Here is a 461373-nt window from a genome sequence, read left to right as displayed (position 1 = left end):
CTGCTGCCACTGGAAGCTGAACGCGCCCAGCCCATCCAGGTCGGCGATACTGCCGGTGAGCGCGGTCAGCGTCTGGCCCTGGTCTGGCGTGGTGTCGCTGATCAGCACGGCACCGGTGGGCGCATCGTTGACGTTGGCCACCGGGTCGAGGATGTCGGAGGCAATGCTTTCCTGCACACCGAAGTCATCCACGTAGCTGACCACCACCCGCATGTTCTGCCCCACCTGGTTCTGGGTAAGGAGGAAGGTGCTGTTGATGGCGCCAGCAATGTCGACCCAGCCGGTACCCCGGTTGGACTGCCACTGGAAGGTGAACCGCGGGTTGCTCAGGCCGTCGGCATCGACAATGGTTGCCGGGTTGGCGGTGAGCGTCTGGTTCTGCACCAGCAGCCCGGTCACGGTAGGCCCGGCAGTCGGCGCGTTGTTCGGCGCCGAATCGACGATTTCCAGCGTGCCCTTGGTGTCCTGGTACACCGCGCGTACGCGGATGTTCAGCCCCGCCACATCGTCGGTGACCCGGTAGGTGGTACCGACAGCTCGCGAAACCTCACCGGCAGCAACGAAGGTGATGTCTTCATAGACCCCCGAACCTGGCAGAGTCTCTACTTGCCAGTAATACGCCACCGGGCCGGTGATCGCACCGGTCAGGTTGGTTGCGCTGACATTGTCCGCGTCATGTACCGCCAGCGGGGTAACCCGCAGCAGCTGGCCGCTTACCGGTGTGTCGTCACGCACGCCGGTGGCAGCGTCAAGGATCACCAGGCTGCCGGTGGGGCCGGCGTTGACGGCGGTACCCACACCGGAGGCTTGCGAGCCATCCGAGAACTGCAGGCGCTCGATGCCGGTCAGGCGGTCGACACCATCACGCCCGGCCACCGAGTCGGTGACGATCACCGAGTTGCCATCGACCACCACGCTGTAGTCGCTGGCCACCCCCGAGTACACCGCCGTGTCGTAGCTGTCGGTGCCGTTGAGGATTTCGCGAACGATCACCAGCTGGCCCGGGTTGTAGGTGCCTTTGAGCATCAGCGGCACCATCGGCTCCATGCTGTCGAAGCTGGCGATTTCCGGGCCGGTGCCGTCGCTGTTGGCGCGCACGCTGATGCGCACGTTCAGCCACTTGTCACCGTCGAGGATGTCGTCGCCGCCACGGCCTTCGATCAGGTCGCTACCACTGCCACCGAGGATGATGTTGCCACCATCGTAGAACGTTGCACCGGCGGCCAGCAGGCTGGACAGGCCGTTGATCAGGCTGATGTTGGTCAGTACGCTGCCGTTGGCGCCATTGGTCGGCAAGGTGGCAGAGGTTTCGCTGTCACCACGCAGGAAGTCGCCATGAGCCGACCCCGACAGGCCTTCCATGATGTCGAAGCGCACCAGCGCAGACGCGCCCGAACCCGGCACCGGCGGCACATTGAAGAAGCGGTCGCTGAAGTCGACAGTCACGCCCTGGGCCAGGCCCTTGAAGGTTGCCCAGTCGTAGCCGGAACCACCGATGTAGCGGTCACCGAAGCCCAGGCTGCCGACCATGATGTCGTCACCGCCTTCACCGTTGAACTTGTCGTTCTCGTTGCCACCGATGAACACGTCGTTGCCGATGACCGGGTCGTTGCCGAGCGGGTCGAAGTTGTCGCCAGGCGCACCGTCCGAGGTGCCCTTCTCGATCCAGTCGTCACCTTCGTTGCCCATGTCCTGTTCGTTGGCCTTGCTGCCCAGGATGAAGTCGTTGCCCTGGCCGCCAATGGCTTCGGAGGCGTCCTCACCGGTAACGATGAAGTCGTTGCCGAAACCGCCGATGATCAGGTTGATGCCATTACCACCGTGCAGCACATCGTTGCCGTCGCCGCCCTGGATGTTGTCGTCACCACCCATGTCGCTGATGATGTCGTCGCCGGCACCACCACGCAGCTGGTCGTTACCGTCGCCACCCTCGATGCGGTCGTTGCCGCCATCGCCCCAGACCGTGTCGTCACCCTCGCTGGAAACCAGGATGTCGTCACCGTTGGTGCCACCCAGCACGATATGCTGGTCACCGGCATAGCGGATGTAGTTGGTGTCCGGGCCTACTGTCAGCGGGCTGTCGCGGAACACCACCTGCTTGCCGTTTTCGCCCAGTGGGTCGGCATTGCCCAGGCCTTCGTTGAACTGCTTGCTCTGGTCCACTTCCAGGTAGAAGCCAACGTCGGAGAACACCAGGCCCGGCAAGTGGGTGGCCGAAGTGTTGGCCATGATCAGCTTGGCGAACGAGTTGCTTTCCAGCTCGGCGTTCATCGACAGGCCGGCGGTGCGCTCCAGGTAGTAGAAGCGGTCGCCGTCCTGCAGTTTCTCCATCTGGTTTTCGAACACGAAGTTGAACGTGCTGCCCAGCATGCCGCCGAATGGGGTTTTCGCCTCCGCCAGGCCACCGATCCACAGGTCGATGGCATCGACACCGGTCACGGTCACTGCCCGCAGGTCATCGACGGTGCCGAGCACGCCATCCTTGCCAGGCAGGGTGACGTTGGCGTAGGCGCCGGTGCTGTTGAGGAAGTCCAGGCGATCGGCTGGCGCGCCGTCGCCGCCGAACACCAGGGCCATGGCCGCCGCGCGTTTCTCCAGCAACGTGGTGGCCCCGGTGATGGTGCTGTGGGTGCCGTAGGCGGCGATGAAGTTGATCAACGACTCCGGATGCTTCAGGTGCTGCACCAGGTCGACCCAGCTGGTGTAGGGCTTGAGCTGGGTATCGCCGGTTTGCGCGTAGATGTCGCGGCGCACGGCGTTCAGCGAAGGGATACCGACGTCGCGGCCCCGAGCGATGTTGATCGCCGGCAGGTCCAGCGGCAGGCCGAGCAGGTTGTTGCGCAGCGCCTCGGTGACGAACTCATCGATTTCGTTACCGGCCTGGCGGGTTACCCCGCGCACGATGGCGCTGGTGGCATCCTCGGGGGTGACGCCACTGGCGGCATACGCCAGCGGGTTGAGGAACGCCGCGATCAGGCCCAGTTGCTGGTCGGGGTTGGCGCTGGCCGGGTCGCTGATGACGGTGAAGTCGACGTCGAAGCGGTCGACGGTTTCGGTCAGCATCGAGTGGCCAAAGCGGTACACGGTGTGGGCGAATTCGGCCACGATCGACGCATCGAGGTCGACGTCATACACCTGGGTCGGGGCGAAGAACAAGTCTACCCGTGGCTGCACGGTACGGGCGAACTCCTCGAACACCAGGTGCTGGTACTGCATCTCGGTACCGAACTTGGCGGCCTGGAACAGCCGCTCGCCATTCCACACCAGTGCGTCGATCTCGGCCTGGTTGGCCGGCAGCGCGCTCAACGGGTTGAGCAGCCACTCGTTGATGAAGGCCAGGTCACCCGAGTCGAGCACGGTGTCCATGGTCTGCGCCACCAGCCGGTTGTGCTCGGAGTGGAAGATCGCATGCACGGCGGTCAGGCCGATGTTCTCGTTGACCCTGCCGTCGCCGGCGATGTAGTGCGCATCGAGCAGCTCATTGTCGTAGGCCAGCTTGGCACCGGTCTGCGGGTTCACCGGCACGGCGTTGCCGACATCGGTATCTGCATCAGGCACCAGCGCGCCATTGCTGAACACCGGCACGGCATTGTGGGCGATGTCGGCAAGGAACTGGTGACCGGTACGCACGGCATTGGTCAGGTCGATCGGCGCCAGCGGGTTGCCTTCGACCTGCTGGTCGTCGGCCGTGCCGGCAATGCCGTCGGCGCCTTTCATGATCACCATCGGGAAGCCGTTGGGCCCCTTGATGAAGTTGCCGTAGGCATCGGTCGCCAGCAGCGGCACGTTGTCTACGTCTGCATCGGTCAGGTTTATGCCCAGTACGTCACGAGCTTGGGCCTTGACCACCTTCCAGGTCGCCATGCCACCAATTTCGGTGTCGTCGGCGGTACCGTAGCGGCCGTCGGCGCCCAGGTCCCGGTTGGTGATCAACCGGCCGGTGGCAATAGGCCCGTCGTCAGTCAGCACATAGCCGCGCAGGAACACCTGGTGCGAGGGGTGCGAGCTGTAGGTCTGGTTCTGGTCCACGAACGGCGAGGTGGTGTTGGTGTGCTCGTGAATGTCGTCGGCCGTGCCAAGCACGCCGTCCGGCCCAGGCTGGTTGGTGGCACGGGTCACCACCATGAAGTTGGTGAAACCGCCCTCCACGTACAGCGGGTCATCCGGTTGCAGCGGGATGTAGATGGTGCCCGAGCCCCCCTTGGTGACCAGGTCCAGGCCATGGTCGAAGAACTGCCCGAAGAAGGTCATCCAGGCGTTGAACGGCGCGGACAGGCCGGCATCGGCGGCGGTGTTCTCGAACAGGTAAACGTCGTGATCGTCGTCGGTGCCGAACTGGCCGTCCAGGCCCGGGCTGGCGACAATGCGCACGCCGTCCTTGAGCACGTCGTCATTGCCCTCGACGCCGAAGTTGAGCACGCCGTCCGCACCCGGATCATACGCGGTGGCATAGGCCGCCGGGTTGTTGGAGGTCTGGTCGACGATCAGGTTACTGATGGTGCGCGGCTGCGAGTCGAATACCGGGCCACTGGTCTGCTGGTACGACGAGCCCGGAATGGCCGGCGAGCCAGGGCCGAAGAAGCCGGCCGGTGCACCTTCGGCCGGGTTGAACACCGGGTCGGTCACGCGCGGGAAGACGTTATCGGCCGCACCGAACTCGGTGTTGTTGATGCCGTTGAGGTTCATCAGGTTGTTGTTCGAACCATCCACCGCCCGCAGGCCGAGTGGCGCACGGATGTTGGGCAGCAGCGAGAGGATGTCTGCCCCGTTGGCGTCGGCCTCGGCAATCTTGATTTGCTCGAGGATGAAGTTGAGGTCGGAGCGCACCATGTGCAGCCCGGCACCGCCTGCCGTGGCATCCACCACCGGCGTGGCTGGCGTCGGTACCACAGGCGCGCCCGGTTGCACCACGGTGGTGGGCTGGGAGAACAGCACTTCGGTGGTGCCATGGGCGTCCTGGTAGATCGCCTTGACCCGCAACGACAACCCGGCCAGGTCCGGCGACACCTTGAACGTGGTGCCGTCGGCGCTCTGGAACGCCAGGTCGCCTGCCGGCAGCAGGATGATGTCTTCGAACACACCGCTGCCCGGGGTGGCCTCGAACTGCCAGTAGTACGACACCGAACGGTCGGCGAGCGTGCCAAGCGGGTTACCGACGCTGATGTTGTCGGCATCCCGCACGCCGGCCACGTTTACCGTAAGGAGGTCGCCCACGGTAATCGCGCCGCCGTTGTTATCAGTAACGGTCGGGCTGCCGACAGGCTGCGCATTCAGCCCTTCCACCAGCACCCGCTGGCTGTCGGCGAACTGCAGGCGCTCGATGTGCAGCAGGGTATCGACGCCATCGCGGCCGGCCACGTTGTCGGTCACCGTCCAGACGTCATCGGAAGTGTCCAGCGTACCTTTGGTGTTCTGCGTCACCGTGTACTCGCTCTGCACCCCCGAAAACACCGCCGTGTCGAACGCCGCCCCACCCGTCGAGGTGCCGGGCAGGATTTCCCGCACGGCCTTGAGCTGGCCAGGGTTGTAGGTACGGTCGAGCATGAACGGAATCATGTCGACCATGCTGTCGAAGCTGGCGATTTCAGGGCCGGTGTGGTTGACGTCTCCCGGCGCGTACACAGCGATGCGCACGTTGAGCCACTTGTCGCCGTCGATCAGGTCATCACCGCCACGGCCTTCGATCAGGTCGCTGCCGTTGCCGCCGAGCATGATGTTACCGGTGGCAAAGCCGGTGGTCGGCAACCCGGCATCGGCCAGGAACTGCTGCAGGCCACGGATCAGCGCCACGTTGGTCAGCGCACTACCGGTAGCACCACCATGGTTGAGGATGGTCACGGCATCGACATTATCGCCCTTGAGCACATCGGCGAAGTTCGAACCGGACACGCCCTCGACCTCGGCGAAGCGGTCGAGGATGGAGGCCGGCGAGGCGCCGACCGGGTTGAAAATACCGGTGTTCTGGTTCGGTGCGTTGCCATGAGGCTGAGCCAGGGCGGCCAGGGTCAGGTCGACGGTGACGCCGACCTGGTCATTCTTGTTGGTAACCCAGTCGAAACCGGACATGCCATCCATCTTGTCCTGGGCATCGCTGCCGACAAAGATGTCATCGCCGCCCTCGCCGATCATTTCGTCGAAGCCGCCACCACCGACGAAGATGTCGTTGCCGACCACTTCGTCACCCAGCAGCGGCGCAAAGTTGTCGCCGGGCGCACCGTCCTGGGTGCCCTTCTCGATCCAGTCGTCACCCTCGTTGCCGGTCGGTGGCAGGTTGGTCTTGGCGCCGAGAATGAAGTCGTCGCCCTGGCCGCCGAAGGTGGTGCTGATGTCTTCGGTGGTGATGATGAAGTCCTGGCCGTTGCCGCCCAGGATCAGGTTGCCGGCCGCCAGCATGCTGCCGGCGACGATCACATCGTTGCCGTCGTTGCCTTCCAGGCGGTTGTCGCCGAACGAGTCGGTGATGATGTCGTCACCGGCACCGCCCAACACCGCATCGTTGCCCGCACCGCCTTCCAGGGTATCATTGCCGGCGTCGCCGTAGAGCGTATCGTCGCCCTCACTGGAGATGATGATGTCGTTGCCGGAGGTGCCGCCCAGCACCACGTGGTCTTCGCCGGTGTAATGCAGGAAGTTGGTGTCGGTACCCACGGTATCGGGGTTGTCGCGAATCACCAGCGACACCACTTCGACACCGTTGATCATGATGCCGCCCGTCGGGTCGGCCCGGCCGTCTGCGCCCAGGCCGGTGAACTGCTTGGTCTGGTCCACTTCCAGGGTGAAGGTGGGCGTGAGGAACACGGTGTTGGACAGGTGGGTGACATCGGAGTTGAGCATGATCAGCTTGGCGAAGGAGTTGTTCTCCAGTTCGGTGCCGAAGTTCATGCCCGCCGTACGCGACAGGTAGTAGAACCGATCGCCGTTCTGCAGGGCTTCCAGCTGGGTTTCGAAGACGAAGTTGAAGCTGGAGCCGAGCATGCCGCCGAATGGCATTTTCTTCTCGGCCAGGCCGCCGACCCAGAAGTCGATGGCATCGACACCGGTCACGGTCACCCCGGTGATGTCATCGGCGGTGCCGGCGATGCCGTCGGCACCGGCCAGTGTCACGTTGGCATAGGCGCCGGTGCCGTTGAGGAAGTCCAGGCGGTCCGCTGGCGCGCCATCACCGCCAAGCACCAGCGCTACGGCAGCGGCGCGCTTGGCCGCTTCAGTGTCCGCCCCGGTGATGGTGGCGTGGGTACCGTAGGCGGCGATGAAGTTGATCAGCGACGCCGGGTGCTTGAGGTGGTCGGCAAAGTCGGCCCAGCTGATGTAGGGCTTGAGCTGGCTGTCGCCAGTCATGGCGTAGAACTCGCGGCGCGCCTCGTTCAGGGTGGGGATGCCGGTGTCACGGCCACGCGCGATGTTCAGCGCAGGCAGGTCCAGCGGCAGGCCGAGCAGGTTGTTGCGCAGCGCTTCGGTGACGAACTCGTCGATTTCGTTGCCCAACTGGCGGGTGACACCGCGGATGATCGCACCGGCCGCTTCATCGGCAGTGGCGCCACTGCCGGCGAATGCCAGCGGGTTGAGGAAGGCAGCGATCAGGCCCAGCTGCGGGTCGTCATTCACCGTGGCGAACGTCGGGTCGTAGCGGTCGACGGTTTCGGTCAGCATCGAGTGGCCGAAGCGGTAAACCACGTGGGCGAACTCGGCGAGGATGGCCGGATCGATCGAGGTGTCATAGCCGTTGGGGGCGAGAAACTCGTCGATCTGCGGCTGAATGGTGCGGGCGAACTCCTCGAACACCAGGTGCTGGTACTGCATTTCGGTGCCGAACTTGGCAGCCTGGAACAGCCGCTCGCCGTCCCATACCAGCGCGGCGATTTCGGCGGGCGTGGTGGGGATGGCAGCGACATCATCGATCAGCCACTGGTTGAGAAACGCCAGGTCACCGGCGGCCAGCAGGGTGTCCTTGGTCTGCTGCACCAGGCGGTTGTGCTCGGAGTGGAACACGTGGTGCACGGCGGTCAGGCCGATGTTCTCGTTCACCCGGCCGTCGCCGGCGATGTAGTGGGCGTCGAGCAGTTCGTTGTCATAGGTCAGGTTGTTGCCGCCAGGCCCGGTTGGTTGCGCGTTGCCAACGGCAATATCGGCGTCGGCCTGCAGCACACCGTTCACGATCACCGGCGCGGCGTTATGGGCGATGTCGTCAAGGAAACCATGCCCGGTGCTCACGGCATTGGCCAGGCTGATAGGCGCGTCGCGGTTGCCTTCGACCAGCGTGGTGACGTCGTCGGCGGTACCGGCAATGCCGTCGGCACCATTGTTCACGCGCATCACCACCTGCGGCATGCCGTTGGGCCCACGCAGGAAGTTGCCGTAGGGGTCGGTGGCCAGCAGTGGCACGCTGTGCACATCGGCGTCGGTCAGGTTGATACCCAGCAGGTCGCGGGCCTGGGCCTTGACCACTGCCCAGGTGGCCATGCCACCGCTTTCACCATTGCCATCGTCGGCGGTGCCGAAGCGGCCATCGGCGCCCAGGTCACGGTTGGTGATCAACCGCCCGGTGGCTACCGGGTCGCCTGCGGCATTGAGCGTGTATTCACGCAGGAACACCTGGTGCGAGGGGTGCGAGCTGTAGGTCTGGCTCTGGTCGACGAACGGCGAGGTAGTGTTGGTCTGGCCATCGTCGGCAGTACCCACCACACCATCGGCGCCTGCAGTACGCACGGCGCGCGGCAGCACCATGAAGTTGGTCGGGCTGCCTTCGACGTACAGCGGGTCGTCCGGCTGCAGCGGGATGAACACGACGTCGGTGCTGCTCTTGGTGACCAGGTCCAGGCCGTGGTCGAAGAACTGGCCGAAGAAGGTCATCCAGGCGTTGAAGCCGGCGGTCAGGCCGACGTCGGGCGACACGTTGGGGATGAAGAACACCTCCGTGTCGTCAGCGGTGCCGAATACCCCGTCGATGCCGGGGCTGATCACCGGGGCGGCGCCGCCATTGGCTTCGACCGCTGCCGGGTTGTTCGCCGTCTGGTCGACGATCAGGTTGCTGATGGTGCGGGGTTGCGAGTCGATGACCGTGCCGGTGCCGGCATAGTCGCCGGTGAAGGATGGGCTGAGCAGGCGCAGGAACGAATTGTCGGCGGCGCCGAACTCGCTCTGCCCGGTCACCAGGTTGTTGTAGCTGCCGTCCACGGTACGCAGGCCGAACGGCACCTGGCTGTTGGGCAGCAGGTCGATCAGGCTGGCGCCATCGGCATGCGCTTCGGCGATGAAGATCTGCTGAAGGATGAACTCCAGGTCCGACTTGCTGAAATCTGCCATTTCAATTGCCCTCGATCTGTCGGGAGATGACTCAGGGCAACAGGGTCCTTCCCGCGCCCAGTCAGTGTGACGTGCGCAGTTTCTGATTCTGGGTTCTGGGGCAGTTGGGCACTACGGTGCTGCGTTATCGCCACTGGCCTCATCGCCGGCAAGCCGGCTCCCACAGGAACGGCGGGAACCTTGTAAATGGTGCGATACAGGTTGGCACCGCACACACATCGACCCCAGCTCGCACAGGGTCCGAATACATCAGACTAAAGTCGTAGAACAAAAGCTTGTCAATATCCCGTCAAAAATTCACGCAACGCTGACAGCGCTATACAACTTACTGTTTTCACGGCACTTATGAAAAGTTCAAAGATTTTATAGAGCAAAAAGATATTACCGAGTGTTTCACTGCAACCTACGCTCCAGCATGTGGGAGCAGCGCAGCGTTTTGGACCATTCGCCCTCAGAGCGACCCGCCTGCGAGCCGACCAGAAGCCACAACTACCGCTGTACGGGCCGCCGCAAGGGCTTCCCGTTTGTGATAAAGGGAGGCCCCCGATGCACAAGCCACCACGCACCCGTTCCGAGTTGGCCGACGTGCTGTTCCGCCTGCGCCGCAGCTTTTTTGCCCTGGCCGCCTTCAGCGGCGTCATAAACGTCATGATGTTGACGCCAGCTATTTATATGTTGCAGGTGTACGACCGCGCCCTGGTCAGCCGCAACGTCACCACCCTGACCATGCTCACCTTGCTGGTGATCGGCCTGTTCATGCTGATGTCGGCCCTGGAGATGATCCGCACCCGCGTACTGATCCGGGTCGGCAACTTCCTCGACATGGATCTGAACCGACGCATCTTCAGCGCTGCCTTCGAACGCAACCTGAGCCGCGCCGGCGGCAACCCGGCCCAGGCCCTGCAGGACCTGGCCCAGGTACGGCAATTTCTCACCGGCAACGGCCTGTTCGCCTTCTTCGATGCCCCGTGGACACCGATCTACCTGCTGGTCTGCTACCTGATCCACCCACTGCTGGGGCTGGTGACGCTGATCGGTTCGCTGATCCTGGTGGGCCTGGCCTACCTCACCGAGAAGGCCACGCAAAAACCCTTGGCCGAGGCCAACCAGGCGGCCATGTCGTCGGCCAGCTACGCCAACAACAACCTGCGCAACGCCGAAGTGATCGAAGCCATGGGCATGCTGCCAGCGATCGGCAAGCGCTGGTTTCAGGGCCATTTGCGCATCCTGCAGATGCAGACCCTGGCCTCCGACCGCGCGGCGATCATCAGTAGCACCGGGCGCTTCGTGCGCATTACCTTGCAATCGGTGATCCTCGGCGCTGGCGCACTGCTGGCTATCGAAGGCAAGATCACCCCCGGCATGATGATCGCCTGCTCGATCCTTACCGGCCGCGCCCTGGCCCCGGTAGAACAGGTGATCGCCGCGTGGAAGCAACTGCTGGGCTGCCGTTCCGCCTGGGGCCGGCTCAACGACCTGCTGCACGACTACCCGCAGCGGCCACCAAGCATGTCGCTGCAACGGCCAATGGGCATGCTGGCCGTGGAAAACGTGGTCGCCGGTGCTCCCGGCACCAGCAACAGCATCGTGCGCGGGGTCAGCTTCAGCCTGGTCCCGGGTGAAAGCCTGGGCATCATCGGCCCGTCGGCTTCGGGCAAATCCACCCTCGCCCGCCTGCTGGTAGGCGTGTGGCCGACCCAGGCCGGCAAGGTGCGCCTGGACGGCGCCGACATCTTCACCTGGAACAAGGCCGAACTCGGCCCGTGGCTTGGCTACCTGCCGCAGGACGTGGAGTTGTTCGAGGGCACCATCGCCGAAAACATCGCACGCTTTGCCGAAGTGGACAGCGAAGCGGTGATCCGCGCTGCCCGCAGCAGCGGTGTGCACGACATGATCCTGCGCTTCCCGCAGGGCTACGACACCCGCCTGGCAGCCGACGGCAGCCCGCTGTCCGGTGGCCAGAAGCAACGCATCGCCCTGGCCCGCGCGTTGTATGGCGAGCCGAACCTGGTGGTGCTGGACGAGCCCAACGCCAACCTCGATGACGTTGGCGAAAAGGCCCTGGTCGATGCGCTGGCCGAACTCAAGGCACGCGGGGCCACGGTAATCCTGATTTCCCACCGGCCCAATGTGCTGTGCGCGGTCGACAAGGTGCTGATGCTGCGTGACGGTGCCGTGCACATGCTCGGCAGCCGCGACGAAGTGTTCGCGGCGCTGCGCAAGGCCAGCGTGATCCCGACGGCGACCGCTGCGCCGCTGGCGTCGGTAAAAGTACGGGAGTGACCGATCATGCAGATGACCCAACACACCGAGTTGATTCCCGCCGAGGCTCGCCACGAGATCGACCTGGACATTCATCGGCCGGCACGCTGGGGCGTGTGGCTGGTCGTCGCCGGCTTTGGCGGTTTCCTGCTGTGGTCGGGCCTGGCGCCGCTGGATGCCGGTGTGGTCGCCACCGGTACCGTCAAGGTCAGCAGCAACCGCAAGGCGGTGCAGCACCTGACCGGTGGCACGGTCGAGGCGATCCTGGTGCGTGAAGGCGATGTTGTGAAGAAAGGCCAGGAGGTGGTACGCCTGGACGCCCTGCGCGCGGTGGCCGAACAGGGTGCGGTCAGTGCCCAGTACATCGTCAGCAAGACCGTGGAGAACCGCCTGGAAGCCGAGCGCGATGGCCGCGACCAGGTCACCTTCGACCCTGCCCTGCTCGAGCACTATGGCGGCGACCCGCGCCTGCTGGCAGCCATGGACCTGCAACAGCGCCTGCTGGACACCCGCCGCGCAGGCCTTGCCGGCGAACTGAACATCCTCGAGGAAAACCTGGCTGCCACGGCGGTGCAGCTCAAAGGCCTGCAGCAGGTGTACGGCGCCCGCGCCTCGCAGATCGGCTTCCTCAACCAGGAACTGCAAGGCACACGCGTGCTCGCCGCCGAAGGCTATGTACCACGCAACCGCCTGCTGGAGCTGGAGCGCAACAATGCCGACCTGTCCGCCGGTCAGGCCGAAAACCTCAACAACATTGCCCGGGCGCGCAGCCAGGCCACCGAAATCAAGCTGCGCATCCTGCAACGCCAACACGACTACCTCAAGGAAGTGGAATCACAGCTGACCGATACCGCCAAGGAGAACACCACCCTGGCCGATCGCCTGCGCGCGCTGGACTACGAAGTGACCCATACGGTGATCCGCTCGCCGATCGACGGCATGGTCCAGGCCCTGAGCATCGCCACGGTCGGCGGCATCATCCAGCCAGGGGCCAAGATCATGGAGGTGGTACCGCTCGACCAGCCGTTGCAGGTGGACGCGATGATCCCGGTGCAGGCCATCGACAAGATGGTGCCGGGCCTGAACGTGGACCTGGCCTTCCCGGCCTTCAACCATGCGAAGACGCCGAATATCCCGGGGCGGGTCAAGACCATCTCCGCCGACCGCCTGATGGACGAAGAAAGCAAGCAGCCGTACTACCTGGCCCAGGTGGAAGTGACGCAGGACGGCATGGCCCTGCTGGGCAGCAACCATATCCGCCCCGGGATGCCGGCCACCGTCACCATCAAGACCGGCGAGCGCAACCTGCTCAGCTACCTGCTCAAGCCGATGCTCGAACGCGTGGACGCCTCGTTCAAGGAGCAATGACATGAATCGCCCGTGCCTGATGTTGTGCCTGTTGGGGTTGTCCGTACAGGCCAGTGCCATGGACCTGAAGCAAGCCTGGGACCTGCTGCAGTACCAGGGCCCGATCTACCGCGCCGCGGTGCACGAGAAAGAAGCCGGCAGCGAGAACCGCGCCATCGGCCAGGCCGGCCTGCTGCCGCAGATCAACGCTGTGGGTTACTTCAACAAGGTCAATGGCAGCCAGCGTCAGAGTGGACGGGACAACGACCTGGACTATGACTCCAAGGGTGCCAACGTGCGGTTGCGCCAACCGCTGTTCAACAAGCAGAAGATGGCCGAATACCATCAGGGCCAGCAACGTGCCGACTACAGCGTGGCGGTGTTCGATGCCAAGACCCAGGACGCTGCGGTGCGCCTGGCCGATGCCTACTTCGACGTGCTGCTGGCCAGCGAAACCATCACCCTGGCCAAGGCCAAGCTGAATGCCTTCGAAGAGCAGCTGGCGTCGGCAAAGCGGCGCATGGAGCTGGGCGCCGGCACCATCACCGACATCGACGAGTCGATAGCCCGTCGCGACCTGGCCGAGGCCGACCTGATCGAGGCCCAGGACAACCTGGTCAACGCCCGCCGCAAGCTGGAAGAATACATTGGTGAAACGCCGGAGTCGCTGACCACCTTGCAGCCGGGCTTCAACACACCGCCGCTGATGCCGGGCAACCTGCAGGACTGGCTGGTCAAGGCCCAGGCCGACAGCCCGTTGATCCATGCGCGCCGGCACAACTACGAGCTGGCCGAAGAAGAAGTGAAACGCGCCCGCGCCGGGCACTGGCCGACCCTGGATTTCGTGGCGGGCTATACCGCCGGCAGCAGCCAGTCGATCTCCGAACTGAACCAGCGCAACCACTACAGTTCGATCGGGCTGGAGCTGAACATTCCGCTATACAGCGGCGGCAGCACCAGCGCCCTCACCCGCCAGGCCAGTGCCAACAGTTCCAAGGCACTGGATGAACTGGATGCCACGCGCCAGGAAGTGATCTCCGACACCACCCGCGAGTACCGCGGCGTACAGAGTGGCGCCTTGCGCATCCAGGCGCTGGAAAAGGCCGTGGCATCCAACGAACGCTCGCTGCTTTCGGCCCGCAAGGGCTTCAGGGAGGGCGGCACCAGCACCAACTCGGATGTGCTCAATGCCGAGGAATTGCTTTTTGACGCCCGGCATGACCTGTTCGAGGCGAAGCTGAACTACCTGATGTCGCGGCTGCGCCTGGCATCGTCGGTGGGCAGCCTGGGAGATGACGATATCCAGCAGATCAACGATTACCTCGGGCCGGAACTGATAGTAAGCAACTGACTATCGGCGGCCCGCTCCCACAGCGGCGCCTACCGCATTTTGTTCCATTTCAGGCTATGATCGGTGACCCCGCCGCGGACGCCATGCCCCATGCCCGTAGACCTGCAATCGTTATACCCCAGGCTGATCCACCTGATGCTGGACACGGTGTTCGTGGTCGACAGGGACAACCAGATCGTTTTCGTCAGCGATGCCTGCGAGGCGCTGCTGGGCTACCAGGCCTGCGAGCTGATCGGCACCCCGATCACCGACTACATGCACCCTGACGATCTGGCGATTACCCGCGCGTCCATCGTACGGGTGATGAACGGCCAACCCCATTACGACTTCCGTAACCGCTACATCCGCAAGGATGGCAGTATCGTGCATATCCTGTGGTCGGCCTCCTGGTCCGATGAGGCCAATGCCCGCATTGGTGTAGCGCGGGATATCACCGCCCAACACCAGGCCGAGGAAGAATTGCGTTTCCTGGCCCACCATGACCCGCTGACTCGCCTGGCCAACCGGGCCATGTTCAATGAGCGGCTGGGCACCGCACTTGTCGCGGCCCGGCACCACAACCACCCGCTGGCGTTGCTGTTCATCGATATCAATGACTTCAAGGATATCAACGACAACCACGGCCACAGCGTGGGTGACCGGGTGCTGTGCATTCTGGCGCGGCGCCTGGAAGGCTGCGTTGGGGCGACCGATACAGTGGCGCGGATGGGCGGTGACGAGTTCACCGTGCTGTTGACCGACTACGCCTCGCCAGAGGCCATTGCCGAGCAGGTGGCACGCATCCTGGCAGCCATGGCCGAGCCACTCGGCGCCGAATTTGCAGGCATCGGAGCGCCGTCCTGCAGCATTGGCGTGGCCCGTTTCCCCGAAGACGGCAATGATGCCGACATGCTGCTGCGCCATGCTGATGGCGATATGTACCGGATCAAGCGACAGCGCGCTGCGGCCAGCTGAATACCAAAGGGAAGAAAATGACGGAACACCTGCAAGGCGCCGCCGAGCAAACGCGTGGTCAAATCAGCCGGATCGAGGCCTTGCTGTTCTGGCTGAAGCTGGGTTTCATCAGCTTCGGCGGCCCGGCGGGGCAGATAGCGATCATGCATCAGGAACTGGTGGAGCGGCGCCGCTGGATCAGCGAGCGGCGCTTTCTGCATGCCCTCAACTACTGCATGCTGCTGCCTGGCCCCGAGGCCCAGCAACTGGCCACCTACATTGGCTGGCTGATGCACCGCACCTGGGGCGGGGTGATTGCCGGCACCCTGTTCGTGCTGCCGTCGCTGTTCATCCTGATCGGCCTGTCGTGGGTCTATCTGGCCTGGGGCGAAGTGCCGGTGGTGGCTGGTATTTTCTACGGGATCAAGCCGGCCGTGACCGCGATCGTCGTGCATGCCGCACATCGCATTGGCACGCGCGCCCTGAAAAACGGCTGGTTGTGGGCCATTGCCGCGGCCTCGTTCGTGGCCATTTTCGCGCTCGACGTTCCCTTCCCGCTGATCGTGCTGGCAGCCGCGCTGCTAGGCCATGTCGGCGGTCGGCTGCTACCGGGGCAGTTCGCGCCTGGTGGTGGCCACGGCGCAGCCAGGGCCAGCCATGGCCCGGCCGTGATCGACGACGACACACCAGCGCCAGAGCACGCCCGCTTCAGCTGGGGGCGGCTGCTGGGCCTGCTGCTGGTGGGTGCCGCGCTGTGGCTGCTGCCCATGGGTGTACTGATGGCTACCTTTGGCTGGCAAGGCACCTTGACGCAAATGGGCTGGTTCTTCACCAAGGCGGCATTGCTGACCTTCGGCGGCGCCTACGCGGTGCTGCCCTACGTCTACCAGGGGGCCGTCGGCCATTACGGCTGGCTGTCGCCGACGCAGATGATCGATGGCCTGGCGTTGGGGGAAACCACCCCCGGGCCGCTGATCATGGTGGTGGCCTTCGTCGGCTTCGTCGGTGGCTACCTGCACCCCATGTTCGGCACCGACCAGGCGTTCATGGCCGGCGCGGTAGCAGCGAGCCTGGTGACCTGGTTCACCTTCCTGCCCTCGTTCCTGTTCATCCTGGCCGGTGGCCCGCTGGTGGAATCGACCCACAACGAACTCAAATTCACCGCCCCGCTGACCGGGATAACCGCGGCGGTAGTGGGCGTGATCCTCAACCTCGCGCTGTTCTTCGGCTACCACGTATTGTGGCCGGCCGGTTTCGACGGGCGGTTCGACTGGCCTTCGGCGCTGATTGCGCTGGCGGCGGCGGTGGCGCTGTTCCGTTACAAGCGTGGGGTGATCCAGGTGTTGATAGCCTGTGCCCTGGCGGGGCTTGCCACCCATCTGTCGAGCCCACTGTAGGAGCAGCCTTGTGCTGCGAAGATGCCCGCATGGCTGGCGGAAATCTGTCTGCCATACTGACCTCTTCGCAGCACAAGGCTGCTCCTACAGAGGGTAGTGATAGGTCGCAGGGCCTATCTCCAATCCAACGGAGATGAACATGCGCAACCCTGAAGACGCCTTGCTCGACAGCTGGCAGCACAACGCCCAGGCCTGGATCGATGCGGTGCGCAGCGGCAGTATCGAGAGCCGTCGCCAGGTTACCGACCAGGCCATCCTGCTGGCCATTCTTGGCCGCCAGCCCGAACGGGTGCTCGACCTGGGCTGTGGTGAAGGTTGGCTGCTGCGCGCGCTGGGCGACCGGGGTGTCGAGGCGGTAGGTGTGGACGGTGACCGGGCGCTGGTGGATGCCGCGCGTGCTGCGGGTTCCGCCGAGGTGCACCTGGCCAGCTATGCACAGCTGGCCGCCGGGCAGGCCTATGTTGGCAAGGACTATGACCTGATCTGTGCCAACTTCGCCCTGTTGCAGCAGGACATCATCCCGCTGCTGGCGGCGATGAATGCGTTGCTGGCGCCCGGCGGTGCGCTGGTGATCCAGACCCTGCACCCGTGGAGCGTGGCGGATGGCGATTACCAGGATGGCTGGCGGGAAGAGTCGTTTGCCGGGTTCGCCGGGGATTGGCAGGTGATGCCGTGGTACTTCCGCACCCTGGCCAGCTGGTTGAACGCGCTGGACATGGCGGGGTTGCGGCTGGTCAGCCTGCAGGAGCCACAGCACCCCCAGAGTGCGCTGCCACAGTCGCTGCTGTTGGTGGCCGAACGCCCTTGAAGCATACGCGGCCGCTCCTACAGGGACCGCGCCGGGCTCAGAGGACCGGCTTGCGCGCCGCCCCGCTGCGAGCCTTGGCCATGGCTGCCAGGCGCACCGCGACGTTGGCCGCACCGTAACCAGCATAACCCCCCTTGCGCTGGATGATCTCGAAGAAGAAACGCTCTTCGAACGGCTCGGTATACACGTGGAACAGCTCGCCGCCTTGGGCATCGCGGTCGTACAGCACGTTGTAGTAGGCCAGTTCGCTGAGGAACTCGTCGTCGAAATCGAAACGCGCCGCCAGGTCGTCGTAGTAGTTCAGCGGGATCTCCAGCAACGGCACCCCGGCCAGTTTGGCCCGCGCCACTTCGCGGAAGATGTCGTCGCAATCGAAAGCGATGTGGTGCACGCCCGAACCACGATAGCTGGACAGCGCATGGGCGATCGCGGTGTTGCGGTTTTCCGAGATGTTCAGCGGCAGGCGCAGGGTGCCGCATTGGCTACGCAGCGCGCGGCTCTTGACCAGGCCGTACGGGTCCGGCAGCACCACTTCGTCATCGGCTTCGAAATCGAACAGGCTCTTGTAGAACAGCACCCAGCTGTCCAGCGACTCGGCCGGCAGGGCCAGGGCCATGTGGTCGATACGGCGCAGGCCGCCGGTGGCGGTGGCGTTCTTGTCCAGGCTGAAGTCGGTGTCGTACAGGGTCTGGCCGGCAGTGCCCTGCTCCACCAGGTACAGCAGGCTGCCATCTGGCGCACGTACCGCCGGCACTTCGCACTCGTTGGGCCCGACCAGGCCACGGAATGGCTGGCCACGGAAGGCGGTGGCGCGCTTCAGGGCGGCTTGCTGGTCCTTGACCCGCAGCGCGGTGGCGCACAGCGACGGCCCGTGGGCCTCGAAGAAGTTGTGGCCGAAGGAATAGGGTTCGGCGTTCAGCACAATGTTGATATCGCCCTGGCGCAGCAACTGCACCTCTTTGCTGCGGTGCTTGCCGGCATCGGCAAAGCCCAGGCGCTTCAGCCAGCTGCCCAGGCGCGCGCCGACGGCTTCGTCGACTGCAAATTCGAGGAACTCCACGCCGTCATAGGCACTGGCCGCCGGTGGGGTGAACAGCACACCGGGCTCGATCGAGGTACCTTCCTGCTCCAGGCGCAGGCGGGTGTGCTCTTCGAGGTACAGCAGCGAACGCAGGCCGTCGGCGGCATTCTGCCGGGGCGGTGCGGCGCGGAAGCCGTCGTTGAAGATTTCCAGCGACAGCGGCCCGCGGTAGCCGGTGGCAAGGATCGGCGCCAGGAAACCGGCCATGTCCATCTCGCCCTGCCCCGGGAAACAGCGGAAGTGGCGGCTCCACTCCAGCACATCCATGGCCAGGATCGGCGCGTCGGCCATTTGCACGAAGAAGATCTTGTCGCCGGGGATATCGCGGATCGCGCTCGGGTCGCCCTTGAGCGACAAGGTGTGGAAGCTGTCGAGGATCACCCCGAGGGCCGGGTGGTCGGCCTGGCGCACCAGGTTCCAGACCTGCTGGTAGGTATTGACGTGGCGGCCCCAGGCCAGGGCTTCGTAGCCAATGCGCAGGCCGCGTTTGCCAGCGTGCTCGGCCAGCAGGCGCAGGTCGTCGACCAGCAATTGCTCTTCACCCAAGGCATCGGCCTGGACGTTGCTGCACACCAGCACCAGGTCGGTGCCCAGTTCCTGCATCAGGTCGAACTTGCGCTCGGCGCGGTCGAGGTTCTTCTGCAGGCGGTCGCGGCGGCAACCCTCGAAATCGCGGAACGGCTGGAACAGGGTGATGGCAATACCCAGGTCGGCGCACATCTGCCGTACCTGGCGCGGGCTGCCGGCGTAATAGAGCAGGTCGTTTTCGAAGATCTCGACGCCGTCAAAACCGGCGGCGGCGATGGCTTCGAGCTTTTCCGGCAGGGTGCCGCTCAAGGACACGGTAGCGATCGAACGCTGCATGGCGGGAGTTCCTTGTTGTTAGAGGGTTGAGGCCAGGGCTGCCTGTACCGGCCCAATCGCCGGCAAGCCAGCTCCCACAGAATTGGCGCATACCTTGTGGGAGCTGGCTTGCCGGCGACAGGGTCAGACCTGGAAAATCAGGACCACAGTTCCTGGCACGATCGATTATTCGCAGGTAAAGTCGTCGCTTCAATCTCTTTGTACGGAATGGTTAGTTTTGCGTTCGATTATCGAACAAAACCGGTTTTAGCGAATTGCCAGCCCACTGGCCCGTGGTCAACATGAACCACAGACGCAGGCACACCGACCCTCGCCTCCTGCCTTGGCGAATCTCCGGCGGAACCTGTGCAAACAACAATAACAACGGAGACAACGATGGCTCACTCCAGCTCTCAAGCCAAGAAAGCGACTGCCAGTGGATGGATAGGCTCGGCACTCGAGTACTACGACTTCTTCATCTACGCCCAGGCTGCTGCGCTGATTTTCCCGCAGATCTTCTTCCCCAACACCGACCCGAAAATGGCCATCATTGCCTCGCTGGCCACCTACGGCGTGGGTTACCTGGCGCGCCCGGTCGGCGCCTTCGTGCTGGGCCACTGGGGTGACACCCGCGGCCGCAAGAACGTACTGCTGCTGTGCATGTTCCTGATGGGCCTGTCGACCATGGCCGTTGGCCTGCTGCCCACCTACCACGACATCGGCCTGCTCGCCCCGGCGTTGCTGGTGGTGCTGCGCCTGGTCCAGGGCTTTGCCGTGGCCGGGGAAATCTCCGGAGCCAGTTCCATGATCATGGAGCACGCACCGTTCGGTCGACGGGGCTACTACGCCAGTTTCACCTTGCAAGGCGTGCAGGCTGGCCAGGTGCTGGCGGCGGCAGTGTTCCTGCCACTGGCCTACTTCATGCCTAGCGAAGCCTTCAACGACTGGGGCTGGCGCATTCCGTTCCTGCTGAGCGCCTTCGTGCTGATCGCCGGCTTCATCATCCGTAAGGAAGTGCACGAAACCCCGGCGTTCGTGAAGGAAGAGAAGCAGGACAAGGTCGCCAAGTCGCCGATCAGCGAGGCCTTCCGCCACAGCTGGAAGCACATGGTGCTGGTGATGTTCATGGCCTTGATGAACGTGATCCCGGTGGTCGCCACCATCTTCGGTGCGGCCTACGCGGTGCAGCCGGCCTATGGCATCGGCTTCGACAAAAGCGTGTACCTGTGGATTCCGGTAGTCGGCAACATCGTCGCGGTGCTGGTGATTCCGTTTGTCGGCAACCTGTCCGACAAGATCGGCCGTCGCCCGACCATGATCGCCGGTTGCCTGGGCTCTGGCCTGCTGGCCTTCGTCTACCTGTATGCGATCAGCATCCAGAACGTACCGCTGGCGTTCGCCTCTTCCATCGTGATGTGGGGCATGGTGTACCAGGGTTACAACGCGGTGTTCCCAAGCTTCTACCCAGAGCTGTTCCACACCCGCTACCGTGTTTCGGCCATGGCCATCGCGCAGAACATCGGCACCATGCTGACCGCCATGCTGCCGGCGCTGTTCGCCCTGGTTGCCCCGCCTGGTTCGGACAACATCCCATTGGTGGTTGGTAGCCTGGCGTTCTTCATCACCTGCGTGTGTGCTTTGGCAGCCTACATTGCACCGGAAACCCATCGCCTGGCGATGGAAGACCTGGGTAACCCCGATGCCAAGCCGATGGACAAGACCGCGTATGAAGCTAGCCGTAAAGGGAGCTTTCAGGCAGTGAGCCACTGACAGATTGCAGGGGGCTGCTCCGCAGCCCTTTCGCCGGCAAGCCAGCTCCCACCTTGACCGCATAGGCTTCAAGCCTTGTGCGATCCTTGTGGGAGCCCTTTCGCGGGCAAGCCCGCTCCTACAGGTACCGTGTCAGCTTGAGCCTTGATGCGATCCTGTGGGAGCGGGCTTGCCCGCGAATGGGCCGCAACGCGGCCCCGGCAGTTTCAGCCCTTGACCACTTCCTGCAAGCGCGCCCAGAGCTGTTCGACATGCTCCCGCTCGGTCGGCAATGCGCCAATGGACACCCGCACCATCCACCGCCCATCCAGCGTCGCCGGCGTCACATAGGCATCCCCGGACGCATTCAGCCGTTCGGCCCAGCCCTTGGTATGCGCATCCAGCGCCTCCCCTTCCAGCCCCGCAGGCCGATGGCGAATGCACAACGTCTGCAACTGCACCGGCGCCAGCACCTCCCACTCCGCCGCCGCGCCGATTTGCCCGGCCAGCCACTGGGCATTGTCCAGGTCACGCCGCAGCCGCGCCTGCAACGCCTCGACCCCCTCGCTGCGCAGCATGAACCACAGCTTCAATGCGCGGAACCGGCGGCCCAGCGGGATACCCCAGTCACGCAGGTTCTTCACCTCGCCGTCCACCGCCGACTGCAGGTAGCTGGGGTTGGTGCTCATCACTCGGATCAGGTGCTGTGGGTCGCGCACGTAGTAGATCGAGCAATCGAAGGCCACGCCCAGCCACTTGTGCGCGTTGACCACCAGCGAATCGGCCAGCTCGATGCCGTCCCACATCCAGCGGCATTCCGGCAGGATCATCGCCGAGCCGGCCATGGCCGAGTCCACATGCAGCCACAGGCCATGGGCCTGGGCGATCTCGCCGATCGGCCGCAGTGGGTCGAGGGCCGTGGTGGCGGTGGTGCCGGTGGTCGCGACCACCGCGCAAGGCTGGTTGCCAGCGGCCAGATCCTGCTCGATCGCAACCTGCAGGGCCTCCGGGCGCAGAGCGTAGCGTTCGTCGGTCGGGATCAGGCGTATGTTGTCGCGGCCAAAACCGGCCAGCAATGCGGCTTTGTCCACCGAGCTGTGGGCATGGGCGCTGACATAGACGATCAGCGGCTTGGCCTGGGCTTGCAGGCCGCCGCGTACCAGTGCGTAGTCGCTGGCGCGTTCCCGTGCGCAGATCAGCGCCACCAGGGTGCTGGTGGATGCGGTGTCCTGGATCACCCCGCTCCATTGGCCAGACAGGCCGAGTAGCTGACGCAGCCAGTCGAGGGTGGTTTCCTCCAGCTCGCTCAGGGCCGGGCTGGACTGCCAGGAAAGGCCCAGCACGCCCAGGCCAGTGCTGAGGAAGTCACCGAGGACCGACGACAGGGTGCCATTGGAGGGGAAGTAGCCGTAGAAGTCCGGGTGCTGCCAATGGGACAGGCCGGGCATGACCAACTGGTTGACGTCGTCGAGGATCGCTGCGAAAGGTTCGCCTTGCCGGGGGGCCTGAGCAGGCAACGCAGCCTTGAGATAGCCGGGCTCGACCTGGGCCATGACCGGGCGCTCGCCGACGGATTGGCGGTAGTCGGCTATCAGGTCGATCAGTTGGTGGCCGTATTGGCGGAATTGTTCGGGGGTCACCTGGGTTCTCCTGTGGGTGGTTCGCCGCCTGTACCGGCCTCTTCGCGGGTAAACCCGCTCCCACAAGCGATGCAGCACCTGTGGGAGCGGGTTTACCCGCGAAGAGGCCGGTACAGGCAACACAATGCCCCAGTCTAGGCACCTATCCCGAAGTGAATAACCCCGCCTCGCGCATACCTGCTATGGCAAACCCGCATGCCCACCCTGCACACCGAACTGCGACTGGCGCCACAACTCGAACACCCGGTTGCGCAACCAGCGGTGTTCGGCCGAGGCCTGCAGGCGCTGGTGCCACACCACCCAGTAGCGCTGGCTGTGGTCGATGAAACCCAGCGGCCGCCAGGCCAGGTCATGCAGGCGGCACAGCTGCCGGGCGATGTGCTCGGGCACGGTGGCCAGCGCCTGGCTGTTGGCAATCACCTGCACGGTGGCCGAGAAGAACGGCACTTCCAGGCTGACCCGCCGTTGCAGGCCCTGGGCGCGCAAGTGGCGGTCGATGAAGCTGTCCTTGTCGCCTCCACCGGAAATACGCACATGCTTGTGGCCCAGGTAGTCGGCCTGGCTGAGCGCGCCGCGGGCGGCCAGCGGGTGGTCGTGGCGCATCAGACACACTGCCCGGTCCTCGCCCAACAGCCGACCGTGCAGGTTGGGTGGCGACTCGTCGAACAACGTGGTGGCCAGGTCGATCTCGCCGCTGGCCAGCAAGGCGTACTGGCCGGCCTGCCAGGTGCGGTACTCCAGCGCTACACCCGGCGCTTCGCGCTCCAGCGCCGCCACCAGCAGCGGCAGCATGTGCTCGGCCACATAGTCCGACGCGGCCAGACAGAAGCGCCGCTCGCAACGCGCCGGGTCGAACACCGCGGGCTGGCGCAGGGCGTGCAGCTCCTCGAGGACCTGGCGCAGGGGTTCGACCAGGGCTTCGGCGTGTTCGCTGAGCACGTAACCGCGGCCCTGGCGTACCAGCAAGGGGTCGTCGAAGGCTTCGCGCAAATGGGCCAGCTGGCGGCTGAGGGCGGACTGGCTGACGCCCATGCGCTCGGCGGCGTGGCTGAGGTTCTTCAGCTGCAGCAGGTGGTCGAGGGTGCGCAGGTGGGCGAGGCTGAGGGAGGCGAAAGCGGGGTTCATCGGGGTTCGGCTCCAGACCGCTGGCGAGGGCTTTGCCCTCGTTTCGCGACACAAGGCCGCTCCTACATGGGTTCATGCGTTCCCCTGTAGGAGCGGCCTTGTGTCGCGATGGGCCGCAAAGCGGCCCCAGAGAAGCAGATCAGTCAGTCAGACCAACATAAACGTTCTGCACGTCATCGTTCTCGTCGATGGCTTCGAGGAACGCTTCCACCTCGGCCAGCGCCTCGGCACTCAGGGTTGCCGCGCTCACCGGGTTCTTCGGGGTGTAGCCGATCTTCGCCGAGGTCACGGTGAAGCCGTGCTCCGGCAGGGCCTTCTGCACGGCGTCCAGGTCGGTGGTGTCGGTGATGAACAGGGTCGAACCCTCTTCGTCGCCGTCTTCAAAGTCCTGGGCACCGGCTTCGATGGCCGCCATTTCCGGGTCGGCGTCGCCGATCGGGGTGGCTTCGATCAGGCCGACATGGTTGAAGTCCCAGGCCACCGAACCGCTGGCACCCAGCTGGCCCTTGCGGAACAGCACGCGGATCTGCGCGACGGTGCGGTTGACGTTGTCAGTCAGGCACTCGACGATCAGCGGCACCTGATGCGGGGCGAAACCTTCGTAGCTTACCGCCGAGTACTGCACGGCATCGCCGTCCAGGCCCGCGCCCTTGCGGATTGCGCGCTCCAGGGTCTCGCGGGTCATCGAGGCCTTCTTGGCCTGCTCGATGGCCAGGCGCAGGCGTGGGTTCATGTCCGGGTCGGCGCCGGACTTGGCGGCGATCTGGATCTCTTTGGACAGCTTGCCCATGATCTTGCCTTTGGCGTTGGCCGCGGCTTCTTTATGTTTGGCTTTCCACTGTGCGCCCATGTCGACTCTCTTGTTTCAGCGGCCGGTTCAGGAAGCGACCGGCCAAAAGTGGGTGCAGTTTATACGCCCTCTGGCCTGTATTCGACAAGAAATCTCATCAGCCTTTATCGGCTTTGCCCGCCGCCGCCGCGAACCGCGCCAACCGCACATCCAGCCTCCGCGGCCGCTGCCCACGGTCCTCTGCCCGCTCCTTGCGGCGGATGGCATTGCGCACCATCAGCGAGCCCAGGTAGCGAATCGGCTCGGGCGGGAACAGCCCCAGCGGCCCCTTGACCAGCGGCGAACGGGTCCATGGGTTGTCCAGCCCCAGCGCCAGCGACGACAGAATCTGCCCGCCCATGTGGCACGGCCCGACGCCGCTGCCGGAGTAACCAAAGCCGTAGAACACGTTGCCCTGCCCGTTCAGCCGGCCAAAAAACGGCAAACCGGTCACCGAGCGGTCGGACGGCCCGTTCCAGCTGGCCGCCAGCGGCACTTGCGCCAGCGCCGGGAAGAACCCGCCCAGGCTTTCACGCAGCAGCGGCCGGTACGGCGACGGCTGGTCGAACACCGGCAGCATGCGCCCGCCATAGGCGAAGGTATTGCCGCCCTTGCCGAGCATCAGCCGACCATCGGAGGTGTTGTGGTAGTAATGCACGAAAATCCGCGAATCGAGCACGCTGATGCCACTGTCCAGGCCGATCTGGTGCAGCAGCTCAGGGCAAGGTTCGGTGATCACCATGTCGCTGGAAACAATCGCCACGCTGCGCTCGAACTGCGGGAAAGCCCGCGCCATCCAGGCATTCAGGCCCAATACCACGCGGTCGGCGCGCACCGTGCCATGGGCCGTGCGCACCTGCACCGGGGCGCCGTGCTCCAGGCCGGTCATGGCGGTGCCCTCATGGATGCGCACGCCACGCTGCAAGGCCACCCGGCGCAGGCCGCGCACCAGTTTGCCCGGCTGCACCGTGGCCGCGGCCGGCGAGAACCAGCCTTCCAGGTGCCGCGCCGAACCCGCCAGGCGCTGCACCTGCGGCAGCGGCAGGCGGCGAAACGAATTGATCCCCTTTTGCTCCAGCGCGGCGATCACCGCGTCGGTGGCGCCGACCTGCGCAGCGTTGGTGGCGGTGTACAGCGTGCCATCCAGGCGGTAGTCGCAGTCGATGCCATTGGCCGCGCAGAACGCGCCGATCTCACCGATGCTGCGCTCCGACTCACGCACCAGGCGCACCGCCTCGGCCACCCCGAACAACCGCTCGAGGGTGAAGTACTTGGCCGACCACGACAACGCACAGCCACCATTGCGACCACTGGCACCGGCACCGCAGATATCGGCCTCGATCAGCACGATATCCAGGGCCGGCACCGCTTCCTTGAGCATCAGCGCGGTCCACAGGCCGGTATAGCCGCCACCGACGATGCACACATCGCAACGGGCATCGCCTTGCAGCGGCGGGCACGCCGCCTCTTGCGCCGAATCCAGGGCCTGTTGCAGCCAGAAGGGTCTCATTCGCTCGCTTTCCTTTCAGGTACGCAGTGGCTTGATTGCCATGCTGGTATTCGGTGCCACGTCGGTGCTTTGCGCAGCGCTGGCCGGGCGGCTGTTCCAGTGCGGCAGCAGCACCAGCGCCGAGAACAGCGCGCAGCCGGCAAACACGATGAACACCGTGACGCCATCGAAGTACCCCGGCAGCAGCCCGCCCAGCACCGCCCCCACCGAGCCGCAGCCGTTGACGAAGCCTGCTGCGGTGGCACCGGCCTTGGCGGTGCCGAAGTCGATGGCCGCGGCACCGCTGATCATCGAATCCGGCCCGTACAGGGTCAGGCCCATGACGAACAGCAGGGCCACCACCAGGATCACGCTGCCGGTGTGCATGGCCGCCATGAATGCCGCCAGTGCCACGGTCAGCAGCACCAGGCTGATGACACAGGCCGGCATGCGCCGGGCGCCGAACAGCTTGTCGGAGGCCAGGCCGATGATGATCGGGCCGAGCAGCCCGGCCAGCTCGAAGGCTGTCGGGATGATCGCTGCCCCCACCTTGCCCACCGAGGGCATCTGCTCGAAGACGATCACCGGCCCCCACAGCAGGATGGCGTAGCGCGCCGGTTTCAACAGGAAGTACGCCAGCCCCAGGGTCAGCACCGTGCGGTTGCGCATGATCTCCTTCAGTGGCGCCCACACGCTGCACAGGTTGCCGGCCGGGGCCATGCTCTGCGGCTCGGGCTCCACCGCCGGCAGGCCGACGTCTTCAGGCTTGTTGCGCTGCAGGAAGAAGAACAGCACGGCCACCAGTGCCACCACCGCAGCACTGGAGAAGAACGCCGCGTGCCAGGTACCGACCAGGGTGTAGGCCCACCAGCCGGCGAACGGCGAGGCCACCAGGCCGCCGAAGGCATAGCAGGAACTCCACAGGCCCAGCACCCGCCCACGCTGCGACGCCGGGAAGAAGCTGCCGATGTTCTTGCACAACCCGGCCCAGCCGGTGGATTGCGCCAGGCCCTGCACCAGCATGCAGGTGGCGAAGATCGGGAATGTGGCGTAACTGCCCATCACCACCGCCGCAGCAGCAGAAATCAGCAGGCCGCCGAGCACCACCACGCGTGGGCCAAAGCGGTCGGCAAGCATGCCCCAGGTGAACTGGCCCACGGCGTAGGCGGCCAGGTAGATGGCGTCGAGGTTGGCCATGGCGGCCTTGTCGAGCATGAAGTCGGGGTCTTCACCGATGCCCAGCTTGGCCACCGAGAAGGCCTTGCGGGTGAAGTAGAAGGCGGCGTAGGCCAGCCAGGTAATGGCGAAAATCTGGATACGCCAGCGTTTGAACGCGGCTAGGGATTGGTTCATGTAAGTCTGACCTCTTGCTTGAGTGTGCCGGCAGAATGTGAAGAAACGCCTGTCTTGTTCTTGTGTTACGCACAGCGATGACGAGGCTGTCATCGGGTCAGATGGCGCCGTTTGGGTGCCATGGCCCTAGCGGCACTTGTGGTGCCAGCGTCGGGCTGACATGCATGGAAACAGTTGCGCTAAGATAAATAAAATCGATTTATCGTATTTCACACATAAGCCCAGCTTGTTACTGAGGTCGTCATGTCGGTTTCCCACGCACAACTCAAGGCCTTCCACGCCGTGGCGGTGCACGGCAGCTTTACCCGCGCCGCCGAAAAGCTGTTTCTTACCCAGCCTGCGGTGTCGGACCAGGTGCGCAAACTGGAGGAGCGCTTCGGCGTCTTGCTGTTCCACCGCAACAAGCGTTCGGTGCAGCTCACCGACCTCGGCGAACGCCTGCTGGGCATCAGCCAGCGCCTGTTCGCCTGCGAGGCCGAGGCCCATGAACTGCTGCAGGATTCGCGTGCGCTGCACACCGGCAGCCTGGTGCTGGCGGTGGACGCGCCGGTGCACGTGCTGCCGCAGATCGCCCGCTTCTGCCAGCGCTACCCGGGCATCCAGGTAAAGATCGAGACCGGCAACACCGACGAGTCGCTGGCCCGGCTGTTCAGCTACCAGGCCGACCTGGCCCTGCTGGGGCGGGACGTCGACGATGAGCGGCTGCACTGCCTGCCGCTGCGCCGCGACCCGATGGTGGCGTTTGTCTCGCACCAGCACCCCTGGGCCAGCCGCGGCGCGATCAGCCTGGCGGATCTGGACGATACGCCGCTGGTACTGCGCGAGCCCGGGTCGGTGACGCGGCAGACGCTGGAAGAAGAAATGCAACGGGCCGGGCTGCGGATTCGCCCCGCGATCCAGGTGGAAGGCCGGGAAGCGGCGCGGGAAGCGGTGGTGGTGGGGATTGGTGTGGGGGTGGTGTCGGCGGCGGAGTTTGGTGCGGATGCGCGGGTGTGCGCGTTGCCGATCGTCGATTGCCAGCGGCACCTGACCGAGACACTGGTGTGCCTGAGCGAGCAGCGCACGCGGCGGGTGGTGGCGACCTTCCTGCAGATGGTGGAGGAAGGGTTGTAAGCCTGTGCCGGCCCTTTCGCAGCACAAGGCTGCTCCTACAGGATTATCGCACTCCCCCTGTAGGAGCAGCCTTGTGCTGCGAAGAGGCCGGTACAGGCAACCCAACTATGCTGGGATAACCTCAACCCTCGGCACACAACCCATGCTCTACCGCCTTGCCGCCGACACCCTGGTCCTGTTGCACCTGCTCTTCATCCTGCTGGTGCTGTTCGGCGGCCTGCTGGTGCTGCGCTGGCGCCCTGCCCTGCTGCTGCACCTGCCGGCGCTGGCCTGGGGCCTGGCGGTGGAATGCCTGCACCTGGGCTGCCCGCTGACCACCTGGGAAAACCGCATGCGCAGCGCGGCTGGTGATGCGGGCTACCAGGGCGGCTTCGTCGAACACTATATCTGGCCGTTGATCTACCCCGCCGGGCTGACACCGCACATCCAGCTGCTGCTGGGCACTTTCGTGCTGCTGCTCAACCTCGGCGTCTACGGTTACGTGGCCTGGCGCTGGCGCCGCCCTAGCGGGTAGCGATCACGAACAGCCGCGGGAACGGCAACAGCACCTTGCCATCGGTGGCCGGCGGGTAGTCGCGCTGCATCGCTTGCAGGTACATCTGCAGGAAATCCGCCTGCTCCTGCTCCTCCAACCGCCCCAGGTACGGTCGCAAGGCCGAACCCTTGAACCATTCCACCACGGCTTCGGCACCGCCGGCCAAAGGGTGATGATAGGTGGTACGCCACACATCCACCCGCGCGCACAACGGGCTGAGCAGATCGTAATAGAACGCCGCGTTGTGCCGTGGCGGCAGCTGGAAATCAGCGAACTTCGCCGCCCAGGGGCCCTGGCTGGCGATTTCGCGCAGTTGCCGGTGGGCCGGCTCATCGAGGTTGTCCGGGGTCTGCACGGCCAGGCTGGCACCTTCGCTCAGCTGGCGCACCAGGTGCGGGTACAGCGAGGCGTGGTCGGGAACCCACTGTAACGAAGCATTGGCCAGGATCAGGTCCTGCGGCTCGGGGGCGGACCAGCCGGCAATGTCAGCGATGACTGTGCGCACGCGGGGGATGCACAGCCGTTTGCGCTCGCGGGCCTTGTCGATCATGTCCGGGTCGCTGTCCAGGGCCGTCACCTGGGCATCCGGGTAACGTTGCAGCAGCACCTCGGTGGAATTGCCAGGGCCACAGCCCAGGTCGGTGGCGTGGCGTACCGGGCGTGCCGGTACAGCGGCCAGCAGGTCACGCACCGCGCGGGTACGCTCGTCTTCGAATTGCGAATACTGGGTGGCGGACCAGGCCATGTGAAGCTCCTTTGGGCGGGCAATGTGTTCAGCATATGCCATGTAACAGGCGGCCATATACCCCTGGCCCAATAACGCAAAACGGCCGGGTCCCCGAGGGAGCCGGCCGTTTCGAGAAGCGAGTGACGCTTAGTGCTGCTTGCCAGTACGGATCTGGTGCACTACACCCATCGCCACCACGATTGCCGCGGCGATACCGGTGGAGATCACCAGGATCTGGTAGTCAGGCATGAAGGCCATGGTTACCAGGGCGGCCACGATGAACGCGATTACCAGGTAGGTCAGCCATGGGAACAGCCACATCTTCAGGCGTACTTCCTTGCCTTCGGCAACCAGCTTGCGGCGCATGCGCAGCTGCGAGAAAGCAATCACCAGGTACACCAGCAGGGCGATCATGCCGGTGGTGTTCATCAGGGTTTCCAGCACGTCTTTCGGGCGCAGGGTCTCGCTGAAGTTGATCAGCGCACACACCACGGCCACGGCGCACGAACCCATGATCGCGTACACCGGTACACCGGTGCCGGCGCGGGTGATCTTGAAGAACGACGGCGCGTCGCCACGCTGGGCCAGGGAGAACAGCATGCGCGAAGCGGTGTAGTGGCCCGAGATCAGGCAGCTGCTCACCGAGGTCAGCACCACGAAGTTCATCAGCAGCTCGGCATATGGCACGCCCAACAGCTCCAGGGTGCGGCGGTAGGCGCCATAGCCGGAAACGCCCAGGTGCGGATCGTTCCACGGTACCAGGCAGACGATCAGGAAGATCGAACCCACGTAGAACAGGCACACACGCCAGACCACCGAGTTGGTCGCCTTGACGATCTGCGCAGCCGGGTCCTTGGCTTCGGAAGCGGCGATGGTGACGATTTCCGCACCGAGGAAGGCGAACATCACCCCGAGCAAGGCACCGATCACTGTAGTGATGCCATTGGGCATGAAGCCTTCGGCGGTGAGGTGGCTGATGCCACGCACTTCACCGAACTGCCAGATGTTCAGCACGGCAGCGGTGCACACGATCAGGAAGCAGACAATCGCGATCACCTTGATCAAGGCGAACCAGAACTCGAACTCACCGTAGTGCTTGACGTTGAAGAAGTTGACGGTGATCAGCAACAGGGTCGTGGCCAGCACGAACACGTTGACGCTGACGTCGGGGAAGAAACCATGCAGGATCTTGCCCGCCACATAAGCTTCCCAGGCCATGAGGATGACCCAGTACCACCAGTACAGCCAGCCGATGGTGAAACCGGCCCAACGGCCGATGGCGCGATCGGCGTAGGTGGAGAACGAACCGGTGTCTGGCGAGGAAGTCGCCATTTCACCCAGCATGCGCATGATCAGTACCACCAGGATGCCGCCTGCCAGGTAGGCCAGCACAGCAGCTGGGCCGGCGCTGTGAATCACGCTGCCGGAACCGACGAACAAGGCGCCGCCGATAACCCCGGCGATCGACATCATCGTCAGGTGGCGCGACTTGAGCGAGGCACTGAGCTTGCTCTCATGCCCGCTTTTCGCGGTGGTGGTTGTGGATGTTGCGTCCATCAGTTGTGTACCCCGTGCTTCTTTTTATCCAAGGAAAACTGTGAAACCCCGATGGCTGGCGGTTTCACGTACATCAGTGCTAATGCGCGCAGGATGGTGTGAGCGAACACACGCAGGCCTTCCATGGCGGCCTGCTGACGCGCCCCAGGGCAGGCGCCTGGAGCGAACTGAACATGCTTTAGGTGGCGATATCTGACACCTAATGTAAAAATGTCCGACGCAGAGAGCCATGCACAGTGGCATGAAACTCGCACTGCACTGTACAGGTCGCCCTTGCAATACACCTTGCAAACGCCGGGCGATACGCAACCTGAAGGCCCAAATGTTCGAATTACATCCAGACTCCTCGACCCCGCTGGTGAACCAGATCATCGACGGGCTGCGCGAGCTGATCGACAACCAGACCCTCAAGCCAGGCGCCAAGGTCCCCTCGATCCGCGCCTTTGCCGCGAGCTATTCGGTGAGTACCTTCACCGTGGTCGAGGCCTACGACCGTCTGGTCGCCCAGGGCCTGCTGGTGAGCCGGGGCAATGCGGGGTTCTTCGTCAACCGCGCGGCGGGCGAATTGCTCGACCCGCACAACGCCGAGGCCGACACCAGTCGACCAACGTTCAACTCCGAGTGGTACCTGCAGCAGATCTTCGAAATCCGCCAATTGCCGTTCAAGCCCGGGTGCGGCTGGCTGCCTAACGACTGGATGTATGAAGACGGCCTGCGCCGCGGCCTGCGCCAGGTGGCCGGCAGCCCGCTGGAGCTGTCGGGCTACGGCGACCCCATGGGCCTGATGGAGCTGCGTGCACTGACCGCACAGAACCTGCAGCAGGAACTGTCGATCGTTGCCAACCCGGCGCAGCTGATGCTTACCCATGGCGCCAGCCAGGCCCTGGACCTGGCCGCGCGCACCCTGGTGCGCCCGGGCGACGTGGTGCTGGTGGACGACCCCGGTTACCCCAACCTGATGAGCATCCTGCGTACCCAGGGCGCGACCCTGGTCGGCGTGCCGCGCACACCGGCCGGCTACGACCTGAACCAGCTGGAACAGTTGCTCACCCATCACCGCCCCACTGCGTTCTTCACCCAGCCGCACCTGCACAGCCCGACCTGCTCGCGCACGCCGCTGCCGCAGCTGCACCGCCTGCTGCAACTGGCCAGTCAGCACGGTTTCCGCCTGGTGGAGAATAACCTGTATGCCGACATGGTCGCCGAACCGCAGCCGTGCCTGGCCAGCCTCGACCACCTGCAGCAGGTGGTGTACGTGGGCAGCTACTCCAAGAGCATTTCGCCCAATGTGCGGGTCGGCTACATGCTGGCCAACCCCGAGCTGATGCAGAAGCTGCTGCACCTGAAGATGCGCTCTGGCCTGACCACCTCGCAGGTGATGGAGCGCGTGGTGTATGCCGCGATCATCGACGGGCGTTGGCGCAAGCACCTCAAGCGCCTGCGCCAGCGTTTGGCCGAGGCGCACCAGGAAGTTGGCCGGCATCTGCATCGGTTGGGCTTCGAGCTGTTCATCGAGTCGGATGAAGGGATGTATATCTGGACCCGCCACCCGGCGATTCCAGACAGTGCGGCGTTGCTGGATGATGCGCTGGAGAAAGGCATCATGCTCGGGCCTGGGCAGTTGTTCATGGTCGATGCCAAAGCGACCGGGTGGATGCGGTTCAACGTGGCGTTCAGTACCGAGCCGGCGATGTGGGAGTTGCTGGAGAAGGTGTTGGTGAAGCATGTGCGGCGGGGTGGGATGTAACGGATTGCGGGGTGTTCGCCACAACACTTTCAGCGCCTGAGAGATCGAGCGCCGCCCGCGCGGCGCTTCGCAGCACAAGGCTGCTCCTACATCTGTTTCGGGCCAGTCACTCCTGTGAGGTCACCTCTGCCCGCCTTGTTTGTTCCATTCGATATCGAAGGTTGCTTTGCTGCTTTTCATCCATCTCCAGTCATGCACCAAGGCTGCAACCCACCAGGCACAGGAATAATTGGCCTGAAACAGATGTAGGAGCAGCCTTGTGCTGCGAAGCGCCGCGCGGGCGGCGCTCGATCTCATAGGCGCTGAAACTGTCATGGCAAGCACCTGTCAGCCCCGCCCCTCCTTATCGCCAGTCCGCCTTGTCGGCAAAAAACGCCTGCGCATTCGCCTCCAGGCTCTCCAGGTGATACCCCCCTTCCTGCACGATCAGGCACGGCAAGCGCATCGCCCGAATCCGCTCGCCCAATACCGCAAACCCTTCAGTCGTCACCGCCACCTTGCTCTGCGGGTCGAGTTCGTAGATATCGAACCCCAGCGACAACACCAGCACCTCGGCGCCAAAGTCCTTCACCGCCGCCAGCGCGATCTCCAGCTGGCCCATGAAGTCCGCTTCGCTAGCCCCATGCGCCATCGGCAAGTTGAGGTTGTACCCCTCCCCCGCACCGCTGCCACGCTCGTCCGCGAACCCGGCCACACCCGGGTAGAAATTGGTGGGGTCGCCATGCACCGACACATACAGCACATCCCGGCGGTCGTAGAAGATTTCCTGAATCCCCTGCCCGTGGTGCATGTCGGTATCGAGGATGGCCACGCGGCTGTAGCGGCTGCGCAAGGCCTGGGCAGCGACAGCGGCGTTGTTTATGTAGCAGAAACCACCGGCCGCATCGAAGCGCGCATGGTGGCCTGGCGGCCGACACAGGGCATAGGCCGCCGGCTCGCCGTCGAGAATGGCCTTAGCACCAGCCACTGCGCTTTGCGCAGACCAATAGGCCGAGCGCCAGGTGTGTTCGCCTACAGGGCAGCTGCCGTCAGCCAGGTAGCGCCCAGCCTGGGCGAGGATGCCGCGCAAGGCGTTGGGTTCACGCACGAAGATGTTGGACATGACCTCGTCGCCCCAGTCCTCGGGCACTTCCTTCCAGCGCGCATGGGCCTCTTCGAGGAAGGCCAGGTAGGCCTCGCCATGCACTGCCTTGAGCGGTTCGAGGCCGGCGTCCTCAGGCTGACGGATGTCGAAGCCCAGATCCTTGGCCGCCTGCAGCAGGCGCTGGGCACGCTCGGGGACTTCCTGCGGGGTGCGCATGGCGCCGCGCGAGTAATAGCTGCGTGGGTGGTGCAGCAGTTGTTCGGGGTGGAAGTAACAACGCATCAGGCATCTCCCTGTTCGATACGGCCCGCGCGGGCCAGCACGGCATTGAGCAGTACATCGGCGCCCTGGCGGGCGTCGTCGGGCAACACGTCTTCGGCTTCGTTGTGGCTCAGGCCGCCGACACAGGGAATGAACACCATGGCGGTCGGGCAGTAGCGGGCCAGCAGGATGGCGTCGTGGCCGGCGCCGCTGACGATCGACTGCTGGGCATAGCCGAGGCCATCCACCGCCTGCTGCACGGCGGCTACGCAATCGGCATCGAATGGCGTGGCCGGGCTTATCCAGTGGCGCTCGATACGCACCTGCAACCCGCGCTGATTGGCGATGGCTTGCAGCTTCAACGTCAGCTCGCGTTCCATCGCCTCGATGGCTTCATCCCGGTGATGACGCAGGTCGACGGTGAACTGCAGCAGCCCCGGAATGGTGTTGCGCGAGGACTTGGCAATGGACAGTTCACCCACCGTGGTCAGGCCTTCAGGGGCAAAATCGGCAGCCAGTTGCTCGACCGCCTGGATCATCCGTGCGGTGCCGAACAGGGCATCCTTGCGCAGTGGCATCGGCGTGGTACCGGCGTGCGCGGCCATGCCTTCGACCGTGACGTCGAGCCATCGGATAGCCTGCCCGCCGCTGACCACGCCGATGGCCTTGGCGTTGTCTTCAAGGATCGGGCCTTGCTCGATGTGGGCCTCGAAATAGGCATCGACCCGGCCACCCAGCGGGCGCCGGCCGGCGTAACCGGTGCGCTGCAGTTCGTCGGCGACGCTGATGCCATCGGCATCGCGAATGGCCAGCGCTTCGTCCAGCGCCAGGGTACCGGTGAACACCGCCGAACCAAACATGGCCGGGGTGAAGCGGGCGCCCTCCTCGTTGGTCCATACGGCGATTTCCAGCGGCTTGCGCGTCTGGATGTTCAGGTCATTGAGCCGGCGCACCACTTCAAGGCCTGCCAGCACACCGTAGACGCCATCGAAACGGCCGCCCTCAGGTTGGGTGTCGAGGTGGCTGCCCATCATCACTGGCGCTGCATCGGGGTCGCTGCCAGCGCGGCGGGCGAACAGGTTGCCGATGGCATCCACAGTCAGCGTCAGGCCGGCTTCGCGGCACCAGTGGCTGAACAGTTCACGGCCAGCCTTGTCCTCGTCGCTCAGGGCCAGGCGGCAGCTGCCGCCACGGGCGGTAGCGCCGATTTCGGCCATGGCCATCAGGCTCGCCCACAGGCGTTCGCCATTGCTTTTCAACATGTGCGGGTACTCCAGAAAAAAGCGGTTCGATCAGGCCAGTTCCAGGCGCTGGCTGCGGGCGTACTGGCGCGCCAGGGCGAGCACGCAGACCAGCGAGATGGTGGCGATCAGGGTGTAGAACACCGCCATCGGCCACCATTGGCCGGTGAAGGTGTGGGCCAGCCACGTACCGATCAGCGGGGTCAGGCCGCCCGCGATGGCGCCGCAGATCTGGTAGGCCAGGGAAATGGCGGTGTAGCGCACGCGGGTGTCGAACATGCCGCTGACATAGCCGGCGATCACCGCGTAGAACGACGCCATGCACGCGGCTGCCAGGGCGATGCCGAGTACGATCAACGGGCCCTGGCCCGAGCTGACCAGCATGAACATCGGGTAAGGCGAGGCCATCGCCAGCAACGCGACCAGGGCCAGGAAGCGGGTGGCGCCGATTTTTTCCGATAGCCAGGCGGCCAACGGCTGCACGCAGAACTGGATGATCGCCACGAAGAACAGGCATTCCAGGATCAAGGAGCGCTCCAGGTGCAATTGCGTGGTGGTGTAGCTGATCATGAAGGTGTTGGTGAAGTAGACCCCGGCAATACCCAGGGTATTGGCACCGATGCACAGCAACAGCGGGCGCCAGGCCGTGCGCAGCACTTCGAATACCGGGGCCTGCTCCTTGCGCCGGGCCTTTTCCGCCTGCTCGCGGCTGGCGATGAACTCGGGCGACTCATTCACCCCCAGGCGAATCGCCAGGCCCACCAGCAGCAACAGCGCGCTGGCCAGGAACGGCACGCGCCAGCCCCAGTTCATCAGGTCTTCTTCCGGCAGGCGGGTGACCGCGCCGAAGGCCAGCAGCGACAGGATCAGGCCCGCCGGGCTGCCCAGTTGGGCGAACGAGGCAAAGAAGTTGCGCCGGCCCTTGGGTGCATGTTCACCGGCCATCAGCACCGCCCCGCCCCACTCGCCGCCCACGGCAATGCCCTGGACGATGCGCAGCAGGATCAGCAGTACCGGCGCGGTGGCGCCGATTTGTGCGTAGGTCGGCAGCAGGCCGATGCCCACGGTGACGATGCCCATCATCAGCAAGGTGATGACCAGCGACTTCTTGCGGCCGATACGGTCGCCCACGTGGCCAAAGACTATGCCACCCAGCGGCCGGGCGAAGAAGCCGACGGCGAAGGTGCCGAACGCGGCCATGGTGCTGAACAGGCTGTTGTCGGAGGGGAAAAACAGCGCGCCGAACACCAGGGCGGCGGCGGTGGCGTAGATGTAGAAGTCGTACCACTCGATCATGGTACCGATGAACGCGGCGGCGGCGGCACGGCGTGGCTGGGGGGAAGCGGTGGGCTTCATGGGGGCTCCTTTGCTTGTTTTTCTGGCAGGAGTTGTCAGGGGCACGGGGGCGCTCTTGCGGCGCTTGGCCTGTTGGTCTGGTGTCAGCTTCTTCGCGGGTAAACCCGCTCCCACAGGGCTTGCACAAGGTCTGCAAGCGCTGCAGTACCTGTGGGAGCGGGTTTACCCGCGAAGAAGCCAACATCGATTCGGCAGGCCTCGATATCTGCGATTTATCGGCCCGGGGCTATGATTAGTCAATTTTCTATTTATTATTCGAAATATTAGCCCTGCTTATTATCGAGCCCTGCCATGCCCGACCGTCTGCTCAACGACCGCCTCGACTGGAACCTGCTGCGCACCTTCCGGGTCATCGGCCAGGAGCTGTCCATCAGCCGCGCGGCCGCCCGCCTGCACCTCACCCAACCGGCAGTGAGCCAGGCGCTCAAGCGCCTTGAAGAACAGCTTGGCCGCCAACTGATCGCCCGCCGCGGGCCGCGCTTCGTGCTGACGGAAATGGGCGAGCAGCTGTTCCAGCTGGCTGGCGAGGTCTATGGGCAGATGTCGCAGATCGGCGGCTTGCTGGAGCAGCCGGCGGACGAACTGGTGGGCAAGGTACGCCTGCTGATGATCAGCCGTATCGTCAACGAACACTTCGACGACTTCCTCGCCGACTTCCACCGCCAGCACCCGCGGGTGGAGCTGGAGATCGACGTGATGCGCAGCTCCGACATCGTTGCCGCCCTGCAGGAGAAAACCGCCACGGCGGGCCTCAGCCTTAACCGGCGTGCGCAGCCACGGCTGGAGCAACGGTTGTTCCTGCGCCAGCGCTATGCGTTCTTCTGTGGCAAGCACCACGCATTATTTGGCCAGGACGAGGGCAATCTGCAGCGCGAGAACTTCGTCAGTTTCACCAGTGACCAGATTGGCGGCATGCTGTCGCCACTGACCATTTTCCGCGACCAGCAGGGGTTTGCCGGGCGGATCGTGGCCTCGTCACCAAGCCTTGAGGAGGTACGCCGGCTGGTGATTGCCGGGTTTGGCATAGGTTGCCTGCCCGAGCATGTGGTAGCGCCAGATGTAGACGCCGGGTTGCTGTGGAAGCTGCCGCCGCAGGAAGGGATTGCCGATGTGGATATCCACCTGTTGTGGAACAGGGAGCAGCGCTTCAGCCGCGCGGAAGAGGTGTTTATCGAGGCGTTGCAGCACAGCCTTGACTGAACGCAGAGCTGGGGTCGACGAGCACTGGACACGATAGTGGCCAATTAGTAGCATCCAGACCAACTGAACATTACGGACAATCTCAGTCATGGATCGAGCTACCGGGGTCATTCGACGCCCTATTCATCACCCCATCCGCCCCTTGATCACTTGGGAAGAAGCATGGAAGGGGCCCGACGAGGGCTTGATCCGCTGCTGGGAGATTGGCCGTGAGCGGGCTCTGGCCCAGCCAGAACTTGCCCGGCACTGCGCCGATGGCGCACTCCCGGTGCTAGGTTGGAAAGGTGGCCATGATCGCGCATTGAAGAAACCGATGAAGTACGGTTCGTTCAAGTACCTGGCGCAATGGCAGGGCCTTCGCGGCGAGGATCTGTTCATCGATACGCGAACAGAGCTCACCCTGACCTGTAATCACACCGGCATGCTGACAACGTTCACACCGGACCAGGAAAAATACGCCAACGCTGTGATGCTGATGGAATAGCAACGAGGAACAGAGGGATGGCTACACCGTTGATGATGTTTACCGCTTCTGAGCGGATCGATACACCTCGCTACGCTCGCGTTTGCCAACCGATACCACCACTACAACGATCCGCTCGTCCTCGACTCGATAGACGAGGCGATATCCAGAGGCCTTGAGCTTGATTTTGTAGTGGTTCGGCAGGTCACGCAGCGCGTCGGCCTGTACCTTGGGTGACTGCAGGCGCTCGGCGAGTTTTTTCTTGATCTGTTCGCGCACGGTGTGGCCTAGCTTGCCCCACTCTTTCAGTGCCGAAGGCAGGAATTCGAGTTTATAGGTCATCCAGGGATACCGGTACGCCTTTTTCACCCAACCTCGACTTGGCCAGTTCGCTCAATTCGAGATCTTCCAAGCGTTCCATCATGGCCTCGTACAGTTCGGCCGGCACCATGTAACCCATCACGCGGTTGTGATTGAGCACGGCGACGGGCATACCCGCAGCACCGGTCATCACCGCGGATGGGTTCTTTTTCAGTTCCGACACGCTTACGGCCACGTCAGCGAATATGTTTTGCATGTTTTCACCCTCAATAGAGAGCCATATTTTGGTCCATATATAGGACACAAACAAGTCGTCAATGCTCAAGCACAGAGGTGAGACACGACAGGCGAAATGCCGTGTTTGGGGGAGATCGCCCAGCCCTTTGAATCCACCACGGCGCATGGCACCGGCTGCGCCGGTGTTCGCGGCTAAAGCCGCTCCCACAGGGTCCCTGCTAACTCAATGAGTCATTTGCAGTTCCATGAGGAGCGATCGGGGTCAGGCTGTTGCCAGTGCCGGGTAGTCGGTCAGGCCATGGGCATCACCACCGAACAGCGTGGCCCGTTCGTGCTCGGCCAGGGGCGCATTCAGCTTCAGCCGCGCCGGCAGGTCCGGGTTGGCCACGAAGGGCCGGCCGAAGCCGACCAGGTCAGCCCAGCCCTCCTCCAGCGCGCGCCGTGCGCGTTCGCCGGTGTATTTGCCGGCATACACCATCACCCCGGGGAACACCGCCCGCAGCTGTTGCTTGAAGTCCACCGGCATGTCCGGCGCGTCATCCCAGTCTGCTTCGGCAATGTGCAGGTAGCCGATACCGATGTCGCCCAGGCGCTTGGCCGCTGCGGTATAGGTGGTGACCGGGTCGGCGTCGACACAGCCATTGAGCGTGGTCAGCGGCGCCAGGCGTACGCCTACGCGCTGGGCGTCGCCGGTGCCTTCGACCAGCGCACGGGTGACCAGGTCGAGGAAACGCAGGCGGTTTTCCAGCGAACCGCCGAAGCGGTCGGTGCGGTCGTTGGCGCCGGAATCGAGGAACTGGTTGACCAGGTAACCGTTGGCCGCGTGCAACTCGACACCATCAAAACCGGCGGCCATGGCGTTGCGCGCAGCCTGGCGGTATTGCTCGATGATCTCGGCAATTTCCGCTTCGCTCAACGCGCGCGGCTTGGAAGCCTGGACAAAGCCTGGCGTGCCGTCGGCATTGTCGATGAACACATTCACGCCTTCGGCCTGCATCGCCGAGGACGACACCGGTGCCTGGCCACCAAGCAGGCTGCTGTGGCTGAGGCGGCCGACGTGCCAGAGCTGGGCGAACATGCGCCCGCCCGCGGCATGCACAGCCTCGGTGACCAGGCGCCAGCCGTCGATCTGCGCCTGGGTGTGGATACCCGGGGTGCGGGCGTAACCCTTGCCCAGTGGCGAGATCCAGGTGCCTTCACTGACGATCAGCCCGGCACTGGCGCGTTGTGCGTAGTACTCGGCCATCAGCGCGGTCGGTACATCGCCAGGCTGGGCAGCGCGGGAGCGGGTCATCGGCGGCATCAGCACGCGGTTGGGCAGGTTAAGGGCGCCGAATTGCAGGGGTTGGAACAGTGGATCTTGAGCCATTGCGAGCATCTCCGTAAGGCGAATCGGGGGTCAGGCGCGGCTGACGACAGGTTGTGGCTGGGCAGGTACGCGGCGGTCGAGGCGGCCGCTGTACAGGGTCAGGGCCAAGGCACCGAGGGTGACCAACGCGGCAATCCATGGGGTGTGGCCGAGGCCGAGCTGTTGCACCACCTGGGCACCGCCCCAGGAGCCCCCGGCCACACCCAGATTGAAGGCGGCGATGTTGAAACCGGCCGCCACGTCGACTGCGTCGGGGGCGACCTTTTCCGCCTGCTGCACCACGTACACCTGCAGGCCCGGCACATTGCCGAAGGCCACCGCGCCCCAGGCCAGTACGGTGATTACCACCAGTACCGGATGCGGTGCGGTGAAGGTCAGCGCCAGCAGCACCACGGCCAGCAGCAGGAAGATGATCGACAATGCCTTGACCGGGCCTTTGCGGTCGGCCAGGCGGCCGCCCCAGATGTTGCCCAGGGCAACTGAAACGCCGTAGGCGAGCAGCACCAGGGCGACGCTGTTGGCGCCGAAGCCGGCGATGTCCTGCAGGATCGGGGCAAGGAAGGTAAAGGCGATCAGCGAGCCGCCGTAACCCACGGCAGTCATGGCATACACCAGCAGCAGGCGTGGTTGCAGCATCACCCGCAGTTGGCGCAGCAGCGGTGCCGGCTGGCTGTGCTCGATGCGCTTGGGCACGAACAGCAGTGCGCCGAGCAGCGCTACCAGGCCGAAGGCAGCCACCACCAGGAAGGTCACGCGCCAGCCAAAGTGCTGGCCGATGAAGGTACCCAGCGGGATACCGGTGACGAAGGCCACGGTCATGCCACTGAACATGGTGGCGATGGCGCTGGCGGCTTTTTCTTTCGGCACCAGGCTGGTGGCGATGATCGAGCCCACCGAGAAGAACACCCCGTGGGCCAGGCCGGTGAGGATGCGCGCCATGATCAGCGATTCGTAGCTGGGCGCCTGCCAGGCCACCAGGTTACCGGCGGTGAACAGCGCCATCAGGCCGACCAGCAGCAGCTTGCGCGGGACGCGGCCGGTCATGGCGGTGAGCAAGGGCGCGCCGATGGCGACGCTGAGGGCGTAAAGGCTTACCAGCAGGCCGGCCGAAGGCAGTGTCACTGCCAGGTCATTGGCGATGGTCGGGATGAGGCCGACGATCACGAACTCCGTGGTGCCGATGGCGAAAGCCGCCAGGGTCAGGGCTAACAAGGCGAGAGGCATTTGAGAATCACCTGTGGAAGGTTGGGATGGGTGGATTCTCGGGGGGACGTGGGGATGGGAAAAAGATGGGCGCGGGACAATGAGTTTTGATCTGGAAGCAAAGGTTGCGATTGGGCTGTTGCGAAAGGGTCAATCTTTTGTGTTGCCTGACAGACGCATTCGCGGGCACGCCCGCTCCCACAGGTACGGCGCTGCACTTGAAAGTACGCTGTACCTGTGGGGCGCGCGTGCCCGCGAATGGAGGGCGAAGCCCTGCCCGAATGGCACGCTGGAAGTGTCAGATTTTTTGTGTGCGGGCCGGTAACGGCCTGCCGTCAGGCAGGCCCTGATTTTCACCAGGTCGGCCTGATGAACCGATCTCCGTACAAGATCGCGAATTGATTCATCGCACTTTTCCAATCATGAGCCGCTGAGCCCCAGTTTGCCGTGATTTTTCGCAGCCCCAGCCAGATCAGCTTGGTAGCTGCGTCATCGGTCAGGAAATGGCCTCGGGTCTTGATGATCTTGCGCAGCTGGGCATTGATACTCTCGATGGCGTTGGTGGTGTAGATCACTTTCCGGATGGCTGGCGGGAAGACAAAGAAGGGAATCACTCGATCCCAGGCGCGCCTCCAGGCCGCAACGACCGTTGGATACTGCTTGCCCCAGGGCCCGTTTTCAAACTCATCGAGTGCCTGCTCAGCCGCTTCGGCGTTGATGGCCTGGTAGATCGGCTTGAGCGCCGTGGCCAGTGCCCGCCGCTTGTCCCAGGCTGCAAAGTCCAGGCTGTTGCGGATCAGGTGCACGATGCACGCCTGCAGGGTCGTCTCTGGAAACACTGCGCTGAGGGCCTCTGGCATGCCTTTAAGCCCATCGGTCACGGCAATCAGCACATCCTCGACACCACGCGTCTTGAGATCGTTGAACACCTTCATCCAGAACTTCGCACCTTCGGTGTTCTCGATCCAGATGCCCAAGATATCGCGCGTCCCGTCGGGTAGAACGCCCAGCGCAAGGTAAATGGCCTTGTTGCGCACCAGGCCTTCTTCGCGGATCTTCACCCGCAGTGCATCAAAGAAAATGACCGGGTACATGGGCTCCAGCGGCCGCTGCTGCCATGCGCCAATTTCTTTCATGACCTCGTCTGTCAGCAGTTCGGTGAGGGTTTGATGACCGCAGAAGCTATCGAGGATGCCTCTGCGGCGTTCAAAAAGGCCCTGTGGGAGCTGGCTTGCCTGCGATGGGCTGCACAGCGGCCCCGCTTTTTGTCCTCCAGTCAAAACACCTTGCCCTCACCGCACCTTTTTCCCCCGCCCGATCCCCGCTAGCCTGCCGCCCACACCCGTCTCGAAAGGACCCGCACCATGCCAACCGATCATCAAGCCTGGGCCTGGACCCCGAACGCCGGCCTCGACGGCCTGCAACTGCTGCGTAAACCCGTGCCACAACCCGGCCCCGGTGAGGTGCTGGTGGCCAACCGCGCCATTGCCCTCAACCCGGTGGACTGGAAAATCTGCGAGTGGGGCCACCCGGCCTGGCAACAGGGCACGGTCCCGGGCGTGGATGGCGCCGGTGTGGTAGTCGCGGTTGGCGCAGGCGTCGACATGCCGTTGGGCAGCCGCGTCGCCTACCACCAATCGCTGGCGCGTGACGGCAGTTTTGCCGAGCACTGCCTGCTCGATGCAAGCCTGGTCATGCATATCCCCAGCGCGCTCAGCGACACAGCCGCGGCCACCGTGCCCTGCCCCGCCCTGACCGCCTGGCAGGCCTTGGCCAAGGTACCCGAAGGTGCCAGCCGCGACGTGCTGGTGATCGGCGCCGGTGGCGCGGTGGGCTTCTACCTCGCGCAGCTGGCCACGCAGCGTGGCCTGCGCGTGTGGGCCAGTGCCGGCCAACACCACCACGCCTCGCTCAAGGCCCTCGGTGTGAGCGGGGTGTTCGACTACCACGACGCCTACTGGCAGAGCCAACTGCAGGCCGCTTTGGGCGAGCGCCCGCTGCATGCCCTGTTCGACACCGTCAGCGGCGCCCATGCCGGCAGCCTGGCCCACCTGCTCGGCTACAACGGCCACCTCGTGTGCATCCAGGACCGCCAGGAAACCGCACCAACGCCCGCTTTCAGCACGGCGATCTCGCTGCATGAAGTGGCGCTCAACAGCATTCATGCCTACGGCCAATTGGCAGACCGCCAAGCCCTGCGCGTGGCCGGTGAAAAATTGCTGCAGGCCATTGCCGATGGTCGCCTGATCGCGCCACAGCGCCGCGAGTTCACCTTCTCTGCTTTGCCACAGGCTCTGCGGCAGCTGAAAGAGGGCCAAGGCACAGGCAAATGGGTGACGCGCCTGGACTGAACGCCAAATGCGAGAACTTGGATCCCATTCTGCTACAAGGTATGCTGAGCAATAGCTAAACGCCACTACTTAGGCAGGCTTCGTGCCTGCCTTCAAGGACGAGCCCTTTGCCCAGCCACCCTACCCGCCACACCATCGCCCGCCAGTGGCAGCTGCTCAAGCTGCTGCCAGGCCGTCACCCGGGGATGAGTTCCACCCAGTTGCAGGCCGCCCTGACCACCATTGGCTATATCACCAGCAAACGCACGGTCGAACGCGACCTGGTCGAACTCGCGGCACTGTTCCCGCTGCAGTGCAACAGCAAAGGCATGCCCTACGGCTGGTACTGGCAAGCGGGCCTGAGCCCTGGCGAAGCGCAACAGCTGCAGCCCGATGCGCTCTCACCTGCGGAACAGATCGAGTTGCACGCCTGGGTCGATGATGCCCTTGCCCGGCGCCTTGAGGCGTCGCCACTGTCGGCACATATGCAACTGACGCTGCAGGCGGAAGGTGGTGCCACCCTGGTAGCTACCGTCGACGACAACCGCTCGCTGATGGGCTGGCTGCTGTCCCAGGCCGGCTCGATCCGCGTGCAGGCGCCGCAGGCATTGCGACAGGCCATGCTCGTGCAGTTGCGCCAGAGCCTGGCGCTGCACGAGGGTGGTTGTTGACCGGCAAGAACACCACCCCCGGGGCGACTCACTGACCTGTAGGAGCAGCCTTGTGCTGCTAAGAGGCCGGTACTGACCAAAAATGTGTATCGCTCGTACCGGCCTCTTCGCAGCACAAGGCTGCTCCTACAAATGTGTATGACTGAAAAAACGGGTAACGATCTGCCAACGTCGGTAGCGTCTGGGATCTTTATTGTAGGTATCCCACACGGAACGGATGCGAGGAAGATTACATGGATCGTGCTGAGGCCAACCGGCTACGTCGGGGGCGTTTTTCAGAGCCTGGCAGGCTGTACCTGCTGACCACTGTCACCCATGCACGCAAGCCACTGTTTCAGGATCTTCGCACAGCTCGCCTGGTCATCAGGGAGCTGAGGCAGTCGGAACGGCTTGGCGCTTGCCGCTCACTCGCCTGGGTGCTGATGCCTGACCACTTGCATTGGCTGGTGGAGCTGCGTGTCGTCACATTAAGTAGCCTGATGCGACAGTTCAAATCGCGATCTGGTACGGCATTGTGCAAGGCGGGCGTGAGCCCGGGCCCAGTCTGGCAACGCGGGTTTCATGACCGAGCGCTGCGCCAGGAAGATGATGTGCGCAAGGTAGCCCGATACATCGTTGCCAATCCTCTGCGGGCTGGCCTGGTAGCAGAGATTGGCGATTATCCACACTGGGACGCAGTATGGCTCACTGACAGCCTGCACAACTCCTTGTAGGAGCAGCCTTGTGCTGCGAAGAGGCCGGTACAGGTGAGGCGTTCAGTGCGGGTTACGGCGCGACAGGCAGGCATACCCCAGGCCCAGCACGCTGGCCGCCAATACGCCCAGCAGCACCATCAGCTCGCGGCTGTAACGGGCTACCCAGGCCGGGAAACCGATGACCTCGCGGTAAACCTGTATGTCAGCCTTGCCATCGGCGTGACTGATGCTGACCCCGCCCTGGCGGATCTGCGAATAGTCTGCATCGAAATACACCCATACCTTGCATACACCACCCGGCTCGATGGTGGGGATATCCGCTTGCATGGTGGAGGTTTCCACGATGGTGTCATTGCCAGCTGCATCGCGCACCTGCACCAGGCCTTTGGCCGGCAGGCGGATTTTCACCTGGCGCACCTGCGCATCACCACGGTTGCGCAGCTCGATGAGCAGACCGGTACGGTGGTCGACCAGCCCGGCCTCGAAGGGCTTGGCGAACAGCTGGGCATACGGCGCCTGGGCCATTTCGATCAGCCGCTCGACCTGATCGTGGCTCAGCCCGCCCTCGCTGATGGCATTGATACGCCCCTGCAACTGCTCGTACTTGAGCTGTTCGCTGGCTTTGGTGATGCGTTCGCTGAACTGGCTGGGATAGGTGAGGTAGGCATAGGTCAGCGATGCCTCCAGGCGCGGGTTGCCCCTGAGCAACCCATAGGCGGCCAGCAGGACCATCAGGCCAAGCAGCACGGCTACGAGGAGTTTCCCCACCTTGTCCCAGCTCAATGCGAACTTCCTTCTGTCGTGATACAGAGATTCAAACTGACCAAGGGTGCCAAGTTCATGGTCCCCAGGCAAGCCTGACTAAGGCTCCTGCTCGCCTCCCCGAGCCTGGCGCAACTGCTGCAACTGGCCGTCGATCAGCGCCTTGGCCATGCCTGCCAGGTAGTACGTGGCCTGCATCATCGCCTTGCGGTCACCGGGCCGGTCGATGGCCTTGCGGGTGAGTTCGGTAATGCAGCCCATGATGCTCGAGGCCTCCATCAATGCCGTGCGCATCGGCAACTGCGCGTTCATCTGCACCAGTTCGGCACCGCCGTTGCCAAAACGGCCCGCTGCACGCACGACATTGAGATTGCCGCTTTCTTTCGGAGTGTCTTTGTCCATGTCCATTTCCTCGGGTTACGAGCGTGCCGAGACTAGGGCGCTGCCTGCCCCGCCACAATAACCTTGGGGGTGGAAAGGCTTACTTTCGGAAATGGACTACAAGAACCCTACAAAGAGGACGCTCCGCCACCACGCTGGCTCTTGACCGGCAAGCGGCAGTGACGGACGATCAATCTCCCCTCACAAGGATGAACACCATGCTACGGATATTGGGCAGAGCCTCCTCCATCAATGTACGAAAAGTCCTGTGGGCATGCGCCGAGTTCGAGGTCGCGTTCGAGCGCGAAGACTGGGGGGCGGGCTTCAAGCCCACGGACAGCGCCGAATTCCTTGCGTTGAACCCGAACGCCATGATCCCGGTGATCCAGGATGGCGATTTCACCCTGTGGGAATCCAACAGCATCATCCGCTACCTGGCCACGCGCTATGGTGCCACCGCGTTCTACCCGAGCGAGGCGCAGGCGCGGGCCAGGATCGACCAGTGGATCGACTGGCAGGCCTCGGACCTCAACCGTTCCTGGAGCTACGCGTTCATGTCGCTGGTCAGGCACTCGCCCGCCCACCAGGACCCACAGGCCTTGGCCGCCGGCTGCGCGGACTGGGCGCGCTACATGCATATTCTCGACCGCCAGCTGGCAAGTACCGGTGCCTATGTGGCCGGCAGCCAGTTCACCTTGGCCGACATCCCCATTGGCCTGTCGGTCAACCGCTGGTTCGAAACGCCCTTCGAGCACCCGCACCTGCCGGCCGTGCGCGATTATTACGAGCGGCTGAGCGAGCGCCCGGCCTATCACCTGCATGGCCGTAACGGTACGCCGTGATGGGCAAGACTGTGGGGCTGCCTTGCAGCCCATCGCGACACAAGGCCGCTCCTACAAGGAATCGCGGTTTCCTGTAGGAGCGGCCTTGTGTCGCGATGGGGCGCAAAGCGCCCCCGAAGATCTCCACCTGTTACACAGCAACTTGACTTGCCGCAGCCCCCGCCCGCCCCCGCCAAGCGAACAGCAGCACCATCACCAGGCCCAAAACCGCCATCGCCGCCCCCGCCAGGGAAACCGCCGAATACCCAAGCCCGGCATTGATCACCGCCCCACCCAGCGCCGCGCCAATCGCGTTACCCAGGTTGAACGCCCCGATATTCACCGCCGACGCCAGGTTGGGCGCATCCTTGGCCGCCTCCATCACCCGCATCTGCAGCGGCGGCACCAGGGCAAAGCTGGCAGCGCCCCACACCAGGATCGCCAGCGCAGTCGGCAGCGGCCAGTCCATCACCAGCGGGAACACCAGCAACACCGCAATCAGCACGGCCAGCGACAGCATCAGGGTACGGTCGATCGAGCGGTCCGCCGCCTTGCCACCCCACACGTTGCCCAAGGTCAGGCCGACACCGAACAACACCAGCATGGCCGTGACGAAGGTGGTGGACGCTGCCGCCTCGCTCTGCAGGATCGGCGCGATGTAGGTAAATACCGTGAACATCGCACTGGAGCCCACCACGGTCAGCAGCAATGCCGCCAGCACCGGCCCGCGGCCCAGCACGCGGATTTCGGCCATGGCCCCGCCACCCTTGGGCGACGGCACATTAGGCAGTGCGTACCAAAGGGTGGTCATTGCCACCAGGCCGAGCCCGGCGATGCCCCAAAAGGCCGTGCGCCAGCCCAGCATTTCACCGAACCAGGTCGCCAGCGGCACACCGCCGATGGTGGCCAGGGTCAACCCCATGAACATGGCGGCCACGGCCCCGGCGCGCTTCTCTGGCGGCACCACGCTGGCCGCGACGATCGAGCCGATGCCGAAGAACGCACCGTGGTTCAGCGAGGTGACCACACGGGCGACCAGCAGGCTGGCATAGTCGCTGGCCAGGGCCGACATCAGGTTGCCGAGGGTGAAGATGGCCATCAACCCGATCAGCAGGTAACGCCGCGGGATCTTCACCGTGGCCAGGGTCATCAGCGGTGCACCGATAAGCACACCGATCGCATAGGCACTGACCAACAGCCCGGCTGCGGGGATGGAGACGCCCAGGTCGGTGGCGATGCTGGGTAACATGCCCATGGGGGCGAACTCGGTGACACCGATGCCGAAGGCACCGATGGCGAGCGCGACAAGAGGTGGATTGATACGCATGGCAAGCTCCTTATCTGTGCTGCAAATGCTACGATCCGAAGCTGATCCGCACTAGACTGCATTTTTGCGAACCACCTTTGCTCATGAGGCACAAATGGACTTCAGTGGAAGATCCGGAGAGATGGAAATCTTTGCCAAGGTGGCCCAGGAGGGCAGCCTGTCCGCCGCCGCCCGCGCGCTGGGCCTGACGCCGTCGGCGGTGAGCCGCATCCTCGCGCGGACCGAACAGCGCCTGGGCACCCGCCTGCTGCTGCGTACCACCCGGGCGATCACCCTCACGCCTGAGGGCGAAGCGTATCTGCGCGGTGCACGGCGGGTGCTGGCCGACATGCTCGAAGTGGAAGAGGCCATCACCGACCAGGGTGTGCCCCGCGGGCGCTTGCGGGTCAGCGCAGCGCTGGGCCATGGCCGGCTGACCGTGGTACCGCTGCTGGCGGCGTTCAGCGCGCGCTACCCGCAGGTGCTGGTCGACCTTACCCTCAGCGACGAAGTGGCCGACATTCTCGGCGGCCAGGCCGATGTGGCGCTGCGCTTCGGCCACCTGCCGGACAGCTCGTTGAGCGCCCGTGCCATTGGCGAAACCGGCCAGGTGATCGTCGCCTCGCCCGAGTACCTGGCGCGCTGCGGTACGCCGCTTGTGCCAGAGGACCTGGCCCGGCACAACTGCCTGCGTTTCAACTTCCGCCGCGCCGCACCCGACTGGCCGTTCCGTCGCGACGGGCAGGCATTCTCGTTGAAGGTGACGGGCAATATCGAATGCAGCAGCGGCGAGGCCCTGGCGCAGTTGGCCAGGCTCGGCGCCGGCGTGGCGCGCATCGGTACCTTTACCGTGGCCGATGACCTGGCCAACGGGCAGCTGGTGCCGTTGCTGGAGGCGTACAACCCCGGTGATCGCGAGCCGATCCATGCGGTGTTCGTCGGCGGTCCGGCGATGCCGGCGCGGGTGCGGGTGTTCGTGGATTTTCTGGTGGAGCAACTGTCAGGCCGGAGCTGTCGCGCAGAGAACTGAATGCGCAAACGGTACGCGTACCCTGTGGGAGCGGCTTTAGCCGCGAAGAATCCAACACAGTGCCTGGCACCGGCTGCGCCGGTGTTCGCGGCTAAAGCCGCTCCCACAGGGGCCCTGCTAATTCAGTGAGTCCTGTGCAGTTCCATGAAAGCGGCATCCGCGTATCAGGCAGTACAATGCCGCATTCTTACGTTAGCCCCGCAAAGGACCGCCCATGCTTTACGTCGTCATGCTCGGAGGCCGCCACCCCGGCGCCAAGATCGAAGTTCACGATGTGGTGTTCGCCCTGGCCGACACCTTCGAACAGGCCTACCCGCAGTTGCGCCAGGCCTGGTTCGGCAGTCCGAAAGGTTTGCACATCGATTCGTGGCTGGAAGTGCATGGTGTCGACGGCCAGCGCATCGAACTGCGCCCGCACGCCCCCGCCCCCGGTGCGCTGCGCCTGTACTTCATCAACCTCGGTGGTTATGAACGCGAAGTATTCGGCGAGGCCCACCGCTACCTGCTGGTCACCGCCCACAGCAAGACCGAGGCCAAGGCCCTGGGCAAGCAACGCATGCAGGCGGACTGGCTGAAACCGCATACCGATGCCTTGCTGGATGTCGACGACTGCCTGGCGATCGACCAGGTGGCAGGGCAGTTCGTGCACCTGGTCGAAGGGGCGCATGAGCCGCTGATGGTGCATAGCGACTACATCCTCATCTGATGCCGATAGCGCCTGTGGGTACTGAGGGCTTTCGTCACAGCGCACGGGTACACTTGCCTTCAGCTCACGCTCAGGAGTTGTTTCATGCCCTACCCCATCGAACAGAAACTGGTCATCGGCGTTGCTTCGAGTGCGCTGTTCGACCTCACCGTCTCGGACGACATCTACCAGACCGAGGGCGTCGAGGCTTACCGTCAGCACCAGCAGCAGAACCTGGACGAGCCCTTCCCCAAGGGCGTGGCGTTCCCGTTCATTCGCCGCTTCCTGAGCATCAACCAGGCCTTCCCCGAGCAGTTGCCGGTGGAGGTGGTGCTGCTGTCGCGCAATTCGCCGGAGACCGGCCTGCGGGTGTTTCGCTCGATCAACCACTACCAGCTGGACATCACCCGCGCGGCATTCATGTCGGGCCGCTCGCCCTACGAGTACATCCCGGCGTTCAATGCCTCGCTGTTCCTCAGTGCCAACGAGGAAGATGTACAGAAAGCCATCGACGCCAACTACCCGGCCGGGCGGGTGCTGCCGACACGCATCTACGATGACGAGATCGACACCGAATTGCGGGTGGCCTTCGACTTTGACGGGGTGATTGCCGATGACGAGGCCGAGCGCGTGTACAAGCGCGACGACAACCTGGACGAGTTTCAGGAGCATGAACGTGTGCGCAAGGGGATCCCGCATTCGCCGGGGCCCTTGGCGGACCTGTACCGCAAGCTTTCGCTGATTCGCATGCTCGAGGACCGCAAGTTGGCCGAAGACCCGGCGTACAAGCGCATCTTGCGGATTGCCATCGTGACGGCGCGCAATGCCCCTTCGCATGAGCGGGTGGTGACGACGCTGAAGGACTGGGGCGTATCGCCGGACGAGTGCTTCTTTCTGGGCGGGATGGAAAAACCCAGGGTGCTGTCGATACTGAAGCCACATGTGTTCTTTGATGACCAGCGCAGCCACCTGCAGTCACCGGCGGGGGACTTGCCGATGGTGCATGTGCCGTTCGGGGTGGCGAATCGCGAGCGCTCGGCGGCGGACTCTGCGCTCGACGAGCCAGCTCCCACTTCGAGAGCACCGGTTTAACCTGTGGGAGCGGGCACGCCCGCGAAGGGCCGCAAAGCGGCCCCCATCTGTTTAGCTGACAGGCACCAGGGCCTGCCAACACCGGCAGCACCAGCCCGCTTTACTCAGCTCGCCCAGCAGGACTGCCGAATGACGCTGCAGAAATTCCCAGGCCGGAATGCAGGGTCCTTGTCCGCGATCACATCCGCCTTCACGTTGCCAAACGTGGTCTGCGGCTTGTGCCGGATGCCGTCGTAAAACGCCTGGATGATCGCCTCCTTGAACCGCTCCCCACGCGGGTGCGCCTGGACCACGGCATCCCGCGCGGCAATCCCCAGCCCATCGTGGTGCAGCCCCAGCACATCAGTCTCTACCCCCGCCGTGACCAGGGCGATCAGCGGGTGCATGTGCTCTGGAATGCCCGGCGTGGTATGCAGCGCGATCGCCGTCCACACACGCTCGACATCGCGCTCGTCCACGCCGTGGCGCTGGAGGAAATCGCGTGCCGCATTGGCACCGTCCACCTCGAAGCGGCAGCAATCGCTGCTGTGCTGATGGGTCAGGCCCATGTCATGGAACATGCAGCCTGCGTACAACAGTTCACTGTCGTAACGCAGCCCCAGCCGCTGCCCGGCAAGGGCCGCGAAGTAGAAGACCCGGCTGGAGTGGTGGAACAGTAAAGGGGAAGCCGTGTCACGGACGAGCTCGGTGATTTCCCGAGCCATGGCGCTGTCGGGCACCTGGATACCGGCGATGGATGAGGACATGGTCGCTCCTGGGTGGGTTGATGACGAGCCCAGTCTGCGGTCGTGGGCCAATGTCCTCAATTGACTTGTGGCGCCAGATACTGCCATTGTCGGCGGATTACGGACTTGCGGCGCAACGCCCGGAGCCACCATGCCCTTTTCCCCAATCACGGTCGCCATCCTGGCCATGCCTGGCGTACAACTGCTGGATGCCTGCGGCCCGCTCGATGTATTCGCCGAAGCCAACCGCCAGGCCGGCCGTGACGCCTATCGCCTGCTTTTGCTGGCTTGCGAACCGGGGCCACTGGTGAGCTCTTCCGGTACGCGCCTGGTCGCCGACGGCTGGATCGGCGAAGACCTGGAAGCCATCGACACCTTGCTGGTCGCCGGCACGCCGCAGGCTGCCGAGCAATACCTGCGCCCCGGCATTCTCGACTGGCTGCGGCAACGCGCGGGCGCTTGCCGGCGTTACGGCTCGGTGTGCACGGGGGCGTTTGCCCTGGCGGCTGCCGGGTTGCTGGATGACCGGCGTGTGACCACCCATTGGGTCGTGGCGCAGCCGTTGGCCGAGCGTTATCCGCGGGTACAGGTGGATGCCGATGCCATTCAGGTACATGACGGCAACCTGCGTACCGCTGCGGGGGTAACGGCCGGGTTGGACCTGGCACTGACGTTGGTCGAAGAGGATCTGGGGCGCGACATTGCCAGGCAGGTGGCCGGGCACCTGGTGATGTACTTCAAGCGGCCTGGCGGGCAGCTGCAGTTCAGCCGGCAAGGTGGCACCTCACCGGTCGGGCGTTCGGCATTGCAGGGGTTGCAGCGTTACGTGGCCGCCAACCCTGCACTGGACCACGGGGTTGCCAGCCTGGCCGCGCGGGTTGGGTTGAGCCCGAGGCATTTTGCACGGGTGTTTCAGAGTGATGTGGGGATGACCCCAGCCGCGTGGGTGGAGCTGGCGCGGGTGAATGCTGCTCGTGCGCGGCTGGAGGCTGGGCGAGAGCCACCGAAGCAGGTGGCGGCACTGTGCGGGTTTGCCAATGCGGATACGTTGCGGCGGGCGTTCGTGAAGCATGTGGGGGTTACGCCGGCGGAGTATCGCAAGCGGTTTGGGCGGTCGGGGTGAAATGAACCGTGGTGTGCGTGCGCTCGCGCCGTGTACGCTTTTGCGTCCCGGCCGAGGAGCGTTGCCTGTGGTTGCGGCTTGCAGCGCCGTAAAGCAGGCTAGCCCATCCGCCAATCATCGCCCGGCATGATACGCCGCATGAACTCATCGAAAAGCGGCACAGTGAACGCCGTATCACCGTGGTTCGGGCTGTAGATCATCCCTTTCTCGATCAATGCACTGCGCAGTGGTGCGAGCGTGGAAACCTTCCGCGCCAGGCTGGCCGCGATATCACCAGAACGATGAGGGCCGGCCCCCAGATCCGCCATGCCACGCAGGTACTTCTTTTCCGCAAGCGTAAGGCGGTCAAAGCGCACCCGGAAGAAGCTCTCATCCAGTGTGGCAATCGCCTGCTCTGAAGCGGTTTCGACATCAGCGCTGGTGATGGGGCTCTGCGAGGCTACATCCCATGAGTGCTTGCCCCACTCCTGCAGGAAGTACGGATAGCCCTGTGAATGTGCCAGCACACTTTCCAGCGCCGCCTCTTCGAATTCCACGCCTTCATCTTCTGCAGGCCGCACTACCGCAAACCTTGCGGCCTCAGGAGCAAGCGGGCCGATCTCAGGGAAATCGAACAGTCGCTCCGCATAGGATTTCGCGTTGCCACAACGGCCGCGCAATTGAGGCAGGCCAGCCCCAACCAGCGTGACAGGTAACTGGCCCTGGGCACAGCGATGCAAGGCTGTAATCAACGCGGCCAACTGATCTTCGGCAACGTACTGCAACTCGTCGATGAACATCACCAGCGCCGTGTCGGCGCGCTGTGCGGCCTTGCCGGCCTCCTCCAGCAAGGTCGCCAGGTCACCTTCCAGGTCACCGTTATCAGCCAAGCCAGGTTCCGGCTCCAGGTCCAGGCCTACTTCTATGTCCGCGTAGGCAACCTTCAACGACTTTGCAAAACCGGCAAGGGCTCGCAACCCCCGTTGAGCCAGGTCCCGAGCCGCTTCCACCCGGCTCAGGCGAAGCAGCGCCAAGCGCAGTTGAGGCGCCAACAACGCGGGTAGCGAACGGTTTTCCGGCGCCTCCATGCGTATGGCATGAACGCCCTCGGCTTCGGCTTCAATGCGCATTTTTTCGAGCAGTACAGTCTTGCCCACGCCGCGCAAGCCGACCATCAGCACGCTCTTCGCCGCTCGGCCCCGGCGAATGCGGGCGATTGCGATGCTTACCTGCTTGAGCAATGCGTCGCGACCAGCCAATGCCGGCGGCGGCGCGCCTGCTCCCGGGGAATAGGGATTAGCGATCGGGTCCATGACTTATACCGAGTTTAAGAAAGTTATCGAATTTAGATAACTTAACTAATCTCTCTTGATTCGGCAATGTCAGCAAAAGCAAGCCCCTGTGCACAGCACTTTTCTTGAGACCCGACGGTGTTGCCGCTAGCACTTCCGGGCTGTTGCTGGGCACCTTTCACAACCAGAAGCGACAGTGAACCTTTGTGGCATCAGTGGCTCAGTTGTGCAAAGCGCGCTTACCACTCCGACAAGGGATTGCCATGAGACCTGCCCCGTCTACCGCCCCTCCCCAGGCTCGCATCGAAGGTGAACTGAGCCCGCGGGCGGTGCTCACCGGCGTAGTGCTGGGCATTCTGCTGACACCCTCGAATGTATACGCGGGCCTTCGGATCGGCTGGTCGTTCAACATGTCGATCATCGCCTTGCTGGTCGGTTTCACCCTGTGGCAGGGCCTGGCGGGGCGCAGCAAGGGCCGGCCCGCATGGACGTTGCACGAAAGCAACATCAACCAGACAGTGGCCTCGGCCGCCGCTTCCATCGTTTCTGGCGGGCTGGTCGCGCCGATCCCCGCCTATACCCTGCTCACCGGTCACCAGCTGGACCCACTGCCGATGATGGCCTGGGTGTTCTCCGTGAGCTTCCTGGGCATCTGGATCGCCTGGTATCTGCGCCCCGCCCTGCTCGATGACAATGGTCTGAAGTTCCCTGAGGGCATGGCGACCCTGGAGACATTGCAGCAGATCTACCGCCACGGTCACGAAGCCATGATGCGGATAAAGGTGCTGTGCAGCGCCGCGTTGCTGTCGGGGCTGGTGAAGTGGATCGACGGGTTTGTCTGGGCGATACCGCGCTGGGCACCCTCGCCTGTGCTCGAGCGCCTGACCTTCACGCTCGACCCTTCGCTGATGCTGGTCGGCTTCGGCGGCATCATCGGCATCCGCGTGGGCCTTACACTGCTGTTCGGCGCCGCGCTGGCCTGGGGCGGGCTGGCACCGTGGCTGATCGACCATGCCCTGGTGGTGCTGGCCCCGAACGCCAGCGGCCCACAGTTCGCTGCCCTGGTGGAGTGGCTGTTGTGGCCGGGCGTCAGCCTGATGGTATGCGCGACCCTGACTTCATTGTTGCTTCGCCTGTTGCAAATGCCCCGGTACAGGCACACCGAACCGCAGGCAAGTCGGGCAGCGCACGCCCTTGGGCGGTTTCCCCTGGCACCTGCGTGCGGGCTGTTATTGTCCATTGCGCTGGTGGTGGCGTTACAGGCGTTGCTGTTCGGCATCGACTGGTGGATGGCGCTGTTGAGCATTCCCTTGGCGATATGCCTTGCGGTGGTCGCCGCACGCGTGGTCGGTGCCACCGGTATTGCGCCGATCGGCGCCATCGGCAAGCTGTCGCAGCTGAGCTTTGGCCTGATTGCCCCGGGCCAGGTGGCCATCAACCTGATGAGCGCCAACACTGCCGGTGGCGCGGCCGGGCAAGCCACCGACCTGATGAACGACTTCAAGGTTGGCCAGGCGATCGGCGCCACGCCACACAAGCAACTGATTGCACAGTGCCTGGGCATCCTCATCGGCAGCGTGGTGGGCGTGCTGGTGTACCTGGTGCTGATTCCCGATCCGCAGACCCTGCTGCTCACCGAGCAATGGCCCGCACCGGCCGTGGCGACCTGAAAGGCCGTGGCCCAGACCCTGATGCAGGGGCTGGGGGTGCTGTCGCCGGAGCTGCGCTGGGCGATCGTGGCCGGCAGCGCGGCAGGCGTACTGCTGGGCACGCTGGACAGCCTGCTGCCGCAATGGGTGGCGCGTTGGCTGCCGAGTACCGGCGCACTGGGGCTGGCGTTCATACTGCCGGCATCGATCAGCATGATGATGGGGCTCGGCGCGGTGGTCACCTGGCTGGTCGGTTGCCGTTGGCCGAGCGTTACAGAGCGGTTTGCGATCACGGCCGCAGCGGGGCTGATTGCCGGGGAAAGCATTACCGGGGTGGCGGCATCGTTCTGGGAGATGGTGCGAATGCTGTAGCGGTTGGCATGGCGGGGCCATGCTGCACCCGCGCGCATTTTCGACGTTCTGACCGGTGGCCGCCCGGACACCAGCAGCGGCCGCGTCGTTCTGCTATACCTCATTGCCTGGCTCACCCCAACGAGGATGGATTCTCATGGAGCCACTGTGCACCACGCACCCGGGCGACGAGGATGGCGTGCCTGGCCGTTCGCCCGCCATGCAGGCGCTGCAGGCCTTGCTGCGGCGGGTGGCGCAGAGCGACCGGCCGGTACTGATCTTCGGCCCGACGGGAGCCGGCAAGGAAGTCATCGCCCAGCAACTGCACCGCCTGAGCACGCCGGGCAAACCATTCATCGACCTCAACTGCGGGGCAATACCCGAGCCACTGCTCGAGTCCGAGCTATTTGGCCATGCCCGCGGCGCGTTCACCGGCGCGGTTGGCGAGCGCATGGGCCACCTGCAGATGGCTGGGGCGGGGACACTGTTCCTCGATGAGATCGGCGAACTGCCCCTGGCCCTACAGCCGAAGCTGCTGCGGGTGCTGGAAACCGGGCAGTACCGGCCGCTTGGTAGCAGCGAAAACCGGCGCTTCCGCGGCAGGGTGGTGGCGGCCACCCACCGTGACCTCAAGCGCCTGGTGGCCGAGGAGCGCTTTCGCGAAGACCTGTACTACCGCTTGTCTGTGTTCGAGCTCGAACTGCCGGGACTGAACGAGCGCCGTGAGGACATCCCGGACCTGATCGAGCATTTTTGCCGCCAGCAACGGCGACCGCTGCGCTTCGATACAGCAGCGCTGGAGCTGCTGTGCCAGCGAGACTGGCCTGGCAATGTGCGCGAACTGCGCAATACGATCGATCGCATCGGCACCCTGGCCCCGTCACCACTGGTTGATCGGGAAACCCTCGAGCAATTGCTGGCACCGCCCTCGCCCGCCTCGGCGCCTGCCGTAGAGCTGGCCGAAGCGCTGCTCGGGCTTGAGGGGCCGGACAAACTGGCAGCGGTGGAGACACTGCTGATAGAGCATGCGCTGAACCGCTGCAACGGCAACAAGAGTGCTGCGGCGCAGCTGTTGGGGGTCAACCGCAAGGTGATCGAGCGGCGGGTCCGGTTGCGCCAGGACTTGCGCCTGACCGTGGAGCGCTACCTGGCCGAAGGCCGCAAGCTGATCGACGGGGCCGACTTCCGCGGCGCCCTGGGCCCTTTGCAGAAAGGCCTGGAAGTGGCCGAGCGGGTCTACGAGGGCAAAGACCTGTGGCGTTTGCAATTTGAGTTGCACCGGTTACTGGGAGTTAGCTTTCGCAGTATCGAGGGCTGGTTGAGCATCACCAGCCTGGCCAGCTACCGGGACGCCCAGGCCTTGGCCGCGCGTCAAGGCCAGCCGCAAGAGATGGCGTCGGTGTCGTTCGGGCTGTGGACCACCCTGTTGATGGGCCTGGAACTGGCAGAGGCCCGCGCTACGGCACAACAGATGCTGCAGCAGGCGCAGATAGCCGGTGGTGAAGCACTGCGCATCGAGGCCCACCTGGCCATGGCCAATACCCTGTTCTGGCTCGGCGATTTCGAGGAAAGCCTGGCCTGCCTGACGCGCGGCAGGCTGCTGGAGGACGACCAGGCCAGTTGGCCATCGAACCAAGGGCTGGACCTGGTGGGCCTTGCCCGCACTTTCGAGGGCCTGGCCGCCTTCGAACTGGGCCTGTTCAGCCAGGCGCGCCAGGCGCTGGCCCGCTTGCAGTCCCGCGCCGAGCAGGCGGTCGACAACCCCTTCAACCGCGCGGTCGCCCTGCAGGGCGCGGCCTGGCTCGCTGCAGTGCTGGGCGAGCGCGATGCACTCGGGCGCCTGGCCCGCGAGCTGGAACTGCTCAGTGCGCGCCACGAGTTCTCCTTCTACCGGGGCGTGGGCATGATCCTGCGCGGCTATCACCAGGGCCTATCGGGTGAGTACGAAGCCGGTGAACAGGCCATTGCCGAAGGCTACCAGCAGCATGTGCTGCGTAACGGGGGCCTGTTGTTCCACGGCTTCCAGGCCTGGAAGCGCGGCGAAGTGCTGTTGCTGGGCGGGCGCGCAGAGGCCTGCCTGGAACTGGTGGATGTCGCCCTGGACCTGGCCCAGGATCATCAGGAGCGTGCCTACCTGTGCGAACTGATGCTGTTACGCGGCCGGGCGCTGCTGGCGCTTGGCGACGACCGCGAAGCCGAAGCGACCCTGCGCGTCGCCTTGTCCACCGCGCTGACCCTCGGCGTGGTGCCGGCGCGGCTGCATGCCGCCTTGGAATTGGCCCGGTTGCTCGAACGCAGCGAACGTGGCGCCCAGGTGCAGTCGATCCTGATGCGTGCGCTTCGCGGCCTCGACCCACAACTGGACTACCCGCCCGCCAGCAACGTGCGTAGCTGGCTGGCACGTTTGTCGAGCTGACCCCCTCAACCGAAAAGCAGGAGCACGATCATGGCGTTCGAGCTGGAGCACAAGGATCTGCAAGCGTTGATCAACGGTGGTTGTTTCTTTGGCAGTGGTGGTGGCGGCACCTTGGCGTCGGCCCGGCACTTGCTGGCCGCGTTCAATGTCGGGGAATTCTACCCGCGCGACCGCGTCAGGGTGGTCACGGTGGATGAGGCCCGTGCCGGCGACGCCGCGGTAGTGGCGTACATGGGTGCACCGGAAACGATCGGGCGTTGCCAGTACCCCCTCGGGCCGATCCAGGCACTGGAATGCTTGCGCCAGCGCTTGAATGAACAGGGCCGCGAGCTTACCTATGTCGTGCCGCCGGAAAGCGGCGCGCTGGGCTTTCTGGTTGCGTGCCTGGCCGCCGCCAAGCTGGGCCTGGCGGTGGTCGATGCGGACGGCGCCGGGCGCGCGGTGCCCTCATTGCCGATGCTCACCTTCGCTGCTGCCGGTATACCGCCGCGGCCGGCGTTCGTGGTCAGCCAGGGCGGACTGGCGGTGGAACTGAATGTAACGCCACCGGCCGAGGCCCAGGGGTACGCAGAAAACGCCAATGTGATCGCCGAACAAATGTTGCGCCCTGTGGTCGGCTCGCCGACGTTCGGTGAGTTCGGAGGCCTGGCGCTATGGTGCATGAGCCCCGACCAGCTGCCTTCCGCGCTGCCGCTGCGTGGGACCCTCAGTCGCGCCCTCGCGCTGGGCAGAGCCCTGGCTGCCGGGCAGTTGCACACTTGCCAGGCCGTGCTCGACTGGCTTGGCCAGTTCGGCCTGATGGCTCGGTGCCTGTCCCGCAATGCGCGCCTGACCCACGCCGGCGTGACTACCCAGGGTGGCTTTGACATCGGCCGCATCGACCTCGACAGCCCGGAAGGCAGCTTACGCCTGTGTTACGAGAACGAGTCGCTGTTGCTGTGGGACAAGCACCAGCCGCAACCGCTGGCCATGGCCCCGGACAGCATTGCCTGGTTCTTCGAAGGCCCGGGGCCGGCACTGGCCTCCAACGGCGACCTGGTGCGCGCCGACGGCTCGCTGGACCCAAGCTATGCCGGGCGCGCTGCCTGCCTGATCGGCTGGCAGGCGGCGGCGCCGCTACGCCAACCCGGTGGGTTGATCGCGTGGAGCTTCGAGCAGTTGCTGGCAGACCTGGGTTACATGGGCGCCTACCGAAGCATCGAGCAACTGCAGGAGTTACGACCATGAGCCTGCGTATTGCGGTTCTCGCGCCGGTCAACAGCAGCGACTACAACGAGGGCCTGCTGGCCTCAATAGCCCCAGTGGTGCCCCCGGATGTCGAGGTCCAGGTGTACAACATCGACCAGGGCAGCCCGTGTATCCAGAACCGGCTAAACCTCACCGAGAACGCCCTGGCGGTGGTACGCCTGGCCCAACAGCTTGAGCAGCAGGGGTTCGACGGCATCTGGCTGAGCGATTTCGACATGTGCGGCGTGGAGCCTGCCCGCGAAGTGATCGATATCCCGATCATTGGCGGCTTCCCCACCTCCGCGTTCAGTGCCTTGGGATTGTGTCAGCGGTTTTCCATCATCACCATCCTGCAGAGCACCCTGGCCCTGCAACGCGGCCATGTGGCCAATTATGGCCAGAGCATCAATTTTGCCTCCATCCGTTCCATCGACTGCCCAGTAGCCCAGTTGGGTGATGTGGAGGTGGTACTGGTCAAGGCATTGCAAGCCGGGCTGGCTGCCATCAAAGAGGACGGCGCGCAGGCACTGTTGCTTGGCTGTACCGGCTTCATGGGTATCGCCGAGCGCTTGTCGAAGCTCATCGAGCAGGACCTTGGCTGCTACGTACCGGTGCTGGACCCCAACCAGTGTGGCTTCGGCTTCCTGCTGTCGCTGGTACGCATGAAGGTGCGTCCGAGCCGTTTGTGCTACGCCAGGGCGCCCCTTGGCTGAGGTGGCCGGATACGTCCGCCATGGGCTCCCCCGGGTGGACGAAAACGTCCACCTGTACCCCTTCTTTTCGGCCTAACTCGTTGAAAGGAAAGCGATCACCAGCCTGGCATGATCGATGCTCCTGTCACTGGACCGAGCGCGTGACCCCACACGCTCGGCCCACATGACAAGGAGAGCATCATGAGCACTGACTACTATGTAGACTTCGACAACCAGACCTTCGATACCTGGACCCTTGCGGTCTACCAGACTTTGCCGAACTCGGTAGGGCTCGACAGCGTGTCCTGGAAGCAGACAACCGTGCCTACCCAGGGCTTCAGCGGGGTGCAGTGGACCATCGACTACAACGTGGTGATCGCCAATTATCGGCAAGTCGGGGGGGTTGGGGTTTACAAGGCCAGCCAGACGCTGTCGACGCAGCTCGGAACGGTCTGGGACTGTGTGTTCAAGGACAACGTCCAGCAACTGGTGCTGGGTAGCGGCTCGGTGCCAAGCGATAGCATCCTGATCAACAACAATTCGAACTTGCCCGCCAACCTGGGTATCGGCATGAGCGGCCAGGGTTCGGTGTTCAAGCAGGACGTGGTCGGTAGCGGCAAGGCCCAGTTCAAGGTGACGCCCACTTATTACCTGGGGCTGTTCCAGCAGGTGCAGCTGGGTGAAGTGATCAGCAGCAACGTCGTCGTTGGCCCGGAATTGATCCAGTTCCCGAGTGGTATGAACTGCGCAACGGCCACTGCACGCATGGACGGCGCCAATATCAAACTGACGATTACCTACTCCCAAGTGACCAAGGTCTCCTACGAGGCTACCCAACGGTTGATCGCTGCCCGCCAGGAGCGCCTTGGCAAGGTCCTCGAACACGCCTGAAGCCATGGCCGGCGCGCAGCAGCGCGCCGGATTCGGCAAGGAGCTGGAAATGAACCAACCCATTGACATCGCCACCCTCGACGCCGGCCCGCTGGCGTTTACCGCCGGTCCACAGGTGAGTGGCGCGCAGCTACTGGACTTCGTCCATACCGTGGATCGACAGATCGAAAGCGTCACCAGAGGACTGGTCGAGCAGTTGAAGAAAGAGAAAATCAATGCCCGCGTGACGCAGCAAGGCCGTGACTACCTGATCATCCAGGAGGGCCTCAGCCCGGCGTCACTGCCGCAGCACCGCTGCGAGGAGGCCGATCCCGCCCCGCAACCCTCGCGGATCCGCATCTTCGTCCGCAGCAGCGACGCGCCACCTACCATCAACGCGATGCGACTGTTCTTCCGTGACTGGCGCGCGGTAGCGGGCCTGATCGCGGTAGGCGGCGCCTGGCACGCAGGGCAATGGTTGATGCAGGTTCGCCGCCAGGACCAGTAGAAGCACCCTTGAACGCGATGGGCTGCTGCCGGGCAGCCCATCGCGCGTTCACCCTTGACCCACACCCTCCCCCCGCCACATGCTCGATCGCTCCACCCACGCTCAAGGAACGATTGCATGAAGCTGGAAACCCTCGCCATCCACGCAGGCTTCAGCCCCGACCCGACCACCCGGGCAGTGGCCGTACCGATCTACCAGACCACTTCCTTCGCCTTCGACGACACCCAGCACGGCGCCGACCTGTTCGACCTGAAGGTGGCCGGTAACATCTACTCGCGCATCATGAACCCCACCAACGACGTGCTAGAGCAGCGCATGGCCGCCTTGGAGGGCGGAGTTGGCGCGCTGGCGGTGGCCTCCGGCATGGCGGCCATCACCTATGCCATCCAGACCGTCGCCGAGGCCGGCGACAACATTGTCTCGGTGGCCAAGCTGTACGGCGGCACCTACAACCTGCTGGCTCACACCCTGCCGCGCATGGGCATCCATACCCGCTTCGCCGCCCATGACGACATCGACGCCCTCGAGGCATTGATCGATTCGCGCACCAAGGCGGTGTTCTGCGAGTCCATCGGCAACCCTGCCGGCAATATCGTCGACATCGCCGCGCTGGCCGAGGCTGCCCACCGCCATGGTGTGCCGCTGATCGTCGACAACACCGTGGCCACCCCGGTGCTGTGCCGGCCGTTCGAGCACGGTGCCGATATCGTCGTGCACTCGCTGACCAAGTACATCGGCGGGCATGGCACCAGCATCGGCGGCATCGTCATCGACTCCGGCAAGTTCCCCTGGGCGGACAACAAGGAGCGCTTCGCCCTGCTCAACACCCCCGACCCGTCCTACCATGGCGTTACCTACACCGAAGCCTTCGGCCCCGCCGCCTTCATCGGCCGCTGCCGCGTGGTGCCATTGCGCAATACCGGCGCGGCGCTGTCGCCGTTCAACGCCTTTCTGATCCTGCAAGGCCTGGAAACCTTGGCCCTGCGCATGGAGCGCCACACCGAGAACGCGCTGAAGGTCGCCCGTTACCTGCAAGCCCACGAGCAGGTAGCGTGGGTGAAATATGCAGGGCTGCCTGACCACCCCGAGCATGAACTGGCCCAGCGCTACACCAGCGGCAAACCAGCGTCGATCCTGTCGTTCGGCATCAAGGGCGGCCAGGCGGCCGGTGCGCGCTTCATCGATGCGTTGCAGCTGGTGGTGCGCCTGGTGAACATCGGCGACGCCAAGTCGCTGGCCTGCCACCCCGCCTCTACCACCCACCGCCAGCTCAATGACGAGGAGCTGGAAAAGGCCGGCGTGCCACGGGACATGGTGCGCCTGTCGATCGGCATCGAGCACAGCGACGACATCATCGCCGACCTGGCCCAGGCGCTGGAGGCCAGCCGCGGTTGATTCATCTGCGCCCTACCCAATGCCTACGGCGGGCGCACCTTTCGCACATATGGATAGCCCTGCGATGACCCTGTTCTACCTCAAGCTGATCGTCACCCCGCTCCTTATGTGGGCCATCTCCCTCGCCTCGCGTCGCTGGGGCGGCCTGCTCGGCGGGTTGCTGTCCGGCCTGCCGATCACCTCGGCACTGGTAATGACCTTCCTGTGCCTGGAACAGGGCACGGCCTTTGCCCTGGGTGCGGTGCCCGGCGCGCTGGGCGGCCTGGCGGCGGTGCAGGCCACGTACACCGTCTACCTTTTCGCCACACGCAGGCTCGGCATCGGCTGGGCCGTATTGCTGGCGATGCTGTTCTATGGCGTCGCGGCCTACGCGTTTACCCACGGGGGCAACCTGTACCTGTCGATTGCCGTGGCGCTGGTGCTGATCGGCGTGCTGATACGCGCCAGCGGCCGCGAGCCCAGGCCGGACACCCTGGTCCGGCCCCGGCATCGATTTTGGGAAATCCCTCTGCGCATGGTGTCTGCCACTTCGTTGCTGATGGTCACCACAAGCCTGGCCAACTGGCTGGGCCCGGCGACCAGCGGAATGCTGGCGCCGATCCCGGTGATTGCCTGGCCGCTGGTGGTGTTCGCCCATGTGCAGACTGGCCGTGCAGGAATGGCGGCGATGGTGCGGGGCAATGCGATCGGGGCGGTGGGGGTGATTGCGTTTTATCTGGTATTGGCGGGGCTGCTCGATGCCTGGGGTGTCGCAATTACCATCAGCCTGGCCATGCTTTGTGCCGTGGTCCTGACAGTGGGGCTGGCGGCTGCGTTGCGACGGGGGTGATACGCCGGCGAGCATGCCAGGGGGCTGCTGCGCAGCCCATCGCAGGCAAGCCAGCTCCTACAGGATCACTACAACCTTCAAGGCAGATGCAGTATCTGTGGGAGCTGGCGTGCCCGCGAACACCGGCGTAGCCGGTGCCATGCACCGCGTTGGATTCTTCGCGGGCATGCCCGCTCCCACAGGATCACCACAGCCTTCAAGGCAGCCACAGGGGCCTGCCCTATCAATGGTCATTCCCTGCGCTGATCCAGGTCTACCGCAGGCTGTTCCACGCTCTGCCGGCCGTCATCAGCCAAGTTGTCTTCCTCCTGCCAATCACCACCCTCCTCTTCGTTCATGAGCGGGTCGTCATCAGGGTCGGGTATGGTCGGGCGGTCGGGGTCAACGGCCGGGTCGGGTGAAGTGGGCATGTCCGGGTTCGTGCCGCCTTGTGCATTCGGGTTGGGGCTCATCGCTGCATACCTCGCAAGAAAGGTGTGAACCACATTCGTTCCGGGCCAATTCCGTCACCGAGGCTGCGGGTGCTCGGCAGAAACCGAATTGTTTGCCTGCACGTCCTCCATCTCCTCTTCTATCGGGCCTTCGTCATCCGAAGGTAGCGGGACCTCTCCGTCACCGCTGCCGGGCTGGGATTCGGTTTGCTCGAGGCCGGGGTCATTCTGATCGTTTGCCATGGACGTTCTCCTGGGTTTGCGCGTTGATCGCGCATACAGATCGGACGGAAAACGGCCACCAGCAGTGCCTTGGGTTCGACAGGTGGCGCAAAAGGCCGGGGTACCGATCATGCCCCCCATATAGAGCTAACCCATTATTCAGAGACGTTTCCTACAAGGTTTTGGGAAGCCCAAAGCCTCTCTGGAAAGCGATTCCCCGTTAGTGTTCAGGGGTCGACAAGGACCTGTCCAACACGAGGATCGCTCATGACCATCAGCCAACGTATTGCCCTCGCGATCGCCGAAGCCGGGCTGCCGCACGACCAGTGCATGTTCTGCGAGCGCCAGGGCCTGCCGATCCTGCCGCTGCGCCGCGCCCTGGTGCCCGATACCCGCCCCGAGTGTGTCTCCACCGTGGCGGATGACCGGCATATCTCGACAAAGATCGGCTTGCGCACCTTGCGCAGGGGCTTCCTGTATGTGCTGCTCGACCAGCAGGTCTGGCATGCCTATGCCGTCAGCGAGCAAGGTCATCTGCGCCGCTTCAACCCCTACGAGCCGCCAGATGGCCCGCCTTCGCCGCTGCCCGAAAAATGCGTGAACGCAGATCACGATATTCCTTCGGCCTTTCTCAACCTCGATACCGACAGGTACACCAGCGCCTGGCTGGCCTTCTCCAGTGACGCCTGGCCGGTGAGCGTGCTGAACGCCTACAAGAGCGGCGCGTCGCCTGCGCATCGCTTCGAGGGCCTGGACCTGATTCAGGCCCGCAACAATCCCGAACTGCTGGGCATCGCCATGACGCCCGATAAGCTTGGGGTCGACCAGCAGGTGTTCGAGTATGCCCAGCATGGCTGTGCCCCCTTCGACAGTGCGCATGGCTTCCACAGCCGCTGGTTGCGCCGGTTCGCCCTGCGAGGGTATCTGGTCAATGCGATCAACCGGCACAAGCTGGAAAACGGCGTGCTGGCAGTGGTGCTCGACGACACTGTCGGGCTGATTCAGGAGTACAACCATCAGCGCCTGAACTGGGTAGTGAAGCGTCAGGCCTGGCGTGAAGACCCGATGCGCGCCTATCAGCTGCAGACCTCGCAGATCCTGCAGATCATTCGCGCCACGCACAGGGAATGGGCGGCGCAGAAGGTGCCGTCGCTGGAACCGATGACGGGTGATGGGCCGCCGGTGTTCACCGACCCGGCAGTCGAGCGGCAGCTGTTGGTCGAGCGTGCGCAGCAGGAGAGTGACGAGCGGCTTGAAGAGCGCTACCACGAACCGCAGCGGGCCGCGTTCCAGGCTGAATATGAGCAGCAGGAACGTGAGTTTCAGCGTTACATCGACAAGGACGCGCAGGCGTACGTTGCCTTGTTCGATACGCCCATGTTCAAGGTGGCCGAGGCATACGACTACGACGGTAATGATCGTGAGTCCGGGGTGGCCTACTCCAAGACCATGGCCCTGTGCCTGGGCGGCGGCGTTACGGAAGCTGTCGTCCCCCGCCTTGAACCGCATGTTCCCGCTTCCGGCACCAGCGAACTGCTCTGGCTGAAATGGCTGCAGGACCCTGACAGCCCGCCCTACCGCGCCTTGCTGATGCGCGACCAGGCACTGCTGGCCGGGCTGCTGCCCAGTTTCTCCGCCACAGAAGCGATCAACTGGAACGACAGCGACAAGCTTTACGGCATGCTGAGCAAGATCATCGCCAGCGATGACGCCGGCTTACGCACGCGCAATACCCTCAAACAGGCCATTGCGGAAACGCAGGGTGCGCTCAATGCGGCCAGTCAGCGGCTGGCGCCATGTCTGTCGCCAGGTATTCAGAAGGCTGTGCGGCATTTGAACAGTGCCACGCAGTTTCTCTACAACGGCGTCCACCTGATCGAACTGGAAGTGAAGATGAAGCTGGGTGAGTACTACGCCTTGCAGAGTGCCCACCTCCGGGAGTTGCAGCACAAGGCCAACGCGTCGATCGCCGAGGCGCGGGACCGGATGCGCCGCAATATCGATGACTTCGAGTTTGGCTCGATGAAGGCCATGCGCAAGGTGCGGCCGATCATCCAGCACGGCTTGATGAGCCTGGCCGTGCTCGACCCGCGGTTCACCAATACGATGATCAGCGTGACGGTGTGGGTCGAGGGCAAGGCTGAAGAGGTGCATGGGCGATTGTTCCAGGAAGCCAACATTGGCGTAACCCAGGCGAGCAGCGCGGCACAGCTTGCCTTGGTGGATATCTCGGTGGCAGCGGGGACGTTGGAAACCGATGCGCGCAAGTTGTTTCAAGGGATGCAGATCACATCGCAGCAGGCTGCCAGGTTAGTACGGACCGGGTTCTCCGGTTTACGTGGTGTGGCAGGTAGTTGGGAGTTATTGCTGGCGATAGGCGGGTTGTATTTACAGCAGGACAGCCTGGGCAGGAATCAGGAAAAGGCGGAAACGGAGATTGGGCCCAAGGCGTTTGAGGCCAGGTTGGCGTTGCAAGGATCCCAGTTGGGCCTATTGGGAGGGCAAGTCGAACTGGTTGGGCTCATTTTGAGATCAAGTGCTAGTCCACTGAATTTGCCACGAGCAAAGGGTGTAGCAGCCACAGGGGAGGCCTTGATAAGGCTTGGTGCTTTGGTGAGTGCGGTTGCAGGGGTCTTTGATGCGGCCCAGGCAATTAATGCGACCAGACGAACCGCCTCTGCGGGTGATGAAACAGCGAGGAACCAACATCTTTTGTCATCCCTCTTGTATGGCTCTGGCGCTGTAGCGTTTAGTCTTGCGGTACTCCAACCCTTGGTTGTCGGTCCGCTGGGGCTGGCGATTGCCTTCACGCTTGCTGCTTATCAACTAAGCAAACTGGCTCAGGAAAATGAATCAACTGATTTGGAACGCTGGGTAAGGCGGTGCTGCTTTGGAAAAGCAGACGAAATACCGATCATCCATTGGAATGTACCAGAACATGCGGATATCGCGTTTGCCGAACTCAATGCCGCCACACTAGGCACTAAGGCAAAGTTGAATTTTGAATCGCTCTTGGCAACTGATCCAGGTCTTCCGAAAATCGGCGGCTTGATTAGCGCCGAAATAATTAGAAAGCTAAGATTCTTGATCACACTGCCTATGTACGATGAGCGATCCTCGGGATATCGCTGGAAATTGATTGTACATCGTCACGGTGACGGCAATCACCCTGATTACGTTGGCGGGGAAACTATTGCTTCGGGCAATTTTTTTGCGAACACTGAAGAGCCTCTATCACCGTCCTCTTCATTTTCGAGCTTTACATCACCGCGAATACCCGACCACGACCGCAATTATTCAATCAGCGAGAAGCGAAAACCTTACCCTACCGGACTCTGTCAGTTAGAGATTTCTGGCTCGATATCGCTCATGGCGACTATAGGAAAGCACACGATCCTGGCAGCTACGCTGTTGGTGATGTACTGGCCGGATCGGAGCTTGCCAAGTGGGTACATTGAGATTTGTGTCAGGGAGGTTAACGAGTGAAGCGTGATGGTAAAGTTTTGTGGGAGCGTGCTTTGGGCTGGAGTTATGACCTGCCGAAGGTGGGCGAAGTGCCAAAATGGCGAATTGGGTGGGCGAGCGTAAAACCGGCCCCTAACTATTTCGATGATGTGTTTCTAGAGTTGCCACGGAGCAGTAGCATCCTTCGAGGCTTGACATTCCTAATCGGTGCTGCAGGTTTGCTCCTTCTTCTTGGAATAACTCTTTACATGTACTGGAGTTTTTTGCGTGACGATTGGCTGATGAGCTTGTCAGTGGCAATTATCACCCCAGCACTATCATGGTCTTTGATTCCTTACATTAAACTTGATCTGGTTGCTCCTAGAGACGAACCTATCCGCTTCAATCGACTTCGCCAAAAGATATATATTTATGAGTTTCGATATGACCGCATATTCATCTTCAGTCGCAAACGCTGGGGCGTCAAACCGGTCGCCTACAACTGGGACGACGTAACCGCCGAAGTCTACCGAGTCTACGCCCCCGGCCACGGCGGCCTGATCGAGAACGTCATGCTGTCGGTACGCAACCCAGAAACCAACGAAGTCATCGACCGCGTGTTCTTCACTCACGACCTCTACCACGGCGAAGCCTACTGGGCCATCGCCCGGCTATTCATGCAGCAAGGCCCCGAAGCCCTGCCGAAGTTCGTGCACCCACCCCGTGACTGGAACGACGACGATGGCCTGAGCCACATGCATTGCCTGGCACCCAAGGTTCATTGGCCGGAGGACATTGACCGTGAGTCCCGTACTGCCCCATCTGAATGAGAGGGCCGATGCCCCCGGGCCTAGAAGTTATAGGCTGCCGTAGGTTGCGGCAGCCTCACTGTTCCCGCAAGGCCCCTGCACAGCCAGGCCCTACGGCAAGCTGCTACACGCTCTGCCTAGATGCCAAGTGGGTACTTTGAGATTTGTGTCAGGGAGATTAACGAGTGAAGCGTGATGGTAAAATTTTGTGGGAGCGTGCTTTAGGCTGGAGCCATGACCTTCCCAAGGTGGATGAAGTGCCAAAATGGCGGAGCGTATGGACGAGTGTCAAGCCGGCACCCAATTATTTCGATCATGTATATCTCGAGTTACCACGGAGCAGCACCATCCTTCGAGGTGTTATATTTTTGATTGGGGTTCCGGGTTTGCTATTTGTTTTAGGAATGACGCTTTACTTATACTGGATCCTTTTGCATGGCAGTTGGCCGCGCGACTGGATTACAAACATATCAATAGCTCTTCTTCCGGTAGCATTATGGGCTTTGACTGCCTACGTCAGGCTTGATCTGGTTGCCCCTAGAGACGAGCCAATTCGCTTCAATCGACTACGCCAAAAAATATATATTTATGAGTTTCGATATGACCGCATCTTCATCTTCAGCCGCAAACGCTGGGGCGCCAAACCGGTCGCCTACAACTGGGAGGACGTAACCGCCGAAGTCTACCGAGTCTACGCCCCCGGCCACGGTGGCCTGATCGAAAACGTCATGCTGTCGATCCGCAACCCGGAAACCAACGAAGTCATCGACCGTGTGTTCTTCACCTATGACCTCTACAAAGGCGAAGCCTACTGGGCCATCGCCCGGCTATTCATGCAGCAAGGCCCCAAAGCCCTGCCGAAGTTCGTGCACCCACCCCGTGACTGGAACGATGACGATGGCCTGAGCCACATGCATTGCCTGGCACCAAAGGTTCATTGGCCGGAGGACATTGACCGTGAATCTCGCACTGCCCCATCTGACTGAGAAGGCCGATGCTTTGAAGCAGTGGTTTTATACGGCCCGTGTCAGATGCCGAATCTATCTAAATATGGCGGCATGATCCGGAACTAAACTAACAAGTGGCACTTGTTTGCGAGGATAGGATCATGGCCTATGTCGATTGGCGATTGCGCGGCGCAGGGGTCGACCTTTGCAACTGCGATTATGGCTGCCCCTGCCAGTTCAATGCCTTGCCCACCCATGGCACTTGCGAAGCGGCAGTGGGCTATCACATCAAGGAGGGGTACTTCGACGAGGTGTCGCTGGCCGGCTTGAATGTGGCCTGCACCTTCGCCTGGCCTGGGCCCATCCACGAAGGCGGTGGGCAATGCCAGGCCTTTATCGATGAACGCGCCAGTGATGCCCAGCGCCAGGCATTGCTGACCATTCTCAGCGGCCAGGAGCAGGAACCCACGGCCTTCTTCGCCATTTTTGCCAGCACGGTGCAGACCATGCACGCACCGCAGTTCGTGCCGGTTGAGGTGCACACCGACCGCGCCGCACTGACCGCCAGCATCCACGTGCCCGGGGTGCTGGATGGCCGGGCCGAGCCGATCCGCAACCCCGTGGACGGATCGGTGCACCGGGCCAGGCTGGTGCTGCCAGAGGGCTTCGAGTTCGGCGAGACGGACTGCGCCAGCGCCACCTTCAACTGCTCCGGGTCGGTGAAGCTGGACTATGCCGGGCGCAACGCCATGCTCTACGACCTGGATATGGGGCCAAATGGCATCATCCGCGGCTAGTCGCTGGCCAGCCCCGGGCGCGCTGCTGACCGGCGCGCTGGTGCTGATGATCAGCGCGCTGGGTTGGTGGTGGCACGTCGAGCAGGCAACGACCATGGCGGCGATGGGCGAGATGCAGATGCCACCCACCGCCTGGTGGTCGCGCCAGGGCGCGCTGACCCTGCTGATGTGGTTGGCGATGATGCAGGCGATGATGCTGCCGGCCGCCCTGCCGGTGTTCCTGCTTTACCGGCGCTGCCTGCTGCGCGACAGCGCCGGCCCATTCAAGCTGCTGCTGTTCTGCGCGGCCTATGCGCTGCTCTGGTGTGGCTTCGCCTTGCTGATGACCCTGCTGCAGGCCCTTGGCGAATGGCTTGGCTGGCTCGATCCCATGACCCTGCGCCTGCCACCGCTCATGGGTGCGCTACTGCTTCTGCTGGCCGGTGGCTACCAGATGAGCCAGGGCAAGGCCGCTTGCCTGGAGCATTGCCAGAGCCCGCTGTTCTTTCTTCAGCATCATGTACGCCCGGGCCTTGGCGGCGCCTGGAGGCTGGGGTTGCAGCATGGCCTGTACTGCATCGGTTGCTGCTGGGCGCTGATGCTGGTGCTGCTGGTGGTTGGCGCCATGAGCCTGTGGGGCATGGCCGCGCTGGCGATGCTGGTTCTGGCGGAGAAAGTGTTGCGGTTGGGCGCGGCCTGGCGCCGCTACAGTGGCGCCCTGCTTATCGCTGGTGGACTGCTGCTGGCGCTCTGGCCGCATATCTGACAACCCGCCCGGGCCTGCCCGGGCGGGGTGCAGCGGTACCCAGCCGAAACCCTTGGCGTCAGGCCAGCGCCTCGCGGCTGTGCTGGCCGTCGACCAGGCGTTGCAGGCCCAGCGGGTTGGCATTTTTCAGGGCGTCGGGCAGCAGCGCATCCGGGTAGTCCTGGTAGCACACCGGGCGCAGGAAGCGGTCGATGGCCAAGGTGCCGACCGAGGTCCCACGGGCATCGGACGTGGCCGGATATGGCCCGCCATGCACCATGGCATCGCACACTTCGACACCGGTCGGGTAACCATTGACCAGCAGGCGCCCGGCCTTGCGCTGCAGCAGCGGCACCAGCGCGGCGAAGCGCTGCAGGTCTTGTGGCTCGGCAATCAGCGTTGCAGTCAGCTGCCCGTGCAAAGCTTGCAGCGCGCGGCGCAGTTCGGCTTCGTCGGCCACCGCCACGGCCACCGTGGCCGGCCCGAACACCTCCTCCTGAAGCAACGCATCACCGTCAAGCAGCAGGCTTACATCCGCCTGGAACAGCTGCGCCTGCGCCTGGTCGCCAGCCTGGTCGGCGCCGGCCAGATGACGCACGCCCGGGTGCTGGTGCAGGCGTTGCACGCCCTGGGCATAGCTGCGCAATGTACCGGCATTGAGCATGGTCTGCCCGGGCTGGTCGGCCAGCTGCGCACCAAGGGCCGCCAGGAAGTTGCTGAACGCTTCGCCGGCAATACCGATGACCAGCCCGGGGTTGGTGCAGAACTGCCCGCAGCCCAGCACCACCGAACCGGCCAGCTCCCTGGCCACCTGCTCGCCCCTGGCCTGCAAGGCCTCAGGCAAGACCAGCACCGGGTTGATGCTGCTCATTTCGGCGAACACCGGAATCGGCTGCGGGCGCGCTGCAGCCAGCTCGCACAGCGCACGGCCGCCCTTGAGCGAACCGGTGAAGCCCACGGCCTGGATCGCCGGGTGGCGCACCAGCGCTTCGCCGACACCGGCACCGTAGATCATGTTGAACACGCCCGCGGGCATGCCGGTGGCCACCACTGCCCGCTCGATGGCCTCGGCCACCCGTTCGGCAGTAGCCATGTGGCCGCTGTGCGCCTTCACCACCACCGGGCAACCGGCGGCCAGCGCTGCGGCGGTATCCCCCCCTGCGGTGGAGAAGGCCAGCGGGAAGTTGCTGGCGCCGAACACGGCTACCGGGCCGACGCCGGTACGGTACTGGCGCAGGTCGGGGCGCGGCAGCGGCTGACGCTGGGGTTGGGCACGGTCGATGCGAGCCCCCAGGTAGTCGCCACGACGAAGCACCGAGGCGAACAGGCGCATCTGGTTGCTGGTGCGCGCGCGTTCGCCCTGGATGCGCCCGGCCGGCAGTGCGGTTTCGCGGCACACGGTGGCGACAAAGGTGTCGTCCAGCGCATCCAGCTGGTCGGCAATGGCATCGAGGAACTGCGCACGGCGCTGCGGCGCCAGGGCGTTGTATTCGGCGAAGGCCGCTTCGGCAGCCTGCGCGGCGGCGTCCACTTCCTCCGGGGTGGCTTGGGCAAAGGCCTGCGGGAGGGCTTCGCCGGTGCGCGCGTCGAGGCTTTGCAGGCGCACGCTGCCGGCAGCGCTGCGCTGGCCGCCAATGAAGTTGCTTCCGGTCATGGTTGGCTCCTGTAATGAGGAAAGAAGATTCAAAGGTTCATGTCAGCCATGGAGTGCACATGCCCCGCCATGTCAGCAGGGCCCCTGTGGGAGCGGCTTCAGCCGCGAACACCGGCGTAGCCGGTGCCATGCACCGCGCCGGGCCCTTCGCGGCTAAAGCCGCTCCCACAGGTACGCGGGCGAACCCGACACACTGCTCGCCTGACGGCTCAAAGGCTTTTCACCACCCCGGGGCGAACCTGCCCGGGCGCGGCGGAAATGCCATTGCGCAGCGGCTGGCCGAACGCGTCGAGGCTGACTTCGAAGGTGTCGCCCGGGCGCGCCTGGATGCCGTCGGCGAACGACAGCGTGGCGGTGCCGAAGTAATGCACGTGGATATCGCCGGGGCGCAGGAACTGGGTGTACTTGAAGTGGTGGAATTCAAGGTTCTCGAAGCTGTGGCACATGTTCTGCTCGCCCGACAGGAACGGCTTGCGCCACAGCTCCTGGCCGCCGCGCAGGATGCGGCTGGTGCCTTCCAGGTGGGCCGGCAGCGCACCCAGGCGCAGCTCTGGGCCGAAGCTGCAGGCGCGCAGCTTGGAATGGGCCAGGTACAGGTAGTTGCGCCGCTCCATCACATGGTCGGAAAACTCGTTGCCCAACGCATAGCCAAGGCGGTAAGGCGTGCCGTCGGCACCGATCAGGTACAGCCCGACCAGCTCTGGCTCCTCGCCGGCATCCTCGGCGAACGCCGGCAGCGGCAGGTCGGCGCCAGGGCGCACGACGATGCCACCGTCGCCCTTGTAGAACCACTCCGGCTGCGCGCCCTCCTCGCCTGCCGGCGGCCGACCGCCATCAAGGCCCCACTGGAACATGCGCATGCTGTCGGTCACCGCGCCTTCGGCCTGCTGCTGATGCATCTTGTCGCGGGTTGCGGCGCTGCCCAGGTGGGTCAGCCCGGTGCCGGTGACCAGGCAGTGCGCCGGGTCCGGGTGGTCCAGTGGTGGCAACACGCGGCCTTCGGCCAGCAGTGCCAGGTAGTCGTGGCGCTCGCCCAGGCCGGCAGCCTGCACTTCAGCGGCCAGGTCACGGCCGGCGGCAATGGCTTGCAGGGCCAGCTCGCGGGTGCTGCCTACGCCCTGCACCAGCAGGGCGTAATCGCCTTCCACCACGCCCACGCAGCGCTCGCCGGTGGCGGTTTCAAATTGGATCAATCGCATGTTTGTGCTCGCTTCTCGGTTGCGAAAATTAGCGGGAGGCTTCGGCTGCCCGCGAGGAAGCCAGGCGCTGGCGGCGCTCCAGGCGGTTGTAGACAACCCCGGTGAGCAACAGCCCGAACAGCATCACCACGGCCAGGAAATACAGCCCCGACGAAAGTTGCCCGGTGTGTTCCTTGAGCGCGCCGATACCGAACGGGCCCAGGTAGCCGCCGAGGTTGCCGATCGAGTTGATCAAGGCGATGCCGGCTGCGGCGCTGGCCCCGGAGAAGAACCGGCCCGGCAAGGTCCAGAAAATGGCGGTGCAGGAGAACAACGCGAATGCCACCAGGCACAGCGCCGCCAGCTGCATGACCGGCACGCTAAGCCAGGCACTGAAGAACAGGCCGATCGCACCCAGGGCATACAGCAGGCCCAGGTGGCCATAGCGGTCATTCAGGCGGTCGGAGCTGCGCGGCACGATCAGCAGGCCGATGATGCCGAACAGGTAAGGCACGGCCGAAACGAAACCGGTGACCAGGTCACTGCCGCCAAACTGGTGGATCAGCGTGGGCAGCCAAAGGCCCAGGCCGTAAATGCTCAGGGTCACCGGCAGGTAGAACAGCGCCAGCAACAGCACCCGGCTGTCCTTCAGGGCATGCAACGGATTGCCATGGCGGGTCTGGCCGAACTCGCGCAGGTCATTGGCCAGCTGTTCTTGCAGCCAGCTGCGCTGTTCGTCGCTGAGCCAGCGCACCTTGGCCGGGCTGTCTGGCAGCAGGCGCAGGGTCGGCCAGGCCAGCAGCACCGCGGGGGTACCGATGCAGATGAACAGCCATTGCCAGCCATGCAGGCCGTAGATGCCATCGAGCCCCAGCAGCGCGCCCGAGAGCGGCCCGGTGATCAGCATCGCCAGCGGCTGGGAGAGAATGAAGAAGCCGAGGATCTTGCCGCGATGGCGCACCGGGTACCACTGGGTGATGTAGTACAGCACGCCCGGAAAGAAGCCCGCCTCGGCCGCCCCCAGCAGAAAGCGCATCACGTAGAAACCGTTGGGCCCGGTAACGAACGCCATGCCGACGGTGATCGCGCCCCAGGTGACCAAGATGCGGGCGAACCAGCGGCGCGCGCCAAAGCGGTCGAGCAACAGGTTGCTCGGCACCTCGAACAGGAAGTAACCAATGAAGAAGAGCCCGGCACCAAGGCCGTAGGCCGCGTCACCCAGGCCGATGTCGGCGCCCATGTGCAGCTTGGCGAAGCCCACCGCGGAACGGTCGACATAGGCCACCAGGTAAAGCAGTACCAGAAAAGGGATGAGTTTCAGTGTGATCAGGCGGACGAGCCGCTGCTCCTGAATCATGGCGATGTCTCCAATTGTTCTTGTAATGGGTACAGCACCTGGCCGGGGACTTTTTGGCAGACCTCTGACCTGGGTGAATGATCTTATAGTATTACTAATTGAGCCAACAAGCCTTCACAGAGACCATTTTTATCAGTATAGTCGATCACACAACGACAAATAGTAATACTAATTAGGTGTTCCCATGTCTGATAGCAAACGCCCACTGCGCTCCGCCCAATGGTTCGGCACCGCCGACAAGAACGGTTTCATGTACCGCAGCTGGATGAAGAACCAGGGTATTCCGGACCACGAATTCCAGGGCAAGCCGATCATCGGCATCTGCAACACCTGGTCGGAGCTGACCCCGTGCAACGCGCACTTCCGCAAGATTGCCGAACACGTCAAAAAGGGCGTGCTGGAGGCTGGCGGCTTCCCGGTAGAGTTCCCGGTGTTCTCCAGCGGCGAGTCCAACTTGCGCCCCACCGCCATGCTCACCCGCAACCTGGCGAGCATGGATGTGGAGGAAGCGATCCGCGGCAACCCGGTGGACGCCGTGGTGCTGCTGACCGGCTGCGACAAGACCACCCCGGCGCTGCTGATGGGCGCGGCGAGCTGTGACGTGCCGGCGATCGTGGTTACCGGCGGGCCGATGCTGAACGGCAAGCACAAAGGCAAGGACATTGGCGCCGGCACCATCGTCTGGCAGATGCACGAGGCCTACAAGGCCGGCCAGATCGACCTCAACGAGTTCCTCTCGGCCGAGGCCGGCATGTCGCGCTCGGCGGGTACCTGCAACACCATGGGCACCGCCTCGACCATGGCCTGCATGGCCGAAGCGCTGGGCACCTCGCTGCCGCACAACGCCGCCATCCCGGCGGTGGATGCACGCCGTTACGTGCTGGCCCACCTGTCGGGCATGCGCATTGTCGACATGGTGCGCGAAGACCTGCGCCTGTCGAAAATCCTCACCCGCGAAGCCTTCGAGAACGCCATCCGCGTCAACGCCGCCATCGGTGGCTCGACCAACGCGGTGATTCACCTGAAGGCCATTGCCGGGCGCATCGGCGTGGACCTGCAGCTGGAAGACTGGACCCGCATCGGCCGCGGTACGCCAACCCTGGTCGACCTGCAGCCTTCGGGCCGTTTCCTGATGGAAGAGTTCTACTACGCCGGCGGCCTGCCTGCGGTCATCCGCCGCCTGGGCGAACACGGCCTGCTGCCCAACCCTGCCGCGCTGACGGCCAACGGCAAGAGCCTGTGGGACAACTGCCAGGCCGCACCGCTGTACGACGAAGAGGTGATCCGCCCGATCGACAAGCCGCTGGTGACCGACGGCGGCATCTGCATCCTGCGCGGCAACCTGGCGCCCAAGGGCGCCGTGCTCAAGCCCTCGGCCGCCACCCCGGCGCTGATGCAGCATCGTGGCCGCGCCGTGGTGTTCGAGAACTTCGACGACTACAAGGCACGCATCAACGACCCCGAGCTGGATGTGGATGCCAGTTCCGTGCTGGTGATGAAGCACTGCGGGCCCAAGGGCTACCCGGGCATGGCCGAGGTTGGCAACATGGGCCTGCCGGCCAAGTTGCTGGCCCAGGGCGTGACCGACATGGTGCGTATTTCCGATGCCCGCATGAGCGGCACCGCCTACGGCACCGTGGTGCTGCACGTGGCGCCGGAAGCGGCAGCTGGCGGGCCGTTGGCTGCAGTGCGCGAAGGCGACTGGATCGAGCTGGATTGCAAGGAAGGCCGGCTGCACCTGGACATTACCGACGAGGAACTGGCCGGCCGCCTGGCCGACCTGCAAGCCCCGCCGCAGTTGATCAGCGGTGGTTACGCCAGGCTGTACCTGGACCACGTCATGCAGGCCGATGAAGGTTGCGACTTCGACTTCCTGGTCGGATGCCGAGGGGCGGCGGTGCCCAAGCACTCGCACTAAGGCCTGAAGCCTGTCGGTTAGCATCATCGGGGCTGCTGCGCAGCCCATCGCCGGCGCAGCCGGTGCCATTCCTCCGCGTCGCCTGCTTCGCGGGCGCGCCCGCTCCCGAAGGTCCGGCGCAGGCTTTGGGCTCGCGCTGTACCTGTAGGAGCGGCTTCAGCCGCGAACACCGGCGTAGCCGGTGCCATCCACCGCGTCGCCTGCTTCGCGGGTGAACCCGCTCCCACAGGGACGGCGCAGGCTTCAGGCTCACGCGGTACCTGTGGGAGCGGCCGTGGCCGTGAACACCGGCGCAGCCGGTGCCATCCACCGCGTCGCCTGCTTCGCGGGTGAACCCGCTCCCACAGGGACGGCGCAGGCTTCAGGCTCACGCGGTACCTGTGGGAGCGGCCGTGGCCGCGAACACCGGCGTAGCCGGTGCCATCCACCGCGTCGCCTGCTTCGCGGGTGAACCCGTTCCCACAGGGACGGCGCAGGCTTCAGGCTCACGCTGTACCTGTAGGAGCGGCTTCAGCCGCGAACACCGGCGCAGCCGGTGCCATCCACCGCGTCGCCTGCTTCGCAGGTGAACCCGCTCCCACAGGGACGGCGCAGGCTTCAGGCTCACGCTGTACCTGTAGGAGCGGCTTCAGCCGCGAACACCGGCGCAGCCGGTGCCATCCACCGCGTCACCTGCTTCGCGGGTGAACCCGCTCCCACAGGGACGGCGCAGGCTTCAGGCTCACGCGGTACCTGTGGGAGCGGCTTTAGCCACGAACACCGGCGCAGCCGGTGCCATGCACCGCGTCGACGCGCTAATGCTATGATGCTGCCCCCGCCAGAAGGATCCGCCCCGCCCCACATGAACTACCGCCAACCCACCACGCGCAAGAGCATGCACGCCACCCTGGTCCAGGACCTTGGCGTACAGATCGTATCCGGCCAACTCGCACCCGGGCAGAAGCTGCCTTCCGAGGCCAGCCTGTGCGAAGCCTACGCGATCAGCCGGCCGGTGTTCCGCGAGGCGATGCGCGCCCTTACCGCCAAGGGCCTGATCGAGGCCCGCCCGCGGGTGGGCACCCTGGTTCGGCCGCGCCATGACTGGCACATGCTCGACCCGGACGTGCTGCACTGGCTGATGCAGGCCACACCGCAACAGGAATTCTTCAACATGCTAAGCAGCGTACGCTGGGTCATCGAACCCGCCGCCGCCGCACTGGCCGCCACCAACGCCAGCGCCGACGACGTCGATTCGATCGCCGAGGCCTACCAGCGCATGGAAGCCGCCCGCAACCATGAAGAGCGCCTGCAACCGGACCTGGACTTCCACGCCCGCATCGCCGACGCCACCCACAACGACCTGCTGGCCTACCTGTGCAACATGCTGTCGATGGCGCTGCGCGAGTCGGTGCGCTACTCCAACCAGCGGGCGAATTTCGACGAACTCGCCCTGCCCCGGCACAAGGCGATTCTGACCGCTATCCAGAACGGTGACGCGCTGGGCGCGCGGCATGCTTCACTGGTACAGCTTGAAGATGCCCGCGTGGCCCTTGCCAAGGTACTGGGGCAAGACCCAACGAGCTGAGGTATCGACCGGGCCTACCTCAGCCACCGGGCCCGCCGATCAGAACACCGACCAGCCGATACGCGAACTGAGCAGTTCGAGCGCCGCCATGCCGGCCAGGGAGTTACCCGCCGCATTCAATTCCGGCGACCACACGCACACAGTGAATTGCCCCGGCACGATCGCCACAATGCCACCCCCTACACCACTCTTGCCCGGCAACCCCACCCGATAGGCGAAATTCCCTGCTTCGTCATACAACCCGCTGGTGGCCATGATCGAGTTCACCTGCTGGGTCTGGCGCCGGGTCAGAATCTGCTCACCACTGTGCTTGCAGAACCCATCGTTGGCCAGGAAACAGAACGCCCGAGCCAGATCAAGGCAGTTCATTTGCAGCGCGCAGTAACTGAAATAGCTGCGCAGCACCGTTTCCACCTCGTTATGGAAGTTGCCGAACGACTGCATCAGGTAAGCCATGGCTGCGTTACGCGCACGGAACTGATACTCCGAATCGGCAACGCGGGCGTCGATCGCGATATGGGGATTGCCCGATAGCCGCCGCACAAAATCGCGCATCGACAACGTGGGTGCAGCGAAGCGCGACTGGTTGATGTCGCAGATCACCAACGCACCCGCATTGATAAAGGGGTTGCGCGGCCGACCGCGTTCGAACTCCAGCTGCACCAGCGAGTTGAACGGCTGGCCGGAAGGCTCATGGCCAAGCCGCTCCCAAATGGCTTCCCCGGAGTGCCCAATCGCCTGCACCAGGCTGAACACCTTGGAAATACTCTGCACCGAGAACGGCACCAGCGCGTCGCCTGCGCAGTAATAGCTGCCATCGTTGCCATAGACCGCGATGCCCAGCTGGTTCGCCGGCACATCGGCCAGCGCGGGAATGTAGTCAGCCACTTTGCCCTTGCCGATCAAGGGACGTACTTCTTCGAGAATCTCGTTCAACAGCGTTTGCATGGAAGGCCCTGTATCAGTCCCCAGACGACGGCTAAGGGGTAGCATCCTTGACGAAGATCGAGCGAAAGAAATCACACTCCCGGCAAGAAATTGTCGGCCGACCGTGCATCACGCCATGGCCTATGCTGTGCTTGTTTCGACGGGATACAGACCGCGCACCCGCCAGGTACCCAAGCCAACCAAGGAACGGAGGACCCACAATGCCAGCTTGCCCCTTGCCCGCTGACGAAGCGCTGCGCCAGCGCACGCTCGACGACATGAACCTGGTCGACACGCCAGCCGAGCATTACCTGGATACCCTGGTGCGGCTCACCCAGGACCTGGCCCATGTGGACACCGTGCTTATCAGCCTGATCGACCAGGACCGGCAGTGGTTCAAGGCCCGCATAGGCCTTGAGGCAAGCGAGACGACGCGCAGTGTTTCGTTCTGCGGCTACGCCATTCTCGGCGAGGACACCCTGACGGTGCCCGACGCCCTGTGCGACGAACGATTCGTCGACAACCCGCTCGTGCTGAACGAGCCCTACATCCGCTTTTACGCCGGCCACCCCTTGCGTGCTGGCAACGGTAAAGCCATCGGTACACTGTGCATGTTCGACCCGCGCCCGCGCGTGCTCAGCGAGGCTCAACAAGCGAACTTCAGGGACCTGGCCACGCTCGCCGAGGGGTATCTGCAGCTGCGTACCTTGGCCCAGGTGAACCGCGATCTGCGGCTTGAAATGGATCGCGAGCAGCGCAAAGCCCTGCTCGACCCTTTGACACAACTGTGGAACCGCGGCGCGTTATCGGCGTTTGAAGCGCATGAACGGCGATTGGCCGAGGTAAACGGCTTACGGCTGGGTGCGGTGTATGCCGACCTGGACCACTTCAAGTCCATCAACGACAAGTACGGCCATGGCGGCGGTGACAAGGTGCTTTGCGAAACGGCCCGTCGCCTGCGCGCGGCACTGCGCCCCGATGACCTGGTGGTGCGCCATGGGGGTGAGGAGTTTGTTGCAATTTTGCAGGTGAAGGACAGCGAAGAGCTGACCCGGATTGCTGAGCGGATTCGCGAACAGGTGGGTGCCAGCCCGATGCAGTTGCCCTGTGGTCAGTTGAACGTAACCCTGAGCATCGGGTGCACCCTGTTTGCCAAGGGTGAAACGCTGGATGACGCACTGGAACGCGCTGACAAAGGGCTTTATGACGCCAAACAGAATGGACGAAACCGGGTTGTCTACATAGCGCCACCTCTCTGAGACGAGCACGATCCGGGTTGTGCGGCATCTCTTCTCGCCTCTCAGCCCGCCTATTCATTGCCCCAGACCCCGCCCCGCTCGACACTCCCGCTCCGCCAAAGCTGGATTATCTGAATGCCCCAACACAGCGCTCAAACCCCGCGCGCCCCCTGTGGGAGCGGGCAGCGCGCCCGCGAACACGGGCGCAGCCCGTGCCATCCACGATAAACCCGCTAAAAAAGCCGCAAGCCACTCATCAATAAGCAGAACCGCATACAAAAAGTCTCCACGAGCAAATCCGCCCTCAAAACTGCCCACATCTCCATGACCTAGCAGGTCCCCCTGTAGGAGCGGCTTCAGCCGCGAACACCGGCGCAGCCGGTGCCATGCCCACGCCAGATTCTTCCCCGCCCAAACGCAATACTCAGGGCCATGAGCCCACAGCTACCCGCCTCCAAAACCCAAGGCTTGGCACCTTGCCCAAAGGCACCTGCCAAATCGATCAGCCATATGCAGTTCCAGGACAACTGGCCAACGCCCAAAACAACCTGCCAATCGCCCCAAGCCCCGTCACTGCATCCCTACCCCGCCGGCCCCGATCTCATCCATGAAATCCGCAAGAAACACTTCAAGCCGAGCATGGCGCTCAGCAGCCAGCCGAGCCCCTTCAGCAGTTCTAAAACCTGACGCAAGCTTCAGTAGCTTGGTATGAAAGTGCTCGACCGCATACGCCTTGTCCTGATACTCCCTCCCCCACGCCGCGGGGTTCTCGAAATCGTACAGCGCCGACCCCATTCGCCCGGAAACGTAAAAACACCGGGCGATACCCACTGCACCTATGGCGTCCAGGCGATCACTATCCTGAAGAATCCGGGCCTCAAGGGTGAGTGGTTCAAAGCCAGCCGAATAGCTGTGGGTTTTGACTGCATGCGCCACCTGTTCGATGCGCTGCAAGGGCCAGCCCATATCAGCGAGGATTGACGCCGCCTTTTGTGCGGACAGCGTTGACGCCTGCCCACGCAAGGGCGAGTTCTTTTCTACTGCGACACAATCATGCAGCACCGTCGCTGCAAGCAGCACTTCCAGGTCGCCGCCTTCTACGCGCTGTATCCGTTGTGCGTTGACCCATACGCGATGGATGTGGGACAGGTCGTGGGAGCCATCTGGCTGGTCAGCCGGTAGATACTTCAACAGGTCAGCGGCAAAGCGCTGGAAAGGGGCAAAAGCTTCGATAGTCATCTTCGGTGCATTCCATGGGCTGTGACTTGGCGTCCGTTGTCAGGGGCTGGCCCGTGACCTGCCTTGGTCCAGATGCGAGCGGGTCAGTTTCGAGGCTTGAGTGGCGAAAGTCCATGCTGGACCGTTTGTTGGCATGGCGACATAACTGGATACAGGGATTCGTGAGTGGAAAGCTTTTTGAGAGCCACAAAGCGTTAACAGAGCAGCCGGCGTTGCATGCTGTGAGGGTGAATGGGCAAAAAATGTCAGAATTAACCCCTTCCTTGTAGGCCATTTCCCAAAGATACTCCCTGCGCCTGTTTTTCGTTGCACATGGCCAACGTGGATTTTAGTCTCGGCTCGTCGCTGCCAATTCAGCGACCGGTTTTGACGGACCGATGACGCTGTCCTCATGTGCACACTTTTATGGTGGCTGTACGTGCGGGCACCCTGTGGTGCGCCGAGTGCCAACGTCTCGGTCCGTCAACCCGCGTACAGCTACCACCCCATTGCTTGACGGCATGGCCGTGGTAGTCCCTCCTTCTACGTTGGAGCTTCACCATGCTCAAGATCGTTCCAGATCCTCCACACAAGACTCTCTGCCTTGAAGACACCCTGATCCAAGCCACGGACTACGCACTATGCGCGGCGACCGTCGTGCATCAGGCAATGCTGCTGCAGCCCAAATCGCCTGCGTCGATTTTGATGATGGCCTCGATGCATGAGCTGGAGACGCTGCGAGCTTTGCTTGAGTCCGCACTGATCCAGGTGCAAATGCCCACTGAGCCTAGGACTTTGCACTAAGGCTTCATTGATGTGTCGCCTGGGCTGCCCCTATCGCCAGCAAGCAAGGCTCCCATATGGATCTAAGCTGCGCCACAGATCTCGAGGCCTATGCAGTATTTGTGGGAGCTGGCTTGCCGGCGATGAGGCCAGACCAGGCACGAGAGATTTCGGGGAGATTGAACAATGACCACAGAAGAAACCAAATTCACCGTCGGCAAAACCACCTTCTACCAAGGTGAAAACCAGACCCATCCGCTGTTCCGCATCGAAGCAGGCATACCCTGCCAGAGCGCCCGCGAACAAGCCTCGGAGCTTATGGGCTATGCACGGGATATGACCCTGGACGGCTTGATGGAAGACAAACCCCAGCTGATATGGGCTTCACATTACCTCTGCGCATTGGCCAAGGCGCTGATGGATGATGCCGAGCTAGGCATGATGCGCTGAAGCGCCTACTCGTTACTCAGAGCCGCCTTCAGAAATCTCTGAAGGCTTTTCTCCTGCCGAAACCATGCGACTATATATTCTCGCTTCACCGCTCGCCACCACAACACAGCCACAGCAGCTATCGAGCCGGGCTATCAGTACCAGAGCGTAAACCTAGGTTCAGCTCCATCGACTGAGAGCTCAAAGAAGAACCTTGGCGCAAAGGTTCCGGCAAGCCGATGTCACAAAACCCGTTTGACCTATAAAGGCGCATCGCCGGGGTATCTGCGATCGTCACGCCCAAGCGTATACGTTGCACCCCTCGACCTTCAGCCCAAGAATAGCTCTTGCCAGCAGAGACCGACCGGCAACAGCACCGCGTGAGACGGGGTCTACCCACACCTGAAAAACCTCGACGACAGCTGGCTCAGCTTCTGATGATTTGCACCAAACCAAGCCACAAGGCTCGGCGTGCTGAAAAGCCAAAAAAGCCTGTGCGCTGGTGGAGGTTGCTACAGCTGAGACACGGGCTTCCCAATCATCGTCGCTTCTAATTGCCTCATGCTCGTAGGTACCTGCGAATGCGTCCGGTGACTCTTGCAGTGCCCGTAAACGGAGCCCCCGATATAGCTGCCATTCATATGCAGCTATGGGGCGAACAAACACGCTGGTACCTCCAATTGTTTTCCTCCCATCATCCAGAGAACTGACTTGCAAGGGTTGCTCGCCCTTCGCTTCGTAGCAAGCCCATCCCCCCATAGCTCCGTCCATTTTCGCCTAGGCCTACAGGCAGAACGGAATTTTCCTACACTCTTCCACATTTCGTCTGAAGGAAGTAAGGTGTTGGGCATCCCTAAGAGACGCGAAAGCAGGCATCAGCCCCTCGTCTATGCCACACGCAAGGAAGCCGCCCGTGCCCCTCCCAATCTCTCCAACGTCAAACATAAAACCGTATGGGCTTTTTGCATCAGAGCGATTGGAACCGGGCACCGTTTATACACGAGACGACCTTAGGGCCCTTTTTGATATAAAAGATGCCACACTCAACACCGGCATATTCCGACCGAAAGGCTTCAATTCCGTCTGGCTGTTCATTACCGAGCATAAAACATCCGATAGAACTCAATACGATGACACGCTGGTGGGCGACACTCTCCGGATGCAAGGCCAGCGCATGGGAAGAACTGACATGCTCATTTCAGAACACCATCAGCGGGGCTTGGAGTTACTGCTTTTCTATCGGAAAGAAAAATACGAACATCCACATGCCGGCTTTCGATACGAAGGTATATTCATATATAAAAATCAATCTGCCAGCACGCCCACCTCTTTTACCTTGATTCGCAATCCAGCTGCGGTTCATGAGTCGTTTTCATGCAAGATTGAGCAGCAACTGAACCACAATAATATATTCGATCCATATGACCTCAGTGATGCACGCACACGCACAATGGTTTCCATCGTTCGTCGGCGCGGTCAGCCTCTATTTAGAAAACAATTGTTGAAAGCTTATCAAGCACGCTGCGCCGTTACAGGCTGCTCAGTACAGCAGGTGCTGGAGGCCGCCCATATCCACCCCTATTTTGGTGACGAAACGAACGTCGTATCCAATGGACTCCTGCTCAGAGCCGACTTACACACCCTATTTGACCTAGGGTTATGGTGGGTTAACCCAGCCAGTTTGAAAATCGAAATATCCGAAATATTACAGGACAGCGAATACGTTTCGATCCAAGGACAGTCGCTGTTTCTGCCGGAAAACGAGTCAGAGCACCCAAGCCGATCGGCCCTTGAGTTCAGATTTATTTCCGGTCGACAAGCAAGTAAGCGTCTGACCAACACAACCTTAAACCTGTAGAGATGAAGGTTGCAACTTCTGCTTTTCTTCCCTTTATCTTCGCCGAAACGTTGAGCTACGGGCCGCAGGCGTGTGGAGTGTTTTATAAGCGACCCTATAAATCCCTCCCCTCAGGACGGAACCGTGGCATATTGTGACGTAATCTGTTTGCAGTTCGACATAAACGGTACTTCGTAATCTTATTCGATCAAGCAGCTCTAGTGCCTGACGCAGCCACATATATAACCATTGGCTTGACCATCTGAACTAGACTGTAAATCTGCGCACTGGGAGCAGGATTTTTTGGGGTGTCGTGATCGATCACCAAGAGACGTTCTAAAGTGTATTATTTCGACATACCAGGCCTGTCAGAGTCTATCGCGACAGAACCAAACTCATAATAGAACCCCACATCTACACAAGAAATCACATCAAATTACTTTAACCGAATTTAAAAATAGTAACAAATAAGTTCGAAGCCGTATAGCCAATCCCCCCAGACAGGAGCCCACTATAAGTCTTTCGATAGTTGCAATTTTCAATCCTTATCTTAGCCCTATCTCTCGCTCACTGATCATGATGACAAGCTAACCGCGCCATCACAGCGATGACACTTGTAAAAACTATCTTGCCATGCGTAAAAACGGTTAACCGGAAACGGTCAGCACGATTACCCGGCCCTACCGAACGGAAACTGATCAAAATTTGTTCGATACGGGCTTCACTGCGCCGCTACACAATCGAGCTTGGCGCCGCCGCAATGAATAATTGGACTAGGCCTCTTGATCTCAATTTGCTATCCTGTCGTGGTTTTTTTGCATCATCTTCTGTTTGCCATCGCCCGTCTATGAAAGGCCTGTGCGCGCAGCGGTGAACCACTCTGGAGACGCCCGTTAATTTATGAAATTTATAGATGTTTTTGCGGGCTGCGGCGGGCTCTCACTTGGCTTGCTGAAAGCCGGCTTCACCGGTGTCGCAGCCATTGAAAAGAATCCAATGGCTTTTGAAACACTCCGGCACAATTTAATAAATGGACATCGATATTCTTTTGATTGGCCAGATTGGCTTCCACGTCAAGCCATGACATGTGAGGAATTTCTTGATAACCACCTAGATGAGATTCACTCTCTGAGGGGAGTAATTGATCTAATGGTCGGCGGGCCACCTTGCCAAGGTTTCTCTTTAGCTGGGCGTCGGGACCCAAAAGACCCAAGAAATAGGATGGCAGAACAATATTTAGAATTAGTTAAAATAATTAGACCGAAATTCATTGTTATTGAAAACGTAAGCGGCTTCGACGCCAAGTTTAACGATATCGAATCAAGACAGTCTGACGAGAAATTCTCAAAGACCTCATATGCCGAGTACATTTGCTCCCAGCTCGAAGGACAAGGTTACTCCGTATCAAGAGGAAAAATAAACAGCGCAGACTTTGGTGTCCCTCAAAATCGCCAAAGATATTTCATCATTTGCTCTGCCATAGATAGTCAAACCAACTTCATTAAAGACCTGGCTAATTTTGGTCAAGAATTTAAGTCTCTAAAAAGGCTCGGAATTGGAAAACCCGTATCTGCATCAGATGCAATAGCAGATCTAGAGCTCAGCGGTAAATCTCTTATCGACAGCTTAGATTCAGATATCCCCGGCTTCAAGCAAATCGACTACCAAGCGCCAGATATCCTCTCTCCATATCTCCGACTGATGAGAGAGGATTATTCAGGCCTACCTAATAGCCTCAGAATTCCGAGACACAGAACTAACACTATCCTTCAATTTATAAAGATTCAACAAGCCTCTACCCCAGGCAAATCACTACCATTAGAAGCGCGAAAAAAGCTTGGCTTAAAAAAACACGCCATCACTGTTCTTGCGAAAGATCTACCATCCCCAACAATTACAACTTTGCCTGACGATATTATCCATTACAGCGAGGCACGCATACTAACTGCTAGAGAAACCGCAAGAATTCAATCTTTCCCAGACTGGTTTGAATTTAAGGGAAAGTATACAACGGGAGGTGCAGCCCGCAAGCTTGAATGCCCCCGATACACGCAGATAGGTAATGCAGTACCGCCCTTGTTAGCAGAGGCCATTGGGATGATGCTTCATAAGTGGTTAGCTATGGATATTTCCGATTCAGAAGCCCTTAATTACATCTAAAAGGTCCGATTGAGAGGCCTACACGATATTAGCCTCTCAATCGGTTAGATTTTGCCTGTATTCGGCTTCGCGAACAACGGATGGCCTGCCAACAAAAAGCCCAAGCTTTTCCGACAGGTCTTTCTCGTTTCTTTTTGAGCAAAGCTTGAATCTGCAGTTAGGTCATGATCTGGGCTAGGATCTTGTTCCGTTCGTATAGCTAAGTGGCCATAGCGATGGGCCGCATCCGTGACCGACCCATTCATTTTTTCTACAGTCGTTCATCTCAGTCCCACACTCCCCTGTACCTAAATACCGACGCAGATCATTTCCTTACGCTTCAAGCCCGGGAAAGTAACGGAGGAGCAGATTTCGGCGAACGCTTTGCGGATTGAGGATGTAGAGACCTCAATCTCGCGCTCGCTCAACGCTCTGCTTAACCCGTGTTTGATGGAGTATTTGCCTTTCGCTTTGCCACCCGCTCAGCCCCCTTCCGCCCCCCAGACTCATCAAAAGCAACAAGCTCGAGCTTATGAGCCGCATCCGCCAGCATCTTGCGTCCAAGATTAACATCATGGTCAAGTCCAAGCTCAAGAGTAAGGCTAACCACGCCAGGAGACTCTTCTGTGCTGGCTATAACGGGGTGCGTCACACCGCTCAGAATCCTCTCAAGCATCTGCCGTTGAAGCGCTCCTTTTCTCACTTGCCGAGTACGATACGTTAACCTGACAACATCATCTGAAGGCACTCGAAATGCCGACGGCCCAACATAGACGATTAACTTCGATGCATCCTCCTTCACATCGAAAGAAACATTGATGCAACCGTCGCTAGGGTTGACCTCAGCTTGATAGCCTCTCTGTTTAAACTGACCTAATATCTCTATTAGAGATCTCGATGCTGGTTTAATTTTATCCGCGAGAGTTAAGCCAGACACCATCAGCTGCTCATACTCCTCTGCTAACGGCCCCCACTCACGATGCACGTGAACGGGAACGACTCCGCCACTAGCAATAGCCTTCCCCACTATTGCAGCCCCAAGAAATGACTGCCTACTTATCGCCTTGGTGCTCGCAGGAATCCCGCCTAGGCCGTAATAAAGCCCAGACAACATAAAGGCCAATATCGAAACAGACTGTCCGATATCAGGCCTTGCACTAATCCATCGAGTCATCTGCTCAGGAGCTGATGCCAAGAGAAAGATCATTAGTGCTCGCTGTGCAATCCGTCCGCTATCATCTATCTTCGAGCTGATTAGCTCGATACGATTATCCAAGACTTTTTGTACAGTTTCAGCAAATATAATTATCTCTGGCGAATCATTAACCTGCGGTACCAGGCGCCTTGATACCTCACTAATAAAATGGTCAACATCAAATCCTTTTCGCGGATCCAGCTCACCTAGCATCGATGCAGCGGCAACAAATATTCGAAAATCCTCGGAATTAATCTCTTGAGGTCTCAATACCGAATAGATCTGGGTAGCAAACCTCACCACCCCGCTTTCTTGCCCCACAGGAACATCTAAGAGACACCTCAGCAGCTCGAATGGAAGTCCGACTCGAGCTATTTGCCAGGAGATTAGCGAGACAGCACCAGACAACTTATTCAAAGACGACGCCTCTATGCACCTCCTCCCGCCTTCGGGTCCGATTGTATACTCTTCTCCAGAAATTTCATCTACAGCACTTACTTCCCCAGAAAATAAAGGAAGTTCTATTTCAGAATTAATATCTCCTGCGTTATCATTTTCGATAAATAGAGCAGGATCCACCCTCAAGTCCAGAGCAGTTGCGACTGTATCATCAAAAGTCTCAAGCCTAGCCTCAAGCTCCACAACTGCATCTCGTGAACGCAACCAACACGCCAAACAGTCACTAAGAATTATTGGCTCACGAAAATAGGCACGCCCTCCTTCATGAGTATTGTCTTGAATTTCCACTTCAACCAGAACTACCTCTCCCCAGCTCAAACCTTCCCTTGCATTACTCAGTGCCTCATGACTAACTTTGCACTCGGCAACCAAAGCTTCATGATAGTTATCAGTAGCCAAGAAGCCTTTTGCGAAAGCCTCCATAAGGCGGTCCTGATGGACCGCAACGAACCACCGACTGGTTGTTCTACTCTGTGATTTGCTCATAAAGTTCTTTATCCGGAAGTCGTTCAGCCAGGTTGTGAGGTTGATTCATAACCAGCAACTCCAAGTAATCTCTTGCCCGAGACGCCATGACATAGAGCTGCATACTTGCATACTGGTCGCCTGCACCTCCCTGATCAGAGAATGGATCCACAAGGAAAACCGTATCAAACTCCAACCCTTTGGCACTCTGAAAATTTAGAACTGTAACACAACCACCGCAATCAAATTTTAAACTCTCCGCAGGATGATTATTCTTGTCACCACTTGAATACGTTTGAACAACAACCCCCTTTCCATTAAGTCGGGATGACAGGCTATTGAAAATCTTCTTCCTGACTACATCACCTGAACATAAAACACCGACCTGCAACCCAGGATTATTCGCCATATAAATAGCTATCCTACGACGTACAACCTCCAAGCCAGATGCAACAACAACGCGCGGCTTCGATCTTCCAATCCGCTCTGGGAGATCTGGAATGCCAGATGGGAGCCCTACAAAATAATGCCTTGCAAACTCTGCGATCTGTCTGGAGTTACGATAGTTCTTACGCAAACAATATAGACGCTCATCATTAAGTGACAATGCACTCTTAATATCATCAACGGTTGAATTTTTATCAGCCGAAAGACGTTGATTCTCATCTGCAAACACAGTAACCGCTGGAGGAACGACAGCTCCTCCTCCTTTTAACAGGCTGGACATCATGTTGAGTGCCGAATACATATCCCTAGGAAAATCCTGCCCTTCGTCAATTATCAAGTGCCCCCAATGCCCCCCCTTGCCCTTCCAATTTTTCTCTTTCGCGACCTGAACCAACATCTCTGTCCAATCGTACCTCCAGCGATCCCGAGATAAGAATGGTGGGTTCCGTCGAAAAGCTCCTCGCCACCATTCGTAAACCCATGCATGCATAGTAGATGTTTCAACACCACCAGCCACATTCTCCCTTGCACTCGTGTAACTTGAAAGCACTTTGCTATACATAATTACACGAGGACCAAAATTTTTATCATTTTTTTTCTTGCAAGAACCTGAAGAAATGCCGCACGATGGAAAGCCATTACTGTTTTCCCAGTCCCAGGTGGGCCAACAACCAAAATTGAGTCTGTCGGTGGAGCACCATGGTAGATCTCCTTTTGCTCTTTATCGAGATCAGTCAATTTCGGAAACCTCATGAGACCACTCCTAAGCCCCTTCCATTAAATCATCGAGCATAAAGAATGGTTCAACCCCTCCCAGATCGACCAATGTTCTCCTGTCTAGCAAGCAGTTATTAAATGCACAACTTGTTTCAGAAACTAGCATACACGCATGGCAAGATGCAGCGCTCATCCCACCCAATCCTTGATGTTCACTTTCTTTGCAAACAGGATCAGCCGAGCACCATGAAATATCCAGAAGCGCAGCCTGTAATAGCGTCCCCAGCCTCTCAGGTTCGCCCATCCGGACTAATCCACCGAGCGATCCTTCAGAGTCACCATCGGCGGTGTACAGTAGAATCCCACAAGTCGTTGAATCAGGCGCCCCCGCATAGATTCGCTCTCTTATTGAAGACGCTGAGTATCCTGCATCAAAGGAAAGCCTTCGCAATACTGCATGGGCAAACGAATGCAATAGTAAGAAACGAGGAGTAGCCATTACAGCTTGCCACCCAAAGCCGGCGATCTTATTGCCCAGCATCTTAAAACGCTGCGAATGAGTTTTGGCAACTCGCTGCTCCCAGGACTTTACTGCATCTGCATCCAGCTGAATAAAAACGCCCTCCCCCCATGCCTCTACTCCTGGGTACCAACCGACGGCGCGTTGGCCAAGATCTACGGGTACCATAGCGCTTTCTTCGTCCGGAGATATTCTTCTAAAACCCAATATCGCACGCACTTCGCGTAGACGTCTGACCAACGATACAGACCGTATCGTTCTCAATAGCTCACCAGGCCATTCAGATGGTATTTTTGTACGTTTAATTATCAAGGAGTCCGTCTCCACATCATGGACCCCCGATAAAGTTTGCCATTCTTCATCGAGAATTTCGGCCTGTACTTCAGCCAAATTTTCATCCTTTACTACCGCTTCAACTTCATCAACCGCCAGAGCAGCCAACAAAGCTTCTCGAACAACCACCAGATCACAACCATACCTTTCAGCAATAAAGGCAACGGTCGACTCAGCACTCTGAAGTATCAAATGAACAGGAACCCCGGCAGAGAACAATGTCTTGAGCCCAGCCCAACTTAAGTTTGTCCTCCAAACCTCTTTCAGTCCGAGCTCTCTTTCAGCGCTATTAGCATGTAGTAAGTCCAATGCCGATATTGTGCGCGGGAAGTGAAGATTACTAGCAGCACGCCTATTAACCCACAACGGCTGGTTACATTGCGGAGGATTGAATTGCCAGGGCTGCCCTCCTCCGCATCGCATACCATGTGGAGCCTCCACCTGAACCAAACCGGTAAAATCTCTTTTCGCCCCACATCCGCATCGTACAGAAACAGCAGACCAGTCTCCTCCGGCCTGTCCAGTTGTTTCAAACCACATCCGTGCACCTTGTCGACTGCACCTCCCATCCTCTGCAGATCTAGATGAATGGGCCCACCAGTGCCAGTCAACTTCCGACATATGCCCATGCTTGCATGCTGCCACGAAGCCCATCGGCGTTAGCTCACCACCACACTTCCGATCTGCGCAAGTCGGAGTCCTATAATCATTTCCGACATCATCAGCCCCCGTAACAAAGCGCATCAGTCGGCATCGAGGACAAAAATACCAACGAGGGAACCGATGAATGGCAACCGATCTCATACCCTCTTTTGCGATAGGCGCTTTTATTGGCCTCTTAAGTTTTACTTCTAAATTGCTATCTGTGATCTGACGCATTCCATCCGGAGACCAACGGCTGATATCAGCCATCACAAAAGACTCCGAACCAATGTCGATAATAGCACCTACTCCAAATGGGCTAATAAGCTGCCCCTGACGAACGACTCGCGTACTTGACATTATTACTGCCTCCCGACAGGGGTAAGTTCAACATCTGGATCCACGTTACGAACAGACCTCATAGCTTCGTACATTCCGAACGCAGGCGGGTCACCAAAATCCCGTATTAGGGAAGCAGAGATTGACACGAACTGCGGACCGGGGCACGTATAATACACTGACCTTCCAGACTCACTTTGCTCCTTCCACCTTTCAATAATGTCATCAATTTCTGATTCCACCCTGCTTGCCTCACTAGGGTCAGCCATTCTTACATGCGCTCGAAAACTCTCTAGAAGCCCTACCACTTCTGCCTCATCAAACTTAACACTTCCCGCCTGATCATTTGCAGCATAGTTTGTCGCATGTCTAATCATTGCGATAACTGCAGCATGCAAGGTTCGCTTTCTGGCCGGAGGTGCATAAGGTGTAACACTGGTGGGCTCGACAAACCTATAAAAAGACTCATGATATGAAAGAAAGTCTTCGTAATGTGATCGGTCGCGTGGTTTAGCAGGAGAATAAAGAGCAATTACGACCCCCGGCGCGGATCTAGAGCGACCAACCCTGCTCGAAGCCTGAATATACTCTGAGTTAAGTTTTGGTTGACCGTTTATCAGCATCAACCCAAGTCGATCCACATCAACACCGACGGAGATAATGCTTGTGCATGGAACAAAGTCTACAGCTGGTTGCGACTTATCCCCTCTGCGCTCTAGATTACGAATCGCCTCCCCCATATCGGTAGTCATTTGTGAGCTAAGTTCCATGACATTATCTACCGCACGCACACGGTCCTCTACGCTAGCAATAGCCTTCATTCGATCTGGTATTTCCTGCGAAGCAGCAGTCATCGTCCTACCGAGCTCACGCCGACTATTGACATATGCCAGTACCGTCCAGTACGCATCGCGGAGTACATCTGGAAGCCGGAGCTCCGCACTCGCCTGCAATAACGCAGCAGTTACCCATACCATTGAGACAACTGGAGTAGTTGCCCCCTGCCCCATGGCCCCTACATAGAGGCGGCCTGGCACCTGAGATGGATCCTCTAAACGGAAAAAGAACGCATCATCCCAACTCCTGATTGGAGAAGGGAATACAGTGGATTTCCTGCCATAAATGCCCCTAATTTGTTCCTGAGAGTTTCGTATTGTTGCTGTCGACGCAATAATTTTTGCACCTCTACCTTTACCTCGCGCCCTTATAATTGAATCAATTGCCAGTTCATAGGGGGCAGATATAGAACCTAACGGACCTGATATCAGATGCAATTCATCCTGAATTATGAGCGAAGGGGGAGGCGCATTATCATGTATACCACCAAAGAAAACTCTTGGCCGTTCATCCCAACTCAATCCCGCAAACTTATCTAGAGTACCCAGCAGAATGGAAGGAGGCTCTCTATACAACGCCTCATCTACGATCTGCATTGGAATATTTTCGTGAAAGTCGCATTTCGAGCTCAAACACTTGAACAGGAAGTGTGCCGGCCCACAATCCACTCCAACTTCCTTCGTGGCCGCATTAACAATAGGAGTTGCACATGCAGGACAACGATCTAGAAGAAATGGATTTTTCACTCCTTCTGGAGCGGGGCTCCATTCGTCAAAAAGCTCCATTGCCTTCTGGAATCTATTTGGAGTGAGACTTCTCCCGACCCAAAGCCCTACAGAGAAGGGGCGATTAGATAGAAGCTCCGGTATATCGCGACGTAATAGCTCCAAAGCACAGACAAGCATTCCGGTTCGTTGAAACTGCTGGGTAGTCAGCATCCTTAGCGTATAGCGACTTAACACAGCCGAGGCCGTGTCCGAATCTTTATAAATTATGCGCCGGCGGATAAGCTCAAATGCCGCAACAAGCAAGTACGCTTCTGTTTTCCCCCCCCCTGTAGGGAACCAGATAACGTCGACAACCTCACGGTCTTCTTGGTCGCCATCCAGAAGGGATGGAATCACTCCAAGGAAGTAAGCAATCTGGAACGGGCGCCATTTGTAGCCCTTCCCTCGTTCTAATCTGGGAACAGAACCCGTCATTGATGTACCAACACCAGCCCGCGCCTGTTCCGCCATCAGCATCTGCCAATACATTGCCCGATTTGCCAATGTAAATGCCGCGAAGGTTTCTGGCGCCGATAGCGATTCGATTCCTGCTTTAATTCGCCTTTGCCAGAGTCGACACTTTTCAGCCAAGCCTGAACCGGCATCCTCATCGAACTGCCGGCAAAGAATATCCTCGGACTCCAGCCACTCTCCAAACGCTTCGCCAAGTCCAGTTAGGACATGCTGCACTTCTAGTACATCATCGCTGAATGCAAGGAACTCAATATCTCGAAACCTCTCATCGAGTGAGTCGCTCGCCCTAACTTCAAACGTTGCCGCACGTACCTCTGCCGTTGGCAAGAACTCCACCCAAACGTGAGAGCATTTGACTTCCGACCGCACATCCCACATTGCCGAAGCGCCATGTCCACGCGCATAGACAGGGGAGTTTCTGTACAAATAACGTACTTCTGCTTCCTCTTGGTCACTTACCGCAGCTGAGCGTGGCCTCGGATAAGGCAAGAACTCGCCGTCCACCACGTCAACGGACAAGGCGATCTGGAAGAGAACTTTCTCTGGATCAAACCCATGCCCGCCCTTCTCCATTGAGTTAACTAGCGTCACAGTTAATAAATTGGCACCATCAAGCCAAGGCCTCGACTGAATGTGTATCTCGGCCCGCCCACCCAATACCGAAAGCGGCCTGGCGTTTTGCCCCAGATCGACGTCCACAATCTCCGTGCCCACAGAAGGAACAGAGATCCGTCGCCATTTCATCTCACCACGCCTTCGGGAACGCGCTCCTCGCTCGCTCTCTAGCCGCTCATATATAGAAGCTGATACATTGCACTTAAGGGTTCCACCTTTCGCGACAAGAAAGCTCAACCCAACAGATGAAGGCATTGCACGATGACTTGCACCAACGGTCTGGTCAGACTCGTCGTCTGTAGACAATCCAACATCTTCAGTGCCATCATCTGCCAAATCTAACTCCCCCTCACGGGGGAATAACATTCCCATCATGTATCTCAAGAGAGGGGAGCCTTCGAACTCTTCGAACTCTCCTTCTGCGGGACCAATGAGCCTCGACCGCATGTAGTTAACAAGCCCTGCACGAGAATCCCTTATAGCTTCAATGTCCACAAACCGCCTCCTTAAAATTCCGACCTGCATTATCAGCCATGCGTACGTGGACTCTGGCTAAAGTCATCGAGTCAGCAACTATCGACAAAGCATAATTCCCTCTTGTCATACTTAAGTACAGCATTCGATCAAGATCATCATCACTTAACTCAGCCCCAAAGATACAAATGATAACAAATCCAGATTCGAGACCTCTGAATGACTCTATAGAGGAAACAGCTAGCACCCCATCAACATAGTTGCCAGAAGACCACTCAGCAGCAAAAACGCCAGCATTAGCTGAAAGCGACTTGATTAACTCACTTGGATTAGACTCATCCGCAAGCAAAGTTATAGTGTGAATTGGTATATCCTCTTCCAACCAAGCACGCACTTGTCTTGCAGCAGCGGCTATAATTCCTTCTCGACTAGACATTCCCAGCATCGTGGGACTTAGGCCTCGGCCTTTTACTACCGCATGGCCCAACGGAACTCCAGCTGCAAGTTCCGTAGCAAGAATTATCTCCGGTGTATTTCTGCAATTTTTCGTGAGTCGTGGACGAACGGATGCTGTTTCTTGAAAAACCTGAAGTGCAGAGGAAAAATGATTACTACCAGTAGCCTGCTGAAAGCTAGGATCACCGAACCATGCCCACTTGCCATGTGCAATCCCGCCGATAACCAGACTGTCCATCAGCGCAAGCTGTTCGGAGGAAAGCATTAGCTGTCCTTCATCTATCAGCAACACTTCTACCAACGGCCTTGTCGAAACTTCGGTCCTCTCAAGCTCTCCGATAGAAAAAATATAGCAATCAAGTCCCGTCTTTAAACGCAAAGCAGAAGCCAGAGCGTGGCTTCCTACGAGTAGCAAGGCTTTTTTTTCAGCTGATACCGCTCGACGTAGAATTTCCACGGCAAGAAGCGTCTTCCCACAACCAGCCGGTGAAGAGCAAAAAACTCTCTCAGCTCCGTCCCAAAGATCCAGAAGACTGTATTGCTCCTCTGTGAGCGAAAGCAGTTGCTCTTCAATTTCTTGCCGAGCAAGCCGCAATGGACGCACCAACTCAAACTCTGGCCGGAATAGCCCAACCAGACTTGATATCTCGTCCGCACTAAGTCCACGCCTAGACTTGTTCTTGAGTCGCCAGTAATCCGCAACTCCTTCGAGAAACCTCTGCAAGCTCGCAGGATTGGCGAGATCATCCCTTGTCCCAACCAGAGCCATAGGAAACTCAGGCCCGCCAAGAATCGCTCCAAGATCCTTTCGGGCCATTCCCGCAAGGATCACGCAGAATCCAGCAGGCACCTCTAACGCAAAGCCTCTCCCCAACCGTGTATCCACATAATTCTTCACTAGAGAGAAATAGGCGTCCTTAGCTTGAACCAAGGGAGACTTTCCCCGGGTTACCACTCGACCAAGGCGATCCTCGTACTTCCACTTGCCTCTGACACACGTGACATTTCCACCCTTTACCTCGATGGCAATTAGCCCACGCGTACCAACAAGCAGGAAATCGATCTCGCCCCAGCGCTGATAGACATGCTCTGAAAGATTTAACGAGCTCAATGCTCTTGCCGAACTGTCGCCCCATTCGACACGACCTAACAATGAGAGGACCTTGCGCTCTGATCCCGTAGATTCTGGCAAAGGCGTACTTGGAAGGACCAACATTTTCAGAACCGCTCCTCGGAATCTCAGCTTCACAGCTAGGAGTTGCGGCTCCGATCGTGACGCCGCCCTCCTAACGACTGCTGCAGATATGCCATCAATTTGCCACAAGCACAACCCAAAGTTGGAACCGACGCGGTCAGTCTCGGTTCGGTAAGCATTTGCTAAGGGCTTATCAAGGCCGCTGCGCCGTAACAGCCTGCTCGTTACATCAGGTACTAGGCCCTGTACGGAGATTCGACAAACCCAATAGTCTCCGCCACAGACATTGAGATTCTGCAGAGTCACCTGCGATTACCAGTGAGGGGTTCTGTGACGGCTAAGCGTTACAAACTCTCGGAGGAGACCTGAGATGTCATCTCCTGTCTTATCATCGAAACCAGTGACGGAGGGGCGGCCCCGCCTGAATGGTCAACGGTGTATCAACGGTTCCGGAACCAGCGACTTCAATTAAGTGCTCAAACGCTTGACCTGAGGCTGAATGAGCAAAGTTTGATTGATTTGCAGCCTGAATGATCGACTCAACAGCTGTACGCGCAACCCGAGCCTCGTCAGGTGCCAGAAAAGTGGGGCTTTACGAGCTTACCGGTCACGCGCTGGGCTGCGGGTGCGGAGGCGTCACACAAAATCCACCTGCACTGGGACGCCAATGGTATACCATTGCGCTTCCTTCTCTCTGGCGGTCAAGCCAGTGCCCCCTACGCCCAATCACTACTGAATGATCTCAGCATTCCATCGAATCAGCGTGGCCGCCCGCGCCAACGCTGCCAGTAGCCGCTCGCCGGTAAGGATCACGACGCTAAAACACTGCGCCGTTTCTGCAACCAATATCGAATGCAGCCTGTCATTCCGATGCGCTCGATGAAGCGAAAACCCAAGACTGACTTGGCGAGACTGTTTGATCGCCCCAAATATCGACAGTGCAACATCATCGATGTGCTTGCCTGGATGGCTGAAAGAAAACCGCCGAATGATGACGCGCTTCGGCAAACTCGCGAATTACTTCGCCGCCATGGTTTAACAAATGTGTTCCCTGTGGTGCAACTCTGTTCAAGTCAGACGTACTAGGCTCTGTACGAAAAGAGATGTCGCAAACACCGCATGGAACAAGCCAGCGAGACCATGGCGGCATAGCTTTTCGCGAGCTTGTCGAAGCGTGTCACAATCCGGCGGTTCTCTTTCAGCCAGCCAAACATGCGTTCGATGATGTTGCGCTGTCGATACTTGGGTCGATCAAACAGTCAGGGTAAGCCAGGCTTGGGCTTGCGCTTCATTGAGCGCATCGGAATGACAGGCTTCATTCGATATTGGTTGCAGAAACGGCGCAGTGTTTTGGCGTCGTGATCCTTACCGGCGAGCGGCTACTGGCAGCGTTGGCGCGGGCGGCCACGTTGGCTTGATGGAATGCTGACTTCGTCCAGCAGTGGTTGTGCGTAGCTAATGTCACTGGCTTGACCGCCAGAGAGAAGGAAGCGCAATGGTATCCCATTGGCGTCGCAGTGCAGGTGGATTTTGTGTAACGCCTCCGCACCCGCAGCCCAGCGCGTGACCCGTAAGCTCGTCAAGCCCCACTTTTCTGGCACCTGACGAGGCTCGGGTTGCGCGTACAGCTGTTGAGTCGATCATCCAGGTTTGCAAATCGATCAAGCCTTGCTCATTCAATCTCAGGTGCAAGCGTTTGAGCATCTGATCGAATGTCCCCTGGTTTCGCCAACCCCGAAAGCGTTGATACACCGTTGACCACGGCCAAAAGCGCTCAGGCAAATCTCGCCACGCAGCACCCGAGCAGAGCACCCAGAGCACGCCGTCGAGCATCACGCGGTCGCTCAGGCGGGGCCGCCCCCGGCCATGTGTTTCGGTGAAGAGATCAGCAACCACAATCCTGGCCTCATCCGAGAGTTCGTAACGCTTCGCCATCACAGAATTCCTTTCCGTAGATGGCGGGGAACCCTACAGAATTTCAGCTTCCGAGGGGCGCCTATTCAGTTTCTCGGGATTTCGTACAGAGCCTAAGACCTAGCTGCACTAACAACAAAGAAACCACTACATGTCTAAGCTTGTAGAGCTCAAAACTCTCGATGCTTAGCTTGCTGAACAGCTCAAGCAGCTGAATGCACTTAGCCTGAAACACGGGATTGAACTCAAGCAAAAACTGCGTGCTTTAGTCAGATGCAGCCTCTCACTGCGCGAAGTAAAACTTTTCCTCGCCCCCTGCACCCACTGCCGAGCAGCACAGTCGTGAGCGCAAAGTTAAGCCATACGAAACCCGCAGAATGTCGAGCCCATTGAAATCAAAGCGGTACCACAAGTTTTCTGACAGAGTAGAACTCACAATATTATGCTAAAATTGTAGGGTCTTGGCTCCAATAATCTTGGGATCATCGAATGGATACTTTAAGCCCGAGCGCACGTAGTGAACGAATGAGCAGAATTCACTCCGCTGATACTAAGTTAGAGATAGCAGTAAGAAAATTAATTTTCGGAATGGGGTATCGATACCGACTTCATCGAAAAGACTTACCAGGCAAGCCAGATATAGTTTTTCCATCAAGAAAAAAAATTATTTTTGTACACGGGTGCTTTTGGCATCAACATCCAGACACGACATGCCGAATTGCTAGGATTCCTAAAACGAGAAAAAATTTCTGGATCCCTAAGTTTATCGCCAACCAAAACCGTGACAAACTCGTCATTACTGAGCTGGAGAACTCTGGCTGGAAAGTTTTCGTTATTTGGGAGTGCCAACTCCGAGATATCGATGCTCTACGAAAAAATATTTCAGACTTCTTATCCGACAAGACCCCGATTACGGGATCGGCGATACGCGCGAACTGCTGAGAAGATAAGGATGTGAATCCAGAGCGCTAGGTGAGGGCCGGTTCTCAGCAGCGATATAACAGTGGCAGTAAACATGGTTACTGAGGACGAGCGCCGAGAGATCGAGCAGCTTATAGGCACGGAGCGTGCTCATGAATTAATAGGACCAGATCCTAGCCCCCCTCAAAATCAAGGCCAAAAAAAATCCGGCCACTGTTAAGTGACCGGATTTTCTTGGAGTATTTTGGTCGGGACGGAGTGATTCGAACACTCGACCCCTTGCACCCCATGCATGCCAAGCCAACCTAAAGGCATGATAACACAGGATTTCCGGCCCTGCTTTCGCTGCAACGAAGCCTCACGCGTCCGGACGCATCCTAGCGAAGTCACTTCAAAAGTCACTGGCCTTAAGACGACTTCTCAGCCGAAGGGATCCGCAGGTCTTTGGTCTTCTCCTCAAGGCATTCCTGCTTCTTCTCGAGATCGGAAATACTGTTGCACTCACCGACTGCGTCGATAGGGGCGCGCGTGGTTGTGAGGGTCTTGTACGCGCTGATACCACCAACGACAGCGAGAATGATCAGCAGAGCTCTAAAGGGGGACATCAACATCTCCTCATTTTTTTGGGGCCCAGAAGCTCCCACACCCTCACGCTTAGCGCAAGATAATTTCCGGCGCCCTCTCCGGCGTTCTGCCGACCGATTCCCTTCCTTTATATAGCTGCTCACAGATCGGCGCCGTCCAGCGCCCACAACCTGGCCGACTCTACGATCTCCAGCATGTCGACCAGGTCGCCGTCATCGACCTCCTGCCGCCGGCGCGCGGCATAGGCCATCTCATCGAGCACCGCTGCGCGCCCATCAGGATCAGCCACCAGGGCGACCTGGTCGTTCAACTCGGCCAGCCAGGCCGCCGGCAGGTCAGTTGCCATAATCGCCCACCGCCCGGCACCACCACGACTGGGCATACAGCACGCCATCGATTTCCTCGACACCGTTGATGTTGATCCCGAGTTGGGCCATGCCATTGAGCTTGGCGTCGTGCAGCCGGGGGATGATGTCGGGCCCGGGGGACGGATTGAAAACCCAGGCCTGGGTCGAAACCCGGCCCAGCGGCTCACTGTGGTGGTCACCGATGTGGATGTCGGCCCGCAGGGGCTGGATCTTCCTGAGCTGATCGGAAGGGATGGCCACGCCATTCACGCGGCGGCGAACGAGGAGAAAGTACATGCTGCACCAATACTGTATATCGATACAGTATCGTATCCATCAAAGGGCTGACCGGGCAACTGCCGGTCAGCGGGTCGACTTCATCCTGTCGACCACCGCCTCACAGGCCAGGCCGGCTATTCGGCTTCGCTCAAGCGCTGTCGCGAGGTCTCCCGCCATTCGGTCAGACTCTTCAAGCAATCCCCCGAGCACCACGACGGCAGAGGTTCCTGCCTGGCGCTGCTGGGCAGCGATGGTATCGCAGGTAGCTCGGTGGCCGCCCCGCAGTCGGGCGATTTCCCCGCGCAGCCCGCCAGCAGCAGACTCAGCAGCAGCGGCGCGGCCTTGGGCCAGTTCCAGTTGTTGTCTTGCACTCTCGCCCTCCTTGTCCGCCAAGGACTGGCGGCGCTGTTCTTCGGTTCTGGCCTGGGCCGCGGCGCGGCGATCGCGCTCGGCGACCTGCAGGCGGTAGTCAGCCAGTTCGCCGCGCGCGGCACCGGTTTCACCCTGGGCGACCACGACGCGATACTGCTGGCCAGCGGCGACAAGCAGCAGCGCTGCCAGCCACCAGCACCAGGTCGGCACAAGCCTCACCAGCTGCTCCATGACGCCTCCCAATCCGGCAGATCTATCGTCTGGCCGGCCAGTTCGTGGGTGCAGTCCGCGAGGTATTGGATGCGGCCGTCCGTGACGAACGAATGGCAGACCTTGGGGACCTTGGTCTGCACGATTTCGCCGCGCATGATCTTTTCGCGATCCTCCAGCGTGGTAGCCGGAGGCTCCCACTGATCCCATCGAACCAGGACCGATGGCGTGAAGGTCGGGGCCTCGGGATTCTCGTTGTAGCCCCAGCGCGGACCTGGTCCCGAGCCAATCTTCACGCTGTGCGGTTGATCACAGCCCTTGCAGAAGAACCACAGCGAGCCGTCATGGGCCTGGCCCAGGCAGCGGCCTATCGTTTTGATGGTCATGCCAGCACCCCGCCCAGTTCGACCCAGCGCCCGAGCAGCTTGTCCAGGCGGTGCGGATTCTGCCCATAGCTGTTGCCCGGGAAGCTGGCCCAGATGTTCGAGCACTTGGCGATCGCATCGGCGATGCGGCCTGCCTTAATGTCCTCCAGCGCCCGACGCTCGCGGATCTGCTGCAGGGCGATACGGTCCTGGTTCTCCGGCGTGAAGCCGCCAGCCAAGCGCAGGCTGACCCGGTACGCATCCCAATAACGCTCCAGCAGCTGGTACCGGCCGGCTGCCGTGCTGGTCACAGGCTTGCCGTTGATGGGGAATGTCACCTTACGTCGCGGGTGGTCCGCATAGCCCTGAAACAGGCCGCCGCCGTACAGCACGTTGTATCCATCGTCGCTCGCCCTGACGGTCGAGGTGCCTTCAGAGAAAGCGATCAGGTCCAGAAACCGGAGCACGTTCGCGCCTCCGGCCTGGGTTTCGGTGAGTCTGGCCATGTTTTCTCCAGGCACAAAAAAGCCCGCACTTGGCGGGCTCTATTTCAGAGTTGGGTGGGTGGCTCGTCGCCAGCCCAGTACTGTCGATGGGCGTTTACTTTGACTACATCTCCTGGCTGGAGGGTAAGCCCGTCTACTGCCATTGGGTATTGCTTGCGCGCGGCAGAAATATCAATCCGATTTGAGCGTTCTACTGGCTTGCCGTTTATCGTGACTCGATCTACGCGGATGGTCTGGCCGTACTTATAGGTACCCCAGCCCACCTTCTGAGAGGAAACAAGGTCCTGGCTTTTCTCGCGGAATGCCTCTGAAATCTTGCTGATATCAGTCCATTGACTGAGGCCATCCGAGCCATCAACCCGCTGAAGCAGCTGAGCGTTTTGATAGTTGAGCGGGCCGGCCTGGGTTCCGACCATTGAGAAGCCGTTGAGCTGGTCAAGAGCTTTTACAGTGGTCTGAACTTTAGTTTCGTTACCCTGCAAGACGTACTGTACCGAAATACGAGCTACGGCCTTGTTACCAGGTAACGGGCTCAACACCTCATAGGTCTCTCCAATTTTGACACTCGAGACCTTCCTGAACTTGTCATTCAGAGGGCTGAAGAATCCAGAGCTCACCGACATCGATACCCTGCGTACGGACGGGTAGATCTGAGCTCTGGCTTGACCAGCAGATGAAAGCGTACGACCTCCACCAACCTCATGAAGGTCGCCGTCAGCCGACAGCTTGAATTTCCACTCTCCGTTTGTGCCTACGCTGTCGGAAATCATAGTCACTGATTCCTTCTCCGCGGAAACGACATGGAAATTCGCGCCTGAGCCATCTTTCCAGGCGGTGCCTACAGAAATTGCCTCAGTAGTCGGAATTTTTACCCCGAAGAACGCGCCATGGTTTGCACCAATGAACGTTCCATTGAACTTGACAGGAGAGATGTCGTCCTTTTCACGAGAGACGACGTACCCTCTATTAAAGGGAACGTCACCCTCATTAGAAACGATTCTTGCTCCTGCAAAATTAACGACGTTGTTTCCGCCGTCGCTGCCAGAGAGATCGATCTTCCGTATCAGGAAGCGATTGGTACCGAAATCAGAGCGAATGTACAGTGCACCGTCAATCTTCGCAGCTTCAGTTTTCTCCGCCCCCCAGGCACTGGCAGCCAAAAAAGACGCCCCTATCGCAATAACTATACGCTTCATGCTTCCCTACAATCACTGATTATGAGTAAGTGTCGTGATAGGGAATTGTCGCATATAGCGAGCAGATTGTGGGGGTTCCGACAATGGTCGGATCCGGCTTGTAGGAGATCTGGCCGGAGGGCGATACCGTTATGATGCCAGCCTTTCCAGTCGGATCGGGATTGGTTTTAACGTCAACGCCAGGGAAGTCGGCGGGGAAATCCGTAGCTGGAATGGTTCCCAAGACCGTAGAAACGGCTGGAACCGTCGTCAGGTTCACCACAATCTCAACCGCACGGTCAGAGATTCGATAGCCAGTGAACCTCCCTGGGATTGTAGAGGTATTGACCAAGGACGTAGCGCTCATGTCCAGAGCCTTCCACATAGGGTCCCGGCGAATCGCCTGCTTCTTAGAGGTGACGGTGAGCCCGAGCCGCTGAGCCAGCGTCTCAGCCATCAGCTGATGCCCAAGTTCCTCTGGATGAACGCCAAGCGAAAGCCCGCGGCCATTGCGCTCAGCCTCGGTGTAAGGCAGGCCAGAGACCGTCCATATCTGATCGGCTTCGATTAGGATTGCACCCGGGATACTTGCCGCGCCACGGCGGATGGAGGCGCGCAGACCGTGCGTATAAGGCTGCTGATAGAGCCAGTCGATAAATACTACACGGGTTCGGTTGGCAAGGGCCGCAGCGATTATCCAGTCTATACGCTGATCATATGCAGCCTGCGCGGCTGGATCGTAGCCGGTGATGTCGTTTGTGGCCAGCGCCCAGATGAAGGCATGACAACCTGTGCAAGCCCGGTTGATCACATCTTGACCGACGAATTTTCCGGCCCGACCGTCTCGACTGAAGTTTTGAACTCTGAAACTGGTGCCCGTCGTCTCGTTGGTAAACTCTAGGCCGGTGATCCGTATGGTCCCAGACTTGTTACGGACAATAAACAGTGCAACGCCCCGATTGGCTGCCTGCAAAGCTCCGATTTCCAGAGCGCCACTACGATCAAATCCGCTACCAGAGCCATTGGTGACCAGTGTCTGGACGACAACACCATTCACTACGATTTCAATTTCTCCGGTGACAGTTCCATCGAACCAAAGCCTTACATACCGCTGGCTGATCGGAGCGCGGTAGAACTGGGAGCTCCCTGGTATCGATGACTCAAGAGCATACCCAAACGGAATGTGAGCAGCAGCGGCGCCCGCAACAGATACCCATGTCCCTGTCTGCGAAGTGTAGGTGGAGAAGTACTGGTCATACGTTCCACCTTCGTTCGAAGTCCGAGGCAAAATGCTCAGAACCCCAATATTGGTCGATCCAAGCTCAATATTGAGCATCTTCTTGAGGATGCCGATGTAGCTGTCACGCTCAATGATGTTTGCGTTCGCACCGAAGCTGATGGAGTCACCGAATATGTTGAGGCACCTAACACCCCATGGGTTTTGGGTGTAAAGGTTGGAGTTCACTGAGTTGTACGACTTGCTGGACTGAGAGACCAAATTTCTAGCCGACCCAGCTGCGGATTCCTGCAGTTGTGCAACCCCTGACTCAAGCGCCGCCAGGTCAGCGTCAACAGTGCTGGTGCCTCGGTGAACCATGGTTGCGCCAGTCGAAGACGCCAGAGCCTGCCGCAGAGCGGCGTCCCCTACAGCTTGAAGTTTCGGAGCGTCGGTTGCCCAGGTGCCGGTAAGCGTCAGCGGGATATCCAATGCATCGGTTACCCTGTAGAGCTCGCCATCGCGCTGAACCAACTGGGTTTGACGCTCGACCACCACTCCGGCGCCATATACCAGATAAACCGACTCATACCCCATGGCGATCAGGTAGTCGGTGACCTGCTGCATGATCCCGCGCCAGGACCTCAGCGGCACACCAAGTCGGCTCAGGTATTCCCCAAGCGGACCGTTCATCAGCAGATCAATTACGCCAGAGTTATCGTGCAGATCGAACGGACTGCTCGACCCATCTGGACCAACAGGGTTACCGGTGTTGTAGCGCATAGATTCTCCGGGCATAAAAAAACCCGCTCAGTGGCGGGCATGCTCGATTAGGGTCCGGTCAGGCCGGCGGGAATTGATCGTCATAGGTGTAAACGCGGGCGTCGTAGGGCATGCCCTTCATGGCGACGTTTCCGTTTGCAGGGTCTGAGCTGGTGATCAGGGTCGGGTACGCCCAGCGGGCGGCCGGACCGAACAGGATGTGCGGCGGCTCAAGCGGCCCGTCGACCACGGGCGTAAAGTCGAGCGCATCCACCCGGACCGTGTACTGATCCACCTGCGTGGCGGTCCACGGCCCAGAAAGCGTGCCGTCCAGCTTGCGCACGCCAATACGGTGCTCGCCGCCGGCGCTGAAGTCCAGCGGCTCGGACGAAGTCAGCAGCGTGCCCGCCCCAGTCACATCGAAGGCCAGCAGGATCGCGCTCTGGCATCCCTTCGGCCTGTCGTCGGCAACCGCGGCGAAGCTGAGGTAGCCGCTGTTGCTGCCATCCATCTCGGTTTCCCACGTGTAAACGTCGGTCCTGAACTTCTGGTGGCCACGGCGGCGCATGCCGATACGCCAGGCTCTGGTCCTGTCGCTGATGCCGGGCATCTTGATCTTCTCGACCTTAATGCCTTGGTCACCAGGCCAGCGGCACTCGACCGTTTCCCACGCCCAAGTGGTGCGCGAGAAGAACTCCACATCAACGCCATCGAAGTCGTTGATCGACGGCATGGCGCCGCTGATCTTGAGCATCTTGGTCATGTTCTGTGGTGAGTAGGTCTGCGTCTTCGGGCCGTAGGTGACATCGAACGCTGCCCGGGCGCTGTCCCGCACCGGACGTAGCAGGCCCCGGAACGTCACCAGTTCGCCGAACCCGCACGCCAGGGCGTTGTTCACCATGTCCTTCACGGTGATTGTCGAGTCCAGCGTCTCGTCGTAGGTATCGCCCCGTGCCACGCAGGTCTCGTGGAAGGCCTGCCACTCAGGCAGGTCCAGGTCGTCGTCCGTGTATCCGCGCTGCTTCAGCTGGTAGATGCACCAGGGCACGATGTCGCGGGTTGGCCCGGTACCGCCCTCCATCAGCGGCAGGACCCGGGTAGCCTCGACACTGATCTGGCTTTCCGACTGCGCCGACAGTCGGTCGCCTCCACGGATATTGCAGGTCATCACCGTCAGGCCTGGATAGCTCGTTGGCGAGTTCTGCATGCGGCCGCGCAACGCTGTCCATGTCGCGTCATCCCGAGCTTCCTCGTTGACGCGACCAGGTCGATCAACATACAGCTCACGAATCCTGCACTCTGGTCGCATGGGATACGGCGGGGTCGTTCGGTTGGTGAAGCCCTGCGCATCAAGAGAGCCGCCTGTGTGGGCCTTCTCAATGACAGTCCAATCACCAGCTACATCCATGTCGCGGTATTCGAACACATGGTATGCGGTGACCTCGTAGATCTGACCCTCTCGACCAATGCCGCACAATCCATTGGCAAACGTGACTGTCCACTCGATCTCGGTGACCTTCTCACCCTCTGGGCAACAGGCAACCGGGCCACGATAGCCACCCTGCAGGTTCGAGGGGTCCAGTGTGATCAGGCCATTTACCGTCTGCATGGCGTTGAAGCCTGGCCATCCGGTGTCGGAAGCCCCTGACGAGGTCAGGCGTTCGACCTCGAGGAGGCTCGTGCTGAAGGCCGTAATCCGGTACCGAAGCCCGCGCGGGCCAATGGTTGCCAGGCCCTGGCCCAGCGCCAAGCCGACCACTGGCGAGCCGCCGTCGTAGTCCAGAGTCATCTCGGCTGGCTGCTCTGGGATGGCACTGGTGGTGGCAGTCCCAGTGACGCCAACTGGCGAGGCGCCCAAGATAGTGGTCGCTCCAGTTGCGGTGATGGCCTGGCCGGAGAAAGGTGTCAGCTCGACAATGCGTAGCACGCTGCCGCTAACCTGGGCCTGGAATGGCATTCCGCTGAAAAGCGTGTTCAGTGCAGAAACCAGGCCGGCCAGGTTGGTGGTGGCAGTGTTCAGCGTGATCGGGTAGCTGGTCGCACCGCGGAGCAGGGTGAAGCTCAGCGGGGTGACGTTGAAGTCATACCGAGTCGGCGCAGCAGACCCGGTCAGCATGGAAGCGGTCCCAGGGTTTGCCGGAACGGCTGGGCTGTATGGCGTGTAGCTGTGCACGACGTACAGGCCAGCATTCGCCCCTGCAACCTCGATGAGCATGCCAGGGGTCGGGCTCAGCATCTCCAGCGGTCCGCGCACGATGTCGCGCCCGGCGCCGCCGTCAATGACGGTATAGGTGTACGGAGCGAGCACGCGGATGATGATGCCGTTCGACCAGTCGCCCGGAAACTGGCCTGAGCCGGCCGGCACGCTGATAGTTTCACCAGCGAATTGATACGCCGAGGCCGTGGCGGACCGGGTAATGTCGGTGGCAACGGTCAGTTCAAGACCCGCAGAGCCGCTGGAACTGGCCCCAACCTCTGGCGCATTGAACCAGTTGATATGGGCAGGATCGGCGCTCAGGTCGGCCCCTGGTGGGTAGATGGTGAAGGTAGCGTCAGCACCCAAGGAGATCAGCGGGGTTTCGCCAACCCTTACCTTGGCCGGCGGGATGTCGTACTCGCCTTCACCGATGTACAGCAGCATCTCCACGCGCAGGTCTCGTGGGGCGACATGCGCGCTACGCGGCTGTGCGAGGTAGGAGCCATAGGTGCGTTGGTGCCCGGCAATCTGCCGCACGGGGTCGCCCAGCTTGACCTTGTTGCCCTTGGCGCTGGCGTCCATCAGGGGGTCGCCCTGCTGGGTTCCAGCGCTGGATGGCATGCCAGGCATCTTCGGCATCAACGCCTTCAGCACCGCCTTGGCGCCCTTGAACAGGGCGAAGGTGATGGAGAAAGGATCGGTGCCTTTCGGCTCGCGGTAGATCTGGAGCAGGTCAGACGGCTTGAACTTCACCTTGTGCCACAGGTGCTGCTCAATCACCTCATCATTGAGGACAACGCTGATCGGCGGGCTTTCCCGGCGCTCGTAGGAAGGGGCCTGCGACTTCAGCCACTCCTCGATGGTCATGCGTCGGTCGGTCTTCCAGGTGCCGAGCGGCGCGGTGTCACTGAGTTTGTTCGGGAAGAATTCGACGGTCACGGTAGTAAACCACCCTTGGATGCGCGGCTTCGAACTCGCCGGTTGTCCGGAGGCAGGCGCCGCCGGGGTTTGTGTCCAGCACCTTCAGGCGCCCTTCGCTTTCCACCACCACGCCGACATGCAGGCACAGCGCGCCGCGGAACACGGCGGCTATGGCCCCTGGCTCCGGATCGCACTCCTCCATGCCTTGGCGCAGGTCGTGATAGGCGGAGGTATTGGCCCTGAGCTTGTCCTTGCCCACGGCGCCCAGGCTGGGCAGCAGCGGCAAACCAAACACCTGGTGGCGAACGGCGATGCACAGCCCCCAGCAATCGAAGGCAATAGGCCCCCGTGCACCCTCGCGATACGGGGCGCGCATGAATTTTTCGATCATGGTCAGATGTACTTCAGGCCTGGTGCCAAGGATGTGGTCAGGATGGTGCGGAGACCGTTGGTGTTGAGCAGGTCGAAGAAGCCGGCGGTCAGCTTGGCAACATCGTCCTCATATTCCCGGCTGAGCAGCGTCATGCGGTACCGCTCTTGCGGGAACGACAGGTCTTCGGCCAGGTAGCGGCGGAAGGTGATGATGAACCGGTCGTCGGCGGCCTTGGCCTCCTCCACGACCTCCTGCACTTCGCCAGTCACGTTGTCCAGGCCCAGCACCAGGTTCTGGAACGCGCTGTTGTCGTTCTTGGGCAGGGCCAGGTCCATGGCCATTGCGATGAAGGTCAGCGTGCGGCCGTCCTCGGTGGTGCACACCCGGTCTTCCCAGCCTGAGCAGTACAGGTGGGAGACGGTGCCGCCCTCCTTCCTGGCTTCGATGGTGTCCACCAGCTCGCCCCTGCCCGAGGCGTAGCACTCCTCGATAAGGCTCATGCTTCAGGCCACTCCCTGTTCGCCGCCACATCGATGACGTTCTTGTTGAACCAGTACTCAGGGAACTGCTCCCAGCCTTCAGGGATCATCGGGCGCTGTTTGAGCTCGGCGCTGATGGAATAGCGCCAGCGCTTGACCTGAGTGAGTTCAACCTTCCCGTAGATACCGATGAAGTGAATTTGGTAGGTGGTGAAGCCGGCCGGTAGCTGGAGCGGCATTTCGAACCACTCCAGCCCATCATTCAGCGTTCGCGAATACCACGCCTCGAAGAATGCCGCCTCATCCTCTTCAAACACGAAGTTGAACGTCAGTTCAGACGGGACATAGCTGTGCACCTTCCGGTACCGGCGGCGACCGGTGACCATCGGCGTCGAGCGCATCGGGTCAACCGTGGTGTAGCCATAGCCATCCTGCAGCGGAAGTGGCAATTCTGCCGGGTATTGAATCATTGCCGTTCCTCAGCTGAGGTTTGCGTTTTAGGTGAGCGGGCTGAGTCCCAGAGCTTCCTCGATGCGGGCGAGCCGCCTTTGCAGAAGGAGCTCTTTCTCATCGGGCGGCACAACGGGCTCGGGCACAGTTGCGCCCGCCCCGCTGTCGGCCTCGTCGGTTTCGGTGGTCATGGGATCTACCTACGTTGGGTTGCGCGAAAGCCCGTAGGCCGCCTCGATCGCCTGAGCCCGCTCGCCCCCACCCCAGATGTCAGCAACGAAGGCGTCGATCTGCAGCTGGCCGTCGTCACCGGTGCGCTGATCAACAGTGCCGGCGCGGGACCGGTCTTCGATCAGGTTCACGGTGACGTTTGGCTGGGCGACCACGGGCGCCTGGGTGCTACCGGACGATTGAATCGAAACAACCGAACCGCCACCACCAGCCGCCGATACCCGCTCATTCGAGTTGATCGCCTCGAGCAGCGCACGGTTGCGCTTGGTGGCCGCGGCATTCACCACGAACTCGCCATCGCTCAGGCGGGCCATGATGCTGTCGGAGGTGCCGGTACCGGCGCCGGACACGTAGCCACCGGTGGCGAAGCCAGGGATCACGGCCAGGCTGGACGCCAGGGCAGTGGTCGAGGTCAGCGCTGCATCGGCCGGCACGGCGTTGGCGCCCAGCGTTGCTAGGGAGGCAAACGCCGCAGCCGGCGCCCAGGCCGCGGCCGTGGTTCCGGCCAGGATCATGCTCTGGCTGGCTGCTGCAGTGCCGAGAGTGGCGTTCAGCGCCGCATTCAGCGCCATCTGCACGCCCATCTTCACGAAGCCCGCGATGATCTCGCGCACCACGTTCGAAGCGATATCGCCAAGCGTGCTCATGGACAGCTGCCCGCTCATAATCGCGTCGGTGATATCGGTCGAGATGGTGTTGAATGCGCTGGAGAAGATCGACTGCGTTTGCCCGGCGATGTCGCGCGCCTGGTTGCCGAAGTTCTGCACTGCAGCCGTCCACCCGTTGATCGGGTTGAGCATGGCCTGGTCCATCTGCGCCCAGCCGGCCTGGAGCGCTGCCAGTTGCTGCGGGAGAAACTCGTTCGTCAGGTCGATCTGCGCCTGCAGGTCCTGGCGCTGCTTTTCCGTCGTGGCGTTCGCCATTTCGGTGCGTAGTTGCAGGATACGATCGTTGGTCTGCTGCTCGAGTTGAACACGCTGCTGCATGCGCTGCGTTTGCAGGTCTCCCATGCCAACACTGGCTGCATCCAGGCTGTACTGGGCGCGGTCATTGTCCAGCTGTTTTTGCAGCTGCGCCCGGTATTCCTCGGCCTGGGTCAGGCCTTTGGCTCCCTTGATGGCGGCGGCGTAGTTGATCGACGCCTGGGCCAGAGCCTTGCTGTACTCCTCCTGAGTGATCTTGCCCTTGCTCAATGCCAGGTCGAGTTGACCCTGCTCCTTGGTCAGCGCCCGGGCGGCCTGGGCTGCTGGATCATACTGGCCGTACAGGCGGGCGAATGTGGTTTCTGCCTCCGACACGCCTTTGTTGGCGCCTTTCGGCGTGTTCTTCTTCGCCTCACGCTCCTTGATGTCGGCGATTTCCTTCTCAATGTTCTTGCGCGACTGAGCGTATTTCGCTTCCTCTGCAGCGGTGAACACCCCTGCAGCTACGGCTTTAGCGCGCGCTTTGTCGAGGTCTGTCAGCTCCTTGTTCAGGCGCTGGGTCTGCGTGAGCGAGCTTTTGTAGGTTGCATCCAGGTCCTGCAGACCCTTGCGCCCATCCTCCTGAATTCGGCGCCGCTTCTCTTCCTCTTCCAGGGTTGCCGCATTGGTCTTCTGGATGTCCTGACGCTGCTTGAGCTCAGCCTGAAGGCTGGCGATGCGATCGCGGGCATCGTTGTCCTCGTAGGCCGTGTCCAGGGTGCTCTGCAGGTAGGCAATCTTCTGCTGAAGCTGGGTGATGGCCTTGCCTTCGCTCTCGACGCTCTTCCTGCCGATGCTTGCAAAGGCGTCAAGAACCTCGTTGGTGGCGTCCTTGATGTTGAGCCAGCCGCGTTCGATCAGGCCCAGGTTATCGCGGATCTTGGACGTCCGCTGCCCCATTGCCTCGGCGTAGGTGCGCTCTGCCAGGTCTGCGGCCGCCACAGCGTTACCCTGATCCGACAGGGCCTTGATCTGGGCATACACCGACGCGGTCAGGAATCGGTATTTCTCATCCAGTTCGACGATTCCAGCCACCGGGTCTTTGCCCAGCTTGATGAACTCGGCGACCGTGTCCTCTACTGCCTTTCCGGTGATGCGCTGCATCTCGACAGCAGTCGTTGTGATGAGCTTCAGGTTGCCGGTAGTGTTCACGCTCGCGGCGGTGAGTTGCGCCAGTGCGCCGGCCGCCTGCCCAAACGTTCCTGTCACCTTGTCCGCAGACTCGGCCAGGCCGATCAACTGGGCCTCGGAGGCTTTCGAGAAGTTTCCGGTCAGGATCAGGCTGTCGCGCAGGGCGTCGGATTGCTCGGACCCTTTGTAGTAGGCCAGGGCCAGCGCACCAGCGGCGGCTGCCGCAACAGTGAATGGGTTCACCAGGCCCAGGATGTACCCGCCGAGCGCCTGTGCTGCAGGGCCGATGCCGCCGAACATGTCTTTGAGCTGGCCACCCTGTTGCAACAGCACAGTCAGCGGAGCCTGCCCACTCTGGAGGCTCACTGCGATATCGGTGAACTGTGCCGGGACGCCGCGCAGCGCAGCTTGGTAGGCCTTGGCCGACATGCCCGCCCTGTTCATGCCTTCGGCAGTTTCCCCCAGGGCATCTCGCATCGTGTTGATGCGCTGCGTGTACTCGACAAAGGTATCACTCTCGACAATCCCAGCCTTCTTGAACTTGGCCAGCTTCTCCTGCATGTCGTCGAGGCGACCGAGTGCAGCGACAGTGGGGTTGATCTGCCCCAGCAACTGGGAAAGCTCTTTGCGCTGATCATCGAGGCTGCTGCTCACGCCATCCGCCGAAGTCGCTGCAGCATCGCCAGCGCGCTCCATGCGCTCAAGCGAACTGGTCAGGTCATCGGCATTGCGCTTGGCGCCCCGCGAGTCGATGGTTACCGCCAGGCGGGATTCCTGCGCCATGTCATTCTCCGGGCATAAAAAAACCCGCTCAATGCGGGTTCTTTATCGATTCGTTGTTCAGTTGTGAGCGTCGTAGCACTCTCGGTAGGCTGCATTCTGGAATTCGGAAATGGCGGTGGCCCGCTCATTGGCGTCATCAAACACCCGAACCTGGTAAGCCTTCATAACCATGGCTTCCGAGAACTTGCTGCCGTCTCCCACCGTGTTGATGGCATCCTTCAGCAGATCGCCATCCTGCCGAGATTTCATGGCCTCAGCTGCAAGATCCGATATTTTCGCACACTGATCAGGCGCCTTTGCAAAGGTGGCGCCGGTCGGCATCAGGGCAATGGCGGCAACTAGCAGCAATCGATTCATGGCTTCCTCCAAGAGATGGCCAGAATCTACCACAGCTCTGCGCCTATCAACGCGTCTTACGCCTGCCCTTACCTTCGGATTCGGCCCGAGCCTCTTCCTGTTGCTGATCCCACCGCCGGCGGAATTCGTCGTCCAGGGCGAAGATGGCGGCATCGAACTCTTCGCGGCATATCACCGAGGGGTAGCGGTCGAGGTATTCGGTGATCGCTGACGGCGCAATTGGCGCAGGCGCGCCGATCATGCCGACGTACTGCCGGGACCGACCGATGTGACCGTAGGCTTCAAGGATCTCGGCTACCACATCGTCGATCTCTGGCGGCTCTTGGGCCTTCAGCCCGAGGCGCTCATGCTTCCAGCGCTTCTTTTCGTTCTCAGGCCCGGCCCAGTCCCTACCCCAGCGATATGCCGCTACTGCTTTTCCGCAGTGGCCTGGGCCTGCTCCTCGATGCGCTTGGCGATGTCCAAGGCGGTGCGCAGGGCCAGGAAGTAGACGCTGGGCAGCTGCTCGATCAGTGCCTTGCACAGCTGCGGGGTGTACTTGGCTGGCTCGCCCGGGCGCTCCTCAACGTCGATACCCTGCCAATCCTTGATCAGATGCTTGGCGGCCAGGTCGATGAACAGGTCGTCGTCGGTTTCGAGCTCAACATCGGGGATGGAGTCGACGGTGAAGCCAGCGGTGCCCACCCCGGCCTGCTGGTTCAGCGCGGCGAGGTGCCGGCGGATCACGGCCTGGTGTGACTTGTAGATCGGGTTGGCGATGGACGCGACCAGGATCGCGGCAGTGTCCGGACCCTTCTCGCATTTCATGGCCAGGCCGTCCGGGCCGACCTTGAAGTGCACCCAACGCTCGCCATTGATGTCCAGCTCAGGCTTCTTTGCAATGGTGATGCCCATGGTAATCCTCTGCGGTAAAAGGCCCGACGCACACCGCAGGGCGCGCCGGGCAAAGGTTTAAGCGGTGACAGTGACAGCGCAGGTGTCGGTCTTGGTGCCGTCTGCGGCGCTGGTCGCGGTGATGGTGGCGGTACCGGCAGCCAGGCCGGTTACCAGGCCGGTGGCGCTCACGCTGGCGATCGCCGGGGCCGAAGAGGTCCAGGTGACCAGCTGGCTTGCGCCTACCGGGGTGACCACGGCTTCGAGGTCTGCGGTTTCGTCTACCGCCAGGCTCAGGGTGGCCGGGGTTACTTCCACCGCAGCAACGACGATGGGCGCCGGCAGGCGAGTAATGGTCGGCGGCACGCGGCGGGCGGTGTAGTTCAGTTCCACCTGGACGATGTCGGTGGCGCCGCCGTCCGGCCAGTCGCCGCTGACTTCCATCTCGGGGATGAGGAAGGTGTAGCCACCGTCTGCGTTGCTCAGGGTGAACTCAAAGCTGAGCGAGTCGCCGGTCTGCTGCGCCTTCCAGTACTGGTAGGCGGTCTTGGACCAGCTCAGGGTGATCGATCCGCCCGGCACGAAGGTGGTCTGGATGATGTTGCCGGCGAACGGATTGCCGTTGCCGATGCATCGCTGGGTCTGCGAGTTGTTGGCGAACTGCAGGTTGAAGGTGTCAACGCACGCGTTGTCGTCACCCAGTTGCACGCCGTTGATCTTCAGCCCGGTCACATCCTTGAAGCCGTAGCGCCGCTGTTTGGCCTCAGGGGCAGGGCTGACGATGAAGGAAGTGTTGTCGGCCTTGTCCTGCCACGAAGTGGCCATGAACGTGGTGGTGACGCTGATCTCGTTGTCGTTCGGGACCTCGATGTTGATCGTATCAACCTGGGCGCCGCGGGCGATGCCAGCGATACCGACGTCAGCGTCATAGGCGGCGATGGAGAACGAGATGCGCTCGTTACCCATGGTCAGGGTATTACCGGACCAGTTCGCACCGAAGCAGGAGGCCAGGAACTCGTCCAGTGCTCCGTAGCGGAACTTGGTCTCGATATCGCCACCGACATCCACGGTCGTCTGGGCAGTGCCCTGCGACATGCGAGTCTCGCCGATCTCGTTGTTCTCTTCGGTGTTGTAGGTAGGCACCAGGCCGAAGCTGACGCGGGTCAGCACGTTCCACGGGCCTGGCGGGGTGACCCCCGGGGTGACTTCGCGAATCCACGCGGTAGAGCGCTTTGCACCACTGGACATGGGGTGTATCTCCTATCGATAGGCGTAAAAAAACCGCCATGTGGCGGTGCAAGTAGGGGCTCAGTAGGCCCGGTATGGGATCGACACGTTTACCTGGTACCAGCCGTGGCCGTCATCGCCGATCGCGCTGGCCGACGCGGCGTGGCATTCGAACGGCCCGGTCGGGTCGCTGTAGAACTCGAAGTGCTGCACCAGCGTATCGGCGGCCTTGGTGATGGCCAGGGTGCCCTTGTTACTGGGCGCGAACAGCTGAACCATGATGATGCCGGTGCGGCGCACGCATGGGCCGATGCCGACCTCGGGTGTGCTGGAAAGGCCTGGAACGTCCGCCAGCCTGGCCCAGATGGGTTTGCCGGCCGGATCGAACGGCCCCTGCGGGTTGTTCGGGTAATCGACAGCGGATGCGGGTATGCCCGCCCACTGCGCCATGCGGCCAGTGACAATGGCTCTGATCTGTTCGAAGGTCATGAGTAGGCCTGCGATACGCTGTTGAACGACACCCCGTAGATACCGGCGGGCGCCTGCTGGGAGTGCCCATCCTCAAGCGGTCCTGCATACGGCAAATTGTTCTGGATGAAGACCTGCGTGTATGGTTCCAGGCCGGTGACTGCTCGAACACCGGCCTGGATGGTTTCTGCACCCGTTGGGTCGACGTTCACGGTGCTGGTGTACACCGGCGCCCCGACGCTGACGATGTTGTTGCCACGGAAGCGCCCGGTATCAACCGGAGACCGCAGAACGATCTCGTTGAGCATGGCCATGGCGATAACCCTAACGCGCTGGCTCAGCTGCTCCTCCACTACCCCGGTGAACATGCTGGGCGGCGTGCTCCAGCCTCTGTTCTTGGCCATGGTCACTTCCTCAGCTGGATTTCGTAGTGCGCCTTGGCTGGATCGATACCTGGGCTGACGATGCGGTATGTCACCGGCAGGCCGGTGATCAGGTCGGCGGCCGTGATCTGGTGCCCAACTGCGGGCTTGTCGGTGACCTCGCTGGCCAAGCAGATCAGCAGCACATCGCCCACCAGGATGTTCAAGCCGTCGATGCGCCGGCTGTCGTAGCTGTCGAGCACGCCGCGCCCGGTGTAGGTCACTGGCTGGGCCGTGGTGGTCTCGTTTACCGGGTCCCAGACGCCGTGCCCCATGTAGGTGCCGGTGAACGTCGATACCGCATCGGCCAGGTCCTCGTCGAAGGCCTCGGCCAGGTCTGCCTGGATTTCGTCGCGCAAGCCCATGGCTATCCCCTTTTCACAGCAAAGGCGAACGGATTGCTGCGCCAGGGCGTCAGCAGCGCCAACGCCAGCTGCACACAGGCCGGCTGGGCGACGGTGCTGGTCTTGTCGATCGAGCCGAAGGTCTTGCTGGTCGATACCGATCCGGCCTTGACCGTCTTCGCCTCGAGCGAGCCCTCGGTCTGCTGCTGGTAAAGCTTTCCTTGGGAAGCGCACTTGGCCAGCCGCGCGCCTGCCTGTTTCACATCGTCAGGGATGTTGTCCATGTCGATGCCGACCAGGTTGAGCGCAGTCAGATAGGCATTCGCCTCGAAGACCGCCTCGTCCTTCAGCTCTGGAGCTGCCCAGTCAGGCCCAAGGATGGCGTCTACGTCGGCCACAGTGATGTAGGTAGCCATCCGGCCTCCGCTTGAATGATTGGGGCCGCAGCCCCGGGATTACTGCTTGTCGAGGTCAGCGACCTGCTTCTGCAGGGCTTCTTTCGAGGCATTGGAGCGGTAGGAGACGTTCGCGGCGTCGAGCTTGGCCTTGAGCGCTTCGACATCTGGGTCAGCGTTCGCTGCCTTGAGGGCCTCGACCTGCTTGATCAGTTCGGCATTCTGCTTCAGCAGCTCAGCCTTCTCCTGCTCCAGGCCTACGACCTTCTGCACTTCGCCGTCGCGCTCACGCTGCAGGCTGGAAATGCCGGCATTCACTGCTTCCAGTACTTCGAACAGGCGTGATGCGGTTTCGCCCAGGTCACCCGCCGGGCGCTCCAGGCTCTGAATGGCGAACGATTCGACGATCACCCCGATGGAAGCCAGCTCAGCAGTTAAGCGATCGACAACGTCCTGGGCCAAATTTCCGGCCTCGACGACCACCGCCAGGGCCTGCAGCTCGGGGCGAATGGTTACCTCGGGAACGTCCTTGGCAGCGCCTTTGCGACCCTCCGCCACGTTGGCGTCGACAATGACCAGCCCATGTTCCCGGGCCAGCTCCTTGACGTTCTCCTGGTACTGGTGGAACGGCCCAGGCAGGTACCAGATGTTGTTTCTACTCATGCGCTTGTCCTCAGCAGGCCAGGCCATCGGCCCAGCCCGCCATCAGGGTTACTTGGAAGCGTCACCGATCAGAGCAACACCGGCGGTGTGCTTGATGCTGGTGGCGGTCTTGTCCCAGTTGGTACCGGTGGCGATCTCGGCATCGGTCGGGGATTTGCCGCCGTTGGTTTGATCCCAGGTGTAGCCCTTGAGGCCCAGGCCGAAGTCGTAGTCCACCTGCAGGGTGGTCTCGATGCGCTCCTTGCCGTTGGTGGTCGACACGTTGCTGACCATGTTGCGGCCGTCGTGCACCAGTGCGGCGCCCTGCACCAGGGACAGGATGATTTCCTTGTTCGGGGTGCCGGCCTGCATCAGCGCCGGGGCATCGGTGACTACCGAGACCTTGCCCAGGATGTCGACAACGCGGACGTTGCCAGCCTGGAACAGCTGCTCGGAGTTGGTCAGGGCCTGGCCGATCAGCTTGTGGTAGGTGGTGCCCTGCATCACCTGGGTTACCAGGTTCTGGCTGGCGTCACCGAACTTGGCGTGGGCGTTGTTCAGACCGACCTGAGTGATGCCGGCGGTTGCCGAGACATCGTTGACGGCTGCGGCCTGGGCAGTGATCGCTGCAACCAAAGCGGCGATTGCGGTGTTCAGCTGGTCCTTCAGCAGGATCTCAGCGAACGCCCGGGATGCCACCTCGACGCCCTGTGCAGTCGGGCGTTCCAGCCAGGTCATCTGCGATGGCTCGTAGCGAACAGGGCCGAAGCCGCCGGCCACCTTCACCGAGGTGTTTTTCAGCTCGGTCAGGTCAGTGATCGGAGCGGCGCCGTTGGCGGCGTAACGATCGACGCGGCGCTGGGCAGCAGCCAGAGTCTGGAAGAACGACTCTTGGAGGAAGTCGCCGGTGAAGCCGTCCGGGGACAGCACGATGGCGCCGCGGCTGGCGGCGTTGAAGGCGACGAGCATCTGATCCAGCGTCTCGATGGTCGCCGGCATGATGTACTCGTTGAAAACCTGCATTTGCGACAGGGACATAGGTGTTTTTCCTTACGATTGAGGGAGGTCTGGGAACCGGTTGGCGATTGCCGCCGTGCGTTCCGCTTTGTTACCGCCGAAATTACCCTTTGCGGCCCCGCCGCCCTTTCCAGCACCCCCGGCCCCGCCGCCAGATGCCTTGCTGCCAGCGATCAGCGGGCCGAAGGCCGGATCGTTGGTGAATTCTGCTTTCAGCTCGTCCAGCGTTGCCGCCGAGAGCTTGCCGGCGGCGTCCAGCACGACAACGGTGGGTTTACCGTCGCGCTGCTCAACGCTCAGCCGGCGTTCGATATGGGGAAGCAATGCCTTGGCGCTGCCTGGTACGGCCAGAGCAGTCGCGATCTCGGTGGCGGTGCGGCCCACGGTCAGATCCCGGATCTGGCCTTGCAGGGTGCTCCGCTCGCTTTCCAATGCCGAGCTCAACTCAGCCTCGCGGCGGTTGTACTTCTCGGACCAGGACTTTTCGAGCTCCTCGACGTTGCCAGACTTGCGGGCGGCCTCTTCGGCCTCGGCGCGCGCCTTTTCTTCGGCCTCGCGGCGGGCTTTCTCGGCGGCCTTCTTCTCGCCAAGGAGCTCCTCCACCTTGGCCTTCAGGCCGGTGACATCCTCCTGCTGCGGCAGACCATCGATGCCCAGGACAAACTTGCCGTCCTTCTCGACGTACAGGGCTGCTACCGATTCTTCGACGCCTTCGAGGCTGTCCAGTTGGAATTTCAAGGTCATTGCTGTCTCCCAGAGACGTTGAGCAGGCCCTGCCTGCAGGTACAAAAAAGCCCCGGCTCAGCCAGGGCTTGGAAATTGCGCGCCACGAAATGGCGGTGATGCGTTCTGTGGCGCCGGCTACTTCAGCTTTTCAAGCTGGAGCGCGCACAGCTCTTTCAGGTGCGCCTCAAGGATCAGGCGACCAAGACCGTCAGTACCATTGAGCGATGAAGCAGCATTGGCAATCGCTGACTCCAACGGATCAAAGGTGAATGCCGGCAGCGGGGGAAGGCGTGGCGCTTCTGGTTTCTCGTCCATGCTGGTCCTCTCAGGCCAAAGCAGTGATAGAGGGATGAAGAACATTGGTGGCGTCACATTCCGGCCCTCTCGAAAGCCATCGGTTCACGCTCGCGCAGCTGCTGAAGGGTCAGGGCCTTGCCGTCGTCATCCACGAACCGATCAATGGGAAGCTTGCCCTTGCTGAACAGTTCGTAGCGGGATGGTCCAAGCACATCCTTCTGGAAGGATGCGGGCTGCCGGGCCAGCCATTCGCCGTAGGTGGTCTTGCTGCTGACCTGCTCGGCACCGTCCGGGCCTACCGCTGGGCGAGTTGAGCCAGGGATATCTCGGGCAAACTCATCCTTGAGGACTGGGATCTCGGTGGTCCGGCAGTTCCAGTGGAACGGCGGCGACGGCGCTGTCATGGGCACCACCGTGCCATCCAGCGCACGGCAGAGCGGCGTGGTCCTGCCGTCCAGCGTGGCGACCCGGCGCTTACCCTTCAGGATGTCGTCGTTGTCGGCCATGACCTGCGACCTCGCCGAACTGGCGATGTGGTTGGTCATGGTCCGCACCAGTGCACCAGCCTGGTCGCGCTGCTGCACGCCGAGCGATGTGAGCCGGCGGGTGATCTGACTTGTCGTCTCACCCAGCGCCGAGCCCATGCGAATCTCGCTGATGATCTCGGCGCTCTTCTTGGTGCCGTACTGGTCGAGCGCGCCGGCGATGCTGATGCGCTGACGGCCCTTGCCGACCTCCAGGTCGAGCGGATCGGCCAGCGCTGCGGCAGCTACCTGCTCAATGCTCGGCTTGTTCAACTGCACGACCGTCTTAACGACCTTGCCCAGCAGGGTCATGTTGAACTCGGCCTCGTATCCGCCGAATTCCGTCAGGTCGAGCACGGCCTGCTGCTTCATCTCGCCGTATACGCCAGCCAGCTCGCCCTGTAGCTCCTGAATCTGCTTCTCGTACCGTTGGGTGCCGTAACGGCTCAATCCTTCTGACACGCGCGATTTGGCGGTGCTGATGGCCTTTGTGATGAACTTGGCCAGTCGCTTAAGGCTGCCACCGGCGTAGCGCTGAACGTGCACCTGGTGGCGAGTCGCTGCGTCCGACAGGTAGCCGTCACTGCTCATCCTCGCCGCCTCCGGTATCGTTGCCGGTCACCGGCGGCTGCTCGGCCAGTTCATCGTCTATGAGCTCGTCGGTACGGTCTGCCTCGAGCACACCACCCTGGCGAAGGTTGGTGCGTAGGTCGGACTTCGCGATGATGCCCTGCTGCCAGAGCTGGACCTGGGCCAGGATGTCCTGGGCGGTCATCGTCTCGTCGAAGAACGACTGATTGAGCCAGAAGACCGTCCCTTCCTCGTCCGGCTCGCCCATCATGAAGCGCTCGGCGTCTAGGATGGCCCGTTTCAGGGCCTCAGACACGTTGCCTGCGATTGTGCCCAGCACACTGTTGTCCGAGCTGTAGCGGATGCGCACGGCCTCGGCCGTCTCGGCTCCGCCCGCCTTCTGGACGATGCGGGCGCCGATCATCAGCATCTGCTCTTCCTTGTCCTTAAGCAGCGTGCGGGCCAGTTGGCTCTCGGTCGCCTGGACAAGCTTTGCGTCACCGGACTTGCCGAGGTTGAACCCGCGGGTAGAGCCGATGTGGATGCCGTTGGGGTTCAGCTTGGCGAAATCGTCCGCGCTGATGTCGGTGGTGATGAACAGCGTGGGCTGGCTGCTGATAAACCCGCTCTCCTCCACCGTGGCGCTGTTGCCATAGTGCAGGATGTTCACATCGGCCAGGTCTTCAAGCGGAGACTTGTCGATGCTGGCGTCGTTGTCCTCGGCCCCGTAGAAGCTGAACAGGATGTGATCGAACGGCTGGCCATTCTTGTCGAGCGGCTGGGTCTCGGTGTAGGTCTTGCCGTCCTTGCTGTAGAGGCGCTGGACGTACTTTCCATCTACCAGCAGCAGCACCCGGTACTGCTCTTCCTTGATGCGATCGAGGTTCTCCTGGCTGAACTCGGACATGCACTCCAGCAGACAGACGTAGACCAGGCGCAGCACGCCATCAATGACCTGCTCTTCCCAGTCGATGATCGAGGTCGCGCCGTAGTGGTGGATCAGTGCACGCCGGCCCTGCATGTCGGCCATGGAGGACACGCCTTCAACTGGCGGGAAGTCCACCAGGAAGCCACCACGCCCAGTATCCAGGCACTCACCCACAGAGCGCTTGGAAAGCTGCTCCAGGCTCGTGCCGTCGCCGCTGGCGTTCTCCTTCAGGTACTCCACGCCCGCAGGCAGCTGCAGTTCGGCTGTCTTGCGGAACACCGCACCCAGCAGGCCGGTACGCGTGCGCCCGGTGATGTTCAGGAACATCGCCCGCTTCTTGTACTGCTTGTACCGCGCCAGGTTCTCCGGTGATTTGTTCTCCGGGTCTGGCATCGGCAGGTATTCGTCGTGCTTGCGCACTTCACGGGCGCCGGCCACGCAGCGCTTGACCAGCTGCCAGCCGGGCAAGGCCTCCGAGTACTCTGCCCGGGGAATGAAGTTCGGCATGGGTGGCCTCAGAAAGTGAACGTGATGGGTACGTGGGTAACCGGCCTGCTGATCGGGTAGTCGTGGTGAATGAAGTAGCCGCCCGCGTCGTTCGCGTGGTCCACGCCAGATTTCTTGTCGGGCTCACCGTTGGCAGCCCATACCTGCTGCTCCAGGCCGTCTGCGTAGGTCGGGCAGCGCAGCGGGTTGATCAGGTAGCGCCGCTCGCCATTCGCGTTGCAGAACATCGCGTTCATGGCGTTGATCCGGTCTTTTACCGGGGGGTTGGCGTCGGGCGCGATCACGGCAAAGCCTGCCTGACGCAGGATGGCGATGTCCGTCTCGCTGGCGTTCACCGACTTGCGCGACCCGCCCGAGGCGTCGGGATAGATCCGGATCTCGCAGGTCTTCTCGTAGTCCCGGCCGTTGTGCCGCCAGTAGCGCTCCTTGATGCGCCGGATCATGTCCGGGGTATCAAAGCCGTCGATCAGCTCATCCACGGCCCTGGGCTTTCCGTCAGGCCGTTTGACATGGACGATCGCCGCCATCTTGCCGACGTTGAAGTCCATGCCGATGAACAGGGGCTCTCCAGGCTCTACGGTGTCGAAGCAGGAATTCAGCTTCCGGTCGTAGGCGTGGTAGATCGACCCCGAGTTCAGGTTGACGAACTGGCCGTTCAGGTAGGCCAGGATCAGCTGGGCCGGGTAGGACTCCATCAGCGACGGGATGTAGTCGGGCGGCAGGTTCAGCTCGTTGTCGAACGTGCTGGCTTGCACCAGACCGTATATGCCCTGCAGGGCCGGCTTCTCGCGCAGCTGTTTCACGAACTGCTGGTAGACGAACTTGAACCCCTCGGGGGTCGTCGTCACGTCCACGCCGTTCTTCAGCCCATGCACGTTGTAGCGCATCCGGGCAATGATCTTGCGCCAGGCGTGTTCAGCCTTCAGCGCGGGCAGAACATCGAGTTCGTCGACCAGAGCGTGCCCGATCTTGAAGCCCACGATAGTCTGCGGCTTCTCCATTGAGCGGCAGATGGTCGTGCTGCGGTACTGGCCGCCGCTGTAGAACTCGACCTCCTTGTCGCTCTCCTTCGTCTTGACCTTCAGGCCCCAGTCGAAGGCGACCTCCTCGATGGTCGGGAAGAAGATGTCGCGGATCTGCGGGTACGTCGGAGCAAAGTAGCCGGAGTCGATCCGGGGCCACTCCCATACGTGCTTGCACAGCGCCGCGCAGCCTACCCAGGTCTTGCCCGAGCCGAACCCGGCCACGAAGCCGCGGAACTTGTTCTCCATGCGGAGGAAGCTAGCCTGCGGAACGTTCAACGACGGCATCAGGCTTCCTCGCATCCACCACATCGACCTGCACCCGAGTGGGCGGCACGTTGTCGTGGGGATTCTCGTTCTTGGTCTGGCGGTTCACGTACACGTCGCCGACTTCCTTGGCCGCCTGCTCAAGGATTTGAAGGGTCAGCCCGTAGTTGCGCATCCCTTCGACCTTTTCGGCCAGCCTGCCCAACGTGCGGAGCCGGTAGGCCCGATTCGCTATGGGGATCTCGGCTGTCTCTTCGCGGAATCGCGCACGAGTGTCTTCGAATAGGGTCCGCCAGCGCTTGGCTAGGTCACGCCCAGCACGCTTGGTCGGGTCATGCGCCTCGCACTTCTGCCGGGTCACCTCGATGCCGAATTCTTCTCGGACGGCTGCCGCGACTTGCGAGGGGGTATCGAAACAGGCCAGGGCCTGAACGATGAAGGCTTTCACCTCGTTGCTCAGGGCCGCCATAGGTTTTCATCCGTCGTGGGTCTGTCAGGGGTCAGGCAGACTTGAGCAGACAGGTTCCGCAGGCCCTCGAAATGTTGATCTTGGCCACCTCAGGCGGCCGGCTTGCAGCGTCGATCAGCTGCTGTACGTCATGCCCGGCACCGTAGCGCCTCACCACACCGACGAACTCCTCCACATCGTGTCCACGCAGCGTCAGGCTGGGCATCCCGTCCTGGGTGAACTTGGGCGCGCCGTACTGATCGAGCTTCTGGGCAATGTGGTACAGCTCATGTTCGATGAGGGCGCAGAACTCGGTGTCGGAGCACTGAGAGCAGTAATCGGCAGCCAGGGTGATGACAAAGCCCGGCACCTCGCCGAACCAGTCGATCATCTGCTGCTCTTGCCGAGCCTTCTGCCATCCGCCAGCTCGGAACATCACCGCCTCTGCCTGCCCTACCACGGTTCGCCCTTGCTTCTCAAAGCAGACTGAGGCCCACAGGAAGCGCAGCGGCGCGTCGATCAGGTGTGCATGGTCAGGGTTGTGCAGCTCGCCACCCTCGCTGAGGATCGCAGCCTGTACCCATTCGCCCACCTCGGGCGCTGGCTGAAGCCTGGTACCGAGCATCGACAGCTCGGTCAGCTCAAGGAGGTCAGATGGAGGAACTGGCCGCGCCATGCTGATCCACCCTCAATGTCCTGACCCTGCCGCCCGTGCTGGTATCGCGCCTTGCCGCCATCTCGACGGCCTTCTCGGCTGATGCGCCCATGTCCATTGCAGCGAATGCGTATGGCGTGCCGCTGCCAATGGCGTACGGTCGGTCTGCCTTGAGTGGCGACTTCCACAGGCCGGTATCGTCATCCACGGCAACCATCATCAGCTTGCCGTCGTGAAGGACGATCGCAGATGCGTCGACCTTCCCCGATGGAGCGGTACCGAAGTAGGCCCCCACCAGCGCGTCATAGTCGCAGACGGCGCCAGTCAGGAAGAACTTCACACCGTCGCGCTCAATGCACTTGTCGCAATCATCGTCGGTGATGAGGTCGCCTCGGGTGACGCGAGAGTCGTAGGCGATCACGCCGTCCTTGTATGCGATGGTCGTCATTCACCAGGCTCCAGGCGCTGGCCAGAAATGACCTCGCCCAGGCTAAGCCCGTGGCGGGTGCGACTGGACTCGATTCCATCAGCGCGATCCTTTGCAACCATCGCATCGGCGATCAGGTCGGCCTGCTGGCCGCTGGCGAACTCGCCGACCAAGGAGGATGAGGCGCTATCCGCATCGGTGGCGTAGCGGGTCACGATGTAGCGGGTAACCGGGCGAACCTGGTATTCGGTCTTCATTGGAATTCTCCGGCCTGCGCACAGGCTGAGTTATGACGCGCCACAGATCGGCGCATTGGGAGTTTGTAGCGCCCTACCCGGGCTGGAACACATGGCCACGCCGGGCGACCGCATACAGGACGATCCCCAGCTTGAGGATCACGCCGTACAGGGTGGGAACGTGGCCGTTCATGGCCAGGACGAAGGCGCCGAATGCGCCGATAGCCACCAGGTAGAACGCGACGGCAAGCAGTGGCGCATCCATTGGCCTGATCCGGCGCAGGTAGTCGCACGCGGCGATCACCACCAGCACGCTCAGGAAGGCATTGGCGCCGATCAGGACTGAAATCAGGGTCGAGCTCATCAGGTAGCTCCCTTGGCTCCGAACTGACCCACGAGCGACTTCAGCACCGGGATGATGTTCATTGCCAGAAGGCCTATCAGAAAGGCCACGCCGTATTGGGTTTCTCCGCCGGCTTCAAGCTTGAAGAAACTGATTGCCAGCGGGGTGCAGAAAACTGCCGAGGTGAAACCGGTGAAGAAGGCTGCGACCGCCTGGCCCCGGGTGAGGCCACGCAGGAAAGTCAGCGAGAGGATCGCCCCCGCGAAGCCGCCAATGATCACGCCGTACTTCACCAGCAGGACGCCGGCAGTCGTGCTTGCTGGTTCGGCCATGAGTGGTTCCTAGAAGAAAAGGCCCGGAGGGGAGGCCCTATTGAGGGACCGGGCAGAGGTGCGGAGCAGCACATAACGAAATTGGAGCGGATACAGGGACTCGAACCCTGAGCCTCCGACTTGGAAGGACGGCGCTCTAACCGATTGAGCTACATCCGCTGATTTGCGTGTCTTCCCACGCCGCCCGCCGAAGACCATTGCAGCGCTGGCACCCCAATGCACCAGTCTCGCCGGTCCGGTCACGCGCCACCCTGAAAGCATGTGAGGTCAGGGTGCGCGGGCTGCCGGTGTTTTTCCGTACACCACACTACCGGCTAGCAGTGTCCAGGCTGTCCCGTTAGGGCCTGCCCTGGCTGCAGTTGCGTTTCTTGCTGGAACAAAAATCCCGGCGCTTGGCCGGGACTCTTGAGGCCCTCTTAGGGCAATAAAAAACCCGGCTCAATGGCCGGGCTATGTGGTGGGTGATGCAATTTTACTTACGATGCCCAGATCTTATGCGCGTGCGTACACGTTGAGCCGCTGGTTCGCTTTCAATTGCACCACGTGTGCCGCCTATCTGCCGAGCCTGGCCTACCAGGGAGGGTGAATCCGATAAGGCGGCACACGTCGTGAAACTGAAGGAAGCCCAGCGCAATGGCCGGGCTTTTGTTCTCACTCCTCAACTAGCGCAGGAATGACAGGATGGGTGAATATTCGGCGAAGCGGCATGTCATGTCAAGCGATCTATGCGGCGTCCTGGTCATCGAACAAAACCCCCTCGTTGCTCAGGATCTCGCCAGCCTCCACCAGCGCTTGATCCACCAACTTGTCCAGCCCCTTGAAGATTTTGCGGCGCCAGTCTCGGCGGGTGCGCTCTGGGTTCCCATCGAGATCCCAGGTGTTCATGTCGTAGTTGTGCGCGGGCAGGATGATGACGCCTTCGCAAGGCGCTTCCTGGCGCTGCTTCAGCTTTGCGTTGATGGCCTGCTGGGCTTTAGCAACAGCGGCCTTTCGCCAGGCGGGGGCATCGTCGTCAACATCGAGTTTCACCCTTTCAGTAGCCGGGCGCTCAGCGCCACCGAGCTGCGGATAGGCCCACGCGGTCACTGCTTTGGTCAGAAACAGCCTGGGCGCCGGCGAGGTCACGTGAGCAACAATTCGACCTATGGCCCCCACCTTGGAAGCCATGTGCGTCGAGTAGCGCGCATTCAGGGCCAGCCAATGCTTTTGATCCAAGCAGGAATGCAGCCGCCCGAACACCCAGCAGTCAGTCAGGAATGCCGCATCCTTGCCAACGATCTCGCCCTTCAGCTTGCTGGCCTGCACCTTTGGGGTGTAGTCACAGCCGCCTGCGCTGTTGATCGTCTCCGACGCCAGCGCGCGAATCACTGCGGAAATTACGTCTCGATAGATCATTGCTCACCCCCTGCCCGCTTGGCCTTTCTCAAAATGAATTCTTCGTAGCTGCGCTTGCGGCGCACTGCGCCCGCCCAGGACAACGCCACACCACCCACCACCATGAGGGTGGCCAAAATCAGGAATCCCCATGCAGGTGTCATGCTGCAGCCCTCCTTAGGTCTTTGAGTTTCTGCCTGTACAGGGCCTTGATGGCCTGCAGGTCTTCGATGGTCAGGCGCTGGGGCTTATGAGGCCCTTCGAGCCAATCCACCTGGTCGGCGCCGATGCGCTTCACCAACCGGATGCGGTACTCGACTGCGTTGCCCGACAGGTTCCGGTTGCACTTCACGCACTGCCGGTGGACGTTCAGCGGCTCGAACCGCAGCTCCGGGCAGGCGCCAACCGACCGGTAATGGCCGGCATCCCAGCGACTGCCGGTGATGAGGTCGTGGTCGCTCGGCAGTGAGTCGCAGCTGATGCACGGCAGGCCGGCGTCGCGCTCGCGGATGTAGGCGTTGAACGCGGTCTGGGCCTCGGCCATATGCTCGCGGCGGGTCTTCAGCTTCTCCCGGCGCTCCTGCAGGTCCTGGCGGGCCTGCTTCGTGATGGCCTTGGCCGCGACCTTCTGGAGCTTCGGGTCTTTGGCCATAGCCAGGGCGCAGGCCGGGCTGCAAACCTTCTGCGTCGATAGCATGGGCTTGAAGCGCTGACCGCAACCTGGTGCCTTGCACTTCTTCGGTTTGATCTCAGCTACACGCATGGCTCGGCCTCCTTGGCTTTCTGTTGCTCGCGCTCGAAGTCGCCGCGTAGGGGAATCAGGAAGCGCTCTTGAATCAAGAAAATGCCGCCGACATCGACGCGCCCACTATCCCCTACCGCTGTAGCTCCTTCAGCATGTACGGCCCACGCCATGTACCCGCTGGCATTCGTGGCCTTACTGCCATTTGGCGTATCGAACACCTGGCCAGGGGCAAGCTTGATCATCAGTTCTACGGCCCTGCCGATATTCGGTGACGTCCCAGTGCGAGATCCGGCAACCAGCGCCAGGTCGCCCGGTTTGAATTGATGACTCATGCCGCCTCCCACTGCTCAGGCATCTGCCCTTTGGGCTCGCTCCAGCGCACACCACGCTCGGCGCCGAACACGTACATGCACTCGATGACGTCGCCCAGCTCAGCCACGGACATACGCCGGGTGCTGACGCCAAGCATCACAACGCCGCCGTTGATGCCGGAGGCCATGCGCACCTCCTGGCGGGCAGCAGCAGTCATCAGCGCCTTCCAGTCCTCGCTGTCGAGCTTCTGCATGACGCCGTTCACCGGCCATTCAACTTGGCGCGCGATGTCCGCCAACATGGCCCAGAGCTTCGCGTTCTGCTCCAGAGTGCGACGGGACTTCACCGGGCGGACGATGATCTCGATGGCCCCGGCCACTGAAAGCTCAGTGGCGAACAGGTACGCCAGCCGGCATACGTCACGGACCCGGCTCGGGCCAGAGGACCAGAAGTGGCGAGGTTTTGCGATTGCTTCAGCCACGCTTCACCCCCTTGCGCGCGGCCTTGATCGCTCGGGCCGCCCTGATGAAGCCGCTCGCAGCGCCGCAGAGCATCGCCCAGGCCAGGTACATCGCGTACATAGCGAGCATCGCGCCGCCGGCGCCCATGACTGCGTAGCCAACAAGTTGAGCGAAATTATTCATGGTCATGGCTTACCCCTTACGCAGCTGGTGCGCACGATGCTGAAAGTGCCCTCAAGGTCGGCCTTGGCCTGCGCTGCGGCCTGCTGACAAGCCTCGGCAGACTCCATCGGGACGGAGGTCATTGCCGAATCCTTGCCGGCAGTGAACAGAACGATCAGGAAATAGGCGGCGATCATGGCGCCACCTTCAGGCCCTGGGCCTCGATCGCAGAACGCAGCGATTCGCGCATGTCACGCTCCATGCTGGCCGGGTAGTCGTCGAACATTGGGAGCTCCACCACTACGGCCGCGCGGGAGGCTTCCCAGGTTGGATAGTGCGCATTGCTGATGTGCCACCTGCTACCCGGCTTGTGGCCTTCCGCCTCAAGCTCGGCGTTGCGCTTGTCGCGGTACGCCTCGAACTGCTCGCGGCAGATATCGCGCATCTTGTTGGTGTCCATCAGTGCTTCTCCTGAATGGCTTTGCCTATCTCGGCGGCAGCGCAAGTGATGGCGCGTCGAGTCATCTCGTAATGGCAGCTATTGGCCTCGGTATAGGCGCACCAAATCTCGTCACCGAACTCGTCACAGACGTCGACACCAGTCTCGCTGGGCTTAACTTGGAGGCTGAGGTCTACAGCCAAGCGCAAGGCATCTGCATCTCGCCGGAGCGGGTTCCATGCCGTCGAAACCAACTCGCCGCCCCGATGCGCCACAAGGCTCACCACAGGCGGATTCATGTCCATCCGCTGGGCGTTCCATTTGTGGTTCGTGTCAATGCCCACGGCCTTCGCCGCCAGCTCCAACAATTCGCGATCAGTCAGGCTCATACGCCCTCTCCGGCCGGCTGCCCGGCGCGCTTGATGTTCAACTGAGCGACTGCGGCGCGTGTCTGCCGCTTGCGCAGGTAGGTTTCGATGCGGCGGCGCTGATCTTCCTTGGCGCGCTCGCGGTCTTTCTTTGCCTTGGCCGCCTTGAGGATGCAGCGCACCTCGGCAAGCTTTTCGCGGGTCTTGGCGCTGGCCTGCGGGCGCACCTCGCCGGTGAGCAGGCCGGCAATGGCCTGGCCGTCATCGGTGATCGGAGCGATGCGCAGGTCGGCCAGGTACTTGGCCCCGGTGTCGTGGGTGATGAGCTGGGCGCGGACGGCGGATTCGATGGCCGTCACCCGGCGCCCAGCGTCGTAACCCAGCGACACCTCCCACTTGGCCGGCTGATCCTCGGCGCGGGCGAAGCTGACCAGGCGCTCGTACGCGCTCATGAACGCCATCCGGGCGCCGACCTTGTCGCCAGCTTCAAGGATTGGCTCGGAGGCGATCATGGCCTGGCGGATTTCGGTGGTGAGCACCACGGTTTCGTGCTCATCACTCGCCGCCAGGGCGATCGACCACGCCTCATCCTTGCCGGGTCGGGTGTCGGCCGCGTGGATGTGCTTGAGGACCATGCCGAGCGAAAGGCGCCCAGCAGGCTCTCTACGGCACGCGCGCAGTGCGCCAATGATCACGCCAGGCTCATAGGCCGAAAGGTCCTCTGCGATGAGCTGAGCGCCTCCAGCGCTGATTGCCTGCCCCATTGCCTCAGCAGTGGCGCAGATGGCGACGGCCAATTCGGCTTGTTGGTCAGAGGAAAGCATTGCGCTTACCTCCCTGGCCGTTGCGGATCGCATCAGCCGCTTCCTGCGCCGCATTCATGTTCGCCTGGGTCTGCTCCTGCTGGCGGGCGGTCGTGGCGTTCATCTGGCGGTTGGTCACCCACTGGGTGTGGTAGGCCTCGGCCTTGGCCAGCAGGTCGCCCAGGTTGTGGCAGCCGTTGATCAGCTTGGCGTCATTGATCCTCAGGTAGAACGCGGCGACATGGTGGGCAACTTCAATCCCAAGGCGGTCAATCAGCTGGCCCATCTGCCCGCCTGCCCTCGCATTCCATACCGGCCAGGTGTGGTAGCGCTTGCGGTAGGCCATGGCGTAGTTGGCCCAGGCCTTGAAGGTTTTGCAGGACTGGTCCTTCGGGCCTGGCATGTCTGCCGGTATTTCGCAGCGCGGCTCTTCGCCCCCAACAGGGATCAGTGCAACCACTTTTCCGGCAGGCTGGTTCGGCTCGTCCGAACCTTCCTGCGAACACTGACTGGTACCCTGATTGGTATCCTGATTATTGGTATCCTGATTTGTCGGATTTTTTTCCGACCTTGGATCGGATTTTTTTCCGACCTTGCTCGGATTTTTTTCCGAGGTAGATCGGATTTTTTTCCGACCTTTAGGGCCAGTAGGTGGGGTCGGATATTTTTCCGAGCCATCCAGTTTCTGGTTCCACTCGGTGGCCTTCTCGGTCAGGCGGAACAAGGTGATGCTGGAGGTGCTGGAAAGCTCGATCAGGCCGACCTCTTCCAGAGCTTTCAGCATGCGGTAGGCGGTGTCAGGCTTACCGGTAAGCAGCGGCAGTTCGTCGGTGATCTTGGCCTTGCTCAGGGCAAAGTAGATCCCATCCGGCGTCTGCATAGGCTTGGCCCAGCTCGGGCAGCCGTAGACGAACGAGAACAGCAGCGCCTGCTGGGAGTTGAGCCCCCATTCCAGAGCTTTCACCTGGTTGATGGTGAGGGTGAACTGCATATCAAATACCCCTCTTCAGGACGGCCGTCAGCATCCGGTAGTAGCGCTTGAAGCGCTCCGGCTGGTCGTCTTCAAGGCTCCAGCCTGGGTCATGGCACCAGCCGCAGGATTCGTCGCAGCTATGGTTGCGGCCTTCGTCTGGGAAGTGCTTCTTGATGATCGCGCGGGCTTCTTTGTTGATCGCGGCTGCCTTGGTTAGGAAGCGGCGGCCAGCAGTCGGGGCCAGGTAGACAGTTGCCTGTTGCGGGATGATGCTCATGCTGCACCCCGCACGGCCTTGTCGTGGGTGTGCAGCAGCTCTGCACAGGATTTGGCAGAGGCATCGCTCAACTCAGACAGAAGCTGGTCGGGCTCATTGAACGCCTTCCAGTAGATGACCGCGACGTTCTGCGCGGGGACCTTGTACAGCGCCAAGGCCGTCATCAGGTAGAACGATGAGTAGCCTTTGTGTTCTTTTGCGAACAGCTGTCCTCCGTAGCAGTCGTCGAGATAGATCTGCTCAAGCACAGAGGCGTGCTCCAGCGCCGAAGACCATGCGCCCATGTCCGCATCAGTGAATTTGGGAGCGCTGCTGACCTGGTTCGCTATCGCTGCAAATACCTGGTCGGTCTTCCGATCAAAGGCGTGCAGGTATTCACTGATTTTCTCCTGCGAGTCGCCTGAGTACTGGTCATCAATGAGTGCAGCCAGGGAATCGAAGTCGACACCTTGGAACCATTCACGGCCATGGACTGCCGAGGCGTATCCGCCACACATGGCTATCAACGCGGCTTCCGCGCCCCTGGAGTCGAGGATAAGCCCCGAAATCCGGCTATCTACCAGCTTGGCGCCGCGCATCAGCGACGCAGAAATGTGGCAGTCGATTCGCTTCTGAGCGTTCCGCCCGCGGCCAACCTTTACCCATCCATCCGAGAAAAGAACGGCGTAAACCTGGCCAAGCCGATTTCGCGCCACAGAATCGTGGTTCGCATTTTGTGGCGCGACCCTTTGCAGGGCCTGTACACTGGTGGTCTGCATATGCATAATTCACCTCAGATGTTTTGTGTTTTGCAGAGAGCCGGGCCGCGAACCCGGCTTTTTTGTCTCTGCGATTTGGCGTCCCTTATGAGGGACTGGCGCCCGGGTCCCTAATTAGGGATCGGACGGTTACCTCGGCGCCGCGAACGGCACCACGTTGTTGCTCTTGGGCTTCCCCCGCTGCGAGAGGAAGTGCGTGGCCTTCTTCAGGATCTGCGCGGCAAGCTCGTCGGTGCTGACACCAACCTCCTCCGCCCAGGCCTCCAGGTCCGCGAAGTCATTCCGGCGAAACCGGGCGACCTCTACGTCGTGCTGCTGTACTGCCTCGTTTGCAGGCGACATTCGTCCTCCCTTTACCTATTCAGGCCCTGGCCTTCTTCTCGTTGATCAGCGGCAAGTGGCCGTGCTCTTTCTTGAACGCCAGCGCGGCCAGGATGATTTCCCGGGCCAGCACGCTGTGCTGAGCCTTGAGCTCCAGGGCGTACCCCTTCAGCTCGTTGAAGTCCTCGTCATCCAAGCGGACCTTGACCTGGTGGTCGTGGCGGTGTGCTTTGTCGTCGTAGGCCATCGGGTGATCCCCTGGATGCTTCGGTCGTTTTGGGTTGAGTGTTATGAGGGCCTCCGCCCTACCCTGAAGAGTCCCTCGCAGAGGCCCTCATTGGGGTCACCAACTGCAAGACTTTGGCCTTCCTGCGGCCAACCACTGAAAGAGCGCCACTGGCTACAGCCGCTTCGAACACCTGGTTCATAGCTGTGCTGAAATCCCAGTTATTGGCCCTCATCAGCCCCTCTACTCGCTGCCGCACATCTGGCGACAGCTGATCAAGCTGTACGGTCATTTAGGCCTCCAAAGGGCCTTCAGCCCGCGATATCTTCTTGCTGCTTGTCCTGCATCAGCTCCTCGATAACGCCGTTGGCTACGGCCCACTCGATGATTTCGTACAGATAGGTGGCGTGCTGCATGCGGGTCTTGCTCGCAGCCTTGCGGAGGATCCGGTCGAGCACGGGCTCGAAACGGACCTTCACCGGGATGGCGCGCTTCTGATTCGGGTCTTGGTACATGCTTGGTTGGCTCCTTGCGGCTATGAAATTGGTTAAGCGGCGGATTTCTTGAGCGAGTTGGCCGGGTCGTCCTCGCGTTTCGCGATCAGCGCCCCGCTCGACTCCTTCTCCAAAACGCATTGCATTGGGTAGGAGAACCCGCCTGTCGTACGGCACTGAGAAACGCGGCTGCCGGTAACGCCAAGGGCGTCTCCGATTGCGCGGCCGGTGCCGAAAAATTTCAGGGCTTCGTCGTAGGTCATGGGTGTTTCTCCGATGTCTGCCACCGAGTTTAGAGTTCTAAACAGCACAAGGCAAGTTATCTAAACAATGAAGTGTTTAGAATCCTTAATATGGAATTCAAAGACCGCGTCGTAGCACGCATGAAGGAGCTAAATCTCAGCTCCGCCGACCTCTGCAAACTGACTGGCGTGTCCAAGGGAACCGTGAGCTTCTGGATCAACGGAACGAACGGCGCCAAAGGCAAGAACCTGCTCGCCCTGGCGAAAGCACTGGAGTGCTCGGCAGAATGGCTGTCGGACGGCACCGGCCAGGCTACTGATCAGCCCTCACCTGTCGGTGCTGTGTCGACTACTGCAGAGCTGGTTGCGCAGATGCTGGCCTCCAAGGCCGGGAAGAACCTCTCCGAAAAGGCGCGCGAGGTGATGATGGCTGCCGCGGCTGAGGCCGACAGTCCGGACCATGGCCAGGAGTACCTGCCTGCCGCCTACTCGAGCCTGAAACCCACCCAGGAAGAGATCCTCATCCCCCAGTACGACGTTCGGGCAGCCATGGGCCACGGCCAGGTGCCGGCCGACTACAACGAGGCCGTTCGTAACCTGGTGGTGCGCGAGGAGATTCTGCGCGAGAAAGGCGTCACCTACACCGCCCCCTCGGCGCTGGCGATGATTACCGGCTGGGGCCAGAGCATGGAAGGCACGATCAACGACAAGGACCTGGTCATTGTCGATCGTGGGATCAACGAGTTCATCGGCGAAGGCATCTACGTGATCACCTGGCACCAGGAGCTGTACATCAAGCGCCTGATGCGCCTCGATGAGGACCACTTCCGGCTGATCTCGGACAACAAGCACTACGAGAACCAGACCGCGCGGATTGATGACGTTACGGTGCACGCGAAGGTTCTGCTGATATGGAACGCCAAGAAGGCGTGACCCATTCCAAGAAGCCCGCCTAGCGCGGGCTTTTTGTTGCACGCTAGAACGGCGCCGGCTCCTCGATCGCAACGAACTCATCCTGGGTCTGCGCCTGAGGGTCGTCATCCGAGAATGCCTCCCAGCGCAGCGTGACCGAGGCATCCTCATCGTTGAATTCCATTTCTATCCCGTCAGTTTCCTTGAGAATCCCCATCACATCTTCCCACTCCCGTTCACCGTCGGTGTCCAGGCGGTGAATCACGACCCATCGCTGCTGCTGCGCGATCGGGTGGTTGATCATCGATGACACCCGAAGACCCAGGCGCTCCACGCCCGACATAACCGCTCTCTCCTGCTGCTTCTGGGGCTTTGCCATCTGACACTCCAATAACTGTATATCCATACAGGGACGACACAAGATTAGCCGATCTCCTACAGGGCCGGAAGTCTTGACATTGCACGGCCTGTAGGACTTTCCGTTCGTCTCGCCTGTTTAGGTTTCTAAAATAATTCTTGACGCGATTCGTTTAGTTTTCTAAATTCACCTCAAGCAGTCACTCACGAGGGACTGCAGAGGCCCTCACAGGCCGCCGCTCTTTAACAGCCAGCGCAACAAACGAAATACGAACAGACCGCATTGCCTCTACCGGCGACCGGCGATCAGACGGGTCAGATAGCCCGCCCACGACAGGAACAACCTGTACGGCTGATCGAGAGCGAAACGCTCGAACCGCGCGAACGACCCGGCAAGCAATGCGCCCCGCCATCCCGGCGGTAATGGGGGGAATAGATTTCACTGGCTGGCCTTGGCGACAGGGCCAGACGGGAAATCAACCGGAGGGACAACAATGGAAATCACTTTCCCAGCAGACAGCGTGAGCGTGAGCAGCACCTACCACAGCAGCGGTGTGAGCGTAACGGTGGAAGCCAACGGCCGCGAGGTCGCCGCCCAACTCGATCTGGATGATCGCCTTCACGACCTCGACCCAGTAGACATCGTGAGCGAAGTAGGCGCGACGATGCTTTTGGAGCAGATCGGCGAGGAAGAAGTGCGCGCCTGGCTGCTGGCCAATAGCGATCCAGACGACACGCTGGAGCACATCGGCCTCGACAAGATTCATGAGTTTCTCTCGCACGAAGGCGACGACAGAAACTTACCGGCCTGAGCTGATCAACCGCCCTGGAGGGCAAGACGATGGCTAAGCGGCCAACCAACCGCATCAAGTACAAGCTCTGGGATCCGAATTCCACGATGGAGTACGACGGCACTATCGACGAGGGCATCTACTACGCAGCCTGGAGCCTTTCGCTTGAAGACCGGAAAGTGCTCATCGGCAAACTGGTAGAGCAGCAAGCAAGCGCCACGGCGAAGGCTGAAAGCGCCACGTCAGCCTGACGTTAACTGCCCGATGCCCTGCTCCCCATCGCAGGGTTCATCGGAAAGCTCATGGAATCGTCCGGATCAAATGTCGTTACCGGCCATGCGCTTCCTGATGCATCCCGCATCCCCCAACCGGAGTACCACATGCTCCTTCTCATCCTGATCGGCGCAGCGCTCAGCCACATGAGGCCAGAACCTCATCCTGAAAGCGGCCTGCCAACCGGTCCACTGCGTTCACACCGCGAGCGCTGGCGTTCTAGATAGGGGCTGCCCATGTTCTGGCATAGGCAGTCCCGCCCCAAACACTCGACATGAAGAAAGCCCGGGGATCCTCGGGCTTTCACTTTCCACACCCCTTCCCTTCACATACGACCGCATTGGCAGGCGCCAGGCCACCTTTCACGGTGGGTTTGGTCACCCGCGCATGGCTACTGGCCAATGCGGTTGGCTACCGAGGTTCACACGATGAGCAACAAGGACACTTTTGCATTCCCGACGCCAGCCAGCGAGTACGCCGGTCATGGCACGGCTTTCGGCATGACCCTCCGCGACTACTTTGCGGCCAGGTTCGCAGCTGCTCAGGCAACTGCGACCAGCGCAGACAGCAATTTCATAAACCCTGGCTACGTTGATCCGCGCGATGGTAGGCCGGTCGCACAGAAGATTGCGGAAACCTCCTACGAACTGGCCGACGCCATGCTCGCCGCCCGGGTGAAGCCATGAGCGGCTGGATCAAGTGCAGCGACAGGCTGCCTGAGATCGGAACCAGGGTTCTTGCTTGGAGCGAACAATACGGCGCCCGCGAGTCTCTTTACCGCGAACACGGCAAGGGCTCGATTGCTCACGCCCACGGATATCCGCCGTACTTCTCGTGGGAAGAGCCGCAAAGCAGCTGGGCTTCAAGCTGGAAGCCGACCCACTGGCAGCCCCTCCCTTCCCCACCCACCGAGTAACCCACCACCTGGAGGCGATCATGGGCGCACTTCGAGCAGCACAATGGCAGTACGACAACCAGTTGCCTCCTGAGGTGAGTGAAACGCCCCAGGAGCGCGCAGAGCGCCACTGGATCGAGGAAGGCATCGACCAGTTGATGCGCGGCGCGGATTACTTATTCCAGCGCCGTATGCGCCCACAGCAAGGCGTGACCTACGAGCGCTTCGCTTTGGCCGTAGACGAGTTCGCAATGGATCAGCTTGCGCAGTGCCGCAGCAACTCTGCACTTGGGCACCTGGTGCTGGACGGTCACCGCCGGAATGGTTCAGACGCTCAGGCGAGCACGCACAAGCTGCTTTCTGTGGTCGATCCTGACGCAGCATTGCGCCAAATCGCTGCTGAGCTACTTGCGCCTTTTGCTGAGGAAGGAGTTCTGGCCCAGGCCGAGGAGGCGCAATGAGAAGCCCTCATGTGCTTATCGACGAGGAGCTCGACGCCATGGCGCACCCCGGCACGGATCTGAGCTGGAGCGTCATGGTGCAGAAGCTCCTCACCGAAATGCTGGCCGACCAGCGCATCACCATCGAAGAGTTCAACCACTACTGCGGGCGCCTCAACAAGATCGTTGATGGGCGCAAGGAGGTCGCGTGAGCAAAATTGATTGGGCTGCCAAGCCAGATGGATATCCACTCTGGATCATCCCGATGCAAGGATTTGAAGCGTGGCCTGCAGGCTGGCACAAGGATTCTGGTGATTTGTACATCGATCAGGTGGGGCGCCCCTGGGCCAAGTCTGACGAGGGCAAACGCTTCAAAGTGTTCACGGATCCAAACGGCTGGCCTAATGCTGGTCGCCCTCCCGTTGATACCAAGTGTCAGGCTCTTATCAAAGGAAGAGATGAATTGTGGGTTGAGTGCCATGTGATCTGGCACCACCCCGAATTCATTAGTTCGGCGGCAGTTGTGCACGGCGAAGGGCGCCTTCTTTGTTGGTCGAGCAACTTCCGCCCCATGCCTACGCCAGAGCAAGAGCGCCATGCAGGGCTGAACGAAATGATTCGCCATATCAAAGATCACCCTCTTGGAACCCACGGCGCCAGTCACCTGCAAGAACTGATGATCCATGAGGACGTTGTCCGGGACCTTTGGGACGCTGGATACCGCAAACAGGAGGCACTATGACCACTCCAGTCTTCCCGTCGATCATCGACGACCAGGTGGCCGAAGTTCAGGAATCCATGGCCCTGCCAGAGGGGCGAATCCTGATGCTGTTCAAAGGGCCAACCCTGTGGGATGCCAAGCAGGCTGCCAAAGATTCGTTCATCGAAAACCCTGAGGCGTGGCATTGCCGCTCGTACCTCTGCGGTGAATGGACTGTCGGCTATCAGGTGCGCACATGAGAGACATTGAACGCACCGTAGAAATCGGCTGGCAGGCTGAAAGCGCTGAGCGTCGAGCCAAGAACCGCCAAGGCAGCGCCGAGATCCTCGCCGAGCGTGGCGTCCATTTCGAAACCAAGAACATGGGCGCACACCTGATCGTTTCGCACGAAGGCAAGGTCGCTGACTTCTGGCCAGGCACCGGCAAGTACATCCCGCGCGGCGGCGGCAGGCCGGGTCGCGGCGTTTTCAATCTGTTGAAGCTGCTGGGCATCAAGCCATGACTACCCGCCAGCAAGCCCGCCGCTGGGCATTCTGGCGCGGCAGCTTCACCACCCTATTCATCTGCACCGCCTGGATGCTTGCGAGCGCCTGGGCTGGCTCCATCACTTCCTGAGTAACACGCACCCGAGCACGGCGGGCTCTTCGGAGATAACCGTACCCCTTCGGGAGCGTAAGCGGCGAGAGCGCGCAACCATCCACCGCAGCCAGGGCCTGGAGCGTACCTCCGTGCCTGGGTGACCTGGCGATTCCCCTATTCCAACTGACGGCGCCGGCCAGGCGCGAGGTGTATCCCAATGTCCGAATTAACTATCAACGTCGACGACTACCTGAGCGAGTCGGATAAGCGTCGGATCGTGACCGATGCCTTCAGCGCTGCCGCAGCCGCCCATGCTCAGAAGGACTTCGAGCGCATCATCAGCAACTCGGCCTACTACCTGGTTGGCGAGATCGTCGACCAGCACTTCGACGGCAACATGGTGGCCACGCTGAAAGACAAAGCCATCAGCGTCATCAACAACCTGTCTTCGTCGACGGTGTTCAGCCCGCCGAACGCCTGGGATCGCGCAGCGAGCAAGGGCTTCGAGCATATGCAGTCGGCTCTAGACGAACTCAAGCCGATGATCCACCAGCGCGTTCACGACCTCATCGCTCGGTACAACAGCGAGGAACTGCGCAGCCTGATCGAAGAGCAGATCGGCGATGCAATCATCAAGAAGCTGACCTCCTGAGGATCAAGACATGCAACCAGGCTACTACCGCGACCTCAGCAACGAGGTGTACCACGGCGGCGAAGGTGTCTCCAAGTCGCAGCTCGACCTGATCGCCAAGGCGCCGGCCTTGTTCCAGTGGAGCAAGGCGGCGCCGGAAGATCCGGAGAAGAAGAAGGCGCTGGACCTGGGCGATGCAGTGCACGCCCTGCTGCTTGAGCCGGATCGGTACGCTGCTGAGTACGCAGTCGGCCCAGCCGATGCACCACGCAACACCAAGGCCGGCAAAGAGAAGTGGGAAGAGTTCGAATCCACGCTCACCGGCCAGACCGTCCTGTCGGCAGAGGACGGCAGGAAGATTGGCCTGATCCGCGAAAGCGTCATGGCTCACCCGCATGCCCGGTTCCTGCTCGAAACTCAGGGGGATGCCGAGGCCAGCATCTACTGGAACGATGAGCGCGAAGGCGTGCTGTGCCGCTGCCGGCCAGACAAGACCATCGAGCGCCTTGGCTGGATTCTGGACCTCAAGACCACGGCCGACATGAGCAAGTTTGCCCGTTCGTTCTACGACTACCGCTACCACGTTCAGGACAGCTACTACAGCGACGGCTACGCAGCGCACTTTGGCGAGGCGCCGGCCGCGTTCGTGTTCCTGGTCGTGAGCACCAGCATTGAATGCGGAAAGTACCCGGTTCGCCTGTTCACCATGGACTTCGAGGCCAAGGCCGCTGGCCGAACCGAATACCACCGCAACATCGAAGTCTACGCCGACTGCCTTCGACACAACGAGTGGCCGGCCATCGAAACACTGACGCTGCCCTACTGGGCGAAGGACAAGCTATGACCGAGAACAACCCTTTCGTCCCGCGCGGCATGGCGGAGCACGTGAACCACGGCACTGTGAACATCGAACAGAGCCGGGCCGTGACCGAAGCCCAGGGCAAGCTTCTGCTGGCCAAGCGATTCCCGCGTGATGAGGCCCTGGCCTACAGCAAGATCATGAACTCGTGCAGCCGGCCAAGCCTGGCAGCTTCCGGCGAGTACGCCTACCCGCGTGGCGGACAAACCGTATCCGGCCCTTCTATCCGCCTTGCCGAAGAGCTGGCCCGTTGCTGGGGCAACATCGAGTACGGCATCCGCGAGCTGAGCCGCCAGCAGGGCAACAGTGAGATGGAGGCCTATGCCTGGGACCTGGAGACGAACACTTACTCGTCGCAGAAATTCACCGTGCGCCACATCCGTGACAAGCGCGGCGGCGGCCAGGCCCTGACTGAAGAGCGCGACATCTACGAGATAACCGCGAACATGGGCGGTCGCCGCCTGCGGGCTCGCCTTCTGGCCATCCTTCCGCCAGATCTGGTCGAAGCTGCCGTTTTCCAGTGCCGCAAGACACTGGCCGGCGACACCAGCCTGCCACTAGCTGACCGTGTCCGCGCCCTTGTCGACGCATTCGCCCAGCAAGGCGTGACCGAAAAGCATCTGCGCGCCTACCTCAACAAGAGTCTGGACGAGATCCTGCCGGAGGAAATCGCCTCTCTGCGCGGCGTGTTCAACAGCATCAAGAATGGACAGGCGGCTGTCGGTGACTTCTTCTCGATCAAGCCGGCCGAAAGCCAAACCGCAGACCTCAATGCCGCCCTGACCGAGGCGCAAAGGAGTGAAGGGTGAACCAATCAATCGACCTGGAGGCCGCCAAAGCGGCCTTCTTCGCGTCTGGCGGCCAGCTCGTCGTGCTGGAGGGCTTCACCTACCGGCCGCTGCCGCAGCGCAAGCACCCTGAGCCCAAGCCGAAGCGGGCCAAGCCTGCTGCGCATAAGTCGGAACACCCGCAGCAAAGCCGCGCCAGGACTCGCGCGGCACAGATCGCCGAACTCGCCAAGACCATGACCTGTGGCGAGGTAGCGAAGCTCCTGGGCGAGACCAAGGGAGCGCTTTGGGGCGTAGCCGCTCGCGAAGGGTTCAAGTTCTGCAAGCCGCCACGCCAGGTGCAGTCAGTGAAAGACGCCGCCGCTCAAGAGGCTGCCGATCGGGAATTGGCAGACCGGATCATTACCTTGCGCGACGATGGCATGTCCCGCTGCCGGGTAACTGCAGTACTTGGGATCGGCAATCGCAAGCTGGAGCGAATCCTGGCTGCATTCAAGATCAGCTTCCCACTTCAGCGGCATAGGGGATAGGCCATGAGCGACCACGGCGAGCACCCCAGCGTCTACTACCTTGGCCGGGAATGCCGCCGCAATGGTGGCGGCAAGCTGGCCAACCCATTCGCCTCTCACACGTTCCACGGCTCCTGGTTCTTGGCCGGCTGGAACGACATGGACCTTGAGATTGAACAGAAAAATCCGAAGCGCGCTGCAAAGAACAAGGCGGCGTGAGCAGTTCAACCTACCGCCCAGCGGATTGAAGGAGGTGCCGTATGGCGATGGACCAAGCAGAGCGCGACAAGCGCCGGCGCGAGAAGGCCGAGCGCCTGCAGGAAGAAGACCTGCGCTTGAAGGTTCGACCAGGGACTAAACAGGCCCTGCTTGAGCTGATGGAGTGGGCCGGGATCGAGGAACAGGGCGAGGCGATGACGCTGATGATTCATCGCCTGCATGAGCTGACCCGAGACGAAGCAGTCAAGCTGCTCAAACCTCCGCGCCACAAGATTGAATTAAGCCCTTCCGTGGCGCGAAAGCTAGACCGGTTCCGCATCAGCCGCGAACTGCGCACGCCAGATCTCATGCTTGGCAACGACCCGGACGATACCGGCCTGATCCTGCTCGCAGAACGGGCCTGACGAGTATCAAATCAAAGCCCAAGTTCGGAGTAATGCGTGTCAATGACAATCTGTGCACGGCTCATAGCTGATGTAGCGTAGCGGTAGAAGATCTGCAGCTCATCGTAGCCAATGTCATTCAATTCATGATCTTGAATCTGCCGGCATCGATATAGTGCCGTTTCAATGAGCCCGTAATCCATAATTTCGTTTGCCACTTGCTCTCCGTGGGCGGCGTGGATCGCTCGACCGATACTTACCACCTCTTGCAGCTTCGCTTGAGCTGCGGCAGCACCGCCCATCTCAAGGTGACGAATCTGCTCCCAAACAGAATCAATAACTGGATTTCTCACGACAACTCCTTTTGCCCGACCCCATGCCGGTCACCCGTAATACCCCATCCCAAACCAAATTGCCACCATGCCGCCGCCAGCGCGGAGGGCGGCGCATGCATGGAAAACTCCATGAACATCGAGATTTCGACCGTCACCAAGCTGCTGATTACTGAGGCGCCGAACCTCGACCCGATCAGCGTCTACCTGGAAGACCTCGCGCCCTGCAAGGGCAAGATCACCGTCAGCTGCTACGACAAGACCTGGCACGCCTACTGGGGCGGCATGTGGGATGGCCTGACCATCGGCCAGTTCTTCTGCAGGCTGCACGACGCCTACATCATCGGCTATTTCGACCGGTCCCTGAGTTCTCGCCGGTTCAGCGCTGAGGCCCTGGCCGACAAAGCGCGGAAGGTGATCGTGCAAATGCGGCGTGACCGGGATCTGGACGCAGAAGACGCCCGGAGCCTGCTCGACGAGGCCGAAGATGTTCGCTACACCAGCTCGCTCGATGAGTGCGGCGGCGCCCACCGCGAGTTCATGCACCGCGTGTTTGGTGACGACTGGTGGAATCTGCCCGCCGATGCAATGGAGCCGAACCCGGATTGGGCCTACCTCTGCCGCATCATCGCGACAGTGCAGCAGGCCCTGGCTAAGCAGTACCCGATCGCCGCTTGACCCTCCGGCGCTGCCCGCCGGCGCCTTCCCCTCTCAAACGATGAACGCCTCCCCGGCGAGGGCGGCGCCTGCAATGGAGATTGCCATGCCCCTCAACAACACCTATCGGCACACCTTCACTGCGAAGTGTCCTTCAGACGGGAAGACGATCGCCTACCGGTTGACCATTCACACTGATCGCATGCTCCCGGTAGAGCACATCAGAGCAGCGACAGACAAGTTCAAGACCGGCTACCACGAAGAAATTGCCGACGCGCTGGCAGAAATGCTGCCGGGTGATCAGGAAATCGTCGCCGTGCACCAAGGAATCGAGGTAGAGACCGTTAGGTCCGGAATTACTCCCGCGGCAACATCTCTAGCTGAAGAGAGCAGCAACCTGAGGCGAAGCTGATGATCCATTACCACGGCACGCCGATCGGCGGCACTCGTCAGGATGCAGCCCGGCTGCTGGCCGGCCGGCACGCCTTGGTACCGTTCCCGCGCCAGGACGACATGGGCATAGTCGCCGAGACCTGCCAGTCCTTCGTGTTCGACAACGGCGCGTTCACCGTCTGGAAGAAAGGCGGACAGGTCGATGTCGAGGGCTACACCCGCTGGGTGGATGACTGGCACCGGCACCCGGGCTTCGACTGGGCCTTGATCCCTGACGTTATCGACGGTGACGAAGACGCCAACGACCGCTTGCTCGAGCAATGGCCCGGCCATCTGCCGGGCGTACCAGTCTGGCACATGCATGAGTCGATCGAGCGGCTGCAGCGCCTGGCGCAAGCCTGGCGAACGGTCGCCCTTGGCAGTTCCGGCCAGTGGCGATCTCCCGGCACCGCGGCGTGGTGGAAGCGCATGGGAACGGCGATGGATGCCATCTGCGACGACCAAGGCCGCCCCCAGTGCCGACTGCACGGCCTGCGGATGCTTGACCCGGCGATTTTCCAGAGCCTACCGCTGGCGTCAGCGGACAGCACCAACGCTGCGGTCAATGGCGGCAGCATCAGCCGGTTCGGCATGTACACCCCGCCATCGGCCGGCCAGCGCGCCAGCGTGATCGCTGATCGCATTGAAGCGCACACCAGCTCGCCGACGTGGCAGCGCGAGAGCCAGACCGAGCTGGCCCTGTAACCGAACGAGATTCTCAAATGACCACAGCAATTGACTTGTTCGCCGGCCTCGGCGGATGGAGCACCGGCGCGCGCGCCGCAGGCGTCCAGGTTCTCTGGGCGGCAAACCACTGGCCGGTAGCCGTTGAATGGCACAGCGCCAATCACCCAGACACGCAGCACGTTTGCCAGGACCTGCACCAGGCGCGCTGGGAGCAGGTGCCGGCGCACGACATCCTGCTGGCTTCGCCCTGCTGCCAGGGCCACGCCAAGGCCCGCGGCAAGAAGTCGGGCAACCCCGAGCATGACGCCTCGCGCTCGACGGCCTGGGCGCCGGTATCGGCTCTGGAGTTCCACCGGCCGCATGCAGCAGTGATCGAGAACGTGCCGGAGTTCACCGACTGGCTGCTCTACCCAGCTTGGTTGCAGGCCATCCAAGCAATGGGCTACCAGTGTGCGCCGCACATCGTGGACTGCGCCGACCTCGGCGTGCCGCAGCACCGGGTGCGCCTGTTCATGGTCCTGACGCGCAGCAAGGCCCCGCTGATGCTGCAGTTACCGCAGGAGCGGCATGTGCCGGCAAGCAGCTTCCTCGACTTCGACGCCGGGCGCTGGTCGCCCATCGAGAAGCCGGGCCGGGCCCAGGCCACGCTTGACCGGGTGCGCAACGGCCGCCAGCGCTTCGGCGACCGGTTCATCATGCCCTACTACAGCAAGGGTTCCGGCACCACCGGCCGCGACATCAACCGTCCGATCGGCACCATCACCACGCTGGACCGCTGGGCTCTGGTCGACGGCGACCGCATGCGGATGCTCAGCGCAAGCGAGGCCTTGGCCGCTATGTCGTTCCCGGCTGACACCCTGTGCCCCGACAACCACCGGCTGACCATGCACATGGCCGGCAACGCGGTACCGCCGCTGGCGGGCCAGCGAGTAATTGAAGCACTACTGCGCGCCGCGTAGAAGGCAACAAGTGCTCAAAGTTTGACGAAGTACTCCAGCTTTTCGCCCAGATACTTCGCGATCTGCTCAGCATCCGCTTGGGAAGTACCAGGAGCCAGCTGGAAGCCATAGGTTCCGTTAGTTATTGGGCTCGACTTCGGCCCCGGCTCTATGCAGATCCAAGGCTGCCCATCGTCGCCGACGTGAACCACAAAGGTCGGTCTAGCAAGAGTCTTCATCGCGACTACCTCTGCAAATATGCGGATTTTCAGTCTAGCCAGAAATCAATCAGCTCAAGGTATCCCCATGCCCACAGAAAACCGATCCAGCAACACCGACCCACGCGATGTGTTCATCAGGCTCAACCCGCTCGGCCTGGGCGAGGAAGAACTGCGCAAGGACACCACCGGCTTCGAAGACCAGCGCACCCACAGCGACTACCTGCTGTTCTTGGCCGGCTACCGGGAATCGCACCAAGATACCCAGCGTCACGGCGAGCTGCCGGCTGTATCGATCCCTGATGGGTACTGCCTCATGCCCAGGCAGCTCACAGCTGAGAACGGCGCCAAGGCCCTGTTGTTGGGTGAGTTCAAGCTGGAGGTTGCATGCGAATGCCCGGAGTGCCGCGAACTAGAGGAGCCAACTGGATGCTGCGAGATATGCGATGGCGAGGGAGAGTACGCGCAGCGCCACACGATCCCGTGGGATCAGATCAAATTGATTTATAGCGAGGCCGTGAAGGGTCTCGCTCTTCAGCCGAACACCGCCCGGTAAGCAAAATGCAGAGCAGAGCACATTTGTACTCCGCCCAGCTGCCACCCCTTTCCCCTATCCCGAGCAGGCGATCTTGTCGAATTTCGGCTGGGTATCCGTGGCGATACGGCGAGCCCGACCCACGCCCCAGGCCAAAGCCCTGGTCATGGATTCACCGGGACGGGAATCGAACGCCTCTTCGTGAAGGGCCATGCCACTCGCGGCATATACCCCAATGAACATCTGCGTGTTACCCGTCCGCGACAATCGCACCTGAACATCAATGACCGTTCCATCCTCGAGTTCTTCGTCATGAGTTCGGTGGTGAAGCGTTGGATCAGCCCACTCCCAGAAAACTTCACCGCGAATCCTCATGTCGTCCTCCTACGATTTTAGTTGTATGCCACGGGTGAACTCTCACCATAGCCAAAGCGAGGCGAGACGCAATCTCGGTATCGCAGCCTGAGAACTGAATCGGACCACCGGCCGATTTTCTTGTACCGAACACAACCACTTGTACAACTCACTGCCGCGATATGGCGGCCAAGGAATCCCCGTGCGCGAAGAAAAAGTCGTGATGTACGAATCCCCCGAAGCCGCCAGCATCCAGACCGTCACCGGCTGGGTCGACCGATCCGGCCGGTTCTGGGGCAACGATGAGCACATGGCCCGCTACTGCGGGTCGACTCATCGCCATTGCGCGAAGAACCCAGACCACCCAGTTCACGAAACGCGGGGGTGGTGCCGGGCTTGCCAGGCCGAAGGCGATGCAGCCAGGTTTGACGCCATGCCGCGTCGCTTGTGGGGCGGCGAGCCAATCACCCACTACGACGGCGACAAGTACTTCTTCGATGAAGAAAGCCTGCTCGATTGGATTGTCGAGCACGAGATCGACCTGGCCGACCTGAAGTTGGTCTTCTGCACGCCGAACTACCCACGCCAGATCGACCCGGACGACTATTTCTGCGATGACCTGCCGGAAGACGGTGAGGTGAATGACGATCAGCTGCTGGCTGCGCTCGAGCTGCTCAACGAAATGATCCGTAAGAGCCCGCCATTGTCCTGGTCGCCAGGTAACGAGGCCGTTGAGTTGCCCCCGGCATTCATCGACATGGTTGCGCGCGAGCGCCAGGAGGGCCAGGCATGAACCGCCTCACCCTCTGCCTCCTGCTGCTGGCCACCGGCGCCAGCGCAAACGAGCGCTACATCGACGTGCAGCACGACGCCCGCCGCGGCGTCACCTGCTACATCCTCAACGAATCGTCGATCAGCTGCATCCCCGACAGCCAGCTGCAGGCCGGCAACGAGCGCCAGCTCTCCCCGCACGAAACCCAACCCGAACCTACACCCGCTCTGGCGCCTGGGCGCTGGATTGATGAGAGGTATCAACTGTGAAAATTGGAAGGCTCTTTATCGGACTGAAGTGGTGCTACGGCGCGAAAGACCAAGCTGTGATCTTGAGCTGGGAGCTGAAGTGCGGCTACTGGCGGTGGGCGATCTGGTGGCGTAAGCCAAAGAAAGCGCTGTGCCTTCCGGCCTTCGGGCCATCCATGGCGGCAGGTACCAAGTACTTCGTTGGCCATGGCCACTTTGGCGCCTGGGCGCGGCTTCCGCTGGTCGGCTCGTTGTCCATCTCAACCCAACCGCCCTACCCGGCGCAGGTGCAGCCATGACCGACCTGATCGAAGTGAGGGTATCCAACCTGGTCGGCGAGGCCTTGGGCTGGGCAGTAGGAAAGGCCGAAGGGCTGGACGTGTACTTGGAGCCGCCCGGATACAACGGCGTGCCCTGGCGGGTGTTCGCACGGTTCCAGGGCGAGGCCATCGCGCACACCAAGCGCTACAACCCGTGGGAAGACTGGACGCTGGGCGGGCCGATGATTGAGAAGCACATGGTCAGCCTGCATTGCCCCCAGAGCACCGACGATGTCTGGGCTGGCTGGGTCATCACCGACAAGGGCGAGTTTTGCCAAGCCGGTGACAGCGCCCCGATCGCCGCGTGCCGCGCCATCGTCTCCGCCAAGCTCGGCGATACCGTCCAGGTGCCGAAGGAACTGTGCCAATGACCAACTACCAGTTCTGCCTGATCCTGTCGCTACTGTTCTTCATCGCGGCCAATGGCGTCGGCTCGAATGGCCCGGAGGCTCTTGGCTACCTACTGGGTATTGCCTGCGCCTTTGCAGCGCTCGTCTGGTGCATCTTGGAGCGAAAATCATGATCCTGCCCCTGATGTACATGGCCTACCTGATCTACAAAGGACCGAGACCATGAAAGCACGCATGACCTACTGGAACGGCTCCTGGTGGTGCCGCCGTATGGGCTGCACCGGCCAGGGCGCCACCATGAAGGAAGCCTGGTACGACATGTGGAACCTCTACTTCGAGGCTGTCCGCCCAGCTCGTCCGCAGACGCTCCACTCGCCGCGCGTCCGCTGCGGCTGATTCCAGCCTAACCCCTCCCCATACAACTCAAGCCCGCCGACATGCGCGGGTGAGGATTCCCTATGTCCGCAACTCAGCAATTTCATCAAACCGCCAATGACTGCCTGGAGCGCATCGCGGCCGACCTCTGGCCCGAAGCCAAGCTCGCCCTGGTCATCTACACCCCGAACAAGCCAGAGCTCGACATTGTGCTCAAGGATAGCGGCCTGAACGTCGACGAGGTCGTGAGCACTCTACGTCGGCGCGGAGGCCTGGGCCTTGATGGCGAGAACATCTACAAGCGGCTGCTCTGTGACGCAATCATCGGCGCCATGGCCTTCGGCAAGCAGAACAGCAACCCGCCGCCGGAAGGCCATTGGGGCAAAGAGTTCTGGGATATCGGCCGGGCCGAAGGCAAACAGCGCGATGTGCTTGTGGCCGCTCTTGAGAACCTTGTTGCCGTGACCACGCCTGATGCCAATGGGCAAATCGGTGCCCAGGAAGAACACCTGGCATCCCTCAAGCATGCCCGCAAAATGATCAGGCTGCACCGCGGCTGACCACCAACCTGCCGCCACAGGCGGCGTGGAGACCATCCATGAACATGATCGACTGCTACGTCACGAAGATCCTCGGCGAGCCGTACCGCAAGTTCGGCGCTTGGTGGGTCGACGTCGAATACAACAGCTGGGGCAGAACCAGCACTACCCGACTCATGTTCCGCACCGAGGAAGCCGCCCGCGCGGCGAAGGTCGGGCATCACTTCTTGGCCTGATCGGCCGCAGGAGAACCACATGGCAAACGCCACTGCAGCTGCACCGACAGCCTTGCAGCCAAGGTTCCTGCGCGCGAAAGACGCGCCTGGCTACCTCGGCATGTGCAAGGACGAATTCAAGAATACCGTCAGGCCGCATGTTCGTGAGTTCCCGATCGGGAAACAGGGTATCGGCTTCGACCGCCTCGAGCTGGATGCCTGGGCTGACGCCTACATCGAGGCCATGGCCGTTGAAAAGGCCAGCAATCAGGACAACAATCGACCCCGCAGCGGAAGTACGGCCGGGGAATCCAAGGAGACTCCATGGCCAAAAAGGCAATCACAGGGCTCCAGAAAATGCCGAACGGCATCTGGAAAATCGACAAAGTCTACAGGGGGGAGCGAATTCAAGAGAGCACTGGCACTACTGACCGGGTAGAGGCCGAGCAGTACCTGATCCACATCCTGGAGAAGATGCGGTTGCGCAAGGTATATGGCGTGCGCGAGATCAAGACGTTCAGCGCCGCGGCAGCTCGATACCTGATTGAGCACAAGGACCAGCCGTCATTCAAGGTCACCGCAACCTACCTTGGCCAGCTGGATGACTACATCGGCCACCTGCCTCTGACGCATATCGATGATGAGGCACTGGCACCATTCATCCGGGACCGAAAGGCGGACAGCGTTCTGCCGGACGGGACAATAAAGAAGGGAGTGAGCAACCGGACTATCAACATCGCGATCGAGCGTGCGATTCGCGTGTTGTCGCTGGCTTGCAGGAAGTGGCGGGACGAAGAACGCAGGCCTTGGCTCGACAGCATACCGCTGCTGACCAAGCTGGAAGAGAAGAAGGCGAGCCGAAAGCCCTACCCCATGACCTGGGAGGAGCAGTCGATTCTTTTCGGGGAGTTGCCGGACCACCTGCAGCGCATGGCCCTGTTCAAGGTGAACACGGGCTGCCGCGAGCAGGAGGTCTGCAAGCTGAGGTGGGACTGGGAAATCTTCGTACCGGAGCTTGGCACTAGCGTGTTTCTGATACCGGCCGAATTTGGCGGCCGACACGAAAACTCCGGGGTCAAGAACCGGGACGAGCGCCTGGTAGTGCTGAACAGCGTGGCGAAGTCGGTAGTCGATAGTCAGCGCGGCATCAGTCGGGAATGGGTGTTCCCCTACAACGGTACGGCGATGCATCGCATGAACGACTCAGCCTGGAAGAAAGCTCGGGTGCGCGCGGCGAAGCTCTGGCAGGAGCAACACTTGCGGCCGGCACATCCCGGGTTCGCATCCATACGCATTCATGACCTCAAGCACACTTTCGGCAGGAGGCTGAAAGCAGCAGGCGTTACTGAAGAGGACCGCAAGTCTTTATTGGGCCATAAGAACGGCAGCGTGACCAGTCACTACTCCGGCGCGGAGCTTGGTCAGCTGATAGAAGCAGCAAACAAGGTGTCGGCCACCGACTCGCGCGGACCGGTGCTGACAATTTTGAAGAGGAGGATCGGATGAGGAAAAAGGCGAAGTCACTCGAAAAGTCACTAGCCACAGAAACAACGAAGCCACCCGAAGGTGGCTAAGTTGTTGAATATATTGGTCGGGACGGAGTGATTCGAACACTCGACCCCTTGCACCCCATGCAAGTGCGCTACCGGGCTGCGCTACGCCCCGACTACATTCTCATAACCTCTGAGAACGATGAAGAATCTACCCTAACCTCCTGATAAATGAAAGCTTTTTCTCAAAAAAATTCACTCATCAAAAACCCAGGTCACTTCTTCAACACCACCAACACATCCTCCAACTCGACAATCATCTGCCGAATCAGCTGCTTGTACTGGCTCGACTCATCCTTGGCCTCATCACTGGAAAGCCTCAACCGAGCCCCGCCAATAGTGAACCCCTGGTCATAAAGCAGCGCGCGAATCTGGCGAATCATCAGCACATCCTGCCGCTGATAATACCGCCGGTTCCCCCGCCGCTTCACGGGATTGAGCTGATCGAACTCCTGCTCCCAATACCGCAGCACGTGCGGTTTTACCGCACAAAGCTCACTCACCTCACCAATGGTGAAGTACCTTTTGCCCGGTATGGGGGGCAGTTCGTCGTTATGGCTTGGTTCCAGCATAGGCCTCAACCCGGGCCTTCAACTTCTGCCCTGGACGAAAGGTGACGACGCGCCGTGCAGTGATCGGGATTTCTTCCCCTGTCTTGGGGTTGCGGCCCGGCCGCTGGCGTTTGTCGCGAAGGTCGAAGTTGCCGAAACCGGACAGCTTGACCTGCTCGTTCTCTTCAAGTGCGTGCCGAATTTCTTCAAAAAACAGCTCGACCAGCTCCTTGGCCTCACGCTTGTTAAGCCCCAGCTCCTCGTACAGCCTTTCGGCCATCTCAGCTTTCGTCAGAGCACCCATGCCGTTATTTCCTTAACGTGGTGTTCAACCTTTGTTCGAGCGAGGTGAGGATGTTTTGCAGTGCGGCGTTCACCTCATCGTCGTTAAGAGTGCGCGATGGATGCTGCCAGGTCAAGCCGACGGCAAGGCTTTTTCTATCAGGATCAATGCCTTTACCTTGGTAGACATCAAACAGCCTGAGGTCTGTGAGCCATTCGCCTGCATTGTCACGAATTACTTCAAGCACCGAGCTAGAAGCTACATCACGTCCTGCGATCAAAGCCAGGTCGCGGCGGGTTTCCGGGAACTTGGACAGCTCGCTGAATTTCGGCAGGCGGCCTTCGACCACGTCACCCAGCACCAGCTCGAACAGGAACACCGGGCGGTCCAGGTCCAGGGCTTTTGCCAGCTCTGGGTGGATGGCGCCGAGGTAGCCGACCAGCTTGCCGTCACGCTCGATGGCGGCGGTCTGGCCTGGGTGCAGGGCTGGGTGCTTGCCAGCGCTGAAGGTGAAGTCGCTCAGGGCGCCGGAGTAGCCCAGCAGGGCTTCCACGTCGGCCTTCACGTCGAAGAAGTCGACGCCGTCGCGGCCGTTGGCCCAGCCTTCTGGCAGGCGGCTGCCGGTGACAACGCCAGCGATCATCGGCTGCTGCTTCAGGTCGCCGAGCTGGCCGACGAAGCGCAGGCCGCTTTCGAACAGGCGCACGCGGTCTTGCTGGCGGTTCAGGTTGTGCTGCAGTGCCTTGACCAGGCCCGGCCACAGGGACGCGCGCATGGCGGCCATGTCGCTGGAGATGGGGTTGGCCAGCAGCAGCGGCTCTACGCCCGGGCTGAACAGTTCGAACAGTTTCGGGTCGATGAAGCTGTAGGTGATGGCTTCCTGGTAGCCGCGGGCAACCAGCAGGCGGCGCAGGGTCGGCAGATCACCGCGGGTTTCCGGCTTGCCCTGGGGGGCCAGGCGGGCTTGCGGGTAGCGAACCGGCAGGTTGTTGTAGCCGTACAGGCGGGCCAGCTCTTCGATCAGGTCCACTTCCAGGCTGATGTCGAAGCGGTGGCTTGGGACATTGACAGTCCACTGCCCTTCTTCAATCTTGGTGGTGGTCAGTTCCAGGGCGTTGAGCAACTGCTCGACCTGGGCTGGGTCCATTTCCATGCCGAGCATCTGGGTGATGCGTTCGGCGCGCAGGGTGACCGGGGCCACTTGCGGCAGGTGCTGTTCGCTGACGGCTTCGACAACCGGGCCGGCTTCGCCGCCAACGATGTCCAGCAGCAGCTGGGTGGCGCGCTCCATGGCTTCGCGGGCCAGCTGCGAGTCTACGCCGCGCTCGTAGCGGTGCGAGGCGTCGGTGTGCAGGCCGTAGGAACGGGCTTTACCGGCGACGGAGATCGGCTCGAAGAAGGCGCTTTCCAGGAACAGGTCGCGGGTTTTTTCGGTGTTCACACCGCTGTGCTCGCCACCCATGACGCCGGCAATGGCCAGGGCGCGGGTGTGGTCGGCGATTACCAGGGTGTCGGCGCGCAGGGCGACTTCCTGGCCGTCGAGCAGGACGAGCTTCTCGCCCTCTTCGGCCATGCGTACGCGGATGCCGCCGTTGATTTCTGCCAGGTCGAAGGCGTGCATCGGCTGGCCGAGTTCGAGCATCACGTAGTTGGTGATGTCGACGGCGGCGTCGATGCTGCGCACGTCGCTGCGGCGCAGGCGTTCGACCATCCACAGCGGGGTCGGCTTGCTCAGGTCGACGTTGCGGATGACGCGGCCCAGGTAGCGCGGGCAGGCAGCCGGGGCGCTGACTTCGACCGGGCGCACTTCGTCGTGGGCAGCCGGTACGGCTGGCACTACCGGGCGGGTGACCGGGGTGTCGTACAGGGCGCTGACGTCGCGGGCCAGGCCTGCGATGGACAGGCAGTCGCCGCGGTTGGGGGTGAGGCCGATTTCGATGCTGGCGTCGTCCAGGCTCAGGTACTGGCGAATGTCTTCGCCAACCGGGGCGTCGGCAGCCAGTTCCAGCAGGCCGTCGTTCTCTTCGCTGATCTGCAGCTCGGCAGCCGAGCACAGCATGCCGAAGGACTCGACGCCGCGCAGCTTGGCCTTCTTGATCTTGAAGTCGCCTGGCAGTTCGGCGCCGATCATGGCGAACGGGATCTTGATGCCTGGGCGGGCGTTAGGGGCGCCGCACACAACCTGGAAGGTTTCCTGGCCGTTGCTGACCTGGCACACGCGCAGCTTGTCGGCGTCCGGGTGTTGTTCGGTGGCGAGGATTTCGCCCACGACGATGCCGCTGAACTGGCCGGCAGCGGGGGTAACGCTGTCGACTTCGAGGCCGGCCATGGACAGGCGGGCGACCAGTTCGTCACGGGAGACTTGCGGGTTTACCCAACCGCGCAGCCACTGTTCACTGAATTTCATGCTGTTCTCCTAGAATGTGCGTCGATTGGGCCTAGCGGAATTGGGCAAGGAACCGCAGGTCGTTATCGAAGAACAGACGCAAATCGTTGACGCCGTAGCGCAGCATGGCCAGGCGCTCGGCGCCCATGCCGAAGGCGAAGCCCTGGAACTCTTCAGGGTCGATGCCGGACATGCGCAGCACGTTCGGGTGCACCATGCCGCAGCCCATCACTTCCAGCCAGCCGGTCTGCTTGCACACGCGGCAGCCTTTGCCGGAACACATCACGCACTGGATGTCGACTTCTGCGGACGGCTCGGTGAAGGGGAAGAACGATGGGCGGAAACGTACCGCCAGTTCTTTTTCGAAGAACACGCGCAGGAACTCTTCGATGGTGCCCTTGAGGTCGGCGAAGTTGATATCGCGATCGATCAGCAGGCCTTCGACCTGGTGGAACATCGGCGAGTGGGTGATATCCGAGTCGCAGCGGTATACGCGGCCCGGGCAGACAATGCGGATTGGCGGCTGGGTGGACTCCATGGTCCGCACCTGCACCGGCGAGGTGTGGGTGCGCAGCAGCATGTTGGCATTGAAGTAGAAGGTGTCGTGCATCGCCCGGGCCGGGTGGTGGCCGGGGATGTTGAGCGCTTCGAAGTTGTGGTAGTCGTCTTCCACCTCTGGGCCTTCGGCAATGCCGTAGCCGATGTGGGTGAAGAACTGCTCGATGCGCTCGAGTGTACGGGTGATCGGGTGCAGGCCACCGGTGGCCTGGCCGCGGCCTGGCAGGGTGACGTCAATGCATTCGGCAGCCAGGCGAGCGCTGAGCTCGGCTTCTTCGAAGGCGGCCTTGCGGGCATTGAGCACAACAGTGACGCGCTCTTTGGCGTCGTTGATCAGCGCGCCGACTTTCGGCCGCTCTTCGGCTGGCAGGTTGCCCAGGGTCTTCATCACCTGGGTCAGCTCGCCTTTCTTGCCGAGATAATTCACCCGGATCTGTTCCAGGGTATTGATGTCTTCAGCGCGCTCCACGGCCTCTAGGGCTTGGGAGACCAACGCATCCAGGTTTTCCATGTACAGACTCCAGATACGAAAATAGGGGAAGAGCTTTGAAGGCTCTTCCCCTATCGATGACGTTCAATGCCCGACGGCGCTAGCGCCGCCGGGTGATTGTCGCGGGTACTTAAGCCAGAACGGCTTTAGCTTTCTCGACAATCGCAGCAAACGCCGCTTTTTCGTTCACTGCCAGATCGGCCAGAACCTTACGGTCGATTTCGATCGAAGCCTTTTTCAGGCCAGCAATCAGACGGCTGTAGGACAGACCGTTGGTGCGGGCACCGGCGTTGATACGAGCGATCCACAGTGCGCGGAACTGACGCTTCTTCTGACGACGGTCACGGTAGGCATATTGACCTGCCTTGATGACAGCCTGCTTGGCAACGCGGAATACGCGCGAGCGTGCACCGTAGTAGCCTTTAGCCAGTTTCAGAATTTTCTTGTGACGCTTACGAGCGATGACGCCACGCTTAACACGAGCCATGAGTAACTTCCTCTATCTAAACCAGAATTAACGTACGCGCAGCATGCGCTCGACTTTTGCCACGTCAGACGGGTGCAGCAGGCTGGCACCGCGCAGTTGACGCTTACGCTTGGTCGACATTTTGGTCAGGATGTGGCTCTTGAAAGCGTGCTTGTGCTTGAAGCCGGAAGCGGTCTTCAGGAAGCGCTTCGCAGCACCGCTCTTGGTTTTCATTTTTGGCATGTTGGAACTCCGCATTCGATAAAATTACACAATAATCATCAGGCCTGCCGTGCCCGGGAGATTACTTCTTCTTTTTGGGGGCGATGACCATCATAAGCTGGCGTCCTTCCATCTTCGGATGCTGCTCAACGGAGCCGTATTCGGCGAGGTCGGCTTCGACCCGCTTCAACAGCTCCATGCCCAGCTCCTGGTGGGCCATCTCACGGCCGCGGAATCTCAGAGAGATCTTGGCCTTGTCCCCATCGGTAAGGAAACGTACCAGGTTGCGTAGTTTTACCTGGTAATCCCCTTCTTCCGTCCCTGGACGAAACTTGATTTCTTTGATCTGGATCTGCTTCTGGTTTTTCTTGGCTTCGTTGGCCTGCTTCTTCTTCTCGAAGAGGTGCTTGCCGTAGTCCATCACCTTGCAGACGGGCGGTTGCGCGTCGGCGGAGATTTCCACCAGATCCAGCTTCGCTTCATCAGCGATACGAAGCGCTTCATCAATCGAGACGATGCCAATCTGCTCGCCGTCAGCGCCAATTAACCGAACCTCGCGTGCCGAGATATTCTCGTTGATCGGGGCTTTCGGTGCAGTTCGTTTATCGTTTCTCATTTCACGCTTAATAGTCATTACTCCGATTCTAGGCGACCGCGCTGGGCAACAGCGCTGTTGAGCAGCTGCGTGAATTCAGCCACCGGCATGGAGCCGAGGTCTTTGCCTTCACGGGTGCGTACGGCGACGGTCTGCGTTTCGACTTCGCGATCCCCTATAACCAAAAGGTACGGGACCTTGAGCAAAGTATGCTCGCGGATTTTAAAGCCGATCTTCTCATTTCTCAAGTCCGACTTGGCACGGAAACCGCTACCGTTCAGGGTATTTTCCACCTCGAGGGCGAAATCGGCCTGCTTGTCGGTGATGTTCATGATCACGGCCTGGGTTGGGGCCAGCCAGGCCGGGAACACGCCGGCGTAGTGCTCGATCAGCATGCCGATGAAGCGCTCGAACGAACCGAGGATGGCGCGGTGCAGCATGACCGGGCGAACTCGGCTGTTATCTTCGGCGATATAGCTGGCATCCAGGCGTTCCGGCAGGTTCGGGTCGTACTGCAGGGTACCGCACTGCCAGTTACGGCCGAGGCAGTCGCGCAGGGTGAACTCGATCTTCGGGCCGTAGAAGGCGCCCTCGCCCGGCTGGTATTCCCACTCCAGGCCCGATTCGTTCAAGGCGTCGGCCAGTGCGCCTTCGGCACGGTCCCACAGCTCTTCGGAACCCACGCGCTTGGCCGGGCGGGTCGACAGCTTCATGGCGATGTCGGTGAAGCCGAAGTCCTTGTACACGTCCAGGGTCAGCTTGATGAAGTCGGCGGCTTCTTTCTTCACCTGTTCTTCGGTGCAGAAGATGTGCGCGTCGTCCTGCACGAAGCCACGCACGCGCATGATGCCGTGCAGGGCGCCGGACGGCTCGTTACGGTGGCAGGCACCGAACTCGGCCAGGCGCAGCGGCAGGTCGCGGTAGCTCTTCAGGCCCTGGTTGAACACCTGCACGTGGCACGGGCAGTTCATCGGCTTGACCGCGTAGTCACGGCTTTCCGACGAAGTGGTGAACATGTTTTCGGCGTAGTTGGACCAGTGGCCGGAACGCTCCCAGAGAATGCGGTCGACAACCTGCGGGGTCTTGATTTCCTGGTAGCCGTTGACGCGCTGGACCTGGCGCATGTACTGCTCGAGTACCTGGTACACGGTCCAGCCGTTGGCGTGCCAGAACACCATGCCCGGGGCTTCTTCCTGCAGGTGGAACAGGTCGAGCTGCTTGCCGATCTTGCGGTGGTCGCGTTTTTTCGGCTTCTTCGATGCGCTGGATGTATGCCGCCAGCTGCTTCTTGTCGGCCCAAGCGGTGCCGTACACGCGTTGCAGCTGCTCGTTCTTGGCATCACCGCGCCAGTAGGCGCCGGACAGCTTGGTCAGCTTGAATGCCTTGAGGAAGCGGGTGTTCGGCACGTGCGGGCCGCGGCACATGTCGACGTATTCTTCGTGGTAGTACAAGCCCATGGCCTGCTCGTCCGGCATGTCTTCGACCAGGCGCAGCTTGTAGTCTTCGCCACGGGCCTTGAACACGTCGATGACTTCGGCGCGCGGGGTCACCTTCTTGATGACGTCGTAGTCCTTGTCGATCAGCTCCATCATGCGCTTTTCGATGGCGGCCATGTCTTCTGGAGTGAAGGGGCGCTCGTAGGCGATGTCGTAGTAGAAGCCTTCGTCGATGACCGGGCCGATCACCATCTTGGCGGTCGGGTACAGCTGTTTCACTGCGTGGCCGACCAGGTGGGCGCACGAGTGACGGATGATCTCCAGTCCCTCTTCATCTTTAGGGGTGATGATCTGCAGGGTGGCGTCGTTGCTGATCAGGTCGCAGGCATCGACCAGTTTGCCGTCGACCTTGCCGGCCACGGTGGCCTTGGCCAGGCCGGCGCCGATGGAAGCGGCGACTTCGGCTACGGATACGGCATGATCGAACGAACGTTGACTGCCATCGGGAAGAGTAATAACGGGCATGGCGCCTCCTCTCCTAGTGGTGACCCCTACCAAAGGTCACGTGGGTTGGGATGAGCCAGTACAAGATCCGACCTGCCTTCCCGCAATGGGAAGCCTGCCTCACAGTGGCAGAAGCCTTTCGGCTTGCCAGGGACGAACCAGAGTGACTGGAAAGAAAAAAGATAGCTGCAAGCTGCAAGTTGTCAGCTGCAAGCCGGGCATGCTAGCACGCGGGTTGCACGCCAGGCAGAAATATTTGGAAATTACGCCGCAGCGGTGAACTAACGCGGAAAAATTCCTATCAGACTTTGGGAAGCAACCTACTCTTGATGAGACCTTAACCCAAGGAGTAACTGGTTATGCGAGTTCCGTCTCTTCTGGCCCTGGCGGCCGCTGGGGCCCTGCTGCTGCCCATGGCTGCGAACGCCGGCAACTTCCCGGCCGGGAAGGAAGCCGCCTACATGACCCAGTGCACGCAAGTGGCTCAAGGCCAAGGCGTTGACGCTGCGACCGCGAAAAAACACTGCGACTGTGGCGCGCAAACCATCAAAAAGAATTTCACCGACGCGGAAATTGCCGACCTCGACAGCAACGATGGCGTGGACGCCAAGCTGATGCAGAAGGCCCAGATGGTCGTGAAACAGGCCTGTGCACCGAAGAGCTGAAACCTTAAAGCCAGAGCAGACCAGCCATTCTTTGAGCTGGATCAACATCCTGCGAAGGTAAAAGGCGCTAGATGCGCAGAATTAGACTATGATGTGTTCCGTGCTCCGTAGCCTCGGCCGCATTGCACCACTGAAAAAACTAAATGTTCTGGAGATTCACCCATGTCCAATCGCCAACAAGGCACCGTCAAATGGTTCAATGATGAGAAAGGCTACGGCTTCATCACCCCAGCAGGCGGCGGCGACGACCTGTTCGTTCACTTCAAGGCCATCGAATCTGACGGCTTCAAGAGCCTGAAAGAAGGCCAGACTGTTTCCTTCGTCGCCGAGCGCGGCCAGAAGGGCATGCAGGCTGCACAGGTTCGTCCGGAGTAATTCGGATAGCTGTAAAAAAACCCGCCCTTGTGGCGGGTTTTTTTATGGGCGTTTACCAGGCTGCACGCGCTCGTTTTTTGTAGGAGCGGCCTTGTGTCGCGAAAGGGCCGCGTAGCGGCCCAAGGGTTTCAGCTTCGCAGCATCAATGGCCGGGGCCGCTTTGCGGCCCTTTCGCGACACAAGGCCGCTCCTACAGGGACCGCGTCGATCCTCCGGGCTGTATCAACCGCAGTTGACGCGAACCACCTTGCCCTGCTCGTCCACATTCAGGTTCAAGCGCTCGGAGCGGTACTCGAGGGTAACCACGTCGTGCGGCTTGAGAATGCGGGCCATCTGCGAGCCACTGGCCTTGCGCGCCTGCTCCAGCAGCTCGGCGCTGGCAAGCTTGCCAATGGCGAAATCGGCGCCGCTGGCTTCGCAGCGGCCATCGTTGCCTGCCGGCGTGGCTGGCGCAGCGCCGCCAGCAGAATTGCCACCAGTGCTGCAACCAGCCAGGACAGCTGCCACAGCCAGGGTTGCCAGGTAAGCACGGGTACGGAACATGAAGCCTCCTAAATCGGTCCGGGAACTGTCTGATCCGACAGTTCCGCTGATCTTTTGTTGCAAAACCGGTCAAGTCTGCCTGAACTCGCCAGCCGAGGCGAAAACGCAATCGTGACCGGATTTTGCACAACCCGCTGCGTTTGCCATATGCTTAAGCCGCAAGGTCACTGACGCAAAGTCATGATTTAGTGCAAGAAGTGGAGCGCACCCCGCCTCCATCGAACACCAGGGTCAGGTGTTCGCCCCTTCGTCCCGGGCCCCAAGCGAGAGCCTTTCATGAGCAGCCACAGCATCGAAGCCGATATCAAGGTCAAATGGGCCGAAGGCCAGAGCGCGTACAGCCCTGGCACGCCGGAGGAGTTGCTGCTGATTGCCATCGACCTGCTGGTGCGCGATCGCGGCGCCGAGGCGGCACGCAGCTTCTTCGACCAGGTGTTCGAGCGCTACGCGCCGCACACGGCTATTCCAATCGCGCCAAACGGGCGCTGAGCAGGTCGAACAGGCCCTGGGCATCGCCCTCGTCCACCCACATCACGTTGGCTGGCTGCTTGAGCACGCCGTACCAGTCGGCAAGGGTCTGGCCGAAGCTGGGGCCTTCGCGGCTGTCGATGCTCATGTGGATGCGTCGGCCGCTGAACAGCTCGGGCTTGAGCAGGTAGGCGATGACGCTGGCGTCGTGCACCGGGCCGCCGGGCATGCCGTACAGGTCCATGTCGTGGGTGATGTAGGCGTTGAGGATATCCACCACCCGCTTGCTGGCCTGGTTGTTCACCGCCGCCAGTTGCTTGAGGCGGGCGTCGCTGGTCAGCAGCTTGTGGGTGACGTCCAGCGGCAGGTAGGTCAGCTGCACGCCGCTGGCCAGCACCACTTCGGCGGCATGCGGGTCGGCATAGAGGTTGAACTCCGCCGCCGGGGTGATGTTGCCACCGTTGAAATGGGCACCGCCCATGACCACCACTTGCTTGATGCCTTTGGCGATGTCCGGGCGCTGGATCAGCGCCAGGGCCAGGTTGGTTTGCGGGCCGAGCATGGCGATGGTGATGCTGTGGGGCTTGGCGGCGCCCAGGGTGTCGACCAGGTATTGCACGGCATTGCCTTGGGCCAGCGGCGCTTTCGGTTCGTGCACCTGGATGCCGGTGAGGCCTTCTTCGCCGTGCACCTCGGCGGCGTAGATCGGCTTGCGCACCAGCGGGCGAGCGGCGCCGGCGTACACGGGGATGTCTTCGCGGCCGGCCCATTCGCGGGCCAGGCGGGCGTTGCGCGAGGTTTTTTCCAGGCGCACGTTGCCGGCTACGGTGGTGATGGCGCGTATGTTGAGCTCGTCGGGCGAGGCCATGGCCAGGAACAGCGCGACCACGTCGTCGGCGCCGGGGTCGGTGTCGATGATCAGGTCGATGGGGGCAGCCTGGAGGGTGGTGGCTGCGGCCATGAGGGCGATTCCTTGTAGCAGGGGTTTGAGCATGGGTGGCACTCCTGTTGCCTGGATTGGTATTCCTGATACACCGCAAATCCCTGTGGGAGCGGGTTTACCCGCGAAGAAGGCAACGCGGTGGCTGGCACCGGCTTCGCCGGTGTTCGCGGGTGAACCCGCTCCCACAGGGGACGACGAGCTAGAAAGTCACGCCGGAAATCAGCGCGATGTTGCTGTAGGGCTGGCACTCGCCAGTACGCACTACCGCACGGGCACTGCGTGACAATGCCTTGAAATCTTCATGGCTCAGCCATTCGCGCTTGCCCAGCTTGCCCTTCAGCCGCTCGATCTCGACCAGCGCCGGCGGCACCACTTTCTGCATCTCTTCGGCCAGCACGTGGCGCTCTACCTGCAACTCGCTCAGCACAACCCGCAACACACTGGCGAAGTCCGGCAGGCCAGGCGTGACGGCCAGGTCGATCAGTTCGACACCCGGCGGCACCGGCAGCCCGGCATCGCCGATCACCAGGATGTCGCCATGCCCCATGCCGGCGATGGTCCGCGAAAGGGCGACGTTCAGCAGCGGGGTCTTCTTCATGGCGCAAGCTCCGCCAGGTAGGGAATCGACGGCTGGGCGCCGGCGCGGGTAACCGACAGGGCTGCGGCGCGCTGGCCGAAAGCGATGGCTTCGCCCTCCTCCAGGCCGCGCACCAGGCCAGCGGCAAAGCCGCCGATGAAGGTGTCGCCGGCTGCCGTGGTGTCCAGCGGCTGTACCACCGGCGCGGGGAAGTGCTGATGGCCCTGCGGGGTGACCAGCAAGGCCCCTTGCGCGCCCAGGGTAATGATCACTTTGCCCGCGCCCAGTTGCAGCAAGCGCTCGCCGGCACGTCGGGCGCTGTCCAGGTCAGTCACCGCCACGCCGGTCAGGGCTTCGGCCTCGCTTTCGTTGGGCGTCAGGTAGTAGATGCGGGCGAACCAGTCCGCCGGCAAGGGGCCGGTCGCCGGCGCCGGGTTCAGGATTACCCGCTTGCCCAGTTCGCGCCCCCTGGCCAGGGTCCAGGCCACGGTGTCGGCCGGTACTTCCAGCTGGCAGATGATCACTTCGGCCGCCTGCAGCAGCGCATCGAAACGCTGCACCGACTGCGGCGTCAGCAGGCCGTTGCCACCGGGGATGATGACGATGCAGTTCTGGCTGGCGGCATCCACGGTGATCAGCGCCACCCCGCTGGACACGCCCTGGCAGGTGGTGACGCCCTGGCAGTCGATGCCTTCCACATACAGGGCCCGGTGCAGTTGTCGACCATAGTCATCGTCGCCGACGTTGCCGATCATCGCCACGCTGCCGCCCAGGCGCGCCACGGCCACTGCCTGGTTGGCCCCCTTGCCGCCCGGCACGGTGAAAAAGCTTTCGCCGGGGAGTGTTTCGCCGGCCCGGGGCAGGCGCTGCGCGCGGGCCACCAGGTCCATGTTGAGGCTACCGACTACCACAACCTTGGCATTCATGACATTTCCTTAGCATCAGCGGTAATCGTTGAACAGGTCCGGGCGCGGCCCGGTGGACTCGCGCAGCACAATGCGCGGGGCGACGATGCGTTGCTCTGCCGCGCCCTGCCGGGGGGTGCCGATACGCGCCAGCAACAGCGACGCGGCGCTCTCGCCCAGCTCGCGAATCGACTGGCCCACCGTGGTCAACGGTGGGTACACGTAACGGCTGAGCTCGATGTCGTCGAAGCCGATCACCGACAGCTCGCCGGGCACGTTGATATTGCGTTCGGCCGCGGCACGCAGCACACCGAAGCCGATCATGTCGTTGCCGGCAAAAATCGCCGTAGGTCGCTTGCCCTCCAGCAGCCGGCCTGCGGCTGCATGGCCGCCGGGGCTGGTGAAGTCGCAGTGCAGCACGCGGTCGTTGCGCACCGGCACACCGGCTTCGGCCATGGCGCGGCGGAAGCCGCTCAGGCGCAGCTGGGTCACACCGGTCTCGGCGGGGCCGCCGATGTAGGCGATGTCATGGTGACCAAGTTCCAGCAGGTGCTGGGTGGCCAGGAAGGCGCCCTGCTCGTGGTCGATGCGCACCAGGTCGGCATCGACACCGTCCAGTTCGCGGTCGACGATCACCATGGGCGTGCGCACACCAGCCAGGCTTTGCAGCAGGTCGCTGTCCTGCCCTACCGAAGCCACTACCAGGCCGTCGATGCGCTTTTCCAGCAGCACGCGCAGGTAGCTGCGCTGCTTTTGCGGGTTGTCGTCGGAGTTGCACAGGATCACGCAGTAGCCGTTGCGTTCGCAGGCGTCTTCGATGCCCCGCGCCAGCTCGGCGAAGTACGGGTTGACGCTGTTGGGTACCAGCAGGCCGATGGTGGCCGTGCTGCGCGCCTTCAGCGAGCGGGCCACGGCGCTGGGTACGTAGTCGAGTTCGGCGATGGCGGCTTCGACTTTCAACCGCACCTGCTCGCTGACCGGCCGGGTCTTGTTCAGCACATGGGACACGGTGGTGTAGGAAATGCCCGCCAGTGCCGCGACGTCTTTGATGGTTGCCATGTTTTCAGTTCCGCCGGCCTGCACGCCGGCTACGGTAAGTGTCGAGCACCACGGCGATGACGATCACCGCCCCGGTGATGATGCGTTTGGTCGGTTCGCTGGCACCGATCTGCGCCAGCCCTGCGGCCAGCACCGAAATGATCAGCACGCCAAAGAAGGTGCTGATGACCGAGCCGCGCCCGCCCATCAGGCTGGTGCCGCCAATCACCACGGCGGCGATCACCTGCAGCTCCAGGCCGGAGCCGGCATTGGGGTCGGCGGCTTCCAGGCGCGAGATCTGGAACAGCGCGGCCAGGCCGGCAAGCAAGCCCATCAGCGCGAACACCAGCACCTTGTACGGGCGCGGGTCGATGCCGGCCAGGCGCACGGCCTCTTCGTTGGTGCCGATACCGATCAGGTAGCGGCCGAACACCGTGCGGGTCAGCACCAACTGGGCCAGCACGATCACCAGCAAGGCGATGATGAACGCCGGCGAGATGCCGAATGCGATGGGGTTGGAGAACCAGGCATAGGCATCGCCGATATAGGCGGTGCGCGAGTCGGTGAACTGGTAGGCCAGGCCGCGGGCCATTTCCAGCACCCCGAGCGAAACGATGAACGACGGAATGCGCCAGGCCACGGTGACGCCGCCGGTGATGCTGCCGGCCAGCGCGGCCACGGCCATGCCCAGCAGGGCCGAAGGCAGCACGCCCCAGCCCCAGCCGAGGATCGCCACGCTGACCGTGGAGGCCGCCAGCGCCAGTACCGAGCCCACCGACAGGTCGATGCCGCCGATGATCAGCACGAAGGTCATGCCCACCGCCAGTACCATCAGGTCGGGGATCTGGTTGGCCAGGGTACTGAAGGTGTTGTACGACCAGAAGTGGCTGCTGAGGAACGAGAACAGCACGATCATCGCCAGCAAGGCGCCGGCCAGACCCAGGTAGGTACCCAGGCCAAGATAGGTGCCACTGCGGCGCACCGGTGCGGCGCCTTGGCTGTCGAGCGGGGTGGTTTTCATGCATCCATCCTGGGAGCTGCTTCATGCAGCAGTGCGTCACGTTTCTGATAACCGGCAAAGGCCGCGGCCAGCAACTGGTCCTGGCTCCAATGGTCCCGCTCGAAGGTGTCGATCAGGCGACCGGCCGACAGCACGGCGATGCGGTCGCATATCAGCATCAGCTCGCGCAGGTCACTGGACACCACCACCAGGGCCTTGCCCTGGCGCGCCAGCTCGGCCAGCAGGCCATAGATGTCGAACTTGGCGCCGACGTCGATGCCACGGGTGGGCTCGTCGAACAGCAGCACCTGGCAGTCGCGCTCCAGCCAGCGGCCGATCACCACCTTCTGCTGGTTGCCGCCAGACAGCTCGCCCACCACCTGCTGCGCGCCGGCACTGCGAATGCGCATGGCCTGGATCTGGCGTTCGGCCAATGCCGCTTCGGCTTCGCCATCGAGCACCCCGGCCCGTGAAACCGCGCCGAGGTTGCCCAGGGCGATATTCGCGCTGATCGACTGTGTCAGCAGCAGGCCCTCGCCTTTGCGGTCTTCGGTGATCAGCGCGATACCGGCCTGCACGGCAGCCTTTGGCGAGTCGATGGTGACAGCCTTGGGCGGCTGGCCGAGGGCGATGCTGCCGCTGTCGGCACGGTCGGCGCCGTAGATCAGGCGCAACAGCTCAGTACGGCCGGCACCGATCAGGCCGGAGATGCCGAAGATCTCCCCTGCCCTGACCTCGAACGACACTCCACGCACCTTGTCGGCACGGCTGAGCTTGTCGACCTTGAGCAGCGGCGCGCCGATCTGCCGGCGGCCCAGGTCGATATGCTCGCCCAGCTCGCGGCCGACCATCAGGTTGACTAGTTCGGCGCTGCTGTAGCGCTGGATCGGCTCGTCGCACACCATTTTGCCGTCGCGCAGCACGACGATGCGCTGGGCCACGCGCTGCAGTTCTTCCAGGCGATGGGAGATGTAGACGATGGCCACGCCACGTTGGCGCAGGCGCTCGATCTGGGTGAACAGCAGCTCCACTTCGCGCGCGGTGAGCATGGCGGTGGGCTCGTCGAAAATCAGCACATGGCAGTCGCCGATCAGGTTGCGGGCGATCTCGACCATCTGCTGGTGGCCGATGCCCAGCTCGCCGACCGGGGTGTCCGGGTCGATGGCGTCGAGGCCGACCTGGGCCATGGCGGCCGTGGCCAGTTGGCGCAGGCGCTTCTGGCTGATCCAGCCGAAGCGGCCGGGCAGGTTGTCGAGGAACAGGTTTTCCGCCACGGTCAGCGTGGGCAGCAGGTTGAGTTCCTGCATGACCATGCGCACGCCAAGGCGCTCAGCCTCGCTGCGGCTGCCAGGCGCGTAGGCCTGGCCGCGGTAGCGCATGTGCCCGGTGGTGGGGGTTTCCAGGCCACTGATGAGTTTGGACAGGGTGCTTTTGCCCGCGCCGTTCTCGCCGGTCAGGGCCAGCACTTCGCCGGCACGCAGGTTCAGGCTGACCTCGCCGAGCACGGGCTGGGCGTAGGTCTTGCCCAGGCCGCTGGCGGCGAGCACTACTTCGTTGGCCGATGCAGGCATGGCCGTTTCTCCTGCCAGCGATCAGGGTTTGGTGATGAGTTGGACCGGGGTCTGGATGACGTTGTCGGCATCCACGTCGGGTTTCTCGCCCTTGACCATTTTCAGCGCCGCCTGGATGCCGTACACCGCCTGCTGGCTGGCCGCCTGGTCGAGGGTGGCCAGTACACGGCCATCGGCGAGCATCGGCTTGATGGCGTTGATGTTGTCGTAGCCCACCACTTGCACCTGGCCGGTCTTGCCGGCGGCACGCACGGCCGAGACCGCGCCCAGGGCCATGCTGTCGTTGCCGGCCAGCAGGGCTTTCAGGTCGGGGTATTCGTTGAGCATGGAGGCGGCGACGGCGTTGCCTTTGTCGATTTCCCAGTTGCCGCTCTGCACCGAAACGATCTTGATCTGCGCGGCGTCCATGGCGTCCTTGAAGCCGGCGGTACGCTGCTGGGCGTTGGTGGTGGTCGGCACGCCTTCGATGATGCCGACCTGGTCGCCGGCCTTGAGCTTCTCGTTGGCCAGGTAGTCACCGACCAGGCGCGCGCCCTTGCGGTTGTCGGGGCCCACGAAGGGTACGCTGATGCCTTTGCTCTTGAGCAGTTCAGGGTCCAGGCGGTTGTCGATGTTGATCACCACAACGCCCTGGTCCATGGCCTTCTTCACCGCCGATACCAGCGCCTTGGAGTCGGCCGGGGCAATGACCAGGGCCTTGGCGCCCGCGTTGACCATTTGCTCGACGATGCGGATCTGCTCGCCGGTGTCGGTCTCGTTCTTGATGCCGTTGGCGATCAGTTCGAATTCATCGGCGTGGGCTTTCTGGTAGTCCTTGGCGCCGTCTTCCATGGTGCGGAAGAACTCGTTGGCCAGCGACTTCATGACCAGGGCGACCTTGGGCTTGTCTTCGGCATGGGCAGGGGAAAATGGCAGGGCCAGGGACAGCGAGGAAATGACCGCGAGGGCCAGCAGACGACCGGGGAACGGCAGTTTCATGGACGATGACTCCGAATCTTGTGTTTTTTGTCGGATCGCAAACGTTTGCGTTGCCTAACTATGGAAACAGGACCGGGGTTTGTCAAATCCGTTTGGCTGTCGGAGGTCAAGTCGAGCTTGGCGCAGTTTATCCGGATTTTTTCCGAAAAGCCGAACGTCTTTTCCTACGTTTGTTCGGAATCTCGAATGGAACGCACCTTCATGTGGGGGCGGCCTTGCGTCGCGAAAGGGCCGCAAGGCGGCCCCGGCAATGTGTGTTGTTGCGCCGGAATCCGGGGCCGCTACGCGCCCCTTTCGCGACACAAGGCCGCCCCCACAAGGGCCGTGCGCGCAACTGGTACGAAACCTGCCTTGCACCCTGTGCGACAAAACAACCATCTCATTAGGAAGAGAGAGAACAATAACGATGAATGCCGCACTGAAAATCTTCGCCCCCAGCGCACTCGCCGTGCTGCTGGCCATTCCAGCCACCGTTTCGGCCAAAGAGGCTGAAACCCAGCAGAAGCTGGCCAACGTGGTCATCCTCGCCACCGGCGGCACCATTGCCGGCGCTGGTGCCAGCGCCGCCAACAGCGCCACCTACCAGGCCGCCAAGGTGGGCGTCGACAAGCTGATCGCCGGCGTACCGGAGCTGGCCGACCTGGCCAACGTACGCGGCGAGCAGGTCATGCAGATCGCCTCTGAGAGCATTTCCAACGACGACCTGCTCAAGTTGGGCAAACGCGTTGCCGAACTCGCCGAAAGCAAGGACGTCGACGGTATCGTCATCACCCACGGCACCGACACCCTGGAAGAGACCGCCTACTTCCTCAACCTGGTGGAAAAAACCGACAAGCCGATCGTGGTCGTCGGTTCGATGCGCCCGGGTACCGCCATGTCCGCCGACGGCATGCTCAACCTTTACAACGCCGTGGCCGTGGCCAGCGACAAGCAGTCGCGCGGCAAGGGCGTGCTGGTGACCATGAATGACGAGATCCAGTCCGGGCGCGATGTCAGCAAGGCAGTGAACATCAAGACCGAAGCCTTCAAGAGCGCCTGGGGCCCGATGGGCATGGTGGTGGAAGGCAAGTCGTACTGGTTCCGCCTGCCGGCCAAGCGCCACACGGTCAACTCCGAGTTCGACATCAAGCAGATCAGCAGCCTGCCGCAGGTGGATATCGCCTATGGCTATGGCAACGTCACCGACACCGCCTACAAGGCACTGGCGCAGAACGGCGCCAAGGCACTGATCCATGCCGGTACCGGCAACGGTTCGGTGTCGTCGCGCGTGGTGCCGGCGCTGCAGGAGCTGCGCAAGAACGGCGTGCAGATCATTCGCTCGTCGCACGTCAACCAGGGTGGCTTCGTGCTGCGCAACGCCGAGCAGCCGGATGACAAGAACGACTGGGTCGTGGCCCATGACCTGAACCCACAGAAAGCGCGGATTCTGGCGATGGTAGCGATGACCAGGACCCAGGACAGCAAGGAGCTGCAGCGGATCTTCTGGGAGTACTGATCGCCAGCCGCCCCCTGAAATGCAAACAGCCCCGCTGCCCAGGCGGGGCGTTTGCTGTCTGACTGTTGCGAAATTACTTACAGTGAAATACTGTATGCGCATACAGCAAAAACAAGGAAACACTTGTGTCCACCACCGCCTCCGCCACCCCAAGCAGCTATGAACAACTGGGTATGCGCATTCAGAAAATCATCAACAGCCCCACTGCCCAGCGCAGCCGTGCGGCGTTGATCTTCCGTCTGGAGCAGGAAACCCCGGAAGATTGGGAAACCCTGCTAGAGGAAATCGCCGAAAACGATAACGTCACCCTCGCCCACCGCGACGATGGCGGCGTGCAGATTTTCTGGACGGTACCTAAGGAAGACTGACTGCATTCAGCCTCAAGCCAAGGCCTGCAGGTAGGCGCTGGCTTCGCGGTAACGCGCCAGCCGCGCCAGGTCGGTGGGGCCTGGGCACGGGATGCGCGAAAGGTCGCTGTTGTCGGCCAGATCGGCCAGCTTGACGGTGCGCGCCAGCGGGTCACCGCCCAGGCGCACCACGAAGTCCTGGTAGGCCTCGCCCTCACGGCGGCTGAGCGCCAGCAAGGCGGCAAGGATTTTCAGCGCGAAACCCTCGCGCGCCAGGTCGGACAGGGTCAGCGGGGTGTCTTCGATCACATCGTGCAGCACCGCGACAATCCGTTGTTCGGTTGTGGAAACCCGCATCATCACGCGTAGCGGGTGGAGGATATAAGCGGCCCCACCCTTGTCGTATTGCCCTTCATGCGCCCTGGCGGCCACGGCAATGGCCCGCTCCAGTGTAGACATGAGGCCCTCCCCGTTCGGCTTCTTCCTGACAAGCATAGCCAAAACTGTGCGGACAATGTCTAGCGCGCGTTAGCCCGCTCGAAATCCGGAAGCTGGCGCACGCCCTGTAGGAGCGGCCTTGCGTCGCGACGGGCTGCGAAGCAGCCCCGGGATTTCGGCATCACAGCAGATTCTGTGGGGCTGCTTCGCAGCCCGTCGCGACACAAGGCCGCTCCTACAGCCCCACTCACACAGAGTTTTCAGCGCGCTGCGCCGTGCTGAATCACCACCGAATCGGTACCCAGCTTGGCCATTACCTCGGCCTTGCGCGCTTCGGCTTCCTCACGGGTGGGGAATGGCCCCATCAGCACCACCGGCTTGCCGTCGCGGTACTCCACCGAGGACGGGATGCCCTTTTCGATCAGGCGTGCGGTCATGTCGCTGAGCGCGCCCATGTTTGCACCCTGAATCACTTCCACATCCCAGCCTTGCGGGGCCGGCTGGCCAGCCAGGGCCTCGGCGCGGCGCTGCAGCTCGGCGCCGCCGCACATCTCGCGGATGCGCAGGTTGTTGCCGCTGTCGTCGACGATGATTTCGTACTGGCCATCGCGCTTGATGGCCACGTAGCTGCGGTAGGCCTCGTACTGCCCGGCATCATCCTTGCCACGGACCTGGCCACAGATGGTGCCCTGGGTGTCGATCCGCACGTTGCCGAACTTGGCGGTCTTGGGGTTGTGCAGGTGTTCGGCCACCTGTTTGTGCACGCCTTCGACCTCGTTCTCACAGCCCGCCAGGGCGAGCACTGCCATTACCACAGCCAGTTTGCGCACGCGTGTACCTCCAGATTCGAAGGGGCGGATTCTAGCACGCCGGGCAATGCCCCGAACCGCGACCAAACGTTACACGCTGCTTCATGCACACAGCAAAAAGGGCGATCATTACTGATCGCCCTTTTTCGATTTGGTAGGCACAATTGGACTCGAACCAACGACCCCCACCATGTCAAGGTGGTGCTCTAACCAACTGAGCTATGTGCCTGTCGTGTGGTGCGCATATTAGTGATCGAATGCGTACCTGTAAAGCGTTTTTTTCAGAAAAATCAAAAACTTTGCGAATTCGTGCATAAGGGCCTGCTGCGCAGCACCAGGCCGCGAGAACCCAATGAAAAAAGGGGTGACCCTTGCGGATCACCCCTTCTTCGATTTGGTAGGCACAATTGGACTCGAACCAACGACCCCCACCATGTCAAGGTGGTGCTCTAACCAACTGAGCTATGTGCCTGTCGTGTGGTGCGCATTCTACCCATTCCAAAAACCCTGTCAACACTTTTTTTCGCGCTAACCTACTGAATCTTAAACTCTTTATAGAAAAGTGCTGGCGGGGACCGAGTAAAGGATTTTCAACGGACGACTAGCGGGTGTTTATTATTATTGATAGCATCGGTACATTCGTTAAAAATATAAAACACGAGGTTCCTGCAGCATGGCTAACACCCCCTACCCCCAGTCCTACTACGCCGCCTCGGCCAACCCGGTGCCGCCACGTCCGGCGCTGCAGGGTGAGGTGGAAACCGATGTGTGCATCATCGGCGCCGGCTACACCGGTCTGTCCAGCGCCCTGTTCCTGCTGGAGAACGGCTTCAAGGTGAGCATCGTCGAAGCAGCCAAGGTCGGCTTCGGCGCATCGGGCCGCAACGGCGGCCAGATCGTCAACAGCTACAGCCGCGACATCGACGTCATCGAGCGCACCGTCGGCCCCAAGCAGGCCCAACTGCTGGGCCACATGGCCTTCGAAGGCGGGCGCATCATTCGTGAGCGCGTGGCCAAGTACAACATCCAGTGCGACCTGAAGGACGGTGGCGTGTTCGCTGCCCTCACCAGCAAGCAGATGGGCCACCTGGAGTCGCAAAAGCGCCTGTGGGAACGCTTCGGCCACAACCAGCTGGAGCTGATGGACCAGAAGCGCATCCGCGAAGTGGTCGCCTGCGACAACTATGTGGGCGGCATGCTGGACATGAGCGGCGGCCATATCCACCCGCTGAACCTGGCCCTGGGCGAAGCCGCTGCGGTCGAGTCGCTGGGCGGCATCATCTATGAGCAAACCCCGGCCGTACGCATCGAGCGCGGCGCCAACCCGGTGGTGCACACCCCGCAGGGCAAGGTCCGCGCCAAGTTCATCATCGTCGCCGGCAACGCCTACCTGGGCAACCTGGTGCCGGAGCTGGCCAGCAAGTCCATGCCATGCGGCACCCAGGTGATCACCACCGAACCGCTGGGCGACGAACTGGCGCGCACCCTGCTGCCGCAGGACTACTGCGTCGAGGACTGCAACTACCTGCTCGACTACTACCGCCTGACCAGCGACAAGCGCCTGATTTTCGGTGGTGGCGTGGTGTACGGCGCGCGTGACCCGGCCAACATCGAGGCGATCATCCGTCCGAAGATGCTCAAGGCCTTCCCGCAACTGAAAAACGTGAAGATCGACTACGCCTGGACCGGCAACTTCCTGCTGACCCTGTCGCGTCTGCCACAGGTTGGCCGTATCGGCGACAATATCTACTACTCCCAGGGCTGCTCGGGTCACGGCGTGACCTACACCCACCTGGCGGGCAAGGTGCTGGCCGAGGCCATGCGTGGCCAGGCCGAGCGTTTCGACGCCTTCGCCGGCCTGCCGCACTACCCGTTCCCGGGTGGCCAGATGCTGCGCGTGCCGTTCAGCGCCATTGGGGCCTGGTACTACAGCCTGCGCGATCGCCTGGGCTTCTGATGTAGGCAGGGCTGGCCTCTTCGCGGGTAAACCCGCTCCCACAGGGACATCACTGGACCTGAGGGCAGCGGGTTTCCTGTGGGAGCGGGTTTACCCGCGAAAGGGCCGGTACAGACAAAGCTATTTGTTCAGGCTACTCACAGCCTGCTTCGCCGCAATCTCCTGCCCCGCCCGGGCCAGTTCATCGGCAGCCTGCAACCAGCGCTGGCGGTCCACCTGGGCTGGCAGCTGCCGAGGTGGCTGCACCAGCACCGCCCAGCTCCCAAGCTTCGCCCACGCCGAGGCAAAGTCATCGAACGCCATCAACTGCCGGCGGTGCATGCCCGAGCGCAACAGCACCCGCTGCTTGTAGCGGTCGTAGCCGATCAGCACGGCGTAGCGTGGCTCGCTCCACCAGGCCGAACCATCCTCGTAACGCAGCAGCACCGGGTTGCCCGCCGCCACCTGGGTCAACAGCGCGTCCAGCTGCTTGTCCAGCGGATACACCACCATGCCGTAGTCGCGCGCCACCCGGGGGATGCTGGTGTCCAGCGCCTCGGCGCCCTGCGGCAGGTTCAGCGGCTTGTCCAGCAGCCCCGGCGTGATCGGAGCCCCCTGTTGCGACAGCACTGCCGCCAATGCCATGGCCCCGCTGTGGTTGGCGTTGCCACGGTAGAACGGCACGCTGCTGATCTCGACCCGCTGCGGCAGGCCCTTGAGGTTGCCGGAGGGTGCGCTGGCGCAACCGGCCAGGCTGGCTGCAACCAGGCAGGCAGCCAGCAGCCGACGAGGGATGGTCTTGAAGGAAGGTTGCTGCATGGACACTCGCTTGCTCCAACGCCGGGCAGGCAGCGCCCGGCTCTGGCCACCGATCATAGGTCGGACAGCGGCGCGGGTATAGTCCGACACCGCTTAGGAGCAAATCGGACCAAGCAATAGACCTTTGGTCAATGGAACGTCACAGGCGAAAGACTAGACTAAAGCAGTGTCTGGAAGGCCAGCGTCGGCGACCGAGCGCGGCCCGTAGAGATGGAGGCACAGATGAGCCTGACCATGGCAATCCTCATGCTGGTTGGCATGTGGCTGAGCGTTGCAGCCGCCATGCTATGGGGTGTACTGCGTATCGTGCGGCGTCATTCCCACCACCACCTGCCACCGCAGGCCCCCGCCAAGCCACAGCCTGTGCGCCGGTCGCGGCGGCATGCCGGGGTGCACTGATTCAGAGATTTCCGAGGCCCATTCGCGGGTGAACCCGCTCCCACAAGGTCCTCCACTGCCTTCAGAAACGGCGGGGACCTGTGGGAGCGGGTTCACCCGCGAACGGGGCGCAAGCGCCCCGCTTTTTCACATCAACCTTCAGCCGCCTCACGCTTCAACCGTGCCCGACGGGCCAGGATGTTGAGGATCTCGATCGCCGTCGAGAAGGCCATGGCCGCGTACACATAACCCTTCGGTACATGGGCGCCGAAACCTTCGGCGATCAGCGTCATGCCGATCATGATCAGGAAGCCCAGGGCCAGCATCACCACGGTCGGGTTGTCGTTGATGAAGTTGGCCAACGGGTCGGCGGCCACCATCATGACGATCACGGCAGTGATAACGGCAATGATCATGATAGGCAGGTGCTCGGTCATGCCCACGGCGGTGATGATGCTGTCTACCGAGAAGACGATGTCCAGCAACAGGATCTGGAAGATCGCCGCGGCAAAGCCCAGGGTAACCGTCGACGACACCTTGGCTTCTTCCTTGGCCCCGTGCGGGTCGACGTTCTCGTGGATTTCCTTGGTCGCCTTCCACAGCAGGAACAGGCCACCGGCAATCAGGATCACGTCCTTCCAGGAGAAGGCATTGCCGAATACTTCAAACACCGGGTCGGTCAGCTGGACGATCCAGGCCACCGTGCTGAGCAAGGCCAGGCGCATGACCAGGGCCATGCTGATACCGATACGGCGCGCCTTGGAGCGGTATTCCACCGGCAGCTTGTTGGTCAGGATGGAGATGAAGATCAGGTTGTCGATGCCCAGCACGACTTCCATGGCCACCAGCGTAGCCAGGGCAACCCAGGCGGTAGGGCTAGCGACGAGTTCCAGCAAGTATTCCATTGTTCAAATCCTGCAGCAGCGGTTGGGGGTCAGATTTCCTGGGTGTCTTCTTTGTTGTCGGCGTCCTTGGGCTTTTGCCCTTCGCTGCCGATGGCCTCGCTCAACGCCTGCTGTGCGGCCTTGTTGGTGTCGTCGATTGCCTGCTTGGCCGACTGCGCGGCCTGGTCGAGCATCTGCTGGGCGGATTTCTCGGCCTGCTCGCAACCGGCCAGGGTGAACAGGGCCAAGGCCAGCACCAGCGGCGTGCCGATGGATTTTAGTTGCAGCATGGGTTCCTCGCTTTCATGTTCCGGCGGCGCACACGGCGCCTGATGGAGTCGCATTCTAAAGAGCGCAACACATCCGGAAAATTCGTATTTTCAGCGGTTATACTTCGGTTTTTACGAATCCGGAACGATACCGATGCTCAACTATCGGCAGTTGCACTACTTCTGGGCCGTGGCCAAGACCGGCAGCATCGCCCGCGCCAGCGAACAGTTGAACCTGACCCCGCAAACCATCAGCGGTCAGATCAGCCTGTTCGAGCAGACCTATGGTCTGGAGCTGTTTCAGCGCGTGGGGCGCCAGCTGGAATTGACCGAAACCGGGCGCCAGACGCTGATCTATGCCGAGCAGATGTTCCAGCTGGGAAGCGAACTGGAGGCCATGCTGCGGGCCGGCCCGCAGGAGCAGATCCTGTTCCGCGTGGGTGTGGCGGACGTGGTGCCCAAGTCCATCGTCTACCGCCTGCTGGCACCGACCATGGAGCTGGACGACGTGCTGCGCATCAACTGCCGCGAAGACAAGCTCGAACGGCTGCTGGCCGACCTGGCGATCCAGCGCCTGGACCTGGTGATTTCCGACAGCCCCATGCCCAGCCACCTGGACATCAAGGGTTATAGCCAGAAACTGGGCGAGTGTGGGTTGAGCTTCTTCGCCACCCCGGCGCTGGCACAACGCCTGGAAGGCCCCTTCCCCGCCTGCCTGCAGGATGCGCCATTGCTTATCCCCGGGCAGGAAACCGTGGTACGCAGCCGCCTGCTGCGCTGGCTGGGTGAGCAGCAGGTGCAGCCACGGATCGTGGGCGAGTTCGATGACAGTGCATTGATGCAGGCATTCGGGCAGTCGGGCAGCGGCATCTTCGTTGCGCCCAGCGTGATCGCCGAGGAAGTGTGCCGCCAGTACGGCGTGGAGCTGATCGGGCAGACCGAGGCGGTGCACGAGTCGTTCTATGCCATTTCGGTGGAGCGCAAGGTCAAGCACCCGGGGATCGTGGCGATTACCGAGGGGGCGCGACGAGAGTTGTTTCATTGGTAGCAGGCAGATTTGACGCCTCCCGCGTTTCAATGGTCATATGCCCGCCAGTTTCAGGTGCCCTGCGCCGCCGCGCGCAGGGTGAAACGGGAAGCCGGTGCGTCGTGTTGCCCACGACAAGTCCGGCGCTGCCCCCGCAACGGTAAGCGAGCGAACCCTTCGAGATACCACTGTGCACTTGCATGGGAAGGTGAAGGTTTCATGCCCCTCGCAAGCCCGGAGACCGGCCTGGAGCTTCACTTGGCAACCCGCGGTGGGCGGGCGCAGGCCGGTATCCGTGCGTGCGCCTGCGTGCACGGTGCGCCTTTGCGTGTTTTCCACCGGGATCCATTCATTCCTGCAGTAGTGGAACGACATGTCCCGTATCTTCAAGCTTCACCCCTTGGCGGCCTGCCTGGCCGTTTCCCTGCCGGCCCTGGCCGATGACCTCGAGCGACAACCACTGGCCCTGCCCTCCACGGCCATCACCGACACGCTCGACAGCCACGCCATCGACCTGGCCACACCGACCCAGGCTGGTTCGCGCCTGGGCCTCAGCGCCCTGGAGACACCGGCCAGCACCAGCAGCATCAGCGCCGAGCAGATCCAGCAGCGCAACAACCTCACCGTGCAGGACGCGGTGACCCGCTCAGCAGGCATCAGCTACATCGGCTCCCCTGGCGACGGCGGCACGGGGCTGTCCGCCCGCGGTTTTACCGGGCACGGCTCGGTGATGACCTTGTTCGACGGCGCACGCCTGTACACCGGTGCCGGCACCCAGACGTTCCCGGTCGACCCGTGGATGGTCGAGCGCATCGATGTCATTCGCGGCCCGGCTTCGGTGCTGTATGGCGAAGGCGCCACCGGGGCGGTGGTCAACGTGATCCCGAAAAAGCCGTTTGCCGGCGAGGTACGCAACCACCTGCGCCTGGGCTACGGTTCGTGGGACCGCCAGCAGCTCGGCCTGGACAGCGGCGGCAGCCTCGGTGAGCGCCTGAGCTACCGCCTGGCCCTGAACCAGCAAACCGGTAACGGTTGGGTCGACCGCACCCCGTCACGCAGCCTGGCGCTGAGCGCCGCGCTGCGCTTCGATGCCAGCGACGACCTCAGCTTCACCCTCGCTCACGACCGCGGCGATGCGCAGCCTGCCAACTACTACGGCACCCCGCTGATCGACGGCCACTACCGCAGCAGCCTGCGCAAGAAGAACTACAACGTGCAGGACGACGTGCAGCATTACGTCGATGAATGGACCCGCCTGAATACCGACTGGACGTTGAACGATCACCTCAGCGCCAGCAACCAACTGTACTACATCAAGAGCCGCCGTCACTGGCGCAATGCCGAGGAGTACAGCTGGGATGCCGGGCGCCAGCAGTTGCTGCGCGGCAGCTATCTGCAGATCAAGCACAACCAGGAACAGTTCGGCGACCGACAGGCCTTCACCCTCGACCACAGGCTGTTTGGCCTGGCCAGCAAGACCGTGGTCGGCGCCGAGTACAACAAGATCCGCTTCAACGTCGACAGCAACGCGCCCTACAACGATATGGGCGGGGACTACGTCGACCCGTGGCAGCCGCAACCAGGCTGGTTCCACAGCGCCTCGCCGTTACGCCCGCAAACGCTGTCCACCACCCACACCTTTGTCCTGTTTGCCGAAAACCGCCTGCAGTTGAGCGATCGCCTGTCGCTGGTCACCGGCGTGCGCCGCGACCAGAACCACATCGACCAGGAAAAACTGACCACCGACAGTCGCAGCGACCGCAGCCTGCAAGGCGGCAACTGGCGTGCCGGGCTGGTGTTTGCGGTCAGCGACGACCTGTCGCTGTATGGCCAGTACTCCACCAGCGAGGATGGGGTCGACAACCTCATCAGCCTCAGCGCCAACCAGATGCACTACGACCTGACCGAAGCCAGGCAGACCGAAGTGGGCCTGAAGCAGCGCTTCTGGGACGGGCGTGGCGAATGGACATTGGCGGCCTACCACATCGTCAAGAAGAAGCTGCTGGTGGATGACCCGATCACCCACGAGAAGCAACAGGCTGGCCAGCAGACGTCCGATGGCCTGGAGGCAACCCTGGAACTGGCGCTGGCGCACCAGTGGCAGGTGTCGGCCAATGCGGCGATCGTGCGCGCAAGGTACGACGACTTCGACGAAATGGTCGGCGGCATGGCACAGGATCGTGCGGGCAATCGCCCGGCCAATGTCCCGCGGCGTACCGCCAACCTGTGGCTGAGCAAAGGCTTCGGCCAGCGGCTGGAGGCCGGCATTGGCGCGCGTTATGTGGACGAGCGCTATGCCAATACCGCCAACACCCAGAGCGCCCCCGGCTACACCGTGGTGGATGCCGACATCGGCTGGCAGGTGTTGCCGGATGTGCGGCTGGGGTTGCAGTTGAACAACCTGTTCGACCGTGAGTATGTGCAGTCGGCGTTCAGTGGCCAGCAGTGGCTGATGGGGATGCCACGGTCGTACTTTGCGACGGTGGATTACAGCTTCTGATCTGAACTGCCTGCACCGGCCTCTTCGCGGGTAAACCCGCTCCCACAGGGATATCACAGAATTCAAATACGGTGAGGTACCTGTGGGAGCGGGTTTACCCGCGAAGAGGCCGGCACAGGTAGCACAAAAACATCTACCGCCACGTCACGCTTTAGTTATAAGATAACGTTTCAGTTGACATCCATTCCTATCAGCGACCTCCCATGACAAGCGCCAGTGCCACCCCCACCCTGCTCACCCAGCGCCTGCAGAGCATCGACGCCCTGCGCGGCCTGGTAATCCTGTTCATGCTCCTGGACCACGTTCGTGAAACCTTCTTCCTGCACCGCCAGGTCAGTGACCCGATGGCCATCGATACCACCGAGCCCACGCTGTTCTTCAGCCGCACCCTGGCCCACCTGTGCGCGCCGGTGTTCGTCTTGCTGACCGGCCTTTCAGCCTGGCTGTATGGCGAGAAACACCAGGGCCGCGGCGATGTCTCGGCGTTCCTGTTCAAGCGCGGGCTGTTCCTGGTGGTGCTGGAGTTCACCCTGGTCAATTTCGCCTGGACCTTCCAGCTGCCGCCCAGCGTCATCTACCTGCAAGTGATCTGGGCCATCGGCGTGAGCATGATCGCCCTGTCGCTGCTGGTGTGGTTGCCACGTGCCGCCCTGATCGCCGTGGGCGCAATCATCATCGCCGGCCACAACCTGCTCGATGGCCTGCACTTCGGGGTCGAATCCGCCCTGCACGTGCCATGGGCGATCCTGCATGACCGGGGCTGGCTGGAGTTCTCCGAAAGCCTGCGCCTGCGCACCTCCTACCCGGTGCTGCCGTGGATCGGTGTCATCGCCCTGGGCTACGGCTTGGGTCCTTGGTTCGCCCGCGCGAGCGAGGCCGGCCAACGCCAGCATCGCCTGCTGCTGGCCGGGCTGATCGCGCTGCTGGGCTTTGTCGTGCTGCGCCTGGTCAACGGCTACGGCGAGGCACCATGGAGCGTTTACCCGACCGTCACGCAAACCCTGATGAGCTTCTTCAACATCACCAAGTACCCGCCGTCGCTGCTGTTCCTGGCCCTGACCCTGGGCTGTGGCCTGCTGTTGCTGCGCGCCTTCGAACGCGCCGGCCAGGCCCGCTGGATCAGTGCCCTGGCGGTGTTCGGCGCGGCACCGATGTTCTTCTACCTGCTGCACCTGTATGTACTGAAGCTGCTGTACCTGGCCAGCGTGGCGCTGTTCGGCCGCAACCATGGCGACTACTTCGGCTTCGATGGCATCGCCGCGGTGTGGCTGGGGGCAGTGCTGCTGGCAGTTTCGCTGTACCGGCCGGTGCGCTGGTTCGCCCGCCTGAAGGCGCGGCGGCGCGACATCACCTGGCTGAAGTACTTCTGAAAAGCGTTTTCACCCGGCGGCACGATGGTCTACCATGCCGGCCGCCGGTTTCCACCACGGAATCAATAGGGAATCCCAGGCCCGCCAATTCGGGCCAAACGGAACTGCCCCCGCAACTGTAGGTGCCGAGCCTGCTCCATCAATGCCACTGGGCCACGAACCCGGGAAGGCCGGAGCCAGGCCATGACGCACCAGTCAGGAGACCTGCCGGCCTACATTCACCAACCGGCGGGGTGTCCGGGATTGGCCATCAGTGTTGCCCCTGCCGCCAGCTGGGGCTCGGCGATGCCTGTCCGTGCGTTCCTCACCCGAACTGTCCGATAGGAGATCGCCCAGCATGCTGCCCCGTTTTGCCACCCTGCTCGCCGGCCTCGGCCTCACCGGCCTGGCCCAGGCTGCTGCCACCCACTACCCGCTGACGGTCGACAACTGCGGCAAGCCGCAAACCTTCGCCCAGGCGCCGCAACGCGCGGTCACCATTGGCCAGGCCAGTACCGAGATGCTCTACGCGCTGGGGCTGGGCGACAAACTGGCGGCCACCTCGCTGTGGTTCAACAATGTGCTGCCCGAGTACCAGGTGCAGAACGCCAAGGTGCCTCGCCTGGCCGACAACGAGCCCAGCTTCGAGGCGGTAGTGGGCAAGCGCCCGCAACTGGTGACGGTGCAGTTCGAATGGATGGTCGGTGCCCAGGGGGCGGTCGCCACCCGCGAACAGTTCGATGAACTGGGCATCCCCACCTACCTGCTGCCATCGGACTGCGAAGGCAAGGACAACCTGGTGGGTGCCGATGGCACCCGCCTGCAGGCGTTCCAGGTCGACACTATCTACAAGAGCGTCAGCCAGCTGGCGGCAATCTTCGACGTGCAGGACCGTGGCACAGCCCTGAATGCCGAGCTCAGAGGCCGCCTGGACAGTGCCAAGGCGCAACTGGTCGACAAGGACCTGTCCGCCACCTCGGCGCTGTTCTGGTTCTCCAGCGCCGACCTGCACATCGACCCCTATGTGGCGGGCCGCCAGGGGGTCGCCGATTTCATGCTGCGCACCCTTGGCGTGCGCAACGTGGTCGAGTCCAGCGAAGAATGGCCGACCGTAGGCTGGGAAACCCTGGCCAAGGCCAACCCCACCTGGCTGATCATTGCCCGCATGGACCGCCGCCGCTACCCCGCCGACGACTACCAGAAGAAGCTGGCATTCCTGCGTAGCGACCCGGTGACGCGCAACATGGACGCGGTGAAGCACGACCGCATCATCATCCTCGACGCCGACGCCATGCAGGCCGGCATTCGCTTGTTCAGCGGCCTGCAGACACTGGCCGCCGCCTTCGCCAGCGGCAAAGCAGCCCAGTGATGATGCGCCTGCTACCCTGCATCGCCGTTGCCCTGGCCGCCCTGTTGGCGGCCCTGCTGGCCGGCACCGCCATCGGCGAAACCAACCTGTCGCCCGGCGTGGTCGGCCAGGTACTGGCCAACCACCTGTGGCAGGCCGGCTACCCGGTCGACCCGATCGACGCCGGCATCGTCTGGAACTACCGCCTGCCCCGCACCCTGGTTGCCGCGGCCTGCGGCGCCGGCCTGGCCACCTGCGGCGTGATCCTCCAGGCACTGTTGCGCAACCCGTTGGCCGAGCCTTACCTGCTGGGGCTGTCTGCCGGCGCCTCGACCGGTGCGGTGCTGGTGGGCCTGCTGGGCTTCGGCAGCCTGGCGCTGAGCATGTCCGGCGGCGCGTTCATCGGTGCCCTGGCAGCGTTCGCTTTGGTACTGTTGCTGGCCCGGGCAGCCGGCCCCAGCAGCAACAATGCCCAGGTGATCCTTGCCGGGATCGCCGGCTCGCAACTGTTCAACGCCCTTACCGCCTTCCTCATCACCATGTCGGCCACCGCCGAGCAGGCGCGCGGCATCCTGTTCTGGCTGCTGGGCAACCTCAGTGGCGTACGTTGGCCTTCGGTGTGGCTGGCCGTGCCAGTTGTACTGTTCGGGCTGTTGGTGTGCCTGTGGCATCGCCGTGCCTTGGATGCCTTCACCTTCGGTGCCGACTCGGCGGCGTCGCTGGGCATCCCGGTGCGGCGTACCCAATTGCTGCTGATCAGCTGCGCGGCGCTGGTGACCGCGGTGATGGTGTCCATCGTCGGCGCCATCGGTTTTGTCGGGCTGGTGATCCCCCATGCCCTGCGCCTGCTGCTCGGCCCCGGGCACAGCCGCCTGCTGCCCGCCAGCGCACTGGGCGGGGCACTGTTCCTGATTGCCGCCGACATCCTGTCGCGCATCTTGATCCCTGGCCAGGTGATCCCCGTGGGCGTAGTCACGGCTCTGCTCGGCGCACCGGTCTTCGCGCTGATCCTGGTCAGCCGCCGGGGGCGCCCATGACGGTCATGACGGCGCTACAGCTGGCCCCCTTGAGTTGCCAGAACCTGGGGCTGCAACTGGCCGGCAATACCGTGCTCAGCGATATCGAACTGAGCGTTGTCGCCGGTGAAACCCTGGGCGTCGTCGGCCCCAACGGTTCCGGCAAGTCCTCGCTGCTGAAGGTGCTGGCCGGGCTGCGCAAGCCAGGCAACGGCAGTGTGCAGTTGCTGGGCGAACCGCTGGCACAGTTGCCCCGCCGCCGTGTCGCCCAGGCCTTGGCGCTGGTCGAACAGCAGGCCGACACCCTCGATGCGATCAGCGTGTTCGATGCCGTTGCCCTGGGCCGCACCCCCTGGCTGTCGGTGCTGGCGCCGTTCTCCCGGGAAGACCGTGTGATCGTCGAGCAAGCCCTGGCCGACCTCGACGCTTTGCACCTGCGCGCACGCCTTTGGGGGTCGCTGTCCGGGGGCGAGCGCCAGCGCGTGCACATCGCCCGAGCCCTGGCACAGCGGCCGCAGGTGCTGCTGCTGGACGAGCCGACCAACCACCTGGATATCCAGCACCAGCTGAGCCTGTTGCAACAGGTGCAGGCCCTGCCGGTGACCACCCTGGTGGCCCTGCACGACCTCAACCAGGCGCTCACCTGCGACCGCGTCGCGGTGCTCGACAAGGGCCGCCTGGTCGCCCTCGGCAAACCGCTCGAGGTGCTTACACCCGAGCGCCTGCTGAACACCTTCGGCGTGCACGCCCATTACCTCATCGACCCCTTCGACGGCGCGCACATCCTGCGTTTTCGCGCCCCCTGAACAGGAAGTTCTGCCCATGCCGCGCCCTGTCGTTTTGCTGCTCGCCAGCGCCCTGCTCGCGCCCCCTGCGCTGGCCGACTCCGCCCAATCGCAAAGCAACGGTTTTGTCGAGGATGGCCGCTGGAGCCTGCTCAACCGCAGCGTATTCGACCAGCGCGACTACAAGCATGGCGGGCGCAACAGTGCCGGGCGCAACGCCTACAAGCCGCGCGATGAACGTAGCGGCAAGGCCGAGGAATGGGCCTATGGCCTGATGGGCACCTTCCGGTCCGGTTTCACCCAGGGGCTGATTGGTGTCGGGGTCGACGCCCACGCCTACCTGGGCGTGCAACTCGACAGCGGTGGCGGGCGCGTGGGCAAGGCACGCTTGCTCGGGGTGGATAACGAGGGGCACCCGAAGAACGAATACAGCCGTGCCGGCGCAGCATTGAAACTGCGCATGGCCAATACTGTGCTGTCCTACGGTGAGCAACGGGTCAAGACCCCGGTGTTCAGTTCATCCGACAGCCGCCTGCTACCCGAGACAGCGACCGGGTTCTTCCTTGACAACGCCGAGTTCGACGACCTCAGGCTGGTGGCCGGGCACTTCAATGAAAACACCGACCGCAATGCATCCAGCCACGACCAAGGCTTCGTGGTGAACTACTCCAATGGCCGCCAAGGCAACAGCTTCGACCTGGCCGGCGTGGTGTGGAACCCCGGCGCCGCCTTCAGCGGCAGCCTGTACACCTCACGTTACCAGGACAGCTGGAACCAGCATTACCTGGGCAGCACCCTAAGCCATGCCCTGGATGAGCGCCGCAGCCTCACCCTCGACCTCAACCTTTACCGCACCACCGACACCGGCAAGGCGCTGTCCGGGCGCATCGACAACACCACCTGGAGCCTCGTCTCGCGTTACGACCATGGGCCGCACGGTTTCAGCCTGGGCTGGCAGCAGGTGGACGGCAACACGCCATTCGACTACGTGACGCGAGGGGCGATCTTCATTGCCAACGCGGTGCAGATGTCGGACTTCAACGCGCCGAACGAAAAGTCGTGGCAGGCGCGCTATGACCTGAACATGGGCGCCTACGGCGTGCCGGGGTTGAACCTGACGGCGTTGTACGTGCGCGGGTTCGATATCGACGGTACCCATGTCGACCCTGCGGGAGGGTATGCCTACCTGGGGTATGGCAAGGGGGGCAAGCATTGGGAGCGCGACCTGGAGGCACGCTATGTGGTGCAGAGCGGCAAGGCCAAAGGCACCGCGTTTTCGCTGCGGCATAACGTGCATCGGGGCAATACGGCGCAGGCGGAGCTGGATGGGGACCAGATACGCTTGGCGGTGGAATGGCCGTTGGGGGGTGGGTTCTGATGTATCGCGTTGCCTGAAAAATCCTGGTGCCGCGCAGCGGCCCGCAAAATCCATCAGGCGACCACAACTGCCGTATAATCGGCAGTACTCACTGCCCAACCAGGCCACACCATGCCTCGCCTCCAGAAGTTGCTGTTGCCCCTGCTGCTGACTGCAGCCCTCACCGCCTGCGACCAGAAACCCTCCCGCGAAGAACAGATCCTGGCCCAGCTGCCGCTGCAGGATGCCTACACGCACAACATCGAGCGCATGGCCGCGCTGCTCGGCCGCACGCACCCGCAGCTGTCGCAGGCGACCATCCAGGGCGTGCTGCGCAAGCACCTGACGGTCGAGGACCAGCGCCAGGACCTGTTCCGCCTGTACAGCGAAAAGAACTTCAGCGATGCCGAGTTCGCCACCATCGTCGAGGCCACCCGGGACCCGGCCAAGGCCCGCGCCCTGGAAGACACCGAGGCCGGCAAGCGCCTGAGCGAGAAGCTCACTGCCCTGATGCGCGAATCGGCCCGCGACGCAAAGGTGCAGGCCTTGGCGCAGCAGCGCATGCAACAGGTTGAAGACGAGCTGGACTCGCTGGAAAACGCAGGCTCCTGAACGCAGTTCCCCACTGCGCCCATAACGCGTAATGTTGCCAACATTTCGTAGCCGGTTTTTGATCACTCGAGGTCAGGATTGCCACACACCAAGCACGGACTGCGCCTGGATCTACGCACACTCATTCTGGTGCTTTGCGCCCTTACCGCCGTGGTGATGCTGTGCGCCAGCTATTTCGCCAGCTACCGGGTGCAACGCCAATTGCTGATCGACCACGCCCTGGAAGCCAACCGGGTGTATGCGATGAAGCTGGCCAGCATTACCGAGACTTTTATCGGCAACGCCTTGCAACAGCTGTCCTTCAGCGCGGGCGTGCAAGGCCGCCAGCTGGGTGACGCCGTCGCCCTGCAGGCGGAGGCCGAGCGTGTCCTGAGCCAGAGCATGGCCTTCAATTCCACGTTCGTGATCGATGCCAACGGGGTGCTGCTGGCGGTTTCTCCCGCCCCCTTGCGGCACCTGGTCGGCAGGCACATGCATTCTCCCGGTGTCCAGGAGGCGCTACAGGCGCGCCGCCCACTGGTGTCGACGCCCTACATTTCGGCGGCCAACAACCTGGTGGTGGCGCTGTCGCAACCCATTTACGACAGCAACGGCCGCTACCTGGGGTATGTCGGCGGCAGCCTGTACCTGCGTGAACACAACATTCTCAACAGCCTGCTGGGCGAGCATTTCTACAAGGACGGTTCCTACCTGTACGTGGTCGACCGCAACCGCCGCCTGCTGTACCACCCCGACAGTCAGCGGGTGGGTACGGTGGTTGAGGGCAATGCACTGATCGACCAGCTGGCGGGCCTGGGCAATGGTACCCGGCAATTGACCAACAGCCTCGGCGTGGAAATGCTCGCCGGATACGCCACCGTGCCCAGCGCCGGTTGGGGCGTGGTGGCGCAGCAGCCGCTGACCCAGACGGTGATGCCACTGAGCCATCTGATCCTCAACGTGGTCGGCACCTCCGCGCCGTTGGCACTCGTGGGCAGCATGCTGCTGTGGTGGCTGGCCATGACCATCGCTCGGCCGCTGTGGCAGCTGGCCGCCGGCGCCCGCTCGATGGATCGGGCCGGCACTGCCGAACGCCTGCATCGGGTACCGGCCTGGTATTTCGAGGCGGCCGAGTTGAAGCGTGCGCTGCTGTTCGGGCTGAACCTGCTGCATGAACGCATCGGTCGGCTCAACCGCGACGCCCAGACCGACCCGCTGACCGGCCTGGGCAACCGCCGCAGCCTGGAGTTCAGCCTGTCGTTGCTGGAAGCCGAAGGCCGGCCGTTTGCGGCCATCGTGCTGGATGTCGACCATTTCAAGCGGGTAAACGACTGCCACGGGCACGAGGTGGGTGACCAGGTGTTGCGCCGGTTGGCGGAGCTGATGCGCCGCTGCTGCCGCGAGGGTGACCTGCTGTGCCGCACCGGCGGCGAGGAGTTCCTGATGCTGCTGCCGGGGGCTAGCCTGGACGTTGCGGCAGGGGTGGCCGAGCGGCTGCGGCTAACGGTGCAGGATACGCCGGTGGAGCCGGTGGGCGCGGTGACGGTGTCGCTGGGGGTGGCGCATTGGGATGGCGAGGCCGAGAGCGAACCGGGGGATGCGTTCAGCGAGGCTGACCGGGCGCTTTACCGGGCCAAGCAGGAGGGGCGCAATCGGGTGGTTGTTGCCTGAGCGCCCTTGCTTGCCTGTTCCGACCTCTTCGCGGGTAAACCCGCTCCCACAGGTACCCCGTAGCCCTCAAGGGCGGTGCATAACCTGTGGGAGCGGGTTCACCCGCGAAAGGGCCGGAACACACAATAATGAATGGGCAGGCTGTAACATTCATTGTCATGAAACTGTCTTGTTCCGGTCATAGGATTGACCCCAACCTGACATTTTCACTTCATGGATGAACGTCTGATGCGTCGTGTGGTTTTCAATCAGAAAGGTGGCGTCGGCAAGTCCAGCATCGCCTGCAACCTGGCCGCAGCCAGTGCCGCCGAAGGCTACCGGACCTTGCTGGTCGACCTCGACCCGCAGGCCAATGCCACCTACTACCTGACCGGGCTGGTCAATGACGCCATTCCTTCCGGCATCGCCGATTTCTTCCGCCAGACCTTGTCGCCGGTCACGGCTGCCGGCAAGAAGCACCGGGTGGCGATCACCGAGACCCGCTACCGCAACCTGCACCTGGTCACCGCCAGCCCCGACCTCAGCGACCTGCAAGGCAAGCTGGATCGCAAGTTCAAGATCAACAAGCTGCGCAAGCTGCTGGTGGAACTGGGCGAGGACTACGAGCGGATCTACATCGACACCCCACCGGCGCTCAACTTCTATACCTTCAGCGCGCTGGTAGCGGCCGAGCGGCTGTTGATTCCGTTCGACTGCGACAGTTTCTCGCGCCAGGCCCTGCACAACGTCATGGCCGAGGTCGAAGAACTGCGCCAGGACCACAACTCGGCGCTGCTGGTGGAAGGTGTTGTGGTCAACCAGTTCGCCGGGCGCACCGCACTGCACCAGACCCTGGTCGAGCAATTGCGCAGCGAGGGCATGCCGGTGCTGCCGGTATACCTTAGCCATTCGATCAAGATGCGTGAGTCGCACCATACCTCGGTGCCGCTGGTGCACCTGGCGCCGCGGCACAAATTGGCGCTGGAGTTCGTCGATTTGCTGGATGTACTGGAGCGTGCGGCCTGACAGAACCCCGGGGCGCAAAGCGCCGCAAAATATCAAGGCCGAAGCACTACCCGACCGTTCGTCCGGGTGGTAGATTCGCCGCCATGAAAACCACCCGGCACACCCGCACGCTGACCGCCTGGACGCTCTACGCCAGCGTCCTGTTCAGCCTGGTTCTGTGTGGCCTGCACCATGGCCAGATGGGTGGCCTGCGCCTGGCCGGCCTGGAAGGCGGTTTCTGCTCGATCAACAGCGAACACGGCGTAGCCATCGACCTGGAAGGCGCTGGCGGCGACCAGCACATGGCCCAGCTCGATTGCCCGGTGTGCTCCTCGTTCGGCCTGGCCGTGCCGCTCAGCAGCAGCGGCTGGTCGTTCACCCCGGCGCAAGCCGTGGCAACCTCGCCCATCGTGGTGCGCAGCTGGGCGCAACCGCCGCCGCGTTATCAACGCCCCGCCCTCAACCCCCGCGCCTCCCCTGCCACCTTCCCCGCAGCCGTACCTCATTTCGCCTGACCTCAGCCGGGCGCGCCTGACTGCGCGCGCTCGCGGTCAGCCATGACCTTTGCGTGGAAGACACACCAACATGCTTCGCAAAACCTCCCTGGTGCTCCTCATGGGCACCTGCAACGTTGCCTGGGCGGATGCTGCCCCGGTAGAACTGAGCGCCACCACCATCGACGGTGAACGCGACGCCGCCAGCGGCGTGCAACTGGACGAGCCGATCCGCACTGGCTCGCGCCTGGGCCTCACCGCGCGGGAAACGCCAGCCTCGGTCAGCGTCTCGGACCGCCGCCTGATCGAAGAGCGCGGCGCCAAGGACAGCCAGGACGTGATAAACGCCATGACCGGCGTCAACGCCTCGGCCAACCCGGGCTTTGGCGGCTTCGTCGCCTACCGCGGCTTCACCCAGAACCAGGTCACCCAGTTGTACAACGGCATCAACCTGGGCTACAGCAGCGCCACCCGGCCAGTGGATGCCTGGGTACTCGACCGCGTCGAACTGATCGGCGGGCCGTCGTCGTTCCTGCATGGTGCCGGTGCTGTCGGCGGCTCGATCAACTACATCACCAAGTTGGCCAGCCGCGATCAGCAGACCATCGACGGCCGTATCCGCCATGGCAGCTTCGACGACAGCGAAGTGGCGTTCGGCATCAACCAGGCACTGGCCAGCAACCCCGCCGATGCCCGCCACTTCATGCGCCTGGACTTCAGCCGCGGGCAGGGCAACGGCTACATCGACCGCAACGAACGGCACACAGACAGCCTGGCTTTTTCGTTGCTGAGCGACCTCACGCCCAAACTCACCCACACCCTGGCCCTGGAATACCAGGAAGACCGCGAAGACAGCCCTTACTGGGGCTCGCCGATCCTGCCCGGGCGCAGCACGATGAAGATCGACAACAGCCGCCGCTTCGAAAACTACAACGTCGGCGACGGCCGCTATGAGCAGCGGGTACGCTGGCTACGCTCGATCCTCGACTACCAGCTCAGCGACAGCACCAGCGTGCAGAACACGCTGTACCACTACAACGCCCAGCGCGACTACCGCAACCTCGAACGCTACAGCTACACCAGCGATGGCAAGGTACGACGCAGCAGCCCTTACCTGCAGCGCCACGACCAGAACCTGCTGGGCGACCGCATCGAGCTGCGCCACGACAACCAGTTGTTCGGCCTGGCCAGCCAGTGGTCGCTGGGGCTGGAGTACTCGCGCATGCGCCAGACCCTCTACCCCACCTCGAGCAGCTGGAGCGACGTGGTCGATGCCGAGCACTTCGCCCCCGGCAGCTTCGACGACATCCCCGGGGTGAATGCCGGCCTGACCACGCAACGCCGCCACGAGGTGACCAACCGCGCGGTGTTTGCCGAAAACCGCGTGCAACTCACCGAACGCCTGGCCCTGCTGACCGCCCTGCGCTACGACTACCTGGACATGCAGGTGACCAACTACGGCGCGGTGACGCCAACCTCGCCGGCGTTCTTCGAACGCCGCTGGGAACCGCTTTCCGGGCGTATCGGCCTGACTTATGCGCTGACCCCGTCCGCCAGCGTCTATGCGCAGTACAGTACCTCTGCCGACCTGCCGGCAGGCTCGCTGGCGGCGGCGACCTATTCCAACGTCGGGATGTTCGACCTGTCCAAGGGCGAGCAGTGGGAAGTGGGCAGCAAGTTCGACTTTCTCGACGGGCGCGGTGCGGCAACGCTGGCGCTGTACCAGATCGTGCGCAAGGACTTTGCCGTGCGCGACTCCAACGACGCCAACCTCACGGTCCAGGCAGGGCAGCAGACCTCCCGCGGTATCGAGCTGTCCGGGCGCCTGCAGGTGACGCCGAAGCTGCTGGCCGAGGCCAACTATGCCTATGTCGATGCGCAGTACGACGAGTTCAACGAGGCGGTCAACGGCGTGTCGGTGTCGCGCAAGGGCAACGCACCGGTGAACGTACCGGCCAACGTCGCCAACCTGTGGCTGACCTACAGCCTGACCCCGGCGTGGTCGGTGGGGGCAGACGGGCGCTACGTGGGCTCGGTGTATGCCGACAACGCCAACAGCCTCAAGGCCCCGGCGTACACCCTGTTCGGTGCATTCGCCCGCTACCGGCTGGATGAACACACCACGCTCACCGGTCGGGTACGCAACCTGACCGACGAGGTGTATGCCAAGCAGGCCTACAACAGCCAGTACTACATGGGGCCGCCGCGCACCTTCGAACTGGCGCTGGACATGCGCTTCTGAGCGCATGGCCTGTCTTGCATGAACATCCCGGCCTGCATTGGCTCTTGTGGGAGCGGCCTTGCGTCGCGAAAGGGCCGCAAAGCGGCCCCGGCGATGTCAGTGGCGAAGCTGCAATCGAGGGGCTGCTGCGCAGCCCTTTCGCGACACAAGGCCGCTCCTACAGTGGACCGTGCCAAGCGAACAGCTCGCGGTTGAATCAGGCATCCCGAGGTCGCCCTCGACAAAGCGTCCTCCAGCACCCGGCGATCTACTGGCAAGCACAACAATGATGGCGCTGCACGACAGCGCCACTTTCATCATGCCTGCCAATGGAACCGGAGAGCACTCGCATGCCCACACCTAACGAGGTATCCCCCGCCACCCTGCGCCGGGTGATCGCCGCCTCGGCCATCGGCAATTTCGTCGAATGGTTCGACTTCGCCGTCTACGGCTTTCTCGCAACCCTGATCGCCAGCCAGTTCTTCGCCAGCGAAGACGCCAGCGTGGCCTTGCTCAAGACCTTTGCGGTGTTCGCCGTGGCCTTCGCCCTGCGCCCGCTGGGCGGCATCGTGTTCGGCGCGCTGGGTGACCGCCTGGGGCGCAAGCGCATCCTGTCGCTGACCATCCTGCTGATGGCCGGCTCCACTACCCTCATCGGCCTGCTGCCGACCTACGCCAGCATCGGCCTGGCAGCCCCCGCGCTGCTGACCCTGGCGCGCTGCCTGCAGGGCTTTTCTGCCGGTGGCGAGTATGCCGGGGCCTGCGCCTACCTGATGGAGCACGCGCCCAACGACAAGCGCGCCTTCTATGGCAGCTTCGTGCCGGTGTCGACCTTTTCCGCCTTTGCCTGCGCGGCGGTGATCGCTTATGGCCTGGAAGCCAGCCTGTCGGCCGAGGCGATGAATGCATGGGGTTGGCGCATCCCGTTCCTGATCGCCGCGCCGTTGGGGCTGGTCGGCCTGTACCTGCGCTGGCGCATGGAAGAAACACCGGCGTTCCGCGAAGCCATCGCCCAAGGCAAGGAGCATGAACATTCGCCGCTCAAGGAAACCCTGCGCAACCATGGCCGGGCGATCCGCAACCTGGGGGCTTTCATCTCGCTGACCGCGCTGTCGTTCTACATGTTCACCACCTACTTCGCCACTTACCTGCAACTGGTCGGCAACCTGACCCGCGCGCAATCGCTGCTGGTAACCACCGTGGCCCTGCTGTTCGCCGCAGTCGGCTGCCCGCTGGCCGGAGCGTTCTCGGACCGCGTGGGGCGACGCAAGACCATCGGCTTTACCTGCCTGTGGGTGATGCTGTGCGTGTTCCCCGCGTACTGGCTGGCCAGTTCCGGCTCGATGCCCGGTGCACTGCTGGGAGTGATCCTGCTGGCAGTGGGAGCGCTGTGCAGTGGCGTGGTCACGGCGGCATTGCTGTCGGAAAGCTTCCCCACCCGCACCCGCTATACCGCTTCGGCAATTACCTACAACGTGGCCTATACACTGTTTGGCGGCACCGCGCCGCTGGTGGCGACCTGGCTGATCGGGCAGACCGGCAGCAGCCTGGCACCGGCGTTCTACCTGGTGGTGATTGCGCTGGTGGCGTTGGTGGGTGGGTTGGCGTTGCCGGAGACTTCGCGGATTTCGTTGCATGATGAGGCGGGATCGGAGAGCGCGCGGCCCGGAGCCCGTAGTACCGTTTGATATTTTGGGGGCTGCTTTGCAGCCCTTCGCGGCGGTTCGGCGTCCCGACTTGCCCGCTCCCACAGGGATTGCGCAAACCATGGGTTCAGCGACACACCTGTGGGAGCGGGCAAGTCGGGACGCCGAACCGCCGCGAAGGGCCGCAAAGCGGCCCCCGGATCTCAACCCTCCTGCACCTCTTCGCGCCGATACGCCCACTGATACAACGCAGGCAACACCAGCAAGGTCAGTGCGGTGGACGACAGAATCCCGCCAATCACAACGGTCGCCAGCGGCCTTTGCACCTCGGCCCCGGTCCCGGTAGCCAAGGCCATCGGGATGAACCCCAACGACGCCACCAGGGCCGTCATCAGCACTGGCCGCAAGCGCGTCAGCGCGCCCTCCTCGACCGCTGCCCGCAGCGTGCGCCCCTCCTCCCGCAAGCTACGGATAAAGGCGATCATCACCAGCCCGTTGAGCACCGCCACCCCTGACAAGGCAATGAACCCCACGCCAGCGGATATGGACAACGGAATGTCCCGCAACCACAGCGCCAGCACCCCGCCGGTAAGGGCGAACGGGATGCCGGTGAACACCAGCAGGCCATCCCTGAGGTTGTTGAACATCATCAGCAACAGCGCCATGACCAACAGCAAGGCCACCGGCACCACCACCTGCAGGCGCTCGGCCGCCGACTGCAGCTGCTCGAACTGGCCGCCCCAGCGGGTCCAGTAACCCGGCGGTATCTGCACCTGCTGGATCAGCGTCTGTTCTGCCTCCTCGACGAACGAGCCCAGATCACGCCCGCGCACGTTGGCACTGACCACCACCACCCGCTTGCCGTCCTCGCGGCTGACCTGGTTCGGCCCCAGCTGCAGGTTCAGCGTGGCCACCTGCGACAGCGGGATGAAGCCGATTTGCCCGGCACCCGCAGCAGCACTGGCCGGCACCGGAATCAGCAGGCTGGCCAGCCCGTCGACATCGGTGCGCAGGGTTTCCGAAAGGCGCACCACCATGTCGAAACGGCGGTCACCTTCGTACAGCGTGCCGGCCGTGCGGCCACCCACGGCAATGGCAATGGCGTCCTGCACATCGCCCACGTTCAGGCCATGGCGGGCCGCCTTGTCGCGGTCGATATCGATGGTCAGCACCGGCAGGCCGGTAGTCTGCTCGACCTTTACCTCGGACGCGCCCGGCACGCCTTGCAGGCTGCTGGCGATCTGCGCGGCTGTGCGGTTGAGCACGTCCATGTCATCACCGAACAGCTTCACCGCCACATCGCTGCGCACCCCGGAAATCAGCTCGTTGAAGCGCAGCTGGATCGGCTGCGACAGCTCGTGGTTGCTGCCCGGCACGCTGGCGGCGGCGCGTTGTACCTCGGCGATCAGCTCATCACGCGGCTTGCCCGGGTCGCCCCATTGCTCACGCGGACGCAGCATCACATAGGCGTCGGAAATGTTCGGCGGCATCGGGTCGGAGGCGATCTCGGCGGTGCCGGTGCGGGCGAACACCCGTTCCACTTCCGGCACCTGGGCGATGATCGCCTGTTCCAGGCGCTGCTGCATGTCGACCGACTGCGACAGGCTGGTGCCCGGCACGCGCAGGGCCTGCAGGGCAAAGTCGCCTTCGCTGAGGCTGGGGATGAACTCGCTGCCCATGCGGCTGGCCATCACCCCGGACAACAACACCAAGGTAGCGGCGGCAGCGAATGCCAGCTTGCGCCGGCCCAGCACCCAGGCCAGCACCGGGGCATAGCGCTGACGCGCCGTGCGCATTACCAGGCCTTCCTCTTCCTTGACCTTGCCGGTGACGAACAGGGCAATGGCCGCCGGCACGAAGGTAACCGAGAGGATCATGGCACCAAGCAGGGCGATGACCACGGTAAAGGCCATAGGGTGGAACATCTTACCCTCCACCCCGGTCAGGGCAAAGATCGGCAGGTACACCACCATGATGATCAACTGGCCGTAGATCAGCGGCCGGCGCGCCTCACGGGCGGCAGCGAACACTTCATGGAAGCGCTCGGTGCGGGTCAGCATGCGGCCATGGCGTTGCTGGGCGTGGGCCAGGCGGCGGATGGCGTTCTCCACGATCACCACCGCGCCGTCGACGATGATGCCGAAGTCCAGTGCGCCCAGGCTCATCAGGTTGGCGCTGACCTTGTTGCTGAACATGCCGGTGAAGGTAAACAGCATCGACAACGGAATGACCATGGCGGTGATCAGTGCAGCGCGGATGTTGCCCAGGAACAGGAACAACACGGCGATGACCAGGATGGCGCCCTCGACCAGGTTCTTCTTCACCGTGGCGATGGCCTTTTCCACCAGGTTGGTGCGGTCGTACACCGTCACCGCGACCACGCCCTTGGGCAGGTTGCGGTTGATCTCGACCAGCTTGGCGGCGACCGCCTGGGCCACCGTGCGGCTGTTCTCGCCAATCAGCATGAACACCGTGCCGAGCACCACTTCCCGGCCGTTTTCGGTGGCCGCGCCCGAGCGCAGCTCTTCGCCCAGGCCGACCTGGGCAACATGGCTGACGCGGATTGGCGTGCCATCGACACTGGAGATGACGATATTGGCGATGTCCTCGGCCGACGCCACCTGGCCTGGCGCGCGAATCAGCAACTGCTCGCCATTGCGCTCGATGTAGCCGGCGCCGACGTTGGCGTTGTTGCGCTCCAGCGCCGCGATCAGGTCGTTGAGGGTGAGTTTGTAGGCCGCCAGGCGCTTGGGCTCCGGCGCAATCAGGTACTGCTTGGCATGGCCGCCGATGCTGTTGACTTCGGCCACCCCGGGCACGTTGCGCAACTGCGGCTTGATGATCCAGTCCTGAATCACCCGCAAGTCGGTCGGGGTGTAGGGTGTGCCGTCCTCCTTCAGCGCGCCTTGCTCGGCTTCCACCGTCCACAGGAAGATTTCACCCAGCCCGGTGGAAATCGGCCCCATGCCCGCTTCGATGCCAGCGGGCAACTGCTCACGCGCCACTTGCAGGCGCTCGTTGACCAGTTGGCGGGCGAAGAACAGGTCGGTGCCGTCGTCGAAAATGACCGTGACCTGCGACAGGCCCGAGCGCGACAGCGAGCGGGTCTGCTTGAGCCCGGGCAGGCCGGCCATGGCGGTCTCGATGGCGAAGGTGATGCGCTGCTCGGTCTCCAGCGGCGAATAGCCGGGCGCGGCGGTATTGATCTGCACCTGGACGTTGGTGATGTCCGGTACAGCGTCGATCGGCAGTTTCTGGTAGCTGTGGATACCCACCGCGGCCATCAGGACCACGGCCAGCATCACCACCAGGCGCTGCTCGATGGCGAATTGGATCAGGCGTTCGAACATGCAGGCGTCCCCGTGATCAATGGCTATGCTCGGCCGAGCCCTTGCCCAGCTCGGACTTGAGGACAAAGCTGCCGGCAGCGGCCACCTGGGTTCCGGCGGCAAGGCCGGTGGTGATTTCCACCAGGCCGGCGTCGCGGTGGCCGGCCTTCACCGGACGGGCTTCGAAGCCTTCCTCGGTACGGGCAAACACCACGGTCTGCTCTTCCCAGGATTGCAATGCGCTTTCCGGTACCACTACGGCGGCGTTGAAGCGTTCGACGCTGACCGCGACGTTGACGAACAACCCAGGGCGCCAGGCGCCGTTGGGGTTGGCCAGCGTGGCGCGGACAGTGGCGGCACGGTTCTGCTCGCCGAGCAGGCTGCCGACGTAGTTGACCTTGCCCTCGACCCGGGCACCCAGGTCCGGCGCGCTGACCGTGACATTGCGGCCGGTGGTCACCTTGTCCAGGTCGCGCGGGGCGACGGCGAAGGTGGCCCAGACCCGGCTCAGGTCAGACAGGGTGAAGGCATTGCTGGTCTCATCGACCACCTCACCCACGGTCAGGTGCTTTTCCACCACCACTGCATCGAACGGCGCGCGCAGTTCATAGCGGTTGCCGGCGCCGGCCGGGCCCACGGCGGCGACCTTCTGCCGGGCGTTGGCCAAGGCAATCTCGGCTTCCTGCAACGCCTGGCGGGCCTGCAGGTAATCCTGCTCGGCGCTTATGCGTTCCTGCCACAGCTGCTGTTCGCGCTGGAAGGTCAGGCGCGCCAGTTCCAGGCGGCGCTGGGCAGCCTGCTGTTCGCTGCGCAGGTCGGAAATCTGCTGGCTGGCAATTACCGCCAGCACCTGACCACGCTTGACCGCCTGGCCTAGCTCGGCTTGCACCGACTCGACCACACCGGGCACGCGTGGCACGACGTGGGCGGTGCGGTCCTCGTCGAAGCGGATTTCACCCGGGAAGCTGATTGCGGTGCCCAGTTCACGAGGGCCGGCATCGGCCAGTTGCACACCGGCAGCTTCGATCTGGGCGATGGACAGGTGCAGCTTGCCCGCCTCTTCTTCGTGACCTTCGCCGGCCTGTTCCTCGCCGTGGCCATGGGTGTCTTCGCCGTGGTCGTCGTGCCGGGCTTCAGTGCTCGATGCGTTGCCGAGGTTGCCGGTCCAGGCCAGGCCACCCAGGCCAAGCGCGGCAATGGCGGCAGCCAGAAGGGCTACCTTGCGTGGATTAGTCATTGTTGCTCCTGCTGTTCAATTTGTTGCTCAGCCCATCGAGGTCGCCATAGATCCGCTCGACCTGCGCCCGCGCGTCGGTCGCCGAGGCCAGCGCCTCGAGGTACAGCCCGCGTGCCTCGATCAGCGTGCGCTGGGCGTCGAGTACATCGAGAAAGGCGAACTTGCCCATTTCGAAACCGCGTGTGGCGGTGTCCACGGCCTGCTGGGCAGAAGGCAGGATGGTGCGGTCATAGGCCTGCACTTCCTGCATGGCCGTGGTCCACTGGCTGACGGCGCTGCGGGTTTCACTGCGCAGGCGCAGCTCCACGGCGTTGCGCAGGTCACGCGCCTGGTCGGCACGGCGGGCCGCGGCCAGCACGTTGCCCTGGTTGCGGTCGAACAGCGGCAAGGGCATCGACAGGCCCACCACATTGACCCGCTCGCGGTCTTCGCGGCTGTACTGGCTGCCAAGGCTGACGGTGAGGTTGGGAATACGCAGGGCCTTTTCCGATCCCAGGGACGCTTCGCCGCGCTCGACCTGGGCGGCGGCCAGGCGCCATTCGGCCGTTTGCTCGACCTGGTCTAGCAGGGCATCGGCGCTGGGTGCATCACCGGGGGACAGGTTGGTTGCCTGCAACTGGTCGAAGCTTGCCAGCGGGCTGCCGGTCAACAGTGCCAGGGCCTGGTAGGCCACACTGCGCTGGGTTTGCGCACGGCGCACTTCAGCCTGGGCCTGGGCCAACTGCACCTGGGCCCGGGTGGCCTCAACGGGCGATGACTGGCCAGCGGTCACCCGCCCCTGCACCACTCGCAGCCCGCGCTCGGTCAACGCCTGCGATTGCTGCGCCAAATCCAGCGCGGTCTGTGCGCGCAGGGCCGCGTGGAAGGCCTGTATCACATCGGCGCGCAGGCCGTTGCGCTGGCGTTCCAGGTCCAGCTGGGCAATGGCCTGGCCAGCACCGGCCACGGCGACACGTGCGCCGCGCTTGCCGCCCAGCTCCAGCGGTTGGCTGAGGGTGACCGTGGTGGTGCTGGTGTCACGGCGGGTGTCCTCGACCTCCCAGGACAGCTCCGGGTTGGGGATCAGCCCGGCCTGGCGCCGCTCGCCATCGGCAATGCCGATTTCCCGTCCGGCTGCGGCCAGCTCCGGGTTCTGGGCAAAGGCGGCGTCTAGCGCCTGGGACAGGCTCAGGCTCTGGCTGGCCTGGGCAGTGCCGGCGCCAGTCAGCAACAGGCAGAGCAAGGCGGTCTTGCGGGGGATGGGCACGAAACAGGTCCTCGTCGGCGAGATTTGCCGAGGGACTGTAGAAAGCCGCGCTTATCGGGGCGGTGGCGGGAAAATTACAATTTTGTAATCCAGTCTGAGTTGCTGAGGGTTCGATAATCGCCCACTTTCCGGGTACAGCGGTTTAGTCCAATTGACTAAACTAACCAGGCGGTACAAAACTAGGAAGCATCCAACAACAACAAAGCGATGCCCGTCATGAAGCCCCTTATTCTCGTACTCAACGGCCCCAACCTGAACATGCTGGGCACCCGCGAGCCTGCCCAGTACGGCCACGAAACCCTCGCCGACCTGGCCCAGGGTTGTGCCGACACCGCCCATTCCCTCGGCCTGGAAATCGAATTCCGCCAAACCAACCACGAAGGCGAACTGATCGACTGGATCCACGCTGCCCGTGGCCGCTGCGCCGGCATCGTGATCAACCCCGGCGCCTGGACCCACACCTCGGTGGCCATCCGCGATGCCCTGGTGGCCGGCGAAGTGCCGGTTATCGAAGTGCACCTGTCCAACGTGCACAAGCGCGAACCGTTCCGTCACCTGTCGTTCATATCGTCCATCGCCGTCGGGGTCATCTGCGGCCTGGGCAGCCATGGCTATCGCATGGCCATCAGCCACTTTGCCGAAATGTTGCAGGAGCGCAGCGCATGAGCCAGCAAGCCATCCTCGCCGGCCTGATCGGCCGCGGCATCCAGCTGTCGCGCACCCCTGCCCTGCACGAACACGAAGGTGATGCCCAGGCGCTGCGCTACCTGTACCGGCTGATCGATGCCGACCAGCTGCAACTGGATGACAGCGCCCTGCCCAGCCTGCTCGATGCCGCCCAGCACACCGGTTTCACGGGGCTAAACATCACCTACCCGTTCAAGCAGGCGATCCTGCCGTTGCTCGACGAACTGTCGGACGAAGCCCGCGGCATCGGTGCGGTGAACACCGTGGTGCTCAAGGACGGCAAGCGGGTCGGCCACAACACCGACTGCCTGGGCTTTGCCGAAGGCTTGCGCCGTGGCCTGCCGGATGTGGCACGGCGCCAGGTAGTGCAGATGGGTGCCGGTGGCGCAGGTTCGGCCGTGGCCCATGCCCTGCTGGGTGAAGGGGTCGAGCGGCTGGTACTGTTCGAAGTGGACGTGGCCCGTGCACAGGCCCTGGTGGACAACCTGAATGCCCATTTCGGTGCCGGGCGCGCCGTGGTCGGCAACGACCTGGCCACGGCCTTGGCCGAGGCGGACGGGCTGGTCAACACCACGCCGGTGGGCATGGCCAAGCTGCCGGGCACGCCGCTGCCGGTGGAGCTGCTACATGCTCGCCTGTGGGTGGCGGAGATCATCTACTTCCCGCTGGAGACCGAACTGCTGCGCGCCGCCCGGGCATTGGGCTGCCGCACCCTGGATGGCAGCAACATGGCCGTGTTCCAGGCGGTGAAGGCGTTCGAGCTGTTCAGCGGGCGCCAGGCGGATGCGGCGCGGATGCAGGCGCACTTTGCCAGTTTCACCTGACAGACAGGTGTCGGCTTCTTCGCGGGCTTGCCCGCTCCCACAGGTGCTGCGCAAATTTCACTGATTACGCACATCCCTGTGGGAGCGGGCAAGCCCGCGAAGAGGCCGGCACAGACAACTCACCCTTTTTCATCCAGCAACGCCTGTATCACCTGCTCCTGCCCACCATAATCCCCCTCGCCAAAGTGCACATGGCGTACCTGCCCCTTGCGGTCGACAAAGTAATGTGCCGGCCAGAACTGGTTGCCCCAGGCATTCCACACCATGTAGTCGTTATCCACCGCCACCGGGTAAGCGATTCCCAGGCTGGCTACCTTGTCACGCAAGGTGCCTACATCGTGCTCGTAGTCGTACTCCGGGGTGTGCACACCGACCACCACCAAACCCTGGTCGGCATAGCGCCGCGCCCATTCGTTCACATGCGGCAGGCTGCGCCGGCAGTTGATGCAGTCCCAGGTCCAGAAGTCCACCAGCACCACCTTGCCCTTGAGCCCGGGGCCGTCCAGCGGTGCCGAGTTCAGCCACTGGCTGGCGCCGGACAGCGACGGCATGGCACCGTAGCTGTCGCGGGCCATCAGGTGCCCGCCCAGACCCAGGCCCGCCAGCGCCAGGGCAATGCCGCCAACCTTCAACAACAAGCGGCGATCAATTCTCATGGCAACCGCCGGTGGCATAGGTGCGGTACTGCACGCTCTGCTGCTGGCCCTTGGAGTCGAGGTAGTCCATGCGGGTGTTCACCAGGCCGCAGGCGTCGCTCTGGTCATCCTGTATCGACAGCACTTTCTTCACATCCAGGTGGTCACCGTAGCGGTACTGCATGACCCCGCTGTCGTCCATCGGCATGGTGGAGGCCTGGGCGGCAATGGCGCCGAAGCTGAGCACGGCAAGCAGGCTGGCACGGGCGAAGGTATTGAAGTTCATGGCATCTCTCCTGTGTAACGCTTGAGGGTGGGGAGTTGTGCTCCCCGGTCGAGAGCCATTTCACGCCGGCCAGGTATCCCGTATGTGTCGCCCGAAGCTGTGATGTGCTTCCTCCTGTGTCTGTACACCTGCCAGATACACTGCAATACAAACCCCCGCAGGCAAGCGCGAACGCGCTCGGTACACTGCGCCTATCCCCTCTTGCACAGGAACGCAGCGCATGGAACACGTCGATCACATCCTGATCGTCGACGACGACCGCGAAATCCGCGAACTGGTCGGCAACTACTTGAAGAAGAACGGCTTGCGCACCAGCATCGTCGCCGACGGCCGGCAGATGCGCGCCTTTCTCGAAGCCAACAGCGTCGACCTGATCGTCCTGGACATCATGATGCCCGGCGACGACGGCCTGCTGTTGTGCCGCGAGCTGCGCGCCGGCAAGCACCGCAACACCCCGGTGCTTATGCTGACCGCCCGCAACGACGAAACCGACCGCATCATTGGCCTGGAAATGGGCGCCGACGATTACCTGACCAAGCCGTTCTCGGCCCGCGAACTGCTGGCCCGCATCAACGCCGTGCTGCGCCGCACGCGCATGCTGCCGCCCAACCTGACCATCAGCGAAAGCAGCCGCCTGCTCGGCTTCGGCCAGTGGCGGCTGGACACCACCGCGCGCCACCTGCTCGACAGCGAAGGCACCCTGGTAGCCCTGAGCGGTGCCGAATACCGCCTGCTGCGGGTGTTTCTCGACCACCCGCAGCGGGTGCTCAGCCGTGAGCAGTTGCTCAACCTGACCCAGGGCCGCGAAGCCGACATCTTCGACCGCTCCATCGACCTGCTGGTCAGCCGCCTGCGCCAGCGCCTGGGTGACGACGCCCGCGAACCCAGCTGCATCAAGACCGTGCGCAGCGAGGGCTACGTGTTCTCGCTGCCGGTGCAACTGCTCGAGTCACCATCATGAAGTGGCCACGTACCCTGGCCTCGCGCCTGGCACTTATCTTCTTCACCGGCCTGGTGCTGGCCTACGGCCTGTCGTTCGGCCTGCAAGCGTACGAGCGCTACATCAGCAGCCGCTCGATGATGCTCAGCACCTTGGAGCAGGACGTGGCCACCTCGGTGGCCATCCTCGACCGCCTGCCCGCGGCCGAGCGCGCCGCCTGGCTGCCGCGTCTGGAGCGGCGTACCTACCGCTACCGGCTGGACCAAGGCCTGGCGGGCGAAGCCATGCCGACCAGCGACCCGCCCATGGCCGCCGACTCGATCGTCAAGGCCATTGGCGCCGACTATCGCCTTTCCTTCCAGGAAATCCCCGGCCCGAATGCGCACTTCCAGGCCCACCTGACCCTCGCCGATGGTGCTCCGCTGACCATCGACGTAACCCCGTCGCCGCTCCCGGTGGCACGTTGGCTGCCCGTGGTGCTGCTGATCCAGTTGGCCGTGCTGTTGCTGTGCACCTGGCTGGCAGTACGCCTGGCGATCGGCCCGCTGACCCGCCTGGCCCATGCGGTGGACAACCTCGACCCGGATAAGCCTGGCGTGCAGCTGGATGAAAGCGGCCCGCGCGAGGTGCGCTACGCCGCCGTGGCCTTCAACGCGCTGCAGGCGCGCATCGCTGCCTACCTCAAGGAACGCATGCAGTTGCTGGCGGCCATCTCCCACGACCTGCAAACACCGATCACGCGCATGAAACTGCGTGTAGAAGTGATGGACGAAGGAGTAGAGAAGGACAAGCTGTGGAACGACCTTGGCGAGATGGAGCATCTGGTGCGCGAAGGCGTTGCCTATGCCCGCAGCATGGATACCAGCACCGAGGCACCGTGCCGGGTCAACCTCGATGCATTTCTCGACAGCCTGGTGTTCGACTACCAGGACAGTGGCGCCCAGGTCGAGCGCCATGGCAGCAGCGGCAGCCTGCTGGAAACCCGCCCGCATGCCCTGCGCCGGGTGCTGGTGAACCTGGTGGACAATGCCCTCAAGTTTGCCGGTGCTGCCGAACTGGAGGTGTGCCGCGAGGGCGACAGCACCGTGATCCGCGTGCTCGACAACGGGCCAGGCATACCCGGCGGCGAACTGGATGAAGTGCTCAAGCCGTTCTATCGCGTGGAAGGTTCACGCAACCGCAGCACCGGCGGCACCGGGCTGGGGTTGGCGATTGCCCACCAGCTGATCCAGGCCATGGGCGGCCGACTGACCCTGAGCAACCGCGCAAGCGGTGGGCTGTGCGCGCAGATCGAGCTGAAGTAAGGCAATCTCAGGTAGGAGCGGCCTTGTGTCGCGATCGGGCCGCAAAGCGGCCCCGGCAATTCATGCGGCGAAGCTGAAAACCTGGGGCTGCTTCGCAGCCCATCGCGACACAAGGCCGCTCCTACAGGGACTGCGGCGCTTGAGCGACTTCTACAATCCGATACACAACCCCACCACCGCCGACACACTTCAGATACCCCACCCCGACACACTCCCGGTCACACAACCACACCCGGGAGCCTCCCTGATGAAACCCCTCACCCTTCCCTCCGGCTGGAAGCTGTTTGCCACGCTCGCCGGCCTGACCCTGGCGATGACCGCCGTGGTCCTGGCCAGCCAACCTGATCCGGACGGCCTGCGCAGCGCGATCCGTGCCACTGCGCGCAGCTCCTTCGCGCTATTCCTGCTGGCCTTTCTGGCCTCGTCGCTGGTGACCTTGCTGCCTGGCACCAGCAGCCGCCGCATCCTCCAGGAACGGCGCTATCTGGGGTTGGCATTCGCCTTTTCCCACACCGTGCACGGCGTACTGATCTACCGCTATGCCCAGCAATTCCCCGAGCTGTTCTGGGCCGGCCGCACGCTCACTTCCAGCCTGCCCGGCACCCTCGGCTACCTGTTCCTGCTGCTGCTCACCATCACCTCGTTCAAGGCCCCGATGCGCCTGTTGGGTGGCCGTGCCTGGCAGGCCCTGCACAGTACCGGCATGTGGGTACTGGCCGCGGTGTTCTGCCTGTCGTTCTACAAACGCATCCCCATGGGCGGCTGGTACCCGCTGGCGTTCGCCCTGATGTTCAGCGCCATCGCCGTCAAGCTCACCGCCAAGCTGGCCCGTCAGCAACGCCGTAACGCCCGTGCCCTTTCCTGAAGAGAGAAACCAGCATGACCACCTTGACCCGCACCCTGACCATCTTCGACCGTTTCGGTACCTGGAGCGCCGACCTGCCGTTGCGGCTGTTTCTGGCCTGGGAGTTTTTCGAATCCGGCTGGGAGAAATTCAATGGCAGCAACTGGTTCGCCGACCTGCAGGCGAACTTCCCGTTCCCCTTCAACCTGCTGCCTGCAGAGCTGAACTGGCAGCTGTCGATGTGGGCGGAGCTGATCCTGCCGTTACTGCTGTTGTTGGGGCTGGGTACCCGGCTGGCCTCGTTTGGGCTGATGGTGGTGACCGTGGTGGCGATTGCCGCGGTGCATTGGCCGGCGCACTGGTCGAGCCTGGCCGAGCTGGCCCAAGGGTATGCGATTACCGACCAAGGCTTTGGCAACTTCAAGTTGCCGCTGATCTACCTGGTGGCGTTGCTGCCACTGCTGCTGAAAGGGGCTGGGCGGTTGAGCCTGGATCATTGGCTCAGAGGGCGGTTCTGCAGGTGATATTGCCGGGGCTGCGTTGCAGCCCATCGCGACACAAGGCCGCTCCTACAGGGGATCACGTACCTCTGTAAGAGCGGCCTTGTGTCGCGATAGGGGCGCAAGGCGCCCCCGTACCCGCACTCAACATGTACCGATGATGACCCCCTGCTCGCGCAGCCCCTCCAGCAACGCCAACCCCTCTTCCACAGCACCGCCCAACGCCTGCAACCGAGCCCGCCCACTGCCCTGTTCCAGCGCCAGCAACCGGTACGCCAGCGGCGCCAGGCGCGCGAAGCGCACCTTCAGCCCTGCATCGCGATAAACCAGCAACAAGGTCGGCGCCTCTGGCGCGACCGCTGGCTGGTAATCCGCCCCGATCCGCTCCACCGGCCAGCGATAGGCCAACACCCGTGCCACACACGACAACAATGGCTCCCCTTCCAGCAGGTCGCCTGCCGGGTCATGGGCCGGGTCCTCGGCATCGCTCAGATACAACTGCGCCTCGACCCACTCATAGTGCGCCAGCTCCAGCTGCCAGGGCGCATCCAGTTCGATGCCTTGCAGGTAATCGACGAACGCCTCGGCAATCTCGGTAAACAACGGTGTCTGGCTGCGATAGTTGGCATAGAAATCTCGCACTCGGGCATGCCAGCGCGGTTCACCCAACGCCTGGCGCATCACCGGAAAACTGCCGGCCAGCAAACCTTCGATAGCGCCATAGAACAGCTCGCGGTAAACCTTCAGGCGCCGGGCCTCCACGCCCGGCGGCGGCGCATGGCGCTGCGGATCACGCAGGTGTCGGGCCAAGGTGTACTGCTGCTCACGCAAGGTCTCATTCATTTGCATGCCCTCCCGCAGCATGCTGCACAGTGCGGATGCGCGCCGCTTCGGCGAGCAGTTCGACCAGCGGCGGGTAGTTGAAATCACGCTCGAGCACGGTCGGTTGCACACCGAAGCGCGCACAGGCGACCGCGTACAGCGCCCACACATCTTCCTTCACCGCAGCCCCATGGGTGTCTACCTTGAGGTCCGGCGCTTCATCGTAATGGCCAGCCACGTGCATGCCGGTCACCCGCGCCTGGGGCAAGCCCGCAAGGAACTTGCGGGCGTCGTAACCGTGGTTGCAGGCGTTGACGAATACATTGTTGACGTCCAGCAGCAGGTCGCAGTCGGCCTCCTCGAGGACCGCACAGATGAAATCGAGTTCGCTCATCGCCTGGTACGGCGCCGCGTAGTAGCTGATGTTTTCCACGGCAATACGCCGCTCCAGGTGTTCCTGGGCCTGGCGAATCCGCGCGGCCACATGGTGCACCGCTTCGTCGGTGAACGGAATGGGCATCAGGTCGTACAGGTGCCCGTCATCGCTGCAGTAGCTCAGGTGCTCGCTGTACAGGCGCACCTGGTACCGATCGAGAAACTGCCGGGTCTGGCCAAGGAAATGGCGGTCCAGCGGCTCGCTGCCGCCCAGCGACAACGACAGCCCGTGGCAGGTAACGGCAAAACGCTCGGCCAACTGCGCCAGGCCCTTGCCATAGGCACCACCCACGGCAATCCAGTTTTCCGGCGCGCATTCGAGAAAGTCCACGGCGCCAGCCTCCATGGCCAGCAGTTCCGGCAACAGGCCGCGGCGCAGGCCAAGCCCGGTCTGTAAAGGTACAGGGGACAAAGATGTGGGGTGCATGAACAGGTCTCCGCAACAGGCACAACGCCCCGCCTGACCAGCAGGAGGGGCGTTGCGCGGTTCATGGGGTAGAGGTTCAGGACTTGCCGGTCAGGTGGCTGAACAAGCCGTCGGGCATGGCCTTGCCATTTGCCTGGTAGATCGCCTTGAGGTGATCCGCCGCCTCCTGTTCGGAGATGAAGCCATCATGGTTGCTGTCGATCTTGTCGAAGTCGCCGGCACGGTCCTTCGCCACCGCCAGGAACTCGTCGTGCGAGACCTTGCCGTCGTGGTTGCTGTCGGTCTTGGCAAACGAGGCATCACCACACTTGCCCTCGCCACATTTGCCTTCGGCACCGGCCTTGGCGCTGGCGCCGCACTTACCCTCACCGCATTTGCCTTCGCCCTGGGTGGCCTTTGCGCTGCCACCACATTTGCCTTCACCACATTTGCCCTCGCCTGCCACCTTGGCCGAGGCCAGCTGGTAACCCTGGGCCAACGGCTCGACGGCAAAAGCGCTGCTGCTCAAAGCCATGCTGCCGATCAGGGCAGCGCCGAGCAGGCCGAGGGTGTTTCGTACTTGAGTCATGGTGTCGCTCCACTGTGGTTGGAATGTGGAGCCATTAGGCCGTTGCGGTATGTCGTGGATGTATCGCGCGGGGTGCGGTTTTGTATGGGAATGGGTCTGCAGCGTGGGCAGATACAGTGGGATACACGACGGCCCCAAGGTGCCTCGGGGCCGTCGTGCAGGGTCAGTCTTCCAGCGGCTTGGGTGGCGCGGCCGGCTTGGCGGGTTTGGCAGGCTTGCTGTCCTTGGTCTTGGGTTCCGGTGCCGCCGCTGCCACAGGCTCCGGCGCCGTCACGGCTTTTTCGCTGGCCGGCAGATCATCGACCGCCTTGAGGATCACCTGCGGGTCGATGGCCCCTCCCTCTTCGTCGTCCTTGAGCATGTGCCGCTCACCGTCCTTGCCCACCAGGATAACCTTGGTGCCTTTGCTGGCACCCAGCTTCAACTCGCGGATCAGGGCCATGGTAGTCTGCTGCTCGAGGTTCTTGTCCTCACGCTTGCCCATCATGTTGGCAACGCTGTACACCACCAGGTTGCGCTCTTTGAAGGCGGCCTGGGTGGCCGGGTCCTTGAGGGCCTCGTTCAACCCACGCAAGGTCGGGTCGGCGCTGCTGGGTGCAATGACGACCAAGGGCCTGGCCTTGCCCAGTTCCTTGGCCAGCGGTGCGTCACTGTCGGCGGCAAACACTGGGCCGACAAGCGCGAGCAAGGTGGCGAGGGTCAGTGACCGGACGAGCATGCGTATCTCCTTATTCTCTCGATAAACCAGAAGACTACAGATCAGGGCGAAAGATCCGACGGGCGAGCGTAAACCACCCAGAGGCCTCCATGTTTCAATGAACAGTAACCGGCGGTTACCAAGCGTGGTCACTCTTCGTCGCGAGCCCGAAAAGTACCTCTATCACTTGTAACTTGAGCATAGTCCAATGCGCCCTCGTCATACCCAACGTTGCAGAGCCTCGATGGTCAGTTGAAGTTCGGTCCTTTCGGTCCATAGCCTGATTTCCGCCATCAACCTGGCGGCGTCCCCAGCATCGGCATCTTCTGCCAACCGGTTCTGAAAACTTTGCGGCACTTCGAGTTCGCGTACGTAACGTTTCTCGAGGTACTTTCTCCAGAACGGTTGCTGGACCATCCACACTGCCACCGATTCGGCTGTCTCGTTATGCCTTACCTGGTCACCCGCGCGCACGACCGAAGCGACGTCCAGGTCCGGGATCCCCGCGTGGAGCATGCTCTGCGCATGACCAGGCAGGTCCAGCTCCTCGCGCAAGCGGATCGAGTAGGCCAGTGCCCATTCGATCGACTCGTTCCCGAAACCTGCAGCCTCAGCCTCACGCAAGGCGATGAACTCGACCTCCCGTTGCCTCCACAACTGCCGCGCCAACGTGACCAGAACTCGCTCCTGGCTGCCAGAAGGGGCAGCCTGCTCGGCGTCCCATACAAGGCATCGGATTTCAAGTTGCTGGAAGACCACCGTGGCGTTGTCGGCGCAGTTCTCAACCACCGCATTGGCGAAAAGCTCATTGGCCAGCTCCGGAGCCTTCTCGATCTTTTCCATCATGGCCAAAACCCGTGAAGCCAGCCTTTCACCAAATCGAGGATGAGTGAAGTCTCGCGAGCGCGTGAGCTGTTTCAGCAGCTGCATGAAGCTCGTCACCCCATCCATTTGCTCGATAGTCATCCACAAGTTGCTCAGGTCTTCACGGCTCTCGCCGTCCAGGCGGTCCACCCAGCGAAGCTTCTCAGGGACCGTGCTGTCCTCTGGAATATTCCAGGCCTGCTGCGCCCTTTCAGCCTGACGCAGCAACACAGGATTCCCTGCCAGCGCCACGTAACCGTCCCGCCAAAAATCGGACTCGATGAAACCAGGGGGCAACGTAGTGATGAAGTTGTTGGAAGCATCGAGCATGTACAGCGCCCGACAATTCGTGATGCCCTCGGGCAACGATGCCAACCCGGTATTACGTAAACGCAGTTCGGCCAACTGTTCCATCCCTACCACGGAAAAGGGCATGTTCAAACGGTTGTCCGAAAGGTTCAGGTACCGTAGCCGGCGGCAGAGCGCCAGCACTTGAGCCTGAGGCACGTCCAGCGAGATGCGGTTGGCGGACAGGTCGAGAATGCGCAGATCATTAAGCAACGCCAGGCTGCCTGGCAGACGTTCCAACCGGTTGTAGCTCAATTCCAGAGACGTCAGATTGGGGAATGAAAGAAGAAATTGTGCTGGTACTTCCGTCAGCTGCAGGCTGCGCAGGGAAAGCTCGGTAACATGCTGGAAGGTGAACTGTGGCCCCAACACAGGCAACGAGCGCAGCTCATACCCGCTGTACTGCCAAGCCACGGATTCCCTTTGGTTCTCAGGGACAACCTGACCAGGCACCCGCGCTCGCCAGCAGTCCATGATTGCTTTGCGAAACCGCTTGCGCTCGGTTCGTTCACCGGTCATCAGCCCTTGCCGCTCCCAGCCTTTCAAGTGGGCCTTCAACAGCTCCTCTTGCTGTTCGAGCACCCCGAGTGCAGCCTCGGTATCGCGCCCCGAAGCATGCAGCCTGGCCAGCCAGGCTTCGATCTGCTCGTCACTGTACGCTGGGTAGAGTTTGCGCAGGCGCGCCTCGAACGCGCGCGGCCGAGACGCAGGCCGGACAAAGCGTCCCAGGCCCCCACCAAGCGGGTAGCCGACCCGGCCATCCTCCAGGCGCATTGGCGTCAGCATCCATGGCTGGCGAGGGTTTTTGCCCAACGCTTGGGCGAGCACTCTGCTGTGCCCGGCAATTTGCCGTGCCAATACTGCTCTCAAGCTCGCGGCATAGGGTTCAGTGATGCCGAGTGCCGCATGATCGGTAGGGACAAACGCCTCCACCAGGGTCTCGAACAACCCGCCGGGGCCGCGCAGCTCCAGGCCTAGCGCGTCCTCAAGTTCGAACTGCCCGTTGTCATGTACAAGCCTGTAGTTCTGCCCGTTACCAGCAGTAGTCATTAACGGCTGCGGGCTGTCGCCATCGTACAGCCGCCAGCGCGGCCTGGCCTCCCTGACATCCAGAGTCTCGAGCAGCGTCAGCGCGACCTTGGCCTGGTCCAGGGTCTGGGGCGTTTCGATGAACAGCCCCTCGCAGGCACGCGCAACACGTATACGCAGTACGCTGAGCCTGGCCCTCTCGACCAGCCGAAACGGCACAGTGCCGCTGACCAGTGCCTGAAACTCCGCACCTTCTGCCGACAGCCCACCCACAAGCTCGCGCGCCGCTCGGCCATGCAGGCTCGGGAATGCCCTGCGCAACGTTGTGACCGCCGCATCGTCTGGCTCCTGCTGCCCGTCATATACCTGTTGAAACAGTTGGCGACGCCTTGCAGAGACCTGCGCCGCCAATGCCGGCCCGTCGTGCTCGGTGACGCCAGGCAAGGCCCGGGCCTTCGACAGCAACGGCGCGTCCTCCGGCACCCGCCCAAGCTTCAAATCGTCCAGCAAGGCTTGCAGCCGGCGGTCGATCAGCAGGCGCTCTACGGTATCGACCAGCTCGGCCTCAGGTGGCCGACCGTATACATGCAACGCCCGAAGATGGTCTGCATCCAGGGCATGGACGGCCATGGCCTGGTCAATCTGTTCATCATCCAGCCGAGCGAAACGCTCACCCAGGCGGCGGAACATCCTGTGCTTGTCTGTCCAGCTGGCAGGTTGCTCGGTCCACAGCCGCCAGGCACCGGCGTCATTGTGACGCAACAAAGGTCCATGGCCACCTCGTGGTGCCAGTTGCCATTCTTCATCTGCGCGCTGGACGATTTCGTAGTTGTGGCCGTCCATGGTCATCCAGCTTCTGTCCTGTGCACGGTAGATGCCCATTGCATCGGCCACTTCCCCAGCGGGAAGTGCAGCACTGCGAAACGGCACCAGGTCTCCATTCCAGAGTTTCTCGCTGCCGTCTTCCAGGCGCGCTGGCACCCACTGGTCCAATGCGGCCCAGGCCCGGCTCGCTTCCCGCCATACCACAGCGGTGACACCGATCACGGCCAGGTCTTTGGTCACGCTGAGCACATGCTCCATTGCGGCGCTGGTATCGCCCTCGCGCCAGTCTTCCACGGCCTGGAACAGCTCGCCCAGCAGGTCCCAGACCATTACCGCCAGCAGCAGTGCATTGAGCGCAGGGATGAACACGCCCGCCACCGTGGCCAGTGTCCAACCCTCGGCAACCAACCTTTGTTGATGAGCTTCCTGGGCCTTGCGGTCAAGGTCAGACACCGGCGTTGCAATCACCGCAGCATCGTCCTTGATGTGATCGATGCGCGCGCAAGCAAGGTGCTCGAACAACGGCAGCGGGTAGTCCCGCATGTGCTGGTCCATTTCCCGGGTTGCCCAATCGGCGACGCCTTCCAGGTCCTTGGCAACCCTGGAGAAGAACTGCTGGCTGTCGCGCCGGCGTATGAAGCGTTTGAAGAAATCCTGATAGCGCTTGTCTCGCAGACGCTGGCCCAGGACCTTGCGGGTGAAGCTTTCCAGATCGGGGCTTGCGGTCCAGGGACCGTGGGGGTCATCGGGAATATAGACAATGATCTTGCGGCTGACCTTGTCATGAAATACATCGAGTATCACGATCTGTTGCAAGTCGCAGCCGAACGCCTTCAGTTGCCGGGCCACCACTTTCGATTCGTAGAGCGTGCCGGGGCGTCCGTGCTTGCACAGGTCCACCACCAGCTCCAATTCAGCTGCATTCAGTACGCCATCACTCTTGGCCTTGCACGCATCGATCAGCATGACCGAGCTGTACAGCTGGGCAAGCGTCGACGCCATGCTGCGCCAGCCGCTGGCCTGGCTGTTCGGCGCTTTGAGCACGGAGTCCAGGTGCTGTTGATAGCGCTTGCCCAGGTCCAGCTTGCGGCACAAGCGCGCGAAGGCAGGCGCGGTTGGCGACGCGAGGCGTTGCGACAGGCTATCGACGATGCAGTTGTCCTTGTGCTGTTCGTTCCGCCCCTCGCCCGGCGTGAAGTTGTCCAGTGCCGCCTCGATCAGCGGTACGTCGAAATAGTCCTTTTCCACCACCGGATAGCGCCCCCAAACGCTGCCCTGGCTGGGAGCGGTGTAGGTGTACCAGCGCCTGAAATACAGGCCATCGACATTTTCCCTGGTACCGAATTCTCCCTGCATGGCGTGTTGAAGCAGCGGCTTGACGAAACGGTCGATGCCCTCGATGCGCGCAAGCTCCTTTTCCAGCCACTGTCGACAGGCCAGGCTGTCTTTCAACGCGCCACGTAAAGCAGCATGCTGCGATTCATACAGACCGTTGGCCGGGATGTTCTGCTCGGTCGGCGATACGATACGCAGCCGGCGAATCCATCTGGGCAGTCGTTTGACGATGAGGTTGTCCTGATAGGCCTGCTCCATGGCCAGCGTATCGGCGGTTGGCGGTAGTTCCTGGCTGGGTGTAGTCACGTTGTTGCGCCTCTGGCTGATCCAAAGGCCCGACACTAGACGCAGGCTTGCCAAGCGATAGGCTAGATAGGTACCACCTCTTCAGAACAGCACCAGCTGCTGGCCTGCCAATCCTTCGAAACTGTCGCCAACGAACGGCAGAATGGCATCGGCAACCGGCTGCAGTTGGCGGCTCAGGTAATGATCGTAATCGATGGGCGCCTGCCGGTTTTCCAGCGGCTCGGGGCCCGCGGTGGTCATCAGGTAGCTGATCCAGCCGCCACGCTGGTATTGCATCGGGCGGCCAAGGTGGCGGTTGTAGTCATCGGCCAGCCGGGCCGCGCGCACGTGCGGCGGCACGTTGCGTTGATAGTCGGCCAGCGGCCGACGCAGGCGCTTGCGGTATACCAGCAATTCGTCCAGCTCACCGGCAAGCGTCTGCCGCACATAGTCGCGCACGTAATCGCGGTATGGCTGGCCACGGAATATCCGCCCGTACAGCTCTTGCTGGAACTGCCGGGCCAGCGGCGACCAGTCGGTACGCACCGACTCCAGGCCCTTGTAGACCATCTGCTCGCCGCCATCGGCCCGCAGCACCAGCCCGGCGTAGCGCTTCTTGCTGCCCTCGTCCGTGCCGCGGATGGTGGGCATCAGGAAGCGCCGGTAATGCACCTCGAACTGCAGCTCCAGCGCACTTTCCAGGTTCATCTGCTCGCGCAGGTGTTCGCGCCACCACAGGTTGACCTCGGCCACCAACTCACGGCCGATGCGTGCTGCAGCCTCCTCGCCGTGGGCGCCCTTGAGCCAGACGAAAGTGGAGTCGGTATCGCCATAGATCACCTCGTAGCCCCTGGCTTCGATCAACGCACGGGTCTGGCGCATGATCTGGTGGCCGCGCATGGTGATCGACGAAGCCAGGCGCGGGTCGAAGAAGCGGCAGCCGCTCGAACCCAACACTCCGTAGAAGGCATTCATGATGATCTTCAGCGCCTGCGACAGCGGCGCGTTGCCCTCGCGCTTGGCCGCTTCCCGGCCCTGCCATACCCGCTCGACGATGGCCGGCAGGCAATGCTCGCTACGGGAAAAACGCCCACCGCGGAAGCCTTCCACCGAGTGTTCATCGTCGGGCAGGCGCAAGCCTTCGACCAGCCCCACCGGGTCGATCAGGAAGGTACGAATGATCGACGGGTACAGGCTCTTGTAGTCCAGCACCAACACCGAGTCGTAAAGGCCCGGGCGCGAATCCATGACGAAGCCACCGGGGCTGGCTTCGTCGGGGCGGCTACCGAGGTTGGGCGCAACAAAGCCAAGGCGGTGCATCTGCGGAATGTACAAGTGGCAGAACGCAGCCACCGAGCCACCGCTGCGGTCCACCGCAAGGCCGGTGACCGAGGCCCGCTCCAGCAGGAATTCGAGCAGGCGGGTGTGGGCGAAAATGCGCGTCACCAGCTCGCAATCCTTGAGGTTGTAGCGCGCCAGCGCCGGCTTGTCCTCGGCGAAGCGGCGGTTGATTTCATCCATGCGCTGGTACGGCGTATCGATGGCCTTGCCCTCACCGAGCAACGTCTGGGCGACACTTTCAAGGCTGAACGACGGGAAGCTCCAGGTCGCCGAGCGCAGCGCCTCGATGCCATCGATCAGCAGCCGCCCCGGGGCATCGGCGAACACGTGGCCACCACCGGCATGGCTGCGCAAGGTCATCGGTGCGCCATTGCGCCCCAGTGCCAGCGGGACCTGCAGCAGCTTGGCGTGCTCATGCAGCAGGCGCAGGTCGAACTGGATCAGGTTCCAACCGATGATTGCATCGGGGTCGTGTCTGGCCATCCACTGGTTGAGGCAGGCCAACATGTCGGCGCGGTCGGTGCAGTAGTGCAGGTCGAAATCCAGGCCATCAGCCGTGCCATTGGCCGGCCCGAGCATGTACACCTGGCGCTGGCCACAGCCTTCCAGGGCAATGCTGTACAGCTCGCCCCGCTCGCTGGTCTCGATGTCCAGCGACACCAGGCGCAGCGGCGGCCGATAACCCGTCAAGGGCTTGAGCTGGGCATCGCAGAACACACTCTGGGCATCCGGTTGGCCAGTGAACTGCACCGGGGCAGTGATGAAGCGCTCCATCAGGTAGCGCTCGGGCGGGCGAATATCGGCTTCGAACACATCGATACCGGCGGTGCGCAGGCGTTGCTCCAGCTGCATCAGTTGCCGGTGCTGGCGGCAGTACAGGCCCAACACCGGGCGCTGGTCAAAGTCCTTCAGCTGCAGCGGCCGCAACTCGACACCGGCTTCGTTGGCCAGCAGCACCCGCGCGTGCGCTTCCTGCGCCTGGGGAATGAATGCCACTGATACCTGTGGCGCCAGGCGCAGCTGCCGTGGCCCCTGGTCGGTGGCCAGCCAGAACTCCACGCAGGTGCCTTCGGGCGTGTCATGCCAATGTCGGGTCAGGACAAAGCCCTGCTGCAACTCCACCGCGTCGACCTCTGAATCGTTTGTTGTGCTGATTGCGGGATTCTACCGCTGACGCACCGTCGCAGCGCATTTTGTTGGGGCCAGCCGGTGTTTGTCGCAATATTTTCAGCGCCTGTGGGATCGAGCGCCGCCCGCGCGGCGCTTCGCAGCACAAGGCTGCTCCTACATCTTTTTCGGGCCAGTTATTCCTGTGGCAAAGGCGCGCGGCCACTTGGTGTCCACCTCGATATCATGCCGGGCAAACAAGGCGGTCGCGTGCATTGGGGCAGGCGTAATTGGCCCGAAACAGATGTAGGAGCAGCCTTGTGCTGCGAAGCGCCGCGCGGGCGGCGCTCGATCTCCCAGGCGCTGAATCCCTCAAGACATACACCCCCGCCACAAACCACTCCACCGTCGGGCGCTTGCTCGAACGCGTGTTCAGCCGTACAGGTAATTGATGTCCTTGCAGGGCAGCGGTGGCACCTGGCCAAGCAGGAACTCGCGCAGCTTGTGCATCTGCCGCGCCTTGGGGCTGGCCTTGAGCCAGGTCATGTAATAGCCGTCGCCGGTGGCCACCGCGTGCTTGAACGGCGTAACCAGGCGCCCGGCCAGCAGGTCGGCACTGGCCAGCACCAGGTCGACCACCGAAATACCCAGGCCTTGCTGGGCAGCCGAGATGCCCTGGTCGAGGGTATCGAACACTTGCCCGTGGTCGATGCTGATGTCCAGCGCGTCCATGCGAGCCAGCCAGCGCCGCCAGTCTCGCCGGTCAGGGGACGGGTGCAGGAATTCGCACTGGGCCAGATCGGCAAGGTCCGGTTGCGCCTCGGCCATGTAATCCGGGTGGCACACCGGGATCAGCCATTCATCGAACAGCTTGAAACTCTCGATATCGGCGGGAAAACGCCCGTTGGCCAGGAGGATCGCACAGTCGTAAGGCTCGGAATAGAAGTCCACGCTGTCGATGTCCATCCACACGCTGGACAGCTGCACGCTGCAGTTGTCCTCGGTCTTCTTGAACGCATCCAGCGCACGCAGCAGCCAGCGCACGGTCAGCGTGGACGGTGCCTTCAGACGCAGGCCGTAGCGGTCCTGGCGCAGCAGGGCGCAGGCATTTTCGATGATCTTGAAGCCAACCTTGAGTTCCTGCGCCAGCAGGCGGCCGTGCTCGGTCAGGGCCAGCTTCGGCCCGCGGCGTTCGAACAGGTCGCAGCCGAACATGGCTTCGAGGGTCTTGATGTGGTGGCTGACGGCGCCCTGGGTCAGGGCCAGCTCTTCCGCGGCACGGGTAAATGAGCCATAGCGAGAGGCTACCTCGAAGGCACGCAGCGCGTGCAAAGCCTGAATCCGTTCCGACATGGCGACGCCCCGAGCATGAGTAAGACTAATAGTAGGTCATAGTTCCACGCGTTTTACAACGTCAAGGACGTCTCGGAAAATGCAGGTAAATAATAAACATAACCAAGATCCTGCCTGCATGTGACTTGAACGTTCATCAAATTTACGCCTGGGGAAATCATGTCGACGGGTTATGGAACTTGCTATCGCCTGGATGCGCTAGAGCTGGCCGCTGACCATGTGCGCAACACGCGACATTGGACCTACAAAGCCGTAGAACATTTTCGCAGTGTCCTCGCCAACCCCGAGTTTCCCTGCCTGTTCGGCCGCAAGGCGGTAAACGGCGCAACCTGCCACATCCTCTTCGCCCGCGCCGGGCAACTGGCCGATGACATCGCCATGGGCCTGGCCGACTACGTACGCACCGTCGCCCCCATCCCACCCAAGCAGCGTATCGGCAGCCCACTGGTGGTGTTTCTCGAAACCGCCGCCGACTACACCCTGGCCGAGCAACAGGCGCTGGCCTGGAAGGTGTTGCGTGGTGTGCACGCGCGCGACCCGCATCCCTGGCCGCAGGGCATCCCGACCGACCCCGACGACAATGCCTGGTCGTTCTGCTTTGCCGGCATGCCGCTGTTCATCAACATGAACTTCCCCGGCCACCAGCAGATGAAAAGCCGCAACCTGGGGCCACACATCACCTTCGTCATCAACCCGCGGGCGAACTTCGACGAAGTGGCCAACGTCAACACCGAAAGCGGCCATCGTATCCGCGAACGCATCCGCGAGCGCGTGCACCACTACAACGACGGTGTCATGCCCGACACCCTTGGCTTCTTCGGCGATGCCGACAACTACGAGTGGAAGCAGTACCAACTGCAGGAGGCAGGATCGCTCAACCCGTCCCGCTGCCCGTTCCACGCCCATGCCGTACAGCCGGCAACACCCGACATACTGATCGAGACCTGACCGTGAATACCGCACTCACCGCTACCTACGCCCTGACTGTCCTGCTACTGATCGCCACCCCCGGCCCGGTGGTGGCACTGATCGTCAACACCGCGGCCGCCTCCGGCTCACGCAAGGCCATGTTCACCGCTGTCGGCACCAACTGGGCATCACTGGTGCTGATCGGCGCAGCGGCCTGGATCATTCTCACCAGCGCCGCCATCGACAAGGCCTGGCTCAGCGCCATGAGCCTGCTGGGCTGCCTGTTCATCGGCTACATCGCCGTCGGCACGCTGCGGGACGCCCTGCAGGCGCCGGCAGCCGAGGCACCGGGCGAGCTCGCCAAGCCTGGCCGCGGCGGGCTGCTGCAAGGTTTCATGGTAGGCATTTCCAACCCGAAGGACATCATCTTCTTCATCGCCTTCTTCCCGCAGTTCATCCAGATCACCGAGTCGTTTGGCAAGAGCATGGTGGTGCTGTCGTTGCTGTGGGTGGCCATCGATTTTGCCGTGCTCAGCCTTTACATCTTCGCCATCGGCAAGATCGCCTCGCAACGCAGCAACCGCATGATCAGCCTGGCCTCGGGGGTCGCCCTGCTGCTGATTGCCGCCGGCGGCCTGCTGTACAACGTCAGGGAGCTGGCGGCCTGAATGTGATGCATGGTGCCCGCTGCGAGAGAAGGAGAACCCATGACTGCGATTGACACGTGCCCTTCACCTTCGCCGTTGCAACAGGACTACCAGCGCTTTCTGCTGCTGGGCAGCCGGCGTGCACCGCACACCGTGCATGTGCACGAAACCGGCTACCGCTCCGGCACCATCAATACCGATGCCCTGGGCCTGCGTTACAGCCATTGCGCCGGAAAGCGTTTTTCGGTAGCCGAACGCGGTGGTGCATCACGTATCAACCTGCTGGTCGGCGGTTCCGCCGCGCTGGGCATCGGAGCCAGCTCCGACGAACACACGGTGGCCTCGCACCTGTCGATGCTTACTGGCGAAGTCTGGCTGAGCCTGGCCGGCTGCGGGCTCAATGCGAGCCAGGAGCTGCTGATGTTCCTGACACACCAGCACCGCCTTGGCCAGCTTGGCCATGTGGTGGTGCTAAGCGGCCTCAACACCCTGGCCCACGAAGCCCTCTGCGAAGTCCTCGCCAGCCTGAACGACCCGCGGCAAGCCAAGGCCTATCAGGACTTTCTCAACAGTTTCAGCGAAGGCATGCAGCCCACGACAACGCCACGCCGGCAATCGCTGTGGCGGCGCATCGGTCAGGCGTTGGCCACGCCTCCGGCCGTGACACCTGCCACCTGGTCGCTGTCGTCTCCGGAAAAGCGCCTCACCCGAGCCGCCGACAACATTGGCCGGACCTTGCGCCAATGGGACCGGCTGCTGGCAGACAGCCATTCCACCCTCACCTTCATCCTGCAGCCGTTGCTGCCTTGGTGCCGGGATAGCCTGCCCGCTGGCGAGGAGGCAATGCTGAATGCGCTGCAGCGGCAACCGGCGAATTTCGACCGGCTGCTGGACGGCGCATTCGACAGCCAGTTGCACTCGGCCTTCTTCCGCCGCATCAAGAGCCAGGCCGACCCGGTGCCGTGCTACGACATGAATTGCATGCTCAGCAGCTCGCCGGTGTTCGGCGCCGACCTGTTCATCGACCGCCTGCATCTGAACGACCTGGGCAACAATGCCCTTGCCAAGGTCATTACCGCCAAGCTTGGCCTGGCCCAGGAAAAACATGCCCAGCGCAAGGTCACGCCGATCAAGCTCGTCTGAGAATTGCCGGGTGGTCTTTCGGCCAGGCCCCTTGGGTGGCTAGAATAGGCCGTCGTTCCGATCTGCCCGAGGCGCACGCTTGACCGCCATGAACATCGAAGCCATCCATCAGTACCTGGCACCCCCTGGAGCTTGCCTGTGAGCCGCATGCTTCGCTTGCCCCCGCTGTTGATCGCCCTGATGCCACTGGCTGCGCACGCGCTGGAGGTGCGCATCGACCCTCATGCCGACCTGCTCTACCGCCAGGCCTTGCCCCTGCTGGAGCAGGCCGACAATCAGGACGACGGCGCCAGCACGCTGCGCACGGCCATCGGCGGCGACCCGGAGCTCAGCCGCCAGGGCCAGGCAATGGCCCACACCCTGCCGACCGCGGTCGCCTTGCTGAAAAAGTCCGTGGAGCTGGGCCACCCGGTCGCACAGTACCGCCTGGCGCTGTACTACATGACCTACCTGCCCGCCGCGCAAATCCCGGATGCCGCCTGCCCGTTGCTCGAAGCCAGCCTCAGGCAGGGCTTTGCCGCACCGGCGCCGGCCATCGCCACCTGGTGCCCTCCCTACAACGCCAGCAACGAGTACCGTACTGCGCTGGAGGCCATCCCCAACATGGCCACCGTGTATGCGCCCTACTACCCGCAACCGGCCACGCACCTGGCCTGCAACCGCAACCGGCCACAAGGCCTGGAAATGCAGTGGGGGCGCCAGCGTGACTACCAGGCCGAGGTATACCGCCTGCTCGGCGACCTGGACCCGCAGCACCGCCAGAGCCTGCTGCAGAAGGCCGTGGACACCAACGGCTGCGTGACGGCGCAGCAGCACCTGACCAGCCATCCGTAACACGGACACGGTTTCTGTGTAGGAGCGGCCTTGTGTCGCGATGGGGCGCGCAGCGGCCCCGGCAGTATCTGCGGCGAAGCTGAAATCCTGGGGCCGCTGCGCGCCCCATCGCGACACAAGGCCGCTCCTACAAGGGACCGTGCCAGGCATAGCAAGATCGTTCAAGCCATCCCCCGCCCCGTCTGGCATGCTGGCCTGCCAAGTACACGCACTGCAGCCACCATGCCCCACATCGCCCGCCAAGCCTTTCTCCACGGCGCCATCGCCATTCTCCCGTTGTCCCTGGCCGTTGCCCCCTGGGGCCTGCTGGCTGGCTCCATGGCCATCGAGGCCAACCTCAGCGCCTGGGAGGGGCAAGGGCTTTCGGCCATCGTCTTCGCCGGTGCCGCGCAACTGGTGGCGATCGGCATGCTCAAGGGCGGCGCCAACCTCGCGTCGATCCTGTTGACTACCCTGCTGCTGACCTCGCAGCACCTGCTGTATGGCCTGACGATGCGCCCGGTGCTGTCCAGCCAGCCGCTGCGCTGGCGCCTGGGCCTGGGCTTCCTGCTCACCGACGAGTTCTTCGCCCTGACCAGCCAGTACGACCAGCAGCAGTTCAACCGCTGGTACGCCCTGGGCGTGGGCCTGACCTTCTACGTCGCCTGGAACCTGTTCACCCTGGCCGGCATCCTGCTGGGGCAGAACATTCCGCACCTGGACCAGCTCGGCCTGGACTTTTCCATCGTCGCCACCTTCGTCGCTCTGATCGCGCCGCTGGTGCGCAACCTGGCCACGCTGGTGTGCGTGGCAGTGTCGCTGTTCTGTTCGGTGCTGTTCAGCTACTGGCACTGGGAAACCGCCCTGGTGGCCGCAGGCCTGCTGGGCATGAGCGCCGGTTTCGTCTGCCAGAAATTCGCCGGAGCCCGCGCATGACCTGGGTCCTGATTCTTGCCATGGGCGCCATCGTGTTCCTCAACCGCTATGCGTTCCTGGAGCCGCGCCTGCCCTTGCGCCTGAGCTCCAACGCCAGGCAGTTCCTCGGGTTTGCCGTGCCAGGCATGCTCACCGCGATATGCGGCCCGATCATCTTCATGCCCGAGCACCAGCTGGACCTGAGCCTACTCAACCCTTACCTGCTGGGTTCGCTGGTGGCCATCGCCCTGGTGCTGTTGACCCGCAGCGTGTTGCTGAGCATGCTGGTGAGCATGTTGATCTTCTTCCTCTTGCGCAGCTGGCTGGCATGAGCACGCCCCTGCGCGAACAGACACACCTCTGGCAGGCGCCGGCACTGGGCGACGTCGAGATGCTGCACGCGCGCTATTTCCAGCAGCGCTTCGCACCGCATGTGCATGAAGGCTATGTGTTCACCGTGATCGAGTCGGGCGCCCAGCGCTTCTGGCATCGCGGCAGCGAGCACCTGGCGCCGGTCGGCAGCATGGTGCTGATCAACCCCGACGAGCTGCACACCGGGGCCACCGCCCACGAAGCGGGCTGGCGCTACCGAGGGTTCTACCCGGAACATGAACGGGTAACCGGGGTGCTCGACGAACTGGAACTGGGCCGCCACGGCATGCCCAGCTTCAAGGACAGCGTGATCCACGACCCGGCCCTGGCGCTTGCCTTCAGCCAGTTGCACCAGCTGTCCGAAGCCGGCGCCAGTGCCCTGCAGCAGCAGACCGCCTGGCGCCAGGCGGTGCTGGCCCTGGTGCAACGGCACGGGCAATGCGCCGAACCTGCCGCCCCTGGCCACGAACCGCTGGCAGTGGCCCGCGCCCGTGAGCTGCTGGAAAGCCAACTGGCCGACCCACCCTCGCTCGAAGCTCTGGCGGCGGCTGTCAACCTGTCACCGTTCCACTTCGCCCGGGTGTTCCGTCAGGCCACCGGCCTGCCGCCACATGCCTGGTTGAAACAGCGGCGCCTGGCCCGTGCGCGGGAAATGCTCAAGCGTGGCTGGGCTGCCTCGGACGTGGCGTTCGACCTGGGGTTTGCCGACCAGAGCCATTTGAGCCGGCAGTTCAAGCAGGCTTACGGTGTGTCGCCGGGGGCCTATCGGCAAGCATGTGTTCATTCGATCGTGCCAACCAAGCGACTCAAAACGCCAGCTCGAGCTGCAAGGGGTCCGGCAGACTCCTTCGAATCCTGACGGCAACACCTACCAGACGCACCGCTCGCCCTTGCCGTTTGGTATCCCAAAGCATGCGACATAGCCCCTGTATGACCTGCGGCTGTAAAGTCAGGGCGGGCGCCTCGGCACTGGCAATGGAGAAATCGGAGAACTTGAGTTTGACCAGATTCCTGACAATGGGCGGCGTAGGGCCAAGCGCTTCCAGGCGGATGGTTAAGGCCGCCAGCAATCCATCCAGCTCTCTGGCACAACTGGCAAAGTCATCACAGTCGCAGGGCAACGTATGTTCGACTCCCAAGGACTGGACACCTCCGGGCTTCCCTTCATAGCCCTCCAAGCCTCGGCAACGCTCCCACACATAGAAACCGTGCGCACCAAGGTGCCGCAACAGAGCCGGTATCATGTCGTCAGTAACATCAGTACATTTCAGACATCCTAAAGCCTGCAACACGCCCCATGTCCTGGGCCCCACCCCAGGGATCTTGCGAATATCCACATTGGCGAGAAAAGCCTGCACCTGATCGGGTGCAATGACGAACTGGCCATTGGGTTTGTTCACTTCCGAAGCCATTTTCGCCAGATACTTCAAAGGCGCGACACCCGCGGAGGCTGTCAACTGCAGTTCCTGCTCGATCGTAGCCCGGATGCGGCTTGCCATATGCGTTGCCGAACCATTGCAGTGCATCTGCCCTGTCACATCCAGCGTGGCCTCATCCAGCGAGAAAAACTCGACGCCTGGGGTATAACGCCGAAAAATGTCCTCCAGCCTGCGAGTCACTGCCTCATACCGCTCGAAGCGCACAGGCAATAGCACCAAATCCGGACATAGACGTTGCGCAGTGGCAGTTGCCATTCCACTTCTGACACCAAACCGCCTGGCAACATAGTTGGATGTACTGATCACTCCCCTGTCTATCGCCTTGCCACCGACAGCGACCGGCCGCCCACGCAGCCATGGGGCATCCAGCAGTTCGACGGCGACGAAGTAGGAGTCCATGTCGACGTGAATGAACTTACGTCCTTGACCTTGCGGTTGCGTGAGTGCGCCACCCAGCGGTTGAGAGCGCTCAGTCAAGCACGAACACTCCGAACAAGACCGAACCATCGGCATCGCCAATCCTGTGCACACCCTGAATGTGCGGCGCGAATTCGGGGTACTGCGCAGACAAATCCTCCACTGCTTGCAGATAGCCAACCAACGTAGCTGTCCAGCACTCACCGGGAGCGATGCACATGATCCCGGGTGGGTAGGGAATAACGCCTTCTGCCGCAACCCTGCCTGCAACCTCCGAGATCCTCTGCAAGCTGGCCTCTCCACGCACGAACCGTTGGTTGGCCTGGTAAGGGGAGCAATTTTCCTGCGCAGCGCCCATGGCACTGAAAATCTCACTCTGCCGCAGCTCAACCTGATGTATGCGATAGAGCGCTCTGATGCGCTCCCCTAGCTCAGCGATGGACAGGCCCTGATAGGGTGCCGAAGCCGCACGTAGCGAAGGCAGCAGTTGCAGCACCGCAGTGCCATTGAGCCAATGCGCTTCGAAATCCTCCAAAGCGTCCACCAACCTGTTCAAGGTGGCACTGTCGCTGGACGGTGTCATCAACAGGGTAAACGTGAAGAAGTCTGTTTTCTCCGGAGTAAAACCGCAATCTCGCAGATACTGGGCAACAATGCATGCCGGAATCTCTGACTGCCCTCGGGTGGTGAAGATGGCTTTGCATGGGTCGACATAGTGCAAGCCAGGCTCTATGGCCAACACACCCTGCGCCTGGTATTCAAGCGAAGTCTGCAATACAGGCGGCATCAGTGGCCGGATCAACCGACAACGGTGTACGACCTGATCGCGCAACGCGTGCGCAGTGGCCAGCGCTTGCCGCCAGTGGCGCTCGCCCTCACCGTCGGCGAGTATGGCTGCATTCACTTCCAGCGACATGAACAAGGGATACGACGGGCTGGTCGAAGCGTGCTGCATGAATGCTGCGTTGAACATTGGCCGTGTGCAATAACGGCGCAGGTGGCTGATATGCTGGTCTTTCTTGTGAATCTGTGAAGTCTGGGAAAGCCCTGACATCTGCTTGTGCACCGATTGCGTCACAACAATGCCGGGAGAGCTGTCAGTCAATTGCACGCCCAGCGGCGATAACTCGGCCAGTGCGGGAACGAAAGGTTCATACCCAGCCCAGGCGCCATCGAACAGTACGTATTCACATAGATGCCCAATTCGCGCCAATATTGCCGCAGCATCGACCACCACCCCATCACAAGTCGCCTGCTGGATTACCGCCAGACGAAAGGGCCTGGGTTCTCCCGCCCGGCGCTCACAAATCTGCCCCACCCGGCTGCGCAAGTGGCCCTCATCCAGGGCACCTAATCGGTAGCCACCCAGCAGCCCCCGCTCATCTCGCACATTATCCAGGTACACCGGCAAAGCGCCGCACTGGACCAAGGCACCGAGAAACACCGACTTGTGGTTGTTGCGATCCATCAGCACCAGGTCGCCAGCTGCCAACAGCGCACTGGCAACGACCTTGTTGGCAGTGGACGTGCCATTGAGCACGAACCAGGTATCGTCAGCACCAAAAACCCTTGCAGCCAATTGCTCGGCCTCTTGGACCGGGCCTTCGTGGCCTAATACATCACCCAGTTCAGGCGCTGCATGGGGTACATCCACGTGGAACACTTCAGGCCCCAGCAACTGCCTGAAACGGGCTCCAGCGGGATGCTGCTGCAAACAGGCTCCTCCCTGGTGACCTGGGCAGGCAAAGGTTGGCCGACGCATGTCGACAAAAGACGCAACCGCACGTGTGAAGGGAGGCAGTACCTGGTGTTCAAAGGTGAGTGCAGCCGCCATTAGCCGGGCCCTGTCAGGCTCCGACAGCGGCACGCTCAGCCTTCGCTCATCGCCGTCTGCCAGGCCATTCACACCTTCCGAGGCAATGAAAAGTGGTAAACGCCAGCGCGTAACCGCCTCAAGTACAATCGCTTGCAGCGCATCCTCCGGCGTCAAGAACAAGGCAGAAGCGAGTGCGAGATTAGCTGACGTATGAAAGGGCGCAGTCAGCACACCGTCCCATGCGTCAACATCGAGCGCCACGCTATATACGATTGTCGGTGTCATCGGCATTTCCTTTCAGGTTCCAGTGCACAGGCGCGATGAACAGCATCAGCGTCATCCAGATGAAGGTTGCCGGCCCCGCAAGCACAAACACCAAACTGGCAACCAGGCCTGAAACGGCATCACCAATGACGGCCGTGAAGTAATAAAGGGAAAAATTCCTGCCCACCTCATGCTCATTCGACAAGCACTGGATGTTGGTCACGATAGCGATATCGACAAATGCACCGATCAAGCCGACCAGGAACAAGACCGACAGAAACAGCCAGCTGTTGATCTGCAGCGCCACTGCTGCAGCCAAAAACAATGCGCCGTATAGCAGCCAATAACGCAACACCAATCGTGCGGTTGTGCGCGGATTGAAACGTGTGTAGAGCACGCCCCCCAGAACAGTACCCGCTGCAAGCAATGAAAGTACGTAACCTACCGCTGCCTCGGAAGCGAAATGCTCCAGCACCGAAGCCGGAAGGATGAAGCGAATCACCGACGTGGCAAACATCGCGCAGAGCGTGGTGCAACCAATAACGGCAAACAACGGTGCATTGCTGCCCCTTAGCTGACAAACACTGCGTGCAGCATCGCGGACGATGGCACGCCCATCGAAGGCTTGCCTGGCACTTTGCCTACCTGGCCCCAATGTGGCGATGGAGATAGCCGACAGCACCAGACATGTCGCAAAAAACAAGAACGTTGCTTCGCGAGAAAGCACTATTACGCAGACCGAAAAAACCAGCGGGCCGATAATCGAGGCAGCATCCTCGATCACCTGGACACCGCTGTTGACCGAGGCCAACTGGTCCGTTGCAACAATGTCCGGAAAATACGCGCGAAATGTCGGCACATAGAGGCACTCGAGCGCCGTCATGACCATTGCAAGACCAACCAATACAGGTAGTACCGGGGTGAACAGGCCGAACAAGGCAAAGAAGGCAAGCGCCAAAAGGCCTTTGGCAACCTCGACTGCCAACAGTGTTTTCTTTTTTTCGGCGTTATCTGCCAACCAGCCACCCAATGGGGAAAATACGACGCTTGGCAAGTAACGAAAAAAATAGGCGATGCCTATCAACAGCAGATCAGCATCGGTGAGGGACACAATGGCCACGGCAAACGCGGCTTCGAAAGCAAACTCACCACATTTGGAAAATCCGTAGCCAAACGCCAGCGATCGCGTTCCGTAGTTAAGATTCAGCGCGTGCATACCTTATGTTTTCCTCAGCCAGCGGTATAGATCAACTCGTGCTCGGTGATGTCTCGCCCAGGCACATCAAGCCGCTCGAAAACCAGCTTCCTGAGAATGTCCTGCTCACTTGCTGGCATCAGGTAGAACATGATGTTGCTGTACCAGAGCCAACCGAGCCGCGTCAGCCGATAGAACCGTGAGTCCTCAAGCACCAGGCCTGCCTGTATCAATTCATCAAGCCGCCGCATCAGCGCTTCGGGCATGCGGCCCAGTTCAACCAGGCGTTTGTCGACTGAACCGTGATACGCCAGGCGAACTACCAGCGGCTTAACCACATCCAGCATCGGGTCATGCCTGCTCACTTGGCACAAGTGCTCCCCTTGCGCCATGCCTCGGGTGTATTTTTCGCGAGATGAAATATTGGTAATGACATGCTCCGCCACCGACGAGATAGCCCCCACACCGAAGCCCAGCAGGTCATGATCGGCATAGCCGTAGACATGCTCGTGATAGATGAAGGAGTAATCTTCGGCAAACAGCGCACTGCCAGCCCTGGGCCTGCGCACATAGCCGTGACCGTTGTAGGGAATATAGCCATATTGGCGCAGGTGCTCATCGAGCATGAACTTCATATTGAGCTTGCGCATGGCTGGCATTACGTCTGCAAAGCGGGATTTGATCTGCCTGTGCAATTTGACGGATGTTGCAGCGTTGTTGATGGGATAGATGTCGATATTGCTGACTCCTATCGCCACTGCCTTGTCAATGTCGGCAAGCGTCTGCTGCTCGTTACTGCCGTTCATGCCATAAAGGATGTCACAGAGCACATGCTCAAATTGGCTATTCAACAGCTCGGCCGTGCGTTCAATTTTGCCTATGTCCGGGTCAAGGTTGAACAGCTGTCGCCATTCGCGATCCGTCGTTTGCAAGCCAAACCGCGCATGGGTCACACCAATGGCAGCCAGTGCACGAGCTCGCTCCTCGGTGACACTTGTAACACTGAACTCGAATGAAAACTCCTGCACATCGCACATATCAAAATGACGATGCAGCACCTCGCCAATATCGTGGATGTTTCGCGGCGACAGCAGTGACGGTGTCCCACCGCCAAAAAATATGGCCCTGACCGGGACCGCCCTAAAGTCCATTGCTTGCGCTTTGTACTCGATTTCGCTAATCAGTGCCTGTGTATAGCGGTCTATGTCACTGGCACTCTTGTACAGACCCCGGGTAAACGGGCAGAACGAACAAATGGCCTCACAAAAAGGGATGTGAAAGTACAAGGCGCGTGAACGCGAAGCCTGATTGGCTGCGGACATCATCTCAGCGAACTGATACGGGGCCGGCTGGTAGACATTGCATGCTTGCGACGGAAAGAAAAAATTGTACAGCGGAAACTGATAATCAAACTTCAACACCCCTCTATCGAGCAACTGCATGTTCCCCTCCCAGCCGGTCAGCTATTGCACTGCCGCGCAGCAAGGTTCTTTTGTTGACCTGTACGTCCGCACCAAAAAAACCCAAAATCCGATCATTGATCAAATCATTATTTTTTCCACACGTGTATACATCGATACTGATGTATTCGCGCTCAGGATAAGTATGGTAAGAGAGGTGAGACTCCGATAACAGAAAAATCCCGGTGACACCCTCGCCCCCTGAGGAAAATTTGTGAATCATATCGCTTATGATGTTAAACCCTGACGCCTGCAACGCGGTCAGAAAAAAGCGATGCAATTTGCTATCATTGCTCAGCAACTTTGAACTAGCACCCGTGATATCCCAAATGGTGTGGTAGCCACGATCATCCATAAAGCGTGCTCCTGCTCAAGGAAAATAAAGGGGCGGCACAAAGCCGCCCCCTTGCTCACCACATGCACACACCTTTGGTGGTGACACCGGTTACATGGGTCTTGAACAGCTCGATTGCAGATTTCATGTGTGAACTCCTTTCAGGTTTTTGGAATTACCCTTGCATCGCTTGGGCAACTAAAACCTAAGGCTAATCCAGTATCACACTCAACATCCAAGTTGTAACAGCGCCACAGCCTGTGAGTGGCTCGGACCAAGACCCAGGAACATTCCTACAAATACACTTCATGGAGGCGGGACATTGCCGAATGGGCAACCCTGCGAAACAGAGCACTTCAGTACATCGCTTCAAAATTACGACTGGCATACCGCACAGATCGCAACGACACCGACTTTAAACACATTGTTTATAAGTAACGAGTTGTTGCAGCGCCTCAGAAGCCGCCATTTGCCGCTGAATCTGCGCCTGCTGCAAAGGCAGCAGTACGGCGCTAACCCTCTGCTACACTGACAAGGCTGAATGGAGGATCCTGCCATGTCCGAAAGAGAGCTCACCACCCTCCTGTCGCTGATGAACCAGCGCCAGGCCTGCCTGAGCAGTGCCTGCAAGGAGATAGCCGACTGGATCGACCGGCAGGGCGACGTGCCCGCCGCCGGCAAGATCCGCGCAAGCCTCAAGGCTCTGGAGGCTGATGAGGCCCAGGTCCGCAAGACCCTGACCTCGCTGACCCTGGACAGACCGCTGCCCAAGTTTCGCAGCTGATTGAACCGGGGGCTGCCTGGCAGCCCATCGCGACACAAGGCCGCTCCCACAGGGGATACGCGTTCTCCTGTGGGAGCGGCCTTGTGTCGCGATGGGGCGCAAAGCGCCCCCAAAGGGTTCAGCCTGATCAGTGCTTCATGTGCATGTGATCATGCCCACCGCCCGCCTCGGCGTTGAGCGCACGCACTTCGGCCTGCACGTCCAGGGTTTCCTTGGCCCCCTTGGCATCTTCGATGGTCAGGGTCAGCGGCACTTTCTCGCCTTCCTTCACCTGGTTGTTCAGGCCCATCAGCATCACATGCAGGCTGTTCGGGTCGAGGGTCACCGCCTTGCCGGCCGGTAACTCGACCGCCTTGACCTCACGCATGCCCATTACATCACCGTTCATGGTCATCTCGTGCACCTGCACAGTCTTGGCCACAGGCGAAGCCACGCCCACCAGCTTGCTGTCGCTGCTGGCGGTCAGGGTCATGAAGGCACCGGTGGACTGCTGGTGCGGCACGGTCGCCCGCACCCAGGCGTCGCTCACGGTGGTCTGGGCTAGGGCCGGCAGCGCCAGGCCCATCAGGACCAGGGCAGCCAGGCCGTGCTTGATCGGTTGCATCGACATTCAGCAGATCTCCATCAGGGTGACCAGGTCTTCGGCGCATTCCTGGGCGGTCAGGGAATGGCCCAGGCTCAGGCGCAGGGTGCCACGCGTATCGTAGACGTAGCTGGTGGACGAGTGAGAGACGGTATAGGTATCACCGGCCGGGACTTTCTCGTAGAACACCTTGAATTCCTTGGCCACCGCGGCGATTTCCTCGGGGGTGCCGGTCAGCGCGGTGAACGACGGGTCGAACGCCTTCACGTAGGCATCGAGCACCTCGGGGGTGTCGCGCTCCGGGTCCAGGGTAATCAACACCACCTGGAACAGGTCGCGATCGCGGCCGCGCAGCAGCTTGCGGATTTGCGCCGCGCGCGCCAGGGTGGTCGGGCACACGGCCGGGCACTGGGTGAAGCCGAAGAAGATCATCGGCATGCTGCCGTAGAAACTCGACAGGGTGCGCACATTGCCTTGGGTGTCCTTGAGGCTGAACTTGCGCCCAAGGATTTCGTTGCTCATGTTCTTGCCGTACTTGAACTCGAGCCCCCGGGCCGGGCTGCAGCCTGCGAGCAGGCCAAGCCCGAGAACGCCCATCCCGGCGACAACTGCGCGCCGGGTATATAGATCATTCATGAAACCATCCTTTACAGGGAAGGTGCCGGCCCTCGGGACGGGCCGGTCGAAAAACCGGGGCATTCTGGCACGACACCCCGAGGGGTTCTACCCGACGAAGGCAAGGATCGGCTGCAGCCCTTTGAATACGGGCTGCGGCCTGTTGTCGCAGGGGTTGAAACAGTAACACTTTGTTGCTAAGGGAGTGTGTTCAACGCGATCCCTGTAGGAGCGCGTCATCCTCAGTAGTAGGCGTTCTCTTTCTGACTGTGGTCAGTCACGTCACGCACGCCCTTGAGCTCGGGGATACGCTCGAGCAGGGTGCGCTCGATGCCTTCCTTCAGGGTCACATCGGCCTGGCCACAGCCTTGGCAACCACCACCGAACTGCAGCACGGCAATACCGTCGTCGACCACATCCACCAGGCTCACCTGGCCGCCGTGGCTGGCCAGGCCGGGGTTGATCTCGGTCTGCAGGTAATAGTTGATGCGCTCGTTGATCGGGCTGTCTTCGTTGACCATCGGCACCTTGGCATTCGGCGCCTTGATGGTCAGCTGGCCACCCATGCGGTCGGTGGCATAGTCGACCAGTGCGTCTTCCAGGAACGGCACGCTGACCGCGTCCAGATAAGCGGTGAAGCTCTTCAGACCCACGGCGGTGTCGTCAGGCTTCTCTTCGCCCGGCTTGCAGTAGGCGATGCAGGTTTCGGCGTACTGGGTGCCCGGCTGGGTGATGAAAATGCGAATGCCGATGCCAGGCGTGTTCTGCTTGGAGAGCAGATCGGCCAGGTAGTCATGGGCGGCGTCGGTAATGGTTATAGCGCTCATGTAGGTTCCTCACAGACTTGCGGCCAAGTGTACGCCAACCCGGCCTTCGAACAAAGTCCTAGTATTTGACTCGGGAAAGCGCATATTCAGGGGCCCGCCCCCGTGGCGCCGCCAGCCAGGCCTGCATGCGCCGGTACAGGCCGCGCTCCAGCCACTGGTAGCTGAACCACGACATTAGTCCAATGGACGGCACGCACAGAGCAAACACCAGGTACGGGTTCAACTGCAGGCGCTGGCTGGCGAACCAGCCGGCGTACAGCACCAGCACATGGACCAGGTACACCGAATACGAACAGTCGCCCAGCGCCTTGAGCACCCGGTTGCCGCGGAACACCGGCTCCAGGGCGACGAAGGCCAGCACGATCATTGCGCTCGGCACGCCCCAGTGCAGCAAGCGCCGGGAAGCGTCCAGGTGGTAGATGGCAAGACCCGCCACCGCCAGCAAGGCCAACGGCAGCCAGCGGCCCTGGTGAATCAGCCCGCGACGGTGCAGCACGCCCAGGCCGATGCCGAGCAGGAATTCGTAGATGATGTCGTTGCTGTAGAAGCGGCTGAGCACGCCCAGCCTGCCCAGTATCTCGCTTGCCAGCAGCAGCGCGGCGGTGACCAGCAACTGGTGATGACGCTGGCGCACCAGAAAGGCCAGGCCGAACAGCAGATAGAAGAACATCTCGAAGTTCAGCGTCCAGCCCACGTTCAGGGTCGGGTACAAGCCGTAGCCACCGGGGTTTTCCGCCGGGATGAACAGCAGCGACAGCAGCAGGTGGTGCCAGGTGAATGCCTGGTGCGGTATCCATTGGCTGAAGGCCAACAGCAGGGTTGCCATCAGCGCCGTGTAGAACCAGTAGGCCGGAACGATACGCAGCGCCCGGTTGAGCAGGAACTGGCGGGGCTCGATGGCCTTGTCGCGGGTCGACAGGTAGATGACCAGCCCGCTGATGACGAAGAAGATATCGACGCCTGCGGCACCGCGGTCGGTGAGCAGTTGGCCGATGGGGCCGGAGGCTTGGAAGTCGAAGAAGATCTGCATGAAATGGTGGCAGACCACCACCCAGGCGGCGAACGCCCGCAGTGCCTGAAGCGAATACAGCATGGAGAACCCTGCAGTTGCCGGTGCATTGAGGCCCAGGCTCGAATGCAGGGGCGAGCGCTACGCGCTCGTTCGCGGGTAAACCCGCTCCCACAGGGTTAGCGCTGACCTCGAGAGCGGTGCCATACCTGTGGGAGCGGGTTTACCCGCGAAGGGCTGCAAAGCAGCCCCCTTGCAATCGATCAGGACCACCCAGCAAGTCCGACCGCAGGGTAATCGGAAAGGTCAGCCCAACCGATCAGAGGTTCTCGTAGCGGTTCATGTCCAGCACGCCCGCCTCGACCGGTTCGGTCTCCTTGATGAAGCTGTTCAGGTCATGGAAGTAGCGCCAGAACTCAGGGTGACTGCGACGCACACCCCAGCGCATGACGATGCGCTCGAACCTGGCCGGGTCATCTTTCGCATACTCCATGTCCTCGACGAACTCGGGCACATCCTTGGTCGGGATGTTGAAGATGAAGTTGGGGTAGCTGCTGAGCACGCCCGGGTACAGGGTCAGGGTATCCAGCCCCGGCTGGTAGCGGTACGCCTCGCCCAGCAGGAACGCCACGTTGCTGTGCGCGCGGTTGCGCAGCAGGCTGTACACCTGGCGCTGGCCGCCCTGCCCTTCGATGCGCAGCATGGTTGCCTCGGGCAGCTGGTTGATCACCTTCAACCCGGCAGCCGGGCGCGACACCAGGCGGCTGAGCGACTGCTCGGCATTGCGGAACTCTTCGCTGACCTGCGGCCGTGAACAGAACGCGCCCTGGCAGCGGTTGATGGGGTCAGGCGCGGCATTCAGGCTGCCGGTACGCTGCAGAAGCTTCAGGCCGAAGTCGCGCTTGGGGTTGCGCGGGTCGAGCTGGATGCCGCTCGGGGTGTCGGTGTCGATGTCTTCATAATCCATCCACATCTTTACCTTGCCGCTGTTCTGGTACCAGTCGCCGAGGATCGCCTTGCGCTGGTCGGCCGGCATCAGGCGCAGGAAGTTGACCTCGGCGCCGTTGCGGATAAGGTCGAAGTACAGGCGCGTCTGCAACTGGTGCGAGACGTTGCCGAACACATCGAAGTTGACCGCCAGCTGGTAATAGGTGCGCTCGAACAATGGGTAGTCGAACAGCCACACGGTCAGCGGCACATCACCGATCAGGCCCTTGGTCACCGAGGCGCTGTCGAAGTGGCGGAAAATGCTCAGCAACGCGTTGTCGTTACCGGCCCACAACGTCGCCCAGCCCGGGGCCGGCATGTCGGCGTAGGCTTCGCGGCGCAGTTTTTCGTACTCGTTGCGCTTGTCACGGTAGGCGTGCCACAGGCTCAGCACGCTGCCCACGTCATCGATTTGCCCAGGCATGGCCAGCAGCGGCGTGGCCTCGCCACGGTACTTGGCATCGGTGATGTAGCGGTCGTGGGCCGGCTCCTGGAACAACGCCCAGAAGTTGTCGCGGATCACGTCGGTGGCAATCTGCCCACGGCATACCGGGCCACGGATGAAGGTGCGCACGAAGTACTCGGCGTTATCCAGCATGAACTGGTAGCGCGCCACTGCCGGGATCGCTTCGAAGGTTTCGAACGGGTTGGCCCGGTGGCGCGGGCCGTAGCCTGGCAGCGCAGTGGCATGCCAGTCGCCGGCGTAGAACAGTTGCTTGACCCGCTTGAGCTTCTGCGGCCCCATCGGATAGGTGATGTGCGTCTTGTGCACGATCACGCCCTGCACCGGGATCAACCGGTAGTAGAAGTCGGTGCCCGGCGGGTCATTGGGGCGGCGCGTGGCGATCAGGTCGACCGGCTGACCGCTCGGTGTACGCGAACGTACCCACTGGAAGAAGTGGCCCTGCTCGCCACCGACGAAGTAGATGTGCGCCAGGAACAGGTGCTCGTACAGCCAGCGGCCGACCAGCGCCTCGGTGGAACCCGGGCGGTTGAGCAGCTCTTCCCAGTCGGCAATCTGCTTGGCTTCGGCCGCGCTTGGCTTGATCGGCTGGTACTCGACCGGTGCACCGGCGGCCAACCAGCGGCGCATGGTGTCGTATTCCTTGTCGGTCAGGCCGGTCACCGCCAGCGGCATGCCTTCCTTGGGATGGGCACCGGCATAGGCATCGAACTCTTGCGGCAACGGGCACATGTTGTTGCGGTTCAGGCCCAGGACGATTTCCTCGGGCAGCTTGGCATTGGGCGTGAGCGGGGTCTTGTGCCCCAGCTCGAGCATGCGCGCCATCAGCGCGGCCTGGCTGCCCTGGTTGTCGAGCACGGAGTAAAAGCCCTTCTTGCGCCACTCGCCCTCGCTGTGGGCATCGTAGAACAGCCGCGTGGTGGGCACTGCCTTGCTGCGCTCGCCCTGATACACCGGCACCTTGGTGGCGCCGCGTACCGCGCCTTCGGGGCTTTCCAGCTTCAGCTGGCAGGCGGCGTCGTTGCAGGCGTGGCAGGCCACGCATTTCTCGGTGAAGATCGGTTGAATATCCCGGGTGTAGGAAATAGCCGGGCTCGACTGGGGGGCTTGCCCGAACGCCACACTGCTCATGAGCAGGGCGAAAACGCCGGCAAGAATACGATGCACCATGTGCGGAAAGTCCTGGGTATTGAAAGCCATCACGATTTGTTGCCTGGTCGTCCTTGGGTGCCGTGCTTTGCCGACGCCCGCCCAACATGAGCCATTTTCATGCAAATGGGCGATGCGCCTAAAAACCGCGCAGCTTTGTTATGATTCTGCACCTTCTGAAATTCGCCCGACCAGGTAGTTCCTATGTCCGACCGCAGCGCTCGTCTCCAAGCACTCCAGAACGCACTCAAGGAGCGCATCCTGATCCTCGACGGCGGCATGGGTACTATGATCCAAAGCTACCGGCTCGAGGAACACGACTATCGTGGCACGCGTTTCGCCGATTGGCCAAGCGATGTCAAAGGTAACAACGACCTGTTGCTGCTCAGCCGCCCGGATGTGATCGCCGCCATCGAAAAGGCCTACCTGGATGCCGGCGCCGATATCCTCGAAACCAACACCTTCAACGCCACGCAGATTTCCCAGGCCGACTACGGCATGGAATCGCTGGTCTACGAACTGAACGTCGAGGGCGCGCGCATCGCTCGCCAGGTGGCCGATGCCAAGACCCTGGAAACCCCGCACAAGCCGCGCTTCGTCGCTGGCGTGCTCGGCCCTACCAGCCGCACCTGCTCGATTTCCCCGGACGTCAACGACCCAGGCTACCGCAACGTCACTTTCGATGAGCTGGTAACGAACTACATCGAGGCCACCCGCGGCCTGATCGAGGGCGGCGCCGACCTGCTGCTGATCGAGACCATCTTCGACACCCTCAACGCCAAGGCGGCGATCTTCGCCGTGCAGCAGGTGTTCGAGGAAGACGGCATCGAACTGCCGATCATGATCTCCGGCACCATCACCGACGCCTCGGGCCGTACCCTGTCGGGCCAGACCACCGAAGCGTTCTGGAACTCGGTGCGCCACGCCAAGCCGATTTCCGTGGGCCTGAACTGCGCCCTTGGCGCCAAGGACCTGCGCCCGTACCTGGAAGAGCTGGCGACCAAGGCCGACACCCATGTCTCGGCCCACCCCAACGCCGGCCTGCCAAACGCCTTTGGTGAATACGACGAAACCCCGGCCGAAATGGCCGTGGTGGTCGAGGAATTCGCTGCCAGCGGCTTCCTCAACATCATCGGCGGCTGCTGCGGCACCACGCCGGGCCACATCCAGGCCATTGCCGAGGCCGTGGCCAAGTACAAGCCGCGCGAGATTCCGGAAATCGCCAAGGCCTGCCGCCTGTCGGGCCTGGAGCCGTTCACCATCGACCGCCAGTCGCTGTTCGTCAACGTCGGCGAGCGCACCAACATCACGGGCTCTGCCAAGTTCGCCCGGCTGATCCGTGAAGAGAACTACACCGAAGCCCTGGAAGTCGCCCTGCAGCAGGTCGAGGCCGGCGCCCAGGTAATCGACATCAACATGGACGAAGGGATGCTCGACTCCCAGGCCGCCATGGTCCGCTTCCTCAACCTGATCGCCGGCGAACCTGACATCTCGCGCGTGCCGATCATGATCGACTCGTCCAAGTGGGAAGTGATCGAAGCGGGCCTCAAGTGCATTCAGGGCAAGGGCATCGTCAACTCCATTTCCATGAAGGAAGGCGTCGAGCAGTTCAAGCACCACGCCCGCCTGTGCAAGCGCTATGGCGCTGCCGTAGTGGTGATGGCCTTTGACGAAGTCGGCCAGGCCGACACGGCCGCGCGCAAGAAAGAGATCTGCCAACGCAGTTACGACATCCTGGTCAATGAAGTGGGCTTCCCGCCGGAAGACATCATCTTCGACCCGAACATCTTCGCCGTCGCCACCGGCATCGAAGAGCACAACAACTACGCCGTCGATTTCATCGAGGCCTGCGCCTACATCCGCGACCACCTGCCGCACGCCCTGAGCTCGGGCGGTGTGTCCAACGTGTCGTTCTCGTTCCGTGGCAACAACCCGGTGCGGGAAGCCATCCACTCGGTGTTCCTGTACCACGCGATCCAGAACGGCCTGACCATGGGTATCGTCAACGCCGGCCAGCTGGAGATCTATGACGAGATCCCGCCTGCCCTGCGTGAAAAGGTCGAGGACGTGGTGCTCAACCGCACCCCGCATGGCACCGACGCACTGCTGGCCATTGCCGACGACTACAAGGGCGGCGGCGCAACCAGGGAAGTGGAAAACGAAGAGTGGCGCTCGCTGCCGGTGGAAAAACGCCTGGAGCACGCGCTGGTCAAGGGCATTACCGCGTTCATCGTCGAAGACACCGAGGAATGCCGCCAGCAGTGCGCCCGCCCGATCGAAGTGATCGAAGGCCCGCTGATGAATGGCATGAACGTGGTCGGCGACCTGTTCGGCGCGGGCAAGATGTTCCTGCCCCAGGTGGTCAAGTCGGCCCGCGTGATGAAACAGGCGGTAGCGCACCTGATTCCGTTCATCGAAGCCGAGAAAGGCGACAAGCCGGAAGCCAAGGGCAAGATCCTGATGGCCACAGTAAAAGGCGACGTGCACGACATCGGCAAGAACATCGTCGGCGTGGTGCTGGGCTGCAACGGCTACGACATCGTCGACCTCGGCGTGATGGTGCCGGCCGAGAAGATCCTGCAAACCGCCCGCGACGAGAAGTGCGACATCATCGGCCTGTCCGGCCTGATCACGCCGTCGCTGGACGAGATGGTCCACGTGGCCCGCGAAATGCAGCGCCAGGGCTTCCAGTTGCCGCTGATGATCGGCGGCGCCACCACCTCCAAGGCGCACACCGCAGTCAAGATCGAGCCCAAGTACAGCAACGACGCCGTGGTCTACGTCACCGACGCCTCGCGCGCGGTAGGTGTTGCCACCCAGTTGCTGTCCAAGGAGCTGAAAGCCGGCTTCGTCGAGAAGACCCGCCAGGAATACGAAGAAGTACGCGAGCGCACCGCCAACCGCAGTGCCCGCACCGAGCGCCTGAGCTACGCCCAGGCTATCGCCGCCAAGCCGCAGTACGACTGGGCTGGCTACCAGCCAGCGGTGCCCACCTTCACCGGCGTCAAGGTGCTGGAAGACATCGACCTGCGCACGCTGGCCGAGTACATCGACTGGACCCCGTTCTTCATCTCCTGGGACCTGGCCGGCAAGTTCCCGCGCATCCTCACCGACGAAGTGGTCGGCGAAGCGGCGACGGCGCTGTACAAGGATGCCCGCGAGATGCTCGACAAACTGATCGACGAAAAACTCATCAGCGCCCGCGCAGTGTTCGGCTTCTGGCCGGCCAACCAGGTTGCCGATGACGATATCGAAGTGTACGGCGAGGACGGCCAGGCCCTGGCTACGCTGCACCACCTGCGCCAGCAGACCATCAAGCCGGACGGCAAGCCCAACTGGTCGCTGGCCGACTTCGTCGCGCCGAAGGCCAGTGGCGTTACCGACTACGTGGGCGGTTTCATCACTACCGCCGGCATCGGTGCCGAGGAAGTGGCCAAGGCCTACCAGGACAAGGGAGACGACTACAGTTCGATCATGGTCAAGGCCCTGGCCGACCGCCTGGCCGAGGCCTGTGCCGAATGGCTGCATGAGCAGGTGCGTAAAGAGCACTGGGGTTATGCCCGCGATGAACACCTCGACAACGAGGCGCTGATCAAGGAGCAGTACCGCGGTATCCGCCCGGCCCCCGGCTACCCGGCCTGCCCGGACCACACAGAGAAGGAAACCCTGTTCCGCCTGCTTGATGGCACTGCCATCGGTGAGACCGGGCCGAGCGGCGTGTTCCTCACCGACCACTTTGCGATGTTCCCGGCAGCGGCGGTCAGCGGCTGGTACTTTGCCCACCCGCAGGCGCAGTACTTTGCGGTGGGCAAGGTCGACAAGGACCAGGTCGAGCGCTACAGCGCGCGCAAGGGCCAGGATGTGAGTGTCAGCGAGCGCTGGTTGGCGCCTAACCTGGGTTACGACAGCTAAGACCCTTGGGGCCGCTTTGCGGCCCATCGCGACACAAGGCCGCTCCTACAGGAGAATGCAATCCTTTGTAGGAGCGGCCTTGTGTCGCGATGGGCTGCACAGCAGCCCCAATAGCCACCTACACTGTCCCTGATTGCCTCTGATTTCCTCAGGAGCCACCATGGACGATTCCAGCCAGGGCAAGCCCCCTACCTTCTGGCAGATGCTGCACAGCATCCTCGCTGCCGCCTTCGGCGTGCAAAGCGGCAAGAACCGCGCCCGCGACTTCACCCACGGCAAGGCCAGCCATTTCATTGCGCTGGGGACGCTGTTCACCCTGGTGTTCATTGCCGTACTGATCGGCCTGGTGCAGTTGGCCCTGCACCTTGCGCGCTAGCAAAAACGCCTGCGGGACTCCCTCCCGCAGGCGCTCTGGCTGCATCACGGTCTTGAATACAAGTCTACTGGTGGCTGACCCAATAAACGGCAGTGACCACCACCAGAACGATCAGGCAGAGGATCGCCCAGGCATCGACGCTGCTGTCAGCTTTGCGGACCTTGGTTGAGTTTCCCATTGCATTGCCTCTTGTAGTGGTTATGGGAATGCACTTCACCACCAGCAGTTAAGACGAGCAATGCCCTTCCCTCAAGCAGGGTCTTTCAATAATTGATCGGTGATGTCAGAAATGGGTACTTATACTCGGGCGGCCGCCCTTCGGCACTGTAACGCTGGAAATCGATACCATAGTCGGGCCGTTCCAGTAATTTCAGCCAACGGGTTGCCTTGGCCTGGTCAATCGACTGCAACACCGGGATGCGATGCTCGCGCAGGCCGTCGCGGTTCACCGCCAGTCCCTGGGCATCATCGTGCAGCATCACCATGGCCCAGCCGCCAAGGGTGAAATGCCCGCCCATCAGCACGCTAAGACGCCCGTCGATACGTGCATGCAGGGCCTCGGGCGAGCTGTTGATGGCGCTGAACAGCACATCGCGCCCCGGCTTGCGCCCTGCCTCTTCGAACGCCTGCATGGCACCAAAGGCCATTTCGTCGTTGGCCGACCATACCAGGCGGGTGGCCGGGTAGCGCTCCACCAGTTGCTGCGCCTGCTCGTAGGCGCGCTGGCGGCTCCAACCACCATATACCACCTGGCGCAGGCGCACCTGGGGGAAGTCGGCCAGGGCGCGGCGCATGCCCTCCTCGCGCAGCTGCGAGGCCGGGGTGGTCTTGACCCCGGCAAACGCCAGCAGGTCCACCGGCCCACTGTCGCGGGGCAATTGCGCGACCATCTGGTGCAACATCTCAAAACCCGCTTGCTCGTCGTTGGCCGTCAAGGTACCCAGCAGCTCGGCATACTTGTCCGGCTGCGCCTCGATGCTACGGGCCTGGCTGGCAGTCAGGCCGTTGTTGACCAGGAACAGTTTGACGCCGGTGCCACGCGACAGGCGCATGATCTCCGGCGCCACGTACCGCTCATTGACCAGGACCAGGTAATCCGGCCGCTGCGGTCCGCCCAGGATAGCCCTGGCCTGGGTCAGCGCCAGGTCGGCGCGGCGTTCGCTGTATTCCACGTGCAGGGTCATGCCCAGATCGTCTGCAGCGGCCTGCATGAAGCGGGTATAACTGGTCCAGAACGTCTCGGTGGACAGCCCCGGGTTGAGGAAAACCACCGAAGCCGGCTGCGCACTTGCCGCCAGCGGCAAGGCAAGACACAAGCTTTGGCACAACGCCTTGAGCATGGGCTGACATCCCTGCGAAACAAACGCCGGATTATAAACGCCAAGCCACGCCCAGCGCACAAATGGCAGTCAGTCTCACATAGTCCATTTGGTTCTTTTCATATGCAAAAACATCACTTTAGCGCATAAACGCAACCTGCTATCGTTCCCCGGCTCCGAAGCGGAGTGCGCGGCCGTGCGCGCGAATAGCTGCATGCCTGAGACAGGACTTTTATGTACGTATACGACGAGTACGATCAGCGGATCATCGAGGACCGCGTCAAGCAGTTCCGTGATCAGACCCGCCGCTATCTGGCCGGTGAGCTGAGCGAAGAAGAATTCCGCCCTCTGCGCCTGCAGAACGGCCTTTACATCCAACGTTTCGCGCCGATGCTGCGCGTCGCCGTGCCGTACGGCCAGCTGAACGCCACCCAGGTCCGCACCCTGGCCAGGATCGCCCGCGACTATGACAAGGGCTACGCCCACATCTCCACCCGCCAGAACGTGCAGTTCAACTGGCCGGCCCTGGAGGACATCCCGGACATCCTCGCCGAACTGGCCACCGTGCAGATGCACGCGATCCAGACCAGCGGCAACTGCCTGCGCAACACCACCACCGACCAGTTCGCCGGTGTGGCCGCAGACGAAATCGTCGATCCGCGCCCGTGGTGCGAAATCGTCCGTCAGTGGACCACCTTCCACCCGGAATTCGCCTACCTGCCGCGCAAGTTCAAGATTGCCATCAACGGCTCGCAGGAAGACCGCGCCGCCATCGAAGTGCACGACATCGGCCTGGAGCCGGTGCGCAATGCCGCTGGCGAGCTGGGCTTCCGTGTGCTGGTCGGTGGCGGCCTGGGCCGTACCCCGGTGGTGGGCTCGTTCATCAACGAGTTCCTGCCGTGGCAGGACCTGATCAGCTACCTTGACGCCATCCTGCGCGTGTACAACCGTTACGGTCGCCGTGACAACAAGTACAAGGCGCGGATCAAGATCCTGGTCAAGGCCCTTACCCCGGAAGTGTTCGCCGAGAAGGTCGAGGCCGAAATGGTCCACCTGCGCGGCGGCAGCACCACCCTGACCGAAGCCGAAGTGCAGCGTGTATCGCGCCACTTCGTCGACCCGGCCTACCTGGCCCTGGACAACGTCGACTACGCCGCGCAGGACGCCGAGTACCCAGGCTTCGCCCGCTGGCGCTCGCGCAACACCCGCGCCCACAAGCGCCCTGGCTACGTGGCCGTGACCCTGTCGCTGAAGCCCACCGGCGTTGCACCTGGCGATGTCACCGACAAGCAGCTGGACGCCGTGGCCGACCTGGCCGAGCGCTACAGCTTCGGTTTCCTGCGCACGTCGCACGAGCAGAACATCATTCTTGCCGACGTCGAGCAGCGTCAGCTGCATGCACTGTGGCTGGAACTGCGCGAAAACGGCTTCGCTACCCCGAACATCGGCCTGCTGACCGACATCATCTGCTGCCCGGGCGGTGACTACTGCTCGCTGGCCAACGCCAAGTCGATCCCGATCGCCGAATCCATCCAGCGCCGCTTCGACGACCTGGACTACCTGTTCGACATCGGCGAGATCGACCTGAACATCTCCGGCTGCATGAACGCCTGCGGCCACCACCACGTGGGCCACATCGGCATCCTCGGCGTGGACAAGAAGGGCGAGGAGTTCTACCAGGTGTCGCTGGGCGGCAATGCCGCGCGTGGCGCGAGCCTTGGCAAGATTCTCGGCCCGTCCTTCGCCCAGGATGACATGGCCGATGTGATCGAGAAGCTGATCGCCGTGTACGTCGAGCAACGTACCGAGGAAGAGCGTTTCATCGACACCTACCAGCGTATCGGCATCGACCCCTTCAAGGAACGCGTCTATGCAGCGAATCATTAAGAACAACCAGATCGTCGACGAAACCTGGCATCTGCTGCCCAAGGAAACGTCCTTTGACGAGCTGACCAACTGCGACGACTACATCGTCCCGCTGCAGATGTGGCGCGACCATGCCCATGCGCTCAAAGCCCGTGACGGTGGGCTGGGCATATGGCTGGACAGTGACGAAGAAGCCGAAGAAATCGGCGAAGACGTGCAGCACTTCCAGGTCATCGCACTGAACTTCCCGGCGTTCACCGACGGGCGCAACTACTCCAATGCGCGCCTGCTGCGTGACCGCTACAAGTTCAAGGGCGAACTGCGCGCCATCGGCGATGTGCTGCGCGACCAGCTGTTCTTCATGGCCCGTTGCGGCTTTGACGCGTTCGCCATCCGCGCCGACAAGGACCCGGAAGACGCGCTGCAAAGCCTGAAGGACTTCTCGGTGACCTACCAGGCCGCCACCGACGAGCCGCTGCCGCTGTTCCGCCGCCGCTGATCGTCACCTTGCAATGCCAGACGGCCCGCCTATATGGCGGGCCGTTTCGTTTTCCTGTACCGGCCTCTTCGCGGGTGAACCCGCTCCCACAGGTACTGCACCGTTCTTGAGTGCGGCGCGGTCCCTGTGGGAGCGGGTTCACCCGCGAAGAGGCCGGTACAGGTTTACCCTGCATTCCCCCAGCAACAGTCACGGCACAGCGACCTATTCTTGCCTCCCGGTCAAATGACCTTGGCCCCGCCCCACCTTAATCAATCCCCCTCAAAGCCGCACACTGCTCCCCACACGAAGAGCGATCGAATCCGAGCGACCAACCTCGATTCGGCTCACCCCCTCACTCACCAGGAGCAGATCCATGAGCGTTCCATCCTTCGGCCTCGGCACCTTTCGCCTAACCGGCCAAGCCGTCATCGATTCGGTCAAGTCGGCCCTGGAACTTGGCTACCGCGTCATCGACACCGCACAGATCTACAAGAACGAAGCCGACGTCGGCCAGGCCATCGCCGAAAGCGGCGTCAAGCGCGGCGAGCTGTTCATCACAACCAAGATCTGGGTCGAAAACTACGCCGCCGACAAGCTGGTCCCCAGCCTGCGCGACAGCCTGCAAAAACTGCGCACCGACTACGTCGACCTGCTGCTGATCCACTGGCCGGCCCCAGGCAACGGCGTTGCGCTGCCCGAGTACATGGCCACCCTGGCCGAAGCCAAGAAGCTGGGCCTGGCCCGCCAGATCGGTGTGTCCAACTTCAACATCGAACTGACCCGCCAGGCCATCGAAGTGGTCGGCGAAGGCGAAATCGCCACCAATCAGATCGAACTCAGCCCCTACCTGCAGAACGGCAAGCTGACCGCGTTCCTCAAGGAGCAAGGCATCACCGTCACCTCGTACATGACCCTGGCCTACGGCAAGGTGCTCAAAGACCCGGTACTGGCCGACATCGCTGCCAAGCACAAGGCCACCGTGGCCCAGGTTGCCCTGGCCTGGGCTCTGCAGCTGGGCTACGCGGTGATCCCGTCGTCGACCAAGCGGGAAAACCTGGCCAGCAACCTGCTCGCACGTGACCTGAAGCTGGACGCTGACGACATGGCACGCATCGCCAAGCTCGAGCGCAACGGCCGTGAAGTCAGCCCTGACGGCCTGGCGCCAATCTGGGATTGATGCCATGACCACGCCCCTCGAACGCCTGACCGCTGGCGGCTTCAGCATCGGCCTGGAAGCGCCGCTGGACCACGACTGGACGCCCGCCGGCGACCAGGCGCGGCACCGCGATGGCCGCCAGTTCGGCGAGCCGGACCTGGCCCGCCACGCAGAACTGGCACAACTGGCCGATCGCTTGGGCTACCGCGCCCTGTGGGTCCGCGATGTGCCGCTGTACGACCCGTCGTTCGGCGATGCCGCCCAGGTGTTCGAGGTGTTTGCCTCGTAACGTGCGGCCGCTGGACGAAACCCTGCGCGAAATTGCCGAATACGTATTGCCACAATTCCATGAGAAAAAAGCCCAACTGACGGAGGCCACCCCAAGACAGGCACACGCGCAATGAAGGGCGGGCGCGTCCTGTTAGCCCTGGCCATCGGCGCCTTCGGCATCGGCCCCACCGAGTTCACCCCGATGGGCCTGCTGCCGGCTGGTTGGGCTTAGCAAGGTTGCCGGGAAAACTGCAGCCGACGCGGCCTGATAGAGCCCCCCTTGCCCCATCGATCACCCCGGGCTCAGCGAACTGGGGCTCTGATCAGCCCTGCGGCAGCATGATCCTGACTTCCAGCCCGCCACCCGGGCGGTTGCCCAGGGACATGCTGCCCCCCTGCTCCAGCACGATGGCACGTGCTGCGGGCAGGCCCAGCCCCACGCCACCGGTATTGCGGTTGCGAGAACCTTCGATACGGTAGAACGGCGCGAATACCTGCTCGTGCAGCTCCGGCGCAATGCCCGGCCCGCGATCCTGCACGGTAATCTCGATCTGCCTGGCGTTTACCGCCAACACCACCGTGGGCTCGCAGCCGTATTTCGCTGCATTGTCGATCAAGTTGACCAGCACCCGCTTGATACCCACCGGCCGCCCCGTATACACACAGCGACGCGGCCCGCTGAGGCCGACCTCGACCCCCGCATCCTTGAAGTCGTCCACCACGGTCAGCAGCAGCTCGCCCAGGTCGAATACGGTCGTCTGTTCCAACCGCGCGTCATCACGGAAAAACCCCAACGCCGCATCTACCATCGCCTGCATCTCGTCGACGTCCTTGAACAACTTGGCCTGTAGCTGGGCATCGTCAATGAACTCGGCGCGCAAGCGCATGCGGGTCAGCGGTGCACGCAGGTCATGGGAGATGGCCGCGAGCATCTGGGTGCGGTCGTTGAGAAAATGCTTGAGCTGCGCCTGGGTGGCGTTGAACGCAAGAATGGTCTGACGCAGGTCGTGCGGGCCGACCACCGGAATGGGCGGGGCGTTGAAGTCCTTGCCAAAACGCCGCGCACCTTCGGCAAAGCGCTCCAGCGGCTTGGCCAGGTAGCGGGTGGCCAGCAGCGCGACGACAAGGCTGGAAACCAGCATCAGCCCGAGGATGATCAGGTTGCGCGGCAGTTCGTCCAGGCCCCAGCTACGGCTGGTGGCACGGAACAGCACCCAGGACTTGTCGGTCAGCTCGATCATCAGCGCATAACCACGTTCAGGTGCGTACTCCGGCATGTCGGACGGTGCGAAGGCCTCGACCCTGGCATCCGGGCGCTTGAGCAATGCGCGCAGGATAGGCGTGCCCTCGCTGAACTCGGCATCGACCAGCACGGGTACGCCCGCTTCGTCATGGCGGCGCAGCCAGCGCACGGAGTATGAGCCGTCGCCCGCCGCACTGGCGATGTTGGCGCGCTGCGCCATGGGCGCGACGTCGAGGATGCGAGTGACCGCTGCAACCTTCTCGATCACCCCGCTCTCCAGCAGCGGTGGCTGCGCCCAGACACTCAGCAACAGGCTGAACAGCCCCTTGAGCAGCAACAGGAACAGCATCGCCGTCAGGGTGGTCAGCGCGATCCAGCGGGCAATGGTGATCCTGGGCCGTGGCAGGGCCTGGCGAACCCTGGCGAGCAGCTTCATCGCTTCGCGACCGTGGGCGTGAACAGATAACCGGCGTTGCGCAGGGTACGGATCAAGGGCTCGTTGCCGTTGTCGGTTTCAAGCTTGCGGCGCAGCCGGCTGACCTGGACGTCGATGCTGCGATCATAGGCGTCGTAGGCATCGCCACGGGCCATGTCCAGCAACTGCTGGCGGCTGAGCACCCGCCGCGGATGTTCGGCGAACACCAGCAGCAGCTCGAACTCACCGTTGGACAAGGGGATCATGACGTTGTCCGGCGAACGCAGCTCGCGCCGCACCACATCCAGCCGCCAGCCGGCAAACTCCAGGGTCGCGCAGGCATGGCCCGCCGCGCTCCCGGCCGCTTCGCCGGCACGGCGCAGCACTGCCCTCACCCGGGCCAGCAGTTCACGGGCGGCGAACGGCTTCGTCAGGTAGTCGTCTGCCCCCAGCTCCAGGCCAACCACCCGGTCACTCAACTCGCCCATGGCGGTGAGCATGATCACTGCCACCTTGTGCTCGGCCAGCAGGCGCTGGCACAACACCAGGCCACTGTCGCCAGGCAGCATCACATCCAGGATGACCAGGTCCGGCACCCGCCGCTCGACGGCCTGCCACAGCGCCTTGCCATCCCTGGCCACATCAACCTCGTAGCCATGTTGGCAGAGAAACTTCTGCAGCAGGTCGAGCACCTCGACATCATCGTCGACTATCAGCAAATGGCTCACAAAAAAGCACCGCAAAACAAGGTTATCAAGCCGTACTTTAAGGCCATCCCCACGTAGCCGTCATATATTTCAACCCGGAAACAAAGTGTCGACGCCGAGACAATCCGGACATTACCAGGCAAAGAAAACTGCGCAGCATCGCTGCCAGTTCTTGCCAGGAATGTATCTATGTCCCGTTCATCATCCGCCTCCCGCTCAGCGCGCTCAGCCGCGCTGGCCTTGTCGCTGCTTGCGGCGGGAGGCTGCAGCCAACGTGCACCGGCCACGGCGGCCTGCGGCAATGTCGCCTATCAGGTCAGTGACCCGGCGGAGCCCGCCAACCGCGCCGTATTCGCCTTCAACCGCACGGTCGACGACTATCTGCTGGCCCCCGTCGCACGGGGCTACACCGCGCTGCCCGGTTTTGCCCGGCAGGGCATGCACAACTTTGCCAGCAACTTCGGTGAGCCGAAGGTGTTCGTCAACGACCTGCTGCAGGGCAACGGCGAACGGGCGATGACCAGCCTCTCCCGCTTCATCTTCAACACCACCCTGGGTGTGGCAGGGCTGGTCGACGTGTCTGGCAAGATGGGGCTGAGCCAGCATCGCTCGGACTTTGGCCAGACTTTCGGGGTGTGGAACATCGCCTCTGGCCCCATTGTCGAGCTGCCGCTGCTGGGCACCCACAACCTGCGCGATGCCACCGGCACGCTGCTGGGCCTGGCACTGGACCCGTTTGGCGGCAACAGCGATACCGTCGAAACCATGGGCACCGTAGCCACGGCCGGCGGCATCGTCGATGCACGGGCCGAAGCACTGCCACTGACCGACCTGCTGCGCACCTGGCCTGACTACTACGTTGCGATGCGTGACTACACCGCGCAGCGGCGCAGCAACCGGGTGGCAGAAGGCAAGGCCGGCGAGCCGGGCACCTGGCCAGTGGAGTGCGCAGGGGGTGCCCATGAAGAATGATGCCCAAGGCGCCATGCTGCTGTTCAGGCGCCTGGAAGGCGCTGCCCGGCAACCGCTGTTGCTGCATGAACTGGAGGCCCGGGTTTCGGCCGATGGCCGGAGCCTGGTGCTGAGCCGTTATCGCGAACGCTTTACCGCCGAGGGCAAGCCCTACCGACACGAGGCTCACCGCAGCGTACCGATTGCAGCATTGCTGCGCTGGGTGGCGCGGCACGAACGATGAATTCGAGGGCGGCCAAGTGTCAGCAGGGACCCTGTGGGAGCGGCTTTAGCCGCGAACACCGGCGCAGCCGGTGCCATGCACCGCGCTGGATTCTTCGCGGGTGAACCCGCTCCCACAGGGTACGCGGACCGCCTGCGAATTCAGGGCGTCAGGCCCGGAATGTCCGAAACGCGACAGTGGCTGCCTGTTCGGCGTGAGACAGGCAAACCGGGCACTGGCTACCCTTCTTCGGCAAATGCCTTGTTCCCTTTCGCCAGAAGAAGATCGCCCATGACGACCTCCACCGCCTCCATGGCCGCCACCACACCTGCCGACCAACCCCAGGGCTTTCTGGTCCGCATCGTCGGCGCTGCGGCATTCGCCCACCTCCTCAACGACCTGATCCAGGCCGTGCTGCCGTCCATCTACCCGATGCTCAAGAGCGATTTCGCACTCAGCTTTGCCCAGATCGGCTGGATCGCCCTCATCTACCAGGTGACCGCGTCCTTGCTGCAACCCTGGGTCGGCCTGTACACCGACAAGCACCCGCAACCCTACCTGCTGCCGGCCGGCATGCTGGTGACGCTGGTGGGCATCGCCCTGCTCGCCTTCGCCAGCAGTTATGAAATGCTGCTGGTGGCTGCCGCGGTGGTCGGCGTGGGCTCGGCGACCTTCCACCCCGAAGCCTCGCGAGTGGCCAGGATGGCCTCCGGCGGGCGCTTTGGCACCGCGCAATCGACCTTCCAGATCGGTGGCAACACCGGCTCGGCCCTCGGCCCGCTGTTGACCGCTGCCATCGTCATTCCGCACGGCCAGCCGGCCATCGCCTGGTTCATGCCGGCGGCCGCGCTGGCGGTATTCGTGCTGCTGCGGGTGACCGGCTGGACCGTGCGTCACGGCCAGACCCGGCTCAAGACCTTCGCCGGCCAGCAGGCCCCCGGCCTGTCGCGTGGCGCCATGTGGCGCGCCGTGGCGGTCATCGCCGTGCTGATGTTCGCCAAGTTCGTCTACATCGCCTCATTCACCAACTATTTCACCTTCTACCTGATCGAGCATTTCGGCCTGAGCGTGCAGCACAGCCAGCTGTACCTGTTCGTGTTCCTCGCGGCCGTGGCCCTGGGCACCTTCGCTGGTGGCCCGGTGGGTGACCGTATCGGGCGCAAGGCGGTGATCTGGGTCTCGTTCCTTGGCGTGGCGCCCTTCGCCCTCGCCCTGCCCTACGCCAACCTGGCCTGGACGGCGGTACTGGCGGTGGCCATCGGCCTGGTGATGTCCTCGGCCTTCGCCGCCCTGGTGGTGTATGCCCAGGAGGCCGTGCCGGGCCGGGTCGGCATGGTGTCGGGGGTGATGTTCGGGTTGATGTTCGGTATCAGCGGCATCGGCGCCGCCGGGCTCGGCGAACTGGCCGACCGGCATGGCATCGAGTGGGTGTACCAGATCATCTCGTTCCTGCCGCTGCTGGGGTTGGCCACCGCGCTGCTGCCGGCAACCCGCTCGCAAGCCCGCCCCAGCCGCTGCTGTTAAAGTGGGCGTGCCAGGCTGCCCGTACATGAGGTCGAAATGCTGAAGCCGCAGCACGAATTGCTGGTGGAGGTGGATGAGTGGAGCTGGGAGGTGGGCAGCCGTGCGACGGACTACCCGACCGACTGGTTCATCGAGCCCCACAGCCATGCCAAGCACCAACTGATCTATGCCACCAAAGGCCTGATGATCGTCGAGTCCGGTAACGAACGCTGGACCGTGCCTCCCAGCCGCGGCGTATGGATGCCTTGCGGCCAGGTGCACGCGATACGCTGCGTAGGCGAGGTGAAGATGCGCAGTGTGTTCGTGCGCGCCGACGCGGCAGTGCAGTTGCCCCTGCAGAGCAAGGCGATCAGCATCTCGCCGTTGCTCAGCGAACTGATCAAGGCCTCCGTAGGCTTTACCGCGCCGTTTGCCGAAGACTCGCGTGAAGCCCGGGTGATGCGCCTGATCCTCGACGAGATCTGCGTGCTGCCGACCTTGCCGCTGAAGCTGTCGCAGCCCGGCGACAAGCGCCTGCAGGCGATCTGCTCCGCGCTGCACGAGCGGCCTGACGATAACGCCACCGTGGCCGACTGGGGCCAGCAGCTGGGAGTGGACGAAAAGACCATCCAGCGCCTGTTCCGCAAGGAAACCGGCATGACCTTCGGCCAGTGGCGCCAGCAGGCGCGGTTGATGCAGGCACTGGAGCGGATCGCCCTTGGCGAGCGGATCATCGATGTGGCGGGGACGCTGGGGTATGACAGCCCCAGTGCCTTCGCCAGCATGTTCAAGCGCCAGTTCGGTATCACGCCGAGTCAGTTCTTCAAATAGCCTGTAGGAAACATATGAGATCGCCCCGCGTCGCCTGATCTCGCACAGCAACCCTGTCAAGCCGTGTACAGTACCCTCACAACAAAGCCCCCAGAAGGAGCCCGGCACATGACCGTGACGCTGTCCCCCCTGCAGATCGACTGCGATTTCGACTCCGGCAACATCCAGGTGCTGGATGCCAGCAACCCGGCCCGGGTGCACCTGGCCATCCGCCCGGACACCCACAGCGGCCACTACCAGTGGTTCCACTTCAAGGTCAGCGGGCTGACGCCAGGCCAGGTCCATCGCTTCAGCCTCGACAATGCCTCCGGTTCCTCCTACAAGAACGCCTGGAGCGGCTACAACGCCGTGGCCTCCTACGACCAGCAAACCTGGTTCCGCGTCCCCAGCCAGTTCGACGGCACGGCGCTGTCGTTCGAGGTAAAGGCCGAACAGCCGCACATCTGGTTCGCCTACTTCGAGCCCTACCCGCGTGCTCGTCACAACCAGCTGATCGAACGTGCACGGCAACTGCCGGGGGTGGAATTGCTCGCCAGTGGCCGCAGCGTACAGGGTCGCGACATTCCCCTGCTGCGTGCCGGTGATGGTGCCGCAGGCAAGCGCAAGCTGTGGCTGATTGCCCAGCAACACCCGGGCGAACACATGGCCGAATGGTTCATGGAGGGCGTGATCGACCGCCTGCAGGCCAACGACGAGGTGATCCGCCAGTTGCTGACCAAGGCCGACCTGTACCTGATCCCCAACATGAACCCCGACGGTGCCTTCCTCGGCCACCTGCGCACTAACTTCAAGGGCAAGGACCTCAACCGTGCCTGGCAGGACGCCAGCGTCGAGCTCAGCCCCGAGGTCTTCTTCGCCCAGGCACAGATGAAGCAACACGGCGTGGATGCGTTCATCGACGTGCATGGCGACGAAGAAATTCCCCATGTGTTCACCGCGGCCTGCGAGGGCAACCCGGGCTACACACCGCGTCTGGCCAAACTGGAGGAGCAGTTCCGCAGCACCCTGTGCAGCCTGACCCGCGACTTCCAGACCGTGCATGGCTATACCCGCGACGAACCGGGGCAAGCCAACACGACGCTGGCCTGCAATGCGGTGGGGATGGCGCATGACTGCCTGTCACTGACCCTGGAAATGCCGTTCAAGGACCATGACGACGCGCCGGATGCCGTCACCGGGTGGTCGGGGGCACGTTCGAAGGCGTTGGCCGGGGCGGTGCTTGAGACCTTGGCGAAGATGGTTGGCGATTTGCGCTGACTGAAACGGCCCATCGCCGGCAAGCCGGCTCTCACAGGACTGCACATGACTCATGGAATTAGCAGGGCCCCTGTGGGAGCGGCTTTAGCCGCGAACACCGGCGTAGCCGGTGCCATGCACCGCGTTGGATTCTTCGCGGCTAAAGCCGCTCCCACAGGTTACGCGGACCGCCGCTCCCACAAGGTCCCTGCGCTCAGAACTGCACATCCAGAATCACGCTGTCGGTATAGGTCGCAGCCGGGGGTGTAGCCTGGTCGGTGTAGACCTTGGCGTTGTAGTTGAACACCTGGCTACCGGTGCCGGTCCCCGTGCCGGGGTTCACATCGGCATCGGCACTGGCCCGCCGCGCAGCCCCTGTCGACCCCCAACGCACCGCCCCGGCGCTCTTGAAAATGTCATAGGCCAGGTAGTTGTTGGCCGCCGACTTCATCCGCCGTCGACCATTGGCCACGTTCTGCCCGTCATCCAGGCCCACCGTGTAGTTGCTGCCCTTGGTGCACGACACGCTCAGGCTCTGGCTCACCGTGCCGAACCCCGCCACCACCGGCGCGCTGGCGAAGTTGATGCTGGGCGTGGTGATCTGGCAGTCGTTGGTCACCGTCATGCTTACCAGCAGGGTCCTGGTACCGGAGCCCTGGTCTCGCCCGATGCAAAGCCCGCCAACACCAATCCCGTCGCAATAGTCCCAGGTCCACTCGACATCGAGGATTTCCTGATATAGCCCCGCCGATACGTTGCTGCCCACCTGCGTACGCATGTAGATAGGCACGTTCTTCGGTGTACCGTTGAGCAACCCGAGCAAGTCGAGGATGCCGGTGGTCCTGAATTCGAAGGAGGTGCCACGGGTGATCGGATAGTTGGTTGTGGCGTCGGCATAGAGGGTGTAGGGGATCACATCCCCGGTAGGCCCTACCAGGCCGCTGGTGGTGGATGTGATCTTGATCTTGAAGGAGTCGGTGCTACTGAGCACGCTGATCACCGAACCGTTGCATTGCAGGCCCGAGTTGGTGCTGGAAGCTGTCTGGACCGTGCCACGTACCTGAGTCGAGTTGAGCGAACCAAACGCCGCCGGAGCAGTCAACACTGACGTGCACTTGGCCCAGGCCGAGCCCGCCCACAACAACAAGGCGCATGCCCACAAACCACGCCAGCAGGCCTTCACTTGCACACCAACGGGCCAATCAACGGGATCGAACCTTGCGACTCAGGCAGGTCGAACGCCACCTGGCAATGCCCGCCCCCCTGCAACTCAACCAGCAGTCGGTTATGCGGCGTCAGGTTCTCCAGATAAACCAGGCCATCCCAACCGACCACCGCCTGGCTGCCACTTTCTGCATGGGTGACACGGCTGCCCAGCTTGAGTACCTGCTGTTCGGCGTCCACCAGTTCGACGCTGGCCGCCAGCACGCGCCTGAGCGGAAACTCCAGCAAGTAGCCGCTGCCCCGGCGCACCGCCACCCGCTGTTCCACTTCCGGCGCGAGGATGTCCGGCGGCAAGCCCATGGGGTCGATCTCGTACTTGCCGCGGTAGTAACCGCTGCTGTACGGCACCAGCAGGTGACCATCGGCATCGGTACGGCCGACCTCCTGGTTTTCATAGCGCACCGGCACGTCGGTGTAACCACTGGTGCTGACTAACACGAAGGCATCGTCGATACGGTTGGCAGCGAACAGCCCGGCATCCATCCAAACCAGCGAGCCACTGGCGTCGGCCCAGCGGGTCATCTCTCCACTGCTGCCATACAAACCGGCCTGCAACTGCACCGACTGCAGGCGCCAGGTGACATCGGCCTGGCGGTAGGCATCGCGCTCGCTACCGGCGGCGTAGCCCAGGTTGTAACCGACACCACCCCCCACCGGCGTCGCGCGGCTGTAGTTGACCCGCTGCAGGGTTTCGCCTTGCTGGCTGCGCTCCATGCCCAGGGCCAGGGTGCCGTGCAGGTCGAACGGGATCACCAGTTGCGCCTGCACTGCCCACTGGCTGTTCCCCACTTCACGGTTGGCCGACAGATAAACGCTGCTGTTGCCCCACAGCGGCCTGCTGTAGCTCAGGTTGATCAGCCGGGTACGTGTGCCGTCGCCGGCGCGCACATCGAAATAGCCGGCGCCGATGTTGCCGTATTCGTTCAGGTTCAGGCTCAGCGTGACCTGCTCGCTGCGCTGGCTCAGCTGTATGTCCCGGCTGTCGACCCGGGTCAGGTCGGCATAGTCGCCATGGCGTTGCAGGCGCTGGTAGCTGAAGCCGATGCGCTGGCTGTTGTACTGGTAGCCGAGGGCGACCTGGTGGCCCTTGTCGCCGTCGAACCGGCTCTGCGCCAGGGCCGCGTTGAGCACGCCAAGGTTGCCCAGCCGCATGTTGCCGCCCAGGCCGCCCAGCATCAGCGATTCGGCGCTTTCGGCATGAGTCTCCAGGGTGAAGATGTCGCTAACCCCGTAGCGCAGGCTGGCCGAAGCAACCCCGGGGCCGTAGGCAAAATCGCGTACCCCGTAGTCACGACGCAGGCTACCGGCTGCCACCGAATAGTCGGTCAGGCCCTGCTGCAGCAGGCTGCTGGTGACGTAGAACGGCAAGGTGGTCGACACCTGCCGGCCAAGGGCATCGGTGGTGACCACCACCGCCTCCCCGGCGCCGTTGATGAAGGGCACGTTGGTCAAGGTGTAGGGACCCGGCTGCAATTCGCTGGTGCTGGACTTGTAGCCATTGATGAACAGGTCCAGCGAGGTCGGCACCGCCGCTTCACCGGAGAACGCCGGCAGCGGATAGGTGACCAGGTCGGGGCGTACAGCGAAATCGCGCGACAACTGCAGGCCACCGACCCGCACCGAGCTGGTCCAGGGCAAGGCCCCGGTCACCAGGTCACCAGCTTCGTAGGTCAGCAGGCGCTGCTCGTCGGTGAAACGCCAGGTGGTGTCGTAGCGCAAGAAGCCTTGGCGCATATCGTCGGTCGGCGCACCATTGAACGACTGGCGCCACTGCCCGCTGCTGGAGAACGTTCCCCAGCTGTCGAACAGGCGCAGTTCGTTCCAGGCCGCCAGGTAGCTGCCGCCGTCATCGGTGTCGTTCAGGTACAGGTCGTAGTTGAACAAGGCGCCGAAACTGCTGCGTGCATCGCTGGCCGGGTACAGGTTGCGGTCGCCCAGTTGCTGGTCGGGCAGCCAGGCCGGCGGCACTTGCAGCAGCAGCCGCTGGTTCTGGCTGTCGTAGTCGGCATGCATCCCCACGATGGCCTCAAGCGCCACCTCGCCCTGGGGGGTGCCCGGCAGCGAAACTCCGGCCGCCCGCAACACCTCGCTATCCAGGTACAACTGCCCGGCACGCTGCTGCACCGGCACCAGCTCAGCCCTGGGCACCTGGTTCACCAGCAATTCGAGGTACAACGTGGCATCGGCGATGGCAGACATCTCCGTGGGCGGTGGCGGCAGGTCGTCGGCCAGCACCAGGCCAGGGCCGACCAGGGCAAGCCCCAGGCAACAACGGTGGGTCAGCCACCTCACACACGGTGTCCAACCATTGCCGGATTCTCCACGGCCTGTGCGCGGCATTCAGGCGCAGGCTCATTGGCTTTGGCGGATGGCGTCCGCGCTGCTCTGGCCGTTTACCCTCCCCTTGAGCACACTGCCGGCACTCGGTGTTAGCGGTGCCGGCCAGCGCATGCTGGCCCCCGGCAGCACATAACCCAGCAAGCCATCGGCCAGTGGTTTGCTCTGGCTGCCCTGCTGCACCACCACATCAGTCAGGCGTGCATGCACCGGGCCGGTGTTGCGCAGTTCCACGTACGGCTTGCCCTGCACGGTCACTGCACGCCAGCTGAGTTGCGGCTTGCCGACGCCCTCGGCATTGCCCTTGCTCTCAGGGCCTGCCTTGCCCCACAGGCCTTCGCCGTAGACGAACAGGGGTACCGAGTAGCGCATCTGCAGGCGGATCGCCGCGGTGGTGCCGGGCTCGGCCTTGTCGACCGGGATGGCGGGCGGGATTTCGTCGATGATGATGCGGTAGGCCTGCTCCTGGCCGACTGGCGAGGGGCCGGTGCGGGTCAGGCGGATCAATTGCTTCTGCCCGGGGGCGACGTTGGCCACCGGCGGGCTGCCAATGATATCGCGCTGTGCCTGGTACTGTTCCTGGTAGTCACCTTGACGCCAGGCGAACACCCGCACCTGCAGGTTGGCCGGTGCGGTTCCGCGGTTTTCCAGCCACAGTGCGCCAGCCTTCTGGTCAGCCTCCAATACCGGGTCGATCGGCCAGATCAGCACCGAGGTGGCCGCCCAGGCTGGCAGGCTCGCCAGCCACGATACTCCGATCAATCCTCGCGCCCACTTCGCGCCTGCCCCCATGAAGCTCTCCTTGGATACTGGTCATTAGTGCCGTGCCGATGCATTCACCAGGTCACCGTCACTTGCACCACATCGGTGTAAGTCCCCGCCGGCATCGTGCCGGTCAGCTGAACCCGCCCGTACACCGGCAGCTTGATCGCCGTCGGGTCGGTATAGCCCACGGCCACGCTCTGGCCGATCCCCAGGCTCTGGCTGTATGCCGCGTCCCGGTACAACTGGTAGGCCAGCACCTGCGTGCCGCCCGTGCGTTTGAGGTTGCGTGTGCCTCCGGCACTGTTCTGCCCGCCATCCACGCTCATGCTCAAGGCCACGCCCGGGGTGCACTGGAAGGTCACCGTGGTACCCCCCAACGAGGTGCCGAGAGTTCCGGTGGCCAGTGCCGACTGCGAGCCGTAGTCGAGCGTCCCGTAGCTGGTCACGCCGCCCACCACCAGGCACCCGGCGACGATCTGCGCCGTCACCAGGAAGCTGCTGGTGGTCGCCGCATCCAGAGGCGCGGCCAGCAGCACGCCAAGGACGCTCATGCCGCCCGCCAGCCAGCTGCGCATGGTTCAGAACGACAGCTCGACGGACACTGTGTCGGTGTACTCCCCCGCCGGCAGGCCGACCTTGCCGCGCGCCTGGCCATACAGGTTGACGGTCTGGGCCACACCGCTGCTGAGCGGCAAGGTGATGGTGCCGTTGATGGCCAACACCTGCGTACGCCCGGCATCGGTGTAGAAGTCGTACGGTACGAAGTTGCCGACGCCATCCGCCAGCGCACGGCTGCCCCCGGCCGACTGGCCATCGTGGGAACCTGCACCCACGCGGATGACTGGTACCGTGCCAGCCGAACAGAGAATGCTGATCGCCCCACCGCCGCCGCCGATTACCTGGCCGTCGGCAGTGTTGAACAAGGCATCGTGAGTGCCGAAGTCCAAGGTACCGAAGTCAGCCCCCGAGGAGGCTGAGCTGCCGTTGACCTGACACGCTGCGGTCAAGGTCAGCGTCGATTCGATAGTCCCGGTAGTGGCGGCCTGCGCCTGGTAACTCAGCATCAGCCCCAGACCGGCGAGGATGCAGCGTGAAAGGTTCGTTCGCATCGAAGTCTCCTTGTGTCGTTACCAGTCCAGGGTCACCCTCAGGGTGTCACGGTACAGGCCGGCTGGCAGCGCACGCGGTTGCGCCACTACCACACCGTAGATGGGGATCGGTATCTGCCGGGTACTGCTGATGGTGAAGGCACGCGCCTGGCCGATGCCGTAGCGGCTGTTACCACCTGGGTCGATCGCCAGTTGGTAGGGGATCAGCTCGCGGCCGTTGCTCAGCCGCCGTATGCCGTCACTGCCATTCAGGCCGCCGTTGATGCGCACGTTGAACGCCCGCACCTCGGGCGTGCAACTGATCTGCAGGCTGCCTTCGCCGCTCACATCATCAACCCGGCTGCGCAGCGGCTGGTCCCAGTTCGGTCCGCGCTCGCCGAAGTCCATCACGCCGGGGTTACCCACCGTTGCCGGTTGCGTCTCGTTGCTGCTGATCTGGCAAGCACTGCTGATCACCAGCCGCGCCTGGATGAAACCGGTGCTGGTGCCATGCGCGGCACCACCGGGCACCAGCAGCGGGCCCAGGGAAAGCAGCAGGATCGAGGTGCGGTTCATGGCGTCGCGTCCTTGAGCATGGTGGCATCCCTACCAGGTGACGGTGACTTTGAGCAGGTCGGCGTACAGGCCTGCAGGCGGTATCCAGGCCAGCTTGTCGATCCGTGCATACAACGGCAGCTCGACCGAACCGCTGTCCGGCACCCGCGCCGAATGCGCCACATTCACCGCCAGCGGCTCGCGCCAGGCAGCGTCGCGGTAGAGGCGATAAGGTATGAGCCGGGCCATGTCATCGTCACTGGCCAGAAAGCGCAACTCGCCGACGCCGCCATGCTGCCCACCATCGACGCGGACCTGATAGGGGGTGTGGGGATTGCATTCCAGGCGTGGCGGGCGCTGGCTCAGCAGCGCGCCGGTGAGCGGCGCACCTGGGCCATCCAGCCGTGCAGCAGCGCCCAGATCGATGCGCCCCAGCGCCTGCGCCCCAGCATCGCGGGGCTGGTTGACCAGCATGCAGCCACGCTGCACCAGCACCCGCACTTCCACCAGGAAGTCCGCCGCCATTGCGCTGCTGCTCAACATAAGGCCCAACAGGGCGGCCAGGTAGCGCTCCGTCACCTTATTATCCTTGTCGATGTCTGCTGACCTGAGCGTAGCAGCGACGTGACATCACGGTACTGGCATCGAGCCATTTTTTTGTATTAGCCAAAAAGCGCTATCACCTGAAAAAAAAAACCACACGACACAGAACGCATCGCCGGCATTCTCCTCAAATGGCCAAGGGCCGTTATCCCGGCAGGTATTCTGTTAAGGTGTATTCCCTTCATCCTGCCTAGACTCATGCGGCATGCATGGACGGACACGACAGGAGCGTTTTCATAGATGATTGCAGACAGCACGCTCACCCAAGCCCTCGAGCGCTGCGCCCAGGAGCCGATCCAGCTGCCTGGCAGCATCCAGCCCCACGGCTTCCTTCTAGTGCTGGACGAAACCGACATGCGGGTACTCCAGGCCAGTGAAAATGTCGAGCATTGGCTGGGCATATCGGCCAGTGAACTGATAGGTCGCGAGTTCGCCGAACTGGTCAGCGGTGCCTTCGACTTGCGCCTGCACCTGGCCCGCCTGCCGCAGGACGAGGTCTTTCCGTTCCACATCAGCGATGTGCACCTGCGCCAGGACGCTCCATATAGTGGCAACCTGCACCTGCTGGTCCATCGTCACGACCAGGTGCTGATCGCCGAATTCGAACCCCCTCGCCTGCCGGCCGATCTTGTCGGGCAAGGCGACTACTACCCGCTGGTGCGCAGCTTCGTAGGCCGCCTGCACCAGGCCGGCAGCCTCGAGGAACTGCTGCAGCAAGCAGTGCTGCAGCTCAAGCGCATCACCGGCTTTGGCCGGGTCAAGGCCTATCGCTTCGATGCCGAAGGCAACGGCCAGGTGCTGGCCGAGGTGGCCGACCCGGGCTACCCGAGCTACCTGGGCCTGTGTTTCCCCGCTTCGGACATACCGCGCCAGGCGCGCGAGCTGTACCGAATCAACCGCATCCGCGTGATCGAGGATGCCAACTACCAGGCCTCGCCGTTGCTGCCCGCTGCCAACCCACGCACCGGCAAGCCGCTGGACCTGAGCTTTGCCGCGCTGCGCAGCGTGTCGCCAGTGCACCTGCAGTACATGCGCAACATGGGTACCCTGGCATCGATGTCGCTGTCGATCGTGGTCGACGGGCAACTCTGGGGGCTGGTGTCCTGCCACCACGAACAGCCGCGCCCGGTGGACTTGCGCACCCGTACCGCCTGCGAACTGCTGGCCAGTGTGCTGTCGCTGCAGATCGAATCGCGCGAGTCCCACGCCAACACTCGCCAGTTGCTCGAGCTGCGCCAGCACATCGTGCGCATGATCTCGTCCATGGCCGACCATGACAGTGTCGGCGACGGCCTGCGCGACTTGCCCGAAGTACTGCTGGCCTTCGCCGGCGCCCAAGGTGCCGCGGTCATTTCCGCCGAACGTTGCGACCTGATCGGCAAGACCCCTCCGGCCGCGCAGGTAAACGCCCTGGTGCACTGGCTATCCCAGCGTGGCGAAGAGAGCGTGTTCCACAGCGACAACCTGTGCCGCGACATCGATGAACTGCCCGAGCTCGCGGCCCATGCAGGCGGTGTGCTGGCAGTGGCCATTTCGCAGATCCACTCGCACTACCTGCTGTGGTTCCGTCCCGAGCAGGTGCGCACGGTGAACTGGGCCGGGCAGCCGAACAAACAGGTCGGGCCGCAGGGCAACCTCGACCCGCGGCACAGTTTCGATAGCTGGCAGGAAAAACTGCGCGGCTACTGCGAACCCTGGCACCCGCTGGTCATCGAAGGCGTGCAGGAGCTGCGCACGGCAGTGCTGGGGATTGTCCTGCGCAAGGCCGAGGAACTGGCGCAGCTGGCTGGCGAACTGCGTCGCTCGAACAAGGAGCTCGAAGCGTTTTCCTACAGCGTGTCCCATGACCTGCGCGCACCCCTGCGCCATATTGCCGGCTACTCCGAACTGCTCGGCGAAATCGAGGGCCAGGGCCTCAGCGAGCGCGGCAGGCGCTTTCTGCAACACATCGAGGAAGCCGCGCATTTTGCCGGAAGCCTGGTCGACAACCTGCTCAACTTCTCGCAAATGGGCCGCTCTGCCCTGCGCCTGTCCGAGGTCGACCTCAACGCCCTGGTCGAGGCCATTCGCAGCGAACTGGCGCCCGACTACCAAAACCGCGAAATTGTCTGGGACATCGCCCAGTTGCCCAAGGTGGTCGGTGACCCGGCGTTCATCAACATGGCCTTGCACAACCTGCTGGCCAACGCCATCAAATACACACGTGGGCGCACCCCGGCGCGCATCGGCATCAGCGCCGTGCAACACCCGGGCGAAACCGAGATCTGCATTCGCGACAACGGCGTGGGCTTCGACATGGCCTACGCCAGCAAACTGTTCGGCGTGTTCCAGCGCCTGCACCGCATGGAAGACTTCGAAGGCACAGGGATCGGCCTGGCCAGTGTTCGTCGCATCATCGAACGCCATGACGGTCGGGTCTGGGCCCATGGCAAGGTTGGCCAGGGTGCTACCTTCCACTTCACCCTCCCGCGCCACCCCGCGACCACTTGAGGCACCGCTACCATCATGCTCAAACCCATCCTGCTGGTCGAAGACAACCCACGGGACCTGGAGCTGACGCTCCTGGCGCTGGAACGCAGCCAGTTGGCCAACGAGGTCATCGTGCTGCGTGACGGTGCCGAGGCACTTGACTACCTGCTACGGCGCAATACCTATGCCGAACGTGACGATGGCAACCCCGCCGTGTTGCTGCTGGACCTGAAACTGCCAAAGGTCGACGGCCTGGAGGTGCTGAAGGAAGTGCGCGCCACCGCCGAGCTGCGCAGTATCCCGACGGTGATGCTGACGTCCTCGCGCGAGGAGCCCGACCTGCTGCGCGCGTACGAGCTGGGGGTGAACGCGTACGTGGTCAAGCCGGTGGAGTTCAAGGAATTCGTCGCCGCCATTTCCGACCTGGGGGTATTCTGGGCGGTACTCAACGAACCGCCACCCGGCTCGCTGCGCCTGAACCGGCGTGGCAGCATCTGAGGTGCCCGCGACGATGCAGCCAACGCCGCTGAAACTGCTGATGGTCGAAGACAACTCGATGGACGCCGAGCTGACCCTGATGCGCCTGGAACGTAGCGGGTTGCAGGTGCAGGCGCAGCTGGTGTTCGACCATGCCGGTGTCGAGCAAGCCCTGAGCGAGGCCCACTACGACCTGATCTTGTGCGACTGCGTGCTGCCGGGCTCGTCCGGCACCGATGTGCTGGCCATCGCCCAGCGCCTGGCACCCGACATTCCGTTCATTTTCCTGTCTGGTATCTATGGCGAAGAACATGCGGTGGAAATGATCCGCCTGGGCGCCACCGACTATGTGCTGAAGAAGAACCTGCCGCTACTGCCCAAGGCCGTGCGCCGGGCCCTGACCGAAGTGCAGGAGCGCCAGCGCCGGCGCCGCGCCGAAGAGGCCCTGGCAGACGTCGAGGCACGTGCACGCATTGCCATCGACGCTGCCGGCATGGGCACATGGGACATGCGCCCGCAGGAAGGCCTGTTGTTGTGGGATGACCGCTGCAAGACCCTGTTCGGTCTACCCACCGATACTGAAATGAGCCTCGAGGTGTTTTACGCCGGCATCTACCCCGACGACCTGCCGCAGGTGCGCGAGGCGGTGGAACAGGCCATGTGCCCGGAAGGTGGCGGCCTGTATCGGGTCGAATTCCGCATCGCCCAACCCGACGGCCTGGAACCACGCTGGTTGCTCAGCAGCGGCCAGAGCCGGTTCGTCAACGACCAGTGCGTGCGCTTTTCCGGGGTGTTGCAGGACATCCACACCCAACGCCTGGCCACCCAGGCACTGCGCCAGCTCAACGAAATGCTGGGGGAAAGGGTCGAGCGCCGCACCCGCGAACGCGACCGTGCCTGGGAGCTGTCGCAAGACTTGCTGGCCGTGCTCAACAAGGACCTGACCCCAGTCGCGCTGAACCCCGCCTGGGAAGCCAGCCTGGGCTTGTCCCGCGAACGCCTGAGCCAGTCGTCCTTGCTGCACCTGCTGCCCGAGCCCGACCAGGAACTGCTGCTCACCGAGCTGGCTGCCCTCGCCCATGGTCGCACCAGCGCCCGCTTTGTCGGGCGTATCCTGGATGCCGGTGGTCAGCAGCGCTGGTTGTCTTGGGTGGTGGTGCCGGAAGACACCCTGCTGTACGTGGTGGCACGCGACATCACCAGCGAGCGCGAAGCCGCCCTGGGCCTGGCCGAAGCAAACGCCCGCCTGCGCGAGCAGATCGCCGAACGCGAACGCATCGAGGCCGCGCTGCAGCAGATGCAGCGCCTGGAAGCGGTCGGCCAGCTGACCGCCGGTGTGGCTCACGACTTCAACAACCTGCTGACGGTAATCCTCACCGGCGCCAGCTTCCTTGAGCGCGACCTGGCCAAAGCCGACCTGGAAAAGGCCAGTGCGCGGCTCAAGCACATCCGCGAAGCCGGCGAGCGCGGCGCCAAGCTGACCTCGCAATTGCTGGCTTTCTCCCGCCGCCAGCGCCTGGAGCCGGTGGCGCTGAACCTCAACCGCACCCTGGCCGGGCTGGAAGAGTTGCTGCGCCGCACCTTGGGCGGCAATGTCTCGGTGCGCCTGGACCTGGAACCAACCTTGTGGCAGGCCCTGACCGACCCGACCCAGACCGAAATGATCATTCTCAACCTGGCGATCAATGCCCGCGATGCCATGCCCGACGGTGGCCAGCTGACGCTGTCGACCCGCAACACCCGGATCGACGCACGTCCACAGCGCCCGGAAGACCCGGACCCTGGCGAGTACGTGATGCTGAGTATCCGCGATACCGGCTGCGGCATGAGCGAAGAGGTGTTGGCCAAGGTGTTCGAACCGTTCTTCACCACCAAGGATATCGGCAAGGGTTCGGGCCTGGGCCTGGCCCAGGTATTCGGCTTCGCCAAACAGTCCGGGGGTGGCGTGCGCATCGACACCACGCCGGGGCGTGGTACGCAGGTGGCCGTGTATCTGCCGGCAGTCAAGGGTGAAGCCGTCAACGAACCGATGCCGTCGCTGCTCAGCCACTCGACTAGCGAAAGCGGTTGTAATCGCACCGTGCTGCTGGTGGATGACGACCATCTGGTACGCGACATGCTTGGTGATGTGTTGCGCCAGTACGGCTACCAGGTACGCCAGGCGCACAGTGGCGAACAGGCTTTGGCCTTGCTGGATGAGCAGATCGACCTGCTACTGAGCGATTTCGCCATGCCCGAGTTCAACGGTGCGCAACTGGCCCTGGCGGCGCGCGAGCGCTACCCGCACCTGCCGGTGGTGCTTCTTACCGGTTATGCAGAGTTGCAGGGACTGGAGTTGCCGGGCAGCCTGGTGATCCAGAAGCCGGTACAGGCCGATGAACTGGCCCGCTTGCTGAACGAGATGCTTGGAACGGCCAGGTGACCGAACAGAGCCTTCGGCAAAACCTGCGGAAACGACAAAGCCCAGCGCTTGTCTTTCCAAGCACCGGACCGAAATACGTTTGAAGCAAGAAAATGGCAGGGGCGGCTGGATTCGAACCAACGCATGGCAGGATCAAAACCTGCTGCCTTACCGCTTGGCGACGCCCCTGTATCGGATGCAGCATCTGCTGCTCTGACAATTCCAACTGAGTGACAACTGGGTTGTTGTCTTGGAATGCGCGGCACTTTAACAACAAACTTTCGGTCTGTGAACCCCCTGATGAAAAAAATTACCAAAAAACAGCGAGTTAGTCATTTTCGTGGTTGGCGAGACGACCATCCGTCGCTTTCCGCCCGCTTGGCTTCAACACAATCGCATTCCTCCCTTCCAATCAGATGAGCCATCTGCATTGACCAAGGAGGACCCCATGCCTGTCTCCCACGATCTTTACCAGGACTTGCACTATCCGCGCGAAATCGTCCAGCAGCGCCGACAGCAGGACAAGGCACTGGACCGTCTGCTGGACGAATACATGGACATCGACAACCAGGTACTGGCCGCCGAGTCGATTTCGGCGGGCAACTTCGAGGATGAAGACCTGCGCCGCCTGAAAGAACGTCGGCTGGCAGTGAAGTACATGATCGAGCGCCAACTGGAGCAAAAGGCCTGAACTAACCCTGCAACATGGCCAGCGTCAGGGCGTCCGGCTCACCGTCGTAGAACTGCACCAGCGCCAGCTGGAACAACGGGTTGCCGGGCGCGGCCTGGGCGAACAGGGTCAGGCACGAGCGCAGCTTGAGGTAGTCAGGGCTGCCGAGCATTTCACGGGCACTCTTGTCATGGTGCTGCAGCAGCGCAGTCACGCACGCTTGCAGGCGCGGGCCGAGCAGCGGATGAGCCAGGTAGGCACGGGCTTCGTCGATACCGGCCAGCGCATAGCGTTCGGCCATGGCGCTGTGGCCCAGGCCATCGAGCTGGGGAAACACGTACCACATCCAGTGGCTGCGCTTGCGCCCGGCCTGCAGCTCCTGCATCACCTGGTCATACACAGGGTTCTGCGCCTCTACGAAGCGCTGCAGATCAAAGTCGGCGTGCATGCTCGCCCCTCCTCGCACCGGTTCCAGCCTTTACTGTACGCCTGCATGGCGAACCTATCTCGTCAGGCGATGATTGCCGCGCACTTTCTGTATTAGTCAAAATGGCTGCCCTCGGGCAAGCTGCACCCTGCCCTGCCATCGCCCAAGGAGCTTTGCTTTTGCCTGCCTGGATCCCTACCCCGCTACGCCAGCTTGGCCAACGCCTGCGCGGCGCCGCCGCCAACCAGAGCGAACTGCTCGGCTGGTTCGAGGACAAGGCGCACAGCCGCGGTTACCAACTCAGCGACGGCCAACGTCGGGTAATCCACTGCATGGCCGAACAGCTGGCGCAGCTCGAACAGGGCCAGCCACGCAGCCTGTACCTGTACGGTTCGGTGGGCCGTGGCAAGAGTTGGCTGCTCGACGGTTTTTTCCAGGCCGTGCCGGTGCAGGCCAAGCTGCGCCTGCACTTCCATGACTTCTTTGCCCGCCTGCACCAGGGCATGCACCGCCACCGGGCGCTGGATGATGCACTGGGCGCGACCCTCGACGAGCTGGTGGGTGATTGCCAGGTGCTGTGCTTCGACGAATTCCATGTGCACGACATTGGCGATGCCATGCTGCTCACGCGGCTGTTCAATGCGTTGTTCAGCCGTGGCGTATTCCTGCTGGTGACGTCCAACTATGCACCCGAAGGGCTGCTGCCCAACCCGCTGTACCACGAGCGCTTCCTGCCGGTGATCCGCCTGATCAACAGCGCGATGGAAGTGCTGGAAGTGGGTGGCGATACCGATTTCCGCAGCCTGCCGGCCAACCGCGAACATCAGCGCTTTACCCAGGGCCACTATGTCTGGCCGGGCAATGCAGCGCAGCGCCAGGCGCTGAATGTGCCCGAGCCGCAGCCGGTGATGCTGGAAGTGAACAAACGCCCGCTGCGCGCACTGGCGGTGGATGGCCGGCGGGTGGTGCTGGGCTTTGACGACCTGTGCGAAAAGGCCACGGCAGTGATCGACTACCTGGTGCTGGCCGGGCAATACGATGAGTGGATAATCGATGGGCTGGATGACTTGTCGGAATGTTCCCTGGCGGCGCAGCAGCGCTTCGTCAACCTGGTGGATGTGCTGTATGACCAGGACCGGCAGGTGCTGGTGATCGGCAAGCGGCCACTGGAAGAAAGCCTGGGCGGGCCGCTTGCCGACCTGATGCGTACGCGCAGCCGGTTGGGACAGCTGCATCAGGTAGGACCCTAGAACTGCTTTGCCCGGACCGGCCTCTTCGCGGGCACGCCCGCTCCCACAGGTATTGCACAGTTCTGTAGGAGCGGGTTTACCCGCGAAGAGGCCAGCCAGGTCAAACCCTCAGCCAGCCCTGGGCAAATCCGCCAGCACCGCCTCGATCTCCCCCAGCACCGCCGGGTCATCCAGGGTCGAAGGCGGCACATAGTCCTGCCCGTCGGCAATCTTGCGCAGCACTGCCCGCAGAATCTTCCCGGAGCGGGTCTTGGGCAGTCGCTTCACCAACCGCACCCGGTTGAAACATGCCAACGCGCCAATCTCCTCGCGCACGCTGCCCACCAGGTCCACCAGCAACTGCGCCTCGGCAATGCCCTCGCCGTCCTTGAGTACCACCAGCGCCAACGGCACCTGCCCCTTGATCTCGTCATGCACGCCAATCACCGCGCACTCGGCCACTGCCGGGTGGCGTGCCACCAGGTCTTCCATCTCGCCGGTGGACAGCCGGTGCCCGGACACGTTGATCACGTCATCGGTGCGCCCCATGATGTAGACGAAGCCGTCATCGTCCAGGTAGCCACCGTCACCCGTGTGGTAATACCCCGGGTAAGTCCGCAGGTAAGCCTGCAGGTAACGCTCGTGGTCGCCCCAAAGCGTCTGGCTGCACCCGGGCGGCAATGGCAGGGCGATGACGATCGAGCCCTGGTGGTTCGGCCCCAGCAGGTTGCCCTCGTCATCCAGCACGCGCACGTGATAGCCCGGTACCGCCCGGTTGCTCGACCCGGGCTTCGCCGCACTGCCTTCCAGCCCTACGCAGGGCGCGGTGACCGGCCAGCCGGTCTCGGTCTGCCACCAATGGTCGTGCACCGGCTTGCCACTGACCCGTTCCAGCCATTCGTGGGTACTGGAATCCAGCTTCTCGCCAGCCAGGAACAACTGGCGCAGCGAGCTCAGGTCGTGCTTGCGGATCAGCTCGCCCTCAGGGTCTTCCTTGCGGATGGCGCGCATGGCCGTAGGGGCGCAGAACAATGCGTTGACCTTGTATTGCTCCACCACCCGCCAGTAGGCCGAGGCATCCGGGGTGCGGATCGGCTTGCCTTCGTAGAACACCGTGGTGCAGCCGCTCATCAGCGGCCCATAGACGATCAGCGAATGGCCAACCACCCAGCCCACGTCGGATATGCCCCACCACACATCGCCGGCCTGCATGCCGTAGATATGGCGCATGGCGTAGCACAGCGCGACGGCATTGCCGCCGTTTTCCCGCACGATGCCCTTGGGTTTGCCGGTGGTGCCAGAGGTGTACATGATGTAAAGCGGATCACCCGCATCCAGTTCCACCGGTGGCACTGGCTCGGCTTTGGCCAATGCCGCCTGCCAGTCCAGGTCGCGACCTGGCTGCAGCTGGGCACGCGCATGCGGGCGCTGCAGCACCAGCACGTTGCGCGGCTGGTGGCGGGCCAGTTGCAGGGCACGATCGACCAGCGGCTTGTATTCGATTACCCGGTCGAACTCCAGCCCGCAGGACGCCGTCAGCAGCAGCGTCGGCCGGGCATCGTCGATGCGCAAGGCCAGCTCGTTGGCGGCAAAGCCACCGAACACCACCGAGTGCACTGCGCCAATCCGCGCGCAGGCCAGCATGGCCATGGCCGCCTGCGGCACCATGGGCATGTAAATGATCACGCCATCGCCCTTGTTCACCCCCAACTGGCGTAACAAACCGGCCAGGCGCGCCACCTCGTCGCGCAGTTGGTGGTAGGTGTAGGCCTGTTGCACACCGGTCACCGGCGAGTCGTAAATCAGCGCCAGCTGTTCGCCACGGCCCTGCTCGATCTGGTGATCGAGGGCCAGGTAGCAGCTGTTCAGGCGGCCATCGGCAAACCAGCGGTGGGTGCCATCGGCATTGTCTTGCAGCGTGAGGGCTGGCTTGCGGTGCCAGGCCAGGTGCGCGGCCTGCTCCGCCCAGAAAGCGGCAGGGTCGGAAATGGAATGGGCGTAGCTGTGCTGGTAGCTCATATCGAAAGAAACCCGGTACTTGTTGTTATTGAAGGGCGAAACTTGAGTATGGACCGCTACACCCGCGCCGCCATGGGACTAAAGTCACAACCGACCTGCAAATTTGCAGACAACGCAAAAACGCCCCATAACGGTGCAAAGCCTCTAGAATACGCCACCCCTTCAGCCACCGAGCAGCTCATGGACATCGATCAGGCCCGTACCTTTCTGGAAATCGTGCGTTGCGGCAGCCTGGTCGCCGCCGCCGAACGCCTGTTCGTGTCACAGACGGCGATCACCGCGCGGGTACAGCGCCTGGAGCAGCAACTGGGCTGCCAGCTGTTCGTGCGCAGCCGCAACGGCGCCAGCCTGACCAGCGACGGCGAGGCATTCGTCAGTTATGCCAACCAGATGGTGCAAACCTGGGAAGCAGCGCGCCGCGACCTGCCGCTGCCCGAAGGCTGCCAGCAAGTGCTGCACGTGGGCGCTGAGGTGAGCCTGGGCAACCCGATGCTGCTCGACTGGGTCAGTGCCCTGCACCGCGAGCTGCCCAGCCATGCCATCCGCAGCGAGGTGAGCGACGGCGAATCGCTGCTGCGCAAGGTCGAGATGGGCCTGCTGGATGCCGCGCTGGTCTACCAGCCGACCTACGGCCCGGGCCTGCAGGTGGAGCAGCTGATGGAGGAAAAGCTGATCCGTGTGCGCCGGGTCGCCCAGCCAGACCCGTACATCTACATCGACTGGGGCGAAGCCTTCCGTCGCCAGCACGATGCCGCCCTGCCCGACTGCGCGCGCCCGGCGCTGAGCTTCAACCTGGGCCCGCTGGCCTTGCAGTTCATACTCGACCAGGGCGGAAGTGGCTACTTCCGCACGCGGGTGGTGCAGGCCTATCTGGACAGCGGCGTGTTCGAGCGGGTACCGCAGGCGCCGGAATTCACCTACCCGACCTTCCTGGTGTACCCGCGCAAGCGCGACAGCGAAGCCCTGCAACAGGCCTTCGCCATCCTGCGCCGGCTGGTGGCCGCCGGCGCCAGCGACTGGTCACAACGCTGGGACCCGCTTATCTGAAGCCTCGGCCTCGCTAAGCAACTGGCGCTTGAGGCCGGCGATCAGGTCGGTCTGGGTGATCACCCCCACCAACTGGTCGGCATCGAGCACCGGCAGGCAATGCAGGCCCTGTTCGCACAGCAGTGGCAGCAAGCGCTCCAGCGGGTGCTGGCTGCTGACGCTGATTACCCGGCGGCTCATCACCTGCTCCATGCGCACCGTCTTGCGGCCGAACAACTCACGCCAACTGAAGCGGCCACGCTGCATGGCCGGGCCGACCAGATCGCTGAGGCTGACTACTCCCACCAGCTTGCCCTGCTGCAGCACCGGCAGGGTTTTCAGGTGGTGGCTGGCCAGCAGTTTCCAGGCCTGCTCCAGGGTGGTGTCGGGCGTGGCGAACTGCACGTCGCGGGACATCACCGAGGCCGCGGTGATGCCGCCGAGGCTGCGCTGCAGGGCGTGTTGCTCGGTGGCCAGGATGATGCGCTCCAGTTCGTCACGGGTGACATCGACGAACTCGCCCAGTTCTTCCAGAGCCTGGTCCAGGTCTTCCCCACGGATGCCGACCCGCTCGCTGGGGAGCGGGTCATGGGTGTGGTGCAGATCCTTGCGCGGCACCGCGCCTTTCGGGTAGCGCACGCCGGTGACGCGGTTGTAGAGGATCGCCACCGCTACCAGGATCAACGCATTGAGCAGCACCGGCTCCAGCAGGTGGTCGCCCATGGCGGTAAGCCCGGGGTCGGCCAGCACCGCGCTCACCGCCACCCCGCCGCCTGGCGGGTGCAGGCAGCGCAGCAGGCACATCACCAGAATCGAGATACCCAGGGCTGCAGCGGCAACCCACAGCTGCGGGCCGAAGCCCTGGCGCATGGCCAGGCCGACCGCACCGGCCAAGGCGTAGCTGCCCAGCACAGGCCAGGGCTGGGCCAATGGGCCGGAGTGCACGGCGAACACCAGCACGGCCGAAGCCGCCAGCGGGCCGAGCAGGTGCAAGGCAATGCTGGGGCCGTAGGCCATGCTGGTCAGCCAGCCGGCGAGGAACAGGCCGAACAACGCGCCGATACCGGCACGCAACCATTCTTTGGGGGGAATATTCAGGGGCGCTGGCAACAGCCGCTGCAAACGACTTTCGAAACGCGAGGCAGGCATGTAGGTAATCGGAATCTGTAGTTTTTTCTGGTTAAAAAGAAAGCCCAGCCGAGGTGGCCTGGGCCTCGTATTGCGGTTGCAATAGCACAAGGGGCTCCGTCCGTGGAGAGATGGAAACCACAGGGTTTCGTGGGGGAATTTTGCCGGGTGGGGTGAGATTGGGCTAATTCAAAAAAATGCGGCTGTACTGCAATTTTTTTGCAGTGGTGATACGGCCCATGGGGTCATGCTTGTCGGCTCCCACAGGGTCCTGCACATGGCTTGAGGTCGATGCGGGTGGCGCGGGAGCAACTGTCTTGCTCAAATTCTAAAAGTTGGCGCGATCCCTGTGGGAGATTACCCAGCCCTTTTGGGCTGCGCTGTCGCGCAGAGAACAAATATCGCTCGTCTGACGCGTCCTTTGTAGGAGCAGCCTTGTGCTGCGAAGAGGCCGGTACAAGCAACAGACAGGCTTTGTCAGTACCGGCCTCTTCGCAGCACAAGGCTGCTCCTACAGAACCTCGCCGAACCAATGAGTCATGTGTTGTTCTATGAGAGCTGGCTTGCCGGCGATGGGCTGCAAAGCGACCCCGGCATTACCGAGCCTTGCGCGGCAAGTCGATGCTCACCCGCAGCCCGCCCAACGGGCTATCCAGCAGCGCCAGGCGCCCGCCCCAGGCCTCGACGATATCGCGCACGATGCCCAACCCCAGCCCGTGCCCGTCTACCTGCTCGTCCAGCCGCGAGCCGCGCTCCAGCACCTGCTGCCGCTGGCCCTCGGGGATACCGGGGCCATCATCATCGACCCACACCTGGTAGCCATCGGCACTCGGCGCGATACCCAGCCGCACCTCGCTGTCGGCCCACTTGCAGGCGTTGTCCAGCAGGTTGCCGAGCAGCTCCAGGAAGTCCTCGCGGTCCCACGGCAGCAGCAGGCCGGGCGGCACATCCCTGGCCAGCAGCAGGCCCTCGCCATGGATCATGCCCAGTGTCCCCAGCAGCCCCGGCAGCTCGACGTCGCAGTCGAACTGCGCGCCAGGCAGCGCATCCCCCGCCAGCCGCGCACGGTTCAGCTCACGCGCCAGGCGCTGCTGAATCTGCTCCAGTTGCTCGCGCATCTGCGCGCGAACATCCGGCAGGTCTTTCAGGCGCTCGCTGGAGGCCAGGCTCAGCAACACCGCCAGCGGCGTCTTCAATGCATGGCCCAGGTTGCCCAGGGCATTGCGCGAGCGGCGCAGGCTGTCTTCGGTATGGCTCAGCAGGTGGTTGATCTGCCCCACCAGCGGCGCCAGTTCGCTGGGCACTTCGGCATCCAGCTGCGAGCGCTGGCCCTGCTGCAACTGGGCGATCTGCTGGCGTGCCCGCTCCAGCGGCCGCAGCGAGCGGGTCACGGTGATGCGCTGCAACACCAGCACCAGGATCAGCGCCACCAGGCCCATGCCCAGGCCGATCTGCTGCAGGCGCCGGAAACCTTCGCGTACAGGTGAATAATCCTGTGCCACGCTGATCGAGATGTCCTGGCCCAGGCGCCGGTAGTCGGCACGCAGGGCAAGCAGTTGCTGGCCTTCCGGGCCGAGTTCGTGGCTGTCGGAAAGGCCCGGCGCGGCGGGTTTGGGCATGTCCAGATCCCACAGCGACCGGGAACGCCAGGTGCCTTTATCGAAATCGATGCGGAAGTAATAGCCGGAAAACGGCCGCTGGTAGGCGGCCGAGATTCGCCGCTCATCCAGCTGCAGACCCGAAGGCCCGCGCACCAGGGCCACCAACAGGTTTTCGCTTTCCTTGCGCAGGCCATTCTCCAGGTAGCGCTGCAGGCCGACCTCGAACAACCAAAGGGTCAGCTGCGCCAGCACCAGGCCGACCACCACCAGCACCGCCACCAGGCCCAGGCTCAGGCGCGCCTGGATCGACTTCACGCGGCGCTCCCGGCGTAGATGTAGCCCTGCCCGCGGCGGGTCTCGATGACGCTTCGGCCCAGCTTGCGCCGCAAGTGGTTGACGTGCACTTCCAGCACGTTGGAGTCGCGCTCGGTTTCACCGTCGTAGAGGTGCTCGGCAAGGTGGCTCTTGGACAGGATCTGCTGCGGATGCAGCATGAAGTAGCGCAGCAGGCGGAACTCGGCGGCGGTCAGCTGGATATCCACGCCGTCACGGTTCACGCACTGCCGGCTTTCGTCCAGGTGCAGGCCGGCCGCTTCCAGCGTTGGCTGGTTGGCCAGGCCACGGGCACGGCGCAACAACGCCTGAATGCGCAGCTGCAGTTCTTCGGGGTGGAAGGGTTTGCTCAGGTAGTCATCGGCCCCGGCCTTCAGCCCTTCGATACGCTCGGCCCACGAGCCACGGGCAGTAAGGATCAACACCGGCGTAGCCAGGCCGGCGGCACGCCACTGGGCCAGCACTTCCAGGCCCGGCAGGCCCGGCAGGCCAAGGTCCAGGATGATCAGGTCGTAGGGTTCGCTCTGGCCCTGATACACCGCGTCGCGGCCATCGGCCAGCCAGTCCACGGCGTAGCCCTGGCGCTGCAGGCCTGCGGTAAGTTCATCGGCCAACGGTACATTGTCCTCGACAAGCAACAGGCGCATTCAGTCGTCTTCCTCGTCTTTTAGCAGGGCACCGCTGCTGGCATCGAGTTTGATCTCGCGCACCACCCCTTCAGCCGTCAGCAACTCGACTTCGTATTCGTAGCGATTGTCGTCTTCTTCCAGCTCGGCCTCCAGCAGGCGCGCCCCGGGGTGACGCCCCAGGGCGGTTTCCAGCAGATGCTCGAGCGGCAGGATGATGCCCTTCTGGCGCAGTTCCAGGGCTTCGTCCTGGTCCAGGTCGCGGGCAACGGCCAGGGAACACACGGCCAGCAGGGCCAGCGCGAGGTAGCGCGCCGGCCGCAGTAGGTGGATCATCAGTTGTCCCGCTCGTCCTTCAGCACTTCACCGGTCTTGGCGTCCAGCGCCACGTCCCATTCGACGTTCTGCGTGTCGCGCAGCTCGACCTTGTAGACGTAGCGACCGTACTCATCTTCAAGTTCCGAGTCGGTGACGGTGGCTCCTGGGTGCTTGGCCACGGCGGCGGCCTTGAGTTCATCCAGCGACTTGACGGTCTTGGCATTTACCAGCTTGACCACTTCGTCGGGCTGCACATCCTTGGCGATGGCGGAATGGGCGCCCAGGGCAAGGGCGGCGGCTACGGTGAACAGGGCAGTCATGCGTTTCATCGTTCTTCTCTCCTGAGAACTGTGCAAGTTGTCTACGGGGTTAAGATTAACCACCGGTCCTTAATTCAACCTGAAAACAACTGGCGCCATGATAGCGCAGCTCTCACCGGTTCATCACAGGCCGCGGCATGGGGCAAATACCTGTAGGAGCAGCCTTGTGCTGCGAATGGGCCACTAGGGCAACAGATTTTCTTCGCCAGCAATGGCCTCTTCGCAGCACAAGGCTGCTCCTACAGGTCCTGTGCGTGCCTTGAACCCTTTACAATGACTTGCCTGCTGCCCAAGAGATCCGCCATGAGCGCCATTCACATCAAATACCCCGCCCTCACCTTCAAGGCCGGCCAACGTGCCCTGCGGCAGGTCCGCGAGCGCGGCCTGCAGGCGGCCGATGTCGGTGTGCTGCCGGGTGCGGCTGGCGGGCCGAAGCCGCTGGGCATCCAGGGCCTGGACCTGGCGCTGTTCGGTGAGTGGCTGCCGTCGGCGCCACGCCAACGTGCGCTGATCGGCGCCTCGATCGGCGCCTGGCGCTTTGCCAGTGCCTGCCTCGACGACCCGGTCGCAGGCATCCGTCGCCTGGGCGAACTGTACACCGAGCAGGATTTCGCCAAGGGCGTCACCCCGGCCGAAATCAGCCGCAGTTGCCAACACATGCTCGATGACCTGCTGCAAGGCCGCGACAGCCAGCTGCTGGCCAACCCGCACTATCGCCTGAACATCCTGGTGGTGAAGAGCCATGGCCAGCTCGCCCACGACCATCGGGGCCGCCTGGGCCTCGGCCTGGGTTCGGTGATCGCCAGCAACCTGCTCGGCCGCTCGCGCCTGGCACGGCACTTCGAGCGCGTCATCCTGCACGACGGCCGCGCCACGCCGCCGCTCGACGCACTGACCGACTTCCCCTCGCGCTGCCTGCCGCTGGACCTGGCCAACCTGCGCCATGCCCTGCTTGCCTCGGGCTCCATCCCCATGGTCATGGAAGGCGTGAAAGACATCCCTGGTGCAGGTGCAGGCACCTACCGCGACGGCGGCCTGCTCGACTATCACCTCGACCTGCCCTACCGCGGCGACGACCTGGTGCTGTACCCGCACTTCACCGACAAGGTCGTACCCGGCTGGTTCGACAAGGCCCTGCCCTGGCGCAAGGGCGATGCCACCCGCCTGCAGAACGTGCTGCTGATGACGCCCTCGCCGCAGTACCTGGCTGCCCTGCCCTACGGCAAGCTACCCGACCGCAATGACTTCAAGCGTTTCATGGGCGATGCGCCTGGCCGCAAGCGCTACTGGTACAAGGCCATTGCCGAGAGCCAGCGGCTGGGCGACGAGCTGCTGGAACTGATTGCCACCGGGCGGTTGCATGAACGCCTGCAAGCCTTGTAGCGGCCATGCTGGTAGACTGCGCGCATTCTTGATTCACATAGAGTTATGACAGCGTGGAAATCTTCAAGGAATTCACATTCGAATCGGCCCACCGCCTGCCTCACGTCCCTGCCGGGCACAAATGCGGCCGCCTGCACGGCCACTCGTTCAAGGTCGGCCTGCACCTGACCGGCCCGCTCGACCCGCACACCGGCTGGATCCGCGACTTCGCCGAGATCAAGGCGATCTTCAAGCCGATCTACGAGCAACTGGACCACAACTACCTGAACGACATCCCGGGCCTGGAAAACCCCACCAGTGAAGTGATCGCCAAGTGGATCTGGGACCAGGTCAAGCCGCTGCTGCCGGAACTGTCGAAGGTCCGCATCCACGAAACCTGCACCAGCGGTTGCGAGTACAGCGGCGACTGAACCCCCGGCAAGGGCGCTGTAGCAGCGCCCTTGCGCCCCCCTAGAACCTGGCCGAGGTTTCCAGCACCTGCACAGTCAGGGATCCTTCCTCACCCAGCGCCTCCGTACCCAGCCTGCGTTCGCTGCGATCTGCCAGCTTCACGACTCGGCCACTGCTGTGCCTGAGTTTCACGTTGGCCACAGTTGCCCCCGCCTGCAAGGCAGCCGGGTCCAACCCGTCCAGATGCCAGAGAATATCCGCCTCCGCACGAACCGATTGCCAGCGCTGCGCCAGGCTCATGGTCCAGCCCTTCTGTTTGCGCAGGGTGAAGTTCAGGCGCCGACCACGCTCGTCAAGCGGCCAGATCTCATACGCATACACCCCGTTATCGAGGTAGGCGGCAAACCAGAAACGCTCGCATGCCGGTCGGGTTTCATCGTCGCGCCAGCGCGTGCCCAAAGCATCGGTCTGCTCCACACTCAACCTTGCCCGTGGGTTCCACTCCCAGCCTTCGTCAAAGCGAGCTGCCACCAAGCCCTGCACGCCGTCCGTGGAGCCGGCAGGGCCGGCTGGCGTCTCGTCGGGCCGCCAGCACAAACTGGCGATGAAACTGTGCTCTGCCTTGAACACCTGACTGCTGCCCGCCCGCTGCAGGCCCGTGCCCCAGGCGACATCGCGCGCTTCATGGGCGTAGTCCAGCACTTCGAGGGCCATCAGGCCTGGTTCGCCAGTCAGCGTGTTTATCAGCCACGCCTCCCGGTTGGCGATGCGCCTGGCCCGTTGCCCGGCGGCGTCGACCAGAACGACATTGCATAACCGCGCCCCGCGCTTGATATCGTTGTAGTTGATACCCGAAAGGTTCCACAGGTGCTGCGGATCGGTCAGATGCTGACGCCCGGCCGCCGCCTCGGTCTGGTCCTTCACGCCCGCATAGCCTGCAAAGCCTGACAGCGCCCCCGGCTTACTGTAGACAATCCGCTTCAGCGGTTTCCAGTTCCGGTCATAAGGCCGTATTTCATAGCGCAGTGTCGCCCCGGTCCGGTCCGTACCGCTGATATAGGCTCCGAACCAGAACAGCTCGCCATACACATGACTGGGCAAGGTGTAGCTCCATGGCTCCAGCTGCAATGGCCCGGTGCCTTCGGGCTCGGCCCGCAGATATCGGTACCAGTGGTCATTGTGAAAACCGGCCCCGCCATAATGCAGCCACATGGGGGCAAGCCTGGCGGTCGAAGCGTCCCACTGATCGGGATGCAGGAGCTCATCGCCCAGCTGCCACCAGCAGCGAGCCAAAAAGGAAAATTCCGGGTGGTAGACATAGTCGCTCATGGGCGCTTCCTGTACATGGAAAACGCCGGACACTACGCGAGCAATGCCGCCCGAAATCAGCGGGAAACAGCCTACTCCAATGCCTGTTGCAGGAACGCCGGGGCGATGTAGCGCTGGTAATGCGCCTCGGACAGCAGGAAGAACTCGCGGTCGATGGCGTCGCGCAACTGCGGCAGCTCCCAGTCGCGAAATTCCGGCAACAGCACCATGCCATAGGCTTCCAGGTCGCGGATCATCCGCGCCCCGCGGGCAATCAGCTGGTACGCCCAGCAATATTCCGACTGCTGGTCGACAAAGCGGATGGAACGCTGCTCCAGTTGCTGGCGCAGCAGGCCTTTGTCGAACACCTCCAGCTTGGCCATCATCACCTGCACCAGCAGCTGCTCCAGGCGCAGCCACACGGCGCGCTTCTGCGCATCGTCGTAGCCGTTCCAGTTGATCACTTCGTGGTGAAACCGCTTGCAGCCACGGCAAACCGTGTCTCCGTAAACCGTGGAGCACAGGCCGACGCAAGGGGTCTTGATGGACTTGTTGGACATGAAAAACAACAGCTTGGCGATGGAACACGAACCCATGTTAGCCCTTTGTCTAACCAGGGTCACTCGTTAAAGTCATCTTCGCCGCCTTACCTTCGGGCTTTTTTTGCCGTAGAATCATCCCGCCTTTTCAAAGGCAACAATGTCCGTTGGAAGCTGTTTTCAAAGCGTCACGAGCACAGTTCATCCGGTAGAACGGCGTTGGCCCGGGCCATGCATCCCTCGCATGCCCGTGCCAGCCCTCATCAGCTCCCCGTTCTGCAGGCGTAAAACTTTGAAAGCAGCTTCTGTAAGGATTCTTTGCGACTCTGGCTGGGCGGCCCACAAAGCCGTGGCAGCGCATGGGTGCATTGAATGCTGGATGAGCGTCCCGGACCCCCTTTAGGGACCACTGATGAGGGAAATAACTGTGCTTGAAGCCTACCGCAAACACATCGAAGAGCGTGCCGCCCTGGGTATCGTGCCCCAGCCGCTGAACGCCGAACAAACTGCAGGCCTGGTCGAGCTGCTGAAAAACCCGCCGGCCGGCGAAGAAGCCTTCCTCGTAGACCTGATCACCCACCGCGTACCGCCAGGGGTCGACGAAGCTGCCTATGTCAAGGCCGCTTTCCTCTCCGCCGTCGCCAAAGGCGAAGCCAAGTCGCCTCTGATCGACCGCAAGCACGCCACCGAACTGCTGGGCACCATGCAGGGCGGCTACAACATCGAAACGCTGGTCGCACTGCTGGATGACGCCGAACTGGGCGCCGTCGCGGCCGAACAGCTCAAGCACACCCTGCTGATGTTCGATGCCTTCCACGACGTGGCCGAAAAAGCCAAGGCCGGCAACGTTCACGCCAAGGCCGTGCTGGAATCCTGGGCTGCCGGCGAATGGTTCACCTCGCGTCCGGCCATCGCCGACAAGTACACCCTGACCGTGTTCAAGGTGCCAGGCGAAACCAACACCGACGACCTGTCCCCTGCCCCGGACGCCTGGTCGCGCCCTGACATCCCGCTGCACGCACTGGCCATGCTGAAGATGGCCCGCGACGGCATCGAGCCGCAGCAGCCTGGTTCGGTCGGCCCGCTGGCCCAGATCGAAGCGGTCAAGGCCAAGGGTTACCCGGTTGCCTACGTCGGTGACGTGGTCGGTACCGGTTCTTCGCGCAAATCCGCCACCAACTCGGTGCTGTGGTTCTTCGGCGACGACATCCCGTACGTACCGAACAAGCGCGCCGGTGGTTTCTGCTTCGGTACCAAGATCGCCCCGATCTTCTACAACACCATGGAAGACGCCGGCGCCCTGCCGATCGAATTCGACTGCACCAACCTGGCCATGGGCGACGTCATCGACGTTTACCCGTTCAAGGGCGAAGTGCGCCGTAACGGCAGCGACGAACTGGTCACCACCTTCGAGCTGAAAACCGAAGTGCTGCTGGATGAAGTCCGCGCTGGCGGCCGTATCCCGCTGATCGTCGGCCGTGGCCTGACCGAGAAGGCCCGTGCCGAACTGGGCCTGGGCGCCTCCGACCTGTTCAAGAAGCCGGAGCAGCCTGCCGATTCGGGCAAGGGCTTCACCCTGGCACAGAAAATGGTCGGCCGTGCCTGCGGCCTGCCAGAAGGCCAGGGCGTGCGCCCAGGTGCCTACTGCGAGCCGAAGATGACCACCGTCGGTTCCCAGGACACCACTGGCCCGATGACCCGCGACGAGCTGAAGGACCTGGCGTGCCTGGGCTTCTCCGCTGACCTGGTGATGCAGTCGTTCTGCCACACCGCGGCCTATCCGAAGCCGATCGACGTCACCACCCACCACACCCTGCCAGACTTCATCCGCACCCGTGGCGGCGTGTCGCTGCGCCCGGGCGACGGCATCATCCACAGCTGGCTGAACCGCATGCTGATGCCTGACACCGTGGGTACCGGTGGCGACTCGCACACCCGCTTCCCGATCGGCATCTCGTTCCCGGCCGGTTCCGGCCTGGTGGCCTTCGCCGCCGCCACCGGCGTCATGCCGCTGGACATGCCAGAATCCGTGCTGGTGCGCTTCAAGGGCAAACTGCAGCCAGGCATCACCCTGCGTGACCTGGTCCACGCCATCCCTTACTACGCCATCCAGAAGGGCCTGCTGACCGTCGAGAAGAAGGGCAAGAAGAACATCTTCTCCGGCCGCATCCTCGAGATCGAAGGCCTGAACGAGCTGACCGTCGAGCAAGCCTTCGAGCTGTCCGACGCCTCGGCCGAGCGTTCCGCTGCCGGTTGCACCATCAAGCTGCCAGAGAAGGCCATCGCCGAGTACCTGCAGTCCAACATCACCCTCCTGCGCTGGATGATCGGCGAAGGCTACGGCGATGCCCGCACCCTGGAGCGCCGCGCCCAGGCCATGGAAGCCTGGCTGGCCAAGCCTGAGCTGCTGTCGGCCGACGCCGATGCCGAATACGCCGAGATCATCGAAATCGACCTGGCCGAAGTGAAAGAGCCTGTGCTCTGTGCACCGAACGACCCGGACGATGCCCGCCTGCTGTCTTCGGTACAGGGCGAGAAGATCGACGAAGTGTTCATCGGTTCGTGCATGACCAACATCGGCCACTTCCGCGCTGCCGGCAAGCTGCTGGACAAGGTCAAGGGCGGTATCCCGACTCGTCTGTGGCTGGCTCCGCCAACCAAGATGGACGCTCACCAGCTGACCGAAGAAGGCTACTACGGCATCTACGGCAAGGCTGGCGCGCGCATGGAAATGCCAGGCTGCTCGCTGTGCATGGGTAACCAGGCACGTGTGCAGACCGGTTCGACCGTGGTCTCCACCTCGACCCGTAACTTCCCGAACCGTCTGGGCGACGCCACCAACGTGTACCTGGCATCGGCCGAGCTGGCCGCTGTCGCTTCGATCATCGGCAAGCTGCCGACCGTCGAAGAGTACATGCAGTACGCGAAGGACATCGACAGCATGGCTGCCGACGTTTACCGCTACCTGAGCTTCGACCAGATCGCCGAGTTCCGCGAAGCGGCAGCCAACGCCAAGATCCCGGTGGTTCAGGCGTAAGCTGAGTTGTAAGATGTAAAAGAAAGCCCCGGCAGAAATGTCGGGGCTTTCTTGTTTTGCCCGCACCAGCCGAGATCCCTGTAGGAGCAGCCTTGCGCTGCGAAGAGGCCAGCAAGGCAACAGACTCTCCTGAGCTTTAATGGCCTCTTCGCAGCGCAAGGCTGCTCCTACAGGGGTTGCACAGGCCTTGAGCGCTGTGCAGGCCGACTCAGATCACGAACAGGTCGACAAACCTGTGCACCGCCATCTGCTCCAGCTTCTGCTGGTCCTTGCACACATCCACGATCTCCCCACACCGCTGCCGCGCAAAGCGCGTCGCCAGGTTGTCCCTGAACTTGGCCTCCAGCAACGGTATGCCCTCCCCTCGCCGCCGGCGATGCCCGATCGGGTATTCCACCACCACCTGCTCGGTACTGCTGCCATCCTTGAAGAACACTTGCAGCGCATTGGCGATCGAGCGCTTGTCCGGCTCCAGGTACTCACGGCTGAAGCGCGGGTCTTCCACCACCTCCATCTTTTCGCGCAGGCGGTCGATGCTTGGGTGGTTGGCATGGAAGGCGTCTTCGTAATGCTCGGCCACCAGATGCCCGAAAATCAGTGGCACTGCCACCATGTACTGCAGGCAGTGGTCGCGGTCGGCGGCATTGGCCAGCGAGCCGCTCTTGGAAATGATGCGGATCGCCGACTCCTGAGTGGTAATGACGATACGGTCGATCTCGTGCAGGCGGTTACGTACCAGCGGATGCAATGTTACCGCAGCCTCACAGGCGGTCTGGGCGTGGAACTCGGCAGGGAAACTGACCTTGAACAGCACGTTTTCCATCACGTAGCTACCAAGGGCTTGCGGCAGGCGCAGCTCTTGCTGCTCGGACGGCTTGAGCGCCAGGTCCTTGTTGGTGTGGCTGAACAGCACATCGTAGAAGCCCCACTGCGGCGCGGTGAGCACGCCAGGCACGCCCATCTCGCCACGCAGGGCAATGTCGGCCAGGCGCACGCCACGGCTGGAAGCATCCCCGGCGGCCCACGACTTGCGCGAACCAGCGTTGGGCGCATGGCGGTAGGTACGCAGCGCCTGGCCATCGACGAACGCGTGGGACAAGGCGCTCAGCATCTGCTCACGGTTGGCCCCCATCAGCCTGGCGCACACGGCGGTGGAGGCTACCTTGACCAGAATCACATGGTCGAGGCCAACGCGGTTGAAGGCGTTTTCCAGCGCCAACACGCCCTGGATCTCGTGAGCCATGACCATGGCTTCGAGCACATCGCGCATCAGCAGCGGTGCTTCACCTGCGGCCACGTACTTTTGCGACAGGTGATCGGCAACAGCCAGTATGCCGCCGAGGTTGTCCGACGGGTGGGCCCATTCGGCGGCCAGCCAGGTATCGTTGTAGTCCAGCCAGCGCACCGTGCAGCCGATGTCCCAGGCAGCCTTGACCGGGTCGAGGCGGTAGGCGGTGCCGGGCACGCGGGCGCCATTGGGCACCAGGGTGCCTTCCACCTGGGGGCCTAGCAACTTGGTGCATTCGGGGAAGCGCAGGGCCAGGAGGCCGCAGCCGAGGGTATCCATCAGGCAGTTGCGCGCGGTATCCAGGGCTTCGACGGATTCGACCCGATACGTGAGGGCGTAATCGGCGAGGGTTTGCAGCACCCGGTCGTAGTCCGGGCGGGCGTTGAGGTCTACGTTGGCGCTCATATCCAGCTCCCTTCAGAATTGCCGGGGCTGCTTTGCAGCCCTTCGCGACACAAGGCCGCTCCTACAGGTACCGCGCAAACCGTGTAGGAGCGGGCTTGCCCGCGAAGGGGCGCAAAGCGGCCCCAACTCACTAAAGCCGAGCGCCAGTGGTGCGTTAGAAGCTATCGCCAGGCACGCGAACCCAGCCCTCCATCAGCACGCGAGCACTGCGGCTCATGATTGCCTTGGTCACTGTCCATTCACCATTCACCTGGCGCGCCTCGGCCCCCACCCGCAGGGTGCCCGAGGGGTGGCCGAAACGCACGGCGCTGCGCTCGCCCCCGCCTGCGGCGAGGTTGACCAGCGTGCCCGGAATGGCCGCCGCGGTACCGATGGCCACCGCGGCCGTCCCCATCATTGCATGGTGCAGCTTGCCCATCGACAAGGCCCGTACCAGCAGGTCGATATCACCTGACTGCACCGCTTTGCCACTGGACGCAGTGTAGGTGCTCGGCGGCGCGACGAAAGCCACTTTCGGCGTGTGCTGACGCCCGGCAGCCTGGTCGACGTTGTCGATCAGGCCCATTCGCACGGCACCATGGGCGCGAATCGTCTCGAAGCGCAGCAGCGCCTGCGGGTCGCCGTTGATGGCGTCCTGCAGTTCGGTGCCGGTGTAGCCGATATCCGCCGCATTGACGAAGATGGTCGGGATGCCGGCATTGATCAGGGTCGCCTTGAACGTACCGACACCCGGCACCTCGAGGTCATCGACCAGGTTGCCGGTGGGGAACATCGCCCCGCCGTCGCCATCTTCGTCGGCCGCCGGGTCGAGGAACTCCAGCTGCACCTCGGCAGCCGGGAAGGTCACCCCGTCCAGCTCGAAGTCGCCGGTTTCCTGAACTTCACCTTCGGTGATCGGCACATGGGCGATGATGGTCTTGCCGATGTTGGCCTGCCAGATGCGCACGGTGGCGATGCCATTGCGCGGAATGCGTGCCGGGTCGACCAGGCCGCTGCTGATGGCGAACGAACCGACCGCGGCGGAGAGGTTGCCGCAGTTACCGCTCCAGTCGACGAAGGCCTTGTCGATGCTGACCTGGCCGAACAGATAGTCGACGTCGTGCTCAGGCTTGATGCTCTGCGACAGAATCACGGTCTTGCTGGTGCTCGAAGTGGCACCGCCCATGCCGTCGATCTGCTTGCCGTAAGGGTCGGGGCTGCCGATCACCCGCAGCAGCAGTGCGTCGCGGGCCGGGCCGGGGATCTGCGCCTGCTCGGGCAGGTCTTGCAGGCGGAAGAACACGCCTTTGCTGGTGCCGCCACGGATGTAGGTGGCGGGGATTTTTACTTGCGGTACATGAGCCATGTTCAATTCCTGTCTTGCGCACCCCTGTGGGTGCGGGTTCACCCGCGAAAGCGTCCGATCAGAAAACAATGTTGTATCTGCTGACGCATTCGCGGGTAAACCCGCTCCCACAGAGGACCGCGCTGCTCTTGATTAGGCGGTCGCTTCGAGGAAGTCCTGGGCGAAGCGTTGCAGCACCCCGCCGGCCTCGTAGATCGACACTTCCTCGGCGGTGTCCAGGCGGCAGGTCACCGGCACCTCCAGGCGCTCGCCGTTGGCGCGGGTAACCACCAGGGTCAGCGTCGCCCGCGGCGTACGCGCGCCCAGCACGTCATAGGTCTCGCTGCCATCCAGGCCGAGGGTCTTGCGGTCGGTGCCCGGCTTGAACTCCAGCGGCAGCACGCCCATGCCCACCAGGTTGGTACGGTGAATACGCTCGAAGCCTTCGGCGACGATCGCCTCGACACCGGCCAGGCGCACACCCTTGGCCGCCCAGTCACGGGACGAACCCTGGCCGTAGTCGGCACCGGCGACGATGATCAGTGGCTGCTTGCGCTCCATGTAGGTCTCGATCGCCTCCCACATGCGGGTGACCTTGCCTTCCGGCTCGATACGCGCCAGCGAGCCCTGCTTCACGCTGCCGTCTTCCTTGCGCACCATTTCGTTGAACAGCTTGGGGTTGGCAAAGGTAGCGCGCTGGGCGGTCAGGTGGTCGCCACGGTGGGTAGCGTAAGAGTTGAAGTCCTCCTCCGGCAGGCCCATCTTCGCCAGGTACTCGCCGGCTGCGCTGTCGAGCATGATGGCGTTGGACGGCGACAGGTGGTCGGTGGTGATGTTGTCCGGCAGCACTGCCAGCGGGCGCATGCCGCGCAGGGTCCGTTCACCGGCCAAGGCACCTTCCCAGTACGGCGGGCGGCGGATGTAGGTGCTCATCGGGCGCCAGTCGTACAGCGGCGCCACCTTCGGCCCACGGTCTTCCTCGATGGCGAACATCGGGATGTACACCTTGCGGAACTGCTCCGGCTTGACCGCGGCACGTACCACGGCGTCGATTTCTTCGTCGCTGGGCCAGATATCCTTGAGGCGGATTTCCTTGCCATCGACCACGCCCAGCACATCCTTCTCGATGTCGAAGCGGATGGTACCGGCGATGGCGTAGGCCACCACCAGTGGCGGCGAAGCGAGGAACGCCTGCTTGGCATACGGGTGGATGCGCCCGTCGAAGTTGCGGTTGCCCGACAGCACGGCGGTGGCGTACAGGTCACGGTCGATGATTTCTTGCTGGATCACCGGGTCCAGGGCGCCGGACATGCCGTTGCAGGTGGTGCAGGCGAAGGCGACGATACCAAAGCCGAGCTGTTCCAGCTCCTTCTCCAGCCCGGCTTCTTCCAGGTACAGCTGCACGGCCTTGGAACCAGGCGCCAGCGACGACTTGACCCACGGCTTGCGGGCCAGCCCCAGTTTGTTGGCATTGCGCGCCAGCAGGCCTGCGGCAATCACGTTGCGCGGGTTGCTGGTGTTGGTGCAGCTGGTGATGGCAGCAATGATCACCGCGCCATCTGGCATCTGCCCTGGCACTTCTTCCCAGCTGCCGGCGATGCCTTTGGCCGCCAGGTCGCTGGTGGCGACGCGGGCATGCGGGTTGGACGGGCCAGCCATGTTGCGCACCACGCTCGACAGGTCGAAGCTCAGGGTGCGCTCGTAGACTGCGCCGCCCAGGCTGTCGGCCCACAGGCCGGTGGCCTTGGCATAGGTTTCCACCAGTTTGACCTGTTGCTCTTCGCGGCCGGTCAGGCGCAGGTAGTCGATGGTCTGCTGGTCGATGGCGAACATCGCCGCAGTGGCGCCATACTCCGGGGCCATGTTGGAGATGGTGGCGCGGTCGCCCAGGGTCAGGGCACGTGCACCCTCGCCGTGGAACTCCAGGTAGGCGCCGACGACTTTCTGCTTGCGCAGGAATTCGGTCAGGGCCAGCACCAGGTCGGTGGCGGTGATGTTCGGCGCCAGCTTGCCGGTCAGCTCGACGCCGACGATTTCCGGCAGGCGCATCCACGAGGCACGGCCGAGCATCACGTTCTCGGCTTCCAGGCCACCCACGCCAATGGCGATCACGCCCAGGGCGTCGACATGCGGGGTGTGGCTGTCGGTGCCGACGCAGGTGTCCGGGTAGGCCACGCCACGGTCGTTGTGGATCACAGGCGACATCTTCTCCAGGTTGATCTGGTGCATGATGCCGTTGCCCGGCTGGATCACGTCGACGTTCTTGAACGCCTTCTTGGTCCAGTTGATGAAATGGAAGCGGTCTTCGTTGCGGCGGTCTTCGATGGCGCGGTTCTTTTCGAAGGCCTGCGGGTCGAAACCACCGCACTCGACGGCCAGCGAGTGGTCGACGATCAGCTGCACCGGCACCACAGGGTTGACCTGGGCCGGGTCGCCGCCTTTGTCGGCAATGGCGTCACGCAGGCCGGCGAGGTCGACCAGTGCAGTCTGGCCGAGAATGTCGTGGCACACCACGCGGGCCGGGAACCACGGGAAGTCGAGGTCGCGCTTGCGCTCGATCAGCTGGCCCAGCGAGGCGTCGAGGGTAGCCGGGTCGCAGCGGCGCACCAGGTTCTCGGCGAGTACGCGAGAGGTGTAAGGCAGGCCATCGTAGGCGCCGGGCTTGATGGCCTCGACCGCCGCGCGGGCATCGAAGTAGTCCAGGTCGGTGCCTGGCAGGTGCTTGCGGAATGCAGTGTTCATATCGTTATCAGGCTCGGTCACGGTATTCGGGGGCAGGTGCGGCTCAGGCCTTGGGGGCGCTACGCGCCCCTTTCGCGACACAAGGCCGCTCCCACAGGTACTGCGCCGTCCCTGTGGGAGCGGCCTTGTGTCGCGAAAGGGCTGCGCAGCAGCCCCAGCGATCTATGACTCAGCGCTGCTCGATCGGCACGAACTGGCGCTGCTCGACGCCGACATACTCGGCGCTCGGGCGGATGATGCGGTTGTTGGCACGCTGTTCGAAGACGTGCGCCGCCCAGCCGGTCAGGCGCGAGCAGACGAAGATCGGGGTGAACAGCTTGGTCGGGATGCCCATGAAGTGGTACGCCGAGGCATGGTAGAAGTCGGCGTTGGGGAACAGGCGCTTCTGCTCCCACATGGTCTTGTCGATGGCTTCGGAAACCGGGTACAGCACCTTGTCACCCACTTCGTCGGCGAGCTGTTTCGACCAGCCCTTGATCACCTCGTTGCGCGGGTCGGACTCTTTGTAGATGGCATGGCCAAAGCCCATGATCTTGTCCTTGCGCTCGAGCATGCGCAGCAGCTCGGCAGTGGCTTCCTGCGGGCTCTGGAAGCGCTCGATCAGCTCCATCGCCGCCTCGTTGGCACCGCCATGCAGCGGGCCGCGCAGCGAACCAATGGCAGCGGTTACGCAGGAGTACAGGTCGGAGAGGGTCGAGGCACAGACGCGGGCGGTGAAGGTCGAGGCGTTGAACTCGTGCTCGGCGTAGAGGATCAGCGACACGTTCATGACCTTGACGTGCAGCTCGCTCGGCTTCTTGCCGTGCAGCAGGTGCAGGAAGTGACCACCGAGGGTGTCTTCGTCGCTGGTGCAGTCGATACGCACGCCGTCGTGGGTGAAGCGGTACCAGTAGCACATCACCGCCGGGAACAGCGCCAGCAGGCGGTCGGTCTTGTCACGCTGGGCCTCGAAGGTCAGTTCGGGCTCCAGGGTACCCAGCACCGAGCAACCTGTGCGCATCACGTCCATCGGGTGGGCGTCACGCGGGATGCGCTCGAGCACTTCCTTCAGGGCTTGCGGCAGGTCGCGCAGCCCCTTGAGCTTGCGCTTGTAGTCGGCCAGTTCGGCTTTGCTCGGCAGCTCGCCATACAGCAGCAGGTAGGCGACTTCCTCGAATTCGGCACCGGCAGCCAGGTCACGCACATCGTAACCGCGGTAGGTCAGCCCGGCACCGGCCTGGCCCACGGTCGACAGCGCGGTCTGGCCGGCCACCTGGCCGCGCAGGCCTGCGCCACTGAGTACTTTTGCTTCGGCCATGGTGTTTCTCCTTTCTTGAACTTGTTATGGAAATCTAGCTGGCTAGTCAGTTTTGCGTGTGCCGGCCTCTTCGCGGGCAAGCCCGCTCCTACAGGGACGGTGTGGCACTCTATGCCTGTGGGGTCCCTGTGGGAGCGGGTTCACCCGCGAAGAGGCCAGCCGCTCCAACGCAAATCTTTGACCTTCAGCCCTTCTTCTGGGCAAACAGCGCATCGAGGCTCTGCTCGAAGGCGTGGTAACCAATGGCATCGTAGAGCTCCATGCGGGTCTGCATGGTGTCGATCACGTTCTTCTGCGTGCCGTCGCGGCGCAGCGCGGTGTACACGTTCTCGGCTGCCTTGTTCATGGCGCGGAACGCCGACAGCGGGTACAGCACCAGCGACACGTCGACCGAGGCCAGCTCCTCGGTGGTGTACAGCGGCGTGGCGCCGAACTCGGTGATGTTGGCCAGGATCGGTGCCTTCACCCGGTCGGCGAAGGTCTTGTACATCTGCAGCTCGGTGATGGCTTCCGGGAAGATCATGTCGGCACCGGCCTCGACGCAGGCGGCGGCGCGGTCCAGGGCGGCGTTCAGGCCCTCGACGGCCAGGGCGTCGGTACGCGCCATGATCACGAAGCTGTCATCGGTACGGGCATCGACTGCGGCCTTGATGCGGTCGACCATTTCCTGCTGGCTGACGATTTCCTTGTTCGGGCGGTGGCCGCAGCGCTTGGCGCCAACCTGGTCCTCGATATGGATGGCGGCAGCGCCGAACTTGCTCATCGAGCGCACGGTGCGGGCGACGTTGAAGGCAGAGGCACCGAAACCGGTGTCGACATCCACCAGCAGCGGCAGGTCGCACACGTCGGTGATGCGGCGCACATCGGTGAGTACATCGTCCAGGCCGCTGATGCCCAGGTCCGGCAGGCCCAGCGAACCGGCAGCGACGCCGCCACCGGACAGGTAGATGGCCTTGAAGCCGGCGCGCTTGGCCAGCAGGGCATGGTTGGCATTGATGGCGCCAACCACCTGCAGCGGATGTTCAGCGGCAACGGCGTCGCGGAAACGCTGACCGGGGGTGCTCTTCACAGTCATTTCTCACCTCGTGGGCTGTTGTTGTGGGCGTCCAGATAGTGACGCTCGATATTGCGCTTGGATGCGCCGATGTGGCGGCGCATCAGGAGTTCGGCCAGCTCGCCGTCACGGTCGGCGATGGCATCGAGAATGCGGTGGTGTTCGGCAAAGGCCTGGCGCGGACGGTTGGGCGTGGCGGAGAACTGGATGCGGTACATGCGCACCAGCTGGTAAAGCTCGCCGCAGAGCATCTTGACCAGGGTCTGGTTACCGCTGCCCTGGATGATCCGGTAATGAAAGTCGTAGTCGCCTTCCTGCTGGTAATAGCCCAGGCCGGCCTGGAACGCGGCATCGCGCTCGTGGGTGTCGAGCACCCGGCGCAGTTCGTCGATGTCGGCCTGGCTCATGCGTTCGGCGGCCAGGCGGCAAGCCATGCCTTCCAGCGATTCGCGAATTTCGTACAGCTCGATCAGTTCGGCATGATTGAGCGACACCACCCGCGCCCCCACATGCGGCACGCGCACCAGCAGGCGCTGGCCTTCGAGGCGGTGGATGGCCTCGCGCAGCGGCCCGCGGCTGATGCCATAGGTACGCGCCAGCTCCGGCTCGGAAATCTTGCTGCCGGGGGCGATATCGCCCTTGACGATGGCCGCCTGGATGCGCCGGAAGACGTTTTCGGACAAGGTTTCCGTTTCGTCTGTCAGTACCGGGCTGGGGGTGGATAGGTCCTGCATATTGTCGACACCTTGAAAATCTCTTTGCCAGAAATTAGCGAATTAGACCGAAGCAGTCAAAGACAAAATCAATATTGTCGACAATCGTCTAAGAACGAACTAATGCCAGCCCGGTGCTGTCAGATCGCGCACCGCTGGCGTCAAGGCGCCGGCGTGATAGAATGCCGCGCCTCCGACGGAGTATGGATAGCCTGTCTGTCATCCATTCATGCTGTTGACAGATTAACGAGGAAGCTTGCGCAGTCGCTGCCAGTCGCCTTGCCCTGAACACGGCTCTGAACATGGCTTTGAAAACAGCCCCGAACCTTGCACTGCACCGCGCCAGGAATATGAGACTTACACCCGCATCATTGCTGCTCTGCCTCACCCTGCTGCCGGCCCTTGGCCAGGCCGCAGGCAAGACCGTGTACGGTCTCAACGAATATGCACGCCTGGGCGACCTGGACCTGGAAGTGGCCGCCAAGCTCGACACCGGCGCCAAGACCGCGTCGCTCAGCGCCCGTGACATCAAGCGTTTCAAGCGCAACGGCGAAAGCTGGGTGCGTTTCTACCTGGCCATCGACGCCGCCCATTCGCACCCCATCGAACGCCCGCTGGCACGCGTAAGCAAGATCAAGCGCCGGGCCGGCGACTATGATGCCGAATCGGGCAAGGCCTACACCGCACGCCCGGTCATCGAACTTGAAATCTGCATGGGCCAGGCCATGCGCACCATCGAAGTCAACCTCACCGACCGCAGCGCCTTCCAGTTCCCGCTGCTGATCGGCTCCGAGGCGCTCAAGCACTTCGACGCGCTGGTCGACCCAAGCCTTAAATACGCGGCCGGCAAACCTGCCTGTGCCACCGACGCTCCCAAAGCAGAGTAATCCCGATGCGCTCTCTTACCCTCCATCTGAAAGTCCTGATCACCGTGCTGGTGCTGTTGGGCGTGGCGGTCACGGCTTATCAGATCTTCGTACTCGGCATCCCGGTAACCGAGGATGAAACCGACGACCTGTGGAATATCGACGCCAAGGTCGAGTTCGTGGCCAGCACCAAGGACCCGGTCAAGGTGCAGATGTTCGTGCCACCGCTGAACCGCGACTACGTCAGCCTCAACGAGAGCTTCATCTCCAACAACTATGGGGTGAGCGTCAACCGTGCCGACGGCAACCGCAAGGTTACCTGGTCGGCCCGCCGCGCCAGCGGCAACCAGACCCTCTACTACCGCCTGGTGCTGACCAAGCGCTACAGCAACGAGAAGACCACGGTCAAAGGCCCGACCTTCCGTGACAGCCTGGCAGTGGAAGGCCCCGAGAAGATCGCCGCCGAGGCCCTGATGGCGCCGATCCGCCAGCACTCGGCTGACGTCGAGACCTTCGTCAGCGAGACCATCAAGCGGGTCAACAACCTCAACGACGACAACGTCAAGCTGCTGCTGGCCGGCGACACCTCGGCCATGAAGAAGGCCCAGGTCATCGACCTGCTGCTGTCGATCGCCCACGTACCGATGGAGAAGGTGCACACCATCCGCCTGGTGGCCGACACCCCGCAAACCCCGGAACTGTGGCTGCGCAGCTTCAACGGTACCGACTGGCTGTACTTCAACCCCGACACCGGCGAGCAGGGCCTGCCCAGCGATCGCCTGCTGTGGTGGACCGGTGACGACAACCTGATCACCGTCGATGGCGGCAAGAAGGCCAACGTTACCTTCAGCATGAACAACAGCGAGATGAACGCCATCCGCCTGGCCAAGCTGACCGACGAGAATACCGACGCCGATTTCCTCGAATATTCGCTGTACGGCCTGCCGCTGCAGACCCAGCAAACCTTCATGATCATGGTGATGATCCCGATCGGCGTGCTGGTGATCCTGGTGCTGCGCAACCTGGTCGGCCTGCAGACCCTGGGCACCTTCACCCCGGTACTGATCGCCTTGGCCTTCCGCGAAACCCAGCTGGGCTTCGGTATCGTGCTGTTCACGGTAATCACCGCCCTGGGCCTGTCGCTGCGCTCGTACCTGGAACACCTGAAGCTGCAGATGCTGCCACGCCTGTCGGTGGTACTGACCTTCGTCGTGGTGCTGATTGCCGCCATCAGCCTGTTCAGCCACAAGCTGGGCCTGGAGCGCGGGCTGTCGGTAGCGCTGTTCCCGATGGTGATCCTGACCATGACCATCGAGCGCCTGTCCATCACCTGGGAAGAGCGTGGCGGCGGTCATGCCATGAAAGTGGCCATCGGCACCCTGTTCGCCGCTTCCCTGGCGCACCTGTTGATGATGGTGCCGGAGCTGGTGTACTTCGTGTTCACCTTCCCGGCCGTGCTGTTGATCCTGGTGGGCTTCATGCTGGCAATGGGTCGCTACCGCGGCTACCGCCTGACCGAGCTCGTGCGCTTCAAGGCATTCCTGAAGAAGGCTGACGCCTGATGTTTGGCCTGATCAAGACGTGGAAAGCCCTGGAGGCCCGGGGCATCATGGGTATCAACCGGCGCAACGCGGACTACGTGCTGAAGTACAACAAGCGCCACCTGTACCCGATCGTCGACGACAAGATCATCACCAAGGAGCGCGCCCTGGCGGCCGGCATCCATGTGCCGGAAATGTACGGCATCATCGAGACCGAGAAAGAGATCGAGAAGCTCCACCAGATCATCGGCGGGCGCAACGATTTCGTCATCAAGCCGGCGCAGGGCGCTGGCGGTGACGGCATCCTGGTGATCGCCGACCGCTTCGAGGACCGTTACCGCACGGTATCGGGCAAGATCATCAGCCACGAGGAGATCGAACACCAGATCTCGAGCATCCTCACCGGCCTGTACTCGCTGGGCGGCCACCGCGACCGCGCACTGATCGAGTACCGGGTCACCCCCGACCAGATCTTCAAGAGCATCAGCTACGAAGGCGTGCCGGACATCCGCATCATCGTGCTGATGGGCTACCCGGTGATGGCCATGCTGCGCCTGCCGACCCGCCAGTCCGGCGGCAAGGCCAACCTGCACCAGGGCGCCATCGGCGTGGGTGTCGACCTGGCCACCGGCGTGACCTTGCGCGGCACCTGGCTGAACAACATCATCAGCAAGCACCCGGACACCACCAACGCGGTGGATGGCGTGCAACTGCCGAACTGGGATGGCTTCATGAAGCTGGCCGCCGGCTGCTACGAGCTGTGTGGCCTGGGCTACATCGGTGTCGACATGGTGCTGGACCAGGACAAGGGGCCGCTGATTCTCGAGCTCAACGCCCGCCCCGGCCTGAACATCCAGATCGCCAACGACTGCGGCCTGACCCAGCGCACCCACGCCATCGAGGCGCACCTGGAAGCGCTGGCCAAGGATGGCATCAGCGAAGATGCCGAACAGCGCGTGCGGGTATCGCAAGGCTTGTTCGGGCACGTGCATCCGCGCTGAAATCGCCGGGGCTGCTGCGCAGCCCATCGCGACACAAGGCCGCTCCTACAGGGTCACGCGATCTCCTGTAGGAGCGGCCTTGTGTCGCGATAGGGCCCCAAGGGCGAAACCCAGTGCTTGAATGTCGCCACAAAGCTAGGCGCATTTCCTGCACAGGTCTACAATCGCCCTCCTCGCTTTTACATCGCCGTCCACACTGATGCCGACCTGTACGCTCCACCCCCTGCCCTACCAGCCCGACCCTGCCGCCTATTTCGCCCGCCTGCGCCAGGCCCCCGGTGCCATCCTGCTGGATAGCGCCCGACCCGGCGCCGAACGCGGGCGCTTCGACCTGCTCAGCGCCTGGCCGCTGCAACACCTGCAAGCGCAGCCCGACGAAGATGGCCGCACCTTCCTCCAGCGCCTGCGCGCCGGCCTGGCACGACTGGGCCATGCGCAGTTGCCCGCAGGCAGCGAGCTGCCGTTTGCCGGCGGCCTGATCGGCTACCTGAGCTATGACTTCGGCCGCCGCCTGGAACACCTGCCCAGCCTGGCCGTGGACGACCTTGGCCTGCCGGACGCGCAACTGGGCCTGTATGCCTGGGCGCTGGTGACCGACCACCAGTGCGCGACCAGCCAACTGGTGTTCCACCCGAGCCTGCCGAGCAGCGAACGGGAACGCCTGATCGCCCTGTTCGAAGGTGTCGACAACGCGCAAAATGGCAGCTTCCAGCTACTCGCGCCGATGACCGGCGACCTGCAGCCCGAGCAGTACAAGGCCGCCTTTGACCAGGTGCAGCGCTACATCCAGGCCGGCGACTGCTACCAGATCAACCTTACCCAGCGCTTCCGCGCGCCCTGCCAGGGCGACCCGTGGCACGCTTATCAGGCCCTGCGCAAAGCGTGCCCCACCCCCTTCTCCGGCTACCAGCAACTGGCCGACGGCAGCGCCCTGCTGAGCTTCTCGCCCGAACGCTTCATCCGCGTCAGCCAGCGCCAGGTGGAAACCCGGCCGATCAAGGGCACCCGCCCGCGCGCCAGCAACCCGACAGAAGACATGCGCAATGCCGAGGAGCTGCTGCACAGCCCCAAGGATCGCTCGGAAAATTTGATGATCGTCGACCTGCTGCGCAACGATCTGGGGCGTACCTGCGAGATCGGCTCGGTGAAGGTGCCGGAGCTGTTCAGCCTGGAGAGCTACCCCAACGTGCACCACTTGGTCAGCAGCATCACCGGCCAGTTGGCCAGCGACAAGGACGCCCTGGACCTGATCGGCGATAGCTTCCCCGGCGGTTCGATCACCGGCGCCCCGAAGATCCGCGCCATGCAGATCATCGATGAACTGGAGCCGGCACGCCGGGCGCTGTACTGCGGCTCACTGCTCTATGTGGATGTGCGCGGCGAGATGGACAGCTCGATTGCCATTCGCAGCCTGCTGGTCAAGGGTGGGCAGGTCAGTTGCTGGGGCGGCGGCGCGGTGGTGGCCGACTCCGAGTGGCAGGCCGAATATGAAGAGTCGATTGCCAAGGTGAGGGTGTTGATGGAGACCCTGCAAGGCTTGTGATCGGCGGCGCCCGCTCCCACAACTGGCAGATGTGCGCTGTACCTGTGGGAGCAGGCGCCACCGACTCCAAGCCCGCCTAACCCGGCATTTTTTGTTACCATCACCTCACTACGAGCGCACAGCGCCACAGCCAAGATGGAAACCGCCTGATGAGCCAACCCTTCGACGTCGCCGCCCTGGCCGCGACCTATGCCAACAAGTCCCCGCAGGACATTCTCAAGCTTGCCTTCGAGCACTTCGGTGATGACCTGTGGATCTCCTTCAGCGGCGCCGAGGACGTGGTGCTGGTGGACATGGCCTGGAAGCTGAACAAGCAGGTCAAGGTGTTCAGCCTCGATACCGGCCGCCTGCACCCGGAGACTTACCGGTTCATCGACCAGGTCCGCGAGCAGTACGACCTGCCAATCGAAATCCTCAGCCCCGACCGCGCCAAGCTCGACCCGTTCGTCAAGGAAAAGGGCCTGTTCAGCTTCTACAAGGACGGCCACGGCGAGTGCTGCGGCATCCGCAAGATCGAGCCGCTGCGCCGCAAGCTGGCCACGGTTAGCGCCTGGGCCACCGGCCAGCGCCGCGACCAGAGCCCGGGTACCCGCAGCCAGGTGGCTGCAGTGGAAATCGACAGCGCGTTCTCCACGCCCGAACGCACCCTGTACAAGTTCAACCCACTGGCGCAGATGACCAGCGAGGAGGTGTGGGGTTATATCCGCATGCTGGAGCTGCCGTACAACAGCCTGCACGAGCGCGGCTTCATCAGCATCGGCTGCGAGCCCTGCACCCGCCCGGTGCTGCCAAACCAGCATGAGCGCGAAGGGCGCTGGTGGTGGGAAGAGTCGACACAGAAGGAATGCGGGCTGCACGCGGGCAACCTGATAAGCAAGGCATAAACAGCTGGGCCGTTGTGGGAGCGGGTTCATCGAGGCGTCGAACCGCCGCGAACACCGGCGAAGCCGGTGCCATACACCGCGTCGCCGTCTTCGCGGGTAAACCCGCTCCCACAGGGGCCGTGAGGCCCCTGCAATTCCGGATCAGTGCACCGGCAGCTCGACGCCTTCGAACAGGTCTTCCAGCTCCTGTTTGTTATGGCACTGAATGGCCTTGGCCATCACTTCACGGGTCAGGTGCGGGGCGAACTTTTCAATGAAGTCGCACATGAAGCCACGCAGGAAAGTGCCGCGGCGGAAGCCGATCTTGGTAATGCTGGCTTCGAACAGCTCGCTGGCATCCAGGGCCACCAGGTCGCTGTCGAGTTTGGTGTCCACCGCCATCTTGGCGACGATCCCCACGCCCAGCCCCAGGCGCACATAAGTTTTGATCACGTCGGCGTCAGCGGCGGTAAAGACCACTTTCGGCGTGAGGCCGCGGTGGTTGAACGCTTCGTCCAGCTTCGAACGCCCGGTGAAACCGAACACGTAGGTAACGATCGGGTATTCGGCGACCGCTTCCAGGGTAAGCTTTGGCAGCTTGGTCAACGGATGGCCCTGCGGCACCACCACGCAGCGGTTCCACTTGTAGCACGGCATCATGATCAGGTCGCCGAACAGCTCCAGTGCCTCGGTGGCGATGGCGAAGTCCACCGTACCGTCCGCGGCCATTTCGGCAATCTGCATGGGCGAACCCTGGTGCATGTGCAAGGAGACTTCCGGGTACTGCTTGATGAAATTGCTGATCACCGGCGGCAAGGCATAACGCGCCTGGGTGTGGGTGGTGGCGATGGACAGCGTGCCTTTTTTCTCGTTGGAGAACTCCTGGGCAATCTGCTTGATGCTTTCGACCTTGCGCAGGATTTCGCCGGCGGTATTGATGATGCGCTCACCCGCCGGGGTAACGCGGGTCAGGTGCTTGCCGCTGCGGGCAAAGACTTCAACACCCAGCTCATCCTCGAGCAGGCGGATCTGCTTGCTGATACCTGGCTGGGAGGTATACAGGCTCTGCGCCGTCGCGGAGACGTTGAGGTCATGGTGCGCCACTTCCCAGATGTAGCGCAGTTGTTGAAGCTTCATAGGTTTCCCTCGGTTCAGCGATGAGTCCGCGGCAGCAGGCGGCGACGATATATAACTATATTAGTGGTTCTGGAAATAAATCTAGAACTATTTTGTTACATACCACCCCGAAATGGCCTACGGCCATCTTCATGCTTTCCTACGCCCCAAATGCTGCGCCAGCGGCACCATGTATACCGGTACCGGCGACAGCTGCAGCAGCCGTACCGCCGTGCGCCCCAATGGAACATCCACGCCGGCGCCGGTACTGTGGCTACCGAAAATCAGCAGATCGACGCTCAGCCGCTGTGCCTGGTCGAGGATCACCTGCGCTGGGTCGCCCTGGCGTACCCGCACTGCCTTGATCACTGCCAGGTCAGCCTCCTCGCCAAGTTCGTCGCGAAAGTTTTCCAGCACACGCTGCTCGATATTGGCCATCACCGTATTCACCCCCTGGCTGTGCAACTGGTCGAGCGTCTGTTCATCGAGGTAGCTCTGCAGGAGAGATTCAGCGAACTGGCCCATGGGCTCCACCGCATGGATCACATACAACTCGGCGCCAAATGTGCGCGCCAGCGCCAGCGCGTGTTGCATGACAAAAGGGGCGTAGACACCGAGGTCGGTGGCATACAGCATGGAGTGGATCATTCGACCTCCTCGACTGCCGCTGCGGCAGAGCAAGCTTCAGCTTAGCAGCGCGCCGGACGCACGCTTTGCCGTCCGGCGCGCTGCCGATGCGGGCTGGAGCGCCCCGACGGGGCCAGAGCCACCCTCAGCGGGGCTGTTCGCCCCGGTCGATGAAAGCCAGCGCCTGATACAGCATCTCCATGCGCGGCAAGCGGCAGCCTGCCGCACGCGCCCGCGCCAACGGCTCGCCATAGATGGCCTGCAGCTCCAGCGGGCGCTTGTGGACATGGTCGTGGTACATGCTGGGCCAGTAGTCGGGCATGCGCTCGGTCACCTGGAACAGGTGCTCGGCATACCCCTTGGGCAACACATGGCCACATGCCGCCGCGCCTTGTACTACCTCCGCCATCAAGGCCTGGATCAGGGCACGGCCATTACTGTCGGCCATCAACGGCGTGGTGCTGGCTCCGAGCAGCACCGACAGGCCGTTATAGGGTACATTCCATACCAGCTTCTGCCAGCGTGCCTGGGCCAGGTCGGGCATGGCCTGCGAGTCGATGCCCGCAGCCCGGAACAGCTCAGCACCTTCATTGACCAGCGCGGCACCGCCATCGTTTGCCGGCCCGCTGTGGTAGCCAAGGTTGACCGCGCCCAGGGCCTGGTGGCGGATCACGCCGGGCGCCTGGCGGTTGACGCAGATGAAACACAGGCCGCCGAGCAGGTGCATGTCGCTGCGCAAGGCCGGGCGCAACTGCTCCTCCACGCCCAGGCCGTTCTGCAGCAGCACCACCTTGGCGCCCGGTGCGGCCGCCTGCACGATCAGCGGCGCCAACTGGTCATTGCTGGTGGCCTTGGCCCCCACCAGCAGCCAGTCGCAGGGCGGCATGCCGGCGGCACTGGAATAGGCCTGCACCTTTATCTGCAGTTTGCCATGCTCGGCACTTTCCAGGGTCAACCCCTGCTCGCGGACAACCTCGTACTCGCTGCGCAAAAGAAAATGCACATCGAAGCCGGCCCGGGCCAGCATCAACCCATAGAAGCCGCCGATGGCGCCACTGCCGATGATGCCGATACGTGGTGTGTGCGGATGCATGCCGATCTCCTGGTAAAAGTCAGCCCTCTTTTTACACAGGTTGCGCGGCGCTGGGCAGCCCACGCTCGGCAAACACCTGCCATCTCGGAAAAACCCCACACGGACTGGGCCCAGCCCATTGTCGCGCCACCTGTAACGCGCTAAGGTTCGGCTCCCCGCTGCGATTATTCTTGCTGCTGGGCCGCACGGGGATAGTTGGCGGCCGGCACCCGTGACCTGACGAGTAACACGATGGCTGATTTACCGATCGATGACTTGAACGTTGCCTCCAACGAGACCCTGATCACACCCGATCAGCTCAAGAAGGAAATCCCCCTCAGCGCCAAGGCCCTGCAGACCGTGACTGCCGGCCGTGAAGTGGTGCGAAATATTCTCGACGGCAAGGACCATCGCCTGTTCGTCGTGGTCGGCCCTTGCTCGATCCACGACATCAAGGCCGCCCACGAGTACGCCGAGCGCCTGAAAGTGCTGGCCGAGGAAGTGTCCGACACGCTGTATCTGGTCATGCGCGTGTATTTCGAAAAACCGCGTACCACCGTCGGCTGGAAAGGCCTGATCAACGACCCGTACCTGGATGACTCGTTCAAGATCCAGGATGGCCTGCACATCGGCCGCAAGCTGCTGCTGGACCTGGCCGAAATGGGCCTGCCGACCGCCACCGAAGCGCTCGATCCGATTTCTCCGCAGTACCTGCAGGACCTGATCAGCTGGTCGGCCATCGGCGCCCGTACCACCGAATCGCAGACCCACCGCGAGATGGCTTCGGGCCTCTCCTCGGCAGTCGGTTTCAAGAACGGCACAGACGGCGGCCTGACCGTTGCCATCAACGCCCTGCAGTCGGTATCCAAGCCACACCGCTTCCTCGGCATCAACCAGGAAGGCGGCGTGTCGATCGTCACCACCAAGGGCAACCCGTACGGCCACGTGGTACTGCGCGGCGGCAACGGCAAGCCGAACTACGACTCGGTCAGCGTCGCCCTCTGCGAACAGGACCTGGCCAAGGCCAAGATCAAGGCCAATATCATGGTCGACTGCAGCCACGCCAACTCCAACAAGGACCCGGCCCTGCAACCACTGGTGATGGAGAACGTCGCCAACCAGATCCTCGAAGGCAACCAGTCGATCATCGGCCTGATGGTCGAGAGCCACCTGAACTGGGGCTGCCAGTCGATTCCGAAGAACCTGGACGAGCTGCAGTATGGCGTTTCGATTACCGATGCCTGCATCGACTGGTCGGCTACCGAGAAGACCCTGCGCAGCATGCGTGCCAAGCTTAAGGATGTGCTGCCGCAGCGTAAGCGCGGCTGATGCAATAAAAGAGCGGGGCCGCTTCGCGCCCCATTCGCGGCACAAGGCCGCTCCTACAGGGTTATGCGATTTCCTGTAGGAGCGGCCTTGTGCCGCGAATGGGCGCGAAGCGGCCCCGCTTTTTTTACAGAATCAGACCTTGCTCGAATGCCGCTGCTGGCGCTCCATGTAGCGTTCCACGTACGAGCAGGACGGAATCACCGTGTAGCCCATCTGCTCAGCATACTCCAGGGCCCGCTCGGTCAGGGCGGCAGCAATCCCGCGGCCGCGCAGGGCGTTGGGTACGAAGGTGCGATAGATGTCCAGCGTCTGTTTGCCCAGATCCATGTACGTCAGATAGGCACGATGACCGTCCACGCTGGTCTCGAACTGATGACCGGCCTGGTCATGATGGATGGTCAGCGCTTCGCTCATCACTACTCCTCGCAGGTCTTCTCGGCAGACCCATACCTTAACCGATGGTGGTTTATCCGGCACAGAATCCTCTACGCCACCTGTTGCCCACTTCGACCACTGGACGATTGCAATCGTTCGGATCTTCTGGCACTCACAAGATAGTAGGCGTCGCAGGCGGGATTGCTCAAGGTGGTGGCGGTTAAAAATGGCGAAAATGCGGCCAAATGCCATTCTTGACGGCGCGCCCTGCTGCAACCGGATGTACTAGGGCTTAAGACGCTGGCAGACAGTTAGAGTCACCCTTAGTTCAACAAAAAAGTTCCTGTACCACAGTCGCTTGCGAAGCCTGCACGTTTTTTTCACGGGCGTGTCGCAAATCTTGTCGGAAAGGCGTCAAGCAACATTTTTTTTGCAGTTCTTGCGCTTAGTCAGTTTACTTACTACAAGTAATGGGTACTATGTACGCCGGCCAGTTTCTCTTTTCCGAGAGATGGCTATTTAATAGAAAGTCCTTGAAGGGGAACACGATGAACAACGTTCTGAAATTCTCTGCTCTGGCTCTGGCCGCAGTTCTGGCTACCGGTTGCAGCAGCGTATCCAAAGAAACCGAAGCTCGTCTGACTGCGACTGAAGACGCAGCAGCTCGCGCTCAAGCTCGTGCTGACGAAGCCTACCGTAAGGCTGACGACGCACTGGCAGCCGCTCAGAAGGCTCAGCAGACCGCTGACGAAGCCAACGAGCGCGCTCTGCGTATGCTGGACAAAGCCAGCCGCAAGTAATAATCCTCACGGATTGTTATGAAGCCGACCCACTTGTGGGTCGGCTTTTTTATTGCCTGCGCACAAGGCAAACGCGCCAGGCAGAAACGAAAAGGCCTGCACTAAGGCAGGCCCGGGTGTGTCGCAATTACCTTACTGCAGTTCGGGCGGAATGCTCGAAACCATTGGCGCACCACCCTGGTTTTCGGTCGGTACGGCAATTTCCACCGGCATGCCATCTTCCGCGGCCACCACATCACGCACCATGTCCCAGTTCATGCGTAGGTTATTGGCCAGGTCTTCTCGCTTGAGCAAGGCATTGATAACAGCAGTGTGTTTATCGACCACCGACGGATTACCCTGGTCGTCCAGCGGCGTGTGCGCCTCCAGATAGACCTTGCCACCACTGATACCGAACTTGTAGGGCTCGTTGATGATGCGCACCGGCGTACCCACCGGCACCATCTTCGACAGTTCCAGCACGTTGTTGTTGAGCATGCGGAAGCAACCGTGGCTGGTACGCATGCCAATGCCGAACTTCTTGTTCGAACCGTGGATCAGGTAGCCCGGCACGCCGAGGGTGAACTTGAACGGCCCCAGCGGGTTGTCCGGGCCGGCCGGCACCACGCTCGGCAGGATGTCGCCGTCAGCCGCGTGCTCGGCACGGATGGACGCTGGCGGTGTCCAGGTCGGGTTTGGCGTCTTGGCGGTGATCTTGGTATTGGCGATCGGCGAACCCCAGCCTTCACGACCGATGCCCAGCGGGAATGTATGCACCACGTTCTGCCCTTTCGGGAAGTAGTACATACGGTATTCGGCCAGGTTGATGACGATGCCCTCACGCGGGCCAGGCGGCAGGATGTAGCGGGTCGGCAGGATGATCTCGGTGCCGGCACCTGGCAGCCATGGGTCCACGCCCGGGTTGGCGGCGATCATTTCCAGGTAGCCGAGGTCGTTGGCAGTGCCGATATCGGCAAACGTGTCCTCGTACTTTGCCTTGATCACATGCACCTGGCCGATGATGTCTTCACCGGGTGGTGGCAGTGGCAGCTCCAGCGCAGCAGCGGGGCCTGCTACCAGCAGGGCGGCCAGGGACAGGCTACGGGTGACGGCAGGAAAGCGCGGCAACATCCGGTAAATCCTTCGAAAGGTGGGTCAAGAGAATCGATTGTACACCCGCGCCGATGCAAGCGGGAGGCATTGGCGCCATGCAAGCGTTTCAGATGATGAAAGGTGCGGCGTTCAGCCGCCCTGCAGCTCCGGCCACACCGGGCGCATGCCGCGCCGCTGGGCATCGAGGATGGCGCGGCACAGGTCGCACAGACGGCCGTCGCGGTAGATCGAGCGCGGCACCCCCGACCAGCGCGGTTGCGCCGGCAGCAGGCCACCGCACAAGGTGCGGTCGGCCGGTACGCCCAGCTCCAGCTGGCGGGCCACGAGGTGGACGCGGATTTCCTGGCAGGCGAACAGGTCGAGCTGCTCATCAGGCTCGATCAGTTGGTAGGCATACAGGGACCAGGCAGGGCGCGGCATCGGTGGCACTCGAAACGGGGGGCGCAACATTAGCCGAAAGCAGGCGCCGTTTAAAGCGTCACAGCAAGGGTTTTATCGCCGGCCAGGCATTTTCCAGCAGGCGCTGCTGAGCAGCCTGGGCCGGGTGAATGCCATCCGCCTGCATCAACTCAGGCACGCCCCCTACCCCCTCGAGGAAAAACGGCACCAGCGGCACCTGTTTTTCTGTCGCCAGCTGTTCATACACCTGGGCGAAGGCGGTGGTGTAGCGCACGCCATAATTGGGTGGCAGGCGCATGCCCAGCAGCACCACCTTGGCACCGGCCTTGCGCGAGCTCTCGATCATCGAGGCAAGATTTTGTTGCAATTGCGCTGGCGACTGCCCACGCAGGCCATCGTTGCCGCCCAGTTCCAGTACCACCAGGCTCGGCTTGTGCGCTGCAAGCAGCGCCGGCAGCCGCGCCTGGCCACCTGCACTGGTGTCGCCGCTGATCGATGCATTGACCACCTTGTCGTCGAAACCTTCGTTCCGCAGGCGGGTCTGCAACAGGGAAACCCAGCCCTGGCGGGTATCCAGGCCAAAACCGGCGCTGATACTATCGCCGACAACCAGCAGTGTTCCCGCCGCCGCGCTCTGGGCCAGGCAATACAGGGCCAGACCGGCACTCAACCACCACACTCGCATCGGATTCTCCATGGGCCCCAGCATTCTCGTTGCGCAGAACCTTAGCAAAGTGGTCCCCAGCGCGGAAGGTGACCTGACCATCCTGCACGCCCTGTCCCTCGACCTGGCCCAAGGCGACAGCCTGGCCATTGTCGGCGCCTCGGGTTCGGGCAAGTCGACCCTGCTTGGCCTGCTCGCCGGCCTCGACCAGCCCAGTGCCGGCAAGGTCATCCTTGCTGGCCACGACCTGGGGCCACTGGATGAAGACCAGCGCGCGCGGGTGCGCGCCGAACATGTGGGTTTCGTGTTCCAGTCGTTCCAGTTGCTCGACAGCCTCAATGCCCTGGAGAACGTCATGCTGCCGCTGGAGCTGGATGGCCGCCGCGATGCCCGCGAACACGCGCGCACCCTGCTCGAACGGGTCGGTCTGGGCAAGCGCCTTAGCCACACTCCGCGCCAGCTTTCGGGCGGCGAACAACAACGGGTGGCCATCGCCCGCGCCTTCGCCGCGCAACCGGCAGTGCTGTTTGCCGACGAACCCACCGGCAATCTCGACAGCCACACCGGCGAACGCATCAGCGACTTGCTGTTCGAACTGAACAAGGAGCGCGGCACCACCCTGGTGCTGGTTACCCATGACGAACGCCTGGCCCGGCGCTGCCGCCGCCAGATTCGCCTGGATGCGGGCCGCCTGGTGGCCCCGGCGGAGGCCTGATGACCCACATGCCGCTGTCCCGCCTGTGCGGCCTGGCCCTGCGCCAGTTGCTGCGCGACATTCGCGCAAGCGAAGTGCGCGTGCTGTTCTTCGCCCTGCTGGTGGCGGTCGCGGCCAGCACTGCCATCGGCTATTTCGGTGCCCGCCTCAACGGCGCCATGCAACTGCGCGCCAGCGAGTTCCTTGGTGCCGACCTGGTGCTGCAGGGCAGCGCCCCGGCCCGCGACCAGCAGATCGAGGCCGGCAAGGCGCTGGGTCTGCGCCACGCCCAGGTCGTCGAGTTCACCAGCGTGGTCGGCGGCGACAACGGCATCCAGCTGTCCAGCGTCAAGGCTGCCGACGGTGCCTACCCATTGCGCGGGCAAGTGCGCAGTGCTGCGCAGCCCTATGCCACAGAAACCCCGGGCGGCGGCCCGGCACCTGGCGAAGCATGGGTCGAACCACGCCTTTTGGCGGCATTGGGGCTGAAGGTTGGCGACAGCATCGACGTGGGCATGAAGACGCTGCGCATGAGCCGCGTACTGACCTACGAACCGGACCGCGCCAACAACTTCTACAGCCTTACCCCACGGGTAATGATGAACCTGGCCGACCTGCAAGCCACCGGCGTGATCCAGCCGGGCAGCCGGGTCACCTACCGCGACCTGTGGCGCGGCGATGCCGAAGCGCTGGCCCAGTACCGCGGGGCACTGAAAAAGGACCTGGCCGCCAACCAGCGCCTGCGCGACACCCGCGATGGCAACCAGCAGGTCGGCGGCGCGCTGGGCAAGGCCGAGCGCTACCTGAACATGGCCAGCCTGGTGGCGGTGCTGCTGGCAGGCGTTGCCGTGGCCCTGTCGGCCAGCCGCTATGCCGCACGCCGCCTGGACGCCAGCGCCCTGCTGCGCTGCCTGGGCCTTTCGCGCCGCCAGGCACTGGGCCTGTACTGCCTGCAGCTGGCCATGCTCGGCCTGGTCGCCGCGCTGGCCGGCGCCCTGCTCGGCTGGCTGGCACAACTGGGCCTGTTCCGCCTGCTGCATGGCCTGTTGCCAAGCGTGGTGCCTGCAGGCGGCATCGTCCCAGCCCTGGCCGGCATCGCTACCGGGCTGGTAGCCCTGGCCGGTTTCGCCCTGCCGCCAATTGCCGCGCTGGGCCAGGTACCGCCGCTTCGCGTGCTGCGCCGCGACCTGCTGCCGATACCGCCCAGCAGCTGGCTGGTGTACGGTGCGGCCCTGTTTGCACTGGGCCTGATCATGTGGCGCCTGAGCCTCGACCTGCTGCTCACCTTCGCCCTGCTCGGTGGCGGCCTGGTCGCCGCGCTGCTGCTCGGCGGCCTGCTGCTGCTCGGTTTGCGCAGCCTGCGCCAATTGCTGGCCGGGGCACCACTGACCTGGCGACTGGGGCTGGGCCAACTGCTGCGCCACCCCATGGCCGCTGCCGGCCAGGCCCTGGCCTTCGGCCTGATCCTGCTGGCCATGGCGCTGGTCGCGCTGCTGCGCGCAGAACTGCTCGACACCTGGCAAGCGCAGCTGCCCAAGGATGCACCCAACCATTTCGCCCTGAACATCCTGCCGGATGATCGTGAGCCCTTCGCCCAACACCTGCAGCAGGTCAATGCCACCTCGGCGCCGCTGTACCCGGTGACACCCGGCCGCCTGGTAAAAATCAACGAGCAACCGGTGCAGCAGGTGGTCAGCAAGGACTCGGCAGGTGAGCGCGCCGTTCAGCGCGACCTCAGCCTGACGTGGGCAGCCGAGCTGCCCGAAGGCAACGCACTGACAGGCGGCAACTGGTGGCAGGCGTTGCCCGCCGAAGATGAAATCCCCGGTGTGTCGGTGGAGGCAGAACTGGCCAACAGCCTGAAACTGCAACTGGGCGACCTGCTTACCTTCGACATCGGCGGCCAGCAACGCCAGGCACGGGTCAGCAGCCTGCGCAGCGTGCACTGGGACAGCTTCCAGCCGAACTTCTACATGATCTTCCAACCCGGCACGCTGCAGGGGCTCCCGACCACCTACCTGACCAGCTTCTATCTGGCACCGGGCCATGACCTGGATGTGGTGGCGCTGTCACGGGCATTCCCGGCAGTGACCATCCTGCAGGTGGACGCCCTGCTCGATCAGCTGCGCAGCATCCTCGCCCAGGTGACCCTGGCGGTCGAGTATGTGTTGCTGTTCGTGCTGGCAGCCGGGCTGGCGGTGCTGTTCGCTGGCTTGCAGGCAACGCTGGACGAGCGCATCCGCCAGGGCGCCTTGCTGCGTGCGCTGGGCGCGGCGCGGCCATTGCTGGTCAAGGCGCGGCGGATCGAGTTCGGCTTGCTGGGTGCGGCCAGCGGCTTGCTGGCGGCGGTAGGGTGTGAGCTGATTACCTTGGTGCTGTACCGCTATGCCTTCGACCTGCAATGGAGCCCGCATGTGTGGTTGCTGCTGTTGCCGCTGGCAGGGGCGCTGCTGGTGGGTGGTGCAGGGGTGCTGGGGACGCGGCGGGCATTGAATGCCAGCCCGTTGGCGGTCTTGCGGGAAGGGTGAGACTTACCTGTCAGGGCCCTATCGCCGGCAAGCCAGCTCCCACCTCGACCGCACAGACCTCAAGCCCTGTGCAGTACCTGTGGGAGATTTCCCAGCCCTTTTGGGCTGCGCTGTCGCGCAGAGAACCAATATCGCTCGTCTGACGCGGCCTTTGTAGGAGCAGCCTTGTGCTGCGAAGAGGCCGGTACAATCAACAGACAGGCTTTGTCAGTACCGGCCTCTTCGCAGCACAAGGCTGCTCCTACAGAACCTCGCCGAACCAATGAGTCATGTGTTGTTCTATGGGAGCTGCCTTGCCGGCGATAGGGCCACAACAGGCAACATCACATCACTGCCCGTAGCTGATGCTGTTTACATACCAGGTCGCTTCACCGGTAGGCGTGTGCACCACCACCTCATCACCCTCCTCCTTCTTCAGCAAGGCGCGAGCCATGGGCGAGTCGATCGAGATGTAGTCATTGCGCCCATAGATCTCGTCATACCCGACAATGCGAAACTTCATGGTCTCGCCGTCGTCGTTCTCGATCTCCACCCAGGCACCGAAAAACACCTTGCCCTCCTGCTGCGGCGAGTAGGCCACCACCTTCACATCCTCAAGACGCTTGCGCAGGTAACGCACCCGACGGTCGATCTCGCGCAGCAGCTTCTTGTTGTACTGGTAGTCGGCATTCTCGCTGCGGTCGCCCAGCGAGGCCGCCCAGGTAACCTTCTGGGTAATCTCCGGGCGGTACACCCGCCACAGATGGTCCAGTTCTTTCTTCAGCGTCTCATGGCCTTCCGTGGTGATGATATTGGTACTCAACAGCGCGCTCCTCAGCGGCGGGTAATCAGGCCTTGGCGCGCGATACGGGTGAGGTGGCCGATGATATCGGCGGCCTCGTCCGGCGCCGGGGCCTGGATCACGGCCAGGTCGAAACGGTCATTGCCATACTGCTCGAGGTGGCAGCCGGTATCGGCGAACTGGATCAGAAAGGCACGCGCCTGGCCCTTGCGCCTGGACAGGCCTTCAAGGTGACGCAAAAGAGTGGGTTGATGCTGGCCGCCGAGCAGGATGCGCGGTGTGCGGGACGCCTGGCTGGCAGGCAAGGGGCTCAAACAGACACTGGTACGTGGGCAACTCATGGAGCTTCTCTCCGCCTCGCGAATCCCGCTGGGCAGCGGTGGGAGGCGTCACCGAACCAGCGCTTTAGCGGTATTTCGGATGACCCGGAGAGGGGCTTTCCTGCGCCCCGCAAGTAGCTGTTTAAATCGGCGCAGACGGTATGCTAGAGCTACAAGCGGCAAGATACAAGCCTCAAGCCGAAAGTGATCGGCCTGAGGCTCGTATCTTGGCATTTGCGGTGTATCAGCGGGCGATCAGGCGGTCCAGCGAGAAGCGGCCAGCGCCTTCGATCAGCACCGCGACGGTGCCAGCCAGCAGGGCCAGGCCGAACTCATAGCCGTTGTTGGACATGAACAGGCCGTTGCCGATGTGCACCGAGAGGATCGCCACCACCAGGGTTACCGCCAGCACCAGGGCCGCCGGGCGGGCCAGCAGGCCGATCACCAGGGCCAGGCCGCCGAAGAACTCGGCACTACCGGACAGCAGGGCCATCAGGTAACCCGGGGCCAGGCCGATGCTCTCCATCCACTGGCCGGTGCCTTCCAGGCCATAGCCACCGAACATGCCGAACAGTTTCTGCGCACCATGGGCAATGAAGATGATGCCGACCAGAATACGGATGACGCTCAGGCCAGCGCCGGCGCGGGTGGAGAACAGAGCGTTGAGGGTAGCGTTGTTCATGTCGAAGACTCCTTGAAGCGAGGAAAGTTGTGTTGGGATGGACGCCATCATAATCGATCTAATAGATATGAAAATCGCAAAAAACCCAACATAACAATCGACAAAATCGATTTGTCAGCGCTTAGCTACACGCTCCAGCGCAGCACGTTCCCGATTGAACGCTACAAAGTACTTGTTGACGCTGTTGACGAAGTTGACTGGCCCCATGCCCACCTGCTCCATGGCGATGCGTTCGGTCTGGAAGAACCACTGGTCGCCATTCAGCCCGCGACGCCGCGCCTCCGCACGCATGGCCTGGACCCGCTCGGGCCCCAGGTTGTAGGCCGCCAGGACGAAGGCCATGCGCTCGCGCTCGTTGATCTTGGCGCTGGCAAAGAACTTGCGCCGGATCAGCGCCAGGTAGCGGGCACTGGCCTGGACATTGCCATCCACCGTGGCGGTGTTGCTCACACCCACGCGCTGCGCCGCCGAAGGGGTGATTTGCATCAGGCCATGGGCCCCTCCGGTGCCACGCGCTGCCGGGTTAAGCGTCGACTCCTTGAAGGCCAGCGCGGCCAGGTTTAGCCAGTCTATCTGCTGCGCATCACCGTGCTTCTGCAGCACCCCCCGCAGCGCGGTGAGGCGCTGGCGATTCTTGCGGGCCAAGGGGTCGTGCACCCGGTACTGGCGACGGTAGATGCGCTCGAACGCGGCGTCCTGGTTGTCCGGCGCCCGGTAGCCCTGCAGAAAGCGATCGACCGTGGCCAGCAACTGCGGCGCATCGCGCCCCACATACCAACGCATGGCTTGCGGCGCCCCCAGTTTTACGCGGCTGTCCAGCCTCAGGCGCGGCATCACCCGGGCCCAGCGCCGGGCGATCGGCTGCTCGACCACGGTCAGGTGATAGATGCCGGCCTGGACCATTTCCAGCACATCCTCCACCGCCAAGGTCGAGTCGACCCACTCCACCTTGATCGGCGCGCGCTTGCGCAGCGCCAGCTGCTGGTTCACCTGCTGGATCAACGGGCCGGCCGCGCTGGCGCTGGTCAGGGCCACGGTACGCCCGGACAACTGCTCGACATGGCTGAAACTGCGCTCGCCCTTGCGCCCCACCAGCAGCAGCGGCACCTGGTCGAGCACTGGTGCGCTGCTGCTGACCCCGCGCACCACGGCGGGGTCGAGCAGCTCGCCCGGCGCGGCCAGGTCGCCCTCGCCACGGGCCAGGGCGCCCAGCAACTGCTCCTTGGCCCGCGGGATCAGCTTTAGCTGGATCTCCTGGCCATCGTCGGCGCGGGCATTGAGGTAATGCTCCAGGGCACGCAGGCGGTAGTATTCAATACCGACCGGCTCGCCCTTGACCTCACCGGAGCTGTTGCGGCTCTGGTTGACCAGCACCCGCAGCACCTGGCTGGTGCGAATCTGTTGCAGGTCACGGACCTTGGCAGGCGCGATGTTCTGCTGCGGCCCGGGCGCGCGCGCATGGGCAGGCCCGGTCAGGGTCAGCCCAAGCGTCAGCAGGAAAATGAGCCAGCATCGCTGCATGCGAAAACGTGTCCGTTGTCGGTGGGCGGCATCCGTGGGTTGTGCCGCCAAGAGAAATGACGGCAAAAGACCACGGCAACAGCATGAAGTTCTTGGCTTTTTCAGAAAAACAAGGTTTTTGCTATGCTGGCCGCCCCGCGGCACGAGGTAGCACCATGCAACTGATCGATATCGGCGTCAACCTGACCAACAGCAGTTTCCACGACCAGCAGGCGGCAATCGTCGAGCGCGCCCTTGAGGCCGGGGTCACGCAAATGGTGCTGACGGGCACCAGCCTGGCGGTCAGCGAACAGGCGCTGGAGCTGTGCCAGCAACTGGATGCGAGCGGCGCGCACCTGTTCGCCACGGCAGGCGTACACCCTCATGATGCCAAAACCTGGGATGCCGGCAGCGAGCGCCAGTTGCGCCAGCTGTTGAGTGAACCACGTGTACGCGCCGTGGGTGAATGCGGCCTGGACTTCAACCGGGACTTCTCCCCTCGCCCGCTGCAGGAAAAAGCCCTGGAGGCACAACTGGCACTGGCTGCCGAGCTGCGTCTGCCGGTGTTCCTGCACGAACGCGACGCCAGCGAACGCCTGCTGGCGATCCTCAAGGATTACCGCGACCACCTGGCCGGCGCAGTAGTGCACTGTTTTACCGGCGAGCGCGACGCGCTGTTCGCCTACCTGGACATGGACCTGCACATCGGCATTACCGGCTGGATCTGCGACGAACGCCGTGGCACCCACCTGCATCCGCTGGTGGGCAACATTGACGAGGGGCGGCTGATGCTGGAGAGCGATGCGCCTTACCTGCTGCCGCGCAGCCTGCGGCCCAAGCCGAAGAACGGGCGCAACGAACCAGCGTTCCTGCCAGAAGTGTTGCGTGAAGTGGCCTTGCACCGGGGTGAGTCGACCGAACACACGGCGGCACATACCACGGCAACGGCGCGGGCGTTTTTCCAACTCCCCTGAACCCGACGCGTTCTCCTGTAGGAGCGGCCTTGTGTCGCGAAAGGGCCGCAACGCGGCCCCGGCAATCTATCCGCTGAAGCTGAAAACCTGGGGGCGCTTCGCACCCCTATCGCGACACAAGGCCGCTCCTACAAAAGCGCAGCAGAACTTGCGGCGGAATTTTCTTGATACACATCAAGAAAGGCCCTGGCTTGCGCAGGCACAATGATGGCACCTTGCCAATATTGTTCCCGCTCAACTCAGAGAAGACCTGCCCATGGGTGCCTGGCTTAGTAATGTTTCCCTGAAGTACAAGTTCTGGGCCGTCAACGCGGTGGCCTTTGTCACGACCTTGCTGCTGGTGCTGTATGCCGTGCATCTGGAGCAACGCGCCCGCGCCGAGGCCGCGCAGGCCCAGGCGGCCGCGCAGGCGCAACTGCTTGCTGCCTGGCCGGCCGGCCAGCCGCTGCCCCGCCCGGCCAACGTCATCAGCTGGTCAGCCGGGCAAACGCCCACCTTCGCGGGCGAACCCCTGGAGGCCCTGCGCAATGCCCAAGGCTGGGTCGAACTGCCTGCCGCCCGGCTCTTGGGCAACAACCCGCTACAGGGCGCGCAGGTACTGCGCAACGGTGATCAGCAAATGGCCGTGCTGGCCCAGTCGCCAAGCCTGCGTCAGGTGTTCTTCGACCGATTCAGCAACTACGCGGTATGCGTACTGATCCTGATGCTGGCCATGCTCGGCGCCTCGCAGTTGCTGATCCGCTTCCTGCTCAGCCAGCTCAACACCCTCAAGGATGTGATGCTGCACGTGGAAAAGACCGGCGACCTGTCGGCCCGCGTGCCGTTGGCCTGTGGTGACGAGGTCGGCCAGATGGCCGGGGCCTTCAATGCCATGCAGGCGACCTACCACCGCGTGGTCAGTACTGTCGCCCACACCGCTGCGCAACTGGACTCCGGTGCCGCGCGCCTGGCCGCGAGCATGAGCGACGTGCGCCACGGCATGCTCGGCCAGCAGAGCGAGACCGACCAGGCCGCTACCGCCATCAACGAAATGTCAGCAACGGTGCACCACATCGCCCAGCATGCCGGCGCCACCCGTGACCTGTCACAAACAGCCGACGCCCTGGCCGGTAGCGGCCAGGAGGTGGTCAGCCGGGTACAGGACTCGATCTCCGGGCTGTCCAGCGGCGTGCAGCAAACTGCCGAGATGATTCGTCAACTGGCCGAAGACAGTCAGAAGATCAATGGCGTGGTCAGTGTGATCCACAGCATCGCCGAGCAGACCAACCTGCTGGCGCTCAATGCCGCCATCGAAGCAGCGCGCGCCGGCGACCTGGGCCGCGGCTTTGCCGTGGTGGCCGATGAAGTGCGCAACCTGGCCAAGCGCGTGCAAAACTCCACCGACGAGATCACCACCATGGTTTCGGCCCTGCAGTCGGGCACCCGGGATGCAGTGGAGTTCATGCAGGAAAGCTCGTACAAGGCCGACGACTGCGTCCGCCAGGCCCAGGAGGCCGGCGAAGCACTGGCCGAAATTACCGGTGCCGTGGCGCAGATGCGCGAAAGCAACACCCAGATTGCCGTGGCAGCCGAGCAGCAAAGCCAGGTGGCCGAGGAAATGAACCGCGCCGTGGTGAGTATCCGCGATGTCACCGAACAGACCGTGCAACAGACCGTGGGCTCGGCAACCACCAGCAGCGAACTGGCAACCTTGGCCGGTGAACTGAACAAGGCCATTGGCCAGCTCAAGCTATAGTCACCATAGCCAGCCTCGATTGGCCCCCGCCTGGGGGGCGCACTAAGCTTTGGGCATGACCGAGAGGAAATGCCCATGAGCAAACGCCTGCCCAACCTGCCCGCCTGGCAATGGCGCGGCTACCACCACAATCACCGCCACCCGGCCAACCTGGTGCTGCACCTGATCGCCGTGCCTTTGTTCATCCTTGGCACGTTGCTGATTCTGTCCGGCCTGTTCGGTCTGGACCTGGGCCAGATTGCCGTTGGCATCATTGCGCTGATCGCCGGCCTGGGCCTGCAACGCCAGGGCCATCGACTGGAAGCCGAGCAACCCGAACCCTTCGCCAACCGCAAGGATGCCGTGCAACGCCTGCTGACCGAGCAGTTCATCACCTTTCCGCGCTTCTTGCTGAGCGGGGCCTGGTGGAAGGCCTGGCGGGAACGACACAAGCATCGGCGCTGATGCCATTGGGGCTGCTCTGCAGCCCAATCGCGACGCAAGGCCGCTCCCACAAGAACCGCGCATGTCCTGAAATTTACGCGATCCTGTGGGAGCGGCCCTGTATCGCGATCGGAGCGCAACGCGCTCCCAGGCTCGGTCAGGCAAACACGGTAACCGTCTGCCGGCTCAAGGCCAGCAACTCGCCCTGCGCCGTCCTCAACGCAGCGGCCGCGTGCCCGTAACCATCCCGCGCATGCTCGGTTTCCACGCAATAACGGCACCAGTCCAGGGTCGACAGCTGCGCCCTGGGCTGCATGAATTCGATGGTCCAGGTCAACGTGCTGCCGGCAGCCGGCTGCTTGAGAAACGGCATCAGGCTTGGCGGCCAGGCATCGACCAGCGCCAGCAGGTGCGCCTCGTTGACCGGTTCTTCGGCCACCCCGCGCAAACGTACCCAGCCGCCCATTTGCCGCGACTGATTGCCACTGAACGGCAACCCACCCACCGCCCAGCGCAAGGCCACATGCTGCATGAACTCCGGAGTAACGCCTTTGATATGGGGTAGCTCGGGAGCTGCATCGTCGACCGCTTTCATTTCCTCGGCCGGCAAGGCTGGCACATCGACCACCGACGGCCGCCCTGCACCGAAATTGCCCTGCACCAGCGTCACTACCTGGCCGTCTTGAACGGCACGGCCCAGCAAGGTGCTGACAGCCTTGCCTTCACGCAGCACCTCTACATCGAAGCGGATTGGCACATCTGCCGCGGCTGGCGCCACAAAGCTGATGGCCAAAGAACGCACGGGGCGGTCATCGGAGATTTTCTGGCGCATGGCTTCATACACCATGGCCGCCATCAGCCCGCCAAAGGCGGCGCGCCCCTGGGCCCAGCTTGGCGGGACAGATACAGCTTCGGGGTTGGCCCGCACGGCGTCGAGCAGTTGGTTGAAATTCATTGGCCGGCTCCTGCCTGCTGCGAATAAGGTCTGCCCATCCTAGCCAGCAAACCCATGCCGATCAGCCCGCATTTCGGTCATTTTTCGGGCTTTCGCCGCGCCAACGCCTGCTGCAGTGCATCCAGCGTCGCATCCGAATGGCGCTCGGCCTCATGCAATTCCTGCTCCCAGGCGACCCTGCACGGCGCCAGGTCGGCATGCTCGCGCGCCTGCAGCAGCCATTGCAGGCGATCATGCCAGTCACCCAAATCGCCCTGGGCCTGCTTCAGCAAGCGCCGCAACTGCTTGCCCGCATGGTCGAGCTGCGGATAGGCCTCATCGCCATAGCGCGCACGCTTGATCAGCAAACGCAGGCGGTGGCGGTCGTGGGCCGGGTCCTGCAGCGCCTGGTACAACTTGCGCCACTGCTTGCCCAGGCGTTTGTCGATGCGCTTTTCCAGCGCCTTGACCAGGCCCTCGCGACCGGCTGCACGCATGAACAGCGGAAACGCGTCGACAATCGCCAGCACCCGCGTCAGCTCGGGGCTGGCGGCAACACTGGCGAATGTCCTGGCACGCCCTTCCAGGCGCCGCTGCCCGGCCTCGGCAAAACCATGCCCAATCAGTTCGGCCGCCAGCACCTCACGGTCGCGCAACGGCGTGGTGAGGGCACCCAACGACCTGGCGGCCTCCTCCAGCTGCTCCACCCCCGGCAGCCCTCGCAGCGGCCGCAGCAGGCTGCGCAGGCGCCGCAGGGTGGTGCGCAGGTCATGCAAGGCCTCGCTGTCGGTATCGGCAGCCAGGCGCTCGCGGCAGGCCAGCAGGCGCACCTGCAAGGCCACTATCTGGGCAACCACATGATCGAGCATGGCAGACATTGAAAGACGCTCCTTGGTCAGCGCCCGGCGCGAGACTCACGAATGTAGAAACGGGCCTTTTCGGCTTTTCTGGTACAGCTTTCATAACCTTCGAACTGCTGTTGGGTCTTGGCACCGGTCAGCAGCGACAAGGCCTTGGAGTAGCTCACGGCACCGGCAAAGCCTTCGGCCTTGGCCAGGTCCAGCTCCTTCCAGGCGGCATCCAGTTGGGTTGCGCAACTCTCGCGGTAGGCCGTCTTGCCCGCGCAGCCAGCAAGGGCCAAGGCAATCAGTGGAAGGCAGATCCAGGCTTTCATCGGTAATACCTCAATGGAAAAAACATTGGCTGTTCGACGCCCCGGCAGCTGAAAAGTGCCCTGCCCAGCCAGCTTGGCCCAGCCAGTTTTATTACAGTAGCTCAGCACGATGCACATTGAAGCACAGGTGGCGATGGGTGCATTGTAGGACCATGGTTGCACTGGCCGGGGAATGTTCATGAGCAAACGCGTGGCACTGGTACTGGGATCGGGTGGAGCCCGGGGGTATGCACACATCGGCGTGATCGAGGAAATCGAGCGCCGCGGCTACGACATTGCCTGTATCGCCGGCTGCTCGATGGGTGCGGTGATCGGCGGCATCTATGCCGCCGGCAAGCTGGAAGACTACCGCAACTGGATCGAGAGCCTCGACTACCTGGATGTGTTGCGCCTGGTCGATGTCAGCTTTCGCCTAGGCGCAATTCGCGGCGACAAGGTGTTCGGGCAAATCCGCAAGATCGTCGGCGAGATCAACATCGAGGAATTGCGCATCCCCTACACCGCGGTTGCAGCCGACCTCACCAACCAGCAGGAAATCTGGTTCCAGGAGGGCTGCCTGCACCAGGCCATGCGCGCCTCGGCAGCCATCCCCAGCCTGTTCACCCCGGTGATGCAAGGCAACCGCATGCTGGTCGACGGCGGCATCCTCAACCCGCTGCCGATCGTGCCGGTGGTGTCCAGCCACTGCGACCTGATCATCGCGGTCAACCTCAATGCCACCAACCAGAAGCAGTACCAGCTACCGGTGATCGAACGCCCGGCGGCGTTCAAGATGCGTTTCGATGCGCTACTCAGTTCGCTAGGTTCGCGCTTGCCGTTCCGGCGCAAGCCGGCGGAGGAGCTGATACGTATCGAGCAGGAAATCGTCGCCGAAGGGCTGGCGCCGCCTAACCCGTGGCTGGCCGATGCCGCCAACCCGGAAGGCCAGCAACCGGCGGCGGCACCGGAGCGCGAGGGTGCGCCAAAGTCTGCGACCGGCTCGTTCATCATCGACAACGTGGGGCCCGCTTCGCTGCTGGACTTGATCAACCAGAGCTTCGAGGTCATGCAGACCTCGTTGGCACAGTACAAGATCGCAGGCTATCCACCGGATGTGCTGATCAACGTGCCCAAACGAGTGTGCCGGTTTTTCGAGTTCTACAAGGCGCCGGAGCTGATTGCCCTGGGGCGAGAGATTGCGCGGGATACGCTGGATATCCATGAAGGGGTGAAACGCTAACACGGCCTGTACTGGCCTCATTGCCGGCATCGACGTCAAGACATGCGAAGCACATGTAGGAGCAGCCTTGCGCTGCGAAGAGGCCATCAGGGCCGAAGAGAATCTATTGCCCTGCTGGCCTCTTCGCAGCACAAGGCTGCTCCTACAGGGGTATCGAACAGGCCTAAAGCGCGGCGATGAGCATCAGAAACGAAACAGGCCGCACTGGGCGGCCTGTTCGTTCATGCATCCATCACCTTAGTAACGGGTGATGTCCGCCTTGGCTTCCAGCTGCTTGCGGTATGCCGCGAAGTCCTGCTGGCCAGCACGCGACGCGAGGTAGCGGCGGATCTGCTGCTTCTCTTCATCGGTGGCAGCAGCGCCTTCGTTGACACCCTTGAGCTGCAGTACCACCAGGCTACCGTCACGCAGCACGACGCTGCCATAAACCGGCTTGTCCTTGGCCTGTGGCTTGCCCAGGCGGAACAGCGCCTGCAGCTCGGCCGGGTCGATACCGTCCTCCCCGCGGGTAACTGCTTCATAGGCCTTCCAGCCCTGCCCTTCGTGCACACTGCCCGCTGCGATGGAACCGTCACGCAGGCCGGCAATCAGCTTGTCCGCCTTGGCCTTGAGCTCGGCAGTTGCCTTCTCCTTGGCCAGGTGCTCGCTGATGTTCTTGGCCACGGCTTCCAGCGGCAGCTGCTCAGGCTTGCGGTGCTCCTTGACGCGCAGCACCACGGTGGTTTCCGGGTCGAGCTCGATGGCGGTGCTGTTGGCACCCTCCTCCAGCACTTCTTCGGAGAATGCGGCCTGCACGACCGAACGGTTGGCAGTGATGCCTTCGCCACCCTCGCGGCCGAACGCTGCGGAGGTTTGCACCTTCAGGTTCAGGTCCTGGGCCGGCTGGGCCAGGTCCGAAGCCTCGTAGGCAGCATCCTGCAGCTGCTTGCTGGCATCTACGTAACGCTGCTCGACCAGCGGGATCTTCAGGTCACGGGTCAGCTTGTCCTTCAGGCTGGCGAAGCTCGGCACTTCCGGCGCCTGCACGCCCAGCAGCTTGATCAGGTGGTAGCCGAACTCGGTGCGAACCGGCGCCGAGACCTGGCCGTCCTGCAGCTTGTACAGCGCATCCTCGAACGCCGGGTCGTAAACACCCGGGCCGGCGAAGCCAAGGTCACCGCCGCTATTGGCCGAACCCGGGTCCTGGGAGAACTCCTTGGCCAGCGCGGCAAAGTCTTCGCCCTTGGCCAGGCGTTGCTCGATCTCTTCGGCGCGGGCCTTGGCCTGGGCGTCGGTGACCTTGTCGTTGACCTCGATGAGGATGTGCGCGGCATGGCGCTGCTCGGCGAGGTTGGCGATTTCCTTCTCGTACTGGGCCTTGAGCTCTTCGTCGGTCACCTTGACCTGGTCGAAGAACACCGACTTCTTCAGCTCGATGTAGTCGATCACCACCTGGTCTGGCGACATGAACTCCTTGGCGTGCTGGTCGTAGTGCGCCTTGATTTCTTCATCGCTGACCTTGACCGCGGCCGGGTCGGCCTTGAAGGTCAGGGAAGCGAAGTCACGGGTCTGCTTCTCGAGGCGGGCAAAGGCATCGACCTGCTGGTCGGTCACGAAGCTGCTGCCGGCCAAGCCGGTGCGCAGTTGGCCGATGAGCATTTCCTCGGCGAGCATGTCGCGGAACTGCATGCGGCCATAGCCCATCTGGCGAATGACCTGGTCGAAACGGTCGGCACTGAATTTGCCGTCCACCTGAAACTCCGGCGTCTGCAGGATCACCTGATCCAGTGCGGCTTCGGAGAAGGCGAATTTGGCATCTTCGGCGCCTTGCAGCAGCAGCTTGCGGCTGATCAGCCCCTTCAGTGCCTCTTCGCGCAGCAATTTGTCATCCAGCAGCGCCGGGTCGAAATCCTTGCCCAACTGTTGCATCAGCTGACGGCGCTGCATGTCGGCCGCCTGGCTCAGCTCGTTCTGGCTGATGGTCTGGCCGTTCACCTTGGCGGCGTCCTGGCTATGGGTGGCGGCCTGGAAAATGGCTTCGAAGCCGGTCAACGCCATCAACACGACGATAAGGCCGATGATGGTCTTGGCAATCCAACCTTGTGAATTGTCCCTGATATTTTGCAGCATGCGTCCCCCAGAAACGGTTGTACCACTGCGTCGACAACCGCGGAGCGTGGGTAGAAACCTGATAAAAGAAAGGCGCATCCGAGGATGCGCCTTTTCTTAGCAAACGTGTCAGGCGGGAACGTTTGCGCCCCGCCATCACCGTGCTCGGACCTGGCCAAGCCCGGTCCGGCTGAAAGAGACGACTTAGTTGACGGCGTCTTTCAGGCCTTTGCCAGCCTTGAAGCCTGGAACCTTGGCGGCAGCGATCTTGATCGCGTTACCGGTTTGCGGGTTGCGGCCGGTGCGCTCTGCACGCTCCTTGACCGAGAAGGTACCGAAGCCAACCAGTACCACATCGTCACCTTGCTTCAGGGCGCCGGTGACGGATTCGATGACTGCGTCCAGCGCACGGCCGGCTACAGCTTTCGGGATGTCAGCAGATGCGGCGATAGCGTCAATCAGTTCCGACTTGTTCACTCTAAGTCCCCTTATTTCTCTATTGAGTTTGTTTCTAAGTATGTAATGAAAAGCTTATGAAACCTGCGCTGGGTGGCCTGATGACAATAGCGTGCCGCTTTATAGCAAGGCCCCGAAAAAACTGTCAAGGAAAGCCCCCCAGCCAAAAACTACTAGTGCGTGCTAATTCTTTCCTTGGCATCGCCGTCGCGCTTTTCATCTTTCGCGACAATCTCCGGAGCCACATCTGGCAAGGGCTCCGGGGCGTATTGCAGCGCAATTTGCAGGACTTCGTCAATCCATTTGACTGGTTTGATCTGCAGATCCTGTTTGATATTTTCCGGAATCTCCTTCAGATCGCGAACATTCTCCTCGGGAATGATCACCGTCTTGATCCCGCCACGGTGTGCCGCCAGCAATTTTTCCTTCAACCCGCCAATGGCCAGCACCTGGCCACGCAGGGTAATTTCACCGGTCATGGCAACATCGGCACGTACCGGAATCTGCGTCAGCGCCGACACCAGCGCGGTGCACATGCCGATACCAGCACTTGGGCCATCCTTCGGCGTGGCGCCTTCAGGCATGTGGATATGCACGTCGTGCTTCTCGTGGAAGTCGGCGGCGATACCCAGGCTGCGGGCACGGCTGCGCACCACGGTCTGCGCGGCGGTGATCGACTCAACCATGACGTCGCCCAGCGAGCCGGTCTTGATCAGCTGGCCCTTGCCGGGAATGACCACGGCTTCGATGGTCAGCAGTTCGCCGCCCACCTGGGTCCAGGCCAGGCCGGTAACCTGGCCGATCTGGTCCTGCTGCTCGGCCAGGCCGTAGCGGAACTTGCGCACGCCCAGCAGGTGCTCCAGCTGCTCGCTGGCTACCTTGACCTTGACCTGCTTCTGCCCGGTATGTTCCTTGACCACCTTGCGGCAGACTTTGGCGATTTGCCGCTCCAGGCCGCGCACACCGGCTTCGCGGGTGTAGAAGCGGATGATGTCGCGGATCGCCGAGACATCGACTTCCAGCTCGTCCTTCTTCAAGCCGTTGGCCTTGACCTGCTTGGGCACCAGGTACTTGACCGCGATGTTGATCTTCTCGTCCTCGGTGTAGCCCGGCAGGCGGATGACTTCCATCCGGTCGAGCAGCGCCGGCGGGATGTTCATCGAGTTCGAGGTGCACAGGAACATCACGTCCGAGAGGTCGTAGTCGACCTCCAGGTAGTGGTCGTTGAAGTTGTGGTTCTGCTCCGGGTCGAGCACTTCGAGCAGTGCCGAGGCCGGGTCGCCACGCATGTCGCTGCCCATCTTGTCGATTTCGTCCAGCAGGAACAGCGGGTTGCGCACCCCCACCTTGGTCATCTTCTGGATCAGGCGGCCAGGCATGGAACCGATGTAGGTTCGGCGGTGACCACGGATCTCGGCCTCGTCACGCACACCACCCAGGGCCATGCGCACGAACTTGCGGTTGGTGGCAGCGGCGATCGACTCAGCCAGCGAGGTCTTGCCGACGCCGGGTGGGCCGACCAGGCACAGTACCGGGCCGCGGATCTTCTTGACGCGCTTTTGCACGGCAAGGTACTCGAGGATGCGTTCCTTGACCTCTTCCAGGCCGTAGTGGTCGGCATCGAGGATTTCCTCGGCCTTGCCCAGGTCCAGGCGCACCTTGCTCTGGGCCTTCCACGGCACCTGCACCAGCCAGTCGAGGTACGACCGGACCACGGTGGCCTCGGCCGACATCGGCGACATCTGCTTGAGCTTGTTCAGCTCGGCCTGGGCCTTGGCCAGTGCGTCCTTGGGCAGGCCAGCGGCTTCGATGCGCTTTTTCAGCTCTTCGACTTCGTTGTGGCCTTCGTCGCCATCACCGAGTTCCTTCTGAATGGCCTTCATCTGCTCATTCAGGTAGTACTCGCGCTGGCTGCGCTCCATCTGCTTCTTGACCCGACCGCGAATGCGCTTTTCGACCTGCAGCAGGTCGATTTCGGCATCCAGCAGCGCCAGTACGTGCTCGACACGGGTCGGCAGGTCGACGATTTCGAGAATTTCCTGTTTCTGCTCGATCTTCAGGGCCATGTGTGCGGCCATGGTATCGACCAGGCGCCCTGGCTCTTCGATGCTGTTCAGCGACGACAGCACTTCGGCTGGGACTTTCTTGCCCAGTTGCACGTATTGCTCGAACTGCGAAAGCAGCGTGCGCACGAACACTTCCGACTCGCGCTCGGCGGCGTCGGCTTCGTCGATCAGGGAAACTTCGGCACGGATGTGCCCTTCCACTTCACTGAAACGCTCCACGGCGCCGCGTTGCTCGCCCTCGACCAGCACCTTGACGGTGCCATCGGGCAGTTTCAGCAATTGCAGCACGGTGGCAACGGTACCTACGCGGTACAGTGCATCCTCGCCCGGGTCATCGTCGGCCGGGTTTTTCTGGGCCAGCAGAAGAATCTGCTTTTCGCCCGTCATCGCCGCCTCAAGGGCTTCAATGGATTTTTCGCGCCCCACGAACAGCGGGATGACCATGTGCGGGTAAACAACGACATCGCGCAATGGCAAAAGAGGCAAGTCGAGGGTGGTCTTCATGATTTCGCCTCTACAGCGGCCTTATGGCCGGAAACCGGTGGAAATGATGCTTGGACCTAATGTGGGGGCAGGCTTGGGAAATTACAAGCGCTAGCGCAGGAAAAGCAGAAAGGGGCCCGTAGGCCCCTTCTTGCTTGCAACCATCAACCGGCCATTACCTGGATCAGGCGTCCGGCGCGGCCTTGGCTTGCGGCTCGCTGTTTTCGTAGATCATCAGCGGCTGCGAAGTGCCATCGATGACGCTCTCGTCGATCACCACCTTGCTGACATCCTTCTTCGAAGGAATCTCGTACATGGTGTCGAGCAACACGCCTTCGAGGATCGAACGCAGGCCACGGGCGCCGGTCTTGCGCTCCAGGGCCTTGCGCGCCACGGCCTTGAGCGCATCGCTGCGGAACTCGAGGTCGACGTTTTCCATCTCGAACAGCTTGGCATACTGCTTGGTCAGGGCGTTCTTCGGCTCGGTGAGGATCTGCATCAGCGCGGCCTCGTCCAGCTCGTCGAGGGTTGCCAGCACCGGCAGGCGGCCGACGAATTCCGGGATCAGGCCAAACTTGACCAGATCGTCCGGCTCGACCTCACGCAGGGACTCGCCAACCTTCTTGCCCTCTTCCTTGCTGCGTACTTCGGCGCCAAAACCGATGCCACCCTTGGTGGAGCGGTTCTGGATGACCTTTTCCAGGCCCGAGAAGGCACCACCGCAGATGAACAGGATGTTGCGGGTATCGACCTGCAGGAATTCCTGTTGCGGGTGTTTGCGGCCGCCTTGCGGCGGAACCGAGGCCACGGTGCCTTCGATCAGCTTCAGCAGTGCCTGCTGCACGCCCTCGCCCGATACGTCACGGGTAATGGACGGGTTGTCCGACTTGCGCGAAATCTTGTCGATCTCGTCGATGTAGACGATGCCCATCTGGGCCTTTTCCACGTCGTAGTCGCACTTCTGCAACAGCTTCTGGATGATGTTCTCGACGTCCTCACCCACGTAACCGGCTTCGGTCAGGGTGGTGGCGTCAGCAATGGTGAACGGTACGTTCAACAGGCGTGCAAGGGTTTCGGCGAGCAGGGTCTTGCCCGAGCCGGTTGGCCCGATGAGCAGGATGTTGCTCTTGCCGAGTTCGACTTCGTCACCCTTCTTGTCACGCTGGTTCAAGCGCTTGTAGTGGTTGTACACCGCTACGGCAAGCACCTTCTTCGCGCGTTCCTGACCAATGACGTACTGGTCCAGGATACCGCTGATTTCTTTCGGCGAAGGCAATTTGTGCGCGCTGCTCTCGGCCTGGGCTTCCTGCACCTCCTCACGGATGATGTCGTTGCACAGGTCGACGCACTCGTCGCAGATAAATACCGAGGGCCCGGCAATCAGTTTGCGCACTTCGTGCTGGCTTTTGCCGCAGAAGGAGCAATAAAGCAATTTGCCGCTGTCCTCGCCGTTACGGGTGTCAGTCATTCGATCGATCCAATCCGGTAGGCTTGCAACACAAGATGAAGGCAATTGCGGGCTTTTTCAAGTCCGCAGGTAGGCGCTTTCCGCGCCTACCTGCTCTGGCACCCCGGTTCAGGAGGCCAGTTGCCGCTTGTCGTAGACCGAGTCGATCAGGCCGTACTCGGCCGCGCGCGAGGCGCTCATGAAGTTGTCACGTTCAGTGTCGCGCTTGATGGTCTCGAGATCCTGGCCGGTGTGGTAGGCCAGCAGCTCGTTCAGGCGGGCCTTGATATTGAGGATTTCCTGGGCGTGGATCTCGATATCGGTGGCCTGACCCTGGAAGCCGCCCAGCGGCTGGTGGATCATCACGCGCGAGTTAGGCAGGCAGTGACGCTTGCCCTTGGCACCAGCAGCCAGCAGGAAGGCGCCCATGCTGCAGGCCTGGCCGATGCAGATGGTCGAGACGTCCGGCTTGATGAACTGCATGGTGTCGTAGATCGACATGCCGGCGGTGACGGAACCGCCCGGCGAGTTGATGTACAGATGGATATCCTTGTCCGGGTTTTCCGCTTCAAGGAACAGCAGTTGCGCAACGACGAGGTTGGCCATGTAGTCCTCTACCGGGCCAACCAGGAAGATCACACGCTCCTTCAACAGGCGCGAGTAGATGTCGTAAGCGCGTTCGCCACGGGCGGACTGCTCGATAACCATCGGGACCAGACCGCCTGCGGCCTGGATGTCAGAGCTCTGCTGAATATAAGAATTGCGGGACATGTCCTGCGCTCACTCCCAAATAGTCATGGCTTGAATACGCACAAGCCAGCTCGAAGGCTGGCTTGTGGGGGTTTCCTACGAGAGAAGCCTGTTACTCAGCGGCGGCTGGAGCCTGTGCTGGTTTAACGGCATCTTCGTACGAGACCGACTTGTCGGTCACAGTCGCTTTCTGCAGAACAGTATCTACAACTTGTTCTTCCAGCACAACCGAACGGACTTCGTTCAGTTGCTGGTCGTTCTTGTAGTACCAGGCGATGACCTGCTCAGGCTCTTGGTAAGCCGAAGCCATTTCTTCGATCATTTCGCGAACCTTGCCTTCGTCCGGCTTCAGCTCGAACTGCTTGACCACTTCGGCCACGATCAGGCCCAGGACCACACGGCGCTTGGCTTGTTCTTCGAACAGCTCGGCCGGCAGTTGCTCAGGCTTGATGTTGCCACCGAACTGCTGAACAGCCTGCACGCGCAGACGGTTGACTTCGTTTTCCAGCAGGGCTTTCGGCACTTCGATCGGGTTGGCAGCCAGCAGACCGTCCATGACCTGGTTCTTCACCTTGGCCTTGATGGCCTGGCGCAGTTCACGCTCCATGTTCTTGCGAACTTCGGTGCGGAAGCCTTCCAGGGTCGATTCCTTGATGCCGAACTGGGCGAAGAACTCTTCGTTCAGCTCTGGCAGCACAGGAGCGGCAACGCTGTTGACGGTGATGGTGAACTCGGCGGCTTTGCCAGCCAGGTCCAGGTTCTGGTAGTCCTCTGGGAAGGTCACGTTCACAACGCGCTCTTCGCCAGCCTTGGCGCCAACCAGGCCGTCTTCGAAGCCTGGGATCATGCGGCCGGAGCCCAGTACCAGCTGGGTGCCCTTGGCCGAACCACCGGCGAACACTTCACCGTCGACCTTGCCGACGAAGTCGATGTTGACCTGGTCGTCGTTCTGCGCGGCGCGCTCGACGGCCTCGAAGCGGGTGTTCTGCTTGCGCAGCACTTCCAGCATGTTGTCCAGGTCGGCATCAGCCACTTCGGCGCTCAGGCGCTCGACGTTGATCGACTCGAGGCCGCCAACGGTGAACTCCGGGAACACTTCGAAGATGGCGACGAACTCCAGGTCCTTGCCCTTTTCGAAGGACTTCGGCTCTACCGCAGGGGCGCCAGCCGGGTTCAGCTTCTGCTCGACGATGGCTTCGTAAAAGGAAGCCTGGACGAGGTCACCGAACGCCTCTTGACGGGCATCGGCTTCGAAACGCTGACGAATCACGCTCATCGGCACTTTGCCTGGGCGGAAGCCGGCAACCTTGGCGCGCTTGGCAGTCTGTTGCAGACGCTTGTTGACTTCGTTCTCGACGCGCTCGGCCGGAACGGCGATGGTCATGCGACGCTCGAGAGCGGAAGTGTTTTCAACAGAAACTTGCATGGATATTCCTCGTTGCACAGACGTTAGCCGGCGTTAGCCCGACTCCAGAATCAAGGGCAAGCATTCTAGTGAGTCGCGCAGCAGAAGTCACCCCACTCGGGACGACGGGAAACCACGCCGGTCGATTAACTTTCACGGCCCGCACGACATAGCGCCGGGCCTGCTTCAATGGGGCCGCACGACGCCACCAGGCGACCTGCAGCCGAAATACCTTGTCAAACAACTGCCACCAACGAATTCGCTTCCTTTAGTCAGGTTCGATTTCGTTGAACTGGCAGTACTCCTCCCACTCCATCCCCAGCGCCTCGGCCACCTCACGGTGCGTCTCCAGGCGCATGGCCTGCAGTTGCTCGGGGGTTTCGGCGATCAGTTGCAGGGCCAACTCCCAAGGCTGGATACCCTGCTCCTCGGCCGCATCCTCGAACGCCCACTCGATCTGCTGGGCCTGCTCGCGCGCATCCAGCTCACGGATCTCTTCGAGCAGCTGCGGGTTGGCCTCGGCAAAGCGCTGTAGCGCCAGTGCCTGACGGGCTTCTTTTGCAATCATCGGGTTGTTCCTCTGCCGGCCAAATGGGCCGGCGTTTCAACCGGCTGAAATCTAACAGCTTTTATTGGGGCGTCACCAGAGGATTGCAAGGGCTGGGATGCGATTTGACCGAGAGGGAGTTCGCCATCGCATTTTCAGCGCCCGGGAGACCGAGCGCCGCCCGCGCGGCGCTTCGCAGCACAAGGCTGCTCCTACATTTGTATCGGGCCAGTTAATCCTGAGGCGGTGGCGGTGGCGCGCACCCCTTGGCGTTCACCTTGATATCGTTTCGGGCAAACAGGGCGGTCGCGTGCATTGGCACAGGCGTGACTGGCCCGAGACAAATGTAGGAGCAGCCTTGTGCTGCGAAGCGCCGCGCGGGCGGCGCTCGGTCTCACAGGCGCCAGAACCCTCAAGCCATACACCCAGCGCAAAAACAAAAAGGCGCCCGATCTCACGATCAAGGCGCCTTCGAAGAAATATGGGGTGGACGATGGGAATCGAACCCACGACAACTGGAATCACAATCCAGCGCTCTACCAACTGAGCTACGCCCACCATATTGCAGTCTTGCGATGTTGCGGTACAACCTTACAGAAGCATGGTGCGGACGAAGAGACTCGAACTCTTACAGCTTGCGCCGCTGGAACCTAAATCCAGTGTGTCTACCAATTTCACCACGTCCGCGTAACGCTTAAAACAAAGGCGCCAGATGCTATCGAGGCGCCCTTGAAGAATATGGGGTGGACGATGGGAATCGAACCCACGACAACTGGAATCACAATCCAGCGCTCTACCAACTGAGCTACGCCCACCATATTGCATTACAGCCTACTTGCTTGCCAAAGCTGCCTAAATGGCGCACCCGGCAGGACTCGAACCTGCGACCATCCGCTTAGAAGGCGGATGCTCTATCCAGCTGAGCTACGGGCGCTTAAGCTTGAAGCCTAACCGAACGAGACCTTTAACAGCTAACTGCTAAACCACTCATTCTGCCCGACTTCGCCAACCAGTGCTAGGCTGTGCCCGACAAGTGCGGCGAATCTTATAGGCGAGCCTGAAAGTCGTCAACACCTTTCTCAAAAAAATTTAAATTATTTAAGGGCTTAGGGGATTTGCCCGACCACCCGCCTTTGCCCTTGGCCCATGTCGTGCGAGAATGCGCCCTCTTTAATTGTTTCCTTCTCGATGGTTAATCACGCGTCTATGACTGCACACCTAATCGATGGCAAGGCGATCGCCGCCAGCCTGCGCCAGCAGATCGCTCAACGTGTCGTGGAGCGTCGCCAGCAAGGCCTGCGTACGCCGGGCCTGGCGGTGATCCTGGTCGGCACCGACCCCGCCTCCCAAGTCTATGTCTCGCACAAGCGCAAGGACTGCGAAGAGGTCGGCTTCATTTCGCAGGCGTTCGACCTGCCCAGCGAAACCACGCAGCAGGCCCTGACCGAGCTGATCGACCGCCTCAATGACGATCCGGCCGTCGACGGTATCCTGCTGCAGTTGCCGCTGCCAGCGCACCTGGACGCCTCGCTGCTGCTCGAGCGCATCCGCCCGGACAAGGACGTGGATGGCTTCCACCCGTACAACATCGGTCGTCTGGCCCAGCGCATCCCGCTGCTGCGCCCGTGCACACCGAAGGGCATCATGACCCTGCTGGAAAGCACCGGCCAGGACCTGTACGGCATGAACGCGGTCATCGTCGGCGCGTCCAACATCGTTGGTCGCCCGATGGCCATGGAGCTGCTGCTGGCCGGCTGCACCGTGACCGTCTGCCACCGCTTCACCAAGGACCTCGCCGGCCATGTCGGCCGCGCCGACCTGGTGGTAGTGGCCGCCGGCAAGCCTGGCCTGGTCAAGGGTGAATGGATCAAGGAAGGTGCCATCGTTATCGACGTGGGCATCAACCGCCAGGAAGACGGCAAGCTGGTCGGCGACGTGGTCTACGAGACCGCCCTGCCGCGCGCCGGCTGGATCACGCCGGTGCCGGGCGGCGTCGGGCCGATGACCCGCGCATGCCTGCTGGAGAACACGCTGTATGCGGCTGAAGAGCTGCACAAGTAATACCGCGTTATATGAAAACGGCACCTCTGGCAGGTGCCGTTTTTTTTGCCCGTGATCAATGCATTGGCTTCACCGGCCTCTTCGCGGGTGAACCCGCTCCCACAGGTTGCGCGCTGTCCCAGAAGATGGCGATATCTCTGTGGGAGCGGGTTTACCCGCGAAGAAGCCGGCGCGTTACTCAGCCGATCACTTCCTGGCCGCCTCCCACGACTTCAGCAGTTCGTTGTAGCTGACCGTCTCGCCCTTGGGCTTTTCGTTGGCCAGTTTCGGTTTCGGCGCCCCAGGCTGGTCGAACCAGTATTGGGCGTCCCTCTCCGGGTTCAGCTTCGGTGCACAGGTGGCCTGGGCGTTGGACCGCTGCAAGCGCTCCATCATCCGGTCCTGGTCGCGGGCCAGGCCGTCCAGCGCTTCCTGCGGGGTCTTCTCGCCACTGGCCACTTCGGCGATGTGGCTCCACCACAACTGCGCCAACCGCGGGTAGTCCGGCACGTTGGTGCCGGTCGGTGTCCACTGTACCCGTGCCGGGCTGCGGTAGAACTCCACCAGCCCGCCCAGCTTGGGCGCCAGCTCGGTCATGGCCTGGGAGTTGATGTCCGATTCGCGAATCGGCGTGAGGCCGACGATGGTCTTTTTCAGCGACACGGTCTTGGAGGTGACGAACTGGGCGTACAGCCACGCAGCCAGGCGTTGCTTCTCGGGAGTGGACTTGAAGAAGGTCCACGAACCGGTGTCCTGGTAGCCCAGCTTCATCCCCTCCTCCCAGTACGGCCCCTTCGGCGAAGGCGCCATGCGCCACTTCGGCGTGCCGTCGGCATTCACCACCGGCAAACCGGGTTTGGTCATGTCGGCGGTAAACGCGGTGTACCAGAAGATCTGCTGGGCGATGTTGCCCTGGGCCGGCACCGGGCCGGCTTCGGAGAAGGTCATGCCCTGGGCTTCCTTGGGCGCATAGGCACGCATCCAGTCCACGTATTTCTGCGTGGCATACACGGCGGCCGGGCCGTTGGTGTCGCCGCCACGGGTCACGCTGGACCCCACCGGGTGGCAGTCCTCCACGCGAATGCCCCATTCGTCCACCGGCAGACCATTGGGCAAACCTTTGTCGCCGCCACCCGCCATGGAGAACCAGGCATCGGTGAAGCGCCAGCCCAGTGACGGGTCTTTCTTGCCGTAGTCCATATGGCCATAGACGCGTTTACCGTCGATTTCCTTGACGTCTTCGGTAAAGAACCTGGCAATGTCCTCGTAGGCTGACCAGTTCACCGGCACACCAAGTTCGTAGCCGTATTTTTCCTTGAACCTGGCCTTCAGTTCGGGCCGCTCGAACCAGTCGGCACGGAACCAGTAGAGGTTGGCGAACTGCTGGTCCGGCAGTTGGTAGACCTTGCCATCCGGCGCGGTGGTGAAGGAAATGCCGATGAAGTCCTTCAGGTCCAGGGTCGGCGAAGTGTAGTCCTTGCCTTCGTTGGCCATCAGGTCGGTGATCGATTCCACCTTGCCGTAGCGAAAGTGCGTACCGATCAGGTCGGAGTCGTTGACCCAGCCGTCATAGATGTTCTTGTCCGACTGCATCTGTGTCTGCAGCTTTTCCACCACGTCGCCTTCCTGCAGCAGGTCGTGGGTCAGCTGTATACCGGTGATCTCGCTGAAGGCCTTGGCCAGCACCTTGGACTCGTATTCATGGGTGGTGATGGTTTCCGACACCACGTTGATCTTCATGCCACGGAACGGTTCGGCAGCCTTGATGAACCACTTCAACTCGGCCAACTGCTGTTCAGGGGTAAGGGTCGAAGGCTTGAACTCACTGCCGAGCCACTTCCTTGCCGCATCCTCGTACTGGTCGGCCCAGGCTGTGCCCTGCACGCTGGCCAGTACCAGCAACGCGGCCAGGGTCAAATGTCGCCTGTTGTACTTGTTGTCGAACATTGTGATCTCCCGTTTCAGTTATCCCACAGGGCCGCTCGCTCAGCCCCAGCGCAGCACCACCACCAGCCACGCCAGCGACAGCAGCGAGGCCACCCACAATGGCCACTCGCTGACGCCAACCACCAGCAAATGCAGGTAGGCGCTGGCCAGCAGGCCGATGAACAAACGGTCGCCACGGCTGGTGACCAGCGGCAGGAAGCCGCGTCGCTCCACGCAGGGGCGGCGCAGTTCGAGCAGGGTCATGCCCAACAGCAGCACACCAACGGCGGAGAAGAACAGCGCCGTCGGCAAGGTCCAGGCCATCCACTCCATGCCTTGCCCTCCTCACACTCGGCCCAGGGCGAAGCCCTTGGCCACATGGTTGCGCACGAACCAGATCACCAGCATGCCCGGCAAGATGGTCAGTACCCCCGCCGCCGCCAGTACCCCCCAATCTATGCCCGAGGCCGACACGGTACGGGTCATCACCGCGGCGATCGGCTTGGCATTCACCGAGGTGAGGGTGCGCGCCAGCAGCAACTCCACCCAGGAGAACATGAAACAGAAAAACGCCGTCACGCCGATGCCGGAGCCAATCAGCGGAATGAAGATCTTCACGAAGAAGCGTGGGAAGCTGTAGCCGTCGATATAGGCCGTTTCGTCGATCTCCTTCGGCACACCAGACATGAACCCCTCGAGGATCCACACTGCCAGCGGCACGTTGAACAGGCAGTGGGCCAGGGCCACGGCGATATGGGTATCGAACAGGCCGATCGACGAATACAGCTGGAAGAACGGCAGCAGGAACACCGCCGGTGGCGCCATGCGGTTGGTCAGCAGCCAGAAGAACAGGTGCCGGTCACCGAGGAAGCGGTAACGCGAGAAGGCATATGCCGCCGGCAGCGCCACCAGCAGCGAAATCAGCGTGTTCAGGCACACGTAGTAGAGCGAATTGATGTAGCCGCTGTACCAGCTGGCATCGGTGAAGATCACCCGGTAGTTGTCGAGGGTGAACGCCTGTGGCCACAGGGTCAGGCCGCCGAGGATCTCGGTGTTGCTCTTGAACGACATGTTCAGCAGCCAGTAGATCGGCACCAGCAGGAAGAAGAAGTACAGCAGCAGGGCCAGCGATTTGCGCGTGCTCATGGCCTAGTCCTTGTCGGCATGGGTCATGGCTGTGTAGAACAGCCAGGAAACCAGCAGGATGATCAGGAAGTACACCAGCGAGAACGCCGCCGCCGGGCCCAGGTCGAACTGCCCCACGGCCATGCGCGTGAGGGTCTGGCTGAGGAAGGTGGTGGCGTTGCCGGGCCCGCCACCGGTCAGCACGAAGGGCTCGGTGTAGATCATGAAGCTGTCCATGAAGCGCAGCATCACCGCGATCAGCAGCACGTTCTTCAGCTTGGGCAACTGGATATGGCGAAACACCGCCCAGCCCGAGGCGCGGTCGATGCGAGCGGCCTGGTAGTACACGTCGGGGATGGCGCGCAGCCCCGAGTAACAGAGCAACGCCACCAGCGATGTCCAGTGCCACACGTCCATCACCAGCACGGTCAGCCAGGCGTCGAACGGGTCGCCGGCGTAGTTGTAGCTGACCCCGAGCCTGGCCAGTGTGGCGCCGAGCAGGCCGATGTCGGCGCGGCCGAAAATCTGCCAGATGGTGCCGACCACATTCCATGGGATCAGCAGCGGGATGGCCATGACGATCAGGCACACCGACGCCATGCGCCCCTTGGTCGGCATGGTCAGGGCAATGGCGATACCCAGCGGGATTTCGATCAGTAGCACGCAGGCGGAATAGATGAACTGACGCAGCAGCGCATCGTGCAGCGCCGGGTCGCGCAGCACCTGACGGTACCAGTCGGCGCCGACGAAGTAGCGGTTGGACTGGTCGAAGATGTCCTGCACCGAGTAGTTGACCACCGTCATCATCGGCACCACCGCACTGAATGCCACCAGCAGGAACACCGGCAGCACCAGCCACCAGGCCTTGTTGTTCGGCACCTTGTTCATGGCCCGGCCTCCAGCAGCACATCGTCGAGGTACAGCATCAGCCACTGCGCCGGCAGGCTGATCCAGGCCTGGGCCACCGGCAACGGGCGGTCCTCGCCCAGGCGTGCCTTGAGCGCGACACCGCCCAGTTCGAGGGTGACGATGCGGTAGGTGCCCAGGTCCTCGACGTCCAGCACCCGTGCCGGGTAGGCATCATCGAACGGGCTGTCCCACAGCTGCACGAATTCCGGGCGGATGCCCAGCTGCAGGCGCCCACCGCCTGTGGCCGCCAGGCGCTCTCGCAGGTGCTCTCGCATTTGCCCGGGCAGCACCAGGTGAATATCGCCGAACGCCACCCCGTCCGCTTCGGCGCGCACCTCGATCAGGTTCATCCCCGGGCTGCCGATGAAGTAACCGACGAAGGTATGCCGCGGCCGCTCGAACAGTTCGCGCGGGGTACCGAACTGGACGATGCGCCCGCCGTGCATCACCGCGATCTTGTCGGCGAACGTCGAGGCCTCCAGCTGGTCATGGGTGACGTAGATCATGGTGATGTTGAACTGCTCGTGGATCTGCTTGAGCTTGCGCCGCAGCTTCCACTTCAGGTGCGGGTCGATCACCGTCAGCGGCTCGTCGAACAGGATCGCCGACACGTCATCGCGCACCAGCCCCCGTCCCATGGAGACCTTCTGCTTTTCGTCGGCACTGAGGTTGCGCGCCTTCTTGCGCAGCACGGCCGACAGGTCGAGCACCTCGGCAATCTCTTCCACCCGGGCCTGCACCCGGGCTTCGTCCAACCCTTGGTTGCGCAAGGGAAACGCCAGGTTGTCGAACACCGTCATGGTGTCGTAAACCACCGGGAACTGGAACACCTGGGCAATGTTGCGCGCCTGCGGTGACAGCTGGTTAACCGGCTTGCCGTCGAACAGCACCTCACCGTGGGAAGGAGTCAGCAGCCCGGAGATGATGTTGAGCAAGGTCGACTTGCCGCAGCCCGACGGCCCGAGCAATGCGTAGGCACCACCCTGCTCCCACACATGCTCCAGCGCATGCAGGGCATAGTCCGCCTCGCTGGCGGGCTGGCGGCTGTAGCTGTGCGCCAGTTGGCGCAGGCGGATCTCGGCCATCAACCTCTCCTTGCCTGGCGCAGCCCCGGGGCCTGCACCAGCGCCCCGGTACTGTCGAACACGAACAGCTTGTGGGTGGGGATGAACACGCGGATCGGCGTGTCCACCTGGTATTCGTGTACCCCTGGCAGGTGCAGGATCATGCGCCAGTGTTCGTTGCGTACATGCAGGAAGGTCTCTGAACCACTGATCTCGGCGAGTTCCACCAGCACCGACAATTCCAGGTCGTCGTCGTGCGCCGGCACCAGGCTGATGTGGCTGGGCCGCACGCCAAAGCGGTAGTCACCCTCGGCAAGCGGCTGCAAGTCGGCATTGCGGGCAAAGTGCACGGCCTGGGCCAGGCTCACGTCGTTGCCGCTGATACGGCCAGGCACCAGGTTGATCGGCGGCTCGGAAAACAGCTCGGCAGCCAGCACGCTGCCCGGGCGCTGGTAGACCTCGGCGGTAGGCCCGCTCTGGACGATACGGCCCTCATGCACCAGGGTGGTGGTGCCGCCCAGAGCCAGCGCCTCGTTGGGCTCGGTGGTGGCATACACGGCAATGCAGTGGCGCGCCGCGAACAGCTCGCGCAGCTCCTGACGCAAGCCCTCGCGCAGCTTGTAGTCGAGGTTGACCAGTGGCTCGTCGAACAGGATCAGCGAAGCATCCTTGACCAGCGCCCGAGCCATTGCCGTGCGTTGCTGCTGGCCACCGGACAGCTCCAGCGGCAGGCGCTGCAGGTAGGCTTCAATGCGCAGCATCTCGGCGGTTTCCTGCACCCGTCGGCGAATCTGGGGCTCGTCCATGCGTGCCTGGCGCAGCGGTGACGCAATGTTCTCGTACACGCTGAGGGTCGGGTAATTGATGAACTGCTGATACACCATCGACACATTGCGTTGGCGCACCGGCACGCCAGTCACGTCCTGGCCATCCATCAGCACCCGCCCCCGGTCCGGGCGATCGAGCCCGGCCATCAGGCGCATCAGGCTGGTCTTGCCGGCCAGGGTGCGGCCCAGCAGCACGTTGAACGAGCCGGGTTCGAAACGCAGTGAGGCATCGACGATCCAGGCTTGGTTGTCGACGCTGCGGCTGACCTGTTCCAGCACCAGGGACATGGCGTGGCCTTCTTGTGGTTTTTGTCTGCCGGGCACAGCCAGTTTCGTGCCAGATGCGCCGCAACCGTCTGGCCCGGGGCCTGGCCGGCAACACCGGCCAATCGCAGGTTCACAACTGAACACAAGCACTGAACAACTGAACACTTGCCGGTTTGACATTGAACAACCGTGCACGACACTGAACAGCGGTCGGCCCCATGACAACAATCACACAGGACAGGCCCATGGCCGCATCCGCTTCGCCCCATGCCCAACTGATCCAGGCCTCCTGGGCCCGCTGCCGCGACCACGGCCTGCAACCCCAGCACGCCCCGGACTTCGACTGCCTGACCCGCGCCGAGCTGAGCGCCCTGCTGGAGCAGCGCCAGGCCCTGCTGCGCCTGACCCGCGAAGCGGTGCTGCCGCAATATGCCCACCTGCTGGGCAATGCCAGCTACCTGGTGATGCTGGCCGATGCCAGCGGCTGCCTGCTCGACAGCTGGGGCTCGCGGCGGTTCATCGAGCCGCGCCAGCAGCATGGTTTCAGCGCCGGGGCCCACTGGCACGAGCGCGGTGTCGGCACCAATGCGCTGGGCACCGCGCTGGTCTGCGCCGAGGCGATCCACGTGGGCCAGGACGAGCACTTCCTGCGCCAGAACCGCTATATGTCCAGCGCCGCCGCGCCACTGTTCGACGCCGAACGGCAGCTGGTCGGGGTGCTCGATGTGGCCAGCGACGGCTACCTGCCCGCCAGCCAGACCTTGGGCCTGGTACGCATGATGGGTCAGAGCCTGGAGAACCGCCTGATCCTCGCCGAGCATGCCGACCAGCATGCGCAATTGATCTTCAACAGCGCCTCCGACAACCTCGACAGCCCCTGGGCCGGCCTGCTGGTGTTCGATGAGCAGGGGCAGGTGCTGGCCGCCAATCACCGGGCCGACACCCTGCTCGGGGGCAACCCGCTGCAGCAGAACATCGAGCAACTGTTCCAGTTGCCCCTGCAACAACTGCTCAGCCATCCCCGGCAACAGCCCTTTGCTCTGCAAGCCACCGGGCGCAACCGCTTCCATTGCCAGTGGCAGCCGCCGCGCGGGGCCCCCGCCCGCCCTGCCGCCATCAGCGCCGAGCCACGCCTGGAGAAAGCCCTGGCGCAGGCCGGCCTGCTGCTGGAAAAGGACATCCCGGTCCTGGTGCAGGGCGAAACCGGCGTAGGCAAGGAGGTATTCGTCGATACCCTGCACCGGGCCAGCAGCCGCGCCAGCCAGCCGCTCATAGCCGTCAACTGCGCGGCGATCCCGGCCGAGCTGGTGGAGTCGGAACTGTTCGGCTACGACAAGGGCGCGTTCACCGGCGCCCATCAGAAGGGCAACCCGGGGCTAATTCGCAAGGCCCACCACGGCATCCTGTTCCTCGACGAAATCGGCGACATGCCATTGCCCACCCAGGCCCGCCTGCTGCGCGTGCTGCAGACGCGCAGCATCCAGCCATTGGGCAGCGGCGAACCGGTGGCGGTGGATATTCGCGTGGTGTCGGCGAGCAACCGCGACCTGGCCGAAGAAGTGCGCGCCGGGCGCTTTCGCCAGGACTTGTATTACCGCATCGCCGGGCTGGCGGTGGTGTTGCCGCCGCTGCGCGAGCGCAATGACCGCCGGCAGCTGATCGAGCAGGTGCATGCGCGCTACCGTGACCCCGGGCAGCCTGCGCGGCTGCCTGCGGCCGTTATCGAGCTGCTTGACCGGCACCCCTGGCCAGGGAACATGCGTGAACTGGTGAGTGTGCTGCAGGTGGCGCTGGCCTTGGCGGGTAATGATCCGGTTGGCCTGGAACACCTGCCTGCGGGTTTTCTCGCCGAGGCGCAGGTGCCTGTGCCGATTGCGCCCGAAGAGGCGGACCTGCGCGAGCTGGTGGAACAAGCCAATGGCAACCTCTCGGCGGTGGCGCGCGGGCTCGGGATCAGCCGCACCACGCTGTACAAGCGGCTGCGTGAGCGATGATTGCCCTGGCCTGTACTGGCCTCATCGCCGGCAAGCCAGCTCTCATAGAACTGCACATAACTCATTGAATTAGCAGGGACCCTGTGGGAGCGGCTTTAGCCGCGAACACCGGCGCAGCCGGTGCCATGCACCGCGTTGGATGCTTCGCGGCTAAAGCCGCTCCCACAGGGTACGAGGATCGCTTGCGAATTCAGTTATCTGTGCGACAGCGAGGCCCAAAGGGCTGGGCTATCTCCTACAGCGCCGCTCTCAAGGCCTGTGATATCCCTGTGGGAGCCGGCTTGCCGGCGATAGGGCCGGCCCAGCCACAGCCGATTCGGCTGCCAGCGCAGCGAAATCAGCCAAAGCCGCTGCCGCCACAGCCCATTACAGCCAGCTTTGCCTCCCCACCCGCCGCACAATGAAACCAGAGCCCACTCTGGAAGCGTCGACCGCAGGGAGACCCCTAATGACCCGCTATATCGATGTGCAAGACCTGGCCCGCCTGGTCAACCGCAAAGGCCTGCCCACGTGCCTGCTGGAAATGGCCGAGTACATCCGCCAGGACTACCTGCGCTGGCCCGCCTTCGAAAAATGCGCCCGGGTGGCCAACCATTCAGCGGACGGCGTGATCGAGCTGATGCCAATCTCGGACGCCAGCCGCTACGCCTTCAAGTACGTCAACGGCCATCCGAAGAACACTCGCCATGGCCTGCTCACGGTGATGGCCTTTGGCGCCCTGGCCAGCGTCGATACCGGTGCACCGTTGCTGCTCAGCGAAATGACCCTGACCACCGCCATTCGCACCGCCGCCACCTCGGCCCTGGCCGCCCGCTACCTGGCGCGCGAAGACAGCCGCAGCATGGCATTGATCGGCAATGGCTCGCAGAGCGAGTTCCAGGCCATCGCCTTCAATGCCCTGCTGGGCATCGATGAAATCCGCCTGTATGACATCGACCCGGCTGCCTCGGCCAAGCTGGTCGCCAACCTGGCCAACCGCCCCGGCCTCAAGCTGAGCATCGCCAGCTCCGTGGCCGAAGCGGTGCGCGGGGCCGATATCGTCACCACGGTAACCGCCGACAAGGCTTGCGCCACCATCCTCACCCCGGAGATGATCGAGCCGGGCATGCACCTGAATGCCGTGGGTGGTGACTGCCCGGGCAAGACCGAGCTGCATCGGGCGATTGTCGAGCGGGCCCGGGTGATCGTCGAGTACGAACCGCAAAGCCGGGTGGAAGGCGAGATCCAGCAGATGCCTGCAGACTCGCCAGTGACCGAGTTCTGGCGTGTGGTCGCCGGGGAAGCCAAGGGGCGTGAGCGCACCGAACAGGTGACGCTGTTCGACTCGGTAGGGTTTGCCCTGGAGGATTACTCGGCATTGCGCTATGTGCTGGACACAGCGCAGGCACTGGGTATCGGCACGGACATCGGGCTGGTGCCAGTGTTGGAAGATCCGAAGGATTTGTATGGGCTGTTGCAGCCGCAGGTGGTGGAGTTGCGGGCGGTGCCCAAGGCTGGTTCTGTCTGCGCCTGATAGATGCTGGGGCCGCGCAGCGTCCCCCTTTACCGCCTAACCTGTCCCATGCCCTCTTCTGAAAGAAGCCCAAGCGCATGGACACCAAGGACGCCAACGCCCACCCCCTCGACCGCATCGACGAAGCGATCATCGACATCCTGCGCCATGACGGCCGCATCACTTTCGAAAAACTCTCCAGCCTCGTCCACCTCACCCCGCGCCCCTGCCTGGAGCGTGTACGCAAGCTGGAGCGCCGTGGCGTGATCCGCGGCTACGGGGCGATCATCGACCTGCAGAAGGTCGCGCCCGGGGTGTCGCTGCTGGTGCTGGTCGCCCTGTCCAACCAAAGCGGGCGGGCCGCGCAGAAGGCCTTCGAAGCCAACCTGCGCAACTGCCCGGAAGTGCACGAGTGCCAGCTGATCAGCGGCCACTTCGACTACAGCCTGCGCCTGCGCTGCCGCGACATGGAACACTACCGGCTGCTCAGCGAAAGCTGGATGAACGACGACGCCCTGCACATCGACAAGCTGGTGGCGCACCCGGTGCTGGCCGAGGTCAAGCCAATGGCCCGCTGATGATCAAGGGTCACGCCATTGCACCGGCTGCCGGTAGGCCTGCGCCCAGGCTTGCACCGCACTGGCCGGCATCGGCCGGGCGATGCAGTAACCCTGTGCCAGTTCGCAGCCCAGGCCCATCAGCACGCGGCCGTGCTCGACGCTCTCCAGCCCTTCGGCAATCACCTCGCGGCCAAACGCCCGGGCCAGGCCGATCACCGCTTCGGTCAGCGCCAGGTCGTCCTGGTCATGCAGGATGTCGCGCACGAATGACTGATCGATCTTGATCGTCTGTGTCGGCAAGCGCTTCAGGTAGCTCAGCGATGAATAGCCAGTGCCAAAGTCGTCCAGGGAGAAGCGCACACCCAGTGCGCGGCAGGCATCGAGACAGCAGCTGACATGCTGCAGGTTATCGATGGCCACCGACTCGACGATTTCCAGGTCCAGCCGCGCCGGGTCCACCTCCGGGTGCGCCGCCAGCAACTGCTGCAGGCGCTCGACAAAGTCACCACGCTGCAAATGCCGCGCGGCGATGTTCACGCTCAGTGACCAGGGCTGCCCCTGACGTTGCCATGCCTGCAACTGGTTCAGCGCCTGGTCGAGCACCCATTCGCCGATTTCCACGATCAGGTCGGTCTGCTCCACCGCCGGCAGGAAATCACCAGGCGGCACCAGCCCGCGGCCTGGCCGCTGCCAGCGCAGCAAGCCCTCGAAGCCCAGCACCTGGCCGCTGCGCAGGTTGACCTTGGGCTGGTAATACAGGCACAGCTCGCCGTTGTGCAGGGCCCGGCGCACCCGCGCCACGGTCTGGTGGGTAGCCTTGAGTTCCTGTTCCTGTGACACATCGAACAGGTGATAGCGGTTGCGCCCACGCTGCTTGGCCACATACATGGCCTGGTCGGCATGGCGCACCAAGGTGTCGGCGTCTTCGTCGTCCTGCGGGTACAGGGTCACGCCGATACTGGCGCTGAGCGACAGGCGCTGCTCGCGTACCACATAGGGCGCCGCCAGTGCCCGCAGCACCCGGCGCAGCGCAGCATGCAACTGGCGGTCTTCGACGTTGCGCAGGATCAGCACGAATTCGTCACCCGACAACCGGGCCACTGCGTCGCCATCGCGCAGGATGTGCTTCAGGCGCTGCGCCACCTCGACCAACAGCAGGTCGCCCATGGCATGCCCGTAGCCGTCGTTGACTGCCTTGAAGCCATCCAGGTCGAGCATGCACACAGCCAGCGGAATGTCTTCACGGCGCGAGTAGGCCAGGGCCTGGTTCAGCAGGTCGGACAGGTAAGCGCGGTTGGGCAGGCCGGTGAGCACGTCATGGCCCACACGCCATTGCAAGGTATGCAGCAGCTGGCGCTTCTCGGTGACGTCGAAACGGATCGACACGTACTTGCGCACCTCTCCGGTGAGCGGGTCGACCAGTGGCACCATGGTGCTGTCGACCCAGTACAGCGAGCCGTCCCTGGCGCGGTTGCAGATCTCGCCCTTCCACACCCGGCCGGCGGCCAGCGCCCGCCACATGCCGACGAAGAACTCCGGCTCGTGCAGGCCGGAGTTGAGGATGCGGTGGTTGGCGCCCAGCAGCTCCTCGCGGCTGTAGCCCGAGATGCTGCAGAACTGCTGGTTGACGTAAGTGATGGTTCCACGCAAGTCGGTTTCGGAAAAGATCGCAGCCGCGTCAACGGCTGCACGATAGTTGTCATCCATAAAGCATCCTGCCTTAACGGTTGAAGCGCTCCACAAGGGCACGCAGTCCGGCGCGCACCTCTTCCAGTTCGGCGCCGCGAGAGGCTGCGGCGTTGGCGCTGTGTGCGCTGTGCTGGGCTATGCCGGCCACACCATTGATCTGCCTCGAGACGTCTTCGGCGACGGCTGACTGCTGCTGCGAAGCTGTAGCCATCTGCTGGCTCATGTCACTGATGCGCTGCACCGCATCACGAATGCCATGCAACGCCTGCCGCGCTTCCTGCACCTGGGCAACGCCCTGCTCGGCACCGTCGATGCCCTGGCTGGCAATCGCCACGGCCTCTTCTGCGCCACTGCGCAGAGCATCGATGATAGCCTGGATGTGCAGTGTCGACTGCCGGGTCTTGTCGGCCAGTGCCCGCACTTCATCGGCGACCACGGCAAAGCCACGGCCTTGCTCGCCGGCACGGGCCGCCTCGATGGCGGCATTTAGCGCCAGCAGGTTGGTCTGCTCGGCGATGCCGCGGATCATTCCGGTGGCTTCGGCGATAGCACCGGTCTGACCAGCCAGGTGGCTGACCGCCTGGTTGATCTGGGCCACGGTACCGGCCAAGGTGCGGATTGCAGCTCCGCTGGCGTCGGCCACCAGGCTGCCTTGCTCGGCCAGCAGGTGCGCAGTGTGGGCTTCGGCAGCAGTCAGTTGCACATGGTTGGCAACCTCACCGATGGAAGCGGCCATCTGGTTCATGGCAGTGGCGCTCAGGTCGGTTTCCGCACGCTGCTCCAGCAATGCCGCCTCGGTGCTGCGCGACAACGCACCGGCATCATGTGCAGCCACGGCCATCTGGGCCGCCAGGTCACTTAACCGGGTCAGCGCGGTTTTCAGCCGCGCCTCCTCGCTGATCAGCATCAATTGCAGTTGTCCGCCAGCACCGGGCAGGTCGCTGTAGGTCAAGGCGGCGATCGGGTCGGCGAAGGTGCCGCCTGCGCCCTGCACTACGCGCTCCATCTGCCGCCCAACGGCATTGCGTGCCAACAGGCCATAGGCCAGGAACAGCCCCAGGGTCAGCCCCTGCGCGACCAGGCCGGGCCACAGTTTGTTGGCCCCCAAAGCCAGCCCCCCGCCCACGAGCGGTACGGCCAGGTCACGCGCCAGCATGGTCGCGCGCCGTGACCAGGGCAACACAGCCTGACCGTTGCGCATGCGTGCATACAGGGCCTCGGCACGGGCCACCTGCTCACGCGTCGGGCACACCCGTACCGATTCATAGCCCACCACCCGCCCGGCTTCGAGAATAGGCGTGACGTAGGCGTTGACCCAATAGTAATCGCCGTTGCGGCAGCGGTTCTTGACGATGCCCATCCAGCTCTTGCCGGCCTTCAGGTAATTCCACATCAACTGGTACACCGCCGGCGGCATGTCCGGGTGGCGTACCAGGTTGTGCGGGCTGCCGATCAGCTCCGCCTCGCTGTAACCGCTGATGGCGGCGAATTCGGGGTTGCAGTAGGTGATCAGGCTGGTGGTGTCGGTAGCGGAAATCAATCGCTGATCGGGGGGAAAACGTTGCTCGACCGGGGTGACCGGAAGGTTGAGACGCACTATGAGACTCCATTCATTCAAACGCCGGGAGCCTGCTTGCGAGGCGATTATCAGGATGAATCCCCTGCAATCGACCCTTTGGTGACTTCCCGGTCGGGCGCGGATTCTACGAGGTCAGCCAAGGAATGCAAATAAACCTTACGAATCATGGCGTTATCGAAAATATCGAAGTCGGCATGGCGCTTGGCAAGCTGATTGCAATGTTGCACGAGGCACTGGCCAAAAGCCTGATCTGATTCATGTGCGCACGCGGTTCGCCGCTGCGCTTCACCTGTGAACGGCCGCACTGCGGCTCGACCCAACCAGATGCACCGAATTAGAGCCAGAGACGCTGGATTGCCCCACAACTGGTCAGACCGGTAAGGCCAAAAAACCTTGCAATGTCGGATTTTTCGCTTGAATTTGCACACGAAACAACTTTCTTTGCAGCATTTTCGACTCTCTCTCAGTCGAGTGGGGTCTGGTCTGACCGCTCATACTAAGCATGTCGGACCCAACCATTTTTCCGCTGCCTCTTTCTTTTCATAAGGATAAAGAACGGAGCGTTCACAGATGCCGCTCGGCGCAAGGCAGGATGTGGCTACTGACGTGCAACAACCCATTTCTACAGGTCAGACCGGCTACCTCTGATCAGCCAGATGGAGGTAATGGCAGACTGCACAGCCCATGACAGTGATAGCGATGGTGCTCAACGCCAACAGAGCTCATAGTGCCAATAAGTTAAGGGACTACTTCCTTAGGAGTGTCTGACGATGAGCGGCATAGCGATTCACGAGATTTGCAAGCAGTCCCCAATCGGGTGCTGGGCCCCTGCCCATCGAGCTTTTTTAACGAGACACCAACAGATTTTGCAGATAGCTATCGGAGTATTCGGAAGGAGGGAACTGGCAGAGCGCTGGATGATCAGCCCAGCTCTTGGCCTTGGCCATCACGCACCGTGCACGCTGCTTGGACATCATGCAACCTACGCCCTTTTATGCGACTTCCTTGAGCGTTTAGAACACGGTGTTTACACGTGAGAACGCTTCCTCCCACCGATCGCAAAGATCTCCCGCAAAGCGATTCTCGGCTGGGCCATTACCAATAAATACACAAATTGTGAATGCTTTGTTCACAGATGCGAGGTTGCTCCGAAAATGCATGTGCTTAAGCTGCATAGCAGAGCGCTGAATGCGTACCGTGGCACACGACGCGCGAGTGCTAAGCGAAATCCTCCCGCTCTTGTTCATATTGAGTAAGAAAACATGCCTCGCTTCTCTGCCAACCTGTCCATGCTGTTCACCGAACAGGACTTCCTGGCCCGCTTCAAGGCTGCCGCCGACGCTGGTTTCAGCGGCGTCGAATACCTCTTCCCGTACGACTTCAGGGCTGCCGAAATCAAGCAGCAGCTGGACGCCAACGGCCTGACCCAGGTGCTGTTCAACCTGCCAGCGGGCGATTGGGCCAAGGGTGAGCGCGGGATCACCTGCCACCCTGACCGCGTCGAGGAATTCCGCGCCGGTGTCGACAAGGCCATCGAGTACGCCAAGGTGCTGGGCAACACCCAGGTCAACGCCCTGGCCGGTATCCGCCCGCAAGGCCCGGACTGCGCCACCGTACGCAAGACCTTCGTGGAAAACCTGCGCTACGCCGCCGACAAGCTGAAAGCCGCCGGTATCCGCCTGGTCATGGAAATGATCAACACCCGCGACATCCCAGGCTTCTACCTGAACACCACCAAGCAGGCCCTGGAAATCCAGGCCGAAGTCGGCAGCGACAACCTGTTCCTGCAGTACGACATCTACCACATGCAGATCATGGAAGGTGACCTGGCTCGCACCATGGAAGCCAACCTGAAACTGATCAACCACATCCAGCTGGCCGACAACCCTGGCCGCAACGAACCCGGCACCGGCGAGATTAACTACCGCTTCCTGTTCGAGCACTTGGACCTCATCGCCTACCAGGGCTGGGTGGGCGCGGAATACAAGCCGCTGACCACCACCGAAGCGGGCCTGGGCTGGCTGAAGTCGCACAACGCAATCTAAAGGCTCCCACAGGCCCGTGGCAGGCTTCACATCGAGACTCACAAACTTAGGAGAGGATTTCGCATGGCGAAAATCGGTTTCATCGGCACCGGTATCATGGGCAAACCCATGGCGCAGAATCTGCAGAAGACAGGCCACGGCCTGTTTGTTTCTAGCCACCACAAACCTGCGCCGGCCGAGCTGATCGCCGCCGGCGCCGTGGCGTTGCGCACCCCGAAAGAGGTAGCCCAGGAAGCCGAATTCATCATCGTCATGCTTCCAGATACCCCTCAGGTAGAAAGCGTCCTATTCGGTGAAAACGGCGTCGCCGAAGGCTTGGGCCCGAACAAGGTGGTGATCGACATGAGTTCGATCTCGCCCACTGCCACCAAGGCGTTCGCCGAGAAGATCGACTTCATCGGTGCCGCTTACCTGGATGCCCCGGTGTCCGGCGGCGAAGTGGGGGCCAAAGCCGCGACCTTAAGCATCATGGTGGGCGGCAAAGAAGCAGTATTCGAGCGCGCTTTGCCGCTGTTCCAGGCCATGGGCAAGAACATCACCCACGTCGGTGCTAACGGCGACGGCCAAACAGCCAAGGTCGCCAACCAGATCATCGTCGCCCTTAACATCCAGGCCGTGGCCGAAGCCCTGCTGTTCGCCGCCAAGAACGGCGCGGACCCGGCCAAGGTGCGCAAAGCGCTGATGGGCGGCTTTGCCTCGTCGAAGATTCTCGAAGTGCATGCCGAGCGCATGATCAACGGCACTTTCGACCCGGGCTTCCGCATTAATCTGCATCAGAAGGACCTCACTCTGGCCCTGCAAGGCGCCATCGAACTGGGCATCAACCTGCCCAACACCTCCAATGCCCAACAAGTGTTTAACACCTGCCAGGCCCTGGGTGGCGGAAATTGGGACCACTCGGCGCTTATCAAGGGCTTGGAGCATATGGCCGGCTACTCGATTCGCAACGACTCATGAGGCAATTGCGGGATTGCTCCATCGCACTGCGACCACCGAAATCTAGCATTCCTTCAACTGATTGACGATTCGTAGAGCAAGGCGCCACGAAACGTGAACAATCAGCCACTTGGCATATGCCATGATAGACAGCTTAACTTGTTTCGGCCGGCAATGACTGCGACCGCTGCGGACATGTCAGTAACATTGAAGAGGATTGGAAATGGAATTACCCCAACACATCTCGTCTTTAGGCAAGACCATTGTGGAAGCTGACAAGTCTCACAACCAAATTTCAGAACTGCACGCCTCCCTCGTCCCCGCTGACGTTAAAGAAGCTTACCAAACTCAACAAGAAATACTGCGCTTACGCCGGGTTTCGGCGGCAGGGTGGAAAGTAGGCGCACGCTCACCCAGCGCGGCGATCCAAGGCTCCCCCTTACCTCACGACCGTATATATCCTTCCGCCAGCCGCCTTGCAATAAATGAGTTTCCATTTATTGGTGTAGAACTTGAAATTGCGTTCCGATTAAAAGAGTCCTTCGCGCCTAGGCACAAACCCTACAGCGATGCCGAAGTACTTTCTGCTATCGGAGAAATGGGCGCAACGATCGAAATTGTATCAAGCCGATTCGCGAATTGGCCCGAAGTACCTGCTTTGGCCAAGCTCGCTGACTTGATGAATCACGGAGCGTTAGTACTCGGCCAGTTCGTGCCTTACTCGGGAGACTTTGATTTCACTAATCCCCCGCTCAGCTTTTCTTTTAACGGAACAAGTATAAGCTCTACAACTGGCAAAAATCCCGCTGGCGATCCACGTCGATTGCTGACATGGCTGGTCAATCACCACATCGTTCAAGGCGTGACTTTGCCCCAGGACTTGGTAGTAACCACGGGCTCTTACACTGGCCTTCACATGGTGACGGAAGCTGGCAGCTTAGTGGGTGAAATCATGGGGCTACCCGCCCTTTCTGTTTCATTCAGTTAATACGCGCACAAAAGCCGGCCCAACTGTCAAGGACTTGATGTGAAAAAATTCATTTACTCCCGTATTGCGCCCAAATACATTTCCAATGCTGGACTTCTGGCAGCCTGCCTATGCGCGGGTACGGCCCATGCCGAAAAATTCAGCATTCAAAGTGACTCGTTTAAAGACGGTCAGAAAATTCCAGTCCGCTATGCTGGAACCGAACAGCAATGTGGCAGCGGTGCTGGCGTATCGCCGCACGTCCGCTGGAGCCACCTCCCTCCGGGGACTGCCTCGCTCGCCATTTTTCTGAACGACCCTGACGGCCAAAAGGGTACGGGCACTTCCCACTGGGTCGTTTATAACGTCCCTGCCACCATCACTCAGCTCAACGAAGGCCTGGAGGGGCAACCGAAAGGCTCTTACACAGTGGGCATCAATACCATGGGCCAAACAGCCTACCGTGGGCTCTGTGCGCAGCCACAAGAAAATCCTCACCATTACACATTGACCGTTGTGGCGACCACGATTCCGCCAGGTGAGCTTCCTCCGGGACTCAACCGAGAAACCCTCTTGGAAAAGCTCAAAGGGCGAAGTCTGCTAGGCCAGTCTATTGTGGGGCTTTATCGTTAACAGCCCTGACCGATCTAAAGCGAAGACATGGGAGTGGCTCACGCCTAACGGCGGCGAGCCAGATCCATGCAATGCCCGGAGCTCACTGTGACGCGAGACCACTCCAGAAGGCTTCAGCAGATCGATTCATTGGCGCCGCAGGGCGCGTCAAGTTTATATCCAGCGGGATGTCCCAGCTTTCATCCAGTGCTCGGACAAGTCGACCATCAACGACTTCCTGCTCCGTGAGACTGCGAGGTAGCCAAGCGATGCCTTTGCCTTCCAGTGCCATTGACATCAGCACAGCGGCCAAGTGACTGCTAAACAATGGATTAAGATGCAAAAACTCTTCTTTACCTTGCAAACGGTGCCGGATGATACGACCTAAACCTGATTCTTCAGTGTACGCCAGATAAGGAAGGGAACTCTGTTCGCCCTCAAAAGTTAACGCAGGGCTGGCGAGAGGTATAAGAATGTCATCACCCACCTTTTTACTGATGTACTGGTTATGCGGCAGTTGTGGCGGCACTTCTGGGTGTCGATGGCAGAGTAAGAACTGAACCTGCCCATGCACTAACATTTGCTCGCAACTGGCCATGCTGTCGGAATGTAACCGTACAGCCTCAATTGGCGCGCCTCTTTCTGCCCGCCGTATCCAACGAGGAAAGAAAGTAAATGAAAGCGAATGAGTGGCAGCAAATTGCAGAACTTTTGCTGCTTTACCGGCAAATTCTTGAGCTTCCGAGCGTATTCGATAAATTCGGCCCACCTCATCCAGTACACTGGGCAAGATCAGTTTGCCAGCATCCGTCAGAGACGCGCCTTGTGGCGTACGTGTGAAAAGTTCAACACCTATCCAAGTTTCAAATGACCTTATTCTGCGACTAAAGGCAGGTTGGGTCACGTGGCGTGCTTCAGCAGCTCGGACAAAGCTGCCGTTCTCTGCCAATGCGACAAAATCTTCTAGCCAGACCAGTTCCATGGGCAATGCCGTTTCAGCATGGGGGACTGCATTAATAGCATTGGGCGACATCGAAGACCAAGCTTAATTTGGAGTCTCCAACAACAAGAGGAGCGCATCATGCGTATCGTCGACATCCGCGAAAAGACCGTTTCCATTGCCTCGCCAATCGCTAACGCCTACATCGATTTCTCGAAAATGACCTGCTCGGTTGTAGCAGTGGTCACCGACGTGATCCGTGACGGCAAACCAGTGATCGGCTACGGCTTCAACTCCAACGGTCGCTATGGTCAAGGCGCGCTGATGCGTGATCGCTTCCTGGCTCGCATTACTGAAGCCGACCCAGAGTCGCTGATCGACAAAGAACACAACAACCTGGATCCGTTCGCCATCTGGAAGACCCTGATGACCAACGAGAAACCAGGTGGTCATGGCGAGCGTTCGGTCGCAGTTGGCACCATCGACATGGCCGTCTGGGACGCTGTAGCGAAAATCGAGGGCAAGCCTCTGTATCGCCTGCTGGCTGACCGCTACCGTGGTGGCAAGGCAGACGACAAGGTTTGGGTTTATGCCGCCGGTGGTTACTACTACCCAGGCAAGGACGACACCAAGCTGCAGGATGAGATGCGTGGCTACCTCGACCGCGGCTATGACGTCGTCAAGATGAAGATCGGTGCAGCGCCCCTGGCTGAAGACATCCGCCGCATCGAAGCCGTCATCAAGGTGGTCGGGGATGGTCGCCGCCTGGCAGTCGACGCCAACGGTCGCTTCGATCAGCAAACCGCTATCGCCTATGCCGAGGCGCTGAAACCTTACAACCTCTTCTGGTATGAAGAAGCAGGCGATCCGCTGGACTACGCGCTGCAAGCAGAACTGGCCAATCACTACGAGCTGCCGATGGCCACTGGTGAAAACCTGTTCTCTCACCAAGATGCTCGCAACCTGCTGCGCCACGGTGGCATGCGCTCGGACCGCGACTATGTCCAATTTGACTGCGCCCTGTCCTACGGCCTGGTCGAATACATGCGCACCTTGAAAGTCATGGAAGAAATGGGTTGGTCGTCTCGCCGCGTCGTGCCGCACGGCGGTCACCAGATGTCGCTGAACATTGCAGCTGGTCTTCACCTCGGCGGTAACGAATCCTATCCAGATGTGTTCCAGCCGTTCGGTGGTTTTGCCGATGGCATTCGCGTTGAAAATGGTTACGTCGGCCTGCCAGATATCCCAGGTGTCGGCTTCGAGGCCAAATCGGAGCTGTACAAAGTCATGCGTGAGCTGGGCGAAGGCTGATCATTGCCAACGGCAGTCTTGCACCCGCAAGACTGCCGGATCACAAGCGTCGCTCGGCGGCGCTTGACCACACAGCCGATCACAAAAATAAAATGAGGTGCGCTCGTGGAAACGTCCAAATCCCGCTGGTACAGCCAGCTATATGTCCAGGTACTGATTGGCATCGTGATCGGTGGTCTGATCGGTTATCTGGAGCCTGACATCGGCGCCAAGCTACAACCCTTTGCCGATGGTTTCATCAAACTCATTAAAATGCTGCTGGCCCCCATCATCTTCGGCACCGTAGTAGTCGGTATTGCCAAAATGGGCGACATCAAAGAAGTAGGACGCATTGGTGTCAAAGCGTTAATCTACTTTGAAATTCTTTCTACGATTGCCTTGGTCATCGGCCTGGTAGTCGTCAACGTCGTCAAGCCAGGCGTTGGCATGAACATCAACGCGGGCACTCTCGATGGAAGTGCCATTGGCAAATACAGCCAAGCGGCATCAGAGCAAGGCGGCACCGTCGACTTCCTGCTGAATATCATCCCCAGCACCTTCATCGATGCCTTTGCCAAAGGCTCCATGCTTCAAGTCATCCTGCTTTCGGTGTTGATGGGTGTGGCGCTTGTGCAAATGGGTCCGACCAGCAAGCCATTGATCAACATGATTGATCTCTTCCTGCACGGATTGTTCAAGATCGTCGCTATGGTCATGCGCCTCGCTCCCTTGGGTGCCGGCGCTGGGATGGCGTTCACGATTGGCAAGTACGGCGTGGGCACCCTCCTCTCTCTCGGGCAACTGCTCATTGCGCTGTACATCACTACCCTGGTCTTCATCGTTGTCATCCTGGGTGCGGTGGCACGGTGGTCGGGCCTGCCGCTGATGCAGTTCCTGCGTTACTTCAAAGACGAGATCCTCGTTACCTTGGGGACCTGCTCCACTGAAGCGGTGTTGCCCCGGATGATGGCTAAACTTGAAAAGCTAGGCTGCAAAAAATCCGTCGTGGGGATGGTCCTACCCACAGGCTATACCTTCAATGCTGACGGTACCTGCATCTACCTGACGATGGCTGCAATATTCGTCGCTCAAGCAACCAATACACCGCTGTCGCTTATGGATCAGATGATTCTGCTCGGCGTACTGCTCCTCACTTCTAAAGGTTCGGCGGGTGTCGCGGGCGCAGGCTTCATAACCTTGGCAGCCACGCTGACCACTATTCATACAATTCCATTGGTTGGTCTGGTACTGCTCCTGGGTATTGACCGGTTCCTTAACGAAGCTCGGGCCGTGACCAACCTGATTGGCAACGGTATCGGCACAATCGCGATTGCCAAATGGGACAACGCGTTCGATGTCGAAACAGCCAAGCGTGAAATCGCCGCACTGAAGAGCGACAAACCGGAGCACAAATCAGAATCATACGCCATTCAAAAGTAAGCAATAACAAATGCCAGCTTCGCGCTTATCACGCGAGCTGGCATTTTGCTTTGGGAGCTACCTCATGAACGAACGGTCTCACTCAGAACTTCGCATCGCGTTTCGCACCCTCCTGCAGGGGACAACGTGTAAGTTTGCAGCCTCAGTCTTCGACCCCCTCTCCGTGCGCATGGCCGCCGATATCGGTTTCGAAACAGCCATCTTGGGTGGCTCTGTCGCCTCCCTTCAGGTTCTCGGTGCACCGGATATTACCCTGATCACGCTGGACGAATTCACCGAGCAAGCAGCTAGGCTTGGCAGAGCCAGCCAAATTCCGATCATTGCCGACGCCGATCACGGTTACGGAAATGCCCTGAACGTCATGCGAACCGTCACTGAACTGCAGAAAGCCGGAGTCGCAGCCTTGACGCTTGAAGATACACAGCTGCCCGCAAGCTACAATAACGCCTCTACGCAATTGATCAGCCTCGATGAGGCTGCAAGCAAAATCTATGCGGCGCGAGTCGCCCGCTCCGATGAGACCCTGAGCATCATCGCCAGAACCCATGCCGGGGTCACAACACTCAACGACTCAATTGCCCGGACGACGGCTTATCAAAGAGCCGGCGCCGATGCCATTTGCCTGGTTGGCGTGAAGGATTTCGATCATCTTGCCCAGCTAACTGCGCATCTAACAGTGCCGATTATGCTAATTAATTATGGCAACCCTGAACTGGCCGATCCAGATCGACTAGCCGCAGCGAATGTTCGAATAGTCGTTAATGGGCACAAGCCCTACTTCGCCGCGGTGCAAGCGACTTACGAGGCACTTTGCGCGGAGCAGCCAGGCGAACATCCAACATTGACAGCTTCGCAATTAATTGCAAAATACTCTTTGTCCGACAGCTACCAACGATTAGCCGACACCTATCTTCAGGCCGGCAGTAGCTTTAACTAACCTCAAGGTCATGTTTTAATGAAAAAAACGATCGTCGCATTTAGCCGCGTTCACCCAAGCCTACTGGCCCCCTATGCTGACCGTTACAATATTGTAATACTCGATGCAAAAAACGGTGATATTGATGCACAATTCCAGGCTGCGCTTCCGAGCGCTCATGGACTGATTGGCGGCAATCGAAAGCTGGGCGAACGAGAGCTTGAGGCTGCGCACAATCTGGAGATTGTCTCTAGTATTTCAGTAGGCTACGACAATTATGATTTGGCGTATCTGACTCGGCGCGGCATCATGCTGACCAATACCCCAGATGTATTGAATGAGACAACGGCCGATCTCGCCTTCGCGTTGATTTTCGCCACGGCCCGGCGCATCCCAGAGCTCGACGCCTGGACAAAATCAGGCGCTTGGCAAAAAACCATAGATGAGGCGGCCTTTGGTTGTGATGTCCACGGCAAGACGCTTGGTATTATCGGCCTGGGCAAGATCGGCGCCGCGATCGCACGCAGAGGGCGTTTTGGTTTTGGCATGACCATTCTTTACTCCGGAAGCAGCCGCAAACCGGAGCTTGAAGCAGAGCTTGGGGCACAGTGGGTTCCTCAAGATCAATTATTAAGAGAAGCTGATTTCGTTTGCCCTGTTGTTCCATTGACTCCAGAAACCCGGAATCTCATCAGCCATCAAGAACTGTCGCTCATGAAGCCTGAGGCCATTTTGATCAATGTCTCACGAGGCCCTATCGTAGACGAGAGCGCGCTGGTTGATGCTTTGGCAAGCCGGCGCATACGTGCTGCAGGTCTGGACGTGTATGTGAAAGAGCCTCTTTCAGAGTCGCCACTGTTCAAACTCGACAACGCTGTGACAGTACCTCACATCGGCTCTGCCACCATTCAAACTCGTTTGGCCATGGCGCAGCGCGCGCTGCAGAATCTGTTGGCTGGCCTTGACGGCCAGGCGCCTAAGGACCTGGTCAATCCAGAAGTCCTGCAACAAAGATCATAAACCGGCATTTCAAAAGACGGGAACCAAGCTCCTTTTCCGTCAATTAGCCTCTGACCACCGCACGTCCAGTGTCAAGGGGTTGAGTTATCCACTCAGCCCTTTATCTTTATATCAATCCCTCGTCTACCCTCGCCCGCTTCTCCCTCGCCCCGCCAAGCACCCGCCTCACTTCCCATCGATACAAACTCACAAACTACAGAGCATAAGCAAGCTACGGTGATTTGAGCCTGATGCTCACCACGGACGGATTTACTGTAACCATAGCGAATACCTAAATCAATTGCAGCAGTAGGAACTGCTGTTTTCGGTTGTGAGCAGCGAGATACGCATATCGACAGTTGCATTGCTCAAGTGGATGATCTTGACGCCCGCTGGAGGTACATCTATCAGGATGTCACTTCACTCGGAGCATAGGGCGAGCCGCGGAGGCTCGTGGAGGGAGTATAAAAGTTCTAAGTAATAGCTTCAGTTCGCGCGGCATTAATGCTCGCTGTACACGCTCAGCACTCTGACCTTGGAACGCAGAATAAAAAAACCCCCTTCCTGCATTCCCCCAAGAGCGTGGCAAAAGGGAATGCGAAAGGGGGCCAAGGCACATCCAATCTAAGCCGGTGACCAACCAGCCAGATTAATGCCAGATTCCCATCAGAACCGTCGCGGCGATTACAGTAGCCGCCCCGCCAATTCGCGTGGAAATCTGAGCAAACGGCATCAAGGCCATACGGTTACAAGCTGAAAGAATTGCGACGTCACCCGTGCCGCCCAAGCCGCTGTGGCAGCAGGTAACGATGGCAGACTCGATCGGGTACATTTTCAGCATATTACCTACCAGGAAGCCTGCCAGCGCCATCGCCACTACGACTGCGATACAGACCATCACATAACCAAGAGAGAACACGCTAGCCACACTCTCCAGAGGCACATAGAGCATGCCCAAACCGATCATGGTCGGCCAGATAAATACCGTCGAAACCAGCTTGTAGAAACGCTTGCTACCTTTTTCAAGCCGGTCCGGCAGTACTCGCAGGTATTTAAACAGTACGGCGACAACAATCATCATTACAGGACCTGGAATATGCACCAGCTTTTCCAGCAGCCCACCCAATACAAAGAACGCACAGATCAGAAGTACACCTGCACCCATGTAACGGAAGTCGATCTCTTTATCTTCGCCGTCTTCCACCTTGAATTTGTCGTTTTCTTCCTTGGCGCGAATCAGCATACCGTCGCCGTTCAGGTGCGGTTTTCTAACCGCTATGCGAGCCAGTACACCAGCACAGATGATAGCCACGATATTTCCCACAACCGCAGCGGGAACCAGCTGCGCTACGAACTGCTCAGGTGAACCTCCAAGGATATGGGCATAGGCCAAAGACAGCGGCAAAATACCTTCACCAATCCCCCCACCGATGATGGGAACGATAATGTAAAAGAGAGTGTGGTGCACGGTGTAGCCAAAGCTCACACCAACCAAAATACCGGCCGCGATTGCAGCTACAGTACCTGCCAACAGGGGTACGAACATGCGAATCATCCCTTGAACCAGGATGGTCCGATTCATACCCAAAATACTACCTACCACTAGGCTGGCAATAACGAAGTAAAGGAAATTGGCATCTTTCATCAGCATCTTGGTAGCGTCGATTGTCGTGCTACCGAAGAAACCATGAAACACTAGCACTGAAGGCAGCAACAGGCATAGAATGGCACCGCCGCCTATATCTTTCAGGATAGGCAAACGTTGCCCGATTTGACCCAAAAACATGCCAAGCGTCATGATGACAGCCAAACCACCAATCATGGTCTTTGGCAAAAGTCCAAAATGCGCGGAGCAGAATACGATCAGGGATATGCCAAGAAAGTATGGAAACGGGATCACTCCGATTTCATACTCCATGAGCGCACTGAAGCGGTTTTTTTTCGATGAGGCAAGGGCAAGCGAAGTCATTGACTGGTCCTCAATTATTTTTGTGTGAGGAAAATTAAAATCTGCCTGAATCACGGAAGCTCGAGGCTAGGCACATGCTATCCTTTACTCACCTGTAGAAAAACATGCCATCTATGCACGCTATGAACACGAATCATGAAGAAGCGCCACTGCCCGAAGACCTGCGGGTATTCCTGACAGTCATTCGCAAATTAAGCTTTGCCGCCGCCGCGGTTGAGCTGCAGCAGTCACCTGCCTACATCAGCAAACGCATCAAAATCCTTGAGCAAACGCTAGGCACAAAGCTCATTCATCGTTCAACTCGGCGTATCGCTCTCACGGATACAGGTGTCAGGGCTGAGCAGTGGGCTACCCGGATTTTGAATGACATTGACGACTTTATGGGCGACCTTAGCCAGGTACGCAAAGCGCCACGTGGCCTTCTGCATATTTGCAGCAGCTTCGGCTTTGGGCGAAATTACGTCGCCCCCGCGATTGCCGAATTGGCGGTGGAATATCCAGACCTCGAAGTACGGGTGGACGTTTTTGACCGTGTAGTCGACATCGTTGCGGAAGGTTTCGACCTAGAAATTCGCGTTGGCGATGATATTCCCGGCCAGCATATCAGTCGCCAGCTAGTGGCTAATCGCAGAGTTATCTGTGCGACGCCTGAATATCTGGAAAAACGCGGCACGCCCAAGACACTGGAGGATCTTGCGCAACATGACTGCTTGGTTTTGAAAGAGAGGAATAACAGCTTTGGCGTTTGGCAGCTGCGAAACGGCAATAAAGAAGTAACCGTACGGGTCAACGGGCGCTTGTCATCCAACAATGGTGAGATAGTGTTGCAGTGGGCCCTTAAACATCGCGGGCTATTATTGCGGTCGATGTGGGATGTCAAACCGCTTTTAGAGCAGGGGCGCTTAGTCCAAGTACTCCACGACTACAGTCAAAGCGCGAATGTATGGGCGGTTTATCCGACTAGGCTGGGAGAGTCAGGCAAGCTTCGCGCCTGCGTCGAATTCCTCGAAGGGTGGTTCAGTCGTTTAAAAGCGGACTGAACCGGTCCCATTACCCCAAGCTAAATAGGGCACCCTTTGCTTCGCAAGAGCTCGTCAAATCGCGTAGGGTCCAGGTCACCGGAAGCCACTGCCTTGAGAATGGCGGCCTCGCGATCCAACAACTCGGTGCAACGCGCGTGAATCTTGGGAAGTTCTTCAGCGCTCACCGCGACGACACCATCGGCATCGCCAACGATGAGATCCCCCGGATTGACCAACATTCCAGCACATACCAGCGGAACGTTAATCTCGCCACCTCCGTCGGTGCTGGGACCACGGTGAACATAACCCAACGCATAGACCGGTAGCTCGCCGTCGAGCCATTCTTCTCGGTCCCGAATGGCGCCATTGATTACCACCCCGGTAATGCCCGCCTTGATGGCCATGGCCCGCATGATGCCACCAATTACCGCCCGGCTTAAGTCGGCGCTGCCATCGATTACCAGCACGTCGCCCGGCCTCGCCATTTGAATAGCCTTGAGTACCATCAAGTTATCACCCGGTCGCACCCGTACAGTGAGCGCTGTGCCACAAAGATGGCGCAGGCCGTGATAGGGTTTCAAACCCAAACCGCCGGCATTACGGCCCAAGCTGTCACTCACGATGGCAGAGGGCATCCCTTCGAACGCCTCATGCCATTGGCCGGACAAGGATGGTGCGCAGGGATTAATCAGATAGCCTGCGGGCCAGTCGCCGTGGCTAGATACATTCAACATGGCAATACTCCGAGGCGGGGGACGCGCCCCCGCCCATCAATCCGCTCTCGATCAAACCAGCCAGGGGTTGCTTTGAAGGTGGCGCGCCTCGAAGGCACGAATGTCATCGCTGCGCTGAAGCGTCGTGCCGATGGCGTCCAGCCCCAGCATAAGTGCTTGCTTGCGCAGTGCATCGATTTTGAATTCGATCGCTCTACCGTCCACCAGAAGAATGTGCTGTGCCTCGAGATCGATCGCGATGCAGGAACTTCCACGCTCACTCACCACTTGCCCCAATTCCTTCAATTCCGCGGGGCTGAGCTGGATGGTGAGTACACCATTGCGCTGGCAGTTGTCGTAGAAAATCCCGGCAAAAGTGGTACCGATCAGCGCCCGGATGCCCAACTGCTTCAATCCCCAGACCGCATGTTCGCGGCTGGAACCACAACCAAAGTTGGGACCCACTACCAGGAAGGTCGAGGTGTTCCATGGGTCTTGATTGAGCACGAAGTCAGGGTTTGGCGTGCCATCGAGGAGGAAGCGCAGGTCGAAAAATACGCCACGGTCCAAGCCACTCCGGTCGATGCCTTTGAGGAACTGCTTAGGCATGATCACATCGGTATCGACGTTAGCTGCCAGCATTGGGGCAGCGTAGCCCTCTACATACTTGAAAGGTTCCATGCTCATGCCTCCAACGCCAAAGAACGTACATCGACCAAATGACCAGTGACCGCAGCAGCGGCAACCATCGCAGGGCTCATCAAGTGAGTACGTGCCCCCGCGCCCTGGCGGCCTTCGAAGTTTCGGTTAGTACTTGAAGCGCATCGGTCACCTGGACTCAGAACATCATCGTTCATGGCCAGGCACATCGAGCAACCCGACTGGCGCCATTCGAAACCTGCATCGCGGAAAATCTGTGCAAGCCCTTCAGATTCCGCTTGATCACGAACCATCGTCGAACCAGGAACAATCATCGCCCGTACACCGGCCGCAACTTTGCGGCCACTGACCACGCGAGCGGCGTCCCGAAGGTCTTCGATTCGAGCATTGGTGCACGAGCCGATAAAGGCGTGACTAATGCGGATACCTTCCAACGCGGTGCCAGGCTGCAGGTCCATGTAACGCAGAGCACGCTGCAAATCCTGACGAAGGATGAGATCTTTTTCCTGCATCGGATCAGGCACGACACCTGTGATCGAGGCTGCCTGGTCGGGACTGGTGCCCCAGGTGACCATGGGCTGCAGGTCCGCAACATGCATGTGGACTTCTTTATCGAAGGTCGCGCCAGGGTCTGTGAACAAGGTCTTCCACTGCTCAACAGCCGCCTGCCATTGCGCTCCCTTCGGCGCACGGGGCTTGTCCTGAAGGTAGGCGTAGACTTTGTCATCGGGCGCCATGAAGGCACCACGCGCGCCGGCTTCAACAGCCATGTTGCAGATGGTCATGCGCGCTTCGACACTCAACGCACTGATTGCAGGACCGGTAAATTCAATCGCGTAACCAGTGGCACCCGCTGCGCCGATTTGGCGGATCAGTTCCATGATGATGTCTTTGGACACCAAGCCAGGGCCTGGCTCACCCTCGACAGTGACGCGCATGGTTTTCAGACGCTTGTAAACCAATGTCTGGGTGGCCAGCAGGTGCTCAATTTCCGAAGTACCAATACCGAAGCCGAACGCCCCCAATGCACCATAAGTGGTGGTGTGGCTATCACCTGCAGCGACGACCATACCCGGCAGGATAAACCCCTGCTCAGGGGCCACAACGTGCTCGATACCTTGACGCTTGTCCAATACGTCGAACAGCTCAATACCAAAGTCGCGGCAATTTTGTTCAAAGTAGTTGACCTGCAGCGCCCCGCCGGCATCAGGCATGTCGGCAATACGCTCCGGAGCGGTCGGGTTAACATGATCCACCACGCAGAGGGTGGCGGATGGGCGCCAAACCTTGCGCCCTGCTTCGCGCAGCCCGCTGAAAGCTTGGGGACTGGTGTACTCGTTGGCGACTTGACGATCGATGTACAGCAGGACATGGCCCTGATCATCGAGCTCGCAGACAGAGTGGGAATCGATATGCTTCTGATACAGCGTTCTTGGGGTGCTCATCGCAAGTTCATACCCTTGTTGTTGTTCAGGCCCTGAGGCATCACGGTCACTGCGTGGCAGCGTTAACAACTACAGGATATCGATACGGTAAAGCGCATCAACGCGCATTCAGTGGAGCATGGATTCACAGTTCGTGAATTTGCTCACTGCCGAATCAACAAGAGCACCGCGCTTACGGTTAAAAAGCAAGAAAATAAGCCGCACAAGAGTTTTTCCGGCGCGCGGTATGCCCACCGCACTCCCCAACTAACGCTGAGTAATCCGCCCAGCGCCATGGCAAGCCCCATCTGCCAGTCCACATGGCCTTGCGTGCTGTAGGTGATGAGTGTGATAAGCGAACTGGGCAGCGCAAGCGATAATGCCATGCCCTGAGCTGCAACTTGGCTCAAACCAAACACGGTAGTCAGAATCGGCACGGCAACCACAGACGCACCGACCCCGAAAAATCCACCGAGTGCTCCGCACCCTCCGCCGAGCGCTGCGAGCCGCCCGGAGGTAGTGCGAGCCATGACCTTGGAGCCAGTAATGAGCCGGGCCCGGAACAGGTTCATCCCTGCCAGCAGAAGCATCAGCAGAGCGAACCCGACCTGAATCGTGCGCGCGTCCAGGGAGGTCGCCACTTTGGCGCCGATTCCGGCGCTTATCAGAGCCGCCGACCCAAGGGGTATCGCCAAACTCCAGTTCAAAGGGGTTCGCTGCTGGTACCGCCAGAAAGCGAGAACGACATTAGGCACCATCATGATCAATGCCGTGCCCTGGGCCAATGTTTGAGACTGGCCATACAGCAAAGTCATTACTGGGATGGCAATGAGCCCTCCACCGATGCCGAAGAATCCACCTAAAGCGCCCATGGCGATGCCAAAACAAAAATCCAATACAAGGGCGAACATGTAGGGTTCCGGTGTTCCTGCAGAATTGTCACGGCGACGATACTCCTCAGACACACACACCTTCAATGAGGCAGCGTGTAGGCACAATCCACGAAACGTGAACCTCTGCTTGCGAAGGTGTGATCAGCTTCAGTTCATTCAACAAGTACAGCTACTGCGCCAGACGTTCTTCACCGTCCGGGTGAACGGAAAGCTGTATAAGCGGCTTGAGACTGGAATTGTGGCTTGTCTCCCCTTGCTGGCGCTCATGCCTAATGCACGCTTTTCGGTCAGCGGACAAAAGAGAGCCTCGAATGATCGGGGCTCCGTCGACACACTCAACAACCTCAGGCTGGTTGGTATGCCCGATAGCGAGCCGTCCAGAAATGCGCCTCGATCGCTTCACGCAACCTAGGCTCGTCCTGCTCCACCGCAACGCCATCAGCCTGCGCTGCCAATGCGACAGCAAATGCGATTGATTTGCTCACAGTCTGCACGTCCGCCATCGGCGGCAACATTTCGCCGGTCCTGGCGCTCTCAGCCAGTGCTCTGGCCGAGGCCATCAACATTCTCTCGGTCACTCGAGTCGCCTGGCTGGCGATCACACCCAAGCCAATGCCAGGGAAGATGTAGGAGTTGTTGCACTGGGCAATCTTGAAAGACCGTCCCGCCCATTCCACAGGGTGGAAGGGACTGCCGGTGGCGATCAGCGCATTACCTTCGGTCCACTGCAACAGGTCGGCCGGTTGGGCTTCGATCTGCGACGTGGGATTGGACAGAGGCATGATGATCGGCTGAGAGCAGCTGCGGTACAACATTTCGATGATCGATTCGGTGAACAACCCCGCCTTGCCCGAAACACCGATCAGGACAGTGGGGCGCGCATTGCTCACTACTTCAGCAAGGTCCGGCCATTCTGACTGGAACTGCCACTGCGCAAGCGAGGCTGTGGAGTGTGCCAGACGTGCCTGGAAACCATACAGGCCCTGCTGGCGATCGGTCAGTAAGCCTTTGCTGTTGAGCAGGTAGACTTGACTACGCGCCTGGGCATCGCTCAGCCCCTCTTCAACCATTGCCTGGATGATTTGCTCGGCAATACCACAGCCTGCGGAGCCTGCGCCAACAAACGCGATAGTTTGCTGGGAGAGCTTTTCACCCTTGATCCGGCAGGCTGCCAGCAGAGTACCGACTGTTACCGCTGCCGTGCCTTGAATGTCATCGTTGAAGCAGCAAAGCCGGTCGCGATAGCGCTCAAGCAGCGGCATCGCGGTCGCCAGTGCAAAATCCTCGAACTGGAGCAGTACACCTGGCCAGCGACTCTGAACGGCCGCTACAAAGGCTTCCAGGAAGTCGTCGTATTGCTGGCCACGTACCCGCGGCTGTTTGAGGCCGAGGTACTCCGGGTCTTCAAGCAAGGCCGAGTTCTGGGTGCCGACATCCAACACGATGGGCAAGGTGTAGGCTGGGCTGATACCGCCGCAGGCGGTGTACAGCGACAGCTTACCGATTGGGATTCCCATGCCGCCAATACCTTGGTCACCCAGGCCAAGGATACGTTCGCAATCGCTGACGACAATAACCTTGACGTTGTCTTTGGTGACATTGGCCAATATCTCGTCGATGCGGTCCTTATCCTCGTAAGAGATGAACACACCCCGGTGGCTGCGGTAGATCCTGGAAAACTCCTGGCACGCCTTGCCCACGGTGGGGGTGTAGATAATCGGCAGCATTTCCTCGAGGTGCGATTCCACAAGTTTGTAGAATAGCGTTTCGTTGCGGTCCTGCAGCGAACGCAGGTAGACGTGTTTGTCCAGAGGCGTTGGACGTTCACCGAACTGCCGATAGGCCCTGACGACCTGTTCTTCCAGCGTTTCCACCTTAGCCGGTAGCAGACCTTGCAGCTGGAACTGTTCACGTTCGACCCGGGTAAAAGCAGTACCCTTGTTCAGCAGCGGTGTATCCAAAAGTGCAGGACCGCGAAACTTTACAGGCAACAGACGATGTGACGGCATGGTTATACTCGCTCTTTTATTGTACTTGGTATGTAAACTACCTATCGCTACATGGTAAGCAACACAAGGACGCTCTTTCTGTAGCGCACCTCGAGTTACCCTTATCAAACTGCCCACCCACTATTTGATGAATTCTATAGTGGCATGCCGTTTCCTCTGACGGGTGACCCCTAGTAAGGCAGACAAACGGTTTTATGGCCGTTTGTCTGTGCTCAACTGCCCGCCTTGGAACGGTAGGGGACGATTGATAATTACTGGGCGGCAGCCCGAGGTGCAAGTTGCGGTATCACCGCAGGTTCGGGTTTGACTTCAACATAGCGCAATTGCAACCGACTACTTGTCCAAGCGCGCACTTGGTTGGTCAATTCCAAATTGTCATTTAGCGATAAGCCGTAGGAAGGAACTATCTCCTTCAACTTAGCTTGCCATTGCGGCGTGTTGATTCTATCCTTGAAAGTCTTTTCCATCAGGTGGAGCATAATTGGAGCGGCAGTGGAAGCGCCTGGCGATGCGCCAAGCAGCGCTGCTAGTGAGCCATCCTCGGAGCTGACAACTTCCGTGCCGAACTGGAGAACTCCACCATTCTTTGGATCTTTCTTGATGATTTGCACACGCTGTCCGGCCTGGATCAACTCCCAATCCTTGTCCTGCGCTTCAGGATAATATTCGCGAAGTGCTTCCATGCGTCCATTTTGTCCAAGCGTCAGCTGACCAATCAGATAAGCGCCCAACGGCAAATTATCCAACCCAGCCTGGACCACTGGCAGAATATTATGGGTGGTCATTGTACTGAACATGTCCAGCAATGAGCCATTTTTCAAGAACTTAGTGGAGAAGGTGCCAAATGGTCCAAACAAGATGACCTTCTGGCCATCGATGTAACGGGTGTCCAGATGCGGCACAGCCATGGGCGGCGAACCGACTGAAGCCTTACCGTAGACCTTGGCGTTGTGCTGGGCAGCTATTTGTGGATTGCGAGTGATCAGGAATGACCCGCCAACAGGAAAGCCCGCGTAATCATTGGCTTCCGGAATTCCGGATTTCTGAAGCAACTTAAGCGCTCCACCACCGGCCCCGATGAATACGAATTTGGCGTGGACGGTGCTGAGCTCACCACCATTAGCCAAGTCGGCAATGGTAACGTTCCATCCACCGCCAGTGGCACGCTTGATGTCACGCACCTCATGCTGTAAATGCAACGAGAATTCTTTTTTCTGCGACAAAGCATCGATCAGTTGAGTAGTGATCTCACTGAAGTTCAAGTCAGTGCCGATCTCCATACGGGTTGCAGCGATTTTTTGGCCTGGCTTGCGCCCTTCCATGACCAAGGGAGCCCACTTTTTGATTTGCTCAGGGTCTTCAGAGAATTCCATGCCACGGAACAGCGAGGTATGTTGCAGCGCCTCGTAGCGCTTACGCAGGAACTCTGTATTCTTCTCACCCCAAACAAAGCTCATGTGTGGCACGTTATTGATGAACGATTTGGGATCGTGCAGCCTACCAAGCTCGACTTGATGAGACCAAAATTGCAATGAAATCTGGAAGGCCTCGTTAATAGCAACAGCCTTACTGACATCAATGCTACCATCTGCGCGCTCAGGAGTATAGTTTAACTCAGAGAACGCAGCGTGACCGGTACCAGCGTTATTTAAACGATAGGAACTTTCACTGGCAACTTGAGGCAGACGCTCGTACAAGTCGATCTTCCAAGTTGGCTCAAGCTCGTTGAGGTATGTACCGAGGCTTGCGCTCATGATCCCACCCCCTATCAAAAGCACATCAACAGACTTCTCTGTTTCAGGCCGCTTGGAGCAGCCCACTACAACGAAACAGAGCAGACAAAGCAAAATTTTCTTCATTATTCGGTAGACCGTTATTAGTATTTTAGTTACAAAGTTTACTGACTAATTCCGGAGCTCCATCCCTCTACAGCTCGGCTGTCTTTAAGCCATTGGCGCCGCCACTACAACTGCAACCGCTTCCTTAGAGCAGAGATGAACGACGATTCACTTCACCGCAGCAAAACCTACAAGCAAAGACTTGGTCTCCTCCCTATATCTGAGCCCTTCCCCTACTCTCCAAGTTGGCCATGCCACTAAGAAACAAATGACAATCAATATCAATCCATAAGCTCAGGCGATCTGTAACCTTGTCAGAGCACTATTTATTGACATTCAACTGCAAAGGAACAGATGGCCACTTCCGCCTAAGTCAGAGCAGCATGGGATCAATACTCTAGTTTGAAAAAGGCTACCGGGCCTCTTTGAAATCCCAATAATTCATGAATAGCCGGGCGAAGCCACAGCAAGAAAACTCATGCCAAGGCGCCACAGTTAGCATACCGAATAGTGAAATAGCGTCAACGCCATAAAACGTGACCTAGCCGTTCACATTTCGTGTTCAATACCATTTTCGTGACAATCTAACTAAAATTTCGTGAAAAAATATGATAATGAACGCCCGCACAGGATGCTGCCGCCGCAGCACGTTGCTTCAGAAGTTTTACGTAGAACTAACATGCGGTGACTGTATGACGGCGTTATGTCACAGTCTCGCCACTGAATCACACCCGAAAAAGGTGTACAGCCGATTAGTCGCTCACACAATCTTTTGCACCCGTTGAAATTCCATCGAATACTCTTCACTTATGTTTTACCCTCATATATCAACGATCTGCGAATGGGGATGCAAGTCCAGGTGGGACGGCTGGACAGCCCCAGACCAACCCGCTTGTTCAGTTCGACTCGACCGCGATTTCAGAGCAATAGACATCGGCGGGTCGGGCATCGTAGAAGCGCCCTGCAAAATTGGCTTGCTCTACAATCCGGCGTGCTGGCAAAATGCAATGATCACATTTAGCTCTGTCTTCGCGAGACTCCATGTGAAATTCGGGCGAATCACGGTACATCGCTATCAAGCCCTGCCATACAGAATATAATACTTCACTGACGACACTGACAAACGAAGGAGAGATTAGTTGTCAAACAAATTAGCATTTAAAGTATTAGGGCACAGGGATTCGACAGATGAAGTCCCCCTCAAAACCTTCATCCTCAGAACAGATAACTGGGATGACTTTGGCAACAAAGTTCAATTTCACTTAAGCCTTCTGGACAAAGACAACGTCGAAATTCGCCTGGGCTCCGTCAAAATCCTGCAACGCGACACTGCCTCTACAGATCAATTCACTGTAAAATCCACAACAAAACTCTCGAAAGAATTTAGCTTCCTAGATGAAAACCACATATCATTAGGGCAAGACGAAGAATATTATAAACGAATTAGGAAGCATCTGAAGGAAGAGGCAAAGGATCTACTTGACGCACTGAATGACATTGCTTGGCATCCACAACTTTCCGATAAATTTGAGCCAACCTCAGCTTTTCGAAACGCGATGCTACGGGAGAACGGCGCGCAACGCGCGAGGCGTTTCGGTGCATCATGGGCCGCAGGCGAGCAGGTTAATGAGGATATTGCCTTTACCTACAGGGGCTTGATTGAGGGAGCAGAGGAACCGGTAGAGGCTCGCTTTAATTTTGATAACTATGACGTCATCCCCGGACGTATTGTGGGTATCATTGGTCGTAATGCCGTTGGAAAGACTCGTTTTCTTGCAAGTTTGGGAGCTGACCTGGCACAAATTTCGAGAACTTCAGCAGACAAGCTCGCTGAACGAGAGGACAGATTTCCGAGCGGCCGCCCACTTTTCACACGCATCATTGCCATTTCCTACAGTGCATTTGATCGTTTCAAACGCCCTAAAGCAGACCGATCTAGTAGCTATGTATACTGTGGGATCCGAAATGATAAAGGTGGACTATCCCGTTTATTTTTGATGGAAAGTTATCGAAGCAATCTCGATCGCATTATTGAGAAAGGGTTAGAGGGCGAATGGATCGAATACATGCAATCTATTTTAGGCGATTCCAGTGACGACTTAGTTTCCAGCCTCAAAACCGAAATCGACAACTCTTCAGAAACGAATGCACTTTCATTATTGAGTTCCGGCCAATCCATTCTGGTCCACTTCGTTACGGCTTTACTAGGTTGGATTCAGCCTAATTCACTAGTTCTTTTTGATGAGCCCGAAACACACCTTCATCCTAACGCAGTGGCCAGCCTATTCCTAGTGCTATCCAACATCTTAAATAAATTTGATTCGAACGCCGTTATCGCAACACATTCCCCGGTAGTCATTCAGGAAATTCCAGCTAGTCGCGTGATGGTATTTCAACGTCAAAATAATGTTACCACCGCAGACGAGTTGATGACAGAGAGCTTTGGTGAAAGCGTTACAGAGCTGACGCGACATGTATTCGAGACTTTTGAAGTAGAAAATGTTTACCGAAGAACACTGAGAAAGCTGGCGAAAACCGAATCTCTCGAAGAAGCGCTGGAACGGTTCGAACATGGCTTGAGTCTTAGCGCGGAGGCGTATCTATTGGCACAGTATGCAAAAAAGGCAAAAACTGACCAATGAAAAGCCTGACTCCCCTCCCGGCAAAACCTAGTTACTTAGAACGGTACATCCTGATTCGCGATAAGAAACATAAAAAAACACGCGCCCCCCTCACCTTGGCCCATACCTTAATAGAGGCACGTTACAAAGCTTACGCTAAAGCCGTTGAGGAAAACGACTTAGTTAGCCTGAAGACAAACACGGATGCGCTGAAAATAAGTGACGCACTCCGGGCCTGCTATGATGTAGCCACGCAACCCTTAAAAGAAATGAAAAAAGCCATTAAGGAAAACCAACCTAAACGACAACTAAAATACTGCCCCATGTGCGGGACGACCTTACCTAAAACATTTGATCACTACATGCCTGCCGTGCGCTTTCCCGAGTTTGCGGTGCATCCGCACAATTTAGTTCCTTGCTGTTCACGATGCAACTCTACCAAGGATGACGACTGGCTTAATGCAAAAGGCGAACGTCAGTACTTCCATGCCTACGCTGACACTGTTCCCGATGTTCAGTTCGTCGAGGTAGCGCTGGTCGAAAACCCAGCCACAAAGCGAGTCGGGGCTAAATTTAATTTACAACGCCCAGCAGGGGTGAAGGATCATCAATGGAGGCTGGTTGACTCTCATTACTCACGTTTGAAACTAATTGAGTTGTTCGATGAACATGGAAATGATGAGGTAACTGAGATCCTAGCGGACTGCTTCACGCATTTAGAAACGGGTGGTGGGGATGCACGCACGTTCTTGACAGGACGTGCCAAGGACCGCACAAGAATCTATGGTAGAAACCACTGGATTGTTGTGCTGATGACCGCGTTAAGCCAACATCCGAATCTTGACCAATGGATTCAAAATCGTTAAATGGTGGACAGCAGCACTATAGTTGCCCTGCAATGATCGTCATGTACTGGAGCGAGCCGAAAATCGCGTACCTCCCGGCACGGGGCACCTCGCTAATTGTAGTGCCGCCAGTGCCGTACTTTGCGCCGGCCCAGCAGCTGGCCGATATGGTCGCGAGCGGGATCATGGGGCGGCCGTTGTTCACATCAATCCTGTGCTATTCGATGTCAGTGCCCAGGAGCACTTGCCCCAGGGCCCAGCTGCAGTGATGATGCAGAGCTTTTTCGCTAGGCGTTAGGCGACCATCCTATATCGTTGGTGGATGGCCTTCCGTGATAAAATGTAATTGCGCTTCGCACGATTAAGTATCAGATAAAGGAATATAATTTGAAATCCCTGCCGTTTCATGGAATCATCTTTTTAGAGAAGTCAGAAAAAAATGGATGCTTAGATGGCACCGTGCATGTTGCATTGTGCACGATGGCTGCAGAGGTTTTTCTTGAGGATCTGAAAAGCTACTACCAGTCCATTGCTAAGCCGCGTCCGTACTCATCCCCACGCACACTATTCAACTTGAACCCTGAAACAAAATACGCCGGCGGCGGCCTGCTCATTAACGGTCACATGGAGTATCTTCAGCCAAGCGAGCGCGAACTGGAAAATTTAATAAGCGAAATTGAAAAATATCGACTTATTGATAAATATGAGACTGTCATAAAGAGCCTGAACAAAAATTGGAAAAAAGGAGAAGATGAAAACTTCAAAAATCTGAAGAGACTAATAACTCTAAGAAACAAACTCGTTCACATGAAATCAGATGAAATCGAACTGGATGCGGACGGTAATGCCTCTGAACACCCGTGGGTTCTTAGCGAACTCAGACGACTTAACGTCCTTGCAGACGAAAGGCACCACACTTCGTGGATTTATATGCTTGATACGGAAAAGGTTGTAAACTGGGCCAGGGTTACGGTGGTCAACGCAATAACAGCAATGCTGGGAATCATTCCCGACACCCCTATTTCCCAAGAATTTCGAGACAGCTACGCTTCTTCTCTCAAAACCTTTGAGTTCAAGTAAGTACTACTGTAGTTAAAGCCTTTTGGCAATACTTTGAATGCTCGCAACGGACCGAGTGGCAGTCTTCGCTGTACGTCACAGCTGCGCAAGTGCAGGCAGTTGAACGGTGGTGCGAAGCCTCGACCATCGCTAATCTTTAACGGTGAATCCACTCGCCGAACGGCATCTCGGCCTCGATGTAACGCGCGGCCGACTGTACATCGCGCCACCCGACGTAGGTCATCAACTGCTCCATGCTCCACTGGTTGCGGCTGGCCCAGGTGGCGAAACCGCGGCGGAGCGAATGCGCCGAATAGCCTTCGGCCTCGATGCCGCTGCGCGACAAGGCCTGGCGCAGCAGACGCGACACGCTGTTGGCGTTGAGTGGCTGGGCATTGATATGCCCCCAGCGATCAATACCGCGGAACAGCGGCCCCTGCTTGATGCCACTGAGCGTTAGCCATTGTTCGGTGGCCTGGACCGGACACAGACGTTGCAGCGCCGGCATGGTCAGGTTACGGCCACGATTGTCGCGGTCGCTCTTGCTGCTGGGCAGGAACACCTGCATGCCCTCGCCCGCCTCGATCCGTATGAGCTCGGCCTGCAGCCGGCACAACTCGTCGCCCCGAAAAGCGCGCCAGAAGCCGAGCAGGATCAGCGCCTGGTCGCGAGCCGCCCGCAGACGTTGCGCCGGCTGCCCACTGTGCAAATCACCCTTCAACCCTTCGATGCTGGCCTCGAGGACTTGCAACTGCAGGGCCGGTGCCTGCTTGACCGGCTGTGGGTGCAGCGCCCGGATGCCGCGCAAGGTGTCGCGCACCTGCGCCGCCTTTGTCGGGTCGGCGAAGCCGCGCTGCTGGTGCCACTGGGCAAGCGCCGCCAAATGCGTGCGCAGCGTGCTACTGGAATGGCTTGGCGCATAGGTGGCCAAGTAGCGCGCCACGCTCTCACTGGAGGTGGGCAGCAGCCCACCCCACACCATCTCGAAGTGTTCGATGGCCTGGGCATAGCGACGCGTCGTGCTGGCACGGCGTGCTGCCTGCTGATACCGCTTAGCGTCGCTCACGCCGCCTCCCGCGTACCGCCTTTCGCGGAAACATCTGCCAATCCCCTGATCACGTTCGAGAAATCTGTATTCTCGAACGCCATTTCGTCGCCCTAGCAGCACATCAGCCTACGCCAAGCGTACCTGTACGCGCATACTGATTGTACGGTACGAAATCGTCGGAGGCCGATCATGGCCCGCTCTGGAATCAACAAGGCGCTGGTGCAACGGGCGCGCGACGCCCTCCTCGCCCGCGGCACCCATCCGAGCATCGAGGCCGTGCGGGTGGAGTTGGGCAACACAGGTTCAAAGAGCACCATCCTGCGTTACTTGCAAGAGCTGCAGAACGACGAACCGCACCCGCCCAGCATCAGTCTCACCGACGAGTTGCAGACCCTTATCACCAGTCTAGCCCAGCGCTTGGCCGCCGACGCGCAGGCGACGGTTGCGACGGACCGCGCCCGCCTGCAGCGACAGCAGGCGGCCTACGAGCAGCAGCGAGCGATCGAGCGGGCCCGCTTCGAGCAACTGCAACTGGCGCATGATGCGCTGGCACTCGAGCGACGAGAGGCGCAGCAACGCGAGAACGCGCTACACCAGCAGGTGCAACAGCTCGAGGGTGAGCGGCAACGCCTGCTCGCCGGCGAACAGCATCAACTGCATTTGCTGGAAGAACGCGCGCGCCAGATCGCCTCACTGGAAGACAAGCATCAGCATGCGCGAGATGCCTTGAGCCACTACCGACAGCACCATCTGGCGCAGCGGGAACAGGAACTGCAGCGGCACGACCAACAGCTGCAGCAGTTGCAACTGGAAGGGCGCCGGCTGCAGGAGCAGCTCATGAACAAACAAGAAGAGTTGGCGCAGGTGTACCGCGACCTGGAGCGGCTCACCCGTGAGCAGCACAGTCAGGCACTGGTGTTGCGTGAGAAGGCGATTGAGCTGCAGCGTCAGCAGGACACCCTGCTTGAAATGCGCAGCGCGCTGCACGCGGCTGAGCAGCAGGTGCAGCACCTGCATGTGGAGCATTCGGTACTGCGGGAAAAGGCTCGCCGCTATGTGTTGGATCACCGGGACGACCGCCGCGCCTTGCGCGCCCAAGCCAAACTGCTGCAAGATCGAGGGCAAGCGTAGTGATTCAAAGCAGAGTGGTTCATCTCCACCCAGACCTGTATTTCTGTGCGCCGAGTACTGACCGGCAACACCTCCACGTTCAGGATCGATGACGTTGAGCAGCGCTGTGAAGCGAACGATTGAAGGCATGGCATTGGCCGGCGAGCCGTTGCTGCGCGAGGCTCTGGAAGCTATTCGGGCCCTTCATCAGGCAGAAGAGAATGGTGCCTCGGCTGATGAGTTGCGCCGCCTGCGCCTGCTTGCCGATTGCTTGTATCAAACGGTCGTGGATTACCAGTTGCGGGTGTCGGGCGATTTGCTCGAACCCCTTCACTGAGGGCCACACGATGCCCAAGCTCCCTCCCGTACTTTTCCCCGACCATCCGGCATATGCCGAAGCGGTCGATGCGATGCGTCTGTACCACGCGGCTCAATCTTCAGGCGCTGCAGTCGAAGACGTGGAGCGCTTGCGCCTGAGAGCGGAAGCCGCCTTTCAGGCCGTGACGGACTATCAGCTGCGTGCTTTCGGCAAACCCAGCACGCCCATTCATTAAACATGGGGAGCTTGAACGGCAGCCGAGCACGGTCAGTCCTGAATGATCAAGACCGCTCGCCCCCCGCCAGAGTTCACCGGCTCGACTGAACCGACGAGGGTGCTGCGGTCATTCGGCTGAAGCGGGCTCGCCAGGAGAATACCGATGACTTACCGAAGAGCATCCGAGCGTCCCCTACCCCCGAGGCACGTGTTCCACGCATGCTTTAACACCGTGCTCAAGGCGGTCGATGCGCGATACGATGTTCGCGGCTACATGCTGGCCGAATTGGTCAGACTCTGCTTGGAGAACCGTGCCAGGATACCGCTTATCCACCGCGCCCATTACGATCGGTACGTCCAACAGGAAGCGATCCATTTTTTGGAGGAGTATGTCAGCCACTTGCTTTTCGGCCCGGCGGGCCGTTTCTCTCCGGAGGAATACCGTTACCCATCCAGGTAAATCCTCTGCAGCCGTCAAACCACCGAGGACCTGTCTTAGGCCCCGCGCACCAGGCTGATTGGCTTCCGAACTGTCTTCTGACCACCGGCCAACTGGGCCGCTGGCGAGTTGCAGTCAACAATCATCACGGAAAAAGTCATCTTTGGCAGCCAATCCGAAATCCTCCTGAGAGCGTTGAGGATCCTCTTCGAACAGGTGTGCAGTGCGCCGCTCTTGCTTTAGGTAAGCGAGGGTGCTGAAAAAACAGGGTTCGCACAGATGGACCTCGTACCGTTCACCGTCGTGCTGGGCACCATAACCCCAGTGCGCCTGCAACATCCCGTATTGCAAATTGCCGTTTGCCAAACGGGTTGAGCAACCGCAAGCGTCGCAACGTACATCCACCACCGCTTCTGTTTCTATACGACCAGTGATTTTCATCAGAACACTCCTATGCGAGCCTCCGCGCCGTCATTTGGCGCGATGGAGGAAGGAGCGAAGCTGAGCGGCGGATGTCTTCAGTCGCTGTGCATTAGCCGTGGAACCCAGTAAATACATCGTTTCCTGATAGCCATTAAAATCGCTTAGCGGTAGCACAACGACGGGCTTCCCGCGTTTGCGCACAATGACCAGAGGCACGCGATCCCGGCAGACCTCATCCAGCATAGGGCCCAGGGCGTGTCTGACTTTTTTCAACTTGACGATGTACATGTCGATGTTCCCGCAACAGTGGAGTTTTGTCCAAGGACGCATCACGCAGCGTAGTGAGCCTCAAACGCTCATTCCGATGTCGATCATCTGTTGGCTCGACTCCGTCGAGGCTTTTTCCGGGCTGCAGCTAGGACTTTGTCTGGCGCTGATGCCAATAGCGCTTTCGGCGCCACACCGTGCAGCGACGTATTGCCGGTCTGGAACCAAGCCGCCATTGACCATTCGTCCATCTTGGCCGAGAGCACCGCTAACACCTCGCCAAGGCCGGTGATCGGTCGGAACCCGCAGCGACCGTCCAAACCGTAGATGGGGAAATAATCCACCTTGCCCGGACGGAGCGAGAAGATCTGCCGGTCCGCAAGTAACTGTTCGCGGTCAAGTGGGCTGTCAACGGAAGAAGAAGACGCTAGCTGAGCCCACTGCTTGCCTGATATCCAGTCCCCACTTTGAAAGATTCTGGAACGGATTAGCCCAATGGAAACACCTGTTTCCAGAATCGACCGGGGCACCGATTCCGCAGGTAGAAAGCAATCGATGATCAACTCAAGCGCTTTCTGGGGGTACTCGCTCAGTCGCCACTCGAAGAGATCGTTGTACATCTGCAACCCGCCGAAGTACGCATCAATCGTCTGATCTGAATTAGCTTCAATCGACAATGTTGCGATCAAGGCCGACTGGTCTTGAGATGGCTCCAGTTCGGCGTGAGGCTCGCGCCTCGTTTGGATATGTGCGTAGGGAGTGGTCATTAGCACCTCCAACGAAGGGCCTTAAGACGGTAGCAGCAGTTGCTGATCTCCACCTGGGGATTGCCACAGCGTTGAAAGCAGTATGCGGCACTCTGCTTTCTACACGGGTTTTTCCGATCAGCCGCTAGCGCGCGGGCTGGGACCAGCGCCGTTTCCCGTGTTTACTGGAAGCGAGTAATGGCCGCGAGGATGAGGTTTGCCGCATGAGCACTATCCAACGGGCTGCTGACGCCATGCGCGCGGCGAAGCAGATCGTCTTTTTCACGGGCGCTGGCATTTCCGCTGAAAGCGGAATACCGACGTTTCGCGATAAGCTGACCGGGCTCTGGGCGAAGCACGATCCAGAGCGCCTGGAAACAGCGCATGCCTTTCGAGAAAACCCGGCGCTGGTTTGGAGCTGGTATCTCTGGCGGCGAAACCAGGTTAGCCAGGCAAAGCCCAATGCGGCTCACCTTGCTATTCCCCTGCTTGCCACCGCTGGGCGGAGCGTAGCCGTCGTCACGCAGAACATCGATGACTTGCATGAGCGTGCCGGCTCCAGTGCGGTGGTTCACCTACACGGCAGCCTGATGAACGTGAAGTGCTTCGCCTGCCACAGGCCTGGAAAGCTATCCCCTGCTCAGTTGGAGGTTCCCGAAGAAGGACAGCTTATCGAACCGCCCCGTTGTGCCCGATGCAACGGAAAGCTTCGACCCGGAGTGGTCTGGTTCGGAGAGAATCTTCCGGAAGACGCCTGGCGGTCAGCGATGCGACTCGTGAAAAGCTGCGACCTGCTGATCTCTGTGGGCACCTCTGGCGTCGTCATGCCGGCAGCTGGTATTCCACGCTTCGCCCTAGCGGCAAAAGCTACTGTGATCCATGTAAACCTTGAGAACGTCAGATTGGGTGGATCTGATGAAATAATGCTGAAAGGGGCCGCTGGAGGGGTGCTGTCCGCCTTAGTTGAGGCCGCAGGGTTTGGAGATCTGATGCAGCCTCGTGATTCTACGTAACGAATCACGCCTGCTCATCAGCTCTCTGAATTGTGCACATTTTTTTGGAGATATTTCCAGGTACTACACCTTAGAAAATTCGGGCCTTCCACGGCTGCTGCACACATTCCACGACAGCAATTTCTGCACATTTTTTTGCAGATTTTTTTTGCACGTTATCCGACCTATTTTTGCGTGGACGCGCTCTACTCCGCCAATGGCTGCTTCACCACCTTCTTGCTTACCTTGGTGGCCATTTTGTTGCCAGCCAGAGTGGTCAACACGGGCGCGTAGAGATAGCACCGCAGTGCGATGGCTCTGCTGCGCTTGCGGCTGAATCACAAAAACCTGTGAGGTGTCAGCGAGCGCAAGGGAGCGCGCCAATCCTAGAATTCTATGCCTAATAGGTAAAAGGTGATTTAGCTAATTCCACGCTTCAGGAGTATCCGTCCGACCAACACACCTTCGGCGGAGGCGTCAAGAAGGTGTGTTGGCCAGACGGATACCTTGACTATCGTGAATTTTCGATAAATCAACTGTCCACATTTCATGGAATGTGGACAGTTGTCATTCAGGTGGTCCGCAGCAGTCAAGGGGTATGTTCCAGGCACCCCATATCGTAAGCGTCTCGCGAAGTCCCCCGTTAAGAATTTCTCGATGACAACGAGTAATGGCCGGACGCTGAGACCGGTTTTTGTTCACGCCTAGCCCATCAGGTGGCTGCTTGCTTATCTTTGTGACCTTAGTCATACCGGCTCTGTTGCTCGACTCAGGCGCCCAAAGGTAGCGGCCAGCCGTCGCTCACTGCTCCGCCATTTGGCATCGGCGACTCAACGCATCAGATCCGGCAACTCATAGAGCAACTTCAGCGCTTCCAACCAACCGGCTTCAGAAAACAGATCCAGGATCTCGATCAAGTCAGATCGTCTCGAAGGACTCTCAAAAAGGTCACGATTATCCGCGAGAAACCGTCTGACTATTCGAACCACCGCATCGAGGCCCAAACTCTCGAAGTGATAAAGCTCGCGCGCTGCTGGCCCAACGAGTAAGGCAAACACCTGGTCGAATGTAGTGGCTGAATCCCCATCCATGATGAATTCGTAGAGCTGTAGCAGATGATGAATTGCTGCTGGGCCAGACGATTGAGCGATTACGGAAAGCGTGGACTGATAATCACGTAAAAAGGTGCTTTTACGGGATGTGTCCAGGATCACTTGGCTTTCCACGTTGCCAAGAGAGGAGGCCCCCGAACCGAAATAGAACTGATTCACGCAATGTTCAATCAATTGCACGCAGGAGAGGTAGGCGCGTTCGCTGGCAACAAAATCAGGTGAACCTTTGGCCGAAGCGTTGCAGGTCGAGAGCGCTATCGGCATTTCATCGGCTGCGGCATTCACAACCAAAAGCAGAAGCTCATGTGCCCTATTCTGAAGGGCCTGGTCATCCTTCGACGCTGCTGCTCTGTACGACATAAATAGGGGTTCACGAAGCATTGAAACGGTGGCCCAGAGTAATTCATAGGAATCGGTGATCTGTCGAAGCCAGCCCTTGAGGTAAGCCAGATAAACCACTTTTCCTTGGTTAACATAAAGGCCTGCTACCAATGCGCCTAATGCCTCATGAAAATGCCGCGCGTGATCTGTATCGCCTTCCCGTTTGAGGGGCAAGCGCTCGATGATCGTCACGAGTAGCGGTTCGACTCGTTCAGCATCGGCTGTCGCAGCGCGACTCAAAGGACCGTCGACGAAAAAAGCCATGCTTCGGACATCACTTTCGCGTTGCGCGACCTTGGTCATCATTGACCACATCCGCTCGTGATCGACCTCCCATAGGAGGTTCAACGAGTTAGATATAGCTTGGCGCACCTCAGGTTCCGGGGCGTCCAGCAATTCTTCAACACGATCAACCAGCGTGACATCCGCATCACCAAAGCGATGCGCCAACCTCAAGAAACCGGCAGCCACATTGCTACGCAGACCCCAGTCTCCTTGAAACTCGCTGCCCAAGTCTTCCTGCAACTTCATCTCTAAAGCAGGCCGGCAGGCAAGGCCGTCCAACCTTTCAACCAGCTGTGCCACTGTAGGATGCCCCGCCTTGGCGGGATCAAAATGAGCTTCCCCCGCAATCCATTTCAGCGCGCGGCTAACGCACCCCCTGGCTGCCTTCAGCGTGGCTTGGGCGGCTGAAGAACAACCAGCTTCAATTACCTCTATAGCCGCTAGTGCCTGAGACCAAATCAACCTCACTGACTCAGATGTTGAATTCTCGCCGTGTTCACTCAATAGCGTCCTCAAAGTCTGCTCTGCACCCAGCACCGCTTGGTCACATGCGTTGTCGAGATCGACACCATACGATCTAAGAATGTCTTGAGTGATGGTTGCGGTGGACTGCCACCCAGTAGAGATTGAGATCAAGGGACGGTTGCCACTTAGTTGCCCATCTGCCTCAAGCTGTCTTTTGAGTCCCAAAAATTCTGCTGTCGCGACCAATTGTTCGTCCAGGACAGATAGCAGCCGAGCCGCACATCGACGGGTCCGAGCAGCCTGCACCGGGTCTTCGGAAAGGGCGAGTTCCATCAACCAATGCTCGAACGCTTTACGGTTCTCAAGCGATGTTGTCCGGTACGCCACTGAAAGATACACCGCCCAATCCCGTATGAGATCAGACACATTTCCAATCTCAGGGGTCGAAACCACCGGCCACAGTAGATCGTCTGCAACCCCATTCCTGTCCGCGGCGATGCCTAGTACTCGAGCCCATAGGGATGCGGAGACGACCTGCGTTCGATTGAGATCCTCGACGACCAGTCGCAACACATTGGGCGGGCATGCTGAGAGAAAATCAACGAACGATTCCAGTACTTCCCCACCACCTGATCCACCCGACCGCTGGCTGCCTCGCCATTCAGAATAGGACAGTCCATCCTCCATGATCCGCATCGCGTGGGCACAGCCCTGGGCAACGTAGACTGGACGGTCTGCTTCACGAGTCCGCTCGCGCCGCGCAATACCCAAAACCGCCGCATTCACGGCTCGCGTTGCTTCCACCGGAGACATCTTCAGAAACTCAGGGAGCATCTGCAAAAGGCTCCAGCGGGCATGTTCATAATCTTGTCGACGGTTGGAGCGTAGCGCCATGATCCGGCTTGGTGCTCCCCCGATCCAGCTATCGCCTTCAGAAGGAGCTGCCCTTCCAAATAGGGTAGCGAAGACGGAGATCACAAACGGGGGATCCACTGGAGCGATGTGCTTCGTGCCCTCTGCCAGCCAGGGTGCTTCTTCGTGCGCATGCTCCGAGAAATGAGGCTCATCAAGAGCCTGCTGGAGCAGTTGCCTCGATGCATCTGGATCGCTGCTATACGATTTGGCAACAAAACGAATGGCGTTACTGGAAAAGCCTGCGAGGCGACGGTCACCGGCCCACGTTAGGGACAGAAAGGCACGCGCCGCTTTGCCAAAGCTCTGTTGGAAATCACGATTCGCGAAATTGGCTTTCTCGAACAATGCGAGTAAAAGAATTCGGGTGCCGTCAGCATACTCATTTCGCTGCATGCTGGCCGCTGCAGCCGCTACGCTTGCCCAAGCTGTCGCGATGGAGTCGGAAGGAATCGCCTTATCAGTAAGACCCAAGCCGGCATATCGAGCAATCTTCGACAACAGTGGCCCTACCCGACTCACCTGCGACGGTTGCAGGATCATCGAACAGAGATATTCGATGTCTCCCGTATCCGCTACTCGCTCTGTTGTTGATCGCAGCGCGGCACTGGATACCACCGGATCAATGCCGGCAGTGGCGATCCAATCGAGAGTCAGACTCCAGCTGCGCGGACGACCAAGAGCATCATCTCGCCATACTCGCTCAATGGCGAACCTCAGTGATGGTCCTAACAAAAGCCCCGGGTGATTGGCTCCAGACATCTGCGTGATCAGCCGCGTTGGATCATTCCAGTCAAGCCAAAAGCGGCCAGCCGCGTGATCAAACAAGACATGATGGAGAAAACCTACCCGATCACCGTTAGCAACCAATACCCCTGCTGCCAATACAGCCTCTAGTCCAGGGCTAGCAATATCAACCTTTCTCACCAGCAAGCGCCGGCGTTCAACCATCACCTCCACAGCTTTTGCCACAGTAAGCTGCAAGTCAGCGGTAGGCAGTCGCTCATCCTCATAGCGGTCGATCAGTTCCGATTGTGTTGTTACGGTCGCAATGCTTGCAGCCGCAGTACCACCGTCGACTAGTTGAGCCGCAATGGAGAGGTTGAACATATTACGCAGTAGGACTTGAACCGATGCCGGAGCCGTACCTAACAGTTCACCGAGGCGGGCTTCTTTCTTCCCGATGAACATCATTTCTTCATCGGTGAGAGCCGGTATGAGAAAGTGCCTGACACCTGAGGCATTGGAGTCGACATAACTCGTATCGAGAGGCGCTCCCGGCATGGCCTGTCGAAAGCGCTTACCGTGCCGAAGGTCGAAAGATCGAATGGACGCTACCACTGACCAGCGGTCGTCCAATCTCGCTTGTAGGTCCGTGATCAGGGTTGCAAAAACAGCTTCAGAACAGCCACCACGTGATGCATCTAAGGCGTCGATGACTAGAAGGCCGCGGCTCAGACCAGGCCATGCGGCCAATACTTCGATTAGGGAGTGCTGCAGGCCAAGCGTAGTGCGCAGCGAGGCCTCTGAAGTGACGCTCGCCAAATCATCAGCGGATAGAAAAATGGTCGTTTGTTCATCTGAAAGCCGCGCTTCCGCCAGTGCGACCAGCACACCGGTCTTGCCGGCACCTGGCTCACCGACCACCAAAAAGCTGCCGGCCTCTACCGCAGCCCTTAATGCTGGCATGCAGGTGCGTTCAACGGGCAACCCGCCACCAATCGGCAACTGCATGTGAATCTGAAGCCGCTTTAGCTCAGCAAGCGTCTTTCGTTGTAAGGCGGCAATGTCCTCGTTGAACTGTGGCGATGCTTGGTCATTGTGACCTGCCGCTCGCAACTGCGAGATAAGTCCTTCACGGTCAGCAGGCGCACCACTTTTGATCAAGCGCCTAACAATGTCTACTAAGCAAATGAGCGGAGCCGCCCCGTATTCTTCACCACCATAAAGTCGAGCTCCGAGGGTGTTCGCGGCTTCGCGCCAATCCGCTTCGCCCTGGTTGGTAGCGAAGCGCTCGATATGAAAACTCCTCGCCAGATGTGCCACCTGGCGCTCTGTTGGGGCTGCCAGGCCGACGGCAGCGTACCCCGCAGTGACATGGTCCCGCAAAATATTCATCGCATTTCGATGGGACTTGCTCACGCGTGCATGCACAGCCAGCCAATCATCACTCGTTGCAAACATCCTGCAGACGTCATCTAGGGCATTGAGGGTGGCAGGCGCATCGCTAGCGACTGCCATCACCGCAGCGCTGCGGTTCATATCGAAAGGAGAAGACGTACTCGGAGTTGCCGTAGCAAACTGAATAGCCTGAATGAGTGTCTCGCCTAAGTCAGACGACTGGGATGCTGACAGGCTTGGTCGAGTCTTGCATTGCACGGCGATGTGGCTGCCGTTGCTTAGCGTGACAAAAATATCGTCAAGGCCCTCACCTGTCTCCAACTGCAGGGTCACTGGGTATGCCGCAACATCCAAACCAAACCGGCCACCGACAGGCAACTTGGCAAGCAGGTGGGCTGCAAACCAAACTGCGACACCAGCCTGAAAGGCCATACCGCCCTCTGTTGCGCGCCCGCCGGCCGGCAAAGTGCTTGGGGTCATCGTTGAGCCTCTCCTGATGAACGACGTTGATCGATAGAATTCGGTCAAGCTGAATGACATGGCAAGTGAGGCTTTGCCTCCAGCACCATGGGATTAGGAATTTTACCCAGAAGTCATCACAGACGGAGACATTGACTGCAGCACTAAGACGGCAACGTATGCGTGGAAAAGCGCAACGCACAAGGCTTGCTGAACCATGTCGCCATTTGGGTTTGAACGCCCTCAATGGACGGAAATCGGCATTTCAGAACCAATTCAGTTTCTGTTTCCCTGCAAGGGGTAACCCTACTCGCTGAGAGCTTGCGCCGATCGTCATCCGGGGTTCCCGAAGCTCATCTCTGGGCGACCCGTTTAGCTATCGCCCAACCCCGCTTGATGTTCAGGCTGGGCTAATCTGAAATGTGACCTACTAGACTGCTCAAAATCTTCACGCTGCTCTGGACAGCTACCGGTCACATTTTGATTTGCCAGAATCCACAGCTGAACTGGATACAGTTAAGGTGATGCATTGAAGGCAGGGTAGGAGGAAATATGCCTCAGCGTGGAATCAGTAGGATGCAGGTTCGCCTGGCAAGGGATGCGCTGATCAAGCAGGGTAGACATCCCAGTGTTGACGCTGTCCGCGCTTTCCTGGGAAACACAGGCTCAAATAGCACCATATCCAGGTATCTGAAAGAGCTTACCGAGCCATCCTCCTCCACTTCGACCTTGTTAGGTAGAGAGTTGAACAGCCTGATGGGCGACATTGCGCAACGCCTTTTGCAAGACGCTGAAAGTCGATTCGAAAAAGAGCGCTCGACCCTGATCACGCAGCAACACATGCACAACATTGAGCGCACGCAGCATCAAGAGCAGCTTAGACACCTCAAGGAGTCCGTTGGGCTCTTGACTACTCAATTAAAAGAGGCCTTGGAGCGAGGGCAGGCTCATCTGCTTGACACCCGGTCAGAGCAAATCCACGACCTTAATAGGGGCTTAGAGCGGTTGCACATAACATTGAGCCATGTACAAAAATCCCAGGGAGATGAGTACAGCGAAAGTCGACTCGATCATGACCGTAAGGTTAGAGAGCTAGAACAAATTATCGCGGACCTGCAGGGACAGCTCAGAATTCAGCACGAGACGCTGGGGGACAGCCAGGCACAAATAAGGCTATTGCTGGTAGAACGTACCACCCTGCGCGTAAGACTCAGACAGCAGCTATTACTTGCCCGCCAACTCCGCCAAGATCTCGAACAGCGCGGAACGCAAGTCAGCCAACTTCTGCAGATGCTTGAACGCGTGATGTCGGTGCCCATAGGATGAAAACTGCGAGCCTGGCGCGCCTGCAGGTTCATCCTCAGACCCGATGGTAGAAAACGAAAACCATAACTACACATATTTGAAGACGATTACTGCGCATGCCAGAAGTGCTGGAAGCCAAGCCAGCCATTGCAGCACCTGAAACGTCCGTCGAAGAATCCTGCCTTGTTGATCAACCTGATTGATGGTGATTTGGAGTAACGACTGCAGTTTGGATGGATAAGTCCGCATCTTGGCTTTGAATTCGTCAAAGATCACATGAAAACTGTGGAGCAGTCGCTCACTCTGCAGTCGTTGATTGTGCAGAACCAACAGCAATATGATCGTTACCACGAACAGGCCGAGCAATATGACCGATGCCTCAAGTCTACTCTGAGCAGTGTGCAATGGTATGAGCGCAGCGAAAGAAACCGGCAGAGCCAACATCTTGCCAGCGATATCCCCCAATACACCACTGAGCTTGCTGCCGTAGTCAAGCTCCGCTTGGGCCACTTCTCGACGAACGCGGTCAAAAGAAAAGCGGTACACGTATGTCTGCAGGTTCGCGCGATAAGTGGCGAGCACCTCGCGCCAGTCGCGCACCACTGCTAACAACCCCGGTTGGCCCTCATGCTTCTCGATGACGCTGGCAACTGCCATCCGGATCATCAGCTTTCTTTCACTGAGATGAGCCTTACTTTCGTTTTTGGGGTCGAGGATTTCTTCCAGTAAGCTGAGGTGCGGCAAGGGATAGTCGGCGAGAGAAGCCTCCACCCGGGTGGCTAGCAAAAAAGTACGTGGCGGCTTGTCCCCATCAGGCGGCATCGCAAAAAAAAGGTTGAAACCATCTGGGTCACTTTCTCGATCTACTCCGACGGCCAACTGAGCGAGAAGCTCAATCAGTCGGCACAGTCGTATGAGCTGCTGGATGCTCGGCGGCAGCGTGCCGTCGCAATCCGCCCACTCAAGCTTCTGGATGTATACGTTGCGAGGAAAACGGCCCTTACCGAGTGAGCCGTTGCGCTGCACGAATTCGCGAACATCTTGATAGAATCGGCCATTCTCATTGCCAGGCAACCGAAAATCGAAATCGAGCTCCCCCTGCTCATCCTCTGCTTGCTCAAGAGAACCGTAAGCGGCCGGCAACTTAGAGCACGCGTCCAAGGCGGCCTGAATGGCCGTTGTGGCAGGCCCTTGGTAAGAGAACATGCCGTCGCGAATTTCAGGCTTACCAACGGCGCGATAAAGCCCAACAACTAAAGCAAACATCAGCCCGCCCTGGCCTTGAGCTCTTTATCAATCAATGCGACCAAATCAGCGCTCAGGTTTGACAGAGTCAGCTTACGTTTCACGACGTCAAAGTACACATCCGCTGCTGGATCCTCTCCCAAAGCACCACGGTCAAACTGCAACACCCAGTTGCTGGCCTCGCCTTTGATCCGTGTTTTTTGGCGCAACGACGTGGCATTCACAGTGAAGTCATCCGGCACACGGTTTTTCTCATGATTGAGGTAATCCTTTAGGCCGATGATGTCTTCTACCAGCTCAGCGGGTACATGCTGAACCGCGACGTGGCAAATGGCATCCAGACGAGCTGACTTACCCTCCTCCAATTGCTTCTGCAGGTAGCGAACAACAGCATCCTTGGCTCGATAAGCCAGGGGCCTCAACGTGTTCTTGTTTCGGAAAAATTTATACACTTGGTCAATGGCGTTTTTGGTAGCACGCCCAGACGCCACGCCTTTGGCACACCCAAGCGCGGCGATGAAGTAGTCCGACGCTTGGCTATCACGCCCCCGGCTGATGAAGCACAAGTAGGTTACGTCCAACTCTTCGTCAGCAGCGTCACCAGCCTCTTTCTCCAGCAGCACAGCTGCCGCCTCTTCGGCAGCGCGAATCTCCTTGAAACGGTTCACATTTATCCGAGCCGCCTGCTGCACCTTGCTCAGGTCAATCTCCTGAATTGCGGTCGGCACATAGTCCTTATCTAGCTGAATGGCCCCCCGCTCTTTCATGCTGGCGACTAAGAAGAAATTTTCGCCAGCCGACGTGTACTGAGCACATAAAATATGACCGCCAGTCGACAGGACCTGCTTAGAAGCCTGATCAACCAGCTCGTCCATCGCAAGGTGCGTCAAATCAATGAACTGTCCGTCCTCACCAAGTCCCGTCACAAAATCAGCAAAGCGGTCCGGAAACGGTCCCTGACGATCATCTGCAGCAAACTGGCCGTAGACGACGCTGTTACCTTCCTTTCCGATCAGGCCATTGATGCCTTCCACTAAGGACTGCAAGGCGGGGTTATCCGGCTGAAGGATGACATTTTTTTTCACGACCTCACCGACAAACTCGGTATGCGCCAGTTTTTTGAAGCTGTGAATGACTGCAGTATTCAGGGTAAACATGGCCAACGTCCATTGTCATGACATCATTTTGAGATCGCAAAAGTAGCAGTTCACGACGTCGAACACAGCACGTTTTTGCATGTCCCCGCCTCGCAACGCATTCCTACCGCCACCTGATGCACCAGCATAGAAGCCACTGAGTCGGGATCCAGGGCCGGAATGGGTCTCATGAGGGTCGTCAAGCAACCCGCGCATCGAGATCACCTCGTATAAGGCCTTTTCCGTCGCGCAGGCACTCAGCATCAGTCCCCGCTGAAAATGATGAGCCATGGTTTCAAATGAATAGGACTAGTATCGCTCGCACCTTGAAAATAGGGCCCTGCCAACGCTGATTTCATGGGATACAGTTCGACTGCACCGACGCTGTGCGCAGTGGGATTGTCCACGTGATCGAATGAACACTCGTCGGAGCGAAAAAATAGGGACCTTTTCAACACAGAGACCTAGCTGGTTTGATCAGTAAACCCCATGAACCGTCACTACCCCATTGGTACCTATATTCGAAATTGGCATGAGGCATCATAATTTCCATACCGACATGGCCACAAAAGTCAGGCCTATGTGTCAACGCATTGAGGCCAGTCGACGCTGAAAGTCTGAGCTGGCCAATTCCTCCCACAGCCACTGGCGAGCCATTGACTGCGTACGCCCCTCCCCTGAACGCTGCCAGTCTTCCGCCGCAGTCTGCGCTGCATTCACCCACCTTTCCCAGCAAATTGGACTGAAGGGCAAGCATTCATGCAGTCTCTTCGAAAACGCTTTACTCAAGGGAACGCTACGAATGCATCGATAGAGCGGCACCACCACGGCACGAAACGGCTCAAAAATCGTCGCAACAAGGAGGTATGCGGCGAGGTTCTTCAATAGCCAAAGGCGTTGTAAAAACAGCGATTTATCGTCGCTACGAAGCAAAAGCACTATGTCATAGATTCGGTCTGGATCAGGGACGCCGATCCAATCGAGCATCGTCTGCCCACTGAAACGCCGCATCCGATGGTCAGCGCTCACGCGTAAGTCAAAACATTGCTGACATTCTGGAAGAGGCTTGTCCCTCAACGCATTCCATAAGGGATGATTCCAAACAGCATTCAAGTTGGGATAGAGCACCAGCCAGGCCTCTCGCTCCTTGTCTGGCATTTTCGCCCCCCGCAAGCGGCCGCTCCACTTATGGCTCAGAAGATCAAGATCCGTGGATGTTTTACCTCCCGCGATACGAAGGGCTAGCGAATAACCTTTATGAGGACAATCAAGGGCATCTGCCAGGATATGCACAACCTGCATATTCCGCAGCCTCTCAACCTGTCGGTCTATTTCTGAAACCTTCGACATAAGGCGCCCTTATCTTTCCCTACACCATGAGCCTAGCATTCCCCTACACCTGATCCTACGCCTTACACCAAAGCCACAAAATGCGAAATTTTCTTTGTATCCGAGGTCGTAAAAACAAGGACTTAAGAGGGAGGTTCGAGAAATGTCGAATCCTAGAATTTTCTTGCGAGCCGAGGATAATCGTCCACACAGGCAACCCAGCTTTTGGAATCGGGTAGGTAGCGAGCATTTTTCGGGAGGTTTTGCCAGTGGACGTTCCCATCGGGCTTCGCAAGCCAGACAAATGCGGCTACTACGGCAAACACTTGATTTTTCATCCATCCCGAAAAACCGGACGGCAGGAAGTTTGTAATAGCGTACTTGAATCTGACTACTGCATACTGCTTGAATGGGACAAAAATGTAGTGAACTACGCTAGCCAGCCCGGCGCATTAGAGGTAAAAATTAACGGCAAAAAACGTCGATACCACCCTGACTTTCGAGTCGAAACCAGGGAGGCATTGTACTTCACCGAAGTGAAACATGACTTCGAAACAATCAATCCCAAAAGGCGAGAGCTGTTATTAGCAGCTCAGCAGGTATTTGCAGACCTGGGGTATTCATTAGTTTTTGCCGACACAAGCAGTATTCGACAAGGCGTAAAGTTGAAAAATATTAAATTTTTATATTTTCACTCTTTCAACGTTTGCGATGAGGAAAAGACTGCCTGCCAACGCTGGCTGCAGTCTATCAAGTACCCGGTACCGCTACGCGCGCTGATCTACACTAACAGCATCGTCAGAGAACGTGCAGTCTATCAAGCTCTTTTTGATGGTGTGCTATTAACAGATTTAGCTTCTCAACTAACCCTGGATAGTTTACTGAATTTTAACTCTGAAAAGTGACTCATCACGGGCTAACACATATGCAGCCCTTAAAAACAGTGCTCAGGCGTAAAGCTGTAACGAGCTAGTTGCCCACTAGGCCGACAATATGATCACACCGCGCGTTGGTGCGAAATACAAACTAAATGGCTCGATCTACGAAATACTCTCCATAACCGATACGGTTATTTCATTATGCTCCTCTGACCACCATAAACATCGCTTTATTGAGCGGAACGATTTCGACTTGATGCAGCAACGTGGTCAGTTGCGACTGCATGAGCGAACACCCTCAGAGCTCAGTCAATATGGGCAACTCAAGTCGCTAAAACCTAAAGAACAACGGCGAGTTGAGATTTGTCACGCGATTGTGGAGGATATTTTGCAGCGTTTTCATGGACGCATGCCCAAAAAAGCAGCTGAAGAGGCCATAAAGGCGTTATCTGAAAAACTAGGCCTAAACCACCCCCCAAGTTATTCAACAGTCCGAACGTGGAAAAATCGATATCTTGCTTCGGATTGCAACCCTATCGCTCTAACTCGCGCTGTCGCGCCACCCCCTAAATCTTGCTGGCCTGCTCAAGTAGACAAATGGATTGATGATTACATTGAAACAGAGTACCTCAAACTCGAGCGACCTACGCTGATGCATGTTTACAAGTTATTTAAGGGCCATATTGTTCGCGAAAACCAAGAGCGTACCCGCCTTGGTCTTCCCAGATTCGACATCCCTTCTTATTGGACCTTCAGGCGAAAGCAGCAGCGGCTCGATCGATACTATGTAATAAAGCGAAGATTTGGAGCAAAAGAGGCGACTAGACGTTATAAGTCTAGCGGCCATTTGTATGTTGACCAGGATCTCGCCGCCGCAAGTTACTTTGACTCCAAAGAACTAAACAACGTAATTATTCATCAAGAATCGAAGCTACGTGGCGTACCCATTCTCTCATGCCAATTCAACCCAGCCAGCCGTTACGTAACTGGTTGGGATATTTCCTTTGGTGCGCCTTCCGCCGAAAAAATGGTACGCGCCACGGTCGTCTCAATTTTGGCGCATGGAAAAATGGCATGCATTATCACAGACCACGGACCAGAAATTCTAAATGTCTGGGCGCTTTCTTTTTTTGGAAATTTAGGACTCTTACCTGACTACGTACCTGTCAGAGACGCTGATGCTAAAGCAATAGTGGAACGATTCTTCCTCACGGTTAAAGATCAGTTCTGCAGAATGTTTTCAGGATTTAAGCATGGTTTAGCATCTGAGCGAGGAGAATACCCATCCGTAGATTTGGCGTGCGTGACGCTCGAGCAATACAGGTTGGCCTTCAGCAACTGGCTAGATTTTTACCACAATAATTTTCATACCGAACTGAATATGACGCCTATGCAGATGAGAGCAAAACTGAGCGCCAATGCACTTCCAGCCGAGCGCTATACTGAACAAGAACTATCGCAACTTTGCTTGAGCACATGGAGACTTAGCCTAGACAAAGGCCGGGTTAATAAGCTTGGTCTCATCTGGTGTGGAGATGGTGTCGCCGAGGTACGACAACGTTTGAGGAAAGGACAGACCGCTATCGTACGTTTCAATCCCTGCGATCTAGGCAGAGTTTGGGTATCGCACCCCGATACGCCTAACGAATGGCACGAAGCGACAGGCACTCGTCCAGATTATCAAGATAATCTCACCCTTTCAGAACATCAATTTATTCGTTCTGAACTTCGGTCTCGAGGCATCGAATCGTTCGACGCTGACGCTGCCTGCATCATGCTTTTGGAGCTAAATGAAATGATTCAAAAATTCAAAAAAGAAAATGCAGAAAAAGGACTTCTCACCACCTCAAAATCCAAAAAAAAGAAAATCGAATCCACTTCTAAAGTCGATCCGGAATCACTTCTGAATAACCAGCTGACCAATATGAAACTGGGTACGAAAAAAAGCCCAGCTCCTGACAGCGCTGACGAAGGCTTCTCCACTTACCATGTACCACCTATTCCACCCATCCCAAAACCGGAGTAACAACTAGTACTTTACAACAGAATGACGCGCAATCACTTGTTTAAATTGCCGGTAGTGGCAAGCTCTGTACAGAGGCATAAAAATGCAGTTATCAAACGATCAAAAACTGACTAAGTTGAGCCAGATTATTGTCGCCCATACCAAATACAGTGCTGCACTGGAAACACTCCGTCGAGCCTGGTTTGCAAAGTCCATTAAGCGCGAAGGCTCTTGCGCTGTGATTCTAGGGAATTCGGGCTCCGGAAAAACCCGACTGTGCGAAGATTTTATGCGTGAATTTACGCCGCCTTATATTGAAAAAGACTTAAAGGGAATATCCCTAATTAAACCGATAGTATATTGTCGAGTGCCAGCCGAGGCAACCGTGATCGCAACAATGAAGCGAGTCTTAAAAATCATGGGCGTCCATTTAGGCAATCCGACACAGGAATCGCTAGAATATCAACTATATGAAACCCTCAGGACCTGCCAAACGAAGCTTCTTGTCCTCGATGAGTTTCCGCACATACTAAGAAGCATGACCGAAAATGCTGTGCGTGTAGCAGGCGACTGGCTGAAAAATTTGGCAGATAATTTCGACGGCTTAATATTACTCGCAGGCGAGGCTGACTGCGAAACTGTGATTGATCAGCGTGCAGCAATGGGAGATCGTTTTCCGTACCGCGCATACCTTAGTCCTTTTTCATTAGCAACCGACGATGAATTCAGTGAATTTCAAAAACTGATGCGTGCATTCACTCTAGAAATTAAAAACATCATGGAGTTTCAGGACATGCCCGCACTAAGTAATGAACGGGAATTGTATGCTATATACGCATTAACCCAGGGCAATCTCCGCAAAATATCTGATCTACTTTTCGGTGCATGCTCCCGCGCATTATTAAGAGGTGACGACACGCTCTTGATTAGCGATTTTAGTCAAGCGAGCCGCGACGCTAGTTTCCGCACACGACTAACGGAAAAAGATGTATTTTCGCTCAGCATTGTTGAACTAAAACGGTTGATATTTCTCAGGAGAAATAAAAGAAAATGAGCATGCTAATTTTTATTCCTAGACCTATGGAAAGCGAAAGCCCAATTTCTGTGATCTATCGCTGCGCGCATGCGAATGGCTTTAGAAGCCTCAAGGATTTTAGTCGGGCCTGCGGTGGCTTGCATTATTCCAGCCTCTCTTTTGCCATTCAATATGGGAGCCGAACCCATCAACTCCTTCGCAATGACCCTTTAGTAGACAACGATCATAGAAAGGCACTCGATGATATTTTTATCAAAGGGAACATAATCATATTGAATCCTGCCGAGGAAAACACCAAAATCACTTTCCAAAAGCCTTTTATTCGTACTGAACTAGCACTTTGCCCTGACTGCATCAGAGATGGCAAGCTAAACATCATGCATACTTTCGCCTTTTCAGAAGTATGCCCAACACATTCCCAAAGGTACATTACCGAATGCCCGAAATGTTACAAACCATTCAACTGGATCACATTAAAAAACTTTCGATGCGATTGCACATTTGACCTACGTGATTCCCCTATGAGTTACGCTGACAATCATTGGAGCAATATGGCTTATGAAGCATACTTGCGAAAGGACCAAGAGTTTTATGATAGATTGCAATTAATCATGGGATCGAACCATACTCTATGCTCATCTGGCAGCCGAATCGAAGCGTTAAATGGGTGTATACGCATAGCCACAGGCGATAAATCCGCCTTTTTTCATGAAATGCATTGCGTGCAATCGAAATACCCAAGCTTGCACAAGCGAGCAATCCTAGCCCCCTTCATGCTTATGAAGAATGATACGATTAAAAATCACGCACTAGAATATTATTGCAACACCCTGCAGTCCAGACCATTGAGCCATGATCCTAACTGCGAATGCAGCCAACTCCCACTTACTAGAAAAGAACTAGCACTGATTTGGGATTCTAAGGAAGAAGCATCGAAACTCATCGAAGACCCCGATTGTACACCTGTGAAGAAAACGATGAGCCTGAACAAGTCACAAAGGCTCTACAGAGTTAAAAACCTCTGCCTTAAACTGGCAGCGGAAGATATGGACTGGGATAGCACTGACATCTTTGCAAATCCCTCGGAGCACTTCACCCTACTAACAGCCGAACAAACAGCGCCGCTTCTGAATGCATCATATGGCGCAACTCACCGTTTAATGAAAACAAACATCCTGCACTCGATAAAACTTCCAAACCAACGCCTTACTACTGCGGCCTGGGTAGATGACTTCAAAAAAGTTTATGTACTGGAATCACAGATCTCAGCCCTGCCAGGCGTCAATAGGGAAACCGTTCGGGCAATATTAGAATCAGTCCCTTTAGCCGCAGATTATAACGGCATTGGCGTGCGCTTTAAAAAGCACTTCCCGCAATATATTAGAGGACTCCTTGATCGTCCTAAACCATCAGAAACTTACACTTCTGATGCGACCACTGCTGTGGATCTGAATTCAGCGGCAATTCTGTTGCGCCTTAAGCGCGCAGATATCACTGAGCTTATAAAACGAAACCTATTGACACCTATACCCCGCGACCGCGACTCTAATAGAAACACTAAGTTCATCACGAAAACTAGTTTGGCAAAAGCCATAGAATGGCGTCAGCAATACGTAACAACCAGTGAGATAGCCAGACTATGCCAACTAACCCACAGGGGGTTCCTGAGTCGTTTCATTTTTTCCGGCTACATTCCAATATTAAAACTTGACCAAACACTGATACTTAAAGAGCACGCAGAAAAATGCGTTGAACATCATTCATTTTATACTATTGCGGGAAAAGCGGATTATAATACTGGCAACCCTTATGCGCGGCAATATAGAGCAGGAATCATTCATCCTCTCCCCTCCGATCATCCCGATGCCTTACGAGGTCATTTGGTGTTCCGACGCCAAGATCTAAAGTCAGGGTTGTAACCATCTCACCGGTTAAAGCTCGTTCAGCGTCAACGGCAGCTTCCCCCTAAACAGCCACCTTTAGGCTGGCTCCTACGCGGCCTTGCAGCGCTCCGATCCGCCCACCTCTGCGCCTCAGCGGCCATAAAGCGCACCTCTGCCTTAAGCACGTTAAGAGCGTGCAACAAAAAAAGCCCAGAAAACAACTGGACAAACCGGTCTGACCGGACGAGAGTGAGGGTGCAAACTCATGTGATCACGAAGCTGGAAACGTCGAAAATGTGCGCAAAAAAAAGTTAAAAAACAGTGCAAGAGAATTCCTAACCCACTGTTTTTCCAGAGGATTGGAAATCAGTTGCTGCGCACATGCAAGTTTCGCGCTTTCATGGCTTCGCGCTGAACAAACCGGTAAGACCACAATAATTAAGTCCTGCGCTCTTTCGCCCCGTGCGGCTACCGAAGCAAGGACACCGATCAGAGATCCCTCCCATGCTCAAATGGTGCTCGCGTTCGATCTTCCTTCAAGTCGTGCTCGGCCTTGCCCTCGGCATCGCCTGCGGTCTCAGCTTCCCCGACCTTTCCCTGCAACTCAAACCCCTTGGCGACGGCTTCATCAAGCTGATCAAGATGCTCATCGGCCTGATCGTGTTCTGCGTGGTGGTCAGCGGTATCTCGGGCGCCGGTGACCTGAAAAAGGTCGGGCGCATCGGCCTGAAGTCGGTGATCTACTTCGAGATACTGACCACCCTGGCGCTGGTGATCGGCCTGGTGTTCGCCTTCACCAGCGGCATCGGCAGCGGCGCCAACATCCACCTGGACCAACTGTCCAGCGCCGACGCCAGCAGCCTGGCCGAGCGCGGCCAGCACATCCACGGTGCCACGGCGTTCTTCATGGACCTGATCCCCACCTCGGTGATCGGCGCCTTTGCCGACAACAACATCCTCCAGGTGCTGCTGTTCTCGGTACTGTTCGGCAGCGCGCTGAACCTGGTGGGTGACTCGGCAGCCGGCATCTCGCGGCTGATCAACGAACTGAGCCACGTGATCTTCCGCATCATGGGCATGATCGTGCGCCTGGCACCGATCGGCGTGTTCGGCGCCATCGCCTTCACCACCAGCAAGTACGGCCTGGAATCGCTGCAGCACCTGGGCGGGCTGGTGGCGCTGTTCTACCTGACCTGTGCCGGCTTCGTACTGATCGTGCTGGGCACGGTCATGCGCCTGTCGGGGCTGAAGCTGCTTCCGCTGATCAAGTACCTGCGTGAAGAACTGACCATCGTGCTGGGCACCGCCTCGTCCGACGCCGTACTGCCACAGATCATGCGCAAGCTCGAGCACCTGGGCATCGGCAGCTCCACCGTCGGCCTGGTAATCCCCACCGGTTATTCGTTCAACCTCGATGGCTTCTCCATCTACCTGACCCTGGCCATCGTGTTCATTGCCAACGCCACCGGCACGCCACTGGCAATAACCGACCTGCTGACCATCCTGCTGGTGTCGCTGGTGACTTCCAAGGGCGCTCACGGCATCCCAGGCTCGGCGCTGGTGATCCTTGCCGCTACCCTGACCGCCGTGCCGGCGATCCCGGTGGTCGGCCTGGTACTGGTACTGGCGGTGGACTGGTTCATGGGCATCGGCCGGGCGCTGACCAACCTGATCGGCAACTGCGTGGCCACCGTGGCCATCGCCCGCTGGGAGAAGGACATCGACCTGGAACGCGCGCACAACGTGCTCGACGGCAAACCCGGCTTCGCCCCCACGCCACGCAAGCAGCCCAACCCCCATCAACAGGAATTCTGAGCGAACGTGGCCGGCACTGATGCCGGCCCTTCCAGGAGCGAACCGTGATCAGCTCATCTACCGTCGTCAACTCAGTGGTGGAAAAACTGCGCCAGGCCCTGGCCCGAGGCCAATGGCGTACCGGCGACATGCTGCCAGGCCAGCGCGAACTGGCCGAACAACTGGGCATCAGCCGCCCCAGCCTGCGCGAAGCGGTGACCGTGCTGGAAACCCTGGGCCTGGTGCGTTCGCTGCCAGGCAAGGGCGTGCTGGTACTGGATGTCGATGCCGCCACCCAGGAACCGGGCCTGGACACCAGCGCCGCAGCCAGCCTGGCCGACGTGCTGGAGCTGCGCTACACCCTTGAGCCTTTCATCGTCGGCCTGGTGGCGCAGTCGGCCAACAGCCAGGACATCGGCCAACTGCGCCTGACCCTGATGGACATGCGTGAAGCGCTGGAGGCCGATGACAGCGAAGCCGGCGTCAGGGCCTACATCGCCTTTCATGAAGCGCTGTTCGCCCTGACCACCAACCCGATCTTCCAGAGCGTGGTGCAACAGACCGGCAATGCCCTCAAGCAAAGCGCCGACATGCTGCGCAATTCGCCAGAGCACCTGGCCGCGCGGCTGAAGGAAAACGAAGCGGTGGTGCGTGCCATACGTGAGCGCAGCAGCGCCCAAGCCAGTGCCCAGATGCGCCAGCACATCCTGGCCGAAGGGTTGCGCATGGGCATCCCGTTGAACATCCCGGACGAACACCCGCATCCATGACCCCAGGAGAGCGACCATGAACGCCGCCCCTCACTTGCCGGCCCTGCTCGCGGCCGGCGAAACCCGCCTGTCGGCCGAGCAGATCTACCCGCGGCTGTTCGATGCCATCCTCGAACAGCGCTTGCCACCTGGCAGCCTGTTGCCCGAACAGGCGCTGGGCCATGCCTTTGGTGTCAGCCGTACAGTGATCCGCCGTGTGCTCGGGCGCCTGTCCGACCAGCAGGTGGTGGTGCAACGCCCCAGCCACACTGCGCATCTGGCCGTGCCCGACCCGGAGCAGGCACGCCAGGTGCTCAGCGCCCGGCGTCTGGCCGAAACCACGCTGATCACCCTGGCCGCGCAACGCGTCCGGCCGGTACAGATTCGCCAGCTGCGGCAACTGGTGGAGCGCGAGCGCCAGCACCATGAAAACGGCGAGCGTTGTGCGGCGATCCGCCTGGGCGGCGAGTTTCACCTGAAACTGGCGCAGGTGGCTGCCAATGCGCCACTGGCGCGGTTTCTCAATGGGCTGGTGCCGATGACCTCGCTGATCATCGCCCGTTACGAGTCGCCTTGCTGCGACCACTGCGCGTGGCAGGAACATGCGGCGATCATCGATGCCGTGGAGCATGGCGATGCCGAGGCGGCGCTGGGGCTGATGCACAAGCACCTCGACCGCCTGGAAGAAAAGCTCGACCTGGAATGACCGACTCAAGCTGACGCCCCCCTTGTAGGAGCGGCCTTGTGTCGCGAAAGGGGCGCGAAGCGGCCCCAGGATTTCAGCTGTGCAGCAGAAATTGCCGGGGCCGCTTTGCGGCCCTTTCGCGACACAAGGCCGCTCCTACATGGATCGCGTTGGCCGGGCGATGGCCGATAGGCTGCACAGCAGCCCTTCACTCCCCACCCTATACTCCGAGAACCACCCCAGACTCTATCAGGGAGGCGGTTGCGTGAGCACTCGAGCCCTCCTGCTACTGTGCCTGCTGCTGGCCTTGGCCGGTTGCGCAGGCAAGCCCCCACCTGTCCCGCCGCCACCGGTGGTGCTCACCACCGCCACCTGGCAACGCATCGACCAGGAACTGATCGAAGCCTCGGTCGGCGCCGGCAGCTCGGCCAACGACTATGCACGCCGTTCCATGCGGGTGTGGAAGGAACAGGTACAGCAGCGTACCGAAAGCGACTTCATCCCTTGGTTTACCGGCTACTGGACCCAGCAGTGGCTGACCCTCAAGGTGGCCTGGTACAAGATCGACAGCGGTGAAGGCCGGGAGCCGGCGGAAAAGCGCCTGGCGCTGTACCTGCAGGAGCAGTACCACAAGCGGGTGATCGAACCGGTGGCCGAGCAGATCAACCCCGAAGGCATTCGCGACCGCGCCAGCGAGCTGTACCTGCAACTGCTCGGCCAGCAGCTGCCGGCCATCATCAGCCGCTACAACGCTCCCCCCGAGCAGTTCAGCCAACGCCTCAACCGCATTCCCGCCATCGCCCTGGGGCCACCGGATGCGCGCAATGCCAGCCTTTACCAGCTGCTGCGGGCCAAGTCGCTGGCCCAGCAACCTGCCTGGCAAGCCATGCGCCAGCATCTGCACCAGCAGGCCAGCAAAGGCCCGGGCAAGACCGATGTCGGGCTGAACTCGGTGGCCAACCAGGCCAGCGAAAAGCTCGGCGCCACCCTGGCTCCGCGCGGCATCGCCAGTGCCGTGGCGTCGGCAGTGGGCAAAGTGGCGGGGGCGATGATTTCGATTGCGGCGGCCGGCTATGGGGTCATGACCCATGACCGCGAACACCCGCAGATGGTCGAGCAGTTGCGGGTGATCCTCAACGTGGCGCTGAACCAGGAATGGCAGGAGCTGATGGAGAACCGCCAGAGCGGGGCCATGTCGGGGGTGTACTACCTTTCGGGGCAGGTCGAGGACAGCTTGCTGGCCAGTGCACCGCGGCCGGAGGAACAACCGGTTGAGCAGCAGGTGAAGCAGCAGGAGCCTTTGATCATTCGCCTGCCGCCTTAGTGGTTGACTGTGTCGGCCTTTTCGCAGCTCCCGCCTGAAGGTTGTGCGGTCGCTGTAGGAGCAGCCTTGTGCTGCGAAGAGGCCGGAACAGGTTGAATCAGGCTGCTGCCAAGGCTGAGCTGGGCAAGCCAAAGATCCGGTCGAACGCCCAGTTGTAGGCAAAGGTGTAGCACGGCACCAGCACGATGAACGCCATGTCCACCAGCAACGCCTCCAGCAATGTCATGTCCAGCCACCAGGCAATCAGCGGGATCAGGTACACCACCAGGGTCAGCTGGAAGCCGATGGCATGCGCCACCCGCCGTGCCACACTGCGCCCGCGCGTGGCCTGGCGGCTCTCCCACCACTCGAACAGGGTGTTGTAAATCAGGTTCCAAAGCATGGCGATGGTAGTGATCATCACCGCCAGAGGCCCGGTATGCGATGCCTGGGTGTCCGACAGGTAGGCCAGCCCGAGGGTCGACATGCACAGCCCGATCAGTTCATAGAAAGTCACGTAGACGAGTTTGCGTTTGAGTCCCTGCACTCGGGATTACCTCCAATGACAAAGCGATGGGGCGCGATCATGCTTCATCGTGCTTGACAGCAAAAGTCGGCAGCTGTCAGATCTGCTGACAGGAGGCTGCCATGAACTTTTCCAGCGACAATATCCAGCTGTTTCTCGCCGTGCTCGACCGCGGTTCGTTTTCCGCCGCCGCGCGCGCCCTGCAGCGGGTGCCTTCGGCCGTGAGCATGGCCATCGGCAACCTCGAGGCCGAACTGGGCTACACCCTGTTCGAGCGCGGCCCACGGGAAGTCCGCCCCACCGCCGAGGCCAAGGCGCTGGAACCTCATGCCCGGTTGATCGCCGAACAACTGGGGCTGCTGCAGGTGCATGCCCTGGAACTGTCCCAGGGGCTGGAGAGCAGCCTGACCTTGGCCGTGGTGCCGGACATCGACCACCGCCCGCTGCTGGCGGCCATCGCTCACCTGGGTGAGCGGCACCCGCTGCTGGACATCGCCCTGCTCAGCGCCCCGCAGGAAGAGGCCGTACACCTGCTGGACAGTGGCCGCGCCGACCTCTGCGTGGCTTTTGCCGGGTTGCAGGTCGATGCCCGTCGCGGCTTCCAGCACATCGGCATGGAATCGCTGGTGGCCACACTGTCCCCCGCTCACCCGGCCTTGCGCGAGGGGCGTATCCACTACCTCGAAGACCTGACCCGAGTGCGCCAGATCCTGGTGCGTAGCCATGACCTTCCGGTGACAGACCCACGCCCGTTGATAGGCGCCACGCACTGGTCAACCGACAGCTTCGACCTCGCCCTGCAGATGGTCGAGGCCGGCCTGGGCTGGGGCGACTTGCCGCTGTCGAGGGTCGCGCCACTGCTGGCCAGCGGGCGCCTGGTGCGCCTGGATTTTCGCAACACCCGCAACGAGCTGCAGTTGCCGGTACACATCTTCTGGCGCAAGCAACAACCGTTGCAGCAGGCTGCACGCCTGTTGATCGAGCAGTTGTGTAGCCAGTGAATACCGTCCGTCGAAATGACCGTAAGAAATTTCTGTAAGCACTTCAATCTTTTACCCCTTGAGCCGATATCCCGAACGATAGGTTCCGCAATGCGTCATGAGCGCGCTGCGCCCTCCCCTCATTGGCCCAAGGTCTCGAAACATGAACCTGAAATTTCGCCACAAGATCCTGCTCAGCGCCTGCGGTGTCGTGGTCCTGGCATTTGCCCTGTTCACGCTCTACAACGACTACCTGCAACGCAATACCATCCGCCAGAACATCGAAGCTTCGGTGCAGCAGTCGGGCGCACTGACCGCCAGTAGTGTGCAGAACTGGATGAGCGGGCGCATCCTGGTGCTGGAAAACCTGGCCCAGGACATCGCCCAGCAAGGCGCTGGCGATACCCTGGAAGGACTGATCGAGCAGCCATCCTATACGCGTAATTTCCTGTTCACTTACCTGGGCCAGGCCACCGGTGCGTTCACCCAACGCCCCAATGCGCAGATGCCCGCCGGTTACGACCCACGTCAGCGCCCGTGGTACGGCGCCGCGGCCAGCGCCGGGCAGACCGTGCTGACTGCCCCGTACCAGGGGGCTGTTGGCGGCCTGATGGTCACCATCGCCACGCCGGTGAAAAGCAAGGGTAATGGCGAGCTGATCGGCGTGGTCGGCGGTGACGTCACCCTCGACACCCTGGTCGAGATCATCAACTCGGTCGATTTCGGCGGCATCGGCCACGCCTTCCTGGCCGACAGCAATGGCCAGGTGATCGTCAGCCCCGACAAAGACCAGGTGATGAAGAACCTCAAGGACATCTACCCCGGCAGCAACCTGCGAGTCGCCGCCGGCATGCAGGATGTCACCCTCAATGGCCAGGACCGCATCATTTCCTTCGCCCCGGTGGCCGGCCTGCCTTCGGCACAGTGGTACATCGGCCTGTCGATCGACAAGGACAAGGCCTACGCTGCGCTCAGCCAGTTCCGCACCTCGGCGATCATCGCGATGCTGATTGCGGTGGCTGCCATCGCCGGCCTGCTCGGCCTGCTGATCCCGATACTGATGAGCCCGCTGACCACCATGGGCCGCGCCATGCGCGACATCGCCGAGGGCGAAGGTGACCTTACCCGCCGCCTGACCGTGCAGAACAAGGACGAGTTCGGCGAACTGGCCACTTCGTTCAACCGCTTCGTCGAGCGCATTCATGCCTCGATCAGCGAAGTGTCCTCGGCAACCCGCCTGGTGCACGACCTGTCGGAGAAGGTGGTCAATGCCTCCAATGCGTCGATCATCGGTTCCGAAGAGCAAAGCATGCGCACCAACAGCGTGGCCGCAGCGATCAACGAGCTGGGTGCTGCCACCCAGGAAATCGCCCGCAACGCCGCCGATGCCTCGCAGCATGCCAGCGGTGCCAGCGAGCAGGCCCACGGTGGCCGTGAAGTGGTCGAAGAAGCGATCAGCGCCATGACCGCCCTGTCGCAGCGCATCAGCGAGTCCTGCGCGCAAATCGAAACACTCAACGCCAGCACTGACGAAATCGGCAAGATCCTCGACGTGATCAAGGGCATCTCGCAGCAGACCAACCTGCTGGCGCTGAACGCCGCCATCGAAGCGGCGCGTGCCGGTGAGGCCGGCCGTGGCTTTGCCGTGGTGGCCGACGAGGTACGCAACCTGGCGCACCGCACCCAGGAATCGGCGGAAGAAATCCACCGCATGATCACCAGCCTGCAGGTAGGCTCGCGCGAAGCGGTGCACACCATGAACACCAGCCAGGTTTCCAGCGAGCAGACCGTGCAGGTGGCCAACCAGGCCGGCGAGCGCCTGGCCAGCGTGACCCAGCGTATTGGCGAGATCGATGGCATGAACCAGTCGGTGGCTACCGCTACCGAAGAACAGACCGCCGTGGTCGAGAGCCTCAACCTGGACATCACCCAGATCAACGCCCTGAACCAGCAAGGGGTGGAGAACCTCAACGAGACCCTGCGCCATTGTGACCAACTGGCCCAGCAGGCCGGGCGCCTGAAGCAGCTGGTAGGCAGCTTCAGGATCTGATGGCCCAGGGGGGCGCTCTGCGCCCCAATCGCGACGCAAGGCCGCTCCCACAGGTGCCATGCGATCCTTGTGGGAGCGGCCTTGTGTCGCGATCGGGCTGCGCAGCAGCCCCCTACGCCACCGCCGCTTTAACCACTTTGCTCCGCCGGACCCAGGCCAGCAGCACCGCCGCCATCAGCACGAAGCCCAGGTAGCCGAACAGCGGGTACACCTCACCCACCAGGCTGATGAACCCCACCAGGCTGCATCCGAACGCCGCCACGCCGGCCACCACCGAGCCCCAGCGAAACCTCACCGTACCCGCCGGCATCAGCCGCGAGAGAAACGAGAACAACGTACCCACCGCAGTGTTGACGATCATGCCGAAGATAATCAGGCACATCACCAGCCCCAGCAGTGGCGATAATTCGTTGGCGATCGACAGCATCGGCATCGGCAGGTCAGCCACGCTGTCCAGGCGCGACAACAGCCCGGCACTCATCACCAGCATCAGGCCGCCCAGTGCTGCGCCACCAAGCAGGCCACCCCATACCGCGGTTCGCTCGCCCTTGGCCGACCCACCCAGGATGGCCAGGATCGGCGCGCCGGCAACGATGTTGTACGACACGTACAGGAACGCCCCCAGCAGCCAGTGACGGGCGCCCGCCTGTTGCTGGCTGGCCAGCTGGTCGAGCTGGGCGAAGCTCTGTTCCCGGCTGAACACGGCGTACAACGCAATCGCCGAGGTCACCAGGATCAGCAACGGCGTGATGGCACCTATGGCGAGGATCACCCTGCGCACATCCAGGCACACGATGCCCACCACAACCAGCGTCACCAGCACGCTGCCGGCCAGCGCCGGGATACCGAACTGCTGCTCCAGCAAGGCACCACCACCGGCCAGCATGACCACGGTGACGGCAAACATGAAAAAGGTAATCAGCCAGTCGACGAACAGGCCCAGGTGACGGCCGCAGATGGCCTGGATCACATCCTTGTGCGAAGTGGCCTGCTGGCGATTGCCCAGCCCCGCCAGGGCCATGCCGAGGAAGGTGAACAAGGCTGCGCTGACCAGCGCACCGACCAGCCCCCACACACCGAAATCGACAAAGAACAACAACAGTTCCCGCCCCGAAGCGAACCCCGCCCCCACGATCACGCCGACAAACGCGCCGGCAATCTTCAGCTGCTCTTGCATGTGAACCTCTGGATTTATTGTTGTTGTCTCACTGCCACCGCATACTTTTTGTAGGAGCAGCCTTGCGCTGCGAAGAGGCCGGTATGACTGTTGCAAATGCATGGGTTTTACTGGCCTCTTCGCAGCGCAAGGCTGCTCCTACAGAAGCGCTCAGGCGTCGCCGACGAACGCCTGCACTTCGATCTCCACATCCACCCCCAGCGCCAATGCCGACGCCACGGTCGAGCGCACCGGCAGCGCTGCGCCGAAGAACTCCTTGTACACCTCGTTGAAGCCGGCGAAGTGGCTCATGTCCGACAGCCACACGGTGGCCTTGACCACCTGGTCGAAACGCGCGCCGCAGGCCGCCAGGCTTTCGCCAATGCGCTCGCAGGCGGCGCGGGTCTGGGTCTGGATGTCACCGCGCACCACTTCGCCGCCAGCACTCATCGGCACCTGGCCGGAGAGGAACAGGAAGCCGCCGGCTATCACCGCTCGGGAGAACGGGAACGGCAGGCTGCTGGGGAAACGCTGGATATCATTGCTCATGGGATGCTCCTTTCAGGGTTGCTGGAAACGGGCCGGGGACAGGCGCTCGGGCACCACCCCTTGGCTGACAAGGCCGGGACACAGGGGCAGGCCCAGCAGCAGGTCGGCAGCCAGGCGCGAGGCGCCCGCAGCCGACTGGATGCCATAGCCACCTTGTGCCGCCAGCCAGAAGAACGCTGGCGCGTGCACATCGAAACCGATCACCAGGTCGCCGTCGGCGACGAACGAACGCAGCCCGGCCCAGGTGTGGCTCGGCCGGCGGATCGACAGGGTGGTCATGGCTTCGATGTTGTAGATGCCCAAAGCCACGTCGAGCTCCTCGGGCGCGGCGTCCTGGGGTTCGACCGGGTCGGCATTGGCCGGCGACCCCAACAGCTGGCCGGCGTCGGGCTTGAAGTAGAAGCTTTCGTCTACGCCGATCACCGCCGGCCAGCGGGCGAAATCCTGGTCTGCCGGGCCGGGGAAAGTGAAGGCACTGCGCCGGCAGGGTTGCAGGCCGATGCGCGCCACCCCGCACTGCTCGGCCACTCGGTCGGCCCAAGCGCCAGCGGCATTTACCAGCTGGCGCGTCTGTACCCGGCTGCCATCGCCCAACTGCACCTGCCACAGGTCATCCAGGTACCAGGCCTGGATCAGCTCGGCGTTACAGCGCAATTCACCGCCAGCGGCGCGATAGCCGCGCAAGAAGCCCTGGTGCAGGGCATGTACGTCCAGGTCCATTGCGCCCGCTTCAAGCACCGCGCCGGCCAGGTTCTCGGCACGCAGGCTCGGTACCAGGGCCAGGGCTGCGTCGCGGTCGAGCAGGCTGACTTCGGTGCCGTTGGCCAGGTTCTGTGCGTGGGTCTGCTCGAGCAGCGTGCGCTGTTCCAGGCTGGCGACGTACAGGCAGCCGCGCGGTTCCAGCAGCGGGTGCTCGCAGAACCCTTGCGGTGGTGCTTCGTAGAAGGCCCGGCTGGCACGGGTCAGCGCCTGTATCTGCGGAGTGCCGTAGGCCTCCATGAACATGGCTGCCGAACGCCCGGTGGAATGGTAGCCAGGCTGCGCCTCGCGCTCGAGCAGCAGCACCTTCTGCCGGCCGGCCAGGCGATAACCGAGGGATGCACCAGCGATGCCCGCGCCGATGATGAGGGTGTCGTAGATCGGGATCATGCACGCTCCTGCCAGGGAATTTTCATATATGAGAATTCTAATATATGAGAATTTACGAATACGCAAGGGTCCAAGGTAAGATGCCCGACCAACGCCGCATGCCGAGACCCCCGAATGCCCGCTGCCCTACCCTTGCTGGACCGTGCCGTAGTCGGCCAGCGCCTGCGCCAGGTGCGCAAGGCGCGCCAGATGACACTCAAGCAATTGTCCGAAGCCAGTGGCGTCCCGCTGTCCACCTTGTCGAAGATGGAGCTGGCGCAGGTCTCGGTCAGCTACGAAAAACTCGCCGCCGCCGCCCGGGCGCTGAACGTCGACATTGCCCAGCTGTTGCGCGCCAGCGGCACGGTAACCTCACCAGTGCCGGTGACGGTGGTGGTCGATTCACTGCCAGCGGCGGCGGGCTACTCGACCGGCACCTATGACTATCACCCGATTGCCGGCGACTTCCCTGAACGGCGCATGACACCCGCCTATGCTCGCATCATTGCCCGTGAACGTGGCGAGTTCGACGATTTTATCCGCCACCCGGGCCAAGAGTTCGCGCTGGTACTGAGCGGGCGCGTTCGTATCGAGTTCGAAACCGGGGAAGCGGTGAGCATCGGGCCGCAGGAGACGGCGTATTTCGACAGCCAGGTGGGACATATCTACCTGTCGGAAAGTGACGATGGCGCAGATGCGCATGTGATGGTGGTGATGACTGATCGCTGACCCGGTGCTGCCTGCCAGGGCCTATCGCCGGCAAGCCAGCTCCCACAGGTACGGCACAGGCCTTGAGGTTGATGCGGTGGGTGTGGGAGCCGGCTTGATAGAGCCCTGGCAGGCAGCACCTGGTTATAACCTAATAACGAACAAGTCTATTTGGCTATAAAAAAATCTATATGCTGGCTGCATCCGATAACGGGCAAAGTTGGGCGGTCGAGTAGCGTATGGATGTAGGTTCTTTCGGTTTCACCATTGCAGGCCTGGTCGTGGGTTTCATCGTCGGCATGACCGGCGTCGGTGGCGGCTCGCTGATGACCCCGATCCTGTTGTGGTTCGGCATCAGCCCGGCAACGGCCGTCGGTACCGACCTGCTCTATGCCGCCATCACCAAGGCCAGTGGCGTCTGGGTGCATGCGCGCAACAAGAACGTCGACTGGAAGATCACCGGCCTGCTCAGCCTGGGTAGCGTGCCCGCCGCGGCGCTGACCCTGTGGTTCCTCAGCACCCTGCACACCGACACATCGGCGCTCAACGCCGTCATCAAGCAAGGCCTGGCGGTGGTCCTGATCCTGACCGCGCTGGCCATCCTGTTCAAATCGCGTCTGCAGGCCTTCGCCAGCCGCCATGCCGGTGACCACTATCACCTCAGCGACCGCAGCCTGAATACCCTTACCGTGCTTACCGGCGTGGTGCTGGGGGTGATGGTCACCCTTACTTCCATCGGCGCTGGCGCGCTGGGTACCGTGGCGCTGTTCCTGCTGTACCCGTTCCTGGTCACCCGCCGCCTGGTCGGTACCGAAATCGCCCACGCCGTGCCGCTGACCCTGGTGGCAGGGCTGGGCCATGCGGGGATGGGCAACATGGACTGGTCGCTGCTGGGTTACCTGCTGCTGGGCTCGCTGCCAGGCATCTACCTGGGCAGCCACCTCACCGGGCGGATTTCCGACCGCGTGCTGCGCCCGTGCCTGGCGGCGATGCTGTTGCTGATTGGCTACAAGCTGGCGTTCTGACCTTCAGCCCAGGCGCAGGCGCCACTGCCCGGTAAAGCTTAGCTCCAGACGCGACAGGGGCAACACGTCGACCCGCTGGCTGGCGCTCATCGGGCAGCCAAGTACTTGTACAAGCACGGCGCGCATCACCATCGGGTGGGTAACTGCCAGCCATTCACCAGGCCTGTCGAAGGCCGCCAGCCAGGCGGCGATACGCTGGCAAAGCACGGCGAACGACTCGCCGCCGTGAACATCACTGGCCGGGTCCTGAAGCCATTCGGTCAACGCCTGCGATTGCTCGGCCTGCAGTTGCTTCAGTGTCAGCCCTTGCCAACGCCCCAGGTCGCAATCGGCCAATGCCGGCTCGACCTGCACCGGCCCCGAAAACCACGCCGCTGTCTCGCAGGCTCGCCGCTCTGGTGCAGTCAGCACCGGCACACCGGAAAGGTCGGCGAAAGGCTGTTGGCCCAGTGGAAGAATGCCGTCTTCGGCATGGTGCAGTCGCCCGGACTTCTGGGCTTGGGTCAGGGCATGGCAGATCAGCGTCAGGCGGACGGCTTTCACCGGTTTTTTCTCATGGCGGCTCGAGGCGCAAGGTTTAGCATGCTGCGGCACTTTTTGCCGCAACAAATATGGCACCGCCTGCGCCAGTATGCCCCGGTTTGCCGGTGAATGGGCCGTACAGCTCCCCCGATGTCAGAAGGTGATATTCAGCGCAGCGAACACTGCCCTGCCTGGCTGGTTATAGGTATTGGCGCCCGAAGTACTGGCGTTGCCACCACGCAGGATCTGCTTGTCGAACACGTTGTTCACCCCCACCCGCACGTCGTAGTTGGCGTTGAACTTGTACCCGGCGCTCACGTCCACCAGGCCGTAGGCTTCCACATCCTGTTGCGCGGCCTTGTCGTAGCTTTGCTGGGTGCGGTCGTTGAAGGTCGGCGACTTCTGCTTGCCGAAGTAGGTACCCGCCACCTGGAACGACAGCTTCTCGGTGGCGCGCCAGTCGAGGGTGGTGTTGACGGTGTATTCCGGGATCACCGACAGCGGCTCGCCGGTCTCGCGGTTGTCGTTGTCGAGCATCCAGGTCAGGTTGGTGTTCCAGTCCAGGGCCGGGGTCAGCTCGATGAACAGGTTGCCTTCGATACCCTCCACCCGCGCCTTGCCGGCGTTGTCCCACTGGGTCACGCGGCTGCCGGTGCCGATGGTGTACAACACATCGGTATCACCGACGATCTTGTTCTTGTAGTCGTTGCGAAAGTATGTGGCACTAGTGCGCCAGGTACCCCGGTCGTACATCAGGCCGATTTCCTTGTTGACGCTGATCTCGGGCTTGAGGTCGGCGTTGCCCTGCAGGTAGCAGCCACCGTTGTTGGTCTGCTGCACGCTGCAACCATTGCCGCGGCTGTACAACAAGTAGTTGGGGTTGGACTGGTACAGGTTCGGGGTCTTGTAGGCGCGCGCGATACCGCCTTTGACCGACAGTGCTTCGGTCAGCTTGTGCGACAGGTTCAGGCTGGGGCTGAAGTTGTCGCCAAACGTTTCGTGGTGGTCGAAACGCAGGCCCGGGGTAATGGTGGTGTCGCCGACAATGATGTTGTCCTCGACGAACAGCGCATAGCTGCGGGCGGTCGTCTTCGAGCTGCTGCGGTCGAAACCGACGAGCCCGTCATTACCCGTGGGGTCCGAGCTTTGTGGGCGCAGCGAGCCCTGATCATTGAGCGTTTCATACAGGTACTCCCCGCCCAGGGTCAGCACATGCTCGGCGCTGCCCATGGCGAATGGCAGGTTCACTTCGCTACTAAGGCGCGTGTTGCGCAGGCGCGACATGGCAGCGCCTTCAGCATTGGGAGCACCTTCGGTACGGCCTGCCAGGCCCTCGTTTAGACGCCAGTTGCGCACGTACTCGTAGGCCAGCACGGTCTTGCTGGTACCCCAGGTGAAATCGCCCAGGTGGGTCAGGTCGTAGGTACTGCGCTGCATCACATTGGTTTCGTGGCCGTACAGGCTGGACACGAACTCGACGTCACCACCGCCGTTGCTGTTCATGGTGTCGCCGGCAAAGATATTGCCCTGGCGGCTGTAGCCGGCACTGGCCTCGAGGCGGTGCTCGTCGTTCAGCTTCCAGCTCAGCAGGCCATTGATGTCCTTGTTGCGTACGCCTTCGCGGCCCGCCACCAGCGCACTGGTGGCATGCCCGGCATTGATGTCCAGGTCGTCGGCATCGGTCTTGGCCAGACCGCCGTACAGGCGGAAGCCAAGGTTGTCGGTCAGGCCGCCGCCCAGGTTGAAGTTGGCCCGGCGGCTGGAGCCCTCGGCGCTGTCTTCCGGCAGCTGGGTGTACAGGCTGACGCTGCCCTTGAGTTCATCGGTGGGCCGTTTGGTGATGATATTGACCACCCCGCCCATGGCGCCGGAGCCGTAACGTGCGGCCGCCGGGCCACGCAGGATCTCGATGCGCTCGACCGCTTCTGCCGGTACCCAGTTGGTTTCACCGCGGGTATCGCGGTCGCCGTTCCAGCCATAGCGCACGGCATTGCGTGCGCTGGATGGCTTGCCGTCGATGAGGATCAGGGTGTTTTCCGGGCCCATGCCGCGCAGGTCGATCTGCCGGTTGTTGCCACGCGCGCCGCTGGCGCTGTTGCCGGTCAGGTTGACCCCGGGCTCGCGGCGGATGATGTCGGACAGGTCATTGGCCGGCGGATGGCGCTTGATGTCTTCGGCGGTGATGATCGACGTACCCAAGGCCTGGCGTGCCTCGCGCTCGGCGGTGACCAGGGTGTCCTGGATCACCAGCGCGTTGTCGGCGACCGGCATCTCCAGCACCTCACCCGTACGCTGTTCTTCGGCCTGGGCCGCGGTGGCCACCATGGCCGGTGACGCCAGTGCGACAAACGCCAGGGCCAGGCTGTTGGGTGAAGTCTTGCACTGCATGGGTACATCTCCTGCGATTCATGAGCGAAACGGCACATCCCTGTCGGAAACCGGGAGCCCTCGCCCACCGGCCTCGCAAACACAGTTTGGTGGCCAACAGGGATGGTAAATATAGAGATTCGCAATTGAGTTTAAATCTTATTTACGAAGTTTACATGTTTGTAACGGAGCTTTGCTGACACGACAGCGTTGCCGGCGCAGCCCGACAATTCGCGTTGTTGCTTGCATGTAGCTGTCCGATTTGCATCTTGCGTGACGGCTCCTACAGTTTCGAACGTAGCACCCTCTGCCGAGCCTCCTGATGCGCAGCCACGAAGAAAGCCACGCCATGAACGCCACCAGGTCCCTGTCGAAGATCCCTCGCAGTGTCTGGGCGCTGGGCTTCGTATCGATGTTCATGGACATTTCCTCGGAAATGATTCACGCCCTGCTGCCGCTGTACATGGTCACCGTGCTTGGCACCTCGGTAGTGGCGGTGGGCTTTATCGAAGGCATCGCCGAGGCGACCGCCTCGATCACCAAGGTGTTTTCCGGCGCCCTCAGCGACCGGCTGGGCAAGCGCAAGCTGCTTACGGTGCTGGGCTATGGCCTGGGTGCGTTGACCAAGCCGGTGTTCCCCATGGCCTCTGGGCTGGGGTGGTTGACCGCAGCACGCTTCGTCGACCGGGTCGGCAAAGGCATTCGTGGGGCGCCGCGCGATGCACTGGTGGCCGACGTCACGCCCGCAGAACTGCGTGGTGCAGCCTTCGGCCTGCGCCAGGCGCTGGATACCGTGGGCGCCTTCCTTGGGCCGTTGCTGGCGATCGTGCTGATGTGGCTGACCGCGAGCCATTTCCAGACGGTGTTCTGGGTGGCGGTGCTTCCGGCGTTCGTGGCGGTGTACATCCTCATCGCCTTCGTGCGCGAACCTGAAACGCCGGCCACCACCCGGCCGGTGCGCTCACCGCTGGCCCTGCACGAGCTGGCCCGCCTGGGCCCGGCCTACTGGCGGCTGATCGGCCTGGCCACACTGTTCACCCTCGCCCGCTTCAGCGAGGCGTTTCTGCTGCTGCGCGCCCAGGACATGGGCCTGGCGCCGCTGTGGGCGCCGGCAGTGCTGGTGCTCATGGCCCTGGCCTACTCGTTGTCAGCCTACCCAGCGGGGGTACTATCGGACCGCGTAGGCCGCCGGGGCGTGCTGATGACCGGGCTGGGGCTGCTGGTCGCCGCCGACCTGCTGCTGGCCCTGCTGCCGGGCTGGACCGGGCTGGCCATGGGGGTGGCTGCCTGGGGCCTGCACCTGGGCTTCAGCCAAGGCATCTTTGCCGCCATGATCGCCGACAGCGCCCCCGCGGAGCTGCGCGGTACAGCCTTCGGCCTGTTCAACCTGCTGACCGGCGTGGCGCTGCTGGTGGCCAGCGTGGTGGCCGGGCTGCTGTGGGACGGGGTCGGCTTCAAGGCGACATTCCTGCTTGGCGCAGCATGTGCCGGCGGCACCCTGATCGGGGTCGTATTGCTCAGGCCGGCCCCGATCACCGGCAATCCAAACTAGGCCAGCGCTGGCTGCTGCTCCAGTAGCGACCAGCCGCCATGTCCATCCACCTCCAGCCGGTGGGTATGGAAACCTGCCAGTGTACTGCGGTGCCCGACACTGACCAGCAACGCCCCCGGCATTTCCGTACGCAACAGTGAATACAGGGCATGCTCGAGCCCTTCGTCCATGGCCGAAGTGGACTCGTCAAGGAACACCACCTGCGGCCGGTTGAACAGCACCCGGGCAAATGCGAGGCGCTGCTGCTCACCGACCGAGAGAATGTGTGACCAGTCACAGTTGACTTCCAGTCGCTCGGCCAAGTGGGCCAGGTTGACCTGGCGCAAGGCCTGCTGCATCCGCGATTCATCCTCAGGCTTGCTGGCCGCCGGGTAGGCGATGACGGTGCGCAGATCGCCCAGCGGCAGGTACGGCCGCTGCGACAGGAACAGCGCCTGGTGGCCCAGCGGGCGCCTGACCTCACCCTCGGCGTACGGCCAGAGTCCCGCCAGCGCACGCAGCAGCGTGGTTTTACCGCTGCCCGACGGCCCCTTGATCAACAGCGCCTGGCCGGCATGCAGGTCAAGGTCCAGGTCGGTGATAAGGGCATGCCCGTCCGGGCGCAGCACCTGCAGGCGGCTGATCGCCAGGGCATGCTCCTGGTCCTCGGTGATGACGCGCGGCAAAGCGCTCGCCTGCTCGTTGGCATCGAGGAAGCCGGTCAGACGGTCGAGGGTGGCCCGGTACTGGGCAAACGCATCATACGACTCGCGGAAGAACGACAACGAATCCTGCACCTGGCCAAAGGCCTGGGAGGTCTGCATGACGTCGCCCAGCTTGATCGCCCCGCTGAAGAAGCGCGGTGCCTGCAGAATGAATGGGAACACCACTGCGACCTGGCTCACGCCCAGGTTGAAACCGCTGAATTTCAGGTTCCGGAACACTAGCGCCCAGGCATTCACGATCAAGGCACCAAAGCGACCCAGCAACGTGCCCCGCTCGACCTGCGCGCCCTGGTAGAAAGCGACGTTCTCGGCATTTTCGCGCAGACGCATCAGCGCGTAACGGAAGTTGGCGGTGAGCTTTTCGTTGAGGAAGTTCAGGCGGATCAGCGGTCGTCCGAGGCGGAAGGCGATCCAGGTGGCGACGATGACGTAAAGGTACACGGCAAACACCATAGCCCGGGGAATCTCCACACCGGCAACGGCCAGCGGCGCCGACAGCCCCCAGAGGATGCCGGTGAACGCCACCAGCGAAACCAGCGCACTGACTGCGCCCAGGGCGAGGGTCACCGAGTTGCTGACAAAGGCGTTGACGTCCAGTTCGATACGTTGGTCAGGGTTGTCCACGGGCTCGGCGAGGAACTGGCCACGGTAGTAGGCATCGCCGTGCATCCAGTCGTGGGTCAGGCGCTCGGTCAGCCAGACTCGCCATTGGATGCTGAACGCCTGGCTTACATAGAAGGTGAACAGCGAACGCAGCACATGGATGGTGGCCAATACTGCAAAGACACCGAGCAGGTACCAGAAGGCGGCTTGGTCAAGGCCCTGCAAGGCGCTGTAGAAGCCGTTGTACCAGAATGAGAACAGCACGTTCAGACGCACCGAGAATAGCGTCAGAACCAGCAGCAGGGCGAATACCAGTAACGGTCGCCAACTGCGCCTGAAACTGAAATAGGGCCCGGCAAGCTGCCAGAACTGGCTGCCCCAGCGCGTACAACGTACGGCCAGTGTGGCGGCTGCTATGAAGCAGACAAGGGTGATGAACGAGGCGATTGCCAGCCAGCTCAGGCTCTCTTGCAAGGCCTGGTGCCAGTTCATTTCCATGATGGGTATCCGTGCTGAGTATTTCCGCGAGCGTAGCATTGACCTGTGATTCGTCAGGCATAAATGACGCACATTTCATGATTGCTTTCGGAGTTACGCGGGCCCCTGTGGGAGCGTTGTACAGGTCTGGGGCTTATTGGCCAGAAAGACAAAACCCCTACCTGCATGCGCAGATAGGGGTTTTGCGAAATGAATCTTGACGATGACCTACTCTCACATGGGGAAACCCCACACTACCATCGGCGATGCATCGTTTCACTACTGAGTTCGGGATGGGATCAGGTGGTTCCAATGCTCTATGGTCGTCAAGAAATTCTGTTGCCAGAATGTCCAGATGGACAGCCCAGCGAATCCGGATATGCGATATTTGTGATGTTGCGAACTTTCGGTTGTTTCGTCTTCACCACCGCAATCTGCGCTAGCAAATTGCTTGGGTGTTATATGGTCAAGCCTCACGGGCAATTAGTATTGGTTAGCTCAACGCCTCACAGCGCTTACACACCCAACCTATCAACGTCGTAGTCTTCGACGGCCCTTCAGGGGATTCAAGATCCCAGTGAGATCTCATCTTGAGGCAAGTTTCCCGCTTAGATGCTTTCAGCGGTTATCTCTTCCGAACATAGCTACCCGGCAATGCCACTGGCGTGACAACCGGAACACCAGAGGTTCGTCCACTCCGGTCCTCTCGTACTAGGAGCAGCCCCTCTCAAATCTCAAACGTCCACGGCAGATAGGGACCGAACTGTCTCACGACGTTCTAAACCCAGCTCGCGTACCACTTTAAATGGCGAACAGCCATACCCTTGGGACCGGCTTCAGCCCCAGGATGTGATGAGCCGACATCGAGGTGCCAAACACCGCCGTCGATATGAACTCTTGGGCGGTATCAGCCTGTTATCCCCGGAGTACCTTTTATCCGTTGAGCGATGGCCCTTCCATACAGAACCACCGGATCACTAAGACCTACTTTCGTACCTGCTCGACGTGTTTGTCTCGCAGTCAAGCGCGCTTTTGCCTTTATACTCTACGACCGATTTCCGACCGGTCTGAGCGCACCTTCGTACTCCTCCGTTACTCTTTGGGAGGAGACCGCCCCAGTCAAACTACCCACCATACACTGTCCTCGATCCGGATAACGGACCTGAGTTAGAACCTCAAAGTTGCCAGGGTGGTATTTCAAGGATGGCTCCATGAGAACTGGCGTCCCCACTTCAAAGCCTCCCACCTATCCTACACAAGCAAATTCAAAGTCCAGTGCAAAGCTATAGTAAAGGTTCACGGGGTCTTTCCGTCTAGCCGCGGATACACTGCATCTTCACAGCGATTTCAATTTCACTGAGTCTCGGGTGGAGACAGCGCCGCCATCGTTACGCCATTCGTGCAGGTCGGAACTTACCCGACAAGGAATTTCGCTACCTTAGGACCGTTATAGTTACGGCCGCCGTTTACCGGGGCTTCGATCAAGAGCTTCGCTTGCGCTAACCCCATCAATTAACCTTCCGGCACCGGGCAGGCGTCACACCCTATACGTCCACTTTCGTGTTTGCAGAGTGCTGTGTTTTTAATAAACAGTCGCAGCGGCCTGGTATCTTCGACCGGCATGGGCTTACGGAGCAAGTCCTTCACCCTCGCCGGCGCACCTTCTCCCGAAGTTACGGTGCCATTTTGCCTAGTTCCTTCACCCGAGTTCTCTCAAGCGCCTTGGTATTCTCTACCTAACCACCTGTGTCGGTTTGGGGTACGGTTCCCAGTTATCTGAAGCTTAGGAGCTTTTCTTGGAAGCATGGTATCAACCACTTCGTCGCCTGAAGGCAACTCGTCATCAGCTCTCGGCCTTGAAATCCCGGATTTGCCTAAGATTTCAGCCTACCACCTTAAACCTGGACAACCAACGCCAGGCTGGCCTAACCTTCTCCGTCCCTCCATCGCAATAACTGGAAGTACAGGAATATTAACCTGTTTTCCATCGACTACGCTTTTCAGCCTCGCCTTAGGGACCGACTAACCCTGCGTCGATTAACGTTGCGCAGGAAACCTTGGTCTTTCGGCGTGCGAGTTTTTCACTCGCATTGTCGTTACTCATGTCAGCATTCGCACTTCTGATACCTCCAGCAAGCTTCTCAACTCACCTTCACAGGCTTACAGAACGCTCCTCTACCGCGTCATCAAAGATGACACCCGTAGCTTCGGTGCATGGTTTGAGCCCCGTTACATCTTCCGCGCAGGCCGACTCGACTAGTGAGCTATTACGCTTTCTTTAAAGGGTGGCTGCTTCTAAGCCAACCTCCTAGCTGTCTAAGCCTTCCCACATCGTTTCCCACTTAACCATGACTTTGGGACCTTAGCTGACGGTCTGGGTTGTTTCCCTTTTCACGACGGACGTTAGCACCCGCCGTGTGTCTCCCATGCTCGGCACTTCCAGGTATTCGGAGTTTGCATCGGTTTGGTAAGTCGGGATGACCCCCTAGCCGAAACAGTGCTCTACCCCCTGGAGTGATACATGAGGCGCTACCTAAATAGCTTTCGAGGAGAACCAGCTATCTCCGAGCTTGATTAGCCTTTCACTCCGATCCACAGGTCATCCGCTAACTTTTCAACGGTAGTCGGTTCGGTCCTCCAGTCAGTGTTACCTAACCTTCAACCTGCCCATGGATAGATCGCCCGGTTTCGGGTCTATACCCAGCGACTAAACGCCCTATTAAGACTCGCTTTCGCTACGCCTCCCCTATTCGGTTAAGCTCGCCACTGAATATAAGTCGCTGACCCATTATACAAAAGGTACGCAGTCACCTAACAAAGTAGGCTCCCACTGCTTGTACGCATACGGTTTCAGGTTCTATTTCACTCCCCTCTCCGGGGTTCTTTTCGCCTTTCCCTCACGGTACTGGTTCACTATCGGTCAGTCAGTAGTATTTAGCCTTGGAGGATGGTCCCCCCATATTCAGACAAAGTTTCTCGTGCTCCGTCCTACTCGATTTCATTGACAAGAGATTTTCGTGTACGGGGCTATCACCCACTATGGCCGCACTTTCCAGAGCGTTCCACTAATCTCAAATCAACTTAAGGGCTGGTCCCCGTTCGCTCGCCACTACTAAGGGAATCTCGGTTGATTTCTTTTCCTCAGGGTACTTAGATGTTTCAGTTCCCCTGGTTCGCCTCTTGCACCTATGTATTCAGTACAAGATACTCAGCTTGTGCTGAGTGGGTTCCCCCATTCAGAGATCTCTGGATCACAGTCTGTTTGCCGACTCCCCAAAGCTTATCGCAGGCTACCACGTCTTTCATCGCCTCTGACTGCCAAGGCATCCACCGTATGCGCTTCTTCACTTGACCATATAACCCCAAGCAATTTGGTTATACTGTGAAGACGACATTCGCCGAAAATTCGCATGTTGCTCTTTCGAGCAGAACTCACAAATTTTACCTTAGCCTGATCAACCAGCAGTGAAACTGGCCATCAGTCTATATCTATCACATATCCGAATTTTTAAAGAACGATCTGACAAAAGTCAGAAATCAACATTCGAACTGAATGTTCATTTCTAAGTTCTGGCAAGCTACTGCGTACGGCGAAAGTGGTGGAGCCAAGCGGGATCGAACCGCTGACCTCCTGCGTGCAAGGCAGGCGCTCTCCCAGCTGAGCTATGGCCCCGTATTCTACGGCTGAACCATGTAATGGTAGGTCTGGGCAGATTTGAACTGCCGACCTCACCCTTATCAGGGGTGCGCTCTAACCAACTGAGCTACAGACCTATAACAGGGTCGCGTTACAGCATCGTCTTTTACAATGAATCAAGCAATTCGTGTGGGAGCTCATCAGCAGGCTGATATCGTCGATTAAGGAGGTGATCCAGCCGCAGGTTCCCCTACGGCTACCTTGTTACGACTTCACCCCAGTCATGAATCACACCGTGGTAACCGTCCTCCCGAAGGTTAGACTAGCTACTTCTGGTGCAACCCACTCCCATGGTGTGACGGGCGGTGTGTACAAGGCCCGGGAACGTATTCACCGCGACATTCTGATTCGCGATTACTAGCGATTCCGACTTCACGCAGTCGAGTTGCAGACTGCGATCCGGACTACGATCGGTTTTGTGAGATTAGCTCCACCTCGCGGCTTGGCAACCCTCTGTACCGACCATTGTAGCACGTGTGTAGCCCAGGCCGTAAGGGCCATGATGACTTGACGTCATCCCCACCTTCCTCCGGTTTGTCACCGGCAGTCTCCTTAGAGTGCCCACCATAACGTGCTGGTAACTAAGGACAAGGGTTGCGCTCGTTACGGGACTTAACCCAACATCTCACGACACGAGCTGACGACAGCCATGCAGCACCTGTGTCAGAGTTCCCGAAGGCACCAATCCATCTCTGGAAAGTTCTCTGCATGTCAAGGCCTGGTAAGGTTCTTCGCGTTGCTTCGAATTAAACCACATGCTCCACCGCTTGTGCGGGCCCCCGTCAATTCATTTGAGTTTTAACCTTGCGGCCGTACTCCCCAGGCGGTCAACTTAATGCGTTAGCTGCGCCACTAAAATCTCAAGGATTCCAACGGCTAGTTGACATCGTTTACGGCGTGGACTACCAGGGTATCTAATCCTGTTTGCTCCCCACGCTTTCGCACCTCAGTGTCAGTATCAGTCCAGGTGGTCGCCTTCGCCACTGGTGTTCCTTCCTATATCTACGCATTTCACCGCTACACAGGAAATTCCACCACCCTCTACCGTACTCTAGCTCGCCAGTTTTGGATGCAGTTCCCAGGTTGAGCCCGGGGCTTTCACATCCAACTTAACGAACCACCTACGCGCGCTTTACGCCCAGTAATTCCGATTAACGCTTGCACCCTCTGTATTACCGCGGCTGCTGGCACAGAGTTAGCCGGTGCTTATTCTGTCGGTAACGTCAAAACAGCAAGGTATTAGCTTACTGCCCTTCCTCCCAACTTAAAGTGCTTTACAATCCGAAGACCTTCTTCACACACGCGGCATGGCTGGATCAGGCTTTCGCCCATTGTCCAATATTCCCCACTGCTGCCTCCCGTAGGAGTCTGGACCGTGTCTCAGTTCCAGTGTGACTGATCATCCTCTCAGACCAGTTACGGATCGTCGCCTTGGTGAGCCATTACCTCACCAACTAGCTAATCCGACCTAGGCTCATCTGATAGCGCAAGGCCCGAAGGTCCCCTGCTTTCTCCCGTAGGACGTATGCGGTATTAGCGTTCCTTTCGAAACGTTGTCCCCCACTACCAGGCAGATTCCTAGGCATTACTCACCCGTCCGCCGCTGAATCAAGGAGCAAGCCCCCGTCATCCGCTCGACTTGCATGTGTTAGGCCTGCCGCCAGCGTTCAATCTGAGCCATGATCAAACTCTTCAGTTCAATACTGCTTGGGTTTTTAAGAAACCCTAAACTTGGCTCAGCAATCTCAAATGACTATGTGATTTCTCGCATGGCCACTTGTGATGCTGATAATCTTTGTGACTATCAGTCCGTACTCACAAGCACCCACACGAATTGCTTGATTCGATTTGTTAAAGAGCGTTTGGTTAAGAGCGTTTCGTCTCAACCGAGGCGCGCATTCTACGCTTTCCTCATTTGCTGTCAAGCGTTTATTTTGAAGTTTTCTGCGAGAAACTCGTTTAGCTTCAAACACTTGACTCAACATGGTGACTGGCTTTGCTTCGCTACCGCGTTGGAGTGGTGCGCATTATAGGGCGATGTTTCAGGAGGTCAACCTTTAATTTCAATAATTTAGAATCTTTTTGAAAAAGGCTGCATCAGGGCCCCAAGGGCTCGTCGCGAGCCTTGCAGCGCCTGTGAGATCGAGCGCCGCCCGCGCGGCGCTTCGCAGCGCAAGGCTGCTCCCACGTCTGTTTCGGGCAAGTAATGTCAGTACCAGCGCACGCGACCGCCTTGTTTGTCCGGCGCTCGATCGCACAGGCGCTGAAATATCAACGCCAGGCGCCTTGCCCCCGCCCCTCGTATTTGCGCACTATATTGCTCACCCCAACCCCGCTCAAGGATCGTCGCGCAGAAATGAACACCCAGCCCCGCAGCCTGGCCGCTACCCTCTTCCCGATCGGCCTGCTGCTCATCGCCATGGCATCGATACAGTCCGGCGCCTCCCTGGCCAAAAGCATGTTCCCCATCATCGGCGCGCAAGGCACCACCACCCTGCGCCTGATCTTCGCCAGCATCATCATGCTGCTTATCCTGCGCCCTTGGCGTGTGCGCATGACCCGCAATACCCTGCGCAACGTCATCATCTACGGCATGGCGCTGGGCGGCATGAACTTCCTCTTCTATATGGCCCTGCAAACGGTACCGATCGGCATTGCCGTGGCACTGGAATTCACCGGCCCGCTGGCCGTGGCAATCTTCTCCTCGCGCCGGCCGATCGACTTCCTGTGGATTGCCCTGGCCATCGTCGGCCTGCTGCTGTTGCTGCCGGCCGGCCATGGCGGGCAGGCCCTCGACCCGGTCGGCGCTGCCTATGCCCTGGGCGCTGGCGTATGCTGGGCGCTGTACATCCTGTTCGGGCAACGTGCCGGGGCCGAGCATGGTATCCAGAGTGCCGCACTGGGCGTAGTGGTGGCCGCGCTGTTCGTTGCCCCCATCGGTATCGCCCACGCCGGCAGCGCATTGCTCACACCCGCCCTGATCCCCATGGCGCTAGGCGTCGCGGTGTTGTCCACCGCCCTGCCCTACAGCCTGGAAATGGTTGCCCTCACGCGTATCCCGGCACGCACCTTCGGCACCCTCATGAGTATCGAGCCAGCATTCGGCGCATTGTCCGGCCTGCTGTTCCTGGGCGAGGTACTGACGATTACCCAGTGGCTGGCTATTCTGGCGATCATCACCGCGTCTGTCGGCACCACCCTGTCCATGCGCAAGGAACCCAGCCCGGTCGTTGCCACTGACTGATATGAGAAATATTTTCATTTGAGACAGGATTAGTGATTGTAGCGACCCGTCTCGCTGATTAAGCTGTCACAGAATCATCATCTTTACGCTATCTACTGGACCGAACACGGACGCTGGGGAAATTTCAGGAAGAACCAAAGCGATAACGACAGGGCCAGGCAGCTGATCCGCCCTGCATTTAAGGACAGGAATGAAACGTATTTTGCTCATCCTGGCCATCTTGGCTATTGCTGGATGTGCCGCCACGGCCAAGACCGAGGTCAAAAAGGGCAAGAAAGGCCTGCATATCAATTGCTCCGGCCTGTCTTCCTCGTGGGACAACTGCTACAGCAAGGCCGCAAGCTCCTGCAGCACGCGCGGATACCGGGTCATTGCACGCTCGGGCGATAGCGATGAAGAACCCGGTGACTACTTGTTCGGCATCAACCCGGCGGGTTACACCAGCCGCAGCATGATCGTCATCTGCAAGTAGAAAAAAGGGCAGCTCGCAAGCTGCCCTTTTCATTTGCCACCTTACAAGGGCGCGGTGCGCGCCTCCAGCCAGGCCAGCGCTTCATCCTTGAGCAACGGCGCCAGACGCTCGCGTACTCTGGCGTGATAGCCATTCAACCAGTCCAGTTCTTCCCTGGACAACAACTCGGGCACCAGGCAGCGGGTATCGATCGGGCATAGCGTCAGGGTCTCGAAGTTCAGGAAGTCGCCGAAGGCGCTCTTGCCGACCTCGCGATTGACCACCAGGTTCTCGATGCGCACTCCCCACTGCCCTGGGCGGTACGTACCCGGCTCGATCGAGCTGATCATGCCCACTTGCATCGCGGTCTGCGGCGTGGGTGCCGCCTGGTAGGCAATTACCTGCGGCCCCTCGTGCACGTTCATGAAGTAGCCCACACCATGCCCGGTGCCGTGGCCGTAATCCACTTGGTCAGCCCAGATCGGTGCCCGGGCAATGGCGTCGAGCAACGGCGATAGCACGCCCCGCGGGAAGGTGGCACGCGACAGGGCGATCATGCCTTTGAGCACGCGTGTGCAATCCTGCTTCTGTGCAAGGCTCGGGTTGCCCACCGGCACCATGCGCGTGATGTCGGTGGTGCCCCCCAGGTACTGCCCGCCCGAATCGATCAGCAGCAGACCATCGCCCTCGATGACCGCGTGCGACTGTTCCGTGGCGCGGTAATGCGGCATCGCGCCATTGCCGTTGAAGGCGGCAATGGTCGAGAAGCTCAACGACACGAAGCCTGGGCGGCGGGCACGGGCGGCACTCAACTGCTCGTCGATCGTCAGCTCGGTAACCAGCTCACGACCAAGGTTGGCCTCGAGCCAGGCGAAGAATTCGCACAGGGCCGCGCCATCCTGCTCCATCACCTGCCGGATGTGCACCAGTTCCTCATCACCCTTGCACGACTTGCTCAAGGTGCTGGGGTTGAGGCCCTCGACCAGCTCCACCTCGGCCGGCAGGTTATCCAGCAGGCCGCAAGTCACCCGGGCCGGGTCGACCAGCAATCGGCTGCCGGCCGGCATGGCGGCAAGGGCCTTGCCTGCTTCGGCGTAGCCACGCACTTCGATACCGTCGGCCGCAAGCACCTTGCGTAGATGTTCGTCGAGCTTGTCCTGGCCGACGAACAGGATGGCCTGCTGCTGGCTGATCAGGGCAAAGGCCACGAACACCGGATTGTAGGAAACATCGCTACCGCGCAGATTGAACAGCCAGGCGATGTCATCCAGGGTGGCGATGAAATGCCAATCGGCCCCCTTGGCCTGCACGCTCTGGCGCAACTGCGCCAGTTTTTCCGCACGGTTCACCGTGGCGTGCGGCGGCAAATGCTGGTAGACCGGGTTGCCTGGCAGCGCCGGGCGCCCTTCCCAGACCTGGCCCAGCAGGTCCTTGTCAGTCACCAATCGCGCCCCGCGCGCCTTCAGCCGATCGCTCAGTTGGCGCGCCGAAGCCAGCGCCATGACCGCACCATCTACCGCCACGCTGCCGTTGGGCTCGACGTGATCGCCCAGCCATTCCAGCGCACCAGGCTTGCCCGGCAGCAGCTTCATCAGCTCGATGCCACTGCCCGCCAGCTCGTGTTCCGCCTGTTCCCAGTAGCGGCTATCGACCCACAACCCGGCAAAGCCAGCTGTGACGACCAGCGTGCCGACCGAGCCATGGAAACCCGAAAGCCACTGGCGCCCTTGCCAGTAACCAGGCAGATATTCGGAAAGATGGGGGTCGGCCGAAGGTACCAGCAAGGCATCGATGCCCTCTGCGGCCATGGCTTGGCGAACCAGCGCCAAACGCTGCGGCACGCTTTGCCCAAGGGTGATCTGAACGTTCATGCGCTCTCCTGCGGCTACATCACGGTTTATCCAGTGTGCCGATAATGGAACAGCCGCCGAAGCCCTGCAATCTTGGCGACCGACACACTGCATGCATTGCCCGTGACGCCCTGCGCATACCGGACATTTCCTACAGACGGGCCAGAACCACCGATCAAGTTCCGCTGAACTTCCACAAAGCACCGGCTTCACACTCAGTACATTCATTGCACACAGGCAAATGACCATGCCCAACGCCTGCGCCCCTAAAAGCGGCGTGGTGCTGCTCGACACCCGCGCGCACACCCCCGACCACGAGCATGCCGTGCACCTGAAGCTTGCCGATGGCCTGGCCAGCCTTCTAGGCTGCCCGCACGTGCAACCCAGCCAGCCACCAAGCGCCACCGACGGCTACTACTACCTGCCCACCGAAACCCTGGTCGATCCCGAACGCCATGCCGCCCTCGGCATCTGCAGCGAACAGGACCTTTTCGGTGGCCTGGTCGCACACCCCTACATGGCGACCAAGGCGATTTCCCACCCGCTGCCGGCCGGGGCCAGTTTCCCGCCGGGCTGGACCGATGCCTTCGCACGGCAAGCCTGCGACGCCCTGCTGCGCGGCTACACCGTATTCAGCAAGGCCGATGCACGGACCGCCGCACAGCTGTTACTGACGGACGGCCCGTTGCGAATCAAGCCGGTACTGGCCTGCGCAGGCCGTGGGCAACAGGTCATAACCACGGCGGATGAGCTGGAACCGCTGCTGGCCGGCATGGATGACCAGGACCTTGCGCTATGGGGGTTGGTGCTCGAGGAAGACCTGAGCGAAGTGCAAACCTTCAGCGTTGGCCAGGTACGTGTCGCCGGCCTGACCTGCAGCTATCACGGCACCCAGCAACTTACCCGCGACCATCAGGGCACGGAAGTGTATGGCGGCTCCGACCTGGTAGTGGTACGCGGTGACTACCAGGCACTGCTGCAACTGCCGCTGGATGAGGCGCTGCGCCTGGCCATCAATCAGGCGATGGCCTACGAACAGGCCGCCGAGCAGCACTTCCCCGGCTTCATCGCCTCGCGGCGCAACTACGACATTGCCCGCGGCGTGAACCCACAGGGCCACCTGCGCAGCGGCGTACTCGAGCAATCCTGGCGCCTGGGCGGTGCCAGCAGTGCCGAACTGCTGGCCTTGCAGGCGTTCGCCGACGACCCGGCATTGCAACGGGTGCGTGCCTCCACCCATGAAGTGTTCGGCACCCCCGAACTTCCCACTGACGCCACCCTCTTTTACCAAGGAAACGACAGTGAACTCGGAAAACTCAGCAAATTTGCGCGGATTCGCGAACATGACCATTCAGAGTGAAACCGTTGAACTGCAGGTCGAGGATGACAGCATCGTCGGCACCCTGGTCAGCCCCGGCAGCAAGATGCCGGGCATTCTCTTCGTCCACGGCTGGGGTGGCAGCCAGCAACGCGACCTGGCCCGCGCCCGGCATATCACCGGGCTGGGCTGCGTATGCATGACCTTCGACCTGCGCGGCCACGAAAAAACCGAAAGCCAACGGCTGACGGTAACCCGCGAACAGAACCTGACCGACCTGATGGTGGCCTACGACCGGTTGGTAAGCCACCCGGCCGTCGACACCAGTGCCATCGCCATCATCGGCAGCAGCTATGGCGGCTACCTGGCCACCCTGCTGACCCGCGAGCGGCCGGTCAAATGGCTGGCCCTGCGGGTACCCGCGATGTACTGGGACGACGAATGGAACCTCCCCAAGCAAACCCTCGACCGGCAACGGTTGAACGCCTACCGCCAGCGCCCGCTCGGCCCGGCGGACAACCGCGCACTGGCAGCCTGTGCCGAGTTCGGTGGCGATGTACTGCTGGTCGAGTCCGAGCAGGACGACTACGTGCCGCACAGCACCTTGATGAGCTACCGCTCGGCATTCGTCAGCGCCCATTCACTCACCCACCGCATCGTCGACGGTGCCGACCACGCGCTGTCCAGCGAACAGAGCCAGAAAGCCTACAGTTCGATCCTGGCGGCATGGGTCAGCGAAATGGTCATTGGCGCCCGCCTGGATCGCTACCCGCACTACGCGCCCTGGTATGCCTGAGGCTCACCCACCTCGCAATGCAGGCCGCCGTCGGCACCGCGCACCAGGCTGCGCAGCGTCTGGTAGGCAGCAAAGTTGACGCCACGCGCCTGGTACTGGCCAAGCAGGTCGAGGAAAGGTTCCCCGACGAAATATACGGCCGCCGCTGCCCACGCCTGGCGGGACTGCCATTGCAGGTACTGCAGCACCCGGCTGCCATCTTCGCTGGCCTGAATACTGACGCCCTGCAGCCCCTCGCAACGCGCGGCCAGCTCTTCGCTGCGCGCCACCAGCGCTTGGGCCAACGCCTGCTGGAACTTGCCAGGCACTTCAAATTCGATCATCTGGGTAAACCACAGGGCATGGGATGTTGCCGTCATGAACGGTCTCCTGGTGACGGACGCCTACAGCGCGATGCAGAGCAGGGTAAAACCTCAAGTTATGTCAAGGTCAAGCGGTTTTCCGCACCGGGAACGCCCCCGCGCCCTAACCCGATACCGCGAAGCGCCGCCGATAATCACTCGGGGTCAGGCCGGTGATGCGCTGAAACACCTTGCGAAACGCACCCGGGTCCTGGTAACCGACGCCCCAGGCGATCTGCTCGACATTGCGCCGGGTAAACTCCAGCAAGCGGCACGCACGCCCCACCCTCACCTGCTGGCAGTACTCGGTCGGCCGTAGCCCCGTGGCAGCACGAAAACGCCGCAGGAAAGTGCGTTCCTCCAGCCCCGCGCATGCGGCCATGCTGGCCAGGTCGGCATCCTGCCCACCGTTGCCCTGCAACCAGTGCTGCACTTTCAGCACTGCTTCATCACCATGGTCCAGGCGTGGGTTGAACACTGCACCGGGCAGTGGCGCCGCGACCGGGTCGACCGCCAGGTAGCGGGCAGTTTCCCGCGCCACCGTCGCGCCCATGAAGCGCTCCAGCAAGCGCAAGCCCAGGTCGGTCCAGGCCATCAGCCCGGCCGAGGTGACGATGTCGCCATCGTCCAGCAACGGCTGCTGGGCCTCGACCCGTACCTTGGGAAAACGCTGGGCAAGCGAATGCACGTAGTTCCAGTGGGTACAGGCCGGGCGCCCGTCGAGCAGACCACTGGCGGCGATGAAGAACACCCCGATGCACACCGATGCCAGCACCGTGCCGTGCCCGTGCAACTGGCACAACGACGCTCGATGGCGCTCAAGCAGCTCACCCTGCGGTGCCGACTCCAGGCTTGGCGGAATGATCAGCACCCGCAGATCGGCCGCGGCGGCAGGCGGGCTCTCAGGGGCAGGCTGCAACTGCCCCGCCTCGTCTGCCTGCCAAAAGCTGATACGCACCGATGGCAACTCGACGGCCCCCAGTTCGGCAAGCACCCGGTTGGCCACCAGGAACAGGTCGGCCAGCCCATGCACGGCAGCACGCTGCGCGCCGGGGTACAGCAGCAGGCCGATGTCCAGGCTGGCGGGGTTGTCAGTTTTTGCCTGCATAGTGTCGTTCGCGCCAATCCTCAGGTCAGTGCACACAGCCTATAACTAACGACATCCAACGACCACTGCCACAGGAGGCAGCATGAGCAAGCAGGCGCTGATCATCATCGACATCCAGAACGACTACTTCCCGGGCGGTAAATGGACCCTCGATGGTGCCGACCAGGCGGCCGACAATGCTGCCCGCCTGTTGGCGGCGGCGCGTCAACGGGGCGACTTGGTGGTGCATGTGCGGCATGAGTTCGAAAGCGCCAATGCGCCGTTCTTCGCGCCAGGCTCGCAGGGTGCGGCGATCCATGCCAAGGTCGAGCCTCAAGCCGGTGAGCCGGTGGTGCTCAAGCACAAGGTCAACGCCTTCCTCGGTACCGACCTTGAGCACACGCTGGACCGGCATGGCGTCGAGGCCCTGACCATCGTCGGCAGCATGAGCCACATGTGCATCGACGCCGCCACCCGGGCCGCGGCCGACCTGGGTTACGAAGTGACCGTGGCGCACGACGCCTGTGCCACGCTGCCACTGGAGTTCGATGGCAAGCGGGTGCCGGCGGCGCAGGTGCATGATTCGGTGATGGCAGCATTGGCGTTTGCCTATGCCAAGGTGGTCAGGACCGATGAGTTGCTGAATAGCTGATCAGGCTTGCTCAGCACCTGTGGGAGCGGGCGTGCCCGCGAATCAGGCGACGCGGAGGATGGCACCGGCTCCGCCGGTGTTCGCGGGCATGCCCGCTCCCACAGGTGGTGCAGCCCTGCGCGCTCTTAGATCACCACATTGCGCACAAACCGCACCGCCACCGCCCCATCGTTGCGATAGGCATACCGGCAGTTACTGGGAAACACATGGAACTGCCCGACCTGCAGGCGATGCTCGACCCCTTCGATAATCAGCGTCAGTTGCCCTTGCGCCACATAGATCTGCTCGCTCCAGCCTTCGGCATCAGCCTCGCTGGAATAGCACTCGCCCGGTGCCAGGGTCCATTCCCATAGTTCCACCTCGCGCCGCGCCACGCTGCTGCCCAGCAGCACCGCCCGGCTCTGCGGGTGCTCGCCGGCCCAGGCCAACTCTTCGATGCGCCCGGGGTCGCGCTGGTCAGGTGCCTGGATCAGGGTACTGAAAGCCACGCCCAAGGCCTCGGCAATCAGGTCAAGCGTAGTCAGGCTGACATTCTTCTCGCCCGCCTCGATCGCCACCAGCATGCGCCGGCTGACCCCGGAACGCTCCGCCAACGCCGTCTGGCTCATGCCCGCGGCGTTGCGCAGGCTGCGTACATTGAGGCTGACATGTTGCAGCACCGATGCCCGGTGCGAGGAATCTTTGTGCACTATATTGCTCACTGGTCGGTATTGCGCAGTATACTGCCCACTTTGCGGCGATTGTGCGCCGCCCCTTCCGAGTGCGCAAGACCATGAGCCAGCCCAGCAGCAAACCGACCCCCGCCATTGCCTTTCGCCTGAGCAAGGCCGAACTGGTGCTGGTATTCATCACCATGCTGTGGGGCGGCACCTTCCTGCTGGTACACAACGTGATGAGCGTCAGCGGCCCGATGTTCTTCGTCGGCCTGCGCTTCGCTGCAGCCGCGCTGTTCGTCGGGGTGGTCTCGGCGCGGGCGCTGCCAGGGCTGACCTTCACCGAACTGAAGGCCGGCATGCTGATCGGCGTGTCGATCATGCTCGGCTACGGCCTGCAGACCATGGGCCTGCAAACCATCAGCAGCAGCCAGTCGGCGTTCATCACCGCGCTGTACGTGCCGTTCGTGCCGCTGCTGCAATGGCTGGTGCTGGGCCGGCGCCCCGGCCTTATGCCCAGCATCGGTATCGGCCTGGCGTTCATCGGCCTGATGCTGCTGGCCGGCCCGGAGGGTGGCAGCCTGCACTTCAGCGAAGGCGAGCTGGTAACCCTGGTCAGCGCCGTGGCCATTGCCGGCGAAATCATCCTGATCAGCCGCTACGCCGGGCAGGTCGATGTGCGCCGGGTCACCGTGGTACAGCTGGCGACCGCCTCGCTGCTGGCGTTCCTGATGATCGTGCCGACCCAGGAGCGCATACCCGATTTTTCCTGGCTGCTGCTGACCAGTGCCGTGGGCCTGGGCGCCATGAGCGCGGTGATCCAGGTAGCCATGAACTGGGCGCAGAAGTCGGTCTCGCCCACCCGCGCCACCCTCATCTATGCCGGCGAACCAGTATGGGCCGGGATCGTCGGGCGCATCGCCGGTGAGCGCCTGCCGGGCGTGGCACTGCTCGGCGGCCTGCTGATCGTGATCGCGGTGGTGGTCAGCGAACTCAAGGTGCGCCGCCCGCGCGAGGTGGCCGAAGCGCGGGAAGTGACGGATGAAGGTGAACGCCAGGCTGGCCTGTAAAGCCGCCAACTGCGGCTATGCTTTGTAAGAATCTGTTATAAAAAAACAGCTTGTCACAGCCTGTTTGTAGGATTCTGCGACAGCTTGCGTGTTGGTGATCAACCCCTCGGCACGTATGATTCTTTGCAAACTTCTCCAGAATAGAACGCTATGTCATTGATAGTGCTATTGCTTCTGCCGTTCGTGGGCAGTTGCCTGGCAGCCGTGCTGCCGCACAACGCACGTAACGCGGAGTCCATTCTCGCCGGGCTCGTGGCCCTGGTCGGCACTGTCCAGGTAGCACTGCTGTACCCTCAGGTTGCCCACGGTGGCGTGATTCGCGAAGAGTTCCTCTGGCTGCCCAGCCTGGGGTTGAACCTGGTGCTGCGCATGGACGGCTTCGCCTGGCTGTTCTCGCTGCTGGTGCTGGGCATCGGTACGCTGGTGTCGCTGTATGCCCGCTACTACATGTCGCCACAAGACCCGGTGCCGCGCTTCTTCGCCTTCTTCCTCGCCTTCATGGGCGCCATGCTCGGCCTGGTGATCTCCGGCAACCTGATCCAGCTGGTGTTCTTCTGGGAACTCACCAGCCTGTTCTCGTTCCTGCTCATCGGCTACTGGCACCACCGTGCCGACGCCCGCCGTGGCGCCTACATGGCGCTGATGGTCACGGGCGCGGGCGGCTTGTGCCTGCTGGTGGGTGCCCTGCTGCTCGGCCATGTGGTCGGCAGCTACGATCTGGACAAGGTCCTGGCTGCCGGCAACACCATTCGCCAGCATGCGCTGTACCCGGTGCTGCTGCCGCTGATCCTTATCGGCGCCCTGAGCAAGAGCGCACAGTTCCCCTTCCAGTTCTGGCTGCCCCATGCCATGGCAGCGCCCACCCCGGTATCGGCTTATCTGCACTCGGCGACCATGGTCAAGGCCGGGGTGTTCCTGATGGCGCGCCTGTGGCCGGTGCTGTCGGGCAGCGAAGAGTGGTTCTGGATCGTAGGCGGTGCCGGCGCCCTCACCCTGCTGCTCGGCGCCTTCGCCGCCATGTTCCAGAACGACCTCAAGGGCCTGCTGGCGTACTCGACCATCAGCCACCTGGGCCTGATTACCCTGCTGCTGGGCCTGAACAGCCCGCTGGCCGCGGTCGCGGCGGTGTTCCACATTCTCAACCACGCCACCTTCAAGGCCTCGTTGTTCATGGCCGCCGGCATCATCGACCACGAAAGCGGTACCCGTGACATCCGCCGCCTCAGCGGGCTGATACGCCTGGTGCCATACACCGCCACCCTGGCCATGGTCGCCAGTGCCTCGATGGCCGGCGTACCGTTGATGAACGGTTTCCTGTCCAAGGAAATGTTCTTCGCCGAAACGGTGTTCATCAGCTCCACTGCCTGGGTCGAGGCCACGTTGCCGGTGGTCGCCACCCTGGCCGGCACCTTCAGCGTGGCCTATGCCCTGCGCTTCACCGTCGATGTGTTCTTCGGCCCCACTGCGCAGGACCTCCCGCACACCCCACACGAACCGCCACGCTGGATGCGTGCGCCGGTCGAATTGCTGGTGCTTACCTGCCTGGTGGTGGGCATCTTCCCTGCCCAGTCGGTCGGCCCGCTGCTGGCCGCCGCCGCCCTGCCTGTGGTGGGCGGCACCCTACCGGAATACAGCCTGGCCATCTGGCATGGCTGGAACGCGCCGCTGATCATGAGCCTGGTGGCCATGAGCGGCGGTATCGTGCTTTACCTGCTGCTGCGCAAGCAGCTGCGCCTTGGCCGCTTCCCCTACCCACCGGTGATCGAGCGTTTCAACGGCAAGCGCCTGTTCGAACACGGCCAGGTGCAGTTGATGCTGCTGGCGCGGCGCATCGAGCGCCTGCTCACCAGCCGCCGCCTGCAATCGCAGCTGTTCATGCTGGTGCTCGCCGCCTTCCTCGCCGGCCTCACCCCCATGCTCTACAGTGGTCTCAGCTGGGGCGACCGGCCGAAGATTCCGGGCTCGGGCGTGTTTGTCGCGCTGTGGCTGATCGCCATCGCCTGCGCCATCGGCGCTGCCTACCAGGCCAAGTATCACCGTTTGGCGGCGTTGATCATGGTCAGCGTCTGCGGCCTGATGACCTGCATCACCTTCGTCTGGTTCTCCGCGCCCGATCTGGCCCTGACCCAGCTGGTAGTGGAAGTGGTCACCACCGTGCTGATCCTGCTCGGCCTGCGCTGGCTGCCGCGGCGAATCGAAGGCGTATCGCCGCTGCCGGGCAGCCTCGAGCGTGCGCGCATGCGTCGCCTGCGTGACCTGCTGCTGGCGGTGCTGGTAGGTGGCGGTATGGCCGTGCTGTCCTACGCCATGCTGACCCGGCCGACGCCGAACGACATTTCCTCGTTCTACCTGAGCCGGGCACTCCCCCAGGGCGGTGGCACCAACGTCGTCAATGTCATGCTGGTCGACTTCCGTGGCTTCGATACCCTCGGTGAAATCACCGTACTGGTGGCTGTGGCGCTGACCGTGTTCGCCCTGCTGCGGCGCTTCCGCCCGCCCAAGGAAAGCATGCAACTGCCGGCGCAACAGCGTCAGCTGGCACCCGACGTGGTCACCGACCTGATCAACCCACGGCATGCCACCGACACCGCCCTGGGCTTCATGATGGTGCCCGCGGTGCTGGTGCGCCTGCTGCTGCCGATCGCCCTGCTGGTGTCGATGTACCTGTTCATGCGTGGCCACAACCAGCCCGGTGGCGGCTTTGTTGCGGGCCTGGTGATGTCGGTGGCGTTCATTCTGCAGTACATGGTGGCCGGCACCCAGTGGGTCGAGGCGCAGATGAGCCTGCGCCCGCTGCGCTGGATGGGCACCGGGCTGCTGTGCGCAACCCTGACCGGCGCGGGCGCCATGCTGCTGGGCTACCCGTTCCTCACCACCCATACCGCCCACCTGCACCTGCCGTTGCTCGGCGATGTGCACGTGGCCAGCGCGCTGTTCTTCGATGTCGGGGTGTTCACCGTGGTGGTCGGCTCGACCCTGCTGATCCTCACCGCCCTGGCGCACCAATCGGTGCGCGCCTACCGCCCGGGTAACCCGGCGAAAACCAGCCAAGCAGGAGCCGCCTGATGGAAGAAGTGATTGCAGTTGCCATCGGCGTGCTGGCCGCTTCGGGAGTGTGGCTTATCCTGCGCCCGCGAACCTACCAGGTGATCATGGGCCTCTGCCTGCTGTCGTACGGGGTCAACCTGTTCATCTTCAGCATGGGCAGCCTGTTCATCGGCAAGGAACCGATCATCAAGGACGGCGTGCCCCAGGACCTGCTGCACTACACCGACCCGCTGCCGCAGGCCCTGGTGCTCACCGCCATAGTCATCAGCTTCGCCATGACCGCGCTGTTCCTGGTGGTGTTGCTGGCCTCGCGCGGCCTGACCGGTACCGACCACGTGGATGGCCGGGAGCGTGACGAATGAGTGGCATGAGCCAATTGATCATCGCGCCCATCCTGCTGCCCTTGGTTACCGCGGCATTGATGTTGCTGCTGGGCGAGAAACACCGGCGGACAAAGGCCCGGCTGAACCTGCTGTCGACCTTTGCCGGCCTGGCCATCGCGGTCAGCCTGCTGCTGTGGGTGCGCACCCAGGGCCAGGCGGAATCGATCGGTGTCTACCTGCCGGGCAACTGGCCGGCACCGTTCGGCATCGTGCTGGTGGTAGACCACCTGTCGGCCCTGCTGCTGACCCTCACCGGCATCATCGGTTTCAGTGCCCTGCTGTTTGCCCGCGCTCGCTGGGACGGTGCCGGGGCCAGCTTCCACGCACTGTTCCAGATCCAGTTGATGGGCCTGTACGGCGCCTTCCTCACCGCCGACCTGTTCAACCTGTTCGTGTTCTTCGAGGTGCTGCTGGCCGCTTCCTATGGCCTGCTGCTGCATGGCTCGGGCCGCGCCCGGGTGCGTGCCGGCCTGCACTACATTGCCATCAACCTGTTCGCCTCGTCGCTGTTCCTGATCGGCGCAGCGATGCTGTATGGCGTGACCGGCACCCTGAACATGGCCGACCTGGCGCTGAAGATTCCGTTGGTGCCGGAGGCCGACCGTGGCCTGCTGCACGCTGGCGCGGCGATCCTGGCCATGGCCTTCCTGGTCAAGGCCGGCATCTGGCCGCTGAACTTCTGGCTGGTACCGGCCTATGCCTCGGCCAGCGCGCCGGTGGCAGCGCTGTTCGCCATCATGACCAAGGTCGGCCTGTATGCCGTGCTGCGCCTGTGGACTCTGCTGTTCTCGGGGCAGGCCGGGGCCTCGGCGCACTTCGGTGGTGAATGGCTGGTGTACGGTGGCCTGGTCACCCTGGCGGTGGCGGCAGTGTCGATCATGGCCGCGCAGCGCCTGGAGCGCATGGCCGCCCTCAGCATCCTGGTTTCAGCCGGCACCCTGCTCGGCGCCGTCGGTTTTGCGCAATCGGCGCTGACCGGCGCGGCGTTGTTCTATCTGGTCAATTCGACCCTGGCGCTGTGCGCGCTATTCCTGCTCGCCGAACTGGTCGAACGTTCGCGCTCGGCCAACGAAGCACCGCTGGACGACGAAGAAGACGCCATGCCCCCACCGCTGGAATCACTGCACCCACCCAAGGGCATCAACCTCGACGATGAACAGAAGGTGGTGATCGGCCAGATCATCCCGTGGACCATGGCCTTCCTCGGCCTCAGCTTCATCGCCTGCGCCCTGTTGATCATCGGCATGCCGCCGCTGTCGGGCTTTGTCGGCAAGCTCAACCTGATCAGCGCGCTGTTCAACCCGCAAGGGCTGGGCGTGCCTGCCGAGCAGCCGCTGGGCATGGCGGGTTGGGGCCTGGTGGCGTTGCTGGTCCTGTCTGGCATGGCCTCGCTGATCGCCTTCGGCCGCGTCGGCATCCAGCGCTTCTGGAAGCCTGAAGAGCGCCCGTCGCCGGTGCTGCGCCGCTATGAATGCTTGCCCATCGTCATCCTGCTCGGCCTGTGCTTCATCCTCAGCTTCAGGGCCGAGCCGCTGCTGCGCTACACCCAGGACACCGCCGCCAGCCTGCAGGCCCCCGACACCTATATCCAAGCCGTGATGGCCGCCCGGCCAATTCCTGGCCCCACCTCGCTCGACGTACAGGTGCAGCCATGAATCGACTGTTCCCCGCACCGCTGTTATCGGTTTCGCTGTTCGGCCTGTGGCTGTTGCTGAACCTATCGGTCAGCCCCGGCAACCTGCTGCTGGCTGCCGCGCTCGGCGTGCTGGCGCCGCTGCTGATGGCACCGTTGCGCCCGCAGCATGCCCATGTGCGACGGCCGCTGGCCATCGCCCGGCTGATTGGCCGGGTCGGCATCGATGTGATCATGTCCAATCTGCTGGTTGCCCGTGGCGTGCTGCGCGCCGGCAAGCAGCCGCCGCGTTCGGCCTTCGTGCACATCCCGCTGGCCCTGCACGACCCACATGGCCTGGCGGCGTTATCGATGATTACCACGGTAGTGCCCGGCACGGTCTGGTCCGAGCTGGCGCTGGACCGCAGCGTGTTGCTGCTGCATGTGTTCGACCTGGACGATGAGGCGGCCTTCATCCAGCACTTCAAGGACACCTACGAACGCCCGCTGATGGAGATTTTCCAATGACAGGCCTGCTCGCCAATGCTGTCCTCGCCAGCCTGTTCATCTTCGCCCTGGCCATGGCCCTGGCACTTATCCGGCTGTTCCGCGGCCCGTCCGCCCAGGACCGGGTGCTGGCGCTGGACTACCTGTACATCCTGGCGATGCTGACCATGCTGGTGCTGGGAATCCGTTATGCCAGTGACACCTACTTCGAAGGTGCCCTGCTGATTGCGCTGTTCGGTTTCGTTGGCTCGTTTGCCCTGGCCAAGTTCCTGCTGCGCGGTGAGGTGATCGAATGACTGAAACCCTGCAACTCCCCTTCTGGCTGGAGCTGGTCACTGCCGCGCTGCTGCTGACCGGCAGCCTGTTCGCCCTGATCGGTGCCGTGGGCCTGTTGCGGCTGAAGGACTACTTCCAGCGCATGCACCCGCCGGCACTGGCTTCGACCATTGGTGCCTGGTGCGTGGCACTGGCTTCGATCATCTACTTTTCCTGGCTCAAGGAAGCCCCGGTGCTGCACGCCTGGCTGATTCCGATCCTGCTGTCGATCACCGTGCCGGTGACCACACTGTTGCTGGCCCGGGCGGCGCTGTTCCGCAAGCGCATGGCGAAAGAGCCGGTCCCTGAGGAAGTCAGCAGCGGCCGCGATCGAGGCAACTGACAGGTCGCCGCCTCACCCTTGGGCCAGGCGCTGCAACTCGCGCCGGACCATGGCCGCATAAGGCGGCGGGCCGAGGCGATACAATTCCCCTGCCACCCAGTTCAACCAGGCGCCTTGCAGTTCTTCGCGCCTGGCCAGCAAACGCTCGGCCTCGGCCACGGCATCCGCCTGGTGCTGCCGATGGAACTCGGCACGCGTGGCAGGCGCGTCGTCGCTGTGGGTCATTCACTGGCCTTGAAGGTGGTCAGCTCACCCTTGCGCCATTTGGCAACCTTGCCGGTCACCGCCTTGAGCAACTTGCCCAGGCCTTCCTGCACTTGTTGCTGTGCGGCGAATACCAGCATCACACCGTGGCCTTCACGGAATACGATGCCCTCGCCTTCAGGCACCGACACGAAGGCATAGTCGCCCACGCCATATACGTTCAACTTGATTTCGCGAAAGCGCATTTCCAGTTTGCCGCCTTCGCGGCTGGGCAGCACGGCGGCGCGAAAGTGGTCGCCGACCTTCAGTTCCAAACGCTGCTTGTCATCGACGACCAATGCGCTTTCGGTGTCGATTTCGGCCATGTACAGGCCTTCGGGACTCTGTTCCGTAACATAGACAAAGCGGCCCTGGAACAGCTGGGCCAATTTACCGCGCAAGTCGCCCAAGGCGAACAACGCATGGGTATCAAGAGTGCTGACTGCCAATGAAGTAATCCTCAACCGGTTACAACCCGCCCTCACCCAAAGCTCGGTGAGGCACGGCCATTTCTTATCGATAGGCGAAAAGAGTAATAAAGCGATATGCGAAATGTCTGCGCCCGCTGGCGATGCAGCGTGCGGGAATCTTTACCCTGGCTTGCCAGATCTGGCCTCAAATACAGGCTTTCGGCATATTCCCGATTCGGGAAGCGCAATGTCTGACAGCAAAACCGCCAGAAAAAATGCGACAGGCAATGCCAGAGCGCACGTAAGAACGGGCCCTGCAATCCATCAGCGCATTACTGGGGAAAGAATATGCACGAAAACACCGAAATTCGTCGAGAGGCAAAGTACATTTCTTACAAGCGAACGCCCTGAACAACACCCCGTACGCTTGCCGGCAGCACTCACGGCGCTCAGGCAGCCAGGCCCTTCTTCAACTGCTGCCAGGCCGCCTGGCACTCCAAGGCTTCTTCACGGGTGGCAAATGCGGTGCCACGGCGTTCGCCATTGACCAGCACCACCCAGCAGATGCGTTTACCCAGCGCCCGCATCGAGGCTGGCACACCAGAACCAATCATCACGGCTACATCGACCCGGCTATTCATCATTCCCTCCGGAATTTAATTAGCACCCTAACGATAAAGTGATGATACGCCTGCTTATGGCGCGGAAACAGCGCATCCCGGTACAGCAGTGTTACGTGCAGGGCAACAAAACCGCCACCGACAAGAAACGCAAAAAGCCCCAGGGATCGCTCCGTGGGGCTTGGCACACCGCGCGGGGTTACACCTGGCGCTGGTGGCGGTCGAGCTGCTCGTGGCGCTCCTGGGCTTCGATGCAGTACTTGGTGGTCGGGCTGATCAGCAGACGCTTCAGGCCGATTGGTTCACCGCTGTCATCGCACCAGCCGAAGCTTTCGTCGGCAATACGGTCCAGGGCCATTTCCAGCTGCGGCAGCAGGCGCTGGTCGCGGTCGATGGCGTTCACCAGCCAGCTACGCTCTTCTTCGACCGAAGCCACGTCGGCAGGATCCGACGGGGTGTCCAGGCCTTCGATGGTGGCACGGCTCAGCTCGATGCGTTCATGGGTTTCGACTTTCATCGCCTGCAGCAGGCCAGCGAAGAAAGCCAGCTGGTCAGCGTTCATGTAGTCATCGGCCGACATGGCCAGCAACTGTTCCTTGGTCATCGATTTCTCTATGAAAAAATGTGCATTTGGGCGATTCGGGTGCCGCCGACGCCTCGGCATCGGCAGCAGAATTCTTCAAGCGCCAACCGGCACTCTTTTACAGGGGGCGGCAGTCTAAGGCGCCACGTCGCGTGGAGCAACTGCAATTGGGTGCGAATTTGCTTCCATTGCTTGGAATCCGCTGGTCGGTGCATAGATGAGTGGCCCTGGGAGAGGGGCCTATGGGGGATGGAGGGATTGAACAGGAGTCACCCATTGCTCGCCACAACATGTTCAGCGCCTGTGAGATCGAGCGCCGCCCGCGCGGCGCTTCGCAGCACAAGGCTGCTCCTACATCTTTTTCGGGCCAATTATTCCTGCACCATAGGCGCGCGACCCCTTGGCATCCACCTCGATATCGTGTTGGACAAACAAGGCGGTCGCGCGCATTGGTACAGGCGTTACTGGCCCGAAACAGATGTAGGAGCAGCCTTGTGCTGCGAAGCGCCGCGCGGGCGGCGCTCGATCTCACAGGCGCCAGACCTCTCAAGACATGCACCCAGAGGCCCAGCGCAAATCCACAACCAGAATCAACGATCCTTGAACTGCGCCTCGCGCTTGGCAATGAACGCAGCCATCCCCTCTTTCTGGTCTTCGGTAGCAAACGCCGCATGGAACACCCGCCGCTCGAAGCGCACACCTTCGCTGAGGGTGACTTCGAACGCACGGTTGACGCTCTCCTTGACCATCATGCTCACCGGAATCGACTTGCTGGCAATGGTCGCGGCCACCTTCAGCGCCTCTTCCACCAGCTCAGCCTGCGGCACGATACGCGCCACCAACCCGGCACGCTCCGCTTCCTCAGCCCCCATCAGGCGACCGGTCAGGCAAAGTTCCATGGCCTTGGCCTTGCCCACCGCGCGGGTCAGGCGCTGGGTGCCGCCCATGCCCGGCAGCACGCCAAGGTTGATTTCCGGCTGGCCAAACTTGGCATTGTCCGCCGCCAGGATGAAGTCACACATCATCGCCAGCTCGCAGCCACCGCCCAGGGCAAAACCGGACACCGCGGCAATGATCGGCTTGCGCCGGTTGGCAATGCGGTCGGAATCGCTGAACAGGTCGTCAACGTAGATTTGCGGGTATTGCAGCTCGGCCATTTCCTTGATGTCGGCACCAGCGGCAAAGGCCTTGGCGGAACCGGTCAGCACCACGCAGCCGATGTTCGGATCGCGCTCGAGCTGGTCAAGGGCCTGGTTGATCTCGCCGACAATCTGCGCGTTCAGCGCGTTCAGCGCCTGCGGGCGGTTGAGGGTAATCAGGCCGACCTTGCCGTGGATATCCAACAGGATAGTTTCGAATGCCATGCAGTCTGCTCCTTCAAAGATTGCGCGCAATGACCATGCGCTGAATGTCGCTGGTGCCTTCGTAGATCTGGCAAACCCGAACGTCGCGGTAAATCCGCTCCAGCGGGAAGTCGCTCAGATAGCCATAACCGCCCAGGGTCTGCAAGGCATCCGAACAGACCTTTTCGGCCATTTCCGAGGCAAACAGCTTGGCCATCGACGCTTCCACCAGCGCCGGGCGCCCGGCATCGCGCAGCGCGGCAGCGTGCAGCACCATCTGCCGGGCCACGGCAATCTTCGTCGCCATGTCGGCCAGGCGGAAGGCCACCGCCTGGTGCTCGATCAGCGCCTTGCCGAAGCTCTGCCGCTCGTTGGCGTAGTCACGCGCCACTTCGAACGCCGCGCGGGCCATGCCCACCGCCTGCGAGGCGATGCCGATGCGGCCGCCTTCGAGATTGGCCAGGGCGATCTTGTAGCCCTCGCCTTCGGCGCCCAGGCGGTTGGCCACCGGCACGCGCACATTGTCGAAAACGATCTGGCAGGTGTCGGAGGCGTGCTGGCCGAGCTTGTCCTCAACCCGCGCCACCTGGTAGCCCGGCGAATCGGTGGGCACGATGAAGGCACTGATGCCGCGCTTTCCGGCGTCCGGGTCGGTCACGGCAAACACGATCACCACCCCGGCGTTCTGACCGGAGGTGATGAACTGCTTGCTGCCATTGAGCACGTAGTGGTCGCCATCCAGACGTGCCCGGGTCTTCAGGCTGCTGGCGTCGGAGCCTGCCTGCGGTTCGGTCAGGGCGAAGGCGCCGAGCATCGCACCGCTGGCCAACGGGGTGAGGAACTGCTCCTTCTGCTGCTCGCTGCCAAAACGCAGGATCGGCACACAGCCCACCGAGTTGTGCACGCTCATGATGGTCGAGCAGGCGCCGTCACCGGCGGCGATTTCCTCCAGGGCCATGGCATAGGCCACGTAGCCGGTGTCGCTGCCGCCCCACTGTTCCGGCACCAGCATGCCGAACAGGCCCAGCTCGGCCATCTCGTCGATGGCCTCCTTGGGGAAGCGGTGTTCCTTGTCCCATTGCTCGGCAAACGGTTTCAGGCGCTCCTGGGCAAAGGCGCGTACCGCGTCGGCGATCTGTTGTTGCTCGTCAGTTACCAGCATGGTTCACCTCAGTACAGGCATTCGACAGCCATGGCCGTGGCCTCGCCACCGCCAATGCAGATGGCCGCCACGCCACGGCGCAGGTTGTTCTGGCGCAGGGCCGACAGCAGGGTCACCAGGATGCGCGCGCCGGAAGCGCCGATCGGGTGGCCGAGGGCGCAGGCGCCGCCATGGATATTGACCTTGTCATGCGGCAGGTCGAGGTGCTTCATGGCCGCCAGGGTGACCACGGCGAAGGCCTCGTTGATCTCGAACAGGTCGACCTCGGCCAGGTTCCAGCCGGTGCGTTTCATCAGCTTGTCGATGGCACCGATCGGCGCGGTCGGGAAAAGTGCCGGGGTGTCGGCAAAGGCGGCGTGGCCGTGGATCACCGCCAGCGGCTTGAGGCCGCGCTTGTCGGCTTCGGAGCGGCGCATCAGCACCAGCGCCGCAGCACCGTCGGAAATCGAGCTGGAGTTGGCGGCGGTCACCGTGCCGCCTTCGCGGAAGGCCGGCTTGAGCTGCGGGATCTTGTCCAGGCGCGCCTTGGGCGGTTGTTCGTCGTCCTTGATGACGCGCTTCTCCCTACCCTCGGTAACCTCGACCGGCACGATCTCGGCAGCAAAGCGACCACTCTTGATAGCGTCCTGGGCGCGGGTCAGCGAGGCGATGGCGAACTGGTCCTGGGCTTCACGGCTGAAGGCATTGGCCTGGGCGCAGTCTTCGGCAAAGGTGCCCATCAGGCGGCCCTTGTCGTAGGCGTCTTCCAGGCCGTCCATGAACATGTGGTCGATGATTCTGCCGTGGCCCATGCGGTAGCCGCCACGGGCCTTGTCCAGCAGGTACGGTGCGTTGGTCATGCTTTCCATGCCACCGGCCACCACCACATCGGCGGTACCGGCCAGCAGCAGGTCATGGGCCATGATCGCCGCCTGCATGCCCGAACCGCACATCTTGTTCAGGGTGGTGCAGGTGGTGTGCTTGTCCAGCCCGGCACCCAGCGCGGCCTGGCGCGCCGGTGCCTGGCCTTGGCCTGCCGGCAGCACGCAGCCGAACAGCACCTGCTCGACACTGGCAGCATCGATGCCAGCACGCTCCACGGCACCACGGATGGCGGCGCTGCCCAGCTGCGGCGCGGTCAGGCTCTTGAGGTCGCCCTGCAGGCCGCCCATGGGCGTGCGCACGGCGCTGACGATAACGATCGGGTCATTGGCGAGGGTCATGTTCGCTCTCCTTACTTGGCAGCCATGCGCAGTGCGCCGTCGAGGCGGATAACCTCGCCGTTGAGCATGCTGTTCTCGATGATGTGGCGGGCCAGCGCGGCATATTCCTGCGGGCGCCCCAGGCGCGGTGGGAAAGGCACGCCGGCGGCCAGCGAGGCGCGTACTTCCTCGGTCATGCCGGCCATCATCGGCGTTTCGAAGATGCCCGGGGCGATGGTCATCACACGGATGCCGAAGCGCGCCAGTTCGCGGGCGGTCGGCAGGGTCAGGCTGGCGATGGCGCCCTTGGAAGCAGCGTAGGCCGCCTGGCCGATCTGGCCGTCATATGCGGCGATGGAGGCGGTGTTGATGATCACCCCGCGCTCGCCACCCTCATCTGCAGCCCCTTCGGCCATGGCCGCGGCGGCCAGGCGCAGCAGGTTGAAGCTGCCGATGAGGTTGACGTTGATGACCTTGGCAAAGCTGGCCAGGCCATGCGGGCCCTGTTTGCCCAGCACTTTCTCGGCACCGACGATGCCGGCGCAGTTGACCAGCCCGTGCAGGCTGCCAAAGGCGCTGACGGCCGCATCGACCGCCGCCTGGGCGGCCTGCTCGTCGCTGATGTCGGCCACCGCGAAACGGGCGTTTTCGCCGAGTTCGCGGGCCTTGGCTTCGACGGCCTGGGCATTGAGGTCGACCAGCATGACCTTGGCGCCGGCCTCGACCAGCATCTGCGCGGTGGCAGCACCCAGCCCGGAGGCGGCGCCGCTGACGATGAAGTGTTTGTTGGCTATTTGCATGATCGGTTTCCTTTCAGGCGCTGGCAGGGGTGGCCTGTTGCGCTTGTTGTTTGGCGACTTCCTGGTTGCGCAGGATGAAGCGTTGCAGCTTGCCGCTCGGGGTCTTGGGCAGCTCGCTGACGAATTCGATTTCCCTTGGGTAGGCATGGGCGTACAGGCGCTGGCGCACGTGCTGGCGCAAAGCCTCTTCAAGCTCGACGCTGCCCTGGTAACCGCTGGCCAAGACCACGAAGGCCTTGATCAGCTCGGTGCGCTCCGGGTCCGGTTTGCCGATCACCGCCGCTTCGATCACCGCCGGGTGCTCGATCAGTGCACTCTCCACGTCGAACGGGCCGACCCGGTAGCCCGAGGTGGTGATCACATCGTCGCTGCGGCCGACGAAGCTGATGCTGCCGTCCTGGTTCAGCTCGACGGTGTCGCCGCTGAGGTAGTACTTGCCGACGAAGGCTTTGGTCGGCAGGCCGTGGTAGCCCGCGAACCAGCACAGCGGCGACTGCTCGCGGTCGACCGCGAGGATGCCCGGCTGGCCGGCAGGCAGTTCGTTGCCCTGCTCGTCCAGCACCACGATGCGGTGGCCGGGGATGGCGAAGCCGGCCGAGCCGAGGTGTACCGGGTGCTGCAGGCCATGGTGGTTGCACAGCACCATGCCCAGCTCGGTCTGCCCGTAGTGGTCGTGGATGGTCACGCCCAGTTCGTCGGCGAACCAGCGGATCACTTCCGGGTTGAGCGGTTCGCCGGCACTGCTGACCACCCGCAGGCGGCCCTTGATCGGTGCCGAGAAGTCATCCCCGGCGGCAATCAGCAGGCGGTACGCGGTGGGCGAGCCGGCCAGGTTGGTGATGCCCAGCTTGTCGATCACCCGTGCGCAGCTTTCAACACTGAACGGGCCATCGTAGAAGGTGGTGGCATGGCCCAGCGACAGCGGGCCGGTGACCGCGTAATACAGGCCATAGGCCCAGCCCGGGTCGGCCAGGTTCCAGAAGTTGTCCTCGGGGCGCAGGTCGATGGCATCGCGCATGTAGCCCTGGAACGCGACGATGGCACGCAGCGGCACTTCCAGTGGCTTGGCCGGGCCGGTGGTGCCGGAGGTGAACATCAGCAGGAACGGGTCGTTGCCCGAGCGCATGACCGGCTCGCATTTGTCTGCGGCTTTGTCCAGGCACTGCTGGAAGTCCAGCTCGCCATTGCGGGCATTGACGGTAATGATGGTCGGGCAGGCGTGCACATCGTCCAGCTTGGCGCGGTTGTGGCTGTCGGTAACGACCACCCGGGCGTGGGACTGCTCCAGGCGATGTTCGATGGCCTTGGGACCGAACGCGGTGAACAGTGGCTGGTACACCGCGCCGAGACGCCAGGTGGCGAGGATGGTGACCAGCAGCTCGGGGGTACGCGGCATCAGGCCGGCGACCCGGTCACCCGCACCCACGCCTTGCGCTTCGAGCACATTGGCGAAACGGGCCGCCAGTGCCTGCAACTGATCGAAGCTCAACCGCGCACTGTTGCCCTCGCGGTCTTCCCAGACCAGTGCGGTCTTGCCCTGACCGGCATGGCGGTCGCAACATTCGACACAGGCATTGAGGGCTTCGAGGTTGCCATGCAGCGCCGCCGCAGCAGCCTGGCCATGGTCGAACGCACGAGCGGCCTCGGTGTAATCGCGCATCGTCGGACTCCTGGTTTCTTGTTTTTGGAGTTGAACCATCGGTCCGACGATGTTCGCGCCGCGCTGGCGTCGCGGCAATGGCCTAAGTTGTCAAACTGGATGACCGGTTTGGCCGGTGGCCATCAGCCCGGTGCGCGCTCCAGACTGATCACGTAGTGCTCGGTCAGTTGCAGTTGCAACGCCAGCCGATCGGCCTGCAGCTGCGCATCCAGAGCCTGTTCCTGGTTCAGATACTGTGCTTCACCCAGTTCATCGCGCCTTACCGCAAGTGCTGCCCGCTGCTCCGCAGCGAGTTGCTCAAGGTCATTGAAAGGCTGGGCGAAGTGCTGTTGCAAAAAACGCTGCCAGAATGCGCGCGTGCACAGGTTTGCGACTACATCAACGAGAACGTTCGCCCTTTCCACGGCCGCCTCTGCCGCCTGCAGCCGATGCTCGCTCAACCCTACAGCTGCCGCCCTGAGGCGCATTCTGGCGGGCTGGAACGGCAACCTGAGCCTGGTGCGCAAGCGTACCCTGTAGCGCATTGCCAACGTCGCCAGTACCGCAGGCTCGGCGAAGCCTTCAAGGTTTTGCCGCTCGGTCTCGACAAACTCGTCAAGGCGGTCCAGGCGTTGCAAGGCGCGCCCCAATGCCAGCAACCTCGGGCCACGGGATTGGGCGCTATCGCCTGCCGCGTCGCGCTCGGCATGCAGACGCAGCAGTCGGCTGAACAGGTCGATGGCACCGTTGTCATCCATCACAACATCGTCGGCCGCCAGTTGCGCCTGGCGAGCGAACTCGACGTCTGTCTCCAGCATCGACAGGCATTGCCAGCCCATGCGCAGCAGATAAGCCTTGGGCCAGCTGAAGTCCGCCAAGCCTTGCAAAAGCTCCAGCAGATCGAACAGGCGGGCGTTTTCGTCCCGGGTGCTCAGCCGGTCCCAAAGCTCGCCGCGCCCATGGCTGGCCGAGTCGGAACCGACCCACCAGGCTCGGCCGATCTCTTCCTGCGGCTCTTCCAGGAGCGGCTCCAAGGCATACAGCTTGCCGTAATCGGCCATGGTCAGGCGGTTGCCATCAATCAGGATGCGCTGGCGAAACTCCAGCGGCATGGCCAGCACGCCGTCAGGCACCCCCCGCAGGAAATTGTCACGCAGGTCGGCTCGTTGCAGGAAGCCACACAATTCGAGCCCTCTGGGCCACTCGCTGAGCCCGCAGCGGCGCAAATTCAGCTCGATCAGGTGGGGCAAGTGATGGAAGCGCATTTCGTACACCCCCAGCGGGCTGTTATGGCTCAGGTCGAGATGGCTGAGCAGCGGCAAACCGTTCAATGCTTCGATGGCATGGGCATCCAGGCGGATGCGGTTATGCCCCAGGCGCAAACGACGCAGGTTGATCAGGTAGCCAAGCCCGCGCGGGCAGCGCAACAGCTGGTTGTGGCTCAGGTCCAGCTCCTGCAGGTAGGTGAATGCCCGCAGAAACTCCTCGTTCACCACCCCGATGGTCGTCTCGCTCAGTACCAGGGTGGTTACGTGATAGAAATCGATAGGTGCAGGCATGACCGGCAACGAATCGGTTGGCAAGTCATTCAGGACCAGGCGCAACCCCTGGCGCTTGCCGTCACTGTCGACCTCCACATGGTCGCCAAGCGCCTGCCAGGCACGCAGCATTCGTTCGGCGAACAACTGACGCCGCGCCCGCGATGTGTCACCCAGCGCAGCGGACACCCAGCGATTGAGCGCGCGGTTCAACTGCTCGTAATCATCCTGCAGCGCCATGAGCGCATCGGCGACCGGCACATTCTGTAGCAGCCAGCGATCAACTTGCGTTTCCAGCGAATCGCCCAGCCCAGGGAAGAATCGCCTGAGGCCTGCACGCAGTTGTTCCCTGGGCGTGGTGGGCAGTGCCGCGCGCCCGCTGAGCAGGTAGCCGACGCGGCCATCGGCAAGACGCTGCCCGGGGTTGAACCAGCGTTCCGTCGGCGCCCAGCCCAGCATGCGGGCGATTTCCCCGTGGGTACCCAGGTGCGCCATGAGTTTTTCGCGCAGGCGCTCGGCATTGGCGTTCTCGGCCAGGCCCAACCGCCCCAGCAGGTTGCGCGACTTGAGCGCGGCCAGCACGGCCTGGAAAACGTCCGAGGACGCAGGTGGCTGCATCGCGAGTTTTCGGCCTCGCCCGTCGTACAGGGCAAAAACCCCTTGCTCACGCACCAGCACCCGCTGGTCGACCACGTCAGCAACCGAACCGATGCGCTTCAGCTCCACGGCATCGGAAACAGCTTTTCTCAATGCCAGGTTGAACGCATCCATGGCCTCGACATTCAGCAATGCCAACACCAGCATTCCCGTTTCATCGCTATACGCGCTCGGCAGATAAAGCCCTGCCATCGCCCTGCTCACCTTCGCCACCGAACACAACGACCTGGCCTGGATGGCCAACCTGTGCGACAGCTGCCCACTGTTGACGAACTGCTGACGGGCCTCGTGACTTGCCCCATCGGCCAGATCGCGCGCATAGGGTTCAGGCAACCCCAGCGCCATCAGCGGCTTGAGCAAAGGCTCCGCCGATTCTGGCAGGCGTGTCAGCCGAGCGAACAGCAGGTCGCTTGACCTTGGTCGGTCCGCAAGCACTGCGGCACGCCCTTTTTTACTGCCCGGTCGGGCCTCGCACCAGGCCAGCAGCTGCAAGTCCTGATCGGAGACAGTGTCGCGCTCCAGATCGCGAAAGAATGTGTCGATCCGAGCATCGGCATCGAATGCCCTGAGGGTTTCCCGCAAGCTGGCGGGCGTTCGCCGGTTTTCCACCAGCAGGCCGCGCAGCTCGTCCTGATCGATGCCGGCCATGCGCAAGATCTGCTGCGCCTGCTGGCTATCGAAAGGTTGATTGCGCGGCCAAAGGGTGTCGAGCATCTTCGCAGGGTCGCGCCAGCGCTGCGGCTCATCGTGCATCAGGCGCCAGCCACGTTCGCCATTGTGCAGCACGACCGGGCCATACGCCTCTTCGCGACCGGGATGGCGCAGACGCCAGGGACCATCGGGGTCAGGCCGGTGAATCTCGTAGAAGACTCCGTCGGCCTTTATCCAGCGACGCCCTCCATCGGCATAGGCACCGTCCGCGCCCAAGGTGACCGTTCCAGGTGTCGAGGCAAAGACCGCCAAGTCACCGGCCCACAAGCGCCCCGCCCCATTGGCGAGCCTTACCGGCTCCAGCGCCGCGACGAACGCGCTGCGCACGAAGGTGACGCCGGCCACCGTCGCGGCGGTGCCCGCCAGTATCTCGGCAACGCCCAGCATGTGCTCCAGCGCCTCGTGCTGATGGCCTCGCGACCAATCCTGCACGCCCTCGAAAACCTCCGAGAGGGTCTGGGCAACCAGTTGCCCAAGCAGCAAGCCACCCACCACCGGAATGAACAGGCCCGCGAGATTGAGCACATCAAGGCCGGCGGCCTTCCACGCCTCATGCCGTTCGCGCGACGCGGCTTCATCGGCGTCGGCAGTCGGCACCAGCAACAGGCGGCCATCCTGCTTCACCCGGTTTGTCTGCTGCGCAGCCAGCGCCTGGAAAATGTCATGCTGTGGCACGCTGCCATCGAGCTCCAGGTCCGGCTGGTCATCCGCCAGGCGGGCCTGCAGCTTGTGCATGAACCCGGCACGCTGACCCAGGCCGATCAACTGGCTGAACGCCTGGCGATAGGGTTCACGACGCAGCTCGGCCACCAGCGCGCGGTTGATCGAGGCATGGCTGTCGAAGTGTCGCAGCGCCTGTACGGGGTCGCTGGGCAGGTAGAGCACGCCGCCCTGCGTTTGCCCATGCGTGTCGCGAAGTTGAATCCACACACCATCCGCCACTGGGCAACCGAGGGCTTCGAACAGGCCCGGATGGCCCGTGAGGCTGGCGGATCGCCGATCTTCGGGTTTATCCACCAGGGCATGCAATGCCTCCCTGACCGGTTCGGTGATCTCGCCTTTCAGAGCGGCAACCTGCACGGCCAGGCGCAGCCCGGAGCGCTGGTCTTCACACAGGACGCGCTGAGCCGTGGCATCGAATGTCCGGTCCAACTCCTGCTGATACAAGCGCCCGGCATCGAGTTTGCGGCAAGCCTCGACCAGTTCATCGGTGCCTCGGGAAAGTACCCGTTCCCGCCCTGGCGCGACCAACCCGGTTCCCAGGTAGAAATCGTTGCTGGCGGCAAAGTTGCGCATCAGGCGGAGCAAGCCGTTTTCACGCCGTTGCCCGTACGTAGGAAATTGCGGCTCAGCGCCGAGCGTGGACGAGAAACGATGCGAAACCTCCAGCCACTCCAACTGCCAGAACGCTACGTCGCCCGGCAGCGGCTCGCGCAACAAACTGGCGAATTGCCGTTCGGCGAACTGCTGTGGTGACGGCAGCGCCAGGGTGATCCCGCGCAACCGGGCCTGAGTGGCATGATGGGCTTCCAGATTTTCGCGCAAAGTGCGGATCTGGCTCTGCGTGGCCTGCTTGAGCCAGGCAGGCAACCGGTCACCGATGAAACCGTCGTGCAAGTGGCTGGAAGATGCAGAGGCGGGCTGTGGTGCTTGTGGTTGGCGGGTCATGGCAGGTCCCTGGATGGCTGTCGAAAGCCATGCATGGTGTGCAACCTGTCGGCACTTGCGCAGAGGGAACCCCTGCGGTAGAAGCAGGGCGGCACAAGGCGTGCCGCCCGTGAAGCGTCGTCACTTTGCCTCTGGCACCATCAACGCTTCGCGCGTAAGGCGCTGAGCAAGGCTGCCCAGGGCCTGCTCGCGCTCATCGCGCAGGGCGTTGCTCAGGTTCCAGTACTCGTCACTGGTCAAGGCCTCCCTTTGCTCGTCCAGTGTTTCCAGCCGCAGGGTGAACTGCGTTTCCAGGTTTTCGAAGTCGTCCGGATGCTCTGCCCGCAGTACCGGCAACCAGAAATCACGCTCGCTGATGAACACGATCCGTTGCTCGCCCGCCTCCACCTCCAGCACTTCCTTGAAGGCCTCCTCCAGTTGCAGCGACGACACGTTGGCCAGCCTGCCAAACTGCATGTGGCGAGGTTGGCCCAACAGGTCCAGGCGCTGGGCCAAGCCGCTGAGGTAGGCAAGATTGACCTCCACCTCCTCTTCATCATGGTTCCCGCGGCTCCAGCGTCCATCCTGGTAACGGGCGTCAATTTCGCGCCGGGCGATTTTCTCTACCCAGTGCACGCGAAACAGCCGCTTGGCCAACTGCAGGCGTGCCGAGCGGGTCGAAATCGGGTCGCCGCCGCGGGTGGCCTGCTCGACATACATGCGCACCTCGAGGCGGCTGAACACGGTTGAAACGCTGTCCACGCAGGTGGTGGGCTCCGCTGCCAGGTCAAACAGCGCCATGCGCGTGGCGGTATCGGCATGGGCGGCATCCAGCATTGCCCATACCCTGAACCCGAGGTCGGCCGGCGCCTTGCTGAATTCGGCCGTGGTCGTCAGTTGCCTGAGCAGCTCGAAGAAAGCCAGGCTGCCGGGCTCGGCATTCAGCGCATCCCATTTCCCTTGCTGCTCCTGCCGCGCCGCTGAGTCCAGAGTCTGCAGCCATTCTTCCCGGGCCGAGGCGTGCCGTTGCGGGCGGGGCGAAACCAGCAGGCGTTCGACGCCATACAGGCGCTCGATATCCTGCACTGGCAGGGCATTTCCCTCCAGGTGCATGGCACGGCGCAGCTGCAGCGGGGCCCGGAACAAGGCTGTCGGCAACTCGGCTATCCGGTTGTTGCGAAGATCGGCGAACACCAACAGACCACACCATTCCATGCCCGTGGGCAGCGCCGTCATCTGCGCGCGGTTCAAGCGCAGAATCCGCAGGCTGGGCAACTGGTCGAACCGTAGCCTGATGTCGCCGAGCGGATTGTCACTCAGGTCCAGCGAACGCAAGAGTGTCAGACTGGTCAGCACATTGGCCTGCGGCTCCGAGATACGAATACGGTTGCGCGGCATCAGCAACTGGCGCAAGGCGGTCAACCGCTCCAGCCCGGCAGGCAACGCCAGCAAGGCATTGTCGCTCAGGTCCAGGCACAGCAGATGGGGGAAGCAGGCGAGAAAACCCGACGGGAGGGCATCCAGCCGGAGCGATGACAGGGTCAATTCCGACACGTGCGAGAAATCCGTCCCGACCGGCAACACGGGCAGGCTGCCCACCGGTACGGCAACGATGTTCAGGCTGAGCATCGCATCGTTGCTGATAGCCCCGGCAGAGCGGTCGCTCCGCATCTGCCAGGCACGCCGCAACGAATCTGCGACTCGTCGGCGTGCGCGGCTGGCGGTGCCCGCACCCTCTTCAACCCAGGCCAGCAAGCTGTCATCCAGGCGGCGGTATTCCTGCTCCACACGCAGCAGATTCTCGAACAGGCCCCCACGCATTTCCCCCAGGCTCTGAACATAGCGTTCGACGCCGACATCCCCGATACCGGGGTACAAGGCGCGCACCCGCTGACGCACTACGCGCTCCGGCGAGCCGATGCACGACTGGCAGCCACCCAGTGGATAGCCCGCTCGACCATCGGCCAAACGCTGCATAGGCGATGCCATGGGCCTTGCCTCCCGCCAGCCGAGCAGGCGCAGCACGGCCTGCCGGTCACCGGGTAGCCAGGCCTGCATCTGCTCGCGAATTCTGGCAGGCGCATCGGCGCCATCCCAACCCTGTCGAAGCCGGTATTCCAGGGGCATGCAAGCGGCTAACACCTCGAACAGCCCCTCGGGGGCGGCGACCTCGCGCTCATCCGGCAAGCCTCTGTCGTTGTAGAGCTGGAAGCGCCCCTCCCGCCTGACCAGCACCACGGCCTGCTCCTGGTCGGTCTCAGCGAACAGCCGTTCCATCGCCGCCCCGGCATATGGGTCACGGCGCAACACCAGGTTGAACCCGGCAGCGCCGGGGCCATGCCGACGCAGCAGGGCAAAGGCCAGCGCCACCACTTCCGGCCGGTAGCTGCCTTGCAGGTACAACGCTTCGCGCATGCGGGTCAGGCGCGCCAACTGCAGGGCCACCCGCGCCTGCTCAGCCAACGCCAGCGGCAGGCGAGACTCAGCCTGCATGCGCAAGCGCACAGCCTCGGTGGCCTGTTCGAGCACATCGAGGGCATAGGCCTCTGGCAGCGTCGGGAAGTCGCGCTGGATCAATCCCAGCAGCGGGTCGTCGGCCAGGTAAAGCCTGGAGAAATGCTCGAGCATCGCCTCACGCAACTCGACTGCCGCGTCACGGATCGACAGCGCCTGTTCTTCGACAGTTTCATCCTGCAGCTGCAGCCTTTCGATGCACCATTGCCACAAGTCGGAATCGGTATCGGCCTCCCCCGCTTCCAGCTGGCTGAAAAAGGCTTGCGCGCGCGCGTCCACGGCAAAGCGCTGCAAGGTATCGCGCAGCTGCACTGGCATCGCTCGACGCTCCACCAGCAGGCCACTCAGGTAGCCCTCGTCGACATCCGCGACTTTCAGCACCTGCTCCACCCGCACAGCGTCCATCGCGGCCGCAGCCGGCCAAAGCCGCCCGAGCAATAGCGCGGCGCCCTGCCATTCCAGTGGCCGCTCATAAGCCAGCCGCCAGCCACGCGCAGAGCAGCGTTCCAGCACCGGCCCGAACGCTGCCTCACCTTCGGCATGCAGCAAGCGCCAAGCGCCATTGACGGTTTGCCTTACCCGATACAAGGCTCCATTCAACCGCCACCAATGGCGCTCACCCTCGGCGAGCAAGCCGTTGTCGAGCTCCGTCAGCTGTAGAGGTGGCGTAGTTTCCTGGTAAGGCGCCAGCTCATTGCGCCAAAGCCTTTGCCGGCCATCTTCGGTGATAACCGGCTCCAGTGTTTCGACGAATGCACTGCGGGCCAGGTGGACACCGACAACCACCGCACCGGTAGTTGCCACGCTGAAGGCCACCTGAAGCATATGCTCCAAGGCCTCATGCTGATGGCCCAACTGCCAGTCACGCACGCCCTCGAAAGTTTCGGTCAACAGTTGCCTGGCAAGGTCCGCCAGCAGCAAAGCCCCGATGACCGGCACGAACAGGCCTGCCAGGTTCAGCAATACCAGGCCGGCGCCTTTGAGCTCGTCAAGGCGCTGCTCCGAAGCCGCGTCATCGGCCTGGGCGGTGGGCACCGCAAGGAAACGAGCATCGGCCTTGATTCGCTGCATGTGCCAGGCGGCCATCGACGCAAAACCGTCCCCCGCTTCCAACAACCTGCGGGGTTCCAGGTCAGGTTGTGCATCCTGCAAGCGGGTGGCCAGGGCCTGCTCACAAGTGGCGCGATCACCCAAGGCAATGCGCCGCACGAATGCCTGACGAAAGTCCTGGTTGCCCATCGCCGTGGCCAGGACGCGGTTCGCCTCATCCCAGTTGGTAAACGCGCGCAGGGGTTGCGCCTGATCGTCAGGGGTGTACAGGATCACTCTTTTCAAGCGCCCTGGTACCCCGAAGGGAAACGTGGACTGATGGCCGGGCTGCTCGATCAATTCAACGGCCAGCGCGCCATCCACCCGGCAGCCGAGGACCTGCAGCGCACCGATCTCAAGCTGCAGCGGCCCCTTGATCACGGCTGGTTCATCCTTGCACGCGATACGCAGCGTCAACAGGTCTTCCGGATCCAGCTGCTGCTTGATGGCCGCGATCTCGACCGCCACGGCCAGTTCCAGGCGCCGGTCGGTGGTCAGGGCTTTTTCAAAGTCAGGGGTCAATACCTGCGCCAGGTGCCGCTGATAGGCGCTGCCGACATCCACCTGGCGGCACAGGCTGACAATCCGGTCGATGTCTTCGCTCACCACCTGCTCGGCCTGGTGGGCTTCCGGGAGGATCAAGGCGGTGCCGAGGAAGAAGGACTCGTTGGCCTTGAAGTTCTGCAACAGCTTTTGCAAGGCCGGCATGCGCACGAAGTACGGTTGGTAATCCGGGATCAATCCTGCTTTCACATCCAGCCGTGCGCGTGTTTCGCGCCACACCAGCTTTTCCAGGTCAACCTGCAGTTTCAGCTGGCGGTCCTGGCGCAAGGCACGCTCGAACAGTTGCTTGGCAAAACGGTCCAGGGGCTGCATGCGGTTGGCGAACCCCGCCATCTGCCGCTGGCTCGCCAGATAGGCATTGAAACGCAGTTGCAGCCTGGCAAGCTGCTTTGGCTTGGCCGCCTTCAACCAGGCGGGCAAGCTTTGCGCGATGAAATCTTCGGCGGGGTGAAGCAACTTGGGGTGCAAGGCAGGTTGAGACATCGTCGATTTCCTGGTCAGTGATCGACTTGTCACGATGCTCGCCAGCGGTGGCGACCGGCATTGGGAAGGCGTGGTCCCTTAGCCACCACTACCGCGCTTGAGGACCAGCGCTCGATAATGCCCGGGGTTGCAGCCGAACCACTTGCGAAACGCCTTGTAGAACGAACTGCTGTCGGCAAAACCCAGGCGTTCGGCGATTTCGCTCATGGCTGCGTCTTCCTGGCTCAGCCAGGCAATCGCCAGCTCACGCCGCACACTGTCCTTCAACCCCTGGTAATTCTGCCCCTCTTCGGCCAGCCGCCGGCGCAGGGTAGAGGGCGACAGGCACAACTGCCGTGCCAGGCTGTCGCCATCGGGCCACTGCCCCGGGTCCAGGCGCAGCAAGTCGGTGCGAATGCGCCGCCCCAGGCTGGCCGGGTCACGGTACTTGACCAGGATATTGCCCGGTGCCTCGGCCAGAAAGCGCTGCAGTTCTTCTTCGCTGCGCCGCAGCGGCAGCTCAAGGCATTCGGCAGCGATGATCATGCGCGTGCGCGGGCGCTCGAACTGCAGGTTTTCCGAAAACATCACCCGGTAGTCATCGCAGAACGGCGGTTCGGCACAGCGCAGATCGATGGCCAGGATCGGGATACGTCGCCCGGCCAGCCAGCAGGTCACACCGTGCACGATCATCCAGAAGGTGAAATAGGTGAAAGCGCGGCGCGGGGTATCACGCGGTTCGTTGATGACGATTTCGGCCAGGCCCTGCTGGCGCACCAGGCTTGGCTGCAGGTCTTCAAGCATCAGTGACAGGAACGCCAGCGCGGTTTCCAGGCCAGCGCCCAGGGTCGGCTGGCCCATGCTGGCACGGCACATGAACGCCAGGCTGCCGCTGCGCAGACCGCGCGGGTCCATGGCGAAGAACTCATCGTTGCAGCGCCGCGCCAGCAGGCGCCAGAGCCGGGCATAGGACTCGGCGCTGACTCGCGCCGCAGGCAGGTGCAGCTGTTCGACGGCGATACCCGCCCGGGCCAGCAAGCCGATATCGGGCTCGCCAGCGGGGCAGGTCTGCAACAGCGCCTCGCGTACCAGCTGCATGGAAATGGTGTCTTTCTCGCTCATCAACGGTCCTGTCGGCTCAATGCCGGCCATCTTAGGCCGCCCGATTGAAAACAGCCATCACAGCCCCGCCGCCAGACCGAGGAACGCCTGGATCAGGCGCAGCTCACGGCGGCGCTCCAGGCAGCCGATCAGGTGCTGGTTGACCAGGCCGTCACCGGCCAGCGGCCGTGCCACTACCCGCGGGTCATTGGCCACTTCGGTGGACGACACCACGCCAATGCCCAGCTCCGAGGCCACCGCTTCGGTCACCGCCTCGCGGCTATCCAGCTCCAGCAGCACCCGAGGTTGCACAGCGGCCTTGTTGCAGGCCTTGTCGAAGGTGCGCCGGGTGGTGGAGCTGGGTTCGCGCAACACCATGATTTGCTGGTGCAGTTCAGCCAGCGGCAAATCACCCTCGCCGCTGGCCCAGGCATGCCCCGCCGGCAGCAAGGCGCACAACCGCGACTCGCACAGGATCTGCAGATGCAGGCCTTTGCGCGGCTCGATCTCGGTCAGCACGGCCACGTCGGCATGCTCGCTGAGCAGTGCCGCCAAGGTTTCCTGGGCATTGCCCAAGCGCAGGTTGACGGTAATGCCCGGGTAGCGCTCGCGCAGCAGCGCCAGCATCGGCATGACCCGGTGCGGGCCATCGGCCGCCACCTCCAGGCGCCCGGTCAGCAATTGGCGGTTGGCCTCGAGCATGGCCTGCGCCTCTTCGGCCAGGCTGAACATGGCGCGGGTAATGGCTGCCAGGCGGGTGCCCTCTTCGGTCAACTCAACCCGCCGCGCGGTACGCCGCAGCAAGGTGATCTGGTAGTGCTCCTCCAGCGCCTTCACGTGCCCGGTCACTGCCGGCTGGCTGATGAACAGGCGTGCGGCGGCACGGGTGAAGCTGCCCTCACGGGCGACGGCATCGAAGGCACGCAACTGGAACAGGTTCATACTTATCGGCCTGACTTATAGCTCGGATAACAACAAACAATTTGATTGATGACAGCGCCAATTGCAACCTAGGCCCCGTAGTTTCAGCCCACCGCTTGTGAGGAATAACGGAATGAGCAACGCCCCGATTCTGCTGACCCCCGGTCCCCTGACCACATCAATCCGCACCCGCCAAGCCATGCTGGTGGACTGGGGCTCCTGGGACCGCGACTTCAACCAACTGACTGCCAGTGTCTGCGAGCAACTGCTGGCCATCATCGACGGCAGCGCCAGCCACCACTGCGTGCCCCTGCAAGGCAGCGGCACCTTCGCCGTGGAAGCGGCCATCGGCACCCTGGTGCCGCGTGACGGCAAGGTCCTGGTGCTGATCAATGGCGCCTATGGCCAGCGCCTGGCGAAGATCTGCAAAGTGCTGGGCCGTGCCTACAGCACCTTCGAAACCGCCGAAGACCAGCCGACCACCACCGCCGACGTCGACCGCCTGCTGGCCGCCGACCCAACCATCACCCACGTCGCGCTTATCCACTGCGAAACCAGCACCGGTATCCTCAACCCGCTGCCCGAGATCGCCCAGGTGGTCAAAGGCCACGGCAAGCGCCTGATCATCGACGCCATGAGCTCGTTCGGCGCACTGCCGATCGATGCCCGCGCCATCCCCTTCGAGGCGCTGATCGCCGCCTCCGGCAAATGCCTGGAAGGCGTACCTGGCATGGGCTTCGTGTTCGCCGAGAAAACCGCCCTGGCCGCCGCCGAAGGCAACGCCCACTCGCTGGCCATGGACCTGCACGACCAGCACACCTACATGGCCAAGACCGGCCAATGGCGCTTCACCCCGCCGACCCACGTGGTCGCTGCCCTGCACGAAGCGCTGCAGCAATACAACGAGGAAGGAGGCCTGCCGGCACGCCACCGGCGCTATGCCGACAACTGCAAAACCTTGCTCGACGGCATGGCCGCCATCGGCCTGCGCAGCTTCCTGCCCGCCGAGATCCAGGCGCCGATCATCGTCACCTTCCACGCACCGAACGATCCCCGCTACCAGTTCAAGGACTTCTACGAGCGGGTCAAGGCCAAGGGCTTCATCCTCTACCCGGGCAAGCTGACCCAGGTGGAAACCTTCCGTGTCGGCTGCATCGGCGTGGTCGGAGCGGACGGCATGCAGGCCGCCGTGAATGCCGTGGCCGAGGTGCTGCGGGAAATGGAAGTGCTGGACATCTGACCCTTTGCCCACCCAATTTCAGGAACAAGCGCACATGAACTACAGCAACCCTACCCAGCTGCAAGCCGCCATCCTCGACTGGGCCGGCACCGTGGTCGACTTCGGCTCCTTCGCCCCGACCCAGATCTTTGTCGAAGCCTTTGCCGAATTCGATGTGCAGGTGTCCATCGAAGAAGCCCGTGGCCCGATGGGCATGGGCAAGTGGGACCACATCCGCACCCTGTGCGATGTGCCGGAAATTGCCGAGCGCTACCGCAAGGTGTTCGGCCGTACCCCGACCGACGATGATGTCACCGCCATCTACAACCGCTTCATGCCGCTGCAGATCGAGAAGATCGCCGTGCACTCGGCGCTTATCCCCGGCGCCCTGGACACTCTCACCGGGCTGCGCCAGGACGGCCTGAAGATCGGCTCTTGCTCGGGCTACCCGAAGGTGGTGATGGACAAGGTGGTGGAGCTGGCCGCGCAGAACGGCTACGTGGCCGACCATGTGGTGGCCACCGACGAAACCCCGAACGGCCGCCCATGGCCGGCCCAGGCCCTGGCCAACGTGATCGCGCTGGGTATCGACGATGTAGCGGCGTGCGTGAAGGTCGACGATACCGTGCCGGGCATTCTCGAAGGCCGCCGTGCCGGCATGTGGACCGTGGCCCTGGTGTGCTCGGGCAATGCCCTGGGGCTGACCTGGGAAGGCTACCGCGCGCTGAGCGCCGAGAAGCTGGAAAGCGAGCGCCAGCGCATCCACGCCCTGTTCGCCGGCTCCCGTCCGCACTACCTGATCGACACCATCAACGAACTGCCCGAAGTGATCGCCGACATCAACCGGCGCCTGGCCAAGGGTGAGATGCCGCAAACATCCTGACCCGGCCATGGGGGCCGCGTTGCGGCCCATCGCAGGCAAGCCAGCTTGTGTCTTCAAGGTCTCTTAAACTCGAAAGGGTGAGAGCAGTGGATGGCAGACTGAAAGCCAGGTGTGCTCTAAAGCACGAGTGGGAGCCTAGTCGCCATCCACCTCTCACTCTGACCTAAGCCCGAACAGTTGAATGAGTGGCGAACTCGCAGTCACAAGCTAGGGCTAAGTCAGAGTGCTCTCACTTCTTGAGTGTAAGAGGGCTTGGCGATGATTTCCTACTTCGTTGGTCTCGACGTTTCGAAAGCGACTCTGGATGTGGGCTTTCTTCCTGAAAGTATTCCCCAGTTCCAGGTCAGGAATGACCCTGAGGGCTTTGCGCAACTGATCGCATGCCTGAACGAGCTTGAGGTCGAACGGGTCTTGCTGGAAGCCACCGGTGGCTATGAACGGGCCGTACTCAAAGCCTTGCGACTGGAGGGTTTGAACGTCGTCAGGGTCAACCCCAGGCGCTGTCGGGACTATGCGAGTGCCGTGGGCAAAATTGCCAAGACTGACAAGATCGACGCCCAGATGCTGGCGCGGTTTGCCAGGGACTTCGAGGACTTGCCGCAGATAGAGCCTAATCAAGATCGAGATGAACTGGGAGAGCTCATCAAACTCCGTGGCAATCTTGTCCAGCATCGGGATGATGACAAGCGTCGGATGAAACAAACCACTTCAGCTACGGCCATTACCGTTTATACCGAGCATGTCGCTTACCTGAATGATCAGATTAAGGCCTTGGACAAGGCGATTGAGCGTGCCTCGAACGTGCTGGATCGCACGACAGCCATGCGGCTAAGGTCTGTGAAAGGGATTGGCGTCATCAGTTGTGGCACCTTCATGGCCTACTTACCTGAGCTGGGAAGCGTGACGGGGCGCGAAATTGCAGCCTTGGCTGGGTTAGCGCCGTACAACAAAGACAGCGGCAAGAAGAGTGGCCCGAGGAAGATCGAAGGCGGGCGTTACAGAGTCCGCAAGGCGGCCTACATGTCGATCTGGTCAATGATCCAGCATGTCCCAGAAGTTAGAACCCGCTATGAAGCCCTGATAGCCCGAGGCAAGCGCGCAAAAGTTGCCGCAGTGGCGTGCATGCGCGTGTTGCTGGTGCGCCTGAACGCAATGCTGCGTGACGGAACGGAGTGGAAAGAGCTCAAGCCTCAGGTACCCGCACCCTGATCACGAACGAGGATCGATTTTCTACAAATGCGGGCTTCGCCAGCGACACCGCTACGCGGTATCGAGCGAAGCCCTGCCCGAATGGCACGCTTGAAAATAAATTTCTAAAGACAGTTGCTCCCACAGGTCCAGCGACAATCTTGAGAACAACGCCGTACCTGTGGAAGCTGGCTTGCCCAAGGCCCGTCCCTACTCCGGCAACTGCACCCGGGGTTTGGTTGCCGCGAAGATCGCCCAGCTCGACACGAACAGCGCCGCGATCAACGGCCCGATCACGAAACCGTTGAGCCCGAACACCGCCAGCCCGCCCAGCGTCGACACCAGAATCAGGTAGTCCGGCATGCGCGTGTCCTTGCCCACCAGGATCGGCCGCAACAAGTTGTCCACCAGGCCGATCACCAGCACACCGAACGCGGTCAGTATCACCCCCGACAAAATCGCACCGGTCAGCAGGAAATACGCCGCCACCGGTGCCCACACGATCCCCGCCCCCACCGCCGGCAACAGCGACAGAAACGCCATCAGCACCGCCCATACCAGCGCACTCGGGATATCCAGCACCCAGAAAATGAAACCGCCCAGCGCCCCCTGGGTAATGGCCACCAGCACGTTGCCTTTTACCGTCGCCCGCACCACACGGTTGAACTTCAGTTGCAAACGGCGCTTCTGGTGTTCGGGCAGCGGCACTGCCAGACGCACCTGGCGGGCGACCTCCGCACCTTCGCGCAGGAAGAAGAACAACAGGTACATCATGATGCCGAAGCTGATCACGAACTCGAACGTGCCCTGCCCAAAGTTGAACGCCTGGCTGGCCAGCACCTGGCTGCCCTGGGTAGCCCACTTGCTGATCTTGTCGCGTAGCCCGTCGAGGTTGCCCATGCCCATGCTGTCCAGGCCCTGCTGGGCAAACGCCGGAAGCATCTCCTTGCCGCGTTCGACATAACCGGCAATATCCAGCTCCCCGTGCTCGATGCGCTGGTACAGGGCGGCTCCCTCCTGCACCAGCAGCGCGCTGGTGATGATCACCGGCAGGATCGCCACCAGCAGGCACACCAACAAGGTGGCCGCCGCAGCCAGGTTGCGCCTTCGGCCGAAACGCAGCAGCAGGTGGCGCTGCAGCGGGGCGAACAGGATGCCGAGTATCACCGCCCAGAAGATAGCACCGTAGTACGGCAGCAGGATCCAGATGAAGGCAATGGTCACCAGCGCCAGCAGTACTGCCAGGGCTTTGTTCTGCAGGGCGGTCTGGTTCATCGCGGGTCCTCGCATGGCTTATGCGTTATTAGTGCACCGCGCCTTGGCAAAAGTGCCGCCATTTCCTTGATGCAAATCAATACGCGCCGTATCTGCCAGCCCTAGCATCCGCGCCTTTTGCTCCGGTGCGCACATGACCCCTATCGCCAAGCCCGAACTGCTGGCCCCCGCCGGCACCCTCAAGACCATGCGCTACGCCTTCGCCTATGGCGCCGACGCGGTCTACGCCGGCCAGCCACGCTACAGCTTGCGGGTGCGCAACAACGAGTTCGACCATGCCAACCTGGCCCTGGGCATCCAGGAGGCGCATGCCTTGGGCAAGCGCTTCTACGTGGTGGTCAACATTGCCCCGCACAATGCCAAGCTGAAGACCTTCCTCAAGGACCTGGCGCCGGTGATCGAGATGGCACCGGACGCGCTGATCATGTCCGACCCAGGCCTGATCATGCTGGTACGCCAGCATTTTCCGCAGATGCCGGTGCACCTGTCGGTGCAGGCCAACACGGTCAACTGGGCCAGCGTGCAATTCTGGCAGCAACTGGGCCTGAGCCGGGTAATCCTGTCGCGCGAACTGTCGCTCGAAGAGATCGAGGAAATCCGCCAGCAGGTGCCGGGCATGGAGCTGGAGGTGTTTGTCCACGGTGCCCTGTGCATGGCCTACTCCGGCCGTTGCCTGCTGTCGGGCTACCTCAACAAGCGCGATGCCAACCAGGGCAGCTGCACCAACGCCTGCCGCTGGAAGTACGACGCCACACCGGCCACCGAGAACGCCACCGGCGACATCGTGCGCGAAGTGCAGCCGACCCTGGGCCTGGGTGCACCGACCGAGCAGGTATTCCTGCTGCAGGAAAGCAACCGGCCCGGCACCGAAATGCCGGCGTTCGAAGACGAGCACGGCACCTACATCATGAATGCCAAGGACCTGCGCGCCATACAGCACGTCGGGCGCCTGGCCGCCATGGGCGTGCACTCGCTGAAGATCGAAGGCCGTACCAAATCGCACTTCTACTGCGCCCGCGCCGTGCAGTCGTACCGCCAGGCGATCGACGATGCGGTGGCCGGGCGACCATTCGACCGCTCGCTGATGGACAACCTCGAATCCCTGGCCCAACGCGGTTACACCGAAGGCTTCTTGCGCCGCCATGTGCACGACGAATACCAGAACTACCAGCGCGGTAACTCGGTGTCCGAGCGCCAGCAGTTCGTCGGCGAGCTGACCGGGGCACGCGTCGACGGCCTGGCCGAGGTCAAGGTGAAGAATCGCTTCGCCGTGGGCGACCACCTGGAACTGATGACCCCGCGCGGCAACTACCACTTCGATCTCGAGCACATGAGCAACGGCCAGCAGCAACCGCTTCAGGTCGCTCCAGGCGATGGCCACACCATCTACCTTCCTGTCCCCGAGCAGGTGCCGTTGGCATATGGCCTGTTGATGCGTGACCTGCCAGCTTGAGCGAGGTGGCTAGAGGTCAATCCTGGTAACGGCACCAAGCCGTCGGTCGCCCAACTCTTTACGAATCTGCTGACGGAAACCGGCAAAACGTTCCACGTCAAAACGATAAACAGTGCCGGTGTTCCACACGACGATGTCACGCTGGGTCTCGCTCCAGAATCCGAAGTCGCGCATCTCCACGGTGCCATTGAAGCGAAACGAGTAGACCGCCAGATGGATCTGGCCCTCCTCATCTTTATGGCAGGGTGTGATCAGAAACGATGAGGCGACGTCGTTCTGCCAACCAGACTGCAGGAACTTGCTGGCGTGTGCACTGATTCGCAGTTCCTGCATGGATGCGCGCGCCAGTTGGGCCAACAGCGTCGGTGTGCTGCCTGTGCCGATGGGCTCGAGCCTGATATCGAAATCGTCATGGCCCCTGATGACCTGGGGCGGTAACTCCAGGGCGGCCGTCCTTACGCAACCATGTTTCTCCAGGCGATTGCGGAAGCGGTCGAGCCAGCTTTTCCATAGCTCGTCCCGGTCGAGAAAACGGCTTGCGAACTCATCGGCATGGTCCAGCAACGTTTGCACGTCCAGGCGTTCCTCTTCGGACAGGTTTGGTCCGATGCCGATCAGATTGGTCTTGGAGTACAACAGGCAGTCCAGTGATAGGGTCATGATCACGCAGGCTCTCAGATAGGTGTGCAGCACGTTAGCCAGCGTGATGACAGGCCGGCATCCGGAACCAGTACCTGGCAGGCAGACTGGCTGCCTGGCAACGCTGGTGAAGGCAACAGGCCGCGCTGCGCCTGAAGGCCGCTTGCGCTATGCTGCTGGCCAACCGCTGGATACCGGACCGCCCCTGGGGCCGCAACGCCACCGGGCGCGAGCAAGGCACAGGCCTGGTCGCCGGTATCCGCCCACGTTTTTGAAGGAGTGCGTCATGAAGCTGCGTAAACACCTGCTGCCCCTGGGCCTGCTGGCCATCACCGGCCTGGCCCAGGCTGCCGAGACCATCGACGTCTACCGTGACCCCAACTGTGGCTGCTGCAAGGCCTGGATCAGCCACCTGCGCGACAACGGCTTCACCGTCAACGACCATGTCGAGCCGAACATGAGCGAGGTGAAGCAACGCCTGGGCGTGGCGCCACGCCTGGCGTCGTGCCATACCGGGGTGATCGACGGCAAGTTCGTCGAAGGCCATGTTCCGGCCGAGCAGGTGCGCCTGCTGGCCAAGCGCAACGACCTCAAGGGCCTGGCCGTGCCGGGCATGCCCATGGGCTCGCCCGGTATGGAAATGGGTGACCACAAGGATGCCTACCAGGTCATCGGCGTGACCCAGGACGGCAAGGACACCGTGGTCGCCAACTACTGATGCTCAGCCTGTGGGCGCTGTTCCTCAGCGCCTTCGGCGCCGCCACCCTGCTACCGCTGCAATCGGAGGCCGTGCTGGTCGGCCTTTTGCTGCGCCAGCCCGAGGCCTGGGCCACCCTGCTGCTGGTGGCGACCCTGGGCAATGTGCTGGGCTCGGTGGTCAACTGGGTGCTGGGGCGGGCCATCGAGCACCTGCGTGACAAGCGCTGGTTCCCGTTCAACCCTGCTCAACTGGAGCGCGCGCAACAGCGCTACCAGCGCTGGGGGCAATGGTCGCTGCTGCTCAGCTGGATGCCGGTGATCGGCGACCCGCTTACACTGATCGCCGGCATCATGCGTGAGCCGTTCTGGCGCTTCCTGCTGCTGGTGACCCTGGCCAAGGCCGGCCGCTATGGGGTGCTGGCGATGATTACCCTGGGCTGGTTTCACGCCTGGTAACACCTTTCACGTTCCGCGTGGTCCACTGACTGCTACAGTCGCCCCTTCCTACATGGCCCTACACGGAGTGCCCATATGCTGCGCGCAACTGCCCTGGCCCTGGCCTGCCTCGCCGGCAGTTCGGCCATCGCCGCCGAATCGCCCACCTACGGTCCTCAGTTGGAAGGCTTCAGCTACCCGCATCCGCTCAAGCATTTCGACTTCAAGTCCCAGGGTCAGGCCCTGCAGATGGGCTACATGGACGTGCCCGCCCAGGGCCAGGCCAACGGCCACAGCGTGGTGCTGATGCATGGCAAGAACTTCTGCGCCGCCACTTGGGAAACCACCATAGACGCCCTGAGCAAGGCTGGCTACCGGGTCATCGCCCCCGACCAGGTCGGCTTCTGCAGCTCCAGCAAGCCAGCCTACTACCAGTACAGCTTCCAGCAACTGGCGAGCAATACCCATGCCTTGCTCGAACAGCTGGGCGTGAAGCAAAGCATCGTGCTCGGCCACTCCACCGGCGGCATGCTCGCCACCCGCTATGCGCTGATGTATCCGCAGCAGGTGGAGCGCCTGGCGATGGTCAACCCCATCGGGCTGGAAGACTGGAAAGCCCTGGGCGTCCCCTACCGCACGGTGGACCAGTGGTATGCGCGCGAACTCAAACTGGATGTCGAAGGCGTGCGCGAGTATGAGCGCAAGACCTACTACGCCGGGCGCTGGAAGCCGGAGTACGAGCGCTGGGTGCAGATGCTGGTGGGCCTGAACAAGGGGCCGGGGCATGAAGCAGTGGCGTGGAACTCGGCGCTGATCTACGACATGATCTTCACCCAGCCGGTGTACCACGAGTTCAAGGACCTGCAGATGCCCACCCTGCTGCTGATCGGTGACCAGGACACCACGGCCATCGGCAGTGATATCGCGCCGCCGGAGGTGAAAGCGAAGCTTGGCAAATATGCAGTGCTGGGGCCGCAGGTGGCCAAGCTGATCCCCAAGGGTGAGCTGATTACCTTTGAAGGCATGGGGCATGCACCGCAGATCGAGGAGCCGGTGCGGTTCAACCGTACGCTGGTCGAGTGGCTGGGCAAGTGAGCCAATAGCCGAGGGGCCGCTTTGCGGCCCTTCGCGGGCTCGCCCGCTCCCACGGGTAGTGCACAGCTGCCAAAACCTGTGCAATCCCTGTGGGAGCGGGCGAGCCCGCGAAGGGCTGCAAAGCAGCCCCCTACACTTTCCAGACCTGCTCCTCGGTCCAGCCCAGCTCGGCAAAGTCCGCCGCCCGCAACCCCGCCTCTTCCTCGCAGAAAAACTCATCCAGCTGCGGCGGCCTCACTGCCGTATCACTGAGCATCGCATGCACCTGCCCACGATGATGTATCTGGTGCTCGAACAGGTGCGCCAACAACCGCAGCCGTTGCTCGCGCTGCACCCGCTCGGGGCGCACGATGCTCACATAGCGCCCCAGCTCACCATCGCGCAGGCCCCGGCAGTAGGCGATCAGCCGGTGATCGGCCTGGGCCTGTTCGGCATGCAGGTCAGTACAGGTAGCAAACGGCTGTTCCGGGTCGAAGAAGCGCTCGCCGTCGGCGTCGGGCTGCTCGCCACGCTGCTCGCACTCGAGCATGTGCAGGTAGAACCAGTCCACCGTCAGCAGGTGGTTGAGGGTGGCTTTTATCGAGGGGAAAAAACTGCAGCGGGGGGCGACGAATTCGTCCTGGGTCAGTTGCAGGCAGGCCTTGTACAGACGGTGGTTAGCCCAGCCATTGTTGTAGGCCTGGGTCAGCAGATGATGCGACAGCGGCTCCATGGTTCGGCTCCTTTTCAGGCGAAGCGTTGCAGTTGCATCTCCCGTAGCCGGCTCAGGGTCCGTTGGTACGGGAACGCCAGATACCCTTGAGTGTAGAGGGCATCCAGCGGCACCTGTGCCTCCAGGTACAACGCCACCCGGCGGTCGTAGCATTCGTCGACCAGGGCTATGAAGCGGCGCACCGCGTCGTCCTTGGGCGACAGCGCCGGCAGCTCGCGGTCGCCCGCCACCACCCGCGCCGCAGCATCCTCGGTACCCCGGGCAATGCGCCCGGCCCGCTGTTCACCCCCCAGCGCCGGAATGCCCGACACCAGAATGGCCGGGAACCGGTCGCACAGGGCCATGAACTCCATGGCCGCCAGCGGCTGTTCGCACAGGTCGGTGAAACGGCACCAGATGGCCTGCGCGCTGCGCCGCACCACCTGCACCTGCCGGGAGCCGATCGCCAAGGGCTGATCGTGGCCTGCGTCGCCGGGGCTGAGCTGGCGGAACACCTCGCCCAGCTGGCTGGCCTGCCCCGCTTGCGCCACCCAGTAACGCTGGCGCTCGGCGCCGGGGTGCAGGCGGTGGTCCTGCTCGCCGGCTACCGGCAGCACCTGCATGTGCCGCTGGATGGCGGCGATGGCCGGCAGGAAACGCTCGCGGTTGAAGCCGTCGCGGTACAGCTGCTCGGGTGGCTGGTTGGAGGTGGCGACGATCACCACGCCTTGGTCGAACAGTACCTGGAACAGGCGGCCGAGGATGATCGCGTCACCGATGTCGTTGACGAACAGCTCGTCGAAGCACAGCACGCGAATCTGCCCGGCCAGTTCCCCGGCCAGCGCCAGCAGCGGGTCGGCGGTGCCGTTGAGCTGGAACAGGCGTTGGTGGACCCAGGCCATGAAGTGATGGAAGTGCTGGCGCCGGCTGGGCACCCGCAGGCAGCGGTGGAACTGGTCCATCAGCCAGGTCTTGCCCCGGCCGACCGGGCCCCAGAGGTAGATACCCTGGGTGGGGCGGCCCTGTTCGACGGCCTGGAAACAGGCCTGCAACGCCTCGACGGCGCGGGCCTGGGCGGGGTCGGCGACATAGCCCTGGGTGGTCAGGGCCTGCCGGTAGAGGGAATGGGGATCGATAGCCATGCGGCATTCTACACGGCTGACACACCGCGGATCTTGTAGGAACAACGGTCTTGCCCAAATTCAAAAGGCTGCCGCGATCCCTGTGGGAGCGGGCGTGCCCGCGAACACGGGCGAAGCCCGTGCCATCCACCGCGGCGCCTGCTTCGCGGCGGTTCGACGCCTCGACACGCCCGCTCCCACAGGGGCCGCGTACAACAGTGGTGATCAGGCGTCGCCCAGGCCTACCTTGAGCAGCGCGCCGTCCTTGTCATCGGTCAGCACATACAGGTAGCCATCCGGCCCCGCCCGTACATCGCGGATACGCGCCTTCAGCTCACCCAGCAAACGCTCTTCATGCACCACCTTGTCGCCATCCAGTTGCAGGCGGATCAGCTCCTGGGTAGCCAGCGCGCCAATGAACAGGTTGTGGTCCCAGGCCTTGAACCTAGGGCTGTCGTAGAACGCCATGCCGCTGATCCCCGGCGACTTCTCCCATACATGGTGCGGGTCGACCATACCCTGTACATGCTTGCCCTTGGCCTCGGGGATCGGCAGCAGCGAGTAGTTGATACCGTGGGTCGCAATCGGCCAGCCATAGTTCTTGCCGGGTTCGGGAATGTTGATCTCGTCGCCGCCGCGCGGGCCATGCTCGTGGGTCCACAGCTTGCCGGTCCAGGGATTGAGTGCAGCGCCTTGCTGGTTGCGGTGGCCGAACGACCAGATCTCCGGCCGCACATTGTCCTTGCCGACGAAGGGGTTGTCCCTGGGCACTTCGCCGTCCGGCAAGATACGCACGATCTTGCCTTGCAGCTTGTCCAGGTCCTGGGCAGTAGGGCGCTGGTTGTTTTCACCGAGGGCGATGAACAGGTAGCCGTCGCGGTCGAACACCAGGCGCGAGCCAAAGTGGTTGCCCTCCGACAGTTTGGGCTGCTGGCGGAAGATGACGTTGAAGTTTTCCAGCCGGGCGCGGTCCTGGGACAACTGGCCACGGCCGACCGCCGTACCGGCCTTACCGTCACTGCCCTCTTCGGCGTAGGACAGGTAGACGGTGCGGTCCTTGGCGAACTCCGGCGACAGCACCACATCCAGCAAGCCGCCCTGGCCCTCGGCCCAGACCTTGGGTACACCGCTGATCGGCGGGCCGACCTTGCCTTCGGCATTGACCACCCGCAAGTTGCCGGCACGCTCGGTGACCAGCATGTCCTTGCCGCCCGGCAGGAACGCCAGGGCCCAAGGGTTGCGCAGGCCATCGGCCAGGGTGCTGACGGTCAAGGTGCCTTCTTCACTGCGGAACTGCTGTTCGGCCGCCGCCTGCGCCAGCAGGGGCAGAAGTGCGGCGGCGGTCAGGGTTACAAGCCAGGGTGCTCGAAGCATGCAGGATTCCTTTCGTAGGGCGCTCATGGCGCGCGCGGGTTGTCGCGCGGTGGTCGGCTGGGCTCCAGGTTCGGGGTTTGTTGCTGGCGGCGCAGGTTGTCGCCATTGCCGATGCCGCGGTTGTCCAGGGTGGGCGTGCGCTGGTACGGGTCGGTGGACGGGCCGCGCACGGGAGGCGTGGCCGGCATGCTGCCCTGGCGGCTGTTGGGGTTGGCGCGCTGGATCGGGCTGTTGTAGGGGTTGTTGTTGCCGGCGGCGAGTTGCAAGGGCGGCTCGGGGGCCGCTTGCGCGGGCAGGCACAGCACCAGGCCGAGGGCCAGGATGGGCAAGGTCGGGGTCATGCTTCACCTCCTGTACGAAAATGCCGCGCCTGGTGGGTTTGATAGCCTAAGGCGCGAAGGGTTCGCGGCAAAAGTGTGAATGCGGGTGGAGATGATTCCTGATGTTTCAGTATGGGCCTTGGGGGCTGCTACGCAGCCCTTTCGCGACACAAGGCCGCTCCCTGTAGGAGCAGCCTTGTGCTGCGAATGGGCCGCAAAGCGGCCCCAGGTTACTGACCCTTGTCCACCTTGTGCCGCGCCGCATACAGGCACAGCATTTCCATCGCCAGGGTCGCTCCGGCCAGCGCGGTGATGTCAGCATGGTCATAGGCTGGCGCCACCTCCACCAGGTCCATGCCCACCAGGTTGATGCCGCGCAGCCCGCCAAGGATCTCCAGCGCCTGCACCGTGCTCAGCCCGCCGCATACCGGCGTGCCGGTACCGGGCGCATACGCCGGGTCGAGGCAGTCGATATCGAAGGTCAGGTAAACCGGCCGCTCGCCCACCCGCTGGCGAATCGCCGCAATCACCGCCTCGGTGCCCTGCCGGTGCACCTGGCGGGCGTCGAGGATGGCAAAGCCCTGGCTGTCGTCATTGGTGGTGCGCAGGCCGATCTGCACCGAGCTGGCCGGGTCCACCAGGCCTTCGCGGGCGGCATGCCAGAACATGGTGCCGTGGTCGATGCGCTTGCCTTCCTCGTCCGGCCAGGTGTCGCTGTGCGCATCGAAGTGGATCAGCGCCAGCGGGCCATGGCGGCGGGCATGGGCCTTGAGCAGCGGGTAGCTGATGAAGTGGTCGCCACCCAGGGTGAGCATGGCGCAGCCTGCTTCCAGAATATGCGTGGCATGGGCCTCGATGCTGTCCGGTACCGACTGCGGAGTGCCGCTGTCGAAGGCGCAATCGCCATAGTCGATCACCGCCAGGTGGTCGAACGGGTCGAACGCCCACGGCCAGTGCCGGGCCCAGGCCTGCTGCACCGAGGCGGCGCGGATCGCCCGCGGGCCGAAGCGCGCACCGGGGCGGTTGCTGGTGGCAGTATCGAACGGCACACCACTGACCACCACATCGACACCACGCAGGTCGCGGCTGTAGCGGCGGCGAGAGAAACTGGTAATGCCGGCGTAGGTACTTTCCGCAGCGGTGCCATACAGGCTGTCGCGGGTCATGGCCTGGTCGTTGTTTGCGGCTTGCTCCACGGTCGGGTTCCTTTGTCGTTATCGGTTACTGGCGGCTGCGGAACGCGGTCCACAGGCGGTTGCGCTGGCGCAGGTCGGCCAAGGCCATGCTGCGGTCGGCATACAGGCGCTGGCGCACCGCGGCCGACGGGTAGATGTCCGGGTCATTGCGCACTGCTTCGTCCACCAGCGGCGTGGCCGCCTGGTTGGCGTTGGCGAAGAACAGCGTGTTGGTCAGCGCGGCGACCGACTCGGGCTTGAGCATGAAGGCGATGAACGCCCGCGCGGCCTCGGGGTGCGGAGCGTCCTTGGGAATGACCAGGTTGTCCTGCCACACCAGCGTGCCTTCGCGGGGGATGCGGTAGATCAGCTCGAATGGTTTGCCAGCGCGACGCGCCTGGTCGGCGGCCATCGCCGCATCGCCGTTGTAGGTCAGCGCCAGGCACACGCTGCCGTTGGCCAGGTCGCTGATCTGCCGGCCATTGGCGACGTAGCTGATCGACGGCTGCAGCTGGCTCAGCAGGTTCTGCGCGGCGGCCAGGTCGTCCTTGTCCTGGCTGTAAGGGTCCTTGCCCAGGTAGTTCAGGGCCACGCCGATCACCTCCTGGGGCGAGTCGGGCATGGCGATGCCGCAGTCCTTCAACCGGCTGGCGTACTCGGGCTTGAACAGCAGGTCGAGGCTGTCCAGCGGTACATCACCCAGGCGCTGGCGCACCGATTCCACATTCACTCCCAGGCCCAGGGTGCCCCAGGTGTAGGGCACGGCATGGCGGTTGCCGGGGTCGGCCTCTGCGAGCTTGGCCAGCAGGTCCTTGTCGAGGTTGGCATAGCCGGGCATGGCCTGGGGATCGAACGGCTGCAGGGCATTTGCCTTGAGCGCCCGGGCCAGTACGGTTGACGACGGCACCACCACGTCATAGCCGCTACCACCGGTCAGCAGCTTGGTTTCCAGCACTTCGGTGGTGTCGAAGGTGTCGTAGCGCACCTTGTAGCCGGTTTCCTGCTCGAAGCGCTGGAGGGTTTGCGGGGCGACATAGTCGGCCCAGCTGTAGAGGTTGACGACCTTTTCTTCGGCCTGCAGCGGCAAGGCCAGGACCAGGGACAGCAGGCACAACGATCGACGCATGGCGGACACCTCGGCAAATGGGTGGATGCCGCGAGCATGCCAGCCGGGTTACATTGCAGGAATGGCGAGTTTTCAAAGCTGACATTCATCAGGAGCAATGTAATGCTCGGACAAGTGCACGACCCCGATCTGCACCTGCTGCGGCTGTTCGTCACTGTAGTCGAGGCCGGTGGTTTCAGCGCCGCGCAAGGCGTGCTGGGCCTGAGCCAGCCCACCATCAGCCAGCGCATGGCGCAGCTGGAAGCGCGGCTGGGCTACCGCTTGTGCAGCCGCGGCAAAGGTGGCTTTCACCTGACGGAAAAGGGCGAGTTGTTGCTGGACGCCGCCCGTGGGCTATTGCTGAACATCGAACAGTTTCGCCAGCAGGCCAATGGCGTTGCCGGGCGGCTGCTGGGGACCGTGCGCATAGGCATGGCGGAGAGCCAGGACAAGGCGGTGAGCCTGAAGCTGGCGGCGGCCATTGCGGCGTTTCGCAGGCGCGAGGAGGCGGTGCAGCTGGAACTGATCAGTGCGCCACCGGCAGAGCTGGAGCGCTTGTTGCTGGAGCAGCGGCTGGATTACGCCATCAGCTACTTTTCCGGCAACCAGGCAGCGTTCGACTACCAGCCGCTGTTCCAGGAGCGGCAACGGCTGTATTGCGGCAAGGGCCATGTGCTGTTCGGTGAGGCTGGCGTTGGCCGGGAGCGGTTGCTGGCGATGGACCAGGTGCGCCATCCG

The 461373-nt window shown here is 61.6% G+C and carries 424 protein-coding genes, 11 tRNA genes, 3 rRNA genes, 9 pseudogenes and 2 riboswitches (2 of these 449 running past the window's edge); of the genes and pseudogenes, 196 read left to right on the top strand and 251 right to left on the bottom strand.

Features of this window, described 5'->3' with window-relative positions; translation table 11 throughout:
- Positions 1-9303, bottom strand: the 5' portion of a protein-coding gene (locus M1D87_RS10960; RefSeq protein WP_123084957.1) for a peroxidase family protein. The gene continues 1455 nt to the left of window position 1, outside the view; the window shows 9303 of its 10758 coding nt (coding positions 1-9303); its start codon is at positions 9301-9303; its stop codon lies off the left edge, out of view.
- 546 nt (positions 9304-9849) lie between these two features.
- Between M1D87_RS10960 and M1D87_RS10955 the strand changes: the two genes are divergently transcribed.
- From M1D87_RS10955 to M1D87_RS10930, 6 genes are all read left to right on the top strand, one after another.
- Positions 9850-11586, top strand: a complete 1737-nt coding sequence (locus M1D87_RS10955; protein ID WP_123084956.1) for a type I secretion system permease/ATPase — start codon at positions 9850-9852, stop codon at positions 11584-11586.
- A gap of 6 nt (positions 11587-11592) precedes the next feature.
- Positions 11593-12933 carry an HlyD family type I secretion periplasmic adaptor subunit gene (locus tag M1D87_RS10950; protein WP_123084955.1) on the top strand — a complete coding sequence of 447 codons (1341 nt, stop codon included), beginning with the start codon at positions 11593-11595 and terminating at the stop codon, positions 12931-12933.
- A 1-nt stretch (position 12934) separates the two neighbouring features.
- Positions 12935-14263 carry a TolC family outer membrane protein gene (locus M1D87_RS10945; protein WP_015269955.1) on the top strand — a complete coding sequence of 443 codons (1329 nt, stop codon included), beginning with the start codon at positions 12935-12937 and terminating at the stop codon, positions 14261-14263.
- A gap of 90 nt (positions 14264-14353) precedes the next feature.
- Positions 14354-15217 carry a sensor domain-containing diguanylate cyclase gene (locus M1D87_RS10940; RefSeq protein WP_123084953.1) on the top strand — a complete coding sequence of 288 codons (864 nt, stop codon included), beginning with the start codon at positions 14354-14356 and terminating at the stop codon, positions 15215-15217.
- Positions 15218-15234: 17 nt separating this feature from the next.
- Positions 15235-16593 carry a chromate efflux transporter gene (gene chrA / locus M1D87_RS10935; RefSeq protein WP_123084952.1) on the top strand — a complete coding sequence of 453 codons (1359 nt, stop codon included), beginning with the start codon at positions 15235-15237 and terminating at the stop codon, positions 16591-16593.
- 139 nt (positions 16594-16732) lie between these two features.
- Entirely contained in the window at positions 16733-17401 is a 669-nt protein-coding gene (locus M1D87_RS10930) for a class I SAM-dependent methyltransferase (RefSeq protein WP_123084951.1), read from the top strand.
- A 37-nt stretch (positions 17402-17438) separates the two neighbouring features.
- Here M1D87_RS10930 and quiC read toward each other — a convergent pair whose 3' ends face one another.
- Positions 17439-19346, bottom strand: coding sequence for a 3-dehydroshikimate dehydratase QuiC (quiC, locus tag M1D87_RS10925; protein ID WP_038409298.1), 1908 nt, complete (start codon positions 19344-19346; stop codon positions 17439-17441).
- Between the two features lie 375 nt (positions 19347-19721).
- On the opposite strand from quiC, the gene M1D87_RS10920 reads away from it, so the two are divergent.
- Positions 19722-21095, top strand: a complete 1374-nt coding sequence (locus M1D87_RS10920; RefSeq protein ID WP_015269950.1) for an MFS transporter — start codon at positions 19722-19724, stop codon at positions 21093-21095.
- Positions 21096-21301: 206 nt separating this feature from the next.
- Here M1D87_RS10920 and M1D87_RS10915 read toward each other — a convergent pair whose 3' ends face one another.
- The 5 genes from M1D87_RS10915 to M1D87_RS10895 form a co-directional block, all read right to left on the bottom strand.
- Positions 21302-22714 (bottom strand): DOPA decarboxylase, encoded by a 1413-nt coding sequence (locus tag M1D87_RS10915; protein ID WP_023661575.1) that lies wholly within the window; start codon positions 22712-22714, stop codon positions 21302-21304.
- Positions 22715-22894: 180 nt separating this feature from the next.
- Complete coding sequence (locus M1D87_RS10910) at positions 22895-23839, bottom strand: LysR family transcriptional regulator (RefSeq protein WP_123084950.1); 945 nt, start codon at positions 23837-23839, stop codon at positions 22895-22897.
- A 139-nt stretch (positions 23840-23978) separates the two neighbouring features.
- Positions 23979-24689, bottom strand: coding sequence for a YebC/PmpR family DNA-binding transcriptional regulator (locus tag M1D87_RS10905; protein ID WP_123084949.1), 711 nt, complete (start codon positions 24687-24689; stop codon positions 23979-23981).
- 97 nt (positions 24690-24786) lie between these two features.
- Positions 24787-26178 carry an FAD-dependent oxidoreductase gene (locus M1D87_RS10900; RefSeq protein ID WP_123084948.1) on the bottom strand — a complete coding sequence of 464 codons (1392 nt, stop codon included), beginning with the start codon at positions 26176-26178 and terminating at the stop codon, positions 24787-24789.
- 15 nt (positions 26179-26193) lie between these two features.
- Positions 26194-27510, bottom strand: a complete 1317-nt coding sequence (locus M1D87_RS10895) for an MFS transporter (RefSeq protein WP_039613364.1) — start codon at positions 27508-27510, stop codon at positions 26194-26196.
- Between the two features lie 243 nt (positions 27511-27753).
- On the opposite strand from M1D87_RS10895, the gene M1D87_RS10890 reads away from it, so the two are divergent.
- Entirely contained in the window at positions 27754-28623 is an 870-nt protein-coding gene (locus tag M1D87_RS10890) for a LysR substrate-binding domain-containing protein (protein WP_013972053.1), read from the top strand.
- A gap of 142 nt (positions 28624-28765) precedes the next feature.
- Positions 28766-29137 (top strand): DUF2784 domain-containing protein, encoded by a 372-nt coding sequence (locus M1D87_RS10885; RefSeq protein WP_003259276.1) that lies wholly within the window; start codon positions 28766-28768, stop codon positions 29135-29137.
- Here the strand turns inward: M1D87_RS10885 and tam are convergent.
- Together tam and M1D87_RS10875 are read right to left on the bottom strand one after the other, a co-directional pair.
- The gene (gene tam, locus M1D87_RS10880; protein WP_123084947.1) at positions 29127-29903 is read right to left on the bottom strand and encodes a trans-aconitate 2-methyltransferase; all 777 of its coding nucleotides are present in this window, start codon (positions 29901-29903) and stop codon (positions 29127-29129) included. The two genes, M1D87_RS10885 and tam, sit on opposite strands and share 11 nt — an antisense overlap.
- A 129-nt stretch (positions 29904-30032) precedes the next feature.
- Positions 30033-31442, bottom strand: coding sequence for an amino acid permease (locus M1D87_RS10875; protein ID WP_013972050.1), 1410 nt, complete (start codon positions 31440-31442; stop codon positions 30033-30035).
- Positions 31443-31764: 322 nt separating this feature from the next.
- Here M1D87_RS10875 and M1D87_RS10870 point away from each other — a divergent pair, with 322 nt between their 5' ends.
- The gene (locus tag M1D87_RS10870) at positions 31765-33189 is read left to right on the top strand and encodes an aminotransferase-like domain-containing protein (RefSeq protein WP_039613366.1); all 1425 of its coding nucleotides are present in this window, start codon (positions 31765-31767) and stop codon (positions 33187-33189) included.
- A gap of 343 nt (positions 33190-33532) precedes the next feature.
- Here the strand turns inward: M1D87_RS10870 and M1D87_RS10865 are convergent, their stop codons facing one another.
- Genes M1D87_RS10865 through M1D87_RS10855 form a run of 3 tightly spaced genes read right to left on the bottom strand, consistent with a single transcriptional unit; the run spans position 33533 to position 37131 of the window.
- Positions 33533-34555: a histone deacetylase family protein gene (locus tag M1D87_RS10865; RefSeq protein ID WP_013972048.1), complete on the bottom strand. Its 1023-nt coding sequence runs from the start codon at positions 34553-34555 to the stop codon at positions 33533-33535.
- Positions 34555-35796, bottom strand: coding sequence for a Zn-dependent hydrolase (locus tag M1D87_RS10860; RefSeq protein WP_123084669.1), 1242 nt, complete (start codon positions 35794-35796; stop codon positions 34555-34557). The genes M1D87_RS10865 and M1D87_RS10860 overlap by 1 nt, the downstream gene beginning before the upstream one ends.
- 30 nt (positions 35797-35826) lie before the next feature.
- Positions 35827-37131 carry an MFS transporter gene (locus M1D87_RS10855; protein ID WP_123084670.1) on the bottom strand — a complete coding sequence of 435 codons (1305 nt, stop codon included), beginning with the start codon at positions 37129-37131 and terminating at the stop codon, positions 35827-35829.
- Positions 37132-37422: 291 nt separating this feature from the next.
- Here M1D87_RS10855 and M1D87_RS10850 point away from each other — a divergent pair, with 291 nt between their 5' ends.
- The gene (locus M1D87_RS10850; RefSeq protein WP_123084671.1) at positions 37423-38331 is read left to right on the top strand and encodes a LysR family transcriptional regulator; all 909 of its coding nucleotides are present in this window, start codon (positions 37423-37425) and stop codon (positions 38329-38331) included.
- A gap of 88 nt (positions 38332-38419) precedes the next feature.
- Positions 38420-38815 carry a hypothetical protein gene (locus tag M1D87_RS10845; protein ID WP_023662326.1) on the top strand — a complete coding sequence of 132 codons (396 nt, stop codon included), beginning with the start codon at positions 38420-38422 and terminating at the stop codon, positions 38813-38815.
- A gap of 39 nt (positions 38816-38854) precedes the next feature.
- Here the strand turns inward: M1D87_RS10845 and M1D87_RS10840 are convergent, their stop codons facing one another.
- The 5 genes and pseudogenes from M1D87_RS10840 to M1D87_RS10820 all read right to left on the bottom strand — a co-directional run.
- Positions 38855-39136, bottom strand: coding sequence for a type II toxin-antitoxin system RelE family toxin (locus M1D87_RS10840; protein WP_003259987.1), 282 nt, complete (start codon positions 39134-39136; stop codon positions 38855-38857).
- Positions 39126-39371, bottom strand: a complete 246-nt coding sequence (locus tag M1D87_RS10835; protein ID WP_013972043.1) for a type II toxin-antitoxin system Phd/YefM family antitoxin — start codon at positions 39369-39371, stop codon at positions 39126-39128. Before M1D87_RS10835 ends, M1D87_RS10840 begins: the two co-directional genes overlap by 11 nt.
- A gap of 243 nt (positions 39372-39614) precedes the next feature.
- Positions 39615-40721: an alkene reductase gene (locus tag M1D87_RS10830; RefSeq protein ID WP_123084672.1), complete on the bottom strand. Its 1107-nt coding sequence runs from the start codon at positions 40719-40721 to the stop codon at positions 39615-39617.
- 30 nt (positions 40722-40751) lie between these two features.
- Positions 40752-41945, bottom strand: a complete 1194-nt coding sequence (locus M1D87_RS10825) for an MFS transporter (RefSeq protein WP_123084673.1) — start codon at positions 41943-41945, stop codon at positions 40752-40754.
- A 332-nt stretch (positions 41946-42277) separates the two neighbouring features.
- Positions 42278-43075 (bottom strand): annotated as a pseudogene (locus M1D87_RS10820) (IS256 family transposase); the annotation flags it as partial.
- Between the two features lie 213 nt (positions 43076-43288).
- Between M1D87_RS10820 and M1D87_RS10815 the strand changes: the two are divergent.
- The 3 genes from M1D87_RS10815 (at position 43289) to M1D87_RS10805 (ending at position 45638) form a co-directional block, all read left to right on the top strand.
- Positions 43289-44275 (top strand): zinc-binding dehydrogenase, encoded by a 987-nt coding sequence (locus M1D87_RS10815; protein ID WP_123084674.1) that lies wholly within the window; start codon positions 43289-43291, stop codon positions 44273-44275.
- Between the two features lie 107 nt (positions 44276-44382).
- The gene (locus M1D87_RS10810) at positions 44383-44925 is read left to right on the top strand and encodes a WYL domain-containing protein (RefSeq protein WP_123084675.1); all 543 of its coding nucleotides are present in this window, start codon (positions 44383-44385) and stop codon (positions 44923-44925) included.
- A gap of 233 nt (positions 44926-45158) precedes the next feature.
- On the top strand, positions 45159-45638 hold the full coding sequence (locus tag M1D87_RS10805) for an REP-associated tyrosine transposase (protein WP_061550929.1): 480 nt from the start codon (positions 45159-45161) through the stop codon (positions 45636-45638).
- Between the two features lie 42 nt (positions 45639-45680).
- On the opposite strand, the gene M1D87_RS10800 is transcribed toward M1D87_RS10805, so the two are convergent.
- Positions 45681-46403, bottom strand: a complete 723-nt coding sequence (locus M1D87_RS10800) for a hypothetical protein (RefSeq protein WP_123084676.1) — start codon at positions 46401-46403, stop codon at positions 45681-45683.
- A 78-nt stretch (positions 46404-46481) separates the two neighbouring features.
- Positions 46482-46784: a DUF3077 domain-containing protein gene (locus tag M1D87_RS10795; protein WP_015269932.1), complete on the bottom strand. Its 303-nt coding sequence runs from the start codon at positions 46782-46784 to the stop codon at positions 46482-46484.
- A gap of 197 nt (positions 46785-46981) precedes the next feature.
- On the opposite strand from M1D87_RS10795, the gene M1D87_RS10790 reads away from it, so the two are divergent.
- Positions 46982-47605, top strand: coding sequence for a glutathione S-transferase family protein (locus tag M1D87_RS10790; RefSeq protein WP_123084677.1), 624 nt, complete (start codon positions 46982-46984; stop codon positions 47603-47605).
- A gap of 130 nt (positions 47606-47735) precedes the next feature.
- On the opposite strand, the gene M1D87_RS10785 is transcribed toward M1D87_RS10790, so the two are convergent.
- Positions 47736-48911: an MFS transporter gene (locus M1D87_RS10785; RefSeq protein ID WP_085721565.1), complete on the bottom strand. Its 1176-nt coding sequence runs from the start codon at positions 48909-48911 to the stop codon at positions 47736-47738.
- A gap of 94 nt (positions 48912-49005) precedes the next feature.
- Here M1D87_RS10785 and M1D87_RS10780 point away from each other — a divergent pair, with 94 nt between their 5' ends.
- The 3 genes from M1D87_RS10780 (at position 49006) to M1D87_RS10770 (ending at position 51697) form a co-directional block, all read left to right on the top strand.
- Positions 49006-49920 carry a LysR family transcriptional regulator gene (locus M1D87_RS10780; RefSeq protein ID WP_024086760.1) on the top strand — a complete coding sequence of 305 codons (915 nt, stop codon included), beginning with the start codon at positions 49006-49008 and terminating at the stop codon, positions 49918-49920.
- Between the two features lie 214 nt (positions 49921-50134).
- Positions 50135-50626 carry a DUF1543 domain-containing protein gene (locus M1D87_RS10775; protein WP_061302500.1) on the top strand — a complete coding sequence of 164 codons (492 nt, stop codon included), beginning with the start codon at positions 50135-50137 and terminating at the stop codon, positions 50624-50626.
- A gap of 84 nt (positions 50627-50710) precedes the next feature.
- Entirely contained in the window at positions 50711-51697 is a 987-nt protein-coding gene (locus tag M1D87_RS10770; RefSeq protein ID WP_123085681.1) for a 5'-nucleotidase, read from the top strand.
- Positions 51698-51801: 104 nt separating this feature from the next.
- Here M1D87_RS10770 and M1D87_RS10765 read toward each other — a convergent pair whose 3' ends face one another.
- Positions 51802-52443, bottom strand: coding sequence for an HD domain-containing protein (locus M1D87_RS10765; protein WP_123085680.1), 642 nt, complete (start codon positions 52441-52443; stop codon positions 51802-51804).
- A 130-nt stretch (positions 52444-52573) separates the two neighbouring features.
- On the opposite strand from M1D87_RS10765, the gene M1D87_RS10760 reads away from it, so the two are divergent.
- Positions 52574-53545 (top strand): GlxA family transcriptional regulator, encoded by a 972-nt coding sequence (locus M1D87_RS10760; RefSeq protein ID WP_123085679.1) that lies wholly within the window; start codon positions 52574-52576, stop codon positions 53543-53545.
- Positions 53546-53643: 98 nt separating this feature from the next.
- Here M1D87_RS10760 and M1D87_RS10755 read toward each other — a convergent pair whose 3' ends face one another.
- The gene (locus M1D87_RS10755; RefSeq protein WP_039614821.1) at positions 53644-54837 is read right to left on the bottom strand and encodes an ATP-binding protein; all 1194 of its coding nucleotides are present in this window, start codon (positions 54835-54837) and stop codon (positions 53644-53646) included.
- Positions 54838-55079: 242 nt separating this feature from the next.
- On the opposite strand from M1D87_RS10755, the pseudogene M1D87_RS10750 reads away from it, so the two are divergent.
- The 8 genes and pseudogenes from M1D87_RS10750 to M1D87_RS10715 all read left to right on the top strand — a co-directional run bounded on the left by M1D87_RS10750 (position 55080) and on the right by M1D87_RS10715 (position 64753).
- A pseudogene (locus tag M1D87_RS10750) lies at positions 55080-56837 on the top strand (OPT family oligopeptide transporter).
- A gap of 136 nt (positions 56838-56973) precedes the next feature.
- Complete coding sequence (locus tag M1D87_RS10745; RefSeq protein WP_123085677.1) at positions 56974-59232, top strand: sigma-54-dependent transcriptional regulator; 2259 nt, start codon at positions 56974-56976, stop codon at positions 59230-59232.
- 30 nt (positions 59233-59262) lie between these two features.
- Positions 59263-60459 carry an S-methyl thiohydantoin desulfurase domain-containing protein gene (locus M1D87_RS10740; RefSeq protein WP_123085676.1) on the top strand — a complete coding sequence of 399 codons (1197 nt, stop codon included), beginning with the start codon at positions 59263-59265 and terminating at the stop codon, positions 60457-60459.
- Positions 60456-61172: an aspartate/glutamate racemase family protein gene (locus M1D87_RS10735; protein WP_123085675.1), complete on the top strand. Its 717-nt coding sequence runs from the start codon at positions 60456-60458 to the stop codon at positions 61170-61172. The genes M1D87_RS10740 and M1D87_RS10735 overlap by 4 nt, the downstream gene beginning before the upstream one ends.
- Before the next feature lie 180 nt (positions 61173-61352).
- Positions 61353-62042: a hypothetical protein gene (locus M1D87_RS10730; RefSeq protein ID WP_123085674.1), complete on the top strand. Its 690-nt coding sequence runs from the start codon at positions 61353-61355 to the stop codon at positions 62040-62042.
- Positions 62043-62091: 49 nt separating this feature from the next.
- Positions 62092-62529, top strand: a complete 438-nt coding sequence (locus M1D87_RS10725) for a hypothetical protein (RefSeq protein WP_123085698.1) — start codon at positions 62092-62094, stop codon at positions 62527-62529.
- A 117-nt stretch (positions 62530-62646) separates the two neighbouring features.
- The gene (locus M1D87_RS10720) at positions 62647-63924 is read left to right on the top strand and encodes a bifunctional O-acetylhomoserine aminocarboxypropyltransferase/cysteine synthase (RefSeq protein ID WP_123085673.1); all 1278 of its coding nucleotides are present in this window, start codon (positions 62647-62649) and stop codon (positions 63922-63924) included.
- 64 nt (positions 63925-63988) lie between these two features.
- Positions 63989-64753, top strand: coding sequence for a hypothetical protein (locus M1D87_RS10715; protein WP_123085672.1), 765 nt, complete (start codon positions 63989-63991; stop codon positions 64751-64753).
- A 230-nt stretch (positions 64754-64983) separates the two neighbouring features.
- Here the strand turns inward: M1D87_RS10715 and M1D87_RS10710 are convergent, their stop codons facing one another.
- Positions 64984-65163: a hypothetical protein gene (locus tag M1D87_RS10710; protein WP_169775263.1), complete on the bottom strand. Its 180-nt coding sequence runs from the start codon at positions 65161-65163 to the stop codon at positions 64984-64986.
- A 96-nt stretch (positions 65164-65259) separates the two neighbouring features.
- Complete coding sequence (locus M1D87_RS10705; RefSeq protein WP_023660823.1) at positions 65260-65427, bottom strand: hypothetical protein; 168 nt, start codon at positions 65425-65427, stop codon at positions 65260-65262.
- A 246-nt stretch (positions 65428-65673) separates the two neighbouring features.
- Between M1D87_RS10705 and M1D87_RS10700 the strand changes: the two genes are divergently transcribed.
- The 5 genes from M1D87_RS10700 to M1D87_RS10680 all read left to right on the top strand — a co-directional run bounded on the left by M1D87_RS10700 (position 65674) and on the right by M1D87_RS10680 (position 72148).
- On the top strand, positions 65674-68892 hold the full coding sequence (locus M1D87_RS10700) for a T6SS effector BTH_I2691 family protein (protein WP_123085671.1): 3219 nt from the start codon (positions 65674-65676) through the stop codon (positions 68890-68892).
- Positions 68889-69680, top strand: coding sequence for a DUF6708 domain-containing protein (locus tag M1D87_RS10695; RefSeq protein ID WP_230491496.1), 792 nt, complete (start codon positions 68889-68891; stop codon positions 69678-69680). Before M1D87_RS10700 ends, M1D87_RS10695 begins: the two co-directional genes overlap by 4 nt.
- Before the next feature lie 164 nt (positions 69681-69844).
- Positions 69845-70645, top strand: a complete 801-nt coding sequence (locus M1D87_RS10690) for a DUF6708 domain-containing protein (protein ID WP_232881821.1) — start codon at positions 69845-69847, stop codon at positions 70643-70645.
- A 122-nt stretch (positions 70646-70767) separates the two neighbouring features.
- A complete protein-coding gene (locus M1D87_RS10685; RefSeq protein WP_123085669.1) occupies positions 70768-71403 on the top strand; it encodes a DUF1326 domain-containing protein in 636 nt (211 codons plus the stop codon).
- Entirely contained in the window at positions 71384-72148 is a 765-nt protein-coding gene (locus M1D87_RS10680) for a DUF2182 domain-containing protein (protein ID WP_039614816.1), read from the top strand. Before M1D87_RS10685 ends, M1D87_RS10680 begins: the two co-directional genes overlap by 20 nt.
- A gap of 58 nt (positions 72149-72206) precedes the next feature.
- Here the strand turns inward: M1D87_RS10680 and M1D87_RS10675 are convergent, their stop codons facing one another.
- From M1D87_RS10675 to M1D87_RS10665, 3 genes are all read right to left on the bottom strand, one after another.
- Complete coding sequence (locus M1D87_RS10675; protein ID WP_123085668.1) at positions 72207-73781, bottom strand: aldehyde dehydrogenase (NADP(+)); 1575 nt, start codon at positions 73779-73781, stop codon at positions 72207-72209.
- A 209-nt stretch (positions 73782-73990) separates the two neighbouring features.
- Positions 73991-74980: an AraD1 family protein gene (araD1, locus tag M1D87_RS10670; protein ID WP_123085667.1), complete on the bottom strand. Its 990-nt coding sequence runs from the start codon at positions 74978-74980 to the stop codon at positions 73991-73993.
- A 28-nt stretch (positions 74981-75008) separates the two neighbouring features.
- Positions 75009-76316, bottom strand: coding sequence for an MFS transporter (locus M1D87_RS10665; RefSeq protein WP_013972014.1), 1308 nt, complete (start codon positions 76314-76316; stop codon positions 75009-75011).
- A gap of 184 nt (positions 76317-76500) precedes the next feature.
- Here M1D87_RS10665 and M1D87_RS10660 point away from each other — a divergent pair, with 184 nt between their 5' ends.
- Positions 76501-78234 (top strand): IlvD/Edd family dehydratase, encoded by a 1734-nt coding sequence (locus tag M1D87_RS10660; RefSeq protein ID WP_123085666.1) that lies wholly within the window; start codon positions 76501-76503, stop codon positions 78232-78234.
- An 841-nt stretch (positions 78235-79075) separates the two neighbouring features.
- Positions 79076-79798 carry a FadR/GntR family transcriptional regulator gene (locus tag M1D87_RS10655; protein WP_024086746.1) on the top strand — a complete coding sequence of 241 codons (723 nt, stop codon included), beginning with the start codon at positions 79076-79078 and terminating at the stop codon, positions 79796-79798.
- 39 nt (positions 79799-79837) lie between these two features.
- Here M1D87_RS10655 and glsB read toward each other — a convergent pair whose 3' ends face one another.
- Positions 79838-80746: a glutaminase B gene (glsB, locus tag M1D87_RS10650; RefSeq protein WP_046614057.1), complete on the bottom strand. Its 909-nt coding sequence runs from the start codon at positions 80744-80746 to the stop codon at positions 79838-79840.
- 200 nt (positions 80747-80946) lie between these two features.
- On the opposite strand from glsB, the gene M1D87_RS10645 reads away from it, so the two are divergent.
- The gene (locus M1D87_RS10645; protein WP_421091610.1) at positions 80947-81984 is read left to right on the top strand and encodes a GGDEF domain-containing protein; all 1038 of its coding nucleotides are present in this window, start codon (positions 80947-80949) and stop codon (positions 81982-81984) included.
- Positions 81985-82533: 549 nt separating this feature from the next.
- On the opposite strand, the gene M1D87_RS10640 is transcribed toward M1D87_RS10645, so the two are convergent.
- On the bottom strand, positions 82534-83202 hold the full coding sequence (locus M1D87_RS10640) for an HD domain-containing protein (protein ID WP_421091611.1): 669 nt from the start codon (positions 83200-83202) through the stop codon (positions 82534-82536).
- Positions 83203-83742: 540 nt separating this feature from the next.
- Here M1D87_RS10640 and M1D87_RS10635 point away from each other — a divergent pair.
- The 4 genes from M1D87_RS10635 to M1D87_RS10620 all read left to right on the top strand — a co-directional run bounded on the left by M1D87_RS10635 (position 83743) and on the right by M1D87_RS10620 (position 88390).
- Complete coding sequence (locus M1D87_RS10635; protein ID WP_085600481.1) at positions 83743-83985, top strand: hypothetical protein; 243 nt, start codon at positions 83743-83745, stop codon at positions 83983-83985.
- Positions 83986-84150: 165 nt separating this feature from the next.
- Entirely contained in the window at positions 84151-84414 is a 264-nt protein-coding gene (locus M1D87_RS10630) for a DUF3077 domain-containing protein (protein WP_003256566.1), read from the top strand.
- A gap of 892 nt (positions 84415-85306) precedes the next feature.
- Positions 85307-86251 carry an HNH endonuclease gene (locus tag M1D87_RS10625; protein ID WP_421091612.1) on the top strand — a complete coding sequence of 315 codons (945 nt, stop codon included), beginning with the start codon at positions 85307-85309 and terminating at the stop codon, positions 86249-86251.
- Between the two features lie 879 nt (positions 86252-87130).
- The gene (locus M1D87_RS10620) at positions 87131-88390 is read left to right on the top strand and encodes a DNA cytosine methyltransferase (RefSeq protein ID WP_421091613.1); all 1260 of its coding nucleotides are present in this window, start codon (positions 87131-87133) and stop codon (positions 88388-88390) included.
- 415 nt (positions 88391-88805) lie between these two features.
- Here the strand turns inward: M1D87_RS10620 and M1D87_RS10615 are convergent, their stop codons facing one another.
- From M1D87_RS10615 to M1D87_RS10595, 5 genes are all read right to left on the bottom strand, one after another.
- Entirely contained in the window at positions 88806-90446 is a 1641-nt protein-coding gene (locus M1D87_RS10615) for a hypothetical protein (RefSeq protein WP_421091614.1), read from the bottom strand.
- A 43-nt stretch (positions 90447-90489) separates the two neighbouring features.
- Positions 90490-91332 carry an ATP-binding domain-containing protein gene (locus tag M1D87_RS10610; RefSeq protein WP_421091615.1) on the bottom strand — a complete coding sequence of 281 codons (843 nt, stop codon included), beginning with the start codon at positions 91330-91332 and terminating at the stop codon, positions 90490-90492.
- 366 nt (positions 91333-91698) lie between these two features.
- Positions 91699-93507 (bottom strand): DrmB family protein, encoded by a 1809-nt coding sequence (gene drmB / locus M1D87_RS10605; protein WP_421091616.1) that lies wholly within the window; start codon positions 93505-93507, stop codon positions 91699-91701.
- A 2-nt stretch (positions 93508-93509) separates the two neighbouring features.
- Complete coding sequence (locus M1D87_RS10600; RefSeq protein ID WP_421091617.1) at positions 93510-96674, bottom strand: hypothetical protein; 3165 nt, start codon at positions 96672-96674, stop codon at positions 93510-93512.
- Entirely contained in the window at positions 96664-98325 is a 1662-nt protein-coding gene (locus M1D87_RS10595; RefSeq protein ID WP_421091618.1) for an NERD domain-containing protein, read from the bottom strand. The genes M1D87_RS10600 and M1D87_RS10595 overlap by 11 nt, the downstream gene beginning before the upstream one ends.
- Before the next feature lie 405 nt (positions 98326-98730).
- Here M1D87_RS10595 and M1D87_RS10590 point away from each other — a divergent pair.
- Positions 98731-99343: pseudogene (locus M1D87_RS10590) on the top strand (transposase family protein); the annotation flags it as partial.
- Between the two features lie 43 nt (positions 99344-99386).
- On the opposite strand, the pseudogene M1D87_RS10585 reads toward M1D87_RS10590, so the two are convergent.
- Positions 99387-100239 (bottom strand): annotated as a pseudogene (locus M1D87_RS10585) (IS5 family transposase).
- Between the two features lie 468 nt (positions 100240-100707).
- On the opposite strand from M1D87_RS10585, the gene M1D87_RS10580 reads away from it, so the two are divergent.
- Entirely contained in the window at positions 100708-101160 is a 453-nt protein-coding gene (locus M1D87_RS10580; protein ID WP_421091619.1) for a very short patch repair endonuclease, read from the top strand.
- Positions 101161-101546: 386 nt separating this feature from the next.
- Here M1D87_RS10580 and M1D87_RS10575 read toward each other — a convergent pair whose 3' ends face one another.
- From M1D87_RS10575 to M1D87_RS10315, 53 genes are all read right to left on the bottom strand, one after another.
- Entirely contained in the window at positions 101547-101744 is a 198-nt protein-coding gene (locus M1D87_RS10575) for a hypothetical protein (protein ID WP_322492093.1), read from the bottom strand.
- A 119-nt stretch (positions 101745-101863) separates the two neighbouring features.
- On the bottom strand, positions 101864-102070 hold the full coding sequence (locus M1D87_RS10570; protein ID WP_322492092.1) for a hypothetical protein: 207 nt from the start codon (positions 102068-102070) through the stop codon (positions 101864-101866).
- Positions 102060-102368, bottom strand: a complete 309-nt coding sequence (locus M1D87_RS10565) for a hypothetical protein (RefSeq protein WP_039615154.1) — start codon at positions 102366-102368, stop codon at positions 102060-102062. Before M1D87_RS10565 ends, M1D87_RS10570 begins: the two co-directional genes overlap by 11 nt.
- A gap of 66 nt (positions 102369-102434) precedes the next feature.
- Entirely contained in the window at positions 102435-102953 is a 519-nt protein-coding gene (locus M1D87_RS10560; RefSeq protein ID WP_421091620.1) for a DUF2514 family protein, read from the bottom strand.
- On the bottom strand, positions 102938-103318 hold the full coding sequence (locus M1D87_RS10555; RefSeq protein WP_421091621.1) for a DUF6527 family protein: 381 nt from the start codon (positions 103316-103318) through the stop codon (positions 102938-102940). The genes M1D87_RS10560 and M1D87_RS10555 overlap by 16 nt, the downstream gene beginning before the upstream one ends.
- Positions 103315-103803: a glycoside hydrolase family 24 protein gene (locus tag M1D87_RS10550; protein ID WP_421091622.1), complete on the bottom strand. Its 489-nt coding sequence runs from the start codon at positions 103801-103803 to the stop codon at positions 103315-103317. The genes M1D87_RS10555 and M1D87_RS10550 overlap by 4 nt, the downstream gene beginning before the upstream one ends.
- Before the next feature lie 44 nt (positions 103804-103847).
- Entirely contained in the window at positions 103848-104999 is a 1152-nt protein-coding gene (locus tag M1D87_RS10545; protein ID WP_421091623.1) for a hypothetical protein, read from the bottom strand.
- Between the two features lie 19 nt (positions 105000-105018).
- Entirely contained in the window at positions 105019-106977 is a 1959-nt protein-coding gene (locus M1D87_RS10540; protein ID WP_421091624.1) for a hypothetical protein, read from the bottom strand.
- A gap of 58 nt (positions 106978-107035) precedes the next feature.
- Positions 107036-110092 carry a host specificity factor TipJ family phage tail protein gene (locus M1D87_RS10535; protein ID WP_421091625.1) on the bottom strand — a complete coding sequence of 1019 codons (3057 nt, stop codon included), beginning with the start codon at positions 110090-110092 and terminating at the stop codon, positions 107036-107038.
- Positions 110058-110465: a hypothetical protein gene (locus M1D87_RS10530; RefSeq protein WP_421091626.1), complete on the bottom strand. Its 408-nt coding sequence runs from the start codon at positions 110463-110465 to the stop codon at positions 110058-110060. The genes M1D87_RS10535 and M1D87_RS10530 overlap by 35 nt, the downstream gene beginning before the upstream one ends.
- A 2-nt stretch (positions 110466-110467) precedes the next feature.
- The gene (locus tag M1D87_RS10525) at positions 110468-110947 is read right to left on the bottom strand and encodes a DUF1833 family protein (protein ID WP_015269867.1); all 480 of its coding nucleotides are present in this window, start codon (positions 110945-110947) and stop codon (positions 110468-110470) included.
- Positions 110944-111396 carry a transposase gene (locus M1D87_RS10520; protein WP_421091627.1) on the bottom strand — a complete coding sequence of 151 codons (453 nt, stop codon included), beginning with the start codon at positions 111394-111396 and terminating at the stop codon, positions 110944-110946. The genes M1D87_RS10525 and M1D87_RS10520 overlap by 4 nt, the downstream gene beginning before the upstream one ends.
- A 27-nt stretch (positions 111397-111423) precedes the next feature.
- Entirely contained in the window at positions 111424-111567 is a 144-nt protein-coding gene (locus M1D87_RS10515) for a hypothetical protein (RefSeq protein ID WP_172827503.1), read from the bottom strand.
- Between the two features lie 9 nt (positions 111568-111576).
- The gene (locus M1D87_RS10510; RefSeq protein WP_421091628.1) at positions 111577-114483 is read right to left on the bottom strand and encodes a phage tail length tape measure family protein; all 2907 of its coding nucleotides are present in this window, start codon (positions 114481-114483) and stop codon (positions 111577-111579) included.
- Positions 114484-114540: 57 nt separating this feature from the next.
- Positions 114541-114840, bottom strand: a complete 300-nt coding sequence (locus M1D87_RS10505) for a hypothetical protein (RefSeq protein WP_421091629.1) — start codon at positions 114838-114840, stop codon at positions 114541-114543.
- A 46-nt stretch (positions 114841-114886) separates the two neighbouring features.
- On the bottom strand, positions 114887-115141 hold the full coding sequence (locus M1D87_RS10500; protein ID WP_421091630.1) for a hypothetical protein: 255 nt from the start codon (positions 115139-115141) through the stop codon (positions 114887-114889).
- 107 nt (positions 115142-115248) lie between these two features.
- Positions 115249-115734, bottom strand: coding sequence for a hypothetical protein (locus M1D87_RS10495; RefSeq protein WP_232905812.1), 486 nt, complete (start codon positions 115732-115734; stop codon positions 115249-115251).
- A 57-nt stretch (positions 115735-115791) separates the two neighbouring features.
- Positions 115792-116961, bottom strand: coding sequence for a phage tail tube protein (locus M1D87_RS10490; protein ID WP_421091631.1), 1170 nt, complete (start codon positions 116959-116961; stop codon positions 115792-115794).
- Between the two features lie 60 nt (positions 116962-117021).
- On the bottom strand, positions 117022-117429 hold the full coding sequence (locus M1D87_RS10485) for a phage tail terminator-like protein (RefSeq protein WP_421091632.1): 408 nt from the start codon (positions 117427-117429) through the stop codon (positions 117022-117024).
- Complete coding sequence (locus M1D87_RS10480; RefSeq protein ID WP_421091633.1) at positions 117426-117812, bottom strand: HK97 gp10 family phage protein; 387 nt, start codon at positions 117810-117812, stop codon at positions 117426-117428. Before M1D87_RS10480 ends, M1D87_RS10485 begins: the two co-directional genes overlap by 4 nt.
- Before the next feature lie 2 nt (positions 117813-117814).
- Positions 117815-118195, bottom strand: a complete 381-nt coding sequence (locus M1D87_RS10475) for a glutamate 5-kinase (RefSeq protein WP_421091634.1) — start codon at positions 118193-118195, stop codon at positions 117815-117817.
- A 2-nt stretch (positions 118196-118197) separates the two neighbouring features.
- Positions 118198-118590 (bottom strand): hypothetical protein, encoded by a 393-nt coding sequence (locus tag M1D87_RS10470; protein WP_038409532.1) that lies wholly within the window; start codon positions 118588-118590, stop codon positions 118198-118200.
- Positions 118591-118629: 39 nt separating this feature from the next.
- Complete coding sequence (locus tag M1D87_RS10465) at positions 118630-119232, bottom strand: hypothetical protein (protein ID WP_421091635.1); 603 nt, start codon at positions 119230-119232, stop codon at positions 118630-118632.
- Positions 119233-119280: 48 nt separating this feature from the next.
- Entirely contained in the window at positions 119281-120249 is a 969-nt protein-coding gene (locus M1D87_RS10460) for a major capsid protein (protein WP_200929288.1), read from the bottom strand.
- Positions 120250-120261: 12 nt separating this feature from the next.
- Positions 120262-120972: a hypothetical protein gene (locus M1D87_RS10455; RefSeq protein ID WP_421091636.1), complete on the bottom strand. Its 711-nt coding sequence runs from the start codon at positions 120970-120972 to the stop codon at positions 120262-120264.
- A gap of 117 nt (positions 120973-121089) precedes the next feature.
- Complete coding sequence (locus M1D87_RS10450) at positions 121090-121269, bottom strand: hypothetical protein (protein ID WP_421091637.1); 180 nt, start codon at positions 121267-121269, stop codon at positions 121090-121092.
- Between the two features lie 53 nt (positions 121270-121322).
- The gene (locus M1D87_RS10445) at positions 121323-122366 is read right to left on the bottom strand and encodes a minor capsid protein (protein ID WP_421091638.1); all 1044 of its coding nucleotides are present in this window, start codon (positions 122364-122366) and stop codon (positions 121323-121325) included.
- Positions 122356-123780, bottom strand: a complete 1425-nt coding sequence (locus tag M1D87_RS10440; RefSeq protein ID WP_421091639.1) for a DUF4055 domain-containing protein — start codon at positions 123778-123780, stop codon at positions 122356-122358. Before M1D87_RS10440 ends, M1D87_RS10445 begins: the two co-directional genes overlap by 11 nt.
- Positions 123781-123788: 8 nt before the next feature.
- Positions 123789-125090, bottom strand: coding sequence for a terminase large subunit domain-containing protein (locus M1D87_RS10435; protein ID WP_421091640.1), 1302 nt, complete (start codon positions 125088-125090; stop codon positions 123789-123791).
- The gene (locus tag M1D87_RS10430; protein WP_421091641.1) at positions 125062-125538 is read right to left on the bottom strand and encodes a DUF2280 domain-containing protein; all 477 of its coding nucleotides are present in this window, start codon (positions 125536-125538) and stop codon (positions 125062-125064) included. Before M1D87_RS10430 ends, M1D87_RS10435 begins: the two co-directional genes overlap by 29 nt.
- 31 nt (positions 125539-125569) lie before the next feature.
- Entirely contained in the window at positions 125570-126193 is a 624-nt protein-coding gene (locus M1D87_RS10425; protein ID WP_421091642.1) for a putative metallopeptidase, read from the bottom strand.
- On the bottom strand, positions 126168-126620 hold the full coding sequence (locus tag M1D87_RS10420; RefSeq protein ID WP_421091643.1) for an Ntn hydrolase family protein: 453 nt from the start codon (positions 126618-126620) through the stop codon (positions 126168-126170). Before M1D87_RS10420 ends, M1D87_RS10425 begins: the two co-directional genes overlap by 26 nt.
- Positions 126617-126856, bottom strand: a complete 240-nt coding sequence (locus tag M1D87_RS10415; RefSeq protein WP_421091644.1) for a hypothetical protein — start codon at positions 126854-126856, stop codon at positions 126617-126619. The genes M1D87_RS10420 and M1D87_RS10415 overlap by 4 nt, the downstream gene beginning before the upstream one ends.
- 73 nt (positions 126857-126929) lie before the next feature.
- A complete protein-coding gene (locus M1D87_RS10410) occupies positions 126930-127199 on the bottom strand; it encodes a hypothetical protein (RefSeq protein ID WP_054572370.1) in 270 nt (89 codons plus the stop codon).
- A complete protein-coding gene (locus tag M1D87_RS10405; protein ID WP_064314657.1) occupies positions 127199-127510 on the bottom strand; it encodes a hypothetical protein in 312 nt (103 codons plus the stop codon). The genes M1D87_RS10410 and M1D87_RS10405 overlap by 1 nt, the downstream gene beginning before the upstream one ends.
- Positions 127511-127592: 82 nt before the next feature.
- Positions 127593-127669 (bottom strand) — tRNA-Gly (locus tag M1D87_RS10400).
- A gap of 564 nt (positions 127670-128233) precedes the next feature.
- Entirely contained in the window at positions 128234-128905 is a 672-nt protein-coding gene (locus tag M1D87_RS10395; RefSeq protein ID WP_421091645.1) for a hypothetical protein, read from the bottom strand.
- Positions 128902-129048, bottom strand: coding sequence for a hypothetical protein (locus tag M1D87_RS10390; protein ID WP_238211041.1), 147 nt, complete (start codon positions 129046-129048; stop codon positions 128902-128904). The genes M1D87_RS10395 and M1D87_RS10390 overlap by 4 nt, the downstream gene beginning before the upstream one ends.
- On the bottom strand, positions 129045-129647 hold the full coding sequence (locus M1D87_RS10385) for a recombination protein NinG (RefSeq protein ID WP_421091646.1): 603 nt from the start codon (positions 129645-129647) through the stop codon (positions 129045-129047). Before M1D87_RS10385 ends, M1D87_RS10390 begins: the two co-directional genes overlap by 4 nt.
- Positions 129638-129961 carry a hypothetical protein gene (locus M1D87_RS10380; RefSeq protein WP_421091647.1) on the bottom strand — a complete coding sequence of 108 codons (324 nt, stop codon included), beginning with the start codon at positions 129959-129961 and terminating at the stop codon, positions 129638-129640. The genes M1D87_RS10385 and M1D87_RS10380 overlap by 10 nt, the downstream gene beginning before the upstream one ends.
- On the bottom strand, positions 129958-130422 hold the full coding sequence (locus tag M1D87_RS10375; protein ID WP_054883616.1) for a recombination protein NinB: 465 nt from the start codon (positions 130420-130422) through the stop codon (positions 129958-129960). The genes M1D87_RS10380 and M1D87_RS10375 overlap by 4 nt, the downstream gene beginning before the upstream one ends.
- On the bottom strand, positions 130415-130591 hold the full coding sequence (locus M1D87_RS10370) for a hypothetical protein (protein WP_156351862.1): 177 nt from the start codon (positions 130589-130591) through the stop codon (positions 130415-130417). Before M1D87_RS10370 ends, M1D87_RS10375 begins: the two co-directional genes overlap by 8 nt.
- On the bottom strand, positions 130588-130761 hold the full coding sequence (locus tag M1D87_RS10365; RefSeq protein ID WP_200929278.1) for a hypothetical protein: 174 nt from the start codon (positions 130759-130761) through the stop codon (positions 130588-130590). The genes M1D87_RS10370 and M1D87_RS10365 overlap by 4 nt, the downstream gene beginning before the upstream one ends.
- Positions 130758-131024, bottom strand: a complete 267-nt coding sequence (locus M1D87_RS10360; RefSeq protein ID WP_421091648.1) for a hypothetical protein — start codon at positions 131022-131024, stop codon at positions 130758-130760. Before M1D87_RS10360 ends, M1D87_RS10365 begins: the two co-directional genes overlap by 4 nt.
- Positions 131024-131392, bottom strand: coding sequence for a hypothetical protein (locus M1D87_RS10355; RefSeq protein WP_421091649.1), 369 nt, complete (start codon positions 131390-131392; stop codon positions 131024-131026). The genes M1D87_RS10360 and M1D87_RS10355 overlap by 1 nt, the downstream gene beginning before the upstream one ends.
- Positions 131389-132195 carry a hypothetical protein gene (locus M1D87_RS10350; RefSeq protein ID WP_191087583.1) on the bottom strand — a complete coding sequence of 269 codons (807 nt, stop codon included), beginning with the start codon at positions 132193-132195 and terminating at the stop codon, positions 131389-131391. The genes M1D87_RS10355 and M1D87_RS10350 overlap by 4 nt, the downstream gene beginning before the upstream one ends.
- On the bottom strand, positions 132182-133165 hold the full coding sequence (locus tag M1D87_RS10345; protein ID WP_421091650.1) for a phage replication protein: 984 nt from the start codon (positions 133163-133165) through the stop codon (positions 132182-132184). Before M1D87_RS10345 ends, M1D87_RS10350 begins: the two co-directional genes overlap by 14 nt.
- Before the next feature lies 1 nt (position 133166).
- The gene (locus M1D87_RS10340) at positions 133167-133424 is read right to left on the bottom strand and encodes a hypothetical protein (protein ID WP_421091651.1); all 258 of its coding nucleotides are present in this window, start codon (positions 133422-133424) and stop codon (positions 133167-133169) included.
- Positions 133421-134182 (bottom strand): hypothetical protein, encoded by a 762-nt coding sequence (locus M1D87_RS10335; RefSeq protein ID WP_421091652.1) that lies wholly within the window; start codon positions 134180-134182, stop codon positions 133421-133423. The genes M1D87_RS10340 and M1D87_RS10335 overlap by 4 nt, the downstream gene beginning before the upstream one ends.
- A gap of 129 nt (positions 134183-134311) precedes the next feature.
- Positions 134312-134524 carry a hypothetical protein gene (locus tag M1D87_RS10330; RefSeq protein WP_100413965.1) on the bottom strand — a complete coding sequence of 71 codons (213 nt, stop codon included), beginning with the start codon at positions 134522-134524 and terminating at the stop codon, positions 134312-134314.
- A gap of 19 nt (positions 134525-134543) precedes the next feature.
- A complete protein-coding gene (locus M1D87_RS10325; protein WP_027907143.1) occupies positions 134544-134750 on the bottom strand; it encodes a hypothetical protein in 207 nt (68 codons plus the stop codon).
- Positions 134751-135040: 290 nt separating this feature from the next.
- The gene (locus M1D87_RS10320; RefSeq protein ID WP_027907145.1) at positions 135041-135244 is read right to left on the bottom strand and encodes a hypothetical protein; all 204 of its coding nucleotides are present in this window, start codon (positions 135242-135244) and stop codon (positions 135041-135043) included.
- A 32-nt stretch (positions 135245-135276) separates the two neighbouring features.
- Positions 135277-135486 (bottom strand): hypothetical protein, encoded by a 210-nt coding sequence (locus tag M1D87_RS10315; RefSeq protein ID WP_024086961.1) that lies wholly within the window; start codon positions 135484-135486, stop codon positions 135277-135279.
- 90 nt (positions 135487-135576) lie between these two features.
- Between M1D87_RS10315 and M1D87_RS10310 the strand changes: the two genes are divergently transcribed.
- On the top strand, positions 135577-136398 hold the full coding sequence (locus M1D87_RS10310; RefSeq protein ID WP_212627837.1) for a S24 family peptidase: 822 nt from the start codon (positions 135577-135579) through the stop codon (positions 136396-136398).
- Positions 136399-136441: 43 nt separating this feature from the next.
- Here M1D87_RS10310 and M1D87_RS10305 read toward each other — a convergent pair whose 3' ends face one another.
- The gene (locus tag M1D87_RS10305; protein ID WP_421091653.1) at positions 136442-136756 is read right to left on the bottom strand and encodes a DUF1654 domain-containing protein; all 315 of its coding nucleotides are present in this window, start codon (positions 136754-136756) and stop codon (positions 136442-136444) included.
- Between the two features lie 472 nt (positions 136757-137228).
- Between M1D87_RS10305 and M1D87_RS10300 the strand changes: the two genes are divergently transcribed.
- From M1D87_RS10300 to M1D87_RS10230, 15 genes are all read left to right on the top strand, one after another.
- On the top strand, positions 137229-137546 hold the full coding sequence (locus M1D87_RS10300; RefSeq protein WP_421091654.1) for a hypothetical protein: 318 nt from the start codon (positions 137229-137231) through the stop codon (positions 137544-137546).
- A gap of 29 nt (positions 137547-137575) precedes the next feature.
- Complete coding sequence (locus M1D87_RS10295; RefSeq protein ID WP_060537450.1) at positions 137576-137776, top strand: hypothetical protein; 201 nt, start codon at positions 137576-137578, stop codon at positions 137774-137776.
- 450 nt (positions 137777-138226) lie between these two features.
- The gene (locus M1D87_RS10290; protein ID WP_421091655.1) at positions 138227-138484 is read left to right on the top strand and encodes a hypothetical protein; all 258 of its coding nucleotides are present in this window, start codon (positions 138227-138229) and stop codon (positions 138482-138484) included.
- On the top strand, positions 138481-138714 hold the full coding sequence (locus tag M1D87_RS10285; protein WP_421091656.1) for a DUF551 domain-containing protein: 234 nt from the start codon (positions 138481-138483) through the stop codon (positions 138712-138714). Before M1D87_RS10290 ends, M1D87_RS10285 begins: the two co-directional genes overlap by 4 nt.
- 20 nt (positions 138715-138734) lie before the next feature.
- Positions 138735-139154 (top strand): hypothetical protein, encoded by a 420-nt coding sequence (locus M1D87_RS10280; RefSeq protein WP_421091657.1) that lies wholly within the window; start codon positions 138735-138737, stop codon positions 139152-139154.
- On the top strand, positions 139151-139345 hold the full coding sequence (locus tag M1D87_RS10275; protein WP_104882759.1) for a hypothetical protein: 195 nt from the start codon (positions 139151-139153) through the stop codon (positions 139343-139345). The genes M1D87_RS10280 and M1D87_RS10275 overlap by 4 nt, the downstream gene beginning before the upstream one ends.
- The gene (locus tag M1D87_RS10270) at positions 139342-139875 is read left to right on the top strand and encodes a hypothetical protein (RefSeq protein ID WP_054883266.1); all 534 of its coding nucleotides are present in this window, start codon (positions 139342-139344) and stop codon (positions 139873-139875) included. Before M1D87_RS10275 ends, M1D87_RS10270 begins: the two co-directional genes overlap by 4 nt.
- Positions 139872-140093 (top strand): hypothetical protein, encoded by a 222-nt coding sequence (locus M1D87_RS10265; RefSeq protein WP_421091658.1) that lies wholly within the window; start codon positions 139872-139874, stop codon positions 140091-140093. The genes M1D87_RS10270 and M1D87_RS10265 overlap by 4 nt, the downstream gene beginning before the upstream one ends.
- Positions 140090-140356 carry a hypothetical protein gene (locus M1D87_RS10260; RefSeq protein ID WP_421091659.1) on the top strand — a complete coding sequence of 89 codons (267 nt, stop codon included), beginning with the start codon at positions 140090-140092 and terminating at the stop codon, positions 140354-140356. The genes M1D87_RS10265 and M1D87_RS10260 overlap by 4 nt, the downstream gene beginning before the upstream one ends.
- 294 nt (positions 140357-140650) lie before the next feature.
- Positions 140651-141085, top strand: a complete 435-nt coding sequence (locus tag M1D87_RS10255) for a hypothetical protein (RefSeq protein WP_015269813.1) — start codon at positions 140651-140653, stop codon at positions 141083-141085.
- 10 nt (positions 141086-141095) lie between these two features.
- Positions 141096-141908, top strand: a complete 813-nt coding sequence (locus M1D87_RS10250; protein WP_274079608.1) for a PD-(D/E)XK nuclease-like domain-containing protein — start codon at positions 141096-141098, stop codon at positions 141906-141908.
- Complete coding sequence (locus tag M1D87_RS10245) at positions 141905-142732, top strand: hypothetical protein (protein ID WP_421091660.1); 828 nt, start codon at positions 141905-141907, stop codon at positions 142730-142732. The genes M1D87_RS10250 and M1D87_RS10245 overlap by 4 nt, the downstream gene beginning before the upstream one ends.
- On the top strand, positions 142729-143241 hold the full coding sequence (locus tag M1D87_RS10240) for a hypothetical protein (protein WP_421091661.1): 513 nt from the start codon (positions 142729-142731) through the stop codon (positions 143239-143241). Before M1D87_RS10245 ends, M1D87_RS10240 begins: the two co-directional genes overlap by 4 nt.
- A gap of 3 nt (positions 143242-143244) precedes the next feature.
- Positions 143245-143439 carry a hypothetical protein gene (locus tag M1D87_RS10235; protein ID WP_137188324.1) on the top strand — a complete coding sequence of 65 codons (195 nt, stop codon included), beginning with the start codon at positions 143245-143247 and terminating at the stop codon, positions 143437-143439.
- Positions 143440-143480: 41 nt separating this feature from the next.
- Complete coding sequence (locus M1D87_RS10230; RefSeq protein ID WP_421091662.1) at positions 143481-143843, top strand: hypothetical protein; 363 nt, start codon at positions 143481-143483, stop codon at positions 143841-143843.
- Between the two features lie 11 nt (positions 143844-143854).
- Here the strand turns inward: M1D87_RS10230 and M1D87_RS10225 are convergent, their stop codons facing one another.
- A complete protein-coding gene (locus M1D87_RS10225; protein ID WP_421091663.1) occupies positions 143855-144175 on the bottom strand; it encodes a hypothetical protein in 321 nt (106 codons plus the stop codon).
- A 111-nt stretch (positions 144176-144286) separates the two neighbouring features.
- Between M1D87_RS10225 and M1D87_RS10220 the strand changes: the two genes are divergently transcribed.
- From M1D87_RS10220 to M1D87_RS10205, 4 genes are all read left to right on the top strand, one after another.
- On the top strand, positions 144287-144832 hold the full coding sequence (locus M1D87_RS10220; RefSeq protein ID WP_421091664.1) for a hypothetical protein: 546 nt from the start codon (positions 144287-144289) through the stop codon (positions 144830-144832).
- Positions 144833-144917: 85 nt separating this feature from the next.
- Positions 144918-145223, top strand: a complete 306-nt coding sequence (locus M1D87_RS10215) for a hypothetical protein (RefSeq protein WP_421091665.1) — start codon at positions 144918-144920, stop codon at positions 145221-145223.
- On the top strand, positions 145223-145948 hold the full coding sequence (locus tag M1D87_RS10210) for a hypothetical protein (RefSeq protein ID WP_421091666.1): 726 nt from the start codon (positions 145223-145225) through the stop codon (positions 145946-145948). The genes M1D87_RS10215 and M1D87_RS10210 overlap by 1 nt, the downstream gene beginning before the upstream one ends.
- Before the next feature lie 17 nt (positions 145949-145965).
- Positions 145966-146889, top strand: a complete 924-nt coding sequence (locus M1D87_RS10205) for a DNA cytosine methyltransferase (RefSeq protein ID WP_421091667.1) — start codon at positions 145966-145968, stop codon at positions 146887-146889.
- A 14-nt stretch (positions 146890-146903) separates the two neighbouring features.
- Here the strand turns inward: M1D87_RS10205 and M1D87_RS10200 are convergent, their stop codons facing one another.
- The gene (locus tag M1D87_RS10200; protein WP_421091668.1) at positions 146904-147107 is read right to left on the bottom strand and encodes a hypothetical protein; all 204 of its coding nucleotides are present in this window, start codon (positions 147105-147107) and stop codon (positions 146904-146906) included.
- A 67-nt stretch (positions 147108-147174) separates the two neighbouring features.
- Between M1D87_RS10200 and M1D87_RS10195 the strand changes: the two genes are divergently transcribed.
- The gene (locus M1D87_RS10195) at positions 147175-147642 is read left to right on the top strand and encodes a BTB/POZ domain-containing protein (RefSeq protein WP_421091669.1); all 468 of its coding nucleotides are present in this window, start codon (positions 147175-147177) and stop codon (positions 147640-147642) included.
- Positions 147643-147696: 54 nt separating this feature from the next.
- On the opposite strand, the gene M1D87_RS10190 is transcribed toward M1D87_RS10195, so the two are convergent.
- On the bottom strand, positions 147697-147996 hold the full coding sequence (locus M1D87_RS10190) for a hypothetical protein (RefSeq protein ID WP_421091670.1): 300 nt from the start codon (positions 147994-147996) through the stop codon (positions 147697-147699).
- Between the two features lie 181 nt (positions 147997-148177).
- Here M1D87_RS10190 and M1D87_RS10185 point away from each other — a divergent pair, with 181 nt between their 5' ends.
- The 10 genes from M1D87_RS10185 to M1D87_RS10140 all read left to right on the top strand — a co-directional run bounded on the left by M1D87_RS10185 (position 148178) and on the right by M1D87_RS10140 (position 152300).
- A complete protein-coding gene (locus M1D87_RS10185; RefSeq protein ID WP_421091671.1) occupies positions 148178-148768 on the top strand; it encodes a hypothetical protein in 591 nt (196 codons plus the stop codon).
- Positions 148765-149016 (top strand): hypothetical protein, encoded by a 252-nt coding sequence (locus M1D87_RS10180; RefSeq protein WP_421091672.1) that lies wholly within the window; start codon positions 148765-148767, stop codon positions 149014-149016. Before M1D87_RS10185 ends, M1D87_RS10180 begins: the two co-directional genes overlap by 4 nt.
- 56 nt (positions 149017-149072) lie before the next feature.
- Positions 149073-149294, top strand: coding sequence for a hypothetical protein (locus M1D87_RS10175; protein ID WP_226342908.1), 222 nt, complete (start codon positions 149073-149075; stop codon positions 149292-149294).
- Positions 149291-149686: a DUF2591 domain-containing protein gene (locus M1D87_RS10170; RefSeq protein ID WP_421091673.1), complete on the top strand. Its 396-nt coding sequence runs from the start codon at positions 149291-149293 to the stop codon at positions 149684-149686. The genes M1D87_RS10175 and M1D87_RS10170 overlap by 4 nt, the downstream gene beginning before the upstream one ends.
- Positions 149683-149838: a hypothetical protein gene (locus M1D87_RS10165; RefSeq protein WP_217190610.1), complete on the top strand. Its 156-nt coding sequence runs from the start codon at positions 149683-149685 to the stop codon at positions 149836-149838. Before M1D87_RS10170 ends, M1D87_RS10165 begins: the two co-directional genes overlap by 4 nt.
- A 49-nt stretch (positions 149839-149887) precedes the next feature.
- A complete protein-coding gene (locus M1D87_RS10160; protein ID WP_421091674.1) occupies positions 149888-150061 on the top strand; it encodes a hypothetical protein in 174 nt (57 codons plus the stop codon).
- Between the two features lie 62 nt (positions 150062-150123).
- Positions 150124-150600: a hypothetical protein gene (locus M1D87_RS10155; protein WP_421091675.1), complete on the top strand. Its 477-nt coding sequence runs from the start codon at positions 150124-150126 to the stop codon at positions 150598-150600.
- 38 nt (positions 150601-150638) lie between these two features.
- A complete protein-coding gene (locus M1D87_RS10150; protein ID WP_421091676.1) occupies positions 150639-150815 on the top strand; it encodes a hypothetical protein in 177 nt (58 codons plus the stop codon).
- Between the two features lie 19 nt (positions 150816-150834).
- Positions 150835-151233: a hypothetical protein gene (locus M1D87_RS10145; protein ID WP_421091677.1), complete on the top strand. Its 399-nt coding sequence runs from the start codon at positions 150835-150837 to the stop codon at positions 151231-151233.
- On the top strand, positions 151119-152300 hold the full coding sequence (locus tag M1D87_RS10140) for a tyrosine-type recombinase/integrase (protein WP_421091678.1): 1182 nt from the start codon (positions 151119-151121) through the stop codon (positions 152298-152300). The genes M1D87_RS10145 and M1D87_RS10140 overlap by 115 nt, the downstream gene beginning before the upstream one ends.
- Before the next feature lie 82 nt (positions 152301-152382).
- Here the strand turns inward: M1D87_RS10140 and M1D87_RS10135 are convergent.
- From M1D87_RS10135 to thrS, 9 genes and pseudogenes are all read right to left on the bottom strand, one after another.
- Positions 152383-152459: transfer RNA gene (locus M1D87_RS10135), tRNA-Pro, on the bottom strand.
- Between the two features lie 100 nt (positions 152460-152559).
- Positions 152560-152916: a MerR family transcriptional regulator gene (locus M1D87_RS10130; RefSeq protein ID WP_003250681.1), complete on the bottom strand. Its 357-nt coding sequence runs from the start codon at positions 152914-152916 to the stop codon at positions 152560-152562.
- Positions 152897-153199 (bottom strand): integration host factor subunit alpha, encoded by a 303-nt coding sequence (ihfA, locus tag M1D87_RS10125; protein ID WP_003250679.1) that lies wholly within the window; start codon positions 153197-153199, stop codon positions 152897-152899. Before ihfA ends, M1D87_RS10130 begins: the two co-directional genes overlap by 20 nt.
- 4 nt (positions 153200-153203) lie before the next feature.
- Positions 153204-155585, bottom strand: a complete 2382-nt coding sequence (gene pheT, locus M1D87_RS10120; RefSeq protein ID WP_085721281.1) for a phenylalanine--tRNA ligase subunit beta — start codon at positions 155583-155585, stop codon at positions 153204-153206.
- A 31-nt stretch (positions 155586-155616) separates the two neighbouring features.
- Positions 155617-156633: a phenylalanine--tRNA ligase subunit alpha gene (pheS, locus tag M1D87_RS10115; protein WP_013972006.1), complete on the bottom strand. Its 1017-nt coding sequence runs from the start codon at positions 156631-156633 to the stop codon at positions 155617-155619.
- A 109-nt stretch (positions 156634-156742) separates the two neighbouring features.
- A complete protein-coding gene (gene rplT, locus M1D87_RS10110; protein WP_003250671.1) occupies positions 156743-157099 on the bottom strand; it encodes a 50S ribosomal protein L20 in 357 nt (118 codons plus the stop codon).
- A gap of 27 nt (positions 157100-157126) precedes the next feature.
- Complete coding sequence (gene rpmI / locus M1D87_RS10105; RefSeq protein WP_003250667.1) at positions 157127-157321, bottom strand: 50S ribosomal protein L35; 195 nt, start codon at positions 157319-157321, stop codon at positions 157127-157129.
- Positions 157322-157382: 61 nt separating this feature from the next.
- Complete coding sequence (gene infC, locus M1D87_RS10100; protein ID WP_013972005.1) at positions 157383-157934, bottom strand: translation initiation factor IF-3; 552 nt, start codon at positions 157932-157934, stop codon at positions 157383-157385.
- Positions 157934-159857 (bottom strand): annotated as a pseudogene (gene thrS, locus M1D87_RS10095) (threonine--tRNA ligase). The gene infC and the pseudogene thrS overlap by 1 nt, the downstream one beginning before the upstream one ends.
- Before the next feature lie 338 nt (positions 159858-160195).
- On the opposite strand from thrS, the gene M1D87_RS10090 reads away from it, so the two are divergent.
- Positions 160196-160501 carry a hypothetical protein gene (locus M1D87_RS10090; protein WP_013972003.1) on the top strand — a complete coding sequence of 102 codons (306 nt, stop codon included), beginning with the start codon at positions 160196-160198 and terminating at the stop codon, positions 160499-160501.
- A gap of 162 nt (positions 160502-160663) precedes the next feature.
- Complete coding sequence (locus M1D87_RS10085; RefSeq protein ID WP_003250656.1) at positions 160664-160876, top strand: cold-shock protein; 213 nt, start codon at positions 160664-160666, stop codon at positions 160874-160876.
- Positions 160877-161098: 222 nt separating this feature from the next.
- Here M1D87_RS10085 and M1D87_RS10080 read toward each other — a convergent pair whose 3' ends face one another.
- Positions 161099-161419: an I78 family peptidase inhibitor gene (locus tag M1D87_RS10080; protein WP_023660761.1), complete on the bottom strand. Its 321-nt coding sequence runs from the start codon at positions 161417-161419 to the stop codon at positions 161099-161101.
- Positions 161420-161695: 276 nt separating this feature from the next.
- Here M1D87_RS10080 and M1D87_RS10075 point away from each other — a divergent pair, with 276 nt between their 5' ends.
- The gene (locus M1D87_RS10075; protein WP_003260960.1) at positions 161696-161908 is read left to right on the top strand and encodes a hypothetical protein; all 213 of its coding nucleotides are present in this window, start codon (positions 161696-161698) and stop codon (positions 161906-161908) included.
- On the opposite strand, the gene M1D87_RS10070 is transcribed toward M1D87_RS10075, so the two are convergent.
- The 7 genes from M1D87_RS10070 to M1D87_RS10040 all read right to left on the bottom strand — a co-directional run bounded on the left by M1D87_RS10070 (position 161880) and on the right by M1D87_RS10040 (position 168899).
- On the bottom strand, positions 161880-162881 hold the full coding sequence (locus M1D87_RS10070; protein WP_421091679.1) for a nucleoside hydrolase: 1002 nt from the start codon (positions 162879-162881) through the stop codon (positions 161880-161882). The two genes, M1D87_RS10075 and M1D87_RS10070, sit on opposite strands and share 29 nt — an antisense overlap.
- 148 nt (positions 162882-163029) lie before the next feature.
- Positions 163030-163428 (bottom strand): D-ribose pyranase, encoded by a 399-nt coding sequence (rbsD, locus tag M1D87_RS10065; protein WP_015269789.1) that lies wholly within the window; start codon positions 163426-163428, stop codon positions 163030-163032.
- On the bottom strand, positions 163425-164333 hold the full coding sequence (gene rbsK / locus M1D87_RS10060; RefSeq protein ID WP_421091680.1) for a ribokinase: 909 nt from the start codon (positions 164331-164333) through the stop codon (positions 163425-163427). The genes rbsD and rbsK overlap by 4 nt, the downstream gene beginning before the upstream one ends.
- 15 nt (positions 164334-164348) lie before the next feature.
- On the bottom strand, positions 164349-165371 hold the full coding sequence (locus M1D87_RS10055; protein WP_015269787.1) for a LacI family DNA-binding transcriptional regulator: 1023 nt from the start codon (positions 165369-165371) through the stop codon (positions 164349-164351).
- Between the two features lie 4 nt (positions 165372-165375).
- A complete protein-coding gene (locus tag M1D87_RS10050) occupies positions 165376-166371 on the bottom strand; it encodes an ABC transporter permease (protein WP_015269786.1) in 996 nt (331 codons plus the stop codon).
- Positions 166368-167921: a sugar ABC transporter ATP-binding protein gene (locus tag M1D87_RS10045; RefSeq protein ID WP_421091681.1), complete on the bottom strand. Its 1554-nt coding sequence runs from the start codon at positions 167919-167921 to the stop codon at positions 166368-166370. The genes M1D87_RS10050 and M1D87_RS10045 overlap by 4 nt, the downstream gene beginning before the upstream one ends.
- Before the next feature lie 21 nt (positions 167922-167942).
- On the bottom strand, positions 167943-168899 hold the full coding sequence (locus tag M1D87_RS10040) for a sugar ABC transporter substrate-binding protein (RefSeq protein WP_013971996.1): 957 nt from the start codon (positions 168897-168899) through the stop codon (positions 167943-167945).
- Between the two features lie 406 nt (positions 168900-169305).
- Here M1D87_RS10040 and M1D87_RS10035 point away from each other — a divergent pair, with 406 nt between their 5' ends.
- On the top strand, positions 169306-170394 hold the full coding sequence (locus tag M1D87_RS10035; protein WP_024086733.1) for an asparaginase: 1089 nt from the start codon (positions 169306-169308) through the stop codon (positions 170392-170394).
- 125 nt (positions 170395-170519) lie between these two features.
- Entirely contained in the window at positions 170520-170762 is a 243-nt protein-coding gene (locus M1D87_RS10030) for a DUF1654 domain-containing protein (protein ID WP_123083617.1), read from the top strand.
- A 12-nt stretch (positions 170763-170774) separates the two neighbouring features.
- Here M1D87_RS10030 and M1D87_RS10025 read toward each other — a convergent pair whose 3' ends face one another.
- From M1D87_RS10025 to M1D87_RS10010, 4 genes are all read right to left on the bottom strand, one after another.
- Positions 170775-171200, bottom strand: a complete 426-nt coding sequence (locus M1D87_RS10025; protein ID WP_003260953.1) for an HD domain-containing protein — start codon at positions 171198-171200, stop codon at positions 170775-170777.
- Positions 171201-171439: 239 nt separating this feature from the next.
- Complete coding sequence (locus M1D87_RS10020) at positions 171440-172009, bottom strand: SPOR domain-containing protein (RefSeq protein WP_003260952.1); 570 nt, start codon at positions 172007-172009, stop codon at positions 171440-171442.
- A 131-nt stretch (positions 172010-172140) separates the two neighbouring features.
- Positions 172141-172217: transfer RNA gene (locus M1D87_RS10015), tRNA-Val, on the bottom strand.
- 166 nt (positions 172218-172383) lie between these two features.
- Positions 172384-172460 (bottom strand) — tRNA-Val (locus M1D87_RS10010).
- 201 nt (positions 172461-172661) lie between these two features.
- Here M1D87_RS10010 and M1D87_RS10005 point away from each other — a divergent pair.
- A complete protein-coding gene (locus tag M1D87_RS10005; protein WP_013971994.1) occupies positions 172662-173945 on the top strand; it encodes an NAD(P)/FAD-dependent oxidoreductase in 1284 nt (427 codons plus the stop codon).
- Between the two features lie 120 nt (positions 173946-174065).
- On the opposite strand, the gene M1D87_RS10000 is transcribed toward M1D87_RS10005, so the two are convergent.
- On the bottom strand, positions 174066-174800 hold the full coding sequence (locus M1D87_RS10000; RefSeq protein WP_061302677.1) for a peptidase C39 family protein: 735 nt from the start codon (positions 174798-174800) through the stop codon (positions 174066-174068).
- Positions 174801-174965: 165 nt separating this feature from the next.
- On the opposite strand from M1D87_RS10000, the gene M1D87_RS09995 reads away from it, so the two are divergent.
- Positions 174966-175142 carry a hypothetical protein gene (locus M1D87_RS09995; RefSeq protein ID WP_015269782.1) on the top strand — a complete coding sequence of 59 codons (177 nt, stop codon included), beginning with the start codon at positions 174966-174968 and terminating at the stop codon, positions 175140-175142.
- A 131-nt stretch (positions 175143-175273) separates the two neighbouring features.
- Here M1D87_RS09995 and M1D87_RS09990 read toward each other — a convergent pair whose 3' ends face one another.
- A complete protein-coding gene (locus M1D87_RS09990) occupies positions 175274-176026 on the bottom strand; it encodes a TerC family protein (RefSeq protein WP_003260907.1) in 753 nt (250 codons plus the stop codon).
- Between the two features lie 29 nt (positions 176027-176055).
- The gene (locus M1D87_RS09985; RefSeq protein WP_015269781.1) at positions 176056-176295 is read right to left on the bottom strand and encodes a hypothetical protein; all 240 of its coding nucleotides are present in this window, start codon (positions 176293-176295) and stop codon (positions 176056-176058) included.
- A gap of 133 nt (positions 176296-176428) precedes the next feature.
- On the opposite strand from M1D87_RS09985, the gene nhaR reads away from it, so the two are divergent.
- The 13 genes from nhaR (at position 176429) to M1D87_RS09920 (ending at position 193305) form a co-directional block, all read left to right on the top strand.
- Positions 176429-177322: a transcriptional activator NhaR gene (gene nhaR, locus M1D87_RS09980; RefSeq protein ID WP_015269780.1), complete on the top strand. Its 894-nt coding sequence runs from the start codon at positions 176429-176431 to the stop codon at positions 177320-177322.
- Positions 177323-177357: 35 nt separating this feature from the next.
- A riboswitch (cobalamin riboswitch) is annotated at positions 177358-177565 on the top strand.
- Between the two features lie 109 nt (positions 177566-177674).
- Positions 177675-179801, top strand: a complete 2127-nt coding sequence (locus tag M1D87_RS09975) for a TonB-dependent receptor (RefSeq protein ID WP_123083619.1) — start codon at positions 177675-177677, stop codon at positions 179799-179801.
- Positions 179802-180004: 203 nt separating this feature from the next.
- Positions 180005-181171, top strand: a complete 1167-nt coding sequence (locus M1D87_RS09970; protein WP_123083620.1) for a DUF1624 domain-containing protein — start codon at positions 180005-180007, stop codon at positions 181169-181171.
- A 28-nt stretch (positions 181172-181199) separates the two neighbouring features.
- Positions 181200-181397, top strand: a riboswitch (cobalamin riboswitch).
- A 111-nt stretch (positions 181398-181508) separates the two neighbouring features.
- Complete coding sequence (locus tag M1D87_RS09965) at positions 181509-182519, top strand: ABC transporter substrate-binding protein (protein WP_123083621.1); 1011 nt, start codon at positions 181509-181511, stop codon at positions 182517-182519.
- On the top strand, positions 182519-183535 hold the full coding sequence (locus M1D87_RS09960) for a FecCD family ABC transporter permease (RefSeq protein WP_013971986.1): 1017 nt from the start codon (positions 182519-182521) through the stop codon (positions 183533-183535). The genes M1D87_RS09965 and M1D87_RS09960 overlap by 1 nt, the downstream gene beginning before the upstream one ends.
- On the top strand, positions 183532-184320 hold the full coding sequence (locus M1D87_RS09955; protein ID WP_123083622.1) for an ABC transporter ATP-binding protein: 789 nt from the start codon (positions 183532-183534) through the stop codon (positions 184318-184320). The genes M1D87_RS09960 and M1D87_RS09955 overlap by 4 nt, the downstream gene beginning before the upstream one ends.
- Positions 184321-184336: 16 nt before the next feature.
- Positions 184337-185677, top strand: coding sequence for an OprD family porin (locus M1D87_RS09950; RefSeq protein ID WP_123083623.1), 1341 nt, complete (start codon positions 184337-184339; stop codon positions 185675-185677).
- 111 nt (positions 185678-185788) lie between these two features.
- On the top strand, positions 185789-186268 hold the full coding sequence (locus tag M1D87_RS09945; RefSeq protein WP_123083624.1) for a DUF2059 domain-containing protein: 480 nt from the start codon (positions 185789-185791) through the stop codon (positions 186266-186268).
- A 78-nt stretch (positions 186269-186346) separates the two neighbouring features.
- Entirely contained in the window at positions 186347-187918 is a 1572-nt protein-coding gene (locus M1D87_RS09940) for a sensor domain-containing diguanylate cyclase (protein ID WP_061550498.1), read from the top strand.
- 228 nt (positions 187919-188146) lie between these two features.
- Positions 188147-188923 carry a ParA family protein gene (locus tag M1D87_RS09935; RefSeq protein ID WP_123083625.1) on the top strand — a complete coding sequence of 259 codons (777 nt, stop codon included), beginning with the start codon at positions 188147-188149 and terminating at the stop codon, positions 188921-188923.
- Between the two features lie 83 nt (positions 188924-189006).
- Positions 189007-189417 carry a DUF2946 family protein gene (locus tag M1D87_RS09930; protein WP_013971980.1) on the top strand — a complete coding sequence of 137 codons (411 nt, stop codon included), beginning with the start codon at positions 189007-189009 and terminating at the stop codon, positions 189415-189417.
- A gap of 70 nt (positions 189418-189487) precedes the next feature.
- Positions 189488-191638, top strand: a complete 2151-nt coding sequence (locus tag M1D87_RS09925; RefSeq protein WP_123083626.1) for a TonB-dependent receptor — start codon at positions 189488-189490, stop codon at positions 191636-191638.
- Between the two features lie 329 nt (positions 191639-191967).
- The gene (locus tag M1D87_RS09920) at positions 191968-193305 is read left to right on the top strand and encodes an MFS transporter (RefSeq protein WP_123083627.1); all 1338 of its coding nucleotides are present in this window, start codon (positions 191968-191970) and stop codon (positions 193303-193305) included.
- A gap of 161 nt (positions 193306-193466) precedes the next feature.
- Here M1D87_RS09920 and M1D87_RS09915 read toward each other — a convergent pair whose 3' ends face one another.
- The 3 genes from M1D87_RS09915 to M1D87_RS09905 are packed head-to-tail and all read right to left on the bottom strand — an operon-like array spanning position 193467 to position 199075.
- Positions 193467-196613 (bottom strand): efflux RND transporter permease subunit, encoded by a 3147-nt coding sequence (locus M1D87_RS09915; protein ID WP_054572703.1) that lies wholly within the window; start codon positions 196611-196613, stop codon positions 193467-193469.
- A 16-nt stretch (positions 196614-196629) separates the two neighbouring features.
- A complete protein-coding gene (locus M1D87_RS09910) occupies positions 196630-197829 on the bottom strand; it encodes an efflux RND transporter periplasmic adaptor subunit (RefSeq protein ID WP_123083629.1) in 1200 nt (399 codons plus the stop codon).
- Entirely contained in the window at positions 197822-199075 is a 1254-nt protein-coding gene (locus tag M1D87_RS09905) for a TolC family protein (protein WP_123083630.1), read from the bottom strand. The genes M1D87_RS09910 and M1D87_RS09905 overlap by 8 nt, the downstream gene beginning before the upstream one ends.
- A gap of 216 nt (positions 199076-199291) precedes the next feature.
- Between M1D87_RS09905 and aroQ the strand changes: the two genes are divergently transcribed.
- Positions 199292-199741 (top strand): type II 3-dehydroquinate dehydratase, encoded by a 450-nt coding sequence (gene aroQ, locus M1D87_RS09900; protein WP_013971975.1) that lies wholly within the window; start codon positions 199292-199294, stop codon positions 199739-199741.
- A complete protein-coding gene (locus M1D87_RS09895; protein ID WP_061550504.1) occupies positions 199738-200586 on the top strand; it encodes a shikimate dehydrogenase in 849 nt (282 codons plus the stop codon). The genes aroQ and M1D87_RS09895 overlap by 4 nt, the downstream gene beginning before the upstream one ends.
- Positions 200587-200705: 119 nt before the next feature.
- Here the strand turns inward: M1D87_RS09895 and M1D87_RS09890 are convergent, their stop codons facing one another.
- Both M1D87_RS09890 and M1D87_RS09885 read right to left on the bottom strand, forming a co-directional pair.
- The gene (locus M1D87_RS09890; protein ID WP_232881100.1) at positions 200706-201242 is read right to left on the bottom strand and encodes a thioredoxin family protein; all 537 of its coding nucleotides are present in this window, start codon (positions 201240-201242) and stop codon (positions 200706-200708) included.
- Entirely contained in the window at positions 201232-201507 is a 276-nt protein-coding gene (locus M1D87_RS09885; RefSeq protein WP_061550505.1) for a DUF2790 domain-containing protein, read from the bottom strand. The genes M1D87_RS09890 and M1D87_RS09885 overlap by 11 nt, the downstream gene beginning before the upstream one ends.
- A gap of 220 nt (positions 201508-201727) precedes the next feature.
- Between M1D87_RS09885 and M1D87_RS09880 the strand changes: the two genes are divergently transcribed.
- From M1D87_RS09880 to M1D87_RS09865, 4 genes are all read left to right on the top strand, one after another.
- The gene (locus tag M1D87_RS09880; protein WP_003250463.1) at positions 201728-202468 is read left to right on the top strand and encodes a response regulator; all 741 of its coding nucleotides are present in this window, start codon (positions 201728-201730) and stop codon (positions 202466-202468) included.
- Positions 202465-203751 carry a sensor histidine kinase gene (locus M1D87_RS09875; RefSeq protein ID WP_123083631.1) on the top strand — a complete coding sequence of 429 codons (1287 nt, stop codon included), beginning with the start codon at positions 202465-202467 and terminating at the stop codon, positions 203749-203751. The genes M1D87_RS09880 and M1D87_RS09875 overlap by 4 nt, the downstream gene beginning before the upstream one ends.
- A 247-nt stretch (positions 203752-203998) precedes the next feature.
- Positions 203999-204616, top strand: coding sequence for a ferric reductase-like transmembrane domain-containing protein (locus tag M1D87_RS09870; RefSeq protein ID WP_025338500.1), 618 nt, complete (start codon positions 203999-204001; stop codon positions 204614-204616).
- Positions 204617-204630: 14 nt separating this feature from the next.
- Positions 204631-205119: an HvfX family Cu-binding RiPP maturation protein gene (locus M1D87_RS09865; RefSeq protein ID WP_123083632.1), complete on the top strand. Its 489-nt coding sequence runs from the start codon at positions 204631-204633 to the stop codon at positions 205117-205119.
- Positions 205120-205239: 120 nt separating this feature from the next.
- Here the strand turns inward: M1D87_RS09865 and M1D87_RS09860 are convergent, their stop codons facing one another.
- The 7 genes from M1D87_RS09860 to M1D87_RS09830 form a co-directional block, all read right to left on the bottom strand.
- Entirely contained in the window at positions 205240-205938 is a 699-nt protein-coding gene (locus M1D87_RS09860; RefSeq protein ID WP_232881099.1) for an HvfC family RiPP maturation protein, read from the bottom strand.
- Positions 205931-206779 (bottom strand): HvfB family MNIO-type RiPP peptide maturase, encoded by an 849-nt coding sequence (locus M1D87_RS09855; protein ID WP_123083634.1) that lies wholly within the window; start codon positions 206777-206779, stop codon positions 205931-205933. The genes M1D87_RS09860 and M1D87_RS09855 overlap by 8 nt, the downstream gene beginning before the upstream one ends.
- Positions 206780-206855: 76 nt before the next feature.
- Positions 206856-207347: an HvfA family oxazolone/thioamide-modified RiPP metallophore gene (locus M1D87_RS09850; RefSeq protein WP_039614096.1), complete on the bottom strand. Its 492-nt coding sequence runs from the start codon at positions 207345-207347 to the stop codon at positions 206856-206858.
- 163 nt (positions 207348-207510) lie between these two features.
- Positions 207511-208065, bottom strand: coding sequence for a DUF4174 domain-containing protein (locus tag M1D87_RS09845; RefSeq protein ID WP_123083635.1), 555 nt, complete (start codon positions 208063-208065; stop codon positions 207511-207513).
- Positions 208066-208263: 198 nt separating this feature from the next.
- Positions 208264-212751 (bottom strand): NEL-type E3 ubiquitin ligase domain-containing protein, encoded by a 4488-nt coding sequence (locus M1D87_RS09840; protein WP_123083636.1) that lies wholly within the window; start codon positions 212749-212751, stop codon positions 208264-208266.
- Positions 212752-212832: 81 nt separating this feature from the next.
- Positions 212833-215193, bottom strand: a complete 2361-nt coding sequence (locus M1D87_RS09835; protein WP_123083637.1) for a DNA polymerase II — start codon at positions 215191-215193, stop codon at positions 212833-212835.
- 417 nt (positions 215194-215610) lie between these two features.
- Positions 215611-216531, bottom strand: a complete 921-nt coding sequence (locus M1D87_RS09830) for a LysR substrate-binding domain-containing protein (protein WP_039614091.1) — start codon at positions 216529-216531, stop codon at positions 215611-215613.
- Positions 216532-216690: 159 nt separating this feature from the next.
- Here M1D87_RS09830 and M1D87_RS09825 point away from each other — a divergent pair, with 159 nt between their 5' ends.
- The 7 genes from M1D87_RS09825 (at position 216691) to M1D87_RS09795 (ending at position 222189) form a co-directional block, all read left to right on the top strand.
- Entirely contained in the window at positions 216691-217479 is a 789-nt protein-coding gene (locus M1D87_RS09825; RefSeq protein WP_015269755.1) for a YqcI/YcgG family protein, read from the top strand.
- Positions 217480-217481: 2 nt separating this feature from the next.
- Positions 217482-218108 carry a LysE family translocator gene (locus M1D87_RS09820; RefSeq protein ID WP_039614090.1) on the top strand — a complete coding sequence of 209 codons (627 nt, stop codon included), beginning with the start codon at positions 217482-217484 and terminating at the stop codon, positions 218106-218108.
- Between the two features lie 39 nt (positions 218109-218147).
- Positions 218148-219230 carry a hypothetical protein gene (locus tag M1D87_RS09815; RefSeq protein WP_123083638.1) on the top strand — a complete coding sequence of 361 codons (1083 nt, stop codon included), beginning with the start codon at positions 218148-218150 and terminating at the stop codon, positions 219228-219230.
- Positions 219231-219368: 138 nt separating this feature from the next.
- Positions 219369-220064 carry an SEL1-like repeat protein gene (locus M1D87_RS09810; protein WP_015269752.1) on the top strand — a complete coding sequence of 232 codons (696 nt, stop codon included), beginning with the start codon at positions 219369-219371 and terminating at the stop codon, positions 220062-220064.
- A 222-nt stretch (positions 220065-220286) separates the two neighbouring features.
- Positions 220287-220979 carry an AzlC family ABC transporter permease gene (locus M1D87_RS09805; protein ID WP_013971958.1) on the top strand — a complete coding sequence of 231 codons (693 nt, stop codon included), beginning with the start codon at positions 220287-220289 and terminating at the stop codon, positions 220977-220979.
- Positions 220976-221290, top strand: a complete 315-nt coding sequence (locus M1D87_RS09800) for an AzlD domain-containing protein (RefSeq protein WP_003260448.1) — start codon at positions 220976-220978, stop codon at positions 221288-221290. The genes M1D87_RS09805 and M1D87_RS09800 overlap by 4 nt, the downstream gene beginning before the upstream one ends.
- Positions 221287-222189 (top strand): AraC family transcriptional regulator, encoded by a 903-nt coding sequence (locus M1D87_RS09795; protein WP_123083639.1) that lies wholly within the window; start codon positions 221287-221289, stop codon positions 222187-222189. The genes M1D87_RS09800 and M1D87_RS09795 overlap by 4 nt, the downstream gene beginning before the upstream one ends.
- Here M1D87_RS09795 and dinB read toward each other — a convergent pair.
- The 5 genes from dinB to speD are packed head-to-tail and all read right to left on the bottom strand — an operon-like array spanning position 222137 to position 228276.
- Complete coding sequence (gene dinB / locus M1D87_RS09790) at positions 222137-223246, bottom strand: DNA polymerase IV (RefSeq protein WP_232881095.1); 1110 nt, start codon at positions 223244-223246, stop codon at positions 222137-222139. The genes M1D87_RS09795 and dinB overlap by 53 nt on opposite strands.
- A complete protein-coding gene (locus M1D87_RS09785; RefSeq protein WP_259677046.1) occupies positions 223239-225287 on the bottom strand; it encodes an Orn/Lys/Arg family decarboxylase in 2049 nt (682 codons plus the stop codon). Before M1D87_RS09785 ends, dinB begins: the two co-directional genes overlap by 8 nt.
- The gene (locus tag M1D87_RS09780; RefSeq protein WP_061302704.1) at positions 225265-226482 is read right to left on the bottom strand and encodes an MFS transporter; all 1218 of its coding nucleotides are present in this window, start codon (positions 226480-226482) and stop codon (positions 225265-225267) included. Before M1D87_RS09780 ends, M1D87_RS09785 begins: the two co-directional genes overlap by 23 nt.
- A 14-nt stretch (positions 226483-226496) precedes the next feature.
- Positions 226497-227903, bottom strand: a complete 1407-nt coding sequence (locus M1D87_RS09775; RefSeq protein WP_123083642.1) for a coproporphyrinogen-III oxidase family protein — start codon at positions 227901-227903, stop codon at positions 226497-226499.
- The gene (gene speD, locus M1D87_RS09770) at positions 227887-228276 is read right to left on the bottom strand and encodes an adenosylmethionine decarboxylase (protein ID WP_061305659.1); all 390 of its coding nucleotides are present in this window, start codon (positions 228274-228276) and stop codon (positions 227887-227889) included. The genes M1D87_RS09775 and speD overlap by 17 nt, the downstream gene beginning before the upstream one ends.
- Positions 228277-228811: 535 nt before the next feature.
- Here speD and M1D87_RS09765 point away from each other — a divergent pair.
- The gene (locus M1D87_RS09765) at positions 228812-229039 is read left to right on the top strand and encodes a hypothetical protein (protein ID WP_003260451.1); all 228 of its coding nucleotides are present in this window, start codon (positions 228812-228814) and stop codon (positions 229037-229039) included.
- A 127-nt stretch (positions 229040-229166) separates the two neighbouring features.
- On the opposite strand, the gene M1D87_RS09760 is transcribed toward M1D87_RS09765, so the two are convergent.
- The 5 genes from M1D87_RS09760 to M1D87_RS09740 form a co-directional block, all read right to left on the bottom strand.
- Positions 229167-229649 (bottom strand): copper chaperone PCu(A)C, encoded by a 483-nt coding sequence (locus tag M1D87_RS09760; RefSeq protein WP_013971950.1) that lies wholly within the window; start codon positions 229647-229649, stop codon positions 229167-229169.
- Entirely contained in the window at positions 229650-230258 is a 609-nt protein-coding gene (locus M1D87_RS09755; RefSeq protein WP_024086651.1) for an SCO family protein, read from the bottom strand.
- A 221-nt stretch (positions 230259-230479) separates the two neighbouring features.
- Complete coding sequence (gene nfuA, locus M1D87_RS09750) at positions 230480-231064, bottom strand: Fe-S biogenesis protein NfuA (protein ID WP_003250416.1); 585 nt, start codon at positions 231062-231064, stop codon at positions 230480-230482.
- A 58-nt stretch (positions 231065-231122) separates the two neighbouring features.
- Positions 231123-232157, bottom strand: a complete 1035-nt coding sequence (locus M1D87_RS09745) for an acyltransferase family protein (RefSeq protein WP_123083643.1) — start codon at positions 232155-232157, stop codon at positions 231123-231125.
- A 235-nt stretch (positions 232158-232392) separates the two neighbouring features.
- Complete coding sequence (locus M1D87_RS09740) at positions 232393-234693, bottom strand: fatty acid cis/trans isomerase (protein ID WP_123083644.1); 2301 nt, start codon at positions 234691-234693, stop codon at positions 232393-232395.
- A 183-nt stretch (positions 234694-234876) separates the two neighbouring features.
- Between M1D87_RS09740 and metH the strand changes: the two genes are divergently transcribed.
- The gene (metH, locus tag M1D87_RS09735) at positions 234877-238584 is read left to right on the top strand and encodes a methionine synthase (RefSeq protein ID WP_421091683.1); all 3708 of its coding nucleotides are present in this window, start codon (positions 234877-234879) and stop codon (positions 238582-238584) included.
- Positions 238585-238744: 160 nt separating this feature from the next.
- Entirely contained in the window at positions 238745-238960 is a 216-nt protein-coding gene (locus M1D87_RS09730) for a DUF2970 domain-containing protein (protein WP_003256398.1), read from the top strand.
- Positions 238961-239223: 263 nt separating this feature from the next.
- Here the strand turns inward: M1D87_RS09730 and M1D87_RS09725 are convergent, their stop codons facing one another.
- Complete coding sequence (locus M1D87_RS09725) at positions 239224-240300, bottom strand: ABC transporter substrate-binding protein (protein ID WP_123083646.1); 1077 nt, start codon at positions 240298-240300, stop codon at positions 239224-239226.
- Positions 240301-240513: 213 nt separating this feature from the next.
- On the opposite strand from M1D87_RS09725, the gene M1D87_RS09720 reads away from it, so the two are divergent.
- The 4 genes and pseudogenes from M1D87_RS09720 to M1D87_RS09705 form a co-directional block, all read left to right on the top strand.
- Positions 240514-242166, top strand: a complete 1653-nt coding sequence (locus M1D87_RS09720) for a nitrite/sulfite reductase (RefSeq protein WP_013971944.1) — start codon at positions 240514-240516, stop codon at positions 242164-242166.
- Positions 242150-242644 carry a DUF934 domain-containing protein gene (locus tag M1D87_RS09715; protein ID WP_013971943.1) on the top strand — a complete coding sequence of 165 codons (495 nt, stop codon included), beginning with the start codon at positions 242150-242152 and terminating at the stop codon, positions 242642-242644. Before M1D87_RS09720 ends, M1D87_RS09715 begins: the two co-directional genes overlap by 17 nt.
- Before the next feature lie 355 nt (positions 242645-242999).
- Entirely contained in the window at positions 243000-243803 is an 804-nt protein-coding gene (gene dkgB / locus M1D87_RS09710; protein WP_123083647.1) for a 2,5-didehydrogluconate reductase DkgB, read from the top strand.
- A gap of 4 nt (positions 243804-243807) precedes the next feature.
- Positions 243808-244056, top strand: a pseudogene (locus tag M1D87_RS09705) (LLM class flavin-dependent oxidoreductase); the annotation flags it as partial.
- A 319-nt stretch (positions 244057-244375) separates the two neighbouring features.
- Here the strand turns inward: M1D87_RS09705 and M1D87_RS09700 are convergent.
- Together M1D87_RS09700 and M1D87_RS09695 are read right to left on the bottom strand one after the other, a co-directional pair.
- A complete protein-coding gene (locus M1D87_RS09700) occupies positions 244376-245731 on the bottom strand; it encodes an ATP-binding protein (protein ID WP_015269743.1) in 1356 nt (451 codons plus the stop codon).
- Positions 245728-246438, bottom strand: a complete 711-nt coding sequence (locus tag M1D87_RS09695; RefSeq protein WP_003256403.1) for a response regulator — start codon at positions 246436-246438, stop codon at positions 245728-245730. The genes M1D87_RS09700 and M1D87_RS09695 overlap by 4 nt, the downstream gene beginning before the upstream one ends.
- A 168-nt stretch (positions 246439-246606) precedes the next feature.
- On the opposite strand from M1D87_RS09695, the gene M1D87_RS09690 reads away from it, so the two are divergent.
- The 5 genes from M1D87_RS09690 (at position 246607) to M1D87_RS09670 (ending at position 251182) form a co-directional block, all read left to right on the top strand.
- Positions 246607-247389, top strand: a complete 783-nt coding sequence (locus M1D87_RS09690) for an MlaA family lipoprotein (protein ID WP_123083648.1) — start codon at positions 246607-246609, stop codon at positions 247387-247389.
- Complete coding sequence (locus tag M1D87_RS09685; RefSeq protein ID WP_013971936.1) at positions 247379-247612, top strand: hypothetical protein; 234 nt, start codon at positions 247379-247381, stop codon at positions 247610-247612. Before M1D87_RS09690 ends, M1D87_RS09685 begins: the two co-directional genes overlap by 11 nt.
- A 270-nt stretch (positions 247613-247882) precedes the next feature.
- Positions 247883-249115: an MFS transporter gene (locus tag M1D87_RS09680; RefSeq protein ID WP_421091684.1), complete on the top strand. Its 1233-nt coding sequence runs from the start codon at positions 247883-247885 to the stop codon at positions 249113-249115.
- Positions 249116-249151: 36 nt separating this feature from the next.
- Positions 249152-249925, top strand: coding sequence for an AraC family transcriptional regulator (locus tag M1D87_RS09675; protein WP_003256408.1), 774 nt, complete (start codon positions 249152-249154; stop codon positions 249923-249925).
- Positions 249926-250033: 108 nt separating this feature from the next.
- Positions 250034-251182, top strand: a complete 1149-nt coding sequence (locus M1D87_RS09670) for a M14 family metallopeptidase (protein WP_061302723.1) — start codon at positions 250034-250036, stop codon at positions 251180-251182.
- Positions 251183-251375: 193 nt separating this feature from the next.
- Here M1D87_RS09670 and M1D87_RS09665 read toward each other — a convergent pair whose 3' ends face one another.
- The 7 genes from M1D87_RS09665 to M1D87_RS09635 form a co-directional block, all read right to left on the bottom strand.
- The gene (locus tag M1D87_RS09665) at positions 251376-252344 is read right to left on the bottom strand and encodes a Csu type fimbrial protein (protein WP_123083650.1); all 969 of its coding nucleotides are present in this window, start codon (positions 252342-252344) and stop codon (positions 251376-251378) included.
- The gene (locus M1D87_RS09660; protein ID WP_123083677.1) at positions 252341-254638 is read right to left on the bottom strand and encodes a fimbria/pilus outer membrane usher protein; all 2298 of its coding nucleotides are present in this window, start codon (positions 254636-254638) and stop codon (positions 252341-252343) included. Before M1D87_RS09660 ends, M1D87_RS09665 begins: the two co-directional genes overlap by 4 nt.
- 99 nt (positions 254639-254737) lie before the next feature.
- Entirely contained in the window at positions 254738-255514 is a 777-nt protein-coding gene (locus tag M1D87_RS09655) for a fimbrial biogenesis chaperone (RefSeq protein ID WP_123083651.1), read from the bottom strand.
- Positions 255515-255558: 44 nt separating this feature from the next.
- Complete coding sequence (locus M1D87_RS09650) at positions 255559-256062, bottom strand: Csu type fimbrial protein (RefSeq protein WP_123083652.1); 504 nt, start codon at positions 256060-256062, stop codon at positions 255559-255561.
- Between the two features lie 3 nt (positions 256063-256065).
- Positions 256066-256596, bottom strand: coding sequence for a Csu type fimbrial protein (locus M1D87_RS09645; RefSeq protein WP_015269733.1), 531 nt, complete (start codon positions 256594-256596; stop codon positions 256066-256068).
- 18 nt (positions 256597-256614) lie between these two features.
- On the bottom strand, positions 256615-257151 hold the full coding sequence (locus tag M1D87_RS09640; RefSeq protein ID WP_003256412.1) for a Csu type fimbrial protein: 537 nt from the start codon (positions 257149-257151) through the stop codon (positions 256615-256617).
- Positions 257152-257181: 30 nt separating this feature from the next.
- Positions 257182-257709 carry a Csu type fimbrial protein gene (locus M1D87_RS09635; protein WP_123083653.1) on the bottom strand — a complete coding sequence of 176 codons (528 nt, stop codon included), beginning with the start codon at positions 257707-257709 and terminating at the stop codon, positions 257182-257184.
- A gap of 264 nt (positions 257710-257973) precedes the next feature.
- Here M1D87_RS09635 and M1D87_RS09630 point away from each other — a divergent pair, with 264 nt between their 5' ends.
- Genes M1D87_RS09630 through M1D87_RS09620 form a run of 3 tightly spaced genes read left to right on the top strand, consistent with a single transcriptional unit; the run spans position 257974 to position 263101 of the window.
- On the top strand, positions 257974-260223 hold the full coding sequence (locus M1D87_RS09630) for an ATP-binding protein (RefSeq protein ID WP_123083654.1): 2250 nt from the start codon (positions 257974-257976) through the stop codon (positions 260221-260223).
- 15 nt (positions 260224-260238) lie between these two features.
- Positions 260239-260700 carry a response regulator gene (locus M1D87_RS09625; protein ID WP_013971927.1) on the top strand — a complete coding sequence of 154 codons (462 nt, stop codon included), beginning with the start codon at positions 260239-260241 and terminating at the stop codon, positions 260698-260700.
- Between the two features lie 13 nt (positions 260701-260713).
- Positions 260714-263101 carry a response regulator gene (locus M1D87_RS09620; protein WP_039614071.1) on the top strand — a complete coding sequence of 796 codons (2388 nt, stop codon included), beginning with the start codon at positions 260714-260716 and terminating at the stop codon, positions 263099-263101.
- 93 nt (positions 263102-263194) lie between these two features.
- Here the strand turns inward: M1D87_RS09620 and M1D87_RS09615 are convergent.
- A tRNA-Gln gene (locus M1D87_RS09615) sits at positions 263195-263269 on the bottom strand.
- 259 nt (positions 263270-263528) lie between these two features.
- Here M1D87_RS09615 and M1D87_RS09610 point away from each other — a divergent pair.
- On the top strand, positions 263529-263771 hold the full coding sequence (locus M1D87_RS09610) for a DUF465 domain-containing protein (protein WP_013971925.1): 243 nt from the start codon (positions 263529-263531) through the stop codon (positions 263769-263771).
- 1 nt (position 263772) lies between these two features.
- Here the strand turns inward: M1D87_RS09610 and M1D87_RS09605 are convergent, their stop codons facing one another.
- Positions 263773-264198: a DUF1810 domain-containing protein gene (locus M1D87_RS09605; RefSeq protein ID WP_003256418.1), complete on the bottom strand. Its 426-nt coding sequence runs from the start codon at positions 264196-264198 to the stop codon at positions 263773-263775.
- Positions 264199-264356: 158 nt separating this feature from the next.
- On the opposite strand from M1D87_RS09605, the gene zapE (M1D87_RS09600) reads away from it, so the two are divergent.
- On the top strand, positions 264357-265427 hold the full coding sequence (gene zapE, locus M1D87_RS09600; RefSeq protein ID WP_123083655.1) for a cell division protein ZapE: 1071 nt from the start codon (positions 264357-264359) through the stop codon (positions 265425-265427).
- 108 nt (positions 265428-265535) lie between these two features.
- Here zapE (M1D87_RS09600) and M1D87_RS09595 read toward each other — a convergent pair whose 3' ends face one another.
- A complete protein-coding gene (locus M1D87_RS09595) occupies positions 265536-267425 on the bottom strand; it encodes a propionyl-CoA synthetase (protein WP_123083656.1) in 1890 nt (629 codons plus the stop codon).
- A 180-nt stretch (positions 267426-267605) separates the two neighbouring features.
- Here M1D87_RS09595 and M1D87_RS09590 point away from each other — a divergent pair, with 180 nt between their 5' ends.
- Positions 267606-268472, top strand: a complete 867-nt coding sequence (locus M1D87_RS09590; protein WP_023663489.1) for a LysR family transcriptional regulator — start codon at positions 267606-267608, stop codon at positions 268470-268472.
- On the opposite strand, the gene M1D87_RS09585 is transcribed toward M1D87_RS09590, so the two are convergent.
- The 5 genes from M1D87_RS09585 to M1D87_RS09565 all read right to left on the bottom strand — a co-directional run bounded on the left by M1D87_RS09585 (position 268446) and on the right by M1D87_RS09565 (position 272786).
- Positions 268446-269600 (bottom strand): HPP family protein, encoded by a 1155-nt coding sequence (locus M1D87_RS09585; RefSeq protein WP_123083657.1) that lies wholly within the window; start codon positions 269598-269600, stop codon positions 268446-268448. The genes M1D87_RS09590 and M1D87_RS09585 overlap by 27 nt on opposite strands.
- 575 nt (positions 269601-270175) lie before the next feature.
- Positions 270176-271495 (bottom strand): ATP-binding protein, encoded by a 1320-nt coding sequence (locus M1D87_RS09580; protein WP_013971920.1) that lies wholly within the window; start codon positions 271493-271495, stop codon positions 270176-270178.
- Positions 271492-272160 (bottom strand): response regulator transcription factor, encoded by a 669-nt coding sequence (locus M1D87_RS09575; RefSeq protein ID WP_013971919.1) that lies wholly within the window; start codon positions 272158-272160, stop codon positions 271492-271494. The genes M1D87_RS09580 and M1D87_RS09575 overlap by 4 nt, the downstream gene beginning before the upstream one ends.
- Positions 272161-272475 carry a PepSY domain-containing protein gene (locus tag M1D87_RS09570; protein ID WP_085600216.1) on the bottom strand — a complete coding sequence of 105 codons (315 nt, stop codon included), beginning with the start codon at positions 272473-272475 and terminating at the stop codon, positions 272161-272163. It lies immediately after the preceding gene.
- Entirely contained in the window at positions 272475-272786 is a 312-nt protein-coding gene (locus tag M1D87_RS09565) for a PepSY domain-containing protein (RefSeq protein ID WP_003256549.1), read from the bottom strand. Before M1D87_RS09565 ends, M1D87_RS09570 begins: the two co-directional genes overlap by 1 nt.
- Positions 272787-273080: 294 nt before the next feature.
- Between M1D87_RS09565 and M1D87_RS09560 the strand changes: the two genes are divergently transcribed.
- A complete protein-coding gene (locus tag M1D87_RS09560; protein ID WP_015269721.1) occupies positions 273081-274160 on the top strand; it encodes a patatin-like phospholipase domain-containing protein in 1080 nt (359 codons plus the stop codon).
- Between the two features lie 53 nt (positions 274161-274213).
- Positions 274214-274570, top strand: coding sequence for a 6-carboxytetrahydropterin synthase QueD (gene queD / locus M1D87_RS09555; protein ID WP_025338446.1), 357 nt, complete (start codon positions 274214-274216; stop codon positions 274568-274570).
- Between the two features lie 40 nt (positions 274571-274610).
- On the opposite strand, the gene M1D87_RS09550 is transcribed toward queD, so the two are convergent.
- Both M1D87_RS09550 and M1D87_RS09545 read right to left on the bottom strand, forming a co-directional pair.
- Positions 274611-275879, bottom strand: a complete 1269-nt coding sequence (locus M1D87_RS09550; protein ID WP_123083659.1) for a hypothetical protein — start codon at positions 275877-275879, stop codon at positions 274611-274613.
- A gap of 71 nt (positions 275880-275950) precedes the next feature.
- Positions 275951-276418: a DUF1289 domain-containing protein gene (locus tag M1D87_RS09545; protein WP_183596492.1), complete on the bottom strand. Its 468-nt coding sequence runs from the start codon at positions 276416-276418 to the stop codon at positions 275951-275953.
- A gap of 406 nt (positions 276419-276824) precedes the next feature.
- Here M1D87_RS09545 and acnB point away from each other — a divergent pair, with 406 nt between their 5' ends.
- Positions 276825-279434: a bifunctional aconitate hydratase 2/2-methylisocitrate dehydratase gene (acnB, locus tag M1D87_RS09540; protein WP_023661205.1), complete on the top strand. Its 2610-nt coding sequence runs from the start codon at positions 276825-276827 to the stop codon at positions 279432-279434.
- A gap of 208 nt (positions 279435-279642) precedes the next feature.
- On the opposite strand, the gene prpD is transcribed toward acnB, so the two are convergent.
- The 6 genes from prpD to M1D87_RS09510 all read right to left on the bottom strand — a co-directional run bounded on the left by prpD (position 279643) and on the right by M1D87_RS09510 (position 288278).
- On the bottom strand, positions 279643-281127 hold the full coding sequence (gene prpD / locus M1D87_RS09535; protein WP_123083661.1) for a 2-methylcitrate dehydratase: 1485 nt from the start codon (positions 281125-281127) through the stop codon (positions 279643-279645).
- 154 nt (positions 281128-281281) lie between these two features.
- Positions 281282-282472 carry a 2-methylaconitate cis-trans isomerase PrpF gene (gene prpF / locus M1D87_RS09530; protein ID WP_039614060.1) on the bottom strand — a complete coding sequence of 397 codons (1191 nt, stop codon included), beginning with the start codon at positions 282470-282472 and terminating at the stop codon, positions 281282-281284.
- A gap of 132 nt (positions 282473-282604) precedes the next feature.
- A complete protein-coding gene (gene acnD / locus M1D87_RS09525) occupies positions 282605-285193 on the bottom strand; it encodes a Fe/S-dependent 2-methylisocitrate dehydratase AcnD (protein WP_015269715.1) in 2589 nt (862 codons plus the stop codon).
- 169 nt (positions 285194-285362) lie between these two features.
- Positions 285363-286490 (bottom strand): bifunctional 2-methylcitrate synthase/citrate synthase, encoded by a 1128-nt coding sequence (gene prpC / locus M1D87_RS09520; RefSeq protein WP_013971911.1) that lies wholly within the window; start codon positions 286488-286490, stop codon positions 285363-285365.
- 184 nt (positions 286491-286674) lie between these two features.
- A complete protein-coding gene (gene prpB, locus M1D87_RS09515) occupies positions 286675-287565 on the bottom strand; it encodes a methylisocitrate lyase (protein WP_003259689.1) in 891 nt (296 codons plus the stop codon).
- Complete coding sequence (locus M1D87_RS09510) at positions 287562-288278, bottom strand: GntR family transcriptional regulator (protein ID WP_013971909.1); 717 nt, start codon at positions 288276-288278, stop codon at positions 287562-287564. Before M1D87_RS09510 ends, prpB begins: the two co-directional genes overlap by 4 nt.
- Positions 288279-288607: 329 nt before the next feature.
- Between M1D87_RS09510 and rloA the strand changes: the two genes are divergently transcribed.
- The 5 genes from rloA (at position 288608) to M1D87_RS09485 (ending at position 294092) form a co-directional block, all read left to right on the top strand.
- Positions 288608-289144, top strand: coding sequence for a retropepsin-like aspartic peptidase RloA (gene rloA / locus M1D87_RS09505; RefSeq protein ID WP_023662146.1), 537 nt, complete (start codon positions 288608-288610; stop codon positions 289142-289144).
- A gap of 5 nt (positions 289145-289149) precedes the next feature.
- Entirely contained in the window at positions 289150-290685 is a 1536-nt protein-coding gene (gene rloB / locus M1D87_RS09500) for an osmotic stress tolerance membrane protein RloB (protein ID WP_013971908.1), read from the top strand.
- Positions 290685-291665, top strand: a complete 981-nt coding sequence (locus tag M1D87_RS09495; protein WP_039614057.1) for an alpha-L-glutamate ligase-like protein — start codon at positions 290685-290687, stop codon at positions 291663-291665. The genes rloB and M1D87_RS09495 overlap by 1 nt, the downstream gene beginning before the upstream one ends.
- Positions 291666-291864: 199 nt before the next feature.
- The gene (gene pabB, locus M1D87_RS09490) at positions 291865-293208 is read left to right on the top strand and encodes an aminodeoxychorismate synthase component I (RefSeq protein ID WP_123085844.1); all 1344 of its coding nucleotides are present in this window, start codon (positions 291865-291867) and stop codon (positions 293206-293208) included.
- Between the two features lie 149 nt (positions 293209-293357).
- On the top strand, positions 293358-294092 hold the full coding sequence (locus M1D87_RS09485) for a phosphoadenylyl-sulfate reductase (protein WP_003259694.1): 735 nt from the start codon (positions 293358-293360) through the stop codon (positions 294090-294092).
- Between the two features lie 141 nt (positions 294093-294233).
- On the opposite strand, the gene cysB is transcribed toward M1D87_RS09485, so the two are convergent.
- From cysB to M1D87_RS09470, 3 genes are all read right to left on the bottom strand, one after another.
- A complete protein-coding gene (gene cysB, locus M1D87_RS09480) occupies positions 294234-295208 on the bottom strand; it encodes an HTH-type transcriptional regulator CysB (RefSeq protein WP_013971904.1) in 975 nt (324 codons plus the stop codon).
- 129 nt (positions 295209-295337) lie between these two features.
- Entirely contained in the window at positions 295338-295835 is a 498-nt protein-coding gene (locus M1D87_RS09475; RefSeq protein WP_013971903.1) for a universal stress protein, read from the bottom strand.
- A 124-nt stretch (positions 295836-295959) separates the two neighbouring features.
- Entirely contained in the window at positions 295960-296907 is a 948-nt protein-coding gene (locus tag M1D87_RS09470; RefSeq protein WP_123085842.1) for a putative 2-dehydropantoate 2-reductase, read from the bottom strand.
- 231 nt (positions 296908-297138) lie between these two features.
- Here M1D87_RS09470 and M1D87_RS09465 point away from each other — a divergent pair, with 231 nt between their 5' ends.
- Complete coding sequence (locus M1D87_RS09465; RefSeq protein ID WP_013971901.1) at positions 297139-298215, top strand: 3-deoxy-7-phosphoheptulonate synthase; 1077 nt, start codon at positions 297139-297141, stop codon at positions 298213-298215.
- A gap of 132 nt (positions 298216-298347) precedes the next feature.
- On the opposite strand, the gene M1D87_RS09460 is transcribed toward M1D87_RS09465, so the two are convergent.
- Positions 298348-298629, bottom strand: a complete 282-nt coding sequence (locus M1D87_RS09460) for a GNAT family N-acetyltransferase (protein ID WP_003259781.1) — start codon at positions 298627-298629, stop codon at positions 298348-298350.
- Positions 298630-299138: 509 nt separating this feature from the next.
- Here M1D87_RS09460 and oprI point away from each other — a divergent pair.
- Positions 299139-299390: an outer membrane lipoprotei OprI gene (oprI, locus tag M1D87_RS09455; protein WP_003259780.1), complete on the top strand. Its 252-nt coding sequence runs from the start codon at positions 299139-299141 to the stop codon at positions 299388-299390.
- A 132-nt stretch (positions 299391-299522) separates the two neighbouring features.
- On the opposite strand, the gene M1D87_RS09450 is transcribed toward oprI, so the two are convergent.
- From M1D87_RS09450 to M1D87_RS09440, 3 genes are all read right to left on the bottom strand, one after another.
- Entirely contained in the window at positions 299523-300500 is a 978-nt protein-coding gene (locus M1D87_RS09450; protein WP_003259779.1) for a L,D-transpeptidase family protein, read from the bottom strand.
- A gap of 111 nt (positions 300501-300611) precedes the next feature.
- Positions 300612-300902, bottom strand: coding sequence for a hypothetical protein (locus M1D87_RS09445; RefSeq protein WP_013971899.1), 291 nt, complete (start codon positions 300900-300902; stop codon positions 300612-300614).
- Positions 300903-300960: 58 nt separating this feature from the next.
- Entirely contained in the window at positions 300961-301566 is a 606-nt protein-coding gene (locus tag M1D87_RS09440) for an arylesterase (RefSeq protein WP_232881013.1), read from the bottom strand.
- 10 nt (positions 301567-301576) lie between these two features.
- Here M1D87_RS09440 and M1D87_RS09435 point away from each other — a divergent pair, with 10 nt between their 5' ends.
- Positions 301577-302260, top strand: coding sequence for an ABC transporter ATP-binding protein (locus M1D87_RS09435; RefSeq protein WP_003259775.1), 684 nt, complete (start codon positions 301577-301579; stop codon positions 302258-302260).
- Positions 302260-304767, top strand: a complete 2508-nt coding sequence (locus tag M1D87_RS09430) for an ABC transporter permease (protein ID WP_123085840.1) — start codon at positions 302260-302262, stop codon at positions 304765-304767. Before M1D87_RS09435 ends, M1D87_RS09430 begins: the two co-directional genes overlap by 1 nt.
- 328 nt (positions 304768-305095) lie before the next feature.
- Here the strand turns inward: M1D87_RS09430 and greB are convergent, their stop codons facing one another.
- The 4 genes from greB to M1D87_RS09410 all read right to left on the bottom strand — a co-directional run bounded on the left by greB (position 305096) and on the right by M1D87_RS09410 (position 308071).
- Complete coding sequence (greB, locus tag M1D87_RS09425) at positions 305096-305569, bottom strand: transcription elongation factor GreB (RefSeq protein WP_123085839.1); 474 nt, start codon at positions 305567-305569, stop codon at positions 305096-305098.
- Between the two features lie 11 nt (positions 305570-305580).
- Positions 305581-305889: a hypothetical protein gene (locus M1D87_RS09420; protein ID WP_123085838.1), complete on the bottom strand. Its 309-nt coding sequence runs from the start codon at positions 305887-305889 to the stop codon at positions 305581-305583.
- Positions 305890-306112: 223 nt separating this feature from the next.
- A complete protein-coding gene (locus M1D87_RS09415; protein WP_015269705.1) occupies positions 306113-306550 on the bottom strand; it encodes a DoxX family protein in 438 nt (145 codons plus the stop codon).
- 114 nt (positions 306551-306664) lie between these two features.
- Positions 306665-308071, bottom strand: coding sequence for an MltF family protein (locus tag M1D87_RS09410; protein WP_123085837.1), 1407 nt, complete (start codon positions 308069-308071; stop codon positions 306665-306667).
- A 155-nt stretch (positions 308072-308226) separates the two neighbouring features.
- On the opposite strand from M1D87_RS09410, the gene M1D87_RS09405 reads away from it, so the two are divergent.
- The 3 genes from M1D87_RS09405 (at position 308227) to M1D87_RS09395 (ending at position 311203) form a co-directional block, all read left to right on the top strand.
- Complete coding sequence (locus tag M1D87_RS09405; RefSeq protein WP_123085836.1) at positions 308227-309024, top strand: TatD family hydrolase; 798 nt, start codon at positions 308227-308229, stop codon at positions 309022-309024.
- 256 nt (positions 309025-309280) lie between these two features.
- On the top strand, positions 309281-310759 hold the full coding sequence (locus M1D87_RS09400; RefSeq protein WP_061551416.1) for a methyl-accepting chemotaxis protein: 1479 nt from the start codon (positions 309281-309283) through the stop codon (positions 310757-310759).
- 75 nt (positions 310760-310834) lie between these two features.
- The gene (locus M1D87_RS09395) at positions 310835-311203 is read left to right on the top strand and encodes an Mpo1-like protein (protein ID WP_039614332.1); all 369 of its coding nucleotides are present in this window, start codon (positions 310835-310837) and stop codon (positions 311201-311203) included.
- A gap of 136 nt (positions 311204-311339) precedes the next feature.
- Here the strand turns inward: M1D87_RS09395 and M1D87_RS09390 are convergent, their stop codons facing one another.
- The 3 genes from M1D87_RS09390 to M1D87_RS09380 form a co-directional block, all read right to left on the bottom strand.
- On the bottom strand, positions 311340-312137 hold the full coding sequence (locus M1D87_RS09390; protein WP_232881012.1) for an acyl-CoA thioesterase: 798 nt from the start codon (positions 312135-312137) through the stop codon (positions 311340-311342).
- Between the two features lie 77 nt (positions 312138-312214).
- Positions 312215-312994 carry a CHAD domain-containing protein gene (locus M1D87_RS09385; RefSeq protein WP_013971887.1) on the bottom strand — a complete coding sequence of 260 codons (780 nt, stop codon included), beginning with the start codon at positions 312992-312994 and terminating at the stop codon, positions 312215-312217.
- Positions 312995-313011: 17 nt separating this feature from the next.
- On the bottom strand, positions 313012-313290 hold the full coding sequence (locus M1D87_RS09380; protein WP_003259403.1) for a hypothetical protein: 279 nt from the start codon (positions 313288-313290) through the stop codon (positions 313012-313014).
- Between the two features lie 178 nt (positions 313291-313468).
- Here M1D87_RS09380 and M1D87_RS09375 point away from each other — a divergent pair, with 178 nt between their 5' ends.
- Entirely contained in the window at positions 313469-314509 is a 1041-nt protein-coding gene (locus tag M1D87_RS09375) for a patatin-like phospholipase family protein (protein WP_061551441.1), read from the top strand.
- 237 nt (positions 314510-314746) lie between these two features.
- On the opposite strand, the gene M1D87_RS09370 is transcribed toward M1D87_RS09375, so the two are convergent.
- The 11 genes from M1D87_RS09370 to M1D87_RS09320 form a co-directional block, all read right to left on the bottom strand.
- Positions 314747-316618 (bottom strand): SurA N-terminal domain-containing protein, encoded by a 1872-nt coding sequence (locus tag M1D87_RS09370; protein ID WP_123085833.1) that lies wholly within the window; start codon positions 316616-316618, stop codon positions 314747-314749.
- A gap of 183 nt (positions 316619-316801) precedes the next feature.
- Positions 316802-317074, bottom strand: a complete 273-nt coding sequence (locus M1D87_RS09365) for an HU family DNA-binding protein (protein ID WP_003259401.1) — start codon at positions 317072-317074, stop codon at positions 316802-316804.
- 152 nt (positions 317075-317226) lie between these two features.
- Positions 317227-319623: an endopeptidase La gene (gene lon / locus M1D87_RS09360; RefSeq protein WP_123085832.1), complete on the bottom strand. Its 2397-nt coding sequence runs from the start codon at positions 319621-319623 to the stop codon at positions 317227-317229.
- Positions 319624-319786: 163 nt separating this feature from the next.
- Complete coding sequence (gene clpX / locus M1D87_RS09355) at positions 319787-321070, bottom strand: ATP-dependent Clp protease ATP-binding subunit ClpX (protein ID WP_013971882.1); 1284 nt, start codon at positions 321068-321070, stop codon at positions 319787-319789.
- Between the two features lie 108 nt (positions 321071-321178).
- The gene (gene clpP, locus M1D87_RS09350) at positions 321179-321820 is read right to left on the bottom strand and encodes an ATP-dependent Clp endopeptidase proteolytic subunit ClpP (protein ID WP_003259400.1); all 642 of its coding nucleotides are present in this window, start codon (positions 321818-321820) and stop codon (positions 321179-321181) included.
- Between the two features lie 91 nt (positions 321821-321911).
- Positions 321912-323225 (bottom strand): trigger factor, encoded by a 1314-nt coding sequence (gene tig / locus M1D87_RS09345; protein ID WP_024086620.1) that lies wholly within the window; start codon positions 323223-323225, stop codon positions 321912-321914.
- A 247-nt stretch (positions 323226-323472) separates the two neighbouring features.
- Positions 323473-323772 carry a DUF6388 family protein gene (locus M1D87_RS09340; RefSeq protein ID WP_123085831.1) on the bottom strand — a complete coding sequence of 100 codons (300 nt, stop codon included), beginning with the start codon at positions 323770-323772 and terminating at the stop codon, positions 323473-323475.
- A 461-nt stretch (positions 323773-324233) separates the two neighbouring features.
- Positions 324234-324309 (bottom strand) — tRNA-His (locus M1D87_RS09335).
- A 44-nt stretch (positions 324310-324353) separates the two neighbouring features.
- Positions 324354-324438 (bottom strand) — tRNA-Leu (locus tag M1D87_RS09330).
- Positions 324439-324490: 52 nt separating this feature from the next.
- A tRNA-His gene (locus M1D87_RS09325) sits at positions 324491-324566 on the bottom strand.
- Positions 324567-324608: 42 nt separating this feature from the next.
- Positions 324609-324685, bottom strand: a tRNA-Arg gene (locus M1D87_RS09320).
- Positions 324686-324957: 272 nt separating this feature from the next.
- Between M1D87_RS09320 and folD the strand changes: the two genes are divergently transcribed.
- Positions 324958-325812 (top strand): bifunctional methylenetetrahydrofolate dehydrogenase/methenyltetrahydrofolate cyclohydrolase FolD, encoded by an 855-nt coding sequence (gene folD, locus M1D87_RS09315; RefSeq protein ID WP_013971879.1) that lies wholly within the window; start codon positions 324958-324960, stop codon positions 325810-325812.
- 186 nt (positions 325813-325998) lie between these two features.
- On the opposite strand, the gene M1D87_RS09310 is transcribed toward folD, so the two are convergent.
- From M1D87_RS09310 to M1D87_RS09285, 6 genes are read right to left on the bottom strand one after another with little or no spacing between them, the layout of a single operon-like run.
- Complete coding sequence (locus M1D87_RS09310; protein WP_232881009.1) at positions 325999-327738, bottom strand: ABC transporter substrate-binding protein; 1740 nt, start codon at positions 327736-327738, stop codon at positions 325999-326001.
- 39 nt (positions 327739-327777) lie between these two features.
- Positions 327778-328050 carry a DUF2160 domain-containing protein gene (locus tag M1D87_RS09305; protein WP_061302758.1) on the bottom strand — a complete coding sequence of 91 codons (273 nt, stop codon included), beginning with the start codon at positions 328048-328050 and terminating at the stop codon, positions 327778-327780.
- Positions 328051-328062: 12 nt separating this feature from the next.
- Positions 328063-328863 (bottom strand): carbohydrate ABC transporter permease, encoded by an 801-nt coding sequence (locus tag M1D87_RS09300; protein WP_013971876.1) that lies wholly within the window; start codon positions 328861-328863, stop codon positions 328063-328065.
- 3 nt (positions 328864-328866) lie between these two features.
- A complete protein-coding gene (locus M1D87_RS09295; protein WP_039614302.1) occupies positions 328867-329730 on the bottom strand; it encodes a carbohydrate ABC transporter permease in 864 nt (287 codons plus the stop codon).
- Positions 329727-330836 carry an ABC transporter ATP-binding protein gene (locus tag M1D87_RS09290; RefSeq protein WP_232881007.1) on the bottom strand — a complete coding sequence of 370 codons (1110 nt, stop codon included), beginning with the start codon at positions 330834-330836 and terminating at the stop codon, positions 329727-329729. The genes M1D87_RS09295 and M1D87_RS09290 overlap by 4 nt, the downstream gene beginning before the upstream one ends.
- Positions 330836-331930: an ABC transporter ATP-binding protein gene (locus tag M1D87_RS09285; protein ID WP_015269689.1), complete on the bottom strand. Its 1095-nt coding sequence runs from the start codon at positions 331928-331930 to the stop codon at positions 330836-330838. Before M1D87_RS09285 ends, M1D87_RS09290 begins: the two co-directional genes overlap by 1 nt.
- Before the next feature lie 224 nt (positions 331931-332154).
- On the opposite strand from M1D87_RS09285, the gene M1D87_RS09280 reads away from it, so the two are divergent.
- The 3 genes from M1D87_RS09280 to M1D87_RS09270 all read left to right on the top strand — a co-directional run bounded on the left by M1D87_RS09280 (position 332155) and on the right by M1D87_RS09270 (position 335973).
- Entirely contained in the window at positions 332155-333903 is a 1749-nt protein-coding gene (locus M1D87_RS09280) for a sigma-54-dependent Fis family transcriptional regulator (protein ID WP_371034782.1), read from the top strand.
- Positions 333904-334351: 448 nt separating this feature from the next.
- Positions 334352-335416, top strand: a complete 1065-nt coding sequence (locus M1D87_RS09275) for an ornithine cyclodeaminase (RefSeq protein WP_421091757.1) — start codon at positions 334352-334354, stop codon at positions 335414-335416.
- Between the two features lie 77 nt (positions 335417-335493).
- Entirely contained in the window at positions 335494-335973 is a 480-nt protein-coding gene (locus M1D87_RS09270) for an Lrp/AsnC family transcriptional regulator (RefSeq protein WP_039614298.1), read from the top strand.
- 3 nt (positions 335974-335976) lie between these two features.
- On the opposite strand, the gene M1D87_RS09265 is transcribed toward M1D87_RS09270, so the two are convergent.
- From M1D87_RS09265 to M1D87_RS09255, 3 genes and pseudogenes are all read right to left on the bottom strand, one after another.
- Positions 335977-337662, bottom strand: a complete 1686-nt coding sequence (locus tag M1D87_RS09265; protein WP_061551427.1) for a putative bifunctional diguanylate cyclase/phosphodiesterase — start codon at positions 337660-337662, stop codon at positions 335977-335979.
- Between the two features lie 13 nt (positions 337663-337675).
- Positions 337676-338800: a methyl-accepting chemotaxis protein gene (locus M1D87_RS09260; RefSeq protein ID WP_421091759.1), complete on the bottom strand. Its 1125-nt coding sequence runs from the start codon at positions 338798-338800 to the stop codon at positions 337676-337678.
- Positions 338801-338959: 159 nt separating this feature from the next.
- Positions 338960-339241: pseudogene (locus M1D87_RS09255) on the bottom strand (PAS domain-containing protein); the annotation flags it as partial.
- 752 nt (positions 339242-339993) lie between these two features.
- Here M1D87_RS09255 and M1D87_RS09250 point away from each other — a divergent pair.
- The 5 genes from M1D87_RS09250 (at position 339994) to M1D87_RS09230 (ending at position 343804) form a co-directional block, all read left to right on the top strand.
- A complete protein-coding gene (locus M1D87_RS09250; RefSeq protein ID WP_421091756.1) occupies positions 339994-340260 on the top strand; it encodes an antitoxin Xre/MbcA/ParS toxin-binding domain-containing protein in 267 nt (88 codons plus the stop codon).
- Positions 340261-340485: 225 nt separating this feature from the next.
- The gene (hyi, locus tag M1D87_RS09245; protein WP_421091755.1) at positions 340486-341268 is read left to right on the top strand and encodes a hydroxypyruvate isomerase; all 783 of its coding nucleotides are present in this window, start codon (positions 340486-340488) and stop codon (positions 341266-341268) included.
- Positions 341269-341331: 63 nt separating this feature from the next.
- Positions 341332-342225, top strand: coding sequence for a 2-hydroxy-3-oxopropionate reductase (locus tag M1D87_RS09240; protein WP_421091754.1), 894 nt, complete (start codon positions 341332-341334; stop codon positions 342223-342225).
- 202 nt (positions 342226-342427) lie between these two features.
- Positions 342428-343192: a 2-keto-4-pentenoate hydratase gene (locus M1D87_RS09235; protein ID WP_421091753.1), complete on the top strand. Its 765-nt coding sequence runs from the start codon at positions 342428-342430 to the stop codon at positions 343190-343192.
- Positions 343193-343231: 39 nt separating this feature from the next.
- On the top strand, positions 343232-343804 hold the full coding sequence (locus tag M1D87_RS09230) for a YbhB/YbcL family Raf kinase inhibitor-like protein (RefSeq protein WP_421091752.1): 573 nt from the start codon (positions 343232-343234) through the stop codon (positions 343802-343804).
- A gap of 82 nt (positions 343805-343886) precedes the next feature.
- Here M1D87_RS09230 and M1D87_RS09225 read toward each other — a convergent pair whose 3' ends face one another.
- Complete coding sequence (locus tag M1D87_RS09225; RefSeq protein WP_421091751.1) at positions 343887-344765, bottom strand: LysR family transcriptional regulator; 879 nt, start codon at positions 344763-344765, stop codon at positions 343887-343889.
- A 99-nt stretch (positions 344766-344864) separates the two neighbouring features.
- Between M1D87_RS09225 and M1D87_RS09220 the strand changes: the two genes are divergently transcribed.
- The 4 genes from M1D87_RS09220 (at position 344865) to M1D87_RS09205 (ending at position 349389) form a co-directional block, all read left to right on the top strand.
- The gene (locus M1D87_RS09220; RefSeq protein ID WP_421091750.1) at positions 344865-346034 is read left to right on the top strand and encodes a mandelate racemase/muconate lactonizing enzyme family protein; all 1170 of its coding nucleotides are present in this window, start codon (positions 344865-344867) and stop codon (positions 346032-346034) included.
- A 105-nt stretch (positions 346035-346139) separates the two neighbouring features.
- Positions 346140-347453, top strand: a complete 1314-nt coding sequence (gene dctA / locus M1D87_RS09215) for a C4-dicarboxylate transporter DctA (protein ID WP_421091749.1) — start codon at positions 346140-346142, stop codon at positions 347451-347453.
- A gap of 64 nt (positions 347454-347517) precedes the next feature.
- Complete coding sequence (locus tag M1D87_RS09210; RefSeq protein ID WP_421091748.1) at positions 347518-348390, top strand: isocitrate lyase/PEP mutase family protein; 873 nt, start codon at positions 347518-347520, stop codon at positions 348388-348390.
- A gap of 18 nt (positions 348391-348408) precedes the next feature.
- On the top strand, positions 348409-349389 hold the full coding sequence (locus tag M1D87_RS09205; RefSeq protein ID WP_421091747.1) for a 2-hydroxyacid dehydrogenase: 981 nt from the start codon (positions 348409-348411) through the stop codon (positions 349387-349389).
- Positions 349390-350017: 628 nt separating this feature from the next.
- On the opposite strand, the gene M1D87_RS09200 is transcribed toward M1D87_RS09205, so the two are convergent.
- Positions 350018-351337, bottom strand: coding sequence for a 2-hydroxycarboxylate transporter family protein (locus tag M1D87_RS09200; RefSeq protein WP_421091746.1), 1320 nt, complete (start codon positions 351335-351337; stop codon positions 350018-350020).
- Positions 351338-351459: 122 nt separating this feature from the next.
- Here M1D87_RS09200 and M1D87_RS09195 point away from each other — a divergent pair, with 122 nt between their 5' ends.
- Positions 351460-352377, top strand: a complete 918-nt coding sequence (locus tag M1D87_RS09195; RefSeq protein WP_421091758.1) for a LysR substrate-binding domain-containing protein — start codon at positions 351460-351462, stop codon at positions 352375-352377.
- Positions 352378-352397: 20 nt separating this feature from the next.
- Here the strand turns inward: M1D87_RS09195 and M1D87_RS09190 are convergent, their stop codons facing one another.
- From M1D87_RS09190 to mqo, 6 genes are all read right to left on the bottom strand, one after another.
- Positions 352398-353093, bottom strand: coding sequence for an RraA family protein (locus M1D87_RS09190; RefSeq protein ID WP_421091745.1), 696 nt, complete (start codon positions 353091-353093; stop codon positions 352398-352400).
- 51 nt (positions 353094-353144) lie between these two features.
- Entirely contained in the window at positions 353145-353759 is a 615-nt protein-coding gene (gene leuD, locus M1D87_RS09185; protein WP_421091744.1) for a 3-isopropylmalate dehydratase small subunit, read from the bottom strand.
- Positions 353756-355177, bottom strand: coding sequence for a 3-isopropylmalate dehydratase large subunit (gene leuC / locus M1D87_RS09180; protein WP_421091743.1), 1422 nt, complete (start codon positions 355175-355177; stop codon positions 353756-353758). The genes leuD and leuC overlap by 4 nt, the downstream gene beginning before the upstream one ends.
- Before the next feature lie 143 nt (positions 355178-355320).
- Positions 355321-356067 (bottom strand): sulfite exporter TauE/SafE family protein, encoded by a 747-nt coding sequence (locus tag M1D87_RS09175; protein WP_421091742.1) that lies wholly within the window; start codon positions 356065-356067, stop codon positions 355321-355323.
- A 326-nt stretch (positions 356068-356393) separates the two neighbouring features.
- A complete protein-coding gene (locus M1D87_RS09170) occupies positions 356394-358058 on the bottom strand; it encodes an NAD-dependent malic enzyme (RefSeq protein ID WP_421091741.1) in 1665 nt (554 codons plus the stop codon).
- Positions 358059-358309: 251 nt separating this feature from the next.
- Positions 358310-359917: a malate dehydrogenase (quinone) gene (gene mqo, locus M1D87_RS09165; RefSeq protein ID WP_421091740.1), complete on the bottom strand. Its 1608-nt coding sequence runs from the start codon at positions 359915-359917 to the stop codon at positions 358310-358312.
- Between the two features lie 1118 nt (positions 359918-361035).
- Between mqo and M1D87_RS09160 the strand changes: the two genes are divergently transcribed.
- The 3 genes from M1D87_RS09160 to M1D87_RS09150 all read left to right on the top strand — a co-directional run bounded on the left by M1D87_RS09160 (position 361036) and on the right by M1D87_RS09150 (position 364442).
- Positions 361036-362538: an AAA family ATPase gene (locus tag M1D87_RS09160; protein ID WP_421091739.1), complete on the top strand. Its 1503-nt coding sequence runs from the start codon at positions 361036-361038 to the stop codon at positions 362536-362538.
- Positions 362535-363383 (top strand): HNH endonuclease, encoded by an 849-nt coding sequence (locus tag M1D87_RS09155; RefSeq protein ID WP_421091738.1) that lies wholly within the window; start codon positions 362535-362537, stop codon positions 363381-363383. The genes M1D87_RS09160 and M1D87_RS09155 overlap by 4 nt, the downstream gene beginning before the upstream one ends.
- A 366-nt stretch (positions 363384-363749) precedes the next feature.
- Entirely contained in the window at positions 363750-364442 is a 693-nt protein-coding gene (locus M1D87_RS09150; RefSeq protein ID WP_421091737.1) for a hypothetical protein, read from the top strand.
- 136 nt (positions 364443-364578) lie between these two features.
- Here the strand turns inward: M1D87_RS09150 and M1D87_RS09145 are convergent, their stop codons facing one another.
- Positions 364579-365487 (bottom strand): site-specific integrase, encoded by a 909-nt coding sequence (locus M1D87_RS09145; protein ID WP_421091736.1) that lies wholly within the window; start codon positions 365485-365487, stop codon positions 364579-364581.
- A 171-nt stretch (positions 365488-365658) separates the two neighbouring features.
- Here M1D87_RS09145 and M1D87_RS09140 point away from each other — a divergent pair, with 171 nt between their 5' ends.
- From M1D87_RS09140 to M1D87_RS09130, 3 genes are all read left to right on the top strand, one after another.
- Positions 365659-366600, top strand: a complete 942-nt coding sequence (locus M1D87_RS09140) for a DNA-binding protein (protein WP_421091735.1) — start codon at positions 365659-365661, stop codon at positions 366598-366600.
- 94 nt (positions 366601-366694) lie between these two features.
- On the top strand, positions 366695-366916 hold the full coding sequence (locus tag M1D87_RS09135) for a hypothetical protein (RefSeq protein ID WP_421091734.1): 222 nt from the start codon (positions 366695-366697) through the stop codon (positions 366914-366916).
- Positions 366917-366926: 10 nt separating this feature from the next.
- Positions 366927-367133, top strand: coding sequence for a hypothetical protein (locus tag M1D87_RS09130; protein WP_421091733.1), 207 nt, complete (start codon positions 366927-366929; stop codon positions 367131-367133).
- A 555-nt stretch (positions 367134-367688) separates the two neighbouring features.
- On the opposite strand, the gene M1D87_RS09125 is transcribed toward M1D87_RS09130, so the two are convergent.
- The 3 genes from M1D87_RS09125 to M1D87_RS09115 all read right to left on the bottom strand — a co-directional run bounded on the left by M1D87_RS09125 (position 367689) and on the right by M1D87_RS09115 (position 369010).
- Positions 367689-367994, bottom strand: coding sequence for a hypothetical protein (locus M1D87_RS09125; protein ID WP_421091732.1), 306 nt, complete (start codon positions 367992-367994; stop codon positions 367689-367691).
- 30 nt (positions 367995-368024) lie between these two features.
- Positions 368025-368264: a type II toxin-antitoxin system Phd/YefM family antitoxin gene (locus tag M1D87_RS09120; protein ID WP_421091731.1), complete on the bottom strand. Its 240-nt coding sequence runs from the start codon at positions 368262-368264 to the stop codon at positions 368025-368027.
- A gap of 83 nt (positions 368265-368347) precedes the next feature.
- A complete protein-coding gene (locus M1D87_RS09115; RefSeq protein WP_421091730.1) occupies positions 368348-369010 on the bottom strand; it encodes a hypothetical protein in 663 nt (220 codons plus the stop codon).
- A 203-nt stretch (positions 369011-369213) separates the two neighbouring features.
- On the opposite strand from M1D87_RS09115, the gene M1D87_RS09110 reads away from it, so the two are divergent.
- Complete coding sequence (locus M1D87_RS09110; RefSeq protein ID WP_421091729.1) at positions 369214-370002, top strand: SIR2 family NAD-dependent protein deacylase; 789 nt, start codon at positions 369214-369216, stop codon at positions 370000-370002.
- Positions 370003-370811: 809 nt separating this feature from the next.
- Here M1D87_RS09110 and M1D87_RS09105 read toward each other — a convergent pair.
- Positions 370812-375737, bottom strand: a complete 4926-nt coding sequence (locus M1D87_RS09105; RefSeq protein WP_421091728.1) for a hypothetical protein — start codon at positions 375735-375737, stop codon at positions 370812-370814.
- Positions 375738-376292: 555 nt separating this feature from the next.
- Here M1D87_RS09105 and M1D87_RS09100 point away from each other — a divergent pair.
- Positions 376293-377042, top strand: coding sequence for a DNA-binding protein (locus M1D87_RS09100; protein WP_421091727.1), 750 nt, complete (start codon positions 376293-376295; stop codon positions 377040-377042).
- Between the two features lie 66 nt (positions 377043-377108).
- Here M1D87_RS09100 and M1D87_RS09095 read toward each other — a convergent pair whose 3' ends face one another.
- From M1D87_RS09095 to M1D87_RS09085, 3 genes are all read right to left on the bottom strand, one after another.
- Positions 377109-378287: a hypothetical protein gene (locus tag M1D87_RS09095; protein WP_421091726.1), complete on the bottom strand. Its 1179-nt coding sequence runs from the start codon at positions 378285-378287 to the stop codon at positions 377109-377111.
- The gene (locus M1D87_RS09090; protein WP_421091725.1) at positions 378287-379423 is read right to left on the bottom strand and encodes a nucleoid-associated protein; all 1137 of its coding nucleotides are present in this window, start codon (positions 379421-379423) and stop codon (positions 378287-378289) included. Before M1D87_RS09090 ends, M1D87_RS09095 begins: the two co-directional genes overlap by 1 nt.
- 564 nt (positions 379424-379987) lie before the next feature.
- Positions 379988-380704, bottom strand: coding sequence for a hypothetical protein (locus M1D87_RS09085; RefSeq protein WP_421091724.1), 717 nt, complete (start codon positions 380702-380704; stop codon positions 379988-379990).
- A 296-nt stretch (positions 380705-381000) separates the two neighbouring features.
- Between M1D87_RS09085 and M1D87_RS09080 the strand changes: the two genes are divergently transcribed.
- The 8 genes from M1D87_RS09080 (at position 381001) to M1D87_RS09045 (ending at position 391085) form a co-directional block, all read left to right on the top strand.
- Positions 381001-381636 (top strand): hypothetical protein, encoded by a 636-nt coding sequence (locus M1D87_RS09080; RefSeq protein WP_421091723.1) that lies wholly within the window; start codon positions 381001-381003, stop codon positions 381634-381636.
- Positions 381637-381724: 88 nt separating this feature from the next.
- Positions 381725-383635: a hypothetical protein gene (locus M1D87_RS09075; protein ID WP_421091722.1), complete on the top strand. Its 1911-nt coding sequence runs from the start codon at positions 381725-381727 to the stop codon at positions 383633-383635.
- Positions 383636-383717: 82 nt separating this feature from the next.
- Positions 383718-384668 carry a TniB family NTP-binding protein gene (locus M1D87_RS09070; protein ID WP_421091721.1) on the top strand — a complete coding sequence of 317 codons (951 nt, stop codon included), beginning with the start codon at positions 383718-383720 and terminating at the stop codon, positions 384666-384668.
- Positions 384665-386569 (top strand): hypothetical protein, encoded by a 1905-nt coding sequence (locus M1D87_RS09065; protein ID WP_421091720.1) that lies wholly within the window; start codon positions 384665-384667, stop codon positions 386567-386569. The genes M1D87_RS09070 and M1D87_RS09065 overlap by 4 nt, the downstream gene beginning before the upstream one ends.
- 468 nt (positions 386570-387037) lie before the next feature.
- Complete coding sequence (locus tag M1D87_RS09060) at positions 387038-388348, top strand: C4-dicarboxylate transporter DctA (protein WP_421091719.1); 1311 nt, start codon at positions 387038-387040, stop codon at positions 388346-388348.
- A 44-nt stretch (positions 388349-388392) separates the two neighbouring features.
- Positions 388393-389097, top strand: coding sequence for a FadR/GntR family transcriptional regulator (locus M1D87_RS09055; protein WP_015269682.1), 705 nt, complete (start codon positions 388393-388395; stop codon positions 389095-389097).
- Between the two features lie 16 nt (positions 389098-389113).
- A complete protein-coding gene (locus M1D87_RS09050) occupies positions 389114-389782 on the top strand; it encodes a GntR family transcriptional regulator (protein WP_123085825.1) in 669 nt (222 codons plus the stop codon).
- 244 nt (positions 389783-390026) lie between these two features.
- Entirely contained in the window at positions 390027-391085 is a 1059-nt protein-coding gene (locus M1D87_RS09045; protein ID WP_123085823.1) for a hypothetical protein, read from the top strand.
- 97 nt (positions 391086-391182) lie between these two features.
- Here the strand turns inward: M1D87_RS09045 and M1D87_RS09040 are convergent, their stop codons facing one another.
- Entirely contained in the window at positions 391183-391611 is a 429-nt protein-coding gene (locus M1D87_RS09040) for a PACE efflux transporter (protein WP_123085822.1), read from the bottom strand.
- Positions 391612-391712: 101 nt separating this feature from the next.
- Here M1D87_RS09040 and M1D87_RS09035 point away from each other — a divergent pair, with 101 nt between their 5' ends.
- From M1D87_RS09035 to M1D87_RS09025, 3 genes and pseudogenes are all read left to right on the top strand, one after another.
- Positions 391713-392591 carry a LysR family transcriptional regulator gene (locus tag M1D87_RS09035; RefSeq protein ID WP_023661323.1) on the top strand — a complete coding sequence of 293 codons (879 nt, stop codon included), beginning with the start codon at positions 391713-391715 and terminating at the stop codon, positions 392589-392591.
- A gap of 97 nt (positions 392592-392688) precedes the next feature.
- Positions 392689-393717: pseudogene (gene mcpA, locus M1D87_RS09030) on the top strand (methyl-accepting chemotaxis protein McpA); the annotation flags it as partial.
- Between the two features lie 162 nt (positions 393718-393879).
- On the top strand, positions 393880-394620 hold the full coding sequence (locus tag M1D87_RS09025; protein WP_370290711.1) for a methyl-accepting chemotaxis protein: 741 nt from the start codon (positions 393880-393882) through the stop codon (positions 394618-394620).
- Positions 394621-394732: 112 nt separating this feature from the next.
- On the opposite strand, the gene M1D87_RS09020 is transcribed toward M1D87_RS09025, so the two are convergent.
- From M1D87_RS09020 to M1D87_RS09010, 3 genes are all read right to left on the bottom strand, one after another.
- Positions 394733-395797: a YkvI family membrane protein gene (locus tag M1D87_RS09020; RefSeq protein WP_421091718.1), complete on the bottom strand. Its 1065-nt coding sequence runs from the start codon at positions 395795-395797 to the stop codon at positions 394733-394735.
- Positions 395798-395947: 150 nt separating this feature from the next.
- On the bottom strand, positions 395948-396325 hold the full coding sequence (locus tag M1D87_RS09015) for a RidA family protein (protein WP_123085891.1): 378 nt from the start codon (positions 396323-396325) through the stop codon (positions 395948-395950).
- A 12-nt stretch (positions 396326-396337) separates the two neighbouring features.
- The gene (locus tag M1D87_RS09010) at positions 396338-397474 is read right to left on the bottom strand and encodes an NAD(P)/FAD-dependent oxidoreductase (protein ID WP_004375949.1); all 1137 of its coding nucleotides are present in this window, start codon (positions 397472-397474) and stop codon (positions 396338-396340) included.
- Between the two features lie 114 nt (positions 397475-397588).
- On the opposite strand from M1D87_RS09010, the gene M1D87_RS09005 reads away from it, so the two are divergent.
- Both M1D87_RS09005 and M1D87_RS09000 read left to right on the top strand, forming a co-directional pair.
- On the top strand, positions 397589-398182 hold the full coding sequence (locus tag M1D87_RS09005; protein ID WP_054572830.1) for a helix-turn-helix domain-containing protein: 594 nt from the start codon (positions 397589-397591) through the stop codon (positions 398180-398182).
- A 218-nt stretch (positions 398183-398400) separates the two neighbouring features.
- A complete protein-coding gene (locus M1D87_RS09000) occupies positions 398401-399186 on the top strand; it encodes a sulfite exporter TauE/SafE family protein (protein WP_013971855.1) in 786 nt (261 codons plus the stop codon).
- A 3-nt stretch (positions 399187-399189) separates the two neighbouring features.
- Here the strand turns inward: M1D87_RS09000 and M1D87_RS08995 are convergent, their stop codons facing one another.
- Both M1D87_RS08995 and M1D87_RS08990 read right to left on the bottom strand, forming a co-directional pair.
- On the bottom strand, positions 399190-399729 hold the full coding sequence (locus M1D87_RS08995) for a histidine phosphatase family protein (protein ID WP_123085890.1): 540 nt from the start codon (positions 399727-399729) through the stop codon (positions 399190-399192).
- 132 nt (positions 399730-399861) lie between these two features.
- Positions 399862-402096 carry a TonB-dependent siderophore receptor gene (locus M1D87_RS08990; protein WP_123085889.1) on the bottom strand — a complete coding sequence of 745 codons (2235 nt, stop codon included), beginning with the start codon at positions 402094-402096 and terminating at the stop codon, positions 399862-399864.
- A 301-nt stretch (positions 402097-402397) separates the two neighbouring features.
- On the opposite strand from M1D87_RS08990, the gene M1D87_RS08985 reads away from it, so the two are divergent.
- Complete coding sequence (locus tag M1D87_RS08985; protein WP_123085888.1) at positions 402398-403627, top strand: MFS transporter; 1230 nt, start codon at positions 402398-402400, stop codon at positions 403625-403627.
- Here the strand turns inward: M1D87_RS08985 and M1D87_RS08980 are convergent.
- The 6 genes from M1D87_RS08980 to M1D87_RS08955 all read right to left on the bottom strand — a co-directional run bounded on the left by M1D87_RS08980 (position 403624) and on the right by M1D87_RS08955 (position 410807).
- Positions 403624-405432 (bottom strand): ABC transporter ATP-binding protein/permease, encoded by a 1809-nt coding sequence (locus M1D87_RS08980; protein ID WP_123085887.1) that lies wholly within the window; start codon positions 405430-405432, stop codon positions 403624-403626. The two genes, M1D87_RS08985 and M1D87_RS08980, sit on opposite strands and share 4 nt — an antisense overlap.
- Before the next feature lie 194 nt (positions 405433-405626).
- Positions 405627-405742 (bottom strand): 5S ribosomal RNA (gene rrf, locus M1D87_RS08975).
- A 131-nt stretch (positions 405743-405873) separates the two neighbouring features.
- Positions 405874-408765 (bottom strand): 23S ribosomal RNA (locus tag M1D87_RS08970).
- 243 nt (positions 408766-409008) lie between these two features.
- A tRNA-Ala gene (locus M1D87_RS08965) sits at positions 409009-409084 on the bottom strand.
- A 24-nt stretch (positions 409085-409108) separates the two neighbouring features.
- Positions 409109-409185, bottom strand: a tRNA-Ile gene (locus M1D87_RS08960).
- A gap of 85 nt (positions 409186-409270) precedes the next feature.
- Positions 409271-410807, bottom strand: a 16S ribosomal RNA gene (locus M1D87_RS08955).
- The 16S, 23S and 5S rRNA genes sit together here with 2 tRNA genes alongside, the layout of an rRNA operon.
- A gap of 657 nt (positions 410808-411464) precedes the next feature.
- Here M1D87_RS08955 and rhtA point away from each other — a divergent pair.
- Together rhtA and M1D87_RS08945 are read left to right on the top strand one after the other, a co-directional pair.
- A pseudogene (rhtA, locus tag M1D87_RS08950) lies at positions 411465-412374 on the top strand (threonine/homoserine exporter RhtA).
- Between the two features lie 168 nt (positions 412375-412542).
- Positions 412543-412824 (top strand): hypothetical protein, encoded by a 282-nt coding sequence (locus tag M1D87_RS08945; protein WP_003259745.1) that lies wholly within the window; start codon positions 412543-412545, stop codon positions 412822-412824.
- Between the two features lie 41 nt (positions 412825-412865).
- Here M1D87_RS08945 and M1D87_RS08940 read toward each other — a convergent pair whose 3' ends face one another.
- Complete coding sequence (locus M1D87_RS08940) at positions 412866-414674, bottom strand: aminopeptidase P family protein (RefSeq protein WP_232881718.1); 1809 nt, start codon at positions 414672-414674, stop codon at positions 412866-412868.
- 220 nt (positions 414675-414894) lie between these two features.
- Here M1D87_RS08940 and M1D87_RS08935 point away from each other — a divergent pair, with 220 nt between their 5' ends.
- Together M1D87_RS08935 and M1D87_RS08930 are read left to right on the top strand one after the other, a co-directional pair.
- Positions 414895-416013, top strand: coding sequence for a DUF3182 family protein (locus M1D87_RS08935; RefSeq protein ID WP_232881720.1), 1119 nt, complete (start codon positions 414895-414897; stop codon positions 416011-416013).
- The gene (locus M1D87_RS08930; RefSeq protein WP_039615300.1) at positions 415997-416767 is read left to right on the top strand and encodes an alpha/beta hydrolase family protein; all 771 of its coding nucleotides are present in this window, start codon (positions 415997-415999) and stop codon (positions 416765-416767) included. Before M1D87_RS08935 ends, M1D87_RS08930 begins: the two co-directional genes overlap by 17 nt.
- Here M1D87_RS08930 and M1D87_RS08925 read toward each other — a convergent pair.
- Complete coding sequence (locus tag M1D87_RS08925; RefSeq protein WP_232881722.1) at positions 416746-417126, bottom strand: antibiotic biosynthesis monooxygenase; 381 nt, start codon at positions 417124-417126, stop codon at positions 416746-416748. The genes M1D87_RS08930 and M1D87_RS08925 overlap by 22 nt on opposite strands.
- 106 nt (positions 417127-417232) lie before the next feature.
- On the bottom strand, positions 417233-418216 hold the full coding sequence (locus M1D87_RS08920; RefSeq protein WP_039615302.1) for a GlxA family transcriptional regulator: 984 nt from the start codon (positions 418214-418216) through the stop codon (positions 417233-417235).
- An 82-nt stretch (positions 418217-418298) separates the two neighbouring features.
- On the opposite strand from M1D87_RS08920, the gene M1D87_RS08915 reads away from it, so the two are divergent.
- The gene (locus M1D87_RS08915) at positions 418299-418847 is read left to right on the top strand and encodes a cysteine hydrolase family protein (RefSeq protein WP_232881724.1); all 549 of its coding nucleotides are present in this window, start codon (positions 418299-418301) and stop codon (positions 418845-418847) included.
- Positions 418848-418972: 125 nt separating this feature from the next.
- Here M1D87_RS08915 and M1D87_RS08910 read toward each other — a convergent pair whose 3' ends face one another.
- Positions 418973-419536, bottom strand: a complete 564-nt coding sequence (locus M1D87_RS08910) for a helix-turn-helix domain-containing protein (protein ID WP_015269662.1) — start codon at positions 419534-419536, stop codon at positions 418973-418975.
- 83 nt (positions 419537-419619) lie between these two features.
- Here M1D87_RS08910 and M1D87_RS08905 point away from each other — a divergent pair, with 83 nt between their 5' ends.
- The 7 genes from M1D87_RS08905 to M1D87_RS08875 all read left to right on the top strand — a co-directional run bounded on the left by M1D87_RS08905 (position 419620) and on the right by M1D87_RS08875 (position 426778).
- Positions 419620-420570 (top strand): DMT family transporter, encoded by a 951-nt coding sequence (locus tag M1D87_RS08905; RefSeq protein WP_039615305.1) that lies wholly within the window; start codon positions 419620-419622, stop codon positions 420568-420570.
- Positions 420571-420720: 150 nt separating this feature from the next.
- Positions 420721-423636 (top strand): monovalent cation/H+ antiporter subunit A, encoded by a 2916-nt coding sequence (locus tag M1D87_RS08900; RefSeq protein ID WP_123084008.1) that lies wholly within the window; start codon positions 420721-420723, stop codon positions 423634-423636.
- A complete protein-coding gene (locus tag M1D87_RS08895; RefSeq protein WP_013971840.1) occupies positions 423636-423980 on the top strand; it encodes a Na+/H+ antiporter subunit C in 345 nt (114 codons plus the stop codon). Before M1D87_RS08900 ends, M1D87_RS08895 begins: the two co-directional genes overlap by 1 nt.
- Positions 423977-425656, top strand: coding sequence for a monovalent cation/H+ antiporter subunit D (locus M1D87_RS08890; protein ID WP_123084009.1), 1680 nt, complete (start codon positions 423977-423979; stop codon positions 425654-425656). Before M1D87_RS08895 ends, M1D87_RS08890 begins: the two co-directional genes overlap by 4 nt.
- Positions 425653-426141: a Na+/H+ antiporter subunit E gene (locus tag M1D87_RS08885; RefSeq protein ID WP_003259013.1), complete on the top strand. Its 489-nt coding sequence runs from the start codon at positions 425653-425655 to the stop codon at positions 426139-426141. Before M1D87_RS08890 ends, M1D87_RS08885 begins: the two co-directional genes overlap by 4 nt.
- Positions 426138-426416, top strand: coding sequence for a K+/H+ antiporter subunit F (locus M1D87_RS08880; protein ID WP_003259015.1), 279 nt, complete (start codon positions 426138-426140; stop codon positions 426414-426416). The genes M1D87_RS08885 and M1D87_RS08880 overlap by 4 nt, the downstream gene beginning before the upstream one ends.
- Complete coding sequence (locus M1D87_RS08875) at positions 426413-426778, top strand: Na+/H+ antiporter subunit G (protein WP_003259017.1); 366 nt, start codon at positions 426413-426415, stop codon at positions 426776-426778. The genes M1D87_RS08880 and M1D87_RS08875 overlap by 4 nt, the downstream gene beginning before the upstream one ends.
- Before the next feature lie 12 nt (positions 426779-426790).
- Here the strand turns inward: M1D87_RS08875 and M1D87_RS08870 are convergent, their stop codons facing one another.
- The 13 genes from M1D87_RS08870 to M1D87_RS08810 form a co-directional block, all read right to left on the bottom strand.
- Positions 426791-427003 (bottom strand): hypothetical protein, encoded by a 213-nt coding sequence (locus M1D87_RS08870; RefSeq protein WP_003259019.1) that lies wholly within the window; start codon positions 427001-427003, stop codon positions 426791-426793.
- On the bottom strand, positions 427000-427470 hold the full coding sequence (locus M1D87_RS08865; RefSeq protein WP_003259020.1) for a hypothetical protein: 471 nt from the start codon (positions 427468-427470) through the stop codon (positions 427000-427002). Before M1D87_RS08865 ends, M1D87_RS08870 begins: the two co-directional genes overlap by 4 nt.
- A gap of 410 nt (positions 427471-427880) precedes the next feature.
- Complete coding sequence (locus M1D87_RS08860; RefSeq protein WP_015269656.1) at positions 427881-428072, bottom strand: hypothetical protein; 192 nt, start codon at positions 428070-428072, stop codon at positions 427881-427883.
- Between the two features lie 178 nt (positions 428073-428250).
- The gene (locus tag M1D87_RS08855; protein WP_003259022.1) at positions 428251-428655 is read right to left on the bottom strand and encodes a TraR/DksA family transcriptional regulator; all 405 of its coding nucleotides are present in this window, start codon (positions 428653-428655) and stop codon (positions 428251-428253) included.
- Between the two features lie 569 nt (positions 428656-429224).
- The gene (locus M1D87_RS08850; protein ID WP_023662690.1) at positions 429225-429998 is read right to left on the bottom strand and encodes an enoyl-CoA hydratase; all 774 of its coding nucleotides are present in this window, start codon (positions 429996-429998) and stop codon (positions 429225-429227) included.
- A 13-nt stretch (positions 429999-430011) separates the two neighbouring features.
- Entirely contained in the window at positions 430012-431139 is a 1128-nt protein-coding gene (locus tag M1D87_RS08845) for an acyl-CoA dehydrogenase (RefSeq protein WP_085593208.1), read from the bottom strand.
- 8 nt (positions 431140-431147) lie between these two features.
- Positions 431148-432341 carry an acetyl-CoA C-acyltransferase gene (locus M1D87_RS08840; RefSeq protein ID WP_232881728.1) on the bottom strand — a complete coding sequence of 398 codons (1194 nt, stop codon included), beginning with the start codon at positions 432339-432341 and terminating at the stop codon, positions 431148-431150.
- Positions 432342-432352: 11 nt separating this feature from the next.
- The gene (locus M1D87_RS08835) at positions 432353-433120 is read right to left on the bottom strand and encodes an SDR family NAD(P)-dependent oxidoreductase (protein ID WP_013971831.1); all 768 of its coding nucleotides are present in this window, start codon (positions 433118-433120) and stop codon (positions 432353-432355) included.
- 13 nt (positions 433121-433133) lie between these two features.
- Positions 433134-434780, bottom strand: coding sequence for an acyl-CoA synthetase (locus M1D87_RS08830; protein ID WP_232881730.1), 1647 nt, complete (start codon positions 434778-434780; stop codon positions 433134-433136).
- 122 nt (positions 434781-434902) lie between these two features.
- Positions 434903-439333, bottom strand: coding sequence for a dermonecrotic toxin domain-containing protein (locus tag M1D87_RS08825; protein WP_232881732.1), 4431 nt, complete (start codon positions 439331-439333; stop codon positions 434903-434905).
- Positions 439334-439453: 120 nt separating this feature from the next.
- Entirely contained in the window at positions 439454-443962 is a 4509-nt protein-coding gene (locus M1D87_RS08820) for an NEL-type E3 ubiquitin ligase domain-containing protein (protein ID WP_421091717.1), read from the bottom strand.
- Between the two features lie 78 nt (positions 443963-444040).
- Positions 444041-445063, bottom strand: a complete 1023-nt coding sequence (locus M1D87_RS08815; RefSeq protein WP_039614170.1) for an AraC family transcriptional regulator — start codon at positions 445061-445063, stop codon at positions 444041-444043.
- A gap of 57 nt (positions 445064-445120) precedes the next feature.
- On the bottom strand, positions 445121-445984 hold the full coding sequence (locus M1D87_RS08810; RefSeq protein WP_123084019.1) for a LysR substrate-binding domain-containing protein: 864 nt from the start codon (positions 445982-445984) through the stop codon (positions 445121-445123).
- 112 nt (positions 445985-446096) lie between these two features.
- On the opposite strand from M1D87_RS08810, the gene M1D87_RS08805 reads away from it, so the two are divergent.
- From M1D87_RS08805 to M1D87_RS08795, 3 genes are all read left to right on the top strand, one after another.
- The gene (locus M1D87_RS08805; protein WP_123084020.1) at positions 446097-447203 is read left to right on the top strand and encodes a 2-aminoethylphosphonate--pyruvate transaminase; all 1107 of its coding nucleotides are present in this window, start codon (positions 446097-446099) and stop codon (positions 447201-447203) included.
- 34 nt (positions 447204-447237) lie between these two features.
- Positions 447238-448065, top strand: a complete 828-nt coding sequence (phnX, locus tag M1D87_RS08800; protein WP_015269646.1) for a phosphonoacetaldehyde hydrolase — start codon at positions 447238-447240, stop codon at positions 448063-448065.
- A 258-nt stretch (positions 448066-448323) separates the two neighbouring features.
- Entirely contained in the window at positions 448324-449274 is a 951-nt protein-coding gene (locus M1D87_RS08795; RefSeq protein WP_421091716.1) for an IS110 family transposase, read from the top strand.
- A gap of 189 nt (positions 449275-449463) precedes the next feature.
- Here the strand turns inward: M1D87_RS08795 and M1D87_RS08790 are convergent, their stop codons facing one another.
- Positions 449464-450528: an AI-2E family transporter gene (locus tag M1D87_RS08790; RefSeq protein WP_123084544.1), complete on the bottom strand. Its 1065-nt coding sequence runs from the start codon at positions 450526-450528 to the stop codon at positions 449464-449466.
- Between the two features lie 133 nt (positions 450529-450661).
- Between M1D87_RS08790 and trhP the strand changes: the two genes are divergently transcribed.
- Positions 450662-451981, top strand: a complete 1320-nt coding sequence (trhP, locus tag M1D87_RS08785; RefSeq protein ID WP_061551512.1) for a prephenate-dependent tRNA uridine(34) hydroxylase TrhP — start codon at positions 450662-450664, stop codon at positions 451979-451981.
- A gap of 9 nt (positions 451982-451990) precedes the next feature.
- Here trhP and M1D87_RS08780 read toward each other — a convergent pair whose 3' ends face one another.
- Entirely contained in the window at positions 451991-452641 is a 651-nt protein-coding gene (locus M1D87_RS08780) for a hypothetical protein (RefSeq protein WP_123084569.1), read from the bottom strand.
- A 265-nt stretch (positions 452642-452906) separates the two neighbouring features.
- Here M1D87_RS08780 and M1D87_RS08775 point away from each other — a divergent pair, with 265 nt between their 5' ends.
- The 3 genes from M1D87_RS08775 (at position 452907) to M1D87_RS08765 (ending at position 454849) form a co-directional block, all read left to right on the top strand.
- Complete coding sequence (locus M1D87_RS08775; RefSeq protein WP_039614165.1) at positions 452907-453338, top strand: DUF411 domain-containing protein; 432 nt, start codon at positions 452907-452909, stop codon at positions 453336-453338.
- Positions 453338-453775, top strand: coding sequence for a YqaA family protein (locus M1D87_RS08770; RefSeq protein WP_039614164.1), 438 nt, complete (start codon positions 453338-453340; stop codon positions 453773-453775). Before M1D87_RS08775 ends, M1D87_RS08770 begins: the two co-directional genes overlap by 1 nt.
- A gap of 75 nt (positions 453776-453850) precedes the next feature.
- Positions 453851-454849, top strand: coding sequence for an alpha/beta fold hydrolase (locus M1D87_RS08765; RefSeq protein ID WP_232881707.1), 999 nt, complete (start codon positions 453851-453853; stop codon positions 454847-454849).
- A 130-nt stretch (positions 454850-454979) separates the two neighbouring features.
- Here M1D87_RS08765 and M1D87_RS08760 read toward each other — a convergent pair whose 3' ends face one another.
- The 6 genes from M1D87_RS08760 to M1D87_RS08735 all read right to left on the bottom strand — a co-directional run bounded on the left by M1D87_RS08760 (position 454980) and on the right by M1D87_RS08735 (position 460656).
- Entirely contained in the window at positions 454980-455561 is a 582-nt protein-coding gene (locus M1D87_RS08760) for a DinB family protein (protein ID WP_039614162.1), read from the bottom strand.
- Between the two features lie 14 nt (positions 455562-455575).
- Complete coding sequence (gene zapE, locus M1D87_RS08755) at positions 455576-456682, bottom strand: cell division protein ZapE (RefSeq protein ID WP_232881709.1); 1107 nt, start codon at positions 456680-456682, stop codon at positions 455576-455578.
- Between the two features lie 204 nt (positions 456683-456886).
- Positions 456887-458035 carry a PQQ-dependent sugar dehydrogenase gene (locus M1D87_RS08750; RefSeq protein WP_409279966.1) on the bottom strand — a complete coding sequence of 383 codons (1149 nt, stop codon included), beginning with the start codon at positions 458033-458035 and terminating at the stop codon, positions 456887-456889.
- Positions 458036-458058: 23 nt separating this feature from the next.
- Positions 458059-458376, bottom strand: a complete 318-nt coding sequence (locus tag M1D87_RS08745) for a hypothetical protein (protein WP_003256290.1) — start codon at positions 458374-458376, stop codon at positions 458059-458061.
- Between the two features lie 209 nt (positions 458377-458585).
- Positions 458586-459551 carry an agmatinase gene (gene speB / locus M1D87_RS08740; RefSeq protein WP_013971812.1) on the bottom strand — a complete coding sequence of 322 codons (966 nt, stop codon included), beginning with the start codon at positions 459549-459551 and terminating at the stop codon, positions 458586-458588.
- 25 nt (positions 459552-459576) lie between these two features.
- Complete coding sequence (locus M1D87_RS08735) at positions 459577-460656, bottom strand: extracellular solute-binding protein (RefSeq protein ID WP_371034466.1); 1080 nt, start codon at positions 460654-460656, stop codon at positions 459577-459579.
- Positions 460657-460758: 102 nt separating this feature from the next.
- Here M1D87_RS08735 and M1D87_RS08730 point away from each other — a divergent pair, with 102 nt between their 5' ends.
- Positions 460759-461373 carry the 5' portion of a LysR family transcriptional regulator gene (locus tag M1D87_RS08730; RefSeq protein WP_123084551.1) on the top strand. It continues 276 nt past the right edge of the window, so 615 of the gene's 891 nt are visible here — the first part of the coding sequence; its start codon is at positions 460759-460761; the stop codon falls past the right edge of the window.

Source organism: Pseudomonas sp. SA233, from assembly GCF_054792385.1.
This window is presented reverse-complemented; position numbering and strand designations above follow the sequence as displayed.

Coding starts and splice junctions, on each gene's coding strand:
- M1D87_RS08855 (WP_003259022.1), bottom strand. CDS start 428,655: ATGACCAAGGAACAGTTGCTGGCCATGTCGGCCGATGACTACATGAAC.
- hyi (WP_421091755.1), top strand. CDS start 340,486: ATGCCTCGCTTCTCTGCCAACCTGTCCATGCTGTTCACCGAACAGGAC.
- M1D87_RS09310 (WP_232881009.1), bottom strand. CDS start 327,738: ATGTTCGACAACAAGTACAACAGGCGACATTTGACCCTGGCCGCGTTG.
- M1D87_RS09740 (WP_123083644.1), bottom strand. CDS start 234,693: ATGGTGCATCGTATTCTTGCCGGCGTTTTCGCCCTGCTCATGAGCAGT.
- M1D87_RS09915 (WP_054572703.1), bottom strand. CDS start 196,613: ATGTTCGAACGCCTGATCCAATTCGCCATCGAGCAGCGCCTGGTGGTG.
- M1D87_RS09690 (WP_123083648.1), top strand. CDS start 246,607: ATGTCCCGTTCATCATCCGCCTCCCGCTCAGCGCGCTCAGCCGCGCTG.
- M1D87_RS09095 (WP_421091726.1), bottom strand. CDS start 378,287: ATGTTTGCTTTAGTTGTTGGGCTTTATCGCGCCGTTGGTAAGCCTGAA.
- M1D87_RS09895 (WP_061550504.1), top strand. CDS start 199,738: ATGAGCCAGCAAGCCATCCTCGCCGGCCTGATCGGCCGCGGCATCCAG.
- M1D87_RS09550 (WP_123083659.1), bottom strand. CDS start 275,879: ATGAGCGACTATGTCTACCACCCGGAATTTTCCTTTTTGGCTCGCTGC.
- M1D87_RS08920 (WP_039615302.1), bottom strand. CDS start 418,216: ATGCAGGCAAAAACTGACAACCCCGCCAGCCTGGACATCGGCCTGCTG.
- M1D87_RS10200 (WP_421091668.1), bottom strand. CDS start 147,107: ATGAAGACTCTTGCTAGACCGACCTTTGTGGTTCACGTCGGCGACGAT.
- tam (WP_123084947.1), bottom strand. CDS start 29,903: ATGGCCTGGTCCGCCACCCAGTATTCGCAATTCGAAGACGAGCGTACC.
- M1D87_RS09445 (WP_013971899.1), bottom strand. CDS start 300,902: ATGCCGCGCCCTGCCTGGTCCCTGTATGCCTACCAACTGATCGAGCCT.
- prpD (WP_123083661.1), bottom strand. CDS start 281,127: ATGAGCGCCAACGTAGACCTCAACGCCCGCCCGGACTACGACCGGGTG.
- M1D87_RS09275 (WP_421091757.1), top strand. CDS start 334,352: ATGACCCGCTATATCGATGTGCAAGACCTGGCCCGCCTGGTCAACCGC.
- M1D87_RS08745 (WP_003256290.1), bottom strand. CDS start 458,376: ATGACCCCGACCTTGCCCATCCTGGCCCTCGGCCTGGTGCTGTGCCTG.
- M1D87_RS09930 (WP_013971980.1), top strand. CDS start 189,007: ATGAAAACCACCCGGCACACCCGCACGCTGACCGCCTGGACGCTCTAC.
- M1D87_RS10510 (WP_421091628.1), bottom strand. CDS start 114,483: ATGGCGCAGGAATCCCGCCTGGCGGTAACCATCGACTCGCGGGGCGCC.
- M1D87_RS08775 (WP_039614165.1), top strand. CDS start 452,907: ATGAAGCTGCGTAAACACCTGCTGCCCCTGGGCCTGCTGGCCATCACC.
- M1D87_RS08905 (WP_039615305.1), top strand. CDS start 419,620: ATGAGCCAGCCCAGCAGCAAACCGACCCCCGCCATTGCCTTTCGCCTG.
- M1D87_RS09495 (WP_039614057.1), top strand. CDS start 290,685: ATGTTTGGCCTGATCAAGACGTGGAAAGCCCTGGAGGCCCGGGGCATC.
- M1D87_RS09970 (WP_123083620.1), top strand. CDS start 180,005: ATGACAAGCGCCAGTGCCACCCCCACCCTGCTCACCCAGCGCCTGCAG.
- M1D87_RS10385 (WP_421091646.1), bottom strand. CDS start 129,647: ATGCGTGTAGCTGAGATCAAACCGAAGAAGTGCAAGGCACCAGGTTGC.
- M1D87_RS10275 (WP_104882759.1), top strand. CDS start 139,151: ATGAGAAGCCCTCATGTGCTTATCGACGAGGAGCTCGACGCCATGGCG.
- M1D87_RS08990 (WP_123085889.1), bottom strand. CDS start 402,096: ATGCAGTGCAAGACTTCACCCAACAGCCTGGCCCTGGCGTTTGTCGCA.
- M1D87_RS09860 (WP_232881099.1), bottom strand. CDS start 205,938: ATGAATGAGACCTTGCGTGAGCAGCAGTACACCTTGGCCCGACACCTG.
- M1D87_RS10045 (WP_421091681.1), bottom strand. CDS start 167,921: ATGCCTGCATCGGCCAACGAAGTAGTGCTCGCCGCCAGCGGCCTGGGC.
- M1D87_RS09240 (WP_421091754.1), top strand. CDS start 341,332: ATGGCGAAAATCGGTTTCATCGGCACCGGTATCATGGGCAAACCCATG.
- M1D87_RS09685 (WP_013971936.1), top strand. CDS start 247,379: ATGAAGAATGATGCCCAAGGCGCCATGCTGCTGTTCAGGCGCCTGGAA.
- M1D87_RS09625 (WP_013971927.1), top strand. CDS start 260,239: ATGCTCAAACCCATCCTGCTGGTCGAAGACAACCCACGGGACCTGGAG.
- M1D87_RS10440 (WP_421091639.1), bottom strand. CDS start 123,780: ATGCCGAACTTCATTCCCCGGGCAGAGTACTCGGAGGCCTTGCCCGGC.
- M1D87_RS09725 (WP_123083646.1), bottom strand. CDS start 240,300: ATGCTCAAGGCGTTGTGCCAAAGCTTGTGTCTTGCCTTGCCGCTGGCG.
- M1D87_RS10815 (WP_123084674.1), top strand. CDS start 43,289: ATGCCAACCGATCATCAAGCCTGGGCCTGGACCCCGAACGCCGGCCTC.
- M1D87_RS09170 (WP_421091741.1), bottom strand. CDS start 358,058: ATGCCGTCACATCGTCTGTTGCCTGTAAAGTTTCGCGGTCCTGCACTT.
- metH (WP_421091683.1), top strand. CDS start 234,877: ATGTCCGACCGCAGCGCTCGTCTCCAAGCACTCCAGAACGCACTCAAG.
- M1D87_RS09920 (WP_123083627.1), top strand. CDS start 191,968: ATGCCCACACCTAACGAGGTATCCCCCGCCACCCTGCGCCGGGTGATC.
- M1D87_RS08870 (WP_003259019.1), bottom strand. CDS start 427,003: ATGACCCACAGCGACGACGCGCCTGCCACGCGTGCCGAGTTCCATCGG.
- M1D87_RS08780 (WP_123084569.1), bottom strand. CDS start 452,641: ATGACCCTATCACTGGACTGCCTGTTGTACTCCAAGACCAATCTGATC.
- M1D87_RS09430 (WP_123085840.1), top strand. CDS start 302,260: ATGACCCACATGCCGCTGTCCCGCCTGTGCGGCCTGGCCCTGCGCCAG.
- M1D87_RS10525 (WP_015269867.1), bottom strand. CDS start 110,947: ATGAGCCTTATCGAGGAGTGCTACGCCTCGGGCAGGGGCGAGCTGGTG.
- M1D87_RS10320 (WP_027907145.1), bottom strand. CDS start 135,244: ATGTACCAAGACCCGAATCAGAAGCGCGCCATCCCGGTGAAGGTCCGT.
- M1D87_RS10050 (WP_015269786.1), bottom strand. CDS start 166,371: ATGAAAACCACCCCGCTCGACAGCCAAGGCGCCGCACCGGTGCGCCGC.
- M1D87_RS10080 (WP_023660761.1), bottom strand. CDS start 161,419: ATGTTCCGTACCCGTGCTTACCTGGCAACCCTGGCTGTGGCAGCTGTC.
- M1D87_RS10550 (WP_421091622.1), bottom strand. CDS start 103,803: ATGGCCAGACTCACCGAAACCCAGGCCGGAGGCGCGAACGTGCTCCGG.
- M1D87_RS10835 (WP_013972043.1), bottom strand. CDS start 39,371: ATGCAAAACATATTCGCTGACGTGGCCGTAAGCGTGTCGGAACTGAAA.
- M1D87_RS10680 (WP_039614816.1), top strand. CDS start 71,384: ATGGCATCATCCGCGGCTAGTCGCTGGCCAGCCCCGGGCGCGCTGCTG.
- M1D87_RS10150 (WP_421091676.1), top strand. CDS start 150,639: ATGAACATGATCGACTGCTACGTCACGAAGATCCTCGGCGAGCCGTAC.
- M1D87_RS09065 (WP_421091720.1), top strand. CDS start 384,665: ATGAGCATGCTAATTTTTATTCCTAGACCTATGGAAAGCGAAAGCCCA.
- M1D87_RS09680 (WP_421091684.1), top strand. CDS start 247,883: ATGACGACCTCCACCGCCTCCATGGCCGCCACCACACCTGCCGACCAA.
- M1D87_RS10570 (WP_322492092.1), bottom strand. CDS start 102,070: ATGGCAACTGACCTGCCGGCGGCCTGGCTGGCCGAGTTGAACGACCAG.
- M1D87_RS10505 (WP_421091629.1), bottom strand. CDS start 114,840: ATGAATCGATTGCTGCTAGTTGCCGCCATTGCCCTGATGCCGACCGGC.
- M1D87_RS08985 (WP_123085888.1), top strand. CDS start 402,398: ATGCGCAGCCACGAAGAAAGCCACGCCATGAACGCCACCAGGTCCCTG.
- M1D87_RS10730 (WP_123085674.1), top strand. CDS start 61,353: ATGAGCACTGACTACTATGTAGACTTCGACAACCAGACCTTCGATACC.
- M1D87_RS10710 (WP_169775263.1), bottom strand. CDS start 65,163: ATGCCCACTTCACCCGACCCGGCCGTTGACCCCGACCGCCCGACCATA.
- M1D87_RS08880 (WP_003259015.1), top strand. CDS start 426,138: ATGACAGGCCTGCTCGCCAATGCTGTCCTCGCCAGCCTGTTCATCTTC.
- M1D87_RS08825 (WP_232881732.1), bottom strand. CDS start 439,333: ATGACCCGCCAACCACAAGCACCACAGCCCGCCTCTGCATCTTCCAGC.
- M1D87_RS09400 (WP_061551416.1), top strand. CDS start 309,281: ATGGGTGCCTGGCTTAGTAATGTTTCCCTGAAGTACAAGTTCTGGGCC.
- mqo (WP_421091740.1), bottom strand. CDS start 359,917: ATGAAGAAAATTTTGCTTTGTCTGCTCTGTTTCGTTGTAGTGGGCTGC.
- M1D87_RS09395 (WP_039614332.1), top strand. CDS start 310,835: ATGAGCAAACGCCTGCCCAACCTGCCCGCCTGGCAATGGCGCGGCTAC.
- cysB (WP_013971904.1), bottom strand. CDS start 295,208: ATGAAGCTTCAACAACTGCGCTACATCTGGGAAGTGGCGCACCATGAC.
- M1D87_RS09205 (WP_421091747.1), top strand. CDS start 348,409: ATGAAAAAAACGATCGTCGCATTTAGCCGCGTTCACCCAAGCCTACTG.
- M1D87_RS09220 (WP_421091750.1), top strand. CDS start 344,865: ATGCGTATCGTCGACATCCGCGAAAAGACCGTTTCCATTGCCTCGCCA.
- folD (WP_013971879.1), top strand. CDS start 324,958: ATGACTGCACACCTAATCGATGGCAAGGCGATCGCCGCCAGCCTGCGC.
- leuC (WP_421091743.1), bottom strand. CDS start 355,177: ATGAGCACCCCAAGAACGCTGTATCAGAAGCATATCGATTCCCACTCT.
- dkgB (WP_123083647.1), top strand. CDS start 243,000: ATGAGCGTTCCATCCTTCGGCCTCGGCACCTTTCGCCTAACCGGCCAA.
- M1D87_RS10555 (WP_421091621.1), bottom strand. CDS start 103,318: ATGACCATCAAAACGATAGGCCGCTGCCTGGGCCAGGCCCATGACGGC.
- M1D87_RS08940 (WP_232881718.1), bottom strand. CDS start 414,674: ATGAACGTTCAGATCACCCTTGGGCAAAGCGTGCCGCAGCGTTTGGCG.
- M1D87_RS09290 (WP_232881007.1), bottom strand. CDS start 330,836: ATGGCCGAGATCCGCCTGCGCCAACTGGCGCACAGCTACAGCCGCCAG.
- M1D87_RS09570 (WP_085600216.1), bottom strand. CDS start 272,475: ATGATCCACCTACTGCGGCCGGCGCGCTACCTCGCGCTGGCCCTGCTG.
- M1D87_RS09715 (WP_013971943.1), top strand. CDS start 242,150: ATGCAGCGAATCATTAAGAACAACCAGATCGTCGACGAAACCTGGCAT.
- M1D87_RS09630 (WP_123083654.1), top strand. CDS start 257,974: ATGATTGCAGACAGCACGCTCACCCAAGCCCTCGAGCGCTGCGCCCAG.
- M1D87_RS09250 (WP_421091756.1), top strand. CDS start 339,994: ATGAGCGGCATAGCGATTCACGAGATTTGCAAGCAGTCCCCAATCGGG.
- M1D87_RS10155 (WP_421091675.1), top strand. CDS start 150,124: ATGTCCGCAACTCAGCAATTTCATCAAACCGCCAATGACTGCCTGGAG.
- M1D87_RS10255 (WP_015269813.1), top strand. CDS start 140,651: ATGTCCGAATTAACTATCAACGTCGACGACTACCTGAGCGAGTCGGAT.
- M1D87_RS10850 (WP_123084671.1), top strand. CDS start 37,423: ATGCCCGACCGTCTGCTCAACGACCGCCTCGACTGGAACCTGCTGCGC.
- nfuA (WP_003250416.1), bottom strand. CDS start 231,064: ATGAGCGCTATAACCATTACCGACGCCGCCCATGACTACCTGGCCGAT.
- M1D87_RS10740 (WP_123085676.1), top strand. CDS start 59,263: ATGGCGTTCGAGCTGGAGCACAAGGATCTGCAAGCGTTGATCAACGGT.
- M1D87_RS09720 (WP_013971944.1), top strand. CDS start 240,514: ATGTACGTATACGACGAGTACGATCAGCGGATCATCGAGGACCGCGTC.
- M1D87_RS10355 (WP_421091649.1), bottom strand. CDS start 131,392: ATGAGCCTGACTGATCGCGAATTGTTGGAGCTGGCGGCGAAGGCCGTG.
- M1D87_RS08890 (WP_123084009.1), top strand. CDS start 423,977: ATGAGTGGCATGAGCCAATTGATCATCGCGCCCATCCTGCTGCCCTTG.
- glsB (WP_046614057.1), bottom strand. CDS start 80,746: ATGCAAACGCTGTTGAACGAGATTCTCGAAGAAGTACGTCCCTTGATC.
- M1D87_RS10700 (WP_123085671.1), top strand. CDS start 65,674: ATGACCATCAGCCAACGTATTGCCCTCGCGATCGCCGAAGCCGGGCTG.
- M1D87_RS10145 (WP_421091677.1), top strand. CDS start 150,835: ATGGCAAACGCCACTGCAGCTGCACCGACAGCCTTGCAGCCAAGGTTC.
- M1D87_RS08935 (WP_232881720.1), top strand. CDS start 414,895: ATGACCATGCCCAACGCCTGCGCCCCTAAAAGCGGCGTGGTGCTGCTC.
- M1D87_RS09125 (WP_421091732.1), bottom strand. CDS start 367,994: ATGAAAATCACTGGTCGTATAGAAACAGAAGCGGTGGTGGATGTACGT.
- M1D87_RS10720 (WP_123085673.1), top strand. CDS start 62,647: ATGAAGCTGGAAACCCTCGCCATCCACGCAGGCTTCAGCCCCGACCCG.
- M1D87_RS10425 (WP_421091642.1), bottom strand. CDS start 126,193: ATGGCGCGGCCAGTTCCTCCATCTGACCTCCTTGAGCTGACCGAGCTG.
- M1D87_RS10245 (WP_421091660.1), top strand. CDS start 141,905: ATGACCGAGAACAACCCTTTCGTCCCGCGCGGCATGGCGGAGCACGTG.
- M1D87_RS10280 (WP_421091657.1), top strand. CDS start 138,735: ATGGGCGCACTTCGAGCAGCACAATGGCAGTACGACAACCAGTTGCCT.
- M1D87_RS09280 (WP_371034782.1), top strand. CDS start 332,155: ATGGCCGCATCCGCTTCGCCCCATGCCCAACTGATCCAGGCCTCCTGG.
- M1D87_RS08915 (WP_232881724.1), top strand. CDS start 418,299: ATGAGCAAGCAGGCGCTGATCATCATCGACATCCAGAACGACTACTTC.
- M1D87_RS09910 (WP_123083629.1), bottom strand. CDS start 197,829: ATGACTAATCCACGCAAGGTAGCCCTTCTGGCTGCCGCCATTGCCGCG.
- M1D87_RS10395 (WP_421091645.1), bottom strand. CDS start 128,905: ATGATCTATCGAGACGTAATTTCCGCAGTGATTCGCGCGCTGGCGTCG.
- M1D87_RS10950 (WP_123084955.1), top strand. CDS start 11,593: ATGCAGATGACCCAACACACCGAGTTGATTCCCGCCGAGGCTCGCCAC.
- M1D87_RS10295 (WP_060537450.1), top strand. CDS start 137,576: ATGGCTAAGCGGCCAACCAACCGCATCAAGTACAAGCTCTGGGATCCG.
- M1D87_RS09890 (WP_232881100.1), bottom strand. CDS start 201,242: ATGAGAATTGATCGCCGCTTGTTGTTGAAGGTTGGCGGCATTGCCCTG.
- M1D87_RS10315 (WP_024086961.1), bottom strand. CDS start 135,486: ATGACCTACGACGAAGCCCTGAAATTTTTCGGCACCGGCCGCGCAATC.
- M1D87_RS09575 (WP_013971919.1), bottom strand. CDS start 272,160: ATGCGCCTGTTGCTTGTCGAGGACAATGTACCGTTGGCCGATGAACTT.
- M1D87_RS09865 (WP_123083632.1), top strand. CDS start 204,631: ATGACCACCTTGACCCGCACCCTGACCATCTTCGACCGTTTCGGTACC.
- M1D87_RS10070 (WP_421091679.1), bottom strand. CDS start 162,881: ATGCTCAAACCCCTGCTACAAGGAATCGCCCTCATGGCCGCAGCCACC.
- M1D87_RS09200 (WP_421091746.1), bottom strand. CDS start 351,337: ATGACTTCGCTTGCCCTTGCCTCATCGAAAAAAAACCGCTTCAGTGCG.
- M1D87_RS09765 (WP_003260451.1), top strand. CDS start 228,812: ATGTCCGAAAGAGAGCTCACCACCCTCCTGTCGCTGATGAACCAGCGC.
- M1D87_RS08830 (WP_232881730.1), bottom strand. CDS start 434,780: ATGCGCGATTACACCGAGGCCGCTCGTGCGTTCGACCATGGCCAGGCT.
- M1D87_RS10530 (WP_421091626.1), bottom strand. CDS start 110,465: ATGATCGAAAAATTCATGCGCGCCCCGTATCGCGAGGGTGCACGGGGG.
- nhaR (WP_015269780.1), top strand. CDS start 176,429: ATGCTCAACTATCGGCAGTTGCACTACTTCTGGGCCGTGGCCAAGACC.
- M1D87_RS08850 (WP_023662690.1), bottom strand. CDS start 429,998: ATGGCATTCGAAACTATCCTGTTGGATATCCACGGCAAGGTCGGCCTG.
- M1D87_RS10075 (WP_003260960.1), top strand. CDS start 161,696: ATGAGCAGCCACAGCATCGAAGCCGATATCAAGGTCAAATGGGCCGAA.
- M1D87_RS10335 (WP_421091652.1), bottom strand. CDS start 134,182: ATGCAGACCACCAGTGTACAGGCCCTGCAAAGGGTCGCGCCACAAAAT.
- M1D87_RS09440 (WP_232881013.1), bottom strand. CDS start 301,566: ATGCGAGTGTGGTGGTTGAGTGCCGGTCTGGCCCTGTATTGCCTGGCC.
- M1D87_RS10310 (WP_212627837.1), top strand. CDS start 135,577: ATGGAATTCAAAGACCGCGTCGTAGCACGCATGAAGGAGCTAAATCTC.
- M1D87_RS09420 (WP_123085838.1), bottom strand. CDS start 305,889: ATGAGTTGCCCACGTACCAGTGTCTGTTTGAGCCCCTTGCCTGCCAGC.
- M1D87_RS09375 (WP_061551441.1), top strand. CDS start 313,469: ATGAGCAAACGCGTGGCACTGGTACTGGGATCGGGTGGAGCCCGGGGG.
- M1D87_RS09085 (WP_421091724.1), bottom strand. CDS start 380,704: ATGCAGGTTGTGCATATCCTGGCAGATGCCCTTGATTGTCCTCATAAA.
- M1D87_RS10000 (WP_061302677.1), bottom strand. CDS start 174,800: ATGATCGGTGGCCAGAGCCGGGCGCTGCCTGCCCGGCGTTGGAGCAAG.
- prpF (WP_039614060.1), bottom strand. CDS start 282,472: ATGGCTCATGTACCGCAAGTAAAAATCCCCGCCACCTACATCCGTGGC.
- speD (WP_061305659.1), bottom strand. CDS start 228,276: ATGGATGATCGTGGCTACCACACCATTTGGGATATCACGGGTGCTAGT.
- M1D87_RS09435 (WP_003259775.1), top strand. CDS start 301,577: ATGGGCCCCAGCATTCTCGTTGCGCAGAACCTTAGCAAAGTGGTCCCC.
- rloB (WP_013971908.1), top strand. CDS start 289,150: ATGCGCTCTCTTACCCTCCATCTGAAAGTCCTGATCACCGTGCTGGTG.
- oprI (WP_003259780.1), top strand. CDS start 299,139: ATGAACAACGTTCTGAAATTCTCTGCTCTGGCTCTGGCCGCAGTTCTG.
- M1D87_RS10780 (WP_024086760.1), top strand. CDS start 49,006: ATGGACTTCAGTGGAAGATCCGGAGAGATGGAAATCTTTGCCAAGGTG.
- phnX (WP_015269646.1), top strand. CDS start 447,238: ATGAACTACAGCAACCCTACCCAGCTGCAAGCCGCCATCCTCGACTGG.
- M1D87_RS09755 (WP_024086651.1), bottom strand. CDS start 230,258: ATGAATGATCTATATACCCGGCGCGCAGTTGTCGCCGGGATGGGCGTT.
- M1D87_RS09010 (WP_004375949.1), bottom strand. CDS start 397,474: ATGATCCCGATCTACGACACCCTCATCATCGGCGCGGGCATCGCTGGT.
- M1D87_RS08760 (WP_039614162.1), bottom strand. CDS start 455,561: ATGGAGCCGCTGTCGCATCATCTGCTGACCCAGGCCTACAACAATGGC.
- M1D87_RS10855 (WP_123084670.1), bottom strand. CDS start 37,131: ATGAAGCCCACCGCTTCCCCCCAGCCACGCCGTGCCGCCGCCGCCGCG.
- M1D87_RS10235 (WP_137188324.1), top strand. CDS start 143,245: ATGAGCGACCACGGCGAGCACCCCAGCGTCTACTACCTTGGCCGGGAA.
- M1D87_RS09655 (WP_123083651.1), bottom strand. CDS start 255,514: ATGGGGGCAGGCGCGAAGTGGGCGCGAGGATTGATCGGAGTATCGTGG.
- M1D87_RS10955 (WP_123084956.1), top strand. CDS start 9,850: ATGCACAAGCCACCACGCACCCGTTCCGAGTTGGCCGACGTGCTGTTC.
- M1D87_RS09645 (WP_015269733.1), bottom strand. CDS start 256,596: ATGCGAACGAACCTTTCACGCTGCATCCTCGCCGGTCTGGGGCTGATG.
- M1D87_RS09155 (WP_421091738.1), top strand. CDS start 362,535: ATGAAAAGCCTGACTCCCCTCCCGGCAAAACCTAGTTACTTAGAACGG.
- M1D87_RS09605 (WP_003256418.1), bottom strand. CDS start 264,198: ATGCACGCCGACTTTGATCTGCAGCGCTTCGTAGAGGCGCAGAACCCT.
- M1D87_RS10900 (WP_123084948.1), bottom strand. CDS start 26,178: ATGAGACCCTTCTGGCTGCAACAGGCCCTGGATTCGGCGCAAGAGGCG.
- M1D87_RS09995 (WP_015269782.1), top strand. CDS start 174,966: ATGAGCCTGACCATGGCAATCCTCATGCTGGTTGGCATGTGGCTGAGC.
- M1D87_RS10775 (WP_061302500.1), top strand. CDS start 50,135: ATGCTTTACGTCGTCATGCTCGGAGGCCGCCACCCCGGCGCCAAGATC.
- M1D87_RS09050 (WP_123085825.1), top strand. CDS start 389,114: ATGAACGCCGCCCCTCACTTGCCGGCCCTGCTCGCGGCCGGCGAAACC.
- M1D87_RS09115 (WP_421091730.1), bottom strand. CDS start 369,010: ATGACCACTCCCTACGCACATATCCAAACGAGGCGCGAGCCTCACGCC.
- infC (WP_013972005.1), bottom strand. CDS start 157,934: ATGACTATTAAGCGTGAAATGAGAAACGATAAACGAACTGCACCGAAA.
- M1D87_RS10860 (WP_123084669.1), bottom strand. CDS start 35,796: ATGTTGAAAAGCAATGGCGAACGCCTGTGGGCGAGCCTGATGGCCATG.
- M1D87_RS09510 (WP_013971909.1), bottom strand. CDS start 288,278: ATGCAGGACCTATCCACCCCCAGCCCGGTACTGACAGACGAAACGGAA.
- M1D87_RS10870 (WP_039613366.1), top strand. CDS start 31,765: ATGTTCGAATTACATCCAGACTCCTCGACCCCGCTGGTGAACCAGATC.
- M1D87_RS09105 (WP_421091728.1), bottom strand. CDS start 375,737: ATGACCCCAAGCACTTTGCCGGCCGGCGGGCGCGCAACAGAGGGCGGT.
- M1D87_RS10660 (WP_123085666.1), top strand. CDS start 76,501: ATGTCTGATAGCAAACGCCCACTGCGCTCCGCCCAATGGTTCGGCACC.
- M1D87_RS10040 (WP_013971996.1), bottom strand. CDS start 168,899: ATGAAACTGCCGTTCCCCGGTCGTCTGCTGGCCCTCGCGGTCATTTCC.
- M1D87_RS09100 (WP_421091727.1), top strand. CDS start 376,293: ATGCAGGTTCGCCTGGCAAGGGATGCGCTGATCAAGCAGGGTAGACAT.
- M1D87_RS10840 (WP_003259987.1), bottom strand. CDS start 39,136: ATGACCTATAAACTCGAATTCCTGCCTTCGGCACTGAAAGAGTGGGGC.
- M1D87_RS09745 (WP_123083643.1), bottom strand. CDS start 232,157: ATGCTGTATTCGCTTCAGGCACTGCGGGCGTTCGCCGCCTGGGTGGTG.
- M1D87_RS10455 (WP_421091636.1), bottom strand. CDS start 120,972: ATGACCTTGAAATTCCAACTGGACAGCCTCGAAGGCGTCGAAGAATCG.
- M1D87_RS10685 (WP_123085669.1), top strand. CDS start 70,768: ATGGCCTATGTCGATTGGCGATTGCGCGGCGCAGGGGTCGACCTTTGC.
- M1D87_RS10390 (WP_238211041.1), bottom strand. CDS start 129,048: ATGACACCTGCATGGGGATTCCTGATTTTGGCCACCCTCATGGTGGTG.
- M1D87_RS10210 (WP_421091666.1), top strand. CDS start 145,223: ATGATCCATTACCACGGCACGCCGATCGGCGGCACTCGTCAGGATGCA.
- M1D87_RS10725 (WP_123085698.1), top strand. CDS start 62,092: ATGAACCAACCCATTGACATCGCCACCCTCGACGCCGGCCCGCTGGCG.
- M1D87_RS09670 (WP_061302723.1), top strand. CDS start 250,034: ATGACCGTGACGCTGTCCCCCCTGCAGATCGACTGCGATTTCGACTCC.
- M1D87_RS09675 (WP_003256408.1), top strand. CDS start 249,152: ATGCTGAAGCCGCAGCACGAATTGCTGGTGGAGGTGGATGAGTGGAGC.
- M1D87_RS09960 (WP_013971986.1), top strand. CDS start 182,519: ATGATGCGCCTGCTACCCTGCATCGCCGTTGCCCTGGCCGCCCTGTTG.
- M1D87_RS09565 (WP_003256549.1), bottom strand. CDS start 272,786: ATGAAACGCATGACTGCCCTGTTCACCGTAGCCGCCGCCCTTGCCCTG.
- M1D87_RS10260 (WP_421091659.1), top strand. CDS start 140,090: ATGAGAGACATTGAACGCACCGTAGAAATCGGCTGGCAGGCTGAAAGC.
- M1D87_RS09390 (WP_232881012.1), bottom strand. CDS start 312,137: ATGAATTTCAACCAACTGCTCGACGCCGTGCGGGCCAACCCCGAAGCT.
- M1D87_RS09225 (WP_421091751.1), bottom strand. CDS start 344,765: ATGGAACTGGTCTGGCTAGAAGATTTTGTCGCATTGGCAGAGAACGGC.
- M1D87_RS10290 (WP_421091655.1), top strand. CDS start 138,227: ATGAGCAACAAGGACACTTTTGCATTCCCGACGCCAGCCAGCGAGTAC.
- M1D87_RS09800 (WP_003260448.1), top strand. CDS start 220,976: ATGACCTGGGTCCTGATTCTTGCCATGGGCGCCATCGTGTTCCTCAAC.
- chrA (WP_123084952.1), top strand. CDS start 15,235: ATGACGGAACACCTGCAAGGCGCCGCCGAGCAAACGCGTGGTCAAATC.
- M1D87_RS10515 (WP_172827503.1), bottom strand. CDS start 111,567: ATGACCACCGAAACCGACGAGGCCGACAGCGGGGCGGGCGCAACTGTG.
- M1D87_RS09475 (WP_013971903.1), bottom strand. CDS start 295,835: ATGATCCACTCCATGCTGTATGCCACCGACCTCGGTGTCTACGCCCCT.
- M1D87_RS10765 (WP_123085680.1), bottom strand. CDS start 52,443: ATGTCCTCATCCATCGCCGGTATCCAGGTGCCCGACAGCGCCATGGCT.
- M1D87_RS10920 (WP_015269950.1), top strand. CDS start 19,722: ATGGCTCACTCCAGCTCTCAAGCCAAGAAAGCGACTGCCAGTGGATGG.
- rbsK (WP_421091680.1), bottom strand. CDS start 164,333: ATGAATGCCAAGGTTGTGGTAGTCGGTAGCCTCAACATGGACCTGGTG.
- M1D87_RS10410 (WP_054572370.1), bottom strand. CDS start 127,199: ATGAGCTCGACCCTGATTTCAGTCCTGATCGGCGCCAATGCCTTCCTG.
- M1D87_RS10675 (WP_123085668.1), bottom strand. CDS start 73,781: ATGACCGGAAGCAACTTCATTGGCGGCCAGCGCAGCGCTGCCGGCAGC.
- M1D87_RS10705 (WP_023660823.1), bottom strand. CDS start 65,427: ATGGCAAACGATCAGAATGACCCCGGCCTCGAGCAAACCGAATCCCAG.
- M1D87_RS09090 (WP_421091725.1), bottom strand. CDS start 379,423: ATGTTTACCCTGAATACTGCAGTCATTCACAGCTTCAAAAAACTGGCG.
- M1D87_RS10875 (WP_013972050.1), bottom strand. CDS start 31,442: ATGGACGCAACATCCACAACCACCACCGCGAAAAGCGGGCATGAGAGC.
- M1D87_RS10140 (WP_421091678.1), top strand. CDS start 151,119: ATGGCCAAAAAGGCAATCACAGGGCTCCAGAAAATGCCGAACGGCATC.
- M1D87_RS10640 (WP_421091611.1), bottom strand. CDS start 83,202: ATGACTATCGAAGCTTTTGCCCCTTTCCAGCGCTTTGCCGCTGACCTG.
- rbsD (WP_015269789.1), bottom strand. CDS start 163,428: ATGAAGAAGACCCCGCTGCTGAACGTCGCCCTTTCGCGGACCATCGCC.
- M1D87_RS10495 (WP_232905812.1), bottom strand. CDS start 115,734: ATGGGCATCACCATTGCAAAGAAGCCTGAGCTGGACATCAATGGCGAG.
- M1D87_RS09975 (WP_123083619.1), top strand. CDS start 177,675: ATGTCCCGTATCTTCAAGCTTCACCCCTTGGCGGCCTGCCTGGCCGTT.
- M1D87_RS09075 (WP_421091722.1), top strand. CDS start 381,725: ATGATCACACCGCGCGTTGGTGCGAAATACAAACTAAATGGCTCGATC.
- M1D87_RS10785 (WP_085721565.1), bottom strand. CDS start 48,911: ATGCGTATCAATCCACCTCTTGTCGCGCTCGCCATCGGTGCCTTCGGC.
- M1D87_RS09465 (WP_013971901.1), top strand. CDS start 297,139: ATGGCTGATTTACCGATCGATGACTTGAACGTTGCCTCCAACGAGACC.
- M1D87_RS08770 (WP_039614164.1), top strand. CDS start 453,338: ATGCTCAGCCTGTGGGCGCTGTTCCTCAGCGCCTTCGGCGCCGCCACC.
- M1D87_RS10430 (WP_421091641.1), bottom strand. CDS start 125,538: ATGGCGGCCCTGAGCAACGAGGTGAAAGCCTTCATCGTTCAGGCCCTG.
- M1D87_RS09785 (WP_259677046.1), bottom strand. CDS start 225,287: ATGACACCGACAATCGTATATAGCGTGGCGCTCGATGTTGACGCATGG.
- M1D87_RS10930 (WP_123084951.1), top strand. CDS start 16,733: ATGCGCAACCCTGAAGACGCCTTGCTCGACAGCTGGCAGCACAACGCC.
- M1D87_RS10465 (WP_421091635.1), bottom strand. CDS start 119,232: ATGAGTAGAAACAACATCTGGTACCTGCCTGGGCCGTTCCACCAGTAC.
- M1D87_RS10620 (WP_421091613.1), top strand. CDS start 87,131: ATGAAATTTATAGATGTTTTTGCGGGCTGCGGCGGGCTCTCACTTGGC.
- M1D87_RS09730 (WP_003256398.1), top strand. CDS start 238,745: ATGGACGATTCCAGCCAGGGCAAGCCCCCTACCTTCTGGCAGATGCTG.
- M1D87_RS10825 (WP_123084673.1), bottom strand. CDS start 41,945: ATGCCTCTCGCCTTGTTAGCCCTGACCCTGGCGGCTTTCGCCATCGGC.
- M1D87_RS10940 (WP_123084953.1), top strand. CDS start 14,354: ATGCCCGTAGACCTGCAATCGTTATACCCCAGGCTGATCCACCTGATG.
- M1D87_RS08835 (WP_013971831.1), bottom strand. CDS start 433,120: ATGCAAATAGCCAACAAACACTTCATCGTCAGCGGCGCCGCCTCCGGG.
- M1D87_RS10910 (WP_123084950.1), bottom strand. CDS start 23,839: ATGAACCCCGCTTTCGCCTCCCTCAGCCTCGCCCACCTGCGCACCCTC.
- M1D87_RS09005 (WP_054572830.1), top strand. CDS start 397,589: ATGCCCGCTGCCCTACCCTTGCTGGACCGTGCCGTAGTCGGCCAGCGC.
- M1D87_RS10165 (WP_217190610.1), top strand. CDS start 149,683: ATGACCAACTACCAGTTCTGCCTGATCCTGTCGCTACTGTTCTTCATC.
- M1D87_RS08930 (WP_039615300.1), top strand. CDS start 415,997: ATGACCATTCAGAGTGAAACCGTTGAACTGCAGGTCGAGGATGACAGC.
- M1D87_RS09015 (WP_123085891.1), bottom strand. CDS start 396,325: ATGAGCAATGATATCCAGCGTTTCCCCAGCAGCCTGCCGTTCCCGTTC.
- leuD (WP_421091744.1), bottom strand. CDS start 353,759: ATGAGCATGGAACCTTTCAAGTATGTAGAGGGCTACGCTGCCCCAATG.
- M1D87_RS09925 (WP_123083626.1), top strand. CDS start 189,488: ATGCTTCGCAAAACCTCCCTGGTGCTCCTCATGGGCACCTGCAACGTT.
- M1D87_RS10345 (WP_421091650.1), bottom strand. CDS start 133,165: ATGCAGTTCACCCTCACCATCAACCAGGTGAAAGCTCTGGAATGGGGG.
- M1D87_RS08820 (WP_421091717.1), bottom strand. CDS start 443,962: ATGTCTCAACCTGCCTTGCACCCCAAGTTGCTTCACCCCGCCGAAGAT.
- M1D87_RS10805 (WP_061550929.1), top strand. CDS start 45,159: ATGGATCGTGCTGAGGCCAACCGGCTACGTCGGGGGCGTTTTTCAGAG.
- M1D87_RS09120 (WP_421091731.1), bottom strand. CDS start 368,264: ATGTACATCGTCAAGTTGAAAAAAGTCAGACACGCCCTGGGCCCTATG.
- pheS (WP_013972006.1), bottom strand. CDS start 156,633: ATGGAAAACCTGGATGCGTTGGTCTCCCAAGCCCTAGAGGCCGTGGAG.
- M1D87_RS10745 (WP_123085677.1), top strand. CDS start 56,974: ATGGAGCCACTGTGCACCACGCACCCGGGCGACGAGGATGGCGTGCCT.
- M1D87_RS10205 (WP_421091667.1), top strand. CDS start 145,966: ATGACCACAGCAATTGACTTGTTCGCCGGCCTCGGCGGATGGAGCACC.
- M1D87_RS10485 (WP_421091632.1), bottom strand. CDS start 117,429: ATGACCTTCGAACAGATCAGAGCCATTGTCACTGGCCGCATGGCGCAG.
- pabB (WP_123085844.1), top strand. CDS start 291,865: ATGCCGACCTGTACGCTCCACCCCCTGCCCTACCAGCCCGACCCTGCC.
- M1D87_RS09775 (WP_123083642.1), bottom strand. CDS start 227,903: ATGCAGTTGCTCGATAGAGGGGTGTTGAAGTTTGATTATCAGTTTCCG.
- M1D87_RS09295 (WP_039614302.1), bottom strand. CDS start 329,730: ATGAACAAGGTGCCGAACAACAAGGCCTGGTGGCTGGTGCTGCCGGTG.
- M1D87_RS10945 (WP_015269955.1), top strand. CDS start 12,935: ATGAATCGCCCGTGCCTGATGTTGTGCCTGTTGGGGTTGTCCGTACAG.
- M1D87_RS08795 (WP_421091716.1), top strand. CDS start 448,324: ATGATTTCCTACTTCGTTGGTCTCGACGTTTCGAAAGCGACTCTGGAT.
- M1D87_RS08735 (WP_371034466.1), bottom strand. CDS start 460,656: ATGCGTCGATCGTTGTGCCTGCTGTCCCTGGTCCTGGCCTTGCCGCTG.
- acnD (WP_015269715.1), bottom strand. CDS start 285,193: ATGAACACTGCATTCCGCAAGCACCTGCCAGGCACCGACCTGGACTAC.
- M1D87_RS09285 (WP_015269689.1), bottom strand. CDS start 331,930: ATGTCCCTGGTGCTGGAACAGGTCAGCCGCAGCGTCGACAACCAAGCC.
- araD1 (WP_123085667.1), bottom strand. CDS start 74,980: ATGCGATTGATCCAATTTGAAACCGCCACCGGCGAGCGCTGCGTGGGC.
- pheT (WP_085721281.1), bottom strand. CDS start 155,585: ATGAAATTCAGTGAACAGTGGCTGCGCGGTTGGGTAAACCCGCAAGTC.
- M1D87_RS10790 (WP_123084677.1), top strand. CDS start 46,982: ATGCTACGGATATTGGGCAGAGCCTCCTCCATCAATGTACGAAAAGTC.
- M1D87_RS10610 (WP_421091615.1), bottom strand. CDS start 91,332: ATGTTGGTTCAGGTCGCGAAAGAGAAAAATTGGAAGGGCAAGGGGGGG.
- M1D87_RS09650 (WP_123083652.1), bottom strand. CDS start 256,062: ATGCGCAGCTGGCTGGCGGGCGGCATGAGCGTCCTTGGCGTGCTGCTG.
- prpB (WP_003259689.1), bottom strand. CDS start 287,565: ATGACTGTGAAGAGCACCCCCGGTCAGCGTTTCCGCGACGCCGTTGCC.
- M1D87_RS09035 (WP_023661323.1), top strand. CDS start 391,713: ATGAACTTTTCCAGCGACAATATCCAGCTGTTTCTCGCCGTGCTCGAC.
- quiC (WP_038409298.1), bottom strand. CDS start 19,346: ATGCAGCGTTCGATCGCTACCGTGTCCTTGAGCGGCACCCTGCCGGAA.
- M1D87_RS10655 (WP_024086746.1), top strand. CDS start 79,076: ATGAACTACCGCCAACCCACCACGCGCAAGAGCATGCACGCCACCCTG.
- M1D87_RS09210 (WP_421091748.1), top strand. CDS start 347,518: ATGAACGAACGGTCTCACTCAGAACTTCGCATCGCGTTTCGCACCCTC.
- M1D87_RS08875 (WP_003259017.1), top strand. CDS start 426,413: ATGACTGAAACCCTGCAACTCCCCTTCTGGCTGGAGCTGGTCACTGCC.
- M1D87_RS10285 (WP_421091656.1), top strand. CDS start 138,481: ATGAGCGGCTGGATCAAGTGCAGCGACAGGCTGCCTGAGATCGGAACC.
- M1D87_RS09990 (WP_003260907.1), bottom strand. CDS start 176,026: ATGGAATACTTGCTGGAACTCGTCGCTAGCCCTACCGCCTGGGTTGCC.
- M1D87_RS09700 (WP_015269743.1), bottom strand. CDS start 245,731: ATGAAGCTGCTCGCCAGGGTTCGCCAGGCCCTGCCACGGCCCAGGATC.
- M1D87_RS09855 (WP_123083634.1), bottom strand. CDS start 206,779: ATGCACCCCACATCTTTGTCCCCTGTACCTTTACAGACCGGGCTTGGC.
- M1D87_RS09620 (WP_039614071.1), top strand. CDS start 260,714: ATGCAGCCAACGCCGCTGAAACTGCTGATGGTCGAAGACAACTCGATG.
- M1D87_RS10360 (WP_421091648.1), bottom strand. CDS start 131,024: ATGGACACCAACAAGATGCGCGATATCTGCCGCGAGCAGTTCGAGGCG.
- M1D87_RS09270 (WP_039614298.1), top strand. CDS start 335,494: ATGGACACCAAGGACGCCAACGCCCACCCCCTCGACCGCATCGACGAA.
- M1D87_RS10845 (WP_023662326.1), top strand. CDS start 38,420: ATGGATCGAGCTACCGGGGTCATTCGACGCCCTATTCATCACCCCATC.
- clpP (WP_003259400.1), bottom strand. CDS start 321,820: ATGTCCCGCAATTCTTATATTCAGCAGAGCTCTGACATCCAGGCCGCA.
- M1D87_RS10635 (WP_085600481.1), top strand. CDS start 83,743: ATGCTCAAGATCGTTCCAGATCCTCCACACAAGACTCTCTGCCTTGAA.
- M1D87_RS10250 (WP_274079608.1), top strand. CDS start 141,096: ATGCAACCAGGCTACTACCGCGACCTCAGCAACGAGGTGTACCACGGC.
- M1D87_RS10560 (WP_421091620.1), bottom strand. CDS start 102,953: ATGGAGCAGCTGGTGAGGCTTGTGCCGACCTGGTGCTGGTGGCTGGCA.
- rpmI (WP_003250667.1), bottom strand. CDS start 157,321: ATGCCAAAAATGAAAACCAAGAGCGGTGCTGCGAAGCGCTTCCTGAAG.
- M1D87_RS08860 (WP_015269656.1), bottom strand. CDS start 428,072: ATGAATAGCCGGGTCGATGTAGCCGTGATGATTGGTTCTGGTGTGCCA.
- M1D87_RS10180 (WP_421091672.1), top strand. CDS start 148,765: ATGAACCGCCTCACCCTCTGCCTCCTGCTGCTGGCCACCGGCGCCAGC.
- M1D87_RS08895 (WP_013971840.1), top strand. CDS start 423,636: ATGGAAGAAGTGATTGCAGTTGCCATCGGCGTGCTGGCCGCTTCGGGA.
- M1D87_RS10220 (WP_421091664.1), top strand. CDS start 144,287: ATGAACATCGAGATTTCGACCGTCACCAAGCTGCTGATTACTGAGGCG.
- M1D87_RS09640 (WP_003256412.1), bottom strand. CDS start 257,151: ATGAACCGCACCTCGATCCTGCTGCTTTCCCTGGGCCCGCTGCTGGTG.
- M1D87_RS10595 (WP_421091618.1), bottom strand. CDS start 98,325: ATGTTGGTCCTTCCAAGTACGCCTTTGCCAGAATCTACGGGATCAGAG.
- M1D87_RS09340 (WP_123085831.1), bottom strand. CDS start 323,772: ATGATTGCAAAAGAAGCCCGTCAGGCACTGGCGCTACAGCGCTTTGCC.
- M1D87_RS09965 (WP_123083621.1), top strand. CDS start 181,509: ATGCTGCCCCGTTTTGCCACCCTGCTCGCCGGCCTCGGCCTCACCGGC.
- M1D87_RS08750 (WP_409279966.1), bottom strand. CDS start 458,035: ATGCTTCGAGCACCCTGGCTTGTAACCCTGACCGCCGCCGCACTTCTG.
- M1D87_RS10760 (WP_123085679.1), top strand. CDS start 52,574: ATGCCCTTTTCCCCAATCACGGTCGCCATCCTGGCCATGCCTGGCGTA.
- M1D87_RS09935 (WP_123083625.1), top strand. CDS start 188,147: ATGCGTCGTGTGGTTTTCAATCAGAAAGGTGGCGTCGGCAAGTCCAGC.
- M1D87_RS09850 (WP_039614096.1), bottom strand. CDS start 207,347: ATGACTCAAGTACGAAACACCCTCGGCCTGCTCGGCGCTGCCCTGATC.
- M1D87_RS09845 (WP_123083635.1), bottom strand. CDS start 208,065: ATGCTCGTCCGGTCACTGACCCTCGCCACCTTGCTCGCGCTTGTCGGC.
- M1D87_RS10545 (WP_421091623.1), bottom strand. CDS start 104,999: ATGAAGCGTATAGTTATTGCGATAGGGGCGTCTTTTTTGGCTGCCAGT.
- rplT (WP_003250671.1), bottom strand. CDS start 157,099: ATGGCTCGTGTTAAGCGTGGCGTCATCGCTCGTAAGCGTCACAAGAAA.
- prpC (WP_013971911.1), bottom strand. CDS start 286,490: ATGGCCGAAGCAAAAGTACTCAGTGGCGCAGGCCTGCGCGGCCAGGTG.
- M1D87_RS09415 (WP_015269705.1), bottom strand. CDS start 306,550: ATGAACAACGCTACCCTCAACGCTCTGTTCTCCACCCGCGCCGGCGCT.
- M1D87_RS09985 (WP_015269781.1), bottom strand. CDS start 176,295: ATGCTGCAACTAAAATCCATCGGCACGCCGCTGGTGCTGGCCTTGGCC.
- M1D87_RS08900 (WP_123084008.1), top strand. CDS start 420,721: ATGTCATTGATAGTGCTATTGCTTCTGCCGTTCGTGGGCAGTTGCCTG.
- M1D87_RS10055 (WP_015269787.1), bottom strand. CDS start 165,371: ATGGCAACCATCAAAGACGTCGCGGCACTGGCGGGCATTTCCTACACC.
- M1D87_RS09380 (WP_003259403.1), bottom strand. CDS start 313,290: ATGAAAGCCTGGATCTGCCTTCCACTGATTGCCTTGGCCCTTGCTGGC.
- M1D87_RS09000 (WP_013971855.1), top strand. CDS start 398,401: ATGGATGTAGGTTCTTTCGGTTTCACCATTGCAGGCCTGGTCGTGGGT.
- M1D87_RS09110 (WP_421091729.1), top strand. CDS start 369,214: ATGAGCACTATCCAACGGGCTGCTGACGCCATGCGCGCGGCGAAGCAG.
- M1D87_RS10890 (WP_013972053.1), top strand. CDS start 27,754: ATGTCGGTTTCCCACGCACAACTCAAGGCCTTCCACGCCGTGGCGGTG.
- M1D87_RS10300 (WP_421091654.1), top strand. CDS start 137,229: ATGGAAATCACTTTCCCAGCAGACAGCGTGAGCGTGAGCAGCACCTAC.
- M1D87_RS09485 (WP_003259694.1), top strand. CDS start 293,358: ATGAGCCAACCCTTCGACGTCGCCGCCCTGGCCGCGACCTATGCCAAC.
- M1D87_RS10035 (WP_024086733.1), top strand. CDS start 169,306: ATGAATGCCGCACTGAAAATCTTCGCCCCCAGCGCACTCGCCGTGCTG.
- M1D87_RS09140 (WP_421091735.1), top strand. CDS start 365,659: ATGGCCCGCTCTGGAATCAACAAGGCGCTGGTGCAACGGGCGCGCGAC.
- M1D87_RS10830 (WP_123084672.1), bottom strand. CDS start 40,721: ATGGCTCAAGATCCACTGTTCCAACCCCTGCAATTCGGCGCCCTTAAC.
- M1D87_RS10905 (WP_123084949.1), bottom strand. CDS start 24,689: ATGGGCGCACAGTGGAAAGCCAAACATAAAGAAGCCGCGGCCAACGCC.
- M1D87_RS10090 (WP_013972003.1), top strand. CDS start 160,196: ATGCGAGTTCCGTCTCTTCTGGCCCTGGCGGCCGCTGGGGCCCTGCTG.
- M1D87_RS09780 (WP_061302704.1), bottom strand. CDS start 226,482: ATGCACGCGCTGAATCTTAACTACGGAACGCGATCGCTGGCGTTTGGC.
- M1D87_RS10025 (WP_003260953.1), bottom strand. CDS start 171,200: ATGTCTACACTGGAGCGGGCCATTGCCGTGGCCGCCAGGGCGCATGAA.
- M1D87_RS10450 (WP_421091637.1), bottom strand. CDS start 121,269: ATGGACGAGAAACCAGAAGCGCCACGCCTTCCCCCGCTGCCGGCATTC.
- M1D87_RS09950 (WP_123083623.1), top strand. CDS start 184,337: ATGCCGCGCCCTGTCGTTTTGCTGCTCGCCAGCGCCCTGCTCGCGCCC.
- M1D87_RS09610 (WP_013971925.1), top strand. CDS start 263,529: ATGCCTGTCTCCCACGATCTTTACCAGGACTTGCACTATCCGCGCGAA.
- M1D87_RS10665 (WP_013972014.1), bottom strand. CDS start 76,316: ATGATTCAGGAGCAGCGGCTCGTCCGCCTGATCACACTGAAACTCATC.
- M1D87_RS08810 (WP_123084019.1), bottom strand. CDS start 445,984: ATGAACCTGTTCCAGTTGCGTGCCTTCGATGCCGTCGCCCGTGAGGGC.
- M1D87_RS09300 (WP_013971876.1), bottom strand. CDS start 328,863: ATGAGCACGCGCAAATCGCTGGCCCTGCTGCTGTACTTCTTCTTCCTG.
- M1D87_RS10325 (WP_027907143.1), bottom strand. CDS start 134,750: ATGGCCTACGACGACAAAGCACACCGCCACGACCACCAGGTCAAGGTC.
- M1D87_RS09370 (WP_123085833.1), bottom strand. CDS start 316,618: ATGCTGCAAAATATCAGGGACAATTCACAAGGTTGGATTGCCAAGACC.
- M1D87_RS09470 (WP_123085842.1), bottom strand. CDS start 296,907: ATGCATCCGCACACACCACGTATCGGCATCATCGGCAGTGGCGCCATC.
- M1D87_RS09875 (WP_123083631.1), top strand. CDS start 202,465: ATGAAGTGGCCACGTACCCTGGCCTCGCGCCTGGCACTTATCTTCTTC.
- M1D87_RS09260 (WP_421091759.1), bottom strand. CDS start 338,800: ATGCTGGCGCGTGACCTGGCCGTACCGCTCGTGGGCGGGGGGCTGGCT.
- M1D87_RS10215 (WP_421091665.1), top strand. CDS start 144,918: ATGCCCCTCAACAACACCTATCGGCACACCTTCACTGCGAAGTGTCCT.
- M1D87_RS10160 (WP_421091674.1), top strand. CDS start 149,888: ATGAAAGCACGCATGACCTACTGGAACGGCTCCTGGTGGTGCCGCCGT.
- M1D87_RS09825 (WP_015269755.1), top strand. CDS start 216,691: ATGTCGACGGGTTATGGAACTTGCTATCGCCTGGATGCGCTAGAGCTG.
- M1D87_RS09880 (WP_003250463.1), top strand. CDS start 201,728: ATGGAACACGTCGATCACATCCTGATCGTCGACGACGACCGCGAAATC.
- M1D87_RS09025 (WP_370290711.1), top strand. CDS start 393,880: ATGCGCACCAACAGCGTGGCCGCAGCGATCAACGAGCTGGGTGCTGCC.
- M1D87_RS10645 (WP_421091610.1), top strand. CDS start 80,947: ATGCCAGCTTGCCCCTTGCCCGCTGACGAAGCGCTGCGCCAGCGCACG.
- M1D87_RS09060 (WP_421091719.1), top strand. CDS start 387,038: ATGCTCAAATGGTGCTCGCGTTCGATCTTCCTTCAAGTCGTGCTCGGC.
- M1D87_RS09235 (WP_421091753.1), top strand. CDS start 342,428: ATGGAATTACCCCAACACATCTCGTCTTTAGGCAAGACCATTGTGGAA.
- tig (WP_024086620.1), bottom strand. CDS start 323,225: ATGCAAGTTTCTGTTGAAAACACTTCCGCTCTCGAGCGTCGCATGACC.
- M1D87_RS08885 (WP_003259013.1), top strand. CDS start 425,653: ATGAATCGACTGTTCCCCGCACCGCTGTTATCGGTTTCGCTGTTCGGC.
- M1D87_RS10005 (WP_013971994.1), top strand. CDS start 172,662: ATGGCTAACACCCCCTACCCCCAGTCCTACTACGCCGCCTCGGCCAAC.
- lon (WP_123085832.1), bottom strand. CDS start 319,623: ATGAAGACCACCCTCGACTTGCCTCTTTTGCCATTGCGCGATGTCGTT.
- M1D87_RS09590 (WP_023663489.1), top strand. CDS start 267,606: ATGGACATCGATCAGGCCCGTACCTTTCTGGAAATCGTGCGTTGCGGC.
- M1D87_RS09885 (WP_061550505.1), bottom strand. CDS start 201,507: ATGAACTTCAATACCTTCGCCCGTGCCAGCCTGCTTGCCGTGCTCAGC.
- M1D87_RS09405 (WP_123085836.1), top strand. CDS start 308,227: ATGCAACTGATCGATATCGGCGTCAACCTGACCAACAGCAGTTTCCAC.
- M1D87_RS08925 (WP_232881722.1), bottom strand. CDS start 417,126: ATGACGGCAACATCCCATGCCCTGTGGTTTACCCAGATGATCGAATTT.
- M1D87_RS10755 (WP_039614821.1), bottom strand. CDS start 54,837: ATGGACCCGATCGCTAATCCCTATTCCCCGGGAGCAGGCGCGCCGCCG.
- M1D87_RS09795 (WP_123083639.1), top strand. CDS start 221,287: ATGAGCACGCCCCTGCGCGAACAGACACACCTCTGGCAGGCGCCGGCA.
- M1D87_RS10130 (WP_003250681.1), bottom strand. CDS start 152,916: ATGCTGGAACCAAGCCATAACGACGAACTGCCCCCCATACCGGGCAAA.
- M1D87_RS09195 (WP_421091758.1), top strand. CDS start 351,460: ATGAACACGAATCATGAAGAAGCGCCACTGCCCGAAGACCTGCGGGTA.
- M1D87_RS10420 (WP_421091643.1), bottom strand. CDS start 126,620: ATGACGACCATCGCATACAAGGACGGCGTGATCGCCTACGACTCTCGC.
- M1D87_RS10405 (WP_064314657.1), bottom strand. CDS start 127,510: ATGGCCGAACCAGCAAGCACGACTGCCGGCGTCCTGCTGGTGAAGTAC.
- M1D87_RS08845 (WP_085593208.1), bottom strand. CDS start 431,139: ATGCTGGTAACTGACGAGCAACAACAGATCGCCGACGCGGTACGCGCC.
- M1D87_RS09760 (WP_013971950.1), bottom strand. CDS start 229,649: ATGTCGATGCAACCGATCAAGCACGGCCTGGCTGCCCTGGTCCTGATG.
- M1D87_RS10445 (WP_421091638.1), bottom strand. CDS start 122,366: ATGAGCAGTGACGGCTACCTGTCGGACGCAGCGACTCGCCACCAGGTG.
- M1D87_RS10795 (WP_015269932.1), bottom strand. CDS start 46,784: ATGGACAAAGACACTCCGAAAGAAAGCGGCAATCTCAATGTCGTGCGT.
- M1D87_RS09410 (WP_123085837.1), bottom strand. CDS start 308,071: ATGCAGCGATGCTGGCTCATTTTCCTGCTGACGCTTGGGCTGACCCTG.
- rloA (WP_023662146.1), top strand. CDS start 288,608: ATGAGACTTACACCCGCATCATTGCTGCTCTGCCTCACCCTGCTGCCG.
- M1D87_RS10190 (WP_421091670.1), bottom strand. CDS start 147,996: ATGAGGATTCGCGGTGAAGTTTTCTGGGAGTGGGCTGATCCAACGCTT.
- M1D87_RS09560 (WP_015269721.1), top strand. CDS start 273,081: ATGAGCGCCATTCACATCAAATACCCCGCCCTCACCTTCAAGGCCGGC.
- M1D87_RS08790 (WP_123084544.1), bottom strand. CDS start 450,528: ATGAACCAGACCGCCCTGCAGAACAAAGCCCTGGCAGTACTGCTGGCG.
- M1D87_RS10865 (WP_013972048.1), bottom strand. CDS start 34,555: ATGCGTTGTTACTTCCACCCCGAACAACTGCTGCACCACCCACGCAGC.
- M1D87_RS08980 (WP_123085887.1), bottom strand. CDS start 405,432: ATGGAAATGAACTGGCACCAGGCCTTGCAAGAGAGCCTGAGCTGGCTG.
- M1D87_RS09130 (WP_421091733.1), top strand. CDS start 366,927: ATGCCCAAGCTCCCTCCCGTACTTTTCCCCGACCATCCGGCATATGCC.
- trhP (WP_061551512.1), top strand. CDS start 450,662: ATGACCCCTATCGCCAAGCCCGAACTGCTGGCCCCCGCCGGCACCCTC.
- M1D87_RS10170 (WP_421091673.1), top strand. CDS start 149,291: ATGACCGACCTGATCGAAGTGAGGGTATCCAACCTGGTCGGCGAGGCC.
- M1D87_RS09265 (WP_061551427.1), bottom strand. CDS start 337,662: ATGGATGACAACTATCGTGCAGCCGTTGACGCGGCTGCGATCTTTTCC.
- M1D87_RS09870 (WP_025338500.1), top strand. CDS start 203,999: ATGAAACCCCTCACCCTTCCCTCCGGCTGGAAGCTGTTTGCCACGCTC.
- M1D87_RS09945 (WP_123083624.1), top strand. CDS start 185,789: ATGCCTCGCCTCCAGAAGTTGCTGTTGCCCCTGCTGCTGACTGCAGCC.
- M1D87_RS09305 (WP_061302758.1), bottom strand. CDS start 328,050: ATGGAGTGGATGGCCTGGACCTTGCCGACGGCGCTGTTCTTCTCCGCC.
- M1D87_RS10580 (WP_421091619.1), top strand. CDS start 100,708: ATGGATACTTTAAGCCCGAGCGCACGTAGTGAACGAATGAGCAGAATT.
- M1D87_RS10575 (WP_322492093.1), bottom strand. CDS start 101,744: ATGTCCCCCTTTAGAGCTCTGCTGATCATTCTCGCTGTCGTTGGTGGT.
- M1D87_RS10885 (WP_003259276.1), top strand. CDS start 28,766: ATGCTCTACCGCCTTGCCGCCGACACCCTGGTCCTGTTGCACCTGCTC.
- M1D87_RS10470 (WP_038409532.1), bottom strand. CDS start 118,590: ATGGCTACCTACATCACTGTGGCCGACGTAGACGCCATCCTTGGGCCT.
- clpX (WP_013971882.1), bottom strand. CDS start 321,070: ATGACTGACACCCGTAACGGCGAGGACAGCGGCAAATTGCTTTATTGC.
- M1D87_RS10415 (WP_421091644.1), bottom strand. CDS start 126,856: ATGAAGACCGAATACCAGGTTCGCCCGGTTACCCGCTACATCGTGACC.
- M1D87_RS10330 (WP_100413965.1), bottom strand. CDS start 134,524: ATGTCGCCTGCAAACGAGGCAGTACAGCAGCACGACGTAGAGGTCGCC.
- M1D87_RS09450 (WP_003259779.1), bottom strand. CDS start 300,500: ATGTTGCCGCGCTTTCCTGCCGTCACCCGTAGCCTGTCCCTGGCCGCC.
- M1D87_RS10480 (WP_421091633.1), bottom strand. CDS start 117,812: ATGGCCAAGAACAGAGGCTGGAGCACGCCGCCCAGCATGTTCACCGGG.
- M1D87_RS10735 (WP_123085675.1), top strand. CDS start 60,456: ATGAGCCTGCGTATTGCGGTTCTCGCGCCGGTCAACAGCAGCGACTAC.
- M1D87_RS10475 (WP_421091634.1), bottom strand. CDS start 118,195: ATGGGCTTGCGCGACGAAATCCAGGCAGACCTGGCCGAGGCCTTCGAC.
- aroQ (WP_013971975.1), top strand. CDS start 199,292: ATGAAGCCCCTTATTCTCGTACTCAACGGCCCCAACCTGAACATGCTG.
- M1D87_RS10350 (WP_191087583.1), bottom strand. CDS start 132,195: ATGCTTTCCTCTGACCAACAAGCCGAATTGGCCGTCGCCATCTGCGCC.
- M1D87_RS09460 (WP_003259781.1), bottom strand. CDS start 298,629: ATGAGCGAAGCGCTGACCATCCATCATGACCAGGCCGGTCATCAGTTC.
- M1D87_RS08840 (WP_232881728.1), bottom strand. CDS start 432,341: ATGACCCTCGCCAATGACCCGATCGTTATCGTCAGCGCCGTGCGCACG.
- M1D87_RS08945 (WP_003259745.1), top strand. CDS start 412,543: ATGAAACGTATTTTGCTCATCCTGGCCATCTTGGCTATTGCTGGATGT.
- M1D87_RS09955 (WP_123083622.1), top strand. CDS start 183,532: ATGACGGTCATGACGGCGCTACAGCTGGCCCCCTTGAGTTGCCAGAAC.
- M1D87_RS10895 (WP_039613364.1), bottom strand. CDS start 27,510: ATGAACCAATCCCTAGCCGCGTTCAAACGCTGGCGTATCCAGATTTTC.
- M1D87_RS10565 (WP_039615154.1), bottom strand. CDS start 102,368: ATGTACTTTCTCCTCGTTCGCCGCCGCGTGAATGGCGTGGCCATCCCT.
- drmB (WP_421091616.1), bottom strand. CDS start 93,507: ATGTCAAGTACGCGAGTCGTTCGTCAGGGGCAGCTTATTAGCCCATTT.
- M1D87_RS10770 (WP_123085681.1), top strand. CDS start 50,711: ATGCCCTACCCCATCGAACAGAAACTGGTCATCGGCGTTGCTTCGAGT.
- M1D87_RS08815 (WP_039614170.1), bottom strand. CDS start 445,063: ATGAGCGAGAAAGACACCATTTCCATGCAGCTGGTACGCGAGGCGCTG.
- M1D87_RS08765 (WP_232881707.1), top strand. CDS start 453,851: ATGCTGCGCGCAACTGCCCTGGCCCTGGCCTGCCTCGCCGGCAGTTCG.
- M1D87_RS10615 (WP_421091614.1), bottom strand. CDS start 90,446: ATGGAGGCTTTCGCAAAAGGCTTCTTGGCTACTGATAACTATCATGAA.
- M1D87_RS10265 (WP_421091658.1), top strand. CDS start 139,872: ATGACCACTCCAGTCTTCCCGTCGATCATCGACGACCAGGTGGCCGAA.
- M1D87_RS10370 (WP_156351862.1), bottom strand. CDS start 130,591: ATGACCATGAATAATTTCGCTCAACTTGTTGGCTACGCAGTCATGGGC.
- M1D87_RS09175 (WP_421091742.1), bottom strand. CDS start 356,067: ATGTTCGCCCTTGTATTGGATTTTTGTTTTGGCATCGCCATGGGCGCT.
- M1D87_RS10460 (WP_200929288.1), bottom strand. CDS start 120,249: ATGTCCCTGTCGCAAATGCAGGTTTTCAACGAGTACATCATGCCGGCG.
- M1D87_RS10380 (WP_421091647.1), bottom strand. CDS start 129,961: ATGAGTCATCAATTCAAACCGGGCGACCTGGCGCTGGTTGCCGGATCT.
- M1D87_RS09020 (WP_421091718.1), bottom strand. CDS start 395,797: ATGCAAGAGCAGCTGAAGATTGCCGGCGCGTTTGTCGGCGTGATCGTG.
- M1D87_RS10365 (WP_200929278.1), bottom strand. CDS start 130,761: ATGATCGCCGCCTATTTCCTGATCGTTCTGTTCACTGCCGGCAAGGAT.
- M1D87_RS10340 (WP_421091651.1), bottom strand. CDS start 133,424: ATGAGCATCATCCCGCAACAGGCAACTGTCTACCTGGCCCCGACTGCT.
- M1D87_RS09070 (WP_421091721.1), top strand. CDS start 383,718: ATGCAGTTATCAAACGATCAAAAACTGACTAAGTTGAGCCAGATTATT.
- M1D87_RS10630 (WP_003256566.1), top strand. CDS start 84,151: ATGACCACAGAAGAAACCAAATTCACCGTCGGCAAAACCACCTTCTAC.
- M1D87_RS08805 (WP_123084020.1), top strand. CDS start 446,097: ATGAGCAACGCCCCGATTCTGCTGACCCCCGGTCCCCTGACCACATCA.
- M1D87_RS10490 (WP_421091631.1), bottom strand. CDS start 116,961: ATGTCCAGTGGTGCAAAGCGCTCTACCGCGTGGATTCGCGAAGTCACC.
- M1D87_RS10715 (WP_123085672.1), top strand. CDS start 63,989: ATGACCCTGTTCTACCTCAAGCTGATCGTCACCCCGCTCCTTATGTGG.
- M1D87_RS09805 (WP_013971958.1), top strand. CDS start 220,287: ATGCCCCACATCGCCCGCCAAGCCTTTCTCCACGGCGCCATCGCCATT.
- M1D87_RS10435 (WP_421091640.1), bottom strand. CDS start 125,090: ATGCCGTCGTTGAACGTTCCGCAGGCTAGCTTCCTCCGCATGGAGAAC.
- M1D87_RS09385 (WP_013971887.1), bottom strand. CDS start 312,994: ATGTCTGCCATGCTCGATCATGTGGTTGCCCAGATAGTGGCCTTGCAG.
- M1D87_RS09545 (WP_183596492.1), bottom strand. CDS start 276,418: ATGTCCAACAAGTCCATCAAGACCCCTTGCGTCGGCCTGTGCTCCACG.
- M1D87_RS10195 (WP_421091669.1), top strand. CDS start 147,175: ATGCCCACAGAAAACCGATCCAGCAACACCGACCCACGCGATGTGTTC.
- ihfA (WP_003250679.1), bottom strand. CDS start 153,199: ATGGGTGCTCTGACGAAAGCTGAGATGGCCGAAAGGCTGTACGAGGAG.
- M1D87_RS10230 (WP_421091662.1), top strand. CDS start 143,481: ATGGCGATGGACCAAGCAGAGCGCGACAAGCGCCGGCGCGAGAAGGCC.
- M1D87_RS09595 (WP_123083656.1), bottom strand. CDS start 267,425: ATGAGCTACCAGCACAGCTACGCCCATTCCATTTCCGACCCTGCCGCT.
- M1D87_RS09830 (WP_039614091.1), bottom strand. CDS start 216,531: ATGTCGGAACGGATTCAGGCTTTGCACGCGCTGCGTGCCTTCGAGGTA.
- M1D87_RS10520 (WP_421091627.1), bottom strand. CDS start 111,396: ATGATTCAATACCCGGCAGAATTGCCACTTCCGCTGCAGGATGGCTAT.
- M1D87_RS09585 (WP_123083657.1), bottom strand. CDS start 269,600: ATGCCTGCCTCGCGTTTCGAAAGTCGTTTGCAGCGGCTGTTGCCAGCG.
- M1D87_RS10305 (WP_421091653.1), bottom strand. CDS start 136,756: ATGGCAAAGCCCCAGAAGCAGCAGGAGAGAGCGGTTATGTCGGGCGTG.
- M1D87_RS10540 (WP_421091624.1), bottom strand. CDS start 106,977: ATGCGCTACAACACCGGTAACCCTGTTGGTCCAGATGGGTCGAGCAGT.
- M1D87_RS09190 (WP_421091745.1), bottom strand. CDS start 353,093: ATGTTGAATGTATCTAGCCACGGCGACTGGCCCGCAGGCTATCTGATT.
- M1D87_RS09815 (WP_123083638.1), top strand. CDS start 218,148: ATGACTGCGATTGACACGTGCCCTTCACCTTCGCCGTTGCAACAGGAC.
- zapE (WP_232881709.1), bottom strand. CDS start 456,682: ATGGCTATCGATCCCCATTCCCTCTACCGGCAGGCCCTGACCACCCAG.
- M1D87_RS10085 (WP_003250656.1), top strand. CDS start 160,664: ATGTCCAATCGCCAACAAGGCACCGTCAAATGGTTCAATGATGAGAAA.